Here is a 450,611-nt window from a genome sequence, read left to right on the forward strand (position 1 = left end):
CGCGAAGTGCTCATCCGAGCGGTGGAAGATCCAACTGTCCGAGTCCGGGAGGCGTAGCCCGCCGATCCAGTTGAAGCCGTACATCTCCCGCACGACCTGCCGACCCTCGGCGTAGTGGTAGGAGTCAACGGGGGACAGCATCGTCCAGCCGTCGCTCATCTTCAGGGTCGCGCCGTCACCGTGGTGCGTCACCTTCTCGATGGTGACGAGCTTCTCGTGGCGGTCGGTGAAAGTCTCGGTGGTCATAGCTTGCTCTCCTGTGGGTGCTGTCTGCGGATGTGGTCCTGCACGAGGGAGGACACGGGATGTCTGAAGGGGCAGTAGGGGCAGAGGTTCGGGTCAGGCATCGGGCCTCGCCTCGGACTCCGTCCGCCGCCACCCGGCAGCGGTGAGGTGCTGCGCGAGACCGACGGAGGATCGCGTGGGCTCGTCCGTGCAGCTGATGCGCCACTGCTCGTCCTGCCACTGCTGAATGTCTGCGGCGAGTTCCTCGGCCGTCATCGCATGCCGCTCCACTGACGCCGAGCGCCTGGAACGCTCTTCGCTGGGCCCGTGTTGCGGTGCTTGCGCAGGTGCAGCGCCCGCTCACGGGGGTCGGTGGGGACGGGCTCGGGCACGAGGCCGGCGGTGCGAAGCCACTTGCCGACGTCGGCCAGCTGGCCGTAGGTGATGCCGAGCGGGGTGCCGGCGAGCGTCACCTGCTCATTTCGTCGGTGGCAGGTGCATGCACACGCCGTCGGCTTGTCCAGGTGCTCGTCCCAGGCTGCTTCGTTGCACTTGTGGTGGTTGGAGTCCCGGCAATCGGGGGAGAGGATGGCAGTCATCGGCTGGCCTCCGCCCGGTAAGGCGACTGCACGCGGTGCGGCCCGATCTTGCTGGCAACAGTGATCCAGTTGTCCACGGTTCCCACGCCTAGCCCGAGGTCGAAGGCGAGCTGCTTCTCGATGTTCGCGCCAGGGCTTCGCTCCCAACCAGGCAGGAGTGCGATTGCGTCGGCTTCGAGGAGCTGCCCCAAGCCTGCCCGCATGTAGCCCTGCCACGAGGACTGCTCAGGGTTGCGGGCCGGATTGAGCGTCCGGTATCCGGCGTCCTGCAGCTGCTTCTCGGCGGCGTGGAATGCGGGGTAGTTGAAGTCAGGCAGACCAGTCATTGGGCCAGCGATGTAGACCGCCATCAGGGTGTCAGGGGCGCCTGCTGGCAGAGCCGGGGCCGGGGCGCCCTCCCGCGTCACGAGGGGAGGCGTGGACCGTCCGCCCATGATCGCGCCGACGAGCAGGCAGGCAAGGAAAAGGTAGGCAAGGATCGCGGCCGTGAGCTCGAGGGCGTTCATCGGGTCCCCTTCCGGTGCAGGACCCACTTCGTCCCTGCGGAGGCGATCGTCGACTTCGAGATCGTCTCGCCCAGGCGGTGGTAGGTCATGACCCTGCGCGGGTACAGGCCGCCGTCGTCCTTGATGTCCTCGACGACCCGGAGAGCCGGGTTGAAGCTGTTCGTCGGGTAGACGACGTCGCCCTTGCCCATGTCTCCGACGCGGATCCTGCCGTGGTCCGCGAGCGCGGGGCGGGTGGACCAGAAGGTTTCGGCTGCGATGGAGTACTGGCGGGGCTGGCCGTCGAGGTCGTACTCGAAGAGGTAGTGCTTGAGGCCGTTGACGAGGGCGGGGCCCTGCAGCTTCAGCTTGGGGACGCCTTCGAGGCCGTGGGCTTGCCAGGCCTTCCCGATGGGGATCTGTGGTTCTGGTTCCGCGGTCATGGTGTCGTCCTCGCTTCCTGGGTTTTGTTCGAGTGGATTGCGTCTGGCAGGTCGAGTGGTGGGTTGGACCAGTCGCAGAAGGAGCAGCCGGGCCCGCCGCAGAGGTGTGGGGCGGCGACGCGGGGGACTGGTGGGAGGTTTTCGCTCACGCGGCTACCCCCAGCGATTCGGCAGCGCAGGCGATGAGGTCGCGGGCGGCGGGAGGGGTCACGGCGTTGCCGGACATCTTGACCTGCTCGCGCTTGTTGCCGAGCATCTTGTACTCCGCAGGGAACGCCATGCCGCGCTTGATCTCGTGGGGCTCGAGCATCCGGAACAGGCAGTCCTCGACGTCGGGCACTTTCCACTCGGTGAGGGCGTGGTGCGTGCCGTTAGCTGCGAAAGTGTCCAGGGGCTCGGCGACGTCCTTCGGGGCGTTGGTGCCGCGCAGCGTGGTGATCATCGCGAAGCGGTCTCGGGTGCTCAGCGTGTCGATCGGGTGCCCGACGGACTTCATGCCGCCGTTGCCGTAGTAGGACATGAGCAGGCCCGTCTCGTTGCGGGTGGTCATGGTGCGCATTGCCGCGCGGACGCTGGCCGCGCTCTTGCCCTCGCGGCCCTCAACCGGGATCAGGAGGGACTGGTGGCCAGCCGTGGTCAGGGTGCGCATGACCTCGGTGGCCGGCGTCGTCATCTCGGCGCCGCCCGTGTTGTTCCGCATCAGCAGGGCACGGGTGTACGACGTCGTCTGCGTGCGGAACGGGTCCTCTGTGCCGGAGATGACCGGGGCGCCGCGTACCGCGTCCACGACGAGGCCCTTCGAGAGCGACGTGTGCAGCGTGCGCAGCGGGTCCGTGTCCGGCCAAATGCGGTAGTAGTCACCGCCGCGGCGAGGATCGGTCGAGTCGTACTGGTTGCCTGCCGCCTCGAGGTGCATCGCCTGACCGTGGTACTTCCGCAGGCCGGCTTCGATGCGGGCGAGTGTCTTGGCCGCGAGGGGCCGTGCCCGGTCACCGATCCGCTCCCCGGCGATCGACCAGTCGATGGCACTGGAGGCTGGCAGCCAGCCTGGCTCGACGATCTGGTTGCGGCAGGTCGTGTTCGGGCAGCGGTAGTTGTACTGCGCGCGGTAGCGGCCCCAGCGCTCGGCCTTCTTGAATACCTGCATCGCGTTGACCAGCTGGCCGCACCCGGAGCAGTACGCCTTCGGGCGGAAGTACTTCTCGAAGTCGGGCCGCTGGTTACCCTTGCGCCAGAAGACCACGTACATGCGATCGCGGGACTGAGGCGCCGGGAGGCCACCGAACTGTGCGTGCATGCTGTTGAGATAGACGATGTGGTGGTCGTAGCCGAGGGACGTCATGGCCATCAGCCAGGCGTCGAACATGACCCACTTCGCGGCGTCGACGACGTTCTCCGTGATGATGATCTTGTAGCCGTGGTGCTCGGCGAACCGGGGCACGTCCCACATCGTGGCGCGGGACCGGTCCGCGGCCTCGTCCGGCAGGCTGTCGCCGAAGAGGTCGGGCTGGTTCGTCCCGCGCTTCTTGCCCTTCGCCACCGAGTGGTTCGTGCACTCCGGGGAGGCCCAGAGGATGTCGGAGCTGGCGACGTAGCGAGGATCGACCTGGGAGACGTCAGCGCAGAGGTGCGCGGCGTCCTGGTGATTGCTGTTGTGGGTATCGATGGCGAGCTGCCAGTGGTTCATGGCGCTCTTGACGGTGACGCCCGGGACCTCGGTGGCCCCGGTGCTGGAGCCGCCGGCGCCGCAGAACATGTCTGTCAGGGTCAGCACTGGGCACACGCTCCCGTCAGGTGAAGCTGGATCATGGTGGGTTCCGTTCGAAGAAAGTGGGGGGCTACTTGGCGTACTCGCGCCAGCGGGTGCCGAGTGGGTGGATGCGCTGGCGGCGGCGTCGCTCGAGGTACTTGATGAAGCCCGGCATGACGGTGGCTAGCCGATTGAGCTCGGCCGGGGAGATCGTCTCGTTCTCGGCCTGCAGCTTGAGCCGCGCCATCGTGACCAGGCGCTGGCTGCCGTCGGGGGCCATCATGCGCTGCACCGGCAGTCTCCGTTCAGCGGGTGAACCGGCACGTTGCACGACGGGCACCGCTCGGACTCGATCTGTGGCCGTGGTTTGGCTTCAGGCTGCTGCTTTGGCACGGGGCACCTCCCGGCGGCGCGAGATTTGGCCAGCAGCCATGCGGTGCGTGCTGACGTGCAGGTCAGCCCAGGCAAGGGCATCCGCGCGGTTCGCGAAGTTCTTGACCGCGCCGTCGGCGTCGGAGATCACGTAGGGCTCCTGCCACACCGTGACGATCCACTGACTGCCGTTCTGCCGGACGGTGGCGCGAGGGTGCTGCAGCTCGTCGCAGCGGGCCGAGGGGCTGAGCGGCTTGTTGAGCATCATCAGACGGCCGATGCCGTCGCTTGGCCTTGTGGTTGGAATGACGCTCATGGCTTCGCCGCCTCGCTCTCGATGTAGGTGCGGAGGAAGCCCTCGGCCGCGCGAAGCTGAGCGAGCGCGTGCACGGGCTGGTTGTCCTGGGTGAGCAGGAGGGAGCGCGTGAGGTGTCCCTCCGCGTTCAGGATGAGGTCTCCGGCGGGTCGCTCGGCGACCTCCAAGACGGGTGCTGATTCGACGGTCATGGGGTCACTTCCAGAGGTTGTTCGAGAGGACGATGGCGCTGGCAGCGACGATGAGTGCTGACAGGGTGTTCACGCTGTGGTCGACGCCGGCCGTCGCGAGGTATGTGTAGGCGGCTGCGGCGAGCGCGAGGGTGAGGATGATGTTGAGCGCTGCGGTGCGGTTGATCGTGGTGCGCATGTCAGGCTCGCTTCTTTGCTCGGGTGCCGATCTGGCGGACGCTGGCGGAGCTGCTGGCGCTGATCTGCTCGGCTTGGCTGGCTGGTGCCGCGGTGCGGACGGGCCGGGTGCGGAGTTCCGCGATCTCGCGGATGTGCTCGCTGGTGAAGACGAGCTTGTTCCTGCCCCAGGTGATGTGCGGGATCTTGCCCTCGTAGGCCTGATCGCGGAGGAAGTTCTCCGTGCACTTCATGAGCTCGGCGGCCTCGGCTGGGGTGTAGAACTCAAGCTCCACGACTCGCTCCTTCCGCATTGGCTGAGGCGGCGGTCATACGAGGACCCCTGCCCGTTCGACAGCCTGCTGGGACTGGGCGAGCTTCCGGCGGAGGTAGTCCACGCCTGAGGGCCGCACCCACGTGGTGTGGGTGGGGATCGTTTCGCCGTCGCGGTTGCGGCGTGTGCCGACCTTGATCTCGAAGTGGTGCATGTAGCGCTGGTAGGGCAGGTTGTTGCCCTGCAGGATGCCGAGGTGGCGCAGCTCGCGGAAGAGGACGTTGCGGCCGTAGCCGATCGCCTTCGCGGCGGCTTCCATGCTGTAGAGGCCCTGGGCTTCCATCAGTTCGTCGAACGCTTCGGCCTTCGGCGCGGCGAGCTGCAGTTGCTCCGCCTGGTCGATGACCTGGCGTGCGAGGACGAGAACCTGCTCCTGCTGGGAGAGCTGGGGGACAGCGGCGTACTGGCCGGTCGTGCGGATCGCTGGGAGCACCTCGTGGGTGACCCAGCGCTTGAAGCCCCGGGCCTGCTCCTTCCTGCTGCGCAAGATCAGGGAGTACAGGCCGGCTTCGTTGATGAGGGACATCGACTGGACGCCACCGGGGGTGTCCACACTGTGTACGCCCCTCTCGTCCTCGTCGAGGAGAGCGACGGATGAGCGGTTGAGGTCGAGCGTCGCCAGGACGTCGGCGGCAACGAACCATGGTTCTCCGTCGACGGTCGCGGTCCGCACCTCGTGACCTTCGAAGGTGAAGGGTTGTATCGTGGTCATGAACTTTCCTTCTCAGAATGGGTCGGTTTGCGCGGTCAGCTAGCTCGAACTAGCTGACCGCTTCTGCGTTCTCGGGAGCCTGCTCGGCGGAGTAGTACTCACGGGCGACGAACCCAGAGAGGTGCGCGTGCAGAGCGTCGTAGTCGCGCTTCAGCCCGGCCCATGCCGCTTCCATGTGCGCCAGGCCGGCGTCGAGCTGGCCGGTGCGGTCCAGTGAGCGGATGACGGCGAGCTCGCGGTCGAACCGGTGCGCTGCGGAGGAGAACTGGTTGAATGCCGAGATCCGCTTGTCAGCGGCTGTCCGTTCCGCGAAGAACGCGGGGGAGGCCTCGGCACGCTCGGGCTTCTCGAAGAACCGCGGGTCGCGCAGGTCTTCCTTGACGTGGTGAGCGTGACGCCGCTCGAACTGGGCCATCAGCTTCGGGTCGCGCTCAATGCACGCCTTCTTGCAGGTGTGGCAGAGCAGGTGGCCAGCGCCGAGACGAGCGAGGGCGCCAGGCACGGCGGGCTGCTGCGGCTGGGGGAGCGCAGCAGCCTCGCCGGCGGCCTCCGCGGCGAGCGGAGCGGTGGAAGACGCACCGGTCAGCGCGGAAGTTGGGTCGCAGCCCTTGGGGCTGGCGTTGTTCATGGCCGGTTCCCGTGAGTAGCGGCACAAGTGGTGGCGGTGGACAAGACGAGTGGTGCAAGGCAACAGCGCATTGCATATCCTTCTGGAGATCGAGACAGCGCCCCATCCGAGGGTGGGACTGGTCTGGGTTTGGAAGCGGCTCGGCATACTCTCTTGGCGGATAGGTGCCGGGCCGCTCATTCATTTGTCGTTGCTTCGGCGTCTCGCAGAGCCTGCGCGACGTCTAGTAGTTCTGCGGTCGTACTCACCAAGCCGTCCCAGTCCATGTCGGCGTAGGCCAGACGCGCCTGATACTGCAGGTGAGCGAACCGCTCGTGGAGCTGAGCTCCCGTCAGACTGAGACCAGTTGAGCTTTTGGGTTCACGCTCCGGAGCGTGGCCCTAGTGCTTACGTTTCTCCGTCCATTCTGGTCAGGAATCGTGGACACCTTTGTCAAAAAAAGGTCTTCCACCCCAACCCCGAGAAACTTCGCGATGCGGAGTGCCGGCTCAGTGTTCAGCGTCTTGGCTTCGCCACGCAGAATCTTGCCCATGTACGTATGCGTCTTGTACCCGGCAACCACTGCGAGCTGGCGCTGAGAGACGTCCTGGACGATCATCAGCCTCTGCAGCTTCTTGACGTCTCGAACTTCCATCCAAATCTCTCCGATCGGATTGGGTAACTTGATAGGTCTCACGATACATATTCCTGTCCGTAGTGTCCACTAATACGGATAGCGTAGCACCCACTGGTGCCCACTCCACAAGACCCCTCACATGCTTTTCTTCCCTTAAACCGCGCCGCCACAAGTAAAGGGGGGGTTCTCTTTGTACGATTCCTAGTGCCCACTAGTTCGTACATGCCGGTGTCCACGTCGTTAGGCATCTGAGTGCATCCCGCAGAGGATTTGATCGTGAACAGCAGACATCCCCTTGGAGACCTCATCGAGAGGGTCCAGGAGAAGAACGGCTGGTCCGACCGCGACCTCGCGGACAGGGCCGGCAGGATGAACCTCGAGATCGCAAAGTCGAACTTCTCTCGGCTGAAAAACCAGCCCTTGAACTCGATCAAAGGTTCCCTCATCAAGGGGCTAGCAGAGGTGCTCGACATCAGCGAAAGCAGGGTGGCACAGGCCGCCCTGGCCAGCTTGGGTGTCGACCTCGGCCCGGCGGACGATTCTTTGGACGTCGCTGTTCGCCGTTCGCTCGACTTGAGCGAACGGGACCGCCGCATCATCAACGCGGTCCTCACGACGATGCGAACAGAGGAGCGTGGTGGGAATGTCAGTACCGCCCCCATTACCCGAGCAGGGGAGAGCCCTGCTCCGAGCAACACCGACACGACACAGGACGACGTCGACCTGGCTGCGTACGAGACCGGCCAGGAGAGTCAGGGCCGCCGCTTGCGCCGGCTGCAGGACGAAGCCGCCGAGGGCTCGCAGGATTGACAAGCTCAGATATCCCCAATGTCCAGGCAACGCGGTCTAATAGGTACATCAGACGAGCCCTCGGGCCACGAAGGAGGTGAACGACAATGGCATTCCCAGTCGACCTGACGGCAACGCTCAGCGGCGCTAGCGTCTCGCAACTCAGCAACTGGAGAAGGACTCGTCTCCTCATCCCAGAGCACGCAAGCGCCCCGCGCGCGCTCTATTCGTTCCGGGATGTGATGGCACTCCGAACCGTAGTGAGCTTGCGTCGGGACATCTCGCTGCAAAAGATCCGCAGAGCCTTCAGCAGCCTGTCCGAACTCAGCCTGACCGATCACCCATCCAAGTACTCGCTTGTCACTGACGGCAGCTCCGTCTATCTGGTCGAAGAAGATGAGGCGCTCGATCTCGTACTCCGACCCGGTCAACGCGTGGTCGCCGGACTCACCGACATCTTCGAGCCGTTCACTAACATGCAAGGGCGACAAGTGGTCGACTTCCTTCGACCGCGGCCCCATCTTGAGGTTCGCGAGCGTCGCATTGGAGGGTGGCCAACCATTGCGGGCACCCGCGTTCCTTACGACACGGTTTCAATGATGGTGAAGGACGGCTCGATCCTTCCGTCCGAAGTCCCCTACTACTACCCTTCCGTCCGGGCAGAGGACGTCGCCGACGCTGTCGATTTCGACGCCGAGGTTCGATCGATCGGAGCGACCGCTTGAGGTGCTTCATCGATGAGAATCTCCACACTCAGCTCGTGGACATCCTTCAGGCGCTATCCCCTGCCACCGAGTTCTCCCACGCCCATCATGAACAGCTCTCGGGATATGACGACGAGGACCTGATTCCAGAGGTCGCGCGCCGAGGATTCGACGTACTGATCACAGACGATCGCCGTCAGATGGTGAATCTTGAGGAGCTAGCCGCCCTGCAGCGATCCGGCATGCACTGGGTCAGCCTCGTGAAGGTGAACGTCTTCGGCATGCACGGACTAGGCGCGACCACTGCCACGCTGGTGGCAGCTCTGCCACACCTCCTCGACATTCACCAGGAGGAACAGGTACCGCAGCGGATCAGACTCAAGGGCCGAGGACGCGAGCGGAGCCAAGTGCTCACGCATCGTCCGCTCTGACCTCGGTGCAAGCGCGGGTGAATTACACCAATGTAGTTCGCCTCTGCAACTAATAACGTCACCGGTGCTTTCTAGCTTGGGGGCATGGTCTCAATCCACCCCTGGCGCGAACTGCGCGCACTGTCGCACATCACCGTGGAATGGGTGGAACTCCCGGAGGGCGTGCACGCCCGTACGAACGGTGTCGACCGGATCCTGATGGACAAGTGGCTCCTGCAGGTTGAGCGGCGCTGCGCCTTGGCGCACGAGCTCCAGCACATCAGGATGGGTCACCGCGGCCACCAGCTGCCGCGCGTCGAGCTCATGGTGCGGGTCATCGTGGCGCGCCGGCTCATCCCGCTCGAGGACCTCGTGGCTGCGTGCTGCTGGTCGAGGGAAAACCTCTGGGAGATGGCTGAGGAACTCTGGGTCACCCCGGAGGTCCTGTGGGACCGACTCATGCACCTCGACGCGAAGGAACGCGATGTCCTCAACTCCACTGACTGAACGCGACCAGCACATCCCGACCATGGCCGGCGCGAGCTACCGGCGCCAGGGCGGACTGGAGAGCGACATCGGGCAGCTGTTCAGCATGACCCCCACCGCGTTCTACCAACGAGTGAACCAGCTGCTCGACACTGCAGCCGCGCTGGCATGGAACCCGATGCTTGTACAGCGGCTGCGAGCGCAGCGGAGGAGTCAGGACCGGCCTCGGGCTCGTCGCCTGGGCGTTCCGATCTAGAGGCTTTGCTGCATCACCTCGGGCGCCCGTGCGTAGACTTGGCGACGCACTTCGGCCCGCCTGCTCAGGCGGTCCATCGCTCGAGCAACGGTAAGGAAGTATCGCTTCGTGGACCCCAACACTTTCAGCAAACAATTGCTGTTCAACACCGTTCGCATCGTGACTGAGACTCCGAATGGGTTGAGCAGCGGAACGGGCTTCATCGTCGACGCAGCGCACGCCACAGAGGGTGGCGACTTCATGCTTCCCGTCATCGTGACGAACAAGCATGTTCTTGCGGGGGCTACAAAGACGACTGTTACCTTCATACCCAAGGAGAAGGGCAGCAGCCGGCCTGCTCTGGGTACGGCGATTGAAGTGGACTTTGGGCCAGGCGAGATACCTACCTACGAGCACCCAGATCCAGTGGTCGACGTCGCAGCGTTCGAACTCGGCCCGCTCATGGATACCATCGAAGACGAGATTTTCTTCGTGACGCTGCCTCGGGAGATTCTTCCGTCTGCCGAAGTCGCCTCCAAGCTCGATGCGGTTGAGGAGGTCACCTTCGTCGGTTATCCCAACGGTTATTACGACGAGCAGCACTACACCCCGATTATCCGTCGCGGGATCACGGCCACCCCCATTGCACTGCCTTTCAGCGGGCGCCCCGTTTTCCTGGTCGACGGAAGTGTCTTCGGAGGCAGTAGCGGCTCGCCTGTGTTCATACTCAACCAAGGAACCTACTCCGACGGGAAGGGCAGCATGATCCTAGGATCCAGACTCCTCCTTGTTGGTGTTATTGCCGCGACGATGTTGCGTCACAAGGAACTACCACTTGAGGTGCGCCATGCTCCTCATACAAAACTGGCGCAGGAGATCAATCTCGGTGTGGTTTTCGACTACGTCGCAATCACGCGCGTATTGGACTTGATCCGAGACGCGAAACTCACGCACCTCCAATCAAAATGAGCGTGTATCGCTATCGAGGCAGGGTGTGGACAGTGTCCACACCCGTGTCCTTCAGAGGCCCTGCTACCCGCCCCTTCTGACCGCGTTCCCGCGACTTTGCGGGTGTGCCCCTTTGTCTGCTGCACCCTTGTCCGGTTCGAGTCCCACTTCGGGCACCTGCAACGCCCAGTCAAGGGCGGGTGGCACCGGGACGTGTGCACGGAAGTCGTCGTCGGGTGCACAGCACATCATGATTACCGCCATGGCGAACATCACGGAACGCACCCGCACAGGCGGATCGAAGTCCTTGCGCCGCACGCCATCGTCCAAGACAACACCACGACGCCTACAGTTGGCGCCGTCATAACCGAGCACACCGACCAGCTCATCCGACCCACGAAACAGACGATCCGCAACGTGCACGTGCTCCTTGCGAGCTCCATGGAGACCGCAATCCGGTACGGGTAGCCCGGGGACAGCCCGTGCCGGGGAAACGCGCTGCCGAGCAAACCCCTCTCTAGGGATGTATCCGCCCACTACCGGAGGGCTGCGTGTGCTTCTCGGCATGGCTTGTTCTTCAGGCATATGATTCGGCCATGAAAAGCAACGGTGGGACGATCGGAGTGTCGATGCTCATCCTCGTCACTCTGGCGTCGTGCGGGGTTCCGCCGGCTTCCATGGACACAACCCCGAGCAGCAGCGCCGTGCCCTGTCATGGTGCCTATGTTGCTGACGTTGACACGAGTGTCCCAGGGGAGCCAACATTCGGGATGGCCGCCGAGGCGTGGGCCGATTCTGCAATGGCACCTTCCGGCGCTCCAAGCGGTGGCTGGGACGTTGTAGATGGGTTGACGGTGCGCAGTGGTGACTGGGCTGTCGGTCTGACCCAAACTGTTGGCGGCGGATGGGTGGTTTCTGGCTTAGGGTGCGGTATCACGCAGAGCTGAGTAGGTTCACTGTCTCCGACAGCCCTGCTCGAAGACGATCGCCTACCATCCATGGGGGCTGCCGACTCCACCAGCGGCTACCCATGATGGTTGTTGGGGCTGTCTCACGCGACGGTATAGATGCTGAACACCGCGGATTGGCGGCACGACGGTGGGAGCTCCCGAAGCGCCTGATGTTCATCTGTTGTGGCTGTCCCTGCTGAACCTCCAAACGCGTAGCTCTCGTCGATTGTCAATTCGACGAAGTCCAGAACGACCACGTTGGGGTCATCTGCGCTGATGACGGTGCCGGCTGGGAACTCAAGGTTGAGCACTTCCCCGTCCGGTCCTTCGCCAACCACGCAGCCCTCCTCAGTCAGCGAAAGCTTCCCTCTGAAGCCCGCTTCGGGCCCCCACGTGCCGTCGCGTTTCTCGTCAGAGAGAAGAAGTATCCGCACTTCAGGTGGTTCGCCGAAGGTCGCGGCACCGGGGGCGTTCGGGGACGAACAAGCTGACGCGACGAGAGTGGCCACGACGAGAAGCCCTGCGGTGATGTGCGGCGAGAGCTCCATCGGCTTCCCTTCTTTCTTTGGGCGATACCAAGAAGTATGTGCCCGCGTTGGCTCTCCGATCTGCATTGCAGGTTCTCGAGGATGATCCGGGTGCGGCAGGCGCTCCTCGAGTCGTCGGCGCGTGATCCTATCCGGGGTCACCACGCTTCACGCGCCATCGAGTGCTCGACCCACTGCACCTGTGCGACATCCTTGGCGCGAAGTGCGTGCACTCTTTCACATCACCGTGGAATGGGGTGGAGCTCGCTGAGGGCGTCCATGCCCGCACGAACGGTGTCGGCTGCATCCTGATGGACAAGTGGCTCCTGCAGGTCGAGCGGCGCTGAGCCCTGGCACACGAGCTCCAGCACATCAGGATGGGTCACCGCGGCCACCAGCTGCCGCGCATCGAGCTCGCGGTGCGGGTCACCGCGGCGCGCCGGCTCATCCCGCTCGAGGACCTTGCCGCCGCGTGCTGCTGGTCGAGGGAGAACCTCTGGGAGCCGGCTGAGGAACTCTGGGTCACGCCCGAGGTCCGCTGGGACCGGCTCATGCACCTCGACGCGAAGGAACGCGATGTCCTCGACTCCACTGACTGAACGCGACCAGCACATCTTGACGATGGCCGGCGCGAGCTACCGGCGCCAGGGCGGACTGGAGAGCGACATCGGGCAGCTGTTCAGCATGACCCCCACCGCGTTCTACCAACGTCGGGCACCGTACCGCCGACCGGAGACGGAGCCGGTGCCGGCGGCCCCGTTGCGGCTCCGCGCAGCCGGGGTACATTGGGCCCATGGCCAGCGAAGCGATGATCCTCGACGTCGAGTCACCGGACGGACCGCGGGCGGTCCGCCTGTCCAGTCCGTCCCGCGTCCTCTGGCCCCAGGCCGGCCTGACGAAGCTCGACCTCGCCCGGTACCTCCTCGACGTCGCCCCGGCGTTCCTGACCGCCAACGGCGACCGGCCGGTCTCGCTCCAGCGCTTCGGCGGCGACGTCGACGGCGAGCACTTCTTCAGCAAGAACCCGCCCAAGGGTGCGCCCGACTACGTCCGCAGCGTCACGGTCACCTACCCCAGCGGCCGCTCGCACCCCCAGCTGGTGCTGGACGAACCCGCCGCAGCCGTCTGGGCGATCCAGATGAACACCGTGGTCTTCCACCCCTGGGCCTCCCGCGCGGGCGCCCCCGATCTGCCCGACGAACTGCGGATCGACCTCGACCCGCAGCCAGGCACCACCTTCGCGGACGTCGTCGCCGCCGCGCACGAGCTCCGCGCGGTACTCGGCGAGGCCGGCCTGGTGGGCTTCGTGAAGACCTCGGGCAACCGCGGCCTGCACGTGTTCGCGCCCATCGCACCCGTCCACGAGTTCCTCGAGGTACGCCGCGCCGTCATCGCCGCGGCGCGGGAGCTCGAGCGCCGCATGCCGGAGGCCGTGACGACGGCGTGGTGGAAGGAGGAGCGCGGAGCGCGCATCTTCGTGGACTACAACCAGGCCAACCGCGACCGCACCATGGCCGGCGCCTACAGCCCGCGGGCCCTGCCGCACGCGCCCGTGTCCTGCCCCGTCAGCTGGGACGAACTGGACGGCGTCGACCCCGCAGCCCTCACCATCGCCACCGTGCCGGAGCGGCTGCGCAGCCTCGGCGACCCATGGGAGCACCTCCACGCCGAGCCAGGCAGCATCGACGTACTGCATGCGTGGTGGGACCGGGACGTGGAGAACGGCCTCGGCGAGCTGCCCTTCCCGCCGGACTTCCCGAAGATGCCCGGCGAGCCGATGAGGGTGCAGCCGAGCCGAGCACGGAACCGCGCCTGATCCCAGCCGTCCTGCCCGCTGTCCTGCCCGCTGTCAACGCTCCGCCCCGGATCGGGCGGCCCTGCGGGTCGCCGTCCTGCTTTGGTAGAACAGGAAGGACCGTTGCCGCGCCCGGCAGGAGCCGGGCCTGACTCCGCGCCGGCCCCGTGCCCGGCCGCTGGGAGAGCCATGAAGAAGAGCCTGCTGTCAGCCACCGTCCTGGTGCTCCTCGTGACGGGCTGCGGCGGTAACCCCGCCACCGGCCCCGAGCCCGCCGGCCCCACCCCGAACCCCGCCGAGACCGCGACGGAGCAGGCCGCGGCGCCGTCGGACGCCCCCTCGGTCGAGGGCCTCGCCGACGCCAACAGCGGTACCTTCGCGTTCCTCCTCGACGCAGCGAAGGGGGAGATCGTGCTGCCCGCCGAGGCGCCCGAGGAGGTCGAGGGCCTGCGGACCCAGCTCGGCGCGGACCCGGTGACCTACGCGCTCGTCACCGTGCAGAACCCGGAAGGCGGGTCCACGCTCGACCTCGAGACCGTCACGGTGTCCACCCCGGAGGGCCAGGACCTGGAGCTCCGCCCGGCGTCCACCGTCATCGAGGAGTGGGGCGCGGCGGCGAACGGCGGGGAGTCCTCGCCCGACGTCGTAGGCCTCGTCGAGCAGTACAGCGGAGGGGCCCTGCCGGGTCAGACCAGCGAGCTCCTCATGATCGGCGGGTTCCCCGAGGTGCCGGACATCGTGCGCACGGTGACCGTGCAGCCGACGGGCGGGGGAGAGCCGGTGGAGGCCACCGTCCGGCCCGAGTCCTAGGTTCCCTTCCCGGCCGCTGAGGCGGCATGCGCCGGAGTAAAGTTGGCCCCATGCCGAGCACCGAGCACTCCCGCACCGCGGTCGTCATCGAGGACGACGATGACGTCCGCGACCTGCTGCACACCGTGCTGACCGGAACGGGGTTCCGTGTCCACACGGCGCCGGCGGGGCTCGCCGGCGTGGAGATGGTCCGGCGCCTGATGCCGGACGTGGTCACGCTCGATGTGGGGCTGCCGGACATCGACGGCTTCGAGGTGGCAGAGAGGATCCGCCGCTTCTCCACGACCTTCATCGTCATGCTGACCGCGAGGGCGGACCCGTCGGACGAGAAGCGCGGGCTCGATGCCGGAGCGGACCGCTATATGCGCAAACCCTTCCGGCCCGCCGACCTGCGCCGGCACATCCAGGAAGGCACGAGGACGGCCGACGCCTGACGCGCGGGCCGGGGCGGTCGGTGACGCGATCAGTGCGAGTGCGCGCCCGCGCTGGTCTCCAGCTCCGGCGCGATGACGGCGTCGGACACCAGACCCGTGACCAGCGAGTAGACGCCCTTGTGCAGATAGTCCACCGCCTTCTCGCCGAAGGGCCACAGGCGCGGGGCGGCCCCTGCTCCCGTCGCGTTCTCGAGCGTCTGGTCGAACGCGAGGCGCACCACCGCATGGGCCGCGGTGGCGGACGGCCCCCTGATGCCCGTCACGGACCAGACGCCCCTGAGCGCCCCGAGCGTGGCGCCGGTCAGCCAGTGCATCGCATGGTTCCAGACCGGGTACAGCACCGTGTTGCTGGTGGGCCGGCCGAACAGGGTGCGCAGCGTCCGCCCGGGGATGTGCGAGTCGGGGCGGTGCGTGAGGCGCTGCTCCAGGAGCTCGCCGGCGGTCATGGCGGCCGTGCCGAGGAGGCCGACCGCCGCTCCGCGCAGTGCTGCCCGCGCCAGGGCGGGCCAGCGCTCGGCCACTAGTCGTCTTCCCCGCGGGCGTCGTCGCCGAGATCCGTGTCGATCCCGTTGTTGTCGTCGTAGTTCCCGGTGTCGGTGCCGGAGTTGTCGCTGTCCTGGTTGCCGAGGTCGCAGCCGCCGAGGAAGAGGCTACCGGCGGCGAGGAGGGCGGCGAGGGTCTTCAGCTTCTTGTCAGCCATGATTCCGTTCCGAGGGTGCTCGATCGTCGGGCGCCGGTTCCGGCGTCCTCCTCCACGGTAGGCAGGGCGCGGAAGCCGGGCAACCGGGCGCCCGGAGCCCTGCAGGGCTTGCAATCGCGGTCCAGGTTCCGGTGGAAGTGCCCGTGCGCCTTCGTGCCGGTGTCGTCCTGGAAACCAACGGGCAGGTGGTGCAGGTCGTCTCCGGCGTCGGGGCGAGCAACCCACTCGACCTCGGCCCGCTGGGGCGGGAGCTTGAACGGCTGCCGGCCCCGCTGCAGCGGCAGATGCGCGCCGAGATCCACGCCCGTCGCCTGATCACCCTCACCGGACTCATCGAACTGGTGTTCTTCGAATTCCGATGACGCTCCCCATCGTGATGAGCCACTTCTCCAGTGGAGTCAGCGCCGTGGACTGCGGTCGGAAGCGACTCCGGGGCGTCACTCGTTGGTGGGCCGTCGGCGTTGCCGCTTGATCGCGGATCGCTGTTGCTTGTTCGCGACCCGGCGACGCTCCGAGCCACGCGTGGGACGGGTCGCGCGGCGCGGCGCGGGCGGATGGGCAAGTGCGGCGACCACGATGTCGCGGAGCGCTTGGAGAGCGATTTCGCGGTTGCGCAACTGGGACCGCTGCTCCGACACAGTCACCGTGATCGATCCCGACGCGTTGTTTCGGGGAAGTCGGTGGACGATTCGCGTCCGTTGCTCATCGCTTAGCGCCGAGGACTCCGCTGCCATCCAGGTGAGTTGTACTCGACTGTCAGACGTGTTGACGTGCTGTCCTCCAGGCCCCGAGGACCTCGAGAACTTCCACTGCAACTCGGATGCCGGAATCATCAGGTCCGCCGTCACTTCGAGATCCACAGAGCAAGCGTGGCATACCTCGCTGGGCAGACATCCATCACCAAGGTGATTTGCCCAGGTTTCGACGCGCCGCGCAGCTTCGACTGGAGGTGTGCTGTGCCAACCGCATGGCCGAGGACCTGGGACCCGGCCGAGAGCGGCGCAGTAGCTCGGCCCCTGCTGGGTACTTGGTGTCCTGCTGTGCGAGGCGGGCCAGGTGCTCATGCGACACGGCGCCGAGGGGACGCTGGTCGGCGTTGGTGAGGAGGCTGTAGGCGAGGACCGCTGCCGGGTCCTGTGCTCCGTCGACCGCGCGCAGGTGCCCGGTGTCGGTGTGCTGTCCGTGCCCGTTGCCGGCACGGATGCCACTGGTGCCGGCCTAGCCGCTTCCCGGCAGGACACCGTAGCGCTGCATCAGCCAATCCAGGTTGTTCTGCAGCCCCGCCTTCCAGGCCTCCCACGTGTGGCCGCCGGGCACGGTCTGCAGCTGGACGTCCACGCCGGCCTTCTGGAGCGCGGCGGCCACCTCCTCACCCTGCGGCCGGTAGAAGCTGTCGTCGGCGCCGACGGTCACGATGCCCGCCGTGCCGGGGAAGGTCTTGGTCCTGACGACGTCGAGCGGGTTCTGCGCGGCGAAGGCGGCCGCATCGCCGGAGAAGTAGTTGCTGATGAGGGCGTCCTGCCCGGCGTCGATGGTCGGTCGGTCCTCGCCCGAGATGTCGAGGAACGTCGGGTAGACGCCGGGGTGCCCGAAGGCGAGGGTCAAGGAGCAGGTGCCGCCGTAGGAGAACCCACCGATCGCCCGGTCGGTGTCCGCATGGGAGCCGGCCCCGAGCGTGGACTCCACCCAGGCCGGCACATCCTCCGCGAGGTAGGTGCCGGCGCGGCCGTAGTTACTGTCCAGGCACAGGGACGGCGTCGGTCCCGTACTGGCGGCGGCATCGGGCAGGACGGCGATCGGCGCCAGCCCCTTGTGCGCGGCGGCGTAGGCGTCCAGGACCGCGGGGAGCTGACCGCCGGTGATCCAGTCCTGCGGCCCGCCCGGGTCCCCGTGGATCAGCACCAGGACGGGGACGATCGCGGGGGAGGAGGCGAGGTAGGCCGGGGGCAGGTAGACGTACGCGGGCCCCGCGTCCACGCCGGACGCGGTTCCCGGGATCGTCGTCCGGTACACCTTCCCCGTCGAGGGCATGTCGGACGGCGGGGACCAGTCCGCCAGGGTGGTGAGCGGTCCCGGGGCCTTCGGCGCGTCGACCGTGCCGAGCTCGGGGATGTCGGTGTCGCCGGTCGCCGCCCGCAGGGTGGGGAAGGAGCCGTAGTAGGCGTTGATGCTCCCCGCCACGGCGGTGATGATCAGGACGGGCGCGACGACGGTCAGGCACCGCTGCCACCAGCGGGGGAAGGCCGCGAACCTGCGGACGGCGAGCGCCCCACCGGCGATCGCGAGCCCGCCGAGCAGGTAGAACCAGAAGGGCTGCGGCGCGCCCCACAGATTCAGCACCACCTCGGTCCCGAGCCAGAGGGCCAGGCCGCCGACCGCCCCGACCAGCAGGCACGGCACCACCGAGCGGACCAGGTACCTCCACGGCCCGGAGGCGAGCCACAGGAGCGCGGCGCCGGCAAGGACGGCGAACACGAGCGGCGCGGGTCCGTCGACGAGATCCCAGTCGAGCGGGTTCACGGAGCCTTCCCCTCGGCGGGACGCGCCGCCGACGCGCGCTCCGGGCCTTTCGCGCGGTGCGGTGCCGCGGTGAGGAGTTTCCAGACATCGGCCGCCCGGACGTCGGGGGCGTACGCCCGCGTGATGGCCTGGCCGATCGCGGGCAGGGAGGCCGGGTCCTCGTAGCAGAGGTACAGGGGCACGTACCGCGGGCCGAACTTCGACTTGAAGGCGAAGAGGGACCGGAACCCGTAGACGGGTTCGAGGGCCCGGCCGATGAACGCGAGCACCCGGCTCAGCGGATCCGTGTCCGCGTCCTTGCCCGCCGTCGCCAGGGGGGCGCCGGACAGGCTCAGCTCGGCGTACCCCTCCTTCTGGAGGTCCAGCGCCGCCTGCGCGATGAGCACCTCGATGCTGTGCTTGAAGCCGGACCCGCGGCGCCGCATGAAGTCCAGCGTCCAGCCGGTCACCTCGCCGTCCTCGTGGATCGGCAGCCAGGACGCGACGGCGTGGACGGTGCGCTCGTCGTCGATGATGACCGAGCACCGCACGTCGGGGTCGCGCAGCTCGTCGATGCCGCCGAGGGTGAACCCCATCTCCGGGAGCGACTTGTCGGCCACCCACTCCTCGGAGATGCTGCGGATCTGGTCGAGGATCACCAGCGGGGTCCTGCGGGTGTCCACCCATTCGCTGTGCACGCCGGTCTTGCGCGCCTGGTTGAGGGCGGTCCGGATGTCCTGGAACTTCTTCCCGGTGAAGGCGAGGTCGCCCAGGTCCAGGACCGTCTCCTCCGCCACCTGCAGGCGCCGGAACCCGACGGCCTCGAGTGCGTCGGCCAGGGGCGCGGTCACCGAGTAGAAGCACGGCGTCCAGCCCTGCGCGTGGCAGTGCTCCGCGAAGCCCCGCAGGGCGCGCGCCGTCTCCGCCGGCGGGCCGACCGGCCCCGCCAGGGTGAGGGCGACGCCGGAGATCACGCGGTACGGCATGTAGGACGCGCCGCCGAACCAGTAGGAGTTGCCCGGCCAGAGGCCCATCCACGTCATCGAGCCCCGCCCGTGCTCGGTGGCGATGACGCGTGCGCGCTCGCGGTCGTCGTCGTCCCCGGTGCGCCGCACGGAACGGAAGGACCGCAGGAGCAGCACGGCGACCACCGCCCAGAACGCGATGCCGATCCACTCGTAGAGGATGATCGCGGCGCTGTCCGACGGCAGGAAGGCCGGGAAGATGCGCAGGGTGACGGCGATGGGCAGCAGCCGCTGGGGGAAATCGGCCAGCAGCAGCGGCAGGGTGGCCGCCGGGCTGAACTGGTCCGCGACGGCGAGGCCGATCCCCACGTACAGGGCAGCCGCGACGATCAGCGCGACCAGCACCCGCACGCCGACGGACCGGTAGGTCCCCGGTGCCGCGCGCAGGGTGAACAGCCGCCGCACGAGCACGAGGAGGACCACGATGGCGACGGGCTGCAGTGCCGGCACCACGAGGTCCGCGACGATCCGCTCGGGGCGCGCGCCGCTGAGCAGCGGGGCGAGCTCGCCGTCGGCACCGTGGCGCAGGAACGCGAGGAAGGTGTGGACGGACAGCAGGGCCAGGCCGACCTGCACCACGATCGTCCCCGCCCACGCGGAACGGCGCCCACGCCGCAGCCCGTCGGCGAGGACGAGCAGCAGCAGCGTCGGGAGGCAGGACATGATCACGCCGCCGACGCCCGCGCGGGCCTGCAGCTGGGCCTCGGCACACTGCCGCACCGCGCCGCCGGGCCCGCACGCGGCCCGCACGGCGTCCGGCGTCGCCCCCTCGACGGCCGTGAAGAGGAAGCCGAGGACGGCGAACGGCCCCGTCGCGTGGGGCGAGAGGGCCGCGAGCGCGGGACCGACCGCGGCGGCGGCGCAGACCAGTGCCACGAGCACGCGGGACTCGCGGATCGACGGTGCGGCGGGCCGGCGCACGGGGCGGCGCAGCAGCAGCGGTCCGGCGGCGAGCCCGGCCACGACGGCGACGAGCAGGGCGACCGACATCAGGGCGCCGTTGTAGAGGACCAGGGTGAGGGGGAGGAGGACGCCCACGATGCGCAGGCGCCGGCGCCACAGCGGGCCCATGCCGGCGGTCGCCGCCATCGTCGCGCCGAGGACCCCGATGGCGGGACCGCCGAGGGCCGTGGTGCCGAAATCCGCTGCCCAGCGCGGGAACAGCGGGGCGGCGGCGGCGCCGATCAGGAGCGCACCGATCAGCGCGACGAGGTGCGTCGCCACGACGGCGGCGCCGAAGCGGCGTGAGCCGAGGCGTGCCTCCGCCGGGATCCCGAGGCACAGGAGGGCGAGACTCGCCCCGAGATAGGCGGGCAGATCCGGTGCCCAGGCGAGGGACAGCAGCAGGGAGAGGGGGTTCCGGGGCACGGTCGCAGGGTCGAACACCACGGAGGGCGCCAGCGCATCCGGTGGTCCCCCGGGCAGGGACGCCGTCCCCAGCGCGAGGACCCAGAGACCCGCGAGGACGGACAGGGCCAGGGGCGCACGGCGTCCCAGGACCGCCACCCGGGAACGCGCGCTCGCGGAGCGGGCTGCCAGGACCGCGAGCCGCCCGGGCTGCGCGGGCGGGGGAGCCGGAGGCCGGTCCGGTGACTTCGCGGGTGCACCGGCTTCCGCCGGGGTGGCGCCGTCCTGCGGGTCCTCGCTCATGCGTTCCCTCGCTTCCCGTCCCGGGCCCCGTCGGTCCGCGCCGCCCCCGCCGGGGTCAGCCGCGGGCGTCGCGGATCATGTTCGTGATGCGGGCCGTGGAGAGCCTGCGGCCCTGGTCGTCCGTCATCACCACTTCGTGCGTCGTGAGGGTCCGGCCGAGGTGGATGGCCGTGGCGGTGCCGGTCACGAGCCCGGAGTCCGCACTGCGATGGTGGGTGGCGCCCACCTCGATCCCCACGGCCTGCCGCCCGGGGCCCGCGTGGAGTCCTGCCGCGAAGGAGCCGAGCGTCTCGGCCAGCACGACGTGCGCGCCGCCGTGGAGGATGCCGGCGACCTGCTGATTGCCCTCGACCGGCATCGTCGCGACCACCCGCTCCGCGCTCATCTCGGTGAACACGATGCCCATCTTCACGGTGAGCGCCCCCACCCCGTAGCGCCCCAGCCAGCCGTGCATCTCGGCGGGGACCCCGGCGGCCACCAGTTCGGCGAGCCGGTCCTCGGAGGGGGTGGAGGGGGCGTCGGTCCGGGTGCGGTTGTCTGTCATGGGAACTAGGCTGGCACCTGTGAGTCAAACAGCCAAGCCCGCCGCCACCCTGACCGTCGACACCCCCGGGGAGGCGCCCGGGAAGGCGCCCGAGGAGACGTCGCGGGAGACGCCCCCGGCGCCGGCCCGGCGCAGCGACGGTTCACGCAACCGGCTCCTCGTCATCGACGGTCACTCCATGGCGTTCCGTGCCTTCTACGCCCTGCCCGCCGAGAACTTCTCGACCGACACCGGCCAGCACACCAACGCGGTCTACGGGTTCACGGCGATGCTCATCAACCTCATCAAGGACCAGAAGCCGAGCCACGTCGCCGTGGCGTTCGACCTCGACACCCCGACGTTCCGCTCCGAGGAGTACACCGAGTACAAGGGTGGCCGCAACAAGACGCCCGAGGAGTTCCACGGGCAGGTGGACCTGATCATCAAGGTGATGGAGGCCATGCGGATCCCCACCATCTCCCTCGACGGCTACGAGGCGGACGACATCCTGGCGACGCTCGCCCACCAGGCGGCCGAGGCTGACTGGGACGTGCAGGTCGTCAGCGGGGACCGCGACGCCTTCCAGCTCGTCAACGACCGCGTGACGGTGCTGTACCCGAAGCAGGGCGTGACCAACATCCCGCAGATGGACGCCCAGGCCATCGAGGAGAAGTACTTCGTCCCGCCCCACCAGTACTCCGACCTCGCCGCGCTCGTGGGCGAGAGCGCCGACAACCTCCCCGGTGTGCCCGGTGTCGGACCGAAGACCGCCGCCAAGTGGATCAAGCAGTACGGCGGGCTGGAGGGCATCCTCGAGAACCTCGACAAGATCGGCGGGAAGGTCGGCGACTCGCTGCGCGCCAACATCGACGACGTCAAGCGGAACAGGCGCCTCAACCGCCTCCTGACCGACCTCGAGCTGCCTGTGGACCTCGACGCGATGGTGTCGCAGCACCCGGACCGCCCGGCCGTGGAGGACCTCTTCGACGCGCTGCAGTTCAACACGCTCCGCAAGCGCCTCTTCGACCTGTTCGGCGAGGAGGAGACCGAGGACGAGGGCGACGAGCAGAGCGCGCCCGCCCACGTGCTGCTCGAGGACGCCGAGGCGCTCACGCAGTGGTTCCACTCGACCAACCAGGCGCAGGCGTCCGTGGCCCTGGCGACGGAGACGACGGCCGGCACCACGGACATCGTCGGCATCGCGGTCGTCACCGGGCTGCAGGCCGCGTTCATCCCGCTCGAGCCGCTCGACGCGGCGGCCGAGAAGGTCCTCGGGGACTGGCTGTCCGCCACCGACGCACCGAAGATCGTCCACGACTTCAAGGCCGTGTTCAAGCTCCTGTCCGCCCGCGGTCTCCACCTGGCCGGCGAGGTCGACGACACCGCGATCTCCGGGTACCTCATCCAGCCCGACCGCCGCAGCTACGACCTCGCCGACCTCGCGCAGTACCACCTGCGCCTGTCCATCACCGCCTCGGCGAACGACTCCTCCGGGCAGCAGGCACTGGACCTCGGCGGGAACGACGTCGCCTCGCCCGCCGTCGTCGCCGCCTACGCCGCACTGCGCCTCAGCGAGCACTTCGCAGGCCAGCTCGTCGAGAAGGGCGCCAACCAGCTGCTCGGCGGGCTCGAACTGCCGCTCGCCGAGGTGCTCGCCCGCATGGAGCTCACGGGTGTGGCCGTCGACCTCGACGGACTCGACCGGCTGTACGACGACTTCTCGAAGACCATCAGCGCCGCCGGCTCCGAGGCGTTCCGGATCATCGGCAAGGAGATCAACCTCGGCTCGCCCAAGCAGCTGCAGACGGTCCTGTTCGACGAGCTCGAACTGCCGAGGACCAAGAAGATCAAGACGGGCTACTCCACCGACGCGGACGCCCTCACCGACCTGATCACCAAGACGGGCCACCCGTTCCTCGAGCAGCTCCTCGCGTACCGCGACGCCACCAAGCTGCGCCAGACCGTGGAGGGCCTCCGGAAGGCAGCGGGCGACGACGGGCGCATCCACACGACCTACCTGCAGACCATCGCGGCGACCGGGCGCCTGTCCTCGACCAACCCGAACCTGCAGAACATCCCCGTCCGCTCCGACGAGGGGCGACGCATCCGCGAGGTGTTCGTCGTCGGGCAGGGCCGGGACGGCCAGGCGTTCGAGAGCCTCATGACCGCCGACTACTCGCAGATCGAGATGCGCATCATGGCGCACCTCTCCGGCGACGAAGGGCTCATCTCCGCCTTCCAGGAGGGCGAGGACCTGCACCGGTTCGTGGGTTCGCACATCTTCGGCGTCGCGCCCGAGCAGGTCACCAGTGCCATGCGCTCGAAGGTGAAGGCGATGTCCTACGGCCTCGTGTACGGGCTGAGCTCGTTCGGGCTCTCCAAGCAGCTGAACATCTCCGTCGACGAGGCGCGCACCCTGATGCGGGACTACTTCGAGCGGTTCGGGGCGGTGCGCGACTACCTGCGCGGCATCGTGGAGCAGGCCCGCAAGGACGGCTTCACCTCGACGATCGAGGGGCGGCGCCGCTACCTGCCCGATCTCTCCAGCGACAACCGCCAGCTCCGCGAGATGGCCGAGCGCGCGGCGCTCAACGCACCCATCCAGGGATCGGCCGCCGACATCATCAAGAAGGCCATGCTCGGCGTCGACGACGCGCTGACCACGCGGGGGCTGGCCTCGCGCATGCTGCTGCAGGTGCATGACGAACTGGTCCTCGAGATCGCCCAGGGCGAGGCCGAGGAGGTCGAGGCGCTGGTCCGTGAACAGATGGGCAGCGCCGCCGACCTCACCGTGCCGCTCGATGTCTCGGTCGGAACCGGCGCCACCTGGCACGAGGCCGCGCACTAGGCGGCCCGATCACCCCGGCCACCCCGATCACCCTGGGCCCCTCGGGGCAGGTGGTCGGGCAGGACCGCCCCCGCTAGGGTGGTGAGGTGTGAGCCACTACACACCCGACCTGCAGACCGAGACCTTCACCGTCGGCCCCGGAGAGGACCCCGCACCGGGCGGGCGCTTCGCCAGGTGGCTCGACGCGGAGGGAATCGGCTTCCACGACGGGACCTTCGACCCCGAGGACGTCCCCCACTATCTGACGGCGTACCAGTCCGACGAGCGCGTGCTCTGGGGCGTCCACGACCGGGCCCAGCCCGCAGAAGCCCTCGGTGCGGACCAGCCGGTGGCCACCTACGGCACCATGGTCCACGCGCTCAACGTCGGAGCCGGGCAGATCGACGCGCACCAGATCACCGCCGTCACGGTCCGCACCAGCCACCGGCGCAACGGCATCCTCCGTTCCCTGATGATGCGGGACCTGCGCGAGGCGAAGGAGCGGGGCCTGGCGCTGGCGATCCTGACGGCCTCGGAGGCCACGATCTACGGGCGTTTCGGGTTCGGCTGCGCGACCTTCACGCAGAGCATCGAGGTGGACGTCCGGGAACGCTTCGAGGTGACGGCGCCGAGGACCGGCACCACGACGCTCGTGGCCCGCGAGCACGCCGTCGGGCTCGCGGAGAGGATCTTCGAGGGCTTCCAGGCAGCGACGTTCGGCTCCGTGGGCCGGCAGTACGCCTACCCGCGCCGCGCCTCGGGCGCCTGGGGCCGGGAGCGGCCCGTCGAGGACCGCGCCGTGCGGATGGCCGTGCACTACGACGACGCCGGGCAGCCCGCGGGGTTCGTCAGCTACCGATTCGCCGGCTGGGACTCCGAGCCCCCGACCATGAAGATCGTCGACCTCGTGGCCTCCACGCCGTCGGCCTACCTCGAACTGTGGCGCTACCTCGGCTCCCTCGACCTCGTGGAGCGCATCACCTGGGACGGCGCACGGCTCGACGACGCCCTGCCGTGGGCGCTGCGGGACAGGCGCTGCTACCGGGTCAAGGGCACCGACGACGTGCTCTGGGTCCGGCTGCTCGACGTGCCGGCCGCACTGGGGAAGCGCTCGTACCGGGGCAGCGGCCGGCTCGTGCTGGAGGTGGTGGACGAGCACGGGCTCGTCGACGGCTCCTATGTGCTGACCGTCGTCGACGGCGCGGCGCAGGTAGCACCCGTCGACACCGCCGCGGCCCCGGACGCCACCCTGACGGCCAACGCGCTCGGCTCGCTGTACCTCGGGGGAGTGCGCGCCTCCACGCTGGCCGACGCCGGCGGTCTGACGGCCCACGCCGACGACGCCGTGAGCCTGCTCGACGCCCTCTTCGGCCGGGCCCAGGAGCCCTACTGCATCACCCACTTCTAGGCGCCGGGGCCCGGGCGGCGGCGCCTTCCGCGTGCCGCCCGGGGCCTCCGCGCTGCTTTGACGGTGTTGGACCCCGCGGCTAGACTGATCAGGCGCGTAGTGCGCTCCGGCAGGTCCCGATGCAGATCGGATGCCAGCGGGGCGCGCCACTCCTCCTGAATCTTCCGAGGTTCTTTCCATTTCGTCCACATCCGGACAACGGAACCCGCTCCCGGCCCAGCCGGAAGGGCGGGGTCCGCCATGACCGGAGCAAGTAATCTTCCACAACGGAGCCCCAACTACATGACCATCACCACCACCGAGAAGCAAGGTGCCCCCGTAGTCGCGATCAACGACATCGGCACCGCTGAGGACTTCCTCGCAGCGATCGACGCCACCATCAAGTACTTCAACGACGGAGATCTCGTCGAGGGTACGGTCGTCAAGGTCGACCGCGACGAGGTCCTGCTCGACATCGGTTACAAGACCGAGGGTGTCATTCCTTCCCGCGAGCTGTCCATCAAGCACGACGTCGATCCCGGGGACGTCGTCTCCGTGGGCGATCAGGTCGAGGCTCTGGTGCTCACCAAGGAAGACAAAGAAGGCCGCCTGATCCTCTCCAAGAAGCGCGCTCAGTACGAGCGTGCCTGGGGCGACATCGAGAAGGTCAAGGAAGAGGACGGCGTCGTCACCGGCACCGTCATCGAGGTCGTCAAGGGTGGCCTCATCCTGGACATCGGCCTGCGCGGCTTCCTGCCCGCGTCCCTCGTCGAGATGCGTCGCGTCCGCGACCTGGCTCCGTACATCGGCCAGCAGATCGAAGCGAAGATCATCGAGCTCGACAAGAACCGCAACAACGTCGTGCTGTCGCGTCGTGCGTGGCTCGAGCAGACGCAGTCCGAGGTGCGCTCCACGTTCCTCAACAAGCTCGAGAAGGGCCAGGTCCGTCCGGGCGTCGTCTCCTCGATCGTCAACTTCGGTGCGTTCGTGGACCTCGGCGGCGTCGACGGTCTCGTGCACGTCTCCGAGCTCTCCTGGAAGCACATCGACCACCCCTCCGAGGTCGTCGAGGTCGGTCAGGAAGTCACCGTGGAGGTCCTCGAGGTCGATCTCGACCGCGAGCGCGTCTCCCTCTCGCTCAAGGCGACGCAGGAAGATCCCTGGCAGACCTTCGCCCGCACGCACGCCCTGGGTCAGGTTGTTCCCGGCAAGGTCACCAAGCTCGTGCCCTTCGGCGCGTTCGTCCGCGTCGAGGACGGCATCGAAGGCCTCGTGCACATCTCGGAGCTGGCCGTCCGCCACGTGGAACTGGCCGAGCAGGTCGTCTCCGTGGGTGACGAGCTCTTCGTCAAGGTCATCGACATCGACCTCGAGCGCCGCCGCATCTCCCTCAGCCTCAAGCAGGCCAACGAGGGCGTCGACGCGGACAGCACCGAGTTCGACCCCGCGCTCTACGGCATGGCCGCCGAGTACGACGAAGAGGGCAACTACAAGTACCCCGAGGGCTTCGACCCCGAGTCGAACGAATGGCTCGAGGGCTACGAGACGCAGCGCGCCGCCTGGGAGGCCCAGTACGCCGAGGCACAGTCCCGCTGGGAGTCGCACAAGAAGCAGGTCGTGCAGCACGCGTCCGACGACGCCGCCGCAGCGAACGAGCCCGTCGAGTCGAACTCGACGAGCTACTCGTCCGAGCCCGTCGCCACGGACTCCGGTTCGGGCACGCTCGCTTCCGACGAGGCTCTCGCCGCACTGCGCGAGAAGCTGACCGGAGCGTAAGCACCGCGCGCCAGCCATCGGCTGACGCACAGCACAGGGAGGGTCCCCGCCGGTCGGCGGGGGCCCTTCCTGCGTTCACGGCCCTGCGTCCGCCGGTGGTCCGGCCGTCGCCTGGCCTTCCGCTGCCGCGGAGGTCAGCGGCGCGTCGACACCGTGACGGTGAAGCGCGGGGAGCGGTCGAGCTGGCGGGTGGGGCCGATGAGGCGCTCGAGGACGGGCCGATAGCGGAGGTGGCTGTTCCACACCGTCCACAGCTCACCTCCCGGGGCCAGCACGCGGGCGCAGGCGTCGAAGAGCCGATGGGCGATGCCGGCATGGACGGTGCTGCCGATGTGGAACGGCGGGTTGAGGACGATAGCGCCCGCGGAAGCATCGGGGAGAGCGGACAGCGCGTCGTCCCGGCTCACCCTGATCCGATCAGCCACCCCGTTCGCCTCCGCCGTGGCGAGCGTGGAGGCGGTGGCGGACGCCGACTGGTCCGTCGCGTGGACCCGGAGGTGCGGATGGGCCAGTGCGAGGTAGGCGGAGATGGCGCCGTTCCCGCAGCCGAGATCGATCACCTCGCCCCCCTCCGGGGATACCGGTCCACGCAGGTGGGGGAGCAGCAGCTGCGTCCCCGGGTCGAGGGCGGCGCCGCCGAAGGTCGCCCCGTGGGCGCGGAGTTCCAGCGGCGCGCCGAGCCCGACGTCGTGCCTGGCGCTGCGGGGGAAGGGGGACTCGGCACCGGGGCGCGGTCCCGATGCGACGAGGACCCGCGACTTCTGGCGGGCGAGCCCCGCGGAGACGTCGGTGAAGTGGCGGGCGAGTACGGCGTTCATCGAGAGGGACATGTGCTTGACCCGTCCCGCGGCGAGCACCTGGACGTCCGGTGCGGCGTGCTGTGCGATGACCCCTGCGAGCTCGTCGAGCTCGTCGAGGGATCGGGGCAGCCGCAGGAGCACGGTGGTCACGGCGTCCAGCAGGCCGGCCGTGAGCGGGAAGGACCGGTAGGTGCCCTGCAGTCCCTGCTCCGCCGCGTTCAGGGCCAGGGCCCGTTCGTTCACCACACCGTCCTGGAACGCACGGACGGCGACCCCGGACAGATCCGCCGCGCCGAGCGTGAGGGCGCCGTAGGCATCGTTGACGGTCGCGATGGCGCCCCCCGCACGGAGACGGTCCGCGGCCGTGTCGAGGAGCAGGCGGTCGGCGGCATCGACGGCGACCAGTTCCGGCGCCTCCACGTCGGGACGGCGGCGGAGGAGGTCGACACTGAACGGGCTCACCCTCTCCATCCTAGGCGCCGCGCCGCACTGGTCAGGAAGCGTCGTCCGGCTCGGCGCCGTCCGGGCGGGGACCATCGGTGGACGCTCCGTCCTGATCCGCGCCGTCCTGATCAGCGCCGTCCTGGTGGGAGCTGCCCGGAGGGGTGCCGTCGATGCGCGCGTCCGCGGCCGACGTGTCGAGGAGCCAGTCGAGCGGACGGTCCGTCGGGCCGGCCGGGTCCGGGGCCCACCGGGCTCCCGGTGCCGCGTCCCCGTCGTCGCTCACGGCCCCGCCGTCACCTTCGCCGGTCCCGTTCCCGGCGCCGGGGACGAGGTCCGTGCTGTACGGGGCCCGGGGCGGGGCGGGCAGGCGGTCGATCAGTTCGTTCGCAGCGTGCGCGAGGAGGTCGCGCTGCAGGGGAGGGAGGGTGAAGGAACCATGGAGGTAGGCCTCCACCTCGTACTCCCCGGCGTCGCCGGCCAGCCCGAAGTAGTGCAGCCACAGCTCGCCCGGGTCGATCTGCGCCGCGCGGATCGCTCGGAGGAGGTGGATGCGCTGGTATTCGTGGTCGGGATGGTTCTCCACCTGCTCTGCCTTAGCTGGGGCTGCCGGCGGTGCCGTCGATCACGGAGAGGGCTACGGTCCGCAGATCCACCCTGGTGGCCGACGCCTGCGAGAGCATCCGGCGCATCGCGGCGTCGTTGTCGATCCCATGCCGTTCCATGAGGATGCCGCGGGCCGTGGAGACGAGATCGCGGGTCGCGATGGCATCCCGCAGCGCCCGGCCCACCGCCGCCGCCGAGCTGTCCGCCTGGACGTTGCCGAGCAGGGTCGCGGCGGGGGATGCGAGGAGCTCGAGCTGCTTGCGGTCCTGCGGGGAGAAGGCGGACGGGAGGGGCGAGTAGACCTTGAGTGCGCCGATGCTCCTGCCGTCATGGATCAGCGGGGTGCTGAGGGTCGACCGCAGCGGGAGGTGACGGACGGCATCGCGCCACAGGGGCCAGCGGTCGTCCGCGTGGACGTCGTCGATCTGCACCGTGACCTCCGCGGCCCAGGCGGTGAGGCACGGGCCCTGACCGTGTTCGTACTGCAGCGCATCGGCTTCGGCGACGACCTGGTCGGTGAAGCCGGTGCTGCGCCGTCGGCCCTGCGCGTCCAGCAGGGAGACGCCCGCTCCGAGCGAGCCGGGGACCGACTTCTTGATGGCTTCGGCGAGGTCCTCGACCGCGCGCGACGCCGTCTGCTCCGTCAGCAACAGGCCCTTGAGCCGGGCGAAGACGAACGTCAGGTCTTCCATCGGTGATGTCACGGTTCCAGCCTCGGCAGCAGGGCAAATACGGTCGCCCCAACGGTATCAGGATCCATCCGGCGTCCTGCAGGATCCGCGCCGGGTCTTGCGGTTGCGGGCCGGGTCCTGAGCGGGTCGGGGGTGCACCCGCCGTTCCGCGCGGCCAGCCTCCCGCGCCGTCCACGACCTGCTTGCCCCGCGGTGATCAGCGTGCCTAGGGTGGAATTACTAAGCACCCTTCCCAACGAGCCCAGGAGTCGACATGACCGGATCAGGCCACGACGCATTGCCGCTGCCCGACTACGACCACATCCCGCTCGGAACACTGCCGACGCGCATCACGGGGCTCGACGAGAGCGGTCTGCAGGCGCTCCTCGACTACGAGGAGGCACATGGCGATCGCCTGCCCGTGAAGCTCGTGCTGCAGAACAGGCTCGAGGCCGTCCAGGGCGGCGCCGAACTGTCCGAGGGTGCCGCCACCTCGATGCCGGAGGTCGGCAGTACGGCCGGCGGGTCGCCCGTGACGCCCGCGACGTCGGGCCCGCCCATCAACCCGCCGTCACACGGCGACCCGACCAACCCGGCCATGCCGCGCTGACCGACCGGCTGACGGGGCGGCCGGAGTCCCTCGACCGCCGGCCGCCCTGCATCACGGTCGCCCGTGCGCCCGACGCAGCCAGTACGTGCCCGTCGCCGTGCCATCCGCCTCAGCCCGCGGGCGGCACGGCGGCGAGCAGCTGTTTCTCCTCGACCAGTCCGGTCGAGAGGGTCTTGTAGCCCACGGAGTCGAACAGCACCGTGATGATGCCGTCCTCGTAACCCATGACCGTCCCGCGGCCCCATTCGGGGTGCTCCACCAGGGTGTCGACAGCGAAGGGCACGTCCGCGTCCGGCGCCGCGTCGCCGGGCTGCTGGATCCCGGCCGACTCCTGGCGCCGGCAGGTGTCGCAGTTGCCGCAGGGCTCCGGCAGCTCCTCCCCGAAGTAGGACAGCAGGAACTGGCGCCGGCAGCCCCGCGTCTCCGCGTAGCGGCGCGCCATCTCGACGCGGGACCGATCGATGCGCTCACGGTTCTCGGCCTGCGTCACCGCCGCCTCCACGGCGTCGGCCGCGGACATCTTCCGGGCCCGGTACCCCTTGACGCCGTCCGTGACGGCGCCGGCGGCCTCGAGGAGATTGAGCAGGCCCGCCAGCTTCCGCGGCGGGAGCCCGGAGAGCTCCTTCAGCTTCTTCGTCTTCACGGGTTTGCCCTGCGAGGAGAGGAGGGCGAACAGCTCCCTCAGCTGGGTGCGGTTCACGGACTTCGCCGCGAAGAACCGGCGGAGGGACAGATCCTCCGGCCGGTAGTGCAGGACGGCCTTCGAGGGGAGACCGTCGCGTCCTCCGCGGCCGATCTCCTGGTAGTAGCTGTCGAGGGAATCCGGAATGTCGGCGTGGAGGACGAAGCGTACGTCCGGCTTGTCGATGCCCATCCCGAAGGCGGTGGTCGCGACGACGATGTCGATCGACCCGTCGAGGAAGCCCTCGTGCACCGCCTGGCGCTCCTTCTTGAGCCGGCCGGCGTGATAGACGTCGGCGCGGCGCCCGCGCTCCTGCAGATCGGAGGCCAGCGCGTCGGCGGACTTCTTCGTCGCGACGTACACCAGGCCGGGCCCGTCCAGATCGAGGACCTGGTCGCGTACGGCGCGTTCCTTGTCGCCGGCCTCCACGTGCTGCACCACCTCGAGGGAGAGGTTGGGGCGGTCGAAGCCCTCCACGATCACGGCGGGATCGGCCAGGTGGAGCCGCTCCACGATCTCCGCCTGCACGGGATGGGACGCCGTCGCGGTGAGGGCGACCACGGGTGCCCGCAGCTCCCGGAGAAGGTGGCCCAGCTGCAGGTAGTCGGGCCGGAAGTCGTGTCCCCAGGACGCGACGCAGTGCGCCTCGTCGACGACCACCAGTGACACGTCGAGTGCCTTCAGGCGCGCGGCCACGTCGTCGCGGGTGATCTGCTCGGGCGCGAGGAAGAGGAACTTCGCCCGCGTCGCCTCGTCGTCGTCGGCTGCCGCCTCCCACGCAGCGTCGAGCTCGGCCTTGCTCACCGCGGAGTTGATGACGAACGCGCGGGTGGAGCCTGCGCTCTCGTTGATCGACTCCGCCTGGTCGTGCTGCAGGGCGATCAGCGGTGAGATGACGACGGCCGCACCGGGCAGTGCCATCGCGGGCACCTGGTAGATGGCGGACTTGCCGGAGCCGGTCGGCATGACGCAGAGGATGCTCCGGCCCTCCAGCACCTCCTTCATGGCGCGCTCCTGGCCGGGGCGCAGATCGTCCCAACCGAACGTGGTGGCGGCGGTCGATTGCAGGTCGTGCAGGGTGATGGTCACTGTGCTCCTCACGAACGGTAAGTCCCCTTAGCGTATTCAGGGGCACCGACACCGGGCCGCAGCCGCCACCGGACCCGGCCGGGGTTGACAGTGGGTGCGGCAGCCGGGGCTAGGGTTGGTCCATGCTGCGCGTGGGACTGACAGGAGGCATCGCCGCGGGGAAGTCCGCCGTGGCCGGCCGCCTCGCCGAGCGGGGAGCGGTCGTCGTCGACGCGGATCTCCTCGCCCGCGAGGCCGTGGCGCCCGGCTCCGCCGGCCTCGACGAGATCGTGTCCGCCTTCGGGCCGCACGTCCTGGGGGCAGACGGTGTGCTGGACCGGCCGGCGCTCGGGGCACTGGTCTTCGCGGACGCCTCGGCGCGGGAACGCCTGAACGCGATCGTGCACCCGCGCGTGCGGGCCCTGGCCGCGCGGCTCGTCGACGGGGCGCCGGCGGACGCCGTCGTGGTCGAGGACATCCCCCTGCTCGTGGAGACCGGGCAGGCGGCGCGCTTCCATCTCGTGGTCGTCGTCGACGCGCCGGACGGGCTGCGCATCGACCGCATGGTCGGACAGCGGGGCATGGACCCGGCCGACGCGCGGCGGCGCATCGCGGCCCAGGCCTCACGCCAGGACCGGCTGCGGGAAGCGGACGCGGTCCTCATCAACGACCGGAGCCTCGACGACCTCCTGGCCGCGACCGACGCGCTCTGGGACGGGCGGATCATCCCGTTCCGGGACAACCTCCTGGCCGGCACGCCCGCCGGGGAGCCCACCAGCCCGGTCGCCGCAGGGCTTGCCGGGACCACCGGACTCGCCCGGCGCGTCCGGGCGAAGCTCGCCGCGCTGCTGCCGCCCGGCGCCGTGATGGAGACCGGGAACGGCGCCGGCGCACAGCAGGACGGGCACGAAGCGTCGGCGCCGGAGCTGCACGGCGCCGGGCGCGCGACGGTGCCTGTGACGGTGCGTGTGACGGTCGCCCCGGACGGTGATCCGGAGGCGGTGTCCGCAGCCCTGCGCGCTGCAGGATTCCCCCGTGATCCGCGCACGGACCGCCGTCCGGACCCGTCCCTCGGCGGGGTGGCGGCGGTGCACCGTGCGGCCGATCCGGGCGTCGATGTCACGGTGGTCGTGACCGCTCCTCCCGCGGTGGACTGAGTCGCCGGTCCGGCTGCCGGGGGCGTTCAGCCGCCAGCAGATCCGAGGAGAAGTGTCACAGCCAGGGGCTACCGTTAAGCCATGAGTCTTGCGCAGGATATCAAGCGTGTCGTGGCACCGTTCGAGGTCATCAGCGAGTACCAGCCGGCGGGTGACCAGCCCACCGCCATCAAGGAACTCGCCGAGCGGATCAACGCCGGCGAGAAGGACGTCGTCCTCCTCGGCGCCACCGGTACCGGCAAGAGCGCGACGACCGCCTGGCTCATCGAGCAGGTGCAGCGCCCCACCCTCGTCATGGTGCAGAACAAGACCCTCGCGGCGCAGCTCGCCAACGAGTTCCGCGAGCTGCTGCCGAACAACGCGGTCGAGTACTTCGTCTCGTACTACGACTACTACCAGCCCGAGGCCTACGTCCCGCAGACGGACACCTTCATCGAGAAGGACTCCTCCATCAACGAGGAGGTGGAGCGCCTGCGGCACTCCGCCACCAACGCTCTGCTCACCCGTCGCGACGTGATCGTCGTCGCCACGGTCTCCTGCATCTACGGTCTCGGCACGCCCGAGGAGTACATCAACAAGATGGTCACGCTGCGCCGCGGGGACCAGATGAACCGCGACGAGCTGCTGCGGCAGTTCGTCGGGATGCAGTACACGCGCAACGACATGGACTTCCACCGCGGCACCTTCCGCGTGCGCGGCGACACCGTCGAGATCATCCCGATGTACGAGGAGCACGCGCTGCGCATCGAGTTCTTCGGCGACGAGGTGGAGAACATCTACACGCTCGATCCGCTGACCGGGAACGTCATCCGCGAGGAGGAGGAGATGTACGTCTTCCCCGCGTCGCACTACGTCGCCGGACCCGACCGCATGACGCGGGCCATCAAGGACATCGAGGACGAGCTGCAGCAGCGGCTGGCGGAGCTCGAGTCGCAGAACAAGCTCGTCGAGGCGCAGCGCCTGCGGATGCGCGTCACCTACGACCTCGAGATGATGCAGCAGATGGGTTTCTGCAACGGCATCGAGAACTACTCGCGCCACATCGACGGGCGCGATCCCGCCTCCGCGCCGCACTGCCTGCTCGACTACTTCCCCGACGACTTCCTGCTCGTCGTCGACGAGTCCCACGTGACCATCCCGCAGATCGGCGCCATGTACGAGGGGGACTCCTCCCGCAAGCGCACCCTGGTGGACCACGGGTTCCGGCTCCCGTCCGCCATGGACAACCGCCCGCTGAAGTGGGACGAGTTCCTCGACCGCATCGGGCAGACGGTCTACCTGTCGGCGACACCCGGCAAGTACGAACTCGGCAAGGCGGACGGCTACGTGCAGCAGATCATCCGGCCCACGGGTCTCGTGGACCCCGAGGTGGTCGTCAAGCCCACCAAGGGGCAGATCGACGACCTGCTCGGCGAGATCCGGAAGCGCACCGCCGTCAACGAGCGCGTCCTCGTCACCACGCTGACCAAGCGGATGGCCGAGGACCTCACCGGGTACCTCCTCGAGCACGGGGTGAAGGTCGAGTACCTCCACTCCGACGTGGACACCCTGCGGCGCGTGGAACTGCTGCGCGAACTGCGCATGGGCACCTTCGACGTCCTGGTGGGCATCAACCTCCTCCGTGAGGGCCTCGACCTGCCCGAGGTGTCGCTCGTCAGCATCCTCGACGCCGACAAGGAGGGTTTCCTGCGCAGCACGACGTCCCTCATCCAGACCATCGGCCGCGCCGCCCGCAACGTCTCCGGCGAGGTGCACATGTACGCGGACCGGATCACCGACTCCATGGAGCGGGCTATCGACGAGACCAACCGGCGCCGGGCCATCCAGGTGGCGCACAACCTCGAGCACGGAATCGACCCCACGCCGCTGCGGAAGCGGATCGCGGACATCACCGACACGATCAACCGCGAGGACGCCGACACCCGGGCGCTCCTCGAGGAGGCCGCCAAGGGGCGGAAGCCGAAGAAGGGCGCCGGGCGGCACGACGGTCTCGCATCGGTACCCGCCGAGGACCTCACGGACCTCATCCAGCAGCTGACCGACCAGATGCACGCCGCCGCGGCGGAACTGCAGTTCGAGCTTGCCGGACGCCTGCGCGACGAGGTCGGCGATCTCAAGAAGGAACTCCGGCAGATGCAGTCCGCCGGCCACGCCTGATCGGCGCGGCGGTGCGTGGGAGTCGGCCCGGACCGGGGACGACGTCGAGACGGCGCGCCCCTGCCCGACGCAGCTGTCGCGTCGCGTCGGGTCACGTCAAGGGTGCGGCCGTATGCGCGGCCGGGAGCGGGTATTCGTCGGCGGTGCGCCTGCACGGGTAGCATTGGCCGGACGTAGGGGAGTATCCCAAGCGCTACGGACGTCAGCACGCAGGGCACAGTTGCCCTGCCGGGCGTAGCGGCGAGACGGCATCATGCCTCCGCGGAGAGACTTACGGCGATCACCTGCACCCCCGGAAGGTACTTCATGCCCGCTCTGCCCCTGGCATTCGAGATCGGCACGTTCGTCGTGCTCGGGATCATCCTGCTGTTCGACCTGCTCCTCGTCGTCAAGCGCCCCCACGAGCCGTCGATGAAGGAGGCGGGACTCTGGGTCACCTTCTACGTGGGTCTCGCGCTCGTGTTCGCGGCCCTCATGTTCTTCTTCACGGGCGCCGAGTACGGCAGTCAGTTCATCGCCGGCTGGATCACCGAGTACAGCCTGAGCATCGACAACCTGTTCGTCTTCATCATCATCATGGCGCGGTTCTCGGTGCCCCGGAAGTACCAGCAGGAAGTGCTGATGGTGGGCATCATCATCGCGCTGATCCTGCGCGGCATCTTCATCGCCCTGGGCGCGGCCGTCATCGAGAACTTCAGCTGGATCTTCTACATCTTCGGCGCCTTCCTCCTCTACACCGCCTACAAGCAGGCAACGGACTCCGGCGAGGACGAGGAGGACGCGGGCGACAACAAGCTCATCGCGAAGCTCCGGTCCGTCCTGCCGATGTCCGAGTCCTACGATGGCAACAAGGTGCGCACCGTCGTCGACGGCAAGAAGGTGTTCACCCCCATGCTCATCGTCTTCGTGACGATCGGCCTGACCGACCTCCTCTTCGCCGTCGATTCCATCCCGGCCATCTTCGGCCTGACGCAGAGTGCGTTCATCGTGTTCACCGCGAACATCTTCGCCCTCATGGGCCTGCGCCAGCTCTACTTCCTCCTGGGTGGCCTGATGACGCGCCTGATCTACCTGAAGCACGCGCTCTCGGTGATCCTCGCCTTCATCGGCATCAAGCTCGTCCTCCACGCGATGCACGTCAACGAGCTGCCCTTCATCAACGGTGGGGAGCACATCGAGTGGGCCCCCGAGATCCCCACCTTCGTGTCCCTCGCCGTGATCGTCGCGACGATCGTCATCGCGGTCATCGCCAGCCTGATCCGTTCACGGGCCGACGAGAAGGCCGCCGTCCGTTCAGCCTCGACGTCCACGTCGTCGCCTGCCGTGGACGACGGACTGGACGAGGCCGCGGACGACGCCGGCGCGAAGGAACCGCGCCGCTAGACCCGGGCCGCACCGGTACACGGAAGGGACCCCGCACACCGTGCGGGGTCCCTTCCGTGTCTGCACCCGGAGTGCGGCACCGGCCCGACTCGCGCGGCTCCGGTCAGGAACGCGTCATCCCGAGCAGCCGCTCGAAGATGGCCTCGCCGTCGTCGGCGATGCCGTCGTGGTGGAACTCGTCCGTCTCCCACACCTCGAGCCGCCGGACAGCACCTGCCGTCGCGAGGGAGAGGTCCCTGTCCACATAGATGTCGTGCCGGTAGACCGCAGCCGCGGCGGGGACGGTGTTCGTCGCGAGGACGTTCCGGTCGTACAGGCGGCCCCAGTCCTCCTTCACCGCGAGCAGGTCCGCGACCTCCCGCAGCGGGCGGAGCGCGGGGTCCTCCTCGAAGTACCAGGGGTAGACCATCTCGCCGGTGAACAGGATCTCGGCTGCGTCGTCGCGGAACTGCGGGTACTCCTCGAGCACGCGCCGCGCCGCCCAGTCGGAGGCGGAGCCCTGGCAGTAGATGGACTCGTGCAGTAGCGCGTACAGCGGGTGCGACGCACGGCTGACGACGCCCTGGACCTGCTCGAGGAACCCGGCCGACAGGCGGGGACCGTCCGGTGTGGCGGTGAACGCGTCCTCCAGGAGGTAGTGCAGCCCGTGCACCCGCGTGTTCCCGCCGAGGAAGGAGCCGACCATCTGGAAGCGCCGCACCGTCAGGCGTTCACCGCTGGGGAGGTGCTCCTCGACGGCCTCGAGGTGGCGGGCGATCCGCGTGACCAGGTCGCGGTCCTCGGGGTACCACGAGAAGTACTCCCGGTTGCGTTCCTCGACCCGGGCGAACGTGGCCCGGTACACCTCGTCGGCCCGGCCGGCGAGGGGCGCGAGGCCGCCGGTGAGGAGCGCGCGCTCGATCCCCTCCGGGGCGTTCGAGAGGTAGGTGAGGGTGCAGAAGCCGCCGTAGCTCTGCCCGAAGACCGTCCACGGTCCGCTGCCGAGGCGGTGGCGGATCAGCTCGGCATCCGCGACGATCGAGTCCGCGCGGAAGTGGGTGAGGTACTCGGCGCGGGCCTGCGGCGACGGTAGCGCCGCGAGTGTCGCGGCGTCGGCGGGCGTGGAGAGTCCCGTGCCCCGCTGGTCGAGCATGAGGATGCGGAACTCCCTCGCGGCGGCCTTCATCCAGCCCGAGAGCTGGGTGGTGCGGACACCCCGGCCACCGGGCCCGCCCTGCAGGAACAGGAGCCACGGCAGGCGGGCGGCGTCCTCGTCGCTGTGCTCGAGCGACGAGTACTCCCGGGCGAACACGTCGAGGCGGGGGGACGCCGGGTCCCCGTGGTCGAGCGGTACGCGGAAGGTGTGGCCGGTGGCGCGCAGCCCGCGCATGACGGCCGTCCTGCCCACGACGTGATCGGCGGCGTCCGTCACCGACCCGGCAGCGGTCCCGGCGGTTGTTCCGGCGGCGGTCCCGGCGGCCGGGAACGACGCGGACGGTTCAGCGGGGGGCGGTGTCGGCGTGGACGGCGTCGTCACAGCGCGGCCGCCTCGGCGAGGGCGCTGCCCGTGAGCCGGAAGGTGCTCCACCCGGTCTGGGGGCGGGCCCCGAGCTGCTGGTAGAACCGGATGGACGGTTCGTTCCAGTCGAGCACCGACCACTCCACGCGCGCGTACCCGCGCTCGGCGGCGATCCTCGCGAGGTTGGCGAGCAGCGCCTTCCCGTGCCCCGCCCCACGCGCCTCGGGGCGCACGTACAGGTCCTCGAGGTAGATGCCGTTGACGCCCTCCCAGGTGGAGTAGTTGAGGAACCAGAGCGCGAAGCCCTGGACCTGCCCCTCGGCCTCGGCGACGTGGGCGAAGATCGTGGGGCGGTCACCGAACAGGGCGTCCTCGAGGGACCCGACGGTGTTCTTCACGGCGTCCGGTTCCTTCTCGTAGAGGGCGAGATCGTGGATGAGCTGGAGGATGACCGGGACGTCCGCCGGCCGTGCTTCGCGAATCGACATGCCCCAAGACTAGCGAAGCGCCGGTGGCGGCTCAGGCCGCGACGGGCGCCCCGACGCCGAGGATCCGGACCACCGGGCTGCCTGCCTCGTCCGACGCCGGGAGGTCGATCTCGGCGTTGATGCCCCAGTCGCCGTTCCCCTCGGGGTCCTTGAGGATCTGGCGCACCCGCCACACCCGCGGTGCCTTGGTGATGAGCAGCAGGGCCGGCCCGCGGGCCTCGGGGCCGTCGTCGATGTCCTCGTAGTCGCCGAAGTAGCCGTCGAGGGCCTCGGCCCAGCGGTCGGCGGTCCACCCCGAGTCGGCGTCGAGGGCGCCGAGCGCCTCGTCCTGTTCGTCAGCGAAGAGCTTCACGCGCTGGAACATCTCGTTGCGCACCATGACCCGGAAGGCGCGCTCGTTGGACGTCACCGAGGGCGGCTCCTCGGGGAGGTCCACGGCGTCCGCCGGGGCCGGCGTGAGACCGGCGGAGAGCTGGGTCCACTCGTCGAGGAGGCTGCTGTCGACCTGCCGCACCAGTTCGCCGAGCCACTCCAGGATGTCGCTGAGGTCCTCCCGCAGGGCCTCGACGGGGACGGTGTGGCGCAGGGCCTTGTAGCAGTCGGCGAGGTACCGCAGCAGGATCCCCTCGGAGCGCGTCAGGGAGTAGAACGCCACGTACTCGCCGAAGCTCATGGCCCGCTCGTACATGTCGCGCACCACCGACTTGGGGGCCAGCTCGAAGTCGTTGAGCCACGGCGCCGACGTCCGGTACACGTCGAAGGCCTGCTGCAGCAGCTCCTCGAGCGGCTTCGGGTAGCCGATCTCCTCCAGCCGGGCCATCCGCGCGTCGTAGTCGATGCCCTCGGCCTTCATGGCGGCGACGGCCTCCCCGCGGGCCTTTTTCTCCTGGGCGTTGAGCACCTGCCGGGGCTTCTCCAGCGTGGCCTCGATGACCGAGACGACGTCGAGCGCATAGCCGGGCGCCTCGGGGTCGAGGAGTTCGAGGCTCGCGAGGGCGAACGGCGAGAGGGGCTGGTTCAGGGCGAAGTTGGCCTGCAGGTGGACCCGGAGCCGCACCTGCCGGCCGTCCGGCTCCGGCACGGGCAGGCGCTCGACGATCCCGGCCGTCACGAGCTCCCGGTAGATCCCGATCGCGCGGCGCATGAGCCGCAGCTGGGAGGCGCGCGTCTCGTGGTTCTCGGTGAGCAGCCGCTTGACGGCGGTGAAGGGGTCCCCCGGCCGCTCGAGCAGGTTCAGGAGCATGGAGTGGCTGACGGAGAACGACGACGTCAGGGGATCGGGGATGCTGTCGACGAGCCGCTCGAAGGTGGGCCTGCCCCACGAGACGAAGCCCTGGGGCGGCTTCTTGCGCACCACCTGGCGCAGCTTCTTCTGGTCGTCACCGAACTTGGAGACCGCCTTCGCCATGGCCTTGGTGTTCTCGACCACGTGGTCGGGCGCCTGCACCACCACCGTGCCCGCGGTGTCGTAGCCCGCCCGTCCGGCGCGTCCGGAGATCTGGTGGAACTCGCGCGCATTGAGCAGCCTCGTGCGGACGCCGTCGTACTTGCTCAGCGCCGTCAGGAGCACGGTGCGGATCGGCACGTTGATACCGACCCCGAGGGTGTCGGTGCCGCAGATGACCTTCAGCAGCCCGGCCTGGGCGAGTTGCTCGACGAGGCGCCGGTACTTCGGCAGCATGCCGGCGTGGTGCACGCCGATGCCGTGCCGGACCAGCCGGTTGAGGGTCTTGCCGAACCCCGCGGAGAACCGGAACGTGGCGATGAGGTCCGCGATGCGGTCCTTCTCCTCGCGCGTGCACACGTTGACGCTCATGAGATTCTGCGCCCGCTCGATCGCTTCCGCCTGGCTGAAGTGCACCACGTACACGGGCGCCTGCCGGGTGGAGAGCAGTTCCTCCAGGGACTCCTGCACCGGTGTCTCGACGTAGTAGTAGTGCAGGGGGATGGGCCGTTCCACGGAGGTGACCGTCGCCGTCGGGCGGCCCGTGCGCTCCGTGAGGTCCTTCTCGAAGCGCGTGACGTCGCCGAGGGTCGCGGACATGAGCAGGAACTGCGCCTGTGGCAGCTCGAGCAGCGGGACCTGCCACGCCCAGCCGCGCTGCGGGTCCGAGTAGAAGTGGAACTCGTCCATGACCACGGTGTCGACGTCGGCCAGGGCACCCTCCCGCAGGGCGAGGTTCGCCAGGATCTCCGCGGTGCAGCAGATGATCGGCGCGTCCTGGTTCACCCCGGAGTCACCGGTGATCATGCCGACGTTCTCCGGCCCGAAGATGTCGCACAGCGCGAAGAACTTCTCGGACACGAGGGCCTTGATCGGCGCCGTGTAGTAACTCGTCCGTCCGTCCGCGAAGGACTTCAGGTGCGCCGCGACAGCGACCAGTGACTTCCCGGAGCCGGTGGGGGTCGCGAGGATCACGTTGCTGCCGGAGACGAGCTCCATGGCGGCCTCGTCCTGCGCGGGGTACAGGGCCAGGCCGCGCGCCGTCGCCCACGCCGTGAAGGCCTCGTGGACCGCGTCCGCGGTGAGTCGGCCGTCGTCGTGCCGGGGCAGGTGCTCTTGGATCCTCATGGTCCGTTCAGCCTACCGGTGGGCGCGTTAGGGTGGATCATGCGCTGGGATTCTGGACTGTACGCCCGCCATGCCGGTCACCGCGGGCGGCCGTTCTTCGACCTCGTGGCGCGGATCGACGACCCTTCTCCACGCAGCGTCGTCGACCTCGGCTGCGGCCCCGGCGACCTGACGGAGGCGCTCGCGCGGCGATGGCCGGCCGCGGCGGTCCGGGGGGTCGATGCCAGCGCCGACATGATCGACGCCGCCCGCCGTCGCCCGGCGCCGCCGAACCTGTCCTTCGAGGAGGGCGACGTCCGCGACTACCGGCCGGGATCGGATGAGGTGGTCGTCACGAACGCGGTCCTCCAGTGGGTGCCCGGCCACCGGGACCTCGTCTCGGCCTGGGCGGAGGGGCTGCCGGCCGGAGGCTGGCTCGCGCTGCAGGTCCCCGGCAACTTCTCCGCACCGTCCCACGCCCTCCTGCGCGAGCACGCGGCGAGCCCCCGCTGGGCAGGGACGCTGGAGGGTGTGCTCCGCCACGACGACGCGGTCGGTGACCCCACCGATTATCTGCAGCTGCTCCTCGCCGCGGGCCTCGACGCCGACGTTTGGGAGACCACGTACCAGCAGGTGCTGCCGGGGGAGGACGCCGTGCTGGGCTGGGTGCGCGGTACCGCGCTGCGGCCCGTGCTGGAGGTGCTGTCCGACGCGGAGGCCGCCGAGTTCGAGGCCGGCTACGCGGACCTGCTCCGGACGGCCTACCCGCGGGGCGGGTACGGCACGGTGTTCGGCTTCCGCCGGATCTTCGCCGTCGGGCACCGCCCCGCCTGAGGGGGCCCGGTTCCTGCAGGCCACAGCGGACCGCAGCAAGCCGCGGTCTGCCTCCGTCCTACCAGCCGCGCTGCTTCCACTCCGGGAGGGAGCCCCGCTCGGCACCGAGCGTGGTGCCGCGGCCGTGCCCCGGGTGCACGACGGTGTCGTCGGGCAGGCGGTCGAAGATCCGGGTCACGACGTCGTCGTACAGGGACGCGAAGCGCTCCGGGTAGCCCTGCGTGTTGCCCAGCCCGCCGGGGAACAGGGAATCACCCGTGAACAGGTGCGCCGGTCCGTGGGGATCCCGGTAGAGGATCGCGATGGAGCCCGGCGTGTGGCCCCGGAGGTGGATGGCTTCGAGGTCGAAGCCCTCGAAGGAGCCGACGTCGCCGTGCCGTAGCGGGACATCCGTCGGCACGGCGATGTCCTCGACGTCGTCCGCGCCCGCGGCGGTGCGCGCCCTCACGGCCTCCACGACCTCGGCGAGCGCGCGGACGTGGTCCCAGTGCGAGTGCGTGGTGATGACGAGGGCCACGCGGGCCTCGGCGTCCGTGTCCTCCTGGGCATCGGCGAGTAGGCCGAGGATCGCCGGGGCGTCGTCCGCGGCGTCGATGAGCACCTGCGCGCCACTCGACTTCGAGGTGAGGACGTACACGTTGTTGTCCATCTCGGACACCGCGATGCTGCGGATGGTGAGCTCGCTGAGGTCGTGCAGGGGGCCGGTCATGAGCACAGTCTAGGCGCGGCGGGCAGAGGCGGGCACGGGCGGGCACGGGCCGGCACCGGCGGGCAGGATCCCGGCGGGTAGGGTTCGAGGACACGGCGGCTCCCTCCGGCCCCGGCAGCAGATCCTCCCGGAAAGGGGCAGGGCGTGGAGCAGGACATCCCCCGGTGGCTCAGACTCGACCCGCAGAGCGCGGTACCACCCTTCGAGCAGGTCAAGCAGGCCGTCCTGGCGGCCGCCGCCTCGGGAAAGGCCGCCGTGGGGACGCGGCTGCCGCCGGTCCGCGGCCTCGCCACGCACCTCGGCATCGCCGCCAACACCGTCGCCCGGGCGTACCGCGAACTGGAGCAGGCAGGGGTGGTGGAGACCAGAGGCCGGGCCGGCACGGTCATCACCGCCGGGGGAGACGAGGCGCGCCGCCGGGTCGCCGCCGCGGCGGACGACTTCGCCGCCGTGGTGCGGTCCTCGGGGCTGTCCGAGCGCGACGCCGTGGCCGTCGTGCAGGCCGCATTGCGCCGAGCGTGAACGGCGCGCCGGAGGGCGCGGCAACCACGCGGGAAACACTCCATTCGAATATGTCTTCGAAGGCCTTTTCACCTACAGTGGATGAGTGTCTATTGCAAATTCCCTCGAGCAGCACGCCCACAATCCGGAGCCGGCCCCCCAGGACCTGTCCCGGCTGATCGTCAAGGGCGCGCGCGAGCACAACCTGCGCAACGTCGACCTCGACCTGCCGCGCGACGCCATGATCGTGTTCACGGGCCTGTCCGGCTCGGGCAAGTCGTCGCTGGCGTTCGACACCATCTTCGCGGAGGGCCAGCGCCGCTACGTCGAGTCCCTCTCCGCGTACGCCCGGCAGTTCCTCGGCCAGGTGGACAAGCCCGACGTCGACTTCATCGAGGGTCTCTCACCCGCCGTGTCGATCGACCAGAAGTCCACGAGCAAGAACCCCCGGTCCACCGTGGGCACCATCACCGAGATCTACGACTACATGCGCCTGCTCTGGGCGCGCGTCGGCCGCCCCCACTGCCCGGTCTGCGGCGAGCCCGTCGCGAAGCAGACACCCCAGCAGATCGTCGACCAGCTCCTCGAGCTCGACGAGGGCACGCGCTTCCAGATCCTCGCGCCCGTCGTGCGGGCCCGCAAGGGCGAGTTCGTGGACCTCTTCCAGGAGCTCACCGCCAAGGGCTACTCGCGTGCCCGCGTCGACGGCAAGCTCATCCAGCTCAGCGACCCGCCGAAGCTCGGCAAGCAGTACAAGCACACCATCGAGGTCATCATCGACCGCCTCGTGGTCAAGGGCGGCATCCAGCAGCGCCTCACCGACTCCGTCGAGACCGCGCTGAAGCTCGCCGACGGCCGCGTGCTCGCGGAGTTCGTCGACCTGCCCGAGGACGACGCGAAGCGCCTCCACGCCTTCTCCGAGCACCTCGCCTGCCCGAACGAGCACCCGCTGGCCATCGACGAGATCGAACCGCGCTCGTTCTCCTTCAACAACCCCTTCGGCGCGTGCCCGGCCTGCACCGGCATCGGCAGCAAGCTCGAGGTCGACGAGGAGCTCGTGGTCCCGAACCCGGACCTCAGCCTCGCCGAGGGCGCCATCGCCCCGTGGTCACTGGGCACCGCGACGCTCGAGTACTGGACCCGCCTGCTCGAAGGGCTCGCGTCGGAGCTGAGCTTCGACATCACCACCCCCTGGCGGAAGCTCCCCGACCGCGCCCGCGAGGCCGCGCTGTACGGCAAGGACCACAAGGTCGTGGTGCAGTACAAGAACCGCTTCGGCCGGGAACGCAAGTACAGCACCGGCTTCGAGGGTGCCATCCAGTACATCCAGCGCAAGCACGCCGAGACCGAGTCCGACAACGCGCGGGACCGCTACGAGGAGTACATGCGGGAGATCCCGTGCCCCACCTGCGGTGGCGCACGCCTCAACCCGGCGTCGCTCTCGGTGCTCATCAACGGCCGCTCCATCGCCGAGGTCTCCGCGATGCCGATGCGCGACTGCGCCGAGTTCCTCGACAACCTCGTGCTCACCGGCCGTGAGGCGCAGATCGCCAACCAGGTCCTCAAGGAGATCCAGGCGCGCCTGACCTTCCTCCTCGACGTCGGCCTGGAGTACCTCAACCTCGAGCGGGCCTCGGGCACACTCTCCGGCGGCGAGGCGCAGCGCATCCGCCTCGCCACGCAGATCGGCTCCGGCCTCGTCGGCGTGCTCTACGTGCTCGACGAGCCGTCCATCGGGTTGCACCAGCGCGACAACCGCCGGCTCATCGAGACCCTCACGCGCCTGCGGAACCTCGGCAACACGCTCATCGTGGTCGAACACGACGAGGACACCATCGCCGAGGCCGACTGGATCGTGGACATCGGGCCGGGCGCCGGCGAGCACGGGGGAGAGGTGGTCCACTCGGGCCTGCTCGAGGACCTGCTCACCAACGAGCGGTCCCTCACCGGTGACTACCTCTCCGGGCGCCGCAAGATCGAGATCCCGGCGAAGCGCCGCAAGATCGACCGGTCCCGGCAGTTGAAGGTCGTCGGCGCGCGCGAGCACAACCTCGTCAACGTGGATGCCACGATCCCGCTCGGCGTGCTCACCGCCGTCACGGGCGTGAGCGGCTCCGGCAAGTCCACCCTCGTGAACGACATCCTCTACAAGGTCCTCGCCAACAAGCTCAACGGCGCCAAGCAGGTCGCCGGCCGGCACAAGCGCATCGACGGCCTGGAGCACCTCGACAAGGTCATCCATGTCGACCAGAGCCCCATTGGGCGGACGCCCCGGTCCAACCCGGCCACGTACACCGGTGTCTTCGACAACATCCGGAAGCTCTTCGCGGAGACCACGGAGGCCAAGGTCCGCGGCTACCTGCCCGGCCGGTTCTCCTTCAACGTCAAGGGCGGCCGCTGCGAGGCGTGCTCCGGCGACGGCACCCTGAAGATCGAGATGAACTTCCTGCCGGACGTGTACGTGCCCTGCGAGGTGTGCCACGGCGCCCGGTACAACCGCGAGACCCTCGAGGTGCACTACAAGGGCAAGACCATCGCGGACGTGCTCGACATGCCCATCGAGGAGGGCGCGGAGTTCTTCGCCGCGTTCAGCCCGATCGCCCGGCACCTGAACACGCTGGTCGAGGTGGGTCTCGGCTACGTGCGCCTGGGGCAGCCCGCCACGACGCTCTCCGGCGGCGAGGCGCAGCGCGTCAAGCTCGCCAGCGAACTGCAGAAGCGGTCGAACGGGCGGAGTATCTACGTCCTCGACGAACCGACCACCGGCCTGCACTTCGAGGACATCCGCAAGCTCCTCCTCGTGCTGCAGGGCCTCGTGGACAAGGGCAACACCGTGGTGACGATCGAGCACAACCTCGACGTCATCAAGAGCGCCGACTGGGTGATCGACCTCGGACCCGACGGCGGCTCCGGCGGCGGGCAGATCATCGCCACCGGTACGCCCGAGCAGGTCGCACGGATCGAGGCGAGCTACACGGGGACGTTCCTGAAGGAGATCTTCGAGAAGGCGCAGTAGCCCGACCCCGCCGGTCCGGGTATTCCCGGCAGGGCATGCATGACGCGTGCCCTGCCGGTGCTATGGCAAGCTTGCCCGGTGGCACATATGCATTCGCTGATACTCTTCGACCTCGACGGAACGCTTGTCGACCCGGCAGGAGCGATCACCGAGGGCATCGCGGACGCCCTGCGCCGCCACGGCCTCCCGGTGCCCGGAGACGACGCGCTCCGGGCCATGGTGGGTCCGCCCCTCGTCTCCTCGCTCACCGAGCGTGCCGGCGTGCCCGCCTCCCGGGTGCAGGACGTCCTGCGGACCTACCGCACGGGGTACGTGGACACGGGCATGGCACAAAGCCGCCCCTACCCCGGGATCGCCCGCTGCGTCGAGGAGCTGGCGCGTCGCGGCGCGGTGGTCGCGGTCGCCACCCAGAAACCCGAGTGGCTCGCCGAGGAACTCCTCGCCGTACAGGGGCTCAGGCACCTCTTCGCCTCGGTGCACGGCTCCCCGCGGGACGAGACCAGGGCCGCTACCGGCAAGGCGTCGATCATCCGGGCGGCCCTCGAACGGCACCCGGGCGCGGCCGGTTCCGCCGTCATGATCGGCGACCGGCGGCACGACGTCGAGGGTGCCTCCGCGAACGGCCTCCCGTGCATCGGCGTCGGCTGGGGCTTCGCGGCGCCGGGCGAACTGCAGGGCGCGGGGGCCACCGCCGTCGTGCAGACCGCGGACGAGCTGCTGGAGGTGCTCGGTGGGAGTCTATGACCTGACGCGCAGCACCACCCGCGGGCTCATCGCCGGTCTCTGCCGCCCCACGGTCGAGGGCCTGCACCACGTTCCCGCTGACGGTCCGTTCATCGTCGCGGCGAACCACCTCTCCTTCCTCGACAGCGTCCTCGTGCAGGCGCTCATGCCCCGCCCCGTGGCCTTCTTCGCCAAGGCCGAGTACTTCACGGGCGCCGGCGTGAAGGGAGCCCTCATGAAGTCCTTCTTCGAGGGTGTGGGGTCGATCCCCGTCGAACGCGGGCAGCAGGCGGCCAGCGTCCAGGCCCTCAAGACGCTCCTCGACCTGCTGGAGAAGGGGGACGGCGTCGGCATCTACCCGGAGGGGACCCGCTCCCGCGACGGGAGGCTCTACCGGGGACGGACCGGCGTGGGCTGGCTCGCGCTCACCACCGGCGCCCCCGTGGTGCCGGTCGGACTTCTCGGCACCGATGCCCTGCAGCCCGCCGGGAAGAAGGGCATCCGGCCGCAGCACTTCACCCTGCGCGTCGGCCGGCCGCTGGTCTTCGCGAAGACCGGTCCCGGCCACCCGCTGCCCGCCCGGCGCAACGCCACGGACGCCATCATGGACAGCATCGCCGCGCTCACCGGCCAGGACCGGGTGCCGCACTACAACCAGAGCCCGGCCGCCGAGTAGCCCGCCCAGCAGCCGGCCCGCGGCTGAGGCGCGCCCAGGGTAGCCGGCCCGTCCAGCAGCCCGCCCCGGACGGGCGTCAGCGGTCAGCGGAACCGGGCGGCCCGCGTCGGGCCGGGTAGCCGTCCGCACCTAGGATTGACGTGTGGCGAATCCAGTGACATACCGGCCGAAGACCGGCGAGATCCCGCTCGATCCGGGGGTCTACCGGTTCCGGGACGAGCACGGCCGCGTCATCTACGTGGGCAAGGCGAAGAACCTGCGCTCCCGCCTCAACTCCTACTTCGCGAACCCGCAGGGCCTGCTCCCCAAGACCCGCAGCATGGTCTTCACCGCGGCGAGCGTCGAATGGACGGTCGTGGGCAGCGAGCTCGAGGCGCTGCAGCTCGAGTACACGTGGATCAAGGAGTTCGACCCGCGGTTCAACATCATGTTCCGCGACGACAAGTCCTACCCGTATCTCGCCGTCACCATGGGGGAGAAGTACCCCCGCGTGCAGGTCATGCGCGGCGATAAGAAGAAGGACACGCGCTACTTCGGCCCGTTCTACCCGGCGAAGGCCATCCGCGAGACGGTCGACACCATGATCCGCGTCTTCCCGGTCAGGACCTGCAGCGCCGGGGTGTTCAAGCGCGCCGAACGGACCGGCAGGCCCTGCCTCCTCGGGTACATCGACAAGTGCTCCGCGCCGTGCGTGGGTCGCATCAGCCCCGAGGACCACAAGGCCCTCGCCGCGGACTTCTGCGACTTCATGTCCGGCGAGGCCAAGAAGTTCATCTCCGGGCTCGAGAAGAAGATGGCCGAGGCCGTCCAGGAACTCGACTACGAGTCCGCAGCGCGCCTCCGCGACGACATCGCGGCCCTCCGCCGCGTCTTCGAACGCAACACCGTCGTGCTCAGCGAGGACACGGACGCCGACATCTTCGCGATCAGGGAGGACGAGCTCGAGGCGGCAGCCCAGGTCTTCCACGTACGCGGCGGGCGCATCCGCGGCCAGCGCGGCTGGGTCGTGGAGAAGGTCGAGGACATGGACACCCCCGACCTCGTGGAACACCTGCTGCAGCAGGTCTACGGCGAGGGCAGCAGCAGCAACGAGCAGATCCCGCGCGAGGTCCTCGTCCCCGTGCTGCCGAGCAACTCCGACCAGATGCTCGAGTGGCTCCGCGGCCTGCGCGGCGCGCGCGTGGACGTGCGCGTGCCGCAGCGCGGGGACAAGGCCACCCTCATGGGCACGGTGGAGCAGAACGCCGCCGAGGCGCTCCGCCTGCACAAGAGCCGCCGCGCCGGCGACATCACCACCCGGTCCACGGCGCTGCAGGAGCTCCAGGAGGCCCTCGACCTGCCCCAGCCGCTCATGCGCATCGAGTGCTTCGACATCTCCCACGTGCAGGGCACCAACGTCGTCGCGTCGATGGTCGTCGTCGAGGACGGCCTGCCGCGCAAGTCCGAGTACCGGAAGTTCTCCATCACGGGCGACGCCGCCCGGGACGACACCGCCTCCATGTACGACGTCATCCACCGCCGGTTCCGCAACTACCTCGCGGGGAAGGCGGGCCCCGCGGTGGACGCCGCGGCCCCCGACCCGGAGACCGACCCCGTCGACGACGATGCGTCGGTCCTCGCGCACCCGGCCGTGGACGAGCCGTCCGGCGGGCCGCTGCAGGACACGACGACGGCGATCACCCGCAACCGGTTCGCCTACCCGCCGAACCTCGTGGTCGTCGACGGCGGCCCGCCGCAGGTCGCCGCGGCGTCGCGGGCGCTGGCCGACCTGGGGATCGACGACGTCTTCGTGATCGGCCTCGCCAAGCGCCTCGAGGAGGTGTGGATCCAGGACAGCGAGTTCCCGGTGATCCTCCCGCGCGCCTCGGAGGGGCTGTTCATGCTGCAGCGCATCCGCGACGAGGCGCACCGCTTCGCCATCACGTTCCACCGCCAGAAGCGCGGCAAGTCGATGACGGCCTCGGCGCTCGACGAGATCGCCGGGCTCGGGCCCGCCAAGCGCAAGGCCCTGCTCAAGCACTTCGGGTCGGTCAAGAAGATTCGGGCGGCCACCGTCGAGGAGCTCGTCGAGGTGCCCGGCGTGGGCCCCACCCTCGCCGAGACGATCCGCACGTCCCTCGCCGTCGCACCCGAGGACGCGCCCGCCCCGGCCGTGAACATGGCCACGGGCGAGATCATCGAAGATTAGCTAGGCTGAAGGCGCGGCCGCAGGCGCCGCGCCACCCCAGGGCAGGCCGGGAGACCGGCTGCCCCGTCGAGCCGGAACGGATGCACCACGATGACTGAGGCCACGAGCCTGACTCCGGTCGAACCCGCCGAATCCGAGCTGCTGGTGGTGACCGGCATGTCGGGGGCCGGCCGCAGCACGGCCGCGAACGCCCTCGAGGACCACGGGTGGTACGTGGTGGAGAACCTCCCGCCGCAGATGCTCACCACGCTGACGGAGCTCGTCGCGCGGACGCCCGAGACCATCCCCAAGCTGGCCGTCGTCGTCGACGTGCGCGGCAAGGAGCTCTTCCGCGACATCCAGGCGTCCCTCGCGGGACTCCGCTCCGCCGGCGTGAAGTACCGGGTGCTGTTCCTCGACGCCGACGACGCCGTGCTGGTGCGGCGCTTCGAGCAGGGCCGCCGGCCGCACCCGCTGCAGGGCGACGGCCGCATCCTCGACGGGATCGCCGCCGAACGCGAGGTGCTGAAGGAACTGAAGCACTCCTCGGACGACGTGATCGACACGACCGACCTCAATGTGCACGCCCTGGCCACCAAGGTCACGGAGCTGTTCTCCGAGTCCGGGCCGATCGTGCTGCGGCTGAACGTCATGAGCTTCGGCTTCAAGTACGGTCTCCCGGCGGACGCCAACTACGTGGCGGACGTCCGCTTCATCCCGAATCCCCACTGGGTCCCGGTGCTCCGCCCCCAGACGGGGCTCGACGCACCGGTCCGCGACTACGTGCTCGGGGCGCAGGGAGCGGGGGACTTCATCGAACGCTACGTGAACGCCCTGATCCCGGTCCTCGACGGCTACCGCCGCGAGAACAAGCACTACGCCACCATCGCCGTGGGCTGCACGGGCGGCAAGCACCGCTCGGTGGCCGTCACCGAGGAGATCGCGCAGCGCCTGGCCCAGCTGCCGGGAGTGCAGGTCGCCGCGCACCACCGCGACCTCGGTCGTGAGTAGTGGGGCTGTTCTCCGGGCCGCTTCCCCTCGTCCCGCCGCCCGCACGCCGGCAGGGTGACTCCGGCGCCGGGCCGTCCGTCGTCGCCCTCGGCGGCGGCCACGGACTCTCGGCGTCGCTCTCGGCCCTGCGGCTCCTGACGCAGGAGCTGACCGCGGTGGTCACGGTCGCCGACGACGGCGGCTCCTCCGGGCGCCTCCGCCACGAGCTCGGGGTGCTGCCGCCCGGGGACCTGCGCATGGCCCTCGCCGCCCTGTGCGACGACACCGACTGGGGCCGGACGTGGCGCGACGTCATGCAGCACCGTTTCGCGGCACGCCCCGGCGTCGAGAGCCCGCTCGACGACCACGCCATGGGCAACCTGCTGATCGTCACCCTGTGGGAGCTGCTGGGGGATCCGGTGGCGGGCCTGCAGTGGGCCGGCGCCCTCCTCGGCGCGCGCGGACGCGTCCTGCCCATGGCCGGCGTCCCGCTGACCATCGAGGGCGACCTCCTCAGCGAGGTGCAGGGAACCCTGCGGGTCACGACGGTGACCGGCCAGGCGAAGCTCGCCGTCGCCTCCGAGACGGGCAACGTGAGCAACGTCCGGCTCCTGCCACCCGCCGCCCCGGCCTGCAGGGACGCGCTGGAGGCCATCGAACTGGCCGACTGGGTGGTCCTCGGTCCGGGCTCCTGGTACACCTCCGTGCTGCCGCACCTGCTGCTGCCCGAGCTGCGGGACGCCCTGTGCCGCACCTCCGCGAAGCGGTGCCTCACCATGAACCTGAGCAACGACACCAAGGAGACCCAGGGCATGAGCGCCGTGGACCACCTCCACGTGATCTCGCGGTACGCACCGGATTTCACGGTCGACGTCGTGCTCGCGGACCCGTCGGTGATCGCCGACCGGGAGGAGTTCGAGCGGGCGGTGGCGGGAATGGGCGGACGCGCCGTCTTCGGTACAGTGGGAGCTTCGACCGGTAAGCCCGTCCACGACCCGCTCCGGCTGGCGACGTCCTACAACGACATGTTCGGAGAGAACTAGGAGTGCATCTGTGGCCCTGACCGCCGACGTCAAAGAGGAGCTCTCGCACCTCGACGTCAAGAAATCCTCGGTCCGCAAGGCCGAGGTGTCCGCCCTCCTGAGATTCGCCGGGGGCCTCCACATCATCTCGGGCAGGATCGTCATCGAGGCCGAGGTGGACCTCGCCTCCACCGCCCGCCGGCTGCGCGCGGCCATCGCGGAGGTGTACGGCCACAACAGCGAGATCATCGTGGTCACCGGCGGCGGACTCAAGCGCGGCAACCGGTACGTGGTCCGCGTGGTCCGCGACGGCGAATCCCTGGCCCGCCAGACGGGCCTCCTCGACAGCCGCGGCCGCCCCGTGCGGGGCCTGCCCTCCGCCGTCGTCAACGGTTCGACGGCGGACGCCGAGGCCGTCTGGCGCGGTGCGTTCCTGGCGCACGGCTCGCTCACCGAACCGGGCCGGTCCTCCTCCCTCGAGGTCACCTGCCCCGGCCCCGAATCCGCCCTCGCCCTCGTCGGCGCCGCACGCCGCCTCGACATCTCCGCGAAGGCGCGGGAGGTCCGTGGCATCGACCGCGTGGTCATCCGCGACGGTGACACCATCGCGGCGCTCCTGACCCGCATGGGCGCCCACGACGCACTCATGGTGTGGGAGGAGCGCCGCATGCGCAAGGAGGTCCGCGCCACCGCCAACCGCCTCGCCAACTTCGACGACGCGAACCTGCGCCGCTCCGCGCAGGCCGCCGTCGCCGCCGGAGCGCGCGTGGAGCGCGCCCTGGAGATCCTCGGCGAGAGCGTCCCCGAGCACCTGCGCTACGCGGGGGAGCTGCGCGTGGCCCACAAGCAGGCGAGCCTCGACGAACTCGGACGCCTCGCGGACCCTCCCATGACCAAGGACGCCATCGCCGGGCGCATCCGCAGGCTCCTCGCGATGGCCGACAAGCGGGCCTCGGACATCGGGATCCCCGGGACGGACGCGAATGTGACCGCGGACATGCTCGACGAGTGAAGAAGTGCATAGGATGGAACGGCAAGCCCGCTTCCGATCGACCGGGCCGCCTGCCCTCCGTATCCCGGGGACGACGGTCCGCGCGGGCGTCTGGGACCACACCGGAGATCGCACCTGAGATCACAACATGGAGGACTACGTGAGCGAATACGTACTGCCGGATCTTGACTACGACTACGCGGCCCTCGAGCCGCACATCTCGGGCCGGATCATGGAGCTCCACCACTCCAAGCATCAGGCCACCTACGTCAAGGGCGCCAACGACGCCCTCGCGCAGCTCGCCGAGGCCCGCGAGAAGGGCGAGTTCGGCACCATCCCGAAGCTGTCCAAGGACCTGGCCTTCCACGTCGGCGGGGTGATCAACCACAGCATCTTCTGGAAGAACATGTCCCCCGAAGGCGGGGACAAGCCCGAGGGCGAGCTCGCCGCGGCCCTCGACGACGCCTTCGGCTCCTTCGACGCCTTCCGCGCCCACTTCTCGGCAGCCGCCACCTCGCTGCAGGGCTCGGGCTGGGCCGTCCTCGCGTACGAGCCGCTGGGCCGGAACATCGTGATCGAGCAGCTCTATGACCAGCAGGGCAACGTGCCGGTGGGCACCATCCCGCTGCTCATGCTGGACATGTGGGAGCACGCCTTCTACCTGGACTACGTCAACGTGAAGCCCGACTACGTCAAGGCCTGGTGGAACCTCGTCAACTGGGCCGATGTCCAGACCCGGTTCCAGGCGGCACGCACCGGCGCCTCGGTCCTCATCACGCCCGGCGCCTGACGGTCCGCGGACGGGCTCGGCCGGCATCACGGCAGCCCGTCCGCGGCAACCGGCGTGGGGCACCCGGCGTCCCGGGTGCGTGCGACACGCCGTGCTGAGTAAGGTGGGAGCCGGGGGAGCCCCGGCCCCGCCGCAGGACCACCCGCTCCGCGAGGAGCCCGCAGGACCCGAAGAATTTCGGCACGAAGGTGTGCCCGGTACCAGATGTATACGTCGCCGGACTCGCCCGAAAGGGGTCAAGCAGGCGGCACCACCTATGAAGGAGATGGAAACCAGTGACTACTCGCGTTGGCATCAACGGCTTCGGCCGCATCGGACGCAACTACTTCCGCGCCGCCCTCGAGCAGGGTGCGGACCTCGAGATCGTTGCCGTCAACGACCTCACGAGCCCCGAGGCACTCGCCCACCTGCTCAAGTACGACTCCGTCACCGGCCGCCTGAAGGCCTCCGTGGAGGTCGACGGCGGCGACCTCGTGGTCGACGGCAAGCGCGTCCGCGTCCTCGCCGAGCGTGACCCCGCGAACCTGCCCTGGGCCGACCTCGGCGTCGACATCGTCATCGAGTCCACCGGTTTCTTCACGAAGGCCGCCGACGCGCAGAAGCACATCGACGCCGGCGCGAAGAAGGTCCTGATCTCCGCCCCCGCCTCCGACGAGGACCTCACCGTGGTGCTCGGCGTCAACGACGGCGACTACGACCCCGAGAACCACCACATCATCTCCAACGCGTCCTGCACCACCAACTGCCTCGGCCCCCTGGCCAAGGTGCTGAACGACTCCTTCGGCATCGAGCGCGGCCTGATGACCACGGTCCACGCCTACACCGCCGACCAGAACCTGCAGGACGGCCCCCACAAGGACCTCCGCCGCGCGCGCGCAGCCGCGATCAACATGGTCCCCACCTCCACGGGTGCGGCCAAGGCCATCGGGCTCGTGCTGCCCGAGCTCAAGGGCAAGCTCGACGGCTACGCCATCCGCGTGCCCGTCCCCACCGGTTCCGCGACCGACCTCACGGTCACCGTGAGCCGCGAGGTCACCGTCGACGAGGTCAACGCCGCCTACCGGGCCGCTGCGGCCGACGGCTCCCTCAAGGGCTACCTGTCCTACACGGACGCCCCCATCGTCTCCTCGGACATCGTGACGGACCCGGCGTCGTGCATCTTCGACTCCGGCCTCACGAAGGTCATCGGCAACCAGGTGAAGGTGGTCGGCTGGTACGACAACGAGTGGGGCTACTCGAACCGCCTGGTGGACCTGACGGAAATCGTCGCCGCCAAGCTCTCCTAGGCCGGTCCGCCCGTGGCTTACGCAACGCTCGACGACCTCCTTGCCGAAGGGGTCCGGGGCCGCCGCGTCATCGTGCGCTCCGACCTCAACGTGCCCCTCGAGGGCGAGGTCCCGTCCCTGACGGTGACCGACGACGGCCGCGTGCGTGCCTCGCTGCCCGTCCTGCGGAAACTGAGCGAGGCCGGCGCCGCCGTCATCGTCCTCGCCCACCTCGGGCGGCCCAAGGGAGCGCCCGAGGAGAAGTACTCGCTGAAGCCGGCCGTCGACGTGCTCCGCGAGCTCGCCGACTTCCCGGTGACCCTCGCCCCCGACACCACCGGCGACGGTGCGCGTGCTGCGGCGGCGGCCCTCGCCGACGGTGAGGTGCTCGTCGTCGAGAACGTGCGCTTCGACGCGAGGGAGACCAGCAAGGACGACGCCGAGCGCTCGGCGTTCGCCCGCGAGCTGGCGGACCTGGCGGGTGCCGACGGCGCCTACGTGGACGACGCCTTCGGCGCGGTGCACCGGCGGCACGCGAGCGTGTACGACATCGCGGCGCTGCTGCCCGCCTACCAGGGCGACCTCGTGCGGGACGAACTGGTGGTCCTCGAACGGCTGACGAAGGATCCGCAGCGGCCCTTCGTCGTCGTGCTCGGCGGCTCCAAGGTGTCCGACAAGCTCGCCGTCATCGAGAACCTCATCGGCACCGCCGACCGGATCCTCGTGGGCGGCGGCATGGTGTTCACGTTCCTGGCCGCCCAGGGGCACCGGGTCGGCGCCAGCCTGCTCGAGGAGGACCAGATCGGGACGGTCCGCGGCTACCTCGAGCGCGGACCGCGCGACGGTACGCAGTTCGTGCTGCCGACGGACATCGTGGTCGCGGAGAAGTTCGCCGCCGACGCCGGCCACAGCGTGGTCGCCGCCGACGCCATCGAGTCCGGCACCTACGGCGCCACGGGCATCGGGCTGGACATCGGACCCGCGACGGGCGCGGACTTCGCGGCGAACATCGCCGAGGCGAAGACCGTGTTCTGGAACGGCCCCATGGGTGTCTTCGAGTTCGACGCCTTCGCCGGCGGGACGCGCGCCGTCGCCCAGGCACTCACCGACGCGCAGGCCGGCGGTGCCCTGACCGTGGTGGGCGGCGGCGACTCCGCGTCCGCCGTACGCGGGCTGGGCTTCACCGACGACCGGTTCGGGCACATCTCGACCGGAGGCGGCGCGAGCCTCGAGTACCTCGAGGGCAAGGAACTGCCCGGACTGACGGCCCTGGCCCGCGACTAGCGGGACGGCCGGCACGCGCTGCCGGCGGTCCCGATCAGCCGCCCGGCACGGGCGCACCGGAACGGCGGGATCCGCGGGGCCCCGGCCCCGCGGATCCCGCGTCCATGACACGAACAGATGGAGTACGACGATGACCACCTCGACCAACGGCGCCTACGACCGCCGGCCGCTCATCGCGGGCAACTGGAAGATGAACCTGGACCACATGCAGGGCATCACCTTCCTGCAGAAGCTCGCCTGGACCCTCGACGACGCGGGCCACGACTTCTCGCGGGTCGAGGTGTCCGTCTTCCCGCCGTTCACCGACCTCCGCGGCGTCCAGACCCTCGTGAAGGGTGACGACCTGCAGCTCGTCTTCGGCGGGCAGGACCTCTCGCCCGAGGACTCCGGCGCGTACACCGGCGACATCTCCGGCCAGTTCCTCGCGAAGCTCGACTGCACCTACGTGCTCGTGGGCCACTCGGAGCGCCGTACCCTGCACGCCGAGTCCGACGAGCTGCTGAACCGCAAGGTGCACGCCGCCTACCGGCACGGCCTCGTGCCGGTCCTGTGCGTCGGCGAGGGCCTCGAGGTCCGGCAGGCCGGGGCGCACGTGGAGCACACCCTCCAGCAGGTGCGGGCCGGCGTGGCCGGGCTCACGAACGAGCAGGCGGCGTCGCTGGTGATCGCGTACGAGCCAGTGTGGGCCATCGGGACCGGTGAGGTCGCCGGCCCCGGCGACGCACAGGAGATGTGCGCCGCCATCCGCGCGGAGCTCGGCTCGCTGTTCGATGAGGCCACCGCCGCGAAGACCCGCCTCCTGTACGGCGGCTCGGTCAAGGCGGCCAGTGCCGCGAGCATCCTCAGGGAGCGCGACGTGGACGGCGTCCTCGTCGGCGGTGCGAGCCTCGACGTATCCGAGTTTGCTAGTATTGTCAGGTTCGAACAGCATCTGGTGACAGACTAGTTCCGTGCGCCGGCCGCGTCAGACAGCGGCTACTCAGCCTTGAAAGGGCCCCGTGGAAATCCTTCGTATCATCCTGCTCGTCCTGCTCGGGATCACCAGCCTCCTGCTGACCCTGCTGATCCTGCTCCACAAGGGACGCGGAGGAGGCATGTCGGACATGTTCGGCGGCGGCATGACCTCGAGCATGGGGTCCTCGGGTGTCGCAGAACGCAACCTCAACCGGTTCACGGTGGCCCTCGGGCTCGCCTGGGGGGTCGTGATCGTGGCCCTCGGCCTGATCCAGCGCTTCGCCGGCGAAGCGTAGGCGCACCCGCCCCGGATCCGACGAAGCCCCCGTTCCCTGCAGGGAACGGGGGCTTCGTGCGTCCGGCGGGTCCGGCCGCTCAGGGGCGGGCTGTCAGCCGACCGGCTCGTCCTCGTGGTCGATGAGGCGGCCGGGCAGTTTCTGGGCGGCGTCCTGGTCGATCAGCCACAGGGTCTTCCTCAGGCCGCGGGCCCCGGCGGCAGGGACCTGGACGTGGCCGGCACCGGCGAGGGCGAGGCCCACCGCGCCGGCCTTGTCGCTACCGCTGACCGACAGCCACACCTCCTGTGCCGTGTTGATCGCCTCGAGGGTCAGCGAGATGCGCTGCGGCGGCGGCTTCGGAGCGTCCGGCACGCCCACCGTCGTCGCCCCCCTGGTGCGGATGCCCGCCAGCTCGGGGAACAGCGACGCGACGTGCGCGTCCGGGCCGACACCGAGGAGGAGCACGTCGAACCGGGGGAGCCGGGCGTCGGCCTGGGCCGCCTCCGGGTCCGCGTCGAGCTCGGCCCGCGCCGCGGCCGCCAGCTGCTCCGCGTAGTCCGCGGCCGCTGCGTCCTCGTCGGGGAACTCGTCCTTGGACCCGAACTCGTGGATCTTCACCGGGTCGACGGCGATCCGGTCGAGGAGCGCCGCCCGCGCCTGGACGGCGTTGCGGTCGGGGTCCTCGGCGCGCAGGAACCGCTCGTCACCCCACCAGAAGTGCACGTTGGCCCAGTCCACGGCGGTGTGCGCGGGTGACTCGACGACGGCCTGCAGGGCGGCCGTGCCGATAGAACCGCCCGTGAGGACGACGGTCGCCGTGCCCCGGTCGCTCTGCACGTCGACGAGGCGTGTGATCAGCCGTGCCGCCACCGCCGCCGCGAGCGAGGCCTGGGAAGGATGGATGCTGACTTTCGGTTCAGCGCTCACTCGTGCGCACACTCCTTAGATTGGTCCGGGCCAGGCCCTCCGTGATCACTTCTCCGAAGACCTCGTCCGGGTCGAGGCGCCTCAGCTCCTCCGCGAGGCAGTCCCGCAGGCCGCGGCGGGGCAGCGAGATGCGCTGCACGGGCTGGTCCGGCTGGTAGAGCTCGGCGACGTCCTTGTGGGGACGGTGCAGCTCGATGTCCCCTCCGCTCCGCGTCAGGCGGACCCGCTTCAGGCCCGTCCCGGCCTGCCCGGCCACGATGGTGACCGGGGCGTCGAGGGCCTTCGTCAGCCACGCCGCGAGCAGCACCGTGCTGGGGGAGTCGGACGCACCCTCGACCGTGACGGCCGTGATGGGCTGGTTCCCCTCGAGCTGGTCGAGGACCGCGGCGAGCTGGATGCGCCAGTTGGTCAGGCGCGTCCAGGCGAGGTCCGTGTCACCGGCCGCGTAGGTGCTGCTGATGTTGAACAGCGCCGCCGTCGGATCGGCCTCGTTGGCGGAATCGGTGATCCTTCGGTGGGCGATGCCTCCGATGGAGGTCTGCGACGCCGCGTCCGGCACGCCGTGCGGCCACCAGGCCACGATCGGGGCATCCGGGAGGAGCAGGGCTGACACGAGCGACTCGTTCTCGTCGGAGAGGTCGCCGTAGCCGCGGAGGACCACGACCTCGGAGGCTCCGGCGTCGCCGCCCACCCGGATCTGCGCGTCGAGCCGCGTCTCGTCGTCGGCCGAGCCCTCGGCCAGGACGATGATGCGGCACGGGTGCTCCCGGCTCGCCTCGTTCGCGGCGTCGATCGCCTCCTCCTCGTAGCCGGACCGGGTGATGACGACGAGCGTCAGCACCCGGCCGAGTGCGACGACGCCGCCACGGTCACGCATGGCCATGAGTTCCTTCGACACCCTCGAGGTGGTGGTGTCGGGCAGGTCCACGATCAAGGTCGCCTCCAGGTGCGTCCGTCGGCGGCGAGCAGGGCGTCCGCCGAGGCGGGCCCCCAGCTACCCGGTACGTAGGGTTCGGGCTGGCCGTCGAGGGACGCCCAGTGCTCCTCGAACGGGTCGAGGATCTTCCAGGACAGCTCCACCTCCTGCTGCCGGGGGAAGAGCGGCGGCTCCCCGAGGAGCACGTCGAGGATGAGCCGCTCGTAGGCCTCGGGGCTGGACTCGGTGAAGGAGTGGCCGTAGCCGAAGTCCATGGTGACGTCGCGGACCTCTGCCTGGGTGCCCGGCACCTTGGAGCCGAACCGGATGGTCACGCCCTCGTCGGGCTGGACCCGGATCACGACGGCGTTCTGGCCGAAGTCCCCGTCGTCGTGCGAGCGGAACAGCAGGTTGGGGGCGCGCTTGAACACGACGGCGATCTCCGTCACGCGCCGCCCCAGACGCTTGCCCGCCCGCAGGTAGAACGGCACGCCGGCCCAGCGTCGCGTGTTGATGTCGAGACGGAGCGCGGCGAAGCTCTCCGTCGTGGAGTCGTCCGGGATGCCGTCCTCGTCGAGGAAGCCGTTGACCCGCTCGCCGCCCTGCCACCCGGCCTCGTACTGTCCGCGTGCCGAGCGCCCCGAGAGGTCGGCGGGCAGGGTGACGGCCGCGAGGACCTTCTCCTTCTCCGTGCGCAGGTGGTCGGCGTCGAACGAGATGGGCTCCTCCATGGCCGTGAGGGCGAGGAGCTGCAGCAGGTGGTTCTGGATGACGTCGCGGGCCGCGCCCACGCCGTCGTAGTACCCGGCCCTGCTGCCGATCCCGATGTCCTCCGCCATGGTGATCTGGACGTGGTCCACGTAGTTGGCGTTCCACAGCGGTTCGAAGAGCTGGTTGGCGAAGCGCAGCGCCAGGATGTTCTGGACCGTCTCCTTGCCGAGGTAGTGGTCGATCCTGAAGACGGCGTCGGCAGGGAAGACCTCCTCGACGATCGCGTTGAGCTCGCGTGCGGACTCGAGGTCGTGCCCGAAGGGCTTCTCGATCACCACGCGGCGCCACTGGCCGTCGTCGGGCTGCGCGAGCCCGTGCTCGGAGAGCTTCTGGCACACCGCCTCGAAGGCCTTGGGCGGGATCGAGAGGTAGAACGCGGCGTTGCCGCGCGTGCCCCTGCTCTGGTCCAACCCGTCGAGGCACTCCTTCAGCTGCTTGAACGCGTCGTCGTCGTCGAAGTTGCCCGTGACGAAGCGGATGCCCGCCGAGAGCTGCTCCCAGACGGTCTCGTTGAACGGCGTCCGTGCGTACTGCGTGACGGATTCGCGGACCTGCTCCACGAACTCGGCGTCGCTCCACTCGCGGCGGCCGAAGCCGACGAGGCCGAAGCTCGGCGGCAGGAGCCCCCGGTTCGCGAGGTCGTAGATGGCGGGCATGAGTTTCTTCCGGGCGAGGTCTCCCGTCACCCCGAACAGGACGAGCGAGGAGGGCCCGGCGATGCGGCTCAGGCGCCGGTCCCGCGGATCCCTCAGGGGGTTGGCGTTGCGCGCCCCGGTGCTGTCGGCCACGGCTCAGCCGTTCCCGTGCGCCGACGGCCCGGCGGCGGGGAGGGAGCCGATGACACCGCGCAGCTGCTCGACGCCGGCCGCGCGGTCCGTGAGGTGGAGTCGGAGCACGGGGCGGCCGTGGTCGGTGAGGACCTGGGCGTCCCCGGTGGCCTGCGCCGAGATCAGCTCACCGAAGGTGAAGGGCAGGCCGGGGATCGCGAGGTCGGTGCTGCCGGCCGCGGTGAGCTGGAGGTACGCCCCGATCGGGGAGCCGCCCTTGTGGTACTGGCCCGTGGAGTGCAGGAAGCGCGGGCCCCACCCGAACGTGACCGGCCGGCCGGTCGCTGCTGCGAGCGGTGAGCGGATCTCCTCGAGGGCCGCCTGGCGGTGGCGGTCGAGATACGCCTGCACCGAGAGGTAGCCGTTGGCCGGGATGGCCGCGAGCAGGGCCTCCAGCGCCTCCGCGACGGTGGCGGACGAGCCGAGCAGGGCAGCGTCGCCGCGCACCTCCACGGCGCCGTCGACGAACGCGGCCGGAGCGGGCTCCGGCCGGGCGTCGAGCAGACCGCGGGCGGCCTTCTTCGCCGCCTCGACGTCGGGCTGGTCGAAGGGGTTGATGCCCAGCAGCCGGCCTGCGACGGCGACGGCGTACTCCCAGACGAACAGCTGGCTGCCCAGCGTGCCGCTGACCGTGACACGCGTCCCGCCCGTCATCTCGTCGCTCGGGGCCTCGTCGAACGGGGCCAGGAGCACGGGCAGGATGTCGTCGGCCACGGCGGCGAGTTCGGGGGCGCCGGTGGAGGCGACGACCGGCAGCAGGCCGGTGCCGAGCTTCCCGGTGGATTCCGCGATGAGCTGTTCGGCCCAGTCCGCGAAGCCCGGGAGGCCGGACCCGGCATCGGCGAAGACGATCTTGTCCCGCAGCGGGGTCGTCCCGCCGAGGACGGCGCCGAGCTGCAGGCCGACGTTGTCGTCGACGTCGTCACCGAGGAACTCGGCGGCGTCCTCGGCGTCGTCGAGGAGCGCCGCGATGTCCGCTCCGGCGAGTCCGGAGGGCACGAGGCCGAAGGCCGTGAGCGCGGAGTAGCGGCCGCCGACCTCGGGGTTCGCGTTGAACACCTTGCGGTAGCCGGCCTTGCGCGACGCCTCGTCGAGGGGGGAGCCCGGATCGGTCACGATGACGATCCGGGAGGCGGCGTCGATGCCGGCGTCGGTGAACGCCTGCTCGAACAGCCGCCGCTGGGAGTCCGTCTCCACCGTGGACCCGGACTTCGAGGAGACCACGATGGCGGTGCGCTGCAGGTCCTCCTCGAGGGCCGCGCGGACCTGCTCCGGGTCGGTGGAGTCGAGCACGACGAGCTCGACGCCGGCCTCCTTTGTGATGACCTCGGGGGCGAGCGACGAGCCGCCCATGCCGCAGAGCACGATTCGGTCCACGCCCTCGGCCTGGAGATCGGCCCGCAGGCCGGCGATGTCCGGGACGAGGGCACGGGAACCCTCGAAGAGGTCGATCCAGCCGAGGCGGATCGAGGCCTCCGACTCGGCGTCGGTACCCCACAGGGTGGGGTCCTTCGCCATGAGGCGGGAGGCCACGCGGTCGTGCACGAGCGCGGGGACGGCCGCCTCGACGGCGGCGAGGGCGTCTCCTGATGCTGTGATGGCGAAGGATCCCATGGGTATCAGCCCTTTGCTGCGTCGAGCGCGGTCTGGACGGTCTCGAGGAGCTCCGACCAGCTGGTGACGAACTTGTCGAGGCCCTCGGTCTCGAGCTGGTCGACCACCTCGGCGTAGGAGACGCCGAGGGCATCGAGCCGGTTCAGGATCTCGTTGGACTCGTCGTAGGTGCCGGTGACCGTGTCGCCCTCGATGACGCCGTGGTCGGCCGTCGCGAGGAGCGTCTTCTCCGGCATGGTGTTCACGACGTTCGGGGCCACGAGGCCCGCGACGTAGAGCGTGTCGGGCAGGTCGGGGTCCTTGACGCCCGTCGACGCCCACAGGGGGCGCTGCGCGTTCGCGCCCGCCGCCGCCAGGACCTGCCAGCGCTCCGAGGCGAACTGCTCCTCGAAGATCTGGTAGGCGAGGCGCGCGTTGGCGAGCCCGGCCTTGCCCTTGAGCGCGGACGCCTCGTCGGTGCCGATGGCGTCCAGCCGGCCGTCGATCTCGGCGTCGACGCGGGAGACGAAGAAGGAGGCGACGGAGGTGATCTTCGTCAGGTCGTGCCCGTTCTCCTTCGCCTGCTCGATGCCGAGCATGAACGCGTTGATGACGGCGCGGTAGCGCTCGAGGGAGAAGATCAGGGTGACGTTGACGCTGATGCCCGCGGCGATCGTCTCGGTGATGGCCTCGAGGCCTTCGACCGTGGCGGGGATCTTGATGAGCACGTTGGTGCGCTGCACCTTCGCGTGCAGGCGCTTGGCCTCGGCGATGGTGCCCTGGGTGTCGCGGGCCAGGCGGGGGTCCACCTCGATCGAGATGCGGCCGTCGGCGCCGTTGGTGCGCTTCGCCTCGGCGGCGAACAGGTCGCAGGCCTGGGCGACGTCGTGCGTGGTGATGTCGAAGACCGCCTGGTCGACGTCGGCGCCCGCCTCGGCGAGTGCCCCGACCTGGGAGGCGTAGGACTCGCCGTTCTTCAGGGCCGCGGCGAAGATGCTCGGGTTGGTCGTGACGCCGACGACGTTCAGGTCCTCGATGAGGTGCTTGAAGGCCCCCGAGTTGATGCGTTCCCGGGAGAGGTCGTCGAGCCAGATGGATACTCCGGCGGCCGAGAGGTCGGCCGTGGGCGATGTGGTCATGGTGTGCTCCTTATCCGCTTCCGCGGAGGTGTGTCGTGAACGGATCGGACGGATCGAGAAGGGGGGCCGCTCCCGGGCCCGCAGGCCCGGGAGCGGTGCGGGCTACTGCTGGTCGCCGGTCTCGGTGGCGCGCTCTCCCGAGGGCATCGCGGCGGTGCCGTTGGGGGCCAGCGGGTCGGCGGAGACGGCCTCGAGGGAGTCCTTCGCGGCCGCCACGACGGCGTCCGCGGTGATGCCGAACTCGCGGTAGAGCGTCTTGTAGTCGGCGGAGGCGCCGAAGTGCTCGAGGGACACGCTGCGTCCGGCGTCGCCCACGATCCCGGCCCAGCTCTGCGACACGCCGGCCTCGACGGACACGCGGGCGCGGATGCTGCGCGGCAGCACGCTCTCGCGGTGGGCGGCGTCCTGCGCGTTGAACCATTCGAGGCACGGCATGGAGACGACGCGCGCGGCGATGCCCTGCGCCTCGAGGGCCTCGCGCGCCTCCACGGCGAGCTGGACCTCCGAGCCCGTGCCGATCAGGATCACGTCGGGGGAGCCGTTCCTCGCCTCGGCGAGGACGTACCCGCCCTTCGCGACGCCCTCGGCCGAGCCGAACGTGTCACCCTCGGCTGCACCCTCGCCGCGCGCATACGTCGGGATGTTCTGGCGCGTGAGGGCGAGGCCCGCCGGGTTCTTCGTGTTCTCGAGGATGGTGCGCCAGGCGACGGCCACCTCGTTGGCGTCACCGGGACGGACGACGTCGAGTCCGGGGACGGTGCGCAGCGAGGAGAGCTGCTCGACCGGCTGGTGGGTGGGGCCGTCCTCACCGAGGCCGATGGAGTCGTGGGTCCAGACGTAGATCGCCGGGACGCCCATCAGGGCGCCGAGGCGTACCGCGGGCCGCTGGTAGTCGCTGAAGATCAGGAAGGTGCCCGAGTAGGCGCGCGTGCTGCTGTGCATCACGATGCCGTTGACGATCGCGGCGGCGGCGTGCTCGCGGATGCCGAAGTGCAGGATCCGTCCGTACGGTCCGCCGGACCACGCCTTCGTCTGGCGTTCCGCGGGGATGAACGACGGCGCACCCTCGATGGTGGTGTTGTTGGACTCCGCGAGGTCGGCACTGCCGCCCCACAGCTCGGGGAGTGCGGGGCCGATCGCCGTGAGCACCTTGCCGGACGCCGCACGCGTGGACATGTCCTTGCCCGCCTCGAACGTGGGCAGGCTCTCCTCCCAGCCGTCGGGCAGGCGGCGCTCCTGGATCCGCTCGAGCAGGGCGGCCTCCTCGGCGTGGCCGGCCTTCCAGGCGTCGAAGCCCTCCTGCCAGGCGCTGTGCGCCTCGGAGCCGCGCTGCACCACGCCGCGTGCGTGGTCCAGGACCTCCGGGTCGACGTCGAAGTGCTTGTCCGGATCGAAGCCGAGGGCCTCCTTGAGAGCCGCGACCTCGTCCTTGCCGAGCGCGGAACCGTGGATCTTGCCGGTGTTCTGCTTGTTCGGCGCCGGGTAGCCGATGATGGTGCGCAGCGAGACGATGCTCGGGCGGGAGGTCTCGTTCTTCGCGGCCAGCAGCGCCGTGTACAGCTCGGCGACGTCCTCGACGTACTCGCCGGTCTTCGTCCAGTCGACGCGCTGCGTGTGCCAGCCGTACGCCTCGTAGCGCTTCAGCACGTCCTCGGTGAACGCGATGTCGGTGTCGTCCTCGATGGAGATGTGGTTCTCGTCGTACAGCACCACGAGGCTGCCGAGCTGCTGGTGGCCCGCGAGGGAGGACGCCTCGGAGGTCACGCCCTCCTGCAGGTCGCCGTCGGAGGCGATGACCCAGATGGTGTGGTCGAAGGGGCTCGTGCCGGCGGGGGCCTCGGCGTCGAACAGACCGCGCTGGCGGCGCTGCCCGTAGGCGAAGCCGACCGCCGTGGACAGCCCCTGGCCCAGCGGGCCCGTGGTGATCTCCACGCCGCGGGTGTGGCGGTACTCGGGGTGGCCCGGCGTCAGGGAACCCCATGTGCGCAGCGCCTTCAGGTCGTCGATCTCCAGCCCGTAGCCGGCGAGGAAGAGCTGGATGTAGAGGGTCAGCGAGGTGTGGCCGGGGGAGAGGACGAAGCGGTCGCGGCCGGTCCACTCGGCGTCCGTCGGATCGTGGCGCATGAGCCTGTTGAACAGGAGGTAGGCGGCCGGCGCGAGGCTCATCGCCGTCCCGGGGTGTCCGTTGCCCACCTTCTCGACGGCGTCCGCCGCGAGGATGCGGACGGTGTCCACCGCCCTCTGGTCCAGCTCGGTCCAGGTCAGTTCCTGCTCTTGGGTCTGCGGCACGTTTCCGGGCCCCTCTCTGTCCGGAACGGCACCCTAGCTGGCGACGGCGTACCTCGGGGCACGCCGTCGGGCTGGCCGTTCACCGTTGAATCCTGCGAAGTTAGGCCCCGACCGGGGACAGCACGGACTCCGGACATCGTGGTCCGGGCGCGCGTCCACAGCGGGCTTTCGAATCCACACTATCCCTTCCGGACTGCGTTGCGCCGTGGGAGGCGAAGAATGTCCTTCCTCACATCCCGGGGTTGCACTGCGCAGCCCCGGCACCCCGTCCGCCCGCGCCCCGCGGCGCGCAAGGGCCGCGCGGGCTGGACCCGGCGCCGATTTCTACACGACGTAAAAGGGTATGATGGCGTTGTCTTTTACTCCGGAAGAATCGAAAGTGTTGCCTCGTGAAGACCCAGCAGGCTCCTGCTCCGGCACGTTCCCCGCAGGCCCGTCGGGGTTTCGGGCGCAAGGCGAAGGCCTACCTCGCGCTGACGAAGCCCCGTGTGATCGAACTTCTCCTGGTGACCACCCTTCCCACGATGATCTTCGCGCAGGGCGGCTTCCCGCCCCTCGGGCTGATCCTCGCCACCATGGTCGGCGGTGCTCTCGCGGCCGGTAGCGCGGGCGCGTTCAACTGCTACATCGACCGTGACATCGACAAGCTCATGCACCGCACGGAGAACCGCCCCCTCGTCACGGGCGAGGTGACACCGCGCGAGGCCCTCGCCTTCTCGTGGATCCTCGGCGTCGTGGCGATCGCGGTCCTCTGGTTCGGCGCCAACCCGCTGGCCGGCATGCTGGGCGTCGCGGCGATCTTCCTGTACGTGGTGGTCTACACCCTCGTGCTCAAGCGCCGCACGTCGCAGAACATCGTCTGGGGCGGAGCCGCCGGCTGCATGCCCGTCCTCATCGCCTGGGCCGCGGTCACGAACTCGGTCGAGTGGCCCGCCGTCGTGCTGTTCCTCATCATCTTCCTGTGGACGCCGCCGCACTACTGGCCGCTGTCCATGAAGTACGGCGACGACTACCGTGCAGCGAGCGTCCCCATGCTCGGCGCCATCGCCGGCGCGCGCGTGGTGTCCGTGCAGGTCGTCCTGTACGCGTGGGCCACGGTGGCCTGCTCGCTCCTGCTGATCCCCGCCGGGGCCGGCTGGGTCTACTCCGTGGCGGCGCTCGTCGGCGGCGCCTGGTTCATCCGCGAGTCCCACCGCCTGTACTCGCTGGCGCAGCAGGGCGAGCTGAGCAGCAAGGCCGCGATGAAGGTCTTCCACGGCTCCATCAGCTACCTGACGGTGCTGTTCCTGGCCCTCGCGATCGACCCCTTCGTCGGATCGGCCGTCCTGGCCTGACCGGGACGCGGCGAGCCCGGAGGCTTCCGGCGCCGATGGTCACCCTGCGGGGCGGTGCCGGTCCGTCCGCTTAGGCTTGCTGCCATGGACTTCACCGGCCTCATCGCCTACCCCCTCACCCCGTTCGCCGCCGACGGCTCCGTGAGCCGGGACGACCTCCGCGGTCTCGTGGGCCACCTGGCGACGACGGCGGTCGACGCCGTCACGGTGCTCGGGTCCTCCGGCAGCTTCGCCTACCTCGACCGCCCGGAACGCTCCCTCGTGGCCCGGACGGCCATCGAGGCCGTGGAAGGACGGCTGCCGGTGGCGGTCGGCATCAGTTCCGTGGGTACGCGCGAGGTGCTCGACGCCGCCGCCGACGCGCAGGCGGCCGGCGCGGACGGCCTCGTCCTCTCGCCCGTCTCGTACGTCCCGCTGACCGACGACGAGGTCGTGGCGCAGGTCCACGCCATCTGCTCGGCCACCGACCTGCCCATCTGCCTGTACAACAACCCGAGCACCACGCAGTTCGACTACTCGCTGCAGGTGGTCGCCGAGCTGTCCGCGCTCCCGCAGGTCGTCGCGTTCAAGGACACGGCCGCCGACGCCGCGACGTTCAACGCGCGGCACGCCGAACTCGCCCCACTCGTCCCCGAGGGCTTCAGCCACGGCGTGAGCGGCGACCTCCTCATGATGACCGGGGAGGTCGCGGCCGATGCGTGGCACAGCGGTCCCGCGGCGCTCCTCCCCGCGTACTACGCCCGCCTCCGCGCCGCCGTCGTCGCCGGTGACCGGGACGGGATCGATCGTGTGCGCCGGGTCCTCGAACCGCTCGTCGACCACGTGGCGGGACTGCGGAAGATCAGCGGGCTGCACCTGCTGGCGCGCGCGTGCGGGATCGCCGCGGGAGACCCCCGTCCGCCCCTGCTGCCGAGCCCCGGGTCCGAGCTGCGCGAGCTCGGTCGCCTGCTCGACGTGCTCCAGGCGGAGTTCGACGACGACTGAGGCGGCACCGGCAGGGCCCCGCAGTCGCAGTCCCCGCGGGGACTCCTACGCGACGGACTCCCGCACCCCGGCGCGGACCGTCGTGCCCGGCAGCGGCTTCGTCGTCGTGCCGATGTAGAGCGCGTGGACCACGGCCGCCATGAGCAGCGACGCCCCCAGCATGTGCAGTGCCACGAGGGCGATGGGCAGGTGCAGGAAGTGCTGCGTGTACCCGATGGCGCCCTGGGCCACGACGACGACGGCCAGCAGCGTGAGCGCCCTGCGCAGCGCCCCGTGGACGCCGGTCCGGTACGCCACCACGACGGCGAGCGCCACGGTGGCGACGAGCAGGTACACCGGGAGGGCGTGCAGGCGGGTCACGAGGAGGGCGTCGAGCCCGTTCCGGGCGGCACCGTGGTCGCCCGCATGGGGGCCGGATCCCGTCACCACCACGCCGAGGAGGATGGTGACGGAGGTCAGCGCCGTCGCGACGACGAGGAGCCGGCGCAGCGGCGGCGAGGCGGCCGGTGCGCGCCTCTCCCGGTACTGCTCGGTGGTGAGCCGCGCACGGTCGACCAGCACCGTCGCGAGGGCGACGAGGATCATCGACACGACGAAGTGCAGGCCCACGACCCAGGGGTTGAGGCCCGTCCAGACCGTGATGCCGCCGATCACGGCCTGCGCCGGGATGCCGAGGAAGAGCCCGATGGACAGCCGGAAGAGGTCCTTGCGATCCCGCCGCAGCCCGAGGACGGCGACGATCATCGCGACGGCGATGATCACCAGCACGAACGTCAGGAGCCGGTTGCCGAACTCGATGACGCCGTGGAAGCCCATCTCGGGGGTGGTGACGATCGAGTCGGGGGTGCAGCGCGGCCACTCGGGGCAGCCGAGACCCGACGCCGTGAGGCGCACCGCGCCGCCCGTGACCACGATGGCGATCTGCGAGACGAGGGATGCGACCGCCAGTCTGCGCACGAGCGGCGTGGTGTCGCGGGGGAGGGTCTCGCGGACGCGGGACAGGACGGGGAGTGTCATTCGGTCAGCTCCATTTGAACCAGCGGATGGCCGCGAGGCCGGCGAGGGCGGCCCAGGCGAGGAGCACCAGGCACGCGATGGGATCGAGGACGCCGTCCGCGAGGGCACTCCGCAGGCCGTCACCCAGCGCGGCGGACGGGAGGACGGCGACGAACGGTTCGGCGGCGGCGGGCAGGCTCGCCGCCGGGATGATGACCCCGCCCGCCGCGGCGAGCAGGATCCACACGAGGTTGGTGACGGCGAGCGTCGCCTCGGGGCGCAGGGTCCCGGCCACGAGCAGGCCGAGGGCGGTGAAGGCCGCGGACCCGACGAGCAGCAGCAGGGCGGCCGGGAGCAGTCCCTCGGCCCGCGGCGACCAGCCCATGAGCACCGCGGCACCGCCGATGACCACGAGCTGCACGGCGAGGACGGCGGCGACGGCGGCGGCCTTGCCGAGGATCAGCCCGGACCGGCCGAGCGGGGTGGTCGACAGGAACCGGAGGACTCCGTAGCGGCGGTCGAAGCCCGTGGCGATGCCCTGCCCCGTGAAGGCGGTGGACATGGTGCACAGGGCCAGGACGCCGGGCGCGGCGACGTCGATGCGACTGGGCCCGTACGCGTCCAGCAGCGGCGTGATCACCAGGGCGGTCAGCGCCAGGAGCGGCAGGACGATCGCCAGGACGAGCTGCTCGCCGTTGCGGAGCATGGCCAGTGCCTCGTAGCCGCCGTGGCGCAGCACGCGCGCCGCGAGGGGTGCCGCCGTGCCGGGGGCGGGAGGGGACGCCGCGCTCATCGGATGCTCCTTCCGGAGATGTCGAGGAAGACGTCCTCGAGGGAACGCGGCGCCATGGAGATCGCCGTGGGCATGACGCCGCAGGCGTCCCACCAGCGCGCCAGCTGCGCGACGTCGGAGGCCGTGAGGGCGCCCCGGAGGACGTACTGTCCCGGCTCGTCCTCGCGCTGGTGCAGATGGGGGAGCAGGTCCGGCGGCAGCGCGAGGCCGGGCACCGTCTCGAACCGCAGCTCCCGCATGCCGTCGGCGTCCTTGTCGGCGGTCAGGGCGGCGACCGTGCCCTCGGCGACGGTCCGGCCGCCCTCGAGGATGTAGACGTAGTCCGCGAGCCGCTGGGCGTCGTCGAGCAGGTGCGTGGTCAGGATGACGGCGAGGCCGTCCGCGCGCAGCTCGCGGATCAGCTCGAACACGATGGTGCGGGACTGCGGGTCGAGGCCCGCGCTCGGTTCGTCGAGGAACACGACCTCGGGCCGGCCCACGAGGGCGCACGCGAGGGCCAGGCGCTGCTTCTGCCCGCCGGAGAGCCTGCGGATGGACACGCTCCCGAACTCGTCCAGCCCGAGGCGCTCGGCGAGCGTATCGACCGGCAGCGGCGAGCTGTACATGGAGGCGACGTGCCGCAGGAGGGCCAGCGGGCGCACGGACGGCGGGAGCCCGCCGTCCTGGAGCATCACCCCCACCCTCGCGCGCAGGTGCGGCGAAGCGCGGTACGGGTCCTCGCCGAGGAGGCGCACCGTACCCCCGTCGGCGCGCTGGAGCCCCTGGGCGCACTCGAGCGTCGTCGTCTTGCCGGCTCCGTTGGCCCCGAGGAGGACGGTGACGGCGCCGCGCGACGCGGTCAGGCTCACGCCTTCGAGCACGCGCACCATCCGCCCGTCGAGCGCGCCGACGGGTCCGAAGTCCTTGACGAGGCCGTCGATCTCGAGGGCTGGGGGAGGTGTCGGCACGCCCTTATTCTACGGCAGGTAGTAGTCGACCCGGGGCTGCCGATGGGTAGCCTCGCCTAACTGGTGGCACGGAATACATTAGGTCATGCTTGTGTTGTCTAATGTGTGCCGACAGTAAGGAGTGGACCGTGACCGCAACACCCCGCGCTGACGCCCAGGCTCCTGCCGGCGCCCCCGCCGAGCCGTCGGTTGACCGGACGGCTGACCGGACGGCGCAGATCGTCTCGCCCGATCCCGACGAGCGCACCCGCGACCGCGTCCTGTCCGCCGTCCTCGAGCGCGGCCCCGTCAGTGCGGCCGAACTCGGTGACGGCCTCGGCTTCACCCCGGCAGCCATGCGCCGCCACCTCGACGCCCTCTCGCAAGACGGTCTGATCGAGGTCAAGCGCTCCCGCGCCTCGGCGACCGGAGCAGGCCGACCCGCCCGCCGCTACGTCCTCAGCCAGCGCGGCCAGGCCAAGATGGGCAACGACTACCTCGACATCGCCACGGCCGCCCTCGCCCAGCTGGGCGCAGCGGCCGGACCGTCGGCCATCAAGGAGTTCGCCCGCACACGGTTCTCCGGCATGGAGGAGCGCTACCGCCCCATCGTCGAGGCCGCGGGCCCCGACCTGGAGGCACGCGCGCGTGCCCTGGCGGCCGCGCTGACCACGGACGGCTTCGTCGGCTCCACCAAGACCGTGGGGCTGCCGCAGGGACGCGGCGCCCGCAGCGTGCCGCGCGCCCGCCCGGTGATGCTCAGCGTCCAGCTCTGCCAGGGGCACTGCCCCATCCAGGGCCTCGCCTCCGCCTTCCCCGCCTTCTGCGAGCAGGAGACCGGCGTCTTCGCCCGCCTGCTCGGCGTCGACGTGCGCCGCCTGTCGACGCTCGCCGCCGGCGGTCATGTCTGCACCACCCACATACCCCTGGGACGGACGACGGCGGTGCCCCCACCGGGCACGCCCGATGCCTCCGGACCCGCAGCGCTGCCGGACGATCCGGCAGCAGCGGCCCCCGGCACCCCAGCAACGCTATCCATCCATCAGCAAGGAAGGCCATGATGACGGATCAAGTAGACCGCAAGCCAGTCGCGTCGGCAGTGCCGGAGTCGGTGATCAGCGACATCCTGGAGAAGAACCCGGAGCTCGAGGGCATCGGCACCTACCAGTACGGCTGGGCCGACAAGAACGAGGCCAGCGACAACGCGCGCCGCGGCCTGAGCGAGGAGGTCGTCCGCGACATCTCCGCCAAGAAGAACGAGCCCGAGTGGATGCTCGATCTCCGCCTCAAGGGCCTCAAGTACTTCGACCGCAAGCCCATGCCGGCCTGGGGCGCTGACCTCTCCGGCATCGACTTCGACAACATCAAGTACTTCGTGCGCTCCACGGAGAAGCAGGCGAACACGTGGGAGGACCTCCCCGAGGACATCCGCACCACGTACGAGAAGCTCGGCATCCCCGAGGCCGAGCGCGCGCGCCTCGTCTCCGGCGTCGCCGCCCAGTACGAGTCCGAGGTGGTGTACCACCAGCTCCGTGAGGACCTCGAGCGCCAGGGCGTCATCTTCCTCGACACCGACACCGCACTGCGCGAGCACCCGGAGATCTTCAAGGAGTACTTCGGCACGATCATCCCCGTGGGCGACAACAAGTTCGCCTCGCTCAACACCGCGGTGTGGTCCGGCGGCTCGTTCGTGTACGTGCCGAAGGGCGTCCACGTCGAGATCCCGCTGCAGGCCTACTTCCGGATCAACACCGAGAACATGGGGCAGTTCGAGCGCACGCTCATCATCGCCGACGAGGATTCCTACGTGCACTACATCGAGGGCTGCACCGCCCCGATCTACACGTCGGACTCCCTGCACTCGGCCGTCGTCGAGATCGTGGTCAAGAAGGGCGCCCGCGTCCGCTACACCACCATCCAGAACTGGTCGAACAATGTGTACAACCTCGTGACCAAGCGCGCCATCGCGCACGAGGGCGCCACCATGGAGTGGATCGACGGCAACATCGGCTCGAAGGTCACCATGAAGTACCCGGCCGTGTACCTGGTCGGCGAGCACGCCAAGGGCGAGACGCTCTCCATCGCCTTCGCCGGCGAGGGACAGCACCAGGACACCGGATCGAAGATGGTGCACATCGCGCCCAACACCAAGTCCTCGATCATCTCCAAGTCCGTGGCGCGCGGCGGTGGACGGGCCGCCTACCGCGGGCTCGTCCAGGTGCGCGACGGCGCCAAGCACTCCGCGAACACCGTGCGCTGCGACGCGCTGCTGGTCGACACCATCTCGCGCTCGGACACGTACCCTTACGTGGACATCCGCGAGGACGACGTCACCATGGGCCACGAGGCCACCGTGTCGCGCGTCAGCGAGGAGCAGCTGTTCTACCTCATGTCCCGCGGACTCCCCGAGGACGAGGCCATGGCCATGATCGTGCGCGGGTTCATCGAGCCCATCGCCCGCGAGCTGCCCATGGAGTACGCGCTCGAGCTGAACCGGCTCATCGAACTGCAGATGGAAGGGGCCGTAGGCTAGTAATGGCTGAGACCACCCACACGGACATAGCACCCACGACCGACCCCGAGGGCGAGGTCACCGATCTCGGCGACCTCGACGAGAAGGCCCGCCTGGGCGCCCCCTCGGGCGCCGCGGCCGCCATCGACGGGTTGACGGAGGAAGGCGAGAGCCTCTCCGCCGGCAATACGGGCTCGGAGCAGTTCGGCCTCAAGAAGCACAGCCACGGCAACGCCCCCGTGGTGCCCGAGGCGTCGCGCGGGGAGCGGCGCAGGTCCTTCGACCTCGCCGACTTCCCGACGCTCACCGGGCTCGAGGAGGACTGGCGCTTCACGCCGCTCAAGCGCCTTCGCGGGCTGCACACCGACGCCCTGACCGGACCGGCCCCCGCCGTCGAGGTCACCGGCGCCGGGAACGTCACCGTCGAGACGGTGGAGCGCACCGATGCCCGCCTCGGCTCCGCCGCGACGCCCGAGGACCGCGTCTCCGCCGCAGCGTGGAACGCGTTCTCGCACGCGACCGTGATCACCATCCCGAAGGAGACGGTGGCCGACGGCGAGGTCATGGTCGGTGTCACCGGATCGGCCACCGACGCTGCGGCGCAGCACATCCTCATCCACGCCGAGGCCTTCTCCAAAGCTGTCGTCGTCCTGGACCACTCCGGGTCGGCCACGCTCGCCCAGAACGTCGAGATCATGGTCGGCGACGGCGCGGAGCTGACCGTCGTCAGCGTCCAGGAGTGGGACGACGACGCCGTCCACGTGTCCTCTCAGCAGGCCAGGGTGGGCCGCGACGCCCGCTACAAGCACGTGGTCGTCAGCCTCGGCGGCGACCTCGTGCGGCTCACGCCGTCGTCGATCTTCACCGCGACCGGCGCGGAGGTCGAGATGTACGGGCTGTACTTCGCCGACGCCGGCCAGCACCTCGAGCAGCGCCTCCTCGTGGACCACGCCGTCCCCAACTGCAAGTCGCGCGTCACCTACAAGGGCGCCCTGCAGGGCGCCGACGCACACACCGTGTGGGTGGGCGACGTGCTGATCCGCAAGGCGGCCGAGGGCACCGACACGTACGAGACGAACCGCAACCTGATCCTCACGGACGGCGCGCGCTCGGACTCCGTGCCGAACCTCGAGATCGAGACGGGCCTCATCGAGGGTGCCGGCCACGCCAGCGCCACCGGCCGCTTCGACGACGAGCACCTGTTCTACCTCATGGCCCGCGGCATCCCCGAGAAGGCCGCACGCCGCCTCGTGGTCCGCGGCTTCCTCACCGAGGTCATCCAGCAGATCAAGGTCCCCGCCCTCGAGGAGCGCCTCTCCGCGTCGGTGGAGCGCGAGCTCGCGGCAGGAAACCTCTGATGGCCGACGCGCCCCGCGGCGAGCTGATCTGCAGTGTCGACGACATCCAGGTCAAGCAGGCGCTGCGCGTCCTGATCGACGACTACCCCGTGGTCGTCGTCCGCGACTCCGACGGCGAGATCCACGCGCTGGGCGACACGTGCTCCCACGCGGACATCTCCCTCTCCGAGGGCGACGTCGAGGGGTGCGCCATCGAATGCTGGGGCCACGGCTCCCAGTTCGACCTGCGCAGCGGCGCCCCGCTGCAGCTCCCGGCCTACGAGCCCGTGCCGGTGTTCGCCCTCGAGATCCACGACGGCGACGTGTACGTGGACGTCGCGACGGTCACCAACGGAGCACCCGCCCCGCAGCTCGGCTAGCCGCCGCCCCTCCCGTCCCCCTCCCTGCACAGCAGGCGACGAAGAAAGAACACCATGAGCACACTTGAAATCAAGGACCTGCACGTCAGCATCGACACCGAGCAGGGCAACATCCCCATCCTCCGGGGGGTCACGCTGACCATCAACACCGGCGAGACCCACGCCATCATGGGCCCGAACGGCTCCGGGAAGTCGACCCTCGCGTCGACCATCGCCGGGCACCCACGCTACAAGGTGGACAGCGGTTCCATCACGCTCGACGGCGAGGACGTCCTGTCCATGAGCGTCGACGAGCGGGCCCGCGCCGGGCTCTTCCTCGCCATGCAGTACCCCGTCGAGGTGCCCGGCGTGACCATGACCAACTTCCTGCGCACCGCGAAGACCGCGCTCGACGGCGAGGCCCCGAGCCTGCGCCACTGGACCAAGGACGTGAAGACCGCCATGGCGCAGCTGCGCATCGACGCGGACTTCGCCCAGCGCAACGTCAACGAGGGCTTCTCCGGCGGCGAGAAGAAGCGGGTGGAGATCCTCCAGCTCGAGCTCTTCCGCCCCAAGTTCGCGATCCTCGACGAGACCGATTCCGGCCTCGACGTCGACGCCCTCAAGGTCGTCTCCGAGGGAGTCAACCGCGAGCACTCGAAGGGCGAGATGGGCACGCTGCTCATTACCCACTACACGCGGATTCTGCGCTACATCAAGCCGGACTTCGTCCACGTGTTCGTCGCCGGACGCATCGCCGAGGAGGGCGGACCGGAACTCGCGGACCGGCTCGAGGAAGAGGGCTACGATCGGTTCACGGCGCAGTCCGCGGTCGAGGCCTAGGACCACGTTCTCCGGCGCGGACGCGCGCCGACAGCCCGACGATGGTTCGACCATCGCTTGAAAGGAAGAGTCGCATGAGTGATGTGCAGCAGGCGCCCACCGCGCTGGATGACATCGAGGAGGCGCTGCGGGACGTGATCGACCCGGAGCTCGGCGTGAACATCGTCGACCTCGGCCTCCTGTACGGCCTGAACTACGCGGAGGACGGCGCCCTCCTGATCGACATGACCCTCACCACCGCCGCCTGCCCGCTGACCGACGTGCTCGAGGAGCAGGTGGGCCAGGCTCTGGACGGTGTCGTCGACGAGTGGCGGCTGAACTGGGTGTGGATGCCGCCGTGGGGTCCCGAGCGGATCACCGAGGACGGCCGCGACCAGATGCGGGCCCTCGGCTTCAACATCTGAGCACCAGCACCACCAGCACCACCAGGACCGGCACCGACGGTCGAAGGGCGGTCCCGGCACACGCCGGGACCGCCCTTCCGTCGTCCCTGGGACCAGTGGCCGGCGGCCGGCGGCTGGCCGGCGCAGGGGTCAGCGCCGGCTCCCGCCTCCCGCGTGATGCCCGTCGTCCTGCCCGTCGTCCTGCCCGTCGTCCTGTCCCTCGTCGCCCAGACCCCGCGCCGCGAGGGCCTCGCCCGTACGGTGCGCGTACGCCACGGCGCCGACCACCAGCGGCGTCACCGCGACGCGCGGATCGCGCTCCAGCCCCCGCGCGCGCGCCGCATCGCGGACGTCGACGAACAGCCCCGCGAGATACGGGATGCTGCGCAGCATGATCGACAGCGCGAGGGCGAACCGCTCCGGGTCGGCACCCACCGCCCGGAAGGGCCGCGCGAGCCGCGCCACACCGTCGAGCAGGTCCTGCAGGGGCGTCGTCAGGGTCACGGCCCGCGCCGCGAGCAGGCACGCCGCGATACCGCCCACCACGGCCACCGCCTGCAGCCAGCCCTGGGTCACGCCCTGGTACACGGCGAGGATCCCCAGCACGGGGAACGCCGGCAGGAGCATCCGGAGGACGCGGGCGGGGGAGAGACGTGCGCCCAGGGTCAGGGCGCCGAGTGTGAGCACGAGGGCGACGGCGCTCGTACCGGGTGAGCGCCACGCGATCACCACGACGGCGCACGCGAGGGACACGACCGCCTTCGGCCACAGCGGCACCCGGTAGAGGAAGCCCGAGCCGGGCCGGTACAGCCCGAGCGTGCTGCCGTAGCCCCTCACGTCGTGTCCGTCCCCGACGCGGGCACGGATGCTGCAGCGGCCGCGCGGTAGCGGGCAACGGCCTCGGCCGGCGCACCGTCGAAGACGATCCTGCCGTCGTCGACCACGAGCGTCCGGTCGCTCTCGAGGGCGAAGTCGAGATTGTGTGTGGTGAACACCACCTGCTGGTCGAGGCCCGCGATGAGCGACCGGACCCGGGCGTCGTTGCGGAGGTCCAGCAGGGTGGTGGGCTCGTCAGCCACGAGGATGCGCGGCTCCACGGCGAGGACCACGGCGAGGGCGAGGATCTGTCGTTCCCCGCCCGAGAGGTCGTAGATGCTGCGGTCGGCCAGGTGCTCCACCCCGAAGCGGCGCAGCACGGCCTCACCCTGCCGCCGCCGCTCCGCCGCCGGCAGCCTCCGGGACCGCAGGGACAGCTCCACGTCCTCGCGCCCCGTGGGCAGGACGAGCTGCGAGAGCGGGTCGGTGAACACGAAGCCGACACTGCGCCGGACGGCGTGCCCCTCGGACCGGGTGTCCCGGCCGAGCACGGCCACGGACCCCTCGGACGGGACGAGGAGGCCGTTGACGAGGCGGAGGAGTGTGGACTTGCCGGAACCGTTGGCGCCGATCACCGAGATCCGGTCCTCGGTCAGGGTCAGGCTGAGCGGGTGGAGGAGTGTCCGTCCGCCGTCGGCGCGGACGCCCGCGCCCCGGAACTCGATCACGCGCCCGAGCGCCGCCCGCCGAGCAGGCGCGGGAACGCCCGGTGGACGGACACGGCGAGCACCGCGGCCAGCAGGTTCTTGAGGACGTCCCCGGGGAGGTAGGCGGCGTCGACGATGATCGCGTCCCGCAGCGGCAGCCCGGCGTTCACGACGAGTCCCGCGATGCCGAGCGGATGGACGGTCGCGAGGCTCGCGGCGAGGCAGGCGAGGAACAGCAGGACGGTGCGGAAGCGCTCGGCCCTGCGCAGCACGAGCGCGGCCAGCGAGCCGGCGACGAGGGCGGCCAGCGGGAATGCCAGGAGATACCCGGCCGACGGCCCGGCGAGGACGCCGAAGCCGCCGCTGAAGCCGCTGAACACCGGCAGGCCGATCAGCCCGGCGACGAGGTAGAGCAGGACGGCGGCCGTGCCGCGCCCCGGCCCGAGGACCACCCCGGCGAGCATCACCCCGAGCGTCTGGAGTGTGATGGGCACCCCGAGCGGGCCCACCGGGATTCCGGGTAGGATTGCAAGGGCGGCAATGAGGGCGGCGAAGACCGCGACCAGCGAGAGATCGGTGGTATCCCACCTCCGGCGGGACGACGGCCGGCGGCTGCGGGCCGGTCCTGCATCGGCTGTTCCGGCTGGCTGCATGGGACATCCTCCTTCAGCGGGCCGGAGTCGCACCGGCCACTCCGGTGATATGTCGGTTTCCTCCAGCCGCACCTGCTTCTGTACCGAGACTAGCGCCGGTCATCCGGGACTCCCTTGTGGGATTCCTACAACAAACGCCGTCTCCGGCACCATCGAAAGGCCCACCCGTGATTAGCGTATCGAACCTGGAGCTCCGGGCCGGAGCCCGCCTGCTCATGGACGAGGTCTCCTTCCGTGTGGACAGGGGAGACAAGATCGGGCTCGTGGGGCGCAACGGCGCCGGCAAGACGACGCTCACGAAGGTGCTGGCGGGCGAGTCGCTGCCTGCCGGCGGCACGGTGACCCGCTCGGGCGAGATCGGGTACCTGCCCCAGGACCCCCGGACGCCGAACATGGAGCAGCTCGCCCGGGACCGCATCCTCTCGGCCCGCAACCTCGACGCCGTGGTCAGCGAACTGCGCCAGGCGCAGGAGGACATGGCGAGCGAGAAGACCTCCGTGCGCAACAAGGCCATGGCACGCTACGACCGCATCGAGGCCGCCTTCCTCGCCGGCGGCGGCTACGCGGCGGAGGCCGAGGCGGCGTCCATCTCTTCCAACCTCTCGCTGCCCGAGCGCATCCTCAACCAGCCCCTGAAGACCCTCTCCGGCGGCCAGCGCCGCCGCGTCGAGCTGGCCCGCATCCTGTTCTCCGGAGCGGAGACGATGCTCCTCGACGAGCCCACGAACCACCTCGACGCCGATTCCATCGCCTGGCTCCGCGACTTCCTAAAGAACCACCAGGGCGGGCTGATCGTCATCAGCCACGACGTCGAACTCCTCGAGGCCACCGTCAACAAGGTGTTCCAGCTCGACGCCAACCGCGGGACGATCGACATCTACAACATGGGCTGGAAGCGCTACCAGCTCCAGCGCGAGACCGACGAGCGCGCCCGGAAGCGCGAGCGCGCCAACGCGGAGAAGAAGGCGCAGGTCCTCATGGACCAGGCGAACAAGATGCGGGCGAAGGCATCCAAGGCCGTCGCCGCCCAGAACATGGCCAAGCGTGCCGAGCGGCTGCTGGGCGGACTCGACGCCGTCCGCGCCTCGGACCGTGTCGCGGCCCTGCGCTTCCCCGAACCGTCGCCGTGCGGCAAGACCCCCATGACGGCGGAGGGCCTCAGCAAGTCCTACGGTTCGCTCGAGATCTTCACCGACGTGGACCTGGCGATCGACCGCGGCTCGAAGGTGGTGATCCTCGGGCTCAACGGCGCGGGGAAGACGACCCTGCTGCGCATGCTCGCCGGAGTGGACAAGCCCGACACCGGGCAGGTCATCGCCGGGCACGGCCTGAAGGTCGGCTACTACGCACAGGAGCACGAGACCCTCGACACCCAGCGGACCGTCCTCGAGAACATGAAGTCCTCGGCTCCGGACATGCAGGACGCCGAGGTGCGCGGCATCCTCGGGTCGTTCCTGTTCTCCGGCGACGACGTCGACAAGCCCGCCGGCGTGCTCTCCGGCGGCGAGAAGACCCGGCTCGCCCTCGCCACCATCGTCGCGTCCTCGGCGAACGTGCTGCTCCTCGACGAGCCGACGAACAACCTGGACCCCGCCAGCCGCGCCGAGATCCTCGGGGCGCTCAAGAACTACAGCGGCGCCGTGGTGATGGTCAGCCACGACGAGGGAGCGGTCGACGCCCTCGACCCCGAGCGCGTCGTCCTGCTCCCCGACGGCGTCGAGGACCTCTGGAACCAGGACTACCTGGAACTCGTCACCCTGGCCTAGCCGTTCTCGCCGGCCAGACCGTTCTACCCGGCCGGACCGTCCCCGGCAGGAGAGGGGACGGTCAGGCCGCGTCGACGCGGCGGGATTCGAGGGCCGGTACCGTGCGCATCGGCGCGTGTCCCACGGCGGCCCGTCGTCGCGGGCTCGTCCAGATCCCGGTCGATCCCGCGGGCACGAACGCCTTCGGGATCTGGCTCAGGCAGATCGCCGCATCGAGCATGCGCACGAGGGGGAACAGCAGCCCGAAGACCAGGTAGACGGGCCGCTTCAGCACCGCGGCCGCCAGGACCGACAGCAGGAAGTCGGGCAGGAGCACACCGATGAGCACGGCTTCGAGGGGCAGGGCGTTCACGATCCAGTCCAGCGGCATCGGGAGCTGCTGCAGCTCGGCCGGCAGCGCGTCGAAGATCAGCGACAGGGCCAGCAGGGGCAGGACGGTCAGCAGCAGGATCCCGCTGACCACGAGCTCGACGATGTGGATCCACAGGTTGACCCAGAACTTCGTGAAGCGGAACCGGTGCCGCCGGACGGTCTGCCAGAACCCGAGGTTCCAGCGCCGGATCTGGCGCATGTAGTCCCCGAGGTTGTCCGGGTCCTCCGTGTACGCGACGGCGGCCGCGGGGTGGAAGGCGATGCGCCCGAGTTTCCGGGCATGCACGTCGAAGGTCATGTTGAAGTCCTCGATGACGAGCCCCCGGCCCTGGACGTCGATGTGCCTGAGCACCGACGTGCGGTACATGCTCGCGAACCCCGGCACGATGTTGACGACATTCGCACCCTTGGCCGCCTGCCCGTACTTCAGCAGCAGCTGGACCACCAGGTAGAGCCGGTCCCGGTACGCCACGAGGAAGCGGCCGAGCAGGGGACGGCGGCCCGTCCCGACGATCGACTTGGCGCGCCCGGCGACGGCGACCACGCCGGGGTCGGCGAACAGCGGCAGACCCGTGGTCAGGTAGTCGGTGGTGGGGCGCGTGTCCGCGTCCAGGATGAGGACCACCTCGAACCGGTCGCACAGTTCGAAGTAGCGGATCCCCTCTGCGAGGGCGCCCGCCTTCCCGCGGTTGACCTGCAGGTCCAGGACGTTGACGCCCAGCTCCTGGGCGATCGTGACCGTGGCATCGGTCGACTTGTCGGACACCACGTGGATGTTCTGCGGCGCCACCAGCGCCGACGCCGCCCGGAGCGAGTCCGCGATCGACGCCGCCTCGTTGTGGGCGGCGATGAGGACCGCCACGTCTGCCACGCCGGGAGTGCCCGGCGGGGGCCCGTCGGAGCGCGGGGAGATCGCGCGCCGGTACACCTCGCCGAGGCTGCGACCCGCACCGATGAGGGTCCAGAACGTCGTGCTGAGGCCGATCACCAGCAGCACCAGCAGCAGGTAGGTCAGGTCCATGATTCTCCGTCATTGCTCGGGGGGCCGAAGATGGGCATCGCGCGCTCTCCTCACTGGACCTGGCTGGTGGTGATGATCCGCCGCCAGGGTCCGTCGGGGACGTCCTCCTCGTCGACGAACTGCCAGTCGACGCGGTCGTCCTGGCCGTCGAGGTTGCTGAAGCCCAGGCAGCCGTTGAGGGCGGGGGACACGTCCATGCCGGCTCCGTTGTACTCGGTGCTCGCGGGCCGCCGGTCGTCCTCCCCGAACACGTAGGCGCTGTCGTCGTACCGTGCCGGCCCGGCGTCCTGGATCTGCCCGTAGCAGACGGCGTCGCCCTTGCGCAGCTTCACCCAGCGGTTCTTCATGAAGCTGTGCTGGTCGCTCGTCAGGAGCGCGGGGTTGTCCGCGGCCTCCTCGGCGGCCCAGGGGATGACCGTGCCGCGCTCGGCGAAGGCCTCCGGGTTGTTGAGGTCGTCGAACGGCAGGTCCAGGTAGAACGGGTTCTCGAGGGGCGTCATGCTGCTGGGGAAGTACCCGTTCCCGGCGACGCGGGGTTCGGTGCTGCAGCCGTCGGCCGTCCGGATCCCGTCGCATCCCCCGTAGCTCTCCATCCACCGCGAGTCGTACGTGGAGTACTCCTGGCTGCCGTCCTCGGCGTTCGGGTCGTGGATCTCGCCGACCCAGAAGGTGGTGGAGACGATGTCCGTGTGCCAGGGGTACTTGTCCTGGCCCTGGGAGACGACGACCGCCAGGGTTCCGGCGACCAGCACCGCGACGGCCGCTGCCGCCAGCAGGACGGTGCGCCTGGGTGATCGGGTGCGGACTGCCACTGCTGGGTCCTTTCCTGTCGTGTCCCGGGAGGGGCCGCGTGCCGCCGACCGGTGGCCCGCGTCGTACACCGGGGCCTCCGCCCCTGTCCGCCCGGTCACCACGGGGACGCCAGGTTCTGGAGGGAGCCGAGGTGGTGCAGGGACACGAGGTCGTCGGCAGGTGCGGTGAAGATGCGGCACACCTGGCCCCAGGTGGCGCCGACGGTGCGTGCCACGAACTCGTCCCAGGTGATGTCGACCTCCTGGCTGTAGTCGTCGGTGACGAGCGTCCCGGCCTCCCGGAGGTTCAGGCCGAAGCTCAGCCCGTCGACGCCCTCGGGGACGGGGGGCGTGGTGAACGTCGCGTGGACCCAGTCCTCGGCGGGGAGGTACGGGGGGCTCGAGGTCCAGTGCGTCCAGGCACCGTCCGTGTCCCGGATGTAGATCTCGAACTGCGTCTCGCCCGTGGACCTGTACCAGGCACCGAGGTCGTAGGCCCTGCCCGCCTCCACGGGCGGGGAGCAGGTGCCGAGGTCCAGGGTCGGGACGAGCTTGGCGTCACCCTCCGTGTACTCCGTGAGCTCCAGGCGGCCGGCGGCATCACCCGTGCGGGCGTCGTCCACCACGGTGAACGAGGGCCGGTTCTCCCCCCAGCCGACGCCCTGCCAGCAGGCCGGCAGGGCACTGGTGTGGCTCGGTGTCTCCAGGCCGGGGTTGATCAGCAGGTTCCCGGAGCGCGGCTCCGGCGCATAGTCCAGGGTGGGCCGCTCGGGCCCTCCGATCACCTCCTGCACGGTCCTGACGCCGGTCCCGAGGGGGGCACGGGCGGCGAGCCACGCCGCGAAGGCCTCGAACACGGTCGGTGGGACGGACAGGGTGCTGTCGGTGTCGTCGACATGATGGAACGTCAATTGCAGCCACCCTCCGGTGGTCTCTGCGTCGGTCACGGCCTTCTGCAGGTCGGCCAGGGCCCAGGTGTTCTCCACCTGGTTCGGCGCCCGGGTCCTGAACGGGTCGGGGGGCGGGGTGGTCTCGGCGACGGGACACTTCTCGCACGTGTTGGTCACCCTGGGCACGTCCGGGCTGCGGATGTCACCGAGCCCGCGGGCGCTGTTGTACCCGCAGCCTTCGACGATCCGCTCCAGGTCGAGGCTCGCTTCGCCGTAGGGGTAGGCGAAGTTGGTGGCGGCCAGTCCGAGATCTACCAGTCGGGTCCTGTCGTTGCACACTTGACGTCGCGCCTCCTCGGCAGCCATCTCCGCCAGGTCGGCGTGGGTGACGGTGTGGCCGCCGATCTCGTGACCGCCGGCCTGCAGTGCCCGGAGTTGGGCGAGGGTCATCTTGGTGGGTGGCGCATCCGCTGCTCCGGGCTCCTCGGCGATGAGTCCCGAGGACACGAAGAATGTGCCCTTCAGCCCGTAGCGGTCCAGGATCCGGGCGGCCTCGAACTGGTCGTCGTTGCCGTCGTCGAAGGTGAGGCTCACCACGGTCGCCGGGGCACCGTCCGCGGGGGACTCGGCGGTCACCGTGGTCACCGTGGTCACTGTGGTCACGGCGGAGGAAGCCCGGGCGGGTCCACCGACCGACGCGCCGAGCAGGAGGACGACCAGGAGGAACGCTGCCATCATGCCGGGACGATCCGCGGAGTACCTGGCGGCCCGGTCGCCCGGGCCAGGTACCACCCGCCGCCGGAGGATCGTTCCGACCCTCCGGCGGCGGGTTCGCTTCACCTAGAGGCTCCGGCGGGCACCTCACCCGACGAGGTGGAGAGCATCGCCTTGGCCACCTTGAGGATGATCGTGTCCACGGTCGTGGTCGGCTGGAACCGCACGAGGCGCCCGGCGAGCGAGTTGTCGGGCACCCTGCGCCGCATGTCCTCGTACCCGGCGCCGTAGGCCTCCTCGTAGGGGACGAGGCTGACGACGCTGCTGCTGCCGAGCAGCTTGATGGCGCGCTCGGCCAGGTCGAGGATGGAGATCTCCTGCAGGCCGCCCAGGTTCACGGCGAGCCCGCGGGTGGCCGGCTCCTCGGCGATGCGCACCATCGCGGGGATCACGTCCCCCACGTAGGAGAAGCACCGGGTCTGCCGGCCGTCGCCGAACACGGTGAGCGGCTCGCCCCGGAGGGCCTGTCCCACGAGGTTCGGCACCACCATGCCGTAGCGGCCGGTCTGTCGGGGCCCCACGGTGTTGAACAGCCGCACGATGGACACCTGCAGGCCGTACTCGCGCCAGTAGGCGTGGGCGAAGGCCTCGTCGATCCCCTTCGCCGCCGCGTACGTCCACCGCGACTTGAGCGGGGAGCCCAGGATGCGGTCGGAGTCCTCGGACAGGCGGTCCGCGGTGTTCTTGCCGTAGATCTCGCTCGTGGAGGCCAGCAGCAGGTCCACGCCCGCGTCCCGGCAGGCGTCGAGGACGACTTCCGTGCCGTGGATGTTGGTGCGGAGGCTCTCGAGCGGGTGGTCCACGATCAGGTGCACCCCGACCGCCGCCGCCAGGTGGAAGACCCGGTCGGATCCGTCGATGACCTCGCGGACGGCGTCCCGGTCCAGGATGCTGCCCTCATGGAAGGTGAAGGCAGGATTGTCCCGCACGTCCTTGAGGTTCTCGAGCGAGCCCGTGGACAGGTCGTCGAGCACCGTGACGGTGTCGCCGGCTTCCAGCAGATATTCCGTGAGATGGCTGCCGATGAAGCCGGCGCCGCCCGTGATGACAGTTCTCATGCTTGTTCTCCCAGCTGATTCGGTTGGAGTCTGATGCGTCTAGAGGTGGAAGATGTTCGACCCGAGGGGGAGGCGGAACGTGGAATCCAGGACCGGGACCTCGGGGGAGATCCAGGTGACGTCCGCCGTGCTGTGCGCGGTGTGCAGCAGGATCAGATCGGGTTCGAAGGACCCCGGGTCCTCGTCGTGGTCGAGCACGCTCCCGTCGCCGAGGCGGACGGAGGGGATCAGGTGGTCGTGGTACGCCACCACGGCGCCCTCCTCGATGAGGCTCGCGAGGATCTCGAGCGCCGGCGACTCCCGGAGGTCCTCCACGTCGGGCTTGTACGCGACACCGACCACCATGATCCGGGCCGAATGCAGGCCCATGTCCCGGTCCGAGAGGATCTTCCGGACCCGGTCCACCACCTTGCCCGGGCGGGCGGCGATCGCGTTCATCGCCTGTTCGATGACCGGCGTGGACAGCCGGAGCTTGCGCATCTGCCACAGCAGGTAGTGGGGGTCGCACGGGATGCAGTGGCCACCCACGCCCGGACCGGGCGTGAAGGCCATGAAACCGTAGGGCTTCGTCGCCGCGGCGCCGATGACCTCCATGACATCGAGACCGAGGGAATGCGACATATCGGCGAATTCATTCGCGAGGCCGATATTCACGGCGCGGAAGGTGTTCTCGACGAGTTTCGTCATCTCCGCGGCATCCGCGGAACTCACGACGTGGATCGAACGGGTATAGGTGCCGATGAGGGATACCGCCGCCGTCGTGCAACTCTTGGTAATTCCGCCGACCACGCGCGGCACGTCCTCGTGCGCGAAATTGTCCGCCCCGGGATTGATGCGTTCAGGGCTGAAGGCGAGGTGGATATTGCTGCCCGGGATCAGTCCGCGGCGGGCCAGGGGCGTGGCGAGCAGGTCCCGCGTGCAGCCGACGTAGGTCGTGGAGGTCAGCAGCAGCAGCTGGCCGCTCACGGCCTGGTCCACGACGGTCTGGCAGGCCCTGCTGAGGATGTCCAGGTCGGGGACCAGGTAGGCATCCACCGGGGTGGGGACGCAGATGATGACCGCCGCCGCCTGGGAGAGGCGTGCCGAATCGGAGGTGAGCTCGAAGTACGGATCGGCCAGGGCCCGGGTGAGGCGCTCCCTGTCCGAGGTCACGAGGTCCGCCCGGCCGCTCCGGATGATGTCGAGGCGCGTCGCGCTCGCATCCACGCCGAGCACCCGCACGCCGGCGGCGGTGAACGCCAGGGCGGTCGGCAGTCCGACGTAGCCCATGCCGACGACTGCGACGTCGAATTCGAAGGCCTGTTCCTGTTGGTCGAGAGTGGGCTCGAAAAGCGTGGAGGATTCGAGCAATTTTGGAGCGCCGTGCCTGTTGGATAACTGCGGACCAGCAACCAGATTTCCAGTCATAACTTCGTCCTTTTGTGAGCTGCGGTTCCGTCGCTGGTTCGGGAGAGGACCGACAAACAATCGGAATTCCTGTTCGGAGCCGTAAACCATCGACGACGTGCGACGAATTCATTGCCCGTCGCGAAAACTCTACGAAGCGCCCCTGGCATGCACACGAGTGAATTCCACTCGACTCGGACCGGGAACACTTGCAAGTACCACCTGAAACCCCCGGTCTGCTACCCGCAGGGACGCGGCGGATTACTGGCATGACCGGTGCTACCATGCCGGCCGGATGCCCTCCTGGGCTGCGTCGGCGGGCGCTAGGGTGATGGGGTGGACTTCGACTGGCTGCGGACCTCGTGCCTGTCCTTCCGGGGCTCCTACGAGGACTACCCCTTCGGTCCGGACATCGCGGTGTTCCGGGTCCGGGCGGACCGGTGGGCGGGCTCCGGCGTTCCCGGCAAGATCTTCGCCCTCGTTCCGGTGGACGCAGACCCTCCCTCGGTATCGCTCAAGTGCGACCCGGCGCTGGCCCAGCAGCTGCGCGCCGCCCATCCCGAGATCACGGGCGCGTGGCACCTGAACAAGCGGCACTGGAACGGGGTGCGCCTCGACGGCGATCTTCCGGCCGCAACGGTGCGCGACCTGATCGAGGACTCCTACGACCTGGTGGTCGCGTCGCTGCCCGCCGACCACCGCCACGCGCTGGGCTGGACGGGAGGCACCCCGTGAGGGGTACGTGCGGTCAGCGGATCCCCTGCGAGTCGAGGATGGCGTCCTCCTCCTCCTCGGAGGAGGGTCGACGGCGCTGGCGGACCGGGCGGTCGGGAGCCGTGCCGTCCCGTTCGGCATCGCTCCTGCGCTGCAGGCGCGCGGCATACCCGAGTCCCACGAACGCCAGCACACCGAACGCGAACCACTGCAGGGAGTAGGAGAGGTGCGGGCCCTCGTCGATCGAGGGTTTCGGGGCGGCGACGGGCGTCTCGGCTGCCGCCGGCCGCTCCAGGGCGAGGAGGCCGTACGCGGCGTCCTGCACCGGGTAGTCGAGTGTCCCGGCGAGGGCGGCCAGGTCGATGGAGGCCACCTGGCCCTCGGGAGCGCCGCGGTTGACGGCGGGCTCGCCCGGCTTCGTCCTGGCCGTGACCTCGACCCGGCCGGCCGGCGGGGCTGGGATGGTGTCCGGGCGTCCGGCCTCGGCGTTGCCGATGGGCAGCCAGCCGCGGTCGATGATGACCGCCGTGCCGTCGTCGAGCCTCAGCGGTGTCAGGACCTCGTAGCCCGGCTGCCCGTTCAGCGGGCGGTTGCGGACCACCACCTGGTTCCCCACGTCGTAGGTCCCGGTGAAGGTGACCGGCGTCCACTCACGGCTCGGGTCGTAGCTGTCGAAGCCGTTCGCCCCGGGCACGTAGCGCACGGGTGCGGCGTCGTAGTTCGCCTCGATGCGCTGGATGTTCTGCACCACCTCTTCGCGGCGGTCGAGCTGCCAGCGGCCGAGGCCCACGCAGCCCGCGGCGATCACGGCCACCATGGCGAGCCAGCCGAGCCAGCGCGCGGAGAAGAGGAAGCGGTACACCTAGCGGCTCTCCATCGGTCGATCGGCGGTCAGGGGGAGGGTCTGCTTCCAGAGGCCGCGGTCCCGCAGATACTCCTCGAACCATGCCACGTGGTCCGGGCACGACGCCCACGCCTTGCGCCGCTCGGGCGTGTGGATGCGCGGGTTGTTCCAGAGCAGCTGCCACTCGGCACCGTTCCGGCAGCCCTTGCGCGAGCACACGGGATCGCCCCCCGGCTCGCGCCGGGGGGCGGCGAACAGCGCGAGACCGGCCGTCGATGCAGGTGCGGGTCCGGGCTGCGGCGAGGCGTCACGCATCGGACGTGCCGCGGTCGGCGGCGTGGGACCCGTGCTGCGCAGGGTGCTGCGCGTCGTCGATGATCTCGCCGGTCAGCACGGCCTCGCCGTCGTCCGGGTCGGAGGCGAGGACCTTGGCCTCGATCTCACGGACGGGGGCGCGGTCGATCAGCGCGTCGCTGTGCCGGATGTTGCTCGTGTCACTGCCGCCGTTGGCCACGATCACGGCGAAGTACGGCAGGAACACCGCTGCGGCGATCATGACCCACTGCAGCCACACGTAAGGGACCACGAAGACCAGGACGAAGCAGACGAGACGGATGCTCATCGACACCGTGTACCTGATCATGCGGGTGCGCATCTCGTCGCTGTGACCGACACGAGCGTCGGAGATGCTGTGGACGTCTGTGTTGTGCTTCGATTTGTTGCTCATCACACTCCATAAAGACTCCCTCAATTGTCTCACTTCGGGCCCCGTTCCCGAAGTCGAGGGATGCGCCGCTAGGATCGTCTTCGATAGTTTGACGGGAAGGGCGTGGGCCGGGCCCGGCCCACGGACAGAGGAGTTTCCCCTTGGCACCTGGTGCAGACAGCACACCGACGGCGACCGGTCGGAGCGTCCTGATCACGGGCGGCAACCGGGGTATCGGCCTTGCTATCGCAAAGGTATTCGTAGCCAACGGCGACAAGGTTGCCATCACGTACCGAAGCGGCGAGGTGCCCGAGGGCATGCTCGGGGTCAGGGCCGACGTGACGAGCGAGGAGCAGATCGATGCGGCCTTCACGCAGGTCGAGGCCGAGCACGGCCCGGTCGAGGTCCTCGTCGCCAACGCAGGCATCACGCGGGACGTCCTGCTCCTGCGCATGACCGAGAGCGACTTCACCGACGTCATCGACACCAACCTCACCGGCGCGTTCCGGGTGGTCAAACGCGCGTCACGAGGCATGATCCGCCTCCGCCGCGGCCGTGTGATCCTGATCTCAAGCGTCACGGGGCTGTACGGCGCCCCGGGCCAGATCAACTACTCGGCCTCGAAGGCCGGCCTCGTCGGCATCGCGCGTTCCCTCACGCGGGAGCTGGGCTCCCGGGGGATCACCGCGAACGTCGTCGCCCCCGGCTTCATCGACACGGACATGACGGCGGAGCTCCCGGAGGAGACCCGCAAGAGCTACCTCGCCACGATCCCGGCCGGCCGCTTCGCGTCCCCGGACGAGGTGGCCGGCGTCGTCTCCTGGCTCGCGGGCGACGCCGCCGCGTACATCTCCGGCGCGGTCATCCCCGTCGACGGCGGCCTCGGTATGGGCCACTGACGCCCCGCCCGAACCGGCACCAGCACAACCACCAGACCTGATTCTGAGCAGAAGGAGCACCATGGCCACCCTCGAGGGAACCACAGCGATCGTCACCGGATCGTCCCGCGGCATCGGCGCCGACGTCGCGCAGCTGCTCGCCGGGCAGGGCGCGGCCGTCGTCGTGAACTACCGGCAGAAGGCGCCGCGCGCGAACAAGGTGGTGGCCGGCATCGAGGCGGCCGGCGGCAGGGCCGTCGCCGTCGGCGCGGACCTCACCACGCCCGAGGGGCCGGCGGCGCTGGTCGACGCCGCGGTGACGACCTTCGGCGGGCTCGACCTGCTGGTGCTCAACGCCTCCGGCGGCATGGAGACGTCCATGGGGGAGGACTATGCCCTCCGCCTCAACCGGGACGCGCAGGTCGCCATGCTCACCGCCGCCGTCGAGGTCATGCCCGCGGGGTCCCGCGTGGTCTTCATCACGAGCCACCAGGCGCACTTCATCGAGAAGGTGGAGACGATGGACGCCTACGAGCCGGTGGCCCGCAGCAAGCGGGCCGGCGAGGACGCGCTGCGTGCCCTCATCCCGCAGCTCGACGCGAAGGACATCTCCCTCGTCGTCGTCTCCGGCGACATGATCGAGGGCACCGTCACCGCGACCCTGCTCGACCGCGCGACCCCGGGCGCCATCGAGGCCCGCCGCCAGGAGGCCGGGCGCCTCTACTCGGTCGCCGAGTTCGCCGCCGAGATCGTCCGCATGGCGACCGCGGATGTGCCCACCGGGCACACCGAGTACGTGGGCGGCGCCCAGGACTTCCTGGCCAAGGGCTGAACCGCCGGCGCCCACGGGGATCCGCCGGCGCAGCGGCGCGGGCGTGCTCCGTGGGCTCCATGGGCTCCGTCCGGACGCGGGTCAGAGGCCGGAGAAGTAGCGCACCACGTCGAGGTCCGGCAGGTCCAGCGCGGCGTCGGACGCGGCCCTGACGGCGGGTTTGGCCCTGAAGGCCACACCGAGTCCGGCCGCCGCGAGCATGTCGAGGTCGTTCGCGCCGTCGCCCACGGCGATCGTCGCCTCCAGCGGCACGCCCGAGCCCGCGGCCTCGGCGCGGAGGACGCGCTCCTTCTCGCGGCGGTCCACGACGGCGCCGGCCACGCGGCCGGTGAGCACGCCGCCGTCGATCTCCAGGTCGTTCGCCCGGGCGAAGGAGAGCCGGAGGCGGTCGGCGAGGGGTGCCAGGACCTGGGCGAAGCCGCCCGAGACGACGCCCACCCGGTGGCCGGCGTCGAGGTACGCCGCGACCAGCTGCTCCGCGCCGTCGCTCAGTTCGATCCGCGCGACGACGTCGTCGATCACCGCTGTGGGCAGGCCGGCCAGGGTGCGGACGCGGTGGTGCAGGGACTGCGCGAAGTCGAGGTCGCCGCGCATGGCCGCCTCCGTCACGGCCGCCACCTCGGCCTCGCGACCGGCGTGCGCGGCGAGCAGTTCGATGACCTCCTGCCTGATGAGGGTGGAGTCGACGTCCATGATCAGGAGCTTCGGCCCGGGCGCGTACACGGCAGCCGGGACGAGGGCTGCGCCGATGCCGCTCTCGGCGCTCCAGCGGGCGAGGCCCGCGCGCACCGGGGAGGATGCCCCGTCGGGGAGGCCCACGTCGAGGGTCAGGACGTCATAGGTCGCGGACGCCGCCGCGGACGCATCGCGCACGCCGGCACCGAGCCCGCGGAGGGCCGCCGCCAGGTCGTCGCGGTGCCCGTCGTCGAGGTGCTTCGCGTAGGCGACCACCCTGGCCTGGTCCTGCATGTACCACTCCTGTCCGCGCCGTGATCGATGCCGTGGACGCGCTGTCGTTGCGTACCCGCGCGGCGCACCGGGGCGGGGAGGGCCGGGGCGGGCACGGCCGCCGCCCGCAAGGCCCCGCGGTTTCGCCACGGGGCCGTTCCTTAGCCTAGTGTCTAGGACCATGTGCAACGTTCTGGAACTGGCGGGAGTGAGCCTCGTCAGGGGCGGCAAGACCCTGCTCGACGACATCGACTGGCAGGTGCGGGAGGGCGAGCGCTGGGTGGTCATGGGCCCCAACGGAGCGGGCAAGACCACGCTGCTCCAGCTCGCCGGAGCGCGCCTGCATCCCACGCGCGGCGTCGTCGGGATCCTCGACGAGGTCATGGGCGCCGTCGACGTCTTCGAGCTGCGCCCGCGGATCGGCCTCGCCTCGGCAGCCCTCGCAGCCCAGGTGCCGGAGGACGAGACCGTCCTCGACGTCGTCGTCACCGCCTCCTACGGCGTGACCGGGCGCTGGCGCGAACAGTACGAGCGCCTCGACGAGCGCCGGGCCTTCCGCCTGCTCGACGCCTGGGGCGTGTCCCGCTTCCTGAACCGCCGCTTCGGCTCCCTCAGCGAGGGGGAGCGCAAGCGCGTGCAGATCGCCCGGGCCCTCATGGCCGACCCGGAGCTGCTGCTCCTCGACGAGCCCGCCGCGGGCCTCGACCTCGCCGGCCGCGAGGATCTCGTGCAGCGGCTCAGCGGGTTCGCCCGCGACGAGGACGCGCCCGCCATGGTGCTCGTCACGCACCACCTCGAGGAGGTCCCGCCGGGCTTCACGCACGCGCTGCTGCTCCGCGACGGCGCCGTCGTCTCCGCCGGACCGATCGGCGAGGTGCTGACCGAGGAGAACCTGGGGACCGCGTTCGACGTCGCCCTGAGGGTCACCGAGGAGAACGGCCGCTACAGCGCCGTCGCCCGGGCGTGACGGCGGCCTCCCGCGCCCGCGCGGCGCACCCGGCCGGGCGCTGATGGCGCTCGTCGAGCTGCACGACGCCGACGATCCGCGGCTCGCCGACTACCGGAACCTGACCGACGTGCAGCTGCGCCTGGTCCGCGAGCCCGCGGAGGGCCTGTACATCGCGGAGAGTTCGAAGGTGCTGCGCCGCGCCGTCGACGCCGGCCACGCACCACGCTCGTTCCTCCTGGCACCCAAATGGCTGCCGGACCTCGAGGACGTCCTCGCGCGGTTCCCGTCTGTGCCCGCCTTCGTCGCGCCCGAGGCGGTGCTCGAGGCCATCACGGGGTTCCACCTCCACCGCGGCGCCCTGGCCGCGATGCACCGTCCCGCACCGCTGCCGCTGGAGGAGATCCTGGCGTCCGCCCGGCGCGTCGCGATCATCGAGGACATGGTGGACCACACCAATCTCGGCGCCGTGTTCCGGTCCGCCGCCGCGCTCGGGATCGATGCCGTGCTGGTCAGCCCCCGCAGCGCCGATCCGCTCTACCGGCGCGCGGTGCGCGTCAGCATGGGCAGTGTCTTCCAGGTGCCGTGGGCGCGGCTCCCCTCCTGGCCCGAGGACCTCGCCGCCGTCCGTGCCGCCGGGTTCACGCTCGCGGCCCTCGCCCTGACACCCGGCGCGGTGGCGCTCGGGGCGTTCCCCGCCCGCGGGCACGAACGGCTCGCCCTGCTGCTCGGGACCGAGGGGGACGGACTCACCGACGCGGCCCTCGCCGAGGCCGACGTCGCCCTGACCATCCCGATGCACGGGGGCGTGGACTCCCTGAACGTCGCGGCGGCCGCCGCCGTCGCCTTCTGGGAGTGCCGGTACGAGAGCACGGCGGATACGCCGGGCGGCGCCGCGGTTTAGCGGCGGTGCGGCTCCTGGGCTAGTATTGGTAGCTGGCGCTGACGCCAACCTTTACATCCCCCTGCCTGGCAAAATCCAGGCAACCAGAGAAGGTAGTCCCGTGAAGTCTGATATCCACCCCAAGTACCAGTCCGTCGTGTTCCGCGACCTGGCCTCCGACAAGGCGTTCCTGACCAAGTCCACGGTCGGCTCCGCCAAGACCATCGAGTGGGAAGACGGCAACACCTACCCCCTCATCGAGGTCGAGATCTCCTCGGAGTCCCACCCGTTCTACACGGGCAAGCAGCGCATCATGGACTCCGCCGGTCGCGTCGAGCGCTTCAACGCCCGCTTCAAGGGCTTCGGCGCCAAGAAGTAGTCCAGCTCCGCACAGGGCGCGAGCCTGTTCCCGAGGAGAAGCCACGCCCACCCGGCGTGGCTTCTCCCGCTTAATGCGGCTCCTGACCACACCCTGACGACACCCGGCACCACACCGGGGACGACACCCATCACGACACCGATGCGCCCGACGGCGGGCGGCACGGGGAGGCCCAGCAATGACCCAGGAACGCGGCACGTCCCGCCTGCACGGTGAGTTCAAGACGCCCGGCGGCAAGCTCACGGCGGTGGACCTCGCGGTCCGCGATGGGCGTCTCGCCGACGTCTCCGTCAACGGCGACTTCTTCCTCGAACCCGACGAGGCCCTCCTCGACATCAATGCGGCCCTCGAGGGGCTGCCCGCCGACACGGCCCCCGGGGAACTCGCCGCGGCCGTGACGGCGCGCCTGGACCCCTCCGCCGTCCTGTTCGGGTTCTCGCCCGAAGCGATCGCCACCGCCGTCCGTCGTGCGCTGGGCCGTGCCACCGGCTTCGCCGACCACGTGTGGGAGATCATCCCGCCCACCCCGCTGTCCACGGCGATGCACGTCGCGATGGACGAGGTCCTCACGCACGACGTCGGCACGGGGGCCCGCAACCCCGTCCTGCGGTTCTGGGAATGGCAGTCGCCCTCCGTGGTGATCGGCAGTTTCCAGTCCATGCGCAACGAGGTGGACCCCGACGGCGCCGCGCGTCACGGCGTCACGGTGGTCCGGCGGATCAGCGGCGGGGGAGCGATGTTCATGGAGCACGGCAACGCCATCACCTACTCCCTCTACGTGCCCCAGTCCCTCGTGGACGGGATGAGCTTCGCCGACTCCTACCCCTTCCTCGACGCGTGGGTCATGGAGGCCCTGCAGGAACTGGGCATCTCGGCCTGGTACCAGCCCCTCAACGACATCGCCACCGAGCTCGGGAAGATCGGCGGTGCCGCGCAGAAGCGGCTCGCCAACGGCGGCATGCTGCACCACGTGACCATGAGCTACGACATCGACGCGGACAAGATGCTCGAGGTGCTGCGCATCGGCAAGGAGAAGATGTCGGACAAGGGGACGCGGAGCGCGAAGAAGCGCGTGGACCCGCTGCGCCGCCAGACCGGGCGGACCCGCGAGGAGATCATCGACGTCCTGATGTCCACCTTCCGCCGGCGCTACGGCGCCGTGGACACCACCCTGTCCGAGGACGAGCTCCGCCGGGCCGAAGAGCTCGTCGAGACCAAGTTCGGCACCGACGAGTGGCTCTACCGGGTGCCCTGAGCCTGGGCCCTCAGCGACCGCACCAGGTGGTCGCGCTCCTCGACGATGATGCGGCGCAGCGCCGCGGGGGCGTCCGCGTGCTCGGCGAGCCACGCGTCGGTCCGCACGACGACGGGGTGGCGGTCGGGAGCGCCGTCGAGATCCTGGTGCCCCGGATACAGGCCACGGACGATCCTGCTGGCCATCTCGATGCCGCGGGTGGCCCAGACCCCGCGCACGGCCTCGAAGTAGGGCTCCTCGTACCGGCCCAGGAGATCATGCGGACCGATCATGAAGCCCTCGATCGCGGCGCCGAGCAGTTCGTTGGACAGCCGCTCGCCCCGGACGGCCTCCGCCCAGGTGGCCTCCTTGATGGCGGCGTCGGGTAGGGCGGCCGAGGCCAGGGTGAAGCCCACGCGACCCGACGCGGTCGGGTCCTCGCTGCGCTGTGCCTCCAGCTCCCCGGGGCGCACCCGCTGCTGGGCGGCGAGCCCCTGGAGCAGGAACCAGCGCAGCTCGGCGTCCAGGCGAAGGCCGGCGATCACCTCGTCGCCGTCGAGCACGGACCGTGCGACGTCGGCCGCGCGCGGAGCGGACCGGGCGGCGTCCGCGAGGGCGCGGGCCCACGCGAGCTGCAGGTCCGATCCGGCCGCCGCGGCCCGGAGACCGGCGGCGAGGAAGTCGCCCAGGCGGCCGCGGAGCCCCGCCCGGTCCTCCGCGGGGGCGAAGCGCTCCACCGCGGTCCGCGCGTTGCCCAGCAGGACCTGCAGCACGCCGACGCCGGTCTCCGCCGGCGCCGCGAGCATCACGGCGTCGAGGTAGGACGCCGCGGGCATGCCCGCGTCCCGGGTCGAGGACCACAGGGCGGTGAGGCAGGTGGCGCGGGCGAGGGGGTCGCGCAGCCGGTCGATCGACGCCAGGAGGGTCGCGAGGGACCGCTCGTCGAAGGAGATCTTCGCGTAGGTCAGGTCGTCGTCGTTGACCAGCAGCAGGTCGGGCTGCGCGGCACCGGCGAGGGCCGGCACAGGGGTGCGGCCGCCCTCGACGGTCACGGCCTCGGTCGCCGAGCGGACCAGCCACCCGTCGTCGTCGAACGAGTACAGGCCCAGCCGGATGCGGTGCGGCCGGGGCTCGTCCCGCCCGGTCACCGGGTCGACGGCGTCCTGCACGATGGTCACCCCGGTGAGGACGCCGTCCTCGGCGGTCACCTCGGGGCGCAGCGAGGGGACGCCCGAGGTCTCCAGCCAGGCGCGGGACCAGCCCGCGAGGTCCTGGCCGGTCGCGTCCGCGAGGACGTCGAGGAGATCGGCGAGCGTCGTGTTCCCGTACGCGTGCCTCCGGAAGTACTGCCGCGCGGCGGAGGTGAAGGCGTCCCGGCCCACGAAGGCCACGAGCTGCTTCAGGACCGAGGCGCCCTTCGCGTAGGTGATGCCGTCGAAGTTCTGCTTCGCGGCCTCGAGGTCCGGGATGTCGGCGACGATCGGGTGCGTCGTCGGGAGCTGGTCCTGCACGTACGCCCAGGTCTTCCGGCGGTTCGCGAAGCTCACCCACGAGGTCTCCCACCGGGTGGCCTCCGCCACTGCGAGGGCGCCCATGTAGTCGGCGAAGGATTCCTTGAGCCACAGGTCGTCCCACCAGGACATCGTCACGAGGTCCCCGAACCACATGTGCGCCATCTCGTGCATGATCGTGTTCGCGCGTGCCTCACGCTGTGCCTCGGTGGCGGCGGACTGGAACACGTAGTTCTCCGTGAACGTGACGAGTCCCGGGTTCTCCATGGCCCCGAGGTTGTACTCGGGCACGAACGCCTGGTCGTACTTGCCGAACGGGTAGGGGTAGTCGAAGAGGTCGTGGAAGAAGTCGAGGCCGCGGCGCGTGGTGTCGAAGATCTCCGGGGCGTCGAACGACGGCGCCAGGGACCGGCGGCAGTAGAGGGCGAGCGGCACGACGAGCCCCTCGGCGGAGGTCCCGGGCGCGCCGGTCCACTCGTCGGCCTCCCGGTGGTACGGCCCGGCGAGCACCGTGGTGATGTACGTCGAGATGCGCTCGGTCGGGGCGAAGGTCCAGCGCGCGATGGCGGCGGTCACGTCCTCGGCGCCGGCGGCTTCCACGGCCTCCACTGCCTGCTCGGCGCCGTTCGAAGCGACCGTCCAGTCGGCGGGTGCGAGGACGCTGAAGGAGAAGGACGCCTTGAGGTCGGGCTGCTCGAAGCACGCGAAGACGCGGCGTGCGTCGGCGGGCTCGAACTGCGTGTAGAGGTAGGTCTCGCCGTCCGCGGGATCCACGAAGCGGTGGAGCCCCTCGCCGCTCGAACTGTAGCGGGCCAGCCCCTCCACCCTCACCGTGTTGCGTGCGGCGAGGTCGTGCAGCGCCACCCGGGCGCCGTCGGCCGCCGCGGGGTCCAGCGCCTGCCCGTTGAGTTCCAGCGCGGTGACGTCGCCGATGAAATCGAGGAACGTGGAGCTGCCCGGCTGCCGGCAGGAGAAGACCACCGTGGTCACCGTGCGGTAGGTGGCGGCCTCGGGGTCGCGCGCCGCGGAGAGGTCCAGTTCGACGGCGTAGCTCTCGGTCCGCAGCAGCGCGGACCGGGCGGCCGCCTCGTCGCGGCGCAGGTTCTCGTTCTCCATCCGGCCATTCAATCACGCACCCGGGACGCGATGTTTCCGGCGGATTAACTGCGCGTGTACCGGTGTGTGCGCGTGTGTACGGAGGGGTGATCCATGGCACTGTTGTCCCATGTCCGAGCTTTTCGCTGACTATGCAGCCGCCGCCCGCAAGACGCCCGCGTTCGACGAGATGTTCGGTGCCGGGCAGCTGCCCCGCACCGAGTACGGCCAGGTCGCCGCAGCGCTGGACGAGCTCAACCTCGCGGCCGTCACGGCGCGGGCCGACTCGATGGCCCGCACGTTCCTGGACCGGGGCGTCACCTTCGACTTCGCCGGGGAGGAACGCCCCTTCCCGCTCGACATCGTGCCGCGGGTCATCGCCGGGGACGACTGGGACGTCCTCGAGCGCGGTGTCGCCCAGCGCGTGAGGGCGCTCGAGGCGTTCCTCGACGACGTCTACGACAGGATGGCGGTGGTGTCCGACGGCGTCATCCCGCGCCGGCTCATCACGTCCAGCGCTCACTTCCACCGTGAGGTCGCCGGCTTCGCGCCCGCCGGCGGGGTCCGCGTCCACATCTCCGGGATCGACGTGGTCCGCGACCAGCAGGGCACCTTCCGCGTGCTCGAGGACAACGTCCGCGTGCCCAGCGGCGTCAGCTACGTGCTCGAGAACCGCCGCGCCATGGCCAAGGGCCTGCCCGAGGCGTTCGGGCAGCAGCGCGTCCGCCCCGTCGAGGAGTACCCCCGCCGCCTGCTCGCGGCCCTGCGGAAGACCGCACCCCCCGGCGTCGAGGACCCCACCGTCGTCGTCCTGACGCCCGGCGTGTTCAACTCCGCGTACTTCGAGCACACGCTGCTCGCCGGCCTCATGGGCGTGGAGCTCGTCGAGGGCCGGGACCTCATCTGCCGCGGCAACCGCGTCTACATGCGCACCACCGCGGGGGAGCAGCGCGTCGACGTCATCTACAAGCGCATCGACGACGAGTTCCTCGACCCCCTGCAGTTCCGCGCGGACTCCGTGCTCGGGTGCCCGGGGATCGTCAACGCGGCGCGCGCGGGCATGGTGACCATCGCGAACGCCGTCGGCAACGGTGTCGCCGACGACAAGCTCGTGTACACCTACGTGCCCGACCTCATCCGGTACTACCTGGGCGAGGATCCGATCATCGCCAACGTGGACACCTACCGGCTCGAGGACGCCCCGGCCCGCGAGGAGGTCCTCGACCGCCTCGACGAGCTGGTCGTCAAGCCGGTCGACGGCTCCGGCGGGAAGGGTCTCGTCATCGGCCCGGACGCCACGAGGGCCGAGCTCGAGACGCTCCGCGCGAAGATCCTCGAGGATCCGCGTGGCTGGATCGCGCAGCCCGTCCTGCAGCTCTCCACCGTGCCCACGATGTCCGGCGGGCAGTTCAGCCCCCGCCACGTGGATCTGCGCCCCTTCGCCGTGAACGACGGCGAGGACGTCTGGGTGCTGCCCGGCGGCCTGACCCGCGTCGCCATGAAGGAGGGTTCCCTGATCGTGAACTCCAGCCAGGGCGGAGGGTCCAAGGACACGTGGGTGGTCGACGGGGAGGTCCGCGCGCCGGTGGGGGACGCAGCGCCACCGGAACGCCCTGCCGTGACCATCCGCGAGCGCACCAGTGTCTGGCCGATCGAGACCAACTGGCAGGACAAGCAGTCGGAGCAGCAGCAGCAATGACCACCACCACCACCGACCTACGGGAAGGCAGCACCCATGCTCAGCCGCATCGCTGAATCCCTCTTCTGGATCGGCCGCTACGTCGAACGGGCCGACGGCACGGCGCGCATCCTCGACGTCCACCTGGAACGGCTCAACCAGATGCCCCTGCCCCAGCAGCGGGAGACCTCCCGCCAGCTCATGGGGGTCATGGGCAGCAGGCCCGAGAAGGAGGACACCGACCTGTCGGACCTCCTGCAGGCCCTCGCCTACGACCGCACGAGCGCCACCTCCATTGCCGGCGCCCTCGGGGCCGCGCGGGAGAACGCGCGGCGGGCCCGCGAGACCGTCTCGAGCAGCGTGTGGGAGTCCCTGAACACCACCTGGTACGGGCTGACCCAGCACCGCAAGGACGTCGTCGGCACCTACCGGTTCTGCCACTGGGTGGTGGAGCGTACCGCCATGGTGCGCGGGCTCTCCGACACCACCATGAGCCACGACGAGTCCTGGCAGTTCCTCGTGCTCGGGCGCAGCCTGGAACGGGCCGACATGACCGCCCGGATGCTCTCCACGCACGACGTGCACGCGGCGGGCCTCTCCTGGGTCAACATGCTGCGCTGCGCGGGCGCCTACGAATCCTTCCTGCGGACGCGCCGGGCGTCCTTCGGCGACCAGCAGGCCGCCGAGTTCCTGCTCCTGGACCGGCTGTTCCCCCGCTCGATCGTCTACGCCCTGAGCGACGCCGAGAAGTGCCTGACGCAGCTGAACCCCGCGTACCAGCGCGTCGGCTTCATCAACGACGCGAGCCGCATCGTCGGGCAGGCGCGGACGTTCCTCGAGTTCCACCAGACCCGGGACCTGATGTCCGAGCTGCCCGAGCACATGGACCGCGTCCAGAAGGCCTGCGCCAGGGCCTCCGACGCCGTCTCCCGCACGTATTTCTCCCAGGCCGACGAGCTGTCCTGGGTCGGAGAGGTCTCATGACACGCCTGCTGATCGAACACCGCACCGGCTACGACTACCTGCGCCGCGTCTCGCTGTCCTACAACGAGGCGCGCATGACGCCGCTCACCGATCCGCAGCAGGTGGTCCTCGAGTCCACGCTGAAGGTCACTCCCTCCAGTGCGGCCGTCGCCGGCTACCGCGACTACTGGGGCACCCGCGTCACGTCCTTCGACGTCCACGTGCCGCACGAGCACCTCGAGGTCACCGCCGTCTCCACCGTGGAGGTGAGCCGGATGGAGCGCGTGCCCGCTGAGGGCGACATCCTCTCGTGGGAGGACCTCGCCTCCGCGGAGGTCTCCGACGCGCTCGCGGACTGGCTCGGCCAGACCGCCCTCAGCGAACCGGGCGAGGAGGTACGGGACCTCGTGGCGGGTGTGGCGCGCGGGCTCGACCCGCACGAGGCCGCGCGGGCCGTCTTCGGCTGGCTGCGCACGCAGATGGACTACGTCCAGGGCGCCACCGGCGTGCAGACGAACGCCCGGGACGCCTGGGCGGAGCGCAAGGGCGTGTGCCAGGACCTGGCCCACGTGGCCATCGGTGCCCTGCGCAGCCTCGGCATCCCCGCCCGGTACATCTCCGGCTATCTGCACCCGCGGCGCAGCGCCGGCATCGGGGAGACGGTCGCCGGCCAGTCGCACGCCTGGGTGGAGTGGTACGACGGGGAGTGGCGGGGCTGGGACCCGACCAACAGCGGACCGGTCAGCGACTTCCACGTCTCCGTGGCGCGGGGCCGCGACTACCGCGACGTCTCGCCGCTGAAGGGCATCCTGTCCGGCGGCGGAGGCTCCACGCTCAACGTGACCGTCTCGATCACGCGCGTGGCGTAGGAGGAGCGCCGCCACCGGCCGGCAGCGTGCCCGGTGACGTGTCGGGTGACGTGTCCCGGACGAACAGGAGGCCCCGGCGCACCGCCGGGGCCTCCTGTGCGTCGCATCGGACGTCCGTCCCCGTCAGCCGGGGGCGACCGTCTGGCCCTTGCTGACGATCGTCAGTCCCGAGTCCGTCACGGAGAACCCGCGGCGGCGGTCGAGCTCGGCGTCGACCCCGATCCGAGCGCCCGCCGGGATCTGGACGTTCTTGTCGATGATGGCGCGCCGGACCACGGCGCCGCGGCCCACGGTGACCTTGTCCAGCAGGACGCTGCCGGTCACGTCGGCCGCCTCGTCGATGAACACGTCGGTGGCGAGGATGGACGTCTGCACCGCCCCGCCGGTGATGACCACGCCGGCCGAGACGATCGAGTCGTGGGCCTCGCCGGAGCGCCCCGAGGAGCTGCGGACGAACTTGGCCGGCGGTGAGACGCTCTGCCGCGTGTAGATGGGCCACTGCAGGTTGTACAGGTTGAACAGCGGCAGGGGCGAGATGAGGTCCATGTTGGCGTCGTAGTACGAGTCCATGGTGCCGACGTCGCGCCAGTACTGGCGGTCGCGGTCCGTCGCGCCAGGGATGTCGTTCTGCGTGAAGTCGTACACCGCGGCGTCGTTGCGCTCCACGAAGTAGGGGATGATGTCCCCGCCCATGTCGTGCTTCGTGTCGAGCCGCGCGGCGTCGTCCTCGAGGGCCTTCACGAGGGCGTCCGTCGTGAACACGTAGTTGCCCATGGAGGCCAGGAAGCTGTTGGGGTCGTCGGGCAGGCCGGGCGTGCTGTCCGGCTTCTCGACGAAGGCGGCGATCCTACCGGGATCGGCCTGCGCGGTCTCGATCACGCCGAACTGGTCCACGAGGTTCATCGGCTGGCGGACCGCGGCGACGCTGACGGAGGCTCCGCTCTTCACATGGGCGTCGACCATCTGGGCGAAGTCCATCCGGTAGACATGGTCCGCGCCGATCACGACGACGATGTCCGGCTGCGCGTCGTGGATGAGGTTCAGGGACTGGTAGATGGCGTTCGCGCTGCCGAGGAACCAGCTCTTGCCGCGCCGCTGCTGGGCCGGGACGGAGGCGATGTAGTTGCGCAGCTGCGTGGACATCCTCCACGTCTCGGAGATGTGCCGGTCGAGGCTGTGGGACTTGTACTGCGTGAGCACCACGATCTGCAGGTACCCGGAGTTGACGAGGTTGGACAGCGCGAAGTCGATGAGCCGGTAGCTCCCCGCGAACGGTACGGCCGGTTTGGCCCTGTCCGCGGTCAGCGGCATCAGCCGTTTGCCTTCTCCGCCTGCCAACACCACGGCAAGTACTTTTTTCGGTGCCACTTATGACCCCCCGCTCTTCTTCGAGTGTTCTGCGTCCACGACCGGTGGTCGATCAAGCGTAGGTCCACGCGTTCCGGAACCCTTCCGGTCACTTCACACTAGAGGACTCCGGCGCACTGCACTACGTTGGTTTGGTGCGAGTAGACATTGTGACCAAGGAGTTCCCGCCCGAGATCTACGGTGGTGCAGGAGTGCACGTCGCCGAGCTGAGCCGGGTCCTCGCCCCGCAGGTGGACCTGCACGTCCACGCGTTCGGCGCTTCCCGCCCCGAGGACTACCACGGCGCCTCGGTGCTCACGTACGGCGTGCCCGCCGGCCTCACGACGGCGAACGCCGCTGTGCAGACCCTCGGCACGGACCTGCAGATGCTGGAGGGGATCGGCGGTGCCGACCTCGTGCACTCGCACACCTGGTACGCCAACATGGCCGGGCACCTGGCCTCGCTCCTCCACGGCATCCCGCACGTCCTGAGCGCCCACAGCCTCGAACCGCTGCGCCCGTGGAAGGCCGAGCAGCTCGGTGGCGGGTACGCCCTCTCCTCCTGGGTGGAGAAGACCTCCTACGAGGCGGCCGCCGCCGTCATCGCCGTCTCGGCGGGCATGCGCGCGGACATCCTGCGCAGCTACCCGGACGTCGACCCCGGGCGCGTGCACGTGGTGCACAACGGCATCGACGTGTCCCTGTGGTCGCGCGACGAGGACGACGACGCCCTCCGCGCCCACGGCATCGACCCGGACCGGCCGAGCGTGGTGTTCGTGGGGCGCAACACCCGGCAGAAGGGCGTGCCCTACCTCCTGCGGGCGGCCGCGCACCTGCCGGCCGACGTGCAGCTGGTGCTCTGCCTGGGCGCCGCCGACACCCCGGAGCTCGCGGCCGAGACGGAGGTGCTGATCTCGGACCTGCGGGAGAAGCGGGGCTCGGTGGTGCTCATCGAGAAGATGCTGCCGCGCCGCGAGGTCGTCCAGATCCTCAGCCACGCCACGGTGTTCGCCTGCCCGTCCATCTACGAGCCGCTCGGCATCGTGAACCTCGAGGCGATGGCGTGCGGCGCCGCCGTCGTCGCCTCCGCGACCGGCGGCATCCCCGAGGTCATCGACGACGGCGTGACCGGCACCCTGGTGCCCCTCGAGCAGGTGCAGGACGGCACGGGCACGCCGCTGGACCCGGAGGGCTTCGTCGCGGATTTCGCGGCCGCCGTGAATGCCCTCGTCGCGGACCCGGCCAGGGCCGCCGCCATGGGTGCGGCCGGGCGGCAGCGGGCGGAGCGGCACTTCGGCTGGGACTCGATCGCCGAGACGACCCTCGACGTGTACCGCAGCGTCCTCTAGCAGCATCCTCCGGCGGCGTCCTCCGGCAGCATCCGCGGCCCGAGGGGCTCGGCGACGGAACGGGAGCGGGAGCCGGGACACGTGTCCCGGCTCCCGCTCCTTTTCCTTCTCCTGTTCGTCGCCTGGGCGGACGACTAGCGCCGCGCGCGCACCTTCGCGGCCTTCCTGGCCTTGGTGGCCTTCTTCTCCTTGGCCTCGCGGGCCAGGAGCGTCTTCTCGTCGATCGGCGCGTCCCCGCTGGCCCGGCGGCGGCGCAGGTATTCCGCCGCCTCCTCCTGGCGCTGCTGCTCGGCACCGCCGGCGACGACGGACCGAAGGTGCTCCGGACCGTAGCCGAACGCCTCCACCAGGTCGAGCGCGTGCGGGCGGATCTTCACCAGCAGCCGGTTGATGTAGCCGTCGAGGGTCCGGGCCCGCTGCGAGGACAGCCGTCCGTTCATCAGGAACCAGGCCAGGTCCTTCTCGATCAGGCACAGGCCGAACAGGTCGCGGAGGCGCGTGAGGACCTCGCGCGTGCCGGGATCCTGGAGCTTCTTCAGGCCGCGCGTGAACGCCTCCCACTGCAGCAGCTCGGCATGCGCGTGGGCCACCTCGATGAGCTCGTTCTGGTGCTCGTTGAAGAGTGCGGCGGACTGTTCCTGGGACATGCCCTTCACGCCCCGCAGCACGGCGGCCACGTCGGCCACGCGCGCCTGCACGCGGTCGGTGAGCAGCTCGCGCTGCGTGTCCTCGTCGCGGAGGGCGATCGCGGACTTCTTGCCGGACCCGGTGTCCGCCACGGTCTGCGCGACCCGGCGGAGCCCGGAGCGGTGCAGGGTCTTCCCTGCGGCCTGGGAGACGGCGTAGCGGGCGAGCACGCCGAAGTCCACGCCCTTGAACTCCTTGGCGTAGTCCGTGAGCAGGCGCTTGGCCACGAGCTGCAGCAGGACCGTGTTGTCGCCCTCGAACGTCACGTACACGTCGAGGTCGGCGCGGAGCGAGGCGAACCGGTTCTCGATGAGGAACCCCTGACCGCCGGTCGCCTCGCGGCATTCCTGCAGCGTGTCGAGGGCCAGCCACGTGCTCAGGGGCTTGAGCGCCGCGGCCAGGGTCTCGAGGTCCTGGCGGTCCTCGTCGGTGTCGTGCTCGCCCGAGAACACGCCGTCGAACTTCTCGAGGAGTTCCTCGTGCGCGAAGGCGGCCGCGTAGGTCGCGGCCAGGCGGGGCAGGAGGCGGCGCTGGTGCCGCTGGTAGTCCATCAGCACCTCCTCGCGGAGATTCGAGGACGCATTGAACTGGCGGCGCTGGGTCGCGTAGGTGATGGCGGCGGTGAGGGCCAGCTTGCTCGCGGCCACGGCTGCCCCGTCGAGGGAGACGCGCCCCTGGACGAGCGTGCCGAGCATGGTGAAGAAGCGGCGGCCGGGCGAGGCGATGGTCGAGCTGTAGGTGCCGTCCGCGGCGACGTCGCCGTAGCGGTTCAGCAGGTTCGTCCGCGGGACCCGGACGTCGGTGAAGTGCAGCCGGCCGTTGTCGATGCCGTTGAGGCCGCCCTTGATGCCGTCGTCCTCGCCGCCCACGCCGGGCCTGAAGGAGCCGTCCTCGTCGCGCAGTTCCACGTAGAAGCCGTGGACGCCGTGGTTCACCCCGTTGGTGATGAGCTGGGCGAAGACGACGGCGGCCCGGCCGTCGATGGCGCCGTTGCCGATGTAGTCCTTCCAGGCGGCACGGAAGGGGGTGTCGATGACGAACTCGTCCGTCGCCGGGTCGAACGTGGCGGTCGTGGCGATGCTGGCCACGTCGCTGCCGTGACCGGTCTCGGTCATGGCGAAGCAGCCCGGGATCCTCATGTCCATGATGCCCGGGAGCCACGCCTCGTGGTGCTGCTCGGTGCCGAGGTGCAGGACGGCGGACCCGAAGAGGCCCCACTGCACACCGGCCTTGATCTGCAGCGAGGGATCGGCCACCACGAGCTCCTCGAACCCGGCGATGTTGCCGCCGTTGTCCTCGTCGCCCCCGAAGGCCTTCGGGAAGGCGCGGTGCACGGCCTTCTGGCCCACGAGGTAGTGGAGCTGGTCGAAGCAGCGCAGGCGGTGCTCGGTGTGGGTGAGGCCCTCGATCTTGTGCAGTTCGGGGCGACCCGCGAGCTCGCGGGCCACCCGGCGGACGTGCGCCCACCGGCCGAGGAGCAGTTCGCCGAGCTCGGCGGTGTCGACAGCTGCGCGGTCGTCGTCCCGGATGTCCGCGGTGGCGGGAATCTGCTGGGGCCTGGAGAGGATGTCGGTCATGGCGTGTCCTTCGCTGGTCGGCGGGTGGCGGGGAGAGGTGGGGCGGCCGTGACGAGGTCCTCGTACCGGCTGATGCCGTCGAAGAGCCAGCCCGTGATGTGGCGGGCCATCTGCTCCTCGCTGGGTCTGTCAGGGCTATCGGGTGTGGCCAGCCAGTGCTCACCGGCGGCCCGGACCATGCCGATCGCCGCCGCGGGCCAGTAGTCGGGCGCCGCGTCGTCGGGGCCGGCGGGGCGGTCGGGGGAACGCAGGTATGCGTGCATGGGGCGCGAGATCATCTCCGTGATCGCGGTGAGGAAGTGCGCGAGGGTGTCCTGCGCGTCGTCGTCGGCCGTCGTGGACTCGGCGATCCCCACGCGCGTGACGAACGCGTACACGTTGGGGGAGGTCCGGGCCATCTGGAGGTAGGCGAGGACCATCGAGTACAGGCCCTCCCGCGGCGTCGAGGCCGCCTTCGCCGCGTCGAGCACCTTCTGCTGCATCTGGCCGATGACCACCTCGGCCATGGCGCGCTGCAGCCCGGTCTTGTCGCCGAAGTAGCGGTAGTAGACCGACTTGGACGTGTCGGCGGCCGCGGCGATGTCCTCCATGGACGCTCCGGGCCCGAGTGCGCTCACGGCCCGTCGCGCGGTCTTGATCAGCTGCCGCCGTCGCTCCGCGCGGTGCTGCTCCCAGCGGCTGGAGCGACCGTCGGATGCGGCCGGCGCATCCTCGGGCGCCGTCGGGGAGGCGCTCTTGAGGGCGGCGGCGAGCTTCATGATACCCAGCGTATCAGGTACGCTTGGTATCGGTAATCCAACCTCTCGCACCAGGAGTATCTCCATGGCAGATCAGGCCGGAGCGCAGACCGCTGCCTCCTCCCGCACCGCAGTCGTCATCGGCGGCAACCGCATCCCCTTCGCGCGCTCGGGCGGCGCGTACGCCTACTCGTCCAACAAGGACATGCTCATCGCGGCCCTGGACGGACTGGTCGCCCGGTTCGGCCTGCAGGGCGAGCGCATCGGCGAGGTCGCCGCCGGCGCCGTCCTCAAGCACTCCCGCGACTTCAACCTGACGCGGGAAGCCGTGCTCGGCTCCGCCCTGTCACCCGAGACGCCGGCCTACGACCTGCAGCAGGCCTGCGCCACCGGCCTCGAGACCGTGGTGGGCCTGTCCAACAAGATCAGGCTCGGCCAGATCGAGTCGGGCATCGCGGGCGGGGTCGACTCCGCCTCGGACGCCCCGATCGCGGTGAGCGAGGGGCTGCGGCGCGTGCTGCTCGACCTCTCCCGCGCGAAGACGACGCAGCAGAAGCTGAAGACCCTCGCCACGCTCCGGCCGAAGGATCTCTCGCCCAACGCTCCCACCACCGGTGAGCCCCGCACGGGCCTGTCCATGGGAGAGCACCAGGCCCTCACCACCGCGGCCTGGGAGATCACCCGTGAGGCGCAGGACGAACTCGCGCTCAGCAGCCACAGGAACCTCGCGGCCGCCTACGAGCGCGGTTTCTTCACCGACCTCATGACGCCGTACCGCGGTCTCACCCGCGACGCCAACCTCCGCGCCGACACCTCGCTCGAGAAGCTGGCCACGCTCAAGCCCGTCTTCGGAAAGTCCCTCGACACCCCGGCGACCATGACCGCCGGCAACTCCACGCCGCTCACCGATGGCGCCGCCGTCGTCCTCCTGGGCAGCGAGCAGTACGCCACCGCCAACAACCTGCCCATGCTCGCGAACATCGTCGACGCCGAGGCGGCGGCCGTGGACTTCGTGCACGGGGACGAGGGGCTGCTCATGGCACCCGTCCACGCCCTGCCCCGCCTGCTCGAGCGCAACGGCCTCACCCTCGAGGACTTCGACTTCTTCGAGATCCACGAGGCGTTCGCCGGGACGGTCCTCAGCTCCCTGGCGGCCTGGGAGGATGCGGACTACTGCAAGCGCGTCCTCGGGCTCGACGGCGCACTCGGCAGCATCGATCGCGCCAGGCTCAACGTCAACGGGTCCTCCCTCGCAGCGGGCCACCCGTTCGCGGCGACCGGCGGACGCATCGTGGCCTCCCTCGCCAAGACATTGTCCGAGCGGGGCGGCCGCGGCCTCATCTCCGTGTGTGCCGCCGGCGGCCAGGGCGTCGTCGCGATCCTCGAGGCCAGGAACTGATGGCCGACACCTACCTGGACCTCGTCAACACCCCGCTTCCCGCCCGGATCGCGAAGGCCCTCGGGCTGCCGCGTCCCTCGGTGCTGCGGCGCTACTCGCCGGCCGAGGCCCTCGCCCCGCAGCCCGTGCTCGTGGCGGGAGCCGGTGCGGGAGCCGATGCGCTCGCCGACGTGCTGCTCGGCTGGGACGTCGAGGTCCGCCGCCACGTGCTGCCCGGCGAGAAGCTGAGTGCGGCCGTCGTCGTCCTCGACCGCTCAGCCTCCCCCGAGGAGCTCGCAGCCCCGATGCTGGAACTCGGTCAGGCCGTTCGGCTGCTGGTGCCGGGCGGCCGGGTCGTGGGGCTCTTCCGCTCGTCCGCCGAGACCACCGACCCTGCCGAGGCCGCAGCGCGCCAGGGCATCGACGGAGCCATCCGGTCCGTGGCACGCGAGCTCCGGAACGGCGCGACCGCCAACGGGATCATCCTCCGCGGAGACGCGACGACCACCGACCCCACCACTCTCGGCACACTCCGGTTCCTCCTCTCCGGCCGGAGCGCCTACGTGGACGGCCAGTTCATCGAGGTCACCGCGACACCCGCCGAGAATCTCGCCGATCTCGCCGCGTCGTCCGGGGCGACGGGGGAGGGCATGCCCGACAAGCCCCTGGCGGGGAAGACGGCCGTCGTGACCGGGGCCGCGCGCGGCATCGGCGCGAAGATCGCCGAGGTCCTCGCCCGCGACGGGGCCCGCGTGGTCGCCGTCGACGTCCCCGCGGCCGGCGAGCAGCTCGCCCGGGTCGCCAACACCGTGCACGGCACCGCCCTGCAGCTCGACATCACCGCGCCCGACGCCGCGGACCGCATCCTCGAGCACGTGAGGCAGCGCTACGGCGCCCTGGACATCGTGGTGCACAACGCGGGCATCACGCGGGACAAGCTGCTCGCCAACATGGACGCGTCCCGCTGGGACTCCGTCATCGCCGTGAACATCGCCTCGCAGCTGCGCATGAACGAGCAGATCCTCGCCTCCCCGGTGTTCTCGGCCACCGGCCGCATCATCAGCCTCGCCTCGACGAGCGGTATCGCGGGCAACCGCGGGCAGAGCAACTACGCCGCCTCGAAGGCCGGGGTCATCGGCATGGTCCGGGCGCAGGCTGCGGCGTTCGACGGCGGCGGCCGCACCATCAACGCCGTGGCGCCCGGCTTCATCGAGACGGACATGACGGCCAAGATCCCGCCGCTGACGCGTCAGGTGGCACGGCGCCTCAGCAGCCTGCAGCAGGGCGGTCTCCCCGTCGACGTCGCCGAGACGATCGCGTTCCTGGCCTCCGACGAGGCGGCCGGGATCAACGGCCAGGTGGTCCGCGTGTGCGGGCAGAACCTGGTGGGCGCGTGAGGGGCGCGCTCGCGGCGGACGTCACCCTGCCCGGGACGCCGAACCTGCCCGCGCTGTACCGTCAGGCGATCCTGCTCGCCGCGAAGCGCACCGTCCGCCGGACCGGCCCGCCGGACGGTCTGCCCCCCGCCCGCCACCGCGTCGAGGGCGTCGTGGCGGATCTCGGCGCCCTGACGCGCTTCCAGCAGCTGCTCGGCTCCGCCGCCCGCGACACCCTCCCGTCGGCCTACGTGCACACGCTCGCCTTCCCGGTGGCCATGAGCGTGCTCGCTCGGCCGGACTTCCCGCTGCCCCTGCTCGGCATGGTGCACCTCAGCAACGAGGTGCACCAGACCCGGCAGATCGGCGCCTCCGAGGCCATCGACGTCGTCGCCTGGGCCGAGGACCTGCGCCCGCACGCCGCCGGCACGCAGGTGGACCTCGTGACGGAGGCCTCCGTCGGCGGTGAGCGCATCTGGACGGGGCGGTCCGTCTACCTGGCCCGCGGCGTCCGCGCCGCCGACGGCATGACGCCGGCCCCCCGCGTCGACGAACGGCCCGTCTTCTCGGCACCCACGCCGACCGGGCTCTGGCGGCTCGGCGCGGACACGGGACGGCGCTACGCCGCCGTCTCGGGCGACTGGAACCCCATCCACCTCAGCGGACCCACCGCGCAGATGCTCGGCATGAAGACCGCCATCGCGCACGGCATGTACCTCGCGGCGCGCATGGTCGACGAGGCGGTCCCCGCCCCGCACGGAGCCCTGGCCTGGCGGATCGACTTCGCGGCGCCGGTCCTCCTGCCGGGGACCGTGACGGTGGCGTTTGCGCGCACCGAAGGCGGCGACGGCAGGGCAGGCGATGGGTGTGCGAGCGTCGGCAGCGGGGTCGAGGTGGTCGCGTGGTCCGTGAAGCGCCGGCGGCCGCACTTCACGGGCTGGGTGCGCGGGGAATAGTTCCATGGCGGCGCGGCCCTGTCCAGAGTGCCGACGATTTTCAGCGGGAGTTCCCCCGAAGTCGTCGTTTCCACTGGCAGGGCCGTCGCCTGCAGGGCACACTCCAGGGACCAGCCCACGAGGGCTGGCCCCCAGTATCGAAAGAGGAGTTTCGTGAACTCTCGAGGTCTCAAAGCCGGCCTGATCGCGGCGTCGGCCCTGATGGCATCAGCGCTGATGACAGCGGGTCCCGTCCAGGCAGCACCCGCCGGCCCTTCCGTCGACACCGTCGTCGCCGGTACCCCCAGCACCCAGTCCCACACGCAGGACGAGAGCCAGGCGGCGCTCGACGCCTACTGGACAGCCGACCGCATGAGGAGCGCCAAGCCGGCGAACACCATCAACTCCGGCTGGGCCGCCGAAGGGCGCTCCGTGCTGCCGAAGGCCGGCCTGGAGGCGGTCGCGAAGGCTCCCGGCGAGCCCGTCGTCCAGCCGCGGGCCATCTCCCAGCCCGCCGTCTCGCGCATCGGCAAGGTCTTCTTCACGCAGGCCGGGCAGAACTACGTCTGCTCCGCCAACTCCGTACAGAGCGGCAACCAGAGCACGGTCGCCACGGCCGGCCACTGCACCTACGACGTCGCGACGGGCTGGGTCACCAACTTCGTGTTCGTGCCCGCGTACAGCAACGGCGCGGCACCGTACGGCAAGTGGACGGCCCGCTCGCTCCACGCCGCCGCCGAGTGGGTATCGCGCGGCGACATCAACTACGACGGCGCCTTCGCGGTGGTGAACACGCTCAACGGCAGGACGCTCGCAGCGACCGTCGGTGCGTCGAGCATCGGCTTCAACATGGCCCGCAACCTCACCTACACCGCGTACGGCTACCCCGCGGCGGCGCCCTTCAACGGCGAGCGCCTCTTCAGCTGCTCCGGTACCTCCTCCAGGGACCGCGTGGGCGGCACCCAGTCGCAGGGCATCCCGTGCGACATGACCGGTGGGTCGTCGGGCGGCCCGTGGTTCGTCGGATCCGGTGCCGCCGGTACGCAGAACTCCGTCAACAGCTTCGGCTACTCCACGCAGGCGAACGTGATGTACGGACCGTACTTCGGCACCTCCATCCAGGCCGCCTACTCCACCGCGGCCAGCCGGTAGGCACGGCGGGACGTCCCGCAGCACGACGGCACGGGCGGTTCCCTCACGGGGCCGCCCGTGCCGTCGTCCGGGCACTGCGCGTCCCCGGATGACGCGGCGGCGCCACCTCAGCCGCCCACTTAGACTGGGGCCATGATTGGCTCCACCCTCGCCGCCCGCGCGGCCGACCTCGACACCGCCGACCCGCTCGCACACCATCGCAAGCTCTTCCTCGGCGCTGACGGTGTGCAGTCCTACCTCGACGGCAACTCCCTCGGCCGCCCCCTCGCGAGCACGGTGGACAGCCTCACCGCCTTCGTGGAGGAGCAGTGGGGCGGGCGCCTGATCCGGGGCTGGGACGAGGGCTGGCTCGAGCTGCCCCAGCGGATCGGCGATCAGCTCGGGCGCGTGACCCTCGGTGCGGACGCCGGACAGTGCATCGTGGCCGACTCCACGAGCGTCCTGCTGTACAAGCTCGCGCGCGCCGCCGTGGCTGCGCGCCCGGACCGCACCGAGATCGTGATCGACCGGGACAACTTCCCCACGGACCGCTTCATCGTCGAGGGGATCGCACAGGAGCGAGGGCTCACACTGCGCTGGATCGACGTCGCGTACGACGGCGGTGCCACCCCCGCGGACGTCGCGGCGGCCGTCGGGCCGCAGACCGCGCTCGTCCTGCTGAGCCATGTCGCCTACCGCTCGGGGTTCATCGCGGACATCCCCGCCATCACGGCCGTAGCGCACGACGCCGGCGCGCTGGTCCTGTGGGACCTCAGCCATTCCGTGGGGTCGGTGCCCGCGGAGCTGGACGCCTGGGGCGTCGACTTCGCGGCCGGCTGCAGCTACAAGTACCTCAACGGGGGGCCAGGCGCCCCCGCCTGGGCCTACGTGGCGCAGTGCCACCTCGCCACCCTCGACCAGCCGATCCTCGGCTGGCTCGGCAGCGCGGATCCCTTCGCGATGGGCTCCGCCTACCAGCCGGCGGACGGCATCCGCCGTCTGGTCTCGGGGACACCGCCCATCCTCGGGATGCTGGCCATGCGAGAGATGCTGAACCTCATCGAGGAGTCGGGCATGCCGGCCGTCCGCCGGAAGTCGGAACTGCTCACGGCGTTCGCGGTCGAGGCGGTCGACGAGCGGCTGGCTACGTACGGCGTCGTCCTCGCCTCGCCGCGCACCGCGTCGGAGCGGGGCGGCCACATCACCATCGACCATCCGGCGTTCTCCGCGATGGTGCCCGAGCTGTGGCGGGACGGGGTCATCCCCGACTACCGCAACCCCGACGGGATCCGGCTCGGCCTGTCACCGCTCTCGACGTCGTTCGCCGAGGTCGCTGTGGCGGTCGATGCCATCGCGGCGCGCCTGGAAAGTGCCGGCAGGGACACTGCCGACAGCCGGCCGCACAGCGGACCGTCCACGGGCGGGTAGCGCCGGTGGTGCCTCTCGACCCCGCCCCGCTCTGGGACCGGATCGCCGACGGCTTCACGCGCGGGATCCCGCCGGAGGTCGGCGTGCCCGGGCTCATGGCGATCGTGCTGGTGTCCGTCGCACTGTCCGTGCCCCGCCGCTCGTGGCGGATCTTCGGGCTCTTCGTCACCGTGGTGCACGAACTCGGCCACGCCGTTGCGGCACTCCTGACCCTGCAGCGGGTCACCGGCATCACCCTGCGCCTCGACCACTCCGGCACCACCACGAGCCGGGGACGCCGCGGCTGGCGCGCCGCCTTCACGACGTTCTGGGGCTACCCCGTACCCGCCGTCGTCGGCGCCGCCCTCGTCTGGAGTGCCGCCACCGGCTGGGCCGCGGCGGCACTCTCGGTCGGCGCGCTGGTGCTGGTGGCGGCGCTCGTCCTGATCCGCAACGGGCAGGGCGTCCTCATCCTGGGCGGCAGCGCCGCCGCGTCGCTCGCACTCGTGTGGTTCGGCAGGCCCGGGACCGCCGGCTACGCCTGCCTCGTCCTCGGCCTCGCGCTGCTGGTCGGCTCCTGCCGGGACTGGGTCAAGGTGGTGCGCGTCCACCTGCGACGCCGGGACCTCCGCTCCTCCGACGCGTTCCTGCTGCAGGGCGCCACCCGGGTGCCGTCACCGGTCTGGCTCGGCGCGTTCGCGCTCGTGATCGGGGCAGCACTCGCGCAGTCCGTGCAACCGCTGGCGCTCATCGCGGAGCTGTCTGCACGCGGCTGACGCGTCCGATGCCCGACGCTCGGCCTGGACAGCGACCGGCGTGGCGTCGGATCAGTCGCAGTGCCGGGTATGGCCCGAGCTGTACGGTGCGCCCTGCTCGCGGCACAGGTCGTCGAACAGTTCGTTGACGGCCTGGGAGATGCAGTCCCGCTCGTGGTCGGGCAGCTCGATCAGGCCGTGCAGGTACGCGTTGACCTCGTACTCGTCCACGCCGCCACCCATGCTGAAGTAGTGCATCCAGAGCTCGCCGGGGGAGATGTTGGCGCGCTTCATGGCGTCGTACGTCAGGGCGTACTGCTGCTGGTCGGGGTTCGTCTCGTCCACGTGGTCCAACTCCAAGCACTCGGGGCGCCGTCCGGCCAGCGCTTCGGCGGTGTTGAAAGACAGCTTACGCACGCCCCGGGCACCGGGAAGCCCCGCGACGGGAAGTGGTGCCGGTTGCCACCCCGACGACGCCGTCGGCCACCCGGGCACCGGCCGATTCAACAAGCGGGCAGGAGTCGTGTTAGAGTATTTCTCGTTGCTTTCGCCGGTTATTCCGGTGAAAAACCACCCGCGCGGGTGGCGGAATGGCAGACGCGCTAGCTTGAGGTGCTAGTCCTCTTATTGAGGGTGGGGGTTCAAGTCCCCCTCCGCGCACCAAGAAAACCCCGGTTCGCCGGGGTTTTTTTGTGCCCTCGACCAGGTGGAGGGTTGCTCCGATCAGGCGAGTGCCGGCATCAAATACCTGTGCGACTACGCCTCGCATCGTGATGTGCAGGGGGACCAGCGCCTGGACTCACCCATCCGATGCACGGCAGTGCCGTACGCCGATCGACGTCCGGGCAACTGTCGGGCCGCTAGGCTGAATCCATGTCCCGAGTCCTGATCACCGGCATGTCGGGCACGGGGAAGACGACGCTGCTGGGCGAGCTGTCCCGACGGGGCTTCCAGACGCTCGACACGGACTATGACGGCTGGGTGCTTGCCGACGGCACCTGGGACGAAACGCTCATGGCCGCGTTCCTCGCCTCGAACTCGTCCGTGATCGTCTCGGGGACTGTCGAGAACCAGGGACACTTCTATGACCGTTTCGAGGCCGTCGTCCTCCTCAGCGCACCGGTGGAAGTGCTCATCGAGCGCGTCTCGGCTCGTACCGACAATCCCTATGGCAACGCAGAGGCAGAGCAGTCCGTGATCCGCCAGCAGGTCCTCGACGTCGAACCGCTGCTACGACAGGGTGCAACCCTTGAACTCGACGGTCGCCGACCGGTCGCAGACCTGGCCGACGTCGTCGAGCGACTTCTGGCGTCCACTCGCCATGTCCGGTGAACTATCCGCGTACGGGTTGCGGCTGTCCCGGTAGTGGGTGCGTCAGCGGGCGGTCGGGTCCCGGCGTTCCTTGTCAGGGGACCAGAAGGCAGCAGCTGTGCCGAGCATCAGTGCCGTCAACTATCATTGACGCATGACCGCGGAGAACCTCTATGGGCTCGTCGATTCCCTGTCCGGCAAGGGCCCGGCCGACGCACTGCGGACTATTGCTCAGCTCCGCGGCGAGGTCTCGCGCACCGAAGCGGGTCTCGTCCGTAGCGCGCGCCAGGCCGGCCTGTCCTGGGAGGCGATAGCGGAGTGTCTCGGGGTGACCAAGCAGGCCGCGCACCGCAAGTACGGCAAGCAGTAGGGCCGGCGGCGCATCACTGTTCCTTCTCCAGAGGGCGCATCACCACGGATCGTCAATAAATGTTGACGCCGGAGGACTTCGTCCACTACGTTCAGGGAGGAAAGCCCGTCAACGTACATTGACCAGCGCCTGGCCCAGCAGGTGTGTCTGGTAGCCGGAGGAGGATGCCATGCAGCCACGGGAGTGGACAGGGGACGCGGAGTTACTCGGCCCGGCCAACAGAGCACTCCGTCCATCGTGGCCAGCGGCGATCGCGGTGGCCTCGTCGCGACAGGTCTTCGTAGCGACCGCGGGGACCGAGGCGGAGTGCACCTTCGAGATCGGATCGGTGTCCAAGGTGCTCACCGGGATGCTGTATTCCGACGCGCTGCAGCGCGGGATAGTCTCCCCGGAGACAACGCTGGGGGATGCGCTTCCTCTCGACGGTCACGGGCCCGTCGCAGCGGTGTCTCTCGGCTCGCTGGCCGTCCACCGGTCCGGCCTCCCACGCCTGGCCCCCGGGATGTCCGTTCTACGTCGAAGTCTCGCGTTCTCGATCCGCGGGGAGAATCCGTACGGTGAGACCCTCGCTGAGCTCCTCGCGCAAACGCGGGACGTGCGCCTAGGGTCGCCGCGACCTCGGTACTCGAACCTCGGGTTTCAACTTCTCGGCCACGCGATCGCACGTGCTGACGGGCGGGAGTACGGCCTACTCCTCCGTGAGGTCTTCGGCCCCGGGTACTCGACGCCGTCGCGGCCGGACGACCTTCACGACCTCGACCTCCGGGGGACCTCCCGGCTCGGCCGCGTTGTCCAACCATGGGTAGGGGAGGCCCTGGCTCCTGCAGGCGGCATCCGAGCGGACGTCGGCTCCCTGGGCGAACTCCTACGGTCGATCCTGGACCGAACTGCTCCGGGTGTCACCGCGCTCGAACCCGTTGCAGATTTTTCCCCGAGGGTCCGGATCGGCGCCGCGTGGATCACTGTGCCGTACCGGGGCCGCACCATTACCTGGCACAACGGCGCGACGGGCGGATTCAGCAGCTGGATCGGTATCGACCGGGAAGCCTGCGTCGGTGTGGCCGTGGTGTCCGCGCGGCACGGAGCAGTGGACCGGCCGGGCTTTCACCTCCTCGAGGAGCTCGCGGCCAGCGGATCGGCAGTCCTCGACTGATCAGGCTGCGCTCGATCTACAGAAAGCCGGTCAGCTGACCGCCGTGATCCGTGACCGTCTACCGTCAACGCCCGTCCTCGCGACGCTCAGTATGAGGCGGACGGTGAACCGCCTGCGATGGGACCTTCCTGAGGACCCACGCTGGACATTGCTGAAGGGCGGGAGAGTGTGCGTCGGGCGCGGGCGGGAGGTTACAGGCTTGCTCCACGAGGTTTATCCTGCCGTGCATGATCATTGGTCCTCACTCCCGCCGTACCCGGGTGGAGAATTGTCCAGCACAACGCTTCTTGAGGAGTCAGCGATGAGGAGACCGCCTTACACAGGTCCGAAGGACACCAGCGACTTCGACAACCTCAGCCCGGATGAAGCCCTCAGAGCCTTCACCTCGTACCGGCTTCTGGGGGACTGTTTCGAGCAGTCGAGCGACGACGATCTGGCGGAGCGTGGCCGGCTCATCGGGGACTGGAGAATCTTGGTGAAGGACCGCCAGGAACAGGCGCAGCGAGCAGAGAGGGAGCTGGCCGCTGCTGTCCGGCTGGCACGCAATGAAGGTGCCAGTTGGAATGACATCGCTCGCACCCTGCGTCTGCCGCTCGAGGAGACACGCGCCCACTTCGATTGGCCCTACGGAGGATTCTGACCTGACCGGCAGCATCCGGCTCCTGGAATGCCCGGGTGCATGACGGACCAACCCCGAACGAGCAGTCTCGGCCGCCGCGAGTCCTCGCTTTGCAGCAGGTCGCCGGTGAGCTGAACACCAAGCTCGACGACTACATCACAGGCGCCTACGCCAGGACCAGCGCCGACATCGCCGGCGACGGTGTGGACCTGACGTCGTCGCCTCCCACGCCGGAGTACGCGGCCTCGCGACAGCCAGGCGCTGCCACCCGTGCGCTGTCACCCTACGAGGCAGTCGGGTACTTGCTGCTCGTTCAAGCTGCGCTTGGCGTTTTTGTCCGCGCTGAGGCCGAGCCCGACAGAACCGCCGGCGAGGATCAGGGAGGTGAGCATGCCGGGTTGCCCACCCGCCCTGCCCGACGAACCGGCCACCGCGAAGGTGATCGCGATCAGCAGGTACGGCAGCTTCAGGTCCTTCGACACATCCGCGAGCCTGGAACAGGCCCATCCTCCTCTCGAGCGTCCGTGATCGCCGGACTGCACGCCGTCTATCGGACAGCTCCCTCGATCAGGTCTTCTTGGGTTGAATGAGCTTTCATGAGGTACTGGAACAAGCCCCGGCTGTTGGCGGGCAGCGTTGCGGCGAGGCTGGGCGCTTCGGATCGACCGGTAGAAGGACGTGTTGTCGTTGATAGCGAGTGGCCTCGGGGCAGTGGTGACCGGGATGGGTGCTATGACGCCCGTCGGAGGAACCGTCGCGCAGACATGGGACAGTCTTAGCGCGGGTCGCTCGGGAATCGCAGCCCTGGACCAGCCGTGGGCGCAGGAGCTGCCGGTGCGGATTGCCGGGCGCGTCACTACGGATGCCGCAGCGTTGCTGTCCACCAAGGAGTACCGGCGGATGGATCGCTGCGGGCACCTGGCGCTGGTCGCCTCGCGGGAGGCCTGGGACCAGGCCGGTAGACCTGATGTGGATCCGGACAGGCTCGCTGTCGTGATCGGGTCCGGTTACGGGGGTCTGGGTACGGTGTTGTCCCAGGTCCGGACTCTTGATGCGGGGGGCTCGCGCCGGGTGTCGCCGCACACGCTGACGCAGATCATGGTGAATGGTCCTTCGGCGTGGGTGTCGATCGACATCGGCGCGCAGGGAGGCGCCCGTACGCCCGTGAGTGCCTGTGCTTCGGGGGCTGAAGCGATCGCCCAGGGCGTCGAGATGATCGCCTCGGGAGCCGTCGATGTCGTCGTGGCCGGGGGAGTGGACGCCTGCGTCAATGACCTGGCGATCAGCGGTTTCGCCCAGCTCCGGGCCTTGTCGACGAGTCAGGGTGACCCGACCATGGCTTCTCGGCCTTTCGATCGTGACCGGAACGGGTTCGTGATGGCAGAGGGTGCCGGCATCATCGTCCTCGAGCGGGAGGAATTCGCCCGGGCGCGCGGAGCCGACATCCTGGGCCGGATCGCCGGGACTGCCGTGACCTCCGATGCCGGTGACATCGTGGCCGCCGATCAGGCCATCCAGCATCGGGTGATGCAGAAAGCTCTTGCGGCGGCAGGGCTCACCGGGTCGGACATCGATTTCGTTCACGCGCACGCCACGTCGACCCCCGTCGGTGACCTCCTCGAGGCCGGTGCGATCTCGGCGGTAGTCGGCAATGACGTGCCGGTCACTTCTACCAAATCCATGACAGGGCACCTGCTCGGCGGAGCCGGGACACTCGGTGCCATCGTGACCCTTCAGGCGCTGAGGACGGGTCAACTGCCTGGCACCCTCAACTTCGAGAACCCCAATCCGGGGATCGACCTCAACGTCATCAAGACGACGACCGGATGTGCCGGCTCGACAGCTGCCATCACGAATGCCTTCGGATTCGGCGGCCACAGCACGTGCCTCGTCGTCACCGCCGCCTGATAGACCCCTTCGGCTGACCGACCTTCCGGTCCAGCAGCGGAGACAGCCACGTCGAAGACGCCTTCGTGACCGCGCCGAACCGGCGCCCGCATCGCCCGTCTTCGACGCCGATCTCATACCCGACAGTCGCTGACCCGACTCAGGCCACGAGTCACGCCTCACCACTCTTGCGACCGATGGTTCTGTCTCGGTTCTGCGGTCCTGCATACGAGACGGGGTATCAGGCACGCAATGAATGCTGGAGAGTGCGTGCTCTGTCAGGTGACGACAACCCGTGTGAAGCGCGCGCGGCGGTCGCCGTCATTGACGTAGGAGTATTGCTGCGCTGTGCCGAAGGCGAGGTGCTCTCCTGCAGTCAGTACGACGTCGCCGCGTTCCTGCTCCACACGGATAGACCCTTCAGAAACCATGAGCAGCTCGGACCAGCCTTCGGGGTCGGGTTCCGCGTCGTAACGGTCTCCGGGTTCCAGCACCCACGCCCATAGCTGGGCGTCCTTCGTGGCGGGAACCGAGGCCAGCAGCACCGCAGAGCTGCCGGGCCGGCCTTTCCAGGCGAGCTCACGGATGTCGGCGTGGGCTGCCGCGGGGGCGGCGACCAGATCGACGAAGGTGACGCCCAGCGCATCGGCGAGATGGTCCAGGCCCGTCAGGCTGATATTCGCTTCACCGGATTCGAGCTTGATGATCGTTCGTCGGCTGATGCCGGCCCGGTCCGCCAGGGCGACCTGGCTGAGATTGGCTGCAATCCGGAAGCGGTGCACATTCGCGCCCACATGGGCCAGGACTCGCGATGTCTCTCCCGTTTGCATGTGCACCATTCTGCACCATAGAGTGTGCATCATGTTGCACATGCCAGTCCGTGAGCGTTGGCTCTCCCGCCAGGAGCTCGCCCTCGTTCTCGTCACTGCCGTCTGGGGGTCGACCTTCCTCATAGTGCATATCGCCGTGCAGTACAGCGGGCCCTGGTTCTTCGTCGGCATGCGCTTCATCACCGCGGGCCTCATCAGCGCGGTGATCTTCGCCCGGATCCTCCCCGGCATCACGAGGAAGGAAGTGGTGGCGGGAGCTGCGATCGGAGTGATGATCTTCCTTGGTTACGGATTGCAGACCGTCGGGTTGCAGACGATCACCAGCAGCACCTCCGCGTTCATCACTGCCCTCTACGTCCCTCTCGTCCCTATGCTGCAGTGGATCGTGTTCAAGAAGCCCCCCCGGCTTCCTACGTGGGTCGGTGTCCTGCTCGCCTTCACCGGTCTGATGCTGCTCGCTGATCCGGGCAGCGCCAGTTTCTCCTTCGGCTCGGGAGAGATCATGACGGTCGTCAGTACCCTCCCGATCGCCGCGGAGATCATCCTCATCGGTTGGTTCGCCGGCAAGGTCGACCTCGGCCGGGTGACTGTCGTGCAGCTTCTCGTCGCCGGGCTCCTCGGTTTCCTGACGATGCCCGTCGTGGGCGAGCAGCCGCCGGCGTTCTCCTGGGTGTGGGTGGCCGCTGCGGTCACCCTTGGTGCAGCGAGCTGCCTTATTCAGCTCACCATGAACTGGGCGCAGAAGTCGGTCTCACCGACTCGGGCCACGATCATCTATGCCGCGGAACCTGTGTGGGCTGCACTTATCGGCCGCATCGCCGGGGAACGCCTGCCACAGATCGCGATCGTCGGTGCCGCTTTCATCGTCGCCGGCGCCCTGATCAGCGAACTGAACCCCCGCAAATCCACCAAAAGCAGCACCGAAGCCACCGCACCCGACGCACACACACCCGACGCCGACGCCGACGACGCAGCGGCTTCCGCTTCTCAGCTTGAACGAACGGACCAGCGAATCTGAAGCCGTGGTGCGTTGAGGTATGCCCTGCGCCACATGGCAAACCGGCCGAAATCAGTCTGCCGTGCGCCTTCCGCCGGACATCATCAAGCGGATCGACGCCCTGGCTGAGCCCACGGGCCGCAGCCGCGGCCTCTACATCCGCCTCGCGCTGACTTCGAGTGAAGCCATATGTCCCACTGGCTGGTCCGTTGATCCACAGGAAGTCATACGACAGGGCCCCACCGGGCTGGCGTCGCTCGCTGACGCGGAACACTTCGTGCTCGACCGTGACGTCAAAGGGATCCATCCGGTGATCCTAGAACCCGCTCCTGCATACTTGGGCGGTATGGGGAAGAACTGGATCATTGCTGTCCTGGTGGGAGTGCCACTGATGCTTGTGGCGGGCATGATCTATTGGTTCTTGCACCCTCAGCTCACCCTCACGCTCGAGGACGTGATGGACGCCGAATACACCGGGAAAGACGTCACCACCGACGTCGTGGAGATCACCGATACGGCGTGTAACAGCGACATCAAGTGCGCCGAGGCGTACAGCACGGCTGAAGCCAACTACTACCGCTTCCGGACCCACGCCGCGGCGACCGAATACGACGCAGCCCTCGACGACGGATTCAGCGTCAATTACTTCGTCATGGACTTCGCCGGCAAAGACGCATCCGTGAACGACCAGCTGTTCGCGATGCAGATCCTGGCCGGCATGTGGAACGACTACGAAGGCGACTTCCCCGCCCGCTAGTCGATCCCCAGGCGGATCATCAGCTCGGGGAGGCCGAGGACAACGTGTGCTGCGTCGTCGAAGCTGCCTCCACCACCTTCAGGATAGGGCGGGGAGGGGGACTTGCGACAAGGCCTTGCTGAGGTGACATACTCACGGGTCCGAGCATCCCGACAGGAGGCGCCCACGTGGTCAGACCACTCGATGAGGGACCGTTTTTCCATGGCACGGTTGCTGATTTGAAGGTGGGTGACTTACTCACGACGGGGCACCGATCGAACTACCGCCCCGAGATCGTGATGAACCATGTCTACTTCACAGCTCTTGCCGATGGAGCCGGCCTTGCATCGGAAATCGCTGCGGAACTTGCGGAGGGGCGCACTGCAACTCCACGGGTGTACGTGGTTGAGCCCACCGGCGGGTTCGAGGACGACCCGAACGTGACCGACAAGAAGTTCCCTGGTAACCCCACCCGGTCGTACCGCAGCAGCGGCTCGCTGCGAATTCTCGGCGAGATCACTGAGTGGACCCGACTGACACCCGAGCAACTGCAGACGTGGCGGGATCGGCTGTCAGCGCTTCTCTCGAACGAGAAAGCCGAAATCATTAACTGAGGCTTCGCCGGTGCCAGAGACGCGCATCGAGCACTATGCAGAGACAACTCTGAGTAGTTCTACGCTGGTTCTCAACATGCCCGTACCAACTATCTACTTCTTGTTCTCGTCCTTTCCTCGGGACGATTTGCGGTCTATCCGTCAGGGTCGGCAAAGGTGAAGGTGCGATCGAAGGGCCCGTCTATCGGGGGCGAGACGATCAGGTGGCTGTCGGAGGCGAGGGCATCGTGAATGGCTTGGGTGTCGGTGGCATGGAGCCAGATTGCGACTCCCGGGTAGCCTCGTTGGCGTCCTCATAGCGCCCGAACCGCCTTCGCAACGGCAACGGTGTGAAGCAACGCGGGATCACGGCGGTCGGCTGACCAGCCTGGGTTTCAGGCGGTCCATCAGCCCTTTTCTGCGCCGGCGGTGAGTCCTCCAGTAAGGAGTCGTTCGGTGGAGAAGAACACGATGAGGATGGGCAGGGTCAGCACGACGGAGCCGGCCATGAGGACGGTGGTGGGAATTTCTGCGCTACCGGATAGTTGCGAGAGGCCGAGCGAGACCGTCCAGCTATCGCGTCGTTCTACGAGGAACAGGAGTGCGAACAGGAATTCGTTCCAGGCGATCATGAAGATGAACAGTCCGGTCGCCATGATCGAGGGCAGGACGAGGGGAAGGCTGATCCGCCGGAGGACGCCGATACGGCTGAGACCGTCGACGAGACCGGCTTCTTCGACTGATACCGGCACGGTTTCGAGGTAGTTACGGAGCATGTAGATAGCGACGGGAACTGTCTGGGCAATGTAGACCAGGACAAGACCTACCAGTGATCCGCGGAGCCCGAGGCGGGTGAACAGGACGAAGAGGGGGATAGCCATCACAATTGCCGGGAACAGGTACGCGGCGAGAAAGAGGGCGTTGACCTGTCGGTGTCCGAAGAAGGGCAGCCGAGCGACCGCGTATGCGCCCGGCACGGCGACTAGGAGCGACAGGATGACGGCGCTGACAGCGACGAAAGCACTGTTGAGAAGGAACGTCCCGAACCCTTGACCACCGGCTGATACCGGCGCGAGCACCTGTTCGTAGGCTCTGAGCGTGAATTCTGCGGGCGTCACGATGACCGAGGCCGGATCGCGCAGCAGCGATTCGATCGGCTTCAGGGAGAGCAGGACCATGTAGTAGAAAGGCAGCAGGGTGATGAGTAGGAAGAACACGATGACGGCCCAGCGCAGGATACTGAGCGCTTTGCGTTCGATCGTGTGACGGTTGAAACGCGGGGGCGAAGGTGGAGGTGACCCGACATCCCGGGCCGCCGGCTGCTGCTTGACGGGCGCAGCAGGGTCCGGAGTCACACGGGAGCTCATAGTCGTTCTCCTCGTTTGCGTAGCAGGACCATGTAGATGGCGAGCATGACGATCAGGACGAGGGACAGCACAAGCGACTGCGCTGCTGCAGCTCCTACGTTGCGTTGAACGGTGAGGAATTCGTAGACGCGGACGCTGGCAACCCCGGTTCCCGCTGCCCCGCCCGTGAGCAGGAAGATGTCATCGAACTCGTTGAACGTCCAAATGGTGCGGAGGATGGCGAGCAGGGCGATGACGGGCATCAGTTGTGGAAGAACGATGTAGCGGAAGGATTGGAGCGGGCTGGCACCGTCGACGAGGGCCGCTTCCTCCGTTTCGGCCGACAAGGCGCCCAAGCGGGCCATGAGGAACAGGAAGGCGAAGGGGAAGTAGCGCCACCCCTCGAACGCGATCGCGGTAAGTAACGCAGTGGGGATCGGGAACTCGGCGCCGAAGACCTCGAGTGTTCGTTGGGCTTCGGAGAGGAACGGAATGGGTTGCGTCCAGCCGAACAGCGACTGTCCGGCTTCGTTGATGATCCCGAATTGGGGGCTGAGCATGGTGCGCCATACGAAGGTGACGGCGACAACCGGAGCGACGTAGGGCAGCAGGAACGCGGCGCGGACGAAGGTCCGTCCGCGGAAGGGCTTCCGGACCGCCATCGCGGCGATCAGGCCGAGCGTGATCGATAGGATAACCGAACCCGCCGTGTAGACCAGCGTTGTGCCGAGACTCACCCACAGTTCACCCGATGCGAAGACACGCTCGAAGTTCGCGAGCGTCAGGGACCTGAACGGGCTCGCCGTTCCGATCTCGAGGAGCCGTAGTTGCTGGAACGCGATCATGATCGACCACAGTAGGGGGAGGACCACTACGGCGAGGACGATCAGCAAGGTGGGCGACATCAGGAAGAAGCCTGTGCGCGCATCGCGTTGCGAGAGGGTACGCCGACGCGCGCGGGACTCGGGAGGTGCCGATGATGCTCCTGATACCGGCGGCATTCCCTACTCCTCGGTCAGAAGGTTGCTGCGATGCTGCGCGTGGCTCAGCCCCTCGCGACTGGGGTTCACTGGCCCAGGTCGGCTTGGAGGGATTCCGCTTCGTCCTGTGCCTGGATGGCTGCATCTTCTCCGCTGGTGCCGGAGCTGACCATCGAAGCGATGATCTGAGGTGCTATGAACTGCCCACTCACGGCTGCCGCGAGGGCGCCCTGGCCCTGCGGTATGCCCCAGCGATCGAACTGGTTGGTGCTCTGGCTGATCTCGGCGAGGGTTTCGGGCGGATAGACCGAGGAGAGGAGCGCTTTGGAGTCCACCCCGGCCTCCAGGCCCTGCCATGCATCGCTGTACTCGGTCGGGTTCTCGGCGGTACCCAGGCGAACAGGGATCTTACCTTCGGGTGCCACCGCCAACCAGTCCTGGTAGCCCTCGCCCATCATGAACGTAACCAGGTCCTGTGCCACAGGAGATGCGTCGGTGAGGATGTTCCACGACACGATCTCCCCGTACCCCGCAGGCTGCTCACCATCCGGGCCCTGGAGAGCGGTCACGATTCCGGTGTTCTCCGCAAGGAACGCCGGATCGTCCGTGCACTCAGCGCAGGTCGGCACTGCGTCACTGCGCAGCCCTGCAAGCTCGTCGAGGAGGAAGGACGACCACACCGTCATCGCTGCATCGCCGGCGAAGTAGCTGGCGCGGGTGGTGTCCGCGTCCTGGTTGCCCGGCACCGAATAGTTACGGAGCAGATCCGCATAGAACGTGAACGATTCCTGGCACTGATCACTGTTGAGCGTCACACCGCCGTCGTCGCCAACCAGCTCGCATCCATTGGCCAGCGCAAACTGCTCGAAGGTCTGCTGGGTGAAGGAGTCTGCGGGCGCGGTAGCTGCGACGATTCCGGCGACCTCGTCCGAGTGCAGCGTGTCAGCGGCTTTCTCAATCGCTTCGAAGGTGGTGGGTGCATCAAGCCCCGCTTGCTCGAACAGGTCCTGCCGGTAGAACAGCAGCTGCGCGAAGGCGTCACTGGGCACCGAGAGTTGTTCGCCGTCGGACGACGTGAGTTCAAGGGAGCGTGGCGAGAACGTATCCTCACCGAGCTCCTCCACGACTGCAGTGGCCGCCGACGTGTCGAGAAGTCCATCCGTCGACAGCTGATTCATGCCGTTGAGGGACAACGCTCCGATGACATCGGGGAGTTCGCCTGATGCTGCGGCCGAGGACAGGACCGAGGTCAGTTGATCCTCGGCGATGGCGACAAGCTCCACCTCAGTGCCCGAGGATTCAGCGAATCGGTCCATGATGGCTTGCTGCGAAGCGACCCGGTCCGGCAGGTCCTCCGTCGTCCAGACGGTCAGCGTGTCGGTCTCGGGCGACGCGTCTCCTGAACTGCCGGAACACGCTGTGATACCCAACAGGGCGACGGTGGCTACTGAACAGATAGCCGCAGATCGATATCGCATTCCGTGTCCTCCAAACAGTCGTGACCCGGAGCGCCACCCGACACCGCAGGCGGGCAGGCCTCGGTCATCCTTGATCGGTCCCTCCACCACAGAGCATAGGGCTCGATCAGGCACCTAGCTACTGGCGGAGCAGAGAACTCATCCCTACGACTGACCACAGCGCAGCGCGTCGCAGGGGTAACCCGCCGGACGTCCACGACGAGCAGACGTTGGTGTCGGAAGGTTGGCTCTGTGGGTGCAGGTCGTAGGCCACCAGGAAGATCCCTGCGATCGCGAAAACGGGCCCAGGAGTGAATACGAACAGCACCATCGCGGTCGGACCATCCAGGATGAGCCCGATCAACGCCAAACCTCCCGACAGGACAGAGCCAGGAGCATCGCTCTGTCAGCGACCTGGGCGCGCATCGTGGCTCTCGAAGCACGTTCCGTCCCGCTCCACAGGACCGATGGCAGCCCTGTGTGCCATTCCATGCTCGACCGCGGCAGGACCTAGAGTCGGGTACGGGCGCAGTTCCTTGATGGATTTTCGCCGGACGACGCGAAACAAAACCCATCGCCCATAATCCGAAGGAGAACGCTCGATGAACGACACAAGCATTTCCGCCAGCCGCACGATCGATGCCCCGGCCGACGCCATCTTCACATTCCTCTCCAACCCGGCCCACCATGCGGCCCTTGATGGTTCCGGGATGGTGCAGTCGGACAGCAAGTCCGACCGCATCACCGGCGTGGGCCAGATGTTCACCATGAATCAGAACTGGGACAAGATGGGCGGCGACTACCAGACGGACAACCATGTGGTGGGGTATGACGAGAACAAGCTCCTGGCATGGAAGACCGCGCCGGCGGGGGAGGAGCCTCCGGGCTGGGAATGGGTGTGGCGGTTCGCGACGGCCGGTCCTGGTTCCACCGAGGTGTCCGTCACGTATGACTGGTCCGGTGTCACCGATAAGGACATCCTCAAGAAGCTGAGTTTTCCCGAGGTGTCCCAGGATGCTCTGGAGACGACACTGGCCAATCTTGCAGCACAGGTGTCCGAGGCATAAGCACACCCGGGAGGAGTAGTACGACGGCGGCCGGTTCCCGACTTCTCAGGAGCCGGCCGCCGTCATGGTCCAGTACTGATCCTTCGGAGCGATGGAGCGCAGATACCTCAGGTCAAGCCACGCAGGTAGGTCGAGAATCCGGAAGGGACGCGGCCCACAGTGCGTGATGATGTCGTCACTCTCATGCTGCCCGATGCCTTCCACGTCGAGCCTCCCGCTTTTGCCCGGTTCGCGAGATTCACATCTTCATCCTGGGCAAGAGGGTGGAAGCCACCGAGGTCAAGATAAGTTCTGCCGCCGATGCCGAGGTTCGCGCCGTGCACGTGGTGGTGTCCGTCGCCGGGTACATAGCTTTGGGACCAGCTGCGCAGAAGCGGAGCGTTCTCGGTGGTCGCTGTGGGGCGAACAGTTCCGAGGACGAGTTGATATTCGCTACTCAAGCGGTAGTGCTCGACCAACCAATCGCGGGGCACGAGAGTGTCGGCATCAGTGTTGGCGACCCAGGTCCCCTCCGGCAGGCTCCGCGACCGGCCGAGCGCAAAACGAACACCGGCATCCCGCGCGGCTCCGACGGAGCCGAAAGCGCCGGCGATGACGGAGATGCCCGGAACACTCTGCGCCGCGCTCCAGGAGCGGTCGGTGCAACGATCAAGGACCACGGTCACCGAGACAAGGACGCGCGGGATGGTACGGAGGAAGTGGACTCGAGCGGCGTCGACAGCGGTGAGGCACGCCGGTAGCCAGTCCTCTTCGTTACGCACGGGGATGACAACGGCCACGTGGCCCGGGGTCACAGGAGGTTCTCACGGCGTGCCACGGACACTGGCGGGGCAGGGACGAAGACCTCCAACAGGAAGTCCTCCTCTGTATGGAGAGCAAGGGTGGCCAGTCCGGATGTCTGGCGGACTCGCTCGTGTACGGCGTCTCCATCGAGTTCCCACCCCTCGATAGGGTGGCGCCAGTGGCACAACAGCAGGACTCCGTCCGCATCCAGGGAAGCGCGCGTGAGGCGGATGACATCGTCGAGCTGAGCAGAGGACAGGAAGTAGCCCGTCTCGGAGAGGACGACCAGGTCGAAAGGGGAGTCCTTCACGGGCCAGTCGGCGGGTACCGTTGCCATCCTCGCGGTCGCCGCGTCGTGCAGACCGAGGGCCTCGTTGGTCCGACGCACCGCTGTCTCGCTGGTATCGAGCGCCAGGAGCACATCCGATACTGCCGCCAGTTCCCTGGTCAGGGCACCCACGGAACACCCGATCTCGAGGGTGCGGCGGAATCTACGCCGCGGCAAGCTGGCGATGGTGAGGGCGCGCTTGCGTTGCTCGTAGAACCGCTCGGTGACCTTCCAGGGGTCCGAGCGGTCGCTGTGCAGTCGCTCGAACGTCGAGGAGCGGCCCGTGACGAAGAAAGCTTCGGTGTTCCGAGTGAAGTGCTCAAGGACACCAGGGGTCAACAGCACTTCGTCGCCCGGAGCATCGGACAGAGGGAGTATTTGCGAGGTGTGCGTAGCGAGGGCCGATCCTTTCCGAGCGTGGTCGTCCGCGTCAAGGCGCAAAAGCGAGAGGGCATCGAGGTCGGCGGCCTGGGTTTCGGCGCTACCCCAGTGCCAGAGCCAGATCGGATACTCCAGAAGAGGAACGTCGCGCTCGCTGCACACCTCGGCGGCAGCGCGGCCCACGGCGTCGTGGTCGCCGTGACCATCACGGCGCCAGGGCGCCGCCACCAGGATGCGGGTCGTATCGCCTGGACCAAGTGCGCGCAGCAGCACGGCGGCCACGGCTTCTTCGGCGAGGGCGCCGTCGGGGAGTCCTTCGAAGGTCAGCTGTGCTGCGGGCGCCAGGAGCTGGACGGCCTGCGTTACTTCCTCCCGGCGGCGCTCGGCCAACTGCTGGGGAGTATGCGTGGGGGAGGACGGATGGGATCGTTCGCCATCGGTAAGGACGACGACGTGACAGTGGACGCCGTTGCGGGCGAGTAGCGCCAGCAACCCACCAGCGCCCAGGGTTTCGTCGTCGGGGTGCGCTGCCAGCAGGACGAACCGGGTGGGCAGCCGGCCGTCGAGGAGAGCTTCGATGTGCAGGTCATGATTCGGTTCGCGGTCCTGCTCCCACAAGCGCCAGTGGCTCTCGGGTGTGCCGACGCCGTCGTGCGTGAAACTCACCACGCTGTTCCTTCCCGTTGGGAGAGTTCGAGGACCTGGCGACCGAGGGCGGCGTCATCGCGTTCGGCGTGGTGCTGGCGCAGGTACAGATACAGGTCCGCGACGCGTGCCGCGTGCTGCTCGTCGAAAGCCAGTGGAGCGGGGCCGAGGCCGTGAGCCGTCGCCTCGAGGACCACTTCCGCACACCGGAAGGCCGTCGCGCGGATACGGGCCGCAAGGAGGGCGCCTTCCTGTCCAGCTGCCAGCCCGGCATCGATTGCCGCAGCCGCATCCGTCAGAAGGGTGCGAGTTTCATACAGGGCGGAATCCACCCGTCCGAGATGCATAAGGGCAACCTGGTCCGGGGTGCGGATCTGCGCGGCGGCGAGCAGCGTCCGCGCGAGCCCGAGTGCGCCTCCGAACCAGCAAGCGGCGACACCGATGCCACCCCATCCGAAACCGTCCCGATGGAGATACCAGCCGACACCACCGACGGGTGTGGCACGTACCGCCTCGAAGCGCACTGCGCAGCTCGTCACCAAGGGGAGGCCGCGGCTCACCCAGGCGTCAGGCGTCTCCGCTGTAACACCCGAGGCGCGGAGGTCGACTGCGAAGGCTTGCCGTCCGCCGCCAACCACGTGTGCAGTGACGATCGCCCGGTCGAGGTGGTCCGCGAGTGAACACCACGGTTTCGTGCCAGTAAGGGTCCAGGTGCCATCCGGCAAAGGAGATGCCTCAAGAACTACATCCGGCCCTTCCGCCGCGAAAACGCCCCAGGTGCCGTTCTGAACTCCGATCCCGGCCTGATCCAGAATGGCGAGGGCGTCGAGATGAGGTTCCACAACGCGTGCCAGCGTGAGGTCGGTGGCCGCGAGCGTGGCGAGAAGCTGCCAGGTGACAGCCGTGGTGCCGCGACCGGGTAGTGGGGTTTCGCGACCAAGTTCTATCGATAACGCCAGCGCTCGCGGGATGGAGCCCCGCGTATCCTCCGCTTTCCCGGTGAGGTCTTGCAGTACTTGAGTGGCATGTCGGACTTTATCGTCCTGCCCATGCAAGGGATCACTGAGAAAATCGCGGGCGCCCAGGGTCAGAAAACCGGCGGCATTGAAAGCCATGATCGAAGTCTAATGTTGACCGCACAGGCCATTTGACAGCAGGGCTGACCAGGTGATGAAGGGCCCCCGACTAACGATCAGCACTTACCGAGGTCAGCGATTCGCCTGGCGGAATCCTGGGCACGTGTCGACACTCTCGCGTGCTCGATCAGCTTGCCCAATCCACTCCTCCACGTCGGTATTCCATGAAGCGTCGTGCAGCCAACGCTTCTGTCGAAATCCCGGCCTCCCCTTATGAGACGGGCAGCAGAACTCTTGAGGTGCAGTAGTGGCGGGGGAAGTGATGGTGCCTCGTCCTGGTGTCTTGCAACCGGGCGCGGCGGAGGCGGAGTGTCTTGCACAGTGAAAGAGCGGGTTCCTGTACGTACAGGAACCCGCTCTTTCACCTTGATTCCGCTACCCCCAGAGGAAGGGGACGACAAGGAGGGCGAGGGTGACGACCGGGCCGATGACGACCATGGACAGGCCCCAGATGGTGAGATTTCGGTTCACCCGAGGGCGGTCTTCCTCGACTGTCGAAGCAACGATCGTTGCACCGGTTGTGCCGAACGGAGCGCAGTCAACGAGTGACGCCGAGATGGCGAGCGCGTAGATGAAGCCCGTCGTCTCGAGTCCGCCGCCGGGAATGAGCAGTGGAACGGCGAGGGGGATGAGTGCACCGATGATGCCGATCGTCGATGCGAACGCTGAGACGAGAGCGGCGACGATACAGATGACGAGGGCCGCAACAAGTGGTTGGCTAACCGAGCGGGCGGCTTCGCCGAGCTGGTCGATCGCTCCCAGACGTGTGAGAACGCCGACGTAGGTGATGATGCCGCCGAGGAGCAGGATGGTGTTCCAGTCCACCCGCGACAGCGCCTTCTTGCCGATACCGGGTTCCAGGAGTGTGATGAGCACGGCGATCGTCAGGGCTACAACGCCGAGGTTCACATCGACATCGAGTTGCGTGAGGGTGAAGAAGCCACCCACGAGCAGGATGATCGAGATGATCACGAGTACCTGCATCCCGGTGATGCGGTCCGCCGTTACTGTGCTCCGCGCGTTCTTCACATCAACTGCGGTGAGGGTGTCGCCGGATGCCATGTTCGATCCAAGGAGCTTCGACGGCCCGTTGGTTGCGGTACCGCCACGGCCCTCGCCGGGAGTGGTGCCGCTGGTGTCGCCACCGGTGCCGCGTGTGCGGGCGATGAGTTCACGTCCGCCGAAGAGGAAGAACGCTGCGAGGACCACGAGGAAGTTCGCGCCGATGGAGATCGCGAACATGAGGCCTGCGTTGTAGGGCACGTTGGCCGAGGAGGCTACGGTCTGCACGGTGATGCCGACGATGCTCGTCGGGGCGAGTGCGCCACCGACGATGCCCGAGCTCATGACGATGCCCATCATGGTCGAATTGATGCGGTGGCTGTGTGCCAGGCTCATGGCGATGGGCACGACTGCGAAGGCTGCGTGGGAGGTGCCGAGGCATGCGACGCCGGTGGCGATGATCCAGAGGCCCCAGGGCAGCAGGGCGACGCGGTCACCGATGAGATCCAGTGAACGGTTCACGAGCCAGTCGATGGTGCCGGTTTCGCGGGCAATCCCGAAGAGGTAGGTGATGCCCAGCAGGATGACGAGGGCGTCGACGGGGAATCCGCCGAGCACGTCATCGAGGCTTTCACCGACGACTCCGATGCCGATGATGAAGGAGGCTGTCAGCGCCAGTGCGCCCATATGGACGTTGCGCACCGATGAGATCGTGAAGATCGCGGCGAGACCGATCAGGGCGATGATTTCTGTGGTCATTTCGAGTCCTCGCGCACTCTGTGAAGTGGACGCGTTGTCCAGGGGGAAGTGGTCATCATTGGTTCACTCCGGTCGTGGTGTTCAGGTGGGCAGTTCCCTCGAAGAACAGTTCATGCGCGCCGGCGTCGACGTCCTCGACGTCCGCGTGTCCAATCAGTGCGCCTTTTGAAACGGGCCGTACGAGACGTGCCCCGTCCAGCAGGTAGTAGGGTGCGATCGTTCTGGCCGGGTCGATCATTACCGGCGCGACTCCTGCGATCTCGTGGTGGTGTCCAGTCACCTTGAGCTGTGTGCCGGTCGGGAGGTCTTCGGTTGCGCGGGCGGCGAGCAGGATGCTCGGGCGAACAGGACGCGAGGGGGTTCTGTCCATCGCTGCATGCACCGTCAGGGGCGTCTCGACGCCCATATAGTGGTACGGCCAGTAGATGCACGCGTATCGGCCGTCCTTGCTGATGACATGGCCCTTGTTGCGCAGCGTCTCCCAGGTGGCCGTATCGCCCGTGCGAACCACGGCGAAGACACCACCTGCGAAGCTTGCTTCGCCTGGCAGGCGTAGAGCAGAGAAGACGTCGACGACGCCGTCGTGCTCGAGGATCCCGCCATGAGCCCGGTTGGCGTAGATGTCAGCGAGCTCGTCGATGCGGGCGACGGGGTAGCGCATGCTTTCGATGTCAGCGAGGGTCCCGGTCCGTGTGGCGACGACGGTCATTTCACAGGCGTCGGCGGCAGCGGCACGCTTGAGGTTCTGTACCGCTGCGGCGCGCTGATCAAGGGTGGCGGCAACATCGTCGCCCAGTTCGAGCAGGTCTGCGAGCTCCGGCGCGTCAACTGTTTCCCCGGCCTGTGTGACCGTGCCGGTCACGGGGTTGAACTGCAAGTCGTATTCACCGGACTTGCCGACCGCGACGATGTCCAGGCCGACCGCGCTCACCCATTCGATCAGGCGCAGCAGGTTGGCCGGCTGATCCCCGTCGCCGGGCAGGTAGCTCAGGCCCTTCGTGGCGGCCCGGGCGGCGAGGGCGGGACCGACGACCGTATCGACTTCCTTGCTCACCATGACGACATGAGCGCCGCCTTCGATCGCCGCCGCCGCGTAGGCCGACCCGTAGCCGACCTTGCCGCAGGCCTCGACCAGAACATCGACCCTGGTCCAGTCAACGGCATCGGCCGATGAGACGAGCGCAGTAAGACCGTCATCGACGATCTCGGCGGTGCGGTGAGCGTCCGTCGCCTCGTCAACCCGGCCAGCGGGAATGCCGAGTTCATCGAGCATCCGTCGGACACCCGCGATATCGGGGTCGATCAGGATCGCGGGCAGGATCTCCGGTGTGCGGGAAAGCTGGGCGAGAAAGGTACGCCCGTAGCCACCGTTGGCGCCGGTAAGGGCGGTGCGGATGGGAGTTCGTCCACGAGAGGGGTGAGAGAGGATCAACGTTGTCCCAATCTTGTGCGGTTTCACCCGACCTTCGGGCGTGATGGCCGCCACTGTTCCATATTTTCCAGATTCATCCAACTTTGCACCAATTCGTAACATCATGGTCTGATGGTGCCTTAGGAGATGAGCGCGCTGAGGCGGTACCTCCGATCGGAAGGGAGATGAACGTGTTCGGAGCTATCGCGGATGATTTCACTGGTGCCACAGACCTCGCACTAATGCTGCGCCAGTCCGGCCATCGGGTGGCCGTTGTCATCGAGGACGGCGGTCTGTCGGATACGGACCTGTCCGAGCTCGATGCCGTGGTGATCGCGCTGAAGTCTCGCACCGCGTCGAGGGAAGAAGCTGTCGCAGCGTCGCTTGCGGCGCTGGAACGACTGCGCTCATGGGGCGCCGTCCGGTTCTACGTCAAGTACTGCTCGACGTTCGACTCGACCGACAGTGGAAACATCGGACCTGTCCTCGATGCCGTCACCGATGCGCTCGGTGTCTCCCACTGCATCGTTGTTCCCGCACTGCCCGCCAATGGTCGGACCGTCTACCAAGGGCACCTCTTCGTCGGTTCTGACCTGCTGGAGAACTCGTCGATGCGCCACCATCCGCTCACCCCGATGAAGCATTCGCGGGTGGCCGACCTGCTCCGTCCGCAGACGCCCCACACGGTGGACGAAATCTTCCGGGACATCGTGCGCGGTGGGTCCGCCGTACTCAGGGATCGACTCGATAGGACGGACGTACGCTATAGCGTCATCGACGCTGTCGACGACGACGACCTCGCCGTGATCGGTGCCGCAACGGTCCAGGATGTGTTGGTTTCCGGCGGGTCGGGTCTCGCGACGGGTATCGCCGGTCCTGGGGTGGACGATGCCTCATGGGTGCCACCCCGCAATGGGAGAGGCGCTGTGCTGTGTGGAAGCGTGTCCACCACGAGTCTGGCGCAAATCGCGGACGCCGCGCTGAGCCAGCCCGTCCGTCAGATCGACCTCGCGGCAGCGATAGCTGATCCCGAAGCGACGGCGGAGGATCTTGCCACGTGGGTTGCAGCGCAGGCGCCTGACTCTTTTCCCGTCGTCTGCGCCGCCCGCCAGGCTGACGATGTGCAGACCCTTGTGCTCGGGGTCGAGGTTGCCCCCATCGTGGAGAGGGTCATCGCAGACGTCGCACGCATGCTGGTCCAGGAAGGTGTCGTCTGCGCACTCGTCGTCGCCGGCGGCGAAAGCAGCGGTGCTGTCGTCCGGTCGTTGAACGTCGAAGCCCTCCGCATCGGTCCGCAGATCGCCCCCGGCGTGTGCTGGTCAACGGCGGATGTGTCCGGGCAGTCACTCCTCCTGGCGCTGAAGAGCGGCAACTTCGGCGCCCTCGATTTGTTCAGCGCAGCATGGAAGGAGCTGGGATGAACGTCGTCGATCAACTCATCGATGCCGGGCGCCGCCTAGTCGCAAGTGGGCTGAGCCCTGGTTCCAGCGGAAACATCAGTGCACGCGACGGCGATCGTATTTTCGTAACCGGCACCGGTGTCTCCCTGGGACAGCTGGCATCTACCGATTTCGCGGTGGTATCCATCAGCGGCGAGTATCTCGGCGGTGCACGCGCATCCAAGGAGACACCCCTTCATGTCGGCTTCTACCGACGCGACGAGGAACATCAAGCCGTCGTTCACCTTCATTCGCCGCAAGCGGTGGCCATGTCATGCCGGGTACCCTGGGCCGAGAACAGCGCCATTCCACCGCTGACGCCGTACTTCGTGATGCGGGTCGGACAGACACCGCTTCTGCCCTATCGTCACCCGGGCGACGAAGCTCTCGGCGAGGATATCCACTCAGCGCCGTGGCCCTTGCGCGCAGCACTGCTTGCCAATCACGGGTCAGTGGTAGCAGGAACCAGTGTCCATGATGCAGTCGATCGGGCGGAAGAACTCGAGGAGGCATGCCGCATAGCGCTGATCACGGACGGCGCCGCGCGGCGTGAACTCACCGTGCAACAAGTCCGTGAACTCGCCGATCGCTGGGAAAGTCCCTGGACCGGTCCCTCGTAGACTGGGACGGGAGGTAAAAGGTGTCGGATCAAACTCCGCTCATACCTGAGCAGCGCAGGCAGCAGATTCTTCGGCTCCTGCGCACAGAACAAGTACTCAGCTATCGCCAGATCACTGAGGCATTGGGCGTCAGCCAGATGACAGCAAGACGCGACGTGGCAGCCCTCGCCGAACAGGGGCGTGTTCGAGCGCTCAAGGGTGGTGCGTCGGCGGTGTCGCGTCTACTGGAAGAACCACGTCGGGCCGATAAGGCAGTGACAGATCTCTCCGCCAAATCGGCGATCGCCCGCAGAGCAGCCGAGCTTGTAACGGACTCGATGACCATCTATCTGGATGCCGGGACGACGATTCAGGCGATGCGTCCCTACCTCGAAGACCGCCATGGCCTCACCATCGTCTCCAACGACCTCGGGACCACTTTGGCCTTCCTCGACCATCCAAGCGTCGATCTCATCAGTGTCGGGGGACGAGTAGACCGCGACAACCAATCAATGATCGGGCGCCTTGCCGCTCTGACGCTCTCTCAGTTATCCCTCGATATCGCCTTCCTGTCGTCGAGTTCCTGGGACGGCCGGCACGGAGTGACGACCCCCGTCGAAGCAAAGGTCGATGCCAAACGTGCGGCCATCGATTCCGCCACGACGACGGTCCTCCTGTCCGACAGCGGCAAGTACGGCCGCTTTGCGAAGTACCGCGTGTGCCCCCTGAACGAACTCGACACCATCATCAGCGACATCGGGCTGGACGACCTGGACGTCGAACACCTCGAGGCACTGGGCGTCGAAGTGGTGCGCGCTGAACCCATCGCCAACGCACTCCACGGGCACGAGCAACTCTCCTGACAGGCGAGATCAATGGACCGGCCCGGACCGGCCCGGACCGGCCCCCAGCACCTCGTCGTACGCACTCACGAATCTCCCCTGCGCTTCGGAGGAACCCCCTGTTGAGGTCGCGGAGCGGAGGTCCGTCCTGTGCTCCGGCGGGAAGCATCGGATAGATTGACGCCTCACCGCGCCGCTGACGTCGCCGAGCTCGCTGACATGCCGCAGGCCTTGGCGGTCATGGTTGGCAGGGTGTCAGGAAGCCCGTAGTTCGAGCCGCCGTGCGTCGACGGATGAGGAGACTGCCGCGCCCAGCAGCAGTAACCGCATGGTGCGCTCCGTTGCTTCGATCAGGAGCTGCTCGCCGTTCGCCACGGCATCCTCGAGATTCATCGGGAGAGTCATGATGGATGCGATGGCGTCGATGCCGATGTCGTGCACTCCCGGCGCTCCCTTGCCCAGGGACCCTGCGAGGGCCAGGACGGGCACGCCGGCCAGTTGTGCCCGACGGGCGATCACGGCCGGCACCTTGCCCTTGGGGGTCTGGAAGTCGATCGCGCCTTCTGCGGTGATCACGAGGTCCGCTCCCCGCATCAGCGCGTCGAGATCGAGTCCTGCGAGTCCACTGTCGATGAGCGCATCGAAGCGCGGTACCAGCTTCGCTCCCAGAGCGGCGAGACCTGCACCGAGGCCGCCCGAGGCCCCGGTGCCCGGGCCGGAGCGGTAGTCGAATCCGGCCTGCAGGCCATCCCGCTCCAGCACCCGCGCCCACTGCCGCATGGCTTTGGCGAGCTCCTCCACCTGGTGTGGAGAAGCTCCCTTCTGTGGCCCGAAGACCCGTGCCACGCCCTTCTTGCCGCACAGCACGTTGTGCTGGTTGCAGGCCACGATCAGGGTGGCTTCCCGCACGGCGGGGTGGATCCCGGACAGGTCGAGCCGTTCGGCATCGATGAGCGCGGAGCCGCCGAACGGGAGGACACGTCCCTTGCCGTCGAGCACCCGGGCACCCAGGGCCTGCAGCGCACCCGCGCCGCCGTCGCTCGTTCCGGAGTCACCGCACCCGATGACGATCGTGCGAATACCCTCGTCGAGGGCCGCGCGGATCAGTTCGCCGACCCCATAAGTGGTGGTGGCTCCCGGGTCGCGGAGCTTGCGTGGAACGAGTCGGAGTCCGGCCGCGGCAGCCATCTCGACCACGGCCGTGCCGGAGGCACTCCCGCCGAGCCGCGCGAAGTGGGACTCCACCGGCTCACCCACCGGGCCGGTGACATTCACCGGCACCAGCACTCCGCCGGTTGCTGCGGCGAGGGTCGCCGCGGTGCCCTCCCCGCCGTCAGCGATGGGCACGGCGGTGATCTGTACGCCGGGCAGGACACGCCGCACACCGGCGGCGATCGAACGGGCCACTGTCTCGGCACTCAGGGACTCCTTGAAGCCGCTCGGAGCGATGAGCACGCGCTGGGGGACTGCCATGATGGTTCTCCTCGGGTGGGGGTAGCTACACAGAGCGGGTGGTCAGGGGAAGAGCGGCAGGCCCAGTAACGGCCAGACCAGGAAGCTGAAAAGCAGGACGAGGGCCACGTTGACGGGGGCCAGGAGGGAGGACAAACGGAGGAGGTCCTTGGCCGTATAGGTCTCGACCCCGTCCACGGCGGCGAACATCGCCACCGGCTTCGCCGAGCTCGTCAGGGTGTGGCAGAAACCTGCCGCTGCCGTCGAGGCGAAGGCCGCAGCCATCGGATCGACGCCCACGGCGGGGGAGAGGGCTATCACGATGGGGATCAGGACGGCCGAGCGGGCCGACCTGCTCTGGATGACCAGATGGGCGAAGGTGGACAGCAGCACCACGAGGACCACGAAGAGGGGCGCTGCGGCCGCTTCCAGCGACCGGATGGGTTCCAGAACTCCGCCCGCCAGCCACTGGGCTGCACCCGTGGACACCAGGGCGTTTCCCAGGGCGAGGGTCGCGGCCATGAAGAGCAGCAGTGACCACGGCACCGACTTGAGCCCTTTGGCCAGCTGCACCGAGCCGTAGCTCGGCGACGCTGCGATCAGGGCCCCGATCAGTGCCACGAGGGCGGGATCGAGCCCGTGGAGAGGCTCCGTACACCACAGCACGACGACGGCGCCCAGCAGGAGCGCAGCCCGTGATTCGGCGACGGTCAGGGGACCCGTGACGGGAGTGGCCGAATACTCCTCGAGGTCCTTAGCGCTGATGCCCAGGCGCTCGTTGCGATCAGCGGCCGAGGTGAACATGCGCAGCACCATCTCCGCGCAGACGTGTGACGCGACCAGGGCAAGCGGAAGGCCGAGGAGGAGCCAGGTGGCGAAATCGAAATTCTCTCCCGTTGCCGTCTCGAGGATCTGGCTCGTGATCAGGTGTGCTCCGGCTCCGAGGAACGATCCGACCGCCGAGAGCAGGATGACCGACGGGAAGAGGATCGCCAGGGTTCTGATCAGGGCCCGGCGCTCCGCCAGGGCGTGCCGCAGGGCGAGGAAGACCGGCAGTGCCAGGGCGGCGCGGCCGGACGTCGACGGCACCGCGAAAGTGGTGACCACGAGGGCGAGGGTGGCCAGGTGCGCGAGCTGCCGCGGCGTCGTCGCGCCCGCGATGATGAAGGCCGCTCCACGGTTGGCGAGGCCAGAAGCCTGCACCCCTGCCGCGATCACGAAAGCGGCCAGGAGAAGCCAGATGGTCTCCTCGCCCAGGGTCGAGAAAAGGGAAGCGGTGTCCATCGTCCCGGTGAGGACCAGCACGGTGGCCGCCCCCAGCGCGACGTAGGTGTCGTCGATCGCGGTGAAGATCCAGAACCACACCGCAAGGACGAAGACCATCAGCGTCACCGCACCCTGAGGGGAGAGCCCCGTACCGGGTTGCTGGGCGGCGAGGATCACGCCCGCGGCGACCGCAAGACCGATGCCGGCGGCCACCGACCGGACCACGACGGCGCGGCGGGCCACGCTCCTGGCCTCGGGAGTGAGCCGACGCGTGACACCGGGCGTCCCGGATGGGTGCGGTGGAGGTGTGGTGAGGTGTTCGATCACGCTCATGGCAGCCGGTACCCCGCTCCCCTGATGGTCTCGATGCGCGCGGCGCCGATCTTGCCGCGAAGAGCCCGCACGTAGACGTCGACCACGTTCGACCCGGGATCGAAGTTGTAGCCCCATACGTGGTTCAGCAACTGCTCCCGGGAGATGACCCGGTCGGGATTGCGCAGGAAGACCTCCAGGATCGCAAATTCCCGGGCTGTGAGCTCGACGACGTCGTCGCCGACGCGCACGCGCCGGGAGTGGAGGTCGAGGGACAGACCGCCGTGCCCGATCACGGTGGCGCTCGCTGCCGGAACGCGATCAGCCAGACGCAGGCGGATCCGGGCGACGAGCTCGGCGACGTGGAAAGGCTTGGTGACGTAGTCATTCGCGCCACCTTCCAGCCCGGCCACCGTGTCCAGGGCGCTGTCCCTCGCCGTCAGGACGATCACCGGTGTCGACACTCCTTCGCCCCTGATCTGGGCGAGGACCTCGAAGCCGTCCAGCAGTGGCAGGCCGATGTCGAGGATGATGAGGTCGAAGCCGGCCGCCCGTGCAAGGAACAGTGCGGTCTCCCCATCGGCGGCATGCTCGGTCGAGTAGCCGGCGGCCTGCAGGCCCTTCTGCACGAAGGATGCGACGTGGGGGTCGTCCTCCGCGACCAGGATGCGGCTCATGGTGCTCCTTGTGCTGTGGTGCTGCCGATGACGGGTAGTGACGCGGTGATGGGCGTCGGATCGGGGTGACGGAGCTCCCCGTTTTCTGCCGGCCGCCCGGTGGGCGGCTTCGGCGGACGGGACGGCGGCTCCACCGCGGGCCGGGCGGCCGCGTTCTCCGGTGCGGGCAGGAGCAGCCCGAACGTCGCGCCGTGACCCGGTTCGCTGCGGACCCATGCCGAGCCGTTGTGGCCGTCGGCGATCGCCCGGACGATCGCCAGACCGAGACCAGCGCCGCCGCGCTGGCTGACACTGCGCCTGTCGGCGGGAAGCGAGCTGGCCGACCCGTGCTCGAACCGTTCGAAGATGACGGCGGCTTCCGCCTCCGTGACCCCGGGCCCGCTGTCCTCGACCCAGACGCGGAGCTGCCGATCAAGGCCGGTGCCTGTGAAGGCGGAGCCGATCCTGACGTCGGAATCGGCGGGGGTGTACTGCACGGCGTTGGCCCCGAGTTGCAGCACGGCCTGGGTGATGCGCTGGCTGTCGAGCGCGACGACATCCTCCGCCACCTCCATGAGCAGCCATCGCCGATCACCGAGGGCCTGCATCTTCGCTTCGAGGTCCAGCATCAGGACGGCGACGTCCACCGGGGCCCGCTGGACGAAGTCCGGTCGTTCGGCTTTCACCAGCAGCAGGAGGTCGGACACGATCCGAGCCATGCGCGAGAGCTCACCATCGACGAGGGCCAGAGTGGCGGCGCGGCTCGCCGGATCGTCATCGATGAGCTCCAGGTGTCCACGGATCACGGTGATCGGTGTTCGTAGCTCGTGGCTGGCGTCGTCGATGAAGTTTCGCTGCGTCATGTAGGCGTGCTCGAGCCGGTCCAGCATGTCGTTGAAGGTGGAGGCGAGGGCTGCGACGTCGTCACGCCCTTGGACCGGCACGCGTGCGGTGAGATCGGATTCGGTGATCTCGGCAGCCACACGACGTACGTCCCTGATCGGCCGCAGGATCTGCCCGGCCGCCAGCCAGGCGATGCCGGCCGTGAAGAGCAGCCCACCGAGCGCCACGAAGAAGATCACGGTGACGGTCTCCTGGACCTGCTCGTACCCGCCACCTGTGAAGGCAGCGATGACGAGAGTCCCGCTCTGGGCACCCGCCTCCACGTCCACCTTGCCCCAGCGCATCGTTCCTGCTGCGGTCTCGCGGACACCGGAGGCCGCGGGGTCCTCACGGATCTCGCGCAGCAGAGCCGTATCGGTGGACAGCCGGTAGTCCTCGTTGCTACCGCGCCCGGACGAGCCGAGGTGCAGGACCTCATCGCCGGTGATGCCGAGGATCACCTCGCCTGTCGACGCGTTCTGGCGCGACAGGTATCGTTCGAGCAGTTCGCTGACCGAGGTGTACGGCCGCGCGGTCAGTGGATCCACGGCCTCACCGGCGAAGGTGGTGAACTCCTGGACCTCCTGCACCACGTCGTCGTTCGCGTCCCGGTCGACGCCGGCGATCAGGAGGGAACGGACGGTGACGAGCAGGGCGATCAGGGCCAGGGCTGTGGTGAGGACGATCCACCCGACGATGCGCCAGCGTGCGGACACCGAGGATCCACCGAGGGACGTGGTGATCCGACCGCCCGAGGACCGATCCGGCGTCGGGGGAGAGGTAGGGCTGGCGCCACTCGGCGCGGCTGCCATCAGTCCTCTCCGATCGTGCCTGCGTCATCGTCGAGTTCCAGGCCGTCGTCGCCGTCGTCTGCCCCGTCATCACCGTCGTCGCCGAGGACCTGCCGTTCCACCAGGCCGGGAGTTCCCTGGTCCACGGGAGCTATGGGGGCCACGGGAGTTGCGGGTGCAGGGGGGAGGCCGGGCACGGCGGGCGCCGTAGCCGGTGCTGCCGGTGCTGCCGGTGCCGGCGCGGACGGTGGTGCGGTGGGCTCGCCCGGCGCGGGAGGAGGAGACGACGGCGTTGCCGACTGATCCGACGAAGGGCGCGACCCGGGGGGCCCTGCGTTCCCGCCGTCCTCCACCCCGGTTCCTGCCTCGCCCGTCCGCGCGAGATCCACGACCACTGTCTGTGGCTCCACCGGCGGCACTTCCGCGGGCCGGCTCAGAGCCTGGCTCCCGACCGCCAGGAGGGCCGGAACGGCAAGCAGCCCTCCTGCAGCAAGGATGCGGGGCATGAGGGACATCGGGGACTCCTGAGTCGTTCTGCGCGGAATGATTGCCGGCGGCGATCCTGCTGCGGAGGATCATCCACAGCAGGTGTTCGTCACCACCACCTACTCTTGCGCACTCCCGTGATACCTCCATGAAGCACGGATGAAGATTCCTTCATCCAGGTCCCGCAAGGCGACAGGCAACACGCCGATCTGGTGTCCCACCTTCGAGCTTGCTGAAGTCGTGCGCAGGCGCTTTGACCAAGGGAACGTCTCCTCGCTCTGCTTTGACCAGGGCTGATCCTTCCTCGCATCCCGCCCTGAACCAGCCGGCAACAGCTAGTCCGACACCGATCGGCAGCCCCGCAATCACTGATGGAGATTATGTTGACCGTTCAGCGTTCACTGCTCTGGGTCGTACTTGGTGGCCGTGCGTGCGGCGGCATTCGCGACTGTGGTCGAGCGGAAGAGGACCACGATCTGCGCGATGAGCGCCGCGAACGCGATCAAAGGTCCTGCCTGCCCACCAAGAAGAACCTGGGCGGTCAGGGCCGCGATTATTCCGATGCCGGCGACGGGCATCATCTTCCTCAACGCTGGAAGAGCAGCTCTGTGACCGGACGCCCAGGCGTCATCGGATGCCTGGGTGTGCCTGGTACGGATTCCGGCTGCCGCGTTGCGGCTGATCAAGCCCTCAGCTGCCTGACGGGTGACGAACAGGCAGGCTTTCAAGAGCCCCAGGTGTGTCATCTACCTGCACGCGTGCCCGCCATAACGTGGGTGCGTCGTCAAGGCGCCGATGGTGCCGCAATGCCGGCGCGTGGAGCCAGGCCCGCAGGAATCGCATGACGGAAGGCTCCGCCACCCAGATCACCAGGGCAGTCGCCGTAAAAGCGAGGAGAAGGACCTCCAAGGGGTAGCCGAGCTTTGCCTGGACCACCACGGCGTGCACAGCCAGCTCGATCGGAAGCAGACTCCGATATTGGCGAAGGTCAGCCGCACCTTGCCGTGCTCCGGCAGCTGCCCTCAGGAGTCACAACGCAATGAAGCAGTAGAGGAACCATTGAAACGGCACATGCCTAAAGGGTGCGAATGATGTGTTTCGGGCTAGTTGCGGCCTCGTTCCACACCAAACAACTTGACATGGTCAAAGAATCGTCAAGCGAGTGTCGTCACTAGTGCGGGGTGTCATTGAGTTGGCGTAGCCACGACTGGAATTCTTCCGGGCCGTTGAAGTGGGCACCGGTGATCGTGCTGACTTCCGGGGCCATGTCGGGACCATCGACGACGAGTGTGTGCCCGCCTGCCGCGGTTGCCGCTTCGAAGGCCGGCAGGTCTCCTCGGTCATCGCCTGCATACGCGACCATCTGTAGGTTCTTCGTGCTGATGATCCTCCGAAGCGCGATGCCCTTGTCCTGCTCCAGCGGCATCCGGAGTTCCTCTACGAACTTGCCGGGCTCGTGGCGCAGCCCGTACGTGTCAATCACACCCTCAATGAGCGGAGTAATGAACTTCAGGGCACCGTCACGATCCGGCGCGAGACGCCAGTGCACGGCGACTGCAAGAGACTTGTCCTCGACGAAAATGCCTTCAACATTGTCCAGCTGTTGGTGCAACACCCGGGTAGCTTCTTGGACAGCCGTCATCCATTGCAAGGCTTCCGGCACAACTTCGATGCCGTTCTCAGTGAAATGTTCGAGACCGTAGGACCCATAGAGTTCCACTCCGGGAATTGACGCTCGGTCAGACAGGAAGGCGACCGGCCGCCCGGAGAGGAGCGCAACAATCGAGAGCTTAGCCGCAAGGCCCGCGAGGACCTCCTCAGTGCCAGGAAGGAGCGCGCTCGTACTCGGATCGTCAGTGATTTGCGAGAGAACCCCGTCGAAATCCATGACCAAGCCAGCTCGCTCACTGGTGGTTAGGGCTTGCATTACTGTGGTCGCCGCATCCATACCTTCACCCTAGACCGCGAGCAGCAGGGGCTATCCGACAACCCAGCTATCCAGATAAAGGGTGGATGAGTGGGACAGCGAGCCGGGTGCAGATGGGGCCGATGTAGGAGTCTCCGGGCTGATCGGCCCTGGAGGCACGCAGTATCGGCTAGGTGCCGTCTTCGGCGCACTGGGTGGTGAGCTGGTTCGCGACGCGGCCTGCGAAGTCGCCGACTGCCGAGCCGGTGTGAATCAGGTCGGCGTTGGGGAGTTGGGGAGCTGGTGAGCGGCTGGTACTGGGGGTAATCGGCGTGGAACGCGTAGGCCATCGGACAGCGCGGAATGAGATTCAGCCGTCGCTTGTGAGCATTGAGGACGATGTTCCGCATCGGGGTTTCGTCTGCCCTTGGTCTCGAAAGCCCGGCAACTCAGCGCCCAGGACGAGGGCCAGGTTCCCGCCGCTCATCGTGTGGTTCATGTACACGGCGAGGGTTCCGTCCGTGAGCAACTCGAAGCGGCAGTACAGGGAGTTGTTCCGGAACTTTTCCCCTTCCGTCTTCACAGCAGCCCGGGTGTCAGCTGCATGGGCTCGCAGCTCGGGCTTGCCGACGAGCATCTGGTGCCGGTTAGCCGCATCGGTCGGCGGCTAACCGGTGACCTTAGCGCGTGTTGACACCCTCGCGCGTACCAGATCGGCTTGCCCACACGATTCCTCCTCGTTGACAGCCGCACATAGTGTCTTGCAACCAACGCTTCTGTCACGTTCTCGGGCCGCTGCTTATGAGACGGGGTATCAAGACACAGCAGGACCAGTAGTGGCGGGGGAGCGATGGTGTCCCGTACTACTGTCTTGCAACCCACCGGTTGCAAGACGCTACGTGTGTACGGGCATCAGCTTCCATACGCTCAGAAGGTCAGCGAGACTCGCGGTCAAGTCGTTCTTCGATGAGTGCCCAGCTCTTTGATGATGCAGCGAGGTGGATTCTGCCACCATCCGTCTGCAGTTCCCGAATGGACCAACCTCGACCCCGTGCGCGAGGTTTCTTTCCGGTCATCTCGGCTGCTCCGAGGACGGCAATGCGGCCGAGCTTACGCTTCCTCCCGGCAGGCTTCGCATGGAAAGGGCCTTGTTGGGGTTGAAACGCGAGTCCATCATCGCTTACCTGAGCTGCGCCCTCGTCCCACAGATCCCTCAGAGATCCAGGAGCCGAGGAAGGAAAGCGCATGGCACAGGTGAAAACGCCGATCTCACGGTCAGCAGCCAGCCGCCGCCGTCCTATACGGGCAGAGACGAACGCTGCAAACACGAGGACAGTAAGCATGAAGAGGACAAACAGTAGGAGGCGGATCCAGAACGACTCAACTCCCAGATCATCCAATAGCGAGGTTCCGAGCGGCCCTAGGCCGATGAAGCCGATGTAGGAGTGTTCAAGGATCTTCTCCCGTTTACCAACTTTCGATAGAGCTTCGTCCGTGGCCTGCGATCTTGGACCGTGCCGCTGGCCCGCCAGATCCGAGTATCTGGTTGACCGTCCTTTCGGTGGTGCTCCTGTTGGCGGGGTCGATCGCGCTTCTGCCGCCATCTGTTCAGCTGGCTCAGGTGCTCCGGCAAGGACCCGATTACGTCTGCATCACGTCCTCCCAGATTGGACCGCCCCCCTGAAGGAGCGGTCCTGGATAGGGAAAGCCCAGTCGAGGGTTCTATCCAGGGTTTTCCGTTGCAGTTGCAGTGCCATTACTCCGCGGGGCCCGGTCAGGAACGAATCAGCGTCAGACCGTTCTCCTACTTCGACCCGTTGTTCTATGCGGGGCTCACCGCGTTCTCTGCAGGTGTGGTCCTCCGCGGATGCAAGGGGTTCAGGCGGGCGACAGGGAGAACACTGTGACACGACCGACGGTAGGGGCTTTCGAGGATCCGCGACAGCAACAAGAGCACATCAGTGGAGCTGATCGACGCGAGGAAGCGAAGGCCATCGCGACGATGCCCAAGCTGGCCAACTTGTATATGAGTCAGGCGGCAAGAAGCTCGATAGGCCCTGTAGCTCTTCCGCACTGGGTGCGGTGAAGACTTCAGCAAAGCGGTCGTGGTCATCCGCAGTGAGTTGGAAGGTCACAACATCTCCGCGCCTCCACCGACTGTCAGCGCGAGAACGGCGTTGTTCCTCGGACAAGCTCAGGTAGTGAAGCTGAAACTGAACACCGATCCGGTCTGCGATGTCCCGAAGTGCATGACGTTCATTTGCGGACCAGAACCCAAAGTCGAGAACCACAGAGAGACCGCCTTGTAGGGCTTGAAGCGCGACCCAAATCAGACGGCCCTCGAGAACATCTCGCTTGCCGTCAGCCTCTGAATCGCCAAATAGCGGTTCCATCCACTCGTCTGGAGTAAGCCGGAGCGCCCCCGACTCCTTCTGAATCTTCGCGGCGAGCGTAGTCTTCCCCACGCCCGGAAGCCCGACCATCAAATGTAGCATCGGTGTTGCAGTCATAGCGTCACTCTTGCATACCTAGCAGTCGGACAATCGCCCGGAGCACCGTTCGAAAGCCGATCGGCTACTAAAGCGAACCGGCGACGCCGCCTCAAGAACCGGGTGGATGAAGATACTTGATGGGGCTGAGGCGTGGTGCTCAAGGACGGGGAAGGGTCCTGGCTATCACGCGGCGGCGGCGTTCGCTGACGAGCGACACTCCTCTGGTGGCCGTCCCGCGACGGACTCCGCGGCGATGTAGCGGAGCTGCGCGAGGCGGTCATGGGTAGCGGTGAGGGCCTCGATCTGGCGTCTGATGCGATCGCTCTCCTCGTCGAAGTGGTCGAGCATCGTCGGTGTTGCGACCCCGGTGTCGAGGAAGGGCAAGAGTTCGATGATCCGGCGGCTGGGCATGCCTGCTGCGTAGAGCATCTGCATGAAGCGCACACGCGTCACGTCGGACTCGCGGTACTCCCGGTGTCCGCCCGTGGTCCGCGCGGACTTGAGGAGATTTTGTTCCTCGTAGTACCGCAGCGACCGCACGCTGACGCCGGCCCGTCTTGCGAGTTCTCCGATTCGCATTCTTCTCCGCCCCTCGGCTTGATTCTCACGTTGGTGTCAGGTTCTAGCGTAGCGATATGAACATCTCTGGAGCCACTGCCCTCGTCACCGGCGCGAACCGCGGTATCGGACGCCATCTCGCCGCCCAGTTGATCGCACGCGGGGCGAAGGTATACGCAACCGCCCGACGACCTGATCTGATCGACCTCGAGGGCGTCGAGCGTCTCGCCCTCGACATCACCTCGCCGGCGTCCGTCGCCGCCGCAGCCGCTGTCGCGACCGACGTCGATCTCTTGGTCAACAACGCCGGGATCGCCACCACGGCGAGCCTGCTGGGTAATCTGGACGCTGCACACGCCGACATGGACACGAACCTCTGGGGCACCCTGTCCGTGATCCGTGCTTTCGCACCCATCCTGTCCGCGAACGGCGGTGGGAGCATTGTGAACATCGCCTCGGGAGCCTCCTGGCTGGCCCTGCCCGGGGCTTCCGCCTACGCGGTGTCGAAAGCTGCCTTGTGGAACATGGGCAACGCGCTGCGTCACGAGCTGGCCGGGCAAGGGACAGCAGTAATGTCCGTGCACCTAGGAGTAGCCGACACGGACATGGCCGCGGGAGTTCCGATGGCCAAGACCGACCCCGCGGACGTGGCGCGGGCGACGCTGGACGGGGTGGAGCGCGGGGATTACGAGGTCGTGGTGGACGAGCAGACTGCGTTGATCAAGCAGATGCTCGCCCGGGACCCCAAGGAGCTGTACGCGGTCCTGGCCCAGATGCTCGCATCGTAAAAGCGGCCCGAAGGCTCCTGGCGTGTGTTGCCACGGCGTATTGCTACAGCCAACGGAGGGTTGCCGCGAGGCGCAGGGCGTCGCCGTAGTTGCGGGGCTGCATGCCGTCCCATAAGCCAATGGCTCAGCGGGCGTCCGGGGTTCTTCTCAGCGTCGGCGACGACGGGTCCGCACTAATGCAGCATCTACCGCGAGGATGCTCAGTACGAGAGCCGGAGCAGGATTACTCCTCGCTGGGGTGGATCCTGGTAGCTGATCGCTTGCGAAAGCGTCCACGAGCTGGTCGAGCTCGTCCAAGCATCTACGAGCAGACGCATCATCACCTAGCTCCCACATCCACTCTCGGTACTCCACGTCGCCAATGACGCAAACATCTTCATCAAGCTCGTCATACCAAACCTCCATCGCCTTGCCCGAGCCGGCGCGTTGAAGAACTTTGGTACCCCATCCACTCGCTGCTTCATACCCTGCCTCCCACCCCGTGTAAGACCGAGTGGCAGTGACGGCAGCTTCGTTCCGCAGGACAGCGAGATCAAGTCTCTGATGAAGATCGACGACGAAAGCTGGCTGGCAAGGCTCGGTCAGTTCGCGCCTATTTCTTGGGTAGCTCGCCATGGTCGCCATGGTCGCCATGGTCGCCATCGTTCCACTGTCCGCTCCGATAATGCTAGCTCAGGCCGGCTCCACTTCGTGCTCGGGTCCTTTCCGCCGAGACGGTAAACTATCGTTCAGCGGTTCTTCCGCAGTCCAAACCCGATTACTGCGCCTGATGCTAGGAGTGCGGTACCTAATCGGTAAAGGCCCTCCGACCACCAGGTGTCGACTTGAATGTCTGCGACAATTCCGGTGGTGAAGGTCAGTGCGCCAACCAGGATTATGATGATCAGGAAACGTTTCGCCTTCCGCCGTCCCGCTGCGGTTAGCGGCTTCGGCTTAGCCCGCTCTTTGTAGTCCTCCCGGTCAAAGAGCAGAAAGAAGACGGACGCAAACAAGATTGCGAACATCGTCTGCAGAAGGAAAGGCCACTCCTCATCTTCTGTCATCGAGGATTGATTCACGAGGTAAACCAGCAGGCCGACAACGAGGACAGCCAGTGAGGCAACTACAATGAGACGCCTACGGTCCCGCGCGAAGACAATCGCCCTACCCTTGGATCGGCCTCTTATGAGCCATGCCCCACCAAAGGCCATGGCCGTGCCCCAGCCAAAGAAGAACCAGGAGGTGACTGCGTCACGGCCGGTCACTTCGATCGCCCGACTGAAGCTCGCATAGATGCACAGCAGGCTCAGTCCCAGCGTCAAGCTGCCGCATAGGACCCGTAATGACGCTCCGCCTAGATTCCTGCTGGTAGGCGTCGAATTATGTGTCATCGCGGTCTCCGGTTCTTGTTCTTCTTGCTATAGGGCATACACATCAACGCCAACTTACAGTTTGAACTTCAAGGGCAATGTGTGTTTCATGCGCACCGACCGGTCTAAGCCCTGCATCAGCGCGAATTCCCGCGCCCGTAAGCCGATCCTCCTGCGGCACTGCTCCGTTGCGACTAGGTCACGTTCTCCTGTCGTGAGCCGCCTGCGGGGATGCAGGTGCCTACCGTGGAGAGCATGCAGGCATCTGAAACCGTCCACGCGGAGAACCACGATTTCGTTAACTCTCCGTTCTACCGGGTTAACTTCTGGGAACAAGCATCACCGCCGCGGGGCTGGATGCTCGATGCTTTCGTCCTTAGCGACGCCGAGGATCTGACGCAGGTCCACCAGTGGATAGAAGAGAACGCTCGTGGACGTCGATTCGAGCTCTTCGTCGAGACGCAGCACGAGCCGGTTAAGCCCTTCGCCAGCCCACGTAAGAGTGGACTCATCCGGCTACTCGGAAGCAACCCTAACGCCGGAAAACCGGTGCACATCTCGGCTTCCGCCCCCAGCTAGAGAGACGCGGTTCGAAGAGTACGCAGCAGGATCCTCCACCGGAGGTAGAAGCTGTCTTTACTGAACCGGACACTGCCGCCTGGTGTAAGTCTCCGCGTGCTTCAGCGGAAGGATTACGGGGACGCTTTACGGGTCTATCTGAGGAGGAGACCCACTACCCATAGGGCAATCGCCATCGCTCCAGAAATGCCGACAGCGAGGCCTCGGCCACGAGAGACCATCCTCGGACCCTGTAAGGCCATCCGCAAGTAGTGGTCAATGCAAATACCCATCGTTACGAGAACACCAACGAGAGCTCCTCCCATCACTAGGGCGAAGAGGCCGGAGTGATTTGGGATTGCTTCAAAGTACTTGTATATGGAGAAGAACACGCCTAAAAGCATAAGAATGATCACAAACCAGGCCTGTGAGCGAAATTCCCGTACCGCGCCCTGATTGCGGTTTTTCGAAGACTCAGTCATCTGGTTACTGGCTTCCGTACGTGAGGCTGCCACCCCTGACAAGAGCGGCACCGACTAGTGGTAACTACTTGAAGATCTCGAGCAGCGTTGCCCGTCATCCTATAGTCAGCATCGCGCAGTGCTGACTGCCTACAGCTGTCCGTAAGCCGGTCGCTCGACGCTCACCCTGCAGCCGTAGTCCTCGTGTCCGTCAGCACGGCAGCGGTGATGGGCGTTTAGCCTGCACGGTGAAAATGGACGAAAGGGTGCCATATGCGTACACCAAGGAGAGCTTGCGGCTGCCGATGAGCAGTCCCGTCAAAAAATCCTTTGACCGGACGAGCCGGACGCCTTGGCCGGGAGTTGGAGGAGCCCAGTAACTGCTGGGCAGTCGGGCCCCGCACGCCGTCTCAGCAATGTGTCTCATCCCATGCATTCTCAATGAAAAGAGATGTGGCCTTTGATGAGAACCGGGGACAGGGTTGGGAAGCATCGGATGCGCCAGGGTCAGCACCTTGGAACAGAACGCTGATCTGCAGCACGCCGCGCTAACGGCAGCTGGCTGCGACCGGATCTTCACCGATCACGGCGTCAGCGGAACGACGGCAAGTCGGCCGGAGCTCGACAAGCTCCTCGACCACCTTCGAAAAGGGGACGAGGTCGTGGTGTGGAAGCTGGACCGGCTGGGACGCAACACCCGTAACCTGCTGGCCCTGATCGATGATCTGGAGTGCAGGGGCGTGCACTTCCGCAGCGTCACTGAGGGGATCAGTACTACCGGGCCCATGGGCAGGGCGATGCTTACCGTGATGTCTGCATTCGCTCAGCTCGAGCGCGATCAGCTCGCGGAGCGGACCAGGGCCGGCATGGCCGCGGCTGCGGAACATGGGCGGAAGGCTGGCCGACGGGAAGTGACGACGGACCATGCAAGGGTCAAGCGTGCCCGGGACCTGAAGGCCCAGGGCCTGGCTCCGGCAGATATCGGCAAGATCATTGGCACGAGCCGCGCGACCGTGTACCGCTACCTCAACCTCGAAACTCGGCAGACTCCTCAATCACCATGATGACGTGATGATCCGGCTCATCCGCTGGCTGCTCACCTCGAGCATCCGCTACAGCTACCGATTCGTCCGGGCCATCCTCCGGCTGCCGCTGCTGCTGTTGCCCACCCCGCCGCGGGTCCGTAACCAGGTTGCCGGTGCCGTGGCAATCGCACTCTCCGGCGTCCTCCGGTCGTTCCTGGAACGTTCAGGAATGAAGCTACCAGCAGCAGCCATTGCCTGATACAGCGCAGGCCGCACGCTCACCAGTACGGAATGGTTGAGCGGGTTCACGCAGATTTAACTTGCGTTGCCCCCGTGATCTGAAAACATTGGCCCAGCCTGTTATCTAAATGTACAAACATCTTCATCATCGAAGGATCAGGTTTCGGGTGGCTTCATGAGTGACTAATCAACCGGCGGCGTAGGTGTCTCCGGATCGGAAGAACCACGTGGGGGTACCTGATGCGCAGCACTATTTCCGGAACGTCGATGCCTGTTCTCGAACTCGTCCTAGAGGCGGGGGAGAAGGTCATCGCCGAGGGCGGCGACATCGGTTGGCTGACCCCGGGGTTCGAGATGGATACCTCCTCCGCGCATGGGGGCGGGGGCGGGTTCATGGGCGGACTGAAACGCGCCCTGGGTGGGGGACAGCTGTTCCTCACCGAGTACACGGCGCCGGCTGCCGGCGGCAGGATCACCTTCGCGGCCAGCCTTCCCGGCACCATCCGTGAAGTCCCCCTCAGCCCGGACACAGCATTCATGGTGCAGTCCGGCTCCTACATGGCCAGCACCGCCGGCGTCGACGTGTCCGTCGGTGTCCAGAAGAAGCTCGGCGCCGGGATCTTCGGCGGGGTCGGCGTCGTCTTCCAGGCGCTCTCCGGAACCGGGACCACCTGGCTGCAGCTGGCCGGCGAACTCACCGAAGTGAATCTCGCCGCCGGCGAAACCCTGCTGATCCACCCAGGCCACCTGGCCATGTATCCGGCGGGGATGACCCTGGAGTTCGCCACGGTGAAGGGCGTCAAGAACAAGATCTTCGGCGACTCACTGTTCCTCGCCGAAGTGCACGGACCCGCAACGATCTGGCTGCAGTCCATGACACCGGCGGCCCTGGCCTCCGCGATCCAGCCCTACCTGCCCCGCCCGACCAGCAGCAGGGACTGATCCACGACCGGTCGGTCACAGTGGTACCGCCCGGACCTCGGCACGGCTGCCTATGGCCGATCTTCACCTTTCAAGAACTGCTGCTGTCGTCAGGAGGATGCATGCGCGTCACACCTCGTGTCTGGATCGGGCTGGTCGTGTTCGTGGGGTACGCGCTGCTCGTTCTGGCGGTGCAGTCCTCCACCGGAATTCCCTACACCGAATGGGGTGCCTCCGCAGGCGACCTGTTCATCGGGGCGGTGCTGTCCCTGGTGATCGCGACCATCGTCCTGGTCCCGCTGATCAGCTGGCTCGGCTGGTGGCGGCCTGTCCTCCACGAGCGGGAACGGAGCCGTCACCGCTGGCCGATCATCGCCCCGATCCTTCTGGCCGTCATCGCGATCGTCGGCCTGTTCTCCGCCGACTGGGGTGCCGTTTCCGGAGCTTTCCTTTTCGCCGCCCTTGGGCTTTGCCTGGTCGGATTCACCGAAGAAGCCGTCACCCGCGGAGTCCTTCTCGTCGCCCTACGGACACGATTCGCCGAGGTGTGGGTCTGGCTGATCAGCTCCACGCTGTTCGCACTCATGCACCTACTGAACGTCGTGCTCGGCCAGCCGGTTCCAGGAACCCTCGCGCAGGTCGCCGCTGCGTTCGGCACCGGCACCGTCCTCTACATCCTCCGGCGCACCACCGGATCCTTGATCCCGGCGATGATCCTGCACGCGCTGTGGGACTTCAACCTCTTCGTCCTCGGCAACGGCACACCCGGCCCCGCCGCCGGCCTCATCCAGGCCCTCTACCTCCCAGTCATCGTCCTCGCCCTCATCAGCGTCGCATGGGTCATCCGCGGAGCCGACGAGCGCATCACCCCCGGCCTCCAGCCCGATGGGCTCCAGCACCGTGAAAGCAGGACAGCATGATCGACTCAAGCCATCCCACCGCAGCCACCGCCCGAGTAAAGCCCGCCCTCTGGATGGGCCTGGTCGCAGTCGTGTTCTACGTCTTCCTCGCAGCAGTCGTCGGGAACCTCCTCGGCGGCCTGGCGCCCGAGGGCGACGACAACCTGGAATTCGTACTGTCCCACTACATACCACTCGTCATCGGCATCGGCGCGGGCCTGTTGTTCATCCGCTGGGCCGGCTGGCGTGGCATCTGGACGGAACAACCCACCCCCACCCTGCGGCCGCGCCGCTACTGGCTCATTGCCATCCCGGTTCTGGCAGCCCTGCTGCCCCTGAGCGGTTTCACCAACGTCGCGTGGGCCGACGTCGCGATCACCACCGTCCTGATCATCGGCGTGGGGACACTGCTCGTCGGGCTCGGCGAGGAACTGTACCTTCGCGGGATCCTGCTGGTGACCGTCCGTGAACGACACGGTGAACTCGCCACCCTGCTGATCACCTCGGTCACCTTCGGGCTCGCGCACGTCGTGGGTGACCTCTTCACAGGTGCGCCCCTCGGCTTCGTCCTGTTCCAGGTTTCCGCGCTCAGCATGTCCGGCATCGCCTACTACTGGATCCGCCGCGTCACCGGCCGCCTCTGGGTCGGCGTGCTCGTCCACGCCGTGTCCGACTGGGTCCTCTACCTCGCCGCAGGGGCCCCCAGCGGCGGCCACTCCCTCCGCAGCGATGCCCTGACCACCACCGAAAGCATCACCGCCACAGCCCAGATCCTCCTGCTCGTCTTCTGTGCCGTCAGCATCATCAGTGTCATCCTCGAAGACCGCCGTAACCGCCGAAGCCGCCAGGACAGCGCCGTCACCGCAACCACCTGAGACACAGGCTCAGGCGGCCGAACGCGTCTGACACCCGGGGACAATCGCAGTGGCAAGCTGCTGTGATGGTTGAGTGAGGTCACGAGGTTCGATGAGCTACTGGTGCCTGAAGAGGACTAGCCCTCGGGTGCCAGCGAGAGCCGGCGCGAATGGCTTCTCATGTACTCCCGCGGTCTACCGGCCGACATCATCACGTCCTGGTGGAGGATGACCCCGGCTAGGGTCTGCCGAGCGGGCGAGAAGCAGATCCTGGACAGACTCAGAAACCCCGAGCACGAGCACACCTAAGACGAAACACGGCGAGACACGTTTCCGAGACAGAAGAAGAGCGGTGATTCCGGGGGAGTGGCGGCCCTGCGATCGACCCGTCTCAGTGTCTTGGTTTCTGAGACGTCCTGGGACTCCCTGCGTTCCCTTGTGGTTGTGGGATATCCCTGAAGATGATGCTGGCTCTCTTATTGTTGGCTGAGGTTGGTGACGAGGTTGATGGCGACGGCGATGAGGACTGTGCCGAAGAAATAGGACAGGAGGGCGTGTGGGAGGGCTTTGCGTCGGGTCTTGCTGGTGACCGGTTCAATCTCCGGAGCTGCGTAGGACATTCCGATGGTGAAGGCGTAGTAGGCGAAGTCGCTGTAGGCGGGTTGCCGGTCTTGTTTGACGTCGAATCCGCTTTCGGCCTGGTCGATGAAGTGCAGGCGGGCATATTTCAGCGCATAGACGGTGTTGACGAGCGCCCACGCGATCATCGTGCCCAGGACGCCGAGGATGACCAAGGCCACCGAGGTTAGATCTGCACTTTTTGATTGGATCAGGGCGACTGCGACGGCCGCGATACTTGCCAGACACGCGGCGATGATGGCGTTGTCGGTGATGCGGGTCCCTGATTCTTCCTGTGCCAGTTCTCTCGTGCCTGCCGGGTCCTGGTGCCAGCAGATACGCCAGACCCAGGTCAGCGCGATGGTGCCGGCTACGCACCAGCCGACCAACGGACCGAGATCCGGTGCGACGGTGATTGCTGCGATGATCCCGGCGGCGATTCCTGCCCCGAGGCAGATCAGGGCGCGGCGGGCTGACAGGATACGCGATGGCATGGGGTCCTCGAACGGGCGGGGTGGTTCAGCATGGGGTGGTGGATCCAGGCGCGCAGGTCACCGGATACTCGAATCCCGGACAGCGCGTCGGTGCGTGTGCGATCCGGGGCTCGATCGGGTGTTCCGATGTCAGGGGCAGCGACATGTACTGACCGCCCTTGGAGCTGCTGGTCGTCGGGTTATCCTGCGGGTTGGAAGACAGCTCGGACGCAGCCGTCTTCCTTGTTCTTGAACATGTCGTATCCGCGCGGTCCTTGATCGAGTGGCATGACGTGGGTGGCCAGGTGTTCGGTGGTCAGTTCGCCCCGAGCCATGTGTTCGAGGATCTGCGGGATGTAGCGGTGGCCGTGCTGCTGTGCGCCGCGCAGCGTGAGCGCCTTGTTCATCACGGCGCCCAAGGGAAACTTGTCCACGACTGCGGCGAAGACGCCGAGGGTGAATACTGTTCCGCCTTTGCGGCAGGCGTGGATGGCCTCGCGAACGGCGGTCGGCCGGTCGGTCTGCAACCGCAGCTGCTGCTTGGCCTGGTCGTAGAGATAGGCGGGACCGGAACTGTGGGCCTCCATCCCGACAGCCTCGATGCACACATCGGGTCCTCGTCCGCCGGTGGCCTCGCGGAGTTCGGCTGCCACGTCGACCTGCTCATAGTTCAGTGTCTCGGCACCGATGTGCTGTTCGACTTGTTGTAGCCGGTTGGCGATCCGGTCGATCACGATCACACGTTCGGCACCTCTAAGCTGCGCGGCGGCCGCAGCCATCTGCCCCACCCCACCGGCACCCCACACGGCGACGACGTCCCCGGCCTGGACCTCGGCCTGATCGACACCGGTCCACCCCGTCGGGGCAGCGTCGGAGGCGAACAGCGCGGTCAGGTCGGGCACGCCGTCCGGGACCGAGAATGCCCCCTGATCGGCGTAGGGCACCCGGATGTAGTCGGCATGGCTGCCGGCGTACCCGCCAAGGGCGTGCGAGTAACCGAAGCACCCCCCTGGCGCGAAGCCCCATAATGCTTCCGTGATCGCAGGGTTGGGGTTGCCGTTGTCACACAGCGAGAACAGCTTGTTCTGGCAGTACCAGCACTTGCCGCAACTGATGAACGAGCACACCACGACCCGGTCGCCGACCTTGTGCTTCTGGACGCCGGTACCGACCTCGACGACCTCGCCGAGGAACTCATGACCCAGTACGTCCCCGCTGCGCATGAAGGGGATGTACCCGCCGAGCAGATGTAGGTCGGACCCACACGTGGTGGTGAGGATGACGCGTAGGATCACATCGTGGGAATTGAGGATCTTAGGATCGGGGACCTCCTCGACGGAGGTTTCATTGACCCCGGTCCAGCACAGCGCCTTCATAGGATTCCTTCCTTACCGGCTCGCTTGGTCGCAGCCTTGAGCAGCAGTCCGCCAGGGGTGCGCCTGCGTGTACCGTGTGGTGCCGGATCGACCTGGAGGACCTCACCGACTTCGATGAGCTGCTTTGCCTGGCGCAGCGCCGAGCGCAGCGCCTGCTGCGGGGTTTCGCCCTTGGCCCGGGATGTCGCGCCGCCCGATGTGGAGGGTCCGCGGTGACGCAGCCGGGCGGTCAGCTCGGTGCCCTTGCCCCCGGGAGCGGGCCGCGTCCTGACCTCGACCGTGTCGCCCAGCCTCGCGAGGGGCTCGGGCCACTGGCCCTGCGGCGCCACCTCCTGGGGCGGACGGTTGATGGTAACTGCCCACCGTCGATCCTGAGACTCCTCGCCCGACGTCCTACTCGAGGACTGGATGACGCGGCGGATGATGATCCCGCCTGCACCGGCCAGGACGGCCATGCTCATTACTCGCTTCATGTGTTGCCTACCTTTCGAGGGGCGATGACTCCGTCGGACGTCACGGCGCTCAGCCCCCGGCCGGGTGGAGGACGACTTTGGTCCAGCCGTCTTCGCGGTTGTCGAAGTTCCGGTAACCCTCGGGGGCCTGGTCGAGCGTGAGTTCGTGGCTGACGAGGAAGGAGGGTTTGGCTTTTCCGCCGGCGATGAGGTCGCGTAGGGCCCGGTTGTACTTCTTCACCGGGCACTGGCCCGAGCCCATCGTCTGTCCCTTGAACCAGTAGTTGCCGTAATCGAAGGCCACCTGGCCCTGCTGGGCGAGTTCGTCGGGGCCGCCGGGGTCATGGGGGAGGAACACACCGACCACGCCGAGGCCGCCGACGAACCGGACGGAATCCACGAGCCGGTTCAGGGTTTGGTTGGGGTGCTCGGTGCCCGAGGGGTCGTGGGCTTGGTAGCCGACGCATTCGCAGCCCCGGTCCGCCCCGAAGCCCATGGTCTGGTCCTTGACGGATTTCACCGGATCGACCACCGAGTCGTCGACCGGGATTGCTCCGATCTGTTCCGCCAGCTGCAGGCGATCGCGCTGGCGGTCCACGACCATGACCTTGCCGGCGCCCTTGATGATGGCGGAGTAGGCGGCCATCAGACCCACCGGACCGGCACCGTAGATGACCACCGAGTCCCCCGGGTACACCCCGGCCATCTCGGTCGCATGCCAACCCGTGGGGAAGATGTCGGCGAGCATCACGTAATCGAGCTCTTTCTCCACCGCGTCCTCGCCCAGCCGCAGGCAGTTGAAGTCCCCATAGGGCACGCGCAGGTACTCGGCCTGACCGCCCTGATAGGGGCCCATATCAGCGAAGCCGTACGCTGCTCCAGCGAGCTTGGGCTCGGGCTGCATGGTCAGGCAGTAGTTGGTGAAACCCCGTTCGCAGTTCTTGCAGAATCCGCAGGCGATGTTGAACGGCAGTACGACACGCTCGCCCACCTGTACTTTTCGCACCGCCGGGCCGGCCTCGATCACTTCGCCGAGGTTCTCGTGCCCGAAGGTACGTCCGGGTTCGAAACTGGTGCGGCCCTCGTACATGTGCAGGTCCGAGCCGCAGATGTTCGCCGACGTGATGCGGACCAGCACGTCGGCGGGATGTTCGATCCTGGCGTCCGGCACGTCCTCGACGCTGACGTCGTTCGGTCCCTTATAAACCACTGCCTTCACGGTGAGCCTCCTTGAATTGATGCGGCAACGGAGATGACGGCGACCCAGCGGCCTCCTCGCCTTCGGCGACCCATCGAGGCAACCCATCAACGCACAACACGATTGTTCGCCTCACCCCAGATGGCGACCACGACATAATTCCTCCGGCACGTGAGCCAGGGGCTAACGTAAATCATGGAGTTGCGACACCTGCGGTACTTCGTGGCAGTGGCCGAGGAGCGGCACTTCGGGCGCGCAGCCAGCAGGCTGCGCATCGCTGCCCCTTCTCTGTCCCAACAGATCAAGGTCCTGGAGCGTGACCTGCACGTCACCCTGCTCGAGCGCAGCCCTCGCCGTGTGGTCCTCACCCCCGCCGGGGAGGTGCTGCTCGAACACGCCCACGTCCTGCTGGCCCGCGCCGACCGTGCCCGCTCCGAAGTCCGCTGCGCCAACGGCCGTCATCGGCATATCAGCCTGCGCGTCGCCCCGGGCGTGGAACACATCCTGAAAGATCCCCTGGGCCGCCTCTCCGGGCTGGCCTCCGAGCTAGAGGTCACCGCTGTGACCGCCACCGACAGCGACGCGATCCGCGCGGTCCGGGACGGGCACACTGACGCCGCCATCGTGTGGGTGCGCTGCGCGCAGGACCAGGACCTTCCGGGGCGGCTCCTGGCTCGCGTGCCGGTACATCTGGCCCTGTCGGCCGAGCACCGGCTCGCCGCCGCGGAAAGTGTCCCAGTCACCGACCTCGTCGAGGAGACGGTCGTGATGGTCCCCCGCGATCAGTTCCCCGGCATCTGCGACTACCTCCTCGCCCACCTGCTCCCCGCGGGCCCGTCCCGTCCCGACCAGGTACTCACCCCGCCGAATCTCATCAATGCACCTGAAGCCCTCCTTCGCGCGGTCGCCGCAGGCCATGGGGTGGCACCGGTCGCACCGGCGGTGGCCGAGCACTTAGCGGTACCCGGGATCGTCGTCCGCCCCGTGGCGCCCCCCTTGCTCGCTCCCCTCGAACTGATCTGGCACGAACCCGCCCACCCCGCTCTCCCCGACGTCATCGCACTGCTCACCGATGTCGAAGGACAAGCACCCGCTAGTGACCAGGGCGATGGGCGGCACCAAACCCCGTCTATAGCAGACCCTGCAGAACCACCACACCGACCGGAGCCGTCTCACCTGACAGGACTCCACGCCAGCTGGAGATGACCCGCAGCACGACCCGCCTGGTCAGCGCGGGTTGCCCTTGCGGTCGATCGCCCGGCGCCACTGCATCTCGCCGTTGGTGCAATAGGCGATCGATCATTGCCTTTGATACTTCGGGTGAAGTCATTCACAGCCACTTCCTCTCTGATCAGACCGGCGTAAGGCAGGCGGTCAGCCAGGTCAGGGCTTCGTTCCGGTGGGGGAAGTAGCGGCTCGGGTAGGGCGGGTTATGGACCACGGTGAAGTGATCTGCGATTGTCTTGTCGACAGGGGACGGACCCACCAGGGCCAGCGCCCCAATGTTCAGTTCCTTCGCGAAGTGGTTCAGGGCTTTACTGCTCAAGGTCACCATCTCGTTGAGCTCGACGAGCATCGGCGGACGGGTACTCCTGCAGATCGCCTCAGCATGCTCGATGAAGGCGACTGCATCTGCCTCAGTAACGCTCATCCCCTCGGCCCAACCGACCGACAGAATCCCGTTACGCAGTTCCATCGTGAACGGCCTCAGCAGTTCCACAGGAGTACCCAGCCTCTTGCTGCACACAATCTCTCACTTCCTCTCTGAAGCTCGTGTACGACCGTCTGATAATCCTGGGGTACGCCGACTGTACCGACACGCGTAAGGCATTCACGCGTCAGACGGGTGATTGGCTGGCCGTGTCAGGGCCTCGTGTTCGTCGGTGAAGAAGCCGACCTCCTGATCGGACTGTTGTACAGGCGCGACCATGCCCCAATCCAAGGGCGCCTGTACGTGCTTACCCCGATTCGGGACGTTCGCAAACCCATCCACCAGCGGGCGGCCAGAAGGTCTAGATTCGGTCGTGCATGCGCCATTTAGCGATCACAGAATGCCGCCATGAAGCGCTGCGATCCACTCCGGGGGAGTGATTGCGCGGCGCCCGAGCCGTTCGGGTGTCTTGTAATGCTTTAGGTTTGCGAGACACGTCTCAGCAGACAGACGACGAGGATCAGCGTTGCAGTTGAGGTACCTGTGCGGCCGTTTTCATCGTTCAGGCTAAACATCCCTTCGCCGGTCTCGCGGGGCTGACCGCGGGAAGGGGTGTCAGGAGGTACGGAGGACGACCGGCTTGCGGGCAGTAGAACCGACTAGCCAGCCAGAACATGAAACGCATTAAGGCTGTCGTGTCCCGGGGCTCCGGGTTATCTCCATCGGTATCCCTTGCGGATCCGTCGAGTATCCGCACCGATCACGCTTTGCTGAGACATATTCCCTTACTGTGGTCCTGTGAGAAGAACATTGAGCTGGTTGATACTGGCAGGCATGCTCGGCGGACTCTTCCTCCTTACCGTCGTACTAGATCGACTGCTCATGTTCTTCGCATTCTGCATCCCATTCCTGATCATCCTTGTGCTGATCGATCGCAAGTCATCCCGCAGGCAGGATGAGAACAAGAAGTAGCTGGTAAATCGGGTTTTGTCTGATCACCAACGTGAAGTTGCTCAGAGCTAGGCCGATCGAGGACCGGCTTGCTGGCAGACTAGAAGAACGAGAATCGCGACAGCATCAAGCCACGTCCGGTAGCGTGACCGGACAATGTTTCGCAGGGGGACCAGGAGCAACATGGCATACGATCTGGAAAAAATGCTTGTAGTGGGAGTAGCTTCAAGTGCACTCTTCAATCTGTCGGATGCTGACTCTGTCTTCCGCGAGCACGGGGAAGCGGTCTATCGCGAGTATCAGGAGACCCACATTGACGAGGCGCTGGAGCCAGGGGTGGCTTTCCCATTCATCAAGCGCCTTCTGTCACTGAATGACCTTGCGCAGGGCGAAACGCCGCTGGTGGAGGTGATCGTGCTCTCAAGTAATGACCCGGAGACTGGCCTTCGCGTTATGCGATCCATAGCGCACCATGACCTACCCATATCGCGCGCAATCTTCATGCAAGGACGATCACCTTTTGCTTTCATGGGTGCTCTCAACATGTCCTTGTTTTTGTCTCAGAACAAGAACGACGTTCGCATTGCCATATCGAAGGGTTTCGCCGCCGGTCAGGTGCTGGGCTTGCCCGCAGCTGATCTTGACGGCACCGACCTTCGCATCGCATTCGACTTTGACGGAGTCCTCGCTGATGATTCCTCGGAACGGGTCATGCAAACCGAGGTCTACCAGCGTTTCACGCAAATGAGACAGAACGCCTTACGGAACCTCTCCCAGAGGGCCGACTATCCGAGTTCCTCCGCGGCATCAACCGCATTCAAGACATTGAGGAGAAACTCGTGGAAGACCAGCCCGACTATAACCGCCGAGTACACGTCGCCATCGTCACAGCCCGCAACGCTCCGTCTCACGAGCGAGTGGTCAGAACGCTTCAATCGTGGGGTGTTCGCGTCAATGACGCGTTCTTCCTTGGTGGAGTCGAGAAGGCAAAAGTGTTGCGCGTTCTCAAACCACATGTGTTTTTCGACGACCAGCTGCGCCACCTTGAGGGTGCTGCCGATGAGATCCCGAGCGTTCATGTTCCGTTCGGAGTTGTGAATGAAGCATCGGATACCGAGCTCGAGGATGAACAGGATGCTGACAGGTTGGTTGCGTCAGGCGTTGGCAGTTGACGCCATACGACATAACGAAGATCTAGCGGTGGAGGATCAGCTAACGGGACGGCTTGCAGGGCGAGGCCGGCACAACCCTTGGGCTGAGCTCAGTACCAGCCTCATTGCTTCTGGAAGATCCTCCTGTGGATGGTTGGAGGAGTGTCCACACCCGGGGTGGGATTAGTGCAATGTATCCGGGATCCGCGGGTGAAGGTGTGTCTATCATCGCACCGAGGCGGCGACCGCTTTTGGGGGGCTACATGAGTGACGTGAGTTCCGCGGCAAATTCTCGTTGGTCCAAAGCTGCGTCAAGGGCAGAGGGCTTGGCAGATCTGGGCAGTGGGGCCGCCGTGCGACGCTACTTCTTCGTCGTCTTCCCGTGGATGGTTGTAGTCGCACTGTTAGTTGGTTTCGCCGTAGCGGCCATCTGGCCAGATCCGGAACAGAATATGCTGCGGTCGGGGATCTACTTTGGTTTGATTCTGACCGGAATCGGCACTCTGGTTGTCGGCCTTGTTTATGGCAACAAAATGGTAGGCCCCTTAGTTCAGCCCCGGCGAATGGGGGTCACGGTAGGCCTTACGGCTGATGAGACGAAGTATGTGCGCCGCCAGGTCCTGACTGGCAAGTCGACCGATCTTGAGAAGCTGCCGGTTCTCCGAGGGGCAGCTGTTCAAATACGTGAGGGTCTAGCCAGGCATTTGCTCACGGCGCCCGCCTTGCCGGCACTTCTCGGCGGGCAAGCAGTGTCCCACGGGATAACGTCCGCCCTCGATGTGGTGATGATGCTGCTCCTACTGGCCTTGACAGTCCTCTGGGTTTTTATCGCCCACCAGTTCCGGCGAACGGGTTCGTTCCTCAACTCAACTCGGTCCTGATCGCCATATCGGACCAAATCCTTGTTCAGGATGGCCTGAGGCCAACGACCTGCTGTCGTAGGGCCCTCCACACTTGCTCCATGGGGATTCTGCCGCTGCCGTGTTCGGCGCTCCTTGCAGGCGCCCGACCCGCGATCCCTTACTGGGCTATTTGGGTTGGTGATCGTTCCGGGTCGGCGCATCCACGAGTTGCTCCAGCAAGGCGGCACTTCTCTCACCCGCATCGCGGATCCGATGCAGTGCACCGATGATGCTGATGCTAGAGAACAGGATGACGAGTATGAGTACGGCCAGAAACCAGCGAAGAACCATACCGCTACTGTCCTATACGAGTACTGTCCTATACGAACCGCTGCGATCTTGGAAGTGGCTTTCCGAGCGTCGCGATTCGTGCGTTAACCGATCCTTCAGTGAGCATTCCGTCGGCGCGACGAGGCTGACACCTGGTCGGGGAAGTCCTCACCGATCCCATCAGGTTCGTAAAAGCCCTTCACGAAACCCCGCACCTCCGCCACGAGCTCGTCACGCGTCATGGAGGGCACGGAGATCGAGGGCTCGTCGGCCGAACTAGCGATGAATCGACTCGCGTTGAAACCGTAGGTTCCGTCAGCTGGTCCGTTCAACCAGGAGAAGTCGTAACTGAGCGCACCGCTTGGCTGACGCCTCTCGCTGATACGAAATAGCTCATCATCGACGATGACCTCGAAGGGTGAACCGCCCTGGGTTTGATGGAGACTCCTGACCTTGGAAACGAGAATAGAGTCATGGCATCAAGTCAGGGAGCTGGGAAGCCGACCGCTCGTCGGTATTCGCCGGAGGAGAAAGCCGCAGCGGTCCGGATGGTGCGGACCTTGCGGGCAGAGCTCGGGACTGAGTACGGGACAGTTCACCGGGTCGCATCGCAGCTCGGGTACGGGACGGAATCGGTACGAGCATGGGTCCGGCAGGCCGACGTCGATGAAGGACAGGTCCCTGGTGTGAGTACCGCCGAGGCCAGACAGATGCGCGAGCTCGAGCAAGAGAATCGGGAACCACGTCGGGCGAACGAGATCCTCAAACGGGCCGCGAGTTTCTTCGGGGCGGAGCTCGACCGCCAACACCGGAAATAGTCGCCTCAATCGACGCGAACAAGAATGATGTCGTCGACGGCCGACCGCTTGGAGTCGAGCCCATCTGCGCGCTGCTGCAGGTGGCCCCGAGCACGTACTACGCCGCTAAGAACCGCGCCCCGTCCGCTCGTGCGGTCAGCGACGCGGTCCTCACCCCGGAGCTGGTCACTCTGTGGGAGGACAACTACCGCGTCTACGGGGTCCGCAAACTCTGGAAAGCCGCCCGTCGCGCCGGAATGGACATCGGCCGGGACCAGACGGGCAGGTTGATGCGAGCCGCCAGCATCGAAGGCGCCACCCGTTCGAAGCGGGTGAAGACCACGCGACCGGATCCGGCCGCAACAAGACACCCTGATTTGGTGAAACGACAGTTCACCGCACCGGCGCCGAACCGGCTCTGGGTGACCGACCTGACCTTCGTCCTGACATGGGCCGGCGTCGCGTACGTCTGCTTCATCATCGACGCGTACTCGCGGATGATCCTCGGTTGGCGGTGCGCTAGTCATATGCGCACCGAGATGGTCCTCGACGCGATCGAGATGGCTCGCTGGTCACGAGGCACTCACCACGAGGATCTTCGGTGCCACAGCGACGCGGGCAGCCAATTTACGTCGATTCGCTACGGCGAACGCCTCGCCGAGATCGGCGCGACGCCCTCCATCGGGACCGTCGGCGATAGCTATGACAACGCCCTGGCTGACACGGTGAACGGCTACTACAAAACCGAACTCGTCCGTGGTCCAGTCCGCCCTGGTCCGTGGAAGACGGTCGAGGACCTCGAGCTAGCGACCCTCGGATGGGTCCACTGGCACAACACGCAGCGCCTTCATGGCTACCTCGGCGATGTCCCGCAGGCGGAGTTCGAGCAGGCGTTCTATGCTGGCCAAACCATCCATAATCACCTGGTGGGAATCACATAACGCGAGTCTCCATCAAACCTAGAGCGGTTCAGCTGGCGAAAATCTTCTAGATGGACGAGAGATGCTCAGGTGTTGCGCCAAGTACACGCATACGCAACTGTGCATAGTAGTCTGAAGGTGTTGTTTGAAGGTCGTTCGAGGCGTTGTGCAACACAAGCGTGCGAGGGTCTAGACACTATGCAACGCCGAAACGTCTTCAGCTGACCTGCAGCTCTGAAGCATCTTCCTCTGGGGCTAGCGTCGATACCGACCTGTAGAGCCTAGGACTGCTGACCGATCTGGCGATCGAGTCGTTCGAGATCGGCTTCGACCAGGTTGATGTCTCGAGCGAATTCTTCGTCGTCGAGCTCGATCTGGCGAACCGTGAAGACCACTTCAGCTCCATCCGGATGCGGGAGCACCCGGACGGGATTTGTGACCACCGTTCCGGACGGCAACGTCACGTCGTGGTCAAGCACACCGTAGCGATTCCGTTCGACGAAGCGAACCTCCACGCGGCCCATCGGAGATTCCACAAGCAGCGTGTCACCATTTCTAGCTACTTCACTCTGCGCAAGTCCCGCTGCCCATTCGGGAAGGTTCTCGACGTTTGATGCGTACTCGTAGACGGCATCCGGGGAGGCGCTGATGACTCGGCTTACATGTTGGCTCCTCATAGCGGCATCATGCGCCGTCTCGAGGCTGCCATCAAGCACCCATCCACCTACTGTATGAAGCGGCTTCCGCCGCTGAAGGCCGTCTTAGCAAAGGATGGCGGTCCCTCAACGCTGCACGAGCGCTTCGCTGACATTCCAAAGGTCGTTTGATTTCGCGGTGTCGTAGGACTCCTCCGAGGAGTTGATCGGGGTGCGTCCATCGAAGTAGGCGCCGGTGGTGTCGCTGAGAGATGGATCGATGGCGAGGGAGGCGAGGGCTGCCCCTGACTCTTCGGCGGTGTGCACGTTCGGGGTCATGACCCGTCGGACGAGCCACGTCATCCGGGGAAGGATGTGTTTGGCGATGATGCGTACGGGTGCCGGTGCGGAGCGTTGGAGTCCGGTGCCGGGGACGAGGCCGGGGTTGAAGGCGTTCGCGGTCACGCCAGCGGGCAGTCGTCGGGCGAGTTCGTAGGTGTAGAAAATGTTCGCAAGCTTCGAAGTGCTGTAGCGGCGCTGGCCGGCGACGAAGGCCCCGTCCTTCGCGGCGGAGGCGCCGAGCTTGCCGTATGCCAGTTCCTGGGCGGTGCTCCATGCGGGTACGGGCACGCCGGCCTTCATGGCCGGGTCGTGGGTGTCGCTGGCGACGACGACGACACGAGCCGGTGCGGTCAAGACCGGACGGAGCTGCTCGACGAGGAAGAAGTGCGCGAGATGGTTCACCCCGAACGAGGACTCGTACCCGTCTTCGGTCGTTGTCATCGATGCGCCTGCCTGCACTCCGGCGTTGCACACGACCGCCTGGAACGGCGGCAAGGTTCCTGCTGTGATGCGGGCGACGAGATCCGTTGCGAACGTGCTCACGCTTTCGAGGGATGCGAGGTCCACGGAAAGTGACTCAACGGTGTTTCCAGCCGTCGCTGCCGCCCGCAGCTGGTCGACGGCAGGCTTGGCACGGGTCGCGTCACGGTTGGCGACGATGACGTGCCAAGGGCCGTCGGATCGCAGCACGCCCATGGCGGCGGCGAAGCCGATACCGCTGGTGCCGCCGGTGATGAGGACGGTTCGAGGCTGGCGGGGGGAGTTGGTTGTGAAAGCATCTGTTGGCATATCCACAGTATGGAAGCCGTGGGGAAAGCTAATAAGGGACAGGTTATGCGCGTACAACCTGTCCCTGGTTGCGATGCGACAGGAGAGGAGAATAGCGTGATGATCGATCGCATCGGCCTGGCCGACTTCCTTCGTCGGCGCCGCGAAGCCTTGACTCCTGCCGACCTCGGGTTGCCCGGGGGTATGCGCCGGCGGGCCCCGGGGCTTCGACGGGACGAGGTCGCATCGCAGGCCGGTATTTCCTACGACTACTACGCCCGCTTGGAGCAGCACCGCGGCGCAAACCCGTCGGAATCAGTGATCGCCGGCCTCGCCCGAGGATTGCGGCTCAATGACGACCAACGCGATCACCTATTCCGCCTCGCCGGCTTCTCAGCTCCTGTGTCGGGTCCATCGCGGCATATCAGCCCTGGCCTGCTGCAGATGCTTGACCACCTTTCGGACGTTCCGACCTTGATCTGTACCGACCTCGGCGACGTCCTGCACCAAAACGCTCTCGCCACCGTGGTGCTGGGCGATTTCACCGGCGGGAAGGACGCTCTCCTTCGTCATCCGAATAACCTTATTCGGGCGTGGTTCATCGACCAGGACACCCGGAGTCGGTTCCCGGTCGAGGACTGGGCGGCGCACTCCGCCGCGCACGTTCGCGACTTGCGTGCGACGACCTCCCGCCGTGGGGGTGAGCCCGATGTGGTTGCATTCGTGAAAGAACTGGCCGTAGGCAGTGAGGAGTTTCGGCTTTTGTGGGAACAGCACGATGTCGGTGGCCGGCGCTTTGCTCACAAACGGATCGCGCATCCCGAGGTCGGACTGATCGACCTGAACTGTGAAGTGATGCTCACCCCTGACCACGGACTGCAGGTCGTGGCGTTCTTTCCCGTCGAAGCTACCAATGCTCGTGAAAAACTCGACCTGCTGCAGGTCATCGGATTGCAGACCCTCACCGCCAACCCCTGAGCAGCACCGCTTGATTGCTCGCGTTCCTTAACAGGGCGCTTCATTGTGCCCGGGAAGCTCAGGCGAACAGGTCGGTGTGCTTTTGCGCCCACGTGCGGAACGGGGTCGCGGGGGTTCCAGTGAGGTTCTGGACGTCGTCGGTGACGACATCGGCACGGCCGGCATGGAACAGCAGCCGCCCTCCTCTTACAAATTCGCACATCACGAACGGTAACGGCCAGAGTTGATTGAAGTTGATTGCTAACTGACATCAATCCGCGTGCGGATCTACCCGGACGCCGGTTGTCCTGCATGTATTGGGTCAGGGGATCCCGTGGCATATACGAGCGTTTTCGCTACAGAAGGCGCTAATCCTCGTTCGACACTCTGGAGGGCCCGCTCCTTGTAGCGATTCCCAGTGCCACAATCCATGCTCCACTTCTACGGCCCGTCGATGAGATCCGCTACATCGGGAGGCATGGGATTCCTCCGTAGGCATTCTCGCGGACGGATAGAACAGACAGGCCTAGCCCTCCGGCCACTTGATCGGGGGCTAGGAGCCTGCCGTCAACCTGACGTCCATGGGCGCATCCTCGAATTCATTGCGGGCGCTGAATGGCTTGGTTCCAGTCGGGTCGGAGGGTTCTGCTTCCGAGAACGGCCCTGCTCACCAGGTCACGGTGACGTTGACGATGGCGCCAGGAGAGTCCTGTACCGGCTCTTGAAGTAGAGGAGCGGGCCGGGTTGTTCGGTGTGAGGTGTTCCCAGTCCGGTGACGCGCCCGATGACGATGACGTGGTCGCCGGCGTCGTGTTCGGCATGGATCGTGCAGTCCAGCCAGGCCAGGGTGCCGTCGAGGACGGGGTTGCCCCCTCGGGTCGGGTGCCAGGTGATGCCGGCCCATTTGTCGGAGCCCCGGCGGGCGAACTGGCCGGAGATAGCGCCCTGACCTGCCGAGAGGATGTTGACGGCGAAGGCGCCGGTATCGCGGATGCGGGGGTAGGTGGTGCTGGTCTTCATGACACTGAAGGAGACGAGTGGCGGATCGACGGAGACGCTGTAGAACGATTGGCAGGTGAAGCCGGTCGGGCCCTCGGAGTCGTGGCCGGTGATGATGGTGATTCCGGAGGCGTAGTGACCGGCGGTGTCGCGGAACTGTGGTTCGTCGAAGGTATCTGTTGAGCTGTCGCTAACTTCTGCGCTGGGTCCAGTGGTGGGTGTGCTGATTGATGTACTCGCGTGTGTCATGTCGTTGGGTCCGTGAGGCGTGTATCCAGCCCGTATTGCGCGGGGGCGCCGAGATGGTCGCGGAGTGTGGCGCCGTCGTAGTCGTGGTGGTAGACGCCGCGCTCCTGCAGGAGGGGGACGACGTCGTCGACGAAGGTGTCGATGCCGTCTTCGTTGACGTCGATGGAGACCCAGAACCCGTCGCAGGCGCCGGCTTCGAACCATTCCTGCAGGTGGTCCGCGGTGACGGACGCTTCACCGACCGGGGTGGGGTGGTAGTCGATGACGCCGTGGGCGATGATGTCTCGGATGGTCCATCCTTCGCGTGCGACCTCCAGTGCCCGGGGGGAGCGGGGATCGAACGGGCTCGGGGACGCAGCAGCCAGCTGAGCGGGTGTGAGGGGTTGGTCGAGCTGGCCCTGGTCGAGCTGGAGGTTCAGCATCGAGCCGAGGTAGGGCACACGCGATGCTGCTGTGAGCTCGGCCAGTTGCACGCGTCGGTCCAAAGCAGCGCGTTTGGTCTTGCCGATGGCCGGCATGACTCCGGCGAAGAACTTGATCTCGTCCGGGTTCCGTCCTGCCCGGCGGGCGGCGTCGCGGTAGGCCTGGCGTTGCCTGCGGGCGTCGTCGATGGTGAACGTGGCCCCGATGACCCCGTTGGCGTAGCGCCCGGCCAGGTCGAGTCCGTTGGCGCCTCCTCCAGCGGAGAAGATGACGGGCTGGCCCTGCTCGGACGGGGGGATGGGCAGCGGCCCGCGGGAGGCGACGAACTCGCCCTGCATGTTGATGGGCTGGATCTTGTCGGGGTGGGCGAAGCGGCCGGTCGTCTGGTCCTTGATCCATGCGTCCTGCTGCCAACTTCCCCAGAGAGCCTGGGCGATCTGGATGGTCTCGTGGGCGCGCTGGTAGCGCTGCGGCCGGGGAGCGATGCCCTGGCCGAAGTTCGCTGCAGCGTTCGGGTCGCTGGTGGTGACCGCGTTCCATCCGGCGCGTCCGTGGCTCATCACATCCAGGGCCTTGAACTGGCGGGCGATGTTGAAGGGCTCACCGAAGGTCGTGGAACCGGTGGCGACGAGGCCGATGCGCTCTGTGGCCCGGGCGATCGCCGCGAGGGTCATCATCGGATCGAGGGTGATCTGTGGTGCCTCGTGGTCGACATCAGCCATCAGGCCGGGGAAGTCCGGGAGGAACAGGAAGGCGAACTTCCCGCGTTCAGCGGCCTGCGCGTACCGGACCTGCGCATCGAAACTCGCGTAGTTCGAAGGATCGACGCCGGGGGCGCGCCAGGCCGAACTCTGGGATCCGTATCCGTTGCCCAGGTGCATACCCAGGATCATCTGCGGCTTGGTCATGGCTTCTCCTCGTGCTGCTGTCGGTGCTGCTGTTCGTGGCGCAAGCCGGCACTCTCGTTTCCGGTCGCTTGGCTGGTTTGAACATTGCCATTAGTGTGAAGGTCAGATCCGCGGTGAGCATCGAGACCCAGGAGGTCGTATGCGTATTGGTGAGCTGGCGAAGGAGACCGGGGTTCCGTCCCGGATGCTGCGCTATTACGAGGAGCAGGGGCTGATCTCACCCCGCCGTCTGGAGAACGGGTACCGGACGTATGACGACTATCTGGTCGATCGGGTGCGGAAGATCCGTGGGCTGGTCGATTCCGGCATACCGACGCGCATCATCTCGGACATCCTGCCGTGCCTTGACCAGCCCCAGACCATCGTCGTGAGGAACGCCGAGCCCGGGCTGCGGGAGCTCCTGGTGACGGAGCGGGACCGCATGACGGAGAAGATCGACTTCCTGATCCACAACCGGGACTCGATCACCCGGTACATTGAAGCCATCGACCGCGCCGCCACCTCTCCACGCGAGACGTCCAGGGCCGGCTAGCGTTCATCCGGTGCGGGAGGGTTCCTGCTGACGAACAGGGTGCCGACGACTGCACCGAGGGCGAGGATCGCGGCGACGGTGAAGGCGGCCTGTCCGGCGTCGATGCTCTGGGCGGCGCTGAGGGCGCCGGTTTCGGTGGCGTCCGCTCCGATGGTGAAGGCGGAGATGAGGATCGCGCCTCCCGCTGCTCCAGCGAGCTGCTGGACGGTGGAAAACGCTGCGGTGCCATGTGCGTACAGGTCCGCCGGCAGGGCACCGAGTGCCGAGGTGGTCATCGGAGCCCACATCAATGCCTGCGTCCCGGTGATCACCAGGTAGGTGCCCAGGGCCAGCCAGACGCTGGTGTTCTCGTCGATGGTGGTCAGGAACCAGATGGCCGCCGCCCAGACGATCGAACCGGGGATCGCCAGGGGCTTGGGCCCGACCCTGTCGTAGATGCGTCCGCCGAGTGCGGAGACGATCGCGATCATCGCTCCGCCGGGGAAGAGGAACAGGCCCATCTGCAGGGTGTCCAGTCCGAGGACCGCCGTCAGGATGAGCGGGAGGACGAGGACGACGCCGAAGCCGTTCATCGCGACGAAGACCATCACGATCGTGGGCAGGACGTAGGCGCGCGTGTGGAAGATCCGCAGGTCCAGGAACGGGTCCCGGTGGCGCTGAAGCCGGACCTGACGGTAGGCGAACGCTCCCACGCCGATCAGGCCGACGAGGATGGGGATGGAGGGGGCGACGGGTGCGTGGCCGGAGACCGACTCACCGATGGCTGCCAGCCCGAAGACCAGTCCGCCGAACCCGATGATGGACAGCAGCAGGGACACCACGTCGAGGGTCACCCGTTCCGGTACGGTGACGTTCCGCAGCTTCACGGCCGCGAGAACCAGTGTCGCAGCGATGATCGGCAGCATGAGGATGAACAGCCACCGCCAGGGGAGTTGGGACAGGATCAGCCCGGAGAGTGCCGGGCCTACAGCCGGCGCGATCGCCGGGACCGCCGTGACGAGGGCCATCATCCTGCCCCGCCGCGAGGCCGGCACGAGGCGCATGGTCGTCGTGATCAGCAAGGGGACGAACACGGCAGTGCCGATCGCCTGGATGATCCGGCCCGCGAAGAGCACGCCGAAACCAGGAGCAATCGCGGCGGTGACCGTGCCGAGAAGGAACAGCGTCATCGAACCCAGGAAGATGGCGCGGGTGGTGAACCTGCGCATGACGAACCCGGTGGCAGGAATGAGCACAGCCAGGGTCAGCAGGTACCCCGTCGTCAGCCACTGACCGGTCGTCGGAGTGATGTCCAGGGCGGTGATCAGCGTCGGCAGGGCGACGCCGAGCATCATCTCGTTCAGCAGGACGACGAAGGTCGAGACCATCAGCAGCCCGATGATCATCGCGCTCCCCGGGGCCAACCGGTCATCGGTCGGCCCCGCAGGGGTGCTGACGGCCGGCCCGGGGGAAGCGGCTTCCAGGGTGGACTCGTTCGGACTAGCGACCGACATAGGGCTCTCCTGAGAGTGGGATGGTTGTGGCGACGGGGATCAGGCGCACACCTGCAGGCCCGAAGCCGGCGATGCGGCTCCAGTGCAGGAGGGTGCATACGGAGGCCGGCCAGGAACGAGCAGTTGTGCCGGGTGGTCCGGACGGAAGAGAAGAACTCACCGGATCATCGTGCAACCTTGCCACTAGTGTGAAGGTCAAGCCCACCGAGCGGATGTGACGGACTGCACTCCAGGGAGTGCAGTCCGTCCGGTGTCGTCGCTTGACCTTGACACTGCTGGAAGGTTGGACACTTGGAGGACTCAACCACTCCACGGAAGGATTCTCATGAGAATCGGTATTCTCGGCGCAGGCTCGATCGGTTCGACGCTGGCACGCAAGCTCGCTGCCGCAGGGCACGACGTCAAGGTCGCCAACTCACGCGGACCGGAGACGATCGATTCCGACGTCCTCGCAACAGGCGCGACTGCAGTGGAAGCCTCAGCCGTCGTGCACGACGTCGAGGTCCTCATCACGTCGATCCCGCTCAGCGCCATGCCGGGAATCAAGCCCCTCGTCACAGGGCTTCCCGCGGACGTCGTCGTCATCGACACCTCGAACTACTACCCGGCCAGGGACGGGCAGCTACAGGCGCTCGACGAGGGACAGGTGGAGAGTGTCTGGGTCGCCGAGCAGATCGGCCGTCCCGTCGTGAAGGCGTGGAACGCGATCCTGTCCGGGACCTTCGAAGCCAAGGGGGTCGCGGCAGGAGACGCAGGCCGTCTCGCCATCCCGGTGGCAGCCGACCACGCGACAGATCAGCAGACGGCCATGAGTCTGGTGGAGGACACAGGGTTCGATGCCGTCGACGCCGGCCGTCTTGCTGATTCCTGGCGCCAGCAGCCCGGTGCACCTGCCTACTGCACCGAACTCACCCGTGACGAGCTTCCCGGTGCCCTGGCCCGTGCGGACAAGGACCTCCTGCCGGGTCGGCGTGATCAGGCCATGGCAACCATCGGTAGCAGATTCGGCTCTCTCACCACCGATGACGTCGTCACCCTCAACCGGACCACTTACGCCTAGGGAAGCTGAGGGCTTCGCTGCGTCCTGTCCCGGCGGGAACTCTGATGCTGGCCTCGAGTATGCAGTAGGTGCAGCAGCTTATCGGCGTCTTCGCCGCATGCTGACGTCTCGAGCGAATCCGTCCAGCGCTGAAGCAACGCCGGCCGGGTTGCTCAAGGTGACGTAGTGCCCACCAGGAATCTCCTCCGGCTCGATCGCGAGCCGCTCGATGATGTGGCGTCTCATGAAGGGCGCGGGGAAGAATCGGTCGTCCTGGCAGAGGATTGCGGTGGTGGGGACATCGGGGTGGCTCTGCGCAGGCCAGGCCAGCGACATCCACGCGCCTCGTTGGTCGCGGGTCCGTGCTCGGGCTTCGCGCGCGAGATGATCGGGAACATCGTTATAGAAGGCAACATCGTCGTTCTGCTCGACGCTTTCGCGGTCGTAGCCTGTGTTCGTCCACCACTGGCTGAATGACTCGCCGGGAAGCGGGATCATTCCTGCCAGGTACACGAGGCCGTCGGCTTGTAGTTCCTCGCAGGCAAGCGGCGCCGTGAATCCCCCCAACGAATGGCCGACGACGATGGGGTGCTTCGCGCCGTCGGCAGCAGTGCTCACCGCCGCGCTGTAGTCGCTGAGTCCGGCGTCGTCGTCCTCGATCGGTAGGTCGACCGCCACTACAGCGTGGCCCGAGTCTTCCAGCAGCGGTGCGACCAGGTGCCAGTCCCAGCTCGTCGAACCGCCTCCATGAATCAGGACGAACGTCGCCATGCTTCCCAACCCCTTCGGTCATGCCGTAGCGGATCAACGTCACACCCCTTGAGACGGGAGTCGGCACGGAAAGTCATCGGTGGCCGACGAGCTCTGCCGCGGCGGGGATCGAGGCATTGTCCGTCCTCGTGCCGATCGGCATACTCGATGCATGTCCTCGTTGTTCGCGTGGCGTGGAATTGATGACCCGCAGCGCTTCGATGTTGCTTCCTTATCGCTGGAAGCCGACAGCATGAGGGCGCACGGCACGTCCATCACGCGCTCCTATGCCAGCTCCTGGTCGCTCGAGGTCGGCCGGGGATGGGTCACGCGATCACTCGCGGTACAGGTCCACGGCGGCGATTGGAGGCGCTCACTCCTTCTGGAGCGCGACGAGCACGGTCGGTGGCATGCGGCGGCCAGCACGTCAGGTGACGCGGACTATCCGGCCCCCGGTCTCGTGAACCCCTCGGACGTCGAAGACGCGCTCGACTGTGACCTCGCCCTGTGCCCGGTCACGAACACCATGCCGATCAGGCGCCTCTCGCTCCGGGATCGTGCCGTTCCTGCAACAGCGCTGATCATGGCGTGGGTCGATGTGCCCACGCTGCAGGTCGTCCGCAGCGATCAGACCTACGCCGCTGATCCCGCCGCATCCCCTGGAAAGGTGCAGTTCGCCAGCGATGGTGGCGACTTCCGTTCCGAGTTGACGATTGATGACGATGGGATTGTGATCGACTACCCGCAGTTGGCGCGAAGAGCGCGGCTCCCGCGATAGGTTCTGCCGCCGATGGACGTGCCTGACCGGTGATGGCTCCAGAGCCCGTAGCAGGCCCAAGTGCTTCAGGCCGAAGGGTGGGTCCGGGCACTCCGGGCTCGAGAGCCGGGCAGAAGGTGCTGGCCGAGGAACCTCGATGATCGTTAGTCTCGGCCCATGACGGAATTCCCTCGGATCCTTCACGCTGTTCTCGACACGACTGATGTGCGAGGACTGGCGGAGTTCTACCGTCAGCTGCTCGGACTCCAGTACCGGCCGGGCGATGAGCCCACCGCTGAGGGCATGCGGGACGATGCCGACTGGTTGGTCCTCACTGATGGGCAGGGCAACCGCAAGCTCGCTTTCCAACAGGTCGATCACCTGAAGCGGACCACATGGCCGTTGCCCGACGTACCGATGCAGATGCACCTGGATCTGACCGTCGCTGACCGGGAAACGCTCGAGCATCACCATTCCAGGGCCCTGGCACTAGGGGCGGAGCTCCGCCTCGACCGTACGGACGATCCGAACGAGCCACTGTACGTCTACGCCGATCCGGCCGGTCATCCGTTCTGCATCTTCGTAGCCTGATGTGAGCATGAGGTCGCTGTAACCCCCGTACCGGCTCGACTGCACCGCTTGCTGGTGCGCTTGTCGGGACAGGTCATGGGTAACCGCGACGCGCCCTGCCCGTGAGGCGACGGAGCATCTGCTCTCGAAGCGGGTTGTCCTTCCGCAGCTCCGGCATATCCGGGCCGGGTGCTGCGAGCGCTTCGAGTGTCAGAGGACCTGGCGTCACTCGGGCCTCCTCGCGGGCGGCCTTGCTCGGGCCGAAGCGTCCCTTACGCGGCCCCAGCGGCCGGTCGGGGGTTCTGCTCCGTCACTGCTTCACAGGGCGTTTGTGGGCAGAGGTCCGTGATCAGCCCCGTCCCAGCGCACTCACGGACCATGCGAATACCCTCGACTGCTGATGCTTTATCGGGGAACTGCTCGGATACGGCGACGACCCTCCCGCCCGCCGCTTTCAACCTGAACCTGAAGGAGACTCTTCCGTCATGAAAAAGCTCGAATGTTCCGCCCATTACCAGCCCCTCATCACCGCGGCAGGGGACCTGCCCGGTTCGTCATCGAATCCGGAACTCAGCGCTGCGTTCCGGTTGGCCCGGAAATGGGATAGGGCTTCGCCTACGTGACCCCAGCCACACCCAATGCACCTAGGGTAGGGGTCGGATGCCGTACTGGCGAGTAACCGCTATATGGTCCGTCGAATCAGTGCTTTGAAGGCGTTTTTTCACTAGATAAACTAGATTTTCCCTTCTTCTTGCTAAGCCGCCTAGCTTTTCGCTTCCTTGATTCTTTTATTTCTCGCCCCTCACGGACGACGGGCAATACGTGCGCCCACCATGTCCATTTCATGCCTCAAAGAACCTTGCTGCGTCTTGCGACCCCACCTCGAAAGACAGCTGCGAGAAACGGATCGAGCGCCGCCATGGGCGTGCTCTCCCAGCTCCTGAACCGGCGGACGGCACCAGCCGTTGCGAAACCTGCGCGAGCACCGTCCGGGCTGATACCGGCGATCCTAGGACCAGCCCTCCTCCGAGTCGACCTTCCTGTCGTGAGGTGCTCGTGCCACGTGCGAATCAGGGCGGCAGGACACGACGGGAGTAGTAGTGGCGGAGAAAGCATTCTGTCTCGACGAGTTGTCCTGCCGCTGGACCGAGGCCGCGGTATGCGCCGAACTTCGCTACGTGACAGCAGGAGAGCCCTCGATGTTCGACCCTCAGCCCCGTCCTGTTGCCGGGTCGGCCATCGTTCCGCCCGTTCACGCCGTGGAAAGCTGTGCTACGGGGCCGCTGTCATCGCCGCCTGGGTGTCATGTCAGGCGGGAGTGATGTGTCGTGAGGGGATGGGGCTGGAGTAGACCACGCTTGTGGTGATTCCACCGAGGGTGGCAAGGCTACCGGTGATGCGTTCGAGGTCGCGCATGGAACGAGCGATGACTTTGATGATGAAGCAGTCTGCTCCGGTGACGTGGTGGGCTTCGATGATCTCGGGCATCGAGTCGACGAGGTCGTGGAACGGCTTGTAGTTGCCGGTGGGGTAGGCCAGTCGCACGAACGCCGTCACCGCGTATCCGAGGGCTTCGGGGTCCACCGTGATCGAGTACCCGGTGATGACTCCACCGTCCGTGAGGCGTCGGAGGCGATCACCGGTGGCGCTCGGAGAGAGGTTGATGGCTCGGGCGAGTTGGGCGACGCTTGTCCGTCCGTCCTGCTGCAGATGACGGATGATCGCGTGATCGGTGGTATCCAGCTCTATCCGTGCCTTCAGTGGCATAACGGCGAATGTACCGTGGAATCGCGCGGAGCAGCCCGTTGACAGCCTCGATGTACTGTTCCCGAGAAGCGCCGGAGCAGCTTCGATAGAGGTATGTCTACTTCCCTTTCCGCCGCGGACTTCTTCGCCGCGAAACTCGCCTACGAGACGGACCCTGCAGACCTCGCGGCTGAGCGTGCATCCGGGGCCGGTCCGATCGTGATCGATACCCGCTCGGCCGCCTCATGGAGTCAGGGCCGTATCCCGGGCGCCGTCCACCTCCCGACTGCAGAGCTCGAAGCACGGATCACCGGGGTCGCACCCTCCCTGGGAACTGCGATCGTCGTCTACTGCTGGGGGCCGGGATGCAACGGAAGCACCCGTGGCGCGTTGATCCTGGCGTCACTGGGCTATACGAATGTCCGCGAACTCATCGGAGGCTTCGAGTACTGGTCACGGGAGGGGTTCGCCACTGTGAGCGATGAGGGGCGTCGGCGTGGCTCACCGGATCCGCTGACAGCACCCGTTCACGCCTCGACATGACGGATGCGGTGCGGTCAGGTCCGGGCGGGTGACGCCGCGGCCAGGTCTGCCTGCCACCACCGCACGGTCTCACCGGCGGCCGTCACGAGGGACGTCGGCGAGAGACCCAGGAGCTGCTCCGATGCGGTGGAATCCATGACGAACGGCCGGTCGAACTGGTAGGCCAGCTCCCCGATCTCGCGCATGGACGGCATCACGACGCCGAGTGCACGGACGACCCTGCCCGGTGTGCCGGTGAGCCTGGGGGCGCCGACGCCGGCCGCAGCGGCGAAGGCATCAACGAGCAGGCGTTGTGTCAGCGGTGGGAGGGTGGGCGCGTGCAGCACGCGGTCCGGCGTCCGCGGCAGGCCGGCCGCCTCGATCATGGCGGCGGCGAGATCGGGCACGTAGGTGAACGAGTGGGGGGGCGTCAGGATCCCCGATCAGCCGGATCGGCGTGCCCTTCAGCACCGACGGCACCATCCGCTCCCCGGCATGCGCCGTGCGCACCCTGGGGCCGTAGAAGTCGGAGGCGACGACGGAGACGGTGTCCGTCGCCGATGCCGCCCGGGCCGCCAGGAGCGCCGCACGCACGCCGCGCTTGCCCGATCCCGCGGCGCGCTCCGAGTCCTCGGTCATCACCTCCTCGGGACGGGTGTAGGAGTAGAGGCTCTCGGGGAAGACGACGGCGGCGTCCTGCCGGCCGGCGGCCTCGAGGACGACCGCCTCGGCCGCGGGCAGCTCGCGTCTCCACGCCGCCACGGAGTAGGCGCTCCCGTGGATGCAGTGGAACACGGCCGCGGCCCCGGCGACGGCGGCTGCGAGCGCTGCAGCATCCGACGCGTCGACGCCCCGCTTCTCGATGAGCGGGTGTTCGGGGCCGCTTCCGCTCCTGGTGAGGATGCGGACGGAGTCCCCGCGAGCGGCGAGCTGTTCGGCGAGCGTCCAACCGACGGGACCTGCTCCGGTGACGATGTACAGGGTCATGATCGTGCCTTTCGGGGGAGGTAATCCAGAAGCAAGAGCAGTGCTCTCACATGAAGAGTGCGCTGCTTCCTGTCCATAGTCAAGAGCACTGCTCTCTAATGTTGGTGATGCTCTCGACGAGGTGCGAGAGTGGGGACATGCCAGCAACACCACGACAGCGGGCCCGCGAGCAGACGCTCGACGACATCACCCGTATCGGCCGCCGCCAGCTCGCCGAGGTAGGTGCCGCAGCACTCTCCCTCCGGGCCGTCGCACGGGAGCTCGGTGTCGTGTCCTCGGCGGTGTACCGGTACGTGGCGAACCGCGACGACCTCCTGACCCTCCTGGTGGTGGATGCCTTCACGGAGCTCGGGGACGAGGTGGAGGCCGCCGTCGGAGCGGCCGGATCCACCGCGGTGGACCGGTTCTCCGCCCTCGCCCACGCCGTCCGCGCCTGGGCGGTGCGGGAGCCTGCCCGGTGGGCGCTGCTCTACGGCAGTCCCGTGCCGGGGTACGCGGCCCCAGCGGAGCGCACGACGGCCCAGGAGACCCGCGTCATCACGCTCTTCGCGCACATCATGGATGACGCCTGGCGGGCCGGGGAACTCGGGGTCGGTGACCACCCGGCGCCGGGCGCGCTCGCCGAGGACTACCAGGCCATCCGCGACCAGTTGTCTCTGTCGGTCCCGGACGGGGTGGTCGCGGCCACCGTGCAGGCATGGTCGGCCCTGTTCGGCGCCATATCGTTCGAGGTGTTCGGGCAGTACGGAGCTGATACCTTCTCCGACCCGGACGCTCTCCACGACTACACGGTCGGGCGCCTCGCCGTGCAGCTGGGCTTCGGCGCCGGCGCGGGGGGCGGCCGGGGTGCCGGCAGGAGAGCCTGAGCTGTTGGCGCTGCCGTGGCCACGGCACGCGGCACGCGGCCGCGCGCGCGCCGGGCACGAACCTCAGTAGGCTGGGAGAAACCGCAACCCAGGAGGACCACGTGGGCATCTCACCCGACGATGAAGTTGTCAGGATCTGCCAGGAACTGATCCGGATCGATACCTCGAACTTCGGGGACAACGAGGGCCCGGGGGAGCGCAGGGCCGCCGAGTACACGGCGGGCCTGATCGATGAGGTGGGGCTCTCCACGCAACTCTTCGAGTCCGCCCCGGGCCGCACGTCCGTCGTCGCACGCATGGAAGGCTCCGATCCGTCGCTGCCCGCACTCGTGGTCCACGGCCACCTCGACGTGGTGCCGGCGCAGAAGGAGGACTGGACGGTCGACCCGTTCGGCGGCGAGGAGAAGGACGGCCTCATCTGGGGCCGCGGCGCCGTCGACATGAAGGACATGGACGCCATGATCCTGTCCGTCCTGCGGTCCATGCAGCGGGACGGCGTCAAGCCGCAGCGCGACCTGATCTTCGGGTTCTTCGCCGACGAGGAGGCAGGCGGGGCGTACGGGGCGTCCTGGCTCGTCGACAACAAGCCGGAGGTGTTCGAGGGTGCCACGGAGGCCATCTCCGAGGTCGGCGGCTTCTCGGCGACCATCGGGGGGCAGCGGACATACCTCCTGCAGACCGCGGAGAAGGGCATCTCCTGGCTGCGCCTCGTCGCCCACGGCCGCGCGGGCCACGGATCCCAGATCAACACCGACAACGCAGTGACCGCACTGGCCCGCGCCGTCACCCGCATCGGCGAGCACTCCTGGCCCATCGAGCTCACGCCCACCACGCGCCAGTTCCTCGACGGCGTCACCGAGCTCACCGGCGTGGAGTTCGACCCGGACAACCCCGACATCATCCTCAAGGAACTGGGGACCGTGGCGCGCTTCGTCGGGGCGACCCTGCAGAACACCGCCAACCCGACCGTCCTCAAGGGCGGCTACAAGCACAACGTCATCCCCGGCACGGCCGAGGCGCTCATCGACGTGCGCACCCTGCCGGGCCAGCAGGACCAGGTCCTGGAGATCATCCGCGGGCTCGCCGGTGAGGGGGTGGACGTGAGCTACGAGCACAAGGACACCTCGCTCGAAGTGCCGTTCGCCGGCAACCTGGTCGACTCGATGATCGACGCCCTGCAGGCGGAGGACCCCGGGGCGAAGGTGCTGCCCTACACGCTCTCGGGCGGCACCGACAACAAGTCGCTGAGCCGCCTGGGCATCACCGGATACGGCTTCGCGCCCCTGCAGCTGCCCGACGAGCTCGACTTCACGGGCATGTTCCACGGCGTCGACGAACGCGTGCCGGCGGATTCCCTGCGCTTCGGCGCCAAGGTGCTCTCCCGACTGCTGACCACCTACTGAGCGGACCGGCGATGACGGCGACGACGGAAGCGGGCAGACTGCTGCCCGCGGACCTGCTGGAGCGCTTCCGGGCGCGGGCTGCCGGCTACGATGCGGCGAACACCTTCTTCGCGGAGGACTTCGCCGACCTCGAGGAGGCGGGCTACCTCCGCATCCTGGCGGACACGCGGCCGGGGGACGCAGGCGGCATGGCCGGGGCCGCGGCCGCCCAGCGCCGGCTCGCCGCGGCCGCTCCCGCGACGGCGCTCGGCATCAACATGCACCTGGTGTGGACGGCGGTCGCGGGCCTGCTCGCGGATCGTGGGGACGCGTCGCTGGAATCTGTCCTCGACGAGGCCGGGCGGGGCGAGGTGTTCGCCTTCGGTGTCTCGGAGCCGGGCAACGACGCCGTCCTGTTCGACTCGCTGACCCGCGTGGACCGCCTGCCCGACGGCGGGTACAGCTTCACCGGCACCAAGGTCTTCACCAGCCTGTCGCCGGTGTGGACCCGCCTCGGGATCTTCGGCAAGCTGCACGGGCGAGACGGCGACGACGTGATCCTCCATGCCTTCGTGCCCCGCGGGACGCCCGGCGTGGAGATCGTCGAGGACTGGGATCCGCTCGGCATGCGCGCCACGCAGTCCCACACGACGCGGCTCTCCGGCGTCCGCGTGCCGGCCGATGCGGTGTTCCGGCGTGTCCCGGTGGGACCGAATGCCGATCTCCTGGTGTTCGGGATCTTCGCGGCGTTCGAGACCCTCATCGCCGCGGTGTACCTCGGGATCGCGGACCGGGCACTCGATCTCTCGGCGCAGGCGCTCGGCCGACGGCGGAGCATGGTCGCGGACCGTCCGCTGTCCGACGATCCGGTCCTGCGGAACACGCTCGCGGCCGCAGCGATGCAGCGTACCGCGGCCGAGGCGCAGCTTCGCGGCGTGGTGCAGGATCTGGACGCCAGGGTCGATGAGGGGCCCGCCTGGTTCTCCCGCCTCGTGACCCTGAAGACCCACGCGGTGGAGGCAGCGGTCGCTGCGACGCGGACCGCGCTGCACGTGGGCGGGGGATCGGGTTTCGCGGCGTCGTCGGAAGTGGTGCGGCTGCACCGCGACGCCCTCGCCGGGCAGTTCCATCCCTCCACCGAGGAATCGGCGCGGGCCACGGTGGCCACGGCCCTCCTCGGGCCGCCCTCCGCCTGAGCCGGCCCCCGGCCTCGCTGGGCTCGTCGTCGGCGTCGGCGTTGGCGTTGGGATCGTGGTCGGGTGCCGGTGCTACGCCGTGCGTTCGACCCGGAGGACCTTGCGCCGCAGCCAGTACCGTCTGCCGCCGCCCATGTAGATACAGCTGCGTTCTAGTTCCCACTTGCCGTATTCTGCGTGCTCGGTCAATAGTTTCCGGGCCGCGGGCAGTGGTTCTCCGGCGCTCACGGTGAGCACGAGGTACTCGTACTGCCGCCCGTAATCACGCTTGCGGACGGCGCTTGCATTCAGAAAATGTTCTCGCATATCCCTCCAATTCTGATCACTTTACCGATAACGTCTAGGCCATGAGCATAGATCCGCGTGTCGCGCTCCAGTCCCTCGTGACGGCCCTCGAAGAGCACCTGGCGGCCGCGGCGTCATCGCGGGACGACAACGATCCCGCGGTGGAAGCGGCGTACCTCGGGATCGCGGACGCCTTCGAGGTCTACGAGGAGGCCCTCTACGACGCCTTCGGTGAGGTGACCCCGCTCGAGATCTACGAGGACACCGACGAGGACGACTCCGACGACGAGGACTCCGACGAGGGTCCTGACGACGAGGACTCCGACTACGCGTCCGATCTGGTCGATGCCGAAGTGGAGCACTGACCGGACCCGACCCGCCGGCTCCAACGGCACCGCGTGCCGGGGCAGGGGCGTCAGAGCAGGGCGGAGACCTCGTCCAGGACCTCCGCGATGGGCTCCGCCACGGGGGCGCTGCCCGTCTGCAGGATCTCCTTGAGTTGCTGGGGGGTCCGTGCGCCCACGATCGCGGCGGCCACGCCCGGCCGGTGGAGCAGCCAGCGCAGCGCGAGTTCGTGCGGCTGCAGGTCGAGCCCCCGGGCCGCCGTGCACAGTGCCTCCGTGATGCGCTGGGGTTTCCCGGTGAGGTATGGCTCCACGTAGGGGGCCCACACCTCGGACGCGCCGCGGGACTCCGACGGGATCCTGCCACGGTACTTGCCGGTGAGGACGCCGCGGCCCAGCGGACCCCACGCCAGGATCGCCGCGCCGAAGGCCGCGGCGGCCGGCAGGACGTCGCGCTCGGCGCCACGGCTGAGGAGGGAGTACTCGACGTCGTTCACCAGCAGCGGGAACGACGCCGTCGCGGCCGCCCGCGCGAACTCCCAGCCCGCGTAGTTGGAGACGCCCACGTAGCGTGCGCGGCCGCTGGCATAGGCGACCTCGAGCGCGCTCAGGGTCTCCTCCAGCGGAACGGCCGCGTCGGGTGACGGCGCGAGCCACACGTCGACGTGGTCCGTGCCGAGCAGCGAGAGGGATGCGTCGAGCGAGTCCAGCAGTCCCCGGCGTGAGCCGTCGAGGCGCCGGCTGCCCGAACGCGTGGTGCCGCCCTGCACCACCAGCACGAGCTCCGACCGCGCCACGGTGTCGCCGATGAATCCGCCCAGCATCGCCTCGGCCTGGCCCTCGCCGTAGCGGGCCGCGGTCTCCACGAGCGTGCCCCCGGCATCGGTGAAGAGACGGAGCTGCTCGCGGGCCGCCTCCTCGCCGACCTCCTGCCCCCAGGTCATGGTCCCGAGTCCCAGCGCCGAGACCGTCAGGCCGCTCGCTCCCACGTTTCGCCGTTGCATGGAGCCAAGCCTAAAGCCTGGGCCCCGCCGCATGGCTTAGGGTCGTAAGGGTGCATTGGATAGAAGCAGTCATCCTGGGGTTCGTCCAGGGCCTCACCGAATTCCTGCCCATCTCCTCGAGTGCGCACCTGCGCATCGTCGGCGAGCTCCTGCCGAACGCGCAGGACCCGGGTGCGGCGTTCACGGCGATCACCCAGCTGGGCACGGAGACCGCCGTCGTCGTCTTCTTCTGGCGGGACATCGTCCGGATCATCAGGGCCTGGTTCGGCGCCCTCGCGGGCAGGGTCCCGCGGAACCACCCGGATGTCCGCATGGGCTGGCTGGTCATCCTCGGCAGCGTGCCGATCGTGCTGCTCGGGCTCCTCTTCCAGGACCAGATCGAGAGCACGTTCCGCAGCATGTGGCTCGTGGCGACGATGCTGATCGTGTTCGGGCTGATCCTCGCCGTCGCCGACCATGTGGGACGCCAGACGCGCGACCTCCAGAGCCTCACCTACGGGCACGGCATCCTGTTCGGACTGGCGCAGGCCCTGGCCCTCGTCCCGGGCGTGTCGCGGTCCGGCGGGACCATCACGGCCGGCCTGCTGATGGGATACACCCGTGAGGCGGCGGCCCGCTACTCGTTCCTCCTCGCCATCCCCGCCGTGTTCGGCAGCGGCGTATACCAGCTGGTGAAGAGCTACGACGAGGCAGGACCGTACTCCCTCCCGGAGACGGCCCTCGCCACGGTGGTCGCCTTCCTCGTCGGCTTCGCGATCATCGGCTGGTTCCTCCGGTACGTCACGACCCGCGGCTACGGACTGTTCGTCTGGTACCGCATCCTGCTCGGTCTCGCGCTCTACGTGCTCCTCGGACTCGGCGTCATCAGCGCCTGACGCCGGGCCGTAAGGTAGAACGTGTGATTGCGTGGAACTCGACTCCTGTCCCAGAACTCGACGGCACCCAGTCGGACATCACCCTGTTCGACACCGCCCGCCAGGAGCCGGCACTCCTCCCCGGCCGACCCGAGCAGAGCCTCTACGTCTGCGGCATCACCCCCTACGACGCGACCCACCTCGGCCACGCGGCCACCTACGTGGCCTTCGACCTGCTGAACAGGACCTGGCGTGATGCCGGGTCCGCCGTGCACTACGTCCAGAACGTCACCGACGTCGACGACCCCCTCCTCGAACGTGCGACCGCCACCGGGGTGGACTGGCGCGACCTCGCCGCAGGGCAGATCGCCCTCTTCCGGGAGGACATGGAGGCACTGAACGTGCTGCCGCCGGAGCAGTACGTGGGAGCGGTGGAGGCGATCGACTGGATCGTGCCCGTCGTCGAGGACCTCGTGGCCCGAGGCCTCGCCTACCCCGTGCCCGGCGCGGACGGCGAGCCCGACGGTGACGTCTACTTCTCCCTGGACGCCTGCGCCGCGCTCGACGAGGCGGACGAGGCCCGCTGGTTCCTCGGCCAGGTCTCGCACCTGGACGGCAGCACGATGCTCGAACTCTCGGCGGAGCGCGGCGGCGACCCGGCCCGCCCCGGGAAGCGCAACGCCCTCGATCCGCTCCTCTGGCGGTCCGCCCGCGAGGGCGAGCCCAGCTGGCCCGGCGGGTCACTGGGCGACGGCAGGCCCGGCTGGCACATCGAGTGCTCGGTGATCGCCCAGCGCTTCCTCCCGTCCCCCTTCACGGTGCAGGGCGGCGGCTCCGACCTCGTGTTCCCCCACCACGAGATGAGTGCCTCCCACGCCTGGGCGGCCGCCGGCACCCCGCTCGCGCGGCACTACGCCCACGCCGGCATGGTGGGCTACGACGGCGGGAAGATGAGCAAGTCCCGCGGGAACCTCGTGCTCGTCTCCGTGCTCCGCCGCGCCGGCGTCGACCCCGCTGCCATCCGCCTCGCCATCCTCGCGCACCACTACCGCGGTGACTGGTCGTGGACCGACGGCGTGCTGGACAGCGCCGTCGACCGCCTCGCCACCTGGCGGGCGGCCGCCGGCGCGGCGACGCAGGACGACGTCGATGCCGTGCGCGACCGGATCCGGGCCCACCTGGCGGACGATCTCGACGCGCCGTCCGCCCTGGCCGCAGTGGATGCCCTGGCGGCGGAGATCCGTCACCGGTCAGCATCCGGGGAACCGGCGGAGCAGCCCGCCGAGGGGGGAGCGCGGCGCGGCCTGGCCGACGTCGTCGACGCGCTGCTCGGCGTCCGGCTCTAGCCGGTCCGCGCCCGGGGGAGTCCGGGCGGTACCGGGGAACGGACCGACGGGTCGTCCCCGGGCGCCCGGTGTACCAGGACTACTGCAGCACGATCCTCAGGATGCCGAACACCAGCGCGGCCACGCCGAGGATCGTCGCGATCCAGCCCAGCACGCGCCCGGCGCTGGAACGCTCGCCGAGGCGCTCGGCCTTATTGGCCTGCATGATGGCGAGCGGCCCGAGGACGATGCCGAGGAAGAAGATCCCGACGATCCCCAGGACGAGGGACGCCGTCCTGGCCTTCCCCGCCTCCGGGGGAAGGGGTCCGGCACCGGACGCGTGCTCGTACGGCTGCTGTGACACGAGGGCCTCCGATCAGCCCGGCCGGCACGGGTCCCGGCCCGGGGTGGGTGGGTGCTGGCGCGGCGGTTCGTCCGCGCGCCGTGCCGCGACTCTACTCCGCTCCGCCGTCCGATGCCCTGGGGTGGGGGAGCTGTACGCTCACCGCATGAGCAGACTCGTGGTCTCGGTGCTGACATCGCTCGACGGCTACTTCCAGGGCCCCGAGGGTGACCTCGGTGTGATGCCCTTCGAGGACGCGTTCAACACGCACAACCTGGAGTTGCTGAGGAGCGCCGGGACCCTCGTGTACGGGAGTACCTGGTTCACGGAGAACTGGGATTTCTGGTCGGAGGTCGCGGCGGATCCGTCCGCGGACGCCCGGGAACACGACATCGCCCGCTTCGTCACCACGCTGCCCTCGATCGTCATCAGCGATTCGATGGCCGCGGAGCCGGACGCCCCCTGGGCGCGGTCCACCCGGATCATCCCCAGGGCCTCGGCGCCGGCGGAGCTCGCCCGCCTCAAGGAGGAAGGCGGCGGTGGCGGTGACCTGGTGATGTTCGGCAGCGCGACGACCTGGAACCCGCTGCTCGAGCGGGGGCTGGTCGACGAGCTGATCGTCCTGGTCGGCGCCGCACTGCTCGGGACCGGGAACAAGCTGTACGCCGGTCCCCGCACCGGCCTGCGACTGGCTGATGCACGCATCCTGCCGGGGTCGGAGCTCGTGAGGATCCGCTACCTCACCACCGGCTAGGGGTTTCCCCGACGTGCTCCTGACGGATCGATACTCGCGCTACTGCTCGCGGCGCCGCTTCTTCAGGTAACGCTCGAACTCCCGCGCGATCGATTCGCCGCTCGCCTCCGGCAGGTCCACCGTGTCCTTCGCCTCCTCGAGCTGGCGCACGTAGGCGGCAACCTCCGGGTCCTCGGTGGCGAGCTCGTCGACGCCGCGTTCCCAGGCTTCGGATTCCTCCGTCAGGACGTGGGTGTCCACCGTGATCTGCAGGATCTCCTCCAGCTTGTTGAGCAGGGCGAGCTGCGCCTTGGGGGAGGGGGACTGCCCCACGTAGTGCGGGACGGCCGCCCAGAGCGACATCGTGGGGATGTCCGCGAGCAGCCCCATCTCCGCCAGGACGCCCACGATCCCGATCGGCCCCTCGTAGGTGGAGGGCTCCACGTCCAGGCTCTCGCGCACGAGGTCGTCGTCGGAGGTCACGGTCACCGGGATGGGACGGGAATGCGGGACATCCGCGAGCAGCGCACCCACCAGGACGATGCAGTCCACGCTCAACTCCTTGGCCAGCGCGACCAGCTCGGCGGTGTACGCACGCCACTTGTACGACGGCTCCACGCCGTTGACGAGGATCAGGTCCACGTTGGAGTCCGGGACCACCGTCTTGCTGATGCGGGTGTTGGGCCACTTGATCCGGCGCTGGCCCGTGGAGTTGCGCTTGATCATGGGGCGCGTGAACTGGAAGTCGTAGAACTCGTCGGCGTCGATCGTCGAGATCCGCTCGCTGCCGAAGAACCGGCCCATGTACTTCAACGCGTCACTGGCGGCCTCGCCGGCATCGTTCCAGCCCTCGAACGCGGCGAGCAGGATCGTGGTCCGCCGCTCGGGCTCGCCGGCATCCTGGAAAAGGTCCTGTATGCCGTTCGGCTGGTTCTCTTCGAAGCTGTCCACGTTCTCACCCTAAACCCCGGTGCGCGGGCATGTCAGGCGGGCTTCGGCCGCTATGCGCACAGCTGACGTACGGCCCTCCCGGGGCCCCACCGTAGACTTGGGAGCATGGCCAACCACCCCACCGGCACCGTCCGCACCCTGTCCCGCACGGACCCCGACGGCGACGGCCGGGCCCCCGAGGGGAACCTCCGAGGCCTCCAGGGCGTGCTGTGGGACATGGACGGGACGATCGTCGACACCGAGCCGTACTGGATCAGGGCCGAGAAGGACCTCGTCGAGTCATACGGCGGGTCATGGACGACCGAGCAGGCCACGGCGCTCGTGGGCCAGGCGCTGGAGTACTCCGCAGGGCGCCTCCAGGAGGCAGGGGTGGCGCTGGGCATCCGCGCCATCATCGAGCACCTCACCGAGCGGGTGGCCGCGGACGTACGCGCCGCCGTCCCGTGGCGCCCGGGCGCCAGGGAGCTCCTGGCCGCGCTCCGCGAGGAGGGCATCCCCTGTGCGATGGTGACGATGTCGGAGACCCTGCTCGCCACGGCCGTCGCCTCCCGGCTCCCCGAGGGCACCTTCCAGCATCTCGTGACGGGTGACCGCGTGAGCGCCGGCAAGCCCGACCCCGAGGCGTACCAGCTCGGATTCGACCTGCTCGCCGCCGACCACCCGGGCCTGAGCAAGGACCGCGTGGTCGCCGTCGAGGACTCCCTGCCGGGCGTGACGTCCGCGCTCGCCGCGGGGCTCGTCACGCTCGCGGTCCCGCACTTCGTCCCCCTGCCCCCCGACGGCCGGCGCACGGACTGGGACACCCTGGCCGGCCACACGCCGGCCGATCTCGCGGCGCTCCTGCCCACCAGGACAGGGGCCGACGCCGGGACGGGCACCGGGCACGACGCCGGACACGCCGACCTGCGCGAGGGGGGAGGGGCGGCCCATGAGTGACGCCGAGCAGCCGGTCCGGTCCCAGCCGAGCCCCGGCCTGTCCCTCGGCCGGATCGCCGGCATCCCCGTCGTCCTGGCCTGGTCCTGGTTCGTCATCACCCTCTTCATCGTCGTGGTGTTCGGACCCCGCGTCGCCGACGCCTTCCCGGGGATCGGGGCCGGCGCCTACGGCGTCGCCCTGGGCTACGCCCTGCTCCTCGCCGCCTCAGTGCTGCTCCACGAGCTCTCCCACGCCCTCACGGCGCGCGCCTTCGGGTGGCCCACCACGCGGATCGTGCTCAACCTCTGGGGCGGCCACACGCAGTTCGCCAGCTTCAACGCCTCACCCGGCCGGTCGCTCCTCGTGGCCCTCGCCGGCCCGGCGGCCAACTTCGTGCTCGCGGGGATCGGCTGGGGTGCCCTGCAGGCCATGGCCCCCGGGTCGGTCACCTACCTGCTGACCACGATCCTCGTCTGGGCGAACCTCCTGGTCGCCCTGTTCAACGTGCTGCCGGGCCTTCCGCTCGACGGCGGACGCCTCGTGGAGAGCGCCGTCTGGAAGGCGACCGGGAGCCAGGAGAAGGGGACCGTGGCGGCCGGCTGGGCCGGCCGCATCATCGTGATCCTCCTCCTCGGCGTCGTGATCGGCATCCCGCTGGTCCGCGGGCTGCAGCCCGACCTCACGGTCATCGTCATCGCCGTCGTCATGGGCGCCTTCCTCTGGATGGGTGCGTCGGCGGCCATCGAGAACGCCCGCATGCGCCTGCGCCTGCCCGCGATCAGCGCCGGACGGCTGCAGCAGCGCGCCGTCGGGCTGCCCGCGGGCACGACTGTCGCCGCCGCCCGCCGCCTGCTGCGCGAGAACCCCGGTGCCGCCGTCGTCGTCACTGGGGCCTCGGGCATGCCGGAGGCCGTCGTCGACGAAACCGCGCTGCTCGCCGTCCCGGAGGAGGCCGAAGGCACGACGCCGGTCAACGCCGCCGCGCGCCGCCTCGCCGCAGGCGCCTACGTGCCCGAATGGGCGGAGGGGCAGGAGCTCGTCCAGTTCCTCGCGCGGCTCGAGGGCAACGAGTACGCCGTCATCAACCGGCAGGGCGCCGTCACCGGACTCCTGCACCAGCGGACCGTCGTCCACGCCATCACCGGCAAGGGCACCCCCGGTCCCTGACGGCCGCTCAGCGTCCTCCCGAGCCCGAGCCATGATCTCCCCGAGTCGACCCGCCGTTCTTCCCGTTCTCCCCGTTCTCCCCGTTCGCCCACCGCTTGTTCGCGCCGGTTCCGCCGGCCCCTGCCGAAGGACCTCCATGAGCACTGTCCCCGCATCCCCCACCCCCGAGACCCCGTCCACGCCGCACGGAGCGGCCGCCCGGCGCGGCCCGTTCCGCGCCGGCGAGCGGGTGCAGCTGACCGACGAGAAGGGCCGGATGAACACGATCACCCTCACGCCCGGCGGCGCGTTCCACACGCACAAGGGATTCCTGCAGCACGACACCCTCATCGGCGCCACCGAGGGCACCATCCTCGAGAACACCACCGGGCAGCTCTACCAGGCGCTGCGGCCCCTCCTGTCCGACTTCGTGCTGTCCATGCCGCGCGGCGCGGCCGTGGTGTACCCGAAGGACGCCGGGCAGATCGTGACCATGGCCGACATCTATCCCGGAGCGCGCGTCGTCGAAGCCGGCGTCGGCTCCGGCGCCCTGTCCATCTCGCTCCTGCGTGCCGTCGGCGACGCCGGCTCCCTCCACTCCTTCGAGCGGCGTGAGGAGTTCGCGGACATCGCGCGCGGCAACGTGGAGACGATCTTCGGCGGACCCCACCCGGCCTGGCAGATCACGCTCGGCGATTTCCAGGAGCAGGTGCTGGAGCACGAGGAACCGGGCACCGTGGACCGGGTGGTGCTCGACATGCTGGCACCCTGGGAGTGCCTGGACGCCGTCGCCACCGTCCTCGCCGCCGGCGGCGTGTGGATCAGCTATGTGGCCACGGTCACGCAGCTCTCCCGGACGGCCGAGGCCATCCGCGCGGACGGGCGCTTCACCGAACCCGAGGGGTGGGAGTCCATGGTGCGCGGCTGGCACCTCGAGGGCCTCGCCGTCCGCCCCGACCACCGCATGGTCGCCCACACGGGCTTCCTCATCACCACGCGGAGGCTCGCCCCCGGCGCCACGGGGTTCACCCCGAAGCGCAGGCCGTCCAAGACCGGCTTCAGTGAGGAGGACCTCAACGCGTGGACGCCGCAGGCCGTCGGGGAGCGCGACGTGTCCGACAAGCGCCTCCGCCGGGTGGCCCGCGACGCGGCATCCACCATCCAGCGCGGGTCCCTGCCCCCGGAAGAGGCCCAGGCCCGGCGCGACGCGATCGCCGACGGCGGTTCCGTCGAGTAGACGCGGGCACCGAGCGGGGGCGGGGCGCGCGAGGATTCCTTTCCCCGCACGCCCCCGATCGATGCGGTACGAGACCCGTCCGACGCGTGGGATCGACTACGGTCGGACTGAGGTCGGACTGAGGTCGGACCGAGGGTCGACTGCGGGCCGGCTGCGGGCTGATAGTGCACCGGAAGACTCCGGACGCAACTCGGCACACCGGGGGCCCGGCTCTGCGCTAAGGTCGAAAGACAGCCGAACGTCGATCACGAGGTGGCGAACCAGAATGCCGGAATCAGACGACTACGCTCCTGCCGCCGACCAGCGCGGCCCCAACCCGCCTGCCGCCGAGCTCCCCGCCGACCACTCGATCACCCAGCGCCAGCTGAACGTGCTGCGGGACAAGCTCCGCCACATCGACCGGCAGCTCGCCGCGGCCACCCAGAACAACGCCAAGCTCGTCTCCGCGCTCGAGTCCGCCCGCACGGAGATCGTCCGGCTGAAGGCGGCCCTCGAGAAGGAGGGCGCCGCCCCGTTCAGCTTCGCCACCGTGATGCAGGTGAACCCGAAGCGCCCCGCCGAGCCCGGGACCACCACAGAGGCGACCGTGCAGGACACGGCCGACATCCTGCAGTCGGGGCGCAAGCTCCGCGTCACCGTCAGCCCTCTCATCAACGTCCGCCAGCTCGCCCCCGGCCAGGAGGTGCTGCTCAACGAGTCGCTCACCATCGTCGCCGCGCTCGGCTTCGAGCGGGCCGGGGAGATCGTCACCGTCAAGGAGCTCCTCGGCGCGGACCGCGCGCTCGTGGTGGGCCGCACCGACGACGAGCGTGTCATCAGGCTCAGCGGGCCGCTGCGCGCGGAGAAAATCCGGGTGGGCGACGCCCTCGCCGTCGACACGAAATCCGGGTACGGGCTCGAGAAGGTCCCCCGCAGCGAGGTGGAGAACCTCGTGCTCGAGGAAGTACCGGACATCGCGTACGGCGACATCGGCGGGCTCGGCCCCCAGATCGAGCAGATCCGCGACGCCGTCGAGCTGCCCTTCCTGCACCCCGACCTCTACCGCGAGCACGGGCTCAAGCCGCCCAAGGGGATCCTGCTCTACGGTCCGCCCGGCTGCGGCAAGACGCTGATCGCCAAGGCCGTGGCCAACTCGCTCGCGGCGCGGGCCGCCGAGCGCGCCGGCGTCGAGCAGATCCGCAGCTACTTCCTCAACATCAAGGGACCGGAGCTGCTGGACAAGTACGTGGGCGAGACCGAACGCCACATCCGGCTCATCTTCGCCCGGGCGCGTGAGAAGGCGTCCGACGGCAGCCCCGTCGTCGTCTTCTTCGACGAGATGGATTCGCTCTTCCGCACCCGCGGCACCGGGGTGTCCTCCGACGTGGAGACCACCATTGTGCCGCAGCTGCTGAGCGAGATCGACGGCGTCGAGAAGCTCGAGAACGTGATCGTCATCGGTGCCTCCAACCGCGAGGACATGATCGACCCGGCCATCCTGCGGCCGGGCCGGCTGGACGTGAAGATCAAGATCCAGCGGCCCGACGCGGAGGGCGCCGCGGAGATCTTCGCGAAGTACGTCACCGCCGACCTGCCGCTGCACGCCGACGACCTCGCCGAGAATGGCAACGATCCGCAGAGCACCATCTCCGAGATGATCCGCCGCACGGTGGAGCAGATGTACTCGACCGACAAGTCCAACGAGTACCTCGAGGTCACCTACGCCAACGGCGACACCGAGATGCTGTACTTCAAGGACTTCAACTCCGGGGCCGTCATCCAGAACGTGGTCGACCGCGCCAAGAAGTACGCCATCAAGGACCTCCTCCTCGACGGCAGCCGGGGCCTGCGCATCGAACACCTCATGCGGGCCGTGGTGGACGAGTTCCGTGAGCACGAGGACATGCCGAACACCACGAACCCCGACGACTGGGCGCGCATCTCCGGCAAGAAGGGCGAGCGCATCACGTACATCCGCACCATCGTGCAGGGCAAGGCGGGCCAGGAACCCGGCAAGTCGATCGAGACGACGGCGAACACCGGCCAGTATCTGTGATCGGAACCGGGGGACGACGCACCGCTGCGGGCTCCTCGCTGCCCGCCGTCGGTGAGGGGATCTCCGTCCACCGCGTCATGGGGACGGAGACGGAGTACGGCATCATCGCGCCGGCCCTGCCGTCGGCGAACCCGACGCTGCTGTCCTCTCAGGTGGTCAACGCCTACGCGGCGACCCTGCGCGAGGGACTCGGCAACCTCGCGGGCACGCGGTGGGACTACACGGACGAGACGCCGCTGACGGATGCCCGGGGCTTCCGGATGGACCGCGAGAGCGCGCACCCGAGCCAGCTCACCGACGAGCCGCCCGAGCTCAGCGCCGAGCAGATCGCACTCGAACGCGGCGAGCCCACCGAGACCGCCGTGCTCATGAACCTCGTCCTCAACAACGGGGCGCGGCTCTACGTCGACCACGCGCACCCGGAGTACTCGTCGCCCGAGGTGACCAACCCGCTCGACGCCGTCCTGTGGGACCGGGCGGGCGATCACGTCGCCGTCACCGCCATGCAGCGGATCAGCGCGATGCCGGGCTTCTCACCCGTGATCCTCTACAAGAACAACACGGACAACAAGAGCGTCTCCTACGGATCCCACGAGAACTACCTCGTGCCCCGCAGGGTCCCGTTCTCGAAGCTCGCCGAGGCACTGATCCCGTTCTTCGTCTCCCGCCAGGTGATCTGCGGCGCGGGACGCGTGGGCCTCGGACCCCTGAACCAGGAGTCGGGGTTCCAGATCAGCCAGCGCGCCGACTTCTTCGAGAACGAGATCGGCCTCGAGACCACGGTCCGGCGGCCCATCATCAACACCCGCGACGAACCGCACGCGGTCGCCGAGAAGTACCGGCGGCTGCACGTGATCATCGGCGACGCGAACCTCAACGAGGTGTCCAACTACCTGAAGGTGGGCACCACCGCCCTCGTCCTGTCCCTCATCGAGCGGGGCGTCGCGCCGGTGCCCGTGCTCGAGGATCCGGTCGGTGCGCTGCACGCCATCAGCCACGACCCGTCGCTGCGGACCACGGTGCGCCTCACCGACGGGCGGAGCGTCACCGGGCTCGACCTGCAGGACCTGTACTGCGACGCCGTGCTCGCGGCCCTCCCGGCGGACGCCGACGAGCAGACGCGCGACGTCGTCGACCGCTGGCAGGCGCTCCTCGCCACGCTGCGCCGCGACCCCTCCGATGCCGCCCGGCAGGTGGACTGGATCGCGAAGCTGAAGGTGCTGGACGCGTACCGCGCACGGGACCGGCTCGCCTGGACCGATCCCCGCCTGGCGCTGATCGACCTGCAGTACGCCGACCTGCGGCCCGAGAAGGGCATCTACCAGCGGCTCGCACGCCGGGGCGACGTCGACCTGCTCGTGCCGCCCGCCGAGGTGTCCCGGGCCGCCGTCCAGCCGCCGAGGGACACCCGCGCGTACTTCCGGGGCCGCTGCATCGCGGAGTACCCCGCGGAGGTGGTCGGTGCCAGCTGGGACTCGCTGATCTTCGAGCTCGCGGGGGAGCGGCGCCTGCAGCGGGTCCAGACCCGCGAGCCGCTCCGGGGAACGGCGGCCCTCACGGAGGAGTTGTTCGACGTAGCAGCGGGCGCCGAGGATTTCCTCGCCCGATTGTTGAGCGGGCCCGATCGGCGCGTGGCACCATAGGATTGCGATCCCACAACGGGTCGCGGATACGGGAGGGGAGCCATCATGGCGACGCAGGACCGCATGAACACCAGCGGATCGGCAACGGAGGCGGAGGAGGAGACACCTGAGCCCGCCCCCGCCGCCCCGGAAGCCCAGGGCTCCACGCAGACGCAGGGCGTGGACGACCTCCTCGACGAGATCGACGGTGTGCTGGAATCCAACGCCGAGGAGTTCGTCCGTGGATTCGTGCAGAAGGGCGGCCAGTAGCGGATGCTCCCGGACGATGCAGCAGCAGCGGTTCCCCGGGCCGCCTCGACCTCCTTCGCCGACTATCTCGACGTGCACCACCCCGGACTGCTGCCGTCCAACCGCACGCTCGGACCCGTGACACCCTCCACCGACGCCGGCCACCTGGCCCCCCACGCCACGACGATCGTCTCCCTGACCTTCCCCGGCGGCGTCCTGATGGCGGGGGACCGGCGCGCCACCATGGGCAACGTCATCGCGAGCCGCCACATCGAGAAGGTCTTCCCCGCCGACCGCTCCTCGGTGCTCGGCATCGCGGGGAGCGCCGGCATCGGGCTGGACCTGACCCGGCTGTTCCAGGTGGAGCTCGAGCACTACGAGAAGATCGAGGCCACGATGATGAGCCTCGACGGCAAGGCCAACCGCCTCGCGGCGATGGTCCGGCAGAACCTCCCCATGGCGATGCAGGGCCTCGCCGTCGTGCCGCTCTTCGCCGGGTTCGACGCCGAGCGCCACGTCGGTCGACTGTTCTCCTTCGACGTGACCGGCGGGCGGTACGAGGAGCAGGAGCACCACTCGGTGGGCTCGGGCTCCGTGTTCGCCCGCGGGTCGCTGAAGAAGCTGTGGAACCCGCGCCTGGACGAGGCGTCCGCGGTGCGCGTGGCCGTGGAGGCCCTCTACGATGCGGCCGACGACGACTCCGCGACGGGCGGCCCCGACGCCGTGCGTTCGCTGTGGCCCGTGGTCTACGTGGTGGACGCGGCCGGTGCGCGGCGCATCCCCGAGCGTGAGCTCGAGGCCGTGGCACACGCCATCATCGATGCCCGCTCCGCTGCGGGCCGGGAGGCATAGGCCATGACGCAACAGTTCTACGTCTCGCCGGAACAGCTCATGAAGGACCGCGCGGATTTCGCGCGGAAAGGCATCGGCCGCGGCCGGTCGGTCGTGGTCATGAGCTGCCGGGACGGGATCGCCCTCGTGGCGGAGAACCCCTCGCCCTCACTGCACAAGCTGGGGGAGATCTACGACCGCATCGCGTTCGCGGCCGTGGGGAAGTACAACGAGTTCGAGAGCCTCCGGCAGGCAGGTGTGCGCTACGCGGACGTCCGCGGCTACTCGTACGCACGGGAGGACGTGACGGCCCGCGGTCTCGCGAGCGTGTACGCGCAGAGCCTCGGCGCCGTGTTCACCGCGGAGAGCAAGCCCTTCGAGGTGGAACTCGTGGTGGCCGAGGTGGGCCGCAGCCAGGACGCCGACCACCTGTACCGGCTCACCTTCGACGGCTCGATCGCGGACGAATCCGGGTTCGTGGTCATGGGCGGCGCGGCCGACGTCGTCGTCGACGCCCTGCGGGGCACCTGGTCCGCGGATCTGAACCTCCCCGAGGGCGTCCGGGCCGCCGCGCGCGCCCTGCGGAACGGCGGGACCGCTGGCACGACCGCGGAGGGTGACCGACCCGGGCCCGCCCTCGATCCGTCGGTCCTCGAAGTCGCCTTCCTCGAACGCGATCCCGACATCCTGCGCGGCAGCCGCCGCGCCTTCCGCCGCATCGGCGGCCCCGAGCTCGAGAACCTCCTGCAGCACGGACAGGACACCTGATGGACCGGCGCATCTTCGGAGTCGAGACCGAATTCGGCATCTCCTACTCGGGCCCGAACTCGCGCCCGCTCTCGCCCGAGGAGGTAGCCCGCTACCTGTTCCGCAAGGTGGTCAGCTGGGGGCGGTCCTCCAACGTGTTCCTGACGAACGGCTCGCGCCTGTACCTCGACGTCGGCTCCCACCCCGAGTACGCCACCGCGGAGTGCGACGACCTCGCCCAGCTCGTTGCCCACGACCGCGCGGGTGAGCTGATCCTCGAGGACCTCGTGTCCGAGGCGCAGCGCAAGCTGGCCCAGGAGGGCTACGACGGCAAGATCTACCTCTTCAAGAACAACACCGACTCCGCCGGCAACTCCTACGGCAGCCACGAGAACTACCTCATCCCGCGCAAGCTCGAGTTCGCCCGGCTCGCCGACATCCTCATCCCGTTCCTCGTGACACGGCAGCTCCTCGTCGGGGCCGGCAAGGTCCTGAAGACGCAGACCGGCTCCGTCTACGCCTTCTCGCAGCGCGCCGACCACCTGTGGGAGGGCATCTCGTCGGCCACCACGCGGTCCCGGCCCATCATCAACACACGCGACGAGCCGCACGCCGACGCCGAGCACTACCGCCGGCTGCACGTGATCGCCGGCGACTCCAACATGTCCGAGACCACGATGCTGCTGAAGATCGGGTCGGTGGACCTGCTGCTGCGCATGGTCGAGGCCGGCGAGGTGATGCGCGACTTCCGGCTGGAGAACCCGATCCGCAGCATCCGCGAGATCTCGCACGACCTCACGGGCCGACAGGTGCTGAAGCTCGCGAACGGCCGGCACATGACGGCGCTCGAGATGCAGCGCGAGTACCTGGCCCGCGTGACGGCGTTCGTCGGCCGGCACGGCGCGCACAACGACCACGTGCCCGCGATCCTCGACCTGTGGGAGCGGGTGCTCGACGCCGTCGAGACCGGCGACACCTCCGGCATCGACACGGAGGTGGACTGGGCCATCAAGAAGAAGCTGATCGACCGCTACCTCGCGCGCTCCGGCGGCGACCTCGATTCCGCCCGGGCGGCGCAGCTCGACCTGACGTACCACGACATCTCCCGTTCGCGCGGGCTTTTCTTCCTGCTGCAGGCCCGCGGGGAGGCGGCGCGCGTCGTCGACGACACCGCGGTGAAGGAGGCCGTGGACGTGCCTCCGCAGACCACGCGCGCACGGCTGCGCGGGGAATTCGTCCGCCGGGCCAAGGAGGCGAACCGCGACTACACGGTCGACTGGGTGCACCTCAAGCTCAACGACCGCGCCCAGCAGACCATCCTCTGCAAGGACCCCTTCACCTCCGTCGACGAACGCGTCGAGGCCCTGCTCCAGCAGCTCTGACACGGCTCCGGCCCGACCGGGGCGCGGCCTGCCGGCCCGTTCCCCGGTGCTCACCGGTCCCACCGCGGGCACCTGGCCGCCCGTCAACGGCGCGGGCGGAGGAGAAACCGTGCGGCCAGAGCCGTTAGGCTTGGCAGGGCCCTTTGTTCCGCGGGCAGCCCGACCTGGACACCAACCTGAAAGTGGTTCTGTGCGAAAAGTACTGACAATCCTTCTTCCGCTGCTGTTGCTGCTGCTGACGGCGTGCGGCGGCCCGACGACGGACTCCTTCGAGGGGAACGGGTCGGGGAAGTCCGCGGGAGCCGCCGAGATCTTCGACAGTGTCGAGGTCAGCGGGGGCTCCGACGAGGAGGCGCCCACCGTGGAGTTCGACGAGCCGCTGGACACCAGCGCCGCGGCGGCCAAGACGGTCGCCGAGGGCGACGGCGACGAGATCCAGGAGGGCGAGCAGATCCGCGTGCAGCTCGTGGCCCTCAACGCCGAGGACGGCTCGGTGCTCGGTGAGACCTACAGCCAGGGCGAGCCGCAGGTCCTGCCCCTGGACGACACCTTCAAGGGTGAGTTCCCCGAACTGTTCGAGGTCCTCATCGGCACGAAGGTCGGCTCGCAGGTCGCCTTCGCGGCGCCCGCCCCCGAGCAGGCCGAGGGAGCGCCCGAGAGCCCCAAGCAGATCCTCGTCCTGAAGGTCATCTCCGCCGAGCAGCCCCCGCCGGAGCCCGAGGTCATGTCCCCGGAGGACGTCAAGAAGCTCGACGACGAGGGGCAGCTGCCCACCTTCACGTTCGGTGAGAACGGCGCCCCCGAGGTCACCATCCCCGAGAACGACCCCTCCGACGACCTCGTCGTGAAGGTGCTCGAGGAGGGCGACGGCGAGGTCATCGCCGAGAGCGACACCATCACCGCGAACTACACCGGCTGGACCTACGCCGACGGCGAGAAGTTCGACTCGAGCTTCGACCGCGGCGAGGCCGCCAGCTTCCCCCTGAACGGCGTCATCACCGGCTGGACCAAGGGCCTCACGGGCCAGAAGGTCGGCTCCAAGGTACTGCTGGTCATCCCCGAGCCGTGGGCCTACCCCAACGCCGGGCAGGGCCAGCCCTCGGGCACGCTCGTGTTCTACGTCGAGATCGTCGGCAAGGAAGCCGCCCAGTAGTACCGGGCACACCCCTGCGGCCGGACGACCCGGCACACCATCCCCACGCCCTTCCCACGAGAGGAAAACCATGTCCTTCGGACAGCGCAGCTTCGACCGGCAGAAGCCGGAGATCGACTTCCCCGCCCACGACGCCCCCACCGACCTCGTCATCGAGGACATCATCGAGGGGACCGGCGACGAGGCGAAGCCCGGGAACACCGTGTCCACGCACTACGTGGGCGTCGCGTTCTCGACGGGCGAGGAGTTCGATGCGTCCTGGAACCGCGGATCCCCGCTCGACTTCCGCGTCGGCGTGGGCCAGGTCATCCAGGGCTGGGACCAGGGCCTGCTCGGCATGAAGGTCGGCGGGCGCCGCCGCCTGGAGATCCCGTCGCACCTCGCCTACGGGCCGAGCGGTGCGGGCTCGGCGATCGGCCCCAACGAGGCGCTGATCTTCGTGGTGGACCTGCTCGCCGTCCGCTAGCACCGCGCCGACCGGAGCGCCTGCTCCGGTCCGTCCACCCAGCAGCATCGCCCAGCAGCATCGTCCAGGAGGGACGCAGGTCAGCCCCGGTTGACGTGCGTCCCTCCTGCCGCTCCGAGGAAAGGTAGGGTTTTCCCGTGTCCGCCAAACGAACCGAACGCCTCCTCACCCTCGTGATCATGCTGCTGTCGAGCCGCCGCGGGTTCACGAAGGACGAACTGTTCGAGGAGATCGACCTGTACCGCGAGGCGACGTCCGTGGCAGCACGGGAGAAGCTCTTCGACCGGGACAAGGCGGCCCTGCGCGAACAGGGCATCCCGCTCGAATCCTTCAGCGAGGACGCCCTGTTCGACAACGACAACACGGTGCAGCGCTACCGGATCGACGCTGAGGACTACCGCCTCGGCGGAGTCACCTTCCAGCCCGAGGAGTACGCCGTCCTGAACCTCGCCGCCGGCGTGTGGGACCAGGGCTCCCTCGACTCCGCGGCATCCCGTGCCCTGCGCAAGCTCAGCTCCCGCAGCACCGACGGCGGCATCGAGCTCACGCCCCTCATCCAGCCGCGCATTACCACCGACGCGCCCTACTGGGACGTCGTGTGGCAGGCCCTCACCTCCCGGGCGCCCCTCCGCTTCCCGTACCGCGCGGCCAGCACCGGACGCGAGGAGGTCCGCACCGTCCACCCGTGGGGGATGGGCGCGCGCTTCGGCCACTGGTACCTGGTGGGCTTCGACACCACGCGGAACGCCGAACGCTTCTTCCGCCTCTCCCGCATGACGGGCGAGCCGGTGATCCTGCCGGGCACGTCCGACGTCCCGCCGTCCTTCGACATGAACCAGACACTCTCCTCGCTCTCGCGCCGCGAACCCGACCGCACGGCTCTCATCGCCGTGCGCCCCGGTTCGTGCCAGGTGCTCCGGGTCCGGAAGGACACGGAGGTCCTGCAGACGGGGGAGGAGTGGGACCTCCTGCGGGTACCGTACGCGGCGGCCAGCCCCATGGCGGCCACGGTGGCGGGACTCGGCACCAACGCGAGGGTGCGCGAGCCCCAGGAGCTCGCCGTGGAGGTCGGGCGGCTGCTCGACGGCGCCTACGAGGCTGCCGTCGCCGCACCGCACGGCCTCGAGATCACCCAGGGCGTGCGGCCCGCGCCGCGCCGGAAGTCCTCCGCCCAGGACCATCTGCTCCGCCTGCTGGACCTCGTGCCCTACCTCCTGGCGCACCCTGGCGCGGAGGTGGGCGAGACGGCGCGGAAGTTCGACGTCAGCGAGAGCCAGCTGACCAAGGACCTCGACCTGCTGTTCGTCAGCGGTCCGCGCCACTACCCCGACGGCCTGATGGACGTGAACATCGAGGACGGCCGCATCTACCTCACCAACGCACGCGACCTCGCGGAGCCCGTGAAGCTGAGCATGGACGAGGCCTGCTCCCTGATCGTCGGGCTCCAGGCGCTGCGCGAGCTGCCCGGCATGCGCAACAACGAGGCGATCGTGAGCGCCCAGACGAAGCTCACCGCCGCCGCGGGCGATGCCGCCCGCATCGGCACCGCGGTGGCGACGAAGCTGACGGAGGACGATATCGACCCCACGCTCGAGGTGCTGCAGGCCGCCCTGCACTCCCGGGTCCGGGTGGAGGTCGACTACTTCGTGCCCACGCGCGACGAGATCACGCACCGCCTGCTCGAGCCCATCAGGATCTTCCTGCACCAGGACACCTGGTACCTCGAGGCGTGGAGCGTGGACTCGGACGGGCTGCGCAACTTCCGCCTGGACCGCATCCAGCGCGCGGTACTGACGGACCAGCCGGCCACGGCCCTCGTGGACGAGGAGTCCCTCGCCCGGGACCGGCACGCGGTCCTGCCGTACCGGTCCGGTGACACGGACCAGGCCGTCACGCTCCTGCTGGAGCCGCGTGCGCGCTGGATCGCCGCCCAGTACAACGCGGACGCCGTCGAGGAACTCGGCGAGGACCGCCTGGCGGCGCGTCTCAAGGTCGCATCGAGCGCCTGGATCCCGGGCCTGGTGGCAGGACTCGGTGGGTCCGCCGCGGTCGTCGCACCGGAGCAGCTGCGCGAGGAGACCCTCCGCTGGCTGGAGGCAGCCAGGGCGCACCAGGCCCTGGCCTAGACTGGTCCCATGCTCTGGTGGATGTGGATCGTGCTCTGGGTGGCACTGGTGGCGGTCGGTGCGATCTTCCTGGCCGTCGTCGGGTTCCGTGTGTTCCGTCGCGGAATGCGAACTCTCGGTGAATTCGGGGAAGCGATGGACCGCCTCGAGGTGAACGTCCCGCCGGATGATGCCGACGGTGCCGCCGCCGCGAGCTCGCCGGGAGTCCCCGGGATCCCCGTGCCCGCCGTGTTCTCCCGGCCCGAGGACGTCCGCGCCGCTCGCGAGCTCGCCCGGCTGCGCCGCGCCTCCGACCGACGCAGCAGGCGTGTGGTCAGGCGCTCCCGTCGCGGGCAGCCCCAACTCCTGCAGGACATGCCCCACCTGTGACCTAAACTGGTGGGGGGATCAACGAGAGGAATTGGGCATGAGGCTCGAAGGCTGGCACATCGTCATCATCATCGTTCTTGCGATCGTCCTGTTCGGCGCACCGAAGCTGCCGGGCCTGGCGCGCAGCGTGGGGCAGTCACTGCGGATCTTCAAGTCCGAGGTGAAGCAGATGAAGGACGAGAACAACACCCCGGACGCCGGGACCGATCCCGTCGAGGGCCGCGTGGTCAACAACCCCGTCCCACAGGCCACCACGCAGACCTACGCGCCCACGTACCAGGCGCCCGTGCAGCACCCGGGGCAGCCCGGGCAGTCACCCCACCCGGCCGACGGCCGCGCTGACGGCCACACCGCGGCCGGCCCCTCGCAGCACGGCAGTTCCCCCTCGACCAGCCAGTAGGCCGGGACGTCCCGGTGTCACCATCCAAGGTCCGCCCGCGCGGCAGGAAGGCCAACCCCGAGGGGCGCATGGCCCTGAAGGAGCATCTGCGGGAGGCGCGCAACCGACTCTTCAAGTCCGCCATCGCGGTCATCCTCGGGACGGTCGCCGGGTTCTTCGTCTACGAACCGGTGCTGCGTGCGCTGGCCGCACCGATCATCGCGATCAACGCCCAGGACGGCAGGACGGCGTCGCTGAACTTCGACAGCGCCGCCTCGCCGTTCGACCTACTCATCCAGGTCTCCGTGTTCCTCGGCCTGGTGCTCTCCAGCCCTGTCTGGCTGTACCAGCTGTGGGCGTTCATCACGCCGGGCCTGAAGACCAAGGAGCGCCGGATCGCACTGGCGTTCATCGCCGTCGCCGTCCCGCTCTTCCTCGCGGGCATCTACCTGGCCTGGCTGATCCTGCCCAACGCGGTGCGCGTGCTGACCGAGTTCACGCCGGAGGACTTCTCCAACTACATCAGCGTCACCGTGTACTTCACGTTCGTCCTGCGCCTCATGCTCGCGTTCGGCATCGCCTTCCTGCTGCCCGTGGTGCTGGTGGGCCTGAACATGGTGGGTCTGGTCTCCGGCAGGCAGATCCTCAAGGCGTGGCGGATCACCGTGTTCCTGGTCTGCCTGTTCGCCGCGATGGCAGCACCGGGCGGCGACGCGCTGAGCATGTTCTACCTGGCGGTGCCGCTGCTGCTGCTGTTCTTCATCGCGATCGGGCTATGCCTGCTCAACGACAAGCGCCGCGCCCGGCGTTCCGCCGCCCGTGAAGCCGCCGTCGAGGCCACCGCCGACACCGCATCCCCCCTCGACGCCCTCTAGGCGACCCGGCCGCGTCCCGGTCGAACCACCGGAAAGCCACACGGTCGGCGGACCCGTCCACAGGACACGCTGCGGCCCCTCCTGCAAGCATCACGGGTGCCCGAAGGGTGTCGACAGGCTCGGCGTGCCCGCTCCGGGCCGAGCGTCTAGGGTGGACAGATGACCACCCCCGCGGAGAGATACGCCGCTGCAAAGGCCCGGACAGAGCGCTCACGGACCCAGCTGTTCCAGTTCGCGCAGACCCTCGGCTTCGAGCTCGACCCGTTCCAGCAGGAGGCCTGCACGGCCCTCGAGGCAGGCCGGGGAGTGCTCGTCGCGGCGCCGACGGGCGCCGGCAAGACGGTGGTCGGCGAGTTCGCCGTCTTCATGGCGCTGCAGCAGGGCCTGAAGGCCTTCTACACCACGCCCATCAAGGCCCTCAGCAACCAGAAGTACTCGGAACTGGCTGCGGTGCATGGCGCCGACCGCGTGGGGCTGCTCACGGGTGACACGAGCATCAACGGTGATGCGGACGTGATCGTGATGACCACCGAGGTCCTGCGGAACATGCTGTACGCGAACTCGGACGCCCTCGACAACCTCGGCTACGTGGTGATGGACGAGGTGCACTACCTCGCCGACCGGTTCCGCGGGGCGGTGTGGGAGGAAGTGATCATCCACCTGCCCACCGAGGTCAAACTGGTCTCCCTCAGCGCCACGGTGTCCAACGCGGAGGAGTTCGGCGCCTGGCTCGACACCGTCCGCGGGGACACGGACGTGGTCGTGTCCGAGCACCGCCCGGTCCCGCTGTGGCAGCACGTCATGGTCGGGCAGAACCTCATCGACCTGTTCGCCGGTGACGTCGCCTTCGACGAGGCGGCACCCGCCGGGGCGGGGAGCGGCGCCCGGGACCAGTACGACGTGAATCCCGAGCTGCTGGAACTGGCGAGCAACGAGATCCGGCTGAACCAGCGGGCGAACTGGGGCGGCGGCGGGCGGCGCGGCCGGCAGCGCAACGGCCGCGGCGGCCCTCCGCAGGTGAGCGCGGTACGGCGCGCCACCCGGCCCCAGGTGATCAGCGCCCTGGACCGCGCGGACCTGCTGCCCGCCATCACCTTCATCTTCTCCCGGGCCGGGTGCGAGGCCGCCGTGACCCAGTGCTTGCACGCCGGGCTCTGGCTGACCACGGAGGACGAACGCGACGAGATCAGCGAGACCATCGATCAGGCCACGCTGGACATCCCCCGCGACGACCTCGAGATCCTCGGATTCTGGACGTGGCGGGAGGGCCTGATCCGCGGCTTCACGGCGCACCATGCCGGGATGCTGCCCACCTTCAAGGAGATCGTCGAGCGCCTGTTCGCCGCAGGCCTCGTGAAGGCGGTCTTCGCCACCGAGACACTCGCGCTCGGCGTGAACATGCCCGCCCGGACCGTCGTGCTCGAGAAGCTCGACAAGTTCAACGGCGAGGCGCACGTGGACGTGACGGCGGGGGAGTACACGCAGCTCACCGGCCGCGCCGGACGACGCGGCATCGACGTCGAGGGCCACGCCGTCGTCCTGTGGCAACCGGGCACGGACCCCGGCGCCGTCGCAGGGCTCGCCTCACGGCGCACCTACCCGCTGAACTCGAGCTTCCGGCCGACCTACAACATGAGCATCAACCTCATGGCGCAGTTCGGGCAGGAGCGTTCACGCGAGATCCTCGAGACGTCCTTCGCCCAGTTCCAGGCGGACCGGTCCGTCGTCGGGCTCGCCAAGCAGGTGCGCAGCCGGGAGGAATCGCTCAAGGGCTACGAGAAGTCCATGACCTGCCACCTCGGGGACTTCCGCGAGTACGCGAACCTCAGGCGCGAGCTGACCGACCTGGAGTCGCGGGCGTCGCGGGACCGGTCGCGGACCCTGCGCTCCGCCGCGGAGACCTCGCTGGAGGCCCTCCGTCCGGGCGACGTGATCGACGTCCCGGGCGGGCGGAGCCAGGGCTACGCCGTGGTCCTCGACAGCGACACGTCCCGTGAACCGCGGCCCACGGTCCTCACCCTCGAGACGCAGATCCGGCGCGTCGGCGTCCAGGACCTCGACGGCCCCGTGGAGGTCCTCTCCCGTGTCCGCATCCCGAAGCACTTCAGCGCGCGCAGCCCGAAGGACCGCCGCGACCTGACCTCGTCCCTGCGCAACGCGCTCGAGGAGAAGCGACCGCCCCGGCGGGGCGCAGACCGGGTCTCGGCCGGGCACTCCGCATCCGCCGCCGCGGAGGAGCGCGCGATCACGGAGCTCCGCCGGCGCCTCCGCGCCCACCCCTGCCACGGGTGCAGCGAGCGGGAGCAGCACGCCCGCTGGGCCGAGCGGTGGTGGAAGCTGCGCCGGGAGACCGACAACCTCGCCGGGCAGATCCGGGGGCGCACGAACACGATCGCCAAGACCTTCGACCGAGTCTCGGAGGTCCTCGGCCACTACGGGTACCTGGAGTACACCGACGAGGGCGTGTCCGTCAGCGCATCGGGGCAGAAGCTCCGCCGCATCTACGGTGAGAAGGACCTCCTGATCGCGCTGTGCATCGAGCAGGGGGCATTCAGCGACCTCGACGCCGCCGAGCTCGCCGCCCTGACCACCGTGCTGGTCTACCAGGCGAAGCGCGAGGAGCGGGGCGTGCGGCCCGTCATGCCGAGCGTCTCGCTCGAGGGCTCCGTCGAGACGATCATCCGGCAGTGGTCCCAGCTCAACGACGTCGAGGAGCAGCACCGGCTCCCCGTCACCAGCGAACCCGAGCTGTCGCTCGTCTGGCCGATGTTCAAGTGGGCGCAGGGCCGGTCCCTGCAGGCAGCCCTGAGCGGCACCGAACTCGCGGCCGGTGACTTCGTGCGCTGGTCCAAGCAGGTCATCGACCTCCTCGATCAGATGGCGAAGGTGCCGGACCTGCCGGGCAACCTGCAGCAGACCTGCGCGCGGGCCATCAGGCTGGTGCGCCGCGGCGTGGTGGCATACTCGAACATCAGTGAGTAGTCCCCGCCCGGGACCCGCCGACCACAGAAAGCCGCCCAGCACCCCCATGCCCAGCCCCCGCCCCGCACCCGTCCTCTACCGCAACGGCTCCGTCTACAGTCCCGCCGATCCCTTCGCCACCGCCATGCTCGTCGACGGCGGCACGATCGCCTGGGTGGGCACCGAACACGCGGCAGCGAACCTCGAGGGGCCGGACGTACGCAGCGTCGACCTCGACGGCGCGCTCGTCACGCCCGGCTTCGTGGACGCGCACACCCATACCACGGAGACGGGCATCGCCCTCGGGTCGATCGACCTGACGGCATGCCGTTCGCTCGCGGGACTGCTGGACGCCGTCGCCGCCGCGTCCGCCGCCGGGTCGGCGACCATCCTCGGCTTCGGCTGGGACGAGTCGCAGTGGCCGGAGAACCGCGTGCCCACGGCCGCGGAGCTGGACCGCGCCGGCGGCGGCGCCCTCGTATACCTGGTGCGGGCCGACATTCACTCCGCCGTGGTCTCCGGCACGCTCGCCGCAGCGCTCGGCCTCGCCGCCCTGGACGGCTGGGACGACGGGTTCGTGGTCCGCGCGGCGCACGAGGCGTCGCGGCAGGCCACGCGCAGTCTCACGCCGGACCAGCGCGCCACCTACCAGCGCGCCGCGCTGCTCCACGCCGCGAGCCGCGGGTACGTGGCGGTCACGGAGATGGCGGCGCCGCACATCGCCCCGCGCGAGGATCTCGAGACGCTGCTGTCCCTCGACGGTCCCGGTCACGAGGTCCCCCTTCCCGAGGTCATCCCGTACTGGGCGCAGCTGACCTCGTCCCATGACGAGGTGCGCGAGCTCATGCAGGGTTTCGGCGGCCGCCTCGCGGGCCTCGCCGGTGACCTCAACGTGGACGGCTCCATCGGCTCGCGTACCGCCGCCCTCCGCGAGCCCTACAGCGATGATCCCGGCAACCGCGGCACGCTCTACCTGGACGCGGACGCGGTCGGAGCGCACCTGCTCGCCACCACGGCCGAGACCGTCCAGGCCGGCTTCCATGTGATCGGCGACGCGGGGCTCGATGTCGTCCTGCAGGGCCTCGACCTGGCCGCCCGTGAACTCGGCGTGGAGGAGGTCCGCCGGGCGCGGCACCGGCTGGAACACGTGGAGCTCGCCGACGACGCCGCCATCGCGGCGCTGGTGCACTACGGCGTCGCCGTGAGCGGGCAGCCGGCGTTCGACGCCCTGTGGGGCGTCGAGGACGGCCTCTACGGGCAGCGGCTGGGGGAGCGCAGCGCCGGCATGAACCGCTTCGCGTCCCTGCTCTCCGCCGGCGTCCTCGTGGCGCTCGGCTCCGACAGCCCCGTCACCCCCCTCGACCCCTGGGCGTCCGTCCGCGCGTGCCTGCAGCACAGCAACCCGGGAGAGAACATCTCCGCCCGGGCCGCGTTCATCGCCCACACGCGGGCGAGCTGGCGGCTCTCGGGCCGCAGCCCCATGATGGGCCAGCTCGCGCCCGGCACCCCGGCGTCGTTCGCCGTGTGGAAGGTCGACGAGCTGATGGTGCAGACCCCCGACAACCGGGTCCAGTCCTGGAGCACCGATCCGCGCGCCGGCACACCGCTGCTGCCCGCCCTGGACACCGAGAACGCCCCGCTCTGCCTCGAGACCGTGCACGACGGGCGGCGCCTCTACGCCGCCGAGGGCTTCGCCGCGGCCTAGCACCGGATGCGGGAAGCAGCCGTCCGAGGTCGGTGCGGAACGCCGCCCTGCCACGCCGCCCTGACCTGCGACGAAACACATCGCCGCAGGTCAGGCGGCCATTGACTCTCACTCCACAGCACGTAAGATTTTGCTTTACGGGTTGGATGACCTCCTGCGGGAGGGAACCTGGCTGGTCTCCTGAGCGCAATGCATCGGCCTTCCGAACGGCGCGTGTTGCCCATCCAGGCGGAGCTGGCACTCAAGGGCAGGTCCACGTGTCGTTAGAAAACGGTGGCGCCATCCGTGCCGACGCCGGTCCGAAGGTACGTGGATCTGCCCGCCCGTCCCGCCGCCCGTCCCGCGCCCGGAGTCGGGGTCGGCGTCGGCCTCCCGTGGGGGACGCGGCCGGTCGCCTATACTTGCACACTGGCTCCGCTGCGTGCGGGGCGGTCCCTGCGCGATGCGCACCCCTTGATGGAAAGGCCCCAGCTGCGTGCGAGTCGTCACGATCATCCCCACCTACAACGAGGTCGAGTCCCTGCCACGGACCCTGGCCCGGCTGCGCTCGGCCGTGCCGGCCTCCGACGTCCTGATCGTCGACGACAACAGCCCCGACGGCACCGGTGATCTCGCCGACCGCGCCGCGGCCGCCGACGCGCAGGTGCACGTGCTGCACCGCACCGGCAAGGAGGGTCTGGGCGCCGCGTACATCGCGGGCTTCCGGTGGGCGCTGGAGCGTGACTACGACGTCCTGGTGGAGATGGACGCGGACGGCTCGCACCGGCCCGAGCAGCTGCAGGGCCTGCTGGATGCGGTGGACCGGGCGGACCTGGTGATCGGCAGCCGCTGGGTGAGTGGCGGCAGCGTGGTGAACTGGCCCGCGCACCGCAAGCTGCTCTCCCGTGCCGGCAGCACCTACTCGCGGTTCATGCTGGGCCTGCCGGTCCGCGACATCACCGCCGGGTTCCGGGCGTTCCGGCGCTCCACCCTCGAGGCCCTGGACCTGTCCGCGGTCGAGTCCGTGGGCTACGGCTTCCAGGTGGACATGACCTTCCGCGTCGCCCGGCTGGGCCTGACCATCGTGGAGGTGCCCATCACGTTCGTGGAGCGCGAGCTCGGGGACTCGAAGATGAGCGGGAACATCGTGTTCGAGGCCATCGCGAACGTCACGCGCTGGGGCCTGGGCGCCCGCTGGGCCAAGCTCACCGGCCGCGCCTGACAGACCCCGCCGGCCGGCACGCCACCCGGCGCGTCAACCTCCTGGCACCTCCCGGCACGTCCCGGCACCCGACGCACCTACGACGAAGGCACCCACCATCTGGCGGGTGCCTTCGTCGTGTGCGTGATGCTCCTGGCGGTCAGGCGGAGCGGCGCTCCCCGCGACGCTCGCGCAGGATCGTCAGGCGGTCCTGGAGGATCTGCTCGAGTTCCTCGACGGAGCGGCGCTCGAGCAGCATGTCCCAGTGGGTACGGACGGGCTTGTCGTTCGAGGTGTCGGGCTTCTCCCCGTCGACCAGGAGCGCTTCCTTGCCGGTCTTGGAGACCCAGGTCGCCGGGATCTCCGCCTCGGACGAGAAGGTCACGAAGACCCGCTCACCGTCCTCGCACCGGTACTCGACCCGCTGCCGGGGAGCGGGCTCGACGCCGGATTCCGTCTCCATCGACTGCGCTCCGAGGCGCATGCCGCGCAGGCTGCGATCGCTCATGATGATCTCCTCATTCCCGTGGCCCGTGGGGCCGTTGCCGCTGTGTTCACCGGGGGTCTGGCGGGCCGTGCCGCTGATCCGCCCGGTACTTCTCCCGCCGAAGGGACGGAAGGGAAGCTGTCTGTACAACACCGTCCGCCGCAGGGATGTTCCCGCGGGCGGAGGGGTAAACACCTAAGTATACAGGGCGGTCCGCCGGGCTCCGCGAGGGCGGGCGGACGGCGATGGGCCGCCACCGGAGCGGTAGCGACCCATCGTGGTCCGCGGCAGGGGGCCTCAGGAGCGCGACACCATCTCCGGCCCGTCCGAGGGGGAGTCGGGCGTGGTGGTGCCGAGGACGTTGCCGATGCCCTTCAGCGCCTCGCCGACCTCGCTGGGGATGATCCAGAGCTTGTTCGCGGAGCCTTCGGCCAGCTTGGGGAGGGTCTGGAGGTACTGGTAGGCGAGCAGCTTCTGCGTGGGGTTGCCCTTGTGGATGGCGTCGAAGACCTTGTGGATGGCCTGCGCCTCGCCGTCGGCTCGCAGGATCGCGGCCTTCGCGTCACCCTCGGCGGCGAGGATGGCGGCCTGGCGCTGGCCCTCCGCCGTGAGGATCTGGGACTGCTTGGTGCCCTCGGCGGTCAGGATCGCGGCGCGGCGGTCACGCTCGGCGCGCATCTGCTTCTCCATGGAGTCCTGGATGGAGTGGGGCGGGTCGATCGCCTTGAGTTCCACGCGGCCCACCCGGATGCCCCAGCGGCCGGTGGCCTCGTCGAGGACACCGCGGAGCTGGCCGTTGATCTGGTCGCGGGAGGTGAGGGCCTCCTCGAGGTTGAGGCCGCCGACGACGTTCCTCAGGGTGGTGGTGGTCAGCTGCTCGACGGCCTGGATGTAGTTGGCGATCTCGTAGGTCGCCGCCCGGGGGTCGGTGACCTGGAAGTAGACCACGGTGTCGATGGACACCACGAGGTTGTCCTCGGTGATGACGGGCTGGGGCGGGAAGGAGACCACCTGCTCGCGGAGGTCGAGGAGCGGCAGCAGGCGATCGACGAACGGGATCAGGATCGTCAGCCCCGGATTCAGGGTCCGCTGGTACTTGCCGAGCCGCTCGACGACTCCCGCGCGGGCCTGCGGGATGATCCGCACGGACTTCACGAGGACGACGAGGACGAAGATGATGAGGGCGATCAGGACTACTGCGAGTCCGATCGTTCCGGCGGAGCCGTTCATGAATCCCCTTTGTTGTGGTGGTTGCCCTCCGGCCGCGGGTCGGCCGGCGAGCGGGAAGCGGGATGGTCCGCGCTAGTCCGCGGCGGTCGGCGCGGTGCGCTCGGCGTCGGGACCGGCGGGCTCGACGACGGCGGTGGCACCGTCGATCCTCGCGACGGACAGGCGGGTGCCCGCGGGCAGGGCGGCGCCGTCCGACGAGCGGGCCGTCCAGGTGTCCCCGCCGATCTTCACGGTGCCGGAGTGGGCCGTGACCGGTTCCAGGGCGACAGCCGACGCGCCGACGAGCCGGTCGATGTTGTTGAGCTGGTCCCGCGGACCCTTGCGCAGGTGCCGCACGGCCACGGGCCGGACGAGCAGGATCATGAGCAGCGAGACGACGGCGAACACGACGATCTGCAGCACGAACCCCGCGCCGACGAACGTGGCGACCAGGGCGGCCAGGGCGCCGACCGAGAGCATGAGGAAGAGCAGGTCGAGGGTCAGGGTCTCCACTGCCGCGAGCCCCAGGAACAGGACCAGCCACAGGATCCAGCCGTTGTCGAGCAACCACTCCATCAGCCATCCCCCTCGTGTGCGTGCCGCAGCAAGCGGCCGTCGGTCCCATTCTGGCAAAGCGGTCCGACAATACCTAGGGTGCCGGCCCGTGTACCCGTGAGTCGTTACCCTTCCGTGCCGTCCGTGCGGCGGGCGGCGCGGGCCCGGCGGCGATCAGGGGCGGGCCAGGACCTGGACGGTGAAGCGCGCCGCGACCTCCAGCGGGGCTGCGCCGGCCGCTTCCGCCACCTCTGCCGCGTCCTCCGCCCGTGCATGCCGCGCCGCGGGCCCCATGACCAGGGCGGAGCGGGCGAGGTCCCGGGGGAGGGACATGGCGTAGTCCAGGTCCTCCCGGCCGGTCTCCACCAGCGCCCCCTCGAAGGATGCGAGGACGTCGTCGGCCTTGTGCGCCGGGACGGACAGCAGCGGACCCACCGCTTCCAGCCCGGCGAGGTGTCCGGGCCGGGGGGTGACGACGACGAGGCACCCGCCCGGCGCGAGGATGCGCACGAACTCGCCGGGGTTCCGCGGTGCGAAGACGTTCAGGAGCACGTCGACCGACGCGTCGGCGAGCGGGAGCCGCCGCCAGACGTCCCAGACCAGGCTGATCCCGCCGGGCAGCCTCCGGGCGGCCCGGCGCAGGGCCATCTTCGAGAGGTCGAGCGCCACGGGATAGCACGCGGGCGCCTCGGCCACGAGTCCTTCCAGGTAGTAGCCCGTGCCCGCCCCCGCGTCGAGGGCCACGGCGGGGTCCGCCGTCCGGCCGCGGACGGCCCGGACCACCGCCCGGCGGAGCGGGTCGTAGGCACCCGAGCCGAGGAACCGCTCCCGGGCATCGACCATGTCGGCGGTGTCGCTCTCGAAGGGCGTCCCCTTGCCGGTGAGCAGGTTGTAGTAGCCCTGGCGGGCGGCGTCGAAGCGGTGCCCGAGCGCACACGCCAGGGACCGGTCCCCCTCCGCGAGCGCGGAGGAGCAGACGGGGCAGACCAGGAGGGGATGGGGGAGGGAGCGGGGTACGGGGGACACGGGGGACACCGTCCCATCCTAGGGAGAGCACGCCCCGCACCGTTGACTCAGGCCACTATTTCGGTTCTGATCGGGAGGGTGAAACCAGACCAGATCGAACTCCTGACCACCACCGGCACACCGACACTCCATCCGGACGGCTCCCGCCTGGTGGTCGCCGCGACCCGCCCCGACCTCCGCGCCGACAGCTACGTGGGCCAGCTGTGGGAGATCACGCTCGACGGCGAGCGACGCCGGCTCACGCGCGGCTTCCGTGACACCGCCCCCCGGTACTCGCACGACGGCGCGCTGCTCGTCTTCCTCCGGGCCGCGCCGGGCGGCAAGCCGCAGCTGTTCGCCGTGCGCGCCTCGGGCGGCGAGCCCGTGCAGCTCACCGACCAGCCCCTCGGCGTCGCGCACTTCGACATCTCCCCGGATGCGGGGACCATCGTCTTCGCGGCACGCGTACCCGAGCACGGGCGCTACGGCACCGTCGACGGCGTGAACGGTGCACTGGAGGACCCCCGCCTGATCACCGGGTACAAGTACCGCATGAACGGCCTCGGCTACACGACGGACAAGCGCTCCCAGCTGTTCAGCGTCCCGGTGCCCAGCCTCGACGCCGAGCCGTACATCGCCGCCGTCGGCAGGATGAAGCAGGAGCACGCGGACGGCCCGGGCGCGCTCGAGGAGCAGGGCGCGGTGCCGCCCGCGACACAGCTGACGACGGCGGACGCCGACCACCTCGAGCCGGTGTTCTCCGCCGACGGGCAGCGCATCCTCTTCACGGCCGCGCTCGCGGAGGACGCCGACTCCACCCTCGTGTCCGACATCCACTCGATAGCACTCGACGGCGGCGACCACCGGACGCTGACCAACCTCGGCGGGGACACGCGCCTCGGGTGCAGCGCACCACGCCCGAGCGCCGACGGCGCGTGGCTGTTCTTCCTGGCATCGGACCTCTCGCCCTCGGGCCTGGACTTCGTGGCCCGGAACACGGCGCTCCACGTCCTGCCGATCGGGGACCCGCAGGACGTGCGGCGGCTCACCGACCCGGAGACCGTGGACGTCGGCGACGTCCAGGAGATCGTCGCGGACGGGCCCGACTCCGTGCTCGTCGTCAACCGCACGCGCGGCATGGGCGAACTCCTCCGCGTCTCGGCCGCGGGGGAGAGCGAGACCCTCGTCGCCGGCTCCACCGTGGTGACGGGAGCCGCGGCGGCCGGCGGCACCGTCGTCGTCTCCTACACCGACCCGGCCACCTCCGGCGACGCCGCGGTCGTCGAGAGCGGCGCGCTGCGTCGTGTCTCGGACTTCTCGGCTGCCCTGCGCGACGCCACGCGTGTCGCGGAGCCGCAGGAGCGCACCTACCCTGCGCCCGACGGGACGCCCGTGCACGGGTGGGTCGTCCTGCCCGAGGGCGAGGGCCCGCACCCGGTGCTGCTCGTCATCCACGGAGGGCCCTTCGCGCAGTACGGGTGGGGCTACTTCGACGAGGCCCAGGTGTACGCTGCCGCGGGGTATGCGGTGCTGCTGTGCAACCCACGCGGCGCCGCCGGCTACGGGCAGGCACACGGCCGCGTCATCAAGGAGGCGATGGGCACGGTGGACCTCGACGACGTCCTCGCCTTCCTCGACGGCGCGCTCGCCGGCCACGGCGTCATGGACCACGGGCGGCTCGGGGTCATGGGCGGCTCCTACGGCGGCTACCTGACGGCCTGGACGATCGCCCACGACCACCGCTTCGAAGCCGCGATCGTCGAGCGCGGGTACCTGGACCCGCCGTCGTTCGTGGGCTCCTCCGACATCGGCTGGTTCTTCTCGGAGCAGTACACCGGGACTGACCCGGCGCGGGTGTCGGAGCAGAACCCGTTCGCGAAGATCGGGCAGGTGCGGACGCCCGCGTTCGTCATCCACTCGGAGGAGGACCTGCGGTGCCCCATCGAGCAGGCCCAGCGGTACTACACGGCCCTGAAGAAGCAGGGGGTCGAGACGGAGCTGCTCGTGTTCCCGGGTGAGACCCACGAGCTGTCGAGGTCGGGGTCCCCGTGGCACCGCAGGCAGCGCTTCGAGCACATCCTGCGGTGGTGGGCACGCTACCTGCCCACGGCAGCGAATCCGGCGCCCTCCCCGGCGCCCTCCCCGGCGCCCTCCCCGGCGCCCTCTCCGGCGCAGTAGCGGATCGGGTCGGCGCGCGGCGGGGTCAGAAGCCGAGACCCCGTCGCGCGGCGTCGACGGTCGGCTGCGCCCACCGGTGGTGTTCGGCGTCGGCGGTGAGGGACCGCAGGAGGGCCCGGTCCAGGTACAGCTGCCCGTTCAGGTGGTCGGTCTCGTGCTGCACTATCCGGGCGGGCCAGCCCTCGAACCCGGCGGTGACCGTGATGCCGCCGGGCTGCGTGTAGGTCGCCGTGATACGGGCGTGCCGCTCGACGACGGCCTGGTAGCCGGGCACCGAGAGGCAGCCCTCGTAGAACGCCGCCAGGGCGCCGTCCGCGGCCTCGTAGCGGGGGTTGATGAGCACGGTGAAGGGCAGGGGCGTGCGGCCACGTGCCTCGGCGACCGCCGGGTCCTGGACACCGCGGTCCTCGAGCACGGCGATCCGCAGCGGGATGCCGATCTGCGGCGCGGCGAGACCCACGCCCGGCGCCTCGTGCATCACGCGCCGCATGGTGGCGATCAGCCGCCCCAGCGTCCCGTCGTCGAGCTGGCCCTCGAAGTCCTGGGCCGGTCGCCGCAGCACCGGGTGCCCTGCACGGACGATCGCGGGCAGGTCCTGGGCCAGGACGGCCTCGACCCGCTCCACGAGGGCCCCGGGTGGGAGCATCGCAGGGACGTCGTCGGCTGGAGCAGCTGCAGTCATCCCTCCAGCAAAGCACAATCGCGGACAGGAACGGGTGCGCGCCCCATTGCCGCCTGCCGGGCGACCACGGAGAATCAGACGTGCTGCCCGCGGCCGGACCCGTGGCGGCTTCCCGGACGCACACCGGCCACCCGCGAGGGCGGGAGGCCGGAGGATGGAGGCACCATGAGCACGGCCACGACAAGCGCCGAGCAGGGACAGGCGCACGCCGCGGACAGCCACGACCTCATCAGGGTCCGGGGCGCGCGGGAGAACAACCTCAGGGACATCACGATCGACATCCCGAAACGGCGGCTCTCGGTGTTCACGGGCGTCTCGGGGTCCGGCAAGAGCTCGCTCGTCTTCGACACCATCGCCGCCGAGTCGCAGCGCATGATCAACGAGACGTACAGCGCCTTCGTGCAGGGCTTCATGCCGACCCTCGCCCGCCCCGAGGTGGACGTCCTCGAGGGCCTCACCACCGCGATCATCGTCGACCAGGAACGCATGGGCGCCAATCCGCGGTCCACCGTCGGCACCGCCACCGACGTCAACGCGATGCTGAGGATCGTGTTCTCGCGCCTCGGGCAGCCCCAGATCGGATCCTCGCAGGCGTTCTCGTTCAACGTGGCGTCGATCAGCGGAGCGGGCGCCGTCACGATCGAGCGCGGCGGCACCACGGTCAAGGAACGCCGCAGCTTCACGGTGACCGGCGGCATGTGCCCGCGATGCGAGGGCATGGGGTCCGTCACCGACATGGACCTCACGCAGCTCTACGACGAGGCGAAGTCCCTGAACGAGGGAGCGCTGACCATCCCCGGGTACAGCATGGAGGGCTGGTACGGGCGCATCTACAGCGGCACCGGGTTCTTCGACGCCGACAAGCCCATCCGGGACTTCACCAAGCGGGAGCTGCAGGACCTGCTCTACAGGGAGCCGACGAAGATCAAGGTCGACGGCATCAACATCACCTACGAGGGCCTGATCCCCAAGATCCAGAAGTCGATGCTCTCCAAGGACCGCGAGTCGATGCAGCCGCACATCCGCGCCTTCGTGGACCGGGCCGTCACCTTCACCACGTGTCCGGAGTGCGACGGGACGCGCCTCAGCGAGGCCGCCAGGTCCTCGAAGATCGACGGCGTCAGCATCGCCGACGCGTGCGCCATGCAGATCAGCGACCTCGCGGTCTGGGTCCGCGGGCTGACCGAACCGTCCGTGGCGCCGCTGCTGGCCGCGCTGGAGGAGACCCTCGGCTCGTTCGTGGAGATCGGACTCGGCTACCTCAGCCTCGACCGCCCCTCCGGCACGCTGTCCGGGGGCGAGTCACAGCGCACCAAGATGATCCGGCACCTCGGTTCGTCGCTGACGGACATCACGTACGTGTTCGACGAACCGACGATCGGGCTCCACCCGCACGACATCCAGCGCATGAACGACCTGCTGCTGCGCCTGCGCGACAAGGGGAACACCGTCCTCGTGGTCGAGCACAAACCCGAGATGATCGCGATCGCCGACCATGTGGTCGACCTCGGCCCGGGGGCCGGGACCGCGGGCGGCACGGTGTGCTTCGAAGGATCCGTGGACGGACTGCGGCGCAGCGGCACGCTCACGGGCCGGCATCTCGACGACCGGGCGGCCCTGAAGGCCACGGTGCGCGGACGCCGCGGGGAGCTGGAGATCAGGGGAGCGACATCGCACAACGTGCAGGACGTCGACGTGGACATCCCCCTCGGCGTGCTGTGCGTGATCACCGGCGTGGCCGGATCGGGCAAGAGCTCCCTGATCCACGGCTCGGTCTCCCGCCGGGAGGGCGTGGTGGCGGTTGACCAGACGGCGATCAAGGGTTCACGCCGCAGCAACCCCGCCACGTACACCGGCATGCTCGAGCCCATCCGGAAGGCGTTCGCGAAGGCCAACGGCGTCAAGCCGGCCCTGTTCAGCGCGAACTCCGAGGGTGCCTGCCCCACCTGCAACGGCGCAGGCGTCATCTTCACGGACCTCGCCATGATGGCCGGCGTCGCCACGACCTGCGAGGTCTGCGGCGGCAAGCGCTTCATGGCCGAGGTGCTGGAGTACAAGCTCGGCGGGAAGGACATCAGCGAGGTCCTGGCGATGCCCGTCACCGAGGCCGCCGAGTTCTTCCGGGCCGGCGAGGGCAAGGTGCCCGCCGCCCATGCGATCCTCAGCCGTCTCTCCGACGTCGGGCTCGGGTACCTGAGCCTCGGTCAGCCCCTGACCACGCTGTCCGGCGGCGAGCGCCAGCGCCTCAAGCTCGCCACCCACATGGGGGAGAAGGGCGGCATCCTGGTCCTCGACGAACCCACGGCAGGCCTGCACCTGGCCGACGTCGAGAATCTGCTGGGCCTGCTGGACCGCCTGGTCGATGCCGGCAAGTCGGTGCTCGTCATCGAGCACCACCAGGCCGTGATGGCGCACGCGGACTGGATCATCGACATCGGACCCGGCGCGGGGCACGACGGCGGCAAGGTCGTCTTCGAGGGGACCCCGGCGGACATCGTCGCCGCCCGCTCGACCCTGACGGGCCGGCACCTGGCCGAGTACGTCGGCGCCTGAGGCCTCCGGGGCCGTTTCCCCGACGCGGCGTCCCGGTCAGCCGAGCCCGCTGCTTGGGCGTCGGTCGCGCCCGGGGGACCCGGGAGCGAGTATCGACCCGCGCCGGGCAAGTAGTCGCCACGGTTGTAGGAGTGGTGTCCCACCCGTCAAATGAGAATCACGCATCACCGCACATCGTGAGGGATACACCGTGATTACTCTGGAACTACCGAACACCACCGGCCCTGCAGTCGACGCCCCGTACCTGAAGCCACGGACGGCCACGCTGCAGATCTCGGTGTTCGGCGCGCTGAGGATCCGCCGCGGTGACGTACAGCTGGGCGCAGGCGACCTGGGTGGACCGAAGCCTCGCCAGGTCCTGGAGATACTCCTCGTGAACTTCGGCTCGGCGGTGTCCAAGACCCGCATCATGGACCTGCTGTGGGGCGGCAACCGTCCTGCCGGCGCACTGCCGACGCTCGAGACCTACGTGAGCGTCCTCCGGCGCCACCTGCAGCCGGGCACCGGGCGCACGGGCCCCCTGCGGACGGTGACGGGAGGATACGCGCTCGACCGGTCCCTCGTCGACCTGGATCTGGACCGGTTCGCGACCCTCACCCGGCGGGCCGGCCACGCGCAGCCCCGTGCGGCGCTCGCCCTGCTGACGGAGGCACTCGACCTGGCGTCCGCTCCACTGCTCGGTGACGAACTGCTCCCCGCGTGGGCCGAGGAGGAACGAGCCGCGCATGCAGTGCGGGTCGGCCGGGTCCGCGTGCTGGCCGCGGAAGCGGCGCTGTCCGTCGGGGACGCAGGCCTGGCGATCGCGCTCGCAGGAGCTGCGGCACAGGATGACGCCCTCGACGAGAGGGCATGGACCGCGCTGGTGCTCGGGCTCGAACGGAACGGCGAGTACACCGAAGCACTGCGGACCTTCGACCGCTGCCGCAGGATCATGGACCGCGAGCTCGGCTGCGCCCCCGGATCGGCGCTGCGGGAAGCGCAGGCACGGCTCCTGACCAGCACCGGCGAGGGGGAGAGACCCGGGCCCTCCGCCGTCCGGAGCTCCACCGCCCCCGCAGGTGCCGGGACCAGCGTGGCCTCCGGGACGACCGGGCGGGAGGCGGAGCGCCTGCGGATCCTGCTCGTCGACGACCACACGATGTTCTCGGACCTGCTGGCCGGAGCGCTCGACCGCGAACCGGACCTGAGGAGCGTCGGAGCGGCGACGTCGGTGGCCTCGGCCGTGGCGATGTTCCAGGATCTCCGGCCCGACATCGTCATGATGGACCTCCATCTCCCCGACGGATCGGGGCTCGCCGCCGCCGAGCGCATCCTCATGATCGCCCCCGGTACCCGGATCGTGATGCTGACGGGGAATCCCTCCCCGCAGGCGCTGGACGAGGCAGCCCGCCTCGGTGTCTGCGGGTTCCTCCCGAAGGACGGCGCCCTGGGCGTGATGCTGGATACCCTGAGGCACGCGGAGACCGGGCGCCTGACCATGAGCCCCTCCCTCGAGGCGAGATGGGGTCACGGGGCCTCGTCGGTGCGGGACCCGCGGGACAGCGACCGGGCAGAATCCGATGCGCGGACCTGACGCGGGGGAGCCCGCACAGGGCACCGCCATCACCCCTGGTCCCCTGGAACGGCGGGCGGTGAAGGCGGCGGTCGCACGGTTCCTCGCGGCGGGCTTCGCGGCACTCCTCCTGGTGGCCCTGCCCATCGTCCTCTGGGTCTGGGCCGAGGCGGAGCGCCACGCACTGGCCACTGCGCGGGACGTCACCCAGCGCCTGGCCGACAATGTCGTCGGGCCGCATATCACCGACGAGGTCCTCGCCCGCGAGACGGCCGCCCTGGAACTCCTCCGACAGGGACTCGCGCCGTGGCTCGACGAAATGGGCGTGACAGGGATCGCGATCCGGGACCAGCACGGCCGCGCGGTCTACTGGGACGGCGAGTCACCCGTCGGGCGGGAGGTCGAGCAGGATCAGCGGGCGCGACGGCTCCTCGCGGGCGGGCCGGCCACGGCAACCCTCGAACCGGGGACCGCGGAGGAGGACGACGCGGCGGGTTCCGGTGGACGCGTGGAGGTCCACGTCCGTTCCGTGTCGCAGAGCGGGGCCCCGGTGATCGTCGAGACCTATTCCTCCGGCGAGGAGGTCCGGCGGGAGCAACGAGCGGTCCTGGCGAACGTGGTCCCACCCATGCTGCTGTCCCTGGCGGCCCTCCAGCTGACGCAACTGGTGCCGGCGATCCGCCTGGTGAGGCGGATCCAAGCCCACCGGGCGGATCGCACAGAGCTGCTGCGATGCGCGATCGAGTCATCCGACCGGGAGCGCCGACGGATCGCCGGCGAACTCCACGACGAAGTGATCCAGAGCCTGTCGGGGCTCGCGTACGCCCTGGAGTCCGAGGAACGGCACGGCCCACCCGCGGGGCGACCGGCCGTCAGGAAGGCCAGGACGACGCTGCAGGCCACCATCCGCGCCCTCCGGGCCGTGACCACAGAGCTCTATCCCCCCGATCTCGACGAGCTCGGCCTGAAGGCGTCGCTCCTGCGGCTCGGGGCGCCCCTGGTGGAGCGCGGGATATGCCTGACCGTGGACGTCCCCGGGGATGTCTTCCTCGGCCGCGACCGGGAGGCACTGCTGTTCCGGGTGGCCCGCGAAACGCTCGTGAACGTCGGCAAGCATTCCTCGGCGCGCTCCGTCGTCGTCCGGATCCGGCGTGCCGGACCACTGAGCGAGATGTGCATCACCGATGACGGGGTCGGCTTCGATCCGGGGGCGGCCCGGGCCGAGTGCCACCTCGGCCTCAGGATCCTCACGGACACCGTGCGTCATGCCGGCGGAACCCTCGACATCCTGTCGGTCCCGGGCGCCGGGACCTCCGTCACCGCCACATTCGGTGGCACCCCACCCACCGAACCCGCCAGCGCCGCCGCTGCCGCCGGGGGGATTGGTACCCGCTTCGCGGTTCCCGGCGCCACGCTGCCGAGCATCCGTCAGCTGTTGCCTGCCAGGAGGTCCTGAACGGCCATCGCCGTGGTTCCGAGGCCTGCGCCTCCGGTGCCGCAAGCGCCGTGGGGACCGGAGCGACCGCCCGGACCGAGCGCAGCCTCTTCCTGCAGGGCGACCATCCACGACCCTCGCGAGTTCACGCGAGGCGACGTAGTCGTTCTCGGGGGCGCACCGGGGATGACCCGACGGGTGCAGCCGGGTTACGGCCGCGTCCACCCGGCCGGATGATCACGCCGTTCGGCACCTGCATGATCATGGAGCAGTTCGAGGGATACCTCCCAGAGCCGGGCGGCGCTGGAGGGGTCCAGGGCGTAGGCGCGGACCCCGTGCAGGCCGTCGACGATCTCCGGTACGACGGCCGCCTCGGCGCAGTCCTCCAGGTACCTGCCTCCGATACCGTCGAGCAGGGGAGAGGTTGCGGCGAACACGGATGTCGCTGCGCCCTGCTCTGGAGTCTTCGTGGCAAGACCCGCGGCAGCGGCCTGCTCCCTGACGGCGGCGAGCGTGCCCGGTGTCCAGTGGCGTTGCAGGTTCGTCCAGACCCCACCGGGCATCACGGCGTTCGCCGTGATGCCCTCACCCGCCCAACGCCGTGTGGCCTCGACGGCGAAGAGCGCGTTGGCGGTCTTGGACTGACCGTAGGCCTCGCCGGCGTCATAGGGACGGTGGTCGAAGAACAGGTCGTCATGGACGATGTCGGACATGCCGTGGCCGCTGGAACTCAAGGACACGATCCTCGCTCCGCCCGCGGCGACCAGCGCAGGGTGCAGCGTGTCGGTGAGTGCGAGATGTCCGAGGTGGTTGGTCGCGAACTGCAGTTCCCAGCCGGCTCCTGTGCGCAGCTCCGGCGTCATCATGATCCCCGCGTTGTTGATGAGGAGGTGGAGCGGCCTCGACCACGTGTCCGCGAACCGGTTCACGGAGGTGATGTCGGCGAGGTCGAGTGCCTGGACGCGCACGTGTGCGTGGTGGTCCGTGCGGACGATGTCCGCCGCGGCGCGGTGCCCGGCTCCGGGGTCGCGCACGGCGAGGGTCACCTCGGCACCGGCGCGGGCCAGGGCGCGGGCGGTCTCGATGCCGATGCCGGAGGATGCGCCGGTGACGATCGCCCGCCTGCCGGTGAGGTCGATGCCCTCGACGACCTCCGCCGCGGTGCTCGTCGCATCGAAGGGGGAGTGGATCTCGGTCATTGCAGGTGCCTCGTCCTTCAGGGTGTGATGCAGGGTGTGGTGCCGGGCGTGGTCGAGGTCAGGCCGGGCGGATCGAGGAGATCCCGCCATCGACGGCGAGGATGCTTCCATGGATCATCCGCGAGGTGTCCGACGCCAGGAACAGGACGCCGTGCGCGATGTCCTCGGGTTGCACGACGACGCCCGCAGGGGTCGTGGCCGTCATCACGTCCAGGACGGCGCGGGCGGATTCATTGCCGGGAGTGAGCGTCACACCGGGGGAGACCGTGTTGACGCGCACGCCTCTCGGGCCGAATTCAGCGGCCCAGGACCGGGTCAGCTGTTCCATGGCGGCCTTGGTCGCCGTGTACAGGGCGGCGAAGGGATTGCCGACCGATGCCATCCACGAGCCGATGTTGACGACGATGCCGCCACCGGCGCCGGCCATGGCGGGAAGGATGGAAGCAGCGAGGACGTGGGGTGCCCGGATGTTGACCGCGAGCATCGCGTCGAGATCCTGGTCAGTGAGGTCAGCGGTCGCCGTCGCAGGGTAGATCCCGGCGTTGTTGACGAGGATGTCGATGCGCCCTCCCAGCAGGGCTGTGGCCTCCGCGGCGAAGTGCCGGATCTCCGTGTAACTGCCCGACAGGTCGACGGCGAGGAACTCCGCCTGGCCGCCGCCGTCCCTGATCCGGGCCGTGACCTCCAGCCCGCGGGCCCGGTCGCGCCCGCTCACCACGACGTGGGCGCCGGCTGTGGCCAGGGTGGCAGCGATGGCAGCGCCGATACCGCTGGTGGAACCGGTGACGAGCGCAGTCCGTCCGTCGAGGCGGGTAGTGCTGATGGGTGCGGTGTTCGTTGTCATGACTCAGTTGTAGATCCCGCGGCTGTCTCCAGCCAGATCCTGGTCAACCGGGGCATGGCAGGGCCATGTTCGGAGGGATCAGGCGATCTACAGTGAGGAAATGGCCGCTGATCGCACGCATCTGGGAGCATTCCTGCGCTCCCGTCGGGATGCCCTGACCCCCGCCGCCGCCGGCATGCGGGCCTTCCCGGGGCCGCGCCGCGTGCCCGGTCTGCGCAAGGAGGAACTCGCGGTGCTGGCCGGCGTCAGTCCCGACTACTACAGCCGGCTCGAACAGGGCCGACAGGCGAATGTCTCCGTGGGCGTCCTCGAGGCGCTGGCGCACGCGCTGCGCCTGAACGACGTGGAACGGAAGCACCTCATCGCCCTGGCGAATCCTTCCACCAGATCACGCCTCGCGTCGCCCGCTGCGCAGCAGGCCGACCAGGGCCTCCTGAGGCTCATGACGGCACTGGACGACGTACCGGCCCTGATCCTGGGCCGCCGCGGGGAGGTGCTGGCCACCAACGCGCTCCTGACCGCCGTCCTCGAGAGCCTCCGGCCGTCGACATCCCTGGTCCGGTTCATGTTCTTCGACTCGATCGCCCGGGAACGGATCGTGAACTGGGAGCATTTCGCTGCGACGTCGATCGCGGCTCTCCGCGGCGAACTAGGCCGCCACCCCGACGACGAACGACTGGTGTCCCTGATCGATGAGTTACGGACACGCGACGCGGATGCGGCCCGGTGGTGGGACGACCACGGGGTGCAGGACTATGCCTCGGCGGACAAGCGGATCCTGCACCCCGTCGTAGGAGAACTGTCCTTCGCCATCGAGACGGTCACGTCGCCGCGATCGGACAGCCAGGTGCTCGTCGTCTACACGACGCAGCCCGGATCCGAGACAGCCCGGAAACTGCCGTTCCTGGCCAGCTGGGGGTCACACCGAGCAGCGTCCCGGTGACACGTCAGAGCCCACGTGTCGTACGGATGGAACAGGTGGCGCGAGCCGTGGCGACGTGGCCACGGACACCCCTTCCCGGCATGCCAGCTGATCGCCGATAATCTACATTATGTCAGGTAGCGGTTCGGAGGCCCTCCTCTCCATGGTTCGTCGACCGCCGGTCCACCACGGTTCTCGCTCCGGCAACCACCGCACAGGACGTCGTCGCTGCACCGTCGCCACTGTTGGTTCCGGACCCCGCCGAGCCGGGACTTTCTGCCCTAGCCTTCCATCGGCCTGAGGCGCACAGTTGACGCCCCGGAGACCCTCAGCGGGTCGAGGCCGACGCTCGCGCGGGCCGCAGTTCGTTCCATCCATGATCTCTGCGACGACAAGGATGGCATGTCATGAGTTCGCCTCTCAGCACCGTACCGCCCGTACCAGGAGCAGCCCGTATGCAGACGGGCCCTCTCATCCTGGTCCTGCTCGGCGCCCTTCTCATCACGATTGCGGGCGGTATCGGTGTCAGTGGCGCCACCGTGGCCGCGCTGGCAGGCCTCCAGCGCGACGGGGACTTCCTGACCACCTCCACCGAGCGATTCGACTACGACTCCTATGCGCTGACCAGCACACGGACGGAGGTGAACGAGGTGGACGGGCTCGAGGACCTCCCCGAGGGCGTCGCCACGCTGCGACTGCGCGCGACGGCGACCCAGCCGGGACAGGCCCTCTTCATCGGCGTGGCCCGTCAAACCGACGTGGACGCCTACCTGTCCTCGGTGAACCACACGGAACTGGTGGATCTCCGGACCACCCCGTTCCGCGCCCTGTACCGCGACGTCCCCGGATCCGGCGTTCCGGCACCACCGGCGGAGCAGGACTTCTGGACGACGTCCTCGTCGGGAACGGGGATGCAGGAAGTCACGATCGACCTGCGCTCAGGCAGCTGGGCGGTGGTGGTGATGAACGCCGACGCCAGTCGTTCCGGAGTGGTGGACCTGCAGGCGGGCTTCCGCTCGACACTCTTCGCCCCGATCGGGGTGGCGCTGCTCCTGACCGCGGCGCTGCTGCTCCTGGTCGGGATCCCCCTGGTGCTGATCGGAGCCAGCGGCCTCGGCCGAGGGCTGGATCCTTCGCTGAGCGCCTCCCGGCACGGACGGGCCATGGCGCCCGATGAGCGGCACCGCCTCGACGCCCGGGATCCCGCACGGGACGTCCTGCCTCACCCCGCACGACTGACAGGCCACGTCCGGCCGGGGCTGTCGCGCTGGTTGTGGCTCGTGAAGTGGTTCCTGGCGATCCCCCATGCCGTGATCCTGGTGCTGCTGTGGGTCGCCTGTTGGGTCTGCACCCTGGCCGCCGGCGTCGTCATCCTCTTCACCGGCCGGTACCCGGCGACGCTCTTCCCCTTCACGGTGGGCGTCCTCCGGTGGAGCTGGCGGGTCCAGTTCTACGCGTCGGTCCTCGGGACGGACAAGTATCCCCCGTTCACACTGGCGCCCGTCGACGGCTACCCCGCCGACGTCCAGGTGCCGTATCCGGTGCGGCTGCACCGAGGACTGGTGCTGATCAAGGGGTGGCTCCTCGCACTGCCGCACCTTGTCATCATCGCGGTGCTGACCGGCGGCTGGTCCTGGGCGGTCGACGCGGGCGCCGATCCGGGCGAGGTCGTCAGGACATCAGGCCCGTCACTGCTGGGCTTCCTTGCTCTCGTCGCGGGGATCGCCTTGCTGTTCACCGCTCGGTATCCCAGGCCGCTGTTCGATTTCGTCATGGGCATCTCCCGCTGGGTCTATCGCGTGATGGCCTATGTACTCCTCCTGCGCGACGAGTACCCGCCGTTCCGGATGGATCAGGGGCCGGACGAGCCGGACCCGCAACCGCACGATCCCGGTACGCCCGGGCTCGTGGAAGCCGGGCGTCCCGCACCGGCTCAGCGGGATTTCTAGCGCCGGCTGTTCCCGGGTGGGGAAGCCGTGAAAAGAGGGCCGCACTCCCCCGGCCCCCGCAGGGGCAGTCGTGATGACACCCGACTTCTTATAATAAGTTGGCTTACTTATGCTGGGAACAGCCGCATCCCACGAGAGTCATCACCGAAGGTAGCCACCATGGAATCACCGCGCAGGTTCGACACGATCACGATCATCTTCAACCCGAACAGCACGGGCGATGCGCCGAGACTCGCCGAGGGACTCCGGGACGAACTGGTGCCGGCCCTGCCGGACACCGAGGTGCTGCTCACCCCCACCGACCATGCCGGTCATGCCATCGATCTCGCCCGTGAGGCCGCACTGTCCGGCAACGCCCTGGTCGTCTCGGTCAGCGGTGACGGCGGGTACAACGAGGTGGTCAACGGTGCCATGGCCAGCGGAGCCGAGGACGTCGTCTGCGCCGTCCTGGCGGCCGGGAACGCCAACGACCACAGCCGCGTCACGGGACGCAAGCCGCTCGGCGAGGCCATCGTCGAGGGGCAGGTGCGCAGGATCGACCTGCTCCGCATCAGCATCGCCGGGACGGACGCCGTGCCCGCCGCGGAGCCGGTCCACGCGCATTCCTACATCGGCTTCGGTCTGACCCCGATCATGGCGATCGATCTCGAGAAGGGCAGCAAGGGTGCCATCAAGGAGATGTTCTCCGTCGCCCGGACCTTTCGGAAGTTCAAGCCCTTCGAGATCCGGCAGAGCGACGGCGAGCGCCGGAAATTCGACAGCCTCGTGTTCGCGAACATCTCCCAGATGGCGAAGTACGCCACCCTCAGCGAGGCCGACGACCATCCCTCCGACGGGAAGTTCGAAGTCGTCATCTTCCCCCACATGGCCAAATGGAAGATCCTCCTGACCGCCCTGCGCGCCTCCACGAAGGGCCTCGGTGACCAGCCCAGCTACTCCCGGTACCGCTTCTCGACGCTCAAGCCACTCCCCTACCAGATCGACGGCGAAGTGAAGGACGTCGCCGCGGGCACGGACATCACCATCGACAGCATCCCCCAGGCCCTCGCAATCCTCGGCTGAGGCACGAGCTAGCAGACCGGACACGCGTGGGGGTAGGGCCGAAGGCCCCTAGGTCATCGGGCGGATTCCGTGGAGGGTGCTCTCAGCAGGTTCACGTTTCCGCAACCCGAGGGAGAAGCGCCATGAGTCCCACCCCCGCAGCCCAGATCGTCGTCGGTGTGGACGGGTCGGGGCCGTCCATCGCCGCCCTGCGCTACGCCGAGAAACTGGCGCCCGCCTTCGACGCGAGTATCCGCGCCGTCGCTGCGTGGGACGACCCCGCCGAGTACCCCGCCTACATCCCGCTCGGTCGCAGCGAGTACACGGAGGTCGCCCGTAAGCAGCTGGACGAGGCCGTCACGGCCGCGTTCGGGGAGAATCCCCCGTTCGGGCTCGAGAAGGCGGTGGTGTTCGGGCACCCCGTGAAGACCCTCGTGCGGGTCTCCCATGACGCCGCCCTCCTCGTCATCGGCGGGCGTGGCCACGGCACGTTCCGGGGTCTGCTGCTCGGATCCGTCAGCAGCGCCTGCGTGGCGCACGCGCACTGCCCGGTCCTCGTCGTCCGGAGGGCGTCCGACCCGTCGTAGCCGGCCCGGGTCCTCGCACGACTACTTCTTTCGCAGTGGTGAGGGGATGTACTTCCATTCATGGCGGAATCGGGCTTCGGCGTCGAGGGCTGCCGCCTGCTCCAGGGCGTGCAGCCGGCCGTAGGTGAAGCCGTTCTCACCCTCCTGGAACGCTTTGCCGCCGATCCGCCGCAGCAGGTCCCGGGTCACCATGCTGTCCTGGTGCTCGCCGAGCACTTTCTGCAGGGCCTGCGCCGCCTCCGCGATGCGGGCGATCTTCTTGCGGCCGACCGGTGAGGCTGCCTCCGCCGCGTACCGCAGCCGCTTGGCGTCCTTCCGAGCCTCGTGCAGCGCAGGATGGTCGCCGACCCCCGCGCGGTGGTTCCTCGCGTCACGGACCGCCCTGCGCAGGCGCTTGAGGTCCCGGTTGATCAGGCCCGGGATCACCTGAGCGGCGGGGTCTGCTGCGCGGGGCGTCAGCGCGGGCGCAGCGACGAGGGCGTCGAGTGCGTCCAGGAGGCGGAAGTACCGTTCGCCGTCGAGCGTCTTGACGACCCGGGTGTGGAATCTCCGGTAGTCCCCTCCGAGTTCGATCTCGAGCCTGCGCTGCACCGGGCCGAGCAGCAGTTCGGGTGGTTCGTCGGCGAGCATCTGCTCGAGCCGTGCACGCATCACCTGCGCGTCCCGCGCCGCGCCGAGCACCCCGGCGAGCCACCTGAGGTCTTCCCGGAGGCGCCCTACGCCCTCGACGTCGTCGAGCAGGGCCCGGTAGGTCGCGAGGACCGACCTGATGCGCCGGGTGGCGACCCTCATCCTGTGGATGGCATCGGAGCCGTCGATCCGCACCTGCGGGTCCTGCTGCTTCAGCGCGGCCACCTGCTCGCGCAGGTAGGCGATGAGGACATCGCCTGCCGGGCCCTCCGGCGAGGGCTCCGTTACCGTCACCGCGTCCGTGGTGACGCCGGTAGCGAGTGCACGCTCGAGTTTGGATCGGTGAGCGGCGGCACGGACGCCCGCGGCGGCGACGAGTCCCGTCGCCGCGTCCAGCATGTCCCTGGAGCCCCCGACCAGCTCGATCTCCCATTCCCGCCAGCGCAGGCTGGACGGCTCGGGCAGGAGCGCCTCCGCCTGCACGCGGTCGTCCATGAACTCGGCGAGGACCCCGTCCTCACCCCGCAGGCGCCGCACGACGCGCCGCGTGTCCAGCCGGGCGACCGGTACCAGCACGCGGTCCCTCGTGTGAACCCGGATCAGTTTCAGGAGCGGCTTCGGCACCACCGAGGTCCTGCCCAGCGGCGCGTGGTGTTCGTGGCGCTCGTCGGGACCGGCCGGCAGCTTCAGGTGCCATCCGGCGTCCTCGCCGCCGGTCCGGCGCCGCAGCGTGATCCGGTGTGACGCCAGCCTCAGGTCCTCCGTGTCGAAGTACTCGGCCTCGAGGTGGAACTCGACCGGCGCATCCACGCTTCCCACCCCGGGGACGTCCTCGAGTACGGGGAGCGGGGTGTCGTCCCCGACGTCGAACGTCCGCTCGATCTCCACAACAGGCTCAGCGCGCATAGGGCACTGTATACCTCGCCCGGGCGGCCGTCAGCAGGTTTCGACGGCCGGCCCCCCGTCCGCCGAACGGTGGGGCCGAAAGACCCTAGAGGGATGCTCCGATCCGGTGCACACTTGCGGAACTCGAGGGCCGACACGAGCCCGGGGTCGACGAAGGCGCGCGTCGACCACCACCGTCGGACCATTCGTCGCGCCCTTCCCAGCGAAGGACATCGCCATGACCACAGAACAGTCGGAGGCCCGGCCCGAGAGTCTGCCTCCCACCGCCCCTTCCTCGGCGGAACGCATCCAGCGCGGCGCACCCACGCTGTCCGAGTCCGACCTCAAACGCCAGTGCGAGCGTCGCCGTGAAGCGGAGCGGAAGCTCGCCCTCCACATCCAGCTGTACCGCGAGACGCACCCGCTCCCTCTGAGTCACTGATCCCTGTCCCCCGGCAGAACCGTTCACGGTTCCGCCGGGGGACGGGACCGGTAGGCTCCCTCCATGGACGCCCGCCTCCACTTCGTCACCGTCGCCGCGCAGGACCTCGACGCTGCGCGGTCCTTCTACAGCCGGGGCCTCGGGTGGACGCCGACGCTCGACGTCCCCGACGAGGTGATCTTCTACCAGGTGGCCCCGGGAGTGCTCCTCGGGCTGTTCCTCGCCGGCAAGTTCGCCCAGGACCTCGGGCTCGATGCCGCACCGGTGCCGTCGGGCATCGTGCTGTCCCACAACGTCGACGGCCCCGAGGAGGTCCGCGCCGTCGTCGCTGCGATGACGCGCGCAGGCGGCACCGCTGTCCAGGAGCCGCAGGAGAGCGCCTTCGGCGGCATCTTCCGCGGGCTCGTGCGCGACCCGAACGGGATCGTGTGGGAGATCGCCCATAATCCCGGGTGGCAGATCCTCGACGACGGCACGGTCACCCTGCGCTGAATTGCGCCCCGCGACATTCCGTCCTGCCCTCGGCAATTCGCGCCGTGTCATATTTCTTTTTATTGGTCGACACCCCGGATATCTGCCTATAGTTGTTCCAGCTTCAAGAGACGCGGTCGTAAAGCTCCGACTGGACCGCGCGCCAACCCCATGTTCCTGGGTGGTTCGGATGACGAAGCGGCCTTCTCCTCGGCACACAGTGCTGGTCCGGTGCGGGCAAGAGCACTCCGAAAGGCACTCATCGTGAGCTGTACCGCCCTCCCCTAGCAGGATCCAGGCGCCCTCGGCGCGCCTTCTCCTTTCACTCGCCCTTCAATTCCCTTCCGGTCGCACTATGCTCTGCGCTGCGCCGGAACGCCTCTTGAGGAATTCCCATGAATGCATCCGTAATTCGCCCTGCCCGAAATCGAAACCGCTCCGGACACGCCACCGCCCTTTCTGCGGTGGGTCTCCTCGCACTCCTGGCCGGCTGCGCCGGGCCGGCGGGCTCGTCCTCCGTCGCCGCTGGCGAGCCGATCCCCGGCGGCGTGCTGGACGTGTCCATCTCGGCCGAGCCGGGCTGCCTCGACGGCCACGGAATCTCTGCCACGCAGCAGCAGTTCCTCGGCCGCCTGATCTACGACAACGTGGTGACCCTGGACGAGAACGGGGACATCGCGCCGTATCTCGCCGAGTCCTGGGACGTCTCGGAGGACGGCAGGACCTACACGTTCCACCTCAAGCAGGGAGTCACCTTCAGTGACGGCTCGCCCTGGAACGCGGAGGTCCTCGGGCAGAACTTCGAGCACATGAGGGACCCCGCCACGAAGTCGCCCCTCGCCGCCGCGTACATCGCCCCGTACGTCGACGGCACGGTGATCGACGAATACACCTTCGAGGCCCACCTCGCCTACCCCTACACCCCCTTCCTCTACACCCTCGCCCAGTCCTGGCTCGGCATGAACTCCGGCAAGGCCATCACCGAGTCACCGGAGACGCTGTGCCAGAAGCCGATCGGCACGGGGCCCTTCACCGTCGCCGACTACCGCCCGGGCCAGAGCATCAGCTACACGAAGCGGGAGGGCTACGACTGGGCACCCGAGTGGCTGGACGGTGACGGTGCCGCGTACCTCGACGGCGTCGAGGTCACCCTCGTCAGCGAACCCGTCATCCGCCACCAGTCCCTCGTCTCGGGCCAGTACGACCTGACGGAGAACCTCGCGCCGCAGAACGCCTCGGCCGTGCAGGCCGACCCGGACTTCACGTACGAGAACCTCGCCCGGACCGGCAACCCGTACGTCCTCAACTTCAACCTGAACCGCGCACCGTTCGACGACCTCGCGGTCCGGCAGGCGTTCGCCGCCGCCGTGGACACGAAGGCCGTCACGGAGAGCCTCGGCTTCGGCACCTACACGCCGATCGACGGCTTCCTGTCCAAGGAGAGCAGGTACTACGACCCGACGGTCGAGGGCGTCCTCACCCACGACCCCGAGCGGGCGAACCAGCTGCTCGACGACGCCGGGTGGACGGGGCGTGACGGCGAGGGCTTCCGCACGAAGGACGGGAAGCGGCTGACGGTCGAGGTCCCCACGGTGGAGAGTTCCACGCCGAGCCCGCTGCTCGTGCAGCTGCAGGGAGAGGCCCGCAAGGTCGGCTTCGACCTCCGGATCATCCAGCTCCCCCAGGCGCAGCTGACCGAACTCCGCTACGCCGGCGACTACGACGCCCTCGCCGGCGTCTGGCACACCAACACCACCGACGTCCTGTTCATCCGCTACCACTCCTCCGAGATCACCGGAGAGCGGATCGGCCAGAACTCGTCCTACGTCAACGACCCCGAGCTCGACGCCCTGCTCTCCACGGCCCGCGAGGCCGACGACGGGCCCGTGGCCGAGGAGGCGTACTCGAAGGCGCAGCACCGGCTGCTCGAGATCGTGCCCGGCGTGCCGCTCTACGAGAACCCGAGCCAGTTCGCGTACGCGAACACCCTGCACGACGTCGCCGTGGACACCTCCCACCCCGTGCCCGTGCTCACCTACGCCTGGAAGGCCGAGTAGGTGACGGTTCTCCGCCGCGTCCTCACGCGACTCGCGATCGGCATCGGCGTCCTCTGGGGAGCCGCGACGCTGACCTTCCTCGCCGTCTACCTGATCCCCGGCGACACCGCGCTGCTGATCCTCGGCGGGCCCGACGCGCGGCCCACCGCGGAGACACTGGCGCAGGTCCGCGCCGACTACCTCCTCGACCAGCCCTTCCTCGTGCAGTACGGCAGCTACCTCGGGAACCTGCTGCAGGGCGACCTCGGGCAGTCCTATCGGCTGCGCCTGCCCGTCTCGGAGGCCATCGGGCAGCAGATCGGCGCGACGGCGGCACTCGCGGCGGCCGCCGTCGCCGTCGCGCTGCCCCTCACGTTCGTCGTGGCGATCCTGTCCGCGCAGCGCGCCCCCTGGATCCGGTCGATCGTCTCCGGCGTCGAGGTGGTCTTCGCCGCCACGCCGACGTTCATCATCGGGTTCGCGCTGCTCATCGTCTTCTCCTTCACGCTGCGCTGGTTCCCTATCGGCGGGAATCAGGGGCCGGCCGCGCTGATCCTCCCGGCCCTCACCCTCGCCCTGGCGGTCTTCGGGACCCTCTCCCAGGTGCTGCGGAACGAACTCGAGGACGTCCTGGAGCAGCCGTTCATCCTGACAGCCCGCTCCCGCGGCATGCGCGACCTCCCGGTCAGGATCCGGCACGCACTCCGGCACGCGGCCATCCCGGTCATGACCATGTCCGGTTTCGTCGTGGCCGCGCTGCTCGGCGGGTCCGTGGTCGTCGAGACCCTCTTCAGCCGGCAGGGCATCGGGTCCCTGACCCTGGCCTCGGTCTACAACAAGGACCTGCCGGTCATCCTCGGGATCGTGCTCCTCTCGGCCGCGGTCTACGTCGTGGTGAACCTCGTGATCGACCTCCTCTACACGCTCATCGACCCGAAAGTGGTGACCGCATGAGCATCGCCTCACGCACCATCCCGCCCGCCGTCGCCCCGCAGGCCGCGCTCCCCGTCCGGGAGCCGGCACGGGCCGGGACGCCCAGGCAACGTCGGCGCCGGTGGCGCGTCCGCCCCGGGATCCTGCTGGCCTCCGCGTTCCTCCTGTGGCTCGCGGCGGCGGTCCTGACCCCGGGCCTGCTCGCTCCCGCCGACCCGTACGCCGTTGACCCCGCCAGGAGCTTCGAGGCGCCCGGCGCCGGCGCCTGGTTCGGCACGGACGACTCCGGCGCGGACAACTACACGCGGATCGTGCACGGCGCCGCCACCTCGCTGTACATCGGGGTCGGCGCGACGGCGATCGGTGTGGTCGGCGGGACCGCCATCGGCCTCCTCGCCGGGCTCAACGGGCGGCTCGTGGAGGCCTCGGTGATGCGCTTCCTCGACGTCACCCTCGCCATCCCCGAGATCCTGCTCGCACTGGTGGTCATCGGCATCATCGGCGGCGGCACGGAGAACGCGATCCTCGCGATCGGTGCCGGCAGCATCGCCTACTACGCCCGGATCACCCGGGCGCAGACGCACCTCGTCCGGCGGTCGGGCTTCGTCGAGGCCGCCCGTACCCTGGGCCTGCCCGCCTGGCGGATCCTCCTGACGCACACCGTGCCGAACGTCATCAAGCCCGTCCTCGTCCTCGCGACCATCGGCGTCGGCTCGGCGATCGGTGCCGGGGCGTCGCTGAGCTTCCTCGGGCTCGGCACCCCTCCGCCCGCCCCCGAATGGGGCGCGATGCTCTCGGCCGGCCGCAACTTCATCTCGAACGCACCCTGGATGATCACGTTCCCCGCCGCGTTCCTCGTCGCCACCGTGCTGTCCATCACCGTGATCGGCCGCGAGCTCCGTCGCCGCGCCGAAGGAAGGCTCGCATGAGCTCCACCACCCTGACCGCCACCACCGCCACACGGGTGCCGCAGGCGCCCGTCGTCGAACTCGAGGGGCTCTCCGTCGGATTCGGCCGCGGCGCCCACCGCCGGGAGGTCATCCACGACCTCAGCCTGTCCGTCCGCCCGGGTGAATGCCTCGCCCTGGTGGGTGAATCGGGCTCCGGCAAGTCCGTCACCGCGAGGACCCTCGTCGGTCTCACCGGGCCCGGCGCCCATATCCGGTCCCGCGCCCAGCGCTTCAACGGCCAGGACGCCTCCGCGTGGGGCGAACGCCAGTGGTCCCGCGTCCGCGGCCGGGAGGCCGGCTTCATCCTGCAGGACGCGCTCTCCTCCCTCGACTCGCTGCGCACGGTCGGTGACGAGGTGGGCGAGGTCCTCCGCCTCCACGGCGACCTCGATCGGGCCGCCCGGCGTGCGCGCGTCGTCGAACTCCTCGCCTCCGTGGGTGTACCCGATCCCGAGGTGCGGGCCGGGCAGTACCCGCACCAGCTCTCGGGCGGGCTCCGTCAGCGCGCCCTGATCGCCTCGGCGATCGCCGCGGACCCGGGATTCCTCATCGCGGACGAGCCGACGACAGCACTGGATGCGACCATCGCGGCACAGGTCCTCCGCCTGCTCGGCGGCCTCAAGGGAGGCAGCACGGCGATGCTCGTGGTCAGCCACGACCTCGCCGTCGTCGCGGACCTCGCCGACCGCGTCGCCGTGATGCGCGACGGCGAGATCGTGGAGGAGGGCCCCGTCGAGTCCGTCCTGCAGGACCCCCGGCACCCCTACACCCAGGGACTCCTGGCGGCCATCCCCTCCCGGTCGTCGCGCGGACGCCGGTTGACCGTACGGGACCGCGCCGAGTCAGACACCGCGCAGTCCGACATCGCGCCCGCCCCGTCCCGCGAGGTGACGGTCCCGGCGGCCGCCCTGGCGGTCGAGGGGCTCACCAAGACCTTCGCCGGTCCTGACGGCAGCCGCCGCACGGCGGTCGACGGCGTGTCCTTCACCCTGGCGAAGGGGACGACCCTCGGGATCGTCGGCGAGTCCGGCAGCGGCAAGAGCACCGTCGCGCGGATCGCACTGGGCGTCGACGCCCCGGACGCGGGCACCGTCCAGGTCCGGGGCCGCACGTGGGCGGAGCACCGCGCCGCACGCGACCTCGCGGCCCGACGCTCCGTGCAGATGATCTACCAGGACCCGCTGCAGTCGTTCGACCCGCGGAAGACCGTGCGGCAGGTCATCGGGCAGGCCGTCGCCGCCGCCGGCACGCCGCGGACCGCGCGGGCCGCGCGCGTGCTCGAGCTGCTCGACCTCGTCGGCCTGCCCGCCGACCGGGCCCGCAGCCGCCCCCTGGAACTCTCGGGCGGGCAGCGGCAGCGCGTCGCCATCGCCCGGGCGCTCGCCGCCGAACCGGAGGTCATCATCTGCGACGAACCGGTCTCGGCCCTCGACATCACGGTGCAGGCCCGCATCCTCGACCTCCTGACGGATCTGCAGGAGCGCTTCGGACTCAGCTACCTGTTCATCTCCCACGACCTCGGCGTGATCCAGCACGTCAGCCGCGAGGTGCTGGTCCTGAAGGACGGGGTGGTCCTGGAGCACGGGACCGTCGCCGACGTCTTCGAGCACCCCGGGCACGAGTACACGCGCCAGCTGATCAACGCCATCCCCGAACTCCCCGCCGTCCGGAAGGACCTTTCCTCATGACACGCCAGATCGCCTTCAACCTCTTCGAGATGAACTGCGTGGGACACATCTCCCACGGTCTCTGGGTGCACCCGGAGAACAACCGCCACCGCTTCAACGACCTCGACTTCTGGGTCGAGACGGCGAAGCTGCTCGAGGCCGGGCTGTTCGACAGCGTCTTCCTCGCCGACGTGATCGGCACGTACGACGGCTACCGCGGCGGCCCGGACACGGCGCTCCGCGAGGCCGTCCAGATCCCCAGCAACGACCCCCTCCTGGTCATCCCGGCCATGGCCGCGGTGACCGAGCACCTGGGCTTCGCGGCGACGTTCTCCACCACGTACGAGCCACCGTTCGCCTTCGCACGGCGCGCATCCACGCTCGACCACCTGACGAAGGGGCGGTTCGGCTGGAACATCGTCACGTCCTACCTCCCCAATGCGGCCCGGAACTTCGGGCTCGCCGACGAGGTGGAACACGACCAGCGCTACGCGATCGCGGACGAGTACCTGGACGTCCTCTACAAGCTGTGGGAGGGGTCCTGGGACGACGACGCCGTGGTCGAGGACCGCGAACGGCGCGTCTACACCGACCCGTCGAAGGTCCGCTACATCAATCACCGCGGCCCCCATTTCTCCGTGGCCGGACCGCACCTGAGCGCCCCCTCACGCCAGCGCACACCCGTGCTGTTCCAGGCCGGCAGCTCCGTGGCCGGCAAGGCCTTCGCAGCGCGCCACGCCGAGGGCGTGTTCGTCGGCGGGCGCGACGCCGCGGCCTACCGCGACAACGTGGCGGACCTCCGCCTGCTCGCCGTAGCCAACGGCCGGGGTGCGGACCACATCAGGGCCTTCGCGAGCGCCGTGGTGATCGTCGGCAGAACGCACAAGGACGCACAGCGGAAGGCGGACGAATTCCGCCGCCTCTCCAGTGCCGAGGGCTACCTCGCCCATGCCGGAGGCGGTGGGATCGACCTGGCGGCCTACCGGCCCGACGAGGTCATCGACGACATCCTCGCGCGCGAGGACCGGCCAGGCCGCGACCGGCAGCCCAGCAACCGGAGGCACCCGGCAGGCACCACCGTCGGCGAGGCGCTTGAGCGCATCACGCGCTTTGACCGCGGCCCCTTCGTGGCGATCGGCACCCCGACGGAGGTCGCCGACGAGATCGAGCGGTGGGTGGAGGGCACCGACCTGGACGGGTTCAACCTGCGCCAGTTCCTCACTCCCGGGACCGCCGAGGACTTCATCGAACTCGTCGTACCCGAACTGCAGCGGCGCGGTCTGTACCGCAGGTCCTACGAGGAGTCGACCCTCCGCGAACGCCTCTTCGGCGCGGGCAACACGCGGCTCTTCGACCAGCACCCGGGCGCGCGCTACCGGGGCGGCGTCCATCTCGGCAGCGACGCCGTGCCCCTCGCCCGGGCTACCGCCGGCGCGGCTGCCGGACCCGCCACCGCCCCGTCCTACGCCTAGGAGGCCATCATGACCACGACGATCACCCACCAGGCCCCGGTGGACGGGCCCGGACCGTCGGGAGCCCCGTCGACGGCCGCGCTCCGGGAACGGTTCCGGCCCGTGTTCGACGCCGTCGCCGCCGGTGCGGCCCGCCGCGAAAAGGAGCGCGTGCTGCCCTACGAGGAGGTGGCGGCCCTCAAGGACGCCGGGTTCGGCGCCCTCCGCGTGCCGGTCGAGTACGGCGGATCGGGCGTGTCACTGCGCCAGCTCTTCACCCTGCTCACCGACCTGGCCGCTGCGGACTCGAACCTCACGCAGCTCTGGCGCGGGCACTTCGCCTACGTCGAGGGCACGCTCCTCCAGCCGTCGTCGGCGCACCGCGACCGCTGGCTCTTCGACGTCGCAGCGGGCACCATGATCGGCAACGCCTCGAGCGAGCTGACGGGCACCTCGCTGCGCGACATCCGCACGGCCCTCACCGCACAGGATCCACCCAGTGGTGCCCTGGCGCTGACGGGCACCAAGTACTACAGCACCGGCAGCCTCTACGCGGACTGGATCGCCGGCAGCGCCGTGCACGACGGCGAGCGCGTCGGGTACGCGGTGCGGGCCACCGCTCCCGGCGTCGAGCGGATCGACGACTGGGACGGCTTCGGCCAGAGGCTCACCGGCAGCGGCACCACCCACTTCACCGAGGTCCGTGTGGATCCGCGGAACGTGCGGCCCTTCTCCCCCGACGCGCCGAGCCACGTGCACTCCTTCTTCCAGCTCGTGCTCGTCGCCTCGCTGGCCGGGATCGCCCGCGCCGCCGCGGAGGACGCCGCGGCGTTCGTCCGGCCGCGCACGCGGTCCTACGTCAATGCGACCACACCGCTCCCGCGCGAGGACCCGCAGGTACTGCAGGTGCTGGGCGAACTGGCGGGCCGTGCGTTCGCGGCGGACGCGGTGGTGCTCGCCGCCGCGGACCTCCTGGACACCGCATACGAGCGACTCCGGACCGAGCGACTCCGGGCCGAGCGGGTCGGGGGCGAGCAGGAGGACGCCGGCGTCCCGGACGGCTCCGGCTCCGACGTCTCCGGCTCCGACGGCTCCTGCGACCCCGACGGGCCGGGCTCCGTCCGGGCGGCGCTCGATGCAGCGGACATCGCGGTGAGCCAGGCGCAACTGGTCGCGGTGGACCAGGCGCTGGGTGCTGCCACCCACCTGTTCGAGGTCGGTGGGGCCTCGGCGACGTCGACCGGCCGCGCCCTCGACCGGCACTGGCGCAACGCCCGGACCATCTCCTCCCACAACCCGGCCATCTACAAGGCCCGGTCCGTGGGCTACTGGGCCGTCCACGGGGAGCGTGAACGGCCCCCGGGCGAGGCCTGAACCGGCCGCGCCGGCGCCGTCGGCGCCGACCGTGCGGCGATCGACAGTGCGGACGACAGCATCGGCGATGGTGGTCCCGCGGACGACGGCGGGAGACTAGCGTGGGAGCCATGACGCACGAGTTCCGGTACGACGTCGAGATCCTGCACCTGCTCGTGTCTCCCGCGCACGCCTACTTCGGCCGGGCGCGGGACGGCGCGGCCGACGTGCCCACCACCGACGCCGCGAGCGCGGAGGTGGTCGCCGGGAAGGGGATCGTCGGCGACCGGTTCTTCGGCAAGGCGGCCCACATGGACGCCGCCGTGACGCTGTTCGCCGTCGAATCGCTCGAGGCCATCGCCGCGGAGCTCGGCGCCGCCCCTTTCGACCCGCTGCTCACCCGGCGCAACGTGGTGCTGCGCGGGATCGAACTCCCGCCGCTCATCGGTCAGGACTTCGTCCTGGAGTCCGCGGGCGGATCCGTCGCCTTCCACGGCGGGCGGCATGCCCACCCCTGCGTCTGGATGGACAGGGTCCTCGCCCCCGGCGCGCACAAGGCGATGCGCGGCCGGGGCGGCCTGCGATGCCGTCCGCTCGGCAGCGGGACGCTCCATCGCGGGCCTGCCGTGCTCGTGAGTCCCGTGCCACTGGATCCCGGCAGAGCCGGCCAGGCCTCCGTGCTGCGGCCGTCGCGCCTGCCCTGAAACTCCTGCCCTGAAATCCCTGCCCACAGCCCTCCTGCCCTGAGGCCTTTACCCTCAGGCCTCTACCGTGAGCCCCCTGCGAGGCCCGTGTGCGGCGCGCACATCCGCGCGGACGGCGCCGCACAGGAGCATCGAGGACACGACAGGACAGGAGAGGGCAGGACGGGTCCGCGGCGGCGCCGGCCACGACGGTACCATCCTGCTCCCGACCTGTCGGGCTACGGATCAGCGATGCCCGCCCAGAACGCCGAGGTCCACGGCCTTCGCAGCGCCGTCGGCCTCCTCCTGGGTCAGGGATCCGTCCGCCACCGCGGCGTCGAGCCTCGCCTGCAGGTCCGCGGAGCGTTCCTCCTGGTGCTGCGCCGCCAGGGCGTCGAGGGCGGCCTGCACCGTCGCCTCGTCGAGTCCGAGCGCTTCCGCCAGCGGAGCGGCCAGCGCCGACTGCAGCGCCGCGCGGTCCGGTCTCCCTCCCGTGTCGTCGCGGGGAGGTGCGCTCTCCCGTGCCGCCTGCAGCGCCTCCTGGACCGCGCTCTCCTCGACGCCCAGTTCGGCCGCGAGGGCCGCGGCGTCGAATCCGCCGCCATGCCGTCCGAAGCCGCCGTCGCGGCCGTCGGCGCCGGGGGTGGCCGAAGCGCTCGCCGACGGTTCGGGCGTCACCGTCGTCGTCGCAGTGGCCATGCCCGCGATCCCGAGGCTCGTGCCCGCCACCAGGGCGGCCCCTCCGATGCCCAGTGCGATCTTCCTCCGCTGACTCATGGTGTCTCCTCGATCTGCCGCTCTCCGCGGCCGCTTGCAGTGGTCCGGGCCTGTCCGACCCTGAACCACTGTCTCCGGCCCGGTTGTGGCGCGGCTTTCGCGGTGCTGTGCCCACGCTGTGTCCCTGCAAGCTCGAGGCACCCACCTGGGCGGGGAGTTACGCGTGTGACCCTGCGTCTCCGGTCGGTTCCGTCGGCGCGTGACCCGGCCCGTGACCCCGCCCGTGACCCTGCCGGTGACCCTGACCCGTCAGACGCCGCTGTAAGCCGCCTGGAGCGTCGAGATGTCCAGCCTGTTCATCTCGAGCATCGCTGTCATAGCCCGCTGCGCGCCCTCGGCGTCGTCGCCTCCGATCAGGTCGGGCAGCACCGCGGGGATGATCTGCCACGACAGGCCGAACCGGTCCTTGAGCCAGCCGCACCGGCTCTCCTCGCCGCCCTCGGTCAGGGCGGTCCAGTAGTGGTCCACCTCGGCCTGGTCCGCGCAGGAGATCTGGAAGGAGACGGCCTCCGTGAAGGAGAACTGGGGACCGCCGTTGAGGGCCACGAAGGGCTGGCCGTCGAGCTCGAACGAGACCGTCAGCGCGGGACCCTCGTCCTGGCCCGCCCGTGAGACGTTCACGATGCGGGAGTTCCTCACCACCGAGGTGTACAGCATGGCGGCCTCTTCGGCCTTACCGTCGAACCAGAGGCACGGGGTGATCGATCCCATCGCGGGTGTCCTTCGCTCATGTCCGCGCGCCGACGGCCGGACGTGGCCCGAATGTAGTCCACGGCTCCGACAACGACAACCAGTAGGCTGGCTTCATGGCCCGCCGCACCCCTGTCCGCCCGACCACCCGGCGGCCGCGGACAACCGCCCCGCTTGCCTGGTGCGCCGCCGACGTGGTCCTCGTCCTGGCGTTCGCGGCGTCCGGCCGCCGCACCCACGAACACGGCGTCACCGTCGTAGGGGTGCTCGAGACGGCCTGGCCGTTCCTCCTCGCCTACGCGCTCACGGCCGTCGTGGTGCGTGCGTGGCGCTCCCCCGCCTCGCCCCTGCCCACCGGCGTCGTCCTGTGGCTCGGGACCGTGGCCGGCGGGCTCGCGCTGCGCGCCGCCTCCGGTGCCGGCGTCGCCCTCAGCTTCCAGTTCGTCACCCTGCTCGTCCTCGGCGTGTTCCTGGTGGTCCCGAGGGCCGTCGCACGCATGATCCGCTCCCGCCGGCCGGTAGCGTAAGGGTGAGGTCCCAACCCGAAAGGCACGCCATGATCACCGCATTCGTCCTCATCCAGACCGACGCCGCGCGCATCCCCGAGAGCGCGCAGGCCATCTCCGAGATCGAGGGCATCAGCGAGGTCTACTCCGTGACCGGGGAGTGGGACCTCATCGCGATCGCCCGCGTCCCCCGGCACGAGGACCTCGCGGACGTCATCGCCGACCGCCTGTCGAAGATCGAGGGCGTCCGGTCCACGACGACCCAGATCGCCTTCCGCTCCTACTCGCAGCACGACCTCGACGCCGCGTTCTCGCTCGGCTTCGACAGCTGACGCCCCGCGGGGAACGGCCGGGCGTCTCCGGTCAGTAGGACCGCGTCACAGCCACCCAGCGCTCGAGCACGCCGGCCGCGGCCCCGGAGTCGATCGATGCGCGCGCCCGGTCCATGGCAGCCCGGATCCGGTCCACGAGCGCCCCGTCGGCGGCGTCGTCGAGCGCCACGAGGCCGGCAGCCGCGTTCAGCACGACGGCGTCGCGCACCGGCCCGGCATGCCCGGCGAGGACCGCCCGCACCACTGCGGCGTTGCCCGTCGCGTCGGTGCCGCGGAGCGCGTCGACGGGGACGGCGTCAAGCCCGAAGTCCCCGGGGTGCACCTGGTGCGCCTGGACCCGGCCGTCGCGGACCTCCCACACCGTCGAGGACCCGCTGGTGGTGAGCTTGTCGCGGCCGTCGTCGCCCCGGAACACGAGGGCGCGGATGCCCCGCGCCGCCAGCACTCCCGCCATCAGCGGAGCCATCCTCGCATCGGCGCAGCCGAGCGCCTGCGCCGTGACCCCCGCCGGGTTGCTCAGCGGTCCGAGGAAGTTGAACGCGGTGGGCACACCGAGCTCCCGTCGGGGCACGGCGACGTGCTTCATCGACGGGTGGAAGACCTGCGCGAAGCAGAAGGTGATCCGGGCGTGCTCGGCGGTCCTCGCGACGTCGGACGGCGCGAGATCGAGCCGGACGCCCAGTTCCTCGATGACGTCGGCCGCGCCGGACGCCGACGACGCCCCGCGGTTCCCGTGCTTGACCACCGTGGCACCGGCGCCGACGGCGACGAGCGAGGCCATGGTCGAGATGTTCAGGGTGTTCAGTCCGTCGCCGCCCGTCCCGACGATGTCCAGGGTGGGTCCGCCGACCTCGATCCGGTGCGCGCGCCCCAGCATCGCCTGCACCAGCCCGATGAGCTCGCCGACCGATTCGCCCTTGGCACGCAGGGCGATCAGGAATCCCGCGATCTGGGCATGGCTGGCCTCGCCCGCCATGATCGTGTCCATCGCCCAGCGGCTCTGCGCCGTCGTCAGATCAGTCCTTGACAGGAGGGACGAGAAGATCGACGGCCAGGTCGGTTGCGCCCCGTCGGGGGTCGTAGTCAGGCTCACGGTCCCAGATTATCTACGAATTGTAGAAAGTCATCACGGGGAACTTCCGCGGAAAACCGGGCGTTGGGGCTCCCCGCGGCCTGCGGAGGCACTTCGGAGGGCCATTTCGCGTTGGTGATCGTGATGTTCTTGGGGACATAATGACTCTGTGACATCTGCGACCCAAGCCCCCAGTGCCGCCCCGCATCCCGCGCTCAACCGCCCCAACATGGTCTCCGTCGGGACCGTCGTGTGGCTGTCCAGCGAGCTGATGTTCTTCGCCGGCCTCTTTGCCATGTACTTCACCCTGCGCTCCACCTCCAGCGAGCTGTGGGCCATGGAGACCGAGAAGCTGAACGTACCGTTCGCCCTCATCAACACCATCATCCTGGTGTCGAGCTCCTTCAGCTGCCAGTTCGGCGTGTTCGCCGCCGAGCGGCTGCAGCCGCGCCGCACCGGGGGCGTGTTCGCCCTCTCCCGCTGGGGGATGGTCGAGTGGTTCCTGCTGACCTTCGTCATGGGTGCGATCTTCGTCTCGGTGCAGGCCTACGAGTACGCGGAACTGGTGTCCGAGGGCGTCGCACTGTCCTCCAACGCCTTCGGGTCGGCCTTCTACATGACCACGGGCTTCCACGGGATCCACGTGATCGGCGGGCTCATCGCCTTCCTGTTCATCATCGGCCGCGCGTTCATCGCCCGCCAGTTCGGCCACTTCGAGGCCACGTCCGCCATCGTGACGTCCTACTACTGGCACTTCGTCGACGTCGTCTGGATCGGTCTGTTCATCATCATCTACTTCCTCCAGTAACTGCCTCACATAGACTCTTCTACTAGAGGTAGAATTCAAAGAAGAACTCCAGCAGCTCTGGTACCACAAAAGGCAGGAACCACTCCGTGAAGGCACTCTCCCAGAGGCGGCGTCACCCACTCGCAGCGTTCGCGCTGCTCCTGATGGCGCTCCTCGTCACCGGCGGGCTGTACGCCGCCGCCAGCACCGCCAACGAAGCGCAGGCGCAGACCACCACGTTCACGGCCGATGACGTGGAGGAGGGCGGCAAGCTGTTCAGCGCGAACTGCGCCTCCTGCCACGGCATGGGCGCCACCGGATCGCAGGCGGCACCGTCGCTCGTCGGCGTCGGTGCGGCCTCCGTGGACTTCCAGGTCGGCACCGGCCGTATGCCCATGCAGATGGACGGCCCCCAGGCCCAGGCCAAGCCCGTCCAGTTCACCGAGGAGCAGATCAGCCAGCTCTCGGCGTACGTCGCCTCCCTCGGCGCCGGCCCGGCCATCCCCTCCGAGGAGATCCTGAACGCCTCCGAAGGCGACGCCTCCCACGGTGGCGAGCTCTTCCGCGTGAACTGCGCCATGTGCCACAACGCCGCAGCAGCCGGCGGCGCCCTGACGCAGGGCAAGTTCGCCCCGTCGATCGACGGCACGAGCGAGAAGCACATCTACGAGGCCATGGTCACCGGCCCGCAGAACATGCCCGTCTTCAGCGACGCGAACATCTCCCCCGACGACAAGCAGGACATCATCGCGTTCCTCAAGATCATCGAGGAGCAGGGCTCCCCCGGCGGAGCCGATCTCGGCTCGCTCGGGCCGGTCTCCGAGGGCCTGTTCATCTGGGTCGCGGGCCTGGGCGTCATCATCGCCTTCACCGTGTGGCTCACGTCGCGGTCCTCCTGACCATCCGCGCGCTCACCGTGAACGAATTACAGACAGACTTTCGAATGCAGTACCTGAAGAAGGATGAGAGGGATCATGGCCGACTCTAGTCACGGCGCTCCCGGGACCTCGGTTACCGTCGCCACGCCGGGCCGCGAGCTGGACCAGTTCGAGAACCCGGGCCTGCCCCCGCACCGGCCGCGCCTCGCGGACCGGGACCGACGCGCCGAGAAGCGCGCCGAGCGGCAGGTGGCCCTGCTGTTCCTCGTCTCGATCCTCGGCACACTGCTCTTCTTCGTGGGCTACTTCTTCATCCCGCTCGACGAGACCGTGGAGCGCCTCCGCCTGCAGAACCTGATGCTCGGGCTGGGCACCGCCTTCGCGATGCTCGGCATCGGCGTCGGCATCGTGCACTGGGCGAAGACCCTCATGCCCGACCACGAGGTGACCGAGAGCCGCCACGAGATCCGGCCCGAGAGCGACCGCCAGGACGCCGAGAAGATCGTCAACGACATCCTCGACGAGTCGGGTATCAAGCGACGCCCGCTGATCCGAAACACCCTCCTCGGAGCGGCCATCCTTGCTCCCCTGCCGGCGATCGCCATCTTCCGCGATCTCGGACCCCTGCCCGGCAATGCGCTGAAGCAGACCATGTGGGACACCGGCGTCCGTCTCACCCGCGATCCGAGCGGAACACCCATCCTCGCCTCCGACGTGACGGTCGGATCAGCGTTCCATGTCATCCCCGAAGGCCTCAACGAGGTCGAGAACAAGCTCGAGGAGAAGGCCAAGGCAGTCGTCCTGCTCATGCGCCTCGACCCCGAGGAGCTCAACCCCTCTCCTGGACGGGAGAACTGGGGCTACGACGGAATTGTTGCGTATTCCAAGATCTGCACGCACGTCGGCTGCCCGGTAGCGCTCTACGAACAGCAGACGCACCACCTGCTGTGCCCGTGCCACCAGTCCACCTTCGACCTCGAGCAGGAATGCAAGGTCATCTTCGGACCGGCTGCACGGCCGCTGCCACAGCTACCCATCGAAGTCGACGACGAGGGCTACCTCGTCGCGTCGAGCGATTTCCAAGAACCCGTAGGACCTAGTTTCTGGGAGCGAGGCTGACATGAGCAGCTCTACTGCTACGCCGACCTACGTGCCGAAGACGCGCGTGGGCAAGGTCACCGACTACGTCGACTCCCGGGTCGGCGGCTCGGGGATCGTCAAGGAATTCGGCCGGAAGATTTTCCCCGACCACTGGACCTTCATGTTCGGTGAGGTGGCACTCTACACCTTCGTCATCCTCCTGATCTCCGGTACCTTCCTCACCTTCTTCTACGATCCGTCGATGGCGGAGACGCACTACGAGGGCAGCTACCTGCCGCTCCGAGGCGTCGAGATGTCGGTGGCCTACGCGTCGTCGCTGGACATCTCCTTCGACATCCGCGGCGGCCTGTTCATGCGGCAGATCCACCACTGGTCGGCGCTGCTGTTCGTGGCCTCCGTGGCCGTGCACATGCTCCGCGTCTTCTTCACCGGTGCGTTCCGCCGCCCGCGCGAGTTCAACTGGGTCGTCGGCTGCGTCCTGCTCATCCTGAGCCTCGCCGCCGGCTTCACCGGCTACTCCCTCCCCGATGACCTGCTGTCCGGTAACGGCCTGCGCATCATCGACGGCGTCATGAAGGCCATCCCCGTGGTCGGCACCTACCTGAGCTTCTTCCTCTTCGGTGGGGAGTTCCCGGGCACGATGATCATCGGGCGCCTGTACGTGCTGCACATCCTCCTGATCCCCGCGGTGATCCTGCTCCTCATCGGTATCCACCTGTTCATGGTCGTGCTGCACAAGCACTCCCAGTTCCCCGGCCCCGGCCGGACGAACACCAACGTGGTCGGCTACCCCGTGGGTCCCGTGTACGCGGCGAAGGCCGGCGGCTTCTTCTTCATCGTGTTCGGTGTCCTCGCCGCGATCTCCGCAGCGTTCACCATCAACCCGATCTGGAACTACGGCCCGTACGACCCCTCGCCCGTGTCCGCCGGTACCCAGCCCGACTGGTACATCGGCTGGGTGGACGGGGCCCTGCGTCTCATGCCCGGAACGCTCGGCGACAACTTCGACTTCGAGTTCATGATCCCGTTCCCCTGGGGCGTCAACGCGCTCTCCCTGAACGTCCTGATCCCCGCTCTCGTCCCGGCCATCATCGTCTTCACCCTGATGTTCGCCTGGCCGTGGATCGAGGCCTGGGTCACGAAGGACAAGCGTGAGCACCACCTGCTGAACCGCCCCCGCAACGCCCCGACCCGCACGGCCATCGGTGTCGCCGGTATCACGTTCTACTGCGTCCTGTGGGCCGCTGCCAGCTCCGACCTCATCGCCACGCACTTCCTGGTGTCGCTGAACGACGTGACCTACTGGCTGCGCTTCCTGGTGATCTTCGGGCCGGTCCTCGCCTTCATGGTCACCCGCCGCATCGCGCTGGCCCTGCAGCGCAAGGACCGCGAGATCGCCCTGCACGGCCGCGAGACCGGACGCATCGTGCGCCTGCCGCACGGCGAGTTCATCGAGGTCCACGAGCAGGTCGACGACTACAAGCGCTACCAGCTGGTCGCCTTCGAATCGCCCGAGGTCATGGTCCCCACGCCGGACGCCGACGGCAAGGTGAGCCTCCTCGACAAGGCCCACGGCCGCATCTCCCGCTTCTTCTTCGAGGACCGGGTGGCGCCTGTGACGCCGAAGGAACTGGCAGCCTCGCATGGCGACCACCATGACGAGATCGCCGGCGCCAAGGACCGCGAGTCCATCGCGAGCCACTAGAACCGACAACCGCTGATCGAAGGGCCCGGACCTCGCGTCCGGGCCCTTCGTCATTCCTGCACCACCCCATGAGAGGGGAAGCCGCAGCAACGCTCCCTCCACAGCCCTCGTGGACCATCACATCAGCGACCGCCGCCAACGCTCGCCGGTCCTCGCCGCGACGCTCGCGTCGATCGGCGCGGGGCTCGCGCTCCTCCTGCTCCTCGACGCTCCCCCGCTCGTCATCGGGGCCGTGCTGTGCACGGTGGCAGGCGTCCTGTCCGTGCTCGTCGTCAACCTCTGGTGGAAGCTCTCCGCCCATTCGGCGGTCGCCGTGTTCGTCGTCGTCGGCGCCCTCGCCCTGTTCGGCGCATGGGCGGCCCCGCTCGCAGTGATCCCCGTGGCCGTGGGGTGGTCCCGCGTACGCCTGTGGGCCCATACCCCTGGCCAGGTGGTGGCCGGCGCCGCCGTCGGAGCGGCCATCGGAAGTGCGTTCGCGCTCCTCGCCGTGTGAGGTGCCGCCTTGAGCCGGCGGCTCCGGTCCCCCTAGAGTGATCGCCAACGACCAGTGCCAGGAGCTCCTGTGTCCCTCGTCCGTGTGCACAACTTCTCGATCTCCCTCGACGGCTTCGGCGCAGGCGAGGGTCAGCAGCTCGACGCCCCCTTCGGCCACGCGGGCATGCGCCTCATGGAGTGGGCCTTGGGCACCCGCACGTTCCGGGAGATGGGGCTGTCCGGAGAGGGCCCCGGGTCCTCCGGTGTCGACGAGGCGTTCGCCCGCGCATGGGGGCCCGGCATCGGCGTCGAGATCATGGGGCGCAACAAGTTCGGTCCCCAGCGGGGCCCGTGGGAGGACGAGGAGTGGAAGGGCTGGTGGGGCGACACCCCCGTGTTCCGGACGCCCGTCGTCGTGCTGACCCATCACCCCCGGCCGATTGTGGAGATGGACGGCGGCACGACGTTCCACTTTGTCGACGCCGATCCCGTCGAGGCGCTGGCGCAGGCCCGCGCGCTGGCCGGCGGCCTGGATGTCCGGATCGGCGGCGGCGTCGACACGGTGCGGCAGTTCCTCGAAGCCGACCTGATCGACCACCTGCACATCGTGCTGGTCCCGATCGTCCTCGGACGGGGCGAGCGGCTCTGGGACGGACTCGAGGCGCTCGAGGAACGGTTCGACATCGAGGCGACCCCGTCTCCCAGCGGCGTCGTCCACCTGACCCTCGCCCGTCGGACTGCGTCCCGGGCCCCCTGAGGAAGAGCCGTGGAAGAGCCGTAAAAGATCCTGGAGAGGCTTCGGGATGACCGGCAGGAAAATCCCGGCGAGAGCCGGACTGCAGGAGTAGACTGACGCCCCCACGACGAATCAGGTGTCTGATGGAGATCCATCGCAGGCAACGGAAGCACACGCGCGGCGTCGAGCCGTCCTCGGGGAAGCGCAAGGCACGGCTGTCGCTCTTCGACGGGATCGATGCCGCCGCCCGATCGTTCCTCGGACCCGCGGAGCGCACGGACGGGCACAGCCCGGTCGTGCACCTGCATGACGCGGCCGAGGAGACGTCGGACGAGACGCTCCGATCCATCGAGATCCATACGGACTCCGCGGGCCACCACTACGCGCAGCGCCGGGTGGTGCGACGCCCCTCCGACTAGCCGGTCCCGCGACGGGCCGGCTAGTCGGAGGCGCCGCGCCGCGACGTAGGTCAGGCCCTAGCCGAGGCGCTTGGAACTGTAGGCGCGCGGTGTCCGCACACCGGGCCGCTGCAGCGGTACCCACAGTTTGTAGCGATCGGCGCGGTAGTAGGACACGGAGTAGTCGATCATGGCGCGCGCCACGTAGGCGTGCCGCTGGATCTTCAGCAGCGGGGCGTTCATCTCCACGTTGAGCAGGCGCGCGATCGACGGCGACGCCGCCGTCGCCTCGATGGTATCCTCCCCCCACTCCATGACGAGGCCGTACTTCTCGCTGAGCACGTTGTAGAGCGAGGTGGGCGGCGGGCCGTCGAGGAGCCCCTTCACGCGGTGCGCCGGGAGGAAGTTCTCGTCCACGCTCATGGGCTCGCCGTCGGCCAGGAGCTGCCGCCTAAACCGCACCACGGGCTGGCCGATCTCGATCTGCAGCTCCCGCGCCACCAGGGGCGTTGCGCCCTGCTGTTCGAAGCTCAGGACGCGTGCGTCCGGCACCATGCCGCGCCGGATCATCTCCTCGGTGTAGGAGGTCATCTTCATGTGCAGGTCCACCTTGGAGCGCGCCACGAACGTCCCGAGTCCCACGACGCGCTCGAGCACCTCCTCCGCGACCAGGGCATCGACGGCCTGCCGCACCGTCATGCGCGCCACCCCGAAGTACTCACTCAGCTGCCGCTCGGACGGTATCCCCGCTCCTGGCTCGCCGAACTGGTGGACGTAGCGCCGCAGGCTCTCCCGCAGCTGGACATGCTTGGGTGTGCCGGATGCCTCGTCGAGGCGGTCCGCGTCGAAGGGCCTCGGCAGCACACCCATGGGTCGGTCTCCTCGCTCCGGCGGTGTCCCGTGCGGGACCCGTCGGGACTGTCGTCCATCAGACTGTACCCATACGACAGGGGAGCCCGCACATGGCGGGCTCCCCTGTCGTGGACTGCGTGGACGGTACTAGTGGGCGTGGTACCCGCGGCTGTACTCGAAGACCCAGCCGACGAGGGCGATCGCCGCCAGACCGAGGCCGATGTAGAGGATCCAGAACCCGATCGCGATCCCGAGGAAGCCCGTGGCGGCTGCGAGGCCGAGGACCAGGGGCCACCAGCTCCAGGGGCTGAAGTGGCCCTGCTCGCCGGATCCCTCGTGGATCTCGGCGTCGAGCCGGTCCTCCGGGCGTGCTCCGACGCGCTTGCCGGTGAACGCCAGGTAGAACCCGATCATCCCGGCGAGGCCGCCCACGAGCAGGATCCCGAGGAAACCGACCCACTCCGACCATTCGGTCAGCCACCCGTAGACGAAGGCGACGGGCACGAAGATCGGCACACCGATCAGGAACAGGTTCTTCTCGATCCTCATACCTTGGCGTCCTTCCTGTCGGCCGAGCCGAGGGCCTGGCCGATGGCGCTGTCATCGGGGGTGTGCGTCTGTTGCAGCTCCGGGTGGTGCAGGTCGAGCGCAGGGCGCTCGGAGCGGATGCGGGGCAGCGAGGTGAAGTTGTGGCGCGGTGGCGGGCACGACGTCGCCCACTCGAGCGAGGCGCCGAAGCCCCACGGGTCGTCCACCTCGACCTTCTTGCCGGTCCGCCACGTGATGTAGACGTTCCAGAAGAACGGGATCAGCGAGGCACCCAGGACGAAGGACCCGACGGTGGAGAACTGGTTCATGGCGGTGTAGCCGTCCTCGGGCAGGTAGTCCGCGTAGCGGCGCGGCATACCCTCGACACCCAGCCAGTGCTGGATGAGGAACGTGGCGTGGAAGCCGAGGAACAGCATCCAGAAGTGGATCTTGCCGAGGCGCTCGTTCAGCATCTTGCCGGTGAACTTGGGCCACCAGAAGTAGAAGCCGGCGAACATCGCGAACACCACGGTCCCGAAGACCACGTAGTGGAAGTGCGCAACCACGAAGTACGTGTCCGAGACGTGGAAGTCGAGCGGCGGCGAGGCCAGGATGATGCCGGTGAGGCCACCGAAGAGGAAGGTGACGAGGAAGCCGAGGCTCCACAGCATCGGCGTCTCGAAGGTCAGCGACCCCCTCCAGAGCGTGCCGATCCAGTTGAAGAACTTCACGCCGGTGGGCACCGCGATGAGCATGGTCATGAAGGCGAAGAACGGCAGCAGGACCGCACCCGTGACGTACATGTGGTGCGCCCACACCGTCACGGACAGGGCGGCGATGGCGATCGTCGCGTAGACCAGGCCCTTGTAGCCGAAGATCGGCTTGCGGCTGAAGACCGGGAAGATCTCCGAGACGATGCCGAAGAACGGCAGCGCGATGATGTAGACCTCGGGGTGGCCGAAGAACCAGAACAGGTGCTGCCACAGGATGGCCCCACCGGCTTCGGGGTCGAAGATGTGGGCCCCGAAGCGGCGGTCGGCGCCGAGCGCGAAGAGCGCGGCGGCCAGCGGCGGGAACGCCATCAGCACGAGGATCGAGGTGATGAGCGCGTTCCAGGTGAAGATCGGCATGCGCCACATGGTCATGCCGGGGGCGCGCATGCAGATGATCGTGGTGATGAAGTTGACGGCGCCGAGGATGGTGCCGAAGCCGGACAGTGCGAGACCGAAGACCCAGAGGTCCCCGCCCACGCCCGGGGAGAACGTGGTGCTCGACAGTGGCGCGTAGGCGAACCAGCCGAACGACGCGGCGCCCTGCGGGGTGATGAACCCGGAGACGGCGATGGTGCTGCCGAACAGGAAGAACCAGAACGCCAGGGCGTTCAGCCGCGGGAAGGCGACGTCGGGTGCGCCGATCTGCAGGGGCATGACGAAGTTCGTGAAGCCCGCGAACAGCGGCGTCGCGAACATCAGCAGCATCACGGTGCCGTGCATCGTGAAGAGCTGGTTGTACTGCTCCTTCGTCTGCAGGATCTGCATGCCGGGCTCGAAGAGCTCGGCGCGGATGATCAGCGCCATCACGCCGGCGAAGCAGAAGAAGACGAACGAGGCGATCAGGTACATGAACCCGATCGTCTTGTGGTCGGTCGAGGTGATCCAGTTGACGACGATCCGTCCCTTGGACCGAGGGACCACGCGGGGAGCGGCTACGGTGCCGGCTTCCTCAAGGGTGTATTCGAAGGTGGACATCAGCTGCTGCTCCTGGCTGGGTCGGTATCGGGATCATCCTCCGGGTAGGAGTCGCGGTCGTACTCGTCGCCGAGCTGGCCGTCCTCGAGGCGGTCCATCTGCGCGTCGAACTCCGCCTGCGAGACCACCTGCACGTTGAAGAGCATCTCCGAGTGGTACTGGCCGCACAGCTCGGCGCACTTGCCGTCGAAGGTGCCCTCCTTGGTGGGCGTGAGGTTGATGTAGTTCGTACGGCCCGGGTAGAGGTCACGCTTCATCAGGAAGCCGGGAACGAAGAAGGAGTGCTGCACGTCGCGGGCGTTGAGCTGGAGCTCGACGGTCCTGTTCACGGGCAGGTAGAGCGTGGGCAGGTCGGCCTCCTGGCCGGTCTCGCCGGTGAGGTGGGCCTGCACGCCGGTGGAGTACTTGTCCTCGGTGACGTAGTTGAAGTCCCACGACCACTGCTTGCCGCGCACATCGACGATCACGTCGGGGTTCTCGACCCGGGCGTCGATCGTGTTGATGTCGCGCTCGGTGAAGTAGAAGAACACGAGGACCATGAACAGCGGGATCGTCAAGTAGAAGATCTCGAGCGGCAGGTTGTAGCTCATCTGCCGCGGGTAGCCGGTGTCGTTCTTCCGGCGGCGGTAGGCCACCATGCACCAGATGATCAGGCCCCACGTGATGACACCGACGGCCAGGGCCGCGATCCACGAGTTGACCCAGAGATCGGTTATGGCCGCGGTGTGGTTGGTGTTGTCCCGGTCTGCCGGGAGCCAACCCTTTTGGGCTTCTGCCGAACAGCCGGTCAGTAGGAGGGCGCCGGCCAGCGTGATGCTGGAGATCTTTGCGATCCTGACGCGCTTGCTACCGGTTCGGTCCTGCGAACTCACAGACGGACCTTCCTTTTCTACGTGCGTTGCCACCCGCGCGGAAAGCGGCCCGGGGTGCACATCCAGTTTTACTACTCACTGTAGAGCTTACCCGGAAGACCCGCGTTCCGGTGACATGCGAAAGGCCCGGAACACTCCCCTGGGGGATGTTCCGGGCCTTCGCCCCGTGCTAGTGCAGCTGCCGGTGGACCTGCCGGCGCGGCGGCTAGTGGAAGGAGTCGCCGCAGGCGCAGGAGCCGCCCGCATTCGGGTTGTCGATGGTGAATCCCTGCTTCGAGATGGTGTCCTCGAAGTCGATGGATGCACCGGACAGGTACGGCACGCTCATCTTGTCGACGATGACCTCGACGCCGTCGAAGTCACGGACGGCATCGCCGTCGAGGACGCGCTCGTCGAAGTACAGCTGGTAGATCAGGCCGGAGCAGCCGCCGGGCTGCACGGCGACCCGCAGGCGGAGGTCCGTACGGCCCTCCTGCTCGAGGAGGCTGCGCACCTTGCCGGCGGCGACGTCGGACAGGTTGACCTCGTGCACAGGAAGATCCGTGGACTCCTGCAGGGCCGCTGCTTCGGTGGTCGGTGTGCTCATTGTGTCTCTCCTAGCTCGGACCCTGGTGGATCCACTCGTGCGTCCGCGGTGTGGCGCGCAGGGCTTCATCCAATCCTACGCCGGGCCCACTTCCCTTCTAACGGCCGGGAGGGCCGAAACATTTCCGCACGCCCCCTCCCGGGTGCGGGCGTCAGTCCCGGCCGCGGCGCAGACCGCCGTCGTTGATCCGCGCGAGCAGGATCGCCTCGGCCAGGACGGCCTTGCGGAACTCGTCGAGGTGCAGCGACTCGTTGGCGCTGTGGGCCCTCGAGTCCGGGTCCTCCACGCCGGTGATGAGGATCTGGGCGGAGGGGAAGAGCTCCGTGAGGTCCGCGATGAAGGGGATGGAGCCGCCCATGCCGGCCTCCACGGCGGGTACGCCCCAGGCCTCCTCGAGCGCCTCGAGTGCCAGGCGCGACGCCGGCTCGCTCGTGTCGGTCAGGAAGGGGCTGCCGGTCTCCCCCGGGGTGAACGTCACCCGCGCCCCGAACGGGGCGTGGCTCTCGACATGGGCGCGGACGGCGTCCATGGCCGACTGCGGGTCCTGGCCGGGCGCGAGGCGGAGGCTGAACTTGGCGCGTGCCCGCGGGAGCAGCGTGTTCGAGGACAGCGCGACGCTCGGGATGTCCATGCCGATGATGGACAGCGCCGGCTTGTGCCACAGCCGGGAGGCGATGGAGCCGGTCCCTGCGAGCTCGACGCCGTCGAGCACCGAGGCGTCCGAGCGGTAGTCCTCCTCGGCGTAGTCCACCGTGGCGTGGTCCCCGGCCTGCAGACCGGCGACGGCGACGTCGCCGGCGTCGTCGTGCAGGGTCGCGATGAGGCGCGCGAGGAGCGTCGGCGCGTCGAGGACGGGTCCGCCGAACATGCCGGAGTGCACCGCGTGGTCGAGGACCTGCACCTCGATGGTGCCGTCCACGAGGCCGCGCAGGCTCGTGGTCAGCGCGGGCACGCCGACCTTCCAGTTGCTGGAGTCGGCGACGACGATGACGTCGGCCGCGAGGTCGTCGCGGTAGGTCTCGAGGAAGGACCGGAACGTCGGCGACCCGGCCTCCTCCTCGCCCTCGATGAAGAGCGTCACGCCGACCCCGAACGCGTCCCCGAGCACGTCGGAGAGGGCCCGGAATGCGCCGACGTGCGCCATGATGCCGGCCTTGTCATCGGCCGCGCCGCGTCCGTAGAGCCGTCCGTCGCGTTCGGTGGCCACGAACGGTTCGGTCTCCCAGAGGGCGGGATCGCCGGGTGGCTGCACGTCGTGGTGCGCGTAGAGGAGGACGGTGGGCCGGTCGCCGACGGCGGGGCGGCGGGCGACGACGGCGGGACCGCCGGGGGTGCCGTCGTTGTCGACGCGCAGGATGCGGACGTCGTCGATGCCGGCTCCGCGGACCAGCGCGGCCACCGCCTCGGCGCTGCGGTCGAGTTCGGCGGCGTCGAAGGCCTCCCAGGCGATGCCGGGGATGGCCACGAGGCCGGAGAGTTCCTCGACGATCCGGGGGAACGCCGCGTCGACGCTCGCCCGCAGCTGCTCGACGACGCCGCTGGGCTCGTCCGGATGCTCGGTGGGGGTGCTCATGGAAGTCATGCCAGAACCCTACACAGCCCGGGTCCGGCGCAGCCGCGGTGGTGTCGTCGGCGGTGTCGTCGGCGGTGTCCTCGGACGAATCGTCCGGCCCCGACCGGCGGTGGAGGCTCGGCGAGCCGGTATCCTGAGGGGGTGTTCGGACGAAATAAGGAAGCACCCACTGCCCAGGAAGTCGTTGACAGCGCTTCGCCTACCCACGAGACCCAGCGCGTCCAGGGCAAGGGGGCGCCGACGCCCAAGCGGAGCGTGCAGCAGGCCGCCCGCAAGCGGCCGCTCGTGCCTGCCGACCGCAAGGCCGCCAAGGACAAGAACCGTTCCGCGGTGCGGGACGACCGCGCCAGGATGCGCCAGGCCCTCGACACCGACGACGAGCGGTACCTGCCGTTGCGGGACAAGGGCCCGAACCGGCGCTTCGTCCGCCAGTTCGTCGACGCGCGCATCAACATCGGCGAGTTCCTCATGGTCGCTGCGCTGGTGTTCGTGGTGCTGAGTTTCTTCCAGTCCCTGGCGGTGCAGAGCGCCGTGCTCCTGGCGTTCTGGGTGCTCATCGTCGCCGTGATCGTGGACTGCCTGCTGCTGCGGCGCAAGCTGAAGAAGAAGCTGACGGAGAAGTTCGGCGGCCCGAACCAGGGCGATCTCTGGTACGGGGTGACCCGCGCGCTCCAGCTGCGCCGGCTGCGCCTGCCGAAACCGCAGGTCAAGCGCGGGCAGTACCCCTCCTGAGCAGCGGCGGGTCGAGCACGAACCGGGATCGACAGGAGCCGGGCCTTCGGGCCCGGCTCTTCTGTTCGCCCGATGGTGCCGCCGGGCGTGAGGCGGTCGTCAGGCAGCCCTGCTGCGCGCCAGCCCGCGGTTGATCCGGCGCGCCCAGAACGGCCCCTCGTAGAGGAAGGCCGTGTAGCCCTGCACGAGGGTGGCGCCGGCCTCGAGCCGCTCGATGACGTCCTCGGGCGTCTCCACGCCGCCGACGGACACGAGGGCGAGGCGGTCGCCGACGGCGGCCCGGAGCCGGGTGAGGACCTCCAGCGAGCGGGCCTTCAGGGGCGCACCGCTGAGGCCGCCGACGCCCTTGGCCATCACCGTGGCGGCGTCGGTGGTGAGGTTCTCGCGCGTGATGGTGGTGTTCGTGGCCACGATCCCGTCCAGCCCGAGATCCAGGGCCAGCGCCCCGACGTCGTCGAGGTCCTGGTCCGTGAGGTCGGGGGCGATCTTCACCAGGAGCGGCACGTGCCGGCCGGCCGCGTCGTCAGCCGTGGTGCGGACGGCCTCCAGCAGGGGGCGGAGGGACTCGACGCTCTGCAGCAGCCGGAGCCCGGGCGTGTTCGGTGAGGACACGTTCACCACGAGGTAGTCCGCGACAGGGGCGAGCTCGCGGGCGCTCACGAGGTAGTCGGCGACGGCGTCGGCGATGTCCACCTTCTTCGTCTTGCCGATGTTCACGCCGACGACGGGCCTACGGGCTCCGTACCGGCGCGCCAGCCGCTGCCGCGCGGAGCGGAGGCGGGGCGCCACGGCCGCGGCGCCGTCGTTGTTGAAGCCCATCCGGTTGATCACCGCTCGGTCCTCGACGAGCCGGAACAGGCGGGGCGCGGGGTTGCCGGGCTGCGCCTGGCCGGTGATCGTGCCGATCTCCACGTGCCCGAAGCCGAGCACCGTCAGGGACAGCACGCCCTTCCCCGCCTTGTCGAACCCGGCGGCGAGACCGAAGGGGGACGGGAACTCCACCCCGAAGGCCGTGGTGGCCAGGCTCGCATCGGGTGCGCAGAAGCGGCGCAGGCCCCAGCCCACGGGGGTGCGGTCGATCGCACGGATGAGGGCGAACCCGATCCTGTGGGCCCTCTCGGCGTCCATTCCCGAGAAGACGAGCCGGAAGAAGGTCGGGTAGAAATGCATGGGTCAAGAGTTCCATGATGGATGCAGCTGCAACAACTCGGGGCGGGAGGAGGATCGTGTCCGGCACGGACCAGTCCTGGACCGAGGACGTCCTCGGCTCGTCCTTCCGTGCCCTGACCCTGCCGCTGGAGCCCGACGACGAGGGCCCGAGGGTCGCCACGCTCGTCGCCTACGAGCCGGACGTGACCGGCGGCCCTGCCGAGCAGGCCGGCCGGGCGCGTGCCGTGCTGTACGTCCACGGCTTCAGCGACTACTTCTTCCACGAAGAGCTCGCCCGGACCCTCCACCTGCACGGCTGGTCCTTCTTCGCCCTCGACCTCCACAAGTACGGGCGCAGCCTGCTGCCCGGTCAGACCCCGGGGTACGTGACCTCGCTCGAGGAGTACGACGTGGACCTCGAGGCCGCGGTCCTCGCGCTCGAGCAGCGGCTCACCGAGCGCCGCGGCTCCCCGACCCCCGTGGACCTCGTCCTGATCGCCCACTCGACCGGAGGACTCGTCGCCACCCTGTGGGCGGCACGCAACCCGGGCCGGATCGCCGCGCTCGTGCTGAACAGCCCGTGGCTCGACACGCTGGGGACGGCGCTGCTGAAGAGGGCGGCCCGCGGCCTCCTGGGTGCGGTGTCCCGCAGGCGGCCGAAGCTGCGCCTGCGCCTGCCCGAACCCGGGTCGTCCTTCCGCAGCATCAGCGACACGCGTGAGGGCGAGTGGCATGTCAATCCGGCGTGGCGGCCGGAGGCGGGCTTCCCCGTCACGGTCGGCTGGCTCGCGGCCGTCCTCGACGGGCACGCGACCCTCGCGAGGGGGACCTCGGTCAGTGTGCCGGTCCTCGTCCTGTGCTCGGCGGCGTCGACCCTCGGCCTCGCGTGGAGGAGCGCGAAGCTCGCGACGGACAGCGTCCTCGACGTGGAGCCGATGGTGCGGCGCGCGGCGGCCCTCGGCCCGAGGGTGACCATCCGGCGGCTCCCCGGCGCCCTGCACGACGTCTTCCTGTCCCGCGGCGAGGCGCGCAGGCTCGCCGTGGACAGCGCGGCGTGGTGGCTGGACGCCTACGTCCCCGTTCGGGCGGTCGACACCGGCACGACCCGTACGGTCCCGTCTCCTGCTGCGCCTTCCCCTGCCGCCCCGCCCCCTGCCGTCCAGTCCCCTGCCGCGGTGCGGGAGGACTGACTGGTCAGGGACGACCGACCGGGGCAGGAGCCGGCGGTCAGGTGGACACGCGCGTGGTGGCGCGGTCCACGGCCCCGCCGTAGCGGCGGTCCCGTGACGCGTACTCCTCGATGGCGCGCCAGAGCGTCCGGCGGTCGACGTCGGGCCAGAGGGTGTTCATGAACACCATCTCCGCGTACGCCGACTGCCACAGCATGAAGTTCGACAGCCGCTGCTCGCCCGAGGTGCGCAGGAAGAGGTCGACGTCGGGCAGGTCCGGTTCGTCGAGATAGCGCTGGATCGTCTTCTCGCTCACGGAGGACGCTTTCAGCGTCCCGGCGGCGACATCCTCCGCGATGGCGCGGGCGGCGTCGGCGATCTCGGCGCGGCCGCCGTAGTTGACGCACATGGTGAGCGTGCACGTGGTGTTGTCCACCGTGTGCCGCTCCGCTTCCTCCAGCTCCCGGATCACCGACTGCCACAGCTTCGGACGGCGCCCGGACCAGCGGATCCGCACGCCCCACTCGTGGAGCTGGTCCCGCTGGCGCCGCAGCACGTCCTTGTTGAAGCCCATGAGGAACCGGACCTCCTCCGGTGACCGCTTCCAGTTCTCCGTACTGAACGCGTACACCGAGACGTGCCGCACCCCGATCTCGATCGCGCCGGCCATGACGTCGAGCAGCGCCGCCTCGCCGGCCTTGTGACCGTCCGTGCGCGGCAGTCCCCGCTCGTTGGCCCAGCGGCCGTTGCCGTCCATCACGATCGCCACGTGCTCGGGCACGAACTGCCGCGGGATGGACGGCACCCGCTCGCCGCTCGGGTGGGGCCAGGGTGCCACGGGCCGGGCTGGGTTCTTCATGCACGCTCCACATGTTTGAGGGAGGCGACCCCGCGTTCGAGGTGCCATTGCAGGTAGGCCCCGACGAGCCCCGCGGCCTCGCGGCGGGCGCCGCTCTCCGACGCGTCCGCGGTGACCCAGTCCCCCGTGAGGAGCGCGCCCAGGAGGTCCATCGTGGCGGCCGACGGCGACGCGGCCCCCGGCGGCCGGCAGACCGGGCAGACCGCTCCGCCGAGGGGCGCCGAGAACGCCGAGTGGGGTCCCGGGGCGCCGCATCGCGCGCACTGCGTGAAGCTGGGCGCCCACCCCGCCGTGGCGAGGGCGCGCAGGAGGTAGGAGTCGAGGATGAGTTCCGACGGGTGCAGGTCCCGGCTGAGGGCCGAGAACGCCCCGGCCACGAGGGCGTACTGCGCTCCCCCGGCCTCGCCGATGTCGGTCAGGCGTTCGGCCGTCTCGGCGATGGCGGTCGCGGCCGTGTAGCGCCCGTAGTCGGAGGCGATGCCGTGCCCGTACGCGCCCTTCGTCTGGGCCTGCGTGATGATGTCGAGGTTGCGTCCGTGGGCGAGGAGGAGATCCACCGCCATGAACGGCTCGAGGCGCGAGCCGAACTTGCTGCTGGTCCGCCGCACCCCCTTGGCCACGGCGCGGACCTGGCCCTGGTCACGGGTCAGCAGCACGATGATGCGGTCCGCCTCACCGAGCTTGTACGTGCGCAGCACGACGCCTTCGGTGCGGTAGGTACGCGATGGGGAGGAGGACGGCACGGGTCCATTCTCCCACCTGCCACCCCCGCTCAGGCGGATGCCCGGCCGGGGGTGGCGCTGCGGGGAAGCGTCAGGCCGCGTCGCGGATGGCGCGGTTGACCGCCGAGACGACGGCCTTCAGGGCGGCCATCGTGGTGTTCGCGTCGATGCCGACACCCCAGAGGACCCGCTCGCCCACCGCGCACTCCACGTACGCCGCGGCGCGGGCGTTCCCGCCGGAGGACAGCGCGTGCTCCGTGTAGTCGAGCACGCGCACGTCCACGCCGTCGTGGCTGAGGATGGACAGCAGCGCGTCGATCGGCCCGCTGCCGTTCGCGGACCGGCGCTGCTGGATGCCGTCGACGAGGAGCGTGGCGACGAGCTTGAAGGAGCCGTCCTCGGCGGTGTCGGTGTTCACCGAGGTCAGTTCGTAGTGCCCCCAGGCCTCGGTACCGCCCTCGGCGCGGGTGGGCAGGTACTCGTCCTGGAAGACGGACCACAGCTGGGCGCCGCTGACCTCGCCGCCCTGGGTCTCGGTGCGGCGCTGGATGACGCCCGAGAACTCGATCTGCGCGCGGCGCGGCAGGTCCAGGCTGTGCTCGTTCTTGAGCAGGTAGGCGACACCACCCTTGCCGGACTGCGAGTTGACGCGGATCACGGCTTCGTAGGAGCGGCCGATGTCCTTGGGGTCGATCGGCAGGTAGGGGACGCCCCAGGGCAGGTCGTCGACACCGACACCCGCCTCGGCGGCGTCGCGCTCCATGCTTTCGAACCCCTTCTTGATGGCGTCCTGGTGCGAGCCGGAGAACGCCGTGAAGACGAGGTCGCCGCCGTAGGGCGACCGCTCGGGCACGCTGAGCTGATTGCAGTACTCCGCGGTGCGGCGGATGTCGTCCATGTCGGAGAAGTCGATCTCCGGGTCGATGCCCTGGCTGAACAGGTTCATGCCGAGTGTCACCAGGTCCACGTTGCCGGTCCGCTCGCCGTTGCCGAACAGGCAGCCCTCGATCCGGTCCGCGCCGGCCAGGTAGCCCAGTTCGGCGGCGGCGACGCCGGTGCCACGGTCGTTGTGCGGGTGCAGGGACAGGATGATGCTGTCCCGGTCGGCCAGGTTGCGGCTCATCCACTCGATCGAGTCGGCGTAGACATTCGGTGTGGCCATCTCCACGGTGGCGGGGAGGTTCAGGATCATCCGGCGGTCCGCGGACGCCTCGAACACCGCCGACACCTCGTTGCTGATGCGGGCCGCGAAGTCGAGCTCGGTCCCGGTGAAGGACTCGGGCGAGTACTCGTAGGTGATCGCGGTGTCGCCCATGTTCTCCTCGAACTTGCGGCACAGCCGTGCGCCCTGCAGGGCGATGTCGATGATCCCGTCCTGGTCCTGGTTGAACACCACGCGGCGCTGCAGCACCGACGTCGAGTTGTAGAGGTGCACGATCGCACGGTCGGCGCCCTCGAGGGACGCGTAGGTCCGCTCGATCAGGTGCTCGCGGGACTGCGTCAGGACCTGGATCGTGACGTCGTCGGGGATGCGGTCCCCCTCGATGAGCTGCCGCACGAAGTCGAAGTCCGTCTGGGAGGCCGACGGGAAGCCCACCTCGATCTCCTTGTAGCCCATGCGGACCAGCAGGTCGAACATCTTGTGCTTGCGCTCGGGGTTCATGGGGTCGATCAGCGCCTGGTTGCCGTCGCGGAGATCCACCGCGCACCAGCGCGGCGCCTTCGTGATGACGCGGTCCGGCCAGGTGCGGTCCGGGAGGTCCACCGCGATCTGGTCCTGGAAGGGGCGGTACTTGCCGAAGGGCATACCGGAGGTCTTCTGTGCGTTTCGCATGGGGTTCGGCCTTCTCTGCTGGGGATGAGTCATCGCGGCCGGGCAGTACCTCCGCGGCGAGGAGTGGCCACTGGCTCTGAAGTCCTAGATGGCCTCGCCGCGGCACCGAAGAAGGGTCAGCTGTGCGCGCACGTTGCCACGATAGCACGGCGCATAGGATGGCTTCCGGGCGTCCCGCGCCGGGACGAACCGGTTCGTCCCGGCGGGGAACACCATGAGGAACACCACGAGGAAGCGGGAAGCGACCATGACGATCAGCACCTTCGACCCGGACCAGCTCGACGCGACGGTCCGGCCCCAGGACGACCTCTTCCGACACGCCAACGGCGTGTGGCTGACGTCCACCGCCATCCCCGACGACCGGCCGCTGACGGGCTCGTTCACCGCGCTGCGCGACGCCTCCGAGCTCGCCGTCCGCGCGATCATCGAGGACGCCGCCGGCCGGGCGGGTGCCGCCGACGGGATCGACGCGAAGCTCGGCAGCCTGTACGCCGACTTCATGGACACGCAGCGCATCGAGGCCGAAGGCGCCGCGCCGATCCTGCCGCTGCTCGAGCGCATCGCCGCGGTGACGAGCGTCGGGGAGCTCGTCGACCTCAGCGCCGGCCTCACCCGCTCCGGCGTGCAGGGCCTCGCGGCACCCTACGTCAGCAACGACGCAGGCAACCCCGAACGGTACCTGCTGCACCTCTACCAGTCGGGCCTGGGCCTGCCCGACGAGTCGTACTACCGCGAGGACCGGTTCGCCGAGACCCGCGAGAAGTACGCCGAGCTGCTCGCCACCCTGTTCGGTCTCGTCGGCACCGAGGATCCCGCGGGCGCGACGGCCCGGGTCCTGGCGCTCGAGACGCGCCTGGCCGCGTCGTCGATGGGCAGCGTGGAGCGGAGGGACCCCCAGAAGACCTACAACCTGGTCCAGCACGACGACGTGGCCGACCTCTCGGCCCACCTCGTGCCCTGGCTGCGGATCGTGACGGACGACCCGGACCAGGCGGGAGAACTCGTCGTCAACCAGCCGGACTACGTGCGTGGGCTGGATGCCGCACTGCGCGAGGAGGACCTCGGCACGTGGCGCGAGTGGCTGGCGAGCCGGGTCCTGCTGCAGGCCTCCGACTACCTCGACGAGCGGTTCGTCGACGCCGCGTTCGCGTTCTACGGCACGCACCTGGCGGGCACGCCCCGCCTGAAGGACCGGTGGAAGCGCGGCGTCGCCCTGGTCGAGGGTGCCATGGGCGAGGCGATCGGCCAGCGCTACGTGGAGCGGCACTTCCCCGCGACGCATAAGGCCGCGATGCTCGAGCTGGTCGGCAACCTGATCGCGGCCTACGAGTCGAGCATCACGGCACTGACCTGGATGACCGACGCGACGCGGGCGAGGGCGCTCGAGAAACTGTCCCGGTTCACCACGAAGATCGGCTACCCCGACCAGTGGATCGACTACGGACCGCTCGACATCCAGCCCTCCGACCTCTACGGCAACGTGCTGCGCGCGGCGGAGTTCGAGCACCGCCGGCAGCTGGACAAGCTGGGCCGGCCGATCGACCGTGGCCTGTGGCTCATGACCCCGCAGACCGTCAACGCCTACTACATGCCGACCATGAACGAGATCGTGTTCCCCGCCGCGATCCTCCAGCCGCCGTTCTTCGACATCGAGGCCGACGACGCCGTCAACTACGGCGCGATCGGCGCGGTGATCGGGCACGAGATCGGTCACGGCTTCGACGACAAGGGGTCCCAGTTCGACGGGACGGGCAGGCTGTCGAACTGGTGGAGCGAGGAGGACAGGACAGCGTTCGACGCCCTCACCGGACGCCTCGTGGCGCAGTACGCGGCACTCGAACCCTCCGAGGTCCCGGGGCAGACCGTCAACGGCGAGCTGACCCTCGGGGAGAACATCGGCGACCTGGGCGGCCTGGGCATCAGCTACCGGGCCTACCTGCTGAGCCTCGGCGGCGCCGAGGCTCCCGTCATCGACGGCCTCACCGGCACCCAGCGGTTCTTCCTCTCGTGGGCCACGTGCTGGCAGCAGAAGATCCGGCCCGAGGAGGCGAAGCGGCGCCTGACCGTCGACCCGCACTCCCCCAACGAGTTCCGCTGCAACCAGGTGGTGCGGAACCTCGACGAGTTCCATGAGGCCTTCACCGTCGGCTCGGAGGACGGCCTCTGGCTCGATCCCGCCGAGCGCGTGAGGATCTGGTAGGAGACACAGGAACGGGCCCGCCGAGGCGGGCCCGTTCCTGTGTCTCGACGGGGTGGGACGGCCGGCTAGAGGCCCGAGGTCGCCTGGCAGGTCACCTGGTCCGCCGTCTGGCCCTCCAGGTCGCTGCCGAGCGGCGGGGGGACCACCTTCGCGTTCGTGGCGAGATCGGCACCGACGAGCAGCTGGACGCCCGCGGCCTGCTCGCTGAGGAACACCTGGCTCTCGGGGATGCCGAAGCGGGCGGCGAGGTCGGCCGCGGCGGCGTCGTAGCCGGTGCTGAACACGACCTGCGACACCTCGGTCGGCACGGAGGCGAAGGGCGTGGTCTGCGTGTAGCCGGCCTCCACGAGGAGCTGCTGGATCGCGGCACCGCGGTCGGCGTCCGTCGTCGCGTTGATGACGAGGACGGGCACCGTGGCGGGATCGACGGCGGGTGTCCCGGGCGTCGGCGTGGCAGCGGGTGCGGAGGGCGTGGCCGACGCGTCCGGGCCGGCCGAGGGCTCCGGGGCGCTCTCGGTGAGCCCTCGGTCCTCCCGCAGGGCGTCGAACAGGGGTGCCGCTGCCTCCTCGTCGAGGACGAGGCGGTTGGGGTCCTCCACCCACGGCTCGGTCGGGACGGTCACGAACGCGATGTTGCCGAGATCCACGTCCTTCATGCGGTCGGCGATCTTGAGCAGCTCCGTGGGCTGGGAGAGCCCCTCGTCGACGGTCAGGTTGCGGGTGATCACATCGGCGATCGTGTAGAGCTTCGGCAGGTTGGTGAGAGTGCCCTCCGCCTGGACCTTGCGCGCGAGGGACGCCATGAACGCCTGCTGGGCGGCGATGCGGCCGGTGTCGCCGCCGTCGCCGAAGCTGTGGCGCGTGCGGAGGAAGGCCAGCGCCTGATCGCCCTCGACCTCGCTGGTGCCGGCGGGGAGGGACAGTCCCGAGTACTCGTCGTCGACGGGTTCCTGGACGCAGACCTCGACGCCGCCGACGGCGGAGGACAGTTCCTTCACGGCGTTGAAACCGGCCATCATGAAGTGGTCCACGGACAGTCCGGTGAGGTTGTTGATCGCGGCAACGGTGCACCCGGGACCGCCCTCGTCGAGCGCCCCGTTCAGCTGCCCGAGGTCGAACGCCTCCGAGACCTCCCCGGTGTCGGGGTTGACGCAGCTGGGCAGGGGCACCAGCAGGTCGCGGGGGAAGGAGACGACCGTGACGTCCTCGCGGTCGGCGGAGAGCGTCAGGAGCATCATGACGTCCGAGTTCCCCTCGCCCGAGGAGTCGCTCTCGTCGCCGAAGAACTCGCCGCTGTTCCCGGTCCGGGTGTCCGAGCCGAGGATGAGGATCTGCAGGGGGTCGGTGCTGGAATCGACGGGGAGCGCCGACTCCTGGTTCTCGGCGAGGTTCAGCGGCATCGTCAGGACGTTCGACTGCAGGCGCAGGACCTGCACACCGACGAAGGCGACGGCGGCCACGAGGACCGTCGCCATCAGGATGGCCGTCAGCTTCAGGGCGCGGTGGGCCCCTCCCCTGCCCCGGCCGAGGTGCCGCCCGACGGGTTCCGAGGCGCCGGGTGTCCCGGCGGGACCCGCCAGGGAGGCGTCGCTGGCGCTGTCTGCGCTCTCGGAGGACGATCGGCGGGTCATGCCCGGGCTCCTTCGGATGGTCGGTCGTGGTCGGTGCTGGGTGGGTACTGGTCGTTACTGACCGGTGCCGGCGGGACGTCGCGTCGTCGCTCCTGCGGCGGATGGCGGCACAGTTGCACCGCTGCCGGTCGCCCGGCGTCGGCTGGGGAATCGGTGGAGGCGCTATCGCAGCCTATCGGCCCGTTCCCGCAGCACAACGAGCGGGCCGGGCGAGTCGTGCCGCTCAGAAGCCGAGCTTCACCAGCTGCTTGGGGTCGCGCTGCCAGTCCTTGGCCACCTTGACATGCAGGTCGAGATAGATCGGGGTGCCCAGGAGCGCCTCGATCCCGCGGCGTGCATTCGTGCCGACCTCGCGCAGGCGCGCCCCGCCCTTCCCGATGATGATCGCCTTCTGGGACGGCCGCTCGACGTAGAGGTTCACGTAGACGGTGAGCATGGGGTTGTCCTTGCTGCGGCCCTCCCGCGGGACCATCTCCTCGACGACGACGGCGAGGGAGTGCGGCAGCTCGTCACGCACGCCCTCGAGGGCGGCCTCGCGGACGAGCTCGGCGACCATGACGGCCTCCGGCTCGTCCGTCAGCTCCCCGCCCGGGTACAGCACGGGTGACTCCGGCATGTGCCGGCTGAACACCTCGGCGACCGTGCCCACCTGGAAGCCATCGGCGGCGGAGACCGGCACGATGTCCGCCCAGCCGTCGGCGCCCGCCACCTCGGTGCCGAGCTTCGAGACGGCGAGGAGCTGCTCGGTCAGGGCCTGCCGGTCCACGAGGTCCGTCTTGGTCACCACCGCGATCAGGGGTTTGCGCTGCAGCCGCGCGAGCTGCTCGGCGATGAAGCGGTCGCCCGGACCGATCTTCTCGTTGGCGGGGATGCAGAACCCCACGGCGTCGACCTCGGCGAGGGTGTCGGCGACGAGGTCGTTGAGGCGCTGGCCGAGGAGCGTGCGGGGCCGGTGCAGGCCGGGGGTGTCGACGAGGACGATCTGGGAGTCCTCACGGTTCACGATGCCGCGGATGGTGTGGCGCGTGGTCTGCGGCTTCGCGGACGTGATGGCGACCTTCTGCCCCACCAGCGCGTTCGTCAGGGTGGACTTGCCGGCATTGGGCCGGCCGACGAGCGAGACGAATCCGGCCCGGTGTTCAACGTCGCTCATGGTCAGCCTCAATCGTCTCTCGTTCGTCCTGCTCGATGTGCTCCGGGGGGATGCGGTGTGCGATCACGTGGGAGACCCTGTTGCGTCGGCCCTCCACGCGCTCGGCCCGCAGCCCGATACCGTCAATTGTGACCTCCGATCCGACGATCGGCACCCTCCCCAGGGTCTTGGCCAGGAGGCCGCCCACGGTGTCGACCTCCTCGTCGTCGAGGGCGATGCCGAAGAGTTCGCCGAGATCGTCGATGCCCATGCGCGCGCTCACCCGGTACTCGCCGTCGTCGAGCCGTTCCTGCTCGGGCACCTCGGAGTCGTACTCGTCGACGATCTCGCCGACGATCTCCTCGATGAGGTCCTCGAGCGTGACGAGTCCGGCCGTGCCGCCGTACTCGTCGATGACGATCGCGACGTGCGTGGACTCGCGCTGCAGCTCGCGCAGCAGGTCCCCCACCGGCTTCGATTCGGGCACGTAGCGGGCGGGACGGCAGACGGCGTCCACGGGGCGGGCGAGGTTCGACGCCGACCGTCCGTGCAGGTTCGCGACGACGTCCTTCAGGTACAGCAGTCCCCTGATGTCGTCGGAGCTCTCCCCGATCACGGGGATGCGGGAGTAGCCGGAGCGGAGGAAGAGGGACATGGCCTGGTCGAGCGTGGATCCGCTCTCGATCGTGACCATGTCGGTGCGGGGCACCATGACGGAGCGGACCTTGGTGTCGCCGAGCTCGAAGACCGAGTGGATGAGCTCCGCCTCGTTGTCCTCGATCATCTCGGCGTCGGAGGCCCGGGACAGGAGCTCGCGGAACTCCTCCTCCGTGAAGAAGGCCGCCTCGTCGCGGCTCGCTCCCGGCGTGATGGAGCTGCCGATCCGCACCAGCCAGCGCGGGATCGGCCCGAGGACGGCGCACAGGAACGCCACGAGCCCGGCGGTGAACCGGACGACGGCGGGGGCGTGCATCCGCCCGAGCTGGCGGGGCGAGACGCCCACGATCACGAAGCCGATGGCCGCCATGACCGCGGTGGCGAGGAGCCCGGCGAGCCAGATGCTGTCCAGCAGGTCGTGGAAGAGGATGGCGACGGCGACGGCGCCCGCCATCTCGAACCACACGCGCCAGAAGCGCAGGGCGTGCATGTGCGCCACGGGGGCGTCGAGGATGCGGCGAAGCGACGAGGTGCGCGATTCCGCCAGGAGGGCCTCGCCCTCCTGGCGCGGCAGGTAGCTGAAGGCTGCTTCCGCTGCCGTGACGAGGGCGGCGGTGAGGGCGAAGAGCAGGGCCATGAGCCCGAGGAGCCAGATGGTCAAGCGCGGGTCTCCCGGGGTGCGTCCCCGCCGAGGAAGCCGGAGAGGAGCTGCCGCTGCAGGCCGAACATCTCCTTCTCCTCCTCGGGTTCCGCGTGGTCGTAGCCGAGAAGGTGGAGCACGCCGTGGGTGGTCAGCAGCAGCAGTTCGTCGTTCGTGCTGTGGCCTGCGGCCGCGCCCTGGGACGCGGCGACCTCCGGGCAGAGGACGATGTCCCCGAGCAGCCCGGCAGGCGTGACCCGACCCGGTGTGCCGGGGCGCAGTTCGTCCATGGGAAAGGACAGCACGTCCGTGGGTCCTGGCTCGTCCATCCACTCGACGTGCAGCTTCTCCATCGCCGCGGTGTCGACCAGGATGATCGAGAGTTCCGCCTCGGGGTGCAGGAACATCGACTCGAACAGGTAGTTGGTGAGGCGGACGAGCGACTCCTCGTCGACGTCGTACCCGGACTCGTTGTTGATCTCGACGCTCATCGGTTGCCCGCCGGTCGGGCCGGGCGTGCCTGTCCGGCGCGCTGCTCCTCGTCCCACGCGCTGTAGGCGGTGACGATGTCACCGACGAGGCGGTGGCGGACGACGTCCGAGGAGTCGAGCTCGCTGAAGTGCACGTCGTCGACGTCGCGGAGGATGTCGCTGACGATCCGCAGACCGGAGCTGGTACCGCCGGGGAGGTCCACCTGCGTGACGTCGCCGGTGACGACCATCTTCGACCCGAAGCCCAGGCGCGTGAGGAACATCTTCATCTGCTCCGGCGTGGTGTTCTGGGCCTCGTCGAGGATGATGAAGGCGTCATTGAGCGTCCGGCCGCGCATGTAGGCGAGCGGGGCCACCTCGATCGTCCCGGCGGCCATGAGGCGCGGGATGGAATCGGGGTCCATCATGTCGTGCAGGGCGTCGTAGAGCGGGCGCAGGTACGGATCGATCTTGTCGTTGAGCGTCCCGGGCAGGAAGCCCAGCCGCTCCCCCGCCTCCACGGCGGGCCGCGTGAGGATGATCCGGTTGACCTCCTTCTGCTGCAGCGCCTGCACGGCCTTGGCCATGGCCAGGTAGGTCTTGCCGGTACCGGCCGGGCCGATCCCGAACACGATGGTGTTGCGGTCGATCGCGTCGACGTAGGTGCTCTGGTTGAGCGTCTTGGGGCGGATGGTCTTGCCCCGGGAGGTGAGGATGTTGACGGAGAGGACCTCCGACGGCCTGGCCGCGCTCTGCGTCTTGAGCATCGTGACCAGCTGCTCGAGGACCTGGGGGGACACGGTGGCGTTGTTGCGGGCCATCGTCTGGATCTCACCGATGAGCCGCTCGGTGCGCAGCACGTCCGCCGACGGCCCGGTGATGGTCAGCTCGTTGCCCCGCGCCTGGAGACCGACGCCCGGGAACGAGTCCTCGATCAGACGGAGGGCCTCGTCGTTCGAACCGAGGGCCTGCACCATCTGCTCGGTCGAGTCGAAGACGAACATCCTGGTGTCCAGTCCTGCCGCGTTGATGCCTGTTGAAGATTCGCTCATAGCTCGGCCGTCCGGCCTCTGATCGCCCTCATTCGAGTAGTCGTGCTCGTGTGGATGGGTGCTGCCCCTGCCGGGCGCCGCTCCCACGGGGGGATGTGCGGGCTGATCGGCGCCGGTGGCAGTAGCGCCAATGTTACGCCATGGCCCTTTTCCTGCCCCCTCTGGTCAACCGGAGCAGAGGCCCCTTGATTCCCGCAGGAGCCACCTCCAGAGGTGATGTGCGGCATCCGGCACCTTGACCGAGTGACACTCGGTTTTCATCGCGAATCGGCAACGGCTTCGTATCGATCGGGTTTCAGTCGTATCCGTGGAGGTTTTCGTGCGGGTACGTCCCCCTGCCCTGTGCCAAGCTGAAACCGGCCCGGGACCGCGAACCGGCACCCGGTCCGCGCCAGCACCGACTCACGACGTCGGTGGGCCGCGATCATTCCACGCATCGACCCGCGCAGCGGCGCGCCCGACGGAAGGGGGCCGGCATGAGTGAGCAGGATCCCCTGAAGCGGAGCCGCCTCGGGCTGCCCGGCATCCTCCTGGTCTCGGGCGGAGTCCTCGTCGTGAGCACGGTGTTCATCGTCCCGAACGCCGGTCTGCTCCAGGGCGGGGCACCGACCACGGCCATCGCCGAGCCCTTCGCCACGCCCTCCGCCGGAAGTGCAGCCCCCTCCGGTCCCGCGGTCCAGACGCAGGGCGCGGCGGCCGGCCCCGCCGGTTCGGCGCAGGCGCTCCTGCCGGTGTACTGGCTCGGTGACGTCGAGGGCGACGACCGCCTGTTCCGCGAATTCCTCCCCGCTCCGGAGGGATCCACCGGCGATCCCATCGCCGACGCGGTGCGGCTCATGACCGGGGGTACGCCGCTCGACCCCGACTACCGGTCCCCGTGGCAGCAGGCCTCGAGCGTGCGCTCGGCGATCTCCACGAAGAACGTGATCACGCTCGACATCTCCTCCGACGCGTTCGCGTCGCGGCTCGACGAGGACGCGGCCCGCCTGGCGCTGCAGCAGCTCGTCTTCACCGCGACCGCTGCCGCCGCGAACGCGGGCCTGATCCCGGGCGGCGAGTCGAGTTCCGTCGTCGTCCTCGTCGACGGGGCCGCGGACATCCGCGCCTTCGACGCCATCGACCTGGTGGGCGAGTGGACGCGGGACACGGCCTTTCTCGCGCCGGTCTGGATCATCGACCCGCAGCAGGACGTGCAGGCCGACACCGCCGGCCTGATCATCCACGGCACGGGCCACTCCTCCGAGGAATCCGTCGCGTGGCGTATCGACCGCAGGGTGGACGGCTCGGAGGACGGCCCCACGGGCCTGTTCCGCGACGGGTCGGTGGACATCACCCCGGAGGACGGTGCCTACTCCTTCTCCGTGACGCTCCCGCCGGGCCGGTACGAGATCACGGTGTCCGTGCCCGAGGGTGACGGTGAGGCGCACGACTCCAAGAGCGTCGTGGTCCGGTAGGCGCGGCCCGGCAGTCGGCGGCTACCAGCGGCCGAGCAGGTGGTTCAGCAGGACGAGGGCGGCCGGCCCGGCCGACGACGACCGCAGGACGTGGGGTCCCAGGCGCGCCGTGTGCGCCCCGGCGGCCCGGAGCTTGCCGAGCTCGGCGTCGCTGATGCCGCCCTCGGGCCCCACGACGACGGCGGTGGAGGAGGGCGCGTCCAGTGCGCCGGCGCCGCGCAACGCCGACATCCGGTCCGCGAGGGAGTCCTCAGCGTCCTCGTGGAGCACGAGCATCCGGTCCACCGATGACGCCCAGCCGGCGAGCCCCGAGGTGTCCAGCACGCCGTGCACCTCGGGGACGAACGAGCGGCGGGACTGCTTGGCGGCCGCGCCGACGAGCGATACCCACTTCTGCCGGCCCTTCTCGGCCTTGTCGCCCCGCCACCGGACGATGCTGCGCTCCGCGTGCCAGGGCACGACGCCGTCGACGCCGAGTTCGGTGGCCGCCTCGACGGCCTGCTCGTCCCGGCCGCCCTTGGCGAGGGCCTGCACGAGCACGAGGCGATGCCGCGGCGCCGGATCCTGTCCCGCCGTCTCGACACGGAGCTCGACCGTGCCCGTCCCGACCGCGGCGATCACGCCACCGAGCCGGTAGCCCGCGCCGTCGGAGACGTCGATGCGCTCGCCCGCGACGAGCCGACGCACGGTGGCGGCATGGCGCCCCTCGTCACCGCCGAGGACGAAGGCTGCGCCGGGCTCGGCCGACCGGACCTGGTCGGCCGGTCCGAAGAAGAGGGGTCGCGTCATGCTCAGCGGTTCCCAAGGCGCTCCCGGAGGCGGGCGAAGACGCCGGAGCCGCTGCTGGCGAGCTGCCCGTCCGTGTACTCCTCGCCGCGCAGTTCCGCGAGCCGGCGCAGGAGCTCCTCCTGCTGGTGGTCGATGTTGCGCGGGGTCTCGACGTTGAGGTGGACGCGGAGATCCCCCCGGCCCTGGCCGCGGAGGTGCGTGACGCCGAGCCCGCGCAGCGTCAGGATCTCCCCCGACTGCGTCCCGGGCTTGATCACGAGCTCCTGGTCGCCGTCGTAGGTGTCCAGGTGCACGCTGGTGCCGAGCGCGGCCGCCGTCATGGGGACGCTGAGGGTCACGTGCAGGTCGTCGCCGTCGCGGAGGAAGGTCGAATCGGTGTTGACGCGGATCTCCACGTAGAGGTCGCCCTGCGGGCCACCGGCGATGCCTGCCTCGCCCTGCCCGGCGAGCTGGATGCGGGTGCCCGTGCCGACGCCGGCGGGGACCTTGATGGTCAGGGTGCGGCGGGCCCGGATGCGGCCCTCGCCGCTGCACTCGTGGCAGGGGCTCGGGATCACGGTGCCGTAGCCCTGGCAGGTGCCGCAGGGCGCGCTCGTCATGACCTGGCCGAGGATGGACCGCACGGCGCGCTGGACCTGACCGGAACCGCCGCAGATGTCGCAGGTGCGCACGGACGTTCCGGGCTGGCAGCAGCTGCCGTCGCAGGTGGGGCACACCTCGGCGGTGTCCACCTCGATCTTCTTGTTGGCGCCGAACACGGCGTCCTTCAGGTCGATCCGCACGTTGATGAGGGCGTCCTGCCCGCGGCGGGTCCTGGTCGGCGCGCCGGCCTGCTGGCCGCCTCCACCGAAGAAGGTCTCGAAGATGTCCTGGAACGCGAACCCGGAGCCCGAGTAGCCGGCGCCGTAGCCGTTGTCCGTGCCGTTCTCGTTGCCCGTGGTGTCGTAGACCCGGCGCTTCTGGGGGTCCGAGAGCACCTCATAGGCGTGCGTGACGCGCTTGAAATCCTCCGCGGCGTCCTCCCCGGTGTTCACGTCGGGGTGGAGCTTGCGCGCCAGCTTGCGGTACGCCTTCTTGATCTCCTCGCCGGTCGCACCCTGCGCCACACCGAGGACCTCATAGTGATTACTCACTCGTGCACATCACTTCCTGTTGGAGACTGCTGTCTGCTGCTCGCCGTTCCCGGCGGAAATTGTCTGGGTGCCCCGGAGGGCACTCGCCTACTCCTCGAGGATCCTCGAGAGGTAGCGGGCGACGGCGCGCACGGCGGCCATCGTCGTCGGGTAGTCCATGCGGGTGGGCCCGAGGACCCCGAGCTTCGCACCGGCGTCCGGTCCGTAGCCCGTTGCGACGACGGAGGCCCCCGACAGGCCGCCGTAAGGGTTCTCGCTCCCGATCCTCACCGAGATGCCGCGGGCGTCGTACTCCATCTCGGACAGGAGCCTCAGCATCACCACCTGCTCCTCGAGCGCCTCGAGGACGGGGCCGATGCTCAGGGGGAAATCGCCGGTGGAACGAGCGAGGTTCGCCGTCCCTGCCAGCAGGATCCGGTCGTCGCGGCCGAGCCCTGCGAGCTGTTCGAGCGCCCTGATGATCGTACCCCCGTGCGCCCTCAGGGCGGGGGGCAGCTGCGACAGGGCGACCCCGAGCTCGGCGGGCAGCGCCGCGAGCTTCATGCCGGACACCGCCGAGAGGATGCGCTGCCTGAGATCCGCGAGCTCGGCCTCCTGGATCGCCGCGGGCGTCCGCACGATGCGCTGCTGCACGGTGCCGTTGCTCGCGATGAGCACCACGAGGATCTGCTGCGGCGCCAGCAGCACGAACTCGATGTGCCGCACCGACGCTCCCCCGACGCGGGGGAACTGCACGACGGCGACCTGGTTGGTCAGCTGCGCGAGCAGCCGCACGGTGCGGTCCATGACGTCGTCGAGGTCCTCCGCGCCCTCCAGGAGTGTCTGGATGGCCTTCTTCTCGGGGGCCGAGAGCGGCTTCACCTCGGAGATGCGGTCGACGAACAGGCGGTAGCCCTTGTCCGTCGGGATGCGGCCCGAGCTGGTGTGGGGGGCCGCGATGAGGCCCTCCTCCTCGAGGACGGCCATGTCGTTGCGGATCGTGGCGGACGAGACGCCCAGCCCGTGGCGGTCGACGAGGGCCTTGGAGCCGACGGGCTCCCGGGAGTGGACGTAGTCCTCGACGATGGCCCGGAGCACCTCCAGGCGTCGTGGTTCACTCATTCCTGTGTCACCTCCGGGTCTGTTCCCTTCCCTCACGAGCGCGGCGGGCGGGTGGTTCCGAGCGGTTAGCACTCGACACGCCCAAGTGCCAAGTCTAGTACGTCCGCAGCGATTGTTAGCATTGGGGACCCGGGCCGCGGCACACCGCCGGAGCCCTTACCGGAAGGGCAGGCTCGGCATGGACTACGGCTGGGGAGCACAGGACATCGCGGCTCCCAGGCGGGTCGCCCTGCCCGACGTCCCGGTCGAGAAGGACATGGTCCTGGAGGACGTGCAGAGCGGTTTCGTCGGTGCTGTGATCCGCGTCGAGAAGTCCGGCGGGCTGCACGTCATGGTGCTCGAGGACCGGCGCGGGAAGAAGCGCACCTTCCGGCTCGGCCACGGCTTCCTCCTCGACGGGGCGCCCGTGCACGTCGTCGCGCCCGTGACACGCGCCGCCCCGGCCTCCACCCGCACCGCCTCCGGTTCCGTCCGGGTCGACGGGGCCCGCGCCCGGACGGCGCGCGCCAGCCGGATCTGGGTCGAGGGCAAGCACGACGCCGAGCTGGTCGAGAAGGTCTGGGGCGACGACCTCCGCCTGGAGGGCATCGTCGTGGAACCGCTGCACGGCGTCGACGATCTCGAAGGGGCCGTCCGGGCGTTCGGGCCGGGGCCGGAGCGCCGGCTCGGGATCCTCGTCGACCATCTGCTGCCACAGACCAAGGAATGGCGGATCGCGCAGCAGGCCATGACCGTGCCCGGGGCCCGCAACCACGTGCTGATCGTGGGCCACCCCTACGTGGACGTCTGGCAGGCCGTGAAGCCGGCTGCTCTCGGACTCGAGGCCTGGCCCGTGGTGCCGCGCCACCAGGACTGGAAGACGGGCATCCTCGCCGGTCTCGGCTGGCCGCACCACGACCAGGCCGCCGTCGCCCACGGGTGGAAGCGGATCCTCGCGGGCGTCAGCACGTACGCCGACCTGGAGCCGTCGCTGCTGGGCCGGGTCGAGGAGGTCATCGACTTCCTGACCGCGCCACCGGGCACCGCGTGAGCCGGACGGGCCGGGCCACCCCGTATCCTTGAAACACACTCCGGGGGAGAGTTTCCGCCAGTAACCAAAGGAACCGAAGTTGTCCAACACTGCCGACCACCAGCACCACGGCCGGAACGACGCCCGACCCGCGTTCGAGGGGATCCCGGCCACCGCACTCCCCCTGACGGCGTCCGAGGACCGGCAGTACGCCACGCTGGCACACTTCGGCGGGATCCTGGGCTTCATCCCCTCGCTGCTGATCTACCTCATCTTCAGGGACCGCGGCCCGTTCACCGCGCAGGAGTCCAAGGAGGCGCTGAACTTCACGCTCCCGCCGACGGCGCTGGCCCTCGTGGCGTGGCTCCTGTCGCTCGTGCCGGAGATCGGGGGCCTCTTCGCCGTCGTCAACGCACTCATCTGGGTCGTCATCACGATCTTCTCGGTCAACGCCGGCATCCACGTCAACCGGGGCCGGCCGTACCGGTACGCCCTGAACCTGCGCCTGATCCGCTGAGCGGACGACGCCCCGACGGTCAGTCCGGTAGTCGGTCCGGCAGCAGTCCGGCAGTATGGCCTGCGATCAGTCCGGCAGCAGTCGCCGCACGACGGCGTCGGCGAGCAGCCTGCCGTCGAGGGTCAGCACCACGCGGCCCGCGAACGCGGCGGCCGGGTCCACGAGCCCGTCGGCGATCAGCCCCGCGACGGCCCTGCGCCCCGCCGTGGTCAGCGACTCCGTGGGAAGACCCTCGCGCAGCCGGACGCGCAGCATGACGTCCTCCACGTAGCGGTCCTCCGCGGACAGCACCTCGCGCCCTGCAGCAGGTGAGCGGCCGGCACCGAGCGCCTCCGCGTAGGGCCGCGGGTGCTTCACGTTCCACCAGCGGGTGCCACCCACGTGGGAGTGCGCGCCCGGACCGGCGCCCCACCAGTCGCTGCCGCGCCAGTAGGCGAGGTTGTGCCGGCACTCGTCCGCGGGGGTCCGCGCCCAGTTGCTCACCTCGTACCAGTGCAGGCCGGCGGCCGTGAGCATCTCGTCGGCGAGGGCGTACTTGTCGGCGTGGTCGTCGTCGTCGATGGGCGGCACCTGTCCGCGCCGGATCCGCGAGGCGAGCCGTGTCCCGTCCTCGATGATGAGGGCGTAGGCGGAGATGTGGTCGGGGCCGTAGGACAGCGCCGTGGCGAGCGACGTGCGCCAGTCCTCGAGCGACTCCCCCGGCGTGCCGTAGATCAGGTCGAGGCTGACGCTGAGGCCGGCCTCGCGCGCCCACTGCACGGCCTGCGGGACGCGCTCGGGCGAGTGCGTCCGGTCGAGCACGGCGAGGACGTGCGGAACGGCCGACTGCATACCGAAGGACACGCGGGTGAACCCGGCGTCGCGCAGGATCCGCAGCGATTCGGGGGTGACGGAGTCGGGATTGGCCTCGGTGGTGACCTCGGCGTCCGGAGCCAGCCCCCAGGTTGCACGTGCGCTCCGGAGGATCGAGGCGAGGTCCTCGGCGGGGAGCAGCGTCGGGGTGCCGCCACCGAAGAAGACGGTCGAGAGGGGCCGGGCCGGCACCCCCGAGGACTCGAGGACACGGGCCCCGAGGGCGATCTCCTCGAGCACCGAGCCCGCATAGGCGTCCTGCGACGCTCCGCCGCCGAGCTCGGTGGCCGTGTACGTGTTGAAGTCGCAGTAGCCGCAGCGGACGGCGCAGAAGGGGATGTGCACGTACAGGCAGAAGGCGCGCTCGAGGGCTCCGTCAGCCGCTGCGGGCGGAAGGAGGCCGTCGTCGGGCGCCGGCAGGCCGAGCGGCAGGGCGCTAGGCATGCCGGCCCGTCCCCTGGAAACCGATCCGGGTCACTTCTTGGCTTTGTCCTTCGACTCGTCGGAGGACAGCGCGGCGATGAAGGCTTCCTGGGGGACCTCGACCCGGCCCACCATCTTCATGCGCTTCTTGCCCTCCTTCTGCTTCTCGAGGAGCTTGCGCTTGCGGGTGATGTCACCGCCGTAGCACTTGGCCAGGACGTCCTTGCGGATGGCCCTGATGCTCTCGCGCGCGATGATCCGCGCGCCGATGGCCGCCTGGATGGGCACCTCGAACTGCTGCCGCGGGATGAGTTCGCGGAGCTTGCCCGTCATCATGACGCCGTACGCGTAGGCCTTGTCGCGGTGGGTGATGGCGCTGAAGGCGTCCACCTGCTCCCCCTGCAGGAGGATGTCCACCTTGACGAGGTCGGACACCTGGTCGCCGTCGGCCTTCCAGTCGAGGGAGCCGTAGCCGCGGGTCTTGGACTTCAGCAGGTCGAAGAAGTCGAAGACGATCTCCGCGAGGGGCAGCCGGTAGCGGATCTCCACGCGGTCCTCGGACAGGTAGTCCATGCCGCCGAGGACGCCGCGGCGCTGCTGGCAGAGCTCCATGATGGCGCCGACGAACTCCGACGGCGCGAGGATGGTCGCAGACACCATAGGTTCGCGCACCTCGGCGATCTTGCCCACCGGGTACTCGCTCGGGTTGGTGACCTTGAGGACGCGCTTGTCCTCGAGGGTGACCTCGTACTCGACGTTGGGTGCCGTGGAGATCAGGTCGAGGTTGTACTCCCGCTCGAGGCGCTCACGCGTGATCTCGAGGTGCAGCAGGCCGAGGAAGCCGACACGGAAGCCGAAGCCCAGGGCGGCGGAGGTCTCCGGCTCGTAGACGAGGGCGGCGTCGTTGAGGGTGAACTTCGCCAGGGCATCGCGGAGCACGGGGTAGTCCGTGCCGTCGAGGGGGTAGAGGCCCGAGAAGACCATCGGCTTCGGGTCCTGGTAGCCGCCGAGCGACTCCGCGGCCGGCTTCGCGAGGTTGGTGACGGTATCGCCGACCTTCGACTGGCGGACGTCCTTCACGCCGGTGATGAGGTAGCCCACCTCGCCGACGCCCAGGCCCTTGGACGGCTTCGGCTCGGGAGAGCTGACGCCGATCTCGAGCAGCTCGTGGCTGGCGCGGGTCGACATCATCTGGATGCGTTCGCGGGGGCTCAGCTTGCCGTCGACGACGCGGACGTAGGTGACCACGCCGCGATACGTGTCGTACACGGAGTCGAAGATCATCGCCCGAGCGGGCGCATCCGGATTCCCGGTGGGGGCGGGCAGGTCACGGACTATCTTGTCCATGAGGGCCTCGACGCCCACGCCCGTCTTGCCGGAGACCTTCAGCACGTCCTCCGGGTCGCCGCCGATCAGGCTCGCCAGTTCCGCCGCGTACTTCTCCGGCTGGGCGGCGGGCAGGTCGATCTTGTTCAGCACGGGGATGATCGTGAGGTTGTTCTCCATCGCGAGGTACAGGTTCGCGAGGGTCTGGGCCTCGATGCCCTGCGCCGCATCGACGAGCAGGACCGCTCCCTCGCACGCAGCGAGGGAGCGGGACACCTCGTAGGTGAAGTCGACGTGCCCGGGCGTGTCGATCATGTTCAGCGCGTAGGCGGTCCCGTCGACCTCCCAGGGCAGGCGCACGGCCTGGGACTTGATGGTGATGCCGCGCTCGCGCTCGATATCCATCCGGTCGAGGTACTGCGCCTTCATGTCCCGCTGCTCCACGGCTCCGGTGAGCTGGAGCATGCGGTCCGCCAGCGTGGACTTCCCGTGATCGATGTGGGCGATGATGCAGAAATTCCTGATGATCGCCGGATCGGTGGCGGCGGGCACCGGCGCGGTGCGGGCCATGGGTGACACGTAGGTTCCTCACTGTTACGGGACAGGGCCGGCGTGCAGTCCGCAGCCGGGCCGTCGTCGACGGCGGCCGGGCTCGTCCGCGCCGTTTCACTCCCCTTAGTGTCCCACGTGGCCGGGCGGCCACGGGAACCGCACCGGTCCGCAGTGCTCGGGCGCTTCGCCGCCGTCCGCTGCTCGGGCGCCGCGGCCGGTGCTCGCCTAAGATCCCTTCCATGGCCATCACCCTGAGCTCGCTCCTGTCCCTGGCACGCCGCGTCGTCCGCGGCCTCGAGAGCCGACCGTCCGCTCCGGCACCGGATCGCAGTCCGACCAGGAGGCGCGGCGGGTCCGCGGGACGTGTCACCCCCGCCACCCGGGCGGCGGGCCGACGCCGGACCGCCTCGCTGGCCTACTCCCCCTCGAGCGACGGGAATCCCGATCCGGGAGAGATCGTGTGGACGTGGGTGCCCTACGAGGACGACCCCGCGCAGGGCAAGGACCGCCCCGTGCTCCTGATCGGGCGGGACGGGCGCGACCTGCTGGGCCTCATGCTGACCAGCCGCGACCGCAACAACACCCGGGAGCACGACGGCCGGTACATCGACATCGGCACCGGTGCCTGGGACCGGCAAGGCCGGCCGAGTGAGGTGAAGGTCGACCGGCTCCTCCGGGTTGCTCCCGCAACGATCCGGCGCGAAGGATCAGTGCTCCCACGGGACCGCTTCGAGCGCGTCGTCGCGGCGCTCCCCGACGACCTCCTCGGCTGAACAGCCCACCCGGGTCACCACCGTGCGTGATCGACCGTGTGACCTACCGGGGCGACCTGCCCGTCATCCGGCCGGCCGGCCGGTGTCCCGATCCGGGCCCGCCGATGCCAGGCCTCCCGGAGCGGCGGCTCCGGGCCCACCAGGCGCCCGAGGGATCGGGTTCCCGCGGTCTTTCTGGTAACCTGTATAGCTGTGTGTCCGCGCAGGTCTTCGGGCACTTTGGCCGATCGCCACACGGTATCCCCACGCCGTCCAGTCTCTGATCGGCCGAAATACCCTCACGACCAGTCCGCAATACAAAGAAAGATTTCATTCGTGGCAAACATCAAGTCCCAGAAGAAGCGCATCCTCACCAACGAGAAGGCGAGGCAGCGCAACAACTCGGTCAAGTCCGAGCTCAAGACCGCCATCCGCGCCGTGAACACGGCCGTCGAAGGCGCTGACAAGGACGCTGCTGCAACGGCACTCCAGGCCGCCAGCCGCAAGCTCGACAAGGCTGTCAGCAAGGGCGTGCTGCACAAGAACAACGCAGCGAACCGCAAGTCCGCGATCTCCAAGAAGGTCAACGCGCTCTAAGCTGCGGATCCTTCATCGAAGGGCCGGCTCCCCGTACGGGAGCCGGCCCTTCGGCGTTCCACGGCCCGCCCTGGCGTGACGGGCCGGCAGGAGCTCAGCCGCTCAGCCGTCACCCAGCGCGATGACTGTCACGGCCCGCTCGACGGCGTAGACCGGGTCCCGTGACTCGCCCTTCACCTGCGCGTCGGCCTCCGCCAGCGCGCGGATGCTCCGGGCCAGGGCGTCCGAGCTGAAACGCTGCGCTTCCCGGCGCGCCTGGTCGACCTGCCAGGGCGCCATCCCCAGATCCTTGGCGAGCTGCACCGACGACCCCCTGACACCGTGCACCTTCGCGACCGCGCGGACCTTCATGGCGAGCGCTGCGACGATGGGCACGGGGTCGGCGCCCGTCGCGAGGGCGTGGCGCAGCATCGACAGCGCCTGCGCGGTGCGTCCGGCGAGGGCCGCGTCGGCGACCTTGAAGCCCGTCGCCTCGACACGCCCCCCGTAGTACTTCTCGACCGTCTCGACGGAGACGTCGCCCGCGGTGTCGGCCATCAGCTGCTGACATGCCGCCGCCAGTTCCGGAAGCTGCGAACCGACCGCGGCGACGAGCGCACGCACCGCGTCGGCGTCGATGCGCCGTCGCGCGAGGCGGAACTCGGTGGTGACGAACTCGGCCTTCTCGCCGTCCTTCTTCAGTGGCTGGCAGTCCACGATGGTCGCTTTCGCCGCCTTGACGGCGTCCAGCAGCTTCTTCCCGCGGTTCCCGCCGGAATGGCGCATCACCAGGACGACGTCGGGTGCCGGGTCGGTGAGGTAGGCGATCGTGTCGATCAGGAAGGCGTCGTTCATCTGCGCCAGTCCCGCTGCCTCGATGATCTTCCAGTCACCGAAGAGGGACGGGCTCGCGTGCATGAGCAGCGTACCGGCCTCGTAGGACCCGGCGTCGAAGCGGACAAGTTCGGCGTCGGGCTGCGCTGCACGGACCTGGCCGCGGATCGATTCGGCCGCCTTCGCCGCGAGGTAGTCCTCGGGCCCCGACAGCAGGACGACGGCGGCCGGCTTGACGTCCCGCCACGATGCGGACGCAGGACTCGGGCCGCTGGTGCGGCCGGCCGGGGATCTTGTTGCCACGGGGCGGGCTTCCTTCCGTCAGATGCACCCCTACTCTGTCATGGCCCCGCGGCGCCTCAAAGCCGCAGCACGCCCTGACGCAGCGGCCTCACCGCAGTGGCCTGACCTCGAGGGCGCTGCCCACGACGTCGACGAGGAAGGTGCCCAGCTGGTCCGTGCGGGCGGTGGCGGTCCGGGTGCGGTCGAGTGCGCCCAAAATGCTCGGGTGGGGATGACCGTAGTCGTTGCCCTCCCCCACCGAGATGAGTGCCAGGCGCGGATGCACGGCCTCCAGCAGCGCAGTACCCCCGTTCCTGGCTCCGTGATGGGCGACCTTGAGGACCTCCACGCCGTCCGTGCCCAGCGAGGGCAGGCCTGACAGCAGCGCCGCCGCCGCGTCCTCCTCCAGATCGCCCATGAGCAGGATCGTCAGCGGGCCACGGGGTGTGTGCGCGGTGACCGCGAGCACCGCGCTCGCGTTGTTCTCCTCCAGGAGCACCTCGTCCTCCCTGGGCCACAGGACGTCGACGTGCAGCGGGGCGAGGTCGAGCGTCGACGCACTGTCCAGTCGCTCGGCGCGCACCCCGCCCGCCGTCGCTGCGTCCTCCACCTGGGCCGGCAGCCGGTCCTCCCCCGTGGAGAAGTAGAGCGCGGTCAGGGTCCTCCCCCGGACCGCGCCCCCGATGCCGCCGTAGTGGTCCTCGTGGAGATGCGTGATGACCAGTGCATCGATCACCTCGACGCGCAGGGCGTCCAGGCAGCGGTCCATCGCCTCGGGATCCGGTCCCGCATCGACGACGAGCGCGTGACCCGGCGTCGTCCTCACCACGACGGCGTCGCCCTGGCCGACGTCGCACATCGCGAGGACCCAGGAGCGTGCCTGCGGTGCACCGACACGCCCGGCGAGCACCGAGGCCGCGGCCAGACCCAGCAGGCAGCCGAGGACAGCGGCGAGCAGCACGGCCCGGCGCCGGCTCCGGTGCCGGCACCGGTCCCGGCCTCGCTCACGACCGGGCCCGCTCGACGGCGGGTCCTCGGGACCCGGGCGGGTGATGCCGGCTCGTCCGCCTCGGCGTCGCCACCGGGCGACGACGGCATCCCGGCGGATGAGCAGCACGAGCGCCGCGGACACCAGGCTCGCGATCACCGCCCCCGGCACGCCCGGCACCCACGGCAGCGACGCCGACGGCGCATCGGCCAGGGTCTCCGCGACGCCCGCGACCCACCGCGTGCCCATCTGAGCGGCGGCCACCAGTGGCGGAGCCAGGATCGGGGCACCGACCAGCGTGAGCACCGCCGCCATCCCCAGCAGGGTGATCGCCGGGACCACCGGCGAGGCCAGGATGTTGGCCGGCAGCGAGTAGACGGGGAGAGAGGGCTGGATCAGGACGAGGACGGGCGTGCAGAAGAGCTGCGCCGTCAGGGGGATGGCCAGCAGTTGCGCCAGAAGCCGGGGCACCACCCGCTCGAAGGCCTCCACCATCGCCGGGCCGACGGTGACGAGTCCGAGGGTCGCCGCCACGGAGAGCGTGAACGCGAAGGACACCGCGAGCCAGGGATCGGCGGCGAGCAGGATGATGATGGACAGCAGCAGGAGGGTCAGGGACACCCGGCCCCGCCCGGAGAGGACGGCGGCCACGCCGATCCCGCCCATCACCGCTGCCCGGAGCACGCTCGGTTCCGGCCGCACCAGCAGCACGAAGCACACGAGGGCCACGACCGCGCCGATCGCCGCCGGAAGGCGGGGAAGGCGGGCCGACCGCAGCCCGAGGAAGGTGAACGCGACCACGTAGGAGCAGTTGGCGCCGCTCACCGCGGTGAGGTGCGTCATGCCCGTGGTCTTCATGTCCGCCGCGAGGGCGGGCTCGAGCCCGGTCCTGTCGCCGAGTGCCATGCCCGGGAGCAGGCCGCCGTCGCGGTCGTCGCGCGACGCCAGGTCCCGGAACCCCGACCGAAGATCAGAGGTGGAGGCGAGCCATCCTCGGGCACCCTCGATGGTGGGCGTACTCGCCGGCAGGAAGACGGCGGTCGCCCGGCCGACCCGATCGGCCGGATTCGCGGTACCGAGCACCCGCGCGACGTCTCCTGTGCCAACAGCTCCCCAGGAACCCGACCCGAGGACCACCACCGGGGTGGCGGAGGCGAAGGCCCTGCCGTGCAGGACCCCGCCGATCACGTCCGCATCGACGAGGTACCTGGTCCCTCCACCGTAGGGGCCTGCCGGCAGTGTCGACGGCTCCCCGGTGATGCGGAGCACGGCGGTGAACACGGTACCCTCACGGACGGCGTCGTCCACCGGGCCGGCCGCCATGCGGACGAGGCTCCCTCCGGCGGCGAGCAGGACCAGTGCCACGGCCGCTGCGGGCGGCAGGGCCTGAGCGGGCAGCAGCCTCCACCCACGGCGGGGTCGCGGGGGCACGAGGAGGATCAGGCAGGCCAGGAGCAGGGCGGCCGCAGCTGCGACCAGCCCTGCCGTCGTCACCGCCGAGGCCCCTCCGTGGATCGCGGCGCCTGCAGCGGCCCACGCGGCGGCCGCCGAAGGTAGGAGGCGCAGGTCCCGTCGCAGCGGGACTTGCACGGGACGGCTCTCGCGGGGACCGCCCGCTGACCGCCGCCGGCCTGCTGATACCCCGTGACCGGCAGGGCTCGAGGTCCCCCTCATGTCCCTCACCGCGCCACGATGAGGGGGAGGATCCCTTCGAGCAGCGCCGGTCCGATCCCGGGAACGGCGTCGATGTCCGACGTCTGCACGAAGGGGCCGTGCTCGTCCCGCCAGTCGATGATCCGCTGTCCCAGCACCGGTCCGACGCGCGGAAGGGACTCGATCTCCGCGAGGGAGGCGGTGTTGATGTCGAGGACCCCGGCCGGACCAGTGCTCCCCCCGATGGCATCCGTAGCTCCCCCGGGCACCCCGCCGGATGCCGCACCCGGCACGCGTCCTGTGCCGGACGACTCCGGTCGGGGCTGGTCGGGCCTCGGCTCCTCGCCCACGGCCAGGAGGTGCACGTGCTGCCCGTCGGAGGGCGTGGCCGCGAGGTTGATGCCTTCGAGGTCCGCCCCGGGAAGCGCACCGCCGGCCTGCTCGACGACCTCGAACAGGCGCGTCCCGACGGGCACCGTGACGACGCCGGGCGATGCCACGGCCCCCGTCACGTACACGACGACCGTCCCGCCGGCGGGTGCACCGTTCGCGGGCGCGTCCGATGACGTTCGCGGTGCCACGTCCCGCGAGGCGTCGCCTCCGGGGGACACTGCCTCCGAAGCGTCCCCGTCGGTGGAGGTCCCACCCCCGGCCTCCTGGGGTGCAGCGCCGTCACCCGACGCGCGATCCGTGGGCGCGCCGGGGCCGCCGCCCTCCGGTCGCCCGAGCGGCGCGGACTCCTCCGCGGCGTCCAGCTGTACCGAGACGGCGGCCGCCGACGGTTCCGAACTGCGCACGAGGAAGAGCACGGCCCCGACGGCCAGGGCCACGCCGAGGAAAACGAGCGCCGCCGAACGCGCCACCCGCCACTGCATCGCCCGGGCCTCCGGCGGCGTCCGGGCTTCCGGCGGTGTCCGGGATTCCGGCGGAGTCCGCGGTTGCCGCCCGGCGAGGCCGCGCGGGGCCACCGTCCGCCGCGGTCCTTCCGCCCGGAGGGACGCCCTGCCGTCACTGGCATCGTCGTCGGCAGCGTCATAGGCGCCGTCAGCGTCAGCGTCAGTGTCAGTTTCAGTGTCATAGGCAGCGCCATAGGCAGCGTCAGCGTCATAGGCACCGTCAGCGTCATAGGCACCGTCATGGCCCGCGGGGTCCTCCGCGAGCCCCGCGGCATCGCGGTCCGCGTACTCCTCGTGCTCCTCGTGCTCCTCGTGCTCCTCGTGCTCCTCGTGCTCCTCGTACCCTGCACGGCGGGCGTCCTGGTCCGCGGATCCACCGGGTGGCCGGGCGCGGGACGAACCTTCATCGAACGGCACGGAGTCGGGTGCGCGGAGTGGCGGCGCCCACGCGGTCCCGGCTGTCGGCCATCGGTGCTTTCCCATGCCGCCACGCTAGGAGCCGCGAATCCGCCGCCGGCCCGGCACGGGCGCTATGTGGACATCCCGCCCGCCCGCACGATCACCTCGCGCCGACGGTCATCCGGCTGCCAGATCATCCCGCGCGGACGATCATCCCGTGCAAACGGTCATCCGGGGCTGACGGTGACGGCCACGACGCCGAGCCCTGCGTGCGCGGCCAGCACCGAGGGGCACGGCGCCGTCGACACGCGGCCCGAGCCGGCCATGATCTGCAGCCGGTCCGCAAGGGCCTCCGCCTCGTCCTCGTTACCGAAATGGTGGACCGTGAGGTGGACGCCGCTCGTCCGGTCGGCCACGTCGGCCTCGACGAGTTCCTGGAGCCGCTGCATCCCGCGGGCAGCCGACCGCATCCGCTCGAGCGGCACCAGCCGCCCGCCCTGCACCCGCAGGATCACCCGGACGGACAGCAGGGTGCCGAGCCACGCGGCAGCGGCGGTGATCCTGCCGCCGCGGCGCAGCTGCTCGAGGCTCGGGACGTAGAAGTAGAGGCTGGAGCTGCGGGCCGCGATGGCCGCAGCCGCGGCGGAGGCCTGCAGATCGCCGCCCGAAGCGGCTGTCGCGAGGGCCGCGAGGGCCGCACGGCCCTGGGCCATCCCGGCGGTCCGGGTGTCGATCACCTCGACCGGGATGGCCGCCCGTGACGCCGCCAGGCGTGCCGCCTCGACCGTGCCGGACAGCAGTCCGGACAGGTGCACGGACACGATCCCGTCGTAGCCCTCCTCGGCCAGCTGGCCGTAGACGCGCTCGAACTGGCCGGGTGACGGTCTGGAGGTGCGCACGTGGGACCCGGCGGCGAGGGCGAGCATGAGCGGCGCGGTGACGTCGTCGTGCTCGCCGGTCAGGATCTCGTCCCCCACGAGGACCGGCATGGCGACCACGTGCACACCCTCGGCGGGCCCGCCGGCTTCGCACCACCCGGGAGCGAAGCCGGCGGCCGAATCGGTGACGACGGCTATGCGCACGGGAGCTCTCCCGCGCGTACGGCCGCCCCGTCCTCGTCCATCAGGCCGGCACGATGTTGACCAGCTTCGGCGCCCGCACGATCACCGTGCGGATACCGCGGCCGTCTAGTACGCGCTGCACCTGGTCGCTGGCCAGTGCGAGCTCGCGCAGCTCGTCCTCGGCGATGTCCGGGGACACCGTCAGGCGGTCACGCACCTTGCCCTGCACCTGGACGACGGCGACGACGGTCTCCTGCGTGAGCAGGGCGGGATCAACGGTGGGCCAGCCCGCGGTGGCGACCGTGGCCTCGTGTCCCAGCCGGTTCCACAGGTCCTCCGCCGTGTAGGGCGCGAAGAGGCTGAGGAGGATGGCGACGGCCTCGGTGGCCTCCCGGACGGCGGGGTCCGCACCGCCGGCACCGGAGTCGATGGCCTTCCGCGTCGCGTTGACGAGTTCCATCAGCTTGGCGATCACCACGTTGAACTTGTTGGCCTCCATGAGCTCGGCGGCCTCGGCGACCGTCCGGTGCGTGACCGACCGGAGGGCCCGGTCACCCGAGGCCGGATCGGCTCCGACCGCACTCGTCACGTCGTTGCCGAGCCGCCAGGCACGCGCCAGGAACTTCGCGGAGCCCGACGGCGAGACGTCCGCCCAGTCGACGTCGTCCTCGGGCGGCGACGCGAACACCATGGTGAGGCGCACGGCGTCCACGCCGTAGCGGTCCAGCTGCTCGCCCAGGTCCACGCCGTTGCCGAGCGACTTGCTCATCGCCTTGCCACCATTGAGGACCTGGCCCTGGTTCAGCAGCGCGCTGAAGGGCTCGGTGAAGCCGACCATCCCCAGGTCGTACAGGACCTTCGTGAAGAACCTGCTGTACAGCAGGTGCAGGATGGCGTGCTCCACCCCGCCCACGTACTGGCCGACCGGCAGCCAGCGGTTGACGGCCTCGGTGTCGAACGGCGCCGTGTCCAGGTGCGGGTCCACGAAACGGAGGTAGTACCAGGACGAGTCGACGAAGGTGTCCATGGTGTCGGTGTCGCGCTTCGCGGCGCCGCCGCACGACGGGCAGGAGACGTTGACCCACTCCTCGACCGCGGCCAGCGGCGAGGTGCCCTTGGGCGCCAGGGACTCGCCGCGCAGCCCCTCGGGCAGCGTGACGGGCAGCTGGTCGTCCGGTACCGGGACCTCCCCGCAGGACGGGCAGTGGATGATCGGGATGGGCGTACCCCAGAAGCGCTGGCGGGACAGCAGCCAGTCGCGGAGGCGGTAGTTGACGGTGTGCTCCCCGGTGCCCTGCTCCTCGATGAGCTGGACGGCGCGCCGGATGGCGGCCGGCTTGTCCAGCCCGGTCAGTTCGCCGGAGTTCACGAGGGTCCCCTCGCCCGTGGTCGCCACACCGGTGACGGCCGCGTCCTCCGCTCCGGTGTCGACGACGGTGCGCACCGGCAGGTCGAAGGCGCGGGCGAAGTCGAGGTCGCGCTGGTCGTGCGCGGGCACGGCCATGATGGCACCGGTCCCGTAGTCGGCCAGGACGTAGTCCGCGGCCCAGACCGGCAGCTTCTCCCCGTTGAGGGGGTTGACGGCGTAGCGGCCGGTGAAGATGCCCGTCTTCTCCCGCTCGGTGGCCTGCCGCTCGATCTCGGACAGGCCCTTGACCTGCTCCCGGTACTCCTCCAGGGCGGCTCGGCGGTCGGGCGTGACCAGCTCGAGGGCGAGGTCCGCGTCGGCCGCGACGACGAAGAACGTCGCCCCGTACAGCGTGTCGGGACGCGTCGTGAAGACCGCGACGTCCGACGCCGGCTGGTCCGCGTCGGCCTCGATGCGGAAGCGCACGTGCGCTCCCTCGGAGCGGCCGATCCAGTTGCGCTGCATGGCGAGCACGCGCTCGGGCCAGTGGCCCTTCAGCTGCTCCATGTCGTCGAGCAGGCGGTCGGCGTAGTCCGTGATCCTGAAGTACCACTGGTTGAGGTTCTTCTTGGTGACCATGGTCCCGCAGCGGTCGCAGGCGCCGTTGATGACCTGCTCGTTGGCCAGGACGGTCTGGTCCTTCGGGCACCAGTTCACCGGCGAGTTGCGGCGGTAGGCGAGGCCCTTCTGGAAGAACCGGACGAACAGCCACTGCGTCCAGCGGTAGTACTCGGGGTCCGAGGTGTGCAGGCGGCGCTCCCAGTCCGCGCTGATGGCATAGCGCTTGAACGAGTGGGCCTGCGTCTCGATGTTCGCGTACGTCCACTCCGCCGGGTGTGCGTTGCGCTTGATGGCGGCGTTCTCCGCCGGCAGGCCGAAGGAGTCCCAGCCGATCGGGTGCAGGACGTCGAAGCCCTTCTGCCGGTAGTACCGTGCGGCGACGTCGCCCATGGCGAAGGCCTCCGCGTGCCCCATATGGAGGTCACCGGAGGGGTAGGGGAACATGTCGAGCACGTAGCGCCGTTCGCGCGTGCCGTCGTCCGCCGGGGCGAACGCCTGGAGCTCGTCCCAGACCGCCGGCCAGCGTGCCTCGATGGCGGCGACGTCGTAGGTGTTCTCGTCCGGCTGGGCGACCTCGGGGTTGGTGCTCACTGTGTGACCTGTCCTGTCGGTGGAACCTGGTGGAACCTGCCGGTTCCTGGTGGAACGGGTGGATCTTCTGCTGCGTCCTCCGGCGCATCCTGCGCCGGACACACAAAAGCCCCTCACGCAGGAGGGGCCGCCGCACGGTCGATACCGTGCGGCTAGGTAAGCAGGAGGTTCCGGGGCATGCGTCCACTTTAGCAGTGCGGGCCAATGGGCCGGTGCGGGACCGACGACGGCGCCCGGCCCGTCGGGAGACGGACCGGGCGCTGTGCGGTGGTGCCGGGGGCTCCTGCCGCCGGTGCTAGCTGACGTCCTCGTCGACCCAGTCGAAGGTCTTCGTGACGGCCTTCTTCCACAGGCGCAGCTGGCGGTCGCGCTCGGCGTCGTCCATGGACGGGTTCCAGCGCTTGTCCTCGGCCCAGTTGGTCGCGAGTTCGTCGGTGTCCTTCCAGAAACCGACGGCGAGTCCCGCGGCGTACGCGGCACCGAGCGCCGTGGTCTCCGTGACCTTCGGCCGGATGACCGGGATCCCGAGGATGTCCGCCTGGAACTGCATGAGGGCGTCGTTGGCGACCATGCCGCCGTCGACCCTGAGGTCCTCCATGTTGACACCGGAATCGGCGTTGGCCGCGTCCAGCACCTCGCGGGTCTGGAACGCCGTGGCCTCCAGTGCCGCGCGGGCGATGTGGCCCTTGTTCACGAAGCGGGTCAGGCCGACGATCGCCCCGCGGGCGTCGGAGCGCCAGTACGGTGCGAACAGACCGGAGAACGCGGGGACGATGTACACGCCGCCGTTGTCCTCCACCGTCGTGGCGAGCTGCTCGACCTCGGGCGCGGTCTTGATGATGCCGAGGTTGTCACGGAGCCACTGCACGAGCGAACCGGTGACGGCGATCGAGCCCTCCAGCGCGTAGACCGGCTTCGCGTCCCCGAGCCGGTAGCAGACCGTGGTGAGCAGGCCGTTCTTCGAGTGGACGATCTCCTCGCCCGTGTTCACGATCATGAAGTTGCCGGTGCCGTACGTGTTCTTGGCGCCGCCCTTCTCGAACGCGGCCTGACCGAAGGTCGCTGCCTGCTGATCGCCCAGGATCCCGGCGACCGGCGTCTCACGGAGCAGCTGCGAGGTGTGCACGGTGCCGTAGACCTCGGAGGACGACTTGATCGCGGGCATCATCGATGCGGGGACGCCGAAGTCGGCGAGGATCGACTCGTCCCAGGTGAGGGTCTCCAGGTCCATGAACAGCGTGCGCGAGGCGTTGGTGACGTCGGTGATGTGCACGCCGCCGTCGGTGCCGCCCGTGAGGTTCCACGTGACCCAGGAGTCGGTGTTGCCGAACAGGAGGTCACCGGCCTCCGCCTTCTCGCGTGCTCCGTCGACGTTGTCGAGGATCCACTTGATCTTGGTCCCGGAGAAGTAGGTGGCCAGCGGGAGGCCGACCTTCGCCTTGTAGCGCTCGACGCCGCCGTCCTTCGCGAGGTCGTCCACGATGTTCTGGGTTCGGGTGTCCTGCCACACGATGGCGTTGTAGACCGCTTTGCCCGTCGTCTTGTCCCAGACGACGGCGGTCTCACGCTGGTTCGTGATGCCGACGGCGGCGATGTCGTGGCGGGTGAGGTTCGCCTTGGACAGCGCGGTGCCGATCACCTCGCGCGTGTTGGTCCAGATCTCGGCGGGATCGTGCTCCACCCAGCCTGCCCTGGGGAAGATCTGCTCGTGCTCCTTCTGACCGGAGGACACGATGTCGCCCTTGTGGTCGAAGATGATGGCCCTGCTGGAGGTGGTGCCCTGGTCGATGGCGATGACGTACTGCTGCGACATGTCTTACTCCTTCATTGGATGACGACGTGGAGGAGGGCGCGGCGACGCGCCGCCCTACGGGGTGCTGCCTAGGCTGCGGCCGGGAACGAGATGAACTGGATGACGATGCCCGCGAGCGCGCCACCGATGATGGGGCCGACGATGGGCACCCACGCGTAGCCCCAGTCGCTGCCGCCCTTGCCCTTGATCGGGAGGAAGGCGTGCGCGATGCGGGGGCCGAGGTCGCGGTTCGGGTTGATGGCGTATCCGGTCGGTCCACCGAGCGACGCACCGAGGCCGACGACGAGCAGCGCGACGGCGAGGGGCCCGAGGCCCGACGGCGTGTTGCCGAAGGACAGGATGACCAGGACGAGCACGAACGTGGCGATGATCTCGGTCACGAGGTTCCACCCGTACGAACGGATGGCCGGGCCGGTGGCGAAGACGCCGAGCTTGTTGGCGGGGTCGGGCTCCTCATCGAAGTGCTGCTTGTAGGAGAGCCAGCAGAGGACGGCACCGAGGATGGAGCCGATCATCTGTGCTGCGAGGTAAGCCAGCGTGGTGGCGAAGGTCTTGTCGACGCCGGGCGCGTATTCGGCCGCGTCTCCGTTGAACAGCAACCCCATCGTGACGGCGAAGTTGAGGTGGGCACCGGACAGGGCTGACACGTAGACGCCTGCGAAGACGGCGAGACCCCACCCGAAGTTGACCATGAGAAAGCCGCCGTTATTGCCCTTGGTCCTGGCGAGCGCGACATTCGCGACCACGCCCGTACCGAGCAACAGCAGCAGCATTGTGCCGAAAGTTTCGGCTACAAATACTTCCAGAGACATCGTTGACTCCTCAATCTATTCATTTATTAACGGGTGCCGCCGCCTCGACGGCACCCGTTGATTCCCCCCGGCAACCACTGCCGTTGGCACTGCGCCACTGCCTACGGCAGTGGTTCGACCCCGTCGCGGCGGAAGCCGCTAGGCGGTCAGGCTCTTGACGTGCACGCGATGCGCCTCGGCGAGGACCTTCTCGGCGAGCTTGATCTCCGCTGCGGACCGCGCAGCATCCCATCCCAGCAACGGGGCGAGGGTCTCGGCGAGCTCGGCGAGCAGTTCCCCGGTGACGAGTCCGCGGAAGGCAAGCGATGTACGGCGGATCAGGACGTCGATCAGGTGGCCGACCTGCTCGTGCTCCACCATGTAGGCGAGCTCTCGCGTGCTCAGCTCCTTCGTGGAATTGAACAGCCTGTCGGGCCCTTCGGCAAGGTATTCGATGACATCCGTCGCGCGTGTCCCGTACCGGGTGAGCAGCACCTCCACGCGCGCCTCGTCGACGCCGGGTCGGACGGCCTGCTTGATCCAGGCACGCTCGGCGGCCGCGTCGGTCGGGAAGTCCTGGCCGCCGCCGATGGCGACACCCGCCGTCGACGCCTTGCGCGGTGCGCCCAGTGCGGCGAGCGTGTCGTTGGTCAGGTGCTCGGACAGGGCGCGGAAGGTGGTCCACTTGCCGCCCACGAGACTGAGCGTCGTGACGGGCCGCCCGCCCATCGTCTCCTCGCGCTTCTCGATGCGGTAGTCGCGCGAGACGAAGCCCGGCTGGGTGTCGTCGTGGCGGGGCAGGGGCCGTACACCGGAGAAGCTGTAGACGATGTGGTCCTGCGTCACCTCGATGTCCGGGAACACGTGCCCGATCAGCTCGAAGAAGTAGTCGATCTCCTCGTCAGTGCAGACCGCCTGCTCGTTGATGTCCACGTCGATGTCGGTGGTGCCGACCAGGACGCGGTCCCCCATGGGGTAGATGAGGACGATCCGGCCGTCGACGTGCTCGAAGAAGATCTCCGTGCCGTTGCACGCCTTGAGCAGCTCCGGGTGGTCCAGGACGATGTGCGATCCCTTGGTACCGCCCATGAAGCGCGTATCCGTGCCGAGCACCGCGTTGGTGTTGTCGGTCCAGGCACCCGTGGCGTTGACGATGACGTCTGCCTCGAAGGTGAAGGTCTCCCCCGTGAGCTCGTCGCGCAGCAGCACGCCGTCCTCACCGGTACCGATGGCGCTGACGTAGTTGGCCGCACGGGCGCCGGGGTTGATCACCTGGCCGTCGCGGAGGACGTCGAGGGTGAGGCGTTCGGGGTTGTGCACCGAGGCGTCGAAGTAGGTGGCCGCCCACTTGATGTCCTTGCGGACGTCGGGCATGGCGGCGAGCGCCTTCTTGCGGCCCACGAAGGAGTGCCGGGGCACGTTGCCGCCGTCGCGCGAGAAGAAGTCGTACATGGTGAGGCCGGCCTTGATGAGCACGGCGCCGCGCTCCACCTGCTTGCCCTGCTTGTGCGTGAGGAAGCGCAGGGGGGCGGAGAGGATGCCCGAGAACGTCGTGTAGATCGGGATGGTGGTCTGGAGCGGCTTCACGTAGTGGGGGGCGATCTTCATGAGGGCGTTGCGCTCGATGACCGATTCGCGGACGAGGCGGAACTCGCCGTTCTCCAGGTAGCGGATACCACCGTGGATCATGTGCGAGGACGCGCCCGACGCGCCCTGGCAGTAGTCGCCGCGCTCGACCAGGGCGACGTCGACGCCCTGCAGTGCGAGGTCGCGGAACGTGCCGACCCCGTTGATGCCGCCGCCGATGATGAGCACGGACGCCCGGGGCTTGTCCCTGAGCTTCTGCACCACGGTGCGGGTCGAAGTTGTCGTGCCTTCACCGTTGATCCGGTCGACTGGAATGCTCAAGGTACTACTCCGTAACGTCTATGTCTGGAAGGGGTGCTGCACCTCTCATTCTTCGAGGACTGGGAATAGCAGTCAACCGCATTGCACAAACGTGCAGGAGAGGTTCAGACTGGCGGAATGACGACGATGAGTGGTAGCCCGGCCGTCGACGGGACGGCCGGCGAACAACCCCACGGCAACCGGTCGAGGGATGCCCTGCGGGCGGCCCAGATGTACTACCTGCAGGACCTGACCATGGACGCGATCGCGCGGGAGCTGCGGACCTCGCGCTCCACGGTCTCCCGCCTGCTGTCCATGGCCCGGGAGACCGGCCTCGTGCAGATCCAGGTCAACAACCCGTCCGAGCGGGCACCCGCCCTCGAACAGCACATCCGCCGCCGGTTCGGGGTCGAGGCGCACGTGGTGCCCGTGGCCGATTCGGTCAGCGATTCGGATGTGCTCGACCGCGTCGCGATCCAGGCCGCCCGGACGATCGGGCCGCTCGTGGACTCCAACGCGATCATCGGCGTTGCCTGGGGCTCCACCCTGAGCGCGGTCAGCCACCACCTGACGCGGAAGCAGACCCACGACAGCACGATCGTGCAGCTCAACGGCGCCGGCAACACGCAGACCACCGGCATCACGTACGCGAGCGAGATCCTGCGCCGCTTCGGCCAGGCCTACGGCGCGCGCGTGGAGCAGTTCCCGGTCCCCGCGTTCTTCGACCACGCCGGGACCAAGACCGCCATGTGGGAGGAACGCAGCGTGCGGCGCATCCTCGACCTGCAGCGCCGCATGACGATGGCGATCTTCGGTGTGGGCTCCATCGGCTCGGGCATCCCCAGCCACGTGTACAGCGGTGGCTACCTCGACGGCGACGACCTCGAGGCGCTGGAGGCGGACGCCGTGGTCGGCGACGTCGCCACCATGTTCTTCCGGGCGGACGGCTCGCACCGGGACGTGATGCTGAACCGGCGCAGCACGGGACCGGACCTCGACGAGCTGCGGAAGGTCCGCCGTCGTATCTGCGTGGTCTCGGGCGAGTCCAAGATCCACGGGCTGCGGGGCGCGCTCGCGGCGGGCCTCGCGACCGACCTGATCCTCGATGAGGGATCGGCCCAGCGACTCGTCTACGCCTAGGGACCGACACCGGGCGTCCCCCGCGGCGGCGGCCGGGCGTCCCCCGCGGCGGCGGGTGCCGCAGCCCCGGCGGATCGCGGCACATGGGCAGCGCCGTTCGCGGGCTCCCGGCTATACTCGACCCGTGCTCATCTGATCCTCGCTTCCCTCCTGCGCCCGTGGCAGCTGCCCGGCAGGGGTTCGACCGAGCCCGAGGATCCCGATGACCACTCCCACCCCAGGCCATCCCGCAGCGCACCTGCGCGTCGACGGCCTCTCCAGGACGTTCGGTACCCGACGGGTCCTGAGCAATGTCTCGTTCACGGTCGCCGCCGAGCGCACCGGCGTGATCGGCGGCAATGGATCCGGCAAGACCACGCTGCTGCGCATCGTCGCGGGTGCACTGGAGCCCGACGGCGGCACGGTCACCGCGACGGCCCCCGGCGGGCGGGCCCGGATCGGCCTGCTGCAGCAGGAACCGCCGTTCGCAGCGGCGTCGACGATCGCGGAGGCGATCGAGTCCGCCGTCGCCCCGCAACGCGCGGCGGCCGCCGCTGTCGGCGCGGCGGGAGAAGCGCTTGCCGGCGCAGCCGAGGACGGCGCCGCGGCGGCCGCCTTCGCGGCGGCCCTCGAGGCCGCGGACCACCTCGGGGCGTGGACCGTCGATACCCGCATCCGTGCCGTGCTCTCGGGTCTCGGCCTCGCCGACCTGCCGGCGGCGCGGCCCACCGGCAGGCTGTCCGGAGGGCAGCGCTCCCGCCTCTCGCTCGCCTGGCTGCTGCTCAGCGCCCCCGATGTGCTCCTGCTGGACGAACCGACGAACCACCTCGACGACGAGGCGGCGCGCTACCTGCGCGACCTCCTCGGCGACTGGCCCGGGCCGGTGCTGATCGCGAGCCATGACCGCGCGTTCCTCGACGACACGGCGACGTCCCTGCTGGACCTCGACCCGGCCCCGCTGCCGCAGGCGGTCGCCGGTGCCCTGGTGGGCGACGGCGACGGGACCGGGATCGGGGTCGTACGCTTCACGGGCACCTACACCGACTACCTCCACGCCCGCCTCGATGCACGCGGGCGCTGGGAGCACCAGTACCGCGCGGAACAGGCACACCTGCGACGCCTGCGCGCTGCCGCCCCGGGCACCTACGTAGTGGGGCACGAGGACTGGTCCCCGCGCTCGGAGGTCCGGGGCGCCGCGAAGTTCTACGCCGACCGGAACGCCAGGACCGTCGCCCGGCGCGTCAACGATGCCGCATCCCGGCTCGAGCGGCTGGAGGAACGGCAGATCCGCCGGCCACCCGACGAGCTGCGCTTCCAGGGCCTCACGGCCGCGGGTACGCCCTCGGCCGCACGGGGCGGCAGCACTCCGGCACTCGTCGTCACGGATGCCGCCGTCGCGGACCGCCTGGCAGCCACATCGCTCACCGTGGCCCCCGGTGAGAAGTGGCTGATCACCGGTCCCAACGGTTCCGGGAAGTCGACCCTCCTGCACCTCGCGGCCGGGCGCCTCGACCCGACCTCGGGGGCCGTCGCACGAGCCCCCTCACTGCGTCTGGGGCTCCTCGCGCAGGACGTCGACCTCCCGGATCCGTTCGGGCGTGGCGCGGAGCGGAGTGCACGCCAGGCCTACGAGGACCTCGTGGGGCCGGAGCGGGCCGGTCTCGTTCCCCTGCCCACCTTCGGCCTCATCCCACCGCGGGACGAGAACCGGCCCGTGGACGCGCTGAGCGTCGGCCAGCAGCGACGGCTCGCCCTTGCCGTGCTGCTCGCCAGCCCGCCCGACCTGCTGCTGCTCGATGAACCGACCAACCACCTGTCCCTGCTGCTGGCGACACAGCTCGAAGCCGCGCTCCCCGACTACCCGGGCGCCGTGCTCGTCGCCTCGCACGACCGGTGGCTCCGACGCACGTGGACAGGACGGCGCCTCGACCTCACCGCAGGACAGCCGCACCGCCGACCCTGGATCTGAGTCCCGCCGACGCAGCATCGTGCAAGGATCCGGCAGCGTCGGGCGCGGCGGGCAGGCGGGCACCGGCGCATCGCATAGCGTCGGACGGTCGGGGAGACGCACGGGACGAGCGGCGCCCTCGCCCTCCGATCCCACGCCCCGGCCTCTGCCCCTAGGACCCCTCATGACCACCACCACCGGCCGATCCCACACTGACCCGGAGCCCCTGGACGCCTCCCGCTGGCAGCACCTCCGCGCGCGCATCACGGCGCAGGGCCCGCACTCGAACCGGAACGCCCGGAACCTGCTGATCACCACGACGTTCGCGCTGGTCGCCATCGGGCTGATGATGGTGCTCTCCGCGTCCTCGGTCGAACTCGTGGCGGCGGGCGCCTCCCCCTACGACACGTTCGTCAAGCAGCTCATGTGGGCGGTCATCGGCGGGGCCGCCCTCCTCGTGTGCGCGTTCATCCCGTTCCGCGCCTACCGGAAACTGTCCTGGCTGATCCTGTTCGGGTCCTTCGGCCTGTCCCTGCTGGTCTTCACCCCGCTCGGCGTGGAGGTGCAGGGCAACCGGAACTGGATCCAGGTCGGTTCCCTGACGGCGCAGCCCTCCGAATTCCTCAAGCTCAGCCTGATCATCTGGGGAGGCGCGGTCCTCGCCCGCAAGGCGGCACTGCTCGGTCACGCCAAGCACATGTTCGTCCCCGTCGCTCCCGGGGCGGCGATCGGGATCTGCCTCGTCGTCGCGGGCAAGGACCTCGGCACCGCCATGGTGCTCGCCCTCATCGCCGTCGCACTGTTCTTCTTCGCCGGGGCCAGCCCGAAACTGTTCATCGGAGGCATCGTCGTCGGGGTCGTGGGGACCTTCCTCGCCGTCGTCTCCAGCGAGAACCGCATGCAGCGCATCGACGCCTGGCTCCACCCCACCGCCGACGGCATGGCGGACGGGCTGGGCTACCAGGGCGCCCAGGCCCTCTACGGCCTGGCCGGCGGCGGCATGTTCGGCGTCGGGATCGGCCAGAGCCGGCTGAAGGTCAACTGGATCCCCGAGGCGCACAACGACTTCGTGTTCGCCGTGCTCGGCGAGGAACTCGGACTCATGGGGGCGCTGCTCGTGATCGCGCTCTTCGCCGTCCTGGCCTCCACGATCTACCGCATCTCGAAGCTCTCCGACGACCTGTACATCACCTACGTCTGCGGCGGCATCCTGGTGTGGATCATCGGCCAGGCGGTGCTGAACATCGCCGTCGTCACCGGGATGATCCCCGTCATCGGCGTGCCCCTGCCCTTCATCTCCTACGGCGGGTCCTCGATGATCGCCCTCCTCGCCGCCGTCGGGGTGCTCATCTCCTGCTCCCGTGCCACCGACCGCGCAGCGGCACTCGCCGCTGCCGAGCAGGCCGACGCAACGGACGGCCCGGCCGGCAGACCGGCGACCAGCGGGTTCGGGCTCGTGCGGCGCTGAGCCGCGGATCACCCCTCATCGCCCCGGATCTCCCTGCGGTAGCACCGGCATCACCGGCATCACGGTGCCTGCGGGACTCCCGCCATCCGGCGACAGGACCGCTCAGGGCACGACGAAGCGTCGTGGCTGGTGTGCGCGGTCCAGGGCGGGCTGCGTCAGCTGGAGGGCGTCGAGCTCGGTCCCCAGGACGACGGCCAGGCGGTCATGGCCGGCCTGCGTGAGATGGACCCTGTCGGCGAGCTGGGTGCCCGCCTGGTAACGCGTCAGCCAGTCGCCCGGGCTGATGAAGGCGAGATGCCGGGTCACCGCGAAGGCGCGCAGCACCCCGTCCACGGCGGTACGTCGCCCACCGCCGTCGGCGGCTCCCCGTGCCAGGGTCCCGATGAGGACGATGGTCGATGACGGATATGCGCGGGAGAGGGAGTCGACGACGGCGCCGGCGCCGCCGGTGATCTGCGCGTCGGTCGCGCCCTGGGCGGCGTCGTTCCCTCCCCCCTGGACGACGATCAGGGCGGGATCCGAGCAGGGCAGGACCCACTGCCCCTGCGCGAGGGCGGTCGGGTAGCTGGCTGCGCCGGCGGCATTGGCGGCCACGAACCCGGTGCCACCGGCTCCGACGAACCGGACGTCGTACCCCGCACTCCGGAGCCCCGCGTGGGTCCAGGTGCGGTCGGCGGGAACCCCGGCCGCACCGCCGGACTGCGAATCGCCGATCAGCAGTGCCGTACGGTCAGGGTCCGGCAGCTCGAAGCCCTGCCGGCCTCGGAGGGGATCGACGCACGGAGCAGGAGGGACTGCGGCAGGGGCCGCAGGGGCGCCCGGGGGCGCCGACACAGCCGGCTGGGGCCGCTCCGGCTGCTCCGGCTGACTGGTTGCCGCTGTCGGGTTCACTGTCGGGGTATCCGTCGGGGTATCCGTCGCCGTGACGCTCGGCGCAGAGGAAGGGGATGCCGTCGGCGCCGTCGCCGTCGGCGCTGTCGTCGGCGACGGGGTGAGGCTGCCGCCGTCGGACGTGGTCGCGAGGAGCAGGGCGCCGACAAGGACACTCGCCGCCGCCGTCATCGCAGCCCGGAAGCGCTTGCGCCCGGTTCCGTACATCGTGTCCCCCTGCAGCGTCCGGGCCCCTGCGACCCTGCCATCGATGCGTCGGTCGTCGCGAGGACCGGTGCCGGCCAGGCCGCGGGCGGACGCCCGGGGCCTGCGAGCGCCCGGGCTTCTCGCGGGAGATGCACCGTGGTCCTGCTGACTGACTCCTCCGCAGGATAACCCGGGATCCACGGGAGCGGCGTCAGGCCGGGCCGTGCCGGACCGTCGCGGCGGGAGCCCGGCGGCTCCAGCACGACTCCGGCACGACTCCGGCACGACTCCGGCAAGCCCGGCGCGGCCCCGAAGAGCGGACCACCGTCGCCCGCTCGGTAGAGTTCCCCCATGAGCACCTCCGTACCCCGCGCCGCGCTCGCCGACGGCACCGCCATCGATGTCCTCGGGTACGGCGTGTACAAGGTCCCGCCCGAGGACACCGCGGACCTCTGCTCCACGGCACTGGCCGCCGGATACCGGCTGCTCGACACGGCCTCCCTGTACGGGAACGAGGCCGGAGTCGGCGCCGCTGCCCGGGCCTACCTCGAGACCGGGGACCGGAGGGACCTGTTCGTCACCTCCAAGGTGTGGAACGAGGACCACGGCTTCGACGCGACGCTGCGCGCCTTCGACACGACGATGGGCCTCCTGGACCTGGACCAGCTCGACCTCTATCTCATCCACTGGCCCTGCCCGTCCAGGGACCTGTACGTCGAGACGTGGCGGGCTCTCGTGCGGCTCCGCTCCGAGGGCAGGGTCCGGTCGATCGGCGTCTCCAATTTCCAGCAGCCGCACCTCGAGCGCCTGATCAGCGAGACCGGCGTCGTGCCCGTCCTCAACCAGATCGAGCTGCACCCCTACCTCCAGCAGCGCGGGCTCCGCTCCTTCCACGCCCTGCACGGCATCGCCTCGCAGGCCTGGAGCCCGCTCGGGCGGGGCCACGTCCTCGGCGACCCGGTCATCGGGGCGATCGCCGCCGAGCTGGGGCGCACCCCGGCCCAAGTGATTCTCCGCTGGCACCTGCAGCACGGCATCCTGACCATCCCGAAGGCGAGCTCCCCCGAGCGCATCGGCTCCAACCTGGACATCTTCGGGTTCGAGCTCGGCGACGGACACCTTGCCGCGCTCGACGCCCTGGACCGGGACCAGCGCTTCGGCTCGCACCCGGACCGGGTGGGCTGATGCGCGAGGGCATCGTCCGGACCCTCGCCTGGGAGGGCACCCGGCAGCGGGTCTGGGACTACCCCGCGCTCGGCGCAGGGGAGTCCCCGGGCACCACGATCGTCATGGTGCACGGCTTCCGGGGGGACCACCACGGGCTGCTGCGGTTCGTCGAGGAACTCCCCCGCCATCGCGTGCTCCTGCCGGACCTGCCGGGGTTCGGCCAGGGCGGCGAGCTGCCGGGCACCCACGACGTCGCCACCTACGCACGCTTCATCGGCGATGTGGCGCGGCGCCTCGCCCCGGGGCCACGCGTGCTGCTCGGCCACTCGTTCGGTTCGATCATCGCCGCGGAGGCCGCGGCACGGGAACCGGAGCTCGCCGACACCCTGGTGCTGGTGAACCCCATCAGCGCGCCCGCCCTCGAGGGGCCGAGCCGGCTCGCCTCGCGCATCGCCGAGGGCTACTACATGGCCGCCGATCGCCTGCCCGAGCCTGCGGGACATGCCCTGCTGGCCAACCCGCTGATCGTCCGGGGGATGAGCGTGTTCATGGCGAAGACCACGGACAGGGTCCTGCGCCGCTGGATCCACGCCCAGCACGACGCCTACTTCAGCTCCTTCGCGAGCCGCCGCGTGGTGCTCGAGGCCTTCCGGGCCTCCATCACCGGCACCGTCCGGGACCGCGCCCGCGACCTCGCGATGCCCGTGCTGCTCATCGCCGCCGACCAGGACGACATCGGGTCGGTGCAGAGCCAGCGCGACCTGGCCGCCCTCGTACCCGACGCCACGCTCGCCGTCCTCGCCGACGTCGGGCACCTCGTGCACTACGAGAGACCGCGTGAGGCGGCACGGCTGATCGAGGACTTCCTGGAGAGAACACCCGTATGAGGATCCTGTTCGACGCGCGCTTCACGCGCACCGACCACCACGACGGCATCAGCCGCTACGGGGCCAGCCTGATCGCCGCCCTCGCCCGGACGGACGACGTCGTGATGCTCATCAGCGACCCTCGGCAGCTCGCGCTCCTGCCCGACGTCCCGCATGTGCGGATCACCAGCCCGCTCTCCCCCGCCGAGCTCTTCGTCGCCCTCCGCATCAACCGCCTGAGGCCCGACGTCGTGGTGTGTCCCATGCAGACCATGGGTTCCTGGGGCCGCCGGTACCCGCTCGTCCTCACCCTGCACGACCTCATCTACTACCAGAACCCGACGCCGCCGTCGTTCCTCCCGCTGCCCGTGCGCCTGCTGTGGCGGCTCTACCACCTCGCCTACTGGCCGCAGCGCCTCCTGCTGAACCGGGCCGACGTCGTGGCCACCATCTCCGCCACCACGGCAGGACTCATCGAGCGGCACCGGCTCACGTCCCGGCCCGTGCTGCTCGTCGGGAACGCGCCGCAGCCCACCGGGCGCCGTCGCGACCCCGACGCGCCGCGGTCGGCGTCGCTGCTCTACATGGGATCCTTCATGCCCTACAAGAACGTCGAGACGCTGGTACGGGCCATGGCGCTGCTGCCCGGCTCCACGCTCCGCCTGCTCAGCCGCATCGCGCCCGAGCGCCGCGCCGAGCTGGCGGCGCTCGCCGCCACGGCGGACCGCGTGGTCTTCCATGACGGCGTGACCGACGCGGAGTACGAGGACCTGCTCCACGACTCCACCGCCCTCGTGACGCTTTCGAAGGCCGAAGGCTATGGGCTGCCTATCATCGAGGCGATGAACACCGGGACACCCGTGATCGCGAGCGACATCCCGATCTTCCGGGAGGTCGGAGGCACAGCCGCGCTTCTCGTCGACCCCGACGATGCCCACGCCGTGGCGGCCGCCGTGCGCTCCCTCGAGGAACCCGGGCGCTGGGCCGAGGCGTCCCGCGCGGGCCTGGCACGGGCCGCCACCTACTCGTGGGCGGTGTCGGCCGACCAGCTGCGCCAGGCATGCCGGCGGGCGATGGACGAGCACGGGCGACGGCGGCGGAAGCGCTGACGTGACCGACCTCCAGTGCCCGGCGACGGCCGTCCTGCTCGACGGCGCTGCAGCGCTTCCCGCGTGGCTCACACGCCTGAGGATCGCCGGCCGGTTCGACGCCGCGGACCGGGAGGACATCGTGACCGTCGTGGATGCGACAGCTGACCTCTACCGCGGGGAGACCTTCGTGGTCACGGCCGCCGCACGGGACATCGAGGGGGCGCTGATCGCGCGCGGCCTGCCTCCCGGCGTGCCGGCCGTCATCGAGGTGGACTCCACGGGGTGGCGACGCACACCCCTCCCCGGCGCCTGAGGCGGCCCGGACAAGTATCGCCGTCGCCCCTTGACACCCCTCGCCCTTTCCCGTCCACTGGTGTCGGTCTCCAGAAATCGTCACCGGTCAAGGGAGGGCGTGGAACATGGATGGCGAGCCGGCCCACGCGCCGGCCTTCGACAGGGCGATCCTCGGACCGGCGGATGTCACCGACGAGGCGCTCGCCGCGATGGTCGCAGAACATCTCGGCGTCGGCGCCGTCGAACTGACCGGTTGCCGCGCCGAGGTGGCCGAGTACGATCTCGATGCCCTCACCACGGCCGGGCGCTTCTGGGTCCACGGCACGGCGCGGCACGCGGGTGAGGTGTCCCCGTACTCCTTCTTCGTCAAGGTGGTCCAGTCCTGGACCCGCTCGCCCCAGTTCGCGAATGTCCCCGAGCCGCTGCGCGAGATCGCGGCGGCGAGCCTGCCCTGGCGCAACGAGCCCGCCGTCTACCGGTCCGATCTCGGGGCCCGCCTTCCCGACGGATTGTCGATGCCCCGTGCGTACGCCGTCATCGACATCGACGATCTCTCCGCCGGTCTCTGGCTGCAGTCCATCGAGCACGATGCAAGCCCTTGGCGGGCGGGCACGTTCGCACGCGCCGCCTATCTGCTCGGCAGACTGGCAGCGAGCCCCACCATCCGGCCTCTCCGGGCCCTGGGGAGCACGCAGGTGGTCCGCAGCTACGCCGCTGCACGGCTCGAGCATCAGGTCCTGCCGGTACTTCACAGCGAGGAACTGTGGGCCCACCCGCTGATCGCACCGGCCTTCGGTGGGCTGCGGAAGCGCCTGCACAGGGCGGTAGAGGCACTACCGGGCTACGTGCGCGAGCTCGAGGGTGCTCCGCTCGGCACAGCGCACGGCGACGCGTGCCCGCGCAACCTCCTCGCGGTGGGCACGGATCAGGAGGGGTTCGCGCTGATCGACTTCGGGTTATGGTGCGAGGCGCCGCTGGGTTTCGACCTCACCCAGCTCCTGATCGGTGAAGTACAGCTCGGAGAGCGATCGGCCGCCGAACTCACGCAGCTCGAAGCGCTGTGCCTGCCCGCCTACCACCAGGGTCTGTCCGACGAAGGCTGCGATGTACCGATCGATGCCCTTCGCCGGACCCACGCCCTCCTGATGCTGATGTTCTTCGGATTGACCGCAGTACCACTGGAGGTCCTGTTCGGTGCCCCTGCCCCAGGGTCGGCAAGTGCCCTGGGCGAGCGCGCGCGAGCTGCCTCCTTCGTCCTCGACCTGGTCGAGTCCACCACCGGCACCTGACAGGACGGGGTCCCCCGGGGCACGCTCGCAGCTGCCCGCGGGCGCAGCGGGTACGCCGGGCGGATGCTCAGGCCGGAATGGTGAGGCCCTGCAGCCAGGTCTGCCACGCGGATTCCTCACGCCGTACGTAGTCGGACGCGTCGGCGGAGAACAGGTAGGCCCGGACGCCCGCCATGGCCGTGCTGTCGCTGTCTCCCAAGGTGAAGACGCTGAGCATCCCGGGGACCGGGGCGGTGAGCCGGACCAGCGCCTGGCGCTCGCCGACCCGCTCCACGGTGCCGGTAGCACCTCGCAGCTCGACCGCTGCCCCCTCGGCGCCCAGCCCGAGCGCTCCCTGGAGGGTCGACCACAGGGTCTGGGCGTCGCCGGGGTGGGAGGCGACGGCCTCGAGCAGGGAAGCCTCCTGACCGGGGAAGTGCGACAGGTACAGGCGCAGGTTGTCGAAGAACGGCATCCAGCTGGACCCCATGTCGTCCCAGAACTCCGGCTCCCACGCTGCACCGGTACCGAAGCCGCTGCTGGTGACCCGCACGACACACGTGCCGCCGGACTGCGCCTCGACGAGGAACTCCGACGTCAGCGGGCTGAGCGTGCCCGGGTCCTTGCCCATGAGGGCGGCCCAATCCTCCTCGTAGACGAGGCGCCGTGGTGGTTCCCAGCCCGTGACCTGGCCGTCCGAGCCCATCTCGGGGCCCATGGAGAAGTGCACGGAACCGCCCTCGCGCTCCTCCATCTCGGTGGGCAGGAACCAGGCGCTCATGCCTTTGGCCGTGGCGATGGCCTGCCAGACCTGCTCTGCGGTTCCCGGCACTTCGACGCTGAATTCGAGGCGGTACGGGACGTTCGGGGTGGTGTTCATCGGTTCTCCTCGGGAAGGGGGTGCGCGGCGACGACGAGCCGGTGCGGGCGCCCGTCGTCATGGTGATAGCGAGCGGCCAGGTCCAGCACCGCGGCGGTCAGGTCGTCGGCGAAGGCAGCCCGGTCGGCGGCCGACCGGAAGCCGATCTGCGTGTCGATGGTCAGGGTCGGCAGGCTCCTGCCGGAAGTGCCCGCTCGGCGCGCCAGGGCCCCGACCTCACGCACCAGGCGACCGGCCAGGGCGATGAGGTAGCCCGCCGACAGGTGGTCGTCGTTGGTGTCCGGATCGGCAGCCGAGGCGCTCACGGCCGCCGGCGACACGACATAGGACGCAGCAGACGCCCGCAGCACCCGTTCGGTGATCCCACCGTGCCGGCGTTCCTCGAACAGGGTGACCAGGCCGTGCGTCTCGAGCGCCTTCAGGTGGTAGTTGACCTTCTGGCGTGTGATGCCGACGCGGGCGGCGAGGCCCGCGGCGGAGGCCGGAACGGCCAGCTCGCCGAGCAGGCGGGCACGGACCGGATCCAGCACGACGGCCGCGGCCTCCGCGTTCTCGATGACTTCGACGTCCTGCATGCCATCATCGTCCGCTTGACAATATTAGTTGTCAAGCCCTCGGCTCCGACCACTCCCACCCCGCGGGTGTCCGCCTCGGCACGACGGCGATGCGGGGTCGGACCCTGTGGCGCATGATGAGGTCCGTGATGTACCGATGGGTTCCGGGCGATCGGACCGTCCATCAGGCATCCACGAGAACGAGCCACGCACCACCCGGCATGAGGAGTCTTCAGACATGGCTGCACCCCAGATCTACATCAGCTTCCCGGGGACCGCGCGCGAGGCGCTCGGCTTCTACGCAGAGACCTTCGGCGGTGAACTCTCCCTGCACACCTACCAGGACTTCTCACGCCACGACGGCCCGCCGGCGGCGATCGCCCACGGCACACTGGACGGCCCCGTGGCGCTGGCCGGAGCAGACGCGGCCGCAGGTGAGGCGACCGTGCGCTGCGAGGGACTGATGCTCTCGCTGCTGGGCACCGCCGAGCCCGCGGTCCTCCATGACTGGTTCGCAAGGCTCTCCGTCGGCGGGTCCGTCGTCGATCCTCTGGCGAGGAGACCCTGGGGTGCGTCGGACGGACATGTGGTCGACCGCAACGGACTCCACTGGCTCATCGGCTACGAGCCCGACGCCTGATCCACGCATGCCCGGGTGTCGGGCGCGTCCGCCCGACGGCGCCCCGGGCACCGCGCCGTGGCGGTTCAGGCAGGGATGACGATCACCTTTCCCGTAACGCGGCCGGCCCCGGCCTCGGCATGGAGGGCGGGCAGTTCCGGGAGCGTGATCCTCCGCGTCACCTCGACGGTGAGAGCGCCGTCGTCGACCAGGGCCACGAGTTGCGCGAGCCGGTCACGGTCGGGACGGACGAACACGGTCCTCGCGCGCACACCCCTGGTGTCGTCACCAGGGGTCGCCATGAATGCCGTCGTACTCACGACCAGGCCTCCGTCGCGGACGGCGGTGACGTAGGCGACGAACCGGTCCGGATCGAGCGGTGCGAGATTCAACAGCACGTCGACCCGCCCGTCGAGGGCGCCGAGCAGATCCGTGTCCGTGTGGTCGACGATCTGGTCCGCGCCGGCGGCCCGAACGGCATCGATGCTGCGCGGGCTGGCCGTGGCGATGACGTGGACGCCGGCGCGCTTGGCGAGCTGGATGGCGTACTTCCCCACGACACCGCCCGCACCGACGATCAGGACGCGCCGGCCCGCCTCCAGCTCGCCCTCGTCGAAGAGCGCCTGCCATGCCGTCAGGGCCACCGACGGCAGCCCCGCAGCATCGGCCAGGGGGATGCTCGTGGGCGCTGCGACGACGGCATCCACGGGTGCGACGACATACTCGGCAGCGCCGCCGTCGCGCTCCATCGGCAGGAAGGCGATCACCGGATCGCCGACCGCCACTGCCTCGACGCCGTCACCGACCGCGTCGATGATGCCGGAGACGTCGTAGCCCGGCACATGCGGCAGCTGGATCGGGATCGGCAGGAATCCGGCACGCATGCCGTCGTCAGCAGCACTGAACGCCGACGCGGCGACGCGCAGGCGCACCTGCCCGGCGGCCGGGGCCGGCTGCTCGATCTCGCCGTAGTGCAGGACGTCGGGTCCGCCGGTCTCGTGGTACTGGATCGCCTTCATGGTCTCGCCTTCCGATAGATGCTTCGAGTTCGAAGCAGATACGAGGAGAGTACACCACTTCGAAGTCGAAGCAACCCCTAGAATCGGAGGATGACCGAAAGACCCGCACCACTGACGCCGACGCAGCTCGATGCCTATTTCGCCTTCACGGAGGTGAGCAGCCTTCTGCGCCCTGCGGTCGAGAAGCAGCTCCGGGACGTCGGGGGCCTGAGCTACGTCCAGTTCCAGCTGCTGGCACGCCTGGGGGACGCCCCCGACGGCCACCTGCGCATGACCGATCTCGCCGATGGTGTGGTCTACAGCCGCAGTGGCCTGACCTACCAGGCCCAGCTGCTCGACCAGCGCGGCCTGGTGACCCGCTCACCGTCCCCCGACGACGAGCGCAGCACCGTCGTCGCCATCACCGCGGCCGGACGTGACGTCCTCTCGGCGGTGTTCCCGGGCCATATCGAGGCCGTCCGCGAGCTCCTGTTCGCTCCCCTCGACGACGACGACGCCGGCGAGCTCGCCCGCATCCTCGGTCGCGTCAGCGCGCATCTCCGGGCGGCCCCGCCGCGCTCGGCGGCCCGACGACGGAAGACGTGATCCCCGCGGCAGGAGGCGGCTCCCAGGGGTCGATTTGGTGCCGGTTGGTAGTGTGCCTGCTTGGTCGTGGTTAAGAAGCTAGCCGGGATCAGTGCGTAATGAACGGCTGTCCCATGACCAGTGCGTATGAGCCCTCCGTGCCCCTGTCAGGGGCCCTGTCCAGCGTCGAGACCTTCCTCGACTGTCCTACCGGCACCGTGGAGCACCACTTCTCCGACGGTGTCTTCCGCTGGTCGGACGAGCTGTACCGCATCCACGGCTACGAACGCGGCGAGGTCGTGCCCACCCTCGAGCTGGGCATGTCGCACATCATCCCGTCCGAGCGCGCCGCCGCCGAGGCGTTCTGGGCCCAGGTGACGACGACCGGCGGACCGGCATCGATCTACACCGCCATCCGCTCCCTCACCGGGCAGACCCGAAACCTCCTCATCTCCGCGGATCTGATCCTCGACGACGGACGGCCCGTCGGGGTGTGGGCACTGGTCGTCGACCTGACCCGGTCCATGCACGTCGACCGGCACCAGCTCGCGAGCGAGGCCGTCGCCGCGTCCGCGCTGAACCGGGCCGTCATCGAGCAGGCCAAGGGCATCCTCATGGCACGCGCGGGCCTGACCGCCAGTGAGGCGTTCACCCGCATCAGCTCCCACAGCCAGGCCACCAACCGCAAGGCCGTCGTCATCTGCCAGGAGATCATCGATCGCACCTACCAGGTCACCGGGCAGGCGAGCGAGCAGGCACTCGCAGACCTGATGCCCGCACCCCCTGCGGCAGGCCCGGTGGCGGGTCCCTCCTAGGCGTTGCTCGATCTGGGTGCGCCCATTCCGGGGTCCACCCGGTGCGGGCCGGCGGCCGAGGGCCGGACGTCGAAGTCGAAGATGGCTGTGGGGATGTAGACCGTCGAGCAGGAGTTGGGGATGTCCACCACGCCGGACAGCCTTCCCTCGATGGGCGCCGACCCCAGGAGCAGGTAGGCCTGCTCAGGGCTGTAGCCGAACTTCGTGAGGTAGTCGATCGCGTGCAGGCAGGCGCGCTGGTAGGACAGGTGGGAGTCGAGGTAGTGCTGCTTGCCGTCAAGGGTCACCGAGGTCCCGGAGAACGCGATCCATTCGCTGTACCGGGGGTCCACGATCCCGGGCATGAAGATGGCATTCTCACTCACGCCGTAGGTGTCCATGCCGCCCTTGATGACGTCGACCCGGAGGTCGATGAAACCGCCCATCTCGATGGCACCGCAGAAGGTGATCTCACCGTCCCCCTGGGAGAAGTGCAGATCGCCCAGGGACAGATTCGCGCCGTCCACGAACACCGGGTAGAAGATGCGTGAGCCCTTCGAGAGGTTCTTGATGTCCTGGTTGCCGCCGTTCTCCCGTGGTGGCGCGGTGCGGGCCGCCTCCCCGGCGACCCGATCGATCTCGGAGGCGGCCAGGCTCCCGAGCACGGCGTGTCGGGGCTCGGGCGGCAGCGCGAGCGGGGGTACGCGGTTCGGATCGGTGGCGATCAGGTCACCCTCACGCTTGTTCCACTTCGCCAGCAGACCGGCGGACGGTGCGGTCCCCATCAGGCCCGGGTGGATGAGGCCGACATAGGACACTTCCGGCACATGCCGCGACGACGCCACCTGCCCGGAGAAGTCCCAGATGGCCTTGTAGGCGTCAGGGAACTGGTCGGTCAGGAAACCGCCGCCGTTGTTCCGGGAGAAGATCCCCGTGTAGCCCCAGCCCTGCCCGGCCAGGGGCCCCGCGTCCTCCTGCGGGATGGGACCGACGTCGAGGATGTCCACCACGAGGAGATCTCCCGGTTTCGCTCCTTCGACGGCGAACGGGCCGCTGAGTTTGTGGACGGTGAGCAGCGGGGCGTTGAGGATGTCGTCCGCGGAGTCGTCGTTGACGATCGCGCCGTCGAACCACTCGCGGCAGTGGACCCTGAAGGAATCCCCCGGCTTCACCGTTGCGACCGGTGGGATCTCGGGATGCCAGCGGTTGTGTCCGACCTTCTCCTGGTCCTCGAATTTCCTGGTCGAATCGAGCGGGAATATGACGTCAGGCATTTCATCTCCTTCGATGAGTGTCGCCGTGCCGGGAACTAGGGCCGCGGCAGTTTCCTATGGAGCGGGTTGGACGAGGAGAGCGGGGCCTTGCGCGGGTCCGCTGTCGGAAGCGGCCCGGAGACGACCTGCGGTTCCGCTGCGCTCCGGCTGGTCGCATCGAGCAATCGGAACGCTGCAGTTCCCGTCCTGGCGAGGTGAGGAGCGGTGAAGCGTCGCACGGCAGGCCCCCCGCAGGTGGGGCAGGTATCCACTCCCTGTGCTGCGCCCATGGCGCGGACGACGTCGAACACATCGCACCGGGGACAGCGATACTCGTAGATCGGCATTCGGAGGACCTTTCTTCCCGATGAGCGATGAGCACGCGGGCGAGAACGCCGGGATCGTGCCGGTGGGATGGGCGACGAAGAGGGTGAACCAGCTGACGCCGACGTACAACAGGCCAACACTGCTCATGGTCGCTCCATCGCGAGACGAAGAGTGGAAAGTGATACGGGAAGGCTGTCTCCGGCTGCAGCTGATGGCGGTGCGGGAACAGTGGTCGGGATCACCGGCGTTCGGTTGTGTCGGCGAGCCTAGCCCCGGGCATTTTCGCTGTCAACGATGCCGCCCGGAACCTCTGACCGGGACAGGGCCGGGGCTCACGGCCACAGGGCGATGGTCAGGACCGCTGCGGCGAGCAGGAACAGGGCGACCGCCATCGGGACGGAGCGCTTGACGGTTCCCGTGGAGAAACGGTCGGACACCTTCTGCAGGCGAGCCCTCACGTTGTCGCCGTGGGTCATCCCCAGGACGAGCAGGATCAGGCACGGCAGGCAGTACACGAGCGCGTAGGCGGCGAGCACCATCAGCCCGATCGGTATGCCGACGTCCGCGTCGACCATCCGCTCGATCGCGATGAAGTACGGGAACGCGTTCGGCAGATCGGCTCCGGTCACGAGCACCCCGAGGGGAAACGCAGTCCACACGCCGAACCAGGCCGGCAGCGCCACGCCCTTCCTCTGCCGGTCCGTGAAACGGCGGACACCAGCGACGGCGAGGGCGACGGCGGCAATCAGGAAGACGCCGCGACGCAGCCAGATCAGTCCTTCACCGACGGCGTCGGCCGCGGCGCTGGCTCCGAGGAGGATCGCCGTGCCCAGCACGAAGACCGTGCTCATCGCCCCCAGGACGAAGGTCAGGGCCGAGCCGACCGGGCGACGCCTGACGGTGAGGAGGATGAGCGTGATGACGACGATCGTGGCCGGGTTCAGGGAGTCAGCGAGGGCGAGTCCGGTGATCCCGGCGAGCAGGGCGCCGCTGATCATGTGCCGGACCTGCGGTCGAGCCACTGCAGGATCGCGTCGATATCGTGCTCGGCATCGTCCGCGAGGGTGTTGAGCAGGAGCCCGTCGCCCAGGAGGCGGACAACCGTCGCTGTCACCGGATCACCCGTCTCGGCCGCGAAAAGCCGCTCCCACCGTTCGGTGGACTCCGCCGCCTGCTGCAGCAGGGTGTCCGTCAGGGAGGCGTGGTCCGTCAGGATGATCGACATCGCGCGGTAGAGGGCCGCTTCCTCACGGGATGCCGACAGCCGCAACCACGTCTCGACGGCCGTTCCCTGGGCGGCCGCCGTGTCCAGGGCGTCATCCATGTCCAGGATCGCCTCCCGGGCGATGCCCTCGACGAGGGCGGCCCGGGACGTGAAGTGGTGCATCATCCCGCCCTTGGAGACACCGGCGGCCCGGGCGATGACGTCCATCGAGGGGACCACGCCGGCTTCGATCGTCAGGTTCCGGGCGGTCTGCAGGATCGTGTCTCTGGTGCTCATGGAGCAACCGTACCCACAGAACAGACCGACTGGTCGGTCTTTCCGTACTCACGGCCCGATTGGGGGCGAACTCCCAGCTTCGAGGGTCGCCGTCAACCGGTCACGGATCGCACCACCCGTGCGGGCGAGCCCACGACCACCGCGTTCTCCGGCACGTCCTTCGTCACGACGGCGGCGGCTGCGATGACAGCGTTGGCCCCGATGGTGACGCCCGGGAGGATCGTCGCATTCGAGCCGACCCACACATTGGGACCGATGACGATCGGGGACGGCTTCATGTCGGCGCGCCTCGTGGGGTCGAGGTCGTGATTGAGGGTCGCCATGACCACGTTGTGCCCGATCAGGCAGTCGTCGCCGATGACCACCCCGCCCTGGTCCTGCAGCTTGCAGCCGGCGTTGATGAAGATCCGCTGTCCCAGGGCGATGTTCTTGCCGAAGTCGGAGTAGAACGGTGGGAAGACCGTCACGGACTCGTCGACCGGCTTCCCCAGGAGTTGGGACATCAGGTACCGCACGCGCGCCGGTTCCTGGTAGCCACTGTTCAGTTCGCCCGTGATGCGCAGGGCTTCCTGGCTCACACCGTGCATGACCCGGTGCAGGGGCGAGTCCCCCGTGATGGTCTCACCGGCATTCAGGGCGGTCAGTAGATCGCTGAGTTCCACGATGTTCTCCTCGGAAGGTCATGGTGCTGACGTCGTGCACACCGTGAGGTGAGGAGCTCTCGCTCCCCTGCCCGGCGGTCCATACCGACCACGCTACGTCCTGCCCGGAAGCACGAAGAGCGTGACCGGGTGTCGGCCTGCCGTGTTGTCGTGCTTCGGTGGGAGCATGGCGGAGTGGCTGCCCCCGATCTACGTCCGCTGCCGGCAGGCGAGGTGGAGTTGCATGACGCGCGACGCCGGCGCAGGTGGTCGGTGCGACTCGAACCGTACGAGATCGGGGCCTTCCCCGTCACCGAGGCCGAGTACAGGCACGTGATGGGCGGTGCCGGGTCGGGGTTGGGCTCGCCCGTCGTGGACCTGAGCTGGCTGGACGCGGTCACGTTCTGCAACGCGGCCTCGATCCAGGCCGGGCTCCCGCCCGCCTACGTGCTCGATGCGGGCTCTGTGACATGGCGGACCGGAGCTTCCGGGTACCGGCTGCCGACGGAGGCCGAGTGGGAGTATGCCTGCCGTGCCGGCACGCAGGGGCCGCACTACCAGTGCCTCGAGCTCAGTGCGTGGACGGCCGACGACGAGGTGGACCGGCCGCAGCCCGTGGGGTCGAAGCAGGCCAACGCGTTCGGGCTGTACGACACCCTCGGCAACGTCTGGGAGTGGTGTTGGGATCTGCTCGACCCGGCGCGCTACGGGGACTACCGGGTCTTCCGCGGAGGTGGATTCGCGGATGAACGGTGGAGTGTCCGCGCGTCGACCCGGCGGGGCGGAGCGCCGGGGATGAGCCATCCCGACGTCGGCCTGCGGCTGGCGAGGGGCGCGTTCGATACAGGTCAGGCAGCACAGGGCTGGTCGGCCACGACCGATGCCGAGCGAGGAGCCATCAGCGGTGCGTTGCCGTCAGGCTGGACCCCCCGACGGTCCTGACCCGGCCGAGCACGGCCGGGTGTCGTGCAATCCTCCAGCGTCCGCCGTCGGCACTCGCCCCTCGGCAGGGGCGGCGTTGTGCTGGAGCGTGGACACCACTGTCCGGACGGCAGCGCGATGGAGGGCTTCGGGACGGCAGAGGATGTCGACATGCCTGGCCAGCGGTAGGTCGTGAAGCGGCTTCAGGACGACGCCGCTGCCGGAGGGTGGCGACGCCGTGTGGCGGGGCATCAGCGCGACACCCGAACCGGCGGAGACGATCGCGGCCGCGATGAAGAACTCGTTGATCCGGTGTGTGACGTTGAGTGGTCCGCCCGCGTGAACGGCGACGGCATCCAGGGCGGAGGCGAGCGGGAATCCGTCCTGGACGGATACCCAGTTCTCATCGAGAAGGTCCTGGACCGCGACACTCGGAGCTCCGGCGAGCCGGTGCCGATCCGACATGGCGACGTCCAGGGGCTCGCGGACCAGCGGGAGGACCCTGACCGTCCCGGGCCAGGGCCTGCTGTGCTGGAGCCGGTGTGCAATCACCAGGTCGTAGTCGGCCGTCAGGGCCGGGAAACCGTCCTGTTCCACGTCGCGGTCATGCAGGACCAGCGCGGGGCTCCCTGCGCCGGAGAGCGCCTGCAGGAGAGGACCGAACCAGGTCAGGCCGGCACTGTTGAAGGCCGAGACGCTCACCGTGGCAGCGGGGTCCTGCACGTACCGGCTGACGGCCTGCTCCGCGGCACCTATGGCGACACCGATATCGACCGCCGCGGAGGCCAGGGCCTGGCCGGCCCCGGTCAGGACGAGGTTCCTTCCCCGGCGTTCGGTGAGGGGAACCTCGACCCTGCGCTGCAGCGCGGTGAGTTGTTGCGACACCGCCGAGGCGGAGACGTGGAGGGACCGAGCAACAGCAGCGAGGCTCCCCCGGTCACCCAGCTCGCGGAGAAGCCGCAACTGATGAAGATCCATAAGGCAACTCTAAACTGATGCTTCACGAAGTGCCCTCTCGTCTTACCCGTATCCGGCCTGCAGACTCGGGGAATGCCTTCGTCCCTGCTGTCTTGCCTTCCAGCAACCTCTCCGATCGCCCTCAGAAAGACCCTTCTCGCGCTTCTTGCCGCGCGCAGGGTGGATCTGCTCCTTCTGCTGGTCGCCCTGGTCTGGGGCAGCAGCTACCTGGCGGCGAAGACCCTCACGGATACCGTCGGAGTCACGGTGATCCTCTCGCTGCGCTTCCTGATCACCACGGTGATGCTGCTGGGGATCTGGCTGCTGTGGAACCGTCGCAGGCCCGCGCGCCGGGAAACACTCGTCGGCGTCGCCCTCGGCTTCACCCAGGCGGCAGTGCTGATCCTCGAGACGCACGGGATCGCCGGTACCAGTGCCACGAATGCGGGACTGGTCATCAGCCTGGTCATCGTGTTCACCCCCGTCACCGAGAGCATCGCCTTCCGCGTGCGATTGCCGCGCCTGGTGTTCGTCGCCGGCGTGATCGCGGTCGTCGGCGTCTGCCTGCTGGTCTCCGGTGAAGGATTCGCCGCGCCGACCCTCGGAGACCTGCTCGTGCTTGCGGCAGCCTGCGTGCGCGCCATCCACGTCACCGCGGTCTCCGCCCTGACACGGGGGTACGGCTACAGTGCCCTGACCCTGACCCTGATCCAGAGTGCGCTGTGCGCCGTCGTCTACACGCTCGCCGATCACCGGGGCGTCCTGCGGGCGATGCAGAGCTTCGATGCGGATGAATGGATCGGCGTGCTCTACCTCGGACTGGCGTGCAGCGTGTTCGCGTTCCTCGTCCAGACCTGGGCCATCCAGCAGACCTCGGCGGCCCGGGCCGGCCTCCTCATGGGGACCGAACCCATCTGGGCGGTCCTGATCGGGCTGACCGTCGGACGGGAGACGCTCGGGTTCCTCGGCATCCTCGGAGCAGTACTCATCATCACCGGCACCTATGTCGGGCTCCGCGCCGAGACGCACCACCGGGCATCACCCACATCCGACCCGGCAGCAACGCCGAAGGGCCGCCCGGCCCCGTCGGTGACGTCGGACTGATGCCGGTTCGATGTCTGCGTGGAGAACGCGGGTAGAGTTGCGGCAATGTCGTTAAGCAGTAGCGGCGAAGCAGGCCCGGGCGGTAATGCGCCGGTTCTGCTCCAGCATCGTGCACGGGCTCCGTGCACGCAACGACGGAGGTGGCATCCCTGATGACATCGAACAATGAAGCCTCCTTCGATCCCGCGCAGGCCCCATCCCGTACCCGTCACGAGCACCCTGCGCAGCAACGGTGGCAGGGCCGTGATGCCGGTACTCCCGTGGTCGAGACGGCGACCGTCCTCCAGGACCTGGTGCTCGACAGCGCCGATGTGAAGGAATTCCTGACCGGGCTCGCGACCCTCGCCGCCACGCGCCTCTCGGGCGCCGAGGACCGCGAGGACCCGGGTCACGCCATCGCGTGCGGCGTGACGCTGCTGCGACCCCGCAAGCACGGCACCGTCGCCAGTAGCAGCCCGACGGCCCGCTCCATGGACGAACTCCAGTACGGATTCGGTGACGGCCCCTGCCTGAGGGCGGCACGCACCCGGACGACGGTGTACGTCGAGGATGTGCTGTCCGACACCCGGTGGACGGACTACTTCCAGGCGGTCCTGGCTCACGGCGTGCGATCCATCCTCGCCGTGCCGATCCTCCTCGACGGTGAAGCGTCCGCGGCCCTGAACTTCTACGCCCCCGCCGCAGATGCCTTCGGCACGGGAAGCATCGATGATGCGCAGCAGTTCGCCTGGGAGGCTTCGCAGGGCCTGCGGCTCGCGGTGCGGGTCGCGCATCTGACCGACGCCGGCCAGAACCTCACGACGGCGATGCAGTCCCGTACCACCATCGATCTGGCCGTCGGCATCATCATGGGGCAGAACAGATCCAGCCAGGAACAGGCCATGACGATCCTGAAAGCCGCTTCCAGCGCCCGGAACATGAAGCTGCGCGATGTCGCCGCCGCCGTCGTACGGTCCGTCAACGCCAAGGAGCCCACGACGCACTTCGACGAGTGATGCCGACGGCAGCGCCGATCATGCTCTGGACCATCGGCGGCGGAATCCTTGCCGGGATCGCGATCAACATCCTCGTCGGCATCGTCTCCGGCATGTTCCGCCGGGATGCCGGACGGGTCGACCAGCGGGACCGGAAGATCGCGCGATTCGGGGACCAGGTCGGCCAGTCGTTCGTCGTCCTCGGGGCTGTCTCGGCGCTGGTGCTCGCGCTGCTCGAGGCGGACTCCTTCTGGATCGCGAATGTCATCTACCTGGGGTTCGTGCTCTCCGCCATCCTCGGATCGACGGCCAAGGTCCTCGGGTACCGGCGGGGGTTGCCGGAATGGTGAGGCCCACCCGCGTGCGCAACAGGATCCGCGCCCTGCGCGCGACATCCGGCGAGATGACGCAGGCCGAACTCGCCGACCGGATCGGGGTCACCCGCCAGACCGTGGTCGCCATCGAGCAGGGCCGCTACTCCCCCACCCTCGAGCTCGCTTTCCAGATCGCGCAGGTCTTCGGTGTCGGACTCGATGCCGTCTTCCACTACCCGGACACCGACGAAGGAGCATCTACATGAGGGCGATCGTGCAGGACCGGTACGGAGACACGGAGGTGCTGCGCCTCGAAGAGGTCGAGCGGCCGGAGCCCGGACGCGAGCAGGTCCTCATCCGCGTCCGGGCGGCGGGCGTCGATCCCGGCGTGTGGCACGTCATGGCGGGCCGGCCCCTCGGCGTACGGCCCGCCTTCGGCATCCGGGGACCGCGACAGCGCACCCGCGGAACAGATGTCGCGGGCATCGTCGAAGCGGTCGGCCCCGGGGTCACCCGGTTCGCGCCGGGCGACGAGGTCTTCGGCGTCGCAGCCGGCAGCTTCGCAGACTTCACGCTCGCCTCGTCGGAGAAAGGGCTGGCACCGAAGCCCGCCGGGGTGAGCTTCGCCGAGGCGGCGGTCATCCCGATCTCCGGCTGCACCGCGCTCCAGGGTCTCCGCGCCGGCGGCCTGGCAGCAGGCACGCGGGTGCTCGTGCTGGGCGCTTCCGGCGGCGTCGGATCGTTCGCGGTACAGCTGGCGAAGGTGGTGGGCGCCCACGTCACCGGAGTCGCGAGCGCGGACAAGCTCGACCTCGTCAGTGACCTCGGCGCTGACGAGGTGCTGGATTACACCCGGCAGGATCCGGTGGACGGCACACGCCGCTACGATCTCATCCTCGACACCGGCGGCAACCGCCCGCTGCGGGAGCTGCGGCGGGCCCTCACTGCCGAGGGATCCCTCGTCATCGTCGGGGGCGAGGGCGGCCGCGGACTGCTGGGCGGCTTCGAACGGGCGATGCTCGCCGCGCCGGCCCTGTCGCTTGTCACTCGGCAGAGACTCCGGGGCCTCATGGCGGTCACGCGCCACGACGACCTCGTCACGCTGACCGAGTGGGTCGAGGCGAGCCGGGTTCGCGCGCCGCTCGACCGCACCTTCCCCCTCGGGGAGGCTGCGGACGCCATCCGCTACCTGCATGCAGGAAAGGTACGGGGCAAGATCGCCATCACGATCTGAGGCCTCGACCCGACGCGCAGCTGCACCGCGGGCGTCGCCTGGTGCACCAGCACAACCACCTGCCTCATCGACCGCCGCACGCAGCGTTGATCGTCACGGCCCGTCCAGCGGTGAGTCGATGCCTGCTCCGCAATCAGCACGCCGGCAAGGACGGTGAGCGGCCGTGGTCCTCCTGGCTGATCGCGCAGGACACGATCGCCTTCCTCGAGGGGCAGATCTCCGGCCCGGTCTTCCCCGTCGGATGCCGCGAGGCGACACACTCCGCGGAACCGACCGGGGGTTCGGTCACGGGGCGTCGAACCCCGTCCGCGTGCCATCAACTCATCGAAGACGAGCGAGATCCCGCCGGACATAGCGCAGGTGCGCCCACTCCTCCTCCAGGATCACGCGGATGCAGTCACCGACACTGGGACGCCAGTCGTCGCCACCCCACGGGTCCGCGCGTTCCTCGGCGAGCACCTCCGGTGAGACGGCGGCCAGGAAGTCCGTCACCTGCAGTTGCCGCTCGGCTCGCACCTCGAGGATCTCCTCGTAGGTCGGTGTCTCCACGCGGAAGACCGACATGTCGAAGCCCATCTCCCCCGCTCCCGTGAAGGGCTGCCCGATCTCGTGGAAGGGCTGCTCCAGCCGGAGGATCCCACCACGGAGCCACGCATCGGTTGCCAGAACGAGGTGCCGCAGGGTCTGGGCCAAGGACCACTCGTCCTCCACATGGGCGTCCACCAGGTCCGGCGGCGTACTCGTCACCGTCTCCTGCCACGCGGTCTGCACGGCGCCCCACCCCTCCCGTAGGCCTTCAGGCGTCTGTGCCTTCTGCAGTTCGCGACCCGGGAACTGCCGGTTGAGTTCGGCGTCCACGAACGGCACCACGTCGACGCCGTTGACGAGAAGGCTGCCGAAGAACAGGTCGTGGCTGTCGACGTCGAGCCGGTCGACGTCGACACCGCGCATCACCATGCCGCTGACATCGGAGAATCGGAGGGTGGCGCCCTTGAAGCTCGCTCTGACGAAGGCCGCGCCCTCGAACTCCTTCGTACCGGAATAGGTCGTCATGGTCCCAGTATCACCGGCGTCGGCGACAGTTCGGGGAAGCTGCGCGGTCCGAGGGCAACGGCTTCCTCGACGCCGATGCGACCGGCGCGTGCGACGGGAGCGTCCTCAGGCCGGGGCTCTCCAGGCGAGGACCGACGCTCCTGCCTTCATCGCTGATCCGGCGGGCACCACTCTCATCAGGGTGTTGCGGACGGCGATGCTGATCCTGCTGTCGAGACCGGCTCCGACCCGGCCGGCGCTTCGTGATTGTCGGGCTATCTTTTGGGTGCGGGGGCGCCGAAGCGCGTCGAACGTGCTCAGTGCGGCTTGCAGGGCCACTCCCCCGTTGACGGGTCGCCCGATCAGCAGTCCGATGCATGCGCCGTCCTCCAGTGAGGAGTTCGCGCCCTGCCCCATGGTGGGGACCATGGCGTGTGCTGCGTCGCCGATGAGCACCACCCGTCCGACGACGTACGTCCTGAGATCAGGGGCAAGGTCGTAGACGTCGTGGCGTATGACCTGGTCGCCCGGGGTGCGGTCGATGAGAGGCAGGACGGGGTCTGCCCAGGTCCGGAAATGATGCAGAGCGGCGGCCTTCTCGTCGGGCCAGCGATGCCCCTCCTCCGAGGAGGTGTAGCCGTACCAGTACACCTGGGCAGCCCCCACGCGTATGGCCCCGAACTCCGTTCCCGGCCCCCACATGATGGTGACGTCCTCGGTGACGAGCGCCGAGTCGGCGACGATTCCCCGCCACGACGACTTGCCACTGAACCGAGGCGCCGTGGCGGGAGCAACCAGGCTCCTGACAGTGCTGCGAAGGCCGTCGGCACCGATGACGAGGTCGGCATCGTAGGACACGGCACCCTTCGCGCTCACACAGTCCACTCGGGCCCTGGCTCCGTTCGCCGCACCGGGGGTGACGCTGACGACGCGGGTGCCTGTCACCAGCACAGCCCCGTGAGCCGCGGCGAGCAGCACCCCGTGGAGGTCCTGTCGGTGGATCCCGTGGATCTCCTGGCCCGAGCCCGATGGACCGGCGGGTGGAACACGCAACAACCATGAGCCGTGTTCGTCGGTGGTACCGGTCATCCGTACCCGATGACCAGCAGTGCGGGCAGCGGCGTCGGCGCCGAGGGCGGCCAGAGCCGACATCCCATTGGGTGTGATCGCCAGGCCTGCACCGACCTCCGTGAAGGCACTCGCCCGCTCGAGCACGGTCACCGCCCAGCCCTCCTGAAGGAGCGAAGCCGCTGCAGCGAGACCCGCTATGCCCCCGCCCACAACGACTGCATGGTGCTCGACCGTCATGACAACACCCTTTCGACTGCTCCGGTGCCCGAGCCTACGCCGAACAGGCACTGATCGATCGCCGGCGTCGAGAGGTGACCGGACCGTTCGTGCGTGGGCGCGTCGGGTCTGGTGCGCCCACGGCCCTGCTACGAGCGGGGCAGTAGCTGCGCGTCCGGTGACCGGTACGAGGACTGCTCCTGGTGTCCGACGGCGACGTGCGCTCGGGTTTCTAGGGGTTGCTGCGGCCGTGAGCAGCGGAGGTGACGAGGTCGCTCTTGGTCGGTGCAGCGCCTGTGCGTAGCGCCGCGGCCCAGGTTGCGGTGTCGGTGACGGCTGCCCAGTTCGAGTGCAGGAGGGCCATGAGCGTTTCGTGGACCTGGCGCGCGGGTGCGGTACCGGCGTCGTTGGCGAGATCGATCGCTCCCGTTGCGTCGGAGAGGACTTCGACGCTGAAGCCGAGGGGCTCGGCGGCTGCAGCGGAGGCGATCACACAGTTGTTGGTCATGTAGCCGACGAGGGTGATCGTGTCGATGTCCTGTTCGCGCAACCAGGCTTCGAGGCCCGTGTCCGCGAAGATACTGGAGAACTGCTTGCTGATGCGCTTGGTTGCGGAGCTTTCGTGGGCGGCTACCGTCGGGTGGTTCTGCCAGGTCGACGACCCGGAGGCGAACACGGGTGCTCCTGGCGGGAGTTCGTGCTGGACGAGCACTACGGGTGTGTCGGTCTGCCGGGCCGCGTCGATCGCCGCACCGATGCCTGCCATCGAGTCCTCGCGGACGGGGTGCTGGATAGGGAGGAGTCCATCGAAGTACTCCTGCTGGGCGTCGATGACGATGAGGGCTCGGCGTGGTGCGGTCATGGGGATCTCCTTCTGGAGGGGTGATCGGGAGCAGGCGGGCGACCAGGGACTGTGGGAACGACGGCGCCCCGGCTGGACGACCCCGCCCCACAACAGCTCCTCACGGAAGAACGGGATATTTGGCGTGATGCGAGCGTAGCACCTGTCTCACGGATAAGTGTCCCTGATAACATGAGAACCATGTCCGAATCACTGCTGGCCGCCGCGCCGGGGGCACAGGATCACCCGAGCCTCGCCCTGGTCAACAGCGCAGGCGACGTGGCGGGCGGCAGGGGTCACGACGAGATGAGCACCCCGAGGGCCGCCACGGCCTGGCTGATGGCCCGCGACCTCGTCGGGCCGGAGGCCGTGCTGCACGAGCAGTGCCACGGCCGGCTCGTGGCGCTGCGCTCGGATCTGCGCGAGCTCTTCACCGCCCACATCACCGGGGACGTGCCCTCGACGTCCTCGGTGCACGCTCTGAACTCCGCCCTGACCTGCGTCCCCGGCGCCCTGCTCCTGCGGTTCGATCCCCAGGCAGGATTCAGCCGCCGTGCCGATCATCCCGTCACCCAGGTCGTGGAACACGTCATGGCCTTGATCGCCGACGATGCGGCCTCGCTGCTCAGTGGCGAGCAGGCCTCGCAGCTCGCGTCCTGCGAAGCAGACTCCTGCCGGCGGTTCTTCGTTCGCACCCACGCACGACGGCAGTGGTGCTCGACCCGGTGCGGCGACCGGGTGCGCGCCGCGCGTGCCTACTCACGCAGACGATCGGGCTCCAGCGCGCAGACCGTGTGAAGCAGCCGTGCACGGCCGATCACGAGGCGATGCGGCCGAGCCGGCCCAGGAGCCGGGTCTGCCGGTCGGCATCCTCGGGAACAGGTACAGCGGGTCCGCAGATACCGTCCATGTGCAGCGCGCTCCCGAAGCTGTCCGCGCCCGCCTCGACGCGTTGCAGCTCGTCGGTGGTGAGACCCGCCGCCCCTCCTGTGGCACGCGCGATGTCCCAGCGGTGGACGAGCATGTCCCACACATAGAACTGCTCCAGGGTTGCTCCGACGGTGGTGGGCCCGAAGAAACCCTCGTACGCAGCATCGACGACGTCGTCGCGGCCGACCAGGATGCGCACCCGATCTGCGTGCTCTCCGAATCCGGCGGCAGGATCGGTCAGGTCGGGGGCAGGCCCGAGGTCGTGCCCGTGGTCCGTCAGCAGGTTCCGCTGCGTGTCGATCATGTGCGCGACGACGTCACGCGCGGTCCATCCCGGGCAGGGGGAAGGATTGGCCCATGCGTCGGGCGGAACAGCGCCGAGAAGGAGGGAAAGGGGGCGGAGGGAGGCCTCGTAGGCGAGTGAGGTGGAGTTCACGTGCTCAATGGTGTTGGGTGCGGCATTCTGGGTCTTGATGGAACCCGACACAGCACCGCGTGCTCTGCACGAGATCGAACGAGCGCACCTCAAGGCTCCCGACGACACATCGCACGTGATGTACCGGTATCCGGCCCCGGCGGAACTGTCCGGCCTGGTGCAGCGATTCTGGATTCCGGTGTGGGCCGTTCCTGAGGGCGAACAGTCCGTCCAGCAGGTCCTGCAGTACCCGGTGTCGTTGATCGTCGTCGCATCGGATTACGCCCGTTTCTACGGTGTCTCGACCGGACTGTCGCGAACCGTGCTCGACGGCAACGGGTGGGCCGCCGGCGTCATGTGCACGCCGGCCGCCGGCTCGCTCATCGCCCGTGGTTCGATGGCCCGCTTCACGGACAGGCACGTCGACGTCTGCGACGTCCTCGGCCAGGCGGGCACCGACCTGACCACCCGTGTCCGGGCAGCGATGCTCGACGACCCGCATCTCCCCGGCGCGCACCAGGCCGTGAGGAACGCGTTCAGTGATGCCCTCCGGCCTCTGCTGCCCGTCGACCCGGAGGGTGAACTCGTCGACCGCGTCGTGGCACTCGTCGAGGAACGCCCCGACGTGCTCACGGTCGCCCAGCTGTGCGCCGAAATGAAGCTGCCCGAACGCGCCCTGCAGCGCCTGATCCACCGACGACTCGGGTTGACCCCGAAATGGCTCATCCAGCGACGTCGCCTCCAGGAAGCCGCGGAGCGACTGCGCACCACGGAGGGAACCCTGGCCGGGACCGCGGCGATGCTGGGCTACGCCGATCAGGCCCACTTCACCCGTGATTTCTCCCGCGTCACGGGAACCACCCCGAGCAGGTTCGCCGCCGAGCACCGAACACCCGGCACCGAACGACGAGGAGCCACTCAGCGTCCTGAGACCCGATCCCTCTAGGTCCGGCTGCTCCACGGCAGCTGCTGATCGCGCCGCGCGCCCTGCCATCAGGGTCAGCCGCGATTCACCCTGCGGCTGCGGACGGGGTCGGAATCATCTTTGTCGTTGTCAGCGTGCCGTCGGCTGCGACGCTCAGGCTCCTGCAGGACGTGAAGAACCCGCGGAGGACCCGCATATCGCCCATCCGGGCCGGTCGAAGAACGGAGGAGCCGGCCCGTCGGGTGCGTGCTCTGGTCCCCGTTGGTCCCGTCTAGGGTTGAAGCATGGCTGCCGTGGGGGAAGTGCTTGAAGCTGACGATCTGCTGGTCGGGTACACCGGCACTCCTGTGTGCGGTGAGGTCTCGTTCACCATCGGTCCGGGTGAGGTCCTCGGGGTGGTGGGTTTCAACGGCGCAGGTAAGTCCACGGTCGTCCGGACCCTGGCAGGCCGTCAGGATCCGCTGGCGGGTGATGTTCGGATCCACGGTCTGCCGGTGATGCCCGACTCTCTGGCGTTCCGCCGGCAGGTGGCGGCGGTGTTCGACGAGGACGTGTTCTTTCCGTCGCTGACGGTCCGGGAGCACCTGCTCCTGGTGGCCCGCGGTCACTCGGTGGCCGCTCCTGAAGAAGCAGTGGATGCGGAACTGGACTTCTTCGGCATCAGGGACCGCGCCTTTGCGGTCCCTGATGCGCTGTCCTCCGGGCAGCGCCGGCGCCTGCTTCTGGCCGCGGGGTTCATCCGGCCGTCGTCACTGTTGTTCCTCGACGAGCCCGAGCAGCGCCTGGACCCGGTGATGCGCGACGCACTGTCGCGGCGGATCCGCGACCGTGCTGCTGCCGGGACGGCCTGCATGCTGGTCACCCACGACCCGCGGCTGCTGGTCAGTACGGCGACGTCGTGCCTGGTCATCGATGAGGTGTGCACGACGGTGGGCACGGAGCGGGGAGCGCAGATCATTGCAGGTTCCTGACCCGGTGTGGTCCCGGACGACAGCATGGTCGGCGCCGGACCGGGAGCCGGTGCGTCTGGCCCGGGACGTCGTCACCTTCACGCGGCAGGCTTCCAGGCAGTACAACAGGGCCCGCACATCAGTGCGCGATCTTTTCGTCGATGTGTACTCCAATGCGTTGGCGGCCGTATGCTCCGCGATGATGGTGGCGTCACTCGTCGTGGCGCTCCGGGACGAGATCACAGAGCGGAACGTCGGCGGAGCGAGCCTCGTGGCAGCGCACTGGCAGGTACTACCCGCCGGCATCCTGTGGATGGTTCTGACCTATCTGGCGTTGGTCGGGACCGTCCTGTTGGCTCGCAGGCTCGGGCCCGTCGTGGTGGGCCAGGCGGAAGGAGCGTGGTGGTTGCCGTTGCCGGTCGATCGGCGGCCGATGGTCCTCCCGTCGTTCCTCCGCCGGCTGGTCGGCGTCGGTCTCGCGGCCGGCACCTCCTACATGCCGTTCAGTGTCCTGACCGCGCTCGACCGGTCACCTGTGCAGCATGCGGGCTCGGCGGCCATCTTCGGCGGAGCCGCTGTCGCGGCTGTCGCCGGGGCGGCGATCCTGCAGCTCCGACCGGCTCACAGGGCGTACCGCGTCGGGATCTTCCTGGGCCTCATGCCCCTGGCAGTCCTGCCGTTCCTTGCTCTCGCGACATGGCCGCTCGTCCTGGTCTTCAGCCTCGCGGTGGCGCTCGGCGCCTACGTGGCCGCTCGCGTCGGTGACATCCATGGCATCGAGTTGCAGCGCGGCGGCGCCGTCTCAGGGCACGCTGCTGCATCCATCTTCTTCATCGACCTCAACGAGTTGCGCCGCTCCCTGGTAGCCGCACCCTCGGCGCGTGTCAGCCGCCGCGGCTCGCACTACTACGGCCGCCCTGCCCGCGGGGCCCTCGCCGCGATGCTGCGCGCCGACGTCGTGGCATACCTGCGCCTGCAGCCATCGCCCACGATCGCCCTGGTGTGGTTCGGGGTATGCGTCAGCGTCACCCTTGTCAGCCCAGCCCTTCCCGTGGTCCTCGAGCTGGCCATGATCCTCATCGCAGGCTGTGCCGCGACAGCGGGAACGGGGACCGTTGCACGACGGACGGCAGTCGTCCCCGACCTCGACACGCTCCTCCCCGTCACTACGGTTCTGGTGCGCTGCAGCCGGATGCTCATGCCCACGCTGACCATGGGTGCGTGGATGGGCGGCCTCACCGGCGTGCTGACGGTGCTGGGGGCCGGACCGCCGAGCCTCGCGCTCCTCGGCGCCCTCGCGGGTCTGGGAATGGGAGCCGGCGCTGTCCGAGCGGCCACACGTCCCGCGACGGACTGGACCACACCGCCGGTCGAGACCCCGTTCGGCTCCGTACCCAGAACCCAGCTGTCCTCGCTCCTGCGCGGAACGGACACGACAGTGCTCGCGATGGCCCCGCTCCTCCTCAGCCTCTACCTGGGCGTCGTGTACCCCTGGCTGATCCTCGCCCAGATCGTCGCCAGCGCCACCGCCGTCGTCGTGCAGGCGTCGACGCCGACCGCCCGCTGAAGGATCACCCAGCGGGAGACCCCGCGTTCTACGTGGCGGTGTTCGCGCCCGTGCTGGTCGTTCGAGTGTCGTGGGATTTCCAGGACCAGCTGATCCCTACTGGACCTCGGCCCTCGGCGTGGACGGGGTGGCGTCGGACGTCGTGGCGTCGATATGGCGCATGACCAGGGCCGCAGAGATGAGGGCCGCGGAGAACGGCAGGCAAGCCAGGGGTGCCAGCAGGTACAGCTGGGTCAGGACGACGAAGAACGCGTTCTCACCGTTGAAGGTGGTTGCGCCGACGTTCTGCATGAACAGGTTTGTGAGGAGCATCGCGAGGAGACCGACCACCCCGACGATGATTCCCGCCCGCAGTGTGCCCGGTCCCTTTCCGGGCGTCCCTTGCATCCGCCGGGCCCACGATAGGACAGTTGGGCAGATGCGCTCCCACGTCCTTTTCATCAGCGGTCGTTCCGGTGTCGGCAAGTCCACCGCTGCGGTCGCCCTCCACGAGCAACTCATCGGATGCGACGTCCAGCACGCGGTGATCGAGGGCGACTATCTCGACCTCGCCTATCCCCCGCCACACCTCGCGTTCCCCGATGCCCGTCTCAGCGAGCAGAATCTCGCCGCCCTGTGGGCCGGCTATCGATCTCTGGGCTACCGCCGGCTCATCTACACCAATACGGCGGCCGTCCTCGAACTGTCGGGCCTGGTGGCAGCGATGGGCGATGACCCGATCGTCACAGCGGTTCTGCTGTGCAGCAGCGACGAGCATGCCCGGGCACGGCTGGAGCGTCGGAACCACGGGGCAGTCGACCCCGCCCTGCTCGGTCGGAGCGCCGCAATGAGGAGCCGGCTCGATGAGCAGGCTCCGGCGTCGGTGCATCGGATCGACACCGACGAACTCGACCCGTCCGGTGTCGCGACCCGACTGCTCTCACTCACTGGCTGGGCCGAGGCGGAACATCGCGCCTCGACCCCCTGAGGGAGGTCACGAGACAACCCGTCCCGTCCTAGCGCGAGGCGGCAGCGATAACGTCAGGGCTGGCGCCGAACCGGATCTCGGGAAGTGCCTCGAAGGCCGGCCTGGCGAACCAGTAGCCCTGGAACAGGCGGATGCCCTGTGCCTTCAGGAACAGGAACTCCGCCTCGGTCTCGATGCCTTCCGCGAGCACCGTGATGCCGAGCTTCCCGGCGATGCCCACGATGCCGGCGACGACGGCCTGGCGTGCCGCGCTGCCGTCGACGCCCCTGACGATCTCCATGTCGATCTTGAGCAGATCGGGCTGGAACTCGACCAGCAGCGACAAGCCCGCATGACCGGCCCCGAAGTCGTCGATGGCCGTGGTGAAACCGTGCTTGCGATACTCGGTGATGATGTTCGTCAGGTGAGCGGTGTCCGCCACCTCCTCGTTCTCCGTGAACTCGAACATGATCGACGACGTCGGGAAACTGCACCGCGAAGCTGCGAGCAGGGTCGCCCGCAGGCAGGCAGCCGGTTCGTAGACCGCATTGGGCATGAAGTTGATCGACAGCTTCAGATCGTCATCCGCCGGGAACAGGCGGGATGCAAGCTCGATCGCCTTCACCCGGCAGTCCTGGTCGAAGCGGTACTTCTGCTCCGCCGAGATCCGCGTGAGAACCTCGGCAGCGCCCTCCCCCGCCATCCCTCGGACGAGAGCCTCATAGCCCCAGACGCGGTCGTCGACGGCGTCGTAGATCGGCTGGAAGGCCATGCTGAAGTCGAAGTCGAGCCTCGCGGATGTCGTGCAGCCATTGCATGCCATGCAGAATGCCCCCTCACTGGTCTCGTCCACCCTAGAACAATCAGCGCCGGACGATCAGGAGGCCGACTTCTCCTCGACGGCCTTCAGCACCGCGGCGTCGTCGAGCTTCTGCCACGGCGACGCGTCCGAGCCCTGCTCGGCCGCCTCCGGGCTGTCGCTCTGGCTCCACCACTTCGCCTCGTACACACGGCCCTCCACGAGGATCCGGTCGCCGCGCTCGTACACGGCCTGCGCGTCCCATTCGGGGTAGAGCCCCGCCGGGGCGGTGACCGCGGGAACGGGCCGCTCGTCCGGCAGCACCGGGCCCAGCAGCGTCCACGGGGTCTCCTCCGCCTGCAGCACGGGATCGTCCGGCAGATCGCCCTGCGTCCAGTACTTCGCGGTGTACACGTTGCCGTGCCACACCACGCGGTCGTCCTCGCGGTACGTCCCGACGTCCGACCAGACCGGGTACGGGCTCGTCTCCGGATCGTCCTCGACCAGGGCTTCCGGCGCCTCCTCGACCACGGGCTCCTCGGCGAGCGTCGCGGCCCGGCCCTCGAAGCCGTCCCCCAGCAGGGGCGCGAACTGCAGGCCTCCCTGGTCGATGCCGCTGCACGCGTCGGAGACGACGGTCGTGTCCGCGTAGTTCTCGCTGCACGTGCCGTCGCGGTTCAGCGACCACATGGACATGCGGCCCACTCCACGCTCGGCGGCGAAGGCGTTGAACGCCTTCGCGTCGTCGAGCGTGAAGACCTCACCCTTGACGTCGTTCTGTCCGATCATCGGCGTCAGCCCGACCTTCCGCCAGGCGGCCTGCGGGCCGATCTCGATGCCCGCCCGCTCGTACAGCACCTGCAGTTGGCGGTGCGTGGCGTCCGCCGCGTTCTGCGACGCGGTCAGCATGCCGGTTCCCTCGGGCCGGCTGCCGCCGTAGTCCATGGTCATGACGTTCACGCCGGCGAGATCGACGCCGGCCTCGAGGAACTGTGCGACGGCGGCCGTCCCGTCGGCGGTCAGCCCGCTCGGGGCGACCGGCAGGGTCAGCCAGATGTTGAGCGGGGTCTCCGTGCCGGCCCGCTCGGACTGCAGGGCGGCGAGGGCCTCCGCGCGGCGCTGCCCGGCTTCGGTGTCCTTCAGGTTCTCGCCCTCGATGTCGAGGTCCACGGTGGAGAGCTTGTACCGGTCGATGACGTCCGCGTACGCGTCCTTCAGGTCGTCGGGGTCCGTGCAGGCGGTGGCGAGCTCGTCGTTGAGGAGGCCGCCGAAGGACACGATGACCTCCCCGCCGTCCTGCACCAGCCGGGCGACGCGACGGTCCAGGTCCAGCCCGGCCTCGGCCTCGTCCAGCCCGTAGAAGGTGCCCCAGGACGGGGTGCACGGCTCGGTCTTCGACGCGACGATGAAGGACAGCACCACGCTCCCGCCGGTCTCCACCGCCGGGTCCTCGAACTCGTAGGACGGCGTGGCGGTGACATCCACGTACCCCGCGAAGAACGCACCCGCGCTCTCGGCGGCCCGCGCATCCTCCCAGCGGTCGAAGCCGGTCAGGCCGCCCACGGCGAGACCGCCGACGACGACGGACAGGAGCGTGAGGCGCAGGACGGAGAGTTTCCGGCCGGGAAAGCGAGCAGACACATGGACCCCAGAGGACAGCCTCGAGAGAGGCGGAAGAGCGCACCGCGGGTGCGCGAGACGGTTGAAGCGTAAGGGAAAATACCGTCGCCGTCATTCTTTCGCCTAACGCCGACGGCACGCCGGCCGATGGTGGAGAGTGACGCTGCGTATCGCGGGGGCGACGTCGTGCGTCCACCCGTCCGCCTACTGCCGAGGTAGCCATGTCCAGATCCAGCGATGCCACCGAGTCCGCACCCAGGCCACGATCACGAGCCGACGCCGAAGCGGCGGGAGCCGCGGGCGCGGGAGCGACCGCCGTGCCGTCGGGCGTCGCCGCCGCGGCCGTCCTCGAGCAGGCGGCCGCCGCCGCTCCCGGAGCCGCACCGGCCCGGCGTCGCCAGTGGGGCGCCGAGCGGCGCTCGGAGCCGCTGTCCATCGTGCACCCGACGCCGTCGTCGCGGAAGATCGCGCTCGGCCGGATCGGCATCGTGGTCACGGTGCTGGCGTGGCTCACGTACATCGTCACGACGATCCTGCGGCAGTTCGCCAACAACCCGAACGCCGGCTTCCGGTTCCAGATCGAGGCGACGTCGTACCTGATCGTCGTCACCTTCCTGACGTTCTCGGCGCTCATGTACCTGCTGGCGCGCCAGGGTGCGCTGTACCGGTTCCGCGACCACCGGCGCGTGCCGCGCGGCGAACTGGACCGCCACTTCGCGCACCACGAGGAAGGCATCACCGTCCTCGTGCCGTCCTACGCGGAGGAGCCCGCCGTCGTCCGCGCCACGCTCTGGTCCGCGGCCCTGCAGGAGTTCCCCAACATCCGGGTGGTGCTCCTCCTCGACGACCCGCCCCACCCCAAGGACCCCGTGATCCGCGAGCGCCTGGACACCACGCGCGCCCTGTCCTTCGAGATCGAGTCCGCCCTCCTCGAACCCTCCACCCGGGCGACCGCCGCGCTCGCCGCGTTCGAGGCGGACCTCGCCGCGCGCGACACCGGCACCCCGCCGTCGTGCGATGACCTGCCCCCGCTCATCGCCGCGTACGAGGCGGCCGCCGTCTGGCTCGAGGACATGGCCGACGCCGAGACGGTGGGCGACCACGTGGACGAGTTCTTCGTGGACCTCGTCCTCATGGGCCTCGCCCGCGAGCTCCGCCTGACCATCTACGCCCTCGACGCGGCACTGGTGCAGGAGCAGTGCCCCGAGCCCGACCGCATCCGCGAGCTGTACGTGCGGCTCGTACGGATCTTCAACACGCGCCTCGAGACGTTCGAGCGGAAGGCCTTCGCCTCCCTCTCGCACGAGGCGAACAAGGCCATGAACCTCAACGCGTACATCTCGCTGATGGGCCAGCGGTGGCGGAAGGAGCAGGTGGCCACGGGCACGGTGCTGCGGCCCCTCGCGGACGGGGAGGGCGGGGACGACGACGACATCCTCGACGTCACCGACTCCACGTACCTGCTCACGCTCGATGCCGACTCCCTGCTGCTGCGCGACTACTGCCTGCGTCTCGTGCACCTGCTCGAATCGCCCGGCAACGAGCGGATCGCCGTCACGCAGACGCCGTACTCGTCCTTCCGTGGTGCCCCGACGCGCATCGAGCGGGTCGCGGGGGCGACGACGGACATCCAGCACATCCTGCATCAGGGCATGTCCTACTACGGGTCGACCTTCTGGGTGGGCGCCAACGCCGTCATCCGGAAGCAGGCGGTGGAGGACATCGTCGAGGTCGAGAACGTGGGCGGCTTCGAGATCAAGACCTACATCCAGGACCGCACCGTCATCGAGGACACGGAGTCCAGCGTGGACCTCGGCACCCACGGGTGGACGCTCATGAACTACCCCGAGCGCCTCAGCTACAGCGCCACGCCGCCCGACTTCGGGTCCCTCGTGGTCCAGCGCCGGCGCTGGGCGAACGGCGGCCTGCTGATCCTGCCGAAGCTGTGGAACCAGCTCCGCCGGCGCCGCCACCTCCGCGAGCAGGTGCTGGCCCGCGAGGTGCTGCTGCGCGTCAACTACATGGCGTCCATCGCGTGGGCGAGCTTCGGGCTGCTGTTCCTCCTCGCGTACCCCTACGACAGCAGGCTCCTCAGCCCTGTCGTGTTCCTCGCGGCCGCGCCGTACTTCCTCGCGATGGGCAGCGATCTCCGCGACTGCGGGCACCGCTTCTCGGACATCTTCCGGATCTACGGCTTTAACCTCGTGCTGCTGCCGGTCAACCTCGCCGGCGTGCTGAAGTCCATCCAGCAGGCGTTCACGGGTGAGAAGATCCCGTTCGTCCGGACACCGAAGGTGAAGGACCGCACCGCGGCGCCTGGCCTCTACGTGGTGATCCCGTACCTGATCGTCGCGTTCTCGCTGCTCACGCTCGCCCGTGACGTCCTGGACCAGAACTGGGGCAACGCCGTCTTCGCCGGCCTGAACGCCGTCCTGGCCGCCGGTGCCATCCGCGCCTACATCGGGATCAAGAACTCCCTGGTGGACATGTGGCTCGGCGTCCTGAACTGGCTGTACGTGGCACCGCGGACGAAGAAGGTCGAGGAGTCGAAGGTCGTCCCGAAGACGGCGGCCGAAGCGGACTGGTCGTCGATCCTCTACCACGGCGACCGCCGCCTGAACCGTGACCTGCGCTCGGGCAACGACCGCCGCCGCCGGGCCGGGGTGCGCTGATCCGCCCCCGAGAGGACGATCCCGCAGGCATGCGTCGGAGCGGCACTCCCCCGCGGTTCGTGGATCCACGACGGACGGGAACACTGATCGGGCTCGTGGGGGCGTGCGTCTTCGTCTTCTCCTATACGCCTGCGTCCGCGCACGTGCCGGCCGTCGGGGCGCGCATCCTCGTCATCGCTGCCGTGAGTGCAACGCTGTGGTTCCTCTTCGTCGCACCGCGCTTCCTCGGCCCCTTCGTACCGCCGCGGGGGTGGCAGATCGGCGTGTACCTCCTCTGCGTCGTCATGGAGCTCGCGCTGATCGCGGCCGGTGGCCGGTTGCTCGAATCGATCGGGAGACCGGAGCTCCGGCCTGCCCTGATCGCCCTCGTCGTGGGTCTGCATTTCCTCCCCTTCGCCTGGGCGTTCAGGGAGCGGATGTTCTACACACTGGGCGGAGTGATCATCGTTCTCGGCGGTCTGGGACTGCTCATCGCCACCCCGACCAGCGCCCTCGGAGCAGCCGTCGGATCAGGGTTGGCCATGTCGTTCATCCTGCTCGCCTACAGCCTCGGCCTCTTCGCTCCCCGTCGGACGACTGCCGACCACTGACGACCACACGCACGCACTGGGCGTGCCCGGCGAGGAGTTCCTGAAGCAACCAGCCCTTCAGTCGGATTCGCCTGCACGTGCGCGGATAGACGCCGCATTGCCGCTGAGTGCCGGCTTGTACCGTTCGATGTCGGGAGTGCTGACGAAGCCGACCACCAGATCGAGCAGAGCTGCGACCGATGCGTCCGGCCGGCCCGCTGCATGCAGGGTGATGGCTTCGAAGGCGCTGAGTGCCGGGGAGCCGGGAAAGGCAGTACGAGCTGCCCGGAAGACCTCCAGCGACTCGTCATACGCGCCCAGGTTCCTCAGTGTCGACCCGTACTGGACATAGCACCGGCGCAACACGTCACCGTCGAGCCCGGCAGCAAGCGCCTTCTCGTAGAACCCTCGCGCGATGTCCTCCTGTCCCGCCGTGTCATACGCGCCGCCGACCTCATAGAGCACTCGCGCGTTCTCAGGGTGGGCGGCGTACAAGGGCAGTAATGCGTCGATGGTCGGCTGCATGTTGTCCCGGTCGCGACGCTCGACGATCCGATCGAGCTCATCATTCAACGTCATGGCGACACCCTCGCACATTGTGCGAGCCGTATCGGCGTCGGTAGCGCGGCGGTACGACCACCGTGACGCAACGGCCGACGCGATCCGCCGTGTCGAGCAGGAGAGTGCCCACGCTCGTCGTCCCTGTCCTCCGCCGACGGACCCGTTACCGGGCATCGAAGGGACGGTACGGTGAAACCCATGACAGGTGTGCCGGCTCAGCGTGTTCTCTTCCACGGGGTGACCGGCAGCGGCAAGACCTCGGCTGCGCACGCGTATGCAGAGGCGACCGGTGTGCCGGAGTTCTCTGCCGATGACGACATCGGATGGCTCCCCGCATGGACGGGCCGTCCTGTCGAGGACCAGCACCGGATCGCCGCCGATCTTGCCGCGCAGGACCGCTGGGTGCTCGACAGTGCCTACTCCGCTTGGCGGCACCTGGTCGTGACGCGGGCCGAACTCGTCGTGTTCCTCGACTATCCGCGGTGGCTGTCCCTCGGGCGCCTGGTCCGGCGAACGATCCGACGGATCGTGACGAAGGAACCGGTGTGCAACGGCAACACCGAGACACTCCGCCGCGCCCTGGCCAACGACTCGATCATCCGGTGGCATTTTAGGACCTTCAGCCGGAAGAAGGACGCCATCAGCCAGATCATCGCTGATCCGTCCATGCCTCCAGTGCTGTCGTTCCGGCGTCCTCGCGATCTCGATGCATGGATCGCAGCGGGTGCTGAACCACCGTCGGCCGCCGGATCGGAGTCGTCCCCCGGTCTGTCTTAGGCGGACCTGCACGAAGCAGCGCTCACCGCCGCCCCGCCGGCGACTCCGAAGCGTCCGAGATGGTGAAGGCCATTGCGCTATCCGTTGCGGGAGGGGCTCGAGCGACCGACAGTAGGATGGAAGGGTCGTGATGCGTTGACCGCGATACCCCGTCCGAACAGGAACCCGCCGTGCCGACACTACGTGCTACCCGATCCAGCATGGCTCGTGCCCTGTCCATGACTGCCGTCCTGCTGTGCCTGGCCGGGTGCTCGTTCGCTGATCCCCAGCCCGATACCCAGCAACCCGCGTCGGACTCACCGGTCAGCTCGGCCCCCGCGGGTGAGCCCGCCACCGGGGCGGCCGTCGACACCGTCGACGACGCATGTGCCCGCGTCCTTGCCATGGTGCGCGCAGCGCCCGAACAGCTGGGCACGGACCCGCTGGGGCTGCTGCTCGAGATCGACGAGATCGCCAAAACAGCCCCGCCGGAGCTGGCCGGCCAGATCACGGAGCTCCGGGATGCCGTCGAGAGCTTCCGGCAGGGCGACGAATCACTGATCGGCGTGGTGCAGAAAGCCCGGCAGCTGCAGGAACGCTGCTCGGCCTGAGCCGAAGGCGGGCACAGCAACCACTTCGGCGCCTCCGCGGTCCTTGTCGCCGGCGGGCTGGATCCAGTCATCCTCCGTGGGCTTCTCCTGCGGTCCCTCGCATCAGAGGTGAACGCCGGTGGTCCTTCTCAGAGCAGCTGGCGCGCGTTGGCTCGGGCGAGATCGATGAGCTCGCGGCCGTTGCCGGCGAGCACCGTACGAAGCGCGTAGACCGCAAAGCCGGTGGCCTGCTTCGCCTCGATCTTCGGCGGTATCGAGAGCTCCTGCCGTTCCACCGCGACGGAGACGAGCGCGGGGCCGTCGTGCGCGAACGCGCGGCGCAGGGCGTCTTCGAGGTCCTCAGGGCGCGTCACGCTCTCGCCGTGCATCCCCACCGCCCGCGCGACCGCCCCGAAGTCGGGGTTCTCGAGCCCGGTGCCGAAGTTGACGATGCCCGCCGCCTTCATCTCCACCTCGACGAAGCTCAGCGCCGCGTTGTCGAACACGACGATTTTGATCGGGAGCCTGTGCTGCACCGCCGTCAGCAATTCGCCGAGCATCATCGCGAGCCCGCCGTCACCGGCGAGGACCACGACCTGCCGCTTCCGGTCCACCGCTTGGGCGCCCATGCCGAGCGGGGTCGCGGCCGCCATGGTGCCGTGCCAGAAGGAGCCGATGAGGCGCCGCTTCGGGCCGATGCGCAGGTGCCGGCACGCCCAGATGACCGGAGTGCCGACATCGGGCAGGAAGACCGCGTCGTCGTCCGCCAACTCGTCGATGAGGTGGGCGAGGTGCTGCGGGTGGATGGCGCCGGGTCCCTGCTTCTCGAGGTCGTCGAGCTGTGCGCGGGTGCGGCGGTAGTGGTCGAGGGATTTCTCGAGGTGGGTGCGCACAGGCTTCCGCTCGAGCAGCGGCAGCAACGCCTCCGCCGTCGGGCGTACGCCACCGACCATGCCCTGGGTGAGTGGCACGCGGCGGCCGAGCTGCTCGCCCCGGATATCGACCTGCAGGATCTTCGCCTTCTTCGGGTAGAACTGCTGGTACGGGAAATCGGTGCCGAGCATCAGCAGCGCGTCGCAGTCCTCCATCGCGCGGTATCCCGATGCGAACCCGAGGAGCCCGGTCATGCCGACGTCGAACGGGTTGTCGTGCTCGATGACCTCCTTGCCGCGGAGGGCGTGCACGATCGGCGCCCCCAGTACATCGGCGAGGGCGAGGACCTCATCGCGCGCCCCTTCTACGCCGCCGCCCGCGAGGATCGTCACCTTCCCACAGGAGTTCAGTGTGGCGGCTGCCTCCTGCAGTTCGGCCGGCGAGGGCACGATGACCGGGTCGGTGCGGCGGACCGTGAAGACGCGCTCGTCCGAGGCCTCGTGGAGCGCGGTGTCGCCCGCGATCACGAGCACGGCGACCCCCCTCTTCTCGATGGCCGTGCGCATTGCGATCTCCAGCAGCCGCGGCATCTGCTCAGGGCTCAGTACCATCTCGCAGAAGACCGAGCAGTCGCGGAACAGCTCGGTGGGTCGAGTCTCCTGGAAGTACTGGCTGCCGATTTCGTCGGTCGGGATGTGCGATGCGACCGCGAGCACGGGGACCCTGCTTCGGTGCGCGTCGTAGAGCCCGTTGATGAGGTGCAGGTTGCCGGGGCCGCAGCTGCCCGCACACACCGCGAGTTCGCCCGTCAGCGCCGCCTCCCCGGCGGCAGCGAACGCGGCCTCCTCCTCATGGCGGACGAGCATCCACTCGATGCCCTGCTCCCTGCGGATGGCCTCGGTCACCGCGTTCAGGGAGTCGCCGGGAACTCCCCAGACACGCTGGATCCCATTGGCGGCAAGATTGTGGATGACAGTCTCTGCGATCGTGGTCATGCTGCTCCTCCGTTCGGCCCCCAGACGGCCCCGTCAGTCTAAGCGGCCGAATCGGCGGGGATCAGGCAGTGCCAGGGGTTGTGGCGAGGGCGTGCGTATGGCGCATCCGAAGCTGCGCGGACGGCACCCGACAGAAACGTCAAGGAGAAAGAGTCAACCGGCTGTCCCTCAGGAGGGATGAGAGCCGGGTTAGGGTCTGACCATGTCGGCTCCTGATGTTGCCCCCGGAACGGTCGTCGTGTTCACAGACATCATGTGCGGTTGGTCGACGATCGCGCTCCATCGGTTCTATCGCGCCCGGGATGCGGCGGGCCTCACCGGTCGATTGCAGGTCGACCTGCGACTCTTCCTCCTCGAGGACATCAACCAGATCGCTCTCAACAGCAGGATCATCGAGCCTGAGATACCTGTCGTCGGCGCTCTGGAACCGGGACTGCGCTTCACACCGTGGCAGCGTCACCCCTCGGAGTGGCCCGTGACAAGCCTTCCCGCGAATGAAGCCGTGCATGCCGCGAAAGCACAATCCCCTGCTGCCGCGGAAGAACTCGACATGGCATTGCGCCTGGCGTTCTGGCGTGACAGCCGCTGCATCAGCATGCGCCACGAGATCCTGGCTGTCGCCGACGAGTGCCCTGGGGTGGACGCTGGCCGGCTGCAGCAGCTTTTCGACACCGGCGCTGCCCGCGGGACGATGATGCAGTCCTACCTCGACCATCATCAGGATGTACAGGGCAGCCCCCACTTCTTCCTTGCGGACGGCACCGATACCCATAACCCCGGCATCACCATGCACCAGGAAGGGTCTCCCGGCGCGGGTTTCCTCGTTGTCGACTCCGACGATCCGAGCGTCTACGACGGCCTCGTCGTGAAAGCCGCAGCCGCCGCCGGTGTGGGTTGAACCCGCACCTTCCGATCCCTTCTGCATGACGGCGTGATTGAGGTGCGCTCGTCCCTCTGGACTCGGCACCTTCGTCTCTGCTAGGAATGCCTCGTACTCATCTGACGTGCCATGTCCGGGATGGCGTGCACGGGGACGACCACGACGTCGTTGATCTTCCAGTCCAGGCGCTTCAGGCCGGCGTGGACCTCCTCGAGCTCTTCGATGGTGAGGGGCCGATTCGATGTCGGGACGATGAATGCCTCGATGTGGAATACCTGCCCTTCGTCCCGCACCCGGGCGCCGACGTCCTGCGCCCATGTCAGTCCGTTCAGGTAGTCCTCTACCTTGCCCAGCAGGGGATGCGGTTCGGCGTCGTCGTAGGTGGTGGCCCTGGCGTCCAGGAGCCCTTTCACTGCCGCGCGGACGTTCACGAATCCGTCCCGCACGATCGAGAACGCGACGATCAGCGCTGCGGCAGCGTCAGCCCACCACAGACCGAAACCGATGCCGGTGACTCCCACGATCACGGCGACTCCGGTCATCCAGTCCGCCTTGTTCATGTCGGCATCGGCGAAGAGGACCTTGTTGTGCAGTGGTTCGGCGAGCTTGAGTTTCATGCGCCCGAGGATCACGGGAGGGATCGAGGTGAGCGCCATGGCTGCGATCATCAGCCAGCCCAGCCAGACGGTGTGTCCGAGGATCGTGATGCCGCCGATGGTGGGGTGCTCCGCGGTGATGAGCTTGATCGCCGAGTCGATGATGAGATAGCTGCCCATGCCGGCGAGGGCTGTCGCGGCGACCAGGTGCGACACCCCGATGGCACGGTGGTGTCCGAACGGCCGGTCGGTGGAAGCCGGCCGGCCTGCGACCCTGATCCCGATCAGGAACGCGATCGGAGGAATGAAGGACAACATGTCCTCGATCCACGCCGTCTTCATGGCCTGGGAGTTCCCCAGGACGAGGAAGATGATGCTGACTGTCACGACCAGTACACCGATCGTGACCCATTCCAGCCTGATCGCTCGCCGGAGCGCCCGGTGTACCTCCTCCGGCATCTCCGATTCACCCCAGTCGCTGGTCACCGGGCTCCCTCCTTCCGACTCTGGAGGTACGTATCGAGGTCCAGGAGGAAGGCATTCTCGCCGAGTGGGACTGCAAGGACGTGGCTCTGCCGCGACCCGTAGCGGTCGGCCGACTCCGCGTACGGGCGGGTCAGCCCGGCTTTCTTGGTCCACGGTGTCTTGTCGGTCAGACCACCGATCACCAGGTCCAGCTCGCCGTGTTCCAGCCGATTCATCAGATCCTCCTCCCCTCCCCGGACCCAGGTGATCTCAGCGTCGCGAGTCAGCGCGTAGTCCTGCACGAGCTCCGCCTCGCTACCGGCCATCTGCTCCCCCTTGTCCTCGACGAAGGGCGGATTCACCGACGCGCCGACCCGCAGCGTTCCACCCGTCACTGCATCGAGCGTGTTCTCGGGATCTGCGGGAAAGTGCCCTGCACAGCCCCCCGTCAGCAGCAATGAAGCAGCCACACCAAGGCGCAGCACCACGTTCCTCTCCATACAGGAACCGTAAACTCCGCCGCACCGTCGCGTCACGGAACTGGGGATACGCGACGACGAGGAATCTGATCCTTGATTCTTCCCGGGCGGCACCGGAGCGTCCGGGACGCTGTCAATGGGTGTGCCGGACGGAGGTTGGCCTTGTCCGGGCCGCTTGACCGTTCCTAGCGTGGGTGTCGTTCGTGCACTCTCCCTGACCACACGCAGCAGAAGGAGTAACCCCGTGAAAGCTCTCGTATGGCATGGAGAAGGCGACATACGTCTCGATACCGTCGATGATCCGACCATCCTGGACCCGAACGACGCGATCATCCGCATCACGCGCAGCGCGATCTGCGGCACGGACCTCCACTTCATCCGGGGCACCATGGCAGGCATGAAAGAGGGCACGATCCTCGGCCACGAAGCCGTCGGAGAGGTGACCGCCGTAGGCGCAGCAGTGCGCCGCTTCGCCCCCGGCGACCGCGTCGTCGTCTCCTCGACCATGTCCTGCGGGGTGTGCTGGCAGTGCCGCGCAGGACACACCGCCCAGTGCGACACCGCGAACCCCAACGGCCCCCAGGCCGGGACCTGCTTCTTCGGCGGCCCTCAGACCACCGGCCCTGTGAACGGACTGCAGGCTGAATACGCGCGGATCCCCTATGCCTCCAATACCCTCACAGCCCTGCCCGACAATGTCAGCGACGAACAGGCCATTCTCCTCTCGGACATCTTCCCCACCGCCTGGTTCGGCGCGGAACTCGCCGGCATACGACGCGGCGACACCGTCGCCGTGTACGGGGCGGGCGTGGTCGGTCAGTTCGCCATCGCCTCCGCATTCCGGCAAGGGGCGTCCCGCGTCTTCGCGATCGACGGCGTCGAAACCCGCCTCGTCCAGGCCTTGGACCAGAACGCGGATGTCATCAACTTCAACCGCGAGGACCCCGTAGAGGCCCTAATGGACGCTACCCTCGGGATCGGCGTGGACGCCGTCATCGACGCCGTCGGCGTCGACGCTCAACGCCCATCAGCCGGACCCGCCGCAGCCGACAGCGAGCAGCAGGCCGAGGAGTTCGCCCGCGAGGTCGCCCAGGTGGCGCCCAAGACCAACGTGCAGGGCGAGAACTGGGTACCGGGGAACGCGCCGTCCCAGGTCTCCCAGTGGAGCGTGCAGACCGTACGGAAGTACGGCCGGATCGGCATCATCGGCGTCTACAGCCCGCAGATGATGTCCTACCCGATCGGACAGGCCATGAACAAGAACCTCACGGTACGGATGGGCAACTGCGACCACCGCTCGGTCACCCCACCGCTCCTGGACCTCGTCGCCTCCGGCGTCTTCGACCCCACCCGGTTCATCACCCAGCACGAACCCATCACCGACGTCGTCGATGCCTACCTCACCTTCGACCGCCGCGAAGAGGGCTGGCTCAAGACGGTCCTCACGACGGCGTGAGGGCGTGCCCTGACCGCGGGAACTGCGACGTCGGGGTCACCTCATCGGGGCGGAACGGATGGCAGCGCACCATATCAACGTAGCGTTGACAACAGCGTGTTGATGCACTGAACTAGGGGTGTGCTTTCCGATGATCACCGTGATGCCTCCGACCTGGATCGCTCCCGTGCCGCACTGACCCAGGCCGGCGCCGACAGCCTCCCCCGCCGCCCGTGGCAGCACCCCCGCCAGCCGGTCTCTGATGCCGATTTCGTCCGGTTCGCGGCATGGTCCGCTCGCGATGCCGATGCCACGGATCCGGCCACTGTGCTTGCCGGCCTGCGGTTGCTCGCCGCCGCCCGGGCGGAACTTGATCAGGTCGAGTCCGGCCTGTTGTTCGCTGCTCGTGGTGCGGACATGACGTGGACACAGATTGCGGAAGCCCTGGGACTGGGGTCGGCGCAGGCGGCGCAACAGCGACTGAGCCGGATGCTGGCTCGAACGAGCGAGCCCGGGACGGAGCCTTGAGCAGTGCTGATTCCTCTCATTGATGCGGATGAGCAGTGCGGGGCCAAGGCCGCGAACCTGGCCCACCTGCTGCGCGCCGGATTCGCTGTTCCACCCGGAGTCGTGGTCCTCGAGGTGCTGAGCGGCGACAGTTGGGTGCCCGAACTGAGGGCTGCGCTCCGAGACGCCGGCGCAGCACCGGTCGCCGTGCGCTCATCCGCAGTGGGGGAAGACGGAGCCGTCGCGTCATTCGCCGGGCAGTTGCACTCCACTCTCGACCTCACCGAACCGGCGCAGGTGATCGACCAGGTGCGTCGTGCCGCCCGCTCGGGAGTGGGCCCGGAAGCCGTCGCCTATGCGGCCCGGATGGGGCACGAGCCGGCCACGGTGGTCCCCGTGATCGTGCAGGCCCTCGTTGCCGCGGAAGTCGCCGGGGTGATGTTCACCCGGCACCCGGTCACCGGATCGCAGACGATGGTGATCGAGGCCGGTCGCGGGCTCGGCGGGAACGTCGTGGACGGAACCATGACCCCGTGGGTCTGGACGGTCGAAGATCACACCATCACCCACCAAGCCGGCGACCTGTTCCCACCGCTGATACCCAGGCAGGTCCTCCAGCTCGCCGCACTGGCGCTCAGGATCGAAGCGCTCTTCGGGTGCCCCCAGGACATCGAGTGGGCGATCGCCGACGGTACAACCTGGGTGCTCCAGTCCCGCCCCATCACCGCAAGCCCGATCACCGCAAGCCCCGTCGCCACGATCCCGGGCGCGGCGCGAAGCGACGGGCGGGCTGCCGGACGGGTACTGGCGACAGGCACTCCAGCCAGCCCAGGCGCCGCCGAGGGATTCGTGCGGATCGTCCACGGATTCGACGACTTCGCCCGCTTCCAAGCCGGCGAGGTGCTTGTCTGCCGCACCACCTCACCTGCATGGACACCCCTGCTCGCCCGCGCCGCGGCGGTCGTGACCGAGATCGGCGGCCTCCTCGCTCACGCTGCGATCGTGGCCCGTGAATTCGGCATTCCAGCCGTCCTGACCGCAGAGAAGGCAATGAGCGCGCTCACCGACGGGCAGCACGTCGTCGTCGACGGAACCGCAGGCACCATCACAACCACGCAAGGATCAGGAGAGCGATGACCCATACGTCCCCGATCGACGTCCGGGTACTCCACGCGGTGCGGACCCTGGGCTATGCAGACCTCGCACGCATCGCCGCCCGTGTTCGTCACCCGGAGGACGAGGTCGACGAGCACCTCCTGGGCGCCCAAGCGCACGGCTGGACCACCTACACCTCCTACGCCGGCGATGGAGGATGGTCACTGACGGAAGCCGGCAAGAACCACGGCGAAGAACTGCTGGCCGCGGAACTCGACGCGGTCGGCGCCCGCGCAGCAGTCGAGGCCGTCCACGAAGACTTCCTGCCGCTCAATCACGTTGTGGCTGCGGCCTGCACAGCCTGGCAACTGGCAGAACTGGGCATCGGGACGCACCACCCGACACTCTCCGACACCATCAGAACCTTGAAGGGCCCCGCGGCCGCGCTGGCGGACATCGAGAACCGTCTGACGTCCCACCTGGAGCGGTTCGCTGGCTATCACCAACGCTTCGCCGCCGCCCTATCACGGGCGGGCGCAGAGGCGGCGTGGATCACCGGCACCGACCGCGACTCCTGTCACCGCGTCTGGTTCGAGCTTCACGAAGACCTGATCGCAACCCTCGGCCTGACTCGTGATGGCCGGTGAAGAACCCAAGCACGGACCACAGCCGCCGATACCAGCAAAGAGACAGAAGCACCGCAGGAGGACTGCTCGCCAACCTCCGATCGTGCAGTCAGAACAGCACGCGGCGCACTCATCGGAGGGAGGAGCCTCCCGGTGGACCGTGCTCAGCGTGGCTCGTTCTGGCGCTGTTCTTCGAGCACCCTGCGAAGCTTCTTCAGGCCGTCACGGATCCGCGTCTTGGCCGTGGGAGCGGGGATCCCGAGGTGATTGGCCACTTCGTTGTAGGTCAGGTGGGAGAAGTAGGCCAGGGAGATGGCCTGATGCTGCAGTGGTGACAGCACGGTCATCGCAGCCTGGACGTCCGCCGTGTTCTCGCGTTCCAGGACTGTTTCTGCGACCTCGTCGAAGCCGGTGTCCCAGTTGCGTCGCCCCCACTTCTCATCACGAGCCGTGCGCGTAGTCTCCATACGGAGCCGGTCCACCGCCCGGCGGTGAGCGAGAGTCATCAGCCAGGACACCGGGTGGCCAAGTTCCGGCCGGTATCGATCGCCCTGCTCCCAGACCATGAGGAATACTTCCTGGGTCACCTCCGCGCAGCTGTCCGGGTTCTGCAGTGTCTTGCGCACCACCCCGTAGACCCTGCGAGCACACTGCTCATACAGAACCTGGAAAGCGTCCGGGTCCCCGGAACCCACAGCGACGAGAACAGCTGCGAGATCCGCGGATGCATCCCCCGAACCTCGCAGCGGGCCGCGACCAGAGGACCTGGCCCGGTAGGAGCTCCGCTGTTCGACAGTGAGGCCACGGTCGGAGGGAGGCAAGGTGGAGGAGATGGCGGGGCTTCCTGAGTGAGACCGGAACCAGAGCGCTCGTGCCGCCGCTCCAAGGGTGAAGAGCTACGCCCTTCGCCTTGAATGTAATCTGTCCCACCACGCACGTCCACTGACCGCACCAGTCACAGCTGTCACATTGGCCCCAGTAATTGCCCGGACCCTGCCGTTCATGGAGGTCATCACGACTGCACCGAGCACTGATACTGTTCGGGGCGCGGTCCATCCTGCGGTACAGGACGTGCCGTTGCACGCACGTACTGGTTTAATGAGCAGGTTCGCCGGCAGGCAGGCGGCGCCGGTGAGAGCAGAAGAGCATAGGCAGAACAGGTGGAGGCTTCGGAATGCGTGGACGACCGCAGCGAGCCATGATGATCCAGGCCATCGCCGCTGCAGCGCTGACGATCGACATCATCACAGACCGGTACCTCGCCTCGGGCGGGGCCGCGTCCCCTGAAGCCATCAACAAGTACTTGAACGGCCTGGCCGACCTGCCGTCCCGCGAAAGCGATCTCCTCGCCGATACCGTGAACGACCTCGGCAGGAAGTCGCCAGCTCTGCCGGTTCCCTACCTGGCAGAGGACACCGCTGACGATTCGCCCGAACGATCGCGACGTTCACTTGGGGCTGCCGGCGCCTTTCTGCTGTCCGACTCCGAGCAGGAACAGGCACGCATCGACGCCGTTGCCCGCACGAACCTCCTTGACACTGTTCCAGAGGAACGTTTCGACCGCATTACCCACACCGCGCAGCAGCACTTCAACGTCAGCACGGCAATCGTCACCCTCATCGATGACGAACGGCAGTTCCTGAAGTCCGTCATCGGCCCGGTGGACCAGAACATGCCCAGAGCACGGTCCTTCTGCAACACCACCATCCGGACCCCGAACCCACTCGTCGTTCGCGACACCTTCCACGATGAACGCTTCCGGTGGAGCCCGCTCGTCCTCGGAGAGCCCTTCATCCGGTTCTACGCCGGCTACCCGCTCCGAAGCCCTGACGGCTGGGTTGTCGGCACCCTTTGCGTCATCGACCAGCACGCACGTACCTTCTCGGAAGCAGACGAACACTCCCTGCGTCGGCTCGCAGTAATCACCGAGAACGAACTCGCCGCCTGACTCCTTGGGCGCCGCAGACCAGTATGCAGATGATGAATAGTCCAGGGCGAAGGGGAACCCGCTCGTACACCGCCGCTTCTGCTCGACGACGCCTCGGAACCCCGCCCGCTCGCCCTCGCCATCAGTAGATGCCCTCAGGTGTCAACTTGTTTGGGGTGGAACGAGCATGCAACCAGCTCGAAACACGTGATCAGCACTGTTAGAACATGCCACGTCATCATGGTTCCTCTGCCGCCTCACCGACGGCCTCCCTCCGGTGTGACTCCTGCGGGCAACTGCCGGAGCCCGGTAAGGTCCGACTGACCCTGGCCAATGTCGCGGTCATGCTGCCGATCGAGCTTGCCGTCCATGCCGTGGTGGTCCAAACGCATCTGAGCTATCCGTTGAAAGTTCTTCTGCTCGCTCTGACTGCGACGGCTCTGGTGATCTGGGTGGCGGAACCCTCCGTGATGCGGTTCCTCCGTACCTGGCTGCATGCGCCGGCGCTGCAGCACCGTCAGCGCTTCGACGATGCTTCTACGTTGTGGCGGGCACGCGTCCGTGTCGAGAACACGCCGGGGGCGCTCGAAAACCTGTCGCATCGCCTGGCCAGGCTGCACGTGAACATCCTCTCCCTCCACGTGCACCCCGACACCGGATCGAGCACCGATGAGTTCGTACTTGCCGTGCCCGCCGGGGTCCCGGAGGAGCAACTGCATCGGGCATTGGTCCTTGGTGGTGGGACGTCGGTCCGTCTTTGGCCATCGACCGCGCTGGCTCTCGCGGACGGGCAGACCAAAGCCCTGTCCCTTGCGTGCCGCATCGTGCAGGACCCCGCCGAGCTCGAACATGCGGTCGCTGAACTACTCGCCGCCGAGCTGGTGACCCGCCCCTCGCCCAGCGTTCGGTCCTTCACCGACGGATCCGAGCTGCTGAAGATCCCGTCGCCGCTTGGGGAACCCTTGGTCTACGCGCGGGCAGGAGAACCCTTCACCGCAGCCGAATCCGCGCGGGCCCATCGCCTCGCCGAACTGGCAGCCCTCACCACACCGACCACTCTCGCCTCGAGAACCACACGCAGGCAACGACCGCATGACGCTTATTGATCATCGAACCACCAGGAGCACATCATGTCCGTCACTCATCTGGAGCAAGTCGCCGAGGCATCGCAGCGAGCCTTCACCACGAGCACCTGGACCCTGACAACCGAACTCCAGCGGGCTGTTGCGTCAGCCGCGAGCGACGGCGAATCCCTGACCACCATCGCCGCAGCCGCAAGAATCCCAGCCCTGGCCGTGCTGGACGCCCTCGAAGAGACGACCGCCATGTCGCGGTTCACCTGACATCGATGACTGGGCGCTTCGGCGCTTCTGGATCAGTGATGCCCGGCTTCTGTCGTGCCGAACATCAGGGTCCGGCGCTGGACGTCGTAGTAGACGGTCTCCGCCGAGGAGAGCAGGTCCTGGAGGTTGTCGGCGTCATCAGCGTCGATCGTCAGTACTTCTTCCCATGCTCCCTGGTCGAGGACCAGTTGCAGGGTCCAGGATCCGGGCTGGCCCGGGTCGCCGGCTACCCAGCTGAACTGGTAGTGGCTGAGCTGGCGGACTTTGATGCTGTCATCGGTGACGGGCTGATTCAGGTTCTGTGCCATGGTGACGGGTTCCTCCTTGAACGACCCACCAAGGTGGGTGCTGTAGCCGGTTTGGACAGATACCGGAAGAACCCCAGTTCTCGGTGACGACGTGCATCGGGCTCGCCCGGATGGTCCTCAACGTAGTGCCACCGCCGGGGCCGGTAAACAACCATCGGTGGCGCCTGGGCGCATTGACGGACGACATCGTGGGTGGGGCTCAGGCACCGGCGGTCGTTTCCGGCCCATCCTCCACTGGTGCGTGATGATCTCCGGTGCGCGCCCGTATGAAGCATTCAGTGATGGAACGAGCGTTCATCGGCTCCCGCGCTGGGTAGGATGTTCGTCGGTCGTCGCGGCTGGGGGCCGCAGGCCTGCATGAGCGTCTTCTCCACTCCTGTAACGAATTGAGTACCTGATGAACAGCAGAATCACCCCGTCCGAGCCCTTCCCCGAGGACCTGAACGTCCTGATGGACTCAGAGGTCGAGGTACTCAACAGCAAGCTTCACCGGGAACTCGACCACGAGTACGTGCACGAGGACGGGTCCTCCCCGGAAACCGAGAGCCGGCTCGAACAAGTGACCGAGGAACTCGATTTCCGCGACCTCGTCTCCGAGAGCCCGAAGGATGCGCCAACCGATCAGACTCCTGCCGACCCGTTCGATCTGATGGAGGCGAATGCGACTGATCATGCCCCGCGGACGACTACCCGTGCAGCGGGGCCGGATTCGAGTGAGCCGGGTGTCGAGCATCATGCCGGATGAGCAGGAGCTCAGGCGCGAGGTGAAGCAGGACACCATGACGGCGATGCTTCAGGACATGGTGCCTCCCACGGGATCCGCTCCGCCCTGGACATTCCCATCAGACTTGATTCCGGCGCCGGCGCAGGCCTGGACTTCTACTCCACCAGCCCGAACACGTTCGACGAAAAGGGCATCTCTGTCGCCTAAGGTTCGCGCGTGACGCCTCGCGCTCGCTTCACCTAGGCAGTCTCTCCTCCCCCCGCCGGCTGCCTCCTGTCCCCGGGCGGACTCGCTCGTCGACCGGGTGTACGCGTCAGGCGTTGATCTCGTCCTCGACGAGGCGGGCCAGATTCCGAAGGAAACGTTCGTCGTGGCCGGAGAAATCGCGGGGCTTCTGATCGATGACGCACAGGGTCCCGACGATCCACCCGCCCGGACCGCGCAAAGGATGGCCGGCGTAGAAACGGATGAAGGGCTCCCCCACGACCAGAGGGTTGGTGCTGAAGCGATCATCCTCGAGTGCGTCCGTGACGATCAGCGGCCCTGCGCTACGGATCGTCGCGTGGCAGAACGTGATCTCCCGGGGCAGGTTCTGCTCAACCGGTCCGATCACGGACTTCAGGAACATGCGCCGGTCATCGAGCAGCGCAACGATCGATGAGCTGACCCGGAAGTACTCTGTCGCCTGCTGCGTGTACCGATCGAACCGGGCCTCAGGAACGGAATCCAGCAGCTGCGTCCTGTCCAGCGCGGCCAGACGCTCCGTCTCCTGCTCCCCGGCGCTGAACAGGAACGCACCGGCGGCACCGAGTCCCTTGCGTGAGTCCTCGACCGAAGCGTCAGCGTCATCCTCGGCATCGAAGGGCACCCGCAGGTGCACCGCTCTCGACTCGAGCAGCTCGTTCGTGGCCTCCGCGAGGAGGTTCCGCTCCAACGGCGGAAGCACCAGCAGGCCGGCAAGATACGACTGGACCTCGAACAGCGAGATGCAGCCGCCCAACCCGTAGTACCGCACCCACACGTCCTCGACACCCACATGCGCCTCGGAAAGCGCGAACGTCGTCATCTTGACCTGTACCTGTCCATCCACAGCGACCTCCGCGGTCATCATCACCCAGCACCCGCACCGCCACCGGCATCGCTCACCCGAGACCCACAATCATCAGCGCACTTAGTAGTTCAGGCTACCGCCTCCTCGCCGATCACGACGATCACGGCGGACGGGCAGACCGCCCGAGGTACCTTCGGCGGGTCGAGTGGCGGCGGAAGTACGGCACCATCGACGGCGCCGTCTACTGAATGACAGGACCGATCGCAGTACCGCCTGTCTCCAACGCTTCGTTCACGTGAGCATTCAGCCCGGCTGCGGCTGACCACCGGGACGAGGATCTGCTTGAGGACCTGAGGACCTGAGGGACGACAAGGACTAGGGCTCGGGGTGCCCGCCATACCTCGAGTTGTACCCCGACGAACCGGCAGGCAACTGCTGATGAACGGCCTTGGCCTGCGGGCGATCCTTCACCTCACTGCCTGCCGTTATCGGGCAGTCTCCCATCGGAGACGAGGTTCGCTGCCACGAGGGCCATTCCCATCCCGCTGTCCCTGCTCGCCGCGACCAGGAGCGCTTGCGCCTCATCCGAGGAGATCCCATAGCGCTCCATGAGGATCCCCTTCGCCTGGCCGACCACATCCCGGGTTTCCATCATCCGCGCCATGTCGGTCAGGCGCCGGTTCATCTCGGTCAGGCGCTCGACCACCTGTTCCAATGCCGGAATCGCGTCGAAGCCCAACTCCTGATCCCCCTGATGTTCCACCCTGTGACCCTTCGCCTCGTGAGACCGCGACGTTCGATTCCCCGTGGAAGCACCATCGCACGGCGACAGTGCATAGGAAAAGAAGAAACCGCGCTCTCAGTTCTCTTGCAGTACACCGGATCACGGCATGTGCGCATCATGGTGGCGCCGCCGGCCGTCTCCAGCGAGGGAAATGATAGCCCTGACCGAGATTCCACCCGGCATCCCGACTCACGATGGCCGAGCGATCCGGCTGTCCACGGAAGTCACCCGCTGAGCGCATCAGGCCACTGCGCTTCCCGCCGAAGGCCACAATCAGCAAGAATCGGCGACTCCTGGGACGGCGTCGACCCATCCGCGCCACCGTGTCCGACCACGTGCCCGGCTACGAGAAGACATTCTTGGATGCCGAAGACGACCCGGACCCCGCCGTCATCATGCAGGTCCTCCGCGAGCGCATCCGCTGGTTCCAGGACCGCGCCATCCCTGGCGATGACGTTGTTCTCCGCAGCCACGCGGCACGTCGTGCCGGTGCGGCCAGGAAGCAGAGACGTCAAGACGTGCTTACAGGTATGCGGGGGCTACAGCGAAAACAGCAGTCAGGACTTGCCGTTGGTGCTGGGAAACCTCGTGCATCAGCCGCGGTGCGTTGTCGTAGGGAACGACGTCGGAGATCAGGTGCTTGCGGATCACATCGCCGTGGGAGCGGAGTAATCTGATGGTTTCAGCGGAGAGCCGTGCACGGTCCCACTGTCCCGTCAGGCCTCGGGGGACCCTGCCGATCTGCGCGCAACGAAGGACCAGTCCGTTGTGATGGAACTCCTCGCCGAGGCGCACGGCCTCCGCTCCGCTGGTATAGAAGGCCAGATCGATGATGCTTCCCTGAGGGCGGGCGGCACGGAGGGCGGCATGGAGTGCTTCGGGACGCCCACGGCATTGGAACACGACGTCCGCTCCCCGATCTGCTGGGCCATGGCGCCACCGTTCTTTCAGTAGCTTGCCGGGATCATCGTCCAGGTCCAGAGCAGGGAAACCCAGGTCTGCTGCCACCTGGCGGCGGCGGGGGTCGGAGTCTGCGACGGCAACCTCGCGTGCGCCGAGGGACCGGGCGAACAGTGCAGTGAGGAGCCCGATGGGACCGGCTCCGGTGACCAGCACCTGACGTCCGTCCACGCCGTCGGCAAGACGGCGGACCATGCCGCCGGTTGCCTCCGCTGCCGCATGCAGCAGACCGTTGGCGCAGATCGGCCCGAGGTGTGCCACGAAGACGCCCAGCAGCGGATCAAGATCCTTGCCCAGTAGCACCAGATGCTCATTGAGCGGATCCGCCACATGCATAGTGGCATGCCCGTACGCGCAGGCGAGGACGTCTCCCTCTGAAAATGCAGGAGTTCGCGATTCCGCTACCCGGGCGACTTCCATGTAGCCGAGCCTGCGGATCGGGTAGGCAGTGCCGGCGGAGTGCGGCAAGAAAAGGCCTAGGTCGGGATCCAGTCGAGACCGGAGCCCCGGGTGGTCCCCTTTCACAAAGGCAAGTTCCGTGCCCGCGGACAGGCCGGTGACGAGGGTTTCGAGCAGCAGCCCACCCTCGGGAACCTCAGGCAGCTGCTCCTCGATAATTTCCAGGGAGCCAGGTGCCCGGATGACGAGGTTGCGGCGGCGCCTCACACTCTTGCCCCGTGGACCGCGGACCGCTCCTGAGGCAGCCTCACCGGCAGCCCGGTGCGGGCCGATTCAGCGATGGCGCAGCCAAGCCGATGACTGCGCAGGGCCTCAGCATAGGGAGTGCGTGTGGCCTCCCGTTCACCTCGGACGGCTTCGATGAATTCCCGGTCCACCGTTGCCCGTGGATCCTCCGCGCTTTCCAGATCCGTTCGTGACGCGCCGTCGAAGCTGCTGAGGCCGGTTTCGGATACCTCCAGGTACAAACCACGGCTCACCGTATGTAAAGCGGCCCGGTGTTTAGCGGCCAGCACGGATGTCGCGGCCAGCGTGGCCACCGCTCCGGAGGCAAAGCGCATCGTAGCGGCCGTAGCGTCGTCGACGTCATCGGATTCCTCGCCGGCCCTGCCCGCTGTCTGCAGGTCGATGGCCGACGCACTTCGGACACCGGCGGCATACACCTCGACGACGTCGCCGAGGAGGAAACGGGCAGCGTCCAGAACATGGGTCAGCTGTTCCACCACCTGCCCCCCGGAGCGATCCACCCGGCCCCACCACGGGACCGGCGGGCGCTTGTCGAGCCAGTAGCCGCTGGCCAACAGGGCAGGCGCCTCCGCCAGCAGTTCGCGCGCGTGCTCCAAAGTGTCCGTGCAGCGCCAGTGGTACCCGGTGCCGGTCACGACACCGGCAGCCTCGACGAGCACTCCGATCTCTTCTGCGATTTCCCGGCCCAGACCGACCGGCTTCTCCACGAACAGAGGTAGACCCCTGGAGAGCGCGGCGCGCTCACCCGAACCGTGCGCAAAGGGCGGAACACAGACATAAACGGCATCGGCATCCGTAAGGTCGAGCGCTGCATCGGGGTCGGTAAAGGCTCGTGCGTCCACCTCCCGCGCCACTTTCTCCGCCGCCTCCGGATGAGCGTCGGTGACACTGGTGATCCGGACGCCGAGCTGCTGCAGGGTGCGCGCATGGCGCTGCCCTACGGAACCGGCCCCGATAAGAGCTACTTTCACAGTCACGGAGCCTCCTGAAGAATCTGGTCGTATAAATGCAGGTAGCTGGTGGCCATCGCCTCTGGCGTCCAGATGGACGCCGCCTCGATGCAGTCCTCGGCACGAATACTGTCGAGTTCCTGCAGGAACCCTGCCAACTCCAGTTCTTCCGCGCCAAGAAACCCGGTAAGGCCGTGCTGCACCAACGAGGGCAGCACCCCTAACGGTGTCCCGACAACCGGAACGCCCCGTGAGAGGGCTTCCACTACCCCGGTCGCTCCCGGCTCGGCCCATCGGTTGGGCGCCAGGAGTACCCGGGCAGAACGCAGGACGCGTTCCTTTGCTTCGCCGCCGACACCTCCAATCCACCGGTACCTGTGTCCGTCGAGCAGTGGACGAACCTCGTCCTGGAAGTAGATGACATCGGGGTGGGATGTCAGCTGGGCGTCACCGGACGCAAGACGGCGGTCGAGTTCAGCGGGATCATCGATGCCGGCAACCGGCCCGGCGAGCACCAGCGGCAAGCCCGCCTGTCGACAGATCCGCACGGCCGCATCCTGCCCCTTGTCCCTGGTGATGCGGGCCAGCACCAGGGCATGGTCGGCTTTCTCCGCCCGAACCTCCAGTGCCGGCGGGGCCGCAAGCGGGACGATACCGATGACCTGGCGGCGCAGTGCCTCCGGTGCGCGGTCCAGCTGGGACCGCGATACCGCGGCGAATCGGACACGACCACGACCGTCGAAGGATTCATAGAATGCGCCGTGCTTCGCCAGATCCCAGTGCAGGGTCTGCAGCACTGGCGGTGCGGCGGTACCCATCGCAGCAAAGACTGCAGGTCCTACGACTTCGAGATGATCATGGACAAGGTCCCAGGTGCCACCGTCGTAGATGGCCTGAACGATCCCCTGCATCTGGGCGTGCGCGATGCCCGAAACCTGGTTGTAGGGCCTGGCGATCGCGGCGAACTGTGGTCCGGCCAGCGGATGCAGGTAGCTGTCGGCTTCGATCGTGCTGGTACCGACGGTGGCCAGCGTGACATGCACACCGGCCCTGCGTAGTTCGGGAATCAAGGTGGCGATGACCGTTTCGATGCCACCATAACCGGAGGGTGGGACGGGCAGCCACGGCCCGGCATTCATGAGAACCCGCACGCTCAGGCCCGCTCGCCGGTCAGGGACCAGCGCTGTCCGACGTCCAGCATGGGCGGGCGTTCGGACACCCCGACGACGGTGGTGTCACCGATGTAGTCCTCCCCGTTCCGCAGGAACTGCGTCAGTTCCACGGTGCGGGGGGCAGCCGGGGCTAGCCCGCGCCGGTGAAGTCTCGCCTGCACTGTGAGATGGATCTGCATCGCCATCCTGGCCAGCTCCCCATCGGTCGAATTGCGGTGGCGGCGTTCTCCGAGATCCACCTGCGCCATACCATCCAGGCCCACCGCTTCCAGCACATCGATCAGCATGCCGATCTCGACTCCGTAACCGGAGACAAACGGTATGCATTCGAGCAGACTGCGGCGCCCGGCGTACTCCCCGGCCAACGGCTGGACGACCCCCGCCAACTCGGGCCAGAACAGATTCAGCAGGGGACGCGCCACGAGTTCGGTCACCCGGCCACCCCCGGCCGGCATGACCTTCACCCCGTCATCGAGGGGGCGGTCGTAGTAGCTCTTGACGAACTGAATCTGCGGATCCGTCAGCAGCGGACCGAGCAGACCGACCGCGAACTGCGCGTTGAACCCCCGCAGGTCTGCATCGATGAACACGATGATGTCCCCCGAAGCGATCGCCAGCGACTTCCACAACGCTTCGCCCTTGCCGGGTATGCATCCGGTGTCCGGCAGGATCTGGTCCTGGTGGGCAATCGTAGCTCCAGCGGCCGCCGCCACGGCAGAGGTTTCGTCCGTGGAATTCGAATCGATGACGATGATCTCATCCAACAGGGGCAGCTCTTCCATCAACTCGGCGCGCAACGCGGTGACGATCGGTCCGACGGTTGCTGCTTCGTTTTTCGCCGGAAGCACCACGCTGACCCGTTGACCTTGCTTGCGCGCCATTAGGTCCTGCCGGTCGAACACGTTCCCATGGAAGCTTCGGAACGAATACCAATCCTGAACCTCTGCCCGCATGCCGGTCTCCTCTCGCCAAGCCTCCCGGTAGATCCCAGCCCGGCTATGGATAGGATCAGGTCGAAGCCTACGGTTCCGCCAAGCCCTTGGGAATAGATCAAAAACCCGGCGGTCCGTGACCGAACTCCGCTTCGACAAGGATCGCGCAGGCCCGGATCGGAGTCGGATCATGGTCGGAAGCCATAGGGAAACCAACGGCAATGAGGAGAACTGATGCACCAGACACGGGCCGGCGGAACTCGTCCCCGCCTGGTGCTATGGAGGCATGGGCAGACTGAGTGGAACGTCCTGGAGAAAGCACAGGGTCACGCAGACATCCCCCTCGATGCGACCGGTCGCCGCCAGGCACAGGAGGCCGCGAAGCTATTGGTTGCCTTCAAGCCCCGCTTCATCTGGTCCAGCGATCTGGAACGCGCCCGGCATACCGCCGCCGAGCTGGCCCGACTGACCGGTCTGGAACCGGTGTTGGACAAGCGGCTCCGCGAATACCACGTAGGCATCCGGGAAGGCACCACCTTCGGCGAGTTCCGGCAGCAGCACCCCGACGTTCATAGAAGGTTCTTCGCCGAAGAGAACTACCGGGTTCCCGGGGCGGAACTGCCCTCGGAGGTGAACCAGCGGATGAAGACCGTGATGATGGAGGCGGCCGTAGCCCTACAGGGCGGCGGCACCGGCGTCCTGGTCGGACACGGGGCAGCGCTGCGCAGCGGACTACTGGCCTTCTTCGACGCCCCAGCCCATATGCGGGAGATGTTCGCGGGCATGGCCAACTGCGCCTGGACCGTCCTTGAAGAACACCCCGACCGCGGCTGGCAGATCATCGACTTCAACGCCCAAAGCCTGCCCAGTAGGTCTGTGCCGCTAGCCGATGACATGCCTGCCGCACATGACTCGTAGAGCCACGCCGGAACCGCTGCGCCCCCGGGTTCCTATCCCAGGTGAGAGAGAACATTAGGAGCACCGGGCGCGGACCCAATGCATCAGCCGACCGACGGTCCGAAGGGTAGCGCACGCCACCGGTCGGGTGTGTGTAGTCGTCGGAGGTCAGCCCTGAAGAGCCGCCCCGAGCCTCCTCGCCTGCTCAAGCTCGGTGGGCGTGCTCGGGGCAGTAGTCGCGGCCGACGTCGACCGTGATCGTCCGGTGCATCAACCCTCAGGCAGGGGACGGTCTTCGTCGACACGTTTCGAGGTGGCCGGCAGAGGCCCTGATCGCTTGTCTGTCTCCTCATTCACGTTGCCCGCGGGGCCTTTTTCTAGTCGTCCGCAAATGCTTCCGGCACTGGTAGCGATTCGATATCGCCGCCCTGCTCGTCGAGCTCGCCACGCTCGCAAGCCTGAACGATATCCTCCATCCTTGAGGAATCCGGTTGTCACCTCCGAGGAACGATGCGACCTCACGACCCCCTGCGCCGGTCTGATAGTGACCGATTTCCCGGATCTGCGCTAGAGCGGGCTACGGCCCTCCTGGAGCATCTGCGCGGAAGGACCACGCAGCCAGCACCACGTCCTCCCTCGACGCCGGCCAGCACGCGGCAGGCGTGAGCCTTGTGGACGCATGCCAGGGCGATGGTGACAGCGCCGGACAGGAAGCGGCAGCTCCGGCGTCCGAGGAAAGTCAGGCAGTGTCATCGCCAGTGTCTCGGGCAGTTCCACCAGCCCGAGAAAAGAGCGAGCGTTGATCTGTCGACACGTTGCTGCTTCTCCCGCGCACGTGCTGCACAGCAGGAACCAAGGGCCCGACTGCACATCCACAGCGGACGCCGTGATGCAGCGCGATTGCGATGGCGCATGGGACTCAGCAGGCACGTGGTGTTCGCCGTGGCCAGCCAGGCACCGTCCCCGCGAGCGCTAAGCCGCCTCTACGTCCATGAGCGGCGGCAGTGAGGGCAGCGTCAGGACGGAGGCGGGATGGCGATCACGCAGTGCTACCTGGATCGGCAGGGGCGGCATGAGCCGGCCCCGTTCGATGATCTCGAGGGTCCGCCGGCACTGAGGAACGAACGTCTTCGAGTTTGCGTCGTGGTATTCGCCGGAGTGAGTGATCATGACTGTCTTCTCTTGCTGATGAGTCCGTCTACAGGCTATTCGTTGCCAGTGACACTTGAGCGAGGTGCCGTAACGGTGAGAACCGTCATCACGGCGGCGATCAGGGCCGCTGGTAGGACCTCAGGCAGGCTCGGGGATGCCGACGATCATCCGGTCGAAGTCGGCGTCGAAGAACCCGCGGACGCTCATATGAGGACTCCACCGGAGACTTCGACGTTCTCCCCTGTCACCCAGCGGAGATTGTCGGAAACCAGTGCAGTGATGGCGTCGGCGATCTCCTCTGGGTGCCCGACCCGGCCCAGCCTGCTGGGCGAGGGCGTCCCGCATGGTCTCGCCGTTACGCTTGGCGCCTCCATTGACATCGGTAGCCGTGGGTCCGGGAGCAATCGAGTTAAGGCGCATTGCGCGCAAGACCGACGCCGGTCGCCCGGACCCCCCAACTAGATCCGTGTGATGTCGGATCGGGCGATGACCGCCCCGTCCGCATCACGGATCTGTACCCGAGCCAGGTCCTGACGCAGGACGGCTGCGTTCATACGGCAAGTAACGGTTCGTTCCGTTCCGAGGAAAGTCCCGGACAGCAACTCCTGCCCGTCCTCCCGTATCAGGACGACGTCGTAGGTCTGACCGGCAGGAAGACCATCAATTTCGAGAATCGTCTCCGTTCCCCAGGTATGTGCGACGAGTTCAGCATCCATGCGCGCCCCTTGCGGGGTCTGGGTCAGCACGATGGGCTCCACAGCACCCAGTGTGCCCGGCGGCCCTTTGGGAGGAAGGTCCAGGAGGTGGTCGATGCCCACTCCTCCCAATGCCCCGACGACGAGCAAGCTCGCCGCGATGGCGCTGACGGAGATCAACCGTCGCCGATGATGAGAAAGCTGGGAGTGGCGAGGGACATGGGAACCTCTTGCGGTTCGGCGTGGGGACGAACTGCCGAGCAGTGGTGAAACGTCCGCGTCGCTTCCTGGTCGGCTCTGATGTTCTTGATCAACAGCAGCGACGACGCGGCGTTCAAGGCCGGCAGGTACATCATGGTCGTCCCAGGACAGTACCGGGGACGCCGTGAGTCGGGCCGAGAGTCGACGGAGGGCCTGGTACTCATCGGAGAAGGCGTCGTCGGCGGCGCAGAGATCGTCGAACATCGTGCGCTGTTCGGTACTCAGGTCATCAGCGAGAGCTGCAGCCATGAGCTCAGCGTGCTCCTTGCCGCGGTCGTGCTCCTGGTCGTGCTCCTGGTCGTGGTCCTGGTTCATGGTCTTGCCTCCTCTCCTAGAGCGGTCCGTAGTGCCTTGAGTCCGTAATACATACGCGTGCGAAGCGTGGCAACCGGCACTCCCGTGCGTTCTTGCACCTGCTGGTAGGTCAGTCCCTCGAGTTGCACCGCGACGATCACTGCCCGATGTTCGGCGCTCAGCATGGCCAGGCCGGCGTAGAGGACGATTCGATCTTCGATGGCATCTGTACCGCCTCCCTCGTCCGCTCCTACCTCAAGGTGCTGGTCCACCACGGAAACCGGTCGTCGTGCCCGTGCTCTCATCTCGTCGATGATGACGTTGCGCGCAATGGCGAAAAGCCAGGTCCGCTCGGAGCCCTGGGATGCCCGATACCGGTCTCGTGACCGCCACGCCCTGACAAATACTTCCTGCACACAGTCTTCAGCGATGGCCGCGTCGCGGACGCTGTTGAACGCGAACCCGTACAGATCCCGCCCATGCGCTGTGAAGGCCCGGCGCACATCGAAGGAAGGCCCAGCCGATCCCACCGGGCGCACGGCCTCGACATCTTCCATCAGTTCCAACACGTTCTCATCCCCGCCAACCTAGCCGTTGAAGGAGATACGACGCTAAACCTTCCCCCATTCATCCCTCGACTCCGTTTCCTGGCAACAGCAGCAACAACACCGACATCAGCAGCATCACCGGCAAGGGTCAGGGAGCCGCCGGAGGCCGCACGCCGGATAGACGCCATCGTGCGCCAAGGAAGCCCGGTCGGCGATTCGTGGCGAACGTTGAACGCAACCACGATCGACCGCGTATACCCTTCCGAGTCGACCGATCTTCGGCGACCGTCACGTTCGAGGAGAACACGATGAACAGAACCTTCAAGCTGGGTGTCGCGGCGATCGCCGTGACCAGTGTGATGGCCGTGGCGCCTGCCATGACCAGTGCGGTGACCGTGGCACCGGCCGTGGCCGACGGTGGATCCAACGGCAAAGTCAACGGCGGTGACCGGTCGCGCTCCGACAAACTGCGGATCGTCGGTCTGGCTGATGCCGGCACCAGGCTTGTGCAGTTCGATGTCAAGAAGCCCGGTAAGGTGCGTGGCGGCGTTGGCGTGAGCGGCCTGACCGGTGGTGATACCCGGCTCGTCGGGATCGACTTCCGTGTCCAGGACGGGAATCTCTACGGCGTCGGGAACAACGCGGCGAGCGCCGGAGTCTACTCGATCAATCAGGAGACGGGGGTGGCCACGGAAGTCACCCGGCTCACCGTTGCGCTGAGCGGGACGACGTTCGGCGTGGACTTCAACCCTGCGGCCAACGCGCTCCGGGTCGTCAGTGACAACGGCCAGAATCTGCGCCAACCGTTCGCCTCCCCCGGCGCGACGACTGTCGCTGACGGCACGCTGAGCTATGCGCCGCCGGCAGTGGCTCCCGGCATCAATGGCGCGGCCTACACCAACAACGACCTCGACCCGAACACGGCAACCACCCTCTACGATCTGGACACCGCCCTCGACCAGATCGCCATCCAGTCCCCCGCCAACGCGGGCTCACTGGCCGCCACCGGTAAACTCGGCGTCGACGCCACCGGCGATACCGGCTTCGACATCTACTCCACCCTCCACAACGGGAGCACCGTCGAGGTGACGGGCTTCGCGGCCGTCAACGGATCGCTCTACGAGATCACCCTGTTCAACGGGAGGGCCACCTTCCTCGGCACCCTCGGCGCCCCGGTCACCGACATCGCCGTTCCACTGAACCAACTCTGAACACCCCCACGAACCGTCGCTGGTACCGACCACGAAGGCCGTGCCTACTGAGCCCGAAGCGCCGATCCCAGGGTCGTCGTGGGGGCATCCGATCTGGCCATGAGGAGCGCGGCACGCACGATTCCTCAGCCGGACGGGAGGTTCGCCCGAGGGACATGGGCGGTGACGAAAGTGTCGTCGACGACATCGGACAGCACGCCGTGACGTTCGAGGTGGCGCAGCGGGCGAACATCAGCACCGGCGAGCTGTGGGTGTACTAGATCAGCATGGGCGGGCTAGGCCCATAGTTGTGATCTCGGCCCTCCTGCCTGCCCGACCTCGGCCCTCCTACCCGATATCGGGCAGGCTCCCCTCTGAGACAACGTCCGCTGCCAGGAGGGCCATCCCTATCTCTCGCCTCTCGTGCGGTCCACCGGTTCACGGCATCTGCGCATGGTTGCGGGGCCGCCTGCCGGCTCGAGCGGGGGTGAGGATGGTCCGAAGCGTCATCTGGCTCGGCATCGCAACACACGATTGCCGAGCGATCCCGCTGTCCACAGGGGCCGCTCGGTCCGACACTGGAGAGTGAGTCGCGACAGTGGGAGGAACGATGGGATCGGAGCACCTCGAACGGGTGGCAGCTATCGCCCATGCCGATAGCCCGACGGGCGTCAATACCCTCAGGGCGCCCGTAGTGCCTGTGGAGTCGATGCCTCCGGCGGACCTGCAGGCCGCGATTGCGTCCGCAGTCCACCATGGGGAGCCTGTCGCCGTCGTCGCAGCGACCGCTGATGTCCCGGCCCTCGTGGTCCTCGATGCCCTGGACGCCCTGGAACCGCATGCCGGACACACTGCGCACGACATGCACGAGGCGGCGCGGACGGTGGACGCGCTCGGAAGCCGGAACGGACCGGGCGCGCACGGAGGCTGAGCCTCTGCGACGCACAGCGGCGACCAGTCGCCCGGCTCTGTCGTCGGTGGGATCACTGCCGCACGTTATGACTGCTCGACGTCGCCCAGCGGCAGAGGAGCACGTGCGTTGCCGGAAACGTCGAAACCGCGTGCGCAGCTACGTGCCCACACATGCTCCTCCGGCTTGTCGACGTCGGTCCTGCGTTTCATGTGCGGGTATCAAGAACGTGTTAAGACAGCCTTCCGGCCCGTGGGCGTGCGGTTGAATGAGCCACTGGTGCGGATCGTCCGCTCCTGGTTGTCCTATCCCTTCGGAGGTTGGAGCATTCCCGTGAGGTCGAGCAGAGATACCCTCCGGGAGTGTGGAACCGCCACCAGAACTGTGGTGCGGAGGATGGTCGGGAGCACGTCGTCCCGGATCGCGCAGCTGGGTCCGCGACACCCGGCCCAGGTGATCGTGGTGGGGTTCGCTGGGGCGATCCTGATCGGTACGGCGCTGCTGATGGTTCCCACGTCGAAGGTGGGGGCGGGCAGCGCTACGTTCCTCGAAGCCCTGTTCACGGCGACCTCGGCCGTGTGCGTGACGGGGCTGATCGTCGTCGACACCCCGGTCTACTGGACGGGCAGCGCTCACGTGATCATCCTGGCCCTGATCCAGGTGGGTGGCTTCGGGATCATGTCCTTCGCCTCCCTCCTGGGTGTCCTCCTGGCACGGCGTATGGGTCTGCGTTCCCGGATCTCGGCCGCGGCCGAATCGAAGAGCGTGGGATTCGGCGACGTACGCGGCGTCCTGCTCGGCGTCCTGCGCATCACCCTCGTCGTCGAAGCGGCCACCGCGGCACTACTGGCCGCACGGTTCCTCCTCGGGTACGGCTACGACCTCGGCGACGCCCTATGGCTTGGCATCTTCCACTCGGTCTCGTCCTTCAACAACGCCGGGTTCGCCCTGTTCAGCGACAACCTCATCGGTTTCGCCGGGGACCCATGGATCTGCCTGCCCATCTGCGCCGCGGTGATCATCGGCGGGTTGGGTTTCCCCGTCCTGTTCGAACTCCGCCGCCACTTCCGGTACCCCCGCAAGTGGCACATGAACACCAAACTCGTCCTCAGCGGCACACTCATCCTCCTGGTCCTGGGCACCGTGTTCATCACTGCGGTCGAGTGGTCCAATCCCGCGACCCTCGGAGCGATGCGGCCCCAGGAGCGGCTCCTCGCGGGGTTCTTCCAGTCCACCATGACGCGCACCGCCGGATTCAACAGTGTCGACTTCGCGCAGCTCAATCCCGTCACCCTGCTCGCCATGGACGTCCTGATGTTCATCGGCGCGGGCCCCGCCGGAACGGCCGGCGGCCTGAAGATCACCACGTTCGGGGTGCTGTTCTTCATCCTCTACACGGAGATCAGCGGCGGCAACGCGGTCAATATCTTCGGCAAACGCCTACCCCGCTCGGTGCACCGACAGGCCATCTCCATCGTGCTGCTCGCCGTCGGGCTCGTCATCGGCGCCACGATGTTCCTCATGCTCATCACCGATTTCGGCCTCGACCGGGTCCTGTTCGAAGTCGTCTCGGCCTTCGCGACCGTGGGCCTGTCCACCGGCATCACCGCAGGCATTCCGCCGGCAGGCCAGGTCGTCCTGATCCTGGTGATGTTCGCCGGGCGCCTCGGCCCTGTCACCCTCGCCACCGCGCTGGCGCTGCGTTCCAAACCGCTCTACTACGAATACCCGAAGGAAAGGCCCCTCATTGGCTAGGCAACGCATGTTCTCGTCCAGACCCACCGAAGCGATCGCGGCCGCCGACTCCGTGGCGGTCATCGGACTAGGCAGGTTCGGCGGTGCCCTGGCCCTGGAGTTGGCGGACGCAGGGACAGAGGTGCTCGGGATCGACAACGACGAAGACACCGTCCAGTCCTACAACGGCCGCCTCACCCACGTGGTGCGCGCCGACAGCACCAAAGAGGAGGCGCTGCGCCAGCTGTCCCTCCCCGAGTTCGACCGTGTCGTGGTCGGCATCGGCTCCGATCTCGAGGCGAGCATCCTGACCACGTCGATCCTCCTGCGCTTCGATCGGCCCACCATCTGGGCGAAAGCCATCAGCGAGCCACACGCCCAGATCCTGTCCCAGCTCGGTGTGGAGCGGGTCATCCGCCCTGAGCACGACATGGGCAAGCGTGTGGCCCACCTCGTCCGCGGCACCATGCTCGACTACGTGGAGTTCGAGGACAACTTCGCCATGGTCAAGACCCGGCCCCCACGCGAGTACTGGGACCGTGAACTCGGCACCACCGGCCTACGCGCCAGACACGGCGTCACGGTCGTCGCCGTCAAACGCAAGGGCGGTGCATGGGACTACACCACAGCGCAGACCACCCTGTACGACGACGACGAGATCATCGTCGCCGGCCCGACGAGCAAGGCGGAACTCTTCAGCTCACTGGTGTAGAACAGCACGATCGAGGGCAGGGCTGCCACAAGGACCGCGTCGCGCCCGGAAGATCCGCGGACGGAGGCACTGCCCGGACGGGCGATCTCTGTCGTGGAACCCGGGTTTGCAGTAGGTTCGGGCCTATGGACGCTCAGCACCACATGGTTCCGGTTTCGGATGGCAGTCAGCTCGCCGTGACACGCTGGCCGGGGACGGGGCCTGCGGTTGTCCTCCTGCACGCCGGTGTCGCCGACCGGCGATCCTGGATCGCGGTCGCGGAAGCGCTCCACGGGGATGGTCTTGATCTGATCGCGTATGACAGACGAGGTTTCGGAGACACTCCGGCCGCTGCTGACACGTCATCGTTCACGCACGTCGACGACCTGCTCCAGGCCATCGACGCACTCGCCCTCGACAGGGTCCTGCTCGTCGGCAATTCGATGGGCGGTGCACTGGCACTCGATACGGCGCTGCTGCATCCTGATCTGGTCAGCGGGCTGGTGCTCATCGGTGCTGCGGTATCAGGGATGACCGACGAGGACACGCCGTTCGACTGGCAGCCGGACGAGGCCTCGGCGTCCCTCATGACACGAGCAGACGATCCGAACGCACCCGACGACGACAGGATTCGCGCGCTCGCACACCTATGGCTGGACGGCCCGGATGCACCGGAAGGACGGGTCGCAGGTGAAGCCCGCGACTTGTTCGAGGCGATGAACCGGAGGATTCTCGCGATCGCTGCCCCCGACTCGGCCGGCAGTGCCGGTGTTGATGCCTGGACCCGGCTCGGAGACGTGAGCGTGCCGGTGCTGTGCGCCTGGGGTGAGCTCGATGTGCCGTGCGATGTGCCGTTCTATGAGGAGACCGCGCGCCGTATAGGCCAGGGAACGGTCCGTGTCCTCCCGGGCGCGGCCCATCTGCCGGGCCTCGAACAACCCGCCCTCATCGCCGAGATGATCCGGAACGCCGCTCGCGGCTGAGGCATCGGGCACCCCAGGTCGAGGGTCCGCGTCACATCGAGGCGTACGCAGGTCGCGGGATCCGCGTTCCTAGGCGCTGATCGCCAGGCGGACGGCGTCGACGGCACTCAGGACGATCTGCTCACGGGCGCCGGCGTCGTCCTGCTCGGACTCGTACACGAAAGCCGTGGCGCCGCGCCGGCTGCCGCAGTAGTCCACGATGCCGTGCTCGATCTGCGTCCGCAGCGCATGCTCGTAGCCGTGCCGGTCGTACACGCCGGCGTCATCACCGGCGATGGGGACCAGATGCGTCGTCAGGCGCCCGAGGTTGCGATTCATGCCGCCCCCGGCGGCTATGTCGAACGCCCACCCGTGGACGAATACCCGGTCGATCCACCCCTTGAGCAAGGCCGGCATCGACCACCAGTACACCGGGAACACCAGCACGAGATGAGCCGCCCTGTCGAGCCTGAGATGCTCCGCTGCGACATCGGCGGCGAAATCACCCCCGACCCGGTACGTGTGCCGATCGGCGAGGGTGAACCTCGGATCGAAGCCCTCTGCTGCCAGATCGGCGAGCTCTGCCGTCCCGGGCTGCAGCGCTCGCTCGAGCCGACGGGCGATGTGATGCGTCAGCGAGTCCTGATCAGGGTGGGCCGCAACGATGAGTGTATTCACGCTCCAACATGACCACAACCGCTTCATCATCGCTATCGCCGCGCGTTCCGTCGGGGTGCTGTCACGTGACCTTCCTCAGCACCTGTCCCGGGGACGGACGTCAGGTGTGTCGTGCTGATGATCCTCTGAGGCGAGGCAGGAGATCCCCACTGCGGATCCTGCCCGCCTAGACTGGCCACACCACGAGCGAGGAGGCCGGCATGGACGCCAGCGAGAACTCAGGGTGCGGGGCATCGCCCATCCGCCTCATTGCCGTGAACCCCGCCGGCAATGACCCTGCCACCCGGATCCCGTCGGACGGACCCCACCTGGATGTACCCGGTGAGGCAGCTCTCGATGCCGGTCCTTTCACCGCCGATGCATCCGATGCATCCGATGCCTTCGATTTCGAGAAGAACCTCGCCGCGCTGCGGGCCGGTGACTCCGGGCAGACCTTCGCCGCAACAGCCGAACCGGCTCAGAGCTTCCACGCTCCCGGAGTGGCCGACGGCGACGGCGATTGAGACCGTCCTGGGAAAGCCTGGGATGTGCCTGATGCTCGGGCGATCCGGACGAAACGGCCCGGACTGCTGACGTTACCGCCGGACCCGGACGCGGAGCGGACCGACCCCGCGGAAGCCGGCCGAGCGAGCGGCCTCGAGGTCGTCTCCGTGCTCGTACCCCACGATCGGACGCCCTGGAAGGAGTCGGTGAATCACGACGGGAAGGTCCTTCCAGATGACGGACAGGTCATCGGCGAGGACTGCGAAGACGTTGGACACGCCGACCGCCGAGTCGCTCGCGTTGGCAAGAGCCCCACCGGCGATCCTGCCCTTGCACCGTGCCAGGATCACCCGGACGGAGGGCTCGGCCAGCAGACCAGCGGTCACCAGGCCCTCCCGCCCCGCCGCGGTCTCCCACTGGTACAGCTCCTCGGGCTCGGTGATGCTTGTCCAGTCGAGCTCCGTGTTGCCGCCCTGTGCGAGGTCGTGGAAGATCCACTCCGCCGTGAAGAGCACGGCGAAACCCATCCCGCCGAGCTCCAGGGTCGCCCAACTGTCCTTCGCCGCGCAGGCTGCCCGGTCCCGCAACGCCTCCCCCACAGCGGACGCCGAGACGGTGTGCCTCTCACTGATCAGATCCGGGTAGAACGCCGGAGGAGTACCTCGGGCGACCCACAGCCCGCCTTCACGCGACGTGGGGACCTCGTGAGCACGGCACACGAGGTCACACCACTCCACGTTGTTGCGAACAGCGACCACGGCCTCGTTCATGGACGGGAGCCTACCGGTGCAAGGATCCCACTGCGCAGGTGTGGGCGACGCCGGACGGGAGCCTACCGGCGCACGGATCCCACTGCGCAGGTGTGGGCGACGCCGGACGTGAGCGAGCGGCGGTCTCGGGTCAGAGCACGTCGAGGGCGTCGAGACGGATGTGCACCGGCTCCCCCGTCCGGCGGGCCGACAGGGCGGCGCGGCGCGCTCGCAGCTGGGCGGTGACGCCGGCGGCTGCCCGGTAGGGGAAGAACAGCAGCACGCGGTGGCTCCCCTGGCCCGCGAGCGTATCCGGCGCACCCGTCGGCGCTGCACCCTTCACCGCGGCGGCAGCGCCCCGCGCGGCGAGCATCGCCTCCCGCCGCACGTCGGGCGGCACCGGGGCCGGGCCGACGACGCGCACCGGGCCTTCCGCCTGCACGCCCTCGAGGAAGTGGGTGAGGGCCTCGCGGGTCCCGGTGAGCACCGCGTAGCGCACGGCGGGCGGCAGGCCGAGTTCCTGCCGCTCGGCGAGCTCCCGTGAGGCGGCGCCGGACGGGTCCCACCGCACGAGGTGGCCCACCGCGACGTCGTCGTCGCCGGTGATCACCACCGTGCCGCCCGCCGCCGAGGGACGCGCGAGGATCGCCGCCGCGAACCAGCGGCGGAGGGCGTCCTCGCCCGCGCGCAGCGACTCCCTGCTCAGCAGCGCATTTCCGTCGAGGAGGATGACCGCAGCGTATCCTCCGGGGGCCACCGGTTCCGCGCCCGGCGTGGCGACGACCACCGCGGGAGCATCCCGCACGGCGTCGACGATGTGCTCCCCCGCCGAGGAGATGACGGGCACGCCGGGAAAGGCGCGTCCCAGTTCCTCGGCCGTACGGGTGGCGCCGGCGACCGTGGCGCGGATGCGGGTGCCCCCGCACTCGGCGCAGGACCAGGAGGTCTCGGGGCGCCCGCACCACCGGCACGCGAGCGGTGCCGAGCGGCCCGCCTGCGCGAGCGGTCCGGCGCACGCCGAGCACCTCGCCGGGTGGCGGCACCGGTCGCAGGCCAGCGCCGGTGAGAACCCTGTGCGCGCGACCTGCAGCAGCACGGGACCGTGCTTCAGACCCGCCTGCGCCGCGGCCCAGGCGGCGTGCGGGATCCGGGCCTGCGCGGCCAGGGGGTCCCGCTCCATCTGGTAGGCGTCCGCCGCATGGACGACGCGCGGTGTGGCGCGGCGCACCTCCGCGCGGTCGGCCTGGATGGCGTGTGCCCAGCCCGTGTCGACGAGGCGCTGCGCCTCCGTGGTCCGTCCGACGGACGAGAGCAGCAGCGCCGTGCCCTCGTGCTCGGCGCGCAGCAGCAGGACGTCCCGGACGTGCTGGTAGGGGGCCCGCTGTTCGATGTGCTGGTCGTCGCCGTCGTCCCACAGGCACACCAGCCCGAGGTTCCGCACCGGCGCGTAGGCCGCGGACCGGGTGCCGACGGCGACGGTCGCGGTCCCGTGAAGGACGCGCAGGAAGTTCCGGTAGCGCGGCGTCGCGCCGTCCTCACCGGTGAGCCGCGCGACGGCGGGGGCGCCCAGCCGCGCCACGAGCGCCGCTTCCACGCGCGCGAGATCGCGCTGGTCGGGGACGACGACGACGGAGCCCCGTCCGGAGGCGGCCGTGGCGGTCACGGCGTCGGCGATCTCCTCCGGCCAGGCCGTGGCGCCGTACCCCCCGAGGCTCGTCAGGACGGCGCGCGGCGACTCACCGGCCCGGAGGTGCTGCAGGAAGGTGCGCCCGTTGACGTAGCGGGAGAAGCTGCCGGAGGCACGGGGTTCCACATACACGGGCAGCGACGGCTCCCCCTCGTCCGCGGCCGCGTCCGGTACGCCGGGTCCGTCGGGGAACTCCGCCTCGACGCGCGCCATGCGCGGCGGGACCGCGGAGCGCAGGACGTCGCTGACCGTGCCGACGGACCGCGCGGCGACAGCGGTCGCGAGGGCGAGGATCTCGGGCCGGAGCACCTGCTGCGGCGAGACGACCTTGCCGAGCGGGAGGAGCGTCGCCGTCGTGCTGGCCTCGTCGACCCGTTCGGCGAGGAATGCGGCCTGCTCACGCCCGGCGAACCGCACCTTCACCCGGACGCCCGGCTGGGCCTCCGCGTCCATCGCCGCGGGCACGGCGTAGTCGAAGAAGCGGTCGAGGTGCGGCAGCTGGGCGTCGAGGATGACCCGCGCGACGGGCAGGGACGACGCCCGCTCGGGGTCGGCCTGGGGCAGTTTCGCGGGTCCGAACCCGTGCAGGAGCGACAGCTGTCCGTCCGTACCAGGGTTCGGCCGCGTGGCGGGGCGCGTCGTCTCGGTCATGATGCTGCGGCGGGTGGCGCGTGCCGCCCGCCGTCCCCTCCCGCCTCAGGCGTTGAAGTAGCTCCGCAGCTTGTCCACACGGTCCGTCCGCTCCCAGGTGAAGCCGTCCTCCTCGCGGCCGAAATGGCCGTGCGCGGCCGTCCGCTGGTAGATCGGACGCTTGAGGTCGAGCGCATTGATGATGCCGAGGGGTCGCAGGTCGAAGATCTCGCGGATCGCCCTGCCGATGGCCTGCGGGTCGACGGTCTCCGTGCCGAACGTCTCGACGTAGATGCCGACGGGCTGCGCCATCCCGATGGCGTAGGCGATCTGGATCTCGGCGCGGCGGGCGAGCCCCGCGGCGACGACGTTCTTGGCGACCCAGCGCATCGCGTACGCGGCGGACCGGTCCACCTTCGAGGGGTCCTTGCCGCTGAAGGCACCGCCGCCGTGGCGGGCCATGCCGCCGTAGGTGTCGACGATGATCTTGCGTCCCGTGAGGCCGGCATCGCCCACGGGCCCGCCGATGATGAAGGCGCCGCCCGGGTTGAGGATGTGCCGGACGCCGGTGGAGTCGAGCTCGGACTCTGCCAGCACTGGGGTGATGACGTGCTCCACGAGGTCCGCGCGGAGCTCGCCGAGGGAGACCTCGGCCGCGTGCTGCGACGAGATGACCACGGAGTCGATGGACACCGGCCGGTCGCCGTCGTACCCGATGGTGACCTGGGTCTTGCCGTCGGGGCGCAGGTACGGGAGCGTGCCGTCCTTGCGGACCGTGGTGAGGCGTTCGGAGAGCCGGTGGGAGAGCCAGATGGGCGCCGGCATGAGCACGGAGGTCTCGTCGCTCGCGTAGCCGAACATGATGCCCTGGTCCCCCGCGCCCTGCGCGTCGTACGGATCCAGGCCCGTGCCCTCGCGCGTCTCGAGGGAGGTGAAGACGCCGGAGGCTATCTCCGCGCTCTGCTGACCGATGGACACGGATACACCGCAGCGGGCGCCGTCGAAGCCGTTGGCCGAGGAGTCGTAGCCGATGCCGAGGATGGTCTTGCGGACGATGTCCGGGATCTCCACGTAGGCCTCGGTGGTGACCTCTCCCGCCACGTGCACGAGGCCCGTGGTGACCAGCGTCTCGACCGCGACGCGGGAATCCGGGTCCTGCTCGAGGAGTCCGTCGAGGATCGCGTCGCTGATCTGGTCGCAGATCTTGTCCGGATGACCCTCGGTGACCGACTCCGACGTGAAGAGGCGCAACGGGGACTCAGGGCTGGGAGAATTCACGTGCTCACTCTACTGGGTCGGACGGACGGTCAGGCTCGATGCTGCGCCCCGGGCTGCCGGGGGGCGTGCCTGCGCCGGTCCCTCAGCTCTGCGGCTCAGCGGGAGAGCAGGCCGGCCGCATGGCTCATGACGGCGTCCGCGACGACACGCTTCGACCCGCGCACGGGAGCCGATTCGCTGCCGTCGGCGCCGATGATGGTGACCTCGTTCGAATCCTCCCCGAAGACCAGGTCCGAGCCGACAACATTGAGGACGAGGAAGTCGCACCCCTTCCGCGCGAGCTTCGCACGGGCATGGGTGAGGGGGTCGGCCGTCGCGTCACCGGTCTCGGCGGCGAAGCCGGCAATGACCAGCGGCCGCGCGTCGCCCGTGCCTGCGGGCCCTGCGTCGCGGGTGAGCACGGCCTCGCGGAGGACGTCGGGGTTGCGGACGAGCGTGAGCACGGGATCCGCCCCGTCGTCGTTCTTCTTGATCTTGGTGGCGACCACCTCGGCGGGACGGAAGTCCGCCACGGCCGCAGCCATGACGAGCACGTCCGTGGCGGGCAGCGCCGCGATGACTGCGTCGCGCAGCTGGAGCGCGGACTCGACCCGCACGACGTCGCATCCGCGCGGCGGGGCGACCTCGGCATGCGCGAGGACGAGGGTCACGTGCGCGCCCTGGGCGAGCGCAGCCTCGGCCAGCGCCATGCCCTGCTTGCCGGAGGACCGGTTTCCGAGGAACCGCACGGGGTCGAGGGCCTCGCGGGTACCGCCGACGGAGATGGTGACGCGCTTGCCGTGCAGCGCGCCGCCGGCGTGGGCGGTCCGGGCGGCGGCGTGGGCGGCGAGGGCGGCGGCATGGATCTCGGCGGGCTCGGGCAGCCTGCCCGGCCCGGTGTCCGCCCCGGTGAGGCGGCCGGACGCGGGCTCGATGATGGTGATGCCGCGTGAACGGAGGGTCTCGACGTTCGCGCGGGTGGCGGCGTGCTGCCACATCTCGGTGTGCATGGCCGGAGCCATCACGACGGGGCCGCGGGCCATCAGCAGCGTGCCGGTGAGGAGGTCGTCGGCGAGGCCGGCGGCCGCACGCGCGAGGACGTCCGCGGTGGCGGGCGCGATGACGATGAGATCCGCCTCGTGGCCCAGCCGCACATGGTTCACCTTGTCGACGTCGTCCCAGACGCTGTTGCTGACGGGATGGCCCGAGAGCGCCTCCCAGGTGGCCGTGCCGACGAAGCGCGTGGCGGCCTCCGTGGGGATGACCGTGACGTCATGGCCGGACTCCGTGAAAAGACGGAGGAGGGATGCTGCCTTGTAGGCCGCTATCCCTCCTCCGACACCAAGTACTATGCGCACCGGTTATCCGCCGCCTGCTGGATCGGCCGTGTTACTCGGACTGTTCGATCGGCGAGGAGACGAGCATGCCCTCGTTGATCTCGCGCAGGGCGATGGAGAGGGGCTTCTCGTTCAGCTTGGTGTCGACGAGGGGGCCGACGTACTCGAACAGGCCCTCGTGGAGCTGCGAGTAGTACGCGTTGATCTGGCGGGCGCGCTTGGCGCCGTAGATCACGAGGGCGTACTTCGAGTCCGAGGCCTCCAGCAGAGAGTCGATCGGCGGGTTGATGATGCCTTCGGGCTGAGTTGACACAAATTCTCCAAAAAATAAGGCGGAACGGCTGGTGCGGGGCCTCTCAGCGCTGCAGCGGACGCAGTCCCATCAGTGATACGAGCTCGTCTGCCGCATGCTCCACGGAGTCGTTGACGACGGTGTGGTTGAATTCGGGCTCGGCGGCAAGTTCCAGTTTAGCGGTTTCCAGCCGTTGCTGCTGTTCCTCCGGCGTTTCGGTCCCGCGACCGACGAGACGGCGCACCATCTCGTCCCAGGTGGGCGGGGCGAGGAACACGAAATTGGCCTCCGGCATGCTCTCCTTGACCTGGCGTGCGCCCTGCAGATCGATCTCGAGCAGGACGGTCCGTCCCTCGTCCATCGCGGCCTGGACAGTGCTGCGGAGCGTGCCGTACCGGTTGCGGCCGTGGACCACGGCCCACTCCAGCAGCTGCCCGTCGTCGACGAGCTGGTCGAACTCCTCGGGCGAGACGAAGAAGTAGTGCACGCCGTGCACCTCGCCGGGGCGGGGAGGGCGCGTGGTCGCCGAGACGGAGAGCCACACCTCGGGGTAGTTGTCCCGGATGTACGTCGAGACGGTTCCCTTGCCGACCGCGGTGGGGCCGGCGAGGACTGTCAGCCGGGGCTGTGACACTACTGCTTCCTTACTTGCCGGCCGGGCCGGCGTGATGTTGTTCGAGGTACAGGACCAGGGCCTTGCGCTGATGGATGCCGAGGCCGCGCACACGACGCGTGGCGGCGATGCCGACCTCGGTCATGATCGCCGCTGCACGCACGTCGCCGACTCCGGGCAGGGCCTTGAGGAGATCCAGGACCTTGAGGCGGCCCACGGCGTCGTCACCGTCCGGGTTGTCGATGACCTCGGCCACCGAAAGCTTACCGGTCTTCAGCCGGGACTTGATGTCCGCCCGCACCGCACGCGCCGCGGTCGCCTTCTCGCGCGCCGATGTTCGTTCGTCATCCGTCAATGGCTTCAGGCTCACGGGTGCTCCCTGCACTGGGCGGCACCACGTGTGGCGGCGACCGCTCGTCGTCTGGATCGGTCAAGGGTCTCCCCGGGGAGGGGGGTGGGGCTGGAACCGAACCTACCGGGCGCGGGCCTCCTAAATCAATGCGCCCATCACTGCACCGGTCACCGAGTCCGGTGCCGGGCGGACGTATCAGGCGAGCTCGTCGCGCGTCCGTTCCGCGGCATCCCGCAGCGCGGATACGCCGGGGCCGGCCGCGAGGATGGCGCGGCTGGACGTCGGGAGCACGAACGGCAGGGCGTCGCCGAACGCGTCCCGCAGCTCGCGCGGCCCGGCCCCCTGCGCGCCCACGCCGGGGGCGAGGATGGGTCCGTTGAGGCCGGCCAGGCCGAGGCCGAGGGTGTGCGCGGCGTCGCCGACGGTCGCGCCGACCACCAGGCCGACGTGCCCCGGCCCGGGCCCGGCGTTCTCGGCCGCTGCTGCCCGGGCGACGGACCGCGCGACCGAGGCGTGCCCGCCGACGTGCTGCACGGAGCGGCCCTCGGGGTTCGAGGTCAGTGCGAGGATGAACACACCCCGCCCGGTCGCCGTGGCGAGATCGAGCGCGGGCCGGAGGGACTCGAAGCCCAGGTAGGGATTGAGGGTCACGGCATCGGCGGCGAGCGGCCGCCCCTCCCCCAGCCATGCCTCCGCGTAGGCCTGCATCGTCGATCCGATGTCCCCGCGCTTCGCATCGGCGATCGTGAGCACACCGGCGTCGGCGGCACGGGCCAGCAGGGTCTCGAGGACCGCGAGGCCCCGCGCGCCGTGCCGCTCGTACAGGGCGACCTGCGGCTTGAGGGCCGCCGTCACGGGCCCGACGGCGTCGAGCACCGAGAGCGAGAAGCGCTCGAGTCCCTCGGGCGAGTCCGTCAGCCCCCAGGCGCCGAGCAGTGCCGGGTGCGGATCGATCCCGACGCAGAGACTCCCCTTCTCCGCGCGTGCCGCGGCGAGGCGCTCCCCGAAGGGAGCCCGCGACGCAGCGGCGCCCACCTCAGGAGGCATCGCGGGCTTCGGTCGACGCGCGCAGGTTGGCGGCGTGCTCCTGCAGGCTCGTCACCGACCACTCGTAGGAGCGCATGGCCTCGATGGCCTGTACGGCCGCCCCGACCTCCGGGATGGTGGTGATGACGGGCAACCCGTAGGACGTCGCCGCCGCCCTGATCTCGTAGCCGTCACCGCGTGCCTGGCCGCCGGACGGCGTGTTGATGATCATGTCGATGCCGCCCGCGGTGATGAGGTCCACGACGGTGCCCTCCCCCGCGGCGCCGGCACCCTCGGCGACCTTGCGGACCGTCGTCGCCTGGATGCCGTTGCGGCGCAGCACGTCGGCGGTGCCGCCCGTCGACACGATCTCGAAGCCGAGGTCCACGAGGCGCTTCACCGGCATGACGATGGCGCGCTTGTCCCGGTTGGCGACGGAGACGAAGACCTTGCCCTCGACGGGCAGGGCCGCGTTCGCGGCCGCCTGGCTCTTCGCGAAGGCCGTGTCGAAGTACTTGTCGATGCCCATGACCTCGCCGGTGGAGCGCATCTCGGGGCCGAGCAGCGAGTCCACCACCGTGCCCTCGGGCGTGCGGAAGCGGCTGAAGGGCAGCACGGCCTCCTTGACGGAGACGGGTGCGTCGAACGGCAGGGACCCGCCGTCGCCCTGCGCCGGCAGCAGCCCGCGGCGGCGCAGTTCGGCGACCGTGACGCCGGTCCCGATCAGCGCGGCCCCCTTGGCCAGCTGGACACCCGTGGCCTTGGAGACGAAGGGCACCGTGCGGGAGGCGCGCGGATTCGCCTCGAGGACGTAGAGCACGTCCGAGGCGAGGGCGAACTGGATGTTGATCAGTCCCCGCACCCCGACGCCCTGCGCGATGGCGAGCGTCGCCTCGCGGACGCGCTGCAGCACATCCGCGCCGAGCGTGATGGGCGGCAGCACGCACGCGGAGTCGCCGGAGTGGATGCCGGCCTCCTCGATGTGCTCCATGATGCCCCCGAGGTACATCTCGGTGCCGTCGAACAGGGCGTCGACGTCGATCTCGATGGCGTCCTCGAGGAACCGGTCGATCAGCACCGGGTGGGCCTCGGTGATCTCCGTGGCGTTCGCGATGTAGCGGGAGAGGTTCGCCTCGTCGTAGACGATCTCCATGCCACGGCCGCCCAGCACGTAGGAGGGGCGGACCAGCACGGGGTAGCCGATGTCGTCGGCGATGCGCTTGGCGTCCTCGAACGACACCGCGGTGCCGTTCTTCGGGGCGATGAGCCCGCCGGCGTCGAGCACGCGGCTGAAGGCGCCGCGGTGCTCGGCGAGGTCGATCGCCTCCGGCGACGTGCCGAGGATGGGGATGCCGGCGTCGGCGAGCTCCTGCGCGAGCTTCAGCGGGGTCTGCCCGCCGAGCTGCACGAACACCCCGAGCACGCCGCCCGTGCGCTGCTCGGCCGCGATGACCTCGAGGACGTCCTCGAGGGTGAGGGGCTCGAAGTACAGGCGAGTGGAGATGTCGTAGTCCGTGGACACCGTCTCCGGGTTGCAGTTGATCATGACCGTCTCGTACCCGGCCTCGCGCAGCGCCATGGTGGCGTGGACGCACGAGTAGTCGAACTCGATGCCCTGGCCGATCCGATTCGGACCGGAGCCGAGGATGATGATCGAGGGCTTCTCGTGCGGCTCCACCTCGTCCTCCTCGTCGTAGGACGAGTAGTGGTACGGCGTGTAGGCCGCGAACTCGGCGGCACACGTGTCCACCGTCTTGAAGACCGGGCGGATGCCCAGGGCGTGCCGGACACCGCGCACCACGGCGTCGGGGGTGTGGGTGAGCGCGCCGATCTGCTCGTCGGAGAAGCCGTGGCGCTTGGCGTGCCGCAGCACGTCCTCGGTCAGGTTCGGCGCCGCGCGCACCTCCTCGGCCACCTCGTTGAGCAGCACCAGCTGGTCGAGGAACCACGGGTCGATCCCGGTCGCCTCGTACAGCCGCTCCACGCTCGCGCCGCCCAGCAGGGCACGCTGCACCTGGGCGAGGCGTTCCGTGGTGGGGCGCCTGGCGGCCTCCACGAGCGCGTCGACCTCGTCCGCGCCGACGGGCGCGAAGGAGAGCTGCGAGCCCTTCTGCTCGAGCGACCGCAGGGCCTTCTGCAGGGCCTCCGTGAAGTTGCGGCCCATGGCCATGGCCTCGCCCACGGACTTCATGGTGGTGGTGAGGGTGGGGTCGGCCGCGGGGAACTTCTCGAACGCGAACCGCGGCACCTTGACCACCACGTAGTCGAGGGTCGGCTCGAATGACGCCGGGGTCTTCAGGGTGATGTCGTTGGGGATCTCGTCGAGCGTGTAGCCGAGGGAGAGCTTCGTGGCGATCTTGGCGATCGCGAAGCCCGTGGCCTTCGACGCCAGCGCGGAGGACCGCGAGACACGCGGGTTCATCTCGATGACGACGACGCGGCCGGTGTCCGGCTCGACGGCGAACTGGATGTTGCAGCCGCCCGTGTCCACGCCGACCTCGCGGATGACGGCGATCGAGATGTCGCGGAGGCGCTGGTACTCGCGGTCGGTCAGGGTCAGGGCCGGGGCCACGGTGATGGAGTCGCCGGTGTGCACGCCCACGGGGTCGAAGTTCTCGATCGAGCAGACCACCACGACGTTGTCGTTCTTGTCGCGCATCATCTCGAGCTCGTACTCCTTCCACCCGAGGATGCTCTCCTCGAGGAGCACCTCGCTCGTGGGGCTGTACTGCAGGCCCTGGCCGACGATCCGGCGCAGGTCCTGCTCGGTGTACGCGAGGCCGGAGCCGAGGCCGCCCATGGTGAAGGAGGGGCGGACGACCATCGGGTAGCCCAGGTCCTCGGCGGCCACGAGGGCCTCGTCGAGGGAGTGGATGATGGCGGAGCGCGCGGACTCGGCACCGCACCGCTCGACGACGCCCTTGAACTTCTCGCGGTCCTCGCCGAGCTCGATGGCGGCGATGTTCGCACCGATGAGCTTCACCCCGAACTTCTCCAGCACGCCGGCCTTATCGAGGGCGATCGCCGTGTTGAGCGCCGTCTGGCCGCCGAGGGTGGGCAGGAGCGCGTCGGGGCGCTCCTTCTCGATGATCTTCGCGACGACGTCGGGCGTGATCGGCTCCACGTAGGTCGCATCCGCGAACTCGGGGTCGGTCATGATGGTCGCCGGGTTCGAGTTCACGAGGATGACGCGCAGGCCCTCCTCGCGCAGGACGCGCAGCGCCTGCGTGCCGGAGTAGTCGAATTCGGCGGCCTGCCCGATGACGATCGGCCCGGAGCCGATGACCAGGACGCTCTTGAGGTCGGTTCTGCGGGGCATCAGTTCTCTTCCTGCGTGCTGCCGGTGGGGGCGCTGTCGTGGCGGGGCTGCGTGCCCGTCACCTTGGATCCGTGCGTGCCGAGTTCGGCGGCGGCCGCACGGGCGAGCGCCGCCGATTCCGACGGGGCGTCGAGGGCCGAGGCCTGGACGGCGTCGCCCGATCCTGGCTTCGCCTTCTCAGCGGCCATGAGCTCGATGAAGCGGTCGAAGAGGTACGCCGAGTCGTGCGGGCCGGCGGCCGCCTCCGGGTGGTACTGGACCGAGAAGGCGGGCAGGTCCAGGCAGGCGAGCCCCTCGACGACGTCGTCGTTGAGGTTCACGTGGCTCACCTCGACCCGGCCGTACGAACCGGCGGGCGCCTCGACGGGACCGTCGAGGGGCGCGTCGACGGCGAACCCGTGGTTGTGCGAGGTGATCTCGACCTTGCCGGTGCGGCGGTCGAGGACGGGCTGGTTGATGCCGCGGTGGCCGTAGCGCAGCTTGTAGGTGCCGAAGCCGAGGGCGCGCCCGAGGATCTGGTTGCCGAAGCAGATGCCGAAGAACGGCATCCGGGCGTCGAGGACGCGGCGCAGGAGGCTCACCTGGGCGTCCGCGGTCGCGGGGTCGCCGGGTCCGTTGGACATGAACACGCCGTCGGGTGCGATCCGCACGATGTCCTCGAAGCCGGCTCCGGCGGGCAGGACCACCGTGCGCACGCCGCGCTCCGCGAAGTGCTTGGGCGTCATGGCCTTGATGCCGAGATCGAGGGCGGCGATGGTCGCGACCGTCCCCCCGGTCCAGCCGTGGTCGGCGGGCTCGACGACGTACGCCTCGTCGATGCTGACCTCCTCGGCGAGGCGCGCCCCGGCCATGGACGGCTGGGCGAGGACCTGCTCGAGGAGCTGCTCGTCTCCGGCGGCGGCGTCCGCGCCGGAGAAGATGCCGGCCCGCATGGCGCCGCGCTCACGGAGGTGGCGGGTGACGGCGCGCGTGTCGACGCCTTCGATCCCGACGACGCCCTGCTCGCGCAGCTGGTCGTCGAGGCTCTGCTCGGAGCGCCAGTTCGACGGGCGGCGGGCGGCGTCGCGGATGATGTAGCCGGCCACCCAGATGCGGCGGGACTCGGCGTCGTCGGCGTTCACCCCCGTGTTGCCGATGTGCGGGGCGGTCTGCACCACGAGCTGGCGGGCGTAGGACGGGTCGGTGATGGTCTCCTGGTAGCCGGTCATGCCGGTCGCGAAGACGGCCTCGCCGAGCGCGGTGCCCTCGGCGCCGTACGCGCGGCCGCGGAAGGTCCGGCCGTCCTCGAGGACGAGCACCGCGGGTGCCTGCGGTCGGCTCGGTGCCGTCGATGGAGCGTGGGCGGTGGATGGAGCGCTGCTCACAGCTGTTCCCTGCCTTCGGGGGTCGGTGGAGTTCGGTTCTCGGGTGGATCGGAGGGTACGAGCGCGGCGATCGCGGCGACGAGCTGGGCCTTGTGGGCGGCGTGCCGGGTGCGGAAGCCGGTGTCGACGCGGAGCGCGCCGAGGCGCCAGGTCACCACGACGAGGCCTTCCTTCTCGACGAACTTGCCGGTCATGCCGCTCGCCAGCTGCACCGAGGCGAGGTCGGCGCGGGGGATGAAGACGGCGCGCGCCCCGGTGCGGGTGAAGAGCACGCCGTCGGGGTGCACGGCGGCGACGGCGTTGCCGCGGAGGCCGAGCCCGTGCACGGCGATGCGGTCCAGCCAGTCCCCCGCCGTCGTCGTCGCGACGTACTGGCCCTCGGCCTCGTAGAGGACGGGCCCGGGGTCGGCGGGCGTCTCCGGCGGTGCGGGGACGTCGGACTGCCGGCGGAGCCGGTTGCGCCAGCCGAGCGCCATGAGCGCGACGATGACCACGATGATGCCGATCGTCACGGCGATCCAGCCTAGATATTCCATGCGGGTGCCTCCTTCCCCGCCCCGTGGCCTGCCGGGCGGGGGGTGGCGAGACGGCCGTCGAGGACCGTCGCGTGGCCGCCGAGGAACGTCGCCCGCACGCTGCCGGGTAGTTCCAGCCCGCGGAACGGGCTGTTGCGGCCCTTCGTGGCCATGGTCGAGGGGTCGACGGTCCACCGGGCGGCGGGGTCGACGAGGATCAGGTTCGCGGGCTCGCCGGCAGCGAGCGGCCTGCCCTGATGGGCGAGCCGGCCGATCCGCGCCGGCGTCACGGAGGTGACGCGGGCGAAGCCCTCCCAGTCGAGCAGCCCCGTCTCCACCATGGTGTGCTGTACCACGGACAGGGCGGTCTCGAGGCCGGTCATGCCCATCGCGGCCTGCGCCCACTCGCACTCCTTGTGCTCGCTGGGGTGCGGGGCATGATCGGTCCCGACGACGTCGATCGTTCCGTCAGCGAGGGCCGCGCGGAGGGCCGTGACGTCGTCGGTGGTGCGCAGGGGCGGATTGACCTTGTAAACGGGGTCGTAGCTGCGGACCAGCTCGTCCGTGAGGAGCAGGTGGTGCGGGGTGACCTCGGCGGTGACGTCGATGCCGCGCGCCTTGGCCCAGCGGATGATCTCCACCGAGCCGGCGGTGGAGACGTGGCAGACGTGCAGGCGCGAGCCGACGTGCTGGGCGAGGAGGACGTCGCGGGCGATGATGCTCTCCTCCGCGACGGCGGGCCAGCCGGTGAGTCCCAGCACCGCGGAGACGTCGCCCTCGTTCATCTGGGCGCCCTCGGTGAGGCGGGGTTCCTGAGCATGCTGGGCGATCACGCCGTCGAACGCCTTCACGTACTCGAGGGCGCGTCGCATGAGCACCGGGTCCGAGACGCAGATGCCGTCGTCGGAGAACACGCGCACGGACGCCGGTGATTCCGCCATGGCGCCGAGCTCGGCCAGCCGTTCCCCGCCGAGGCCCACGGTCACGGCGCCGACGGGCCGCACCTCGACCCACCCGGCCGCGAGGCCCAGGCGGTACACCTGCTCCACCACGCCCGCGGTGTCGGCGACCGGGGAGCTGTTGGCCATGGCGTGCACGGCGGTGAAGCCGCCGAGGGCTGCGGCCCGGGAGCCGGTCTCGACGGTCTCGGCGTCCTCGCGCCCCGGCTCCCGGAGGTGGGTGTGGAGGTCCACCATGCCGGGCAGGGCCACGAGTCCGGCGGCGTCGACGGTCACGGCGTCCGCCGAGGCCTCGCGGGCGGCCCCGCCGCCCACCGCGGCGATGACGCCGTCGCGCAGGAGGACGTCCTGGGCGCCGCGTCCGAGCAGCGAGGCGCCGCGGACGAGGTACTGGGTCGAGGGATCGGGCGGGGTGCCGGGGGTGCTGGTGGTCGTCACGGGGTGCGGCCTTCCGGGATGAGGTCGGTCAGGTCGGCGTGCTGGTCGTGCCCATCGTCGTGCGGGTCGCCGGCGAGCAGCAGGTACAGCGCCGCCATCCGCACGGATACGCCGTTGCGGACCTGCGCGAGGACGGTGGAGCGCGGGGAGTCCGCCGCGGCGGAGGAGATCTCCAGCCCGCGGTTCATCGGCCCGGGGTGCATGATCACGGTGTCGTCGAGGCCCAGCGCGTCGAGCAGGGCCAGGCGGCCGTCGTCGAACCCCCACCGCCGCGAGTACTCGCGCATGGACGGGAAGAACGCGGCGTTCATGCGCTCGGCCTGCAGGCGGAGCATCATGACGGCGTCGGGCCGCCGGGCGAGGGCCTCGTCGAGGTCGTAGAAGACCGTGCAGGGCCAGGAACCGACGCCGACGGGCAGGAGCGTGGGCGGCCCGGCGAGCAGCACCTCGGCGCCGAGGGTGGTCAGCAGCCACACGTTGGAGCGGGCCACGCGGGAGTGCAGCACGTCGCCGACGATCAGCACCGTCATGCCGGTGAGGTCCGTGCCCGCCGATGCGGTGCCGCCGACCTCCGCCCAGTGCCTGCGGAGCGTGAACGCGTCGAGGAGCGCCTGCGTGGGGTGCTCGTGCGTGCCGTCGCCGGCGTTGATCACGGCGGCGTCGATCCAGCCGGAGGCCGCGAGGCGGGCCGGTGCGCCGGAGGCGGGGTGGCGGATGACGACGGCGTCCGCGCTCATGGCCTCGAGGGTCTGCGCGGTGTCCTTCAGGGACTCGCCCTTGGAGACCGAGGATCCCTTCGCCGCGAAGTTGATGACGTCCGCGGAGAGCCGCTTCGCCGCCGCCTCGAACGAGATGCGCGTGCGGGTCGAGTCCTCGAAGAACAGGTTGACGACGGTGCGTCCGCGCAGCGCCGGCAGCTTCTTGATCTCCCGCTCCCCCACCGCCGCCATCTCCTCGGCGACGTCCAGGAGGCGGAGCGCGTTCCGGGCGGAGAGGTCCTGCGTGCTGAGCAGGTGCTTCACACGCGGTCCTCGATGACGACCTCGTTCACGGCCGAGCCGCCGATCAGGTCGATCTCCGCGAGGTGGACACGGACGCGCTCCCGCGACGACGTGGGCAGGTTCTTGCCCACATGGTCGGCGCGGATGGGCAGTTCGCGGTGCCCGCGGTCCACGAGGACGGCGAGGCGGACCGTGCGGGGCCTCCCCAGGTCGGCGAGGGCGTCCAGGGCCGCACGGACGGTGCGCCCGGAGTAGAGCACGTCGTCGACGAGGACCACCACCTTGTCGTCGATGCCCGACGGCGGCAGCTGGGTCGCGAGCGGCGAACGCGTGGGGTGGCGGCGGAGGTCGTCGCGGTACATGGTGACGTCGAGCTGCCCGGTGATGAGGTCCGGGTCGACGGCGGGATCCACGGCCGCGATCTTCTGCGCGAGGCGCTGCGCCAGGGGGAAGCCCCTGCGGGGGATGCCGAGGAGCACGAGGTCACGGGAACCCTTGTTCGCCTCGAGGATCTCGTGGGCGATGCGCGTGAGTGCGCGGTCTATGTCTGCTTCTGCGAGAACAACGCGCTTGTGCGGGCCGGATTCCGGGGGTTGCACGGTCATAACACGCTTCCTCCTTCCCCGCCTCACCGGACGGAACTTAAAGGTTGGTTGCGGTGTCAAAACTACCACAGCGCTGCTTGCCCCTAGGGTTGCCTCATGGCTATGAACACCCCCGGAACGGGCCCTGGCGGTCCGCAGTGGAACGGCCCCCAGGGCTACGGGCACCGACCGCAGGACCACCAGCAGCACGCCGGCTGGTGGGGCACGACGACGCTGCGCCACCACCACCCCGCCCCCGCCCGGTCCGCGGGGGCGCCGTTCCAGCCCGTGTGGAACCAGCCCCCGCCGCGGCGGCGGGGCGTGCTCAACATCGTCCTGGTGATCCTCGCGGCCCTCGTGGTGGCGGGCGTCCTCCTGTTCCTCTCCCTGTCCCTCGGGCCGTCCGCGTTCCTGCTGTGCGGGATCCTCGCCCTCGTACCCCTGGGCATCTGCCTGCTCGGCCTGCGCTGGATCGACCGGTGGGACCCCGAACCGCGCGGCGCCCTGCTCTTCGCGTTCCTCTGGGGCGCCGGGACCTCCGTGGTGGTCACCCTGCTGCTCGGCACCTACGTGGTGGACCTGCTGGGCAGCGCCCTCAGCACCACGTCCCCCGAGGTGATCGGGCCCGTCCTGCAGGCACCGCTGGTCGAGGAGTTCGCCAAGGGCCTCGGGGTCCTGATCCTCGTGTACACGCGCCGCAGCCACTTCGACGGACCCGTGGACGGCATCGTCTATGCCGGCACCGTCGCGGCGGGCTTCGCCTTCACCGAGAACATCCTGTACTTCGGTTCGGCCGTCCTGGAGTCCGGCACCGTGAGCGCCGTCGTGGGCGTCTTCATCCTCCGGGGCCTGTTCTCCCCGTTCGCGCACGTCATGTTCACCTCGCTGCTCGGCTTCGTGCTCGGCTGGGCGGTGAGCCGCGGCGGCGGCAACGCGAGGATCCTCGGTGCGTTCGTGCTGGGGCTCATCCCGGCGATGGCGGGCCACATGCTGTGGAACGGCGGCACCCTCGTGCTGTTCGACAACTTCCTGCTCTTCTACCTCGTGGTCCAGGTGCCGCTGTTCGTCGCCGCCGTGGTCGCCGTCGTCCTGCTCCGGCGCTCCGAGCGGCGCCTCACGGAGGCCCGGCTCGGCGACTACGCGCGCGCGGGCTGGTTCACCCCGGAGGAGGTGCGCATGCTCGCCACGCGCCCTGGCCGGTCGCAGGCACTCGCCTGGGCGGGCTCGGTGGGCGCGAAGCAGGACATGCGCGCGTTCATCCGCACCGGCTCACGCATCGCCTTCACGCGCCAGCGCGTGCTCGGCGGGCGGCGCGACGCCGACTACGCCGCGGAGGAACGCGCCCTGCTCGAGGAGGTCACCGAGCGCCGGGCCCGGATCTTCCAGCTGGCGTCCGCGGCCCGTTGAGCGCCGTCGCGTGGTCACGTGCGGCGGGGTCGGTCGGCACCCACCGCGCGTGCGTGACGGGCGTGCCCGGGTCGCCCCGGACGCCACGCAGCCCGCGGGCACGGCAAGGCCCCGGGCGTACGGCGGAGCACGACAGACGCAGAAAAGCCCCCGCGGTCCGCGTGCGGCGGACGGCGGGGGCTCTGCTGCGGGGGCTTCCCCGCGGGGGTGATCAGGCGAGCAGCGTGGGCTTGAGCTGCTGCAGGCGCCCGAGCAGTCCGTTGATGAACTTCGGCGACTCGTCGGTGGACAGCATCTTCGCGAGCTCCACCGCTTCGCTGACCGCGACGCCGTCGGGGACGTCGTCGTTGTAGAGCAGCTCCCAGCAGCCGATGCGCAGGAGCATCAGGTCGACGGCGGGCATGCGGTCCAGGGTCCAGCCCTGCGAGTAGGTGCTGAGGAACTCGTCGATCTGCTCCTGGTGTTCCAGGACGCCTTCCACGATGTCCACGGTGTAGTCCGCGATGACGATGTCCGTCTTCTCGCGGCGCGCGCGGATGACCTCGAGTGCCGCCATGTCGCGCTGCTCGGCCTCGAAGAGGATGTCAAGGGCCCGGCGACGGGCCTTGCTGCGTGCGCTCACTCGTTGACGCGTCCCAGGTACTCGCCCGTCCGGGTGTCGACCTTGACCTTGGTGCCGGTGCCGAGGAACAGCGGGACCTGGATCTCGTGGCCCGTCTCGACGGTCGCGGGCTTGGTGCCGCCGGTGGAGCGGTCGCCCTGGAGGCCCGGCTCGGTGTAGGTGATCTCGAGCGTCACGGAGGCGGGCAGCTCGACGTACAGCGGTGAGCCCTCGTGCATGGCGATGGTGGCCATCTGGCTCTCGAGCATGAAGTTCGCGGCGTTGCCGACGGTCTTGCCGGGCACCGTGATCTGGTCGTAGTCCGTGGTGTCCATGAAGACGAAGTCCTCGCCGTCCTTGTACAGGTACTGGTAGTCGCGACGGTCCACCGTGGCCGTCTCGATCTTCAGGCCCGCGTTGAACGTCTTGTCCACGACCTTGCCGGAGAGGATGTTGCGGAGCTTGGTGCGGACGAAGGCGCCACCCTTGCCGGGCTTGACGTGCTGGAACTCGAGGACGTTCCAGAGGTTGCCCTCGAGCTTCAGCACAGTGCCGTTCTTGATGTCGTTCGTGGTCGCCACAGATTCACTTTCGTCGGTTTCGCTGATGGATGGGCCGGCCGGGGCACGGCGGGCGCGGGGAAACGCGCCAAAAGTCCAGAGACCAGTCTACCCTGCGCGGCGCGGCGGCCCGCTGGGCCCCTCCGGCGCCCGGTGGGGTGGACAGGTCAGGAGGCGATCTCCTGGTACGCGGCGAACAGGAGCGAGGTGTCGGGGACCTCGAGCATGCCGGGCCGGCCGATGCCGTCGAGCACGACGAAGCGGAGCAGGTCGCCGCGGGACTTCTTGTCGCGGCGCATGCCGTCGAGCAGGGAGGCCCACCGGTCCCGGCGGTACGTGACGGGCAGGCCGAGCGACTCGAGGACCGTCCGGTGGCGGTCCGCGTCGGCGTCGTCGAGGCGCCCGACCATGCGGGAGAGCTCGGCGGCGAACACGAGGCCGACGGAGACGGCCGCCCCGTGCCGCCACGAGTACCGTTCGGCGAGCTCGATCGCGTGCCCGAGCGTGTGCCCGTAGTTGAGGTACTCGCGGCGGCCCGCTTCGCGCAGGTCCTCGGAGACGATGTCGGCCTTCACGCGGATGGCGCGCTCCACGAGGTCCCGCAGCACGGCGGACGTGCCGTCGGTCGCGGCGTCGGTGTCCTGCTCGATGATTTCGAGGATGGCGGGGTCGGCGATGAAGCCGCACTTGACCACCTCGGCGAGCCCGGTGACGAGCTCGTTCTTCGGCAGCGTGGCCAGTGCGTCGAGATCGGCGAGCACGGCGGCGGGCGGGTGGAAGGAGCCCACGAGGTTCTTCCCCTCGGCCGTGTTGATGCCGGTCTTGCCGCCCACGGCGGCGTCGACCATGGCGAGGAGGCTCGTGGGCAGGTGCACCACCCGGACGCCGCGGAGCCAGGTCGCCGCGACGAAGCCCCCGAGGTCGGTCACGGCCCCGCCGCCGACCGTGACGACGGCGTCGGAGCGGGTGAAGTCGTTCTGGCCGAGGACCTGCCAGCAGAACGCGGCCACCTGGATGTGCTTGCCCTCCTCGGCATCGGGGATCTCCGCCGTGACGGCCGTGAAGCCCGCATCGGCGAGCTCGGCGCGGACGGTGTCCCCGGTGGCGCGCAGGGCCCGCGGGTGGATGACCAGCACGCGGCGCACGCGTTCGCCGAGGATCGCGGGGAGCCGGCCGAGCAGTCCCCGGCCCACGACGACGTCGTAGCCGCCCTCGGCGGCGCTGCCGGTCACCGGGATGATGGTTGGTTCGTCAGTCGCCATGGGGGTCGGTTCCGCTCTCGTCGTTCGGGGTGTCGTTCGGGGTGTCGTTCAGGGTGTCGTTCAGGAGGTCGTTCGGGCTGCTGTTCTGGGTGTCGTTCCCGGCCAGGGCGCGCAGCACCGCGTCGGCAGCCGCCGCCACGGTGAGGCCGCGGGTGTCGACGACGGCGGTCGCCACCGCTGCGTACACCGGCCGCCGCGCGTCGTACAGTTCCTGCCACCGCTCGGCGGGCCGGCCCGCCAGCAGCGGCCGTCCCGTGTCCGCCCTGATGCGCGGCAGCACGGTCGCGAGGTCGGTGTCCAGGAAGACCACGACGGCGTCCGCCAGGAGCGCGCGGGTGCCGGGATGGAGCACGGCTCCCCCGCCCAGGGAGACCACGACGCCGTCCGCGGCGAGGGCCTCGCCCACCACCTCCGCCTCGAGGGCGCGGAACGCCTGTTCCCCGCCGCGGGCGAAGATCGCGGGGATGCTCCCGTGCCGCTCGGCGATGACGCGGTCCGTGTCGACGAAGCGTGCGTCCGTGCGCCGCGCGAGGGTGCGGCCGACGGCGGACTTGCCCACGGCCATCGGGCCCACGAGCACCACCCGGCGGTTGCCCGGCATCAGACTCCGGCGGAGTCCAGGAACTCCGGGATGCTCTCGAGGTAGCCGCGCAGGTTGCGGGCCGTCTCGGCGAGGGAGTCGCCGCCGAACTTCTCGGTGACGGCCTCGGCGAGCACCAGCGCCGTCATGGCCTCGGCGACCACGCCGGCCGCGGGGACCGCGCACACGTCCGAGCGCTGGTGGTGGGCGCGGGCCGCGGCGCCGGTGCTGACGTCGATGGTGCGCAGGGCGCGGGGCACCGTGGCGATCGGCTTCATCGCGGCGCGGACGCGCAGGGCGTCGCCGATGCTCATGCCGCCCTCGATGCCGCCGGCGCGGTTGGAGAGGCGGACGATCTTGCCGTCGTCGTTCCGGACGATCTCGTCGTGGGCGGCGGTGCCGCGGCGTGCGGCCGTGAGGAAGCCGTCGCCGACCTCCACGCCCTTGATAGCCTGGATCCCCATGAGGGCCGCTGCGAGGCGGGAGTCGAGCCTGCGGTCCCAGTGGACGTAGCTGCCGAGTCCCGGCGGGAGCCCGTAGGCGACCACCTCGACGACGCCGCCGAGCGTCTCGCCCTCCTTGTGGGCGGCGTCGACCTCCGCGACCATGGCGTCGGAGGTGTCCCGGTCGAAGCAGCGCAGCGGATCCGTGTCGAGGGCGATCACGTCGCTCGGCACCGGCAGGGGCGCGTCCTCGGGCACGGAGACGGAACCGATCGACACCGTGTGGCTGACGAGGTGGATGCCGAGCCCGGCGAGGAACCGGGCGGCCACGGTCCCGAGCGCCACGCGGGTGGCGGTCTCGCGGGCGCTGGCCCGCTCGAGGACCGGGCGGGCCTCGTCGAAGCCGTACTTCTGCATGCCGGTGAAGTCGGCGTGCCCGGGCCGGGGCCGGGTGAGGGGGGCGTTGCGCGCCGAGGCGGCGAGCTCCGCGGCGTCCTCGTCCTCGAGGGGGTCGGACGCCATGATCTTCTCCCACTTGGGCCACTCGGTGTTGGCGACCTCGATGGCCACGGGCCCGCCCTGCGTGATCCCGTGGCGGACGCCGCCGAGGATGCGCACCTGGTCCTGTTCGAACTTCATGCGGGCGCCGCGGCCGTAGCCGAGGCGGCGGCGGGCGAGGGCCTCCTGCACGTCGAGGCTCGTGACGGCGACGCCCGCGGGCATCCCCTCGATGATGCCGACCACGGAGGGGCCGTGGGATTCTCCTGCCGTCAACCAACGCAACATGGTTTCCATACTGCCATGCGGGGGCACGCGGATCAGCGCCGCGCTACCCCTACCGCGTCACACATCACATCGAGGACGGCTGCGCGTCCCTCGGCGGTGTCGGGGAAGGCGTCGGGGAAGAACAGTCGCACCTGCTCCACGGCCTGGTGGAGCAGCATGTCGAGGCCCGGCACGATCCGCCCGCCGGCACGCTGCCACGCCGATGCGAGGGCGCTGGGCCACGGGTCGTAGGCGACGTCGAGCAGGATCCCCCCGGTGCGGAATCCCGGGTCCGCCAGGAGGGCGGCCAGGGGGTCGGCCGCCCGGGGAGGGAGCGTGGAGACGACGACGCCGGCCTTTGTCACCGCGTCGGCGGCATCCGACCACGGCAGCAGCACGACGTCGATGCCGAGCGCAGCGCCGAGGCGCAGGAGGTCGGCCGCGGCCTCGGGCCGCCGGACCGCCACACGGACGTCGGAGGCGCCGAGCCGGGCGAGACCGGCGACGGCGGCCGCCGCGGTGCCGCCCCCACCGAGGATGACGGGGGTGTCCGGATCCTGCACCCCGGCGGCGGCCAGCGCGTTCGCCACGCCGACGACGTCGGTGTTGTGCCCGGTGAGGTGGCCACCGGTGTCGCCCGCGGCGGGATCGACCACCACGGTGTTGACCACGCCGAGCACGGCGGCGGGTTCCGTCACGACGTCCACGATCCGCGCCACGCCGCCCTTGAGGGGCATGGTCACCGACAGGCCGCGCCAGCCGGGCGTGGTCCTCACGCCGGCGATGAACGCGCCGAGCTCCGGCTCAGGTACGTCGATCGACGTGTACGAGCACCCGATGCCGAGCATCCGGTAGGCGGCCGCGTGCAGCAGCGGGGACTTCGAGTGCCCGATGGGCGAGCCGATCACGGCGGCCCGGGACTGCGCCGCCGGAACCGTCACCTAGCTGCCACCTACTCGCACCGTCCGGGGTGGTCGGTGCACCAGGCGAGGTACTCGTCGACGTACTGCAGGTGCTCCGCATACGTCTCGGAGAACTTCGTCTCGCCGGTGTCGAGATCCACCGTCACCCAGAAGTAGAAGGGCACGTCCGCCGGGTTGACCGTCGCGTCGATGGCCTCGTCGCCGGGCGAGCCGATGGGGCCCTTCGGCAGGCCGGGGTTCGCGTAGGTGTTGTACGGGTTGGAGGTGTCCTGCTTTTCCTCGTCCGTGAGCTGGTAGCTGCGCTTGCCGAGACCGTAGGTCACGGAGGCGTCGGACTGGATGAAGCCGCTGGTCTCGGTGTTGCCCGGGGTGAGCCGGTTGTTGATCGCACCCGCCACCGTGGCGTAGTCCCCCTGCTGGGCCTCGGCCTGCACGATGCTCGCGATGGTGAGGATCCTGTACTGCTCCGACGGGTCGGTCACGCCGTCCTGGGCGAGGCGGTCGGTGGTCGCCTTGACCATCTCGGTGATGATGTCGGTGGCGGTCGCCTCGATGTCGAACCGGTACTCCCCCGGGTGCAGGTAGCCCTCGAGCGAGAGTGCCTGCTGCGGGAGGCCGAACTGCGTGGGGTTCGCGGCGAGGGCGTCGAACTCGGTGCGCGGGATGCCGGTGGAGGTGCTGAGGATGTCGAAGACCTCGCCCTGGCGCAGGTCGCGCGCCACGGCGGCGTAGGACACGATCGAGGGGTCCTCGCCGAGGAGCGCCTCGGCCGCGTCGGCGGCGGGCATCTGGAGGCGCATCTCGTACTCGCCGGGCTGGACCTCGCGGCCGTCGGAGATCGCCGCGAGGGCCTCCATGAAGGTGGCGGAGTCGGCGACGATGTCGGCGCTCTCGAGCCCGTTGCCGATCGCGAGGGCACCGGCGCCCTCGGCGACGGAGAACACGGTCTCCTCACCTCCCGGACCGGCGTAGTCGGTGACGTCGTTCAGGCCGAGCATGTCGCGCAGCATGAGTGCCACGCCGTAGACGGTGCCCGCGAAGAGCATGAGGACCACGAGCATCACGACGGTGCGGCGCAGGCGCCTGCGCCGCTTGGCCTTCGACGGCTGGGGGCGGCGGCCGCGGCGGGGCGTGTCCTGGTCCGCGAAGAACTGCTCCACGGGCTCGGGGTGCGCGTAGCCGTCGTCGTAGGCGGGGTTCCGTCCGTCGGATCCGGAGGCGGCAGGGGAATGGCGGGTGTGGTTGTTCACGACTCCGGATCCCTCCTGCTGGATGAACTGTCCTTGATAACCGGCTCCTCTGTAGGGGTCAGCAATGGGCTCTGGGCGCCCTCTGCATCACGCACAGGAACCGGATCCCCCACGTCCCGTCCGCGTGAACGTTGCGTGTCGATGGCATGCTGGAGAATTTCGACAGCTGCCACCTGATCGACAACCTTACGATGCTCGCGGCTGCTCAGACCAGCCGCGTGCAGCGAGCGGTGGGCCGACACGGTGCTCAGCCGCTCGTCCACCAAGCGTACCGGTACGGGCTGGGCCTGTCGCTGGAGTTCCTCGACGACCAGCGCCGCGTACGTCCTGGCCATCTCGGCCGAGGCGCCCTCCCGCCCGCTGAGGTTCTTCGGGAGCCCGATGATGATCTGCACCACCCCGCGCTCCACGGCCTCGTTCACGAGGATCCTCACGTCGGTGTTCCGGCGTGCGTCACGCTTGAGGGTGCGGATGGGGGTGGCGAGCAGCCCGTCCCGGTCGCAGCCTGCGAGGCCCACCCGGACCTGCCCCACGTCGACGCCGAGTTTCGGCCCGTGGGGGTAGGGGGCGGACCCGCTCGTACCGGGGTCCGCTCCCCTGCCGTCGCCGGCCGTCACGGCGGTCAGCGTTCCGCCACGGCAGTGCGGATGGCGGTGAGCGCGTCGGGGATGCGCGAGGCGTCCGAGCCGCCGCCCTGTGCGACGTCGTCCTTGCCTCCGCCGCCGCCGCCGAGGATCTTCGCCGCGGTGCGGACCAGCGCCCCGGCCTTCACGCCGGCCGCGCGGGCTGCCTCGTTGGTCGCGACGAGCACGAGCGGGCGATCCTGTGAGACGGCCGTCGCCGCGACGACGGCGGCCTCCGAGCCGAGACGGCCGCGCAGGTCGAGGACGAGCGTGCGCAGGTCGTCGGCGCCGCCGACCTCCCCGGCGTCGTGCGCGATGAGGCGCACGCCGTCGACGTCCACCGCCGTGTCGACGAGCGACCCGGCGGCGACGGCGAGCTGCTCCCGGCGGAGCCGCTCGAGGTCCCGCTCTGCGGTCTTGAGCTTGGCCAGGGTCGCGGAGATCCGTTCGGGCAGCTGCGCGGACGGCACCTTCAGCATGTCGGACAGCTCCGAGACCAGGGCGCGTTCGGCGGCGAGGTGCCGGAACGCGTCCAGGCCCACGAGGGCCTCGACGCGCCGGTTGCCGGAGCCGACCGACTGCTCGCCGAGCAGCGTGAGGCTGCCGATGAGCGACGTGGACGCCACGTGCGTGCCTCCGCAGAGCTCCCGCGAGAAGTCGGCGTTCATCTCGACCACGCGGACGGTGTCTCCGTACGCCTCGCCGAAGAGGGCCGTCGCCCCGAGTGCCTTCGCGTCGGCGAGGGGCATGATCTTCGTCTCGACCTCGTAGTTGTTGCGGATCGCGATGTTGGAGACCTCCTCGATCTCCGAGCGCGCCGCGGCGCTGATGCCCTCGCCCCAGGAGAAGTCGAAGCGGAGGTATCCGGCCTTGTTGAAGGATCCGCGCTGCAGGGCCTCGGGGCCGAGGATCTCGTGGAGGGCGGCGTGGACGATGTGCGTGCCCGAGTGGGCCTGCTCCCCCGCGTGCCGGCGCTGCCGGTCGACGGCGGCGGTCACCGTGGCGCCCTGCACCACCTCGCCCTCGCGGACGACGGCGCGGTGCACGCTGAGGCCCTTGATGGGCCGCTGCACGTCGAGGACCTCGACGGTGAAGCCGTCGCCGGTGATGAGCCCGACGTCGGCGGCCTGGCCGCCCGCCTCCGCGTAGAAGGGGGTCTGGTCGAGGACGAGCTCGATCTCGTCGCCCTGGAGGGCGCTGGGGATCGACTGCCCCTTGGTGAGCAGGCCGAGGATGGTCGCCTCGGAGGTGAGCTCGTCGTAGCCCGTGAACACGGTCTGGCCGCGGCCGAGCAGCTCGGTGAAGACCGACAGGTCGGCGTGGCCGGCCTTCTTGCCGCGGGCGTCGGCCTGGGCGCGCTGACGCTGCTCGAGCATCAGGGAGCGGAAGCCCTCGGCGTCGACGGCGAGACCCGCCTCCTCCGCCATCTCGAGGGTCAGGTCGATCGGGAAGCCGTAGGTGTCGTGGAGGGTGAAGGCATCCTGGCCGGAGAGCGGCCGCTCCTCGGCGAGGGACTCGCGGACGGCTTCCTCGAGCCGTGCGGTGCCCGAGGCGATGGTGCGCAGGAACGCCTTCTCCTCGGCGTAGGCGATGCGGCTGATGCGCTCGAAGTCCTGCTCGACCTCGGGGTAGACGCCCTTCATTGCGTCGCGTGACGCGGGGAGCAGTTCCGGCAGGCAGGCCTTCTCGACGCCGAGCAGGCGCATGGCGCGGACGGCCCGGCGGATGAGGCGGCGCAGCACGTAGCCGCGACCCTCGTTGGACGGGGTCACGCCGTCGGCGATGAGCATCAGGGAGGAGCGGATGTGGTCGGCGACCACGCGCATGCGGACGTCATCCGTGTGGTGCGGGTCGTCGGGCGACTCGGCGCTGGTGTAGGTCTTCCCGCTGAGCGCCGCGGCCCGGTCCAGGACGGGACGTACCTGGTCCGTCTCGTACATGTTCTCGACGCCCTGAAGGATCATGGCGAGCCGCTCGAGCCCGAGGCCGGTGTCGATGTTCTTCTTCGGCAGCTCGCCCAGGATCTCGAAGTCGTCCTTGCCGGTGCCCTCGCCGCGCTGGTACTGCATGAAGACGAGGTTCCAGATCTCCACGTACCGGGTATCGTCCGCCTCGGGGCCGCCGTCGACGCCGTAGGAGGGGCCGCGGTCGTAGAAGATCTCCGAGCAGGGGCCGGCCGGGCCGGGCTGGCCCGTGGACCAGTAGTTGTCCTTCTTGCCCATCTTCTGGATGCGCTCGGCGGGGACGCCGATGCTGTCGCGCCAGATCTGCAGGGCTTCCTCGTCCTCGTGGTAGACGGTGATCCACAGGCGCTCCGCGGGCAGGCCGAAGCCGCCGTCGGCCACGTCGCTGGTGAGGAGGTCCCAGGCCATGCGGATGGCCTCGGCCTTGAAGTAGTCGCCGAAGGAGAAGTTGCCGCACATCTGGAAGAACGTGCCGTGGCGGGCGGTCTTGCCGACCTCCTCGATGTCACCCGTGCGGATGCACTTCTGGACGCTCGTGGCCCGGGCGTAGGGAGCTACCTCACGCGCGGTCAGGTACGGGATGAAGGGCACCATCCCGGCGACCGTGAACAGCAGCGACGGGTCGGAGGAGATGAGCGACGCGGAGGGCACGACGGTGTGCCCGTTCTTCTCGAAGTAGCCGAGCCAGCGGCTGGCGATCTCGTGGGACTTCATGGGGGGATCCTTCAGGGTCGGGGCACGATGCTGCGGGGCACGGACGAATGCCGGGCCGCCTGGGCCGCCCGGGGCGGGACCGCGGGCGCCACGCATGCGGTCGGCACCTGCGGGATGCGGCGGCGGTCGGGCCGCCCGCGGCTAGCGGAGGGAGCGGCGGGAAGCGGGGGCGTCGTCGGCGCCGGGCGCACCCGGGGCAGCGGGCGCAGCGGGTGCCTCGACGCCGAGCGCGGCGCGGAGATCGTTCTCGCGCTCGCTCATGGCGGACCGGAGGGCGTCGGCGAAGTCGGCGATGCTGTCGCTGATCTGGCCGACGGCCCGGTTCAGGCCCTCGGGACCGAGGGTGGACTTCGCCTGCGACACCTTGCGCACGGCGACGACGCCGATGGTGATGCCGGCGGCAAGCCAGAAGGCTCTTCTGATCATCGTTCTCTCCGGTTCGTTGAGGGCTAGCGGCTGCGGCGGCGGCGCGCGGGGGACGTACGGCCGGCGAGGGCTGACCGGACGCCGTAGGAGAACGCAGACACCTTGATGAGCGGTGCTCCGATCGTGGCGGCGACCAGCGACGAGAGGGCGGAGATGTTGGCCGAGGCGTCCGACACGTTCGAGGTGATGCCGTCGACCGCCTTCAGCTGCTGGTGCGTGGTGTTCACGGTGCTCGTGACCTCCCCGATCAGCGGGGTGGTCTCATCGGTGACCGTGCGGATGGCCTTGCGCAGCTCGTCGAACACGCGACCGAGCTTCCAGATGGGCACGGCCAGCAGCAGGACCAGGACGGCGAACACGCCAGCAGCTATCAGGCCGGCTATATCTCCACCTGACATGGGCGGTCTCCTTTACGCAGGGGCCGCCTCCGAGGGCGGGCACGGGAATTCTTGCTCTTAGTACCTTACAGAACGAAGAGCCCGTGGCGGGTGCCACGGGCTCTTCGTTCACTCGTCACGCTGTCCGGCGGACCGGTCCGCCGGATGGGAGGACTAGCGTGCGTAGTACTCGACGACGAGCTGCTCTTCGCAGGTCACGGGGACCTCGGAGCGCTTCGGGCGACGCACGAGGCGTGCCTGGAGCTTGTCGAGCTGGACGTCCAGGTAGCCGGGGACGGCGGGAAGGACGTCGCGGTGCGCACCGGCGGCCGCAACCTGGAGCGGGACCATGGTCTCGCTGCGGCTGTGGACGTGGATGAGCTGGCCTTCGGAGACGCGGAACGACGGGCGATCCACGCGGGCGCCGTCGACCATGATGTGACGGTGCACGATGAGCTGGCGGGCCTGGGCGCTCGTGCGGGCGAAGCCGGCACGCAGCACGAGGGCGTCGAGACGCATCTCGAGCAGTTCGATCAGGTTCTCACCGGTGAGGCCTGCCGTGCGGCGGGCTTCCTCGAAGATCCGGGCCATCTGCGCTTCGCGGATGTTGTACTGGGCACGCAGACGCTGCTTCTCGCGCAGACGTACGGCGTAGTCGCTGTCCTGCTTGCGACGCGCGCGGCCGTGCTGGCCCGGCGCGTACGGCCGACGCTCGAGGTACTTCTCCGCCTTCGGGGTGAGGGCGATGCCGAGGGCCCGCGAGATGCGGACCTTCCGGCGGGCACGTGTGTTGTTAGCCACGTCTACCTTTCGATGATTTTTGCGGCGAAGAAGCGGACTCGCGCCACGGGGGCGTCCGCACTTCCTGGTGTCGCTGGCCTCCACTTGCGGAGAGCCGGGATTGGCCGCTTCCCGGTACTACAGTCCGCCGCGACCCTGGCCACCACCCCCGCGAGGCGGCAGGAGACCTGCTGCGGAGCATGGGAGGACGGCTGGTACACGACGACTTGCCAGTCAGCGCCCAATATTACCAGTGCGCGGGCCGGCAGGCCGAATCGGCCGCATCGGTCGGACCGGCCGCCCCGGTGAGGCCGCGGCCCGCCGCACTACCTCCTGCCTCCCGCTACGTCCCGCTACTTCCCGCGGATGATCCTGCGCAGCCGCGAGAGGCGCGCGGAGATGTCCCGCTCCGTGCCGCGGTCCGTGGGCTCGTAGTAGTCCCGTCCCACGAGGTCGTCGGGGGCGTACTGCTGCAGGGCGATCCCGTGCGGCTCGTCGTGCGAGTACACGTATCCCCTGCCGTGTCCGAGCTGCGACGCCCCGGGGTAGTGGGCGTCCCGCAGGTGGGCGGGGATGCCCTGGCCGCGACCCGCCCGGACGTCCGCGATGGCGGCGTTGATGCCGTTGTAGGCCGCGTTGGACTTCGGCGCGGTGGCGATGTGCACCACGGCCTCTGCGAGGATGATGCGGGCCTCGGGCATGCCCACCAGCTGGACGGCCTGGGCGGCGGCGACGGCGGTCTGCAGCGCCGTCGGATCCGCCATCCCCACGTCCTCCGCCGCGGAGATCATGAGCCGTCGAGCGATGAAGCGGGGGTCCTCTCCGGCCTCGAGCATCCGGGCGACGTAGTGCAGGGCCGCGTCCACGTCGGAACCCCGGAGCGACTTGATGAACGCGCTCGCCACGTCGTAGTGCTGGTCACCGGCACGGTCGTAGCGCAGGGCGGCGACGTCCACGGCCTTCTCGGCGTGGTCGAGTGTCACCAGGACGGGCAGCAGCTCCTCCCCGTCGCCCCCGTCCTCCCTGTCCCCGTCCTCGGTCCCCGCGGCGGTCGTGGGGTGGCCCTGTCCGGGACCGCCCGCGTGCGCGTCGTGCGTGTCGCGTTCGGACCGGGCGACGCCGGCGGCTGCCTCCAGGGCCGTCAGCCCGCGCCGGGCGTCACCCGCGGCCAGGCGCACGAGGTGCTCGAGTGCCTCGGGGGACACCTCCACGGTGCCGGCGAGGCCGCGCTCGTCGCGGACGGCACGTTCGAGGAGGCCGCGGATGTCCGCCTCGTCCAGCGGCCTGAGGGTCTGCAGCAGCGAGCGCGAGAGCAGCGGCGATACCACGGAGAAGGAGGGGTTCTCGGTGGTGGCCGCGATCAGGACCACCCAGCCGTTCTCCACGCCGGGCAGCAGGGCATCCTGCTGGGCCTTGTTGAACCGGTGGATCTCGTCGAGGAACAGGACCGTGGTCTGCCGGTAGAGGTCGCGGGCGGTCAGGGCCTCGTCCATGACCCGCCGTACGTCCTTGACGCCTGCGGTGATGGCGGACAGTTCGACGAACGTCCGACCCTGGCCGCGTGCGATCACGTGCGCCAGCGTCGTCTTGCCGGTTCCCGGCGGGCCCCACAGGATCACCGACGACGGCGCTGCGTGCGCGCCGGGGTCGTGCTCGCCGGCGAGGGTGCGCAGCGGCGACCCGCGGCCCAGCAGGTGCTGCTGACCGACCACCTCATCCAGCGAGCGCGGGCGCATGCGGACCGCCAGGGGGCTGCGCGGCCGCCCGGCGCCGGGCACGCGGCCACCCGCGGAGGGCGCGTCGTCGTCGTCCGCCGCCGCGCTGAATAGATCATTCACAGCGTCAACGTTACTGTGGGCCACTGACGCAGCGGGCCGCGCGGGTGCCGGCCGCAGCACCCATCGACTCGGGGCCCGTGCCCTGCGAAGGAGCACCGTGTCCACGACCAGGTCCGTGCTCGTCGAGGCACGGCGGCTCGACGGCTGGCTCACGCGGTTCGAGCAGCGCAACGGCCCCGCCACCGTGCAGCCCGCCGGGGCTGCGCCGGGCTCCCTCGAGGTCCTCGCCGAGAACGGGTGCCGGGCGGTCCTGACGCCATCCCTCCCCCCGACCGCAGCCGGACCCGCAACGGGGCGGGACGGGCTCGTCGCCGCCCTGCTGTCGGGGATCGATCCGGCCGCGCCGGTGGGGCTGCTGCTCATCCGGCGCGGCGGCTACTCCGTGGGGGTGGCCCGGGACGGCTCGGTGGTGGCCTCGAAGACGGGTACGCGTTACGTCCAGGGCCGCACCGCCGCCGGCGGCTGGTCGCAGCAGCGCTTCGCCCGGCGTCGCGCCAACCAGGCCGATGCCCTCGTGGAGGACACAGCGGTCCGCGCCGCGGCGATCTTCTCCGCGCATCCGCCGTCCTGCCTGCAGCTCGGCGGGGACAGGACCCTCGCCGTCGCGGCGCTCGGCGAACCGGTCCTCGCGTCGGTCGCGGGCCTGCCGCAGGTCCCCTTCCTCACGGTGCCGGATCCGCGGCTCGCGGTCCTCGAGAAGGCGGCCGGATCGGCGCTGTCCGTACGGATCACCGTCACCGATCCGCCCGCCGCCCCCTAGGACCGCCCGCGCGTCGCGGCCGTGCGCAGTGCGGTGATGGCGGCGCCGGCGTCGTCCGCCCCGTAGACGGAGGAGCCGGCCACGAAGACGGTCGCGCCCGCGTCGGCCGCGCGGAGGATGGTCTCCTCCGTGATCCCGCCGTCCACCTGGATGACCAGCGGGAGGTCGGCGCCCCTGACGGCCTCGGCCGCGCGGCGGATCTTCGGCAGCGTGAGGTCCAGGAAGGACTGCCCGCCGAAGCCCGGCTCCACCGTCATCACGAGCAGCATGTCCAGCTCACCGAGCAGATCGAGGTAGGGCTCCACCGGTGTGGCCGGCCGGAGCGCCATCCCTGCCCGGGCGCCGGCGTCGCGCAGCTCCCGGGCCAGCTTCACGGGCGCGGCGGCGGCCTCCGCGTGGAAGGTCACGGACGCGGCCCCGGCCTCGGCGTACTGCGGTGCCCAGCGGTCCGCGTCCTCGATCATGAGGTGCACGTCGAGCGGCAGCGGGCTGACCTCCTGGATGCGCCGGACCACGGGCAGGCCGAGCGTCAGGTTCGGCACGAAATGGTTGTCCATCACGTCCACGTGCACCGCGTCGGCGGTGCCGATGCGCTGGAGCTCCGCCTCGAGGTTGACGAAGTCCGCGGAGAGGATGCTCGGGTTGATCCGGAGATGGGTCACAGCCGTTCCTTTCATTGCCGCAAGTCCGCGTGCGGCATCGCGGCCGCACACGATCGGACGCCTTGTTACGGAGTCTTCCTGATGAGCGCCAGGTACATCGCGTCCGTACCGTGCACGTGCGGCCAGAGCTGGGCACTCGCGCCGTGGCCGGCGTCGAGCCCTCCCGCGATGCTGACCGCGTCCAGCGCGGCGCCCGCGTCGACCCGCTCGAAACCGGTGCGCCGGCGGAGGCAGTCGTCGACGACGGCGTCGGTCTCGGCGTGGTGCGGCGAGCACGTGACGTAGGCGACCACGCCGCCCGGGGCGACGGCGTCGAGGGCCGAGGCGAGGAGCTCCCGCTGCAGCGGCGCGAGGGAGACCAGATCGGCGGGCTTGCGGCGCCACCGGGACTCGGGCCGGCGGCGCAGCGCGCCGAGCCCGGTGCAGGGCGCGTCGACGAGCACGCGGTCGTAGTGCGCCGGCTGGTCCCGGCCGATGTCCCGGCCGTCGCCGACGCGCACGGTCCAGGAGTCCTCGGGCAGGGGCCGCAGCGCCTGCCGGACCAGCTGGGCCCTGTGCGGCACCGGTTCGTTGGCCGTCAGGTGCACGCCGGTGTCCTGACCGAGGGCTGCCAGCAGTGCCGTCTTCCCGCCGGGGCCGGCGCACAGGTCGAGCCACCGCTCGGCGTCGTCCGTCCGCCGGTCGACGGGCACGGCGGCGAGGGCGCGCGCCACGAGCTGGGAGCCCGAGTCCTGGACGCGGATCGTGCCCGTCGAGACGCCCGGGAGCCGGCTGACGTCGCCACCGGAGTAGTAAGCGGAGCCTGGTGCGAGGAGGCCCGGCTCGGCTCCTTCGCCGAGGGCGTCGTCCAGCGTCGCGAGCCCGGGCAGGGCCACGAGGTGCACCACGGGTGCGGCGTTGTCAGCGGCGAGCAGCGCGTCGATCTCCGCGGCGTCGCGGCCATGGGCGACGAGCGCCTGGCGCAGGGCGCGGACGATCCACTCGGGGTGGCTGTGGGTCAGGGCGGCGATGGCGGTGGCGTCCGTCAGGCCGTCGACGAGTTCACCGATCCAGGCCTCGAGGTCGCGCGCGCTCACCTTGCGGAGTACGGCGTTCACGAGCGACGACGGGCCGGCCCCGATGACGGCGCGCACGAGGCCCACGGTCTGGTCGAGCGCCGCATGCGCGGGCACGCGCATCGCGAGGAGCTGGTGCACCCCGATCCGCAGGGCGTCGAGCACCGCGGGGTCCAGCTGGCCGAGGGGCCGGTCCACGCAGCGGGCCAGGACGGCGTCGTACGTCCCCTGGCCGCGCAGCGCGCCATAGGTGAGCTCCGTGGCGAAGCCGGCGTCGCGCCGGTCCAGGCGGTGCTTGCGGATACTCGCCGGCAGCACGAGGTTGGCGTACGCGTCCTCGGCGGCCACGGCACGCAGCACCTCGAAGGCGACGAGGCGGGCGGGGTCCGCGCGGCGCGTCCGCTGCGACGGGGCGGCCTGCGAGAACTGGCGCTCCCCACCCCGGTTGCGTTCACGCCCCTGGTCGTTGCGGCGACGGTTGCCGCCGCCCTGCCCGCCGCTCCTGCCGGACCCGGGTCCGCGGGACGGGCCCTGTCCCCCGCCGCTCCCGGACCCGCGGTCGGCCCCGCCGTTCGATTCGCCGTTCGCCGTCACTCGAACACCAGCTCCCCGCGCGCTGCCGCGCCTCGTGCCCAGTCAAGGGCGTTCATCATCTTCTTGCCGGCGGGCTGCAGCTCGCCGAGGACCACGGCGCCCGAGCCCGTCCCGACGAGGACCTGCCGCCCGGCGACCTTCAGCGCACCCGGCGTGAGGGGCGCGCCGGATCCCCCACCGACCGGCGCGTCCGCGCCGCCGGCATCATCCGCACTGTCTGCACTGTCTGCACTGTCTGCACTGTCCGCACCGACTGCACCGACTGCACTGTCCGCACTGTCCGCACTGTCCGTGACGGGCGTGACGGGGCCGAGCTTCACGCGCTGCCCGTCGAGGGTGGTCCACGCGCCGGGTTCCGGGGTGACGGCGTTGATGCGCCGGCGGACGGCGGCGGCGGGCTGGGACCAGTCGATCCGGGCGTCGTCGATGGTGAGTTTCGGGGCGAAGCTCGGATCCCCGGTCTGCGGCGTCGCGGTGACGCGACCCGCCGAGAGGCCCGAGAGTGTCTGCACGAGGAGGATCGCGCCGCTGTGCGCGAGGCGCCCGAGGACCTCCCCGCTCGTCGCGGACGGTTCGAGGGTCTCGGTCATCACCCCGAAAACGGGTCCGGTGTCGAGCCCCTCCTCGAGGAGGAACGTGGTCGCCCCGGTGACGTCGTCCCCGGCGAGGACCGCGTGCTGCACGGGCGCGGCGCCCCGCCAGGCGGGCAGCACGGAGAAGTGCAGGTTGATCCAGCCGTGCTCGGGGACGGACAGACCGGCGGGCGGCACGATACCCCCGTAGGCCACGATGGCCGCCGCCTCGAGCCCGAGGGTGCCGAGGTGCTCGATCAGCTCCGGGGTGAAGCGGTTGGCCTTGACCACCCGCAACCCGAGCTCGTGCGCGGCCACGGCGACGGGGCTCGGGGTCAGCACCTTCCGGCGCCCGACGGGCGCGTCCACGCGCGTGAGGACGGCGGCGACGTCGAAGCCGGCCTCCACGAGGGCCCTGAGTGACGGCACGGCGACCTCGGGCGTGCCCGCGAAGAGGATCCTCATCGGGTGGTCCTGCCGAACGCGCCGCTGCCGCCGCTGCCGGGGGTGAAGCTCGACCCGAGGGTGCGGGCGCGCTCCGCCGCGGTGCGCGATGTGACGAGGTTGTAGTCCGCGCTCCGGATGGCCCGAAGGGCGTTCCTGCGGTCCTCACCCTCGAGACGGTCGATGTACAGGGTGCCGCGCAGGTGGTCCGTCTCGTGCTGCAGGGCACGCGCGAGCATGCCCGTGCCCTCGACCACGACGTCCTGGCCGGAGATGTCCTTGCCGGTGACGCGGGCCCAGTCCGTCCTGTCGACGTAGCTGCCGAGACCGGGGACGGACAGGCAGCCCTCGACGTCGGACTCCCCCTGGGACGCGCCGTCGGTCTCGAGCACCGGATTCACCACGTGACCCTGCGCTCCGTCCACGCGATAGGTGAAGACCTGCAGCCCGATCCCCACCTGCGGTGCGGCGAGCCCCGCGCCCTGCACGTCGATCATGGTCTCGGTCATGTCCTCGACCAGCCGGGCGAGCTCCGGTCCGAATTCGGTCACCGCGGCGGCCGGCGTGCGGAGGATCGGATCGCCGATCATGCGGATACTCAGGACGGCCATCGGTGCTTGTTCCTCGCTTCGGTCAAGGACTGCGCAGGGAGGCGCAGGACGGGATACGGTCCGCGGCGCTGGGCCGCGAGGTTCCCGTCAATCCTAGTGCCGACGCGCCGCGCACGACGGACGGAGTGTCTCCGGACCGGGTCGGCTCAGGCCGGCAGGGCTGATCCTGCGGGCACCGACGGGGCGGGCGGCGGGCCGATGGGCAGCAGCGCCCGGCCGGCCTCCTCGGCGTCGAGCCCCGCCTCCCACGCGCGGCGCAGGGCGCAAAAGCGCAGCCAGTGCTTCCTCAGCACCTCCGGGTTGGCACGCATGGCGCGGACCTCGGTCTGCCCCACGGCGACGCCGAGCAGCAGGGGCTGGTCGCCGTGCGGCCAGGCACGCCACTCCCCCTTCTGCGGGTCCACGAGGCATTCCTCCGCCTTCATCCCGGCCACGAGCTGCATCACCACCTTGTCGTCGAGGGCCTTCACGAAGCCGTCCCGGTCGGTGTTCTTGGTCTTGTAGTCGATCAGGCAGGTACGTCCGCCGATCGTCGCCACAAGGTCGAGCGTCCCCGCGTAGCCGAGCTCGGTGTTCCAGACGGTCAGCTCGGGTTCCACCGGGCGGACGTCGTAGAGGCTCCACCATTCGTCGAACCGCTGGGCGAAACCGGCCTCGCCGTTCTCCTCGAGGGCGAGGCGGGCGGCGTCGAGCTCCTCCGGACGGCCGAGCGCGCGCAGCGCCACCTGCTCGCAGTAGTGGTGGACCCGGGTGCCGCGCAGGGCCGCCTCGTCCCGGTAGCGCTCGGCCGCGGAGGCCGCGTCCCTGACCGCGGACCGCAGCTCGGACGGGTTGCCGAGCGCCACGGGCAGCCGCGGATCCCGCGAGAGCGCACTGGCCGCCATGTGGCCGAACCAGCCGCCGAGCGAGGTGGGCAGCTGCGAGATCACCGTGGTGATGGACGGGACGGAGGGCTGGTCCGAGGTGGAGCGGGCATACATCCTGCCGTGGGGCGTTGCGTGTGCGAGGAGCGGGGCGGTCATGGCTCCAGTCTCTCAGGTGCCTCTGACAGCCCCGCGCCGCAGCGACGACCGGCCGACCACCGGCCGATTGGACGAACCCTCAAACGTCCTATAGAGTTTTTTCTCGTTGGAAAACGAAGAAACACCGCGAAATGCAGGTCATGGAGCGGGGTTCTCGGGTCTGTTCTCCTTCTGCGGACGTAGCTCAGCTGGCTAGAGCACCACCTTGCCAAGGTGGATGTCGCGGGTTCGAATCCCGTCGTCCGCTCGCAAGTCACTGTTCGGCCGGATCAGTCCGGTGGCCGGGGTCACCCGGTCATGGTGGGGTGGCCGAGAGGCGAGGCAGCGGCCTGCAAAGCCGTATACGCGGGTTCGAATCCCGTCCCCACCTCTCGACGGGACGGGCACGAGTACGGACAGAAGTACGAGCACCATGAAAATGGGCGATTGGCGCAGCGGTAGCGCGCTTCCCTGACACGGAAGAGGTCACTGGTTCGATCCCAGTATCGCCCACGACGGCGCCCCCTCGGGGGCGCTTTTTTGCGGACGTAGCTCAGCTGGCTAGAGCACCACCTTGCCAAGGTGGATGTCGCGGGTTCGAATCCCGTCGTCCGCTCGCAGACCGGTCCTGAGAAGGACCGGTCTTTTTCTTTGCCCCGTGCGGGCCGGCGCGGACTTCTCCCAGGACATCCCCATCCTGCTCGCCTATGATGGACGGAGCGGAAACGGTCCTGCGTTTCCACGACCGAAAGGAGGTGTCCGTGGGTTTATTGGACGGGCTCAAGGACAAGGCCGGCGCCCTCGCGGGTAAGGCGACCGAACTCATTGGCGATAATTCCGACAAGGTGAAGAACGGCATCGGGAAGGCCGGCGATTTCGTCGACGGCAAGACCCATGGCAAGTACTCGCACCACATCGACGGAGTGCAGACGAAGGCTTCGGCGATGGTCGACCAGATCGACAAGAAGGACGGCAAGGGCGACGTCGGCCCTACCCCTCCGCCGGCCGTGTGATCCCAGCCTGGCAATAAGGAGCGCCGGTCCCGCCGAGAGGCGGCACCGGCGCTTCCTGCTTTCCTGCCCCCCTGGCGTACCGGGGGGCGGGGTGCGGTCAGCTCGCGACGTCGCTCCCCTGCCGCGCGAGCGCGGTGAGGCGGGAGACCGCCCTGTAGTACTTCTTCATGTACCCGCCGCCCATCATCTCCTCGGTGAAGAGGTGGTCGAAGGTGGTGCCGCTGGCCATGATCGGCACGTCCCTGTCGTACAGGCGGTCGGCGAGGACCACGAACCGCAGCGCCACGGACTGCTCCGTGATGGTCTGCACGTTGTGCCAGGCCACCGCGTCGACGCCGTCGAGGAGCTGCCGGTAGCGGCTCGGGTGCACGTCGGCGAGATGCCGGATGAGGTCCGAGAAGTCGTCCTCCGCGAGGACGCCCGCCGAGAAGGCAGCGATGCGTTCCCGCAGGGCGGCATCGTCGATGGCGTCCGGTGCCTGTGGCAGCCCGCGGTGCCGGTAGTCCTCCCCGTCGATGCGCGCCACCTCGAACTGGTCCGCGAGGACCTGGATCTCGCGCTGGAAGTCCTGCGCCGCGAACCGGCCGTCCCCGAGGGACCCCGGGAGCGTGTTCGACGTCGCGGCGAGCTTGACGCCCGCGTCGGCGAGCTCGCGCATGAGGCGGGACATCAGCACGGTGTCGCCGGGGTCGTCGAGCTCGAACTCGTCGATGCAGACGAGGCTGTAGCCGCTGAGCGCGTCGACGGTCTTGCGGAAGCTCAGCGCCCCCACCAGGTTCGTGTACTCCACGAACGTGCCGAACGCCTTCCTGCCCGAGGACGCATGCCAGAGGGAGGCCAGGAGGTGGGTCTTGCCGACGCCGAAGCCGCCGTCGAGGTAGATGCCGGCGCGGGTCGCGGGCTTCTTCGCGCCGAACAGCCTCCGGAGGCCCGAGGGCTCCGGCTCGTTGACCGCGCCGGCGAAGTCGCGGAGCTTGGTGACGGCCGCCGACTGGGAGGGCTGCTGCGGATCGGGACGGTAGGAGTCGAAGGACACCTCGCCGAAGCGGGGCGACGGGTAGAACCCGTCCAGCAGATCATCGACGGAGACCTTCGGGGACCGCTCTGTCAGGTGTTCGATGGCTGGCACGGATCTGGACCGCTTTCTCTTGTCCGGGGAGGTCGTCGGGAACGGCCCTGCACGCCGCCGTTCCGCTAGGCAAGACTACGGCAAGCACCCGCGCCCGCCCGGGCAGGGGGCGGGTACCGACGCCCCTTGACCGGGGCCCGCCCGGGGTCGTGCCGGGTACGGGCAGCACGCGGAGGCGCCGGAAGCTTTCGCCGCACCGCGTGGTTACGCTAGGTGGAGAGACGTCCCGGGCACGCTGCGCGTGCCCACAGCTATTCGAAAGGCCGCAATGACCCTGACTGCAGACCCCCAGGACAAGTTCGCCGAGTACGCCCACCCCGAGCGGCTCGTCTCGACCGGGTGGCTGGCCGAGAACCTCGGCGCGGACGGGCTGGTGGTCGTCGAGTCCGACGAGGACGTGCTGCTGTACGAGACCGGGCACGTGCCCGGTGCCGTGAAGATCGACTGGCACACCGAGCTGAACGACGAGGTGACCCGCGACTACATCGACGGCGAGGGCTTCGCCCGGCTCATGGCCGCCAAGGGCATCTCCCGCGACTCCACCGTGGTGATCTACGGCGACAAGAGCAACTGGTGGGCGGCCTACGCCCTGTGGGTGTTCACCCTGTTCGGCCACGAGGACGTCCGCCTGCTCGACGGCGGCCGCGACAAGTGGGTCGCCGAGGGCCGGGACCTGACCACGGACAAGCCGGAGGTCACCGCCACGCAGTACCCCGTCGTCGAGCGCGACGACGCCCCCGTGCGCGCCTACCTCGCCGATGTCCTGGCGCACCTCGGCAACCCGCTGATCGACGTCCGGTCGGGCGACGAGTACACGGGCGCCCGCACCACCATGCCCGCGTACCCCGAGGAGGGCGCCCTGCGCGGAGGGCACATCCCCACCGCCCGCTCGGTCCCCTGGGCCCGGGCCGCCGCCGAGGACGGGACGTTCCGTACGCGCGCCGAGCTGGACGCCATCTACCGGGACGAGGCCGGCCTGCAGGACGGCGACGACGTCGTCGCGTACTGCCGCATCGGCGAGCGGTCGAGCCACACGTGGTTCGTCCTCACCCACCTGCTCGGCTTCGAGAAGGTGCGCAACTACGACGGCTCCTGGACGGAGTGGGGCAACGCGGTGCGCGTGCCCATCGTCCGCGGCACCGAACCCGGCGACGTGCCCGCGCAGTCCGGCCTCCCCGCAGGGGCGACCCGATGACCGCCGGGGCCGTCCCCGCGAAGCTCGCGGAGATCATCGACGACTTCCAGGACCTGTCCGAGCCGGACCGCCTGCAGCTCCTGCTCGACTTCTCCCGTGAGCTGCCGCCGCTGCCGGAGCGCTACGGGGAGCACCCCGAGCTGCTGGAGCAGGTCGTCGAATGCCAGAGCCCGCTGTTCCTCACCATGGAGATCGGCGCGGAGCCGGAGCGGCCCGTGCACCTGTTCTTCTCGGCGCCGCCCGAGGCGCCGACGACCCGCGGGTTCGCGGGGGTGCTGCTGGAGGGCCTCGACGGGCTGCCGGCCGCGGAGGTGCTCGCCGTCCCGGACGACGTGCCCGACCGCCTCGGCCTCACCCGGGCGATCACGCCCCTGCGCATGCGCGGCATGGCCGCGATGCTGGGACGCATCAAGCGGAAGATCAGGGAGGCGCAGTAGCGGTCCCGCCGTCGGGCGCCTTCCCTCCGGGCAGGGTCCGGCCGTACAGGATGCCGTCGAGCCAGCGTTCCACGACGGACTCCCACCGCTGCGGGTCGATGTTCCACTCCTTCGTGTGGCGTGCACGGTGGAACCGCTCGAGCGTCACGAAGGCGGGGTTCCTGGCCGCCAGCTCGGCGGAGGGGCCGATGGGCACGAACTCGTCGTCCTCGCTGTGCAGCACCAGGGTGGGCAGGGTCAGCTGCTCGGCGCGGGCGATCCAGTCCATGCTCTTGAGGTCGAGTGGCGCGGCCAGGCCCGTGATGCGGCGCGCGCGCTGGCTGGCCAGGAGGTACTGCCCCAGCCGCCCCACGGGCGCCGGGATGTGGTTGAGTTCGGCGTGGTGCGCGAGCACCTCGATCCAGTTGATGACCGGGCCGTCCAGCACCAGCGCCGTGATCCTGCTGCGGTGCCGCGAGAGGTCCGCCGTCCGCAGGGCGATGGCCCCACCCATCGACCAGCCGAACAGGACGACGTCGCGGGCGCCGTGGGCCACCGCGTAGTCGATCGCCGCGTCGACGTCGTGCCACTCGGTCATGCCGAGGCCGTACCGGCCGTCGGGCGCCGAGGGGGCCTCGCCGTCGTTCCGATAGGACAGGACGAGGCTCGTCATCCCGAGGCGGCGAGCCGGCGGGAGGGCCCGCAGGGCCTCGTTGCGCGACGCACCGCGGCCGTGCACCATGATGGCCCAGGTGCGCGCCGGCGCTTCCGCCCGGACGAGCCAGGCCGGCGCCGAGCCGCCCTCCACCGGGATGAGGACCTCCTCGTCGGCGAAGCCGAGGGCCGACGGCGAGGGATAGGTGGCGCCGCCCCACCAGCCGCGGGTCGCCGATGCGAGGTCGCCCGTGTAGACCTTCTCCACCTCGCGCTCGACGGTCCCCTCGCGCGGCACGTAGGAGCGGATGGCCCCGAGGCGGGCGTGTCCCTCGCCGCGGTCGAAGTGGAGGCTGTAGGTTCCCTCGACGGTGGTGTCGTCGTTCGCGGGGAGGATCACGGTCTGGTTCCCGGCGGGCCCCACGACGGCGAGGATGTCGAGGTTCTCGTCCCGGCCGCGGGCCGGCGTGACGATCTGCCGGGCGAAGTACACGGCCAGGCCGGACACCGCGCCTGCCGCGGAGGAGGCGAGCGCCGCCCCTGCCCCCACTCCGAGCGCCGTCCACTTGAGCCAGGGCGCAGGGACCCGCTGCACCGCGGGCGTCGACCTTCCAGTTGCCATGCCTCCCTTTCTACCCTGCTTGCACCCCGCCCCGCCAAGCTTCGACGATTCGCCACACCGGGCACGGCGGTCTCCCGGCGCGCCGCAGTACAGTGACGCCATGACGGAAACGATCCTCGTGCTGACCGAGGAAGCCCTGACCCAGCCCGATCTCGCCAACCTCCGGTCCCTGCAGGGCGAGGAGTCCGCCGACGTCGTGGTCCTGATCCCCGAGGACCGCGACGAGTCGGTCCTCGGGGAGTTCTTCCGCCACCTGAGCCTGCTCGAGGTGGGCGAGGCCTTCCGGTCGTTCTCGGCGGACGACCGGAAGCATGACGAGACGGAGGCCCGCACGGCCCTCGAGTCGTCGCTGCGGCTGCTCACCGACGAGGGATTCACGGCACGCGGCCGGACGACGACGGGGAACCCGGTGGACGCCCTGGTGCAGGAGGCCGCCGACACCGGGGCGGCGCAGGCCGTGGTCATCACGCGCCCCCATGCGGTGGCGGACACCTTCCACCGGGACTGGGCCAACCGGGCGCAGGACAAGCTCGGGATCGCCGTGCTGCACCTGTACTCGGGCTCGGGATTTATTGGCGACTCCTAGGCGTTGCACGCACTATGACTACCGAACACGACGCCTACCGGCCCGAGATCCAGAAGTCCGATGACGAGTGGCGGCAGGAGCTCTCCCCGCAGGAGTTCCAGGTGCTGCGGAAGGCCGGCACGGAGCGCCCCTACACCGGGGAGTACTACGACGCGAAGACCGCCGGCACCTACGCGTGCCGCGCGTGCGGCGCCGAGCTCTTCACGAGCAACGAGAAGTTCGATTCCCACTGCGGGTGGCCGTCCTTTTGGGCGCCGCTGGCCGAGGACAAGGTCCGCTACCTCCACGACCGGTCCCTCGGCATGGAGCGCATCGAGGTGCGCTGCGCCCGCTGCGACTCGCACCTCGGCCACCTCTTCAAGGGCGAGGGCTTCGACACCCCGACGGATCAGCGCTTCTGCATCAACTCCATCTCGATGACGCTGGTGCCCGCCGAGTAGAGCAGCAGGACCAGTGCAGGCCGGCATGGACCGGTGTACGGGAAAGGCCAGTCCTCGGGCTGGCCTTTCCCGTACGCCCGCCGTGAAGCCGCGCTGGCGCTTGCGATCGGTGAGACGACGGTCGAGCGTAAGCATTGCTTATGAAATGGTCGTCGGTGTGTAAGTATCGCTGTCCTGCTTGCTACTGTCGCGGCAACGCCACTGATGCATCAACCCGACGAAAGCAGGAGTCATGACCGTCACTCCCCTCGCCCCCGTAGACAGCCGGCCGCAGGAGCACGCGGCGTGGCACGCGCTCAAGGCCGCGGTGCAGCGGCTGCGCGTCCTGCAGGTCAAGGACGGCTCGATTCCCGAGCCCGAGCACCACGCGGACGCCGCGGTGCACACGGAGGCCATCACCGCCGCCGTCCAGGAGCTCATGCCCCTGTTCCCCCATGATGCCGAGTACCTGGGCCGCACCGTCACGGCCCTGGAGGCGTGGCAGGCGGGCGGTTTCGCCGTCCCCGATTTCCTCGAACCGCTGCTGGCCTTCCAGCCGCAGCTCGACCGGACCGACGGCCTCCAGCACCTCGTGGTCTTCCCGATGTACACGCAGAACGGCAGCACGAGCCGACTGGTCGAAGCCGTGCTCATCGAGGTCCTCTGGCCGGAGTTCATCGGTGAGCTCGAGGCCGGGGCGTACTCCAACGCGCTCTTCGTGCCCATCCGCTTCCTCGACTTCACCGAGGGCTACGACACCAACTCCGCCGTGCTCTTCCCCGAGACGGTCGCGGTCAGCTCCACGCCCACGTTCACGTGGGGCGCCATCTTCGCGGACCGCGAGGCCGCGCGCTTCCGCCGCGTGGTCCGCGCGGCCGCTGAGATCACGCGCCTCGACCTGCCCCAGGACGCCCTGGAGCTCCTCGACGACCAGCAGCTCGCCGAGGAGACGTTCGTGATGTGGGACCTCATCCACGACCGCACGCACATGCGCGGCGACCTGCCGTTCGATCCGTTCATGATCAAGCAGCGCATGCCGTTCTTCCTGTACTCGCTCGAGGAACTGCGCTGCGACCTCACGGCGTTCCGCGAGTCCGTCAGGATCGAGCAGGACGACGACGCGTCGGCCGAGGCGCGCCGGCATGCCCGGCTCGTGCAGTACGCCGTCATCTTCGACCGCATCTTCCGCTTCAGCATCACCGGCAGCCGCGTGCGGAACTACGACGGCCTCGGCGGCCAGCTGCTCTTCGCGTGGATGCACCAGCACCGCGTGCTGCACTGGACCGACACCAAGCTCACCATCGACTGGGACGAGGCGGCCGACGTCGTCGTCGCGCTGGGCGAGCAGATCGAGCAGCTGTACTGGCGGTCCATCGACCGCCCGAAGATCGCGCACTGGCTCGCCGCCTACGACCTCGTCTCGGCCACTGTCACCCCGCACCCGGCGTCCGTGTGGGCCAAGGGCCCGGACGCCCTGGAGCTCCTGGGCCCGCCGCGCGCCCTCACCGACGCCGTCCTCGACGACGAGTTCCCCCTCTCCATGTTCTTCGAGGCGCTGGAGAAGAAGATGAAGCCCGTCATCGAGTCGACCGCGGGCATCACCGCACACACGGCGTGAGCCCCGTTCCGGGCACCTCCGACGCCCGCACGGCCGTCGTTGCCGGCGCCACGGCTGCGTCCGGCATCGCCCTGGTCCGGCGCCTGGTCTCGGACGGCCTGACCGTGGTGGCGGTGGGGTCCGACCCCGCGCGCCTCGAGGCGGCGCTCGCCGGGCTCGACGGCGTCGACCGGCAGGTGTGCGACCTGACGGACGAGACCGCGGTCGGCCGGCTCGCCGAGCGCGTGCTGGCCGACCACGGCGGCGCCGATGCCCTCTTCCATCTCGTGGGAGGCTGGCGGGGCGGACGGGGCATCACCACGCAGACGACGGCGGACCTCGAGGCCCTGCACCGGTCGGTCTTCGTCACGCTGTTCAACACCAGCCGGGCGTTCTACGACCAGCTGGCCGAGCACTCCGGGCGGCTCGCCGCCGTCACGGCCACGGCCGTGACGGCACCCACCGCCGCGAACGCCTCCTACGCCGCGGTCAAGGCGTCCGTCGACGCCTGGCTCCAGGCGGTGGCGCAGGGCTTCGCCAAGGACGGGACGGACGCGGCCGCGACCGCCGTCGTCGTCAAGGCACTGGTGGACGACGCCATGCGGCAGCAGCAGCCCGAGCGGACGTTCCCGGGCTTCACGCACGTCGACGATCTCGCCCGGATCCTCGCGTCGCTGCCCGCCTCACCGGCGGCCGAGGTCAACGGGGCCCGCCTCGACGCCGTCCGGGCCGAGCCGCCCGCTCGGGGATAATGGGAGGGTGACCGACACCATGACCTCAGCCATCGCTCCCGCCGCGCCCGCGCCCCTGCACGACCGCACCTCGCGCAGCTTCGCGTCCGACAACTACTCGGGCGTGCACCCCGAGATCCTCACGGCCCTGGCCGCCGCCAACGAGGGGCACCAGGTCGCCTACGGCGAGGACCAGTACACGGCCCGGCTGCAGGAGGTCATGGAGCACCACTTCGGCGAGGGCATCTCCATCTACCCGGTGTTCAACGGCACGGGCGCGAACGTGCTCTCGCTGCAGTCCATCCTGCCGCGCTGGGGCGCGGTGATCTGCCCGCAGACCGCGCACATCAACGTGGACGAGAACGCGGCGCCCGAGCGCGTGGGCGGCATCAAGCTGCTCACCGTCCCCACACCCGACGGCAAGCTGACCCCCGAGCTCATCGACCGGGAGGCCTGGGGCTGGGGCGACCAGCACCGCGCCCAGCCGCTGGCCGTCTCCATCACCCAGACGACGGAGCTCGGCACGCTCTACTCCGTCGCCGAGATCAAGGCGATCGCCGACCACTGCCACGCCCGCGGCATGAGGGTCCACATGGACGGCGCCCGCCTCGCGAACGCCGCCGCCGCCCTCGGCCAGCCGCTGCGCGCCTTCACGCGCGACGCCGGCGTCGACATCCTCTCGTTCGGGGGAACCAAGAACGGCCTCATGTTCGGCGAGTGCGTGGTGGTCCTGAACCAGGAGGCGTCCACCGGGCTGGACTACCTGCGGAAACTCAACATGCAGCTCGCGTCCAAGATGCGCTTCGTCTCAGCACAGCTCATCGCCCTGCTCGAGGGCGATCTCTGGCTCCGCTCGGCGTCACACGCCAACGCGATGGCCGCGCGCCTCACCGAGGGCGTCCGCGGCATCCAGGGCGTGATCCTCACGCAGGAGACCACCGCCAACGCCGTCTTCGCGATCCTTCCCCCCGGTGCGGCGGACCGTGTGCGCGAGAGCTTCCGCTTCTACGACTGGGACCAGGCGACCGGCGAGGTCCGGTGGATGTGCTCGTTCGACACCACCGAGGAGGACGTCGACGCCTTCATCGAGGCGATCCGCCGGGAGGCAGCAGCCGCCTGACGACCGGCCCCACCGGCCCGCCCACCGGCTCGTCCACCGGCGCGTCGGCGCCCGCTCACCGGCGCGTCGCCGCAGAACCCACCCCCGCAGGGCATAGCCTGCGGGGGTGAGTGCTACCGATGGCGTATCGCAGCTTCCTGCAGAATTCCTGGACGCCCTGGCGGGCCTCCGGAAGGCGGCCCGCCGCAGCGAGATCCGGCTCGAGGAGATCCCGGCGCCCTCACGGCTCGCACCCTTCGCGGTGGCCCTCGGCGCGGAGATCTTCGAGGCGTCGCCGCTGCCACTCCACGGCCCCGCACGCGGCCTCCTCGCACGGTCCGACCCCGAGGAACTCGCCACGGGCCGCTTCATCCTCCTCTACGACCCCGACGGCTCCGAGGTCTGGAACGGCCGGTTCCGCATCGTGACCTACATCCGCGCCCAGCTCGAAGCCGACATGGGTAACGACGCCCTCCTCGGATCGGTCGCCTGGACGTGGCTCGTGGAAGCCCTCGAGACCCACGGTGCACGTCATCACAGCACGGGCGGCACCGCCACCCGCATCCTGTCCGAGAGCTACGGCACCCTCGAGGACCGCCCCGACACCATCGACATCGAACTCCGCGCGTCCTGGACCCCCGAGACCTCGGACGTCCGCCGGCACCTCGAGGCATGGTCCGACATGGTGTGCACCTTCGCCGGACTGCCGCCCCTCCCGGCCGGCGTCGCGCACCTCCCCCACCGCAGATCCTGAGCACCGGACAACCGAGGCAGGACACTGCCCGTTTGAGGGTCCCGGGGACGCGCGGGGATAGACTGAAAACACCATGACTTCCCATACGTCCGAACAGACGGACAGCACCGATGTGCCCGATCGCGCCGTCGATCCCGAAGCCCAGGAACTCCCCCTCCTGACCGAGCCGCGCGACGGCGTCCCGCTCGTCATCGACACGCAGGCCGGCCTCGAGCGCGCCGCCGCGGCGCTCGCCGCCGGGACGGGTCCCGCGGGCGTCGACGCCGAGCGGGCCTCCGGGTTCCGGTACGGACAGCGCGCGTTCCTCGTCCAGATCCGCCGCGAAGGCGCGGGCACCTGGCTGATCGACCCCGAGCCGTTCGACGACCTCCGGATCATCGACGACGCCCTCGACGGCGTCGAATGGATCCTGCATGCCGCGAGCCAGGACCTGCCCTGCCTGTCCGAGCTCGGCATGTGGCCGGACCGGCTCTTCGACACCGAACTCGCCGCACGCCTCGCCGGCCTCCCCCGCGTGGGCCTCGCTGCCGTCATCGAGTCCCAGCTCGGGTTCAGCCTCGCGAAGGAGCACTCCGCCGCCGACTGGTCCAAGCGGCCGCTACCCGAACCGTGGCTGCGCTATGCGGCACTGGACGTGGAGGTCCTGCCGGAACTGCGCGGCAAGCTGGCGGACCTGCTGCAGCAGGACGGGAAGCTGGGAATAGCGGAGGAGGAGTTCGAGCACATCCGCAGCACTCCCCCCGCCGAACCGCGCGTTGACCCATGGCGCCGCACCTCCGGGCTGCACCAGCTGCGCGACCGCCGGCAGCTCGCCGCCGTCCGGCAGATGTGGCTCGAACGCGAGGACCTCGCCCAGCGCCGCGACGTGGCGCCCGGACGGCTCATCCCCGATTCGGCGATCGTGGCGGCGGCGAAGGCGATGCCGTCCACGGTCCCGCAGCTGCTGGCCACCAAGGGCTTCCACGGCCGCGCCGCCCAGAAGGAGGCGCCCCGCTGGCTCAGGTGCATCAGCGAGGCCAGGAAGCTCACGGAGCTCCCACCCCTGCACATCTCCACCAATGCGCCGCCGCCGCCGCGCGTGTGGGCGGAGAAGGACCCCGAGGCGGCGGCCCGCCTGCAGACCGCCCGCCCCCGGGTGGCCCACCACGCCGAGAAGCTCGGCATGCCCGTCGAGAACCTGCTCACCCCGGACTACCTGCGCCGCATCGCCTGGCGTCCCCCGGCGGAGCTCTCCCTCGAGTCGGTCTCGGCGGCGCTGGCCGAGCTCGGCGCGCGCCCCTGGCAGATCGAGCAGGTCGCCGCGATCATCACCGTGGCCTTCCTCGACCCGGACCCCCTGCCGGCCAAGAACCGCCCGGCAGGCCAGGAGCCGTCCGGGGACTGAGACGGAGGGGCCTGCCGATCCGCTTGCACGCTCATGTTACCGGCCAGTAACATGAGCGCGGATCAACAACTCGAAGAGGAGCAACAGGTGAGCCTACACACCGGGACCACGTCCGCAGGCAGGACGTCACGCTCAGCGCGTGCCGTCCGCGACGTCGTCTTCGTCGACGGAGTACGCACCCCCTTCGGCAGGGCGGGCGACAAGGGCATCTACGCCGGCATGCGCGCCGACGACCTCGTGGTGAAGTGCATCCGCGACCTGCTGCGCCGGAACCCGTCGCTGCCGCCCGAGCGCGTGGACGACGTCGCCATCGCCGCCACCACCCAGACCGGCGACCAGGGCCTGACGATCGGCCGCACCGCGGCCCTCCTCGCCGGGCTCCCCCGCACGGTCCCCGGCTTCGCGATCGACCGCATGTGCGCCGGCGCCATGACCGCCGTGACCACCACGGCATCGGGCATCGCCTTCGGGGCGTACGACGTCGTCATCGCCGGCGGCGTTGAGCACATGGGCAACCACCCGATGGGCGCCGACGCGGACCCCAATCCCCGCTTCCAGTCCGAGCGGATCGTGGACGCCGCCGCCCTGAACATGGGCAACACGGCCGAGAACCTGCACGACCGCTTCCCGGCCATCACCAAGGACCGCACGGACGCCTACGCCGTCCGCAGCCAGCAGAAGCTCGCGGCCGCCTACGAGGCCGGACAGATCCAGCCCGACCTCGTACCCGTCGCCGGCCGGAAGCCCGGTTCCGGCTGGACGCTCAACACCGTCGACGAGCCGCCGCGGCCCGGCACCACCGTGCAGGACCTCGCCGCCCTGCGCACTCCGTTCCGCGCGCACGGCCGGGTCACGGCCGGCAACGCCGCCGGCCTGAACGACGGCGCCACCGCCGCCCTGCTGGCCTCGGCCGACGCCGCCGCGGAACTGGGCCTGCCCGTCCGCATGCGCCTGGTCGCCTACGCCTTCGCGGGCGTGGAACCCGAGGTCATGGGCATCGGTCCGGTGCCCGCCACCGAGAAGGCCCTGCGCCAGGCCGGGCTGGACATCAGCGACATCGGGCTCTTCGAGATCAACGAGGCCTTCGCCGTCCAGGTGCTGAGCTTCCTCGACCACTTCGGCATCGACGACGAGGACCCGCGCGTGAACCGCTACGGCGGGGCCATCGCCGTCGGGCACCCCCTGGCGTCCTCGGGCGTGCGGCTCATGAACCAGCTCGCCCGCCAGTTCGAGGAGGACCCCTCCGTGCGCTACGGCATGACGACCATGTGCATCGGCCTCGGCATGGGGGCCACCGTCATCTGGGAGAACCCCCACCACGAGCACTACGGACAGGATGCAGCATGAGCTTCGAACGCTACGACGAACTGGCGGCGCTGGTTCCCGCCGAGATCGTCACCCACTCCTACGTCCAGGACATCACCCTCCCCCAGGACGCCGGCGTCCTCGCGCTCATCACGCTCGACAACGACCTCGACCACACCAGGCCCACCACGCTCGGGCCCAACACCCTCATCGAGTTCGGCCGCACCCTCGAAGGGCTGAAGGAACGCGCCGCCCGGGGCGAGATCTCCGCTGTCGCCGTCACCGGCAAGCCCTACTTCCTCGTCGCGGGCGCCGACCTCAGCACCGTCAAGAGCGTGAGGTCCGAGCACCTCGGCCGCCTCATGGCCGAGCTCGGCCATGAGGCGTACGACCTGCTCGCCGACCTGGGCGTCCCCAGCTTCGCCTTCATCAACGGCGTCGCGCTCGGCGGCGGGCTCGAGATCGCCCTCGCCGCGAACTACCGCACGGTGTCCACCGGCGCCAACGGGATCGGCCTGCCCGAGGCGTTCATCGGCCTCGTGCCGGGCTGGGGCGGCGTCTACCGCCTGCCGCGCCTCATCGGGCCGGCGAACGCCGTCAAGGTGATGGTCGAGAACCCGCTCAGCAACAACCGCAGCCTGGACGGCACCTCCGCGTACGGACTGGGCATCGCCGATGCCCTCTTCGAGCCGGCGGACTTCATCGAGCAGTCCCTCCTCTGGGCCGCCCGCGTACTCACCGGCGGCGAGGCCGACGCCGTCGGGCAGCGCCGCGCCGAGCTCGCACGGTACGACGACGCCGCCTGGACCGGCGCCGTCGCGGCCGGCCGGGCCTTCGTCGAGGCGAAGACGAGCAACGCCGCGCCCGCGCCCGCTCGGGTCCTCGACCTGCTCGAGGCCGGGCGGACCTGGTCGCGGAAGGAATCGGCGGCCGCCGAGTGCACGGCGCTGGCCGAACTCATGCAGACCCGCGAGTTCCACGCCACGGTCTACGCGTTCCTCGACCTCGTGCAGAAGCGCGGCAAGCGCCCGGCCGGGGCGCCCGACCGGAAGCTGGCCCGTCCGGTCTCCAAGGTCGGCGTCGTCGGGGCCGGACTCATGGCGAGCCAGCTCGCCCTGCTCTTCGCCCGCCAGCTCAAGGTGCCCGTGGTCATGACGGACATCGACCAGGCCCGCGTGGACAAGGGCGTCGCGTACGTGCACGCCGAGATCGAGAAGATGCTCGGCCGGAAGCGGCTCTCGCAGGACGCCGCGAACCGGACGAAGGCCCTCGTCACCGGTTCCGTCTCCAAGGACGTGTTCGCCGACGCCGATTTCGTGATCGAGGCCGTGTTCGAGGAGCTGTCCGTCAAGAAGCAGGTCTTCGCCGAGGTGGAGGCCGTCGTCTCCCCCGAGTGCATCCTCGCGACCAACACGTCGTCGCTCTCCGTGGCCGAGATGGCCGCGGACCTGGTGCACCCCGAGCGCGTGGTCGGCTTCCACTTCTTCAACCCCGTGGCCGCCATGCCGCTGCTCGAGGTGGTCCGCGCCCCGAAGACGGACGACGCCGTGCTCGCCACGGCGTTCGTCCTCGCGAAGGGCCTGAAGAAGAACGCCGTCCTCGTGCAGGACGCCCCCGCCTTCGTGGTGAACCGGATCCTCGGCCGGATGTTCGGCGAGATCACGGCCGTGTTCGACGAGGGCACGGACGCGGGGACCGCCGACGGCGCGCTGCGCCCCATGGGCCTGCCCATGACACCCTTCCGGCTGCTCGCACTGGTGGGCCTGCCCGTCGGCCAGCACGTGCAGGAATCGCTGCACGCCGCGTTCGGCGACCGGTTCCACGTCTCGGCGAACCAGCAGAAGCTGATCGACGCCGGCGTGAAGGGTCTCTGGGAGAAGCAGGAGGACGGCTCCGAGACGGTCCCTTCCGCAACCCTGGACCTCATGGAGCGCGGGAGTTCACCGTCGACCGCCGAGGAGGTCCTGCGCCGGACCCAGGACGCGCTGACGGACGAGATCGGACGCATGCTCGACGAGGGCGTCGTCGCCGCCCCCGAGGACATCGACCTGTGCATGATCATGGGCGCGGGGTGGCCGATGCACCTCGGCGGCATCACCCCGTACCTCGACCGTGTGGGAGCGTCCGAGCGCGTCCTGGGGAAGACCTTCCACCAGGCCTGAGGCATCCGTCCGAGTAGCAGGAAGGCCCCGACCAGCCGGTCCGGGGCCTTCCTGCTGCCTGACGGCTTCCCGGTGTAGGGATCAAGCGCCGTCAGGGAACCTCCGGCGAGGCGTACTCGCGCATCGCGTCGAGGAGCCACCGGCCCAGGAAGTCCGCGAAGGAGGCGCGGGGGAGGATCCGGAAACTCTCCTCCCCGGTCTTCTCGAGGACCACCGGGATGCCACCCACCTCGGTGCTCAGGGCTGTTCCCGCAGGAAAGCTGCGCGGGTGCAGGTCCAGGGAGCAGCCCTTCTCCAGGACGGCACGGGCCCGGGCGCCGGAGAGTTCGAACGTGGTGCGGTTCGCGGACAGGTCCACCACCTGGCCCGGAGCCCCGCCCAGGGCGACGGTGAGGGAACCGATGAGGGTGCCACCGAGCGAGTCGTGGGCGTCCTCGGATGCGACCACCAGGAACTCGGAGGGCCCCAGCCAGAGGACCCGGACACCGTCGGTGCCGCCCACCTCACCGCAGCGGGCCGGCAGGCTGCCGGCCACCGCGGCGACCCGCGCGCCCTCCTCGGAGCGGGGGTCCACGCGGAGGCCCACCATGGTCTGGAACGGGCCCTCACAGAGGACCACCGTCCCCTCGATGGAGCCGGCCTCCAGCGCCGCGGACAGATGGGAGGCGGGGCTGCGCCGGAGGTCCCGAAGTCCATTGATGCCGTTGAGTGCTGCTGTGTCAGCCATCCTTGCGGGTCCCTTCGGGGTCGAAAAGTACGGTCTCGGCGATGACCACGTCGACCAGCTGGTCGCCTGCGGCGGCCACCAGGGTCTCACCGATGCGGTTGCGGCCGTTCTTGATCAGCGCCAGGGCGAAGGTCCGCTCCAGGGCGGCGCTGGAGTAACTGGAGGTGACGAAGCCCTGCATCGGGACGGGACCGGAGGCAGGGTCGGTGCTGATGCCCTGCTCCACCAGCTGGGTCCCTTCGGGGAGCCGGAAGGAACGGTCCACGGGCAGCACGCTGACCAGGTGCTTGCGGTCCTCGCGCCCGGCATCGGCCCGGGCATAGGACCGCTTGCCGATGAAGTCCTTGGCCTTGGACACCACCCATTCCATGCCCGCGTCCTGCGGGGTGACGGTGCCGTCGGTGTCCTGGCCGACGATCGGGTAGCCCTTCTCGGCGCGGAGCACGTGCATGGTCTCGGTGCCGTAGGGGGTGATGCCGAATTCGGCGCCTGCGGCTGCCACTGCTTCCCAGGTGTTCAACCCGTACCAGGACGGCACGTTGATCTCGTAGGCCAGTTCGCCGGAGAACGAGATCCGGCAGATCCGGGCCTGCACGCCGGAGGCGAGGGTGGTTTCGCGGAAGGTCATGAACGGGAAGGCTTCCGCCTCCAGCCCCCCGTCCGCTGCCAGGTCCGGTGCCAGCTTGGCGATGACGGCCCGGGATCTGGGCCCGACGACGGCAATGGTGCTCCACTGTTCGGTCACCGAGGTGCAGTGCACGTCGAGCTCGGGCCATTCGGTCTGGAGCCATTCCTCCAGCCAGTCCAGCACCTTGGCAGCGCCGCCGGTGGTGGTGGTCATGAAGTAGCGGTCGTCATCGAGACGGAGGGTCACGCCGTCGTCGAAGATCATTCCGTCCGCCATGCACATGACGCCGTAGCGGGCGGAACCCGGGGCGAGCTTCTTGAAGGCGTTGGTGTAGATCCGGTTGAGGAATTCACCGGCGTCCTTGCCGCGGATCTCGATCTTCCCGAGGGTGGTGGCGTCCATGTAGCCGACGGAGTCGCGGACGGCCGCGCACTCGCGCAGCACGGCCGCGTCCATGTCCTCACCGGCGCGCGGGTAGTACCAGGGGCGCTTCCACTGTCCCACGTCCTCGAACAGGGCACCGTGCGCCTCGTGCCACGGGTGGATGGACGTCTTGCGGGCGGGATCGAACAGTTCGCCGCGCTGGCGCCCGGCGAGTGCCGCGAAGGCGACGGGGGTGAACGGTGCGCGGTACGTGGTCGTGCCGATGTCGCCGATGCCGCGGGACGCTTCCCCCGCTGTGCGGAGCGCGGCGGCGATGACGCCGATCGCGTTGACGCCGGAGGTCTTGCCCTGGTCGTTGGCGGTACTGATCGAGGTGTAGCGCTTGATGTGTTCCACGGAGCGCATGCCGGCGCCGGTGGAGCGCAGGACATCGGCCACGGACTGGTCGCGCTGGAAGTCCACGAAGTGGGAATGCCACTCGTCCGGCGTGCCGGCCTGGCCCGGGACCAGCCACAGCTGGCGGGTCGGGGCGGAGGACGTCGGCTCGCCGAGGGCGGACGGCTGCGTGGCGGATTCGAAGCCGGCGGCGGTGGCCGCGGATACGCCCGCGGAGATGCCTTCGGCCAGGACGTCCGCGAGTTCGAAGCTGCCGCGCCCGGAGCCGATGGTCTGCTGGTTCGGGACCACGGTGCTCGGCACGAAAGCGGCCAGCTCGTCGTCCCAGCGCAGCTTGCCCTGCCGCTGGGAGTGGAGGTGCACCAGCGGGCTCCAGCCGCCGGAGACCGCCAGCAGGTCGCAGGCGATCTCTTCGACGTCCGCGGTGAGTTCGCCGTCGTCGTTGATGCCGCGGACGGTGACGGCGTTCAGTCGGCCCGTGCGGTCCGCAGCGGTGTCCGCCACCGCACTGCCGGTCAGCACCCGGGTGCCGGCGTCCACGGCTGCGGCTGCCACCCCGGTGAGGCTGGGGCGGGCGTCGATGACGGCCGCCACCTCCACGCCGGCGGCGCGCAGGTCCGCGGCGAGTGCGTAGGCGCTGTCGTTGGTGGTGCTGATGACCACGCGCTGTCCGGCGGCGACGGCGTAGCGGTTGAGATAGCTGCGGACGGCGGAGGCCAGCATGATCCCGGGGCGGTCGTTGTTCTCGAAGACCAGCGGCCGTTCGTGGGCGCCGGGGGCGAGCACCACCTGTGCCGCACGCACGTGCCAGATCCGCTGCCGGGAGACGCCGGGCGCTGCGGGGCTGGACAGGTGGTCGGTGCGGTTCTGGACGGCGATCACGTAGTTGGCGTCGTAGGCGCCGAACGCGGTGGTCCGGTTGAGAACGGTGGACTCGGCACCGGAAACCAGCTCCGCTTCGACGTCCGCCACCCAGTCCAGGGCCGGCTTCCCTTCGATGGTCTCAGCCAGCCCGGGAGCCGTGGACCCTGACAGGAGCGACCCGCCCAACTCGGGCTGGTCGTCCATCAGCATCACCCGGGCGCCGGTGCGAACGGCCTCGCGGGCGGCGGCCAGGCCGGCGGGACCGCCGCCGATGACCAGGACGTCGGTGTGGACGTACTTCTTGTCGTACTCGGCACGGTCGTCCTCCGGGTCCAGCCTGCCCAGCCCGTTGAGCAGCTCCGCCGCCAGGCCGTCCACCAGGGTGACGGTCGTGGCCGGGAGCATGGACTCGGCCACGTGGCCGAGGAACCGTGGGTACACCTTCACCAGGGCGTTCGATTCCTCGACTCCGGCGGACATGATTCCTCGGGGGCGGTCCTCGTACAGAGAGTTGCCGACGGCGATCCGACCATTGGCGAGCAGGGCGGAGGCGAGCGTATCGCCGGGGTGGCCGGTGAACTCCTCGCCGTCCACGGTGAAACGCCAGGAGATGGTGCGGTCGATGCGTCCGCCGGTGGCGAGGCGGGCGTTCTGGGAAGTCACCAGGATGCTCCTTCCGGGGCGGTGGTGTCGGCTGAGGTTGCGGGGGCCGTGCTCGTGCCGGAGATGTCGGGAGCCGATGTCCCGGTGGTGGTGCTGTCCGGGGCGGTGCTGGCGGTGCCGGACTCAGGTGCCGCGGCGGCCCTGTCCGGGCGTGCCGCGCCCATCGGGTAGACGGTCTGGATCTCGTAGGTCACCGTCTCGCGGAGCATGTTGAACCACTGGCGGCAGCCGGTGCTGTGGAGCCAGCGTTCGGCGAAGGCCCCCTTGGTGTTGTCCCGGTAGAACAGGAACTCGGCCCACTGGCGGTCATCCAGCGCTGCCGGATCCTCCGGGTAGGGCACGTGGGCCTGGCCACCGTAGTGGAATTCGGTCTCGTCGCGGGAGCCGCAGTTGGGGCATGAGATGAGGAGCATGTCCGGAACCTCTTCTAGTGGGCCACGGCGGCCGCGCCGTGTTCGTCGATCAGGGCGCCGGTCTCGAAACGCTCCAGCGCGAACGGCTTGTTCAGGTCGTGCGGCGTCCCCGTGGCGATGGTGTGGGCGAAGGTGAGCCCGGCCGCGGGCGTCCCCTTGAATCCGCCGGTACCCCAGCCGCAGTTGACGAACATGTTGTCCACTGGCGTGGTGCCGATGATGGGTGAGGCGTCGAGCGTGGTGTCGACGATCCCACCCCAGGTCCGCAGGACGTGCGCCCGCGCGAAGATGGGGAACAGCTCGACGGCGGCAGCCATCTGGTGTTCGATCACGTGGAAGGACCCGCGCTGGCCGTATCCGTTGTAGGAGTCGACGCCGGCGCCCATGACCAGTTCGCCCTTGTGGGCCTGGGAGACGTAGACGTGCACGTGGTTCGACATGACCACGGTGGGGTGGACCGGTTCGTGCAGTTCGGAGACCAGTGCCTGCAGGGGGTGGGACTGGATGGGCAGCCGGAAGCCGGCCATCTCCGCCAGGACCGAGCTGTGGCCGGCAGCGCACAGCCCTACCTTCTCGGTGGCGATGGTCCCCCGGTTGGTCTCGACGCCCACGACGCGGTTCCCGTCCTTCAGGAAACCCGTGACCTCGCAGTTCTGGATGATGTCCACGCCGAGTTCGTCGCATTTGCGCGCAAAGGCCCAGGCCACGTGGTCATGCTTCGCAATGCCGGCGCGCGGCTGGTACGTGGCGCCCATCACCGGGTAGCGGATGTTGTCGCTGATGTTCAGGATGGGGCACAGTTCCTTGACCTGCTGGGGGTCGAGCCACTCGGCGTCCACGCCGTTGAGCTTGTTCGCTCCGACCCGGCGCATGCTCTCGCGCACGTCCCCCAGGGTGTGGGCCAGGTTCATCACACCGCGCTGGCTGAACAGGAAGTCGTATTCGAGCTCTTCGGGCAGCATCTCCCAGAGCTTGAGGGCGTGCTCGTAGATGGCGGCGCTCTCGTCCCAGAGGTAGTTGGAGCGGATGATGGTGGTGTTCCGGGCCATGTTGCCGCCGGCCAGCCACCCCTTCTCCAGGACCGCGATGTTGGTCATGCCGTGGTTCTTGGCCAGGAAGTAGGCGGTGGCGAGGCCGTGCCCGCCGCCGCCGACGATCACGGCGTCGTAGCTCTTCTTGGGGTCGGGGTTGTGCCAGAGGAAGTCCGGGTGCTCCGGAAGAAGATCGGCCATCATGCCACCTCGGTCGCGTCGGAGGAGAGGTTGGGGTAGAGGGGGAACTTGTGGGCCAGGATCTCGACCCGCTGCCGGAGTTCCGCCACGGTCTCGTCGCTGAACTCGCGCGTGAGTGCCGCGGCGATGATGTCCGCGACCTCGGTGAACTCCGTCCTGCCGAAGCCACGCGTGGCCAGCGCCGGTGTGCCGATACGGAGACCGGACGAGACCATGGGCGGACGCGGGTCGAAAGGCACGGCGTTGCGGTTGACCGTGATGCCGATCCGGTGCAGGCGGTCTTCGCCCTGCTGGCCGTCCAGTTCCGACGTGCGCAGATCCACCAGGACCAGGTGCACATCGGTGCCACCGCTGACCACGGTCACCCCTGACTCCGCGACGTCGGCGGACAGCATGCGTTCCGCGATGATGCGGGCCCCTTCCAGGGTGCGTTCCTGGCGGTCGCGGAATTCCGGCTCGGCAGCGAGCTTGAACGCGACGGCCTTCGCGGCGATGACGTGCTCCAGCGGACCGCCCTGCTGTCCGGGGAACACTGCGGAATTGACCTTCTTGGCGATGGCGGCATCATTGGTCAGGATCACACCACCGCGCGGGCCACCGAGGGTCTTGTGGGTGGTGCTCGTGACGATGTGGGCGTGAGGAACGGGGCTGGGATGGAGCCCTGCAGCCACCAGGCCTGCGAAGTGCGCCATGTCCACCATCAGGTAGGCGCCTACCCGGTCCGCGATGCGGCGGAACTCGGCGAAGTCCAGCTGCCGGGAGTAGGCGGACCAGCCGGCGACGATCAGCTGTGGATTGTTCTCGACCGCCAGGCGCTCGACCTCGGCCATGTCGACCAGGTGGTCTTCCTCACGCACCCCGTACGGGACGACCCTGTAGAGCTTGCCGGAGAAGTTGATGCGCATCCCATGTGTCAGGTGGCCACCGTGCGCGAGGTTCAGTCCCAGGATGGTGTCGCCGGGCTGGATGAGGGCGAACATCGCCGCTGCATTGGCCTGGGCACCCGAATGGGGCTGCACATTCGCGAAGTCGGCACCGAACAATGACGTGAGGCGGTCGATGGCCAGTTGCTCGATGACGTCGACGTGCTCGCAGCCGCCGTAGTACCGCTTGCCCGGGTAGCCTTCGGCGTACTTGTTGGTCAGGACGGATCCCTGCGCCTCCATGACCGCGGTCGGGGCGAAGTTCTCGGAGGCGATCATCTCGAGAGTGCCCTGCTGGCGTAGCAGTTCCTGCTGCACGGCGGCATGGACCTGGGGATCGGTCTCTGCGAGCGAGCGGGTCAGAACGTCGACCATCGTGTCTCCTCTGGTTGCAACTAATATCCGTTTGATATATTAGTAGTTGGCCATAAGTATTCTACCGACCCCCAAGGGTGTCAACAGCGTGGGGCGGTTCGGGTGATACGCCTCAGGCGGCAAAGAGCGCTTCGCGCACCGCATGCTCGAAACCACTGACGTGGTTCCGCGCGAGCTCCGCGGCCCGGGCCTCGTCTCCGTCGATGACCGCGCGCAGCAGGTCCACGTGCTCGTGCACATGACGGGAGAGGTCGGGAAGGCGGTCCAGGACCATGCACCAGATCCGCGTCGCCAGATTGTCGTAGCGAATCAGGACGTCTTCGAGGTGGGGGTTGCCGGCCGCCGCGTAGATGCCCTGGTGCACGCGGGCATCCAGCCGCAGGGTCTCGACGACCGAAGCGGCACTCGTGTCGAAGGACTCGACCGCGCGGATCACGGCGCGCAACTGCTCCTTCATCGACTCCGTCGCCACCCGCGCTGCCCGCGAGGCGGCAAGCGGCTCGAGCTGGGTGCGGATCTCGGAGATGAACGCGAGGTCGGTGACCTCCACCCGGGTGGCGAAAGTACCCCTCCGTGGATAGGAGACGACGAGGCGGTCCAGCTCCAGCCGCTTCAGGGCTTCACGCACCGGGGTCCGGCCGACACCGAGGTCCTTGGCGAGGGCGTCGTCGTTGATGAGGTCGCCGGGCTTGATGTCGAGCATCAGCAGCCGGTCCCGGATGCGCTCGTAGGCCACATCGGCCAACGACCTCTTTGCCTCATCGGCGACTGCCAGAACTTCCAAAGCCATGACGCGAATCCCTTTCCCCTTCGAGCCGAGAGGGCTCTTGACCCTCGCCGCACCACCAGTATACGCTCTTTCCCAGTTGTAATATATCAGTGTACAAGGTTTGAATATATCGATGAAGGAGGAGACATGACCCTAGTGGCGACAGATTCATCGACCAGCACGCTTCCCCAGTCCGAGGCCCGCACGGAAGACCAGACGCAGAGGTTCGTGCTGACGCTGTCGTGCGTCGAACGTGCGGGCATCGTCCAGGCGGTCACCACCTTTCTCTTCGAACGTGGTTTCAACATCGACGAGCACCAGCAGTTCGATGACGGCCTCCGCCAGACACTGCATCTGCGCTCCGCCTTCTCGGGCTCCTCGGCCTTCGACCCGGAGCGGCTCCAGGAGGAGTTCCGCCCCATCGCCGACCTCTTCGACATGAAGTTCAGCTTCCATGACCAGACGAAGCAACGCATCCTCGTCATGGTGTCCAAGTTCGGCCACTGCCTGAACGACCTGCTCTTCCGCTGGCGCGGCGGCAGTCTGGGGGGTGAGATCGCCCTCGTGGTCTCCAACCATGAGACCCACCGGGCCATGGTCGAGGCCGCCGGCCTCCCCTTCATCCACCTCCCGGTCATTCCCGAGACGAAGTCGGATGCCGAACGCCGCCTGCTGGAACTGGTGGACGAGCATGACATCGACCTCGTGGTGCTGGCCCGGTACATGCAGGTCCTGTCCGACGACCTCTGCCGCGCCCTCGAGGGCCGTGCGATCAACATCCACCATTCGTTCCTTCCGGGATTCAAGGGTGCACGCCCCTACCACCAGGCCTACGATCGCGGCGTCAAACTGGTCGGCGCAACGGCCCACTACGTGACGGCGGAACTGGACGAAGGGCCCATCATCGAACAGGAAGTGATCAGGGTGGACCACAGCTATGGACCGACCGCCCTTTCGACGGTCGGTCAGGACGCCGAAGCACTGGCTCTCTCACGCGCGGTGCGGTGGCACTGTGAGCACCGCGTGCTGCTGGACCGGACCAGCACCGTCGTGTTCCGGTAAGCACGAACCCCCGGACCAGCACAGACAACCCATGGATATCAGCAGGAGAAGCCACATGGCATCGACGCCAAACATCGTCATCATCGGAGCTGGGATCGTCGGCACGAACCTCGCGGACGAACTGGTCACCCGGGGATGGAACAACATCACGGTCCTGGACCAGGGGCCCCTGAACATGCCCGGGGGTTCCACGTCCCACGCCCCGGGCCTCGTCTTCCAGACGAACCCCTCGAAGACCATGGCCTCGTTCGCCAGGTACACCGTCGAGAAGTTCCTGTCCCTGACCGAGGACGGCGTCAGTTGCTTCGACCAGGTCGGAGGCCTCGAAGTCGCCACCACAGAGGCACGCCTGGCGGATCTGAAGCGGAAGCTCGGATATGCCGCTTCCTGGGGAATCAGTGGAAAGATCCTCTCCAGCGCCGAGTGCAAGGAGCTCTACCCGCTCCTGAACGAGGAGGACATCCTGGGCGGGCTCCACGTCCCGACCGACGGCCTGGCGCGTGCCGCCCGTGCCGTCCAGCTGCTGATCAAGCGCACGGAAGCCGCAGGCGTCCAGTACCTGGGCAACACCACGGTCACGGGCATCGAGCAGTCCGACCGTCGCGTGACCGGTGTCGTGACTGCGGACGGTGTCATCCCCGCCGACATCGTGGTCTCCTGCGCAGGCTTCTGGGGCGCCAGGATCGGCGAGATGATCGGCATGGTCGTCCCCCTCCTCCCCCTGGCCCACCAGTACGTGAAAACCACTCCGGTGCCGGCCCGCAAGGGCCACAACGAACTTCCCGACGGAGCGTCGCTGCCGATCCTGCGTCACCAGGACCGGGACCTCTACTACCGCGAACACGGCGACCGCTACGGCATCGGTTCCTACGCGCACCGTCCCATGCCCGTGGACCTCGATGACCTGGGCTCCTACGACCCGGACAGCATCAGCGATCACAACATGCCCTCCCGTCTCGATTTCACCCTGGAGGACTTCCTCCCGGCCTGGGAGGACACCAAGCAACTGCTTCCGGCACTGCGGGAATGCGAGATCGAGGACGGCTTCAACGGCATCTTCTCCTTCACCCCCGATGGCGGGGCCCTGGTGGGTGAGTCCAAGGAGCTCGACAACTTCTTCGTGGCCGAAGCCGTCTGGGTGACCCACTCGGCCGGTATCGCCCGGGCCGTCGCTGAGCTCCTGACCACAGGCAAGTCCCAGATCGACCTCGGTGAATGCGACATCCACCGTTTCGAAGAGGTCCAGCTGACCCCCGAGTACGTCAGCGAGACGTCCCAGCAGAACTTCGTGGAGATCTACGACGTCCTGCACCCGCTGCAGCCCAAGCTGTCCCCCCGCAACCTCCGCGTCAGCCCTTTCCACGCCCGCCACAAGGCCCTGGGCGGGTTCTTCCTGGAGTCCGGCGGATGGGAGCGCCCCTACTGGTTCGAAGCGAACGCGGACCTGCTCAAGGAGATGCCGGCCGAGTGGCAGCCCCCGGCCCGCGACGCCTGGTCCGCGATGTTCAGCTCGCCCATCGCAGCCGCTGAAGCCTGGAAGACCCGCACCGCGGTGGCCATGTACGACATGACCCCACTCAAGCGCCTCGAGGTCTCCGGCCCGGGAGCACTGAAGCTGCTGCAGGGGCTCACCACCGGGGACCTGTCGAAGAAGCCCGGGGCAGTCACCTACACCCTCCTGCTGGACAGCGCCGGCGGCATCCGGAGCGACATCACCGTGGCCCGGCTGAGCGAGGACACCTTCCAGCTCGGAGCCAACGGAAACATCGACACCGCCTACTTCGAGCGGGCCGCACGCCACCAGACCGAGAGCGGAACCGCCGGCGACTGGGTACGGGTGCGCGACACGACAGGCGGCACCTGCTGTATCGGCTTGTGGGGCCCCCTCGCCCGGGACCTGATCAGCACTGTCAGCAGCGACGACTTCTCCAACGACGGTCTTCGCTACTTCCGGGCCAAGCAGGTCGTCATCGGCGGCGTCAGCGTGACCGCGATGCGTTTGTCCTACGTCGGCGAGCTGGGCTGGGAACTGTACACGAGCGCGGACAACGGCCAGCGCCTCTGGGATGCCCTGTGGAAAGCCGGGCAGCCCTACGGCGTCATCGCCGCGGGTCGGGCCGCCTTCAGCTCGCTGCGCCTGGAGAAGGGCTACCGCTCCTGGGGCACCGACATGACCACCGAGCACGACCCCCTGGAAGCCGGCCTCGGATTCGCCGTGAAGATGACCAAGGAGGACTTCGTCGGAAAGGCTGCCCTGGAAGGCCGCACCGAGGAGAACTCCGCCCGCCGCTTGCGCTGCCTGACGGTCGACGACGGACGGAGCCTCGTGCTGGGCAAGGAACCGGTCTTCTACAAGGACCAGGCAGTCGGCTACGTCACCAGTGCCGCCTACGGCTACACGGTCGCCAAACCGATCGCCTACGCGTATCTTCCTGCCGAAGTCAGCCTCGGGGACTCGGTGGAGATCGCGTACTTCGGACGGCGCATCCAGGCCACCGTCACCGCGGATCCGCTCTACGACCCCACGATGACCAGGCTCCGCGGCTGAGCGACCCCGCTGGGCCGGCCGGCGCCGTTCGCAGGCTTCGTCGGGCAGGGAGCAGTAGCGATTGCCGCTACTGTTCATACCGTTCTCGGTGCGACTTCTACCGCATCCGCCCGTCCTGGGCGGGTACCTGTCCGGACTACAGCACAGCCCTGATGTGGTTCTCGAAATCGGTGACGTGCCGGCTGGTCAACCGCGCAGCAGCTTCGGAGTCCCCCGCCGCGATATGTTCGAGCAGCTCGATGTGCTGGGCGATGTGCTCGGACACCGGCGGGAGCTTCTCGAGCACCAGGCTCCAGATCCGCGTTGCGAGGTTGTCGTATCGAATCAGCACGTCCTCGAGATGCCTGCTTCCGGTGGCCCGGTAGATCATCCGATGGACCCGCATGTCCAGCCGCATGAGATCCTGCTGGGACTGCATCCCCGGCAACAGCTGCCCGACGTCCCGCGCAAAGTCCCGAAGCTCGCTCCGGAGCTGCGGCGAGGCATGTCGCGCAGCCCGCGCAGCTGCCGCCGGCTCCAGGAGCTGTCGGATCTCGGAGATCTCGGCCAGATCCGTGATGTCCACGCCGGCGGCGAACGTTCCGCGCCGGGGGTAGGCCACCACCAGGTGGTCGCTCTCGAGCCGTTTCATGGCTTCGCGGATCGGCGTCCTGCCGACGCCGAGTCGGCGGGAGATGTCGTCGTCGTTGAGGGGCTCGCCCGGCTTGATGTCGAGGACGATCAGTTCGTCGCACAGAATCCGGTAGGCGAAGTCGGCGAACGATTCGTCGTCCTGCCTTCGCGGCGCTGACGGCTCCTCCGCCTGCACCGGTGCTCCGCCAGCGTCTGCCATCTCCAGGTCTCCTCCCGATGAGCCCCGGGCCTCGACGCCCCAGTTCCCGATCTATCCTATTCGCGCGCCCGACCTATGGACGTGCACCCCGCCGTGAACTAAAGTATCACTGATATATCAACGCTCCCAGGCAGGACATATCAGGGTTAATCCACTGAACACGAAAGACGTGTGTTCGTGAAACATGATCCCCCGAAGGTGGAGGGGGTGAACCCACGAAGTTCACCTCGTCGACGGCAGCATCGTGACCGTCGGATCATTCGAGGCCGCACCTTTCCGCTCGGTCCAACGTCCGAGGGCCGCGGCCGATCGCAGACTCATGCCTTACCGAGCAAAGGACCCGCTCATGGCTTTTGATAGTGACCTGAAACCCCCCGTACCCGAGGAGTCGCCGGCGGACGAAGGCGCCGGAGGAGACAGGCAACCTGCTGTCCTCGACCCGGAGGAAGGAGTCGCATCCCCCGTTTCCGGTGCGGTGTCCGACGCCGAGTCCGAACAGATCCTCGAAGAGCTGCGTCACGCCAGGACCGAGCAAGCAGTCGCGGATCGCCGGAACCACAAGCTCGTTCTCGACAAGGTCACGTTCGGGATCACGGGCGCCATCGCCATCGCCTTCGTCATCTGGGGCTTCGCCGGCCGCGACAGCCTGTCCGAGACGTCCACCGGAGCCCTCAACTGGGTCATGGAGTACACCGGATGGTTCTTCATGCTCATGGCATCGCTCTTCGTGGTCTTCGTCCTGTGGCTGGCCGTGGGCAAATTCGGCAACATCCCGCTGGGCAAGGACGGCGAGAAGCCGGAGTTCCGCACTATCTCCTGGGTCGCGATGATGTTCGCCGCGGGCATGGGCATCGGGCTGATGTTCTACGGCGTGGCCGAACCGCTCTACCACTACATCTCTCCCCCGCCCGGAACAGTGGATGGAAGGACGCCCGCAGCAATCCAGACGGCCATGGCCACCTCGATCTTCCACTGGACCCTGCACCCCTGGGCCATGTACGCCGTCGTGGGTATCGCCATGGCTTACGGGACCTACCGGCTGGGCCGCCGGCAACTGATCTCCGTCGCCTTCACGTCTCTTTTCGGTGTTCGAACGGTCGAAGGGCCGGTCGGGAAGTTCATCAACATCCTGGCCATCTTCGCCACCCTGTTCGGGACCGCCGCATCGCTGGGCCTCGGCGCCCTGCAGATCGGTAGCGGCATGACCTCCAACGGTTGGTTCGGTGAAATCGGTACCCCCGTGCTCGTGGCGATCGTCGCCGTCCTGACCCTGTGCTTCGTCGCTTCGGCCGTCTCCGGTATCAGCCGCGGCATCCAGTGGCTCTCCAACATCAATATGGTCCTGGCCGTCGTCCTTGCACTGATCGTCTTCGTCGCCGGACCCACCCTTTTCATCCTCAACCTGATCCCCTCCGCGGTAGGTGACTACGTGCGGGACCTCGCCGAGATGTCGTCCCGGACCGAAGCGGTCGGTGATGAGTCACTGCGTAGCTGGATGACCAGCTGGACTATTTTCTACTGGGCCTGGTGGGTGTCCTGGACGCCTTTCGTAGGCCTCTTCATCGCCCGCATCAGCCGCGGCCGCACCATCCGCCAATTCGTCACCGGTGTGCTCCTGGTGCCCAGCCTCGTCAGTGTCATCTGGTTTGCCATCTTCGGAGGCGCTGCCTTCAGCGTCCAGCAGGAAGCCGACGAAGCCAACACGCCCGGCTTGGTCACCGTGGTCGACGGGACACCGACCGTCAACTTCGACGGGGCGCTGTTCGACCTGATCAAGAACCTGAGCATGTCCGACTGGGCCACCAGCGCCGTGATCGTGCTGGCGATGGTCCTGGTCGCCATCTTCTTCATCACGGGCGCCGACGCTGCGTCCATCGTGATGGGATCACTCAGTTCCAATGGCGCCGAGCACCCCCGCCGCGCAGTCGTCATCTTCTGGGGCTGCCTCACCGGCGCCGTGGCGGCGGTCATGCTGCTGGCAGGCGGCGATGAACCATCCGAAGCCCTGGCAGGCCTGCAACGGATCACCATCGTTGCAGCGCTACCGTTCGTCATCGTCATGCTGCTGCTCTGCTTCGCCCTTACCAAGGACCTGCGCCGGGACCCCCTCGCCCTACGGCGGCGCCTGGCCACCTCGGTGGTGGAGCGGGCTATCCGTTCGGGCGTGGAACAACACGGCGGCGCGCAGTTCGACCTCGTGACGAAGCACGAGTGCGCCGAGAAGTGCTCCGATTCGGAGTGCCCCGGAGGACCCGCTACGGGGATCATCCCGACCGTCGAGCACCGGGGTTCCAGCCCGGCCGGTCATTGACTGCGCACCTCGAGTAGCAACCGACCTCGGCGGCATGCGGCCTGTTCCGGCCCGTGCCGCCGAGGCACGTCAAGGTCCGGCGCGGAGGAGGGCTACCACGCGGTCTCAGGGATCGTCTTCGGGTCGGGCAGTGAGGATCCGATGGGCGCTGGCCTGCAGGATGCCGAGCGACTCCTGAATCAGGGGCGACGCGACGCTGCCCCTGCGCACCGCGGAGACGATGCGGCGCGAGGGCTTCCCCCGGCCGGAGATGTGCAGTCGGACCACGTTCTCGGCACCATTCAGGGGGGCAAGTCGTGGCAGCAGGCCCACGCCCAGCCCTGCACCGACGAAGGCGATCTGGGTCTCCCATTCGACGGCCTCATGGGCGATCCGCGGTGTCACCCCGACCGCCGTGAACGCCGCGGTGAAGAGGGAATGGTAGGTGGACCCCGCGCCCTCGGTGATCCAGGGTTCCGACGCCAATTCTTCGAGCGTCACCGTTTTCCGCGATGCCAACGGATGGTCGGCGGGGATGATCACGTCCAGCGGATCGTCGAGCAGTACGGTCTGCTCGAAGCGCGGATCGTCTTCTACATGGGTGTCGGACTGCATGGCGACGACAACCGCGAGGTCAATCCGCTCGGCAACCAACAGGTCGAAACAGCGAGCCGGGTTGGCCTCGAGCACCTGCACCTTCAGCAGGGGGCGTGTGGAGCGCAGGGTGGCCGCCAGCGGCGCGAGTAGCCGGGCGGCCGCCGTGGAGAATCCTCCGAGGCCAAAACTGGACTGCACCTGGTCGCCGGCCGCCATGGCCGCGGCGCGCAGGCTCTCCCATTCCGCCATGAGGGTGTCCGAGCCGGCCACGAGAAAGCGTCCCGTAGCGGTCAGTCGCATACCACGGCCGTCCTTCGTCAGCAGCTGCATTCCCAATACGCGCTGGAGTTCCCGCAGCTGCGCCGAGACGGCGGAGGGAGAGTACCCGGTGAGCTCCGCGGTCGCGCCCACCGTACCGCACCGGGCGAACACGCGGAGGGTGGTGAGCCGCGGATCGATCATGCACCTATTGTGCACTGTTATCTTCCGGATCTTGCGCTTTTATTGCAGAACACTTGTGACTAACCTCATCCCAACAATGTTTCGGCGACGCCGGCCGCACCGCTGAACCCGTAGATCCCACGAATCGCACAGTTACCCGGTCCTCTTGGGAGGAATCCATGTCTGCTCCAGTGAACACACCCCTCAACTCACGGGGGAAACTCGTTTCCTCGTTGCCTGCCGAGCAGCTGGCGGAGATCAACGAGTTGTTCGATTTCCGGCGCATCGGATATTCCCTCGATGCCCCCTTCTATGCCGATCCGACGATCTTCAGCATCGACATGCAGGCCATCTTCGGGCAGCACTGGATCTTCGCCGCCAGCATCGCCGAGCTACCGGAGCCGGGCGACTACGTCACCGTCGACTACGGGCCCTACTCCCTGATCGTGCTGCGCAATGACGACGGCGGCGTGAACGTCTTGCACAATGTGTGCCGTCACCGCGGCGCCCGCGTCCTGACCGAACCCGCAGGGACAACGGGCAACCTGGTCTGCGGCTACCACTCGTGGACCTACTCCCCCGAGGGCAATCTGATCCACGCCTCGGCGCCCGGGGAGACGAAGTTCGACAAGGGCTGCTTCGGCCTCAAGCGCGCGTCCAGCCGCGTGGTCGCCGGACTCATCTTCGTCTGCATCGCCGACGAACCGCCGGTGGATTTCGACGAGACCTCCAAGATTTTCGAGCCTTACCTCGCACCCCACGATCTGTCGAAGACGAAGATCGCCTACCAGCAGAACATCATCGAGGAGGGCAACTGGAAGCTCGTCATGGAGAACAACCGTGAGTGCTACCACTGCGACGGTCACCCGGAGCTCGCCTGTTCCCTCTTTCCCACCTGGGGCCTGACGGAGGGGCTGATCCCGGCCCACCTCGAGGAGGTGTGGGACCGCAACAAGGAAGCCCAGTCCTCGCTCGAGGAGCGTTGCCGCCGCTACGGCCTCCCCTACGAGGTCGTCGAGGAGCTCGACACGCGCGTAGCGGGCATCCGCATCTCCCGGGAATCGCTCGACGGTGACGGCGAATCGTTCTCACCCGACGGGCACCGGCTCTCGAAGAAGCTGCTCGGCGACCTGCGGGACTTCCGCCTCGGCCGCTGCTCGATGCACCTGCAGCCCAACAGCTGGTTCCACTTCCAGGCCGACCACGTCATCACGTTCGCCGTCTACCCGGTCAACGAACATCAGACCCTGGTACGCACCACCTGGCTGGTGGCTGACGACGCCGTGGAAGACGTCGACTACGATCTGGAGAAGCTCACCTACACCTGGAAGCAGACAAATCTGCAGGACAAGGCATTCGTGGAACTGTGCCAGAGGGGCGCAGGTAGCCCCGCCTACGAGCCCGGCCCCTACATGAAGAGCGAATACCAGGTCGAGGCGTTCATCAACTGGTACGTGCAGCGCGTGCAGGACCACTTGGCATGATCGAACTCGGCACAGGAACGGCAACTCAGGAGCCACAGCGCATCCGCGGGCTTGAGATGCCGTGGAATCGGGTCATGGGCAGCACCGAGGGACCCGCCCGCGCCGCCCATGCATTGGGCCCCTGGCATCCGCAGGAGTTCAAGGCGGAATGTGTGGAGACCTTTCCCGAGGTGGGCGGCATGATGACCTTCGCGTTCCGCCGCTGCGACGGCGCGCCCCTCGCGTTCCGTGCGGGCCAGTACGTGAACATCGCCTTCCCCGTGAACGGCGAGGACCAGGATGCGGTGGACCGCAGTTACTCGTTGTCCAGCTCGCCCACCCAGCCGTGGACCTTCAACATCACGGTCAAACGCGACCCTAGGGGACTGGTCTCCCCGTGGGTGCACGAGAACCTTCGGCCCGGCACCGTCCTCGAGATGCTCGGACCGGTCGGAGCATTTCACCTGCCTGATGCCGACCGCCGGGCACGCTACCTCTTGCTGGCCGCCGGCGCAGGCATCACCCCCATCATGTCCATGGTGCGGACGATCCACTCCCTGCCCGGACAGGCCGACGTCATCGTGCTCTATCACGGTGCGGAGGCCGGGGGATTCGGCTTTCACCAGGAACTTGCCTACATCGCCTCCGTGGACTCGCGCATCAAGGTCTTCTACGCCCTGGGCGACCGCAGCAAACCCGAAAAATGGGAATGGCTCAGCGGGAGGTTGACGGCGGCCATGCTCGACGAGGTCGCCCCCGACGCCAACGGCCGCCAGGTCTACACCTGCGGGCCGGAGGGTTACCTGAACACCGCCGCCGAGCTCCTGCGGAAGGTCGGCGTCGACGACACCTCGATCAACATGGAATTCTTCACAGGAAATCGCCAGACGATCCTCGAATACCAGGCAGAGGTCGCGCTTGCCGAGGGAATCGCCGAGGAGATCGCCGACTCCGCCGAGGACTACTACGAAAGCCAGCCCAGCGCCTTCGGGCTCTACGAACCCGGCTATGACGCCATGGGCACCCTGGAGGCCACGGGACTTCCCCTGGAGGCAGGCGGCCCGGACACGCGCGGTCCCGAAGTGCCCCCCGGTAGCCCGGACGAGGGAGCCGAGACCGGTTCCCTCGACGTCTCGGGCTTCGACACGGTCGGAACGGGAAGCCTCACCCTGTCCTTCCTGCGGACCGGCATCAATGTGCGCGTCGACCCCACCGACCACATCCTCGGGCCAGCCCAGCGTGCAGGCGTCAGGATCGGCGCGAACTGCAAGGAGGGCATGTGCGGGTCCTGCAAGATCGTCAAACTCTCCGGGGACGTGGAGATGAACCACCAGGGCGGGATCCGCTCGCGGGAGATCGAGGCGGGCAAGTTCTTGCCCTGCTGCTCGGTTGCACTGACCGACATGGTGATCGACGCCTAGCCATTCGCAGCTGCTGCGTGCCGGACGATCCGGAACCTACGCTTCCGTGAGCTTTTGAAAGCAGTTCAGTCAGCCTCGGGATAGCTTCCACCAATAGCCCGGGAGTATGCAGCGCGTCCCTGTCGTTCCTGACAAGCTCGGCGATCGACCTGCGCTCAGGGGTGGTCTGACGAGCCGTGGATACCTGAGGGTGCACACGGTAGACAGGGGGTCCAACCATGAAGGAGGCACAGCATGATCGATCGTGAGGCTCTGGGCTCGTTCCTGCGTCATCGGCGTGAATCGCTCCAGCCGGAAGACGTGGGCCTGATGCGGGGCCAGCGGCGGCGGACCAGCGGACTGCGGAGGGAGGAGGTGGCAGGGCTGTGCCACATGTCCAGCGATTACTACGCCCGCCTCGAACGCGGCACCGGCCCCCACCCCTCCGAGCAGATGATGGCCGCCATCGCCCAGGGGCTGCACCTGACCCTGGGCGAGCGTGACCATCTCTTCCGCCTCGCCGGGCATACCCCACCTCCGCGTGGCACCGACAGCGAGTTCGTGAGTCCGGGACTGCTGCGGATCCTCGACCGGCTCACCGACACTCCAGCGGAGATCATCACCGAGGTCGGGGACACCCTCCGGCAGACACCGCTCGGTCTGGCTCTCTTCGGTGATGCATCACAGCGCACGGGTCCCGGTCGGAGCATCGGATACCGGTGGTTCACCGACCCCGCAGCCAGGGAAGCGTACCCCGTCGAGGAACGCGAACGGCTGTCGCGCGTCTACGCCTCGGGCCTGCGACAGCTCGTGGCCCTGCGCGGGCCGGGCTCGCGGGCAGCCGAACTGGCCGCGAGCCTCCAGGACAACGCGGACTTCCGCCGCGTCTGGGACACCCAGGAAGTCGGCGTGCAGCCACCCGAGGTCAAACGCTTCCTGCACCCGGCAGTCGGCCGCCTGGATCTGAACTGCCAGACCCTGCTCGATCCGGACCAGTCCCACCGCCTCCTCGTCTACACAGCCGTACCAGGCAGCGACAGCCATGAGAAACTGCAACTGCTGGCGGTCATCGGCACGCAGAGCATCCCCTCCTGACCGCCGGCACCCTCAGCCACTGTCTGGCAAACCGTGGCTCGACAGGTCCTAGCTGCGCATGAGCAACCGGTGAACCATGAGATCAGGCGCCGATACCGGCACCCCTGATCCTCCGACCGAAGGAACTCCTCATGGCCCGCACCCACGACCTCACCATCCCCGACCTGACCGGGACACTCGCCGTCGTCACCGGAGCGAGCGACGGGATCGGCACCGTCATCGCGACACGGCTGGCCGGAGCCGGCGCGGAGGTCATCATGCCCGTCCGCAACCAGGCCAAAGGCGACGCGGCAGCGCAGCGGATCCGCGCCGCCGTCGACGGCGCCAGGGTCAGTACCCGGTCCCTGGATCTGTCATCGCTGGAATCCGTCACATCCCTGGCGGCCACGCTCTCGTCGGAGGGCCGTCCGATCAACATCCTGATCAACAACGCCGGCGTCATGCAACCACCCGCACGGCAGGAGACCCGTGATGGGTTCGAACTGCAGTGGGGCACGAACCACCTCGGCCACTTCGCCCTCACCCTGGGCCTGCTGCCGCTCCTGCGCGAAGGCCACGCCCGGATCACCCACCAGACCAGCGTGGCCGCCCGGAAGGGCTCGATGAACTGGGACGACCTGAACCATGAGCAGGGCTACGACGTCATGAAGGCGTACACCGGGTCCAAGATCGCCGTGGGCCTCTTCGCGCGCGAACTCGATGCACGGAGCCGCGCCAACGGATGGGGCATCAGCAGCAACCTCTCACATCCCGGCATCTCCCCGACCAACCTGCTCGCAGCACAACCCGCCCTGGGCCGCGACAGGACGCCCCCGGCGCGCCGTCTCATCGGCTTCCTCTCCCGGATCGGTCTCGCCGGGACCCCGGACAGCGCAGCACTACCCGCACTCATGGCGGCCACCGACCCTGAATACGGAGGAGACCAGTTCTTCGGGCCCAAGCGCACCGCCGGTGGACCGCCGACCCTGCAGGATTTCTGGGCACCCCTGCGCGACATGGACGATGCTCGCCGCATCTGGGAGGTGTCCGAGCAGATCGTCGGCGCGCGAGCGAACCACTGACGCAGATGCCGGTCATCGAGAAGTCAGCCGGCGTGGGAAGAAGGCTGCCAGCAATATAGGAGAAGGGGCGATTGCCGTTCACCTCGACGTGACGGATGCCGCCTCCATCAGCGCAGCGGCCGAACAGATCCGCTTGGAAGCCGGCCGACTGGATCTTCTCATCAACAACGCCGCCGTCTCCGGTACCCGCACTGATATCCAGAGCTTCGAAGAACTCCGAGCATCACCCACAGCCAGCGGGGTCCCTCTGGAAGAAGTACGAGCAGTGTGGGAAGTCAATGTATTCGGCCCTTTGGCGGTATATCAGCCCTGGTCGCCTTCCAAGGAACAGAAACCGTCGAGGAAGCCGCTCGTGAGATCGTACGAGTGGCTCGCCTCGGCCCTGATGGACCAACCAACACCTGCACTACGTGGAACGGAACAGGCCTTCCCTGGTGATCCAATCACCACGCGCCAATGACTGAGTACGCAAGCGACGTCCATCATCCCGACGGACCAGGGTGTGACTCCGCTTCCCGTAGTCGCTCGTGGCGGTGATCCGAACTACATCTTTCGACAAACCGTGTTGTACCCACTGGCACTATCCACCACAGGAGACCTCATGCAGACACGCACACTGGGCACTCAGGGCCTGACCACGTCCGCCATCGGTTACGGCTCGATGGGAATTTCAATGGCCTATGGAGCGGCCGACGCCGAGGGTGGTGCCTCTGCGATTCAGCGTGCCTACGATCTGGGCGTCACCTTCTTCGATACCGCCGAGCTGTACGGCTGGGGGGAGAACGAGAAGGTCGTTGGCCACGCGGTGAAGAACTTCCGCGACGATGTCGTCATCGCGACGAAGTTCGGCTTCACCAGAGAGTTCGGGTTCGACAGCCGGCCGGAGCACATCCGCGAGGTCGTCGACAACAGCCTCCGCTACCTCGGGATGGACCACATCGACGTCCTCTACCAGCACCGGGTGGACCCCGGCGTCCCCATCGAGGACGTCGCCGGAACCGTGAAGGAACTCATCGACGCCGGAAAGGTCACGTACTTCGGTCTCAGTGAAGCCGGACCGGAAACTATGCGCCGCGCCCATGCCGTCCAGCCCGTCTCGGTTCTTCAGACCGAGTACTCCCTCTTCGAGCGTGAAGTCGAAGTGCTGTTCCCGACCTTGCACGAGCTCGGTATCGGCTTCGTTCCCTACTCGCCCCTCGGCCGCGGGTTCCTCACCGGGACCGCCAAGCCGGCTTCCGAATACGAGGAAGCCGACATGCGCAGCTGGGACGCCCGCTGGCAGCCCGGCCACTTCGAGAAGAACGTCGAGGCCACCCGCCGGCTGACCGAACTCGCAGCCTCCAAGGACGCCACTGTTGCACAGCTCGCCCTCGCCTGGCTCCTCGCGCAAGGAGAACACATCGTCCCCATCCCCGGCACCCGCAGCCCACAGCGCGTCGAAGAGAACGTCGGAGCAGCGGACCTCACTCTCACCGCAGCCGACCTCACCCGCATCAAGGAGATCCTCCCCACCGGAGGGTTCGGATCCCGCTACCCCGAGGACATGAGCCCGAATTGGCAGTAACAGGGTGCAGGTACAGAAGAGGAGCGGAACCCACATCGGGTTCCGCTCCTTCACCTGTGCTCCTGTGATTCGATGACATTTCTGCTGCTCGAACCGATGAGACATTGTCATCCCGAGCCGGCTCCGCTCTCGAGGCCCCTTGAGACGGGCTTGTAGGCTGGCGCAGTGCCTAGACTCACCACCGCCGACAGATCGTGGTCCGACGAAGCCGTTCGGCGCATCGAGGCGGAAGGCAACCGCTCGGCGGACACGCACCTCTTCGCGGTACCGCTTCCCGAACACTGGGGCGTGCAGGTGTATCTGAAGGACGAGTCCACCCACCGGACCGGCAGCCTCAAACACAGGCTGGCCCGATCCCTCTTCCTTTTCGGTTTGGTCAACGGCTGGATCACGGAGGGGACCACGATCGTGGAGGCATCCAGTGGCTCGACAGCGGTGTCCGAGGCGTACTTCGCCCAGTTGCTGGGTCTGCCGTTCATCGCCGTGATGACGGCGACCACGAGCCCGGAGAAGATCGCACTGATCGAGCAGTACGGCGGGAAGTGCCGGTTCGTCGAGCACGCCTCAGACGTCTACGCCTCTGCCGAGGCGGTGGCGCGGGAGACCGGAGGCCACTACATGGACCAGTTCACCTTCGCCGAGCGAGCTACCGACTGGCGCGGCAACAACAACATCGCGGAGTCCATTTTCGGACAGCTCGCTCTCGAGCCTCATCCGCTGCCCACCTGGATCGTGGTGGGGGCCGGGACTGGAGGGACGAGCGCGACGATCGGCCGTTACCTCCGCTATCACCGTCACCCGACGCGCCTCGCCGTCGTCGACCCCGAACACTCGGCGTTCTATCCGGCATGGGCTCATCCGGGCTCAACCCCGACCGGTCGCTCCTCCCGCATAGAGGGCATCGGCCGGCCGCGCCCGGAACCGAGCTTCGTGCCGTCCGTCATCGATGTGATGATCCGGGTACCGGATGCCGCATCGGTCGCCGCCGCGCAGCACCTTCGGACACTCACCGGGCTGCACGCGGGACCCTCGACGGGAACCAATCTTTGGGGCGTATGGCAGCTTGTCGCGGATCTCATCGCCGACGGCCGTTCGGGAAGCATCGTCTCGCTCATGTGTGACTCCGGCGACCGTTACGCGGCCACGTACAACGACCACGACTGGCTGATGCGCAAAGGCCTGGACCCGTCCCCTGCACTCTCGACTCTTCACGACTTCTTCGAGACCGGCGTCTGGCCCGAAGGGACGCTGGACCCGACTGACTGAGATTCAATCGATCGAGCTGCCAGACGCAGTGATAGAGAGCAACGTGCGTATCAATCGACGGATACGGGTAAGGCTCACCTCGAGCGCGTGGCGGACCTGCACACCGCCCAGGGCACTTCAGCTCCCTCACGACGAACTCCGGCTTCCAGGAGCGTAGAAGTGGCACCAGAACGTCGGTGACAGCCCAACACTCATTCGCCTCGTTCCGCGGGTCATCCATCTAGGGGCTACCAGCGCCCAGCGTGATGTCATCTTTGCCGCTGCAGACAGTGCAGCAGCATTCACGAACTGGAGCGTGACCCTCTTCGCGGCGGCGCCTGGCGCGCCCACGCGAGGAACCACTGGCCATGACTCGAGCTGCATCTGAGCAGACCGGTTCCTCCGTGATGTCTGATCCGGCCTGCCGGAAGGAACGGGTCTTCAGGGATTGTAGGGCGCGCCGTCGTGACGCGGCGTCGTGCCCACGTCGTGTTCAAAGCTGCGACGGCAAGGCCGTCAGCGATCGAAGCCGCTCCTGCGTTCTCTTCAGTACGCGCACAAGCATGATGTCGTGCTCGCTGTCCAGCCACTCCCCTAGTGCGCTGTCGAAGATGAGCACAGCGTATGCCGCGAGAAGTTGCGCATCCTTCGGCTCCACCGGATAGCCGACGAGCGCTCGGGCGATCACGTCAGCAAGTACTGCGTTCTTCAGCAGTTCACGCTCCCGCAGTGCCGAATCCCGAGAGATGGTCGCACGTCGTGCCTGGATGTCGCTCTTCCACTGCGCCAGGGGGCCCGCAGCAATTGCAGCGAGTCCATGCATCACCATCTCGAGAGGAGGCAGCGAAGCAGGCGCGTCCGCCAACACCTGTGCTACCGCAAGGTCCATTCACCCGACGACACACGCAGCATTACCAAGTGTTCAGATGTGACGACCGGGTTTTCACAGGATCTGGGTGGGCTGCTCGTTCTGCTGACCAGCGCCGCAGGGACAGAGGGCGCATCAGGACGATACCTATGAGAATGGACCGCCGGATTGACAGGAGTATTGTGCGAAGCGCTCGCGCGATGTAAGCGGTAGCCGCCGTCCTGGCGCCGGCCCGGGTGTTCTTCAGATGCGGTGCCGTCAGTGGTGGTAAGCGGGCGCCGCCATGAGCGCATCCTGCGCCGAGCGAGGGGCCCGATCCAGCAGGTCGCCCAGGAGCGGGTCGACCCCACTGAAGAAACCCTCCTGCGCCGCCTGGTACATGCCCAGGATGAAGCGCGCCATGAACTTGGCCTGGCCTGCCGTAACCATGGCAGCGAGCCACTCGTCCGGGTCGAGCACCTCGAATTCGATGTCGCGGCCGCTGAGCTCGGAGGCGATCGCGGCGATCTCTCCGAAGCTGACCGCCGCGGGCGCCGTCAGGGTCGTCGGACCGTCAAAGGTACGACCGGAGGTCATGACGACCGCCGCAGCTTCCGCAGCATCCTCCCGGGCAGTCCACGACACGGGGCCGTCGGCAGGAACGCTGATGCGTCCGGTGTCCCGCCAGGGACCGGCGATCTGGTTCAGGCTGTGGGCGTAGAAGCCGTTTCGCAGGGAGGTCCAGGCAAGGCCCGAGTCCGCGAGGATCTGCTCGGTGGCATAGTGGTCGCGGCCCGGGGCGAACGGCGTGTTCGGCGCTGCGCCCTGGTGGCTGGTGTACAGGACGCGGCCGACGCCGACCTCGACTGCCGCCTCGATCGCGTTGCGATGGAGCGCGACGGCGTCAGCCTTCGGGTCGCTCGACGAGACGAGCAGTAACTGGTCGGCGCCCGCGAAGGCGGCCGGGAGGCCCGCGGGGCTCGCGTAATCCCCGGGGCGGACCTGCACCCCTGCGTCGGCAAAGCGCTGCGCCTTCGTGATGTCGCGTGCTACGACGACGATCTCGCTGGCGGGGACACGCGTGAGCAGGTGGTCTACGGTGGTGCCGTTGAGCGTGCCGGTCGCTCCGGTGATGACGATCATGAAGGTCTCCTCGAGGTCAGTGGTATCGGTGGTTCGGTGGTATCGGTGGTATCGGTGGTATCGGTGGTATCGGTGGTATCGGTGGTATCGGTGGTATCGGTGGTATCGGTGGTATCGGTGGTATCGGTGGTATCGGTGGTATCGGTGGTATCGGTGGTATCATCATAGAGATAACCACGAAAACATAACGATAACAACATTGCGATATCGTTGGAACATGACCGGGACGACCAGACGCCGCGACGACACCAGGGCAAGGATCGTCGAGGTCGCCGCTGGCCTGTTGCAGGAACACGGGTCCGCAGCAGTGACCACCCGTGGGGTCGCAGAGGCGGCTGGAGTCCAAGCACCTGCCATCTACCGACTCTTCGGGGACAAAGACGGCCTCATGGAAGCTATCGCCGAGCACGTGATGGCGACCCAGGTCGCCGCGAAGGCAGGCGTGGTGGCCGCTGCGAGCTCGGACGGCGTCGACCCTCTTGCTGACCTGCGGGCCGGATGGGCCTCCTACATGGAATTCGGGTTGAGCAATCCCGCCCTCTTCCACCTCCTGAGTGACCCCACACGGGCAGCTCGCTCACCCGCCGCTGAAGCCGGCCAGGACGTCCTGCGGGCCCGGGTTCACCGAATCGCCATGACCGGGCGACTGAGGGTCGGGGAGCAGCGCGCGGTCGCCCTGATCCACGCCGCAGGGGTCGGCGTCATCACCACACTGCTCGCAACACCCGTCGCCGACCGCGACCCTGACCTGCCCGAGGTGATGCTCCACGCAGTTCTAAAACAGATCCTCACCGACGCCACCGCCCCCGCGGACGACGCTTCGGTCGCGGTGGCCCTGCGCGCTGCGGCACCGCAGCTCGACATGCTCAGCCCGGCGGAACAGTACCTCCTCACCGAGTGGCTCGACCGCGTCATCACGATGAACCGACGACCCGGTGGAGATGAGGCCGGCGAGGCCGAGGAGCGGCAGAAGCGGGGCGGCGGTGGCGACGGTCAGGGACGCGCGGGGATGTGCGTCGGTTAGGCTCGCGCCATGGCCACATCCGCAGATCAGACCTTCTCGATCGTGTATTCGAGTACGGCAAACCATCCATTGAGCGATACGGATCTCGCCGCCCTGCTGACGACGAGCCGGCGGAACAATGCCCGCGTCGATGTCACCGGGCTGCTGCTGTACCGGCAGGGTCGCTTCCTCCAGGTGCTCGAGGGCCCTGAGGCGGGTGTACGGGACCGCTTCCGCATGATCGAATCGGACGCCCGCCATACGGATGTGCGGGTCCTCGTCGAGGACCGGAGCATGCAACGCCAGTTCCCCGACTGGACCATGGCTTACGAGCCCATCACGACGGCCATGGCAGCTGACATCCCGGGCTATGGGAGATCATTCGACGACATGGCCGGCGTCAGCCGGAGCGAGGACCTGGCTGACACGATCCGGACGGCCCGTGCGCTCATCCACTGGTTCCAGGACCGCTCCATCCCACTGCTCTGAGGATCCCTGCCTGAAGCTGCACGTCGAATCAGGCCGTGGTTCGGGCTCACCCGGGGGCAGCAGTGAGTAGCCCTCGCCTCGGCGGAAGATCACATCCTGGTCCCCTACGGTTCCCGGGTAGCTATGGTCAGGGGGCTCTTTCGATGGCGAGGATAGTGACATCGATGTCCCCGACGGTCAGCCCCGTGGCCCGAATGAGGTCTGCCGCGAGGGCTTGTGCTTCGTGTGCGAGCTCAAGGGCGGATCTGCTGATATCAGTGGCGAGATCGACCTGCACGCTCAGGACCATGTCCGTCAGCGACAGGATCAGTCCATCGCGGGCCACGCTCGGAGGCTGGGCATCGGGCCGCAGATTCTGATGCAACTGATCGATGGCTGCGGGTTTCCAGCGGTTGACGACGCTGCGCACGGTCGGTTCGAGGCGCACGACCCCGGGGTGTGCAGCGAGGGCGGCGCTCAGCGTGTCAGCAAGGATGCCGAGATCCGTGACCGGCGCCTGGAAGGACTGATCAGACGTCATAGAGGTCCTCCACAACGATGTCGATCTGCTGCATGGTGATGGACGTCTGTGTCCGCACGATCATGCCGACCCGTTCGCGGACCAGCTCCATGGTCTCGGGAATCCTCACCTGCGCGGAGACGGCCACGGTGAGGGTGATGCGCACGTCCTCGGCGTCCACTGCCGCGGTCGCGGGTCGAGGGGTCGTCTGTGCACTGGTGATGACGCAGCGGCGCGCGCGGACCCCGGGCAGGGTGGACGCCGCGAACCGGATGAGCCCGCTCAGCGCCTGTTCGCTGATGTCGATGGTGCCCAGCGGCGTGGTGGCCAGTGGTGTGCGTCGACTCCGCCGGATCTCGGCTCGGGCGACCATCATGATCGCCTCCTTGACCCGGACGCCGGGCTGCAGGGCAGGGTCGTCGCGATCGCGGTCGCGCAGCGATCCTGTGACCTCTGCCAGGTGGTGGAGCGCGAGGCGTGCACTCCGGCAGTCGGGGCACCCCTGTTCGTGGAGAGTGGGGGGCTGGTCGATGGATGCCCACACGTCGTCGATGATCCGACCGCACCCCAGACGCGGTTGATCCTCATTCAACGCCATGGTTGCATCCCTTCCGCGAGGAGCCGTCGGGCCCGCGCAATGCGTCCGCGCACAGTACTTTCGGGTAGTTGCACGATCACTGCTATCTCAGCGTACGAGAATTCGTGGACATCCCGCAGTAGCCAGCAGGCTCTCGAACCGGCAGGGACGGTCTGCAGCAGGTCGGCGAGCGCCTGCATCTGGGCCTCGGTCTCGTGGTGGAGCGCCGGATCCTGGGCGTTCCTCGATCCGCGTGCGGTGAGCATCCGGCGTCCGGACCCACCGTCACGAAGCGCGGCGTCCGTCGATCCTTCCGATCCGCCCTCATCGTCGAAGGGGATGGGATCGACCGGCCGGCGCTGGCGGCCGCGGAGCAGGTCGAAGCATTTGTTCGTAGCGGACTGGTACAACCAGGGGATGAAAGCCTGAGGAGCGGAGAGCGTCGGCAGGTTCCGCCAGGCGGCGATGAAGGTCTCCTGCACGATGTCCTCGGCCTCGGCATGATCGCCCAGCATCCTGAACGCCAGCCGGAACACCCCGCCCTGATAGGCGGAAACCAGCCACTCGAACGCGTCGAGGTCGCCGTCCTGCGCCCGGGAGACGATCGTCGATTCGTCCAGCGTGTCCAGTGGCACCTCCACCTGATCGAACGACGGCGCTGCCGCCGACACGGGCGTCCCCTGCGGCGTCGCTGCATCGCTTCCGCCCGGCGCGGACGGCGGCGGTTCCACCCGTGTCCCGGAACTGAGCCCGATCATCTCCGTCGGCGCAGCATCGTCGATCAGGGCGTCGAAGGACCGGCCGGAACCCGGTCCACCAGGGTCGTGGGTCCCCGCGGGCACCGGCACGCCCGCATCGTCGTGGGTGGGTTCCATCCGGCGTGCCTCCTTCCCGCAGTGTGGTGGTCGGCACGGTCCGCCAGGGCGCGCATCGACATCGAAAGCATAAGCGACCACGCAGGACTCCTTCGGACCGGTACCGGTAGGCCTGCCGGTTCCGGTCCGAGGCGGCCGAAGAATCACGGAAAGAAACCTGAGCCATCGGCGTGACGAATCTGGATCCGCGGCGTCTTTACCTGTGTACGCAACAATCCCCCCACACAGAGGACATAGATCCAGATGGCAGACGATCAGAGCACAGCAGCACGCCGGGTAGCGGCAGTCCCCACCACGGGTGAGGAGCAGAAGCGCCAGGCGGAGCAGGTGCGCGAGGCCCCGAAGTACCAGGCCGCGAGTCCCCTGCAGACCGATCAGGGCAACACGTCGATCGCAGACACCGTGGTGCAGAAGATCGCGGGCATCTCGGCTCGTGAGGTCCCGGGCGTGTACGCCATGGGCAATGCTGCTCGCCGCGCCTTCGACCAGCTCGCCGAGCGTATCCCCGGATCCCAGACCAATGCCTCCGGCGGGGTCAGCATCGAGAAGGGCGAGAAGCAGACCGCCATCGATGTCACCGTCGTCGTCGAGTACGGGGCGTCGATCGTGGATGTCAGCAACAACATCCGCAGGAACATCATCAGCGCCGTGGAGCGTGCGACGGGCCTCGAGGTCCTCGAGGTCAACGTGACCGTCTCCGACGTGCACCTGCCCACGGACGACGATGCAGACACTTCCTCGAACGGGTCCAAGACGTCGTCGACCGGCAAGGAACTCGAGTAGCCACTCGCCGCACTCCCTGTCGCCGGTCCGGGGCTCCACCCTTCTTGGAAGACCTTCCCGAAGAGCCCCGGCCCGGCACTCCCCCTATCCGCACCATCTCTTAGGACTGTCATGTCACGTAGCACTATCGGCCTGTTCGTCGGGCTCCTCCTCGGCCTCGTCGCGATCTTCGGGGGGTTCCCCGAGTTCCTGGGGGTCCTCGTCTTCGCAACGGCCGGCCTGCTGGTGGGGCGTTCACTCGACGGCAAGCTCGACCTGCAGGACCTCGCCGGCTCGCGCAGCCGCCGGAGCTAGCCCCATGGCCATCATCACGCCCACGAGCGGCGTCAGGCATGAGGCATCCTCCCGCCCAGATCACGCAGCAGCAGCCGGGACGGGCCCGGCAGCCCGGCAGGAACCGCCGGCAGTGCGCGGCCGAGGCACGCTCACGATGAGCGAGAAGGTCGTCGAAAAGGTCGCGGCGCAGGGCGCGTCCGAGCTCCCGTTCGTCGGGGGATTCGGCGGCGGGGTCCTGGGCGTCGGACGGCACGCAGGGACCGGGCAGCGCCCCCGCGCCTCGGTGAACCTCAGCGGCACAGGTGTCACAGTGTTCCTCGACATCGCTCTGGACTTCCCGGCGGACGTCGCGGCGCGGTCGGCGGACATCCGCCGGCACGTGACCAGCACACTCGAGCGCGTCACCGGCCTCCGGGTACGCCGGATCGACATCACCATCAAGGCCCTCACCACGGGATCCCACCGAACCGCCAGGAGCCTGCAATGAGCAGCACCACGATCCGCAGGCGCCCGGCCCGGAGCATCCCGGCGATCATCTGCGCGGCCCTGCTCCTCGGCGCAGCATCATCAGCGGTCTGGGCCGGCATCGCCGCCCTCGCCGGAGACACCCGCCTGCTCGGCGCAGCCACGGCCGCGAGCGCGGCGCCCTGGTCGGACCAGGCGGTACTCGTCGCGGCGATGCTCACCGCAGTGGCCGGCCTGTTGCTGATCCTCATGGCCCTGGTTCCGGGCCGATACGACGCCTACCTGATCAACCATGGAGGTGCAGCTCGGGCCGCGCTGAGGAACAGAGGGCTCGAGACCTTCCTGACCGACGTCGCGCAGACGATCGACGGCGTCGATTCCGCCAGGACGGCGGTGTCGACCCGCAGGGCCGAGATCCGCGTCGCGACGTACCTGCTCGAGCGCGGAGAACTGAAGGCAACCGTCACCCGCACGCTCCAGCAGCGGATCGAATCCCTGGATCTCGCACACCCACCCCGGGTGTCCGTGAATGTCAGCACCTACAGGACCTAGGACGAGGAACCACCATGCGCTACACCGCAGGACGTCTCAACCGCGTCTGGCTCACGATCATCGGCATCATCCTCCTCGGCGGCGGGGCGATGGCGACGGGCATCGGCCTCGGCGTGCTCGACGGCGCCGCCCTCTACGGACTGCGCGCGCCGGGACAGGACCAGCCCGTCCTCCTGCTCGCAGGTGACGACCCGGTACTCGCCGGCGTCCTCACCGCCGTCGGCACCATCCTGGGGCTCCTCGCCGTCCTGTGGCTTCTGGCGCAGGTACCTCGCAAGCGCGGAGCTTCCACGCTGAAGCTAGAGGACCCCGACGGGAGAGGACTGACCGTCCTGAGACCCACCCTGCTCGAGGACGCGATCAGCAGCCGTGTCGAGGAGCTCGACGACGTGACCGGCGCGAAAGCCGTGGTCCGCGGGTCCTCCCGGACCCCGGACATCACCATCCGTGTCATCACCACCTGCCACGCGGACATCCCGCGTGTCGTCCGGGACGTCGAGGAGCGCATCAGGCACGACCTGCAAGAGACCCTCGGCCAGGAACCAGCAGCCCTGGCCATCGGAGTCGACGTCCGCGCCGACTCGAAGAAAGACGGCACAGTCACCCTCGAAGCCGTACCGCTTCGCGCCTGAGGGCATCACGAACCCCGGCCGCGACCAGCGTGCCGGTCATCAAAGAGCACGACACGACAGAGGAGAACCCCATGGGACTGGACGACAAGATCAAGAACGCGGCGGAGAAGGTGACCGGCAAGGTCAAGGAGGGCGTCGGTGAGGCCACCGACAACGAACGCCTCCGCTCCGAAGGCCACGCCGACCAGGCCAAGGCCGACATGAAAGGCGCCGGGGAGAACGTGAAGGACGCGTTCAAGAAGTAGTCCTGCGTCGGGGGCCACCAGCCACACCACGGCTGGTGGCCCCCGCGCGGAGCAACGATTCCCCGCAGTCCTCGACCTCATGGAACGCGCGCCTTGACCTCAACCCGCGTTCAGGTCCTAGCGTCGCCTCCATCAGCGTGCTCGAGATCGTTGCTCACCATGGGAGAAACTCATGACGCCCGCACAGCACACAACACTGGAATCACCCTTCGAGGGGTTGCATGCCACCCCGACAGCCCGACTTCCCTACCAGCACAACGTACTGCTGCGCTCCTACATCCTCGAACGCCCCCACGGCAGCGTGATCATCTACAACTCCCCCGGGATCAGCGACGCGGCATCCGACATACGAGCGCTCGGCGAACCCACCCGCCTCCTGGTGAACCACAGCCACGAATCGATGTACGGGCCACCCGCGCTCGACGTACCCATCTGGATCCACGAGAAGGACCACTCCGGGGGCACCGGGGCCCTGGACATCGCCGGCACGTTCAACGGGCGGACCATGATCGATGACGACCTCGACGTCATCCCCACCCCCGGCCACACCCCAGGAACGACCTCCTACCTGTGGGACAACGGGACGCGCCGCTTCCTCTTCACCGGTGACTTCATCTGGATCGAGAACGGCGAGTGGAAGGCCGTGCTCCTCAGCCCCGCAGGGCGCAGCGACTACCTCGACAGTCTCGCCCTCGTCCGCAACCTCGATTTCGACGTGCTCATCCCCTGGGGCGCCACCGACGACGGCGCCCCCATCGGAGTCGTGAAAGACCAGTCGGAGAAACGCGACCGCATCGACGCGATCATCACCCGAATCGAAGCCGGCGGAAACCGCTGAGGACTGAACTCGCACCGGCTCGACCTCGGATATCCAGGGGAATCCCCTTCAGGCCCGTTCTGTGTTCTGGACTACGCGGATCGGAGGTTGCCGGCGTCGCTCGCAGTAGGCGTAGAGCGCCGCGTACGCGACGACCGATACGGCGATGCCGCTCTGGAAGGCGATCGCACCCGGGCTTCCTTGATCGAAATCACCTCGGCTCAGGATGAGGGCACCGATGATGAAGACAAGACTGAAGAGTTGAGCCTGGAAGACGGTACGGAACGCACTCCATCGAGGATCGACCAGCAGGGCGAGGTTGACGACCCCCGGGAGGGTCAGAGCTGCTCCGACCACTCGGGCGGTCAGCGGCGTCAGCGTCCAGGGCCAGCTGGACAGAAACAGCTGAGGATTGACGAACAGGGTCACTCCGACGACCAGAGCGACCAGCCCGACCAGGGCGAGGACGATCCGGACGGGCAGTCCGAGGTGGTACTCGAGCGGGGCATCAGAACCATCATCTGCTCCGCGATTGAGGACCATCGCGAGGAGCACGAGCGCTGGGGTCGTCAGGTAGAGCACGAGCCAGGTGACGAACGAGATGTGTCCGGCGTGGAACCTGTCCAGATGCAGAAGGGTCGCGACGAGAAGGAGCGATGCGAAGACGAATACCGCCGGCATCCCGCGTCTCACCGCCCGCCAATTGCCCGGTCGAGCGGCGGCACTGAAGAACCAGATACCACCGAGATATGCGCTCGCAAGAAACATCGCCGTCATGGGCGGATCGATGGTCCAGGCGAACAGGCTGTCGGTATCGCGGGGTAGCAGATAGAGCAGCACGGTCGCAACCATCAGGAAAGGAAGGATCGCGACGGCGAGGACCCGCGTGTAGGTCGACGCGGCGCTGTTCCGACCAGCAGGACGCGGACGTGAGCTCCGACCGCGCTCCGGACCGAGGGCGGTCATTCAGGCGTTCCGGGAAGCGTCGGCGTCGAGTGGGCCTTCGTGGAAACTGTGGCAGTGGCGACGGTCCCGCCGGGTGTGGCGACATCGATCCCGTGGTTGCCGGGGTCGAGGGCGATGGCGGCCGCGGCGGATGCGGTGAGCCCTCGGCCCTCCCGACGCGCGTGGGAGAAGGCCGCTGCGGCCTCGCTCGCGAGGATCGGAGCGATCATCTGCTGGTGGAAGGAGAACGTCGGCGCGTTGTAGAGCCCTGTTCGCTCCCTCAACGCCTCCGCCGCCCCGAGAAGAAGACCCGCTGTGTCGATCGCGCCCGTGGTGGCTGCGATGGCGACGAGTCCTTCCAGTCCGTAGGCGATTCCCTCTGCGTGGGCGGTGAGTGATGACGCGGTGAGGCTCTGCTCGAATTGGGTCGATGCCCGGTCTACGTCGCCGAGCATCAGGAAGGCCCAGCCGAGGTGATGCTCCGCGATGGTCTCGCTGAGGGTGTCCTCCTGGCGGTGGGCCAGGGTGAGGCTCTCCTCGAACCTGTTGAGCGCCCGCTGCACCTTGCCCTCGAGCATCGCCACCCGGCCGAGGGTCACCAGGGCGAGTGTCTCTCCCCAGACGTCGTCGACGGACCTGAAGAGCGTCAGCGCGTTCTCCAGTTCGTCATCGGCACGATCGGTATCCGGTGTGGAGCCGGCGAGGTGGGCGAGGGCGATCGATGTCCGGGCAAGGGCTTCTCCGGACGGGTCCCGCGACGCGTGGAAGAGCTCCGCGCTCTCGGTGAGCCCTGGAACCACCCACTCATGCGGCTCCTGCCAGAAGGTGATGGCGCGAGTCAGGTACAGGGCGATGGCTCTGCTGCGTTCGGTGACGACGTCGTCGGAGTCGAGGAGGTCTTCCATCCAGCCGCGTATCTCACCGAGTAGACCACCGACCCACCAGTACACGTAGTAACGCCATGCCAGCGTCGCGAGTCGGTCCCACTCCCGACGCTCGATGAGGAACTCCACGGCCGCACGCAGGTTGTCCTGTTCGTCGATCAGTGCGAGAACCGTCTCTCCCTGGTGCCGCCCCTTCAGTCGACCTTCCAGCACGGCGCTGCGATCGGTGTAGTAGCGCGCGTGGGTCTCGCGGATGACCTCGAGGAGTCCGGCGTCCGCGAGCGCTCGCCGAGCGAACTCCTGCACCGAGACGAGCATGGTGAAGTGGGCATCGTCGCCCCGATCCTGCTGCTGGATCAGGCTCGAGTCGACGAGGGTCCCGAGATTCTCCAGCACGTCGATGCCGTCGCCGGCGATCGCCTCTGCAGCATCGAGGGAGAAGCCGCCGGAGAACACGCCGAGTCGGGAGAGCAGTGCCGCTTCCTGGTCGGTGAGAAGTTTCACGCTCCATTCGATCGTGTCCTGGATGGTGCGTTGTCTGGTCGGTAGGTCTCTGGCCGCGGCCACGAGCGGCCGATGCTGGCGAAGGCGCTCCAACAGGGCGGCCGGCGGAAGGAGGCGGATGCTCGCTGCAGCCAGTTCGAGGGCGAGGGGCACCCCTTCGAGGTGGCGGCACACACCTGTGACGGCGGCGACGTTCTCAGCGGTCACCTCGAAGTCGGGTTTCACCGATCGTGCTCGTTGCACGAACAGCTGTACCGAGGGTGATTCCAGCGCAGCGGCAGGACTGAGACGTGCCTCGACCGGTAGGTGAAGGGGACCGATCCTGATCGTGTGCTCGCCGAGTACCCGCAGCACGGCTCTGCTGGTGACGAGGAACGAGAGCCCGGGAACCGCGGACAGGAGGGCGGTGAGCGTCGGCGTCGCGCCCATCACCTGCTCGAAGTTGTCCGCGATGATGAGCGAGGTGCGGTTCTGGAGGGCCGTCACCAGTGTGTCCATGAGCGATTCCGCTCCCGTGTCCCGAACCCCGAGCGCTCCGGCGATCGCTGTGGGAACCAGAGCCGGATCTGTGACGGCTGCCAGGGGCACGAAGGTCACCCCGTCGGGGAAGGCTTCCCTCATCGATCGTCCGAGTTCGATCGCGAGGCGACTCTTTCCGATACCACCGGGTCCGGTGAGGGTGACCAGGCGAGCCCGCTCGTGGGTGAGGAGGGCGGTGATCGCGTCCAGTTCCTTCTCCCGGCCGATCAGGGCGGTGAGCGGTGTCGGCACTGGTATGGATGCCGGCTCCCGGCCGTCGGCGTGCCGGCCGTCGCCGGCCAACCCGCCATCGGGGGATGCGTCTCCGAGCGAGGCAAGTCCCGCGCCGGCCGCGTCGAAGCGGTCCGCGAGGAGAGTGGCGAGGTCTGCCTCGACGAGTTCGCGAAGCTCGTCGACGGTCTCGAACGTCTTGTACGACGCCCGGTCGTCGTTCTTGATGCGCTGAAGCAGGGCGACCAGGCGCGGTTCCGGTGCCTCTCCCGTGTCCTTGATGTAGATGAGCCGGGGCATCGTCGGCGGCGCAAGGTTGTATTCGTCCTCGAGCCCCGACACGGTCTCGTCGGGCGCTATCCAGCCGTAGCGCTGCCAGTACAGGCCGAGGAAGATCTCACTGCGGTGGAGGTAGGCGCGGTAGAGGTCTCTCGGGGGGTGTGGGCGGGCGCCGAGCTCGAACATCACCGGAGCAAGCCTCATCCGCTCGACGGCGGTACGGACGGCCTTGCGCTCCTCCGCGAGCTCACGAAGGGTCGAACTCACGAACACCCGGAGAAGCTGGTCGGGGGTCCGGATGAAGACCGGGCCGCGGTGGACCCCGGACCCCACGTCGGGGCGGGCCGGGACGCTCATCGCACCTGCAGGTGGGAGCAGCCCCACTCGGGCGTGCGCTCGTGCTGAGGACTGAGGGGTCGACCGAACTGCTCACGTCGCGCAGTCGGCCTCGGCACTGCACCGAGGGGGACGATCGGATCATCAGTGCTCGCTAGAGGACTCATGGGTTCAGTATGCGCTGGAGCCGCAAGCCCCCTCTGCCCGGTCGCCGCTACTCCGAGCGATCGAGTGCGCACTGAAGGCGCGTCGCATCCGGTACCTGATGCAGATATTCCACGCGGTCCACAGACCTACAGCGGTGCCCCTCACGATGAGTGACGTCCTGCGCTCACAGCATCCAGGGTCTTCACGACATGAGCGTCGGAATGATGTCAGAACTATGCCAGAGCGAACACCCTCAAGCAGAGTTCGAACGACCATCATCCAGGGCCGGCGACGGTAGTTCCCCGTGGGTGCGCGGATCTGGAGCATTCGCCCTCCGCGCGATTAACACGATCGGAACAGTCGGGAAATGTCAGAGCAATGCCACACTGTCAGGCTGACAGCATCCGCACCAGTAGGCGATCACCCTCAGCCGAACCACCCCGGTTCTCGAAGCCCGTCACCATCCGGCATCGAGACGCACGTCTTGCCGGTCCATCCCTGCACCACGAATGGCCTCACCACTCAGCACGGTCCACCGTCCCCCCGGCACGCCGATCCTCAGCGCATCCGGATGTCCGGCGCGACGGTGCTTCCAGACGTAGCTGCACAACGCACCGCTCATCCCTCGAACACCTCATCCTGCTTCCTGACCCTTGGAGACCAC

At 68.8% G+C, this 450,611-nt stretch carries 440 protein-coding genes, 5 tRNA genes, 2 pseudogenes and 1 riboswitch (1 of these 448 running past the window's edge); of the genes and pseudogenes, 226 read left to right on the forward strand and 221 right to left on the reverse strand.

The window, feature by feature from the left end; all coding sequences use genetic code 11:
• The 14 genes from V6S67_RS08045 to V6S67_RS08110 all read right to left on the reverse strand — a co-directional run.
• Positions 1-246: the 5' portion of a hypothetical protein gene (locus V6S67_RS08045; protein WP_334209748.1), read on the reverse strand. Its footprint begins 795 nt before the window's first position; only the first 246 of its 1,041 coding nucleotides appear in the window; its start codon is at positions 244-246; its stop codon lies off the left edge, out of view.
• A 93-nt stretch (positions 247-339) separates the two neighbouring features.
• Complete coding sequence (locus tag V6S67_RS08050) at positions 340-501, reverse strand: hypothetical protein (protein WP_334209749.1); 162 nt, start codon at positions 499-501, stop codon at positions 340-342.
• Positions 498-824, reverse strand: a complete 327-nt coding sequence (locus V6S67_RS08055) for a hypothetical protein (protein WP_334209750.1) — start codon at positions 822-824, stop codon at positions 498-500. Before V6S67_RS08055 ends, V6S67_RS08050 begins: the two co-directional genes overlap by 4 nt.
• Positions 821-1,330: a DUF4406 domain-containing protein gene (locus V6S67_RS08060; RefSeq protein ID WP_334209751.1), complete on the reverse strand. Its 510-nt coding sequence runs from the start codon at positions 1,328-1,330 to the stop codon at positions 821-823. Before V6S67_RS08060 ends, V6S67_RS08055 begins: the two co-directional genes overlap by 4 nt.
• Positions 1,327-1,752: a hypothetical protein gene (locus tag V6S67_RS08065; RefSeq protein WP_334209752.1), complete on the reverse strand. Its 426-nt coding sequence runs from the start codon at positions 1,750-1,752 to the stop codon at positions 1,327-1,329. Before V6S67_RS08065 ends, V6S67_RS08060 begins: the two co-directional genes overlap by 4 nt.
• 145 nt (positions 1,753-1,897) lie before the next feature.
• The gene (locus tag V6S67_RS08070; protein ID WP_334209753.1) at positions 1,898-3,526 is read right to left on the reverse strand and encodes a DNA cytosine methyltransferase; all 1,629 of its coding nucleotides are present in this window, start codon (positions 3,524-3,526) and stop codon (positions 1,898-1,900) included.
• Between the two features lie 64 nt (positions 3,527-3,590).
• Positions 3,591-3,794: a hypothetical protein gene (locus V6S67_RS08075; protein WP_334209754.1), complete on the reverse strand. Its 204-nt coding sequence runs from the start codon at positions 3,792-3,794 to the stop codon at positions 3,591-3,593.
• A gap of 81 nt (positions 3,795-3,875) precedes the next feature.
• A complete protein-coding gene (locus V6S67_RS08080) occupies positions 3,876-4,190 on the reverse strand; it encodes a hypothetical protein (protein WP_334209755.1) in 315 nt (104 codons plus the stop codon).
• Positions 4,187-4,381: a hypothetical protein gene (locus V6S67_RS08085; RefSeq protein ID WP_334209756.1), complete on the reverse strand. Its 195-nt coding sequence runs from the start codon at positions 4,379-4,381 to the stop codon at positions 4,187-4,189. The genes V6S67_RS08080 and V6S67_RS08085 overlap by 4 nt, the downstream gene beginning before the upstream one ends.
• 4 nt (positions 4,382-4,385) lie before the next feature.
• Positions 4,386-4,559 carry a hypothetical protein gene (locus V6S67_RS08090; RefSeq protein ID WP_334209757.1) on the reverse strand — a complete coding sequence of 58 codons (174 nt, stop codon included), beginning with the start codon at positions 4,557-4,559 and terminating at the stop codon, positions 4,386-4,388.
• Between the two features lies 1 nt (position 4,560).
• On the reverse strand, positions 4,561-4,833 hold the full coding sequence (locus V6S67_RS08095) for a helix-turn-helix domain-containing protein (RefSeq protein WP_334209758.1): 273 nt from the start codon (positions 4,831-4,833) through the stop codon (positions 4,561-4,563).
• 33 nt (positions 4,834-4,866) lie between these two features.
• On the reverse strand, positions 4,867-5,583 hold the full coding sequence (locus V6S67_RS08100) for a phage antirepressor (RefSeq protein WP_334209759.1): 717 nt from the start codon (positions 5,581-5,583) through the stop codon (positions 4,867-4,869).
• Between the two features lie 49 nt (positions 5,584-5,632).
• Positions 5,633-6,211 carry a hypothetical protein gene (locus V6S67_RS08105; protein ID WP_334209760.1) on the reverse strand — a complete coding sequence of 193 codons (579 nt, stop codon included), beginning with the start codon at positions 6,209-6,211 and terminating at the stop codon, positions 5,633-5,635.
• Positions 6,212-6,542: 331 nt separating this feature from the next.
• A complete protein-coding gene (locus V6S67_RS08110; protein WP_334209761.1) occupies positions 6,543-6,845 on the reverse strand; it encodes a helix-turn-helix transcriptional regulator in 303 nt (100 codons plus the stop codon).
• A 258-nt stretch (positions 6,846-7,103) separates the two neighbouring features.
• Here V6S67_RS08110 and V6S67_RS08115 point away from each other — a divergent pair, with 258 nt between their 5' ends.
• The 6 genes from V6S67_RS08115 to V6S67_RS08140 all read left to right on the forward strand — a co-directional run bounded on the left by V6S67_RS08115 (position 7,104) and on the right by V6S67_RS08140 (position 10,420).
• Positions 7,104-7,637 (forward strand): hypothetical protein, encoded by a 534-nt coding sequence (locus V6S67_RS08115; RefSeq protein WP_334209762.1) that lies wholly within the window; start codon positions 7,104-7,106, stop codon positions 7,635-7,637.
• 86 nt (positions 7,638-7,723) lie between these two features.
• Positions 7,724-8,341, forward strand: coding sequence for a DUF433 domain-containing protein (locus V6S67_RS08120; RefSeq protein WP_334209763.1), 618 nt, complete (start codon positions 7,724-7,726; stop codon positions 8,339-8,341).
• Complete coding sequence (locus tag V6S67_RS08125; protein WP_334209764.1) at positions 8,338-8,751, forward strand: hypothetical protein; 414 nt, start codon at positions 8,338-8,340, stop codon at positions 8,749-8,751. The genes V6S67_RS08120 and V6S67_RS08125 overlap by 4 nt, the downstream gene beginning before the upstream one ends.
• An 84-nt stretch (positions 8,752-8,835) precedes the next feature.
• Complete coding sequence (locus V6S67_RS08130) at positions 8,836-9,237, forward strand: ImmA/IrrE family metallo-endopeptidase (RefSeq protein ID WP_334209765.1); 402 nt, start codon at positions 8,836-8,838, stop codon at positions 9,235-9,237.
• Positions 9,215-9,472 carry a DUF3263 domain-containing protein gene (locus V6S67_RS08135; protein WP_334209766.1) on the forward strand — a complete coding sequence of 86 codons (258 nt, stop codon included), beginning with the start codon at positions 9,215-9,217 and terminating at the stop codon, positions 9,470-9,472. Before V6S67_RS08130 ends, V6S67_RS08135 begins: the two co-directional genes overlap by 23 nt.
• A gap of 108 nt (positions 9,473-9,580) precedes the next feature.
• Complete coding sequence (locus V6S67_RS08140) at positions 9,581-10,420, forward strand: trypsin-like peptidase domain-containing protein (RefSeq protein WP_334209767.1); 840 nt, start codon at positions 9,581-9,583, stop codon at positions 10,418-10,420.
• 1,030 nt (positions 10,421-11,450) lie between these two features.
• Here V6S67_RS08140 and V6S67_RS08145 read toward each other — a convergent pair.
• A complete protein-coding gene (locus tag V6S67_RS08145; protein WP_334209768.1) occupies positions 11,451-11,897 on the reverse strand; it encodes a hypothetical protein in 447 nt (148 codons plus the stop codon).
• A 356-nt stretch (positions 11,898-12,253) separates the two neighbouring features.
• On the opposite strand from V6S67_RS08145, the gene V6S67_RS08150 reads away from it, so the two are divergent.
• From V6S67_RS08150 to V6S67_RS08165, 4 genes are all read left to right on the forward strand, one after another.
• Complete coding sequence (locus V6S67_RS08150; RefSeq protein WP_334209769.1) at positions 12,254-12,475, forward strand: hypothetical protein; 222 nt, start codon at positions 12,254-12,256, stop codon at positions 12,473-12,475.
• 194 nt (positions 12,476-12,669) lie between these two features.
• Positions 12,670-13,692 carry a non-homologous end-joining DNA ligase gene (ligD, locus tag V6S67_RS08155; RefSeq protein ID WP_334209770.1) on the forward strand — a complete coding sequence of 341 codons (1,023 nt, stop codon included), beginning with the start codon at positions 12,670-12,672 and terminating at the stop codon, positions 13,690-13,692.
• Between the two features lie 168 nt (positions 13,693-13,860).
• On the forward strand, positions 13,861-14,481 hold the full coding sequence (locus V6S67_RS08160; RefSeq protein WP_334209771.1) for a hypothetical protein: 621 nt from the start codon (positions 13,861-13,863) through the stop codon (positions 14,479-14,481).
• A gap of 50 nt (positions 14,482-14,531) precedes the next feature.
• Complete coding sequence (locus tag V6S67_RS08165) at positions 14,532-14,915, forward strand: response regulator transcription factor (RefSeq protein ID WP_334209772.1); 384 nt, start codon at positions 14,532-14,534, stop codon at positions 14,913-14,915.
• A 29-nt stretch (positions 14,916-14,944) separates the two neighbouring features.
• On the opposite strand, the gene V6S67_RS08170 is transcribed toward V6S67_RS08165, so the two are convergent.
• Positions 14,945-15,436 (reverse strand): hypothetical protein, encoded by a 492-nt coding sequence (locus V6S67_RS08170; RefSeq protein ID WP_334209773.1) that lies wholly within the window; start codon positions 15,434-15,436, stop codon positions 14,945-14,947.
• On the reverse strand, positions 15,436-15,615 hold the full coding sequence (locus tag V6S67_RS08175; protein ID WP_334209774.1) for a hypothetical protein: 180 nt from the start codon (positions 15,613-15,615) through the stop codon (positions 15,436-15,438). The genes V6S67_RS08170 and V6S67_RS08175 overlap by 1 nt, the downstream gene beginning before the upstream one ends.
• Positions 15,616-15,758: 143 nt before the next feature.
• Between V6S67_RS08175 and V6S67_RS08180 the strand changes: the two genes are divergently transcribed.
• Positions 15,759-15,977 carry a hypothetical protein gene (locus tag V6S67_RS08180; protein ID WP_334209775.1) on the forward strand — a complete coding sequence of 73 codons (219 nt, stop codon included), beginning with the start codon at positions 15,759-15,761 and terminating at the stop codon, positions 15,975-15,977.
• A gap of 75 nt (positions 15,978-16,052) precedes the next feature.
• On the opposite strand, the gene arfB is transcribed toward V6S67_RS08180, so the two are convergent.
• The 4 genes from arfB to V6S67_RS08200 all read right to left on the reverse strand — a co-directional run bounded on the left by arfB (position 16,053) and on the right by V6S67_RS08200 (position 21,333).
• Complete coding sequence (gene arfB, locus V6S67_RS08185; protein WP_334209776.1) at positions 16,053-16,475, reverse strand: alternative ribosome rescue aminoacyl-tRNA hydrolase ArfB; 423 nt, start codon at positions 16,473-16,475, stop codon at positions 16,053-16,055.
• A gap of 358 nt (positions 16,476-16,833) precedes the next feature.
• Complete coding sequence (locus V6S67_RS08190; RefSeq protein WP_334209777.1) at positions 16,834-18,135, reverse strand: alpha/beta hydrolase; 1,302 nt, start codon at positions 18,133-18,135, stop codon at positions 16,834-16,836.
• Positions 18,132-20,789, reverse strand: a complete 2,658-nt coding sequence (locus V6S67_RS08195) for a bifunctional lysylphosphatidylglycerol flippase/synthetase MprF (protein ID WP_334209778.1) — start codon at positions 20,787-20,789, stop codon at positions 18,132-18,134. The genes V6S67_RS08190 and V6S67_RS08195 overlap by 4 nt, the downstream gene beginning before the upstream one ends.
• Positions 20,790-20,844: 55 nt before the next feature.
• Positions 20,845-21,333 (reverse strand): hotdog fold thioesterase, encoded by a 489-nt coding sequence (locus V6S67_RS08200; protein ID WP_334209779.1) that lies wholly within the window; start codon positions 21,331-21,333, stop codon positions 20,845-20,847.
• On the opposite strand from V6S67_RS08200, the gene polA reads away from it, so the two are divergent.
• The 3 genes from polA to rpsA all read left to right on the forward strand — a co-directional run bounded on the left by polA (position 21,332) and on the right by rpsA (position 27,302).
• Positions 21,332-24,160 (forward strand): DNA polymerase I, encoded by a 2,829-nt coding sequence (gene polA, locus V6S67_RS08205; RefSeq protein ID WP_442884733.1) that lies wholly within the window; start codon positions 21,332-21,334, stop codon positions 24,158-24,160. The genes V6S67_RS08200 and polA overlap by 2 nt on opposite strands.
• Positions 24,161-24,248: 88 nt before the next feature.
• A complete protein-coding gene (locus V6S67_RS08210) occupies positions 24,249-25,547 on the forward strand; it encodes a GNAT family N-acetyltransferase (RefSeq protein WP_334209780.1) in 1,299 nt (432 codons plus the stop codon).
• Positions 25,548-25,829: 282 nt separating this feature from the next.
• A complete protein-coding gene (gene rpsA / locus V6S67_RS08215) occupies positions 25,830-27,302 on the forward strand; it encodes a 30S ribosomal protein S1 (protein ID WP_104049948.1) in 1,473 nt (490 codons plus the stop codon).
• 134 nt (positions 27,303-27,436) lie between these two features.
• Here the strand turns inward: rpsA and V6S67_RS08220 are convergent, their stop codons facing one another.
• The 3 genes from V6S67_RS08220 to V6S67_RS08230 are packed head-to-tail and all read right to left on the reverse strand — an operon-like array spanning position 27,437 to position 29,853.
• Positions 27,437-28,573, reverse strand: a complete 1,137-nt coding sequence (locus V6S67_RS08220; RefSeq protein ID WP_442884734.1) for a class I SAM-dependent methyltransferase — start codon at positions 28,571-28,573, stop codon at positions 27,437-27,439.
• 22 nt (positions 28,574-28,595) lie between these two features.
• Positions 28,596-29,129, reverse strand: a complete 534-nt coding sequence (locus V6S67_RS08225; RefSeq protein ID WP_334209782.1) for a hypothetical protein — start codon at positions 29,127-29,129, stop codon at positions 28,596-28,598.
• A 10-nt stretch (positions 29,130-29,139) separates the two neighbouring features.
• On the reverse strand, positions 29,140-29,853 hold the full coding sequence (locus V6S67_RS08230) for a GAF and ANTAR domain-containing protein (protein WP_334209783.1): 714 nt from the start codon (positions 29,851-29,853) through the stop codon (positions 29,140-29,142).
• Positions 29,854-30,094: 241 nt separating this feature from the next.
• Between V6S67_RS08230 and V6S67_RS08235 the strand changes: the two genes are divergently transcribed.
• Positions 30,095-30,430: a hypothetical protein gene (locus V6S67_RS08235; RefSeq protein WP_334209784.1), complete on the forward strand. Its 336-nt coding sequence runs from the start codon at positions 30,095-30,097 to the stop codon at positions 30,428-30,430.
• Positions 30,431-30,539: 109 nt separating this feature from the next.
• Here the strand turns inward: V6S67_RS08235 and V6S67_RS08240 are convergent, their stop codons facing one another.
• Positions 30,540-32,201 (reverse strand): RecQ family ATP-dependent DNA helicase, encoded by a 1,662-nt coding sequence (locus V6S67_RS08240; RefSeq protein WP_334209785.1) that lies wholly within the window; start codon positions 32,199-32,201, stop codon positions 30,540-30,542.
• 122 nt (positions 32,202-32,323) lie between these two features.
• Here V6S67_RS08240 and coaE point away from each other — a divergent pair, with 122 nt between their 5' ends.
• The 3 genes from coaE (at position 32,324) to V6S67_RS08255 (ending at position 36,877) form a co-directional block, all read left to right on the forward strand.
• On the forward strand, positions 32,324-33,337 hold the full coding sequence (gene coaE / locus V6S67_RS08245) for a dephospho-CoA kinase (RefSeq protein WP_334209786.1): 1,014 nt from the start codon (positions 32,324-32,326) through the stop codon (positions 33,335-33,337).
• 81 nt (positions 33,338-33,418) lie between these two features.
• Entirely contained in the window at positions 33,419-35,494 is a 2,076-nt protein-coding gene (uvrB, locus tag V6S67_RS08250; protein WP_334209787.1) for an excinuclease ABC subunit UvrB, read from the forward strand.
• 306 nt (positions 35,495-35,800) lie between these two features.
• Entirely contained in the window at positions 35,801-36,877 is a 1,077-nt protein-coding gene (locus tag V6S67_RS08255; RefSeq protein WP_334209788.1) for a TerC family protein, read from the forward strand.
• 103 nt (positions 36,878-36,980) lie between these two features.
• Here the strand turns inward: V6S67_RS08255 and V6S67_RS08260 are convergent, their stop codons facing one another.
• The 3 genes from V6S67_RS08260 to V6S67_RS08270 all read right to left on the reverse strand — a co-directional run bounded on the left by V6S67_RS08260 (position 36,981) and on the right by V6S67_RS08270 (position 41,435).
• A complete protein-coding gene (locus tag V6S67_RS08260) occupies positions 36,981-38,246 on the reverse strand; it encodes an alpha/beta fold hydrolase (protein ID WP_334211558.1) in 1,266 nt (421 codons plus the stop codon).
• Between the two features lie 143 nt (positions 38,247-38,389).
• Entirely contained in the window at positions 38,390-38,863 is a 474-nt protein-coding gene (locus V6S67_RS08265) for a GNAT family N-acetyltransferase (RefSeq protein WP_334209789.1), read from the reverse strand.
• A 31-nt stretch (positions 38,864-38,894) separates the two neighbouring features.
• Positions 38,895-41,435: a DEAD/DEAH box helicase gene (locus V6S67_RS08270; RefSeq protein WP_334209790.1), complete on the reverse strand. Its 2,541-nt coding sequence runs from the start codon at positions 41,433-41,435 to the stop codon at positions 38,895-38,897.
• Positions 41,436-41,474: 39 nt separating this feature from the next.
• On the opposite strand from V6S67_RS08270, the gene V6S67_RS08275 reads away from it, so the two are divergent.
• On the forward strand, positions 41,475-42,248 hold the full coding sequence (locus tag V6S67_RS08275) for a trans-aconitate 2-methyltransferase (protein ID WP_334209791.1): 774 nt from the start codon (positions 41,475-41,477) through the stop codon (positions 42,246-42,248).
• Between the two features lie 58 nt (positions 42,249-42,306).
• On the opposite strand, the gene V6S67_RS08280 is transcribed toward V6S67_RS08275, so the two are convergent.
• Positions 42,307-42,957, reverse strand: a complete 651-nt coding sequence (locus tag V6S67_RS08280) for an MBL fold metallo-hydrolase (RefSeq protein WP_334209792.1) — start codon at positions 42,955-42,957, stop codon at positions 42,307-42,309.
• Between the two features lie 144 nt (positions 42,958-43,101).
• Here V6S67_RS08280 and V6S67_RS08285 point away from each other — a divergent pair, with 144 nt between their 5' ends.
• From V6S67_RS08285 to secG, 13 genes are all read left to right on the forward strand, one after another.
• Positions 43,102-43,479 (forward strand): GntR family transcriptional regulator, encoded by a 378-nt coding sequence (locus tag V6S67_RS08285; protein ID WP_334209793.1) that lies wholly within the window; start codon positions 43,102-43,104, stop codon positions 43,477-43,479.
• An 85-nt stretch (positions 43,480-43,564) separates the two neighbouring features.
• A complete protein-coding gene (gene uvrA, locus V6S67_RS08290; protein WP_334209794.1) occupies positions 43,565-46,474 on the forward strand; it encodes an excinuclease ABC subunit UvrA in 2,910 nt (969 codons plus the stop codon).
• 87 nt (positions 46,475-46,561) lie between these two features.
• Positions 46,562-47,218 (forward strand): HAD hydrolase-like protein, encoded by a 657-nt coding sequence (locus V6S67_RS08295; RefSeq protein ID WP_334209795.1) that lies wholly within the window; start codon positions 46,562-46,564, stop codon positions 47,216-47,218.
• On the forward strand, positions 47,205-47,873 hold the full coding sequence (locus tag V6S67_RS08300; RefSeq protein ID WP_334209796.1) for a lysophospholipid acyltransferase family protein: 669 nt from the start codon (positions 47,205-47,207) through the stop codon (positions 47,871-47,873). Before V6S67_RS08295 ends, V6S67_RS08300 begins: the two co-directional genes overlap by 14 nt.
• 142 nt (positions 47,874-48,015) lie before the next feature.
• The gene (gene uvrC, locus V6S67_RS08305; protein ID WP_334209797.1) at positions 48,016-50,061 is read left to right on the forward strand and encodes an excinuclease ABC subunit UvrC; all 2,046 of its coding nucleotides are present in this window, start codon (positions 48,016-48,018) and stop codon (positions 50,059-50,061) included.
• Between the two features lie 90 nt (positions 50,062-50,151).
• Positions 50,152-51,051, forward strand: a complete 900-nt coding sequence (gene rapZ, locus V6S67_RS08310; protein ID WP_104049963.1) for an RNase adapter RapZ — start codon at positions 50,152-50,154, stop codon at positions 51,049-51,051.
• Positions 51,051-52,073 carry a gluconeogenesis factor YvcK family protein gene (locus tag V6S67_RS08315; protein WP_334209798.1) on the forward strand — a complete coding sequence of 341 codons (1,023 nt, stop codon included), beginning with the start codon at positions 51,051-51,053 and terminating at the stop codon, positions 52,071-52,073. Before rapZ ends, V6S67_RS08315 begins: the two co-directional genes overlap by 1 nt.
• Before the next feature lie 10 nt (positions 52,074-52,083).
• The gene (whiA, locus tag V6S67_RS08320; protein ID WP_307082610.1) at positions 52,084-53,064 is read left to right on the forward strand and encodes a DNA-binding protein WhiA; all 981 of its coding nucleotides are present in this window, start codon (positions 52,084-52,086) and stop codon (positions 53,062-53,064) included.
• Between the two features lie 139 nt (positions 53,065-53,203).
• A complete protein-coding gene (locus V6S67_RS08325) occupies positions 53,204-53,833 on the forward strand; it encodes a superoxide dismutase (protein ID WP_334209799.1) in 630 nt (209 codons plus the stop codon).
• A 275-nt stretch (positions 53,834-54,108) separates the two neighbouring features.
• Positions 54,109-55,119, forward strand: a complete 1,011-nt coding sequence (gene gap / locus V6S67_RS08330) for a type I glyceraldehyde-3-phosphate dehydrogenase (protein ID WP_334209800.1) — start codon at positions 54,109-54,111, stop codon at positions 55,117-55,119.
• A 12-nt stretch (positions 55,120-55,131) separates the two neighbouring features.
• Positions 55,132-56,382 carry a phosphoglycerate kinase gene (locus tag V6S67_RS08335; protein WP_334209801.1) on the forward strand — a complete coding sequence of 417 codons (1,251 nt, stop codon included), beginning with the start codon at positions 55,132-55,134 and terminating at the stop codon, positions 56,380-56,382.
• Between the two features lie 130 nt (positions 56,383-56,512).
• Positions 56,513-57,328, forward strand: coding sequence for a triose-phosphate isomerase (gene tpiA, locus V6S67_RS08340; protein ID WP_334209802.1), 816 nt, complete (start codon positions 56,513-56,515; stop codon positions 57,326-57,328).
• A 52-nt stretch (positions 57,329-57,380) separates the two neighbouring features.
• The gene (gene secG / locus V6S67_RS08345; RefSeq protein ID WP_104179598.1) at positions 57,381-57,632 is read left to right on the forward strand and encodes a preprotein translocase subunit SecG; all 252 of its coding nucleotides are present in this window, start codon (positions 57,381-57,383) and stop codon (positions 57,630-57,632) included.
• Positions 57,633-57,725: 93 nt separating this feature from the next.
• Here secG and pgl read toward each other — a convergent pair whose 3' ends face one another.
• The 6 genes from pgl to tkt form a co-directional block, all read right to left on the reverse strand.
• A complete protein-coding gene (pgl, locus tag V6S67_RS08350; RefSeq protein ID WP_334209803.1) occupies positions 57,726-58,541 on the reverse strand; it encodes a 6-phosphogluconolactonase in 816 nt (271 codons plus the stop codon).
• Entirely contained in the window at positions 58,531-59,475 is a 945-nt protein-coding gene (locus V6S67_RS08355; RefSeq protein ID WP_334209804.1) for a glucose-6-phosphate dehydrogenase assembly protein OpcA, read from the reverse strand. The genes pgl and V6S67_RS08355 overlap by 11 nt, the downstream gene beginning before the upstream one ends.
• Positions 59,472-61,016 (reverse strand): glucose-6-phosphate dehydrogenase, encoded by a 1,545-nt coding sequence (gene zwf, locus V6S67_RS08360; protein WP_334209805.1) that lies wholly within the window; start codon positions 61,014-61,016, stop codon positions 59,472-59,474. The genes V6S67_RS08355 and zwf overlap by 4 nt, the downstream gene beginning before the upstream one ends.
• A 3-nt stretch (positions 61,017-61,019) precedes the next feature.
• Positions 61,020-62,669 carry a glucose-6-phosphate isomerase gene (locus V6S67_RS08365; protein ID WP_334209806.1) on the reverse strand — a complete coding sequence of 550 codons (1,650 nt, stop codon included), beginning with the start codon at positions 62,667-62,669 and terminating at the stop codon, positions 61,020-61,022.
• Positions 62,670-62,674: 5 nt separating this feature from the next.
• On the reverse strand, positions 62,675-63,787 hold the full coding sequence (gene tal / locus V6S67_RS08370; RefSeq protein WP_334209807.1) for a transaldolase: 1,113 nt from the start codon (positions 63,785-63,787) through the stop codon (positions 62,675-62,677).
• 102 nt (positions 63,788-63,889) lie between these two features.
• Positions 63,890-66,076 carry a transketolase gene (gene tkt, locus V6S67_RS08375; protein WP_334209808.1) on the reverse strand — a complete coding sequence of 729 codons (2,187 nt, stop codon included), beginning with the start codon at positions 66,074-66,076 and terminating at the stop codon, positions 63,890-63,892.
• A 389-nt stretch (positions 66,077-66,465) separates the two neighbouring features.
• On the opposite strand from tkt, the gene V6S67_RS08380 reads away from it, so the two are divergent.
• The gene (locus V6S67_RS08380) at positions 66,466-67,410 is read left to right on the forward strand and encodes a heme o synthase (protein ID WP_334209809.1); all 945 of its coding nucleotides are present in this window, start codon (positions 66,466-66,468) and stop codon (positions 67,408-67,410) included.
• Positions 67,411-67,494: 84 nt separating this feature from the next.
• Complete coding sequence (locus tag V6S67_RS08385; RefSeq protein WP_334209810.1) at positions 67,495-68,394, forward strand: dihydrodipicolinate synthase family protein; 900 nt, start codon at positions 67,495-67,497, stop codon at positions 68,392-68,394.
• A 45-nt stretch (positions 68,395-68,439) separates the two neighbouring features.
• On the opposite strand, the gene V6S67_RS08390 is transcribed toward V6S67_RS08385, so the two are convergent.
• From V6S67_RS08390 to V6S67_RS08400, 3 genes are read right to left on the reverse strand one after another with little or no spacing between them, the layout of a single operon-like run.
• Positions 68,440-69,411, reverse strand: coding sequence for a COX15/CtaA family protein (locus V6S67_RS08390; protein ID WP_334209811.1), 972 nt, complete (start codon positions 69,409-69,411; stop codon positions 68,440-68,442).
• A gap of 4 nt (positions 69,412-69,415) precedes the next feature.
• A complete protein-coding gene (locus V6S67_RS08395) occupies positions 69,416-70,183 on the reverse strand; it encodes an ABC transporter permease (RefSeq protein ID WP_334209812.1) in 768 nt (255 codons plus the stop codon).
• The gene (locus tag V6S67_RS08400) at positions 70,180-71,130 is read right to left on the reverse strand and encodes an ABC transporter ATP-binding protein (RefSeq protein WP_334209813.1); all 951 of its coding nucleotides are present in this window, start codon (positions 71,128-71,130) and stop codon (positions 70,180-70,182) included. The genes V6S67_RS08395 and V6S67_RS08400 overlap by 4 nt, the downstream gene beginning before the upstream one ends.
• Positions 71,131-71,258: 128 nt before the next feature.
• On the opposite strand from V6S67_RS08400, the gene V6S67_RS08405 reads away from it, so the two are divergent.
• The 6 genes from V6S67_RS08405 (at position 71,259) to V6S67_RS08430 (ending at position 76,564) form a co-directional block, all read left to right on the forward strand.
• Positions 71,259-72,170, forward strand: a complete 912-nt coding sequence (locus tag V6S67_RS08405; RefSeq protein ID WP_442884737.1) for a helix-turn-helix transcriptional regulator — start codon at positions 71,259-71,261, stop codon at positions 72,168-72,170.
• A complete protein-coding gene (gene sufB / locus V6S67_RS08410; RefSeq protein ID WP_334209814.1) occupies positions 72,170-73,642 on the forward strand; it encodes a Fe-S cluster assembly protein SufB in 1,473 nt (490 codons plus the stop codon). Before V6S67_RS08405 ends, sufB begins: the two co-directional genes overlap by 1 nt.
• 2 nt (positions 73,643-73,644) lie before the next feature.
• The gene (gene sufD / locus V6S67_RS08415) at positions 73,645-74,979 is read left to right on the forward strand and encodes a Fe-S cluster assembly protein SufD (RefSeq protein ID WP_334209815.1); all 1,335 of its coding nucleotides are present in this window, start codon (positions 73,645-73,647) and stop codon (positions 74,977-74,979) included.
• Positions 74,979-75,338, forward strand: a complete 360-nt coding sequence (locus V6S67_RS08420) for a non-heme iron oxygenase ferredoxin subunit (protein ID WP_334209816.1) — start codon at positions 74,979-74,981, stop codon at positions 75,336-75,338. The genes sufD and V6S67_RS08420 overlap by 1 nt, the downstream gene beginning before the upstream one ends.
• Before the next feature lie 54 nt (positions 75,339-75,392).
• Positions 75,393-76,160 carry a Fe-S cluster assembly ATPase SufC gene (sufC, locus tag V6S67_RS08425; RefSeq protein WP_334209817.1) on the forward strand — a complete coding sequence of 256 codons (768 nt, stop codon included), beginning with the start codon at positions 75,393-75,395 and terminating at the stop codon, positions 76,158-76,160.
• Positions 76,161-76,234: 74 nt separating this feature from the next.
• A complete protein-coding gene (locus V6S67_RS08430) occupies positions 76,235-76,564 on the forward strand; it encodes a metal-sulfur cluster assembly factor (protein ID WP_334209818.1) in 330 nt (109 codons plus the stop codon).
• 129 nt (positions 76,565-76,693) lie between these two features.
• On the opposite strand, the gene V6S67_RS08435 is transcribed toward V6S67_RS08430, so the two are convergent.
• From V6S67_RS08435 to V6S67_RS08445, 3 genes are read right to left on the reverse strand one after another with little or no spacing between them, the layout of a single operon-like run.
• Positions 76,694-77,380, reverse strand: a complete 687-nt coding sequence (locus V6S67_RS08435; protein ID WP_334209819.1) for an energy-coupling factor transporter transmembrane component T family protein — start codon at positions 77,378-77,380, stop codon at positions 76,694-76,696.
• On the reverse strand, positions 77,377-78,087 hold the full coding sequence (locus V6S67_RS08440; RefSeq protein ID WP_442884740.1) for an energy-coupling factor ABC transporter ATP-binding protein: 711 nt from the start codon (positions 78,085-78,087) through the stop codon (positions 77,377-77,379). The genes V6S67_RS08435 and V6S67_RS08440 overlap by 4 nt, the downstream gene beginning before the upstream one ends.
• Positions 78,084-78,719 carry a biotin transporter BioY gene (locus V6S67_RS08445; protein WP_334209820.1) on the reverse strand — a complete coding sequence of 212 codons (636 nt, stop codon included), beginning with the start codon at positions 78,717-78,719 and terminating at the stop codon, positions 78,084-78,086. Before V6S67_RS08445 ends, V6S67_RS08440 begins: the two co-directional genes overlap by 4 nt.
• Positions 78,720-78,886: 167 nt before the next feature.
• Between V6S67_RS08445 and V6S67_RS08450 the strand changes: the two genes are divergently transcribed.
• A complete protein-coding gene (locus V6S67_RS08450; RefSeq protein WP_334209821.1) occupies positions 78,887-80,485 on the forward strand; it encodes an ABC-F family ATP-binding cassette domain-containing protein in 1,599 nt (532 codons plus the stop codon).
• A 61-nt stretch (positions 80,486-80,546) separates the two neighbouring features.
• On the opposite strand, the gene V6S67_RS08455 is transcribed toward V6S67_RS08450, so the two are convergent.
• The 5 genes from V6S67_RS08455 to V6S67_RS08475 all read right to left on the reverse strand — a co-directional run bounded on the left by V6S67_RS08455 (position 80,547) and on the right by V6S67_RS08475 (position 86,798).
• On the reverse strand, positions 80,547-81,878 hold the full coding sequence (locus tag V6S67_RS08455) for a glycosyltransferase family 2 protein (protein WP_334209822.1): 1,332 nt from the start codon (positions 81,876-81,878) through the stop codon (positions 80,547-80,549).
• 50 nt (positions 81,879-81,928) lie between these two features.
• Entirely contained in the window at positions 81,929-82,690 is a 762-nt protein-coding gene (locus V6S67_RS08460) for a hypothetical protein (RefSeq protein ID WP_334209823.1), read from the reverse strand.
• Positions 82,691-82,785: 95 nt separating this feature from the next.
• A complete protein-coding gene (locus V6S67_RS08465; protein ID WP_334209824.1) occupies positions 82,786-84,297 on the reverse strand; it encodes a polysaccharide deacetylase family protein in 1,512 nt (503 codons plus the stop codon).
• A 98-nt stretch (positions 84,298-84,395) separates the two neighbouring features.
• The gene (locus tag V6S67_RS08470) at positions 84,396-85,391 is read right to left on the reverse strand and encodes an NAD-dependent epimerase/dehydratase family protein (RefSeq protein ID WP_334209825.1); all 996 of its coding nucleotides are present in this window, start codon (positions 85,389-85,391) and stop codon (positions 84,396-84,398) included.
• 39 nt (positions 85,392-85,430) lie between these two features.
• The gene (locus V6S67_RS08475; protein WP_334209826.1) at positions 85,431-86,798 is read right to left on the reverse strand and encodes a nucleotide sugar dehydrogenase; all 1,368 of its coding nucleotides are present in this window, start codon (positions 86,796-86,798) and stop codon (positions 85,431-85,433) included.
• 315 nt (positions 86,799-87,113) lie between these two features.
• Here V6S67_RS08475 and V6S67_RS08480 point away from each other — a divergent pair, with 315 nt between their 5' ends.
• Positions 87,114-87,512 carry an MmcQ/YjbR family DNA-binding protein gene (locus V6S67_RS08480; RefSeq protein ID WP_334209827.1) on the forward strand — a complete coding sequence of 133 codons (399 nt, stop codon included), beginning with the start codon at positions 87,114-87,116 and terminating at the stop codon, positions 87,510-87,512.
• Positions 87,513-87,525: 13 nt separating this feature from the next.
• Here the strand turns inward: V6S67_RS08480 and V6S67_RS08485 are convergent, their stop codons facing one another.
• The 3 genes from V6S67_RS08485 to V6S67_RS08495 are packed head-to-tail and all read right to left on the reverse strand — an operon-like array spanning position 87,526 to position 89,062.
• Positions 87,526-88,353 carry an SURF1 family cytochrome oxidase biogenesis protein gene (locus tag V6S67_RS08485; protein WP_334209828.1) on the reverse strand — a complete coding sequence of 276 codons (828 nt, stop codon included), beginning with the start codon at positions 88,351-88,353 and terminating at the stop codon, positions 87,526-87,528.
• Complete coding sequence (locus tag V6S67_RS08490; protein ID WP_334209829.1) at positions 88,354-88,650, reverse strand: hypothetical protein; 297 nt, start codon at positions 88,648-88,650, stop codon at positions 88,354-88,356. It abuts the gene before it with no gap.
• Positions 88,643-89,062: a DUF3099 domain-containing protein gene (locus V6S67_RS08495; RefSeq protein ID WP_334209830.1), complete on the reverse strand. Its 420-nt coding sequence runs from the start codon at positions 89,060-89,062 to the stop codon at positions 88,643-88,645. The genes V6S67_RS08490 and V6S67_RS08495 overlap by 8 nt, the downstream gene beginning before the upstream one ends.
• 140 nt (positions 89,063-89,202) lie before the next feature.
• On the opposite strand from V6S67_RS08495, the gene fabG reads away from it, so the two are divergent.
• Both fabG and V6S67_RS08505 read left to right on the forward strand, forming a co-directional pair.
• Positions 89,203-89,940 carry a 3-oxoacyl-ACP reductase FabG gene (gene fabG / locus V6S67_RS08500; RefSeq protein WP_334209831.1) on the forward strand — a complete coding sequence of 246 codons (738 nt, stop codon included), beginning with the start codon at positions 89,203-89,205 and terminating at the stop codon, positions 89,938-89,940.
• Positions 89,941-90,001: 61 nt separating this feature from the next.
• Positions 90,002-90,751 (forward strand): SDR family oxidoreductase, encoded by a 750-nt coding sequence (locus tag V6S67_RS08505; protein WP_334209832.1) that lies wholly within the window; start codon positions 90,002-90,004, stop codon positions 90,749-90,751.
• 81 nt (positions 90,752-90,832) lie between these two features.
• Here the strand turns inward: V6S67_RS08505 and serB are convergent, their stop codons facing one another.
• Positions 90,833-91,720, reverse strand: coding sequence for a phosphoserine phosphatase SerB (gene serB, locus V6S67_RS08510; protein ID WP_334209833.1), 888 nt, complete (start codon positions 91,718-91,720; stop codon positions 90,833-90,835).
• A 160-nt stretch (positions 91,721-91,880) separates the two neighbouring features.
• Between serB and V6S67_RS08515 the strand changes: the two genes are divergently transcribed.
• The 4 genes from V6S67_RS08515 (at position 91,881) to V6S67_RS08530 (ending at position 95,162) form a co-directional block, all read left to right on the forward strand.
• Positions 91,881-92,666, forward strand: coding sequence for an ABC transporter ATP-binding protein (locus V6S67_RS08515; protein WP_334209834.1), 786 nt, complete (start codon positions 91,881-91,883; stop codon positions 92,664-92,666).
• A gap of 43 nt (positions 92,667-92,709) precedes the next feature.
• Entirely contained in the window at positions 92,710-93,549 is an 840-nt protein-coding gene (locus V6S67_RS08520; RefSeq protein WP_334209835.1) for a TrmH family RNA methyltransferase, read from the forward strand.
• Between the two features lie 100 nt (positions 93,550-93,649).
• The gene (locus V6S67_RS08525; protein WP_104051131.1) at positions 93,650-93,907 is read left to right on the forward strand and encodes a type B 50S ribosomal protein L31; all 258 of its coding nucleotides are present in this window, start codon (positions 93,650-93,652) and stop codon (positions 93,905-93,907) included.
• Between the two features lie 178 nt (positions 93,908-94,085).
• Entirely contained in the window at positions 94,086-95,162 is a 1,077-nt protein-coding gene (locus tag V6S67_RS08530; protein ID WP_334209836.1) for a lipoate--protein ligase family protein, read from the forward strand.
• Here V6S67_RS08530 and pepN read toward each other — a convergent pair.
• Positions 95,147-97,768, reverse strand: a complete 2,622-nt coding sequence (gene pepN / locus V6S67_RS08535; protein ID WP_334209837.1) for an aminopeptidase N — start codon at positions 97,766-97,768, stop codon at positions 95,147-95,149. The genes V6S67_RS08530 and pepN overlap by 16 nt on opposite strands.
• A gap of 109 nt (positions 97,769-97,877) precedes the next feature.
• Here pepN and V6S67_RS08540 point away from each other — a divergent pair, with 109 nt between their 5' ends.
• From V6S67_RS08540 to V6S67_RS08550, 3 genes are read left to right on the forward strand one after another with little or no spacing between them, the layout of a single operon-like run.
• Positions 97,878-99,446: a circularly permuted type 2 ATP-grasp protein gene (locus V6S67_RS08540; RefSeq protein WP_334209838.1), complete on the forward strand. Its 1,569-nt coding sequence runs from the start codon at positions 97,878-97,880 to the stop codon at positions 99,444-99,446.
• 36 nt (positions 99,447-99,482) lie between these two features.
• Complete coding sequence (locus V6S67_RS08545) at positions 99,483-100,409, forward strand: alpha-E domain-containing protein (protein WP_104051127.1); 927 nt, start codon at positions 99,483-99,485, stop codon at positions 100,407-100,409.
• Entirely contained in the window at positions 100,406-101,257 is an 852-nt protein-coding gene (locus V6S67_RS08550) for a transglutaminase family protein (RefSeq protein ID WP_334209839.1), read from the forward strand. The genes V6S67_RS08545 and V6S67_RS08550 overlap by 4 nt, the downstream gene beginning before the upstream one ends.
• 123 nt (positions 101,258-101,380) lie before the next feature.
• On the opposite strand, the gene glgC is transcribed toward V6S67_RS08550, so the two are convergent.
• On the reverse strand, positions 101,381-102,625 hold the full coding sequence (gene glgC, locus V6S67_RS08555; protein WP_334209840.1) for a glucose-1-phosphate adenylyltransferase: 1,245 nt from the start codon (positions 102,623-102,625) through the stop codon (positions 101,381-101,383).
• A gap of 134 nt (positions 102,626-102,759) precedes the next feature.
• Between glgC and glgA the strand changes: the two genes are divergently transcribed.
• The gene (gene glgA / locus V6S67_RS08560; protein WP_334209841.1) at positions 102,760-103,953 is read left to right on the forward strand and encodes a glycogen synthase; all 1,194 of its coding nucleotides are present in this window, start codon (positions 102,760-102,762) and stop codon (positions 103,951-103,953) included.
• 134 nt (positions 103,954-104,087) lie between these two features.
• On the opposite strand, the gene V6S67_RS08565 is transcribed toward glgA, so the two are convergent.
• Both V6S67_RS08565 and V6S67_RS08570 read right to left on the reverse strand, forming a co-directional pair.
• Positions 104,088-106,217: an acyl-CoA dehydrogenase family protein gene (locus V6S67_RS08565; RefSeq protein WP_334209842.1), complete on the reverse strand. Its 2,130-nt coding sequence runs from the start codon at positions 106,215-106,217 to the stop codon at positions 104,088-104,090.
• Positions 106,214-106,975 (reverse strand): TetR/AcrR family transcriptional regulator, encoded by a 762-nt coding sequence (locus tag V6S67_RS08570; RefSeq protein ID WP_334209843.1) that lies wholly within the window; start codon positions 106,973-106,975, stop codon positions 106,214-106,216. The genes V6S67_RS08565 and V6S67_RS08570 overlap by 4 nt, the downstream gene beginning before the upstream one ends.
• A gap of 64 nt (positions 106,976-107,039) precedes the next feature.
• On the opposite strand from V6S67_RS08570, the gene V6S67_RS08575 reads away from it, so the two are divergent.
• The 6 genes from V6S67_RS08575 (at position 107,040) to V6S67_RS08600 (ending at position 113,957) form a co-directional block, all read left to right on the forward strand.
• Positions 107,040-108,353 carry an acetyl-CoA C-acetyltransferase gene (locus V6S67_RS08575; RefSeq protein WP_334209844.1) on the forward strand — a complete coding sequence of 438 codons (1,314 nt, stop codon included), beginning with the start codon at positions 107,040-107,042 and terminating at the stop codon, positions 108,351-108,353.
• Positions 108,353-109,729: a 3-oxoacyl-ACP reductase gene (locus tag V6S67_RS08580; RefSeq protein ID WP_334209845.1), complete on the forward strand. Its 1,377-nt coding sequence runs from the start codon at positions 108,353-108,355 to the stop codon at positions 109,727-109,729. The genes V6S67_RS08575 and V6S67_RS08580 overlap by 1 nt, the downstream gene beginning before the upstream one ends.
• A complete protein-coding gene (locus V6S67_RS08585; protein ID WP_334209846.1) occupies positions 109,726-110,664 on the forward strand; it encodes a MaoC/PaaZ C-terminal domain-containing protein in 939 nt (312 codons plus the stop codon). The genes V6S67_RS08580 and V6S67_RS08585 overlap by 4 nt, the downstream gene beginning before the upstream one ends.
• 153 nt (positions 110,665-110,817) lie before the next feature.
• On the forward strand, positions 110,818-111,795 hold the full coding sequence (locus V6S67_RS08590) for a trypsin-like serine peptidase (RefSeq protein ID WP_334209847.1): 978 nt from the start codon (positions 110,818-110,820) through the stop codon (positions 111,793-111,795).
• A 132-nt stretch (positions 111,796-111,927) separates the two neighbouring features.
• A complete protein-coding gene (locus V6S67_RS08595; RefSeq protein ID WP_334209848.1) occupies positions 111,928-113,202 on the forward strand; it encodes a kynureninase in 1,275 nt (424 codons plus the stop codon).
• Positions 113,203-113,207: 5 nt separating this feature from the next.
• On the forward strand, positions 113,208-113,957 hold the full coding sequence (locus tag V6S67_RS08600) for a M50 family metallopeptidase (protein WP_334209849.1): 750 nt from the start codon (positions 113,208-113,210) through the stop codon (positions 113,955-113,957).
• A 51-nt stretch (positions 113,958-114,008) separates the two neighbouring features.
• Here V6S67_RS08600 and V6S67_RS08605 read toward each other — a convergent pair whose 3' ends face one another.
• On the reverse strand, positions 114,009-114,281 hold the full coding sequence (locus tag V6S67_RS08605; RefSeq protein WP_334209850.1) for a hypothetical protein: 273 nt from the start codon (positions 114,279-114,281) through the stop codon (positions 114,009-114,011).
• Positions 114,282-114,512: 231 nt separating this feature from the next.
• On the opposite strand from V6S67_RS08605, the gene V6S67_RS08610 reads away from it, so the two are divergent.
• The 5 genes from V6S67_RS08610 (at position 114,513) to V6S67_RS08630 (ending at position 117,410) form a co-directional block, all read left to right on the forward strand.
• A tRNA-Leu gene (locus V6S67_RS08610) sits at positions 114,513-114,599 on the forward strand.
• Positions 114,600-114,809: 210 nt separating this feature from the next.
• Positions 114,810-115,268, forward strand: coding sequence for an AAA family ATPase (locus V6S67_RS08615; protein WP_334209851.1), 459 nt, complete (start codon positions 114,810-114,812; stop codon positions 115,266-115,268).
• A 133-nt stretch (positions 115,269-115,401) separates the two neighbouring features.
• The gene (locus V6S67_RS08620; protein ID WP_334209852.1) at positions 115,402-115,617 is read left to right on the forward strand and encodes an AsnC family protein; all 216 of its coding nucleotides are present in this window, start codon (positions 115,402-115,404) and stop codon (positions 115,615-115,617) included.
• Positions 115,618-115,873: 256 nt separating this feature from the next.
• Complete coding sequence (locus V6S67_RS08625; protein WP_334209853.1) at positions 115,874-116,770, forward strand: serine hydrolase domain-containing protein; 897 nt, start codon at positions 115,874-115,876, stop codon at positions 116,768-116,770.
• A 301-nt stretch (positions 116,771-117,071) separates the two neighbouring features.
• Complete coding sequence (locus tag V6S67_RS08630) at positions 117,072-117,410, forward strand: hypothetical protein (RefSeq protein ID WP_334209854.1); 339 nt, start codon at positions 117,072-117,074, stop codon at positions 117,408-117,410.
• 257 nt (positions 117,411-117,667) lie between these two features.
• Here the strand turns inward: V6S67_RS08630 and V6S67_RS08635 are convergent, their stop codons facing one another.
• Positions 117,668-117,871, reverse strand: a complete 204-nt coding sequence (locus V6S67_RS08635; RefSeq protein ID WP_334209855.1) for a hypothetical protein — start codon at positions 117,869-117,871, stop codon at positions 117,668-117,670.
• A 241-nt stretch (positions 117,872-118,112) separates the two neighbouring features.
• On the opposite strand from V6S67_RS08635, the gene V6S67_RS08640 reads away from it, so the two are divergent.
• Positions 118,113-119,297 (forward strand): beta-ketoacyl-[acyl-carrier-protein] synthase family protein, encoded by a 1,185-nt coding sequence (locus V6S67_RS08640; protein WP_334209856.1) that lies wholly within the window; start codon positions 118,113-118,115, stop codon positions 119,295-119,297.
• A 257-nt stretch (positions 119,298-119,554) separates the two neighbouring features.
• Here the strand turns inward: V6S67_RS08640 and V6S67_RS08645 are convergent, their stop codons facing one another.
• A complete protein-coding gene (locus tag V6S67_RS08645; RefSeq protein ID WP_334209857.1) occupies positions 119,555-120,106 on the reverse strand; it encodes a helix-turn-helix domain-containing protein in 552 nt (183 codons plus the stop codon).
• A gap of 31 nt (positions 120,107-120,137) precedes the next feature.
• Between V6S67_RS08645 and V6S67_RS08650 the strand changes: the two genes are divergently transcribed.
• The 3 genes from V6S67_RS08650 to arr all read left to right on the forward strand — a co-directional run bounded on the left by V6S67_RS08650 (position 120,138) and on the right by arr (position 122,453).
• The gene (locus tag V6S67_RS08650; protein WP_334209858.1) at positions 120,138-121,124 is read left to right on the forward strand and encodes a DMT family transporter; all 987 of its coding nucleotides are present in this window, start codon (positions 120,138-120,140) and stop codon (positions 121,122-121,124) included.
• Positions 121,125-121,185: 61 nt separating this feature from the next.
• The gene (locus V6S67_RS08655; protein WP_334209859.1) at positions 121,186-121,860 is read left to right on the forward strand and encodes a hypothetical protein; all 675 of its coding nucleotides are present in this window, start codon (positions 121,186-121,188) and stop codon (positions 121,858-121,860) included.
• A 167-nt stretch (positions 121,861-122,027) separates the two neighbouring features.
• Positions 122,028-122,453 (forward strand): NAD(+)--rifampin ADP-ribosyltransferase, encoded by a 426-nt coding sequence (arr, locus tag V6S67_RS08660; RefSeq protein WP_334209860.1) that lies wholly within the window; start codon positions 122,028-122,030, stop codon positions 122,451-122,453.
• Between the two features lie 134 nt (positions 122,454-122,587).
• Here the strand turns inward: arr and V6S67_RS08665 are convergent.
• The 4 genes and pseudogenes from V6S67_RS08665 to V6S67_RS08680 form a co-directional block, all read right to left on the reverse strand.
• Positions 122,588-122,725, reverse strand: a pseudogene (locus tag V6S67_RS08665) (VOC family protein); the annotation flags it as partial.
• Positions 122,726-122,839: 114 nt separating this feature from the next.
• Positions 122,840-123,799: a carbohydrate ABC transporter permease gene (locus V6S67_RS08670; protein WP_334209861.1), complete on the reverse strand. Its 960-nt coding sequence runs from the start codon at positions 123,797-123,799 to the stop codon at positions 122,840-122,842.
• The gene (locus tag V6S67_RS08675; protein WP_334209862.1) at positions 123,796-124,683 is read right to left on the reverse strand and encodes a carbohydrate ABC transporter permease; all 888 of its coding nucleotides are present in this window, start codon (positions 124,681-124,683) and stop codon (positions 123,796-123,798) included. The genes V6S67_RS08670 and V6S67_RS08675 overlap by 4 nt, the downstream gene beginning before the upstream one ends.
• A gap of 161 nt (positions 124,684-124,844) precedes the next feature.
• Positions 124,845-126,188, reverse strand: coding sequence for an ABC transporter substrate-binding protein (locus tag V6S67_RS08680; RefSeq protein ID WP_334209863.1), 1,344 nt, complete (start codon positions 126,186-126,188; stop codon positions 124,845-124,847).
• A gap of 629 nt (positions 126,189-126,817) precedes the next feature.
• Here V6S67_RS08680 and V6S67_RS08685 point away from each other — a divergent pair.
• Positions 126,818-127,282 (forward strand): SRPBCC family protein, encoded by a 465-nt coding sequence (locus V6S67_RS08685; protein ID WP_334209864.1) that lies wholly within the window; start codon positions 126,818-126,820, stop codon positions 127,280-127,282.
• Between the two features lie 107 nt (positions 127,283-127,389).
• On the opposite strand, the gene V6S67_RS08690 is transcribed toward V6S67_RS08685, so the two are convergent.
• The 5 genes from V6S67_RS08690 to V6S67_RS08710 form a co-directional block, all read right to left on the reverse strand.
• Positions 127,390-128,061, reverse strand: a complete 672-nt coding sequence (locus V6S67_RS08690) for a glycosyltransferase (protein WP_334209865.1) — start codon at positions 128,059-128,061, stop codon at positions 127,390-127,392.
• An 11-nt stretch (positions 128,062-128,072) separates the two neighbouring features.
• Positions 128,073-129,440: a bifunctional PIG-L family deacetylase/class I SAM-dependent methyltransferase gene (locus V6S67_RS08695; RefSeq protein WP_334209866.1), complete on the reverse strand. Its 1,368-nt coding sequence runs from the start codon at positions 129,438-129,440 to the stop codon at positions 128,073-128,075.
• Complete coding sequence (locus V6S67_RS08700; protein ID WP_334209867.1) at positions 129,437-130,534, reverse strand: acyl-CoA dehydrogenase family protein; 1,098 nt, start codon at positions 130,532-130,534, stop codon at positions 129,437-129,439. Before V6S67_RS08700 ends, V6S67_RS08695 begins: the two co-directional genes overlap by 4 nt.
• A gap of 396 nt (positions 130,535-130,930) precedes the next feature.
• Positions 130,931-132,316 carry an SLC13 family permease gene (locus V6S67_RS08705; RefSeq protein WP_334209868.1) on the reverse strand — a complete coding sequence of 462 codons (1,386 nt, stop codon included), beginning with the start codon at positions 132,314-132,316 and terminating at the stop codon, positions 130,931-130,933.
• A 55-nt stretch (positions 132,317-132,371) separates the two neighbouring features.
• On the reverse strand, positions 132,372-133,802 hold the full coding sequence (locus V6S67_RS08710) for a homoserine dehydrogenase (protein WP_334209869.1): 1,431 nt from the start codon (positions 133,800-133,802) through the stop codon (positions 132,372-132,374).
• Between the two features lie 110 nt (positions 133,803-133,912).
• Here V6S67_RS08710 and otnK point away from each other — a divergent pair, with 110 nt between their 5' ends.
• The 3 genes from otnK to V6S67_RS08725 are packed head-to-tail and all read left to right on the forward strand — an operon-like array spanning position 133,913 to position 136,628.
• Positions 133,913-135,148, forward strand: coding sequence for a 3-oxo-tetronate kinase (gene otnK, locus V6S67_RS08715; RefSeq protein WP_334209870.1), 1,236 nt, complete (start codon positions 133,913-133,915; stop codon positions 135,146-135,148).
• Positions 135,145-135,786 (forward strand): class II aldolase/adducin family protein, encoded by a 642-nt coding sequence (locus V6S67_RS08720; RefSeq protein WP_334209871.1) that lies wholly within the window; start codon positions 135,145-135,147, stop codon positions 135,784-135,786. Before otnK ends, V6S67_RS08720 begins: the two co-directional genes overlap by 4 nt.
• 20 nt (positions 135,787-135,806) lie before the next feature.
• Positions 135,807-136,628 carry a DeoR/GlpR family DNA-binding transcription regulator gene (locus V6S67_RS08725; RefSeq protein WP_334209872.1) on the forward strand — a complete coding sequence of 274 codons (822 nt, stop codon included), beginning with the start codon at positions 135,807-135,809 and terminating at the stop codon, positions 136,626-136,628.
• Positions 136,629-136,862: 234 nt separating this feature from the next.
• Here V6S67_RS08725 and V6S67_RS08730 read toward each other — a convergent pair whose 3' ends face one another.
• The 9 genes from V6S67_RS08730 to V6S67_RS08765 all read right to left on the reverse strand — a co-directional run bounded on the left by V6S67_RS08730 (position 136,863) and on the right by V6S67_RS08765 (position 147,429).
• Entirely contained in the window at positions 136,863-138,080 is a 1,218-nt protein-coding gene (locus V6S67_RS08730) for a glycerate kinase family protein (RefSeq protein ID WP_334209873.1), read from the reverse strand.
• 42 nt (positions 138,081-138,122) lie between these two features.
• Positions 138,123-139,658: an SLC13 family permease gene (locus tag V6S67_RS08735; RefSeq protein ID WP_334209874.1), complete on the reverse strand. Its 1,536-nt coding sequence runs from the start codon at positions 139,656-139,658 to the stop codon at positions 138,123-138,125.
• Positions 139,655-140,314: a response regulator transcription factor gene (locus V6S67_RS08740; protein ID WP_334209875.1), complete on the reverse strand. Its 660-nt coding sequence runs from the start codon at positions 140,312-140,314 to the stop codon at positions 139,655-139,657. Before V6S67_RS08740 ends, V6S67_RS08735 begins: the two co-directional genes overlap by 4 nt.
• Complete coding sequence (locus V6S67_RS08745) at positions 140,311-141,891, reverse strand: sensor histidine kinase (protein WP_334209876.1); 1,581 nt, start codon at positions 141,889-141,891, stop codon at positions 140,311-140,313. Before V6S67_RS08745 ends, V6S67_RS08740 begins: the two co-directional genes overlap by 4 nt.
• Positions 141,892-141,986: 95 nt before the next feature.
• Positions 141,987-142,112: a hypothetical protein gene (locus tag V6S67_RS08750; RefSeq protein ID WP_334209877.1), complete on the reverse strand. Its 126-nt coding sequence runs from the start codon at positions 142,110-142,112 to the stop codon at positions 141,987-141,989.
• A gap of 738 nt (positions 142,113-142,850) precedes the next feature.
• The gene (locus V6S67_RS08755) at positions 142,851-143,198 is read right to left on the reverse strand and encodes an SdpI family protein (protein WP_334209878.1); all 348 of its coding nucleotides are present in this window, start codon (positions 143,196-143,198) and stop codon (positions 142,851-142,853) included.
• Positions 143,199-143,623: 425 nt separating this feature from the next.
• Positions 143,624-144,400 (reverse strand): trehalose-phosphatase, encoded by a 777-nt coding sequence (otsB, locus tag V6S67_RS08760; RefSeq protein WP_334209879.1) that lies wholly within the window; start codon positions 144,398-144,400, stop codon positions 143,624-143,626.
• 1,916 nt (positions 144,401-146,316) lie between these two features.
• Complete coding sequence (locus tag V6S67_RS19965) at positions 146,317-146,868, reverse strand: AAA family ATPase (protein ID WP_442884749.1); 552 nt, start codon at positions 146,866-146,868, stop codon at positions 146,317-146,319.
• A 165-nt stretch (positions 146,869-147,033) separates the two neighbouring features.
• Positions 147,034-147,429: a MerR family transcriptional regulator gene (locus tag V6S67_RS08765; protein WP_334209880.1), complete on the reverse strand. Its 396-nt coding sequence runs from the start codon at positions 147,427-147,429 to the stop codon at positions 147,034-147,036.
• 56 nt (positions 147,430-147,485) lie between these two features.
• Between V6S67_RS08765 and V6S67_RS08770 the strand changes: the two genes are divergently transcribed.
• Positions 147,486-148,196, forward strand: a complete 711-nt coding sequence (locus V6S67_RS08770; protein ID WP_334209881.1) for an SDR family oxidoreductase — start codon at positions 147,486-147,488, stop codon at positions 148,194-148,196.
• Between the two features lie 728 nt (positions 148,197-148,924).
• Here the strand turns inward: V6S67_RS08770 and V6S67_RS08775 are convergent.
• Positions 148,925-149,497: a hypothetical protein gene (locus tag V6S67_RS08775; RefSeq protein ID WP_334209882.1), complete on the reverse strand. Its 573-nt coding sequence runs from the start codon at positions 149,495-149,497 to the stop codon at positions 148,925-148,927.
• 303 nt (positions 149,498-149,800) lie between these two features.
• Between V6S67_RS08775 and V6S67_RS08780 the strand changes: the two genes are divergently transcribed.
• The 6 genes from V6S67_RS08780 to V6S67_RS08805 all read left to right on the forward strand — a co-directional run bounded on the left by V6S67_RS08780 (position 149,801) and on the right by V6S67_RS08805 (position 154,524).
• Positions 149,801-150,124: a hypothetical protein gene (locus tag V6S67_RS08780; RefSeq protein ID WP_334211561.1), complete on the forward strand. Its 324-nt coding sequence runs from the start codon at positions 149,801-149,803 to the stop codon at positions 150,122-150,124.
• 922 nt (positions 150,125-151,046) lie between these two features.
• Positions 151,047-151,628 (forward strand): recombinase family protein, encoded by a 582-nt coding sequence (locus V6S67_RS08785; protein WP_442884751.1) that lies wholly within the window; start codon positions 151,047-151,049, stop codon positions 151,626-151,628.
• Between the two features lie 7 nt (positions 151,629-151,635).
• Entirely contained in the window at positions 151,636-151,848 is a 213-nt protein-coding gene (locus V6S67_RS08790) for a hypothetical protein (protein ID WP_334209884.1), read from the forward strand.
• 221 nt (positions 151,849-152,069) lie between these two features.
• Positions 152,070-152,771 (forward strand): AIM24 family protein, encoded by a 702-nt coding sequence (locus V6S67_RS08795; protein ID WP_334209885.1) that lies wholly within the window; start codon positions 152,070-152,072, stop codon positions 152,769-152,771.
• A 101-nt stretch (positions 152,772-152,872) separates the two neighbouring features.
• Entirely contained in the window at positions 152,873-153,670 is a 798-nt protein-coding gene (locus V6S67_RS08800; RefSeq protein ID WP_334209886.1) for a CPBP family intramembrane glutamic endopeptidase, read from the forward strand.
• Complete coding sequence (locus V6S67_RS08805; RefSeq protein WP_334209887.1) at positions 153,667-154,524, forward strand: CPBP family intramembrane glutamic endopeptidase; 858 nt, start codon at positions 153,667-153,669, stop codon at positions 154,522-154,524. Before V6S67_RS08800 ends, V6S67_RS08805 begins: the two co-directional genes overlap by 4 nt.
• Before the next feature lie 455 nt (positions 154,525-154,979).
• On the opposite strand, the gene V6S67_RS08810 is transcribed toward V6S67_RS08805, so the two are convergent.
• From V6S67_RS08810 to V6S67_RS08825, 4 genes are all read right to left on the reverse strand, one after another.
• Positions 154,980-155,615 (reverse strand): DUF1345 domain-containing protein, encoded by a 636-nt coding sequence (locus V6S67_RS08810; protein ID WP_334209888.1) that lies wholly within the window; start codon positions 155,613-155,615, stop codon positions 154,980-154,982.
• Positions 155,616-155,794: 179 nt separating this feature from the next.
• Positions 155,795-156,970 (reverse strand): zinc-dependent alcohol dehydrogenase, encoded by a 1,176-nt coding sequence (locus tag V6S67_RS08815; protein WP_334209889.1) that lies wholly within the window; start codon positions 156,968-156,970, stop codon positions 155,795-155,797.
• The gene (locus V6S67_RS08820; protein ID WP_334209890.1) at positions 156,967-157,443 is read right to left on the reverse strand and encodes a hypothetical protein; all 477 of its coding nucleotides are present in this window, start codon (positions 157,441-157,443) and stop codon (positions 156,967-156,969) included. Before V6S67_RS08820 ends, V6S67_RS08815 begins: the two co-directional genes overlap by 4 nt.
• A 49-nt stretch (positions 157,444-157,492) precedes the next feature.
• Positions 157,493-158,641 carry a glutathione-independent formaldehyde dehydrogenase gene (locus V6S67_RS08825; protein ID WP_334209891.1) on the reverse strand — a complete coding sequence of 383 codons (1,149 nt, stop codon included), beginning with the start codon at positions 158,639-158,641 and terminating at the stop codon, positions 157,493-157,495.
• Positions 158,642-158,815: 174 nt separating this feature from the next.
• On the opposite strand from V6S67_RS08825, the gene V6S67_RS08830 reads away from it, so the two are divergent.
• Positions 158,816-159,826 (forward strand): LysR family transcriptional regulator, encoded by a 1,011-nt coding sequence (locus tag V6S67_RS08830; protein ID WP_334209892.1) that lies wholly within the window; start codon positions 158,816-158,818, stop codon positions 159,824-159,826.
• A gap of 145 nt (positions 159,827-159,971) precedes the next feature.
• Here V6S67_RS08830 and V6S67_RS08835 read toward each other — a convergent pair whose 3' ends face one another.
• Positions 159,972-160,316, reverse strand: coding sequence for a DUF7793 family protein (locus V6S67_RS08835; protein ID WP_334209893.1), 345 nt, complete (start codon positions 160,314-160,316; stop codon positions 159,972-159,974).
• A 1,110-nt stretch (positions 160,317-161,426) separates the two neighbouring features.
• On the opposite strand from V6S67_RS08835, the pseudogene V6S67_RS08840 reads away from it, so the two are divergent.
• Together V6S67_RS08840 and V6S67_RS08845 are read left to right on the forward strand one after the other, a co-directional pair.
• Positions 161,427-162,394: pseudogene (locus V6S67_RS08840) on the forward strand (5'-nucleotidase).
• 305 nt (positions 162,395-162,699) lie between these two features.
• Positions 162,700-163,254 (forward strand): hypothetical protein, encoded by a 555-nt coding sequence (locus V6S67_RS08845; protein WP_334209894.1) that lies wholly within the window; start codon positions 162,700-162,702, stop codon positions 163,252-163,254.
• 147 nt (positions 163,255-163,401) lie between these two features.
• Here V6S67_RS08845 and V6S67_RS08850 read toward each other — a convergent pair whose 3' ends face one another.
• Positions 163,402-163,566: a hypothetical protein gene (locus V6S67_RS08850; RefSeq protein ID WP_334209895.1), complete on the reverse strand. Its 165-nt coding sequence runs from the start codon at positions 163,564-163,566 to the stop codon at positions 163,402-163,404.
• A gap of 452 nt (positions 163,567-164,018) precedes the next feature.
• Here V6S67_RS08850 and V6S67_RS08855 point away from each other — a divergent pair.
• Positions 164,019-165,283, forward strand: a protein-coding gene (locus V6S67_RS08855) for an IS3 family transposase (protein WP_334209896.1) whose coding sequence is annotated in 2 segments (ribosomal slippage) — positions 164,019-164,322 and positions 164,322-165,283 — 1,266 coding nt in all. Because the reading frame shifts where the segments join, the coding sequence is not laid out codon by codon here.
• 260 nt (positions 165,284-165,543) lie between these two features.
• Here the strand turns inward: V6S67_RS08855 and V6S67_RS08860 are convergent.
• Together V6S67_RS08860 and V6S67_RS08865 are read right to left on the reverse strand one after the other, a co-directional pair.
• Positions 165,544-165,978, reverse strand: a complete 435-nt coding sequence (locus tag V6S67_RS08860; protein WP_334209897.1) for an SRPBCC family protein — start codon at positions 165,976-165,978, stop codon at positions 165,544-165,546.
• Positions 165,979-166,044: 66 nt separating this feature from the next.
• Entirely contained in the window at positions 166,045-167,028 is a 984-nt protein-coding gene (locus V6S67_RS08865) for an SDR family NAD(P)-dependent oxidoreductase (protein WP_334209898.1), read from the reverse strand.
• 99 nt (positions 167,029-167,127) lie between these two features.
• Between V6S67_RS08865 and V6S67_RS08870 the strand changes: the two genes are divergently transcribed.
• Complete coding sequence (locus tag V6S67_RS08870) at positions 167,128-167,985, forward strand: helix-turn-helix transcriptional regulator (RefSeq protein WP_334209899.1); 858 nt, start codon at positions 167,128-167,130, stop codon at positions 167,983-167,985.
• 58 nt (positions 167,986-168,043) lie between these two features.
• Here V6S67_RS08870 and V6S67_RS08875 read toward each other — a convergent pair whose 3' ends face one another.
• The 3 genes from V6S67_RS08875 to V6S67_RS08885 all read right to left on the reverse strand — a co-directional run bounded on the left by V6S67_RS08875 (position 168,044) and on the right by V6S67_RS08885 (position 170,543).
• Positions 168,044-168,187, reverse strand: a complete 144-nt coding sequence (locus V6S67_RS08875; protein WP_334209900.1) for a hypothetical protein — start codon at positions 168,185-168,187, stop codon at positions 168,044-168,046.
• 452 nt (positions 168,188-168,639) lie between these two features.
• Positions 168,640-169,212 carry a flavin reductase family protein gene (locus V6S67_RS08880; protein WP_334209901.1) on the reverse strand — a complete coding sequence of 191 codons (573 nt, stop codon included), beginning with the start codon at positions 169,210-169,212 and terminating at the stop codon, positions 168,640-168,642.
• Positions 169,209-170,543, reverse strand: coding sequence for an NtaA/DmoA family FMN-dependent monooxygenase (locus tag V6S67_RS08885; RefSeq protein WP_334209902.1), 1,335 nt, complete (start codon positions 170,541-170,543; stop codon positions 169,209-169,211). The genes V6S67_RS08880 and V6S67_RS08885 overlap by 4 nt, the downstream gene beginning before the upstream one ends.
• 139 nt (positions 170,544-170,682) lie before the next feature.
• Here V6S67_RS08885 and V6S67_RS08890 point away from each other — a divergent pair, with 139 nt between their 5' ends.
• Positions 170,683-171,075, forward strand: a complete 393-nt coding sequence (locus V6S67_RS08890; protein WP_334209903.1) for a MerR family transcriptional regulator — start codon at positions 170,683-170,685, stop codon at positions 171,073-171,075.
• On the opposite strand, the gene V6S67_RS08895 is transcribed toward V6S67_RS08890, so the two are convergent.
• Positions 171,072-172,568, reverse strand: a complete 1,497-nt coding sequence (locus tag V6S67_RS08895) for a DHA2 family efflux MFS transporter permease subunit (RefSeq protein ID WP_334209904.1) — start codon at positions 172,566-172,568, stop codon at positions 171,072-171,074. The two genes, V6S67_RS08890 and V6S67_RS08895, sit on opposite strands and share 4 nt — an antisense overlap.
• Before the next feature lie 325 nt (positions 172,569-172,893).
• Here V6S67_RS08895 and V6S67_RS08900 point away from each other — a divergent pair, with 325 nt between their 5' ends.
• A complete protein-coding gene (locus V6S67_RS08900; protein WP_334209905.1) occupies positions 172,894-173,628 on the forward strand; it encodes an NADPH-dependent F420 reductase in 735 nt (244 codons plus the stop codon).
• A gap of 78 nt (positions 173,629-173,706) precedes the next feature.
• On the opposite strand, the gene V6S67_RS08905 is transcribed toward V6S67_RS08900, so the two are convergent.
• On the reverse strand, positions 173,707-174,378 hold the full coding sequence (locus V6S67_RS08905) for an alpha/beta fold hydrolase (protein ID WP_334209906.1): 672 nt from the start codon (positions 174,376-174,378) through the stop codon (positions 173,707-173,709).
• Between the two features lie 151 nt (positions 174,379-174,529).
• Here V6S67_RS08905 and V6S67_RS08910 point away from each other — a divergent pair, with 151 nt between their 5' ends.
• Positions 174,530-175,135: a putative glycolipid-binding domain-containing protein gene (locus tag V6S67_RS08910; RefSeq protein WP_334209907.1), complete on the forward strand. Its 606-nt coding sequence runs from the start codon at positions 174,530-174,532 to the stop codon at positions 175,133-175,135.
• Between the two features lie 156 nt (positions 175,136-175,291).
• Positions 175,292-175,705 (forward strand): VOC family protein, encoded by a 414-nt coding sequence (locus V6S67_RS08915; RefSeq protein ID WP_334209908.1) that lies wholly within the window; start codon positions 175,292-175,294, stop codon positions 175,703-175,705.
• Between the two features lie 251 nt (positions 175,706-175,956).
• Here the strand turns inward: V6S67_RS08915 and V6S67_RS08920 are convergent, their stop codons facing one another.
• Both V6S67_RS08920 and V6S67_RS08925 read right to left on the reverse strand, forming a co-directional pair.
• Positions 175,957-176,196 carry a YegP family protein gene (locus tag V6S67_RS08920; RefSeq protein ID WP_334209909.1) on the reverse strand — a complete coding sequence of 80 codons (240 nt, stop codon included), beginning with the start codon at positions 176,194-176,196 and terminating at the stop codon, positions 175,957-175,959.
• A 796-nt stretch (positions 176,197-176,992) separates the two neighbouring features.
• Complete coding sequence (locus tag V6S67_RS08925; RefSeq protein ID WP_334209910.1) at positions 176,993-177,451, reverse strand: Lrp/AsnC family transcriptional regulator; 459 nt, start codon at positions 177,449-177,451, stop codon at positions 176,993-176,995.
• 93 nt (positions 177,452-177,544) lie between these two features.
• On the opposite strand from V6S67_RS08925, the gene V6S67_RS08930 reads away from it, so the two are divergent.
• Positions 177,545-177,973 (forward strand): rhodanese-like domain-containing protein, encoded by a 429-nt coding sequence (locus V6S67_RS08930; RefSeq protein ID WP_334209911.1) that lies wholly within the window; start codon positions 177,545-177,547, stop codon positions 177,971-177,973.
• A 14-nt stretch (positions 177,974-177,987) separates the two neighbouring features.
• Here V6S67_RS08930 and V6S67_RS08935 read toward each other — a convergent pair whose 3' ends face one another.
• The gene (locus tag V6S67_RS08935; protein WP_334209912.1) at positions 177,988-178,299 is read right to left on the reverse strand and encodes a hypothetical protein; all 312 of its coding nucleotides are present in this window, start codon (positions 178,297-178,299) and stop codon (positions 177,988-177,990) included.
• Positions 178,250-178,939: an NAD-dependent epimerase/dehydratase family protein gene (locus tag V6S67_RS08940; protein ID WP_334209913.1), complete on the reverse strand. Its 690-nt coding sequence runs from the start codon at positions 178,937-178,939 to the stop codon at positions 178,250-178,252. The genes V6S67_RS08935 and V6S67_RS08940 overlap by 50 nt, the downstream gene beginning before the upstream one ends.
• 137 nt (positions 178,940-179,076) lie before the next feature.
• Between V6S67_RS08940 and V6S67_RS08945 the strand changes: the two genes are divergently transcribed.
• The 3 genes from V6S67_RS08945 (at position 179,077) to V6S67_RS08955 (ending at position 182,383) form a co-directional block, all read left to right on the forward strand.
• On the forward strand, positions 179,077-179,805 hold the full coding sequence (locus V6S67_RS08945; protein ID WP_334209914.1) for a TetR/AcrR family transcriptional regulator: 729 nt from the start codon (positions 179,077-179,079) through the stop codon (positions 179,803-179,805).
• Between the two features lie 101 nt (positions 179,806-179,906).
• Entirely contained in the window at positions 179,907-181,208 is a 1,302-nt protein-coding gene (locus V6S67_RS08950; RefSeq protein WP_334209915.1) for a M20/M25/M40 family metallo-hydrolase, read from the forward strand.
• A gap of 11 nt (positions 181,209-181,219) precedes the next feature.
• On the forward strand, positions 181,220-182,383 hold the full coding sequence (locus V6S67_RS08955) for an acyl-CoA dehydrogenase family protein (RefSeq protein ID WP_334209916.1): 1,164 nt from the start codon (positions 181,220-181,222) through the stop codon (positions 182,381-182,383).
• 72 nt (positions 182,384-182,455) lie between these two features.
• Here the strand turns inward: V6S67_RS08955 and V6S67_RS08960 are convergent, their stop codons facing one another.
• A complete protein-coding gene (locus tag V6S67_RS08960) occupies positions 182,456-182,689 on the reverse strand; it encodes a DUF5703 family protein (protein ID WP_334209917.1) in 234 nt (77 codons plus the stop codon).
• A gap of 41 nt (positions 182,690-182,730) precedes the next feature.
• Here V6S67_RS08960 and V6S67_RS08965 point away from each other — a divergent pair, with 41 nt between their 5' ends.
• On the forward strand, positions 182,731-183,033 hold the full coding sequence (locus V6S67_RS08965; RefSeq protein WP_334209918.1) for a hypothetical protein: 303 nt from the start codon (positions 182,731-182,733) through the stop codon (positions 183,031-183,033).
• A gap of 50 nt (positions 183,034-183,083) precedes the next feature.
• Here V6S67_RS08965 and V6S67_RS08970 read toward each other — a convergent pair whose 3' ends face one another.
• Positions 183,084-184,016, reverse strand: a complete 933-nt coding sequence (locus tag V6S67_RS08970) for an aldo/keto reductase (RefSeq protein WP_334209919.1) — start codon at positions 184,014-184,016, stop codon at positions 183,084-183,086.
• A gap of 50 nt (positions 184,017-184,066) precedes the next feature.
• On the opposite strand from V6S67_RS08970, the gene V6S67_RS08975 reads away from it, so the two are divergent.
• Together V6S67_RS08975 and mshC are read left to right on the forward strand one after the other, a co-directional pair.
• Positions 184,067-184,891 carry an undecaprenyl-diphosphate phosphatase gene (locus tag V6S67_RS08975; RefSeq protein WP_334209920.1) on the forward strand — a complete coding sequence of 275 codons (825 nt, stop codon included), beginning with the start codon at positions 184,067-184,069 and terminating at the stop codon, positions 184,889-184,891.
• A 23-nt stretch (positions 184,892-184,914) separates the two neighbouring features.
• Entirely contained in the window at positions 184,915-186,216 is a 1,302-nt protein-coding gene (mshC, locus tag V6S67_RS08980) for a cysteine--1-D-myo-inosityl 2-amino-2-deoxy-alpha-D-glucopyranoside ligase (RefSeq protein ID WP_334209921.1), read from the forward strand.
• 79 nt (positions 186,217-186,295) lie between these two features.
• Here mshC and V6S67_RS08985 read toward each other — a convergent pair whose 3' ends face one another.
• Complete coding sequence (locus V6S67_RS08985; protein WP_334209922.1) at positions 186,296-186,559, reverse strand: hypothetical protein; 264 nt, start codon at positions 186,557-186,559, stop codon at positions 186,296-186,298.
• Between the two features lie 145 nt (positions 186,560-186,704).
• Between V6S67_RS08985 and V6S67_RS08990 the strand changes: the two genes are divergently transcribed.
• Positions 186,705-187,292 carry a dihydrofolate reductase family protein gene (locus V6S67_RS08990; RefSeq protein ID WP_334209923.1) on the forward strand — a complete coding sequence of 196 codons (588 nt, stop codon included), beginning with the start codon at positions 186,705-186,707 and terminating at the stop codon, positions 187,290-187,292.
• Between the two features lie 39 nt (positions 187,293-187,331).
• On the opposite strand, the gene V6S67_RS08995 is transcribed toward V6S67_RS08990, so the two are convergent.
• Complete coding sequence (locus V6S67_RS08995) at positions 187,332-188,222, reverse strand: PAC2 family protein (RefSeq protein WP_442884754.1); 891 nt, start codon at positions 188,220-188,222, stop codon at positions 187,332-187,334.
• Positions 188,223-188,327: 105 nt separating this feature from the next.
• Here V6S67_RS08995 and V6S67_RS09000 point away from each other — a divergent pair, with 105 nt between their 5' ends.
• The 18 genes from V6S67_RS09000 to V6S67_RS09085 all read left to right on the forward strand — a co-directional run bounded on the left by V6S67_RS09000 (position 188,328) and on the right by V6S67_RS09085 (position 209,622).
• The gene (locus tag V6S67_RS09000; RefSeq protein WP_334209924.1) at positions 188,328-189,158 is read left to right on the forward strand and encodes an HAD family hydrolase; all 831 of its coding nucleotides are present in this window, start codon (positions 188,328-188,330) and stop codon (positions 189,156-189,158) included.
• On the forward strand, positions 189,151-190,305 hold the full coding sequence (locus V6S67_RS09005; RefSeq protein WP_334209925.1) for a site-2 protease family protein: 1,155 nt from the start codon (positions 189,151-189,153) through the stop codon (positions 190,303-190,305). The genes V6S67_RS09000 and V6S67_RS09005 overlap by 8 nt, the downstream gene beginning before the upstream one ends.
• 136 nt (positions 190,306-190,441) lie before the next feature.
• Positions 190,442-191,521, forward strand: coding sequence for a tRNA (adenine-N1)-methyltransferase (locus V6S67_RS09010; RefSeq protein ID WP_334209926.1), 1,080 nt, complete (start codon positions 190,442-190,444; stop codon positions 191,519-191,521).
• Between the two features lie 265 nt (positions 191,522-191,786).
• Positions 191,787-193,556, forward strand: a complete 1,770-nt coding sequence (gene arc, locus V6S67_RS09015) for a proteasome ATPase (protein WP_334209927.1) — start codon at positions 191,787-191,789, stop codon at positions 193,554-193,556.
• Positions 193,557-193,633: 77 nt separating this feature from the next.
• The gene (gene dop / locus V6S67_RS09020; protein WP_334211563.1) at positions 193,634-195,199 is read left to right on the forward strand and encodes a depupylase/deamidase Dop; all 1,566 of its coding nucleotides are present in this window, start codon (positions 193,634-193,636) and stop codon (positions 195,197-195,199) included.
• A 45-nt stretch (positions 195,200-195,244) separates the two neighbouring features.
• Positions 195,245-195,448, forward strand: coding sequence for a ubiquitin-like protein Pup (locus V6S67_RS09025; RefSeq protein WP_334209928.1), 204 nt, complete (start codon positions 195,245-195,247; stop codon positions 195,446-195,448).
• Positions 195,449-195,451: 3 nt separating this feature from the next.
• Positions 195,452-196,279 (forward strand): proteasome subunit beta, encoded by an 828-nt coding sequence (prcB, locus tag V6S67_RS09030; RefSeq protein WP_334209929.1) that lies wholly within the window; start codon positions 195,452-195,454, stop codon positions 196,277-196,279.
• Positions 196,280-196,282: 3 nt separating this feature from the next.
• A complete protein-coding gene (gene prcA, locus V6S67_RS09035; protein ID WP_334209930.1) occupies positions 196,283-197,026 on the forward strand; it encodes a proteasome subunit alpha in 744 nt (247 codons plus the stop codon).
• Positions 197,026-198,387: a Pup--protein ligase gene (gene pafA / locus V6S67_RS09040; RefSeq protein WP_334209931.1), complete on the forward strand. Its 1,362-nt coding sequence runs from the start codon at positions 197,026-197,028 to the stop codon at positions 198,385-198,387. Before prcA ends, pafA begins: the two co-directional genes overlap by 1 nt.
• 190 nt (positions 198,388-198,577) lie before the next feature.
• Positions 198,578-199,540: an FKBP-type peptidyl-prolyl cis-trans isomerase gene (locus tag V6S67_RS09045; RefSeq protein ID WP_334209932.1), complete on the forward strand. Its 963-nt coding sequence runs from the start codon at positions 198,578-198,580 to the stop codon at positions 199,538-199,540.
• 70 nt (positions 199,541-199,610) lie between these two features.
• Positions 199,611-200,006: an FKBP-type peptidyl-prolyl cis-trans isomerase gene (locus tag V6S67_RS09050; RefSeq protein WP_334209933.1), complete on the forward strand. Its 396-nt coding sequence runs from the start codon at positions 199,611-199,613 to the stop codon at positions 200,004-200,006.
• A 137-nt stretch (positions 200,007-200,143) separates the two neighbouring features.
• Entirely contained in the window at positions 200,144-202,132 is a 1,989-nt protein-coding gene (locus tag V6S67_RS09055; protein WP_334209934.1) for a helix-turn-helix transcriptional regulator, read from the forward strand.
• A gap of 9 nt (positions 202,133-202,141) precedes the next feature.
• On the forward strand, positions 202,142-202,501 hold the full coding sequence (locus tag V6S67_RS09060) for a hypothetical protein (RefSeq protein ID WP_334209935.1): 360 nt from the start codon (positions 202,142-202,144) through the stop codon (positions 202,499-202,501).
• Positions 202,502-202,538: 37 nt separating this feature from the next.
• Positions 202,539-202,901: a Sec-independent protein translocase subunit TatA gene (gene tatA / locus V6S67_RS09065; protein ID WP_334209936.1), complete on the forward strand. Its 363-nt coding sequence runs from the start codon at positions 202,539-202,541 to the stop codon at positions 202,899-202,901.
• A gap of 68 nt (positions 202,902-202,969) precedes the next feature.
• Entirely contained in the window at positions 202,970-203,755 is a 786-nt protein-coding gene (gene tatC / locus V6S67_RS09070; protein ID WP_334211564.1) for a twin-arginine translocase subunit TatC, read from the forward strand.
• Positions 203,756-203,914: 159 nt separating this feature from the next.
• A complete protein-coding gene (locus tag V6S67_RS09075; protein ID WP_334209937.1) occupies positions 203,915-206,737 on the forward strand; it encodes a DEAD/DEAH box helicase in 2,823 nt (940 codons plus the stop codon).
• 46 nt (positions 206,738-206,783) lie between these two features.
• The gene (locus tag V6S67_RS09080; protein WP_334209938.1) at positions 206,784-208,421 is read left to right on the forward strand and encodes an amidohydrolase; all 1,638 of its coding nucleotides are present in this window, start codon (positions 206,784-206,786) and stop codon (positions 208,419-208,421) included.
• 475 nt (positions 208,422-208,896) lie between these two features.
• A complete protein-coding gene (locus V6S67_RS09085; protein ID WP_334209939.1) occupies positions 208,897-209,622 on the forward strand; it encodes a polyprenol monophosphomannose synthase in 726 nt (241 codons plus the stop codon).
• 139 nt (positions 209,623-209,761) lie between these two features.
• Here the strand turns inward: V6S67_RS09085 and V6S67_RS09090 are convergent, their stop codons facing one another.
• The 4 genes from V6S67_RS09090 to V6S67_RS09105 form a co-directional block, all read right to left on the reverse strand.
• Positions 209,762-210,109 (reverse strand): RNA polymerase-binding protein RbpA, encoded by a 348-nt coding sequence (locus V6S67_RS09090; protein WP_104051092.1) that lies wholly within the window; start codon positions 210,107-210,109, stop codon positions 209,762-209,764.
• 276 nt (positions 210,110-210,385) lie between these two features.
• Positions 210,386-211,318, reverse strand: a complete 933-nt coding sequence (locus V6S67_RS09095; protein WP_334209940.1) for an SPFH domain-containing protein — start codon at positions 211,316-211,318, stop codon at positions 210,386-210,388.
• 72 nt (positions 211,319-211,390) lie between these two features.
• A complete protein-coding gene (locus V6S67_RS09100; protein ID WP_334211565.1) occupies positions 211,391-211,876 on the reverse strand; it encodes an NfeD family protein in 486 nt (161 codons plus the stop codon).
• 150 nt (positions 211,877-212,026) lie between these two features.
• Positions 212,027-212,887 (reverse strand): putative RNA methyltransferase, encoded by an 861-nt coding sequence (locus V6S67_RS09105; RefSeq protein ID WP_334209941.1) that lies wholly within the window; start codon positions 212,885-212,887, stop codon positions 212,027-212,029.
• 69 nt (positions 212,888-212,956) lie between these two features.
• Between V6S67_RS09105 and V6S67_RS09110 the strand changes: the two genes are divergently transcribed.
• A complete protein-coding gene (locus V6S67_RS09110; protein WP_334209942.1) occupies positions 212,957-215,035 on the forward strand; it encodes a S9 family peptidase in 2,079 nt (692 codons plus the stop codon).
• Positions 215,036-215,060: 25 nt separating this feature from the next.
• Here the strand turns inward: V6S67_RS09110 and V6S67_RS09115 are convergent, their stop codons facing one another.
• The gene (locus tag V6S67_RS09115) at positions 215,061-215,717 is read right to left on the reverse strand and encodes a peptide deformylase (protein ID WP_334209943.1); all 657 of its coding nucleotides are present in this window, start codon (positions 215,715-215,717) and stop codon (positions 215,061-215,063) included.
• 165 nt (positions 215,718-215,882) lie between these two features.
• Between V6S67_RS09115 and V6S67_RS09120 the strand changes: the two genes are divergently transcribed.
• The 3 genes from V6S67_RS09120 (at position 215,883) to V6S67_RS09130 (ending at position 221,278) form a co-directional block, all read left to right on the forward strand.
• Positions 215,883-218,270 carry an excinuclease ABC subunit UvrA gene (locus V6S67_RS09120; protein WP_334209944.1) on the forward strand — a complete coding sequence of 796 codons (2,388 nt, stop codon included), beginning with the start codon at positions 215,883-215,885 and terminating at the stop codon, positions 218,268-218,270.
• Positions 218,271-218,460: 190 nt separating this feature from the next.
• A complete protein-coding gene (locus V6S67_RS09125) occupies positions 218,461-219,843 on the forward strand; it encodes a response regulator (protein ID WP_334209945.1) in 1,383 nt (460 codons plus the stop codon).
• Positions 219,830-221,278: a sensor histidine kinase gene (locus tag V6S67_RS09130; protein WP_334209946.1), complete on the forward strand. Its 1,449-nt coding sequence runs from the start codon at positions 219,830-219,832 to the stop codon at positions 221,276-221,278. Before V6S67_RS09125 ends, V6S67_RS09130 begins: the two co-directional genes overlap by 14 nt.
• A 188-nt stretch (positions 221,279-221,466) precedes the next feature.
• Here the strand turns inward: V6S67_RS09130 and V6S67_RS09135 are convergent, their stop codons facing one another.
• Both V6S67_RS09135 and V6S67_RS09140 read right to left on the reverse strand, forming a co-directional pair.
• A complete protein-coding gene (locus tag V6S67_RS09135; RefSeq protein WP_334209947.1) occupies positions 221,467-222,456 on the reverse strand; it encodes an SDR family NAD(P)-dependent oxidoreductase in 990 nt (329 codons plus the stop codon).
• Positions 222,457-222,514: 58 nt separating this feature from the next.
• Positions 222,515-223,300 carry an SDR family NAD(P)-dependent oxidoreductase gene (locus V6S67_RS09140; RefSeq protein ID WP_334209948.1) on the reverse strand — a complete coding sequence of 262 codons (786 nt, stop codon included), beginning with the start codon at positions 223,298-223,300 and terminating at the stop codon, positions 222,515-222,517.
• Positions 223,301-223,400: 100 nt separating this feature from the next.
• Here V6S67_RS09140 and V6S67_RS09145 point away from each other — a divergent pair, with 100 nt between their 5' ends.
• From V6S67_RS09145 to V6S67_RS09160, 4 genes are all read left to right on the forward strand, one after another.
• Complete coding sequence (locus tag V6S67_RS09145; protein ID WP_334209949.1) at positions 223,401-224,243, forward strand: helix-turn-helix transcriptional regulator; 843 nt, start codon at positions 223,401-223,403, stop codon at positions 224,241-224,243.
• A gap of 434 nt (positions 224,244-224,677) precedes the next feature.
• Positions 224,678-226,171: a DUF4389 domain-containing protein gene (locus tag V6S67_RS09150; RefSeq protein ID WP_334209950.1), complete on the forward strand. Its 1,494-nt coding sequence runs from the start codon at positions 224,678-224,680 to the stop codon at positions 226,169-226,171.
• A gap of 159 nt (positions 226,172-226,330) precedes the next feature.
• Complete coding sequence (locus V6S67_RS09155) at positions 226,331-227,233, forward strand: diacylglycerol/lipid kinase family protein (RefSeq protein WP_334209951.1); 903 nt, start codon at positions 226,331-226,333, stop codon at positions 227,231-227,233.
• Positions 227,234-227,355: 122 nt separating this feature from the next.
• Positions 227,356-227,799 (forward strand): universal stress protein, encoded by a 444-nt coding sequence (locus tag V6S67_RS09160; RefSeq protein WP_334209952.1) that lies wholly within the window; start codon positions 227,356-227,358, stop codon positions 227,797-227,799.
• Positions 227,800-227,820: 21 nt separating this feature from the next.
• Here the strand turns inward: V6S67_RS09160 and V6S67_RS09165 are convergent, their stop codons facing one another.
• A complete protein-coding gene (locus V6S67_RS09165; protein WP_334209953.1) occupies positions 227,821-229,335 on the reverse strand; it encodes a CYTH and CHAD domain-containing protein in 1,515 nt (504 codons plus the stop codon).
• A gap of 217 nt (positions 229,336-229,552) precedes the next feature.
• On the opposite strand from V6S67_RS09165, the gene V6S67_RS09170 reads away from it, so the two are divergent.
• From V6S67_RS09170 to V6S67_RS09210, 9 genes are all read left to right on the forward strand, one after another.
• The gene (locus tag V6S67_RS09170; RefSeq protein ID WP_334209954.1) at positions 229,553-229,756 is read left to right on the forward strand and encodes a hypothetical protein; all 204 of its coding nucleotides are present in this window, start codon (positions 229,553-229,555) and stop codon (positions 229,754-229,756) included.
• A gap of 63 nt (positions 229,757-229,819) precedes the next feature.
• Entirely contained in the window at positions 229,820-230,248 is a 429-nt protein-coding gene (locus V6S67_RS09175; RefSeq protein WP_334209955.1) for a VOC family protein, read from the forward strand.
• 101 nt (positions 230,249-230,349) lie between these two features.
• Positions 230,350-230,477: riboswitch (SAM riboswitch) on the forward strand.
• A gap of 214 nt (positions 230,478-230,691) precedes the next feature.
• A complete protein-coding gene (locus V6S67_RS09180; RefSeq protein WP_334209956.1) occupies positions 230,692-232,284 on the forward strand; it encodes an ABC transporter substrate-binding protein in 1,593 nt (530 codons plus the stop codon).
• Positions 232,285-233,217, forward strand: a complete 933-nt coding sequence (locus tag V6S67_RS09185; protein WP_334209957.1) for an ABC transporter permease — start codon at positions 232,285-232,287, stop codon at positions 233,215-233,217.
• Positions 233,214-234,125, forward strand: a complete 912-nt coding sequence (locus V6S67_RS09190) for an ABC transporter permease (RefSeq protein WP_334209958.1) — start codon at positions 233,214-233,216, stop codon at positions 234,123-234,125. The genes V6S67_RS09185 and V6S67_RS09190 overlap by 4 nt, the downstream gene beginning before the upstream one ends.
• Positions 234,122-235,834 (forward strand): ABC transporter ATP-binding protein, encoded by a 1,713-nt coding sequence (locus V6S67_RS09195; protein WP_334209959.1) that lies wholly within the window; start codon positions 234,122-234,124, stop codon positions 235,832-235,834. Before V6S67_RS09190 ends, V6S67_RS09195 begins: the two co-directional genes overlap by 4 nt.
• Positions 235,831-237,285, forward strand: coding sequence for an LLM class flavin-dependent oxidoreductase (locus V6S67_RS09200; protein ID WP_334209960.1), 1,455 nt, complete (start codon positions 235,831-235,833; stop codon positions 237,283-237,285). The genes V6S67_RS09195 and V6S67_RS09200 overlap by 4 nt, the downstream gene beginning before the upstream one ends.
• A 9-nt stretch (positions 237,286-237,294) precedes the next feature.
• Positions 237,295-238,638 carry an acyl-CoA dehydrogenase family protein gene (locus V6S67_RS09205; RefSeq protein ID WP_334209961.1) on the forward strand — a complete coding sequence of 448 codons (1,344 nt, stop codon included), beginning with the start codon at positions 237,295-237,297 and terminating at the stop codon, positions 238,636-238,638.
• A 110-nt stretch (positions 238,639-238,748) separates the two neighbouring features.
• Positions 238,749-239,321 (forward strand): MOSC domain-containing protein, encoded by a 573-nt coding sequence (locus V6S67_RS09210; protein WP_334209962.1) that lies wholly within the window; start codon positions 238,749-238,751, stop codon positions 239,319-239,321.
• A 225-nt stretch (positions 239,322-239,546) separates the two neighbouring features.
• Here V6S67_RS09210 and V6S67_RS09215 read toward each other — a convergent pair whose 3' ends face one another.
• The gene (locus V6S67_RS09215; protein WP_334209963.1) at positions 239,547-240,077 is read right to left on the reverse strand and encodes a hypothetical protein; all 531 of its coding nucleotides are present in this window, start codon (positions 240,075-240,077) and stop codon (positions 239,547-239,549) included.
• Between the two features lie 249 nt (positions 240,078-240,326).
• Positions 240,327-240,788: a VOC family protein gene (locus V6S67_RS09220; RefSeq protein ID WP_334209964.1), complete on the reverse strand. Its 462-nt coding sequence runs from the start codon at positions 240,786-240,788 to the stop codon at positions 240,327-240,329.
• A 95-nt stretch (positions 240,789-240,883) separates the two neighbouring features.
• Between V6S67_RS09220 and V6S67_RS09225 the strand changes: the two genes are divergently transcribed.
• Together V6S67_RS09225 and V6S67_RS09230 are read left to right on the forward strand one after the other, a co-directional pair.
• The gene (locus V6S67_RS09225; RefSeq protein ID WP_334209965.1) at positions 240,884-241,294 is read left to right on the forward strand and encodes a DUF3054 domain-containing protein; all 411 of its coding nucleotides are present in this window, start codon (positions 240,884-240,886) and stop codon (positions 241,292-241,294) included.
• 29 nt (positions 241,295-241,323) lie between these two features.
• A complete protein-coding gene (locus tag V6S67_RS09230; protein ID WP_334209966.1) occupies positions 241,324-241,605 on the forward strand; it encodes an Lrp/AsnC family transcriptional regulator in 282 nt (93 codons plus the stop codon).
• A 31-nt stretch (positions 241,606-241,636) separates the two neighbouring features.
• Here the strand turns inward: V6S67_RS09230 and trpD are convergent, their stop codons facing one another.
• Positions 241,637-242,698 carry an anthranilate phosphoribosyltransferase gene (gene trpD, locus V6S67_RS09235; protein ID WP_334209967.1) on the reverse strand — a complete coding sequence of 354 codons (1,062 nt, stop codon included), beginning with the start codon at positions 242,696-242,698 and terminating at the stop codon, positions 241,637-241,639.
• A 148-nt stretch (positions 242,699-242,846) separates the two neighbouring features.
• Between trpD and ctaE the strand changes: the two genes are divergently transcribed.
• From ctaE to V6S67_RS09270, 7 genes are all read left to right on the forward strand, one after another.
• Positions 242,847-243,485: an aa3-type cytochrome oxidase subunit III gene (gene ctaE / locus V6S67_RS09240; protein ID WP_334209968.1), complete on the forward strand. Its 639-nt coding sequence runs from the start codon at positions 242,847-242,849 to the stop codon at positions 243,483-243,485.
• A gap of 86 nt (positions 243,486-243,571) precedes the next feature.
• Positions 243,572-244,363 carry a cytochrome bc1 complex diheme cytochrome c subunit gene (gene qcrC, locus V6S67_RS09245; RefSeq protein WP_334209969.1) on the forward strand — a complete coding sequence of 264 codons (792 nt, stop codon included), beginning with the start codon at positions 243,572-243,574 and terminating at the stop codon, positions 244,361-244,363.
• Between the two features lie 75 nt (positions 244,364-244,438).
• Positions 244,439-245,461 carry a cytochrome bc1 complex Rieske iron-sulfur subunit gene (gene qcrA / locus V6S67_RS09250; protein ID WP_334209970.1) on the forward strand — a complete coding sequence of 341 codons (1,023 nt, stop codon included), beginning with the start codon at positions 244,439-244,441 and terminating at the stop codon, positions 245,459-245,461.
• A 1-nt stretch (position 245,462) separates the two neighbouring features.
• Complete coding sequence (qcrB, locus tag V6S67_RS09255) at positions 245,463-247,148, forward strand: cytochrome bc1 complex cytochrome b subunit (protein WP_334209971.1); 1,686 nt, start codon at positions 245,463-245,465, stop codon at positions 247,146-247,148.
• Positions 247,149-247,257: 109 nt separating this feature from the next.
• Positions 247,258-247,641 (forward strand): phosphatase PAP2 family protein, encoded by a 384-nt coding sequence (locus V6S67_RS09260; protein ID WP_334209972.1) that lies wholly within the window; start codon positions 247,258-247,260, stop codon positions 247,639-247,641.
• 69 nt (positions 247,642-247,710) lie between these two features.
• A complete protein-coding gene (locus V6S67_RS09265) occupies positions 247,711-248,379 on the forward strand; it encodes a dihydrofolate reductase family protein (protein WP_334209973.1) in 669 nt (222 codons plus the stop codon).
• Between the two features lie 122 nt (positions 248,380-248,501).
• Positions 248,502-248,777, forward strand: coding sequence for a hypothetical protein (locus V6S67_RS09270; protein WP_334209974.1), 276 nt, complete (start codon positions 248,502-248,504; stop codon positions 248,775-248,777).
• Between the two features lie 57 nt (positions 248,778-248,834).
• On the opposite strand, the gene V6S67_RS09275 is transcribed toward V6S67_RS09270, so the two are convergent.
• The 6 genes from V6S67_RS09275 to V6S67_RS09300 all read right to left on the reverse strand — a co-directional run bounded on the left by V6S67_RS09275 (position 248,835) and on the right by V6S67_RS09300 (position 254,915).
• On the reverse strand, positions 248,835-249,626 hold the full coding sequence (locus tag V6S67_RS09275) for a GntR family transcriptional regulator (protein WP_334209975.1): 792 nt from the start codon (positions 249,624-249,626) through the stop codon (positions 248,835-248,837).
• 129 nt (positions 249,627-249,755) lie between these two features.
• Entirely contained in the window at positions 249,756-250,157 is a 402-nt protein-coding gene (locus V6S67_RS09280; protein WP_334209976.1) for a cytochrome c oxidase subunit 4, read from the reverse strand.
• Positions 250,154-251,884 carry an aa3-type cytochrome oxidase subunit I gene (gene ctaD, locus V6S67_RS09285; RefSeq protein ID WP_334209977.1) on the reverse strand — a complete coding sequence of 577 codons (1,731 nt, stop codon included), beginning with the start codon at positions 251,882-251,884 and terminating at the stop codon, positions 250,154-250,156. The genes V6S67_RS09280 and ctaD overlap by 4 nt, the downstream gene beginning before the upstream one ends.
• Positions 251,884-252,756, reverse strand: coding sequence for an aa3-type cytochrome oxidase subunit II (ctaC, locus tag V6S67_RS09290; protein WP_334209978.1), 873 nt, complete (start codon positions 252,754-252,756; stop codon positions 251,884-251,886). Before ctaC ends, ctaD begins: the two co-directional genes overlap by 1 nt.
• 205 nt (positions 252,757-252,961) lie before the next feature.
• Positions 252,962-253,342, reverse strand: coding sequence for a HesB/IscA family protein (locus V6S67_RS09295; protein ID WP_334209979.1), 381 nt, complete (start codon positions 253,340-253,342; stop codon positions 252,962-252,964).
• 151 nt (positions 253,343-253,493) lie between these two features.
• Positions 253,494-254,915, reverse strand: coding sequence for a dipeptidase (locus V6S67_RS09300; RefSeq protein ID WP_442884874.1), 1,422 nt, complete (start codon positions 254,913-254,915; stop codon positions 253,494-253,496).
• A gap of 141 nt (positions 254,916-255,056) precedes the next feature.
• Here V6S67_RS09300 and V6S67_RS09305 point away from each other — a divergent pair, with 141 nt between their 5' ends.
• Positions 255,057-255,647 carry a DUF3043 domain-containing protein gene (locus V6S67_RS09305; protein ID WP_334209981.1) on the forward strand — a complete coding sequence of 197 codons (591 nt, stop codon included), beginning with the start codon at positions 255,057-255,059 and terminating at the stop codon, positions 255,645-255,647.
• A 99-nt stretch (positions 255,648-255,746) separates the two neighbouring features.
• Here V6S67_RS09305 and V6S67_RS09310 read toward each other — a convergent pair whose 3' ends face one another.
• A complete protein-coding gene (locus V6S67_RS09310) occupies positions 255,747-256,817 on the reverse strand; it encodes a quinone-dependent dihydroorotate dehydrogenase (RefSeq protein WP_334209982.1) in 1,071 nt (356 codons plus the stop codon).
• A 56-nt stretch (positions 256,818-256,873) separates the two neighbouring features.
• Between V6S67_RS09310 and V6S67_RS09315 the strand changes: the two genes are divergently transcribed.
• Complete coding sequence (locus tag V6S67_RS09315) at positions 256,874-257,986, forward strand: alpha/beta hydrolase (protein WP_334209983.1); 1,113 nt, start codon at positions 256,874-256,876, stop codon at positions 257,984-257,986.
• Between the two features lie 37 nt (positions 257,987-258,023).
• Here the strand turns inward: V6S67_RS09315 and V6S67_RS09320 are convergent, their stop codons facing one another.
• From V6S67_RS09320 to V6S67_RS09335, 4 genes are all read right to left on the reverse strand, one after another.
• Entirely contained in the window at positions 258,024-258,824 is an 801-nt protein-coding gene (locus V6S67_RS09320; RefSeq protein ID WP_334209984.1) for an isoprenyl transferase, read from the reverse strand.
• Positions 258,821-259,567, reverse strand: a complete 747-nt coding sequence (gene recO, locus V6S67_RS09325) for a DNA repair protein RecO (RefSeq protein WP_334209985.1) — start codon at positions 259,565-259,567, stop codon at positions 258,821-258,823. Before recO ends, V6S67_RS09320 begins: the two co-directional genes overlap by 4 nt.
• 70 nt (positions 259,568-259,637) lie before the next feature.
• A complete protein-coding gene (gene leuA, locus V6S67_RS09330; protein WP_334209986.1) occupies positions 259,638-261,380 on the reverse strand; it encodes a 2-isopropylmalate synthase in 1,743 nt (580 codons plus the stop codon).
• Positions 261,381-261,464: 84 nt separating this feature from the next.
• Positions 261,465-261,629, reverse strand: a complete 165-nt coding sequence (locus V6S67_RS09335) for a hypothetical protein (RefSeq protein WP_334209987.1) — start codon at positions 261,627-261,629, stop codon at positions 261,465-261,467.
• Between V6S67_RS09335 and V6S67_RS09340 the strand changes: the two genes are divergently transcribed.
• Complete coding sequence (locus tag V6S67_RS09340) at positions 261,628-263,580, forward strand: M13 family metallopeptidase (protein ID WP_334209988.1); 1,953 nt, start codon at positions 261,628-261,630, stop codon at positions 263,578-263,580. The genes V6S67_RS09335 and V6S67_RS09340 overlap by 2 nt on opposite strands.
• Before the next feature lie 65 nt (positions 263,581-263,645).
• On the opposite strand, the gene V6S67_RS09345 is transcribed toward V6S67_RS09340, so the two are convergent.
• The 5 genes from V6S67_RS09345 to V6S67_RS09365 form a co-directional block, all read right to left on the reverse strand.
• On the reverse strand, positions 263,646-265,211 hold the full coding sequence (locus V6S67_RS09345; protein ID WP_334209989.1) for an LCP family protein: 1,566 nt from the start codon (positions 265,209-265,211) through the stop codon (positions 263,646-263,648).
• Positions 265,212-265,434: 223 nt separating this feature from the next.
• Positions 265,435-266,364 (reverse strand): GTPase Era, encoded by a 930-nt coding sequence (era, locus tag V6S67_RS09350; protein ID WP_334209990.1) that lies wholly within the window; start codon positions 266,362-266,364, stop codon positions 265,435-265,437.
• Complete coding sequence (locus V6S67_RS09355; RefSeq protein WP_334209991.1) at positions 266,351-267,661, reverse strand: hemolysin family protein; 1,311 nt, start codon at positions 267,659-267,661, stop codon at positions 266,351-266,353. Before V6S67_RS09355 ends, era begins: the two co-directional genes overlap by 14 nt.
• Complete coding sequence (gene ybeY, locus V6S67_RS09360; RefSeq protein ID WP_334209992.1) at positions 267,658-268,131, reverse strand: rRNA maturation RNase YbeY; 474 nt, start codon at positions 268,129-268,131, stop codon at positions 267,658-267,660. Before ybeY ends, V6S67_RS09355 begins: the two co-directional genes overlap by 4 nt.
• Positions 268,128-269,162: a PhoH family protein gene (locus tag V6S67_RS09365; RefSeq protein WP_334209993.1), complete on the reverse strand. Its 1,035-nt coding sequence runs from the start codon at positions 269,160-269,162 to the stop codon at positions 268,128-268,130. Before V6S67_RS09365 ends, ybeY begins: the two co-directional genes overlap by 4 nt.
• 476 nt (positions 269,163-269,638) lie before the next feature.
• Here V6S67_RS09365 and V6S67_RS09370 point away from each other — a divergent pair, with 476 nt between their 5' ends.
• Complete coding sequence (locus V6S67_RS09370) at positions 269,639-270,616, forward strand: GerMN domain-containing protein (RefSeq protein WP_334209994.1); 978 nt, start codon at positions 269,639-269,641, stop codon at positions 270,614-270,616.
• 21 nt (positions 270,617-270,637) lie between these two features.
• On the opposite strand, the gene V6S67_RS09375 is transcribed toward V6S67_RS09370, so the two are convergent.
• The 3 genes from V6S67_RS09375 to hrcA form a co-directional block, all read right to left on the reverse strand.
• Entirely contained in the window at positions 270,638-271,405 is a 768-nt protein-coding gene (locus tag V6S67_RS09375; protein WP_334209995.1) for a 16S rRNA (uracil(1498)-N(3))-methyltransferase, read from the reverse strand.
• A gap of 2 nt (positions 271,406-271,407) precedes the next feature.
• Positions 271,408-272,538, reverse strand: coding sequence for a molecular chaperone DnaJ (gene dnaJ / locus V6S67_RS09380; RefSeq protein ID WP_334209996.1), 1,131 nt, complete (start codon positions 272,536-272,538; stop codon positions 271,408-271,410).
• An 87-nt stretch (positions 272,539-272,625) separates the two neighbouring features.
• On the reverse strand, positions 272,626-273,639 hold the full coding sequence (hrcA, locus tag V6S67_RS09385) for a heat-inducible transcriptional repressor HrcA (protein WP_334209997.1): 1,014 nt from the start codon (positions 273,637-273,639) through the stop codon (positions 272,626-272,628).
• Between the two features lie 178 nt (positions 273,640-273,817).
• Here hrcA and V6S67_RS09390 point away from each other — a divergent pair, with 178 nt between their 5' ends.
• Positions 273,818-274,669 carry a DUF3097 family protein gene (locus V6S67_RS09390; protein ID WP_334209998.1) on the forward strand — a complete coding sequence of 284 codons (852 nt, stop codon included), beginning with the start codon at positions 273,818-273,820 and terminating at the stop codon, positions 274,667-274,669.
• A gap of 79 nt (positions 274,670-274,748) precedes the next feature.
• On the forward strand, positions 274,749-275,165 hold the full coding sequence (locus V6S67_RS09395; RefSeq protein ID WP_334209999.1) for a DUF4870 domain-containing protein: 417 nt from the start codon (positions 274,749-274,751) through the stop codon (positions 275,163-275,165).
• 66 nt (positions 275,166-275,231) lie between these two features.
• Here the strand turns inward: V6S67_RS09395 and hemW are convergent, their stop codons facing one another.
• Positions 275,232-276,461 (reverse strand): radical SAM family heme chaperone HemW, encoded by a 1,230-nt coding sequence (gene hemW, locus V6S67_RS09400; RefSeq protein WP_334210000.1) that lies wholly within the window; start codon positions 276,459-276,461, stop codon positions 275,232-275,234.
• Positions 276,462-276,491: 30 nt separating this feature from the next.
• Positions 276,492-278,345 carry a translation elongation factor 4 gene (gene lepA / locus V6S67_RS09405; protein WP_334210001.1) on the reverse strand — a complete coding sequence of 618 codons (1,854 nt, stop codon included), beginning with the start codon at positions 278,343-278,345 and terminating at the stop codon, positions 276,492-276,494.
• 212 nt (positions 278,346-278,557) lie between these two features.
• Here lepA and V6S67_RS09410 point away from each other — a divergent pair, with 212 nt between their 5' ends.
• Entirely contained in the window at positions 278,558-279,091 is a 534-nt protein-coding gene (locus tag V6S67_RS09410) for a type II toxin-antitoxin system PemK/MazF family toxin (RefSeq protein WP_334210002.1), read from the forward strand.
• 315 nt (positions 279,092-279,406) lie between these two features.
• On the forward strand, positions 279,407-279,667 hold the full coding sequence (gene rpsT / locus V6S67_RS09415; protein ID WP_087075755.1) for a 30S ribosomal protein S20: 261 nt from the start codon (positions 279,407-279,409) through the stop codon (positions 279,665-279,667).
• Positions 279,668-279,769: 102 nt separating this feature from the next.
• Here the strand turns inward: rpsT and holA are convergent, their stop codons facing one another.
• The 8 genes from holA to V6S67_RS09455 all read right to left on the reverse strand — a co-directional run bounded on the left by holA (position 279,770) and on the right by V6S67_RS09455 (position 292,825).
• The gene (holA, locus tag V6S67_RS09420; RefSeq protein WP_334210003.1) at positions 279,770-280,783 is read right to left on the reverse strand and encodes a DNA polymerase III subunit delta; all 1,014 of its coding nucleotides are present in this window, start codon (positions 280,781-280,783) and stop codon (positions 279,770-279,772) included.
• An 88-nt stretch (positions 280,784-280,871) separates the two neighbouring features.
• Positions 280,872-283,340 (reverse strand): ComEC/Rec2 family competence protein, encoded by a 2,469-nt coding sequence (locus V6S67_RS09425; protein WP_334210004.1) that lies wholly within the window; start codon positions 283,338-283,340, stop codon positions 280,872-280,874.
• Positions 283,341-283,429: 89 nt separating this feature from the next.
• Positions 283,430-284,782, reverse strand: a complete 1,353-nt coding sequence (locus V6S67_RS09430) for a ComEA family DNA-binding protein (protein ID WP_334210005.1) — start codon at positions 284,780-284,782, stop codon at positions 283,430-283,432.
• Positions 284,783-284,925: 143 nt separating this feature from the next.
• Complete coding sequence (locus V6S67_RS09435; protein WP_334210006.1) at positions 284,926-285,780, reverse strand: DegV family protein; 855 nt, start codon at positions 285,778-285,780, stop codon at positions 284,926-284,928.
• A 40-nt stretch (positions 285,781-285,820) separates the two neighbouring features.
• On the reverse strand, positions 285,821-288,319 hold the full coding sequence (gene leuS, locus V6S67_RS09440) for a leucine--tRNA ligase (RefSeq protein ID WP_334210007.1): 2,499 nt from the start codon (positions 288,317-288,319) through the stop codon (positions 285,821-285,823).
• 295 nt (positions 288,320-288,614) lie between these two features.
• A complete protein-coding gene (glpK, locus tag V6S67_RS09445; protein WP_334210008.1) occupies positions 288,615-290,132 on the reverse strand; it encodes a glycerol kinase GlpK in 1,518 nt (505 codons plus the stop codon).
• A 68-nt stretch (positions 290,133-290,200) separates the two neighbouring features.
• Positions 290,201-290,944, reverse strand: a complete 744-nt coding sequence (locus tag V6S67_RS09450; RefSeq protein WP_334210009.1) for an MIP/aquaporin family protein — start codon at positions 290,942-290,944, stop codon at positions 290,201-290,203.
• Positions 290,945-291,082: 138 nt separating this feature from the next.
• Positions 291,083-292,825, reverse strand: a complete 1,743-nt coding sequence (locus tag V6S67_RS09455; protein WP_442884875.1) for a glycerol-3-phosphate dehydrogenase/oxidase — start codon at positions 292,823-292,825, stop codon at positions 291,083-291,085.
• 132 nt (positions 292,826-292,957) lie between these two features.
• On the opposite strand from V6S67_RS09455, the gene V6S67_RS09460 reads away from it, so the two are divergent.
• The 3 genes from V6S67_RS09460 to ftsW all read left to right on the forward strand — a co-directional run bounded on the left by V6S67_RS09460 (position 292,958) and on the right by ftsW (position 297,345).
• The gene (locus V6S67_RS09460) at positions 292,958-293,950 is read left to right on the forward strand and encodes a sugar-binding transcriptional regulator (protein ID WP_442884877.1); all 993 of its coding nucleotides are present in this window, start codon (positions 292,958-292,960) and stop codon (positions 293,948-293,950) included.
• A 202-nt stretch (positions 293,951-294,152) separates the two neighbouring features.
• Entirely contained in the window at positions 294,153-295,898 is a 1,746-nt protein-coding gene (locus V6S67_RS09465) for an ABC-F family ATP-binding cassette domain-containing protein (protein WP_334210010.1), read from the forward strand.
• 163 nt (positions 295,899-296,061) lie between these two features.
• On the forward strand, positions 296,062-297,345 hold the full coding sequence (gene ftsW, locus V6S67_RS09470) for a putative lipid II flippase FtsW (protein WP_334210011.1): 1,284 nt from the start codon (positions 296,062-296,064) through the stop codon (positions 297,343-297,345).
• Positions 297,346-297,447: 102 nt separating this feature from the next.
• Here ftsW and V6S67_RS09475 read toward each other — a convergent pair whose 3' ends face one another.
• Positions 297,448-298,443, reverse strand: a complete 996-nt coding sequence (locus V6S67_RS09475) for an SGNH/GDSL hydrolase family protein (protein WP_334210012.1) — start codon at positions 298,441-298,443, stop codon at positions 297,448-297,450.
• A 330-nt stretch (positions 298,444-298,773) separates the two neighbouring features.
• On the opposite strand from V6S67_RS09475, the gene V6S67_RS09480 reads away from it, so the two are divergent.
• The 5 genes from V6S67_RS09480 (at position 298,774) to V6S67_RS09500 (ending at position 303,129) form a co-directional block, all read left to right on the forward strand.
• A complete protein-coding gene (locus V6S67_RS09480; protein WP_334210013.1) occupies positions 298,774-299,607 on the forward strand; it encodes an aldo/keto reductase in 834 nt (277 codons plus the stop codon).
• Positions 299,607-300,476: an alpha/beta fold hydrolase gene (locus tag V6S67_RS09485; RefSeq protein WP_334210014.1), complete on the forward strand. Its 870-nt coding sequence runs from the start codon at positions 299,607-299,609 to the stop codon at positions 300,474-300,476. Before V6S67_RS09480 ends, V6S67_RS09485 begins: the two co-directional genes overlap by 1 nt.
• Positions 300,473-301,564 carry a glycosyltransferase family 4 protein gene (locus tag V6S67_RS09490; RefSeq protein ID WP_334210015.1) on the forward strand — a complete coding sequence of 364 codons (1,092 nt, stop codon included), beginning with the start codon at positions 300,473-300,475 and terminating at the stop codon, positions 301,562-301,564. Before V6S67_RS09485 ends, V6S67_RS09490 begins: the two co-directional genes overlap by 4 nt.
• A gap of 1 nt (position 301,565) precedes the next feature.
• Positions 301,566-301,859 carry a hypothetical protein gene (locus V6S67_RS09495; RefSeq protein ID WP_334210016.1) on the forward strand — a complete coding sequence of 98 codons (294 nt, stop codon included), beginning with the start codon at positions 301,566-301,568 and terminating at the stop codon, positions 301,857-301,859.
• Positions 301,860-301,965: 106 nt separating this feature from the next.
• The gene (locus V6S67_RS09500) at positions 301,966-303,129 is read left to right on the forward strand and encodes a phosphotransferase (RefSeq protein WP_334210017.1); all 1,164 of its coding nucleotides are present in this window, start codon (positions 301,966-301,968) and stop codon (positions 303,127-303,129) included.
• A gap of 67 nt (positions 303,130-303,196) precedes the next feature.
• Here the strand turns inward: V6S67_RS09500 and V6S67_RS09505 are convergent, their stop codons facing one another.
• Both V6S67_RS09505 and V6S67_RS09510 read right to left on the reverse strand, forming a co-directional pair.
• Positions 303,197-303,988, reverse strand: a complete 792-nt coding sequence (locus V6S67_RS09505) for an SRPBCC family protein (protein WP_334210018.1) — start codon at positions 303,986-303,988, stop codon at positions 303,197-303,199.
• Positions 303,985-304,563, reverse strand: coding sequence for an ArsR/SmtB family transcription factor (locus tag V6S67_RS09510; RefSeq protein ID WP_334210019.1), 579 nt, complete (start codon positions 304,561-304,563; stop codon positions 303,985-303,987). Before V6S67_RS09510 ends, V6S67_RS09505 begins: the two co-directional genes overlap by 4 nt.
• 217 nt (positions 304,564-304,780) lie before the next feature.
• On the opposite strand from V6S67_RS09510, the gene V6S67_RS09515 reads away from it, so the two are divergent.
• Positions 304,781-305,182, forward strand: coding sequence for a VOC family protein (locus V6S67_RS09515; protein WP_334210020.1), 402 nt, complete (start codon positions 304,781-304,783; stop codon positions 305,180-305,182).
• 65 nt (positions 305,183-305,247) lie between these two features.
• Here the strand turns inward: V6S67_RS09515 and V6S67_RS09520 are convergent, their stop codons facing one another.
• Entirely contained in the window at positions 305,248-306,180 is a 933-nt protein-coding gene (locus V6S67_RS09520; RefSeq protein WP_334210021.1) for an NADP-dependent oxidoreductase, read from the reverse strand.
• A gap of 90 nt (positions 306,181-306,270) precedes the next feature.
• Between V6S67_RS09520 and V6S67_RS09525 the strand changes: the two genes are divergently transcribed.
• Complete coding sequence (locus V6S67_RS09525) at positions 306,271-306,765, forward strand: MarR family winged helix-turn-helix transcriptional regulator (protein WP_334210022.1); 495 nt, start codon at positions 306,271-306,273, stop codon at positions 306,763-306,765.
• A 113-nt stretch (positions 306,766-306,878) separates the two neighbouring features.
• Positions 306,879-307,559 carry a PAS and ANTAR domain-containing protein gene (locus V6S67_RS09530; protein WP_334210023.1) on the forward strand — a complete coding sequence of 227 codons (681 nt, stop codon included), beginning with the start codon at positions 306,879-306,881 and terminating at the stop codon, positions 307,557-307,559.
• Here the strand turns inward: V6S67_RS09530 and fmdA are convergent.
• The 5 genes from fmdA to V6S67_RS09555 all read right to left on the reverse strand — a co-directional run bounded on the left by fmdA (position 307,556) and on the right by V6S67_RS09555 (position 311,281).
• Positions 307,556-308,812 carry a formamidase gene (gene fmdA, locus V6S67_RS09535; protein WP_334210024.1) on the reverse strand — a complete coding sequence of 419 codons (1,257 nt, stop codon included), beginning with the start codon at positions 308,810-308,812 and terminating at the stop codon, positions 307,556-307,558. The genes V6S67_RS09530 and fmdA overlap by 4 nt on opposite strands.
• 35 nt (positions 308,813-308,847) lie before the next feature.
• Positions 308,848-309,138 carry an FmdB family zinc ribbon protein gene (locus V6S67_RS09540; protein ID WP_334210025.1) on the reverse strand — a complete coding sequence of 97 codons (291 nt, stop codon included), beginning with the start codon at positions 309,136-309,138 and terminating at the stop codon, positions 308,848-308,850.
• 312 nt (positions 309,139-309,450) lie between these two features.
• Positions 309,451-310,116, reverse strand: a complete 666-nt coding sequence (locus tag V6S67_RS09545) for a GAP family protein (RefSeq protein WP_334210026.1) — start codon at positions 310,114-310,116, stop codon at positions 309,451-309,453.
• On the reverse strand, positions 310,113-310,619 hold the full coding sequence (locus V6S67_RS09550) for a TetR/AcrR family transcriptional regulator (protein ID WP_334210027.1): 507 nt from the start codon (positions 310,617-310,619) through the stop codon (positions 310,113-310,115). Before V6S67_RS09550 ends, V6S67_RS09545 begins: the two co-directional genes overlap by 4 nt.
• Before the next feature lie 92 nt (positions 310,620-310,711).
• Positions 310,712-311,281: a DapH/DapD/GlmU-related protein gene (locus V6S67_RS09555; protein WP_334210028.1), complete on the reverse strand. Its 570-nt coding sequence runs from the start codon at positions 311,279-311,281 to the stop codon at positions 310,712-310,714.
• A 174-nt stretch (positions 311,282-311,455) separates the two neighbouring features.
• Between V6S67_RS09555 and V6S67_RS09560 the strand changes: the two genes are divergently transcribed.
• Positions 311,456-312,202 carry a formylglycine-generating enzyme family protein gene (locus V6S67_RS09560; RefSeq protein WP_334210029.1) on the forward strand — a complete coding sequence of 249 codons (747 nt, stop codon included), beginning with the start codon at positions 311,456-311,458 and terminating at the stop codon, positions 312,200-312,202.
• On the opposite strand, the gene V6S67_RS09565 is transcribed toward V6S67_RS09560, so the two are convergent.
• Positions 312,176-313,159 (reverse strand): LysR family transcriptional regulator, encoded by a 984-nt coding sequence (locus tag V6S67_RS09565; RefSeq protein WP_334210030.1) that lies wholly within the window; start codon positions 313,157-313,159, stop codon positions 312,176-312,178. The two genes, V6S67_RS09560 and V6S67_RS09565, sit on opposite strands and share 27 nt — an antisense overlap.
• Positions 313,160-313,318: 159 nt before the next feature.
• On the opposite strand from V6S67_RS09565, the gene V6S67_RS09570 reads away from it, so the two are divergent.
• From V6S67_RS09570 to V6S67_RS09590, 5 genes are all read left to right on the forward strand, one after another.
• Positions 313,319-314,242 carry a DMT family transporter gene (locus tag V6S67_RS09570; RefSeq protein WP_334210031.1) on the forward strand — a complete coding sequence of 308 codons (924 nt, stop codon included), beginning with the start codon at positions 313,319-313,321 and terminating at the stop codon, positions 314,240-314,242.
• A gap of 152 nt (positions 314,243-314,394) precedes the next feature.
• Positions 314,395-315,237 (forward strand): GAF and ANTAR domain-containing protein, encoded by an 843-nt coding sequence (locus tag V6S67_RS09575; protein WP_334210032.1) that lies wholly within the window; start codon positions 314,395-314,397, stop codon positions 315,235-315,237.
• On the forward strand, positions 315,234-315,566 hold the full coding sequence (locus tag V6S67_RS09580) for a hypothetical protein (RefSeq protein WP_334210033.1): 333 nt from the start codon (positions 315,234-315,236) through the stop codon (positions 315,564-315,566). The genes V6S67_RS09575 and V6S67_RS09580 overlap by 4 nt, the downstream gene beginning before the upstream one ends.
• Positions 315,560-315,796: a helix-turn-helix transcriptional regulator gene (locus V6S67_RS09585; protein WP_334210034.1), complete on the forward strand. Its 237-nt coding sequence runs from the start codon at positions 315,560-315,562 to the stop codon at positions 315,794-315,796. Before V6S67_RS09580 ends, V6S67_RS09585 begins: the two co-directional genes overlap by 7 nt.
• Positions 315,793-316,764 (forward strand): NAD(P)-dependent alcohol dehydrogenase, encoded by a 972-nt coding sequence (locus tag V6S67_RS09590; protein WP_334210035.1) that lies wholly within the window; start codon positions 315,793-315,795, stop codon positions 316,762-316,764. Before V6S67_RS09585 ends, V6S67_RS09590 begins: the two co-directional genes overlap by 4 nt.
• Positions 316,765-317,085: 321 nt before the next feature.
• On the opposite strand, the gene V6S67_RS09595 is transcribed toward V6S67_RS09590, so the two are convergent.
• From V6S67_RS09595 to V6S67_RS09605, 3 genes are all read right to left on the reverse strand, one after another.
• Positions 317,086-317,817, reverse strand: coding sequence for a DinB family protein (locus V6S67_RS09595; protein WP_334210036.1), 732 nt, complete (start codon positions 317,815-317,817; stop codon positions 317,086-317,088).
• Positions 317,818-317,922: 105 nt separating this feature from the next.
• Positions 317,923-319,104, reverse strand: coding sequence for an FAD-dependent oxidoreductase (locus V6S67_RS09600; RefSeq protein WP_334210037.1), 1,182 nt, complete (start codon positions 319,102-319,104; stop codon positions 317,923-317,925).
• A gap of 211 nt (positions 319,105-319,315) precedes the next feature.
• Positions 319,316-319,945 carry an isochorismatase family protein gene (locus V6S67_RS09605; RefSeq protein WP_334210038.1) on the reverse strand — a complete coding sequence of 210 codons (630 nt, stop codon included), beginning with the start codon at positions 319,943-319,945 and terminating at the stop codon, positions 319,316-319,318.
• 180 nt (positions 319,946-320,125) lie between these two features.
• Between V6S67_RS09605 and V6S67_RS09610 the strand changes: the two genes are divergently transcribed.
• Positions 320,126-320,722 (forward strand): CGNR zinc finger domain-containing protein, encoded by a 597-nt coding sequence (locus V6S67_RS09610; RefSeq protein WP_334210039.1) that lies wholly within the window; start codon positions 320,126-320,128, stop codon positions 320,720-320,722.
• A 19-nt stretch (positions 320,723-320,741) separates the two neighbouring features.
• Here the strand turns inward: V6S67_RS09610 and V6S67_RS09615 are convergent, their stop codons facing one another.
• The gene (locus V6S67_RS09615) at positions 320,742-321,290 is read right to left on the reverse strand and encodes a TIGR03086 family metal-binding protein (RefSeq protein ID WP_334210040.1); all 549 of its coding nucleotides are present in this window, start codon (positions 321,288-321,290) and stop codon (positions 320,742-320,744) included.
• A gap of 37 nt (positions 321,291-321,327) precedes the next feature.
• Between V6S67_RS09615 and V6S67_RS09620 the strand changes: the two genes are divergently transcribed.
• From V6S67_RS09620 to V6S67_RS09630, 3 genes are all read left to right on the forward strand, one after another.
• Entirely contained in the window at positions 321,328-322,215 is an 888-nt protein-coding gene (locus V6S67_RS09620; RefSeq protein WP_334210041.1) for a helix-turn-helix domain-containing protein, read from the forward strand.
• A 263-nt stretch (positions 322,216-322,478) separates the two neighbouring features.
• Positions 322,479-323,165: an ABC transporter ATP-binding protein gene (locus tag V6S67_RS09625; protein WP_334210042.1), complete on the forward strand. Its 687-nt coding sequence runs from the start codon at positions 322,479-322,481 to the stop codon at positions 323,163-323,165.
• A 121-nt stretch (positions 323,166-323,286) separates the two neighbouring features.
• Positions 323,287-324,711, forward strand: a complete 1,425-nt coding sequence (locus V6S67_RS09630; protein ID WP_334210043.1) for a DUF6297 family protein — start codon at positions 323,287-323,289, stop codon at positions 324,709-324,711.
• Positions 324,712-324,807: 96 nt separating this feature from the next.
• Here V6S67_RS09630 and V6S67_RS09635 read toward each other — a convergent pair whose 3' ends face one another.
• Entirely contained in the window at positions 324,808-325,041 is a 234-nt protein-coding gene (locus V6S67_RS09635; protein WP_334210044.1) for a hypothetical protein, read from the reverse strand.
• An 88-nt stretch (positions 325,042-325,129) separates the two neighbouring features.
• Between V6S67_RS09635 and V6S67_RS09640 the strand changes: the two genes are divergently transcribed.
• The gene (locus V6S67_RS09640) at positions 325,130-325,678 is read left to right on the forward strand and encodes an ATPase (RefSeq protein ID WP_334210045.1); all 549 of its coding nucleotides are present in this window, start codon (positions 325,130-325,132) and stop codon (positions 325,676-325,678) included.
• Between the two features lie 28 nt (positions 325,679-325,706).
• On the opposite strand, the gene V6S67_RS09645 is transcribed toward V6S67_RS09640, so the two are convergent.
• Positions 325,707-326,510 carry an EAL domain-containing protein gene (locus tag V6S67_RS09645; RefSeq protein ID WP_334210046.1) on the reverse strand — a complete coding sequence of 268 codons (804 nt, stop codon included), beginning with the start codon at positions 326,508-326,510 and terminating at the stop codon, positions 325,707-325,709.
• A 24-nt stretch (positions 326,511-326,534) separates the two neighbouring features.
• The gene (locus V6S67_RS09650; protein WP_334210047.1) at positions 326,535-328,097 is read right to left on the reverse strand and encodes a chitinase; all 1,563 of its coding nucleotides are present in this window, start codon (positions 328,095-328,097) and stop codon (positions 326,535-326,537) included.
• Positions 328,098-328,297: 200 nt separating this feature from the next.
• Here V6S67_RS09650 and V6S67_RS09655 point away from each other — a divergent pair, with 200 nt between their 5' ends.
• Complete coding sequence (locus tag V6S67_RS09655; RefSeq protein WP_334210048.1) at positions 328,298-330,748, forward strand: glycosyltransferase family 2 protein; 2,451 nt, start codon at positions 328,298-328,300, stop codon at positions 330,746-330,748.
• A gap of 29 nt (positions 330,749-330,777) precedes the next feature.
• On the forward strand, positions 330,778-331,338 hold the full coding sequence (locus V6S67_RS09660; RefSeq protein ID WP_334210049.1) for a DUF7010 family protein: 561 nt from the start codon (positions 330,778-330,780) through the stop codon (positions 331,336-331,338).
• 57 nt (positions 331,339-331,395) lie between these two features.
• On the opposite strand, the gene V6S67_RS09665 is transcribed toward V6S67_RS09660, so the two are convergent.
• Positions 331,396-331,896: a tetratricopeptide repeat protein gene (locus V6S67_RS09665; RefSeq protein WP_334210050.1), complete on the reverse strand. Its 501-nt coding sequence runs from the start codon at positions 331,894-331,896 to the stop codon at positions 331,396-331,398.
• Positions 331,897-332,076: 180 nt separating this feature from the next.
• Between V6S67_RS09665 and V6S67_RS09670 the strand changes: the two genes are divergently transcribed.
• Positions 332,077-332,655, forward strand: a complete 579-nt coding sequence (locus tag V6S67_RS09670; RefSeq protein WP_334210051.1) for an adenylate kinase — start codon at positions 332,077-332,079, stop codon at positions 332,653-332,655.
• Between the two features lie 200 nt (positions 332,656-332,855).
• Positions 332,856-333,245 (forward strand): hypothetical protein, encoded by a 390-nt coding sequence (locus V6S67_RS09675; RefSeq protein ID WP_334210052.1) that lies wholly within the window; start codon positions 332,856-332,858, stop codon positions 333,243-333,245.
• Positions 333,246-333,373: 128 nt separating this feature from the next.
• Here V6S67_RS09675 and poxB read toward each other — a convergent pair whose 3' ends face one another.
• Positions 333,374-335,092 carry a ubiquinone-dependent pyruvate dehydrogenase gene (poxB, locus tag V6S67_RS09680; protein WP_334210053.1) on the reverse strand — a complete coding sequence of 573 codons (1,719 nt, stop codon included), beginning with the start codon at positions 335,090-335,092 and terminating at the stop codon, positions 333,374-333,376.
• Positions 335,093-335,294: 202 nt separating this feature from the next.
• On the opposite strand from poxB, the gene V6S67_RS09685 reads away from it, so the two are divergent.
• Complete coding sequence (locus V6S67_RS09685) at positions 335,295-335,990, forward strand: DsbA family oxidoreductase (RefSeq protein ID WP_334210054.1); 696 nt, start codon at positions 335,295-335,297, stop codon at positions 335,988-335,990.
• Positions 335,991-336,070: 80 nt separating this feature from the next.
• Here V6S67_RS09685 and V6S67_RS09690 read toward each other — a convergent pair whose 3' ends face one another.
• Both V6S67_RS09690 and V6S67_RS09695 read right to left on the reverse strand, forming a co-directional pair.
• A complete protein-coding gene (locus V6S67_RS09690) occupies positions 336,071-337,054 on the reverse strand; it encodes a cation diffusion facilitator family transporter (protein WP_334210055.1) in 984 nt (327 codons plus the stop codon).
• On the reverse strand, positions 337,051-337,533 hold the full coding sequence (locus V6S67_RS09695) for a transporter substrate-binding domain-containing protein (RefSeq protein ID WP_334210056.1): 483 nt from the start codon (positions 337,531-337,533) through the stop codon (positions 337,051-337,053). Before V6S67_RS09695 ends, V6S67_RS09690 begins: the two co-directional genes overlap by 4 nt.
• Before the next feature lie 223 nt (positions 337,534-337,756).
• On the opposite strand from V6S67_RS09695, the gene V6S67_RS09700 reads away from it, so the two are divergent.
• From V6S67_RS09700 to V6S67_RS09715, 4 genes are all read left to right on the forward strand, one after another.
• A complete protein-coding gene (locus V6S67_RS09700; protein WP_334210057.1) occupies positions 337,757-338,968 on the forward strand; it encodes a zinc-dependent alcohol dehydrogenase in 1,212 nt (403 codons plus the stop codon).
• A 120-nt stretch (positions 338,969-339,088) separates the two neighbouring features.
• A complete protein-coding gene (locus V6S67_RS09705; RefSeq protein ID WP_334210058.1) occupies positions 339,089-339,475 on the forward strand; it encodes a hypothetical protein in 387 nt (128 codons plus the stop codon).
• Positions 339,476-339,478: 3 nt separating this feature from the next.
• Positions 339,479-340,591, forward strand: a complete 1,113-nt coding sequence (locus V6S67_RS09710) for a PEP/pyruvate-binding domain-containing protein (RefSeq protein ID WP_334210059.1) — start codon at positions 339,479-339,481, stop codon at positions 340,589-340,591.
• Positions 340,588-341,196, forward strand: coding sequence for a transcriptional regulator (locus tag V6S67_RS09715; protein ID WP_334210060.1), 609 nt, complete (start codon positions 340,588-340,590; stop codon positions 341,194-341,196). Before V6S67_RS09710 ends, V6S67_RS09715 begins: the two co-directional genes overlap by 4 nt.
• A gap of 143 nt (positions 341,197-341,339) precedes the next feature.
• Here the strand turns inward: V6S67_RS09715 and V6S67_RS09720 are convergent, their stop codons facing one another.
• Positions 341,340-341,996 carry a sigma-70 family RNA polymerase sigma factor gene (locus tag V6S67_RS09720; protein WP_334210061.1) on the reverse strand — a complete coding sequence of 219 codons (657 nt, stop codon included), beginning with the start codon at positions 341,994-341,996 and terminating at the stop codon, positions 341,340-341,342.
• Between the two features lie 380 nt (positions 341,997-342,376).
• On the opposite strand from V6S67_RS09720, the gene V6S67_RS09725 reads away from it, so the two are divergent.
• The 3 genes from V6S67_RS09725 (at position 342,377) to V6S67_RS09735 (ending at position 344,445) form a co-directional block, all read left to right on the forward strand.
• Positions 342,377-343,123, forward strand: coding sequence for a GAF domain-containing protein (locus V6S67_RS09725; protein WP_334210062.1), 747 nt, complete (start codon positions 342,377-342,379; stop codon positions 343,121-343,123).
• Between the two features lie 206 nt (positions 343,124-343,329).
• On the forward strand, positions 343,330-344,208 hold the full coding sequence (locus tag V6S67_RS09730) for an amino acid-binding protein (RefSeq protein WP_334210063.1): 879 nt from the start codon (positions 343,330-343,332) through the stop codon (positions 344,206-344,208).
• 24 nt (positions 344,209-344,232) lie between these two features.
• The gene (locus tag V6S67_RS09735) at positions 344,233-344,445 is read left to right on the forward strand and encodes a hypothetical protein (RefSeq protein WP_334210064.1); all 213 of its coding nucleotides are present in this window, start codon (positions 344,233-344,235) and stop codon (positions 344,443-344,445) included.
• A 32-nt stretch (positions 344,446-344,477) separates the two neighbouring features.
• On the opposite strand, the gene V6S67_RS09740 is transcribed toward V6S67_RS09735, so the two are convergent.
• Positions 344,478-344,753, reverse strand: coding sequence for a hypothetical protein (locus tag V6S67_RS09740; RefSeq protein WP_334210065.1), 276 nt, complete (start codon positions 344,751-344,753; stop codon positions 344,478-344,480).
• Between the two features lie 397 nt (positions 344,754-345,150).
• On the opposite strand from V6S67_RS09740, the gene V6S67_RS09745 reads away from it, so the two are divergent.
• Positions 345,151-345,498: a hypothetical protein gene (locus tag V6S67_RS09745; protein WP_334210066.1), complete on the forward strand. Its 348-nt coding sequence runs from the start codon at positions 345,151-345,153 to the stop codon at positions 345,496-345,498.
• A 292-nt stretch (positions 345,499-345,790) separates the two neighbouring features.
• On the opposite strand, the gene V6S67_RS09750 is transcribed toward V6S67_RS09745, so the two are convergent.
• The 6 genes from V6S67_RS09750 to V6S67_RS09775 all read right to left on the reverse strand — a co-directional run bounded on the left by V6S67_RS09750 (position 345,791) and on the right by V6S67_RS09775 (position 352,052).
• Positions 345,791-346,567 (reverse strand): GAF domain-containing protein, encoded by a 777-nt coding sequence (locus V6S67_RS09750; protein ID WP_334210067.1) that lies wholly within the window; start codon positions 346,565-346,567, stop codon positions 345,791-345,793.
• 433 nt (positions 346,568-347,000) lie between these two features.
• A complete protein-coding gene (locus tag V6S67_RS09755; RefSeq protein WP_334210068.1) occupies positions 347,001-347,291 on the reverse strand; it encodes an ANTAR domain-containing protein in 291 nt (96 codons plus the stop codon).
• A 543-nt stretch (positions 347,292-347,834) separates the two neighbouring features.
• Positions 347,835-348,938, reverse strand: a complete 1,104-nt coding sequence (locus V6S67_RS09760) for a zinc-binding dehydrogenase (protein ID WP_334210069.1) — start codon at positions 348,936-348,938, stop codon at positions 347,835-347,837.
• Complete coding sequence (locus V6S67_RS09765; RefSeq protein ID WP_334210070.1) at positions 348,935-349,954, reverse strand: Gfo/Idh/MocA family protein; 1,020 nt, start codon at positions 349,952-349,954, stop codon at positions 348,935-348,937. The genes V6S67_RS09760 and V6S67_RS09765 overlap by 4 nt, the downstream gene beginning before the upstream one ends.
• A complete protein-coding gene (locus V6S67_RS09770) occupies positions 349,951-351,066 on the reverse strand; it encodes a glycosyltransferase (protein WP_334210071.1) in 1,116 nt (371 codons plus the stop codon). The genes V6S67_RS09765 and V6S67_RS09770 overlap by 4 nt, the downstream gene beginning before the upstream one ends.
• A gap of 14 nt (positions 351,067-351,080) precedes the next feature.
• A complete protein-coding gene (locus V6S67_RS09775) occupies positions 351,081-352,052 on the reverse strand; it encodes a glucosyl-3-phosphoglycerate synthase (RefSeq protein WP_334210072.1) in 972 nt (323 codons plus the stop codon).
• 213 nt (positions 352,053-352,265) lie between these two features.
• Here V6S67_RS09775 and V6S67_RS09780 point away from each other — a divergent pair, with 213 nt between their 5' ends.
• Complete coding sequence (locus tag V6S67_RS09780) at positions 352,266-352,949, forward strand: histidine phosphatase family protein (protein ID WP_334210073.1); 684 nt, start codon at positions 352,266-352,268, stop codon at positions 352,947-352,949.
• A 951-nt stretch (positions 352,950-353,900) separates the two neighbouring features.
• Here the strand turns inward: V6S67_RS09780 and V6S67_RS09785 are convergent.
• The 4 genes from V6S67_RS09785 to V6S67_RS09795 form a co-directional block, all read right to left on the reverse strand.
• Positions 353,901-354,098 (reverse strand): hypothetical protein, encoded by a 198-nt coding sequence (locus V6S67_RS09785; RefSeq protein WP_334210074.1) that lies wholly within the window; start codon positions 354,096-354,098, stop codon positions 353,901-353,903.
• A 185-nt stretch (positions 354,099-354,283) separates the two neighbouring features.
• Entirely contained in the window at positions 354,284-354,460 is a 177-nt protein-coding gene (locus V6S67_RS19970) for an SDR family oxidoreductase (RefSeq protein WP_442884761.1), read from the reverse strand.
• Between the two features lie 78 nt (positions 354,461-354,538).
• On the reverse strand, positions 354,539-355,351 hold the full coding sequence (locus V6S67_RS09790) for a hypothetical protein (protein ID WP_334210075.1): 813 nt from the start codon (positions 355,349-355,351) through the stop codon (positions 354,539-354,541).
• Entirely contained in the window at positions 355,348-355,887 is a 540-nt protein-coding gene (locus V6S67_RS09795; RefSeq protein ID WP_334211568.1) for an RNA polymerase sigma factor, read from the reverse strand. The genes V6S67_RS09790 and V6S67_RS09795 overlap by 4 nt, the downstream gene beginning before the upstream one ends.
• A gap of 209 nt (positions 355,888-356,096) precedes the next feature.
• Between V6S67_RS09795 and V6S67_RS09800 the strand changes: the two genes are divergently transcribed.
• From V6S67_RS09800 to V6S67_RS09820, 5 genes are all read left to right on the forward strand, one after another.
• Positions 356,097-357,089 carry a DUF4394 domain-containing protein gene (locus tag V6S67_RS09800; protein WP_334210076.1) on the forward strand — a complete coding sequence of 331 codons (993 nt, stop codon included), beginning with the start codon at positions 356,097-356,099 and terminating at the stop codon, positions 357,087-357,089.
• 589 nt (positions 357,090-357,678) lie between these two features.
• Positions 357,679-357,999 carry a hypothetical protein gene (locus V6S67_RS09805; RefSeq protein WP_334210077.1) on the forward strand — a complete coding sequence of 107 codons (321 nt, stop codon included), beginning with the start codon at positions 357,679-357,681 and terminating at the stop codon, positions 357,997-357,999.
• A 375-nt stretch (positions 358,000-358,374) separates the two neighbouring features.
• Positions 358,375-359,733, forward strand: a complete 1,359-nt coding sequence (locus tag V6S67_RS09810) for a TrkH family potassium uptake protein (RefSeq protein WP_334210078.1) — start codon at positions 358,375-358,377, stop codon at positions 359,731-359,733.
• Positions 359,734-359,740: 7 nt separating this feature from the next.
• A complete protein-coding gene (locus tag V6S67_RS09815; RefSeq protein WP_334210079.1) occupies positions 359,741-360,424 on the forward strand; it encodes a potassium channel family protein in 684 nt (227 codons plus the stop codon).
• A gap of 125 nt (positions 360,425-360,549) precedes the next feature.
• Positions 360,550-361,386 carry an alpha/beta fold hydrolase gene (locus V6S67_RS09820; protein ID WP_334210080.1) on the forward strand — a complete coding sequence of 279 codons (837 nt, stop codon included), beginning with the start codon at positions 360,550-360,552 and terminating at the stop codon, positions 361,384-361,386.
• A 69-nt stretch (positions 361,387-361,455) separates the two neighbouring features.
• Here V6S67_RS09820 and V6S67_RS09825 read toward each other — a convergent pair whose 3' ends face one another.
• Positions 361,456-362,043 (reverse strand): NAD(P)H-dependent oxidoreductase, encoded by a 588-nt coding sequence (locus V6S67_RS09825; RefSeq protein ID WP_334210081.1) that lies wholly within the window; start codon positions 362,041-362,043, stop codon positions 361,456-361,458.
• 200 nt (positions 362,044-362,243) lie between these two features.
• On the opposite strand from V6S67_RS09825, the gene V6S67_RS09830 reads away from it, so the two are divergent.
• Positions 362,244-362,546, forward strand: a complete 303-nt coding sequence (locus V6S67_RS09830; RefSeq protein WP_334210082.1) for a hypothetical protein — start codon at positions 362,244-362,246, stop codon at positions 362,544-362,546.
• Between the two features lie 72 nt (positions 362,547-362,618).
• Here the strand turns inward: V6S67_RS09830 and V6S67_RS09835 are convergent, their stop codons facing one another.
• The 14 genes from V6S67_RS09835 to pyrR form a co-directional block, all read right to left on the reverse strand.
• Entirely contained in the window at positions 362,619-363,296 is a 678-nt protein-coding gene (locus tag V6S67_RS09835) for a hypothetical protein (protein WP_334210083.1), read from the reverse strand.
• 130 nt (positions 363,297-363,426) lie between these two features.
• On the reverse strand, positions 363,427-365,613 hold the full coding sequence (locus V6S67_RS09840; RefSeq protein WP_334210084.1) for a primosomal protein N': 2,187 nt from the start codon (positions 365,611-365,613) through the stop codon (positions 363,427-363,429).
• 45 nt (positions 365,614-365,658) lie between these two features.
• Complete coding sequence (gene metK / locus V6S67_RS09845) at positions 365,659-366,870, reverse strand: methionine adenosyltransferase (protein ID WP_334210085.1); 1,212 nt, start codon at positions 366,868-366,870, stop codon at positions 365,659-365,661.
• Between the two features lie 95 nt (positions 366,871-366,965).
• Entirely contained in the window at positions 366,966-368,207 is a 1,242-nt protein-coding gene (gene coaBC / locus V6S67_RS09850; protein WP_334210086.1) for a bifunctional phosphopantothenoylcysteine decarboxylase/phosphopantothenate--cysteine ligase CoaBC, read from the reverse strand.
• 31 nt (positions 368,208-368,238) lie between these two features.
• Entirely contained in the window at positions 368,239-368,499 is a 261-nt protein-coding gene (gene rpoZ / locus V6S67_RS09855; RefSeq protein ID WP_334210087.1) for a DNA-directed RNA polymerase subunit omega, read from the reverse strand.
• Between the two features lie 43 nt (positions 368,500-368,542).
• Positions 368,543-369,112, reverse strand: a complete 570-nt coding sequence (gene gmk / locus V6S67_RS09860; RefSeq protein WP_334210088.1) for a guanylate kinase — start codon at positions 369,110-369,112, stop codon at positions 368,543-368,545.
• Positions 369,113-369,122: 10 nt separating this feature from the next.
• Positions 369,123-369,461, reverse strand: a complete 339-nt coding sequence (mihF, locus tag V6S67_RS09865; protein WP_334210089.1) for an integration host factor, actinobacterial type — start codon at positions 369,459-369,461, stop codon at positions 369,123-369,125.
• Positions 369,462-369,638: 177 nt separating this feature from the next.
• Complete coding sequence (pyrF, locus tag V6S67_RS09870; protein WP_334210090.1) at positions 369,639-370,490, reverse strand: orotidine-5'-phosphate decarboxylase; 852 nt, start codon at positions 370,488-370,490, stop codon at positions 369,639-369,641.
• A complete protein-coding gene (carB, locus tag V6S67_RS09875; protein WP_334210091.1) occupies positions 370,480-373,788 on the reverse strand; it encodes a carbamoyl-phosphate synthase large subunit in 3,309 nt (1,102 codons plus the stop codon). Before carB ends, pyrF begins: the two co-directional genes overlap by 11 nt.
• Positions 373,788-375,152: a glutamine-hydrolyzing carbamoyl-phosphate synthase small subunit gene (gene carA, locus V6S67_RS09880; protein ID WP_334210092.1), complete on the reverse strand. Its 1,365-nt coding sequence runs from the start codon at positions 375,150-375,152 to the stop codon at positions 373,788-373,790. The genes carB and carA overlap by 1 nt, the downstream gene beginning before the upstream one ends.
• Positions 375,149-375,688 carry a PH-like domain-containing protein gene (locus tag V6S67_RS09885; protein WP_334210093.1) on the reverse strand — a complete coding sequence of 180 codons (540 nt, stop codon included), beginning with the start codon at positions 375,686-375,688 and terminating at the stop codon, positions 375,149-375,151. Before V6S67_RS09885 ends, carA begins: the two co-directional genes overlap by 4 nt.
• A complete protein-coding gene (locus V6S67_RS09890; protein WP_334210094.1) occupies positions 375,676-377,064 on the reverse strand; it encodes a dihydroorotase in 1,389 nt (462 codons plus the stop codon). The genes V6S67_RS09885 and V6S67_RS09890 overlap by 13 nt, the downstream gene beginning before the upstream one ends.
• Positions 377,061-378,086 carry an aspartate carbamoyltransferase catalytic subunit gene (locus V6S67_RS09895; RefSeq protein WP_334210095.1) on the reverse strand — a complete coding sequence of 342 codons (1,026 nt, stop codon included), beginning with the start codon at positions 378,084-378,086 and terminating at the stop codon, positions 377,061-377,063. Before V6S67_RS09895 ends, V6S67_RS09890 begins: the two co-directional genes overlap by 4 nt.
• Entirely contained in the window at positions 378,083-378,670 is a 588-nt protein-coding gene (pyrR, locus tag V6S67_RS09900; RefSeq protein ID WP_334210096.1) for a bifunctional pyr operon transcriptional regulator/uracil phosphoribosyltransferase PyrR, read from the reverse strand. The genes V6S67_RS09895 and pyrR overlap by 4 nt, the downstream gene beginning before the upstream one ends.
• A gap of 96 nt (positions 378,671-378,766) precedes the next feature.
• Between pyrR and V6S67_RS09905 the strand changes: the two genes are divergently transcribed.
• Entirely contained in the window at positions 378,767-380,056 is a 1,290-nt protein-coding gene (locus tag V6S67_RS09905; RefSeq protein ID WP_334210097.1) for a PrsW family intramembrane metalloprotease, read from the forward strand.
• Between the two features lie 211 nt (positions 380,057-380,267).
• Here V6S67_RS09905 and nusB read toward each other — a convergent pair whose 3' ends face one another.
• The 13 genes from nusB to V6S67_RS09970 all read right to left on the reverse strand — a co-directional run bounded on the left by nusB (position 380,268) and on the right by V6S67_RS09970 (position 393,162).
• Positions 380,268-380,678 (reverse strand): transcription antitermination factor NusB, encoded by a 411-nt coding sequence (gene nusB / locus V6S67_RS09910; protein WP_334210098.1) that lies wholly within the window; start codon positions 380,676-380,678, stop codon positions 380,268-380,270.
• Entirely contained in the window at positions 380,675-381,238 is a 564-nt protein-coding gene (gene efp / locus V6S67_RS09915; protein ID WP_104050627.1) for an elongation factor P, read from the reverse strand. The genes nusB and efp overlap by 4 nt, the downstream gene beginning before the upstream one ends.
• Positions 381,239-381,384: 146 nt before the next feature.
• Positions 381,385-382,479 carry a 3-dehydroquinate synthase gene (aroB, locus tag V6S67_RS09920; protein WP_334210099.1) on the reverse strand — a complete coding sequence of 365 codons (1,095 nt, stop codon included), beginning with the start codon at positions 382,477-382,479 and terminating at the stop codon, positions 381,385-381,387.
• Positions 382,469-383,080, reverse strand: a complete 612-nt coding sequence (locus V6S67_RS09925; protein WP_334210100.1) for a shikimate kinase — start codon at positions 383,078-383,080, stop codon at positions 382,469-382,471. The genes aroB and V6S67_RS09925 overlap by 11 nt, the downstream gene beginning before the upstream one ends.
• A complete protein-coding gene (gene aroC / locus V6S67_RS09930; protein WP_334210101.1) occupies positions 383,080-384,288 on the reverse strand; it encodes a chorismate synthase in 1,209 nt (402 codons plus the stop codon). The genes V6S67_RS09925 and aroC overlap by 1 nt, the downstream gene beginning before the upstream one ends.
• Positions 384,289-384,320: 32 nt before the next feature.
• Positions 384,321-385,208: a shikimate dehydrogenase gene (locus V6S67_RS09935; protein ID WP_334210102.1), complete on the reverse strand. Its 888-nt coding sequence runs from the start codon at positions 385,206-385,208 to the stop codon at positions 384,321-384,323.
• 11 nt (positions 385,209-385,219) lie between these two features.
• Positions 385,220-386,440: an endolytic transglycosylase MltG gene (gene mltG / locus V6S67_RS09940; protein WP_334210103.1), complete on the reverse strand. Its 1,221-nt coding sequence runs from the start codon at positions 386,438-386,440 to the stop codon at positions 385,220-385,222.
• Positions 386,437-387,057, reverse strand: coding sequence for a Holliday junction resolvase RuvX (gene ruvX, locus V6S67_RS09945; protein ID WP_334210104.1), 621 nt, complete (start codon positions 387,055-387,057; stop codon positions 386,437-386,439). Before ruvX ends, mltG begins: the two co-directional genes overlap by 4 nt.
• Before the next feature lie 5 nt (positions 387,058-387,062).
• Positions 387,063-389,741 (reverse strand): alanine--tRNA ligase, encoded by a 2,679-nt coding sequence (gene alaS, locus V6S67_RS09950; protein WP_334210105.1) that lies wholly within the window; start codon positions 389,739-389,741, stop codon positions 387,063-387,065.
• A 141-nt stretch (positions 389,742-389,882) separates the two neighbouring features.
• Positions 389,883-390,167, reverse strand: coding sequence for a DUF6167 family protein (locus V6S67_RS09955; protein WP_334210106.1), 285 nt, complete (start codon positions 390,165-390,167; stop codon positions 389,883-389,885).
• A 23-nt stretch (positions 390,168-390,190) separates the two neighbouring features.
• Positions 390,191-390,565 carry a DUF948 domain-containing protein gene (locus V6S67_RS09960; RefSeq protein WP_334210107.1) on the reverse strand — a complete coding sequence of 125 codons (375 nt, stop codon included), beginning with the start codon at positions 390,563-390,565 and terminating at the stop codon, positions 390,191-390,193.
• A gap of 153 nt (positions 390,566-390,718) precedes the next feature.
• Positions 390,719-391,345: a 30S ribosomal protein S4 gene (gene rpsD / locus V6S67_RS09965; protein WP_087075826.1), complete on the reverse strand. Its 627-nt coding sequence runs from the start codon at positions 391,343-391,345 to the stop codon at positions 390,719-390,721.
• 332 nt (positions 391,346-391,677) lie between these two features.
• The gene (locus V6S67_RS09970; RefSeq protein ID WP_334210108.1) at positions 391,678-393,162 is read right to left on the reverse strand and encodes a replication-associated recombination protein A; all 1,485 of its coding nucleotides are present in this window, start codon (positions 393,160-393,162) and stop codon (positions 391,678-391,680) included.
• A gap of 97 nt (positions 393,163-393,259) precedes the next feature.
• Between V6S67_RS09970 and V6S67_RS09975 the strand changes: the two genes are divergently transcribed.
• Positions 393,260-393,922, forward strand: a complete 663-nt coding sequence (locus tag V6S67_RS09975) for an acVLRF1 family peptidyl-tRNA hydrolase (protein ID WP_334210109.1) — start codon at positions 393,260-393,262, stop codon at positions 393,920-393,922.
• On the opposite strand, the gene rpe is transcribed toward V6S67_RS09975, so the two are convergent.
• From rpe to V6S67_RS10000, 5 genes are all read right to left on the reverse strand, one after another.
• Positions 393,919-394,599, reverse strand: coding sequence for a ribulose-phosphate 3-epimerase (gene rpe / locus V6S67_RS09980; RefSeq protein WP_442884764.1), 681 nt, complete (start codon positions 394,597-394,599; stop codon positions 393,919-393,921). The two genes, V6S67_RS09975 and rpe, sit on opposite strands and share 4 nt — an antisense overlap.
• Positions 394,600-394,649: 50 nt before the next feature.
• The gene (locus V6S67_RS09985) at positions 394,650-396,233 is read right to left on the reverse strand and encodes an RsmB/NOP family class I SAM-dependent RNA methyltransferase (protein WP_334210111.1); all 1,584 of its coding nucleotides are present in this window, start codon (positions 396,231-396,233) and stop codon (positions 394,650-394,652) included.
• Positions 396,230-397,270 carry a methionyl-tRNA formyltransferase gene (locus V6S67_RS09990; RefSeq protein WP_334210112.1) on the reverse strand — a complete coding sequence of 347 codons (1,041 nt, stop codon included), beginning with the start codon at positions 397,268-397,270 and terminating at the stop codon, positions 396,230-396,232. The genes V6S67_RS09985 and V6S67_RS09990 overlap by 4 nt, the downstream gene beginning before the upstream one ends.
• Positions 397,267-397,860 carry a peptide deformylase gene (def, locus tag V6S67_RS09995; RefSeq protein WP_334210113.1) on the reverse strand — a complete coding sequence of 198 codons (594 nt, stop codon included), beginning with the start codon at positions 397,858-397,860 and terminating at the stop codon, positions 397,267-397,269. Before def ends, V6S67_RS09990 begins: the two co-directional genes overlap by 4 nt.
• A 146-nt stretch (positions 397,861-398,006) precedes the next feature.
• Positions 398,007-398,882, reverse strand: coding sequence for a cytochrome (locus V6S67_RS10000; RefSeq protein WP_334210114.1), 876 nt, complete (start codon positions 398,880-398,882; stop codon positions 398,007-398,009).
• 173 nt (positions 398,883-399,055) lie between these two features.
• Between V6S67_RS10000 and V6S67_RS10005 the strand changes: the two genes are divergently transcribed.
• The 5 genes from V6S67_RS10005 to V6S67_RS10025 all read left to right on the forward strand — a co-directional run bounded on the left by V6S67_RS10005 (position 399,056) and on the right by V6S67_RS10025 (position 399,874).
• Positions 399,056-399,129, forward strand: a tRNA-Gly gene (locus V6S67_RS10005).
• A gap of 52 nt (positions 399,130-399,181) precedes the next feature.
• Positions 399,182-399,252, forward strand: a tRNA-Cys gene (locus V6S67_RS10010).
• Between the two features lie 50 nt (positions 399,253-399,302).
• Positions 399,303-399,374: transfer RNA gene (locus V6S67_RS10015), tRNA-Val, on the forward strand.
• Between the two features lie 29 nt (positions 399,375-399,403).
• Positions 399,404-399,477, forward strand: a tRNA-Gly gene (locus tag V6S67_RS10020).
• A gap of 145 nt (positions 399,478-399,622) precedes the next feature.
• Positions 399,623-399,874: an antitoxin gene (locus V6S67_RS10025; RefSeq protein ID WP_334210115.1), complete on the forward strand. Its 252-nt coding sequence runs from the start codon at positions 399,623-399,625 to the stop codon at positions 399,872-399,874.
• A 97-nt stretch (positions 399,875-399,971) separates the two neighbouring features.
• Here the strand turns inward: V6S67_RS10025 and zapE are convergent, their stop codons facing one another.
• Positions 399,972-401,003: a cell division protein ZapE gene (gene zapE, locus V6S67_RS10030; RefSeq protein WP_334210116.1), complete on the reverse strand. Its 1,032-nt coding sequence runs from the start codon at positions 401,001-401,003 to the stop codon at positions 399,972-399,974.
• Between the two features lie 268 nt (positions 401,004-401,271).
• Between zapE and V6S67_RS10035 the strand changes: the two genes are divergently transcribed.
• Both V6S67_RS10035 and V6S67_RS10040 read left to right on the forward strand, forming a co-directional pair.
• Positions 401,272-402,198: a sulfurtransferase gene (locus V6S67_RS10035; RefSeq protein WP_334210117.1), complete on the forward strand. Its 927-nt coding sequence runs from the start codon at positions 401,272-401,274 to the stop codon at positions 402,196-402,198.
• Complete coding sequence (locus V6S67_RS10040; RefSeq protein WP_334210118.1) at positions 402,195-402,635, forward strand: SufE family protein; 441 nt, start codon at positions 402,195-402,197, stop codon at positions 402,633-402,635. Before V6S67_RS10035 ends, V6S67_RS10040 begins: the two co-directional genes overlap by 4 nt.
• On the opposite strand, the gene V6S67_RS10045 is transcribed toward V6S67_RS10040, so the two are convergent.
• Positions 402,619-403,890, reverse strand: coding sequence for an alpha/beta hydrolase family protein (locus V6S67_RS10045; RefSeq protein ID WP_334210119.1), 1,272 nt, complete (start codon positions 403,888-403,890; stop codon positions 402,619-402,621). The genes V6S67_RS10040 and V6S67_RS10045 overlap by 17 nt on opposite strands.
• Positions 403,891-403,990: 100 nt before the next feature.
• On the opposite strand from V6S67_RS10045, the gene V6S67_RS10050 reads away from it, so the two are divergent.
• The 9 genes from V6S67_RS10050 (at position 403,991) to V6S67_RS10090 (ending at position 413,927) form a co-directional block, all read left to right on the forward strand.
• Positions 403,991-404,476, forward strand: coding sequence for a hypothetical protein (locus tag V6S67_RS10050; protein ID WP_334210120.1), 486 nt, complete (start codon positions 403,991-403,993; stop codon positions 404,474-404,476).
• Positions 404,477-404,490: 14 nt separating this feature from the next.
• Entirely contained in the window at positions 404,491-404,916 is a 426-nt protein-coding gene (gene msrB, locus V6S67_RS10055; protein WP_104050604.1) for a peptide-methionine (R)-S-oxide reductase MsrB, read from the forward strand.
• Positions 404,917-405,148: 232 nt separating this feature from the next.
• A complete protein-coding gene (locus V6S67_RS10060) occupies positions 405,149-406,513 on the forward strand; it encodes a DUF6421 family protein (protein WP_334210121.1) in 1,365 nt (454 codons plus the stop codon).
• Positions 406,510-407,244, forward strand: coding sequence for an SDR family oxidoreductase (locus tag V6S67_RS10065; protein ID WP_334210122.1), 735 nt, complete (start codon positions 406,510-406,512; stop codon positions 407,242-407,244). Before V6S67_RS10060 ends, V6S67_RS10065 begins: the two co-directional genes overlap by 4 nt.
• 19 nt (positions 407,245-407,263) lie before the next feature.
• Positions 407,264-408,343, forward strand: coding sequence for a threonine aldolase family protein (locus V6S67_RS10070; RefSeq protein ID WP_334211569.1), 1,080 nt, complete (start codon positions 407,264-407,266; stop codon positions 408,341-408,343).
• A 106-nt stretch (positions 408,344-408,449) separates the two neighbouring features.
• On the forward strand, positions 408,450-409,076 hold the full coding sequence (locus V6S67_RS10075; RefSeq protein WP_334210123.1) for a DUF3000 domain-containing protein: 627 nt from the start codon (positions 408,450-408,452) through the stop codon (positions 409,074-409,076).
• 73 nt (positions 409,077-409,149) lie between these two features.
• On the forward strand, positions 409,150-410,460 hold the full coding sequence (locus V6S67_RS10080; protein ID WP_334210124.1) for an HRDC domain-containing protein: 1,311 nt from the start codon (positions 409,150-409,152) through the stop codon (positions 410,458-410,460).
• An 87-nt stretch (positions 410,461-410,547) separates the two neighbouring features.
• Positions 410,548-411,807: a thiolase family protein gene (locus V6S67_RS10085; RefSeq protein ID WP_334210125.1), complete on the forward strand. Its 1,260-nt coding sequence runs from the start codon at positions 410,548-410,550 to the stop codon at positions 411,805-411,807.
• Positions 411,804-413,927 (forward strand): 3-hydroxyacyl-CoA dehydrogenase NAD-binding domain-containing protein, encoded by a 2,124-nt coding sequence (locus V6S67_RS10090; protein ID WP_334210126.1) that lies wholly within the window; start codon positions 411,804-411,806, stop codon positions 413,925-413,927. The genes V6S67_RS10085 and V6S67_RS10090 overlap by 4 nt, the downstream gene beginning before the upstream one ends.
• 91 nt (positions 413,928-414,018) lie before the next feature.
• Here the strand turns inward: V6S67_RS10090 and V6S67_RS10095 are convergent, their stop codons facing one another.
• The 6 genes from V6S67_RS10095 to V6S67_RS10120 all read right to left on the reverse strand — a co-directional run bounded on the left by V6S67_RS10095 (position 414,019) and on the right by V6S67_RS10120 (position 421,322).
• Positions 414,019-414,654, reverse strand: a complete 636-nt coding sequence (locus V6S67_RS10095; protein WP_334210127.1) for a sarcosine oxidase subunit gamma — start codon at positions 414,652-414,654, stop codon at positions 414,019-414,021.
• The gene (locus tag V6S67_RS10100; protein WP_334210128.1) at positions 414,647-417,589 is read right to left on the reverse strand and encodes a sarcosine oxidase subunit alpha family protein; all 2,943 of its coding nucleotides are present in this window, start codon (positions 417,587-417,589) and stop codon (positions 414,647-414,649) included. Before V6S67_RS10100 ends, V6S67_RS10095 begins: the two co-directional genes overlap by 8 nt.
• Complete coding sequence (locus V6S67_RS10105; protein ID WP_334210129.1) at positions 417,586-418,002, reverse strand: sarcosine oxidase subunit delta; 417 nt, start codon at positions 418,000-418,002, stop codon at positions 417,586-417,588. The genes V6S67_RS10100 and V6S67_RS10105 overlap by 4 nt, the downstream gene beginning before the upstream one ends.
• A gap of 14 nt (positions 418,003-418,016) precedes the next feature.
• Positions 418,017-419,237, reverse strand: a complete 1,221-nt coding sequence (locus V6S67_RS10110; protein WP_442884765.1) for a sarcosine oxidase subunit beta family protein — start codon at positions 419,235-419,237, stop codon at positions 418,017-418,019.
• Positions 419,234-420,532, reverse strand: a complete 1,299-nt coding sequence (glyA, locus tag V6S67_RS10115) for a serine hydroxymethyltransferase (RefSeq protein ID WP_334210131.1) — start codon at positions 420,530-420,532, stop codon at positions 419,234-419,236. Before glyA ends, V6S67_RS10110 begins: the two co-directional genes overlap by 4 nt.
• A gap of 112 nt (positions 420,533-420,644) precedes the next feature.
• Positions 420,645-421,322, reverse strand: coding sequence for a GntR family transcriptional regulator (locus V6S67_RS10120; RefSeq protein WP_334210132.1), 678 nt, complete (start codon positions 421,320-421,322; stop codon positions 420,645-420,647).
• Positions 421,323-421,448: 126 nt separating this feature from the next.
• On the opposite strand from V6S67_RS10120, the gene purU reads away from it, so the two are divergent.
• Both purU and V6S67_RS10130 read left to right on the forward strand, forming a co-directional pair.
• Positions 421,449-422,363, forward strand: coding sequence for a formyltetrahydrofolate deformylase (purU, locus tag V6S67_RS10125; RefSeq protein WP_334210133.1), 915 nt, complete (start codon positions 421,449-421,451; stop codon positions 422,361-422,363).
• Positions 422,364-422,418: 55 nt separating this feature from the next.
• Positions 422,419-424,911, forward strand: a complete 2,493-nt coding sequence (locus tag V6S67_RS10130; protein ID WP_334210134.1) for a GcvT family protein — start codon at positions 422,419-422,421, stop codon at positions 424,909-424,911.
• Positions 424,912-425,047: 136 nt separating this feature from the next.
• On the opposite strand, the gene V6S67_RS10135 is transcribed toward V6S67_RS10130, so the two are convergent.
• Positions 425,048-425,743 (reverse strand): GntR family transcriptional regulator, encoded by a 696-nt coding sequence (locus tag V6S67_RS10135; RefSeq protein ID WP_334210135.1) that lies wholly within the window; start codon positions 425,741-425,743, stop codon positions 425,048-425,050.
• Positions 425,744-426,089: 346 nt separating this feature from the next.
• Between V6S67_RS10135 and V6S67_RS10140 the strand changes: the two genes are divergently transcribed.
• On the forward strand, positions 426,090-428,054 hold the full coding sequence (locus V6S67_RS10140) for a BCCT family transporter (RefSeq protein ID WP_334210136.1): 1,965 nt from the start codon (positions 426,090-426,092) through the stop codon (positions 428,052-428,054).
• A gap of 105 nt (positions 428,055-428,159) precedes the next feature.
• Here the strand turns inward: V6S67_RS10140 and V6S67_RS10145 are convergent, their stop codons facing one another.
• Entirely contained in the window at positions 428,160-429,092 is a 933-nt protein-coding gene (locus V6S67_RS10145) for a LysR family transcriptional regulator (RefSeq protein ID WP_334210137.1), read from the reverse strand.
• 158 nt (positions 429,093-429,250) lie between these two features.
• Here V6S67_RS10145 and V6S67_RS10150 point away from each other — a divergent pair, with 158 nt between their 5' ends.
• The 7 genes from V6S67_RS10150 to V6S67_RS10175 all read left to right on the forward strand — a co-directional run bounded on the left by V6S67_RS10150 (position 429,251) and on the right by V6S67_RS10175 (position 436,920).
• On the forward strand, positions 429,251-430,555 hold the full coding sequence (locus V6S67_RS10150) for an aromatic ring-hydroxylating oxygenase subunit alpha (protein WP_334210138.1): 1,305 nt from the start codon (positions 429,251-429,253) through the stop codon (positions 430,553-430,555).
• Entirely contained in the window at positions 430,552-431,955 is a 1,404-nt protein-coding gene (locus V6S67_RS10155) for a ferredoxin reductase (RefSeq protein WP_334210139.1), read from the forward strand. Before V6S67_RS10150 ends, V6S67_RS10155 begins: the two co-directional genes overlap by 4 nt.
• 234 nt (positions 431,956-432,189) lie before the next feature.
• The gene (locus V6S67_RS10160) at positions 432,190-433,029 is read left to right on the forward strand and encodes a helix-turn-helix transcriptional regulator (RefSeq protein WP_334210140.1); all 840 of its coding nucleotides are present in this window, start codon (positions 432,190-432,192) and stop codon (positions 433,027-433,029) included.
• Positions 433,030-433,160: 131 nt separating this feature from the next.
• Entirely contained in the window at positions 433,161-434,090 is a 930-nt protein-coding gene (locus V6S67_RS10165; protein WP_334210141.1) for an SDR family oxidoreductase, read from the forward strand.
• Positions 434,032-434,550 (forward strand): SDR family NAD(P)-dependent oxidoreductase, encoded by a 519-nt coding sequence (locus V6S67_RS19975; RefSeq protein ID WP_442884767.1) that lies wholly within the window; start codon positions 434,032-434,034, stop codon positions 434,548-434,550. Before V6S67_RS10165 ends, V6S67_RS19975 begins: the two co-directional genes overlap by 59 nt.
• A gap of 141 nt (positions 434,551-434,691) precedes the next feature.
• Complete coding sequence (locus tag V6S67_RS10170) at positions 434,692-435,654, forward strand: aldo/keto reductase (protein WP_334210142.1); 963 nt, start codon at positions 434,692-434,694, stop codon at positions 435,652-435,654.
• Between the two features lie 165 nt (positions 435,655-435,819).
• Positions 435,820-436,920 (forward strand): PLP-dependent cysteine synthase family protein, encoded by a 1,101-nt coding sequence (locus V6S67_RS10175; RefSeq protein ID WP_334210143.1) that lies wholly within the window; start codon positions 435,820-435,822, stop codon positions 436,918-436,920.
• 472 nt (positions 436,921-437,392) lie between these two features.
• Here the strand turns inward: V6S67_RS10175 and V6S67_RS10180 are convergent, their stop codons facing one another.
• The 3 genes from V6S67_RS10180 to V6S67_RS10190 form a co-directional block, all read right to left on the reverse strand.
• Positions 437,393-437,788 (reverse strand): hypothetical protein, encoded by a 396-nt coding sequence (locus tag V6S67_RS10180; protein ID WP_334210144.1) that lies wholly within the window; start codon positions 437,786-437,788, stop codon positions 437,393-437,395.
• Between the two features lie 237 nt (positions 437,789-438,025).
• Positions 438,026-438,889 carry an NmrA family NAD(P)-binding protein gene (locus V6S67_RS10185; RefSeq protein WP_334210145.1) on the reverse strand — a complete coding sequence of 288 codons (864 nt, stop codon included), beginning with the start codon at positions 438,887-438,889 and terminating at the stop codon, positions 438,026-438,028.
• On the reverse strand, positions 438,886-439,089 hold the full coding sequence (locus tag V6S67_RS10190) for a hypothetical protein (protein ID WP_334210146.1): 204 nt from the start codon (positions 439,087-439,089) through the stop codon (positions 438,886-438,888). Before V6S67_RS10190 ends, V6S67_RS10185 begins: the two co-directional genes overlap by 4 nt.
• Before the next feature lie 17 nt (positions 439,090-439,106).
• Here V6S67_RS10190 and V6S67_RS10195 point away from each other — a divergent pair, with 17 nt between their 5' ends.
• Together V6S67_RS10195 and V6S67_RS10200 are read left to right on the forward strand one after the other, a co-directional pair.
• Positions 439,107-439,913 carry a TetR/AcrR family transcriptional regulator gene (locus V6S67_RS10195; protein WP_334210147.1) on the forward strand — a complete coding sequence of 269 codons (807 nt, stop codon included), beginning with the start codon at positions 439,107-439,109 and terminating at the stop codon, positions 439,911-439,913.
• A gap of 9 nt (positions 439,914-439,922) precedes the next feature.
• Positions 439,923-440,381, forward strand: a complete 459-nt coding sequence (locus V6S67_RS10200) for a BLUF domain-containing protein (protein ID WP_334210148.1) — start codon at positions 439,923-439,925, stop codon at positions 440,379-440,381.
• 127 nt (positions 440,382-440,508) lie between these two features.
• Here V6S67_RS10200 and V6S67_RS10205 read toward each other — a convergent pair whose 3' ends face one another.
• The 3 genes from V6S67_RS10205 to V6S67_RS10215 are packed head-to-tail and all read right to left on the reverse strand — an operon-like array spanning position 440,509 to position 442,332.
• The gene (locus V6S67_RS10205; RefSeq protein WP_334210149.1) at positions 440,509-440,901 is read right to left on the reverse strand and encodes a hypothetical protein; all 393 of its coding nucleotides are present in this window, start codon (positions 440,899-440,901) and stop codon (positions 440,509-440,511) included.
• A complete protein-coding gene (locus V6S67_RS10210; protein WP_334210150.1) occupies positions 440,891-441,478 on the reverse strand; it encodes an Asp23/Gls24 family envelope stress response protein in 588 nt (195 codons plus the stop codon). The genes V6S67_RS10205 and V6S67_RS10210 overlap by 11 nt, the downstream gene beginning before the upstream one ends.
• Positions 441,469-442,332, reverse strand: a complete 864-nt coding sequence (locus V6S67_RS10215) for an RNA polymerase sigma factor (protein ID WP_334210151.1) — start codon at positions 442,330-442,332, stop codon at positions 441,469-441,471. The genes V6S67_RS10210 and V6S67_RS10215 overlap by 10 nt, the downstream gene beginning before the upstream one ends.
• Before the next feature lie 243 nt (positions 442,333-442,575).
• On the opposite strand from V6S67_RS10215, the gene V6S67_RS10220 reads away from it, so the two are divergent.
• From V6S67_RS10220 to V6S67_RS10250, 7 genes are all read left to right on the forward strand, one after another.
• Positions 442,576-443,115, forward strand: coding sequence for an Asp23/Gls24 family envelope stress response protein (locus V6S67_RS10220; protein ID WP_334210152.1), 540 nt, complete (start codon positions 442,576-442,578; stop codon positions 443,113-443,115).
• 111 nt (positions 443,116-443,226) lie between these two features.
• A complete protein-coding gene (locus tag V6S67_RS10225) occupies positions 443,227-443,409 on the forward strand; it encodes a hypothetical protein (RefSeq protein ID WP_334210153.1) in 183 nt (60 codons plus the stop codon).
• Positions 443,410-443,413: 4 nt separating this feature from the next.
• Complete coding sequence (locus V6S67_RS10230; protein ID WP_334210154.1) at positions 443,414-443,878, forward strand: Asp23/Gls24 family envelope stress response protein; 465 nt, start codon at positions 443,414-443,416, stop codon at positions 443,876-443,878.
• Positions 443,875-444,408, forward strand: a complete 534-nt coding sequence (locus tag V6S67_RS10235; RefSeq protein WP_334210155.1) for a DUF6286 domain-containing protein — start codon at positions 443,875-443,877, stop codon at positions 444,406-444,408. Before V6S67_RS10230 ends, V6S67_RS10235 begins: the two co-directional genes overlap by 4 nt.
• Before the next feature lie 14 nt (positions 444,409-444,422).
• Positions 444,423-445,040, forward strand: a complete 618-nt coding sequence (amaP, locus tag V6S67_RS10240) for an alkaline shock response membrane anchor protein AmaP (RefSeq protein ID WP_334210156.1) — start codon at positions 444,423-444,425, stop codon at positions 445,038-445,040.
• A 71-nt stretch (positions 445,041-445,111) separates the two neighbouring features.
• Positions 445,112-445,285: a CsbD family protein gene (locus V6S67_RS10245; protein ID WP_334210157.1), complete on the forward strand. Its 174-nt coding sequence runs from the start codon at positions 445,112-445,114 to the stop codon at positions 445,283-445,285.
• Between the two features lie 172 nt (positions 445,286-445,457).
• Positions 445,458-446,123: an MBL fold metallo-hydrolase gene (locus tag V6S67_RS10250; RefSeq protein ID WP_334210158.1), complete on the forward strand. Its 666-nt coding sequence runs from the start codon at positions 445,458-445,460 to the stop codon at positions 446,121-446,123.
• A gap of 48 nt (positions 446,124-446,171) precedes the next feature.
• Here V6S67_RS10250 and V6S67_RS10255 read toward each other — a convergent pair whose 3' ends face one another.
• Positions 446,172-447,068: a hypothetical protein gene (locus V6S67_RS10255; protein WP_334210159.1), complete on the reverse strand. Its 897-nt coding sequence runs from the start codon at positions 447,066-447,068 to the stop codon at positions 446,172-446,174.
• Positions 447,065-449,821: a DUF4062 domain-containing protein gene (locus V6S67_RS10260; RefSeq protein WP_334210160.1), complete on the reverse strand. Its 2,757-nt coding sequence runs from the start codon at positions 449,819-449,821 to the stop codon at positions 447,065-447,067. The genes V6S67_RS10255 and V6S67_RS10260 overlap by 4 nt, the downstream gene beginning before the upstream one ends.
• Positions 449,822-450,611 lie beyond the last annotated feature (790 nt).

This window comes from Arthrobacter sp. Soc17.1.1.1, assembly GCF_036867195.1.
In the GTDB taxonomy this organism is placed as follows: domain Bacteria; phylum Actinomycetota; class Actinomycetes; order Actinomycetales; family Micrococcaceae; genus Arthrobacter_D.

Bases quoted from the DNA above. Each gene is read 5' to 3' on its own strand.
- V6S67_RS08675 (WP_334209862.1), bottom strand. From the start codon at position 124,683: ATGTCGCCCACCTTGCTGATCGTCCTCGCCGTAGTGGTCCTCCCCCTA.
- glpK (WP_334210008.1), bottom strand. From the start codon at position 290,132: ATGTCGCAGCAGTACGTCATCGCCATCGACCAGGGCACCACCTCCAGC.
- V6S67_RS08835 (WP_334209893.1), bottom strand. From the start codon at position 160,316: ATGGAACTGCGTAACGGGATTCTGTCGGTCGGTTGGGCCGAGGGGATG.
- V6S67_RS09095 (WP_334209940.1), bottom strand. From the start codon at position 211,318: ATGAACGGCTCCGCCGGAACGATCGGACTCGCAGTAGTCCTGATCGCC.
- qcrB (WP_334209971.1), top strand. From the start codon at position 245,463: ATGAGCAGCTCTACTGCTACGCCGACCTACGTGCCGAAGACGCGCGTG.
- V6S67_RS08640 (WP_334209856.1), top strand. From the start codon at position 118,113: ATGGGTGCTATGACGCCCGTCGGAGGAACCGTCGCGCAGACATGGGAC.
- V6S67_RS09000 (WP_334209924.1), top strand. From the start codon at position 188,328: ATGGCCAACCACCCCACCGGCACCGTCCGCACCCTGTCCCGCACGGAC.
- V6S67_RS09625 (WP_334210042.1), top strand. From the start codon at position 322,479: ATGGCTGCCGTGGGGGAAGTGCTTGAAGCTGACGATCTGCTGGTCGGG.
- amaP (WP_334210156.1), top strand. From the start codon at position 444,423: ATGCGCTACACCGCAGGACGTCTCAACCGCGTCTGGCTCACGATCATC.
- V6S67_RS10035 (WP_334210117.1), top strand. From the start codon at position 401,272: ATGACCCTGACTGCAGACCCCCAGGACAAGTTCGCCGAGTACGCCCAC.
- V6S67_RS09115 (WP_334209943.1), bottom strand. From the start codon at position 215,717: ATGACTGCAGCTGCTCCAGCCGACGACGTCCCTGCGATGCTCCCACCC.
- V6S67_RS09835 (WP_334210083.1), bottom strand. From the start codon at position 363,296: ATGAACGAGGCCGTGGTCGCTGTTCGCAACAACGTGGAGTGGTGTGAC.
- V6S67_RS08490 (WP_334209829.1), bottom strand. From the start codon at position 88,650: ATGCGTGACGCCTCGCCGCAGCCCGGACCCGCACCTGCATCGACGGCC.
- V6S67_RS09230 (WP_334209966.1), top strand. From the start codon at position 241,324: ATGATCACCGCATTCGTCCTCATCCAGACCGACGCCGCGCGCATCCCC.
- V6S67_RS08755 (WP_334209878.1), bottom strand. From the start codon at position 143,198: ATGACACACCTGGGGCTCTTGAAAGCCTGCCTGTTCGTCACCCGTCAG.
- V6S67_RS09540 (WP_334210025.1), bottom strand. From the start codon at position 309,138: ATGCCGATCTACGAGTATCGCTGTCCCCGGTGCGATGTGTTCGACGTC.
- V6S67_RS08915 (WP_334209908.1), top strand. From the start codon at position 175,292: ATGACGGAATTCCCTCGGATCCTTCACGCTGTTCTCGACACGACTGAT.
- V6S67_RS09785 (WP_334210074.1), bottom strand. From the start codon at position 354,098: ATGATCACTCACTCCGGCGAATACCACGACGCAAACTCGAAGACGTTC.
- pyrF (WP_334210090.1), bottom strand. From the start codon at position 370,490: ATGCCTCCTGAGGTGGGCGCCGCTGCGTCGCGGGCTCCCTTCGGGGAG.
- V6S67_RS08920 (WP_334209909.1), bottom strand. From the start codon at position 176,196: ATGGGCGGAACATTCGAGCTTTTTCATGACGGAAGAGTCTCCTTCAGG.
- V6S67_RS08875 (WP_334209900.1), bottom strand. From the start codon at position 168,187: ATGTGCGAATTTGTAAGAGGAGGGCGGCTGCTGTTCCATGCCGGCCGT.
- V6S67_RS09745 (WP_334210066.1), top strand. From the start codon at position 345,151: ATGAACAGCAGAATCACCCCGTCCGAGCCCTTCCCCGAGGACCTGAAC.
- V6S67_RS09060 (WP_334209935.1), top strand. From the start codon at position 202,142: ATGCTCTGGTGGATGTGGATCGTGCTCTGGGTGGCACTGGTGGCGGTC.
- era (WP_334209990.1), bottom strand. From the start codon at position 266,364: ATGAGCGACGTTGAACACCGGGCCGGATTCGTCTCGCTCGTCGGCCGG.
- V6S67_RS08820 (WP_334209890.1), bottom strand. From the start codon at position 157,443: ATGAAGCGAGTAATGAGCATGGCCGTCCTGGCCGGTGCAGGCGGGATC.
- V6S67_RS10120 (WP_334210132.1), bottom strand. From the start codon at position 421,322: ATGGCTTTGGAAGTTCTGGCAGTCGCCGATGAGGCAAAGAGGTCGTTG.
- V6S67_RS08925 (WP_334209910.1), bottom strand. From the start codon at position 177,451: ATGCCACTGAAGGCACGGATAGAGCTGGATACCACCGATCACGCGATC.
- V6S67_RS10130 (WP_334210134.1), top strand. From the start codon at position 422,419: ATGGCATCGACGCCAAACATCGTCATCATCGGAGCTGGGATCGTCGGC.
- V6S67_RS10135 (WP_334210135.1), bottom strand. From the start codon at position 425,743: ATGGCAGACGCTGGCGGAGCACCGGTGCAGGCGGAGGAGCCGTCAGCG.
- V6S67_RS08685 (WP_334209864.1), top strand. From the start codon at position 126,818: ATGAACGACACAAGCATTTCCGCCAGCCGCACGATCGATGCCCCGGCC.
- V6S67_RS08530 (WP_334209836.1), top strand. From the start codon at position 94,086: ATGACCCAGGAACGCGGCACGTCCCGCCTGCACGGTGAGTTCAAGACG.
- V6S67_RS10140 (WP_334210136.1), top strand. From the start codon at position 426,090: ATGGCTTTTGATAGTGACCTGAAACCCCCCGTACCCGAGGAGTCGCCG.
- V6S67_RS08470 (WP_334209825.1), bottom strand. From the start codon at position 85,391: ATGAGAACTGTCATCACGGGCGGCGCCGGCTTCATCGGCAGCCATCTC.
- V6S67_RS08630 (WP_334209854.1), top strand. From the start codon at position 117,072: ATGAGGAGACCGCCTTACACAGGTCCGAAGGACACCAGCGACTTCGAC.
- V6S67_RS08050 (WP_334209749.1), bottom strand. From the start codon at position 501: ATGACGGCCGAGGAACTCGCCGCAGACATTCAGCAGTGGCAGGACGAG.
- V6S67_RS09210 (WP_334209962.1), top strand. From the start codon at position 238,749: ATGACGCACGAGTTCCGGTACGACGTCGAGATCCTGCACCTGCTCGTG.
- V6S67_RS09735 (WP_334210064.1), top strand. From the start codon at position 344,233: ATGTCCGTCACTCATCTGGAGCAAGTCGCCGAGGCATCGCAGCGAGCC.
- alaS (WP_334210105.1), bottom strand. From the start codon at position 389,741: ATGAAGTCCCACGAGATCGCCAGCCGCTGGCTCGGCTACTTCGAGAAG.
- coaE (WP_334209786.1), top strand. From the start codon at position 32,324: ATGCTGCGCGTGGGACTGACAGGAGGCATCGCCGCGGGGAAGTCCGCC.
- V6S67_RS09490 (WP_334210015.1), top strand. From the start codon at position 300,473: ATGAGGATCCTGTTCGACGCGCGCTTCACGCGCACCGACCACCACGAC.
- rpe (WP_442884764.1), bottom strand. From the start codon at position 394,599: ATGAAAGGAACGGCTGTGACCCATCTCCGGATCAACCCGAGCATCCTC.
- V6S67_RS09550 (WP_334210027.1), bottom strand. From the start codon at position 310,619: ATGAGCACCAGAGACACGATCCTGCAGACCGCCCGGAACCTGACGATC.
- V6S67_RS10220 (WP_334210152.1), top strand. From the start codon at position 442,576: ATGGCAGACGATCAGAGCACAGCAGCACGCCGGGTAGCGGCAGTCCCC.
- tal (WP_334209807.1), bottom strand. From the start codon at position 63,787: ATGACCACATCGCCCACGGCCGACCTCTCGGCCGCCGGAGTATCCATC.
- V6S67_RS08220 (WP_442884734.1), bottom strand. From the start codon at position 28,573: ATGGAGAGGGTGAGCCCGTTCAGTGTCGACCTCCTCCGCCGCCGTCCC.
- V6S67_RS08795 (WP_334209885.1), top strand. From the start codon at position 152,070: ATGCGCAGCACTATTTCCGGAACGTCGATGCCTGTTCTCGAACTCGTC.
- V6S67_RS08885 (WP_334209902.1), bottom strand. From the start codon at position 170,543: ATGACCAAGCCGCAGATGATCCTGGGTATGCACCTGGGCAACGGATAC.
- V6S67_RS09655 (WP_334210048.1), top strand. From the start codon at position 328,298: ATGTCCAGATCCAGCGATGCCACCGAGTCCGCACCCAGGCCACGATCA.
- V6S67_RS08650 (WP_334209858.1), top strand. From the start codon at position 120,138: ATGTTGCACATGCCAGTCCGTGAGCGTTGGCTCTCCCGCCAGGAGCTC.
- V6S67_RS08565 (WP_334209842.1), bottom strand. From the start codon at position 106,217: ATGACCGACATCCTCTCCAGGCCCCAGCAGATTCCCGCCACCGCGGAC.
- V6S67_RS08455 (WP_334209822.1), bottom strand. From the start codon at position 81,878: ATGGACCTGACCTACCTGCTGCTGGTGCTGCTGGTGATCGGCCTCAGC.
- V6S67_RS08815 (WP_334209889.1), bottom strand. From the start codon at position 156,970: ATGAAGGCGCTGTGCTGGACCGGGGTCAATGAAACCTCCGTCGAGGAG.
- V6S67_RS09905 (WP_334210097.1), top strand. From the start codon at position 378,767: ATGGCTATGAACACCCCCGGAACGGGCCCTGGCGGTCCGCAGTGGAAC.
- V6S67_RS08730 (WP_334209873.1), bottom strand. From the start codon at position 138,080: ATGGCAGTCCCCCAGCGCGTGCTCATCGCTCCGAGCGGCTTCAAGGAG.
- V6S67_RS10180 (WP_334210144.1), bottom strand. From the start codon at position 437,788: ATGGACCTTGCGGTAGCACAGGTGTTGGCGGACGCGCCTGCTTCGCTG.
- uvrB (WP_334209787.1), top strand. From the start codon at position 33,419: ATGAGTCTTGCGCAGGATATCAAGCGTGTCGTGGCACCGTTCGAGGTC.
- V6S67_RS09585 (WP_334210034.1), top strand. From the start codon at position 315,560: ATGGTGAGGCCCACCCGCGTGCGCAACAGGATCCGCGCCCTGCGCGCG.
- otnK (WP_334209870.1), top strand. From the start codon at position 133,913: ATGAACGTGTTCGGAGCTATCGCGGATGATTTCACTGGTGCCACAGAC.
- V6S67_RS08770 (WP_334209881.1), top strand. From the start codon at position 147,486: ATGAACATCTCTGGAGCCACTGCCCTCGTCACCGGCGCGAACCGCGGT.
- aroC (WP_334210101.1), bottom strand. From the start codon at position 384,288: ATGTTGCGTTGGTTGACGGCAGGAGAATCCCACGGCCCCTCCGTGGTC.
- V6S67_RS09730 (WP_334210063.1), top strand. From the start codon at position 343,330: ATGCCACGTCATCATGGTTCCTCTGCCGCCTCACCGACGGCCTCCCTC.
- V6S67_RS08465 (WP_334209824.1), bottom strand. From the start codon at position 84,297: ATGATGGCAGCGTTCCTCCTGGTCGTCCTCCTGCTCGGCGCGTCGGTC.
- V6S67_RS09610 (WP_334210039.1), top strand. From the start codon at position 320,126: ATGTCCGAATCACTGCTGGCCGCCGCGCCGGGGGCACAGGATCACCCG.
- V6S67_RS10090 (WP_334210126.1), top strand. From the start codon at position 411,804: ATGAGCTTCGAACGCTACGACGAACTGGCGGCGCTGGTTCCCGCCGAG.
- V6S67_RS09390 (WP_334209998.1), top strand. From the start codon at position 273,818: ATGGACTACGGCTGGGGAGCACAGGACATCGCGGCTCCCAGGCGGGTC.
- V6S67_RS10245 (WP_334210157.1), top strand. From the start codon at position 445,112: ATGGGACTGGACGACAAGATCAAGAACGCGGCGGAGAAGGTGACCGGC.
- ctaD (WP_334209977.1), bottom strand. From the start codon at position 251,884: ATGTCCACCTTCGAATACACCCTTGAGGAAGCCGGCACCGTAGCCGCT.
- V6S67_RS08545 (WP_104051127.1), top strand. From the start codon at position 99,483: ATGCTCAGCCGCATCGCTGAATCCCTCTTCTGGATCGGCCGCTACGTC.
- V6S67_RS09815 (WP_334210079.1), top strand. From the start codon at position 359,741: ATGTTCTCGTCCAGACCCACCGAAGCGATCGCGGCCGCCGACTCCGTG.
- leuA (WP_334209986.1), bottom strand. From the start codon at position 261,380: ATGCGAAACGCACAGAAGACCTCCGGTATGCCCTTCGGCAAGTACCGC.
- V6S67_RS08830 (WP_334209892.1), top strand. From the start codon at position 158,816: ATGGAGTTGCGACACCTGCGGTACTTCGTGGCAGTGGCCGAGGAGCGG.
- V6S67_RS10160 (WP_334210140.1), top strand. From the start codon at position 432,190: ATGATCGATCGTGAGGCTCTGGGCTCGTTCCTGCGTCATCGGCGTGAA.
- V6S67_RS09575 (WP_334210032.1), top strand. From the start codon at position 314,395: ATGACATCGAACAATGAAGCCTCCTTCGATCCCGCGCAGGCCCCATCC.
- V6S67_RS09155 (WP_334209951.1), top strand. From the start codon at position 226,331: ATGGAATCACCGCGCAGGTTCGACACGATCACGATCATCTTCAACCCG.
- V6S67_RS10150 (WP_334210138.1), top strand. From the start codon at position 429,251: ATGTCTGCTCCAGTGAACACACCCCTCAACTCACGGGGGAAACTCGTT.
- V6S67_RS08910 (WP_334209907.1), top strand. From the start codon at position 174,530: ATGTCCTCGTTGTTCGCGTGGCGTGGAATTGATGACCCGCAGCGCTTC.
- prcA (WP_334209930.1), top strand. From the start codon at position 196,283: ATGACGCAACAGTTCTACGTCTCGCCGGAACAGCTCATGAAGGACCGC.
- V6S67_RS09485 (WP_334210014.1), top strand. From the start codon at position 299,607: ATGCGCGAGGGCATCGTCCGGACCCTCGCCTGGGAGGGCACCCGGCAG.
- V6S67_RS09410 (WP_334210002.1), top strand. From the start codon at position 278,558: ATGGCCATCACCCTGAGCTCGCTCCTGTCCCTGGCACGCCGCGTCGTC.
- V6S67_RS09130 (WP_334209946.1), top strand. From the start codon at position 219,830: ATGCGCGGACCTGACGCGGGGGAGCCCGCACAGGGCACCGCCATCACC.
- sufD (WP_334209815.1), top strand. From the start codon at position 73,645: ATGGCTGAGACCACCCACACGGACATAGCACCCACGACCGACCCCGAG.
- V6S67_RS08645 (WP_334209857.1), bottom strand. From the start codon at position 120,106: ATGCAAACGGGAGAGACATCGCGAGTCCTGGCCCATGTGGGCGCGAAT.
- V6S67_RS09090 (WP_104051092.1), bottom strand. From the start codon at position 210,109: ATGAGCGATCGCAGCCTGCGCGGCATGCGCCTCGGAGCGCAGTCGATG.
- V6S67_RS08055 (WP_334209750.1), bottom strand. From the start codon at position 824: ATGACTGCCATCCTCTCCCCCGATTGCCGGGACTCCAACCACCACAAG.
- aroB (WP_334210099.1), bottom strand. From the start codon at position 382,479: ATGGCGACTGACGAACCAACCATCATCCCGGTGACCGGCAGCGCCGCC.
- hrcA (WP_334209997.1), bottom strand. From the start codon at position 273,639: ATGAGTGAACCACGACGCCTGGAGGTGCTCCGGGCCATCGTCGAGGAC.
- V6S67_RS09725 (WP_334210062.1), top strand. From the start codon at position 342,377: ATGATCCAGGCCATCGCCGCTGCAGCGCTGACGATCGACATCATCACA.
- V6S67_RS09670 (WP_334210051.1), top strand. From the start codon at position 332,077: ATGACAGGTGTGCCGGCTCAGCGTGTTCTCTTCCACGGGGTGACCGGC.
- V6S67_RS10155 (WP_334210139.1), top strand. From the start codon at position 430,552: ATGATCGAACTCGGCACAGGAACGGCAACTCAGGAGCCACAGCGCATC.
- V6S67_RS08160 (WP_334209771.1), top strand. From the start codon at position 13,861: ATGAAGAAGAGCCTGCTGTCAGCCACCGTCCTGGTGCTCCTCGTGACG.
- V6S67_RS09595 (WP_334210036.1), bottom strand. From the start codon at position 317,817: ATGACGACCTATTCCGGTACGAAGGAGTTCGAGGGCGCGGCCTTCGTC.
- V6S67_RS08445 (WP_334209820.1), bottom strand. From the start codon at position 78,719: ATGCAGCCAGCCGGAACAGCCGATGCAGGACCGGCCCGCAGCCGCCGG.
- V6S67_RS09320 (WP_334209984.1), bottom strand. From the start codon at position 258,824: ATGAAGAACCCAGCCCGGCCCGTGGCACCCTGGCCCCACCCGAGCGGC.
- V6S67_RS08200 (WP_334209779.1), bottom strand. From the start codon at position 21,333: ATGACAGACAACCGCACCCGGACCGACGCCCCCTCCACCCCCTCCGAG.
- V6S67_RS19970 (WP_442884761.1), bottom strand. From the start codon at position 354,460: ATGTCAATGGAGGCGCCAAGCGTAACGGCGAGACCATGCGGGACGCCC.
- V6S67_RS09660 (WP_334210049.1), top strand. From the start codon at position 330,778: ATGCGTCGGAGCGGCACTCCCCCGCGGTTCGTGGATCCACGACGGACG.
- V6S67_RS10040 (WP_334210118.1), top strand. From the start codon at position 402,195: ATGACCGCCGGGGCCGTCCCCGCGAAGCTCGCGGAGATCATCGACGAC.
- V6S67_RS09990 (WP_334210112.1), bottom strand. From the start codon at position 397,270: ATGAGGATCCTCTTCGCGGGCACGCCCGAGGTCGCCGTGCCGTCACTC.
- V6S67_RS10000 (WP_334210114.1), bottom strand. From the start codon at position 398,882: ATGACCGCCCCGCTCCTCGCACACGCAACGCCCCACGGCAGGATGTAT.
- V6S67_RS08085 (WP_334209756.1), bottom strand. From the start codon at position 4,381: ATGACCGTCGAATCAGCACCCGTCTTGGAGGTCGCCGAGCGACCCGCC.
- pepN (WP_334209837.1), bottom strand. From the start codon at position 97,768: ATGGAGAACGAGAACCTGCGCCGCGACGAGGCGGCCGCCCGGTCCGCG.
- dop (WP_334211563.1), top strand. From the start codon at position 193,634: ATGGGGACGGAGACGGAGTACGGCATCATCGCGCCGGCCCTGCCGTCG.
- V6S67_RS10260 (WP_334210160.1), bottom strand. From the start codon at position 449,821: ATGAGCGTCCCGGCCCGCCCCGACGTGGGGTCCGGGGTCCACCGCGGC.
- V6S67_RS10145 (WP_334210137.1), bottom strand. From the start codon at position 429,092: ATGATCGATCCGCGGCTCACCACCCTCCGCGTGTTCGCCCGGTGCGGT.
- V6S67_RS09840 (WP_334210084.1), bottom strand. From the start codon at position 365,613: ATGACCGAGACGACGCGCCCCGCCACGCGGCCGAACCCTGGTACGGAC.
- V6S67_RS10230 (WP_334210154.1), top strand. From the start codon at position 443,414: ATGGCCATCATCACGCCCACGAGCGGCGTCAGGCATGAGGCATCCTCC.
- V6S67_RS08945 (WP_334209914.1), top strand. From the start codon at position 179,077: ATGCCAGCAACACCACGACAGCGGGCCCGCGAGCAGACGCTCGACGAC.
- V6S67_RS09510 (WP_334210019.1), bottom strand. From the start codon at position 304,563: ATGCAGGACGTCGAAGTCATCGAGAACGCGGAGGCCGCGGCCGTCGTG.
- V6S67_RS08390 (WP_334209811.1), bottom strand. From the start codon at position 69,411: ATGACACTCCCCGTCCTGTCCCGCGTCCGCGAGACCCTCCCCCGCGAC.
- V6S67_RS10250 (WP_334210158.1), top strand. From the start codon at position 445,458: ATGACGCCCGCACAGCACACAACACTGGAATCACCCTTCGAGGGGTTG.
- V6S67_RS09545 (WP_334210026.1), bottom strand. From the start codon at position 310,116: ATGATCAGCGGCGCCCTGCTCGCCGGGATCACCGGACTCGCCCTCGCT.
- V6S67_RS08065 (WP_334209752.1), bottom strand. From the start codon at position 1,752: ATGACCGCGGAACCAGAACCACAGATCCCCATCGGGAAGGCCTGGCAA.
- V6S67_RS08960 (WP_334209917.1), bottom strand. From the start codon at position 182,689: ATGCGAGAACATTTTCTGAATGCAAGCGCCGTCCGCAAGCGTGATTAC.
- V6S67_RS09830 (WP_334210082.1), top strand. From the start codon at position 362,244: ATGGACGCCAGCGAGAACTCAGGGTGCGGGGCATCGCCCATCCGCCTC.
- V6S67_RS08195 (WP_334209778.1), bottom strand. From the start codon at position 20,789: ATGAGCGAGGACCCGCAGGACGGCGCCACCCCGGCGGAAGCCGGTGCA.
- V6S67_RS08780 (WP_334211561.1), top strand. From the start codon at position 149,801: ATGCAGGCATCTGAAACCGTCCACGCGGAGAACCACGATTTCGTTAAC.
- V6S67_RS09695 (WP_334210056.1), bottom strand. From the start codon at position 337,533: ATGGAGAGGAACGTGGTGCTGCGCCTTGGTGTGGCTGCTTCATTGCTG.
- V6S67_RS10200 (WP_334210148.1), top strand. From the start codon at position 439,923: ATGGCCACATCCGCAGATCAGACCTTCTCGATCGTGTATTCGAGTACG.
- V6S67_RS09075 (WP_334209937.1), top strand. From the start codon at position 203,915: ATGACCACCCCCGCGGAGAGATACGCCGCTGCAAAGGCCCGGACAGAG.
- V6S67_RS09280 (WP_334209976.1), bottom strand. From the start codon at position 250,157: ATGAGGATCGAGAAGAACCTGTTCCTGATCGGTGTGCCGATCTTCGTG.
- V6S67_RS08100 (WP_334209759.1), bottom strand. From the start codon at position 5,583: ATGACCACGATACAACCCTTCACCTTCGAAGGTCACGAGGTGCGGACC.
- pafA (WP_334209931.1), top strand. From the start codon at position 197,026: ATGGACCGGCGCATCTTCGGAGTCGAGACCGAATTCGGCATCTCCTAC.
- V6S67_RS08810 (WP_334209888.1), bottom strand. From the start codon at position 155,615: ATGCCATCGCGTATCCTGTCAGCCCGCCGCGCCCTGATCTGCCTCGGG.
- V6S67_RS09450 (WP_334210009.1), bottom strand. From the start codon at position 290,944: ATGTCTCTGGAAGTATTTGTAGCCGAAACTTTCGGCACAATGCTGCTG.
- hemW (WP_334210000.1), bottom strand. From the start codon at position 276,461: ATGCCTAGCGCCCTGCCGCTCGGCCTGCCGGCGCCCGACGACGGCCTC.
- V6S67_RS08420 (WP_334209816.1), top strand. From the start codon at position 74,979: ATGGCCGACGCGCCCCGCGGCGAGCTGATCTGCAGTGTCGACGACATC.
- V6S67_RS09525 (WP_334210022.1), top strand. From the start codon at position 306,271: ATGACCGAAAGACCCGCACCACTGACGCCGACGCAGCTCGATGCCTAT.
- tatA (WP_334209936.1), top strand. From the start codon at position 202,539: ATGAGGCTCGAAGGCTGGCACATCGTCATCATCATCGTTCTTGCGATC.
- V6S67_RS09340 (WP_334209988.1), top strand. From the start codon at position 261,628: ATGACGATCAGCACCTTCGACCCGGACCAGCTCGACGCGACGGTCCGG.
- V6S67_RS09885 (WP_334210093.1), bottom strand. From the start codon at position 375,688: ATGGAATATCTAGGCTGGATCGCCGTGACGATCGGCATCATCGTGGTC.
- V6S67_RS09675 (WP_334210052.1), top strand. From the start codon at position 332,856: ATGGCTCGTGCCCTGTCCATGACTGCCGTCCTGCTGTGCCTGGCCGGG.
- V6S67_RS09460 (WP_442884877.1), top strand. From the start codon at position 292,958: ATGAGTGGTAGCCCGGCCGTCGACGGGACGGCCGGCGAACAACCCCAC.
- V6S67_RS09620 (WP_334210041.1), top strand. From the start codon at position 321,328: ATGGAACCCGACACAGCACCGCGTGCTCTGCACGAGATCGAACGAGCG.
- V6S67_RS09080 (WP_334209938.1), top strand. From the start codon at position 206,784: ATGCCCAGCCCCCGCCCCGCACCCGTCCTCTACCGCAACGGCTCCGTC.
- V6S67_RS08720 (WP_334209871.1), top strand. From the start codon at position 135,145: ATGAACGTCGTCGATCAACTCATCGATGCCGGGCGCCGCCTAGTCGCA.
- V6S67_RS08740 (WP_334209875.1), bottom strand. From the start codon at position 140,314: ATGAGCCGCATCCTGGTCGCGGAGGACGACCCCCACGTCGCATCCTTC.
- V6S67_RS09810 (WP_334210078.1), top strand. From the start codon at position 358,375: ATGGTCGGGAGCACGTCGTCCCGGATCGCGCAGCTGGGTCCGCGACAC.
- V6S67_RS09590 (WP_334210035.1), top strand. From the start codon at position 315,793: ATGAGGGCGATCGTGCAGGACCGGTACGGAGACACGGAGGTGCTGCGC.
- ligD (WP_334209770.1), top strand. From the start codon at position 12,670: ATGGCCAGCGAAGCGATGATCCTCGACGTCGAGTCACCGGACGGACCG.
- V6S67_RS08700 (WP_334209867.1), bottom strand. From the start codon at position 130,534: ATGGCTTTCAATGCCGCCGGTTTTCTGACCCTGGGCGCCCGCGATTTT.
- ftsW (WP_334210011.1), top strand. From the start codon at position 296,062: ATGACCACCACCACCGGCCGATCCCACACTGACCCGGAGCCCCTGGAC.
- V6S67_RS08130 (WP_334209765.1), top strand. From the start codon at position 8,836: ATGGTCTCAATCCACCCCTGGCGCGAACTGCGCGCACTGTCGCACATC.
- V6S67_RS08175 (WP_334209774.1), bottom strand. From the start codon at position 15,615: ATGGCTGACAAGAAGCTGAAGACCCTCGCCGCCCTCCTCGCCGCCGGT.
- glyA (WP_334210131.1), bottom strand. From the start codon at position 420,532: ATGGTCGACGTTCTGACCCGCTCGCTCGCAGAGACCGATCCCCAGGTC.
- V6S67_RS09135 (WP_334209947.1), bottom strand. From the start codon at position 222,456: ATGACCGAGATCCACTCCCCCTTCGATGCGACGAGCACCGCGGCGGAG.
- V6S67_RS09805 (WP_334210077.1), top strand. From the start codon at position 357,679: ATGGGATCGGAGCACCTCGAACGGGTGGCAGCTATCGCCCATGCCGAT.
- V6S67_RS09780 (WP_334210073.1), top strand. From the start codon at position 352,266: ATGCACCAGACACGGGCCGGCGGAACTCGTCCCCGCCTGGTGCTATGG.
- V6S67_RS08505 (WP_334209832.1), top strand. From the start codon at position 90,002: ATGGCCACCCTCGAGGGAACCACAGCGATCGTCACCGGATCGTCCCGC.
- V6S67_RS08060 (WP_334209751.1), bottom strand. From the start codon at position 1,330: ATGAACGCCCTCGAGCTCACGGCCGCGATCCTTGCCTACCTTTTCCTT.
- V6S67_RS08495 (WP_334209830.1), bottom strand. From the start codon at position 89,062: ATGAGCAACAAATCGAAGCACAACACAGACGTCCACAGCATCTCCGAC.
- V6S67_RS09215 (WP_334209963.1), bottom strand. From the start codon at position 240,077: ATGAGTCAGCGGAGGAAGATCGCACTGGGCATCGGAGGGGCCGCCCTG.
- V6S67_RS09050 (WP_334209933.1), top strand. From the start codon at position 199,611: ATGTCCTTCGGACAGCGCAGCTTCGACCGGCAGAAGCCGGAGATCGAC.
- sufB (WP_334209814.1), top strand. From the start codon at position 72,170: ATGACGGATCAAGTAGACCGCAAGCCAGTCGCGTCGGCAGTGCCGGAG.
- rpsA (WP_104049948.1), top strand. From the start codon at position 25,830: ATGACCATCACCACCACCGAGAAGCAAGGTGCCCCCGTAGTCGCGATC.
- V6S67_RS09790 (WP_334210075.1), bottom strand. From the start codon at position 355,351: ATGAACCAGGACCACGACCAGGAGCACGACCAGGAGCACGACCGCGGC.
- V6S67_RS08955 (WP_334209916.1), top strand. From the start codon at position 181,220: ATGACGGCGACGACGGAAGCGGGCAGACTGCTGCCCGCGGACCTGCTG.
- otsB (WP_334209879.1), bottom strand. From the start codon at position 144,400: ATGGATGCGGCGACCACAGTAATGCAAGCCCTAACCACCAGTGAGCGA.
- V6S67_RS09270 (WP_334209974.1), top strand. From the start codon at position 248,502: ATGGAGATCCATCGCAGGCAACGGAAGCACACGCGCGGCGTCGAGCCG.
- V6S67_RS08080 (WP_334209755.1), bottom strand. From the start codon at position 4,190: ATGAGCGTCATTCCAACCACAAGGCCAAGCGACGGCATCGGCCGTCTG.
- V6S67_RS09365 (WP_334209993.1), bottom strand. From the start codon at position 269,162: ATGAGCGAATCTTCAACAGGCATCAACGCGGCAGGACTGGACACCAGG.
- V6S67_RS08255 (WP_334209788.1), top strand. From the start codon at position 35,801: ATGCCCGCTCTGCCCCTGGCATTCGAGATCGGCACGTTCGTCGTGCTC.
- V6S67_RS08930 (WP_334209911.1), top strand. From the start codon at position 177,545: ATGTCTACTTCCCTTTCCGCCGCGGACTTCTTCGCCGCGAAACTCGCC.
- V6S67_RS10235 (WP_334210155.1), top strand. From the start codon at position 443,875: ATGAGCAGCACCACGATCCGCAGGCGCCCGGCCCGGAGCATCCCGGCG.
- V6S67_RS09225 (WP_334209965.1), top strand. From the start codon at position 240,884: ATGGCCCGCCGCACCCCTGTCCGCCCGACCACCCGGCGGCCGCGGACA.
- V6S67_RS09505 (WP_334210018.1), bottom strand. From the start codon at position 303,988: ATGAACACCACCCCGAACGTCCCGTACCGCCTCGAATTCAGCGTCGAA.
- V6S67_RS08165 (WP_334209772.1), top strand. From the start codon at position 14,532: ATGCCGAGCACCGAGCACTCCCGCACCGCGGTCGTCATCGAGGACGAC.
- V6S67_RS08135 (WP_334209766.1), top strand. From the start codon at position 9,215: ATGTCCTCAACTCCACTGACTGAACGCGACCAGCACATCCCGACCATG.
- V6S67_RS09145 (WP_334209949.1), top strand. From the start codon at position 223,401: ATGGCCGCTGATCGCACGCATCTGGGAGCATTCCTGCGCTCCCGTCGG.
- V6S67_RS08120 (WP_334209763.1), top strand. From the start codon at position 7,724: ATGGCATTCCCAGTCGACCTGACGGCAACGCTCAGCGGCGCTAGCGTC.
- V6S67_RS08900 (WP_334209905.1), top strand. From the start codon at position 172,894: ATGAGAATCGGTATTCTCGGCGCAGGCTCGATCGGTTCGACGCTGGCA.
- V6S67_RS09605 (WP_334210038.1), bottom strand. From the start codon at position 319,945: ATGACCGCACCACGCCGAGCCCTCATCGTCATCGACGCCCAGCAGGAG.
- V6S67_RS09010 (WP_334209926.1), top strand. From the start codon at position 190,442: ATGAGCACTGTCCCCGCATCCCCCACCCCCGAGACCCCGTCCACGCCG.
- V6S67_RS09165 (WP_334209953.1), bottom strand. From the start codon at position 229,335: ATGCGCGCTGAGCCTGTTGTGGAGATCGAGCGGACGTTCGACGTCGGG.
- V6S67_RS10190 (WP_334210146.1), bottom strand. From the start codon at position 439,089: ATGTTGTTATCGTTATGTTTTCGTGGTTATCTCTATGATGATACCACC.
- V6S67_RS09795 (WP_334211568.1), bottom strand. From the start codon at position 355,887: ATGGAAGATGTCGAGGCCGTGCGCCCGGTGGGATCGGCTGGGCCTTCC.
- rapZ (WP_104049963.1), top strand. From the start codon at position 50,152: ATGACTGAGGCCACGAGCCTGACTCCGGTCGAACCCGCCGAATCCGAG.
- V6S67_RS09960 (WP_334210107.1), bottom strand. From the start codon at position 390,565: ATGTCAGGTGGAGATATAGCCGGCCTGATAGCTGCTGGCGTGTTCGCC.
- V6S67_RS08235 (WP_334209784.1), top strand. From the start codon at position 30,095: ATGACCGGATCAGGCCACGACGCATTGCCGCTGCCCGACTACGACCAC.
- V6S67_RS09925 (WP_334210100.1), bottom strand. From the start codon at position 383,080: ATGCCGGGCAACCGCCGGGTGGTGCTCGTGGGCCCGATGGCCGTGGGC.
- V6S67_RS09475 (WP_334210012.1), bottom strand. From the start codon at position 298,443: ATGTACGGAACCGGGCGCAAGCGCTTCCGGGCTGCGATGACGGCGGCG.
- V6S67_RS08265 (WP_334209789.1), bottom strand. From the start codon at position 38,863: ATGTCGATTCGCGAAGCACGGCCGGCGGACGTCCCGGTCATCCTCCAG.
- V6S67_RS08940 (WP_334209913.1), bottom strand. From the start codon at position 178,939: ATGACCCTGTACATCGTCACCGGAGCAGGTCCCGTCGGTTGGACGCTC.
- V6S67_RS08970 (WP_334209919.1), bottom strand. From the start codon at position 184,016: ATGCAACGGCGAAACGTGGGAGCGAGCGGCCTGACGGTCTCGGCGCTG.
- V6S67_RS09275 (WP_334209975.1), bottom strand. From the start codon at position 249,626: ATGGGTGTGCTGCCGAGGCCCTTCGACGCGGACCGCCTCGACGAGGCA.
- V6S67_RS08540 (WP_334209838.1), top strand. From the start codon at position 97,878: ATGTCCGAGCTTTTCGCTGACTATGCAGCCGCCGCCCGCAAGACGCCC.
- V6S67_RS09025 (WP_334209928.1), top strand. From the start codon at position 195,245: ATGGCGACGCAGGACCGCATGAACACCAGCGGATCGGCAACGGAGGCG.
- V6S67_RS10050 (WP_334210120.1), top strand. From the start codon at position 403,991: ATGACGGAAACGATCCTCGTGCTGACCGAGGAAGCCCTGACCCAGCCC.
- V6S67_RS09500 (WP_334210017.1), top strand. From the start codon at position 301,966: ATGGATGGCGAGCCGGCCCACGCGCCGGCCTTCGACAGGGCGATCCTC.
- V6S67_RS08475 (WP_334209826.1), bottom strand. From the start codon at position 86,798: ATGACTGGAAATCTGGTTGCTGGTCCGCAGTTATCCAACAGGCACGGC.
- V6S67_RS08550 (WP_334209839.1), top strand. From the start codon at position 100,406: ATGACACGCCTGCTGATCGAACACCGCACCGGCTACGACTACCTGCGC.
- V6S67_RS08765 (WP_334209880.1), bottom strand. From the start codon at position 147,429: ATGCGAATCGGAGAACTCGCAAGACGGGCCGGCGTCAGCGTGCGGTCG.
- V6S67_RS09520 (WP_334210021.1), bottom strand. From the start codon at position 306,180: ATGAAGGCGATCCAGTACCACGAGACCGGCGGACCCGACGTCCTGCAC.
- V6S67_RS09005 (WP_334209925.1), top strand. From the start codon at position 189,151: ATGAGTGACGCCGAGCAGCCGGTCCGGTCCCAGCCGAGCCCCGGCCTG.
- fmdA (WP_334210024.1), bottom strand. From the start codon at position 308,812: ATGCCTGACGTCATATTCCCGCTCGATTCGACCAGGAAATTCGAGGAC.
- V6S67_RS09120 (WP_334209944.1), top strand. From the start codon at position 215,883: ATGAGCACGGCCACGACAAGCGCCGAGCAGGGACAGGCGCACGCCGCG.
- V6S67_RS08705 (WP_334209868.1), bottom strand. From the start codon at position 132,316: ATGACCACAGAAATCATCGCCCTGATCGGTCTCGCCGCGATCTTCACG.
- purU (WP_334210133.1), top strand. From the start codon at position 421,449: ATGACCCTAGTGGCGACAGATTCATCGACCAGCACGCTTCCCCAGTCC.
- V6S67_RS08805 (WP_334209887.1), top strand. From the start codon at position 153,667: ATGATCGACTCAAGCCATCCCACCGCAGCCACCGCCCGAGTAAAGCCC.
- V6S67_RS10060 (WP_334210121.1), top strand. From the start codon at position 405,149: ATGACCGTCACTCCCCTCGCCCCCGTAGACAGCCGGCCGCAGGAGCAC.
- V6S67_RS08515 (WP_334209834.1), top strand. From the start codon at position 91,881: ATGTGCAACGTTCTGGAACTGGCGGGAGTGAGCCTCGTCAGGGGCGGC.
- V6S67_RS09600 (WP_334210037.1), bottom strand. From the start codon at position 319,104: ATGACGGTCGAGCACCATGCAGTCGTTGTGGGCGGGGGCATAGCGGGT.
- V6S67_RS09140 (WP_334209948.1), bottom strand. From the start codon at position 223,300: ATGACAACGAACACCGCACCCATCAGCACTACCCGCCTCGACGGACGG.
- V6S67_RS09335 (WP_334209987.1), bottom strand. From the start codon at position 261,629: ATGGTCGCTTCCCGCTTCCTCGTGGTGTTCCTCATGGTGTTCCCCGCC.
- arc (WP_334209927.1), top strand. From the start codon at position 191,787: ATGCCGGAATCAGACGACTACGCTCCTGCCGCCGACCAGCGCGGCCCC.
- V6S67_RS08990 (WP_334209923.1), top strand. From the start codon at position 186,705: ATGAGCAGACTCGTGGTCTCGGTGCTGACATCGCTCGACGGCTACTTC.
- V6S67_RS08385 (WP_334209810.1), top strand. From the start codon at position 67,495: ATGGACTTCACCGGCCTCATCGCCTACCCCCTCACCCCGTTCGCCGCC.
- prcB (WP_334209929.1), top strand. From the start codon at position 195,452: ATGCTCCCGGACGATGCAGCAGCAGCGGTTCCCCGGGCCGCCTCGACC.
- V6S67_RS10095 (WP_334210127.1), bottom strand. From the start codon at position 414,654: ATGGCTGACACAGCAGCACTCAACGGCATCAATGGACTTCGGGACCTC.
- V6S67_RS09300 (WP_442884874.1), bottom strand. From the start codon at position 254,915: ATGAGCACCCCCACCGAGCATCCGGACGAGCCCAGCGGCGTCGTCGAG.
- V6S67_RS09685 (WP_334210054.1), top strand. From the start codon at position 335,295: ATGTCGGCTCCTGATGTTGCCCCCGGAACGGTCGTCGTGTTCACAGAC.
- V6S67_RS08965 (WP_334209918.1), top strand. From the start codon at position 182,731: ATGAGCATAGATCCGCGTGTCGCGCTCCAGTCCCTCGTGACGGCCCTC.
- V6S67_RS10080 (WP_334210124.1), top strand. From the start codon at position 409,150: ATGACTTCCCATACGTCCGAACAGACGGACAGCACCGATGTGCCCGAT.
- V6S67_RS10170 (WP_334210142.1), top strand. From the start codon at position 434,692: ATGCAGACACGCACACTGGGCACTCAGGGCCTGACCACGTCCGCCATC.
- V6S67_RS08295 (WP_334209795.1), top strand. From the start codon at position 46,562: ATGCATTCGCTGATACTCTTCGACCTCGACGGAACGCTTGTCGACCCG.
- V6S67_RS08890 (WP_334209903.1), top strand. From the start codon at position 170,683: ATGCGTATTGGTGAGCTGGCGAAGGAGACCGGGGTTCCGTCCCGGATG.
- sufC (WP_334209817.1), top strand. From the start codon at position 75,393: ATGAGCACACTTGAAATCAAGGACCTGCACGTCAGCATCGACACCGAG.
- V6S67_RS09160 (WP_334209952.1), top strand. From the start codon at position 227,356: ATGAGTCCCACCCCCGCAGCCCAGATCGTCGTCGGTGTGGACGGGTCG.
- V6S67_RS08895 (WP_334209904.1), bottom strand. From the start codon at position 172,568: ATGTCGGTCGCTAGTCCGAACGAGTCCACCCTGGAAGCCGCTTCCCCC.
- V6S67_RS09955 (WP_334210106.1), bottom strand. From the start codon at position 390,167: ATGATCAGAAGAGCCTTCTGGCTTGCCGCCGGCATCACCATCGGCGTC.
- V6S67_RS09430 (WP_334210005.1), bottom strand. From the start codon at position 284,782: ATGGGAAAGCACCGATGGCCGACAGCCGGGACCGCGTGGGCGCCGCCA.
- V6S67_RS10070 (WP_334211569.1), top strand. From the start codon at position 407,264: ATGACCTCAGCCATCGCTCCCGCCGCGCCCGCGCCCCTGCACGACCGC.
- V6S67_RS19975 (WP_442884767.1), top strand. From the start codon at position 434,032: ATGCTCGCCGCATCTGGGAGGTGTCCGAGCAGATCGTCGGCGCGCGAG.
- V6S67_RS09820 (WP_334210080.1), top strand. From the start codon at position 360,550: ATGGACGCTCAGCACCACATGGTTCCGGTTTCGGATGGCAGTCAGCTC.
- V6S67_RS09370 (WP_334209994.1), top strand. From the start codon at position 269,639: ATGAGTGAGCAGGATCCCCTGAAGCGGAGCCGCCTCGGGCTGCCCGGC.
- V6S67_RS08275 (WP_334209791.1), top strand. From the start codon at position 41,475: ATGCGCTGGGATTCTGGACTGTACGCCCGCCATGCCGGTCACCGCGGG.
- V6S67_RS08430 (WP_334209818.1), top strand. From the start codon at position 76,235: ATGAGTGATGTGCAGCAGGCGCCCACCGCGCTGGATGACATCGAGGAG.
- V6S67_RS10105 (WP_334210129.1), bottom strand. From the start codon at position 418,002: ATGCTCCTCATCTCATGCCCCAACTGCGGCTCCCGCGACGAGACCGAA.
- V6S67_RS08850 (WP_334209895.1), bottom strand. From the start codon at position 163,566: ATGGTTCTTCGCTGGTTTCTGGCCGTACTCATACTCGTCATCCTGTTC.
- V6S67_RS09195 (WP_334209959.1), top strand. From the start codon at position 234,122: ATGAGCTCCACCACCCTGACCGCCACCACCGCCACACGGGTGCCGCAG.
- V6S67_RS08110 (WP_334209761.1), bottom strand. From the start codon at position 6,845: ATGGAAGTTCGAGACGTCAAGAAGCTGCAGAGGCTGATGATCGTCCAG.
- V6S67_RS08090 (WP_334209757.1), bottom strand. From the start codon at position 4,559: ATGCGCACCACGATCAACCGCACCGCAGCGCTCAACATCATCCTCACC.
- V6S67_RS08280 (WP_334209792.1), bottom strand. From the start codon at position 42,957: ATGACCGGCCCCCTGCACGACCTCAGCGAGCTCACCATCCGCAGCATC.
- V6S67_RS09175 (WP_334209955.1), top strand. From the start codon at position 229,820: ATGGACGCCCGCCTCCACTTCGTCACCGTCGCCGCGCAGGACCTCGAC.
- V6S67_RS10195 (WP_334210147.1), top strand. From the start codon at position 439,107: ATGACCGGGACGACCAGACGCCGCGACGACACCAGGGCAAGGATCGTC.
- V6S67_RS10110 (WP_442884765.1), bottom strand. From the start codon at position 419,237: ATGATGGCCGATCTTCTTCCGGAGCACCCGGACTTCCTCTGGCACAAC.
- V6S67_RS09715 (WP_334210060.1), top strand. From the start codon at position 340,588: ATGACCCATACGTCCCCGATCGACGTCCGGGTACTCCACGCGGTGCGG.
- V6S67_RS08735 (WP_334209874.1), bottom strand. From the start codon at position 139,658: ATGAGCGTGATCGAACACCTCACCACACCTCCACCGCACCCATCCGGG.
- V6S67_RS09220 (WP_334209964.1), bottom strand. From the start codon at position 240,788: ATGGGATCGATCACCCCGTGCCTCTGGTTCGACGGTAAGGCCGAAGAG.
- V6S67_RS10165 (WP_334210141.1), top strand. From the start codon at position 433,161: ATGGCCCGCACCCACGACCTCACCATCCCCGACCTGACCGGGACACTC.
- V6S67_RS10255 (WP_334210159.1), bottom strand. From the start codon at position 447,068: ATGACCGCCCTCGGTCCGGAGCGCGGTCGGAGCTCACGTCCGCGTCCT.
- V6S67_RS09640 (WP_334210045.1), top strand. From the start codon at position 325,130: ATGCGCTCCCACGTCCTTTTCATCAGCGGTCGTTCCGGTGTCGGCAAG.
- V6S67_RS10210 (WP_334210150.1), bottom strand. From the start codon at position 441,478: ATGGCGTTGAATGAGGATCAACCGCGTCTGGGGTGCGGTCGGATCATC.
- V6S67_RS08270 (WP_334209790.1), bottom strand. From the start codon at position 41,435: ATGAGGATCCAAGAGCACCTGCCCCGGCACGACGACGGCCGACTCACC.
- V6S67_RS10225 (WP_334210153.1), top strand. From the start codon at position 443,227: ATGTCACGTAGCACTATCGGCCTGTTCGTCGGGCTCCTCCTCGGCCTC.
- V6S67_RS09170 (WP_334209954.1), top strand. From the start codon at position 229,553: ATGACCACAGAACAGTCGGAGGCCCGGCCCGAGAGTCTGCCTCCCACC.
- V6S67_RS08905 (WP_334209906.1), bottom strand. From the start codon at position 174,378: ATGGCGACGTTCGTCCTGATTCATGGAGGCGGTTCGACGAGCTGGGAC.
- V6S67_RS10205 (WP_334210149.1), bottom strand. From the start codon at position 440,901: ATGACGTCTGATCAGTCCTTCCAGGCGCCGGTCACGGATCTCGGCATC.
- serB (WP_334209833.1), bottom strand. From the start codon at position 91,720: ATGCAGGACCAGGCCAGGGTGGTCGCCTACGCGAAGCACCTCGACGAC.
- V6S67_RS08865 (WP_334209898.1), bottom strand. From the start codon at position 167,028: ATGCCAACAGATGCTTTCACAACCAACTCCCCCCGCCAGCCTCGAACC.
- V6S67_RS10215 (WP_334210151.1), bottom strand. From the start codon at position 442,332: ATGGAACCCACCCACGACGATGCGGGCGTGCCGGTGCCCGCGGGGACC.
- V6S67_RS08260 (WP_334211558.1), bottom strand. From the start codon at position 38,246: ATGCGCGGGCTGCGCGCCACCGGCCACACCTTCCGCGTACCGCTCGAC.
- tatC (WP_334211564.1), top strand. From the start codon at position 202,970: ATGGCCCTGAAGGAGCATCTGCGGGAGGCGCGCAACCGACTCTTCAAG.
- V6S67_RS08790 (WP_334209884.1), top strand. From the start codon at position 151,636: ATGATCCGGCTCATCCGCTGGCTGCTCACCTCGAGCATCCGCTACAGC.
- V6S67_RS08105 (WP_334209760.1), bottom strand. From the start codon at position 6,211: ATGAACAACGCCAGCCCCAAGGGCTGCGACCCAACTTCCGCGCTGACC.
- V6S67_RS08670 (WP_334209861.1), bottom strand. From the start codon at position 123,799: ATGAGCTCCCGTGTGACTCCGGACCCTGCTGCGCCCGTCAAGCAGCAG.
- V6S67_RS08620 (WP_334209852.1), top strand. From the start codon at position 115,402: ATGACCGCGGAGAACCTCTATGGGCTCGTCGATTCCCTGTCCGGCAAG.
- V6S67_RS09565 (WP_334210030.1), bottom strand. From the start codon at position 313,159: ATGGATCTTCATCAGTTGCGGCTTCTCCGCGAGCTGGGTGACCGGGGG.
- V6S67_RS08575 (WP_334209844.1), top strand. From the start codon at position 107,040: ATGGCAGATCAGGCCGGAGCGCAGACCGCTGCCTCCTCCCGCACCGCA.
- V6S67_RS09775 (WP_334210072.1), bottom strand. From the start codon at position 352,052: ATGCGGGCAGAGGTTCAGGATTGGTATTCGTTCCGAAGCTTCCATGGG.
- V6S67_RS08880 (WP_334209901.1), bottom strand. From the start codon at position 169,212: ATGACACACGCGAGTACATCAATCAGCACACCCACCACTGGACCCAGC.
- pyrR (WP_334210096.1), bottom strand. From the start codon at position 378,670: ATGACCGTGCAACCCCCGGAATCCGGCCCGCACAAGCGCGTTGTTCTC.
- V6S67_RS09465 (WP_334210010.1), top strand. From the start codon at position 294,153: ATGACCACTCCCACCCCAGGCCATCCCGCAGCGCACCTGCGCGTCGAC.
- V6S67_RS08395 (WP_334209812.1), bottom strand. From the start codon at position 70,183: ATGAGCGCGGCGTCCCCTCCCGCCCCCGGCACGGCGGCACCCCTCGCG.
- V6S67_RS09205 (WP_334209961.1), top strand. From the start codon at position 237,295: ATGACCACGACGATCACCCACCAGGCCCCGGTGGACGGGCCCGGACCG.
- V6S67_RS09515 (WP_334210020.1), top strand. From the start codon at position 304,781: ATGGCTGCACCCCAGATCTACATCAGCTTCCCGGGGACCGCGCGCGAG.
- qcrA (WP_334209970.1), top strand. From the start codon at position 244,439: ATGGCCGACTCTAGTCACGGCGCTCCCGGGACCTCGGTTACCGTCGCC.
- V6S67_RS08870 (WP_334209899.1), top strand. From the start codon at position 167,128: ATGATCGATCGCATCGGCCTGGCCGACTTCCTTCGTCGGCGCCGCGAA.
- tpiA (WP_334209802.1), top strand. From the start codon at position 56,513: ATGACCACCTCGACCAACGGCGCCTACGACCGCCGGCCGCTCATCGCG.
- msrB (WP_104050604.1), top strand. From the start codon at position 404,491: ATGACTACCGAACACGACGCCTACCGGCCCGAGATCCAGAAGTCCGAT.
- V6S67_RS09295 (WP_334209979.1), bottom strand. From the start codon at position 253,342: ATGAGCACACCGACCACCGAAGCAGCGGCCCTGCAGGAGTCCACGGAT.
- V6S67_RS08615 (WP_334209851.1), top strand. From the start codon at position 114,810: ATGTCCCGAGTCCTGATCACCGGCATGTCGGGCACGGGGAAGACGACG.
- V6S67_RS09310 (WP_334209982.1), bottom strand. From the start codon at position 256,817: ATGCATTTCTACCCGACCTTCTTCCGGCTCGTCTTCTCGGGAATGGAC.
- V6S67_RS09665 (WP_334210050.1), bottom strand. From the start codon at position 331,896: ATGACGTTGAATGATGAGCTCGATCGGATCGTCGAGCGTCGCGACCGG.
- V6S67_RS09345 (WP_334209989.1), bottom strand. From the start codon at position 265,211: ATGACCCGCCGATCGTCCTCCGAGAGCGCAGACAGCGCCAGCGACGCC.
- V6S67_RS08520 (WP_334209835.1), top strand. From the start codon at position 92,710: ATGGCGCTCGTCGAGCTGCACGACGCCGACGATCCGCGGCTCGCCGAC.
- carB (WP_334210091.1), bottom strand. From the start codon at position 373,788: ATGCCCCGCAGAACCGACCTCAAGAGCGTCCTGGTCATCGGCTCCGGG.
- V6S67_RS08365 (WP_334209806.1), bottom strand. From the start codon at position 62,669: ATGGGATCCTTCGCCATCACAGCATCAGGAGACGCCCTCGCCGCCGTC.
- V6S67_RS09530 (WP_334210023.1), top strand. From the start codon at position 306,879: ATGACCAGTGCGTATGAGCCCTCCGTGCCCCTGTCAGGGGCCCTGTCC.
- V6S67_RS10045 (WP_334210119.1), bottom strand. From the start codon at position 403,890: ATGGCAACTGGAAGGTCGACGCCCGCGGTGCAGCGGGTCCCTGCGCCC.
- V6S67_RS08580 (WP_334209845.1), top strand. From the start codon at position 108,353: ATGGCCGACACCTACCTGGACCTCGTCAACACCCCGCTTCCCGCCCGG.
- V6S67_RS19965 (WP_442884749.1), bottom strand. From the start codon at position 146,868: ATGACTGCAACACCGATGCTACATTTGATGGTCGGGCTTCCGGGCGTG.
- V6S67_RS09190 (WP_334209958.1), top strand. From the start codon at position 233,214: ATGAGCATCGCCTCACGCACCATCCCGCCCGCCGTCGCCCCGCAGGCC.
- ybeY (WP_334209992.1), bottom strand. From the start codon at position 268,131: ATGAGCGTCGAGATCAACAACGAGTCCGGGTACGACGTCGACGAGGAG.
- V6S67_RS09480 (WP_334210013.1), top strand. From the start codon at position 298,774: ATGAGCACCTCCGTACCCCGCGCCGCGCTCGCCGACGGCACCGCCATC.
- V6S67_RS09200 (WP_334209960.1), top strand. From the start codon at position 235,831: ATGACACGCCAGATCGCCTTCAACCTCTTCGAGATGAACTGCGTGGGA.
- poxB (WP_334210053.1), bottom strand. From the start codon at position 335,092: ATGACCACGATCGCAGAGACTGTCATCCACAATCTTGCCGCCAATGGG.
- V6S67_RS09150 (WP_334209950.1), top strand. From the start codon at position 224,678: ATGCAGACGGGCCCTCTCATCCTGGTCCTGCTCGGCGCCCTTCTCATC.
- V6S67_RS09770 (WP_334210071.1), bottom strand. From the start codon at position 351,066: ATGAATGCCGGGCCGTGGCTGCCCGTCCCACCCTCCGGTTATGGTGGC.
- def (WP_334210113.1), bottom strand. From the start codon at position 397,860: ATGGCCGTCCTGAGTATCCGCATGATCGGCGATCCGATCCTCCGCACG.
- V6S67_RS08150 (WP_334209769.1), top strand. From the start codon at position 12,254: ATGGGTCACCGCGGCCACCAGCTGCCGCGCATCGAGCTCGCGGTGCGG.
- V6S67_RS08570 (WP_334209843.1), bottom strand. From the start codon at position 106,975: ATGAAGCTCGCCGCCGCCCTCAAGAGCGCCTCCCCGACGGCGCCCGAG.
- polA (WP_442884733.1), top strand. From the start codon at position 21,332: ATGGGAACTAGGCTGGCACCTGTGAGTCAAACAGCCAAGCCCGCCGCC.
- V6S67_RS09375 (WP_334209995.1), bottom strand. From the start codon at position 271,405: ATGACGCGACCCCTCTTCTTCGGACCGGCCGACCAGGTCCGGTCGGCC.
- V6S67_RS09740 (WP_334210065.1), bottom strand. From the start codon at position 344,753: ATGGCACAGAACCTGAATCAGCCCGTCACCGATGACAGCATCAAAGTC.
- V6S67_RS08800 (WP_334209886.1), top strand. From the start codon at position 152,873: ATGCGCGTCACACCTCGTGTCTGGATCGGGCTGGTCGTGTTCGTGGGG.
- V6S67_RS10185 (WP_334210145.1), bottom strand. From the start codon at position 438,889: ATGATCGTCATCACCGGAGCGACCGGCACGCTCAACGGCACCACCGTA.
- V6S67_RS08145 (WP_334209768.1), bottom strand. From the start codon at position 11,897: ATGGAGCTCTCGCCGCACATCACCGCAGGGCTTCTCGTCGTGGCCACT.
- V6S67_RS08595 (WP_334209848.1), top strand. From the start codon at position 111,928: ATGATTGGCTCCACCCTCGCCGCCCGCGCGGCCGACCTCGACACCGCC.